The organism is Colwellia demingiae (assembly GCF_007954275.1).
Lineage (GTDB): Bacteria > Pseudomonadota > Gammaproteobacteria > Enterobacterales > Alteromonadaceae > Colwellia > Colwellia demingiae.
The window spans coordinates 1-461,373 of the sequence record NZ_VOLT01000003.1 but is presented as its reverse complement, the minus strand read 5'-3'; the positions used below and the strand labels follow the sequence as shown (position 1 = coordinate 461,373).

Genomic DNA, 461,373 nt, shown 5'->3' with positions numbered 1-461,373 from the left:
GACAATATTGGTTTTCAATACTTCAATCGATGGGAAGGCTTGACCACTACCTTCAATATCCATATCAACAGAAATGATTTCAAGTTCGACAGAGTAACGGTCTCCTTTAGGATTATCCCAATGCGCTAAGGCATTAAAACTATTATCAATCATATTTAAAGCGTTGCGTAAGTTAGCTTGACGGTAGCTTCCTCTCGCTAAATTAGCAAAATTGGTAGTGATACGCGTCTTGTCTGACGGGTGGTAATTTTCATCGAGACAAATGCTCTTAATAGTGAAGGTAAAGTCTTTATTCATTATGATCCGGTATCCTATTTTCTAATGTTCTTAATCAGTAATCTTCACAGTCTTATTTGATTTGTGCCTATAACCTAACTAAGAATCAATTGTAATATTGTCGAGAATTAATAGCTGAGTAGGATTTATACTTGGATCGATGCATGTTGAAAAGCGCATTTATTTCACATAGTACATGAGAAATATTCATATCCTATCTGATTGAATGTTCGGGTGTTTTTCAGTTATATTAATTAGCTTGATGCGAACATAACAGTAGTTATGTAGTAAATAACCCCTAGATTATCTAAAGAAGTGGATTGAATGAGTGAATTAATGTTGTTGATTATATACTGCGCGTTACTCGGCAGTGGCGTAGGATTTTTGGCAGGACTATTAGGCATTGGCGGAGGATTAGTTATTGTCCCTGTGCTGAGCAGTCTTTTACTATACTTTGACGTTTTACCACCTGAGCAGGTGGTTATCGTTGCCATTGCAACATCATTGGCGTCAATATTGTTCACATCAACCTCTTCAGCAATAGCACATCATAAAAATGGTAATGTGCCGTGGAACCTAGCCCCTTGGATAATGACGGGCGTTGCCCTTGGAGCGCTTATCAGTGGTTTTATAGCTGCACTATTACCAGATCAAGTTGTTCGCATAGTGTTTGCCGTGACTGTGGTACTCATTGCAATGAAGATGTTTTACAGCAGCACCCAAAGTGACGCTTCTACAGACCGAACAATGCCCAGTAAAGGTTTGTTAACCGTTTTTACCACTATTACTGGCGGGCTGTCTGCCATGATAGGTATTGGCGGTGGCGCACTCTTAGTACCCTTGTTAACGTTTTTCTCACTCGATATGAAAAAAGCCATAGGGTGTGCCTCTGCTTGCGGTATTGTTATCGCATTATTTGGTTCTATAGGTTATATCAGCTCAGGTAGTACTCATTTTGCTTTAGAAGATGGATTTGCTGGCTTCGTCTATTTGCCTGCTTTATTCGGTATTGTTTGCACTTCTTGGTTTACCGCGCCGTTAGGGGCCAAATCGACACATTATTTACCCGTTTCAACGATAAAGAAAATCTTCGCAGCGTTATTGCTAGTTATGGCTGCAAATATGATTTTTAATTAAAGGCAAGGTTATCAAGCTTCCATAAATAGAAACATCACTGAGCTTAATTGTAAAGTCTCAGTGGTTTCGCATTATACGGTTAGTCTGGGTTAGATGCACTTGGGCCTACTAAGTGTCATAGAAATGAACTTAATACTGCTAGCTCACCCTGAGATGATGAGCGCAAGAGATATGGCTCCAATGCTTAGGATTATTATTTGGGAGAAATAGACTAATACTAAGATAGTCTTTTGAATAAACTTACTCCTTATATAAAATAAAAGCCGCTAACAGTTGAATGTTAGCGACTCTTTTATTGTTTAATTTCTCCCAAACTCGATTGTTTGCCGCAGAGTTAATTACAGACCATTATGATATTGCACATTGGTTGAATCCGGCACTAGCGAATTAAGCGTTTCTTGTGCTGCTGTTTGCTCGCTTGACAGTGCATTCGAGTAGCGACCTGATTCGCTATTATCGTTCTTACCCTGCTCAAGTAATTGTTCAAATTGTTTGATAAGCATGGCTTTATCTGGTGACTCTTTATCGCCCGCGCCAATGTTGGTTAAATCAATCATGAAACCATCAAATAACTGCGTTAAGTCTTGGATTATTTCGGTATTTAAAAACTGATCTTTATTATAAATACTTGGGTAGCCCGCTTTTTGTTTATCAATGGCAAAAGAAACCCCTTTAAGGTTGGTTATGCTCGTTGATTTATCGCATGACAACATACAGCCATTATCAATACGCGGCTTTTCACAACCAACACTTTGTTGGAAGAAACACTGTCTGCTGGTCATTAATAAAATTGGGTGATAAACGCTGTAGAGCATTTTGAAGTTTTCAGGACGTGCGATAGTTTTCATTTGTTGGCGGTTTATTTCATTTGAAATAAAAGCACCACTACAGTTGAAACTTTCTTTCATCGCTAATAATGCATATGAATTGGTCGTGTTTAAGAAAGGTCCAGCAATCCACTCGATACCTAACTCAAACGCTCTATTGGCAATACCCGTGTTGTTAGTAACGATTAATTTAGGCTTTACTTGTTCTAAAATATTTACCGCTACATCATAGTCTTTGCCAATTAACACTGATGGGAACCATGGAATAAGACGTGGATTCTCTTTGAAAAAGCTGACGTATTTAGTACAGCCACGTTTATAAGCATCAGGCAGTTTAAAGTAAATATCGGCATCGGTTATATCACCTAGGTTGATATCGCTCTCATCGCATATTAATAGCGATAATTTAGCAGCGTCGTCTTTTTTAGCATGACGTACTAACTTAGGTAACTCAACTTCAGCTAATACAGTGATACCGTCATTGAGTAAGGCGGCAATCTTATTTTTAAGCGCAGTAAGCTCTTTAAAAGGAATGGTGACACTTGCTGGAATGTCGTCAGTAGTTAACTCGGTTAAGTTGAACTCTGCGTTATTGAAACTTTTAAAGCGTTTTTCTATAGCACTATGATCAATGCAATTTTTTTCACTGGCGATAAGTGCACGTTCAGACTGCATAACATGAACTTGTTCTGGTGCCACTTCCTCAGAAAACCCTTGGGTTATTTTTTGGCCATGGGGCTCATTAATTTTTATCGTTACGGTTAATGGTTCGCCTACTTCACCTGAGAATGCTAATGAGAGATTACGTTTATCGATACTTAGGTGTTTTATTTTATCAAATACATCCGCGTGTATTTCTTCTTTTTCATCATTTAAGCTTTGTTCAACGTCTTGAATTTGTACTACAGAGATCGCATTACTTTTATCAATAGCGTGGTATTTAGAGTTATCACGTGGGTTTTCAATAAACATCGATTGGTTTAAATCGCCACGTAAAAAGGCATTAGAAAAATCACGGTTAAATACCTTGTAAAGGCGTTCGCCATCTTCAAGTAATTCACCTGTTTCTACAAATCCGTCTATTTGTTTGCGGAAGCTATCAATAACGGTATGCACATAACTTGCGCCTTTGATACGTCCTTCCACTTTAAAGGAGTGAACGCCGGCTTCTATCAATGCTGGTAAATCAAAAAATGCAGAGTTGTCTTTAATATTTAATGGAAATTTATTACCTGATTCAGTAGGTTTATATTCTTCACGACACGCTTGACTACAACGTCCTCTATTACCTGAATTACCCACACTTGCTGAGGTGGAATAACATAAACCAGAGAAAGCGACACATAATGAGCCGTGTACAAATACTTCGGTAAGTATATTTTCTTCAAGTGATACGGCAGTAATCGCGCTGATTTCTTTTAAGTCTAATTCACGGGATAAGTTAACTCGTGAGGCACCGAGTTTTTTCAAAAAAGGAATTTGACCAATGTTATGCGTTGTTAACTGCGTTGAGGCGTGAATATCTAGGGTAGGGAAGTGCTTTTTAAGAATATAAAGCATACCTAAATCTTGCACAATAACACCATCAAGGGTGGTGTTAGCTAATTTACTCAACAGTTTAGCTAGCGTTTTAAATTCTCGCTCTAGAATAATGATATTCAGTGTTAAGAATATTTGGCATTCATACTCATGTGCGAGCCTAATAATTCCAACGAGTTCATCAAAAGAAATATTAGCAGCACGATTTCTCGCATTAAAGGTATCTAAACCGCAGTACACTGCATCGGCGCCAGCAATAATGGCTGCCTTGATCGCGTCGATATCACCACCGGGGGCTAATAATTCTATTTTAGGACTCATTTTACAACTTTAGCCAATTAAACGGCGGTTAAATTTCAAAGGGGGGATTTTACTGGTAAAATGAGGTAATGAATACCGTTTAAGTCGCTTATTTATTTTGATACTTACTATCATAAATCATTACTGCACTGGAATACCCTATCAATGAATGACACTTTTCATGAAAAAAGTAATGACACGAGTAGTTTACCTATTCTTTATTCCCTAAGAAATTGTCCTTATGCTATGCGTGCAAGACTTGCTATTTTTAAAGCGAAGCAGACGGTATTACTACGAGATTTGGTATTAAGTAACAAACCGGCAGAAATGATAGCCGTTTCACCTAAAGGTACAGTGCCGGTAATAGTGCTAGCGAATGGCAAGGTAATCGAAGAAAGTTTAGAGGTAATGTTATGGGCACTACAACAAACTGATCCTGCTGATTTACTGCATTGTCACCAAGACGGTGCATTATCTGAAATGCTTTTACTCATTAATGAATTTGATATTAATTTTAAAATAAGCTTAGAAGCGTACAAGTGCGCTAAACGTTACCAAGAAGATAATGTTGCCCAATGCCGAGCCGTTTGTGAGCAATACATACAACAATTAGAACAACGTTTAACTGAGCATGCGTTTTTAATGTCAGAGAAAGAAAGTCTTGCCGATATTGCGTTAATACCTTTTATACGACAGTTTGCACGAATCGAACGCCAATGGTATTTGCAATCACCTTACCCGATGGTAAGGCGATGGTTAAATGGTTATCTGCAGAGCCCTGTTTTTACTAAAGTGATGGCAAAACATCCATTGTGGGCAGATGAACCGCAAGATGTTTTATTTGGTGCTAATTAATGAGAAGTCTAACGAGATATATACCCAAGCCACTTGAAGCTGTGTGTTTCAGGACTCCCCATAGGGCTGGTTTAGAAACGCTTTAGGCTACGTTATTGATTTCGACAATAACGCTACATGGATGTAGCTTATTAGAGAATGCAGGAGCACATTCTCCTGAATAACTATTATCTTCAATCAATGCCTTGCCTAAAGGCGTTTCTAATTCCAGCTGAAACCTGCATATTCAAGTGGCTTGGGTATAGGCTCAGCTTAGTTTAATAATTCACAGACAATACGCTTTAGTAAGAAAGTTTCACGTTCAATCGATAGGCCTTTTTTATCACTTTTAGCTATGGTTTCTTCGTTGTGTGCAATAGCCTGATGGATATTCATCCAGACAGGGTGCATACCGTTACTCAATTCATGTGCTTCAAGTTCAGGCTCAAGTAATTCATCATCAATGGTGCAGGTATAACAATAAGATTGCATATGAACAATAGTAAAACCTTCTTTATGCCATGGTCGATACTCTTCATAAAGACCAAACGCTTCAACATCTTTAACACTATGTGCGCCAGTTTCTTCTTTTAGCTCGCGAATGAGTCCATCGACATTACTTTCACCCTCATCAATACCACCACCAGGTAAGCTGTAGTCGTGATACCGCTTGGTATATAGCAGTAAAATATTATCCCCATTAAGCACAATGGCTCTGGTCGCATTTCGGGTGAAACTTTTGGCTGAAAGATTCTTTATGTCAGGATGAACAGTTGATTTGAGTAAACGCATAGTAGGGTCGTGTATCAGGTAGTGATTAATATTTATTGATATTAAATGGGGGCTTGCCCCTGTCATATCAAGTTAGCAAATACCATGGTGAAGTAATTAATGCTCGCAGAGGATCTTGCAATGGAGACGTTGATGTCGCGTTAACTATGGTTAGCGCGACAATTTTGTAAGCTAGTTTGTCATCAAACAAGGCTATGTTGTTTCAACTTCATCATCAAAGATATCTTCAATCGTTAAATTAAATAGTCTCGCTGCTTTAAATGCTAAGGGTAAACTGGGATCAAACTTACCTTTTTCAATGGCGTTGATCGTTTGTCTTGATACTTCTAGGGCACTAGCAAGTTGAGCTTGTGTCCAGTCACGTTCAGCTCGTAACACTTTTAAGCGGTTTTTCATCGGTACTTCCTATGACCTGCAATAATCGCGGTTAAATAGGTAAGGCACATAACAATAATTAAATGAGATATTTCAGGCTCAAAGCCAATCAGTTTAATATCTTCTAACAGCTCATAACTTAGACCTATTACTAACCCAACACCTAAGGTAAAAGCCATTGCATCGAAAAGTATTTTTTGCTGCATTTCATCTAAACCACGTAAATATTTTCTATTAGCAACTAACATTCGAAAACCAACAGCTAAATTAATTAACAAGGTAATAATGGTTAAGCTTGTATTGAAATCCCAAATAAATCTTGGCGCAAAAGCGGCGATGGCCATAGTAATAACCCAAACAATTGTCCAATTTCTTAATGTTCTGGTATTAGTATTATTTTTTGTTTGGTAGTTGTTATGTTCACAATCTTGCTTAGTCATAAGTCAGCTCTCTTTGATTTTTTGTAAAGTTCACTTGACTTTATTGTATGGTATTTTTTTTATAAGTCAAGTGAGCTTTACAAAAAGACTGGTCTTGTAGTCTTCCTTTAGTGATTTCATCTCCATAGCGGTAACAAAAGTTAGCTAATTAAAGTCAAACTTAGGTATAATTCGGTTGGCTTTGCGTTGTCTTTAGCATATTAAATTTTTGATTCGTATGCGAAAACAGCAATATTTATATCATTTTCACTTATCCGTTATTTTTGAAATAACATCTTGAGGATCTCCCTTGAACAAATACTTAATTCCCCCATTATTACTAAGCCTTTTTCTTCAAGGTTGCGGTGGTGGTTCATCATCATCACCTGAAGCGCCAGTTGATCCTGTTAAATACACTTTCTCATTAACCGCAAAATTGACGAACGATTGTGGCGTGGCAAGTGCCTTCACTAACGTGGAACTTTTACTTCAAGATGATACTTGGCAGACACTCAGTACGTATAAAGCAGATGACAATGGTGAGATAAGCTTTGTTACCGAAAGTGAGTTTATAAACTACACACTAGTGGCGAAAGACCAGCAGGGTAGTGAAGCACAAGGTTTAAATGTGGTGAGCTTTTATCAAGCCAATAGTGCAACACCGTCGCACTATCAAGCACAATTTGATGAGTTAGTAGATAATACTAGCTGTGAGTGTCTAACACAGAGCCTTGAGCTTTCGCATCGTCCTTTTGTAACACAAACGGATGTAACGAGTTCATTACCTTTTGATAACTGGAAAGAAGTTGACGACAGTGCGACTTTATTTGAAGGTGTGAAGGTGTGTCGTGCTGTAGAGGGGGAATGGCCGTTACATTCTTTTTCAGTGAAGGGCACTGATGCAAATCAAAAAGCGATAGCTGCTGCAGATTTTTCAGATGACTTTTCTGAAAATGTAGCAGGCGTTTGGACTTTATCGGCTTTTCAAGTAGCGGATGCGGTTGACTTAGTCATGCCACATCAGGATTTTAATACTAATCAATTGATTGAAGGCACTACGCATTTCCCTATAGCGGTCACTAAAGACGATGATAGTGTATTAGTTTTTAGCACCCATGATTATATCAGTAAAACTTTTTATCAATCTCAAGCCAGTGTGACCTTTGATGAGAGTAGTTCTATATTTGGCAGTTCAGTTATTAAGACGCATCATCAAGTGATTTCAACAATTGCAGATGATTCGTTTTTAGTGAAAGCTAATGAGAAAAACCCACCGATTGATGATAGAAACTTTTCAGAAATAAAAGAAGATGGTAGTTATGATTACTCGGCAGTGTCAGGTTTTCCAATGGCTGTAATAAGCTTTACTTTTACCGCTTATGATCCTGATACTGGGTTGTTAATGCCTGCGAAGTGGACATCCTATGGGCCAGAGCAAGGTATGCTGGCAATCAGTGCTGACCTGACTGGTTATAAAGATATTATTAATATTGATACGGATAAAAAATCTACTGATATACACTTAATAAAAAGTATGATGACAAATAATTATCAAGAATATATAAAATATTATCAAGGCGGTAATACGGTAGATAATGCTTTAGATGCTAGCAATGATTTTGTTAAAAATATTAATGAAGTTGAAATCAGCATTAAGCTGAAATAACTCGCTGTTCTTAGTAAATAAAAAAGCCTGCAATTGCAGGCTTTTTTGTATGTGAAAACAGTGATTTATAAATATAACGTTAAGTTAAAATTTATAATCTAGTGTCAGAGTGTAACCACGCTCTGAACCAGGGTATTCACTTGAGGTTTGATAATCTTTGTCAGTTAAGTTTGTTACTTTCGCTAATAAACTTACTTGGTTATTTAGTCGGTAATTTAAACCAACATCAAGTAAAGTAAAGGCTTTAAGTGTTTTTTCTGTGTCGTTAGCACCGTCATATCGACTACCTTGATAGTTCAAATCAAAGGTAAAGTCTAACTGTTTGAGTGAGTAGACAAAGTTATAATTGGCAGAAAAATTTGGTCGTCTAGCTAACTGATGATCTGTCGTTTTATCTTCAGCATCAACATGACTTAATGTTAACGTGTTGTTGGTGTCAAATATATCAGCATTGAATGTTGCTTCAGCACCTAATATTTTAGCTTTTGCAACATTTGAAGGCTTATAAGCACCTGATGCAGTAGGCGCCCATTCTATCAAGTTATCAATATCTGATTGGTAAATTGATATTTCTGCAGAGAGGATATCATTTTGAAAACGTGCTAAAAATTCAGAGCTATCGGCAGTTTCAGAGATTAAATCAGGATTGCCTTGCCAAGGGTAATATAAGTCATTAAAGCTAGGAGCTTTGAAAGCAGTACCGTGGCTTAAAGAGAATAATAGTTGGTCATTAACTTGGTAACCAGCAGCCACTTGATACGTTGTTTCGCTATCAATATCGCCAACTTTATCATAACGGACAGAGACTTCTAATTTTACCTGTTCAATATCATGACGACCCGTGATAAAAACTGCGCTAGCATCTCTATCCGTTTCATCATATTCTTTATTACTCTCAATGCTTTCTGTATACCACTCAACACCTGCAGTAACTTCTGATGATTCAGCTAAAGGTAATTGAGCTAAGGCTGTTACTTGTTCACGGCTTGTAGTAAATAAGCTATTTTTATTACTACTACCATTTGAAGTGTTGTACTTACTGTAGTTATCTTCAGTGCTGTCTTGTGAGGTACTTAAACCTAATTGCAAATACACCTGTTCTAACTGAAGATGGTTTCTTAATAGAAAGTGGTAGTTTTCGTAAGTGGTTTCGTCACCACTATATTTGGTGTTAGCATCAATTTCTGTGGTGCCTTGGTCGTACTGTGTGTTTAACTCCAGCGCATATGCTTGAGTAAATTGACTTGTACCAGAAAGGCTTACCGATTGGCGGTCATAGCCATCTGCATCATTTTGGTCAACGGTATATTTGCTACTACCATCAGGTACGATTACATCAAAGCCATCAGACTGTTCTGCCGTTGCGCTTAATGTGTAACCGTGTTCTTTATTACCAAAGCCTAATGCACCATAACCTTGATATAAGCTATCACTGCCTACTTTTATTCCTACCTGGCCTTCACCAGCAGCTAAGTCACGCGTAAAAATTTGGATTACACCACCAATAGCATCAGAACCCCACAAGGCAGCTCTAGGTCCTTTAATGACTTCTACACGCTCAACTAACTGTACAGGTATCGCAGCAAGACTTTTTGAGCCAAGTGTGGCAGAGCCAACGCGAACACCATTAACTAACACTAATACATGGTCTGAATTAGTACCACGTACAAATGCAGACGTTTTATGCGCAGAAGTACCTTGTGTATTAATCGATATCCCGGCAACTCGGCCAAGTAAGTCACTAATAGACAAAGGTTGAATTTGTTCTATGTTTTCTCTGGTGAATATATTCACCGCAGCTAAGGTATCAAATTTGTCTTGAATACTGCGGTTAGCAGTAATGACAATGGTTTCGTCTGCTTTATCAATTGTTGCAGCGCTAGTTTGCTCTGCAAAAGAAAGTGATGAGTAAAGTAGGCTGCTAATACTTAGTGCTATTATAGTTTTTTTCATGTTTTCCTCAGTTATAAGCACCCACCGTGCTTACAATGATAAATTAAATTTTAGGCCGGTCTCCGGACTTGAGTTACCAATGATTGGCAGCTCACACCGTTGCGGGGGCAGTATTGGTTTAACCAATTTCCCGTTTCACCTTTAGCTATTATTGAAGTTATTCTCTTACTTACATATAAAGCTAATAGGCACCTAAAATATTTCTTAGTGACTAGCCTCGAGGCTAGCTATGCTTTTGTTGTAGAAATGATCTTGTTTGATCTATTTCTGCACACAAATCTTTTAATGCCGTTAGGCTACGTAATGTCATTCGATGCATGGCATCAGCATCAGGCTGTAGTATTTGTTTATTGGCTACGGCTGGTATTATTGACCAATCTTGCCAGTTAAAGGCTTCACGCTCTTTTTGATTTACTGATAATGGTTGGATAATAAGTTCCACTGAAGCAGGTAGTACTTGCTCAATACTAATTTGCGGGTAGGGGGTGAGTACATGCTCAAATGGATTTTTTACTTTACATATATTTAAGAACTGCTGAGGCCAGCTTCCTTTTGCAACTGTTGTTAAAGGTCTAGACCAAAGCTCGTAAAAACCAGTTATTTCTGTTTTATCTTGGTATCGCTTTTTTATTTTCATCAACGCTTGTTCAAACTCTTTTGCTACTTTTTCACCTTGTGTCGTGTGACCAGTAATTTTAGCAAACTTTCGTACTTCGTTTGCTATGTCTTCAAACGTGTGAGGCTGAGAGTAAATAATGTTGAAACCAAGTTGTTCTAATCGCGCTAAGTCATCACTTGGATTACCATTTTTCCAAGCAATAATTAAGTCAGGCTGCAGTTCAATAACACGTTCAAGTTGTAAACGTACATAGTTACCAATTCGCGGTATTTTCTTTGCTGCTTCAGGATAGTCAGCAAATGATGTAGTACCAATAATTTGCTCTCCGGCGCCAATATCATAAAGCATCTCAACAATATGCGGGGCAAGGGCGATAATGGTTGGTTTGCTCTTTTCTTTCGTTAATGTTTTATTAGTTTCTTTGTTCTGTTCAGCAAACGTCGCGCTTGAAAAGAAGAGTAAAGTAAAAAGTAGTGAGATTAATTTCATCATGTTGTTTCTTTGTGGTGAATAATTATCGAGCTAATTTATAAGGTATTAGCTCGACGTTATTTCAAAAGGGATCAGCCTTACCAATCAATACCTTTCTGTGCTTTTATACCGTTATCAAAAGCATGTTTGATTGATTGTACTTCGCTAACCGTATCAGCAAGCTCAATGATGGCGCGATGACATGCTCGGCCAGTAATAATCACATGTTGATGTTTAGGACGATTGTTTAATGTTTCAATAACGTCATCTAAATCTAGGTATTTATACGACAACATGTAGGTCATTTCATCCAGCAAAACCACATCAATATTTGTGTCGCTGAGTAACTCTTTACATTTAATCCATACCTGTTTTGCTGCGGCGATGTCTTTTTCTTTATCTTGAGTATTCCAGGTAAAACCTGTTCCCATGACACTAAATTTTACGCCAGCATTTTCAAGTAATTGTCGTTCGCCACAAGCCCATGTACCCTTAATGAATTGTGCTACTGCAGCATTAAGACCATGGCCAACTGCACGGGCAACCGTACCAAAACCAGAGGTGCTTTTTCCTTTCCCATTACCTGTTATTACAATAAGTAAACCGCGCTCATCTGTTGCACTATCAATGCGAGAATCCACTTTCTCTTTTAACTTTTGCATTCTTTGTTTGTGGTTATCAGCCATGTTGCTGTCAGTTGTCTTTTTATCAGTCATAGGGTTATCTCTACTGTTTTGAATTATTAAACATGATTTATTACGTTATTGCTCTCGAACGATACATAATAAATAAGAAAAATATACTACCTAGCGCTGAGGTTATAATGCCAATAGGTATTTCTGCGTGAGGTAGTGATGAACGGGCAATTACATCGACCCAGATAAGAAATATGGCGCCGATTAGCGCACTGCCAATAATTAATTTTAGCGTTGTTACGCCAATGAGTTGCCTAACAATATGAGGGATCATCAAGCCAACAAAACCAATACCGCCACAATAAGCCACTATGGTTGCGGTAAGTGCAGCACAAATACCTAACATGAGTAATCGTAACTTATCTACATCAACACCCAAGCTGGCAGCACTTTCATCACCTAATAATAGCGCGTCAATTTGTCTATGTAGTGCGAATACTGTGATCATTGCGATTAATAAAATACTCGCAATAACATAGAAATTGCTCATTTCAACGCGCGCTAAACTGCCCATCAACCAAAAAATGACACGATTGGTGGCAAAAGGTTCGCCAAAATAGAGAATGAACTGGGTTATTGATGCAAGCATGAATGATACGGCTACACCAGCGAGTAATAGTTGCTCCATACGTTGGAGTACTTTAGCGATAAAGACCACTATAACTACCGAAAACAGTGCCCCGAGAAATGCGGCTAACGGTAGCGCAATAGTCAGGTTATCGGCCAAGGAAATATTCGCGATTGTTGCGCCTAAACCGGCACCAGAAACAATACCGAAAAGATAAGGATCGGCGAGCGGATTACGCGTAGTGTTCTGTAAAATAGCACCTGCTATAGCTAAGCCCATTCCTGCAACTAGCGCAACTAGTACTCTTGGAATGCGAACTTGCCAAATAATAATGTTCGCTATTTGGTTTTGACAAGATCCGACTAAGCAGGCCATCAACTGCGATGAGTCGATGTCAGCGGGACCAAATGTTATGGCTGCGAGTGCAGATAGAATGACTAGTATCGCTAATGCGAATAAGCTAGTTGATACTTTATTCACTTAAAGGCTCCGAAATGGCGCTGTATTGCATGCAATTTTCTTCAAGATAAAAAGAGACTTGAGTCGCGCCAGTGATAGCATCAAAATTTTGCTGACAAGGTAAGCCAAAAATTTTGCTTAATTGTTCTGGTGCCAAGACTTCTTTAGGGGGGCCATCGCAAATTAATTGGCCTTTATCTAAGAGCAATAATCGCTGACAGTATAAGCTGGCTAAATTGAGATCATGAACCGTCATAATCACGGTAATATTGAGTTTATTTACTAGCTGTAATACTTGATGTTGGTAATAAACATCAAGGTGATTGGTGGGCTCATCAAGAATTAATATTTGGCTAGCCTGTACAAGGGCTCGAGCAATTAATACACGTTGCTGTTCACCGCCAGAGAGTTGATTAAAGAGACTCTCTAAGGCATGACTTAAACCTACTTTACTTAGGGCTAATTCAATCTGTGATTTATCATAATCACTATCGAGTGAAAACAAACTTTTGTGTGGTAAAAGACCCATTTTCATAACGTCTTGCACTGATAAAGCAAAGATAGAATCATTTTTTTGCATAACTAAAGCGAAGTGCTGAGCAATTTCTTTAGCACTGAACTGTGTTATAAGACGATTTTTAAGGTGGACGCTACCGCTAATGTTTGCGCTGGTAAGAATATTGGCTTGGTTAATTATACAACGTAATAAACTTGTTTTACCTGCACCATTAGGGCCGATAATACCGATCACTTCACCTTTGTTGACAGTAAAGTTAATGTCTTGCAAGATCGTTTTATTTAGAACCTTCCAGCTGAGCCCAGAGATATTTAGCAATGTAGACATAATTAGACTCGTGTTTTCCCGCACGGTAATAAGTATAGTTTTTTTCGTTAGCTATCTGACTTTGAACTAATATTTATTGTAAAAATAAACATCCGTTCATTTACAGTTGCGGGGACAGCGATGGACTTACACCATCTTCGTTAACACAATAAAACCTTTGAGAAACGAATTCTATCTTGAATCATAATCATTAGCAAACTTTAGATGTTTAGATGGCTATTAGTTGTGCTTTCCGCTATTTATAATTATGAGGCCTTTGGTATTATCAGGAACATTTTGTAATTATTTATAAGTAATGCAAATACAAATTATTTCCACTTAAAATATAAACAGTTAGTAACATTTATTCTCCTTAATAATTCGATAAATTCTTATCCATCTACTACGCTTTAAGGCAACTGATTTTCAGTATTTTCAATATGTTCTCAAAATATTAAAGAGGTGTAAAATGAAAGGTAATCCAAAAGTTATAGCGAGTCTAAACGGCTTATTACATAACGAGTTGGCAGCTATTGATCAGTATTTTATTCATTCTCGAATGTATCAAGACTGGGGACTAGATAAGCTTTTTGACCAACTTGATCATGAGATGCAAGAAGAAATCACACATGCAGATGCATTAATAAAGCGGATTTTATTTCTTGAAGGCATTCCTAACTTAGCCGACCGTCGAGATTTAATTATTGGTGATGATGTTCCTAGCATGCTCACTAATGACTTAACGCTCGAAATGGAGGTAGTTGCTGCATTAAAAGCTTCTATTACCTTGTGCGAAAGTGAAGGGGACTTTCAAAGTAGAGAGATGTTAGAAAAACTACTGGAAGATACCGAAGAGGATCACGTTTACTGGCTTGAAAAACAGCTTGGACTCATTAATAAAATAGGACTGCAAAATTATATCCAATCTCATATGGGTCAGCATTTACCGGGTTAAGGGGTTGTCATGAAAGGTAATAAACAAGTTATTGCACTGTTAAATAGTACGTTGGCAATTGAACTCATCGCGATTAATCAATATTTTTTGCATGCACGCATGTATAAAAATTGGGGCTTTGAAAAGCTCAATAAAGCAGATTATAAAATATCCATTGAGAAAATGAAGCAAGCAGATGATCTTATCGAGCGTATTTTGTTCTTAGAAGGTTTGCCAAATTTACAAGATTTAGGGCGTTTACATATTGGTGAACATACAACAGAGATGCTGCAATCAAATATGGATTTAGAGTATGTCTCTCGTCAGGCTTTACAAACATTAATTGTAGAAAGTGAGAAAGTGCAAGATTATATCAGTAGAGACTTAGCTGAAGACTTACTGGAAAATGTAGAAGAGCAAATTGATTGGATTGAATCCCAACAATATATTATTGACCATGCAGGTATCGAGAATTACCTACAATCTATGATGAGTTAAGTTGTTGATTTGAATATTATGAGGTACAGCTTTAAGGTTAGCTAATTAGTTCATTGTTTAAATAGGACTTAAGCGACTTGTGGCTGTGCTTCAGCAATTTGTAATAATTTTCTGTTGAGTACGCGTTTAGTACATTGGCAACATTTACCACATTGCGATCCTACACTAAGTTCCTGGGTTAGCCCTTTCATCGTTTCTATACCATTATCAATAGCAGATTCTATTTGTGTATCGGTAACACCATGGCAAATACAAACGTACATATAAAAACTCTCGACTCAAAAAATATTACTTAATTAATAATGCATATAATAACCTTAATGATAACAATTATCAATAAGATTGTTTTGTAGTGAAATTAATAAGTTAGTCTTTTTGTGCTAAATCAAAGATAGTTTTCTATAAAAGTTCTTCTCAATCAGGGGACGTTAATAATACCAATCGGACTAATTTATTGATCACTTAGCGAGAATTAGCTTCTCCATAACTGTTCTAATTTTTATCTATTGGGAATACTGTCGAGTTTAGTTACATAAAATTTGGATAAAAAAAGGAGCCGAAGCTCCTTTGTAAATCGTTATATAACTATTACCAAATCTTAACGCGTTTTTCTGGTGCTATATACATGGCATCACCTTCTTTAACATCAAATGCTTCATAAAATTCATTAATGTTTGAAAGTGAACCAAGTGCACGAAATTCAGCAGGTGAATGTGGGTCAGTAGCTACACGATTACGTGCAGACTTCTCTACAATTTTTGCGCGCCAAATTTGAGCATAACCCATAAAGAAACGTTGATCGCCGGTTAAGCCGTCAATGACAGGAGCTTCTGCACCGTTTAATGATGCTTTATAAGCTCTGTAAGCGATAGTTACACCCGATAAATCGCCAATGTTTTCACCTAGTGTCAACTTACCATTTACCGCTAAGTCGTCAAAAACGTGATATTCATCATATTGTTCAACAAGGGCTTTAGTGCGACTAGAAAACTCTTTTAAGTCTTGCTCTGTCCACCAATTTCTAAGGTTACCTTCTGCGTCATATTTACTACCTTGATCATCAAAACCATGGCCCATCTCATGCCCAATTACAGCACCGATGCCGCCGTAGTTAACAGCACTATCAGCTTTCATATTAAAAAATGGCGCTTGTAAGATAGCTGCAGGGAAAACAATCTCATTTACTGTTGGGTTGTAGTAAGCATTAACTGTTTGTGGTGTCATGCCCCATTCCCATTTTTGAATTGGACCACCAAGTTTAGCAACTTCTTTATCATGAGATAAGCGTGAAGAACGAAGAATATTACCTACTAAATCATCAGCTTCGATACTAAGTCCAGAATAATCTTCCCATCTATCTGGGTAACCAATTTTAGGGGTAAAAGCGGCTAACTTAACATGTGCTGCTTCTTTGGTATCAGCTGACATCCACTCAAGGTCATCAATGCTATTGCCATAAGATGTACGTAAATTTTCAACTAACTCGCTCATGCGCGCTTTCGCTTGTGGGGTAAAGTGGCGAGTAACATACACTTTGCCAATGACTTCACCTAAATTTGAGTTAACGACACTAACGCCACGTTTCCATTGTGGACGTTGCTCTTGTTGACCACTTAATTGTTTTGAATAAAAATCAAAGTTTTCATTATCAATATCAGTAGTTAAGTAACTAGCAAAATTACTTAAGCTATGGAAACTCAAATACGTTTTCCAATCTTCCAACGATGTTTCGGCAAATATGCCACCGAAACCGGCAACAAAGTCTGGTTGGTTGATAATAATATCTTTTTGAGAGGCAACACCTTGAGCAGCCAAATAAGCTGACCAATCAAAAGCATCTGTTAATTCATTTAACTTATTAACAGCAAACTTGTTGTAGCGTTTTTCACTGTCGCGACTTTGAACTTTTGTCCAGTGAAATTTAGCTAACTTTGTCTCTATTGCCATGATAGTTTTAGCGGCTTCTTTACCATCAGCAAGACCAGCTAGTTCGAACATATTTTCAATGTGGGCGATATAACCAGCACGTAAAGCGATAAAACGTTCTGTTTCATTAAAATAGTAGTCTTTATCAGGTAGACCTAGGCCACTTTGCCAGATGTGAGTGGCATAGCTATTAGAATCTTTAGCATCAACACTAATATAAAAAGCTAAAGGGCTGCCTACACCTACTGCTTGATATTTACCAAAAAAAGTCGCTAGTTCTGATTTGTCACTAAGGTTGTTTATAGCATCAAAAACAGGTTGGATTGGTTTAATACCTAAATTATTACGTTTTTCTGTGGCCATATATGAACGGAAAATATCAGCTACTTTTTGCTCATCGCTACCTTTAGCTAAGTTCTCTTTTGCAGCAAGCTCTTCTATGATGGCTTTAACATCATCATCGGCTTGATCACGAAGATCATAGAATGAACCAATAGCCGTTTTATCACCGGGAATATCGTGGCTTTTTAGCCAGTTACCGTTTACATAACGATAGAAGTTATCTTGTGGACGAACGCTGGTGTCTAAATTAGCTTTTTCGATGCCAGAAGCCAGTGCCGTTTTTTGAGTCACCAATGGTGCGTTATTACTACTATCAGCTTGAGTAGTACAACCGCTCATTAGTAATAACGATGAGCAAATTGCACTAGTAATAATTGCTTTCATGAAAAGTCCTTGTTTATAAGTCATAGAATGAGTTTGAGTGAGCACAATATAAATAGTATTTTAATTCTTTTAATTATTTATACTTTTAATTTGTTTGCTATAACATGCTTTATGCGCACGATTTCTCGATTCTACGGGGAATTTTTAAGGATTTCCAGCAAGTGAAACATCATTTTACATATTTGTTTTGTTTGGAAAAATAGCCAAAATTCATGAAGAAAGAGCTATTGAAGGTAAGTCGTTGGTTTTGTTTAGTTAACAGGCTTGCAACATTGAGTTAACAAGCCGTTCTGGAGAGGAGGTTGATGTTCACAACATTAGTTAACGGTTAACTCATTATAAGTTTTTACCATGGGGTAATACTGCATTGGAGAATATAATACCTGCGACCAAAGACATAAATATTAAAAATGTTTGTGAACCTAAATCAGGTACATTTAGCATATTTTGACCCGATACCGCACTATTTAAACCAATATATACTTTTGAACCCGGCACAAGCACAACTAACCCCAGCAGTCTTACAATGCTAGAAGGTAGGTTCATCAGTCGAGAGAACAAGTTACTATATAAGCCAAGTGCAAAAGCGCCAACGAAGGCTCCTAGCGCCACGCCTAAATATTCGGTGGCCCAAATACTCACACCAAAAGCAATATAACCAGCAATCATACCCCAAGGTGCATCTTTTAATCGTACTTTAAAAAGAATAACTAAACTTACTGATAACGTCGTTACTGCTAACCAAGAAGTCCAAACAGGCATAGTTTCAGGCGGCAGGAATATTGCGGTTCCCCACATTAAGTTACCTAAAGCCATACCCAGTACTGCGCCGAAGTAAAGCTTAAATAGCACCATTATACTGTCCATGATGCGCGCTGTACCAGACATTAAGTGTCGAGCGGCAAGTTCGGATAAACCGACCGTTAAAGACAAACCAGGAATAAAAACAATGATGCTAGATAGAATAACCATAGGAATGTTAATGCTAGGGTCAATCATGGATATTGCTGAGGCTAATAGAGATGCCATGAGAGCTGCCATAGGCTCGAGTAAATCTGACATACGCCTTGAACGTTCTGACCAGAGTACAAATGCAAAGGTAACCCAACCTAAAATAGTTGACCAAAAAACATCGTGCCAACTGGTATGCATTAACATGGCGAAAGCGCCACTTGATGCACCAAAAGCTAAAAAAGATAACAGCGTGCCGTAAGGTGCCGGTTTATTTTTTACCTCGGCTAAACGATCGATCGCTTCTTCGAGTGTGCGTTGGCCATCAATTAACTCATCAACGAGTTCATCAATACGTGCTAAAGAGCCAAGATCAATATCACCAGGGCTGACACGAACTAAGTGATTATATTGTTGATCATCTTCATCATCAGATAAGATGAACGTTAATGCGGTAGGCGTGATGATAAAAGAAGCACGAAGATCGAGAAACTTAGCAATAGATAATAAGTTGTCTTCTAGGCGATAAGCGGTAGAACCCAGCTTATGTAAAGCTTTGCCTAATTTTATGATAAAACGGCGTTTTTGGTAAAAATTATCGGTTTTCTGCATTGCGATATAAAATGGTAAGTTGCACTGTTCGCTATGGTAATCGATTTTGCTAAAGCTGGGTATAAAAAACTGAGGGAAGAAAGAAATGACATTGATAATTATTTTGGCTTGTGTCTTTATTGCTATGTTTTTGATGGTCACTTTGGGGGAAAAATTTGGTAAACCCATGACCGATGAGCAACAAGGTAAATACAGTAAAATCATACGAATATTGGTATTTGTTCTTATAGTTGCTGCTATTATCAAAACCATGTTTTAAACGACTTTATTGCTTATTCATCATCAGGTAAAATGGTGTCATTAACTTTCGACTTACCTACAAAGAGATCTGTGATGCAGCAATTGCCTAAACTCGGCTTAAAAAATAAAGTATCAGCCCAAGAATGGCAATTACGGGTTGATTTAGCAGCTTGTTATCGATTATTGCAAATGCATGGTTGGGATGATCTTATTCATACCCATATTTCAGTCTGCATTCCTGGTACTGAACATATTTTGATTAATGCTTTTGGTCTAGCTTTTGAAGAAATAACCGCTTCAAATTTAGTTAAAATTGATATCAAGGGTAATATAATCGATAAAGACTGTCCGTTTGAAATAAACCCTGCTGGTTTCACTATCCATAGTGCTGTACACGAAGTACGCCATGATGATATCTGTGCCTTGCACGTGCATACCAATGAAACTATTGCCGTTGCCAGTGTTGAAGAAGGTTTGTTACCGTTAAGCCAGTATTCTATGTTTGCGTTAGCTTCGATGAGTTACCATGATTATGAAGGTTTAGCGGTAAACGATGATGAAAAACTTAGATTGCAAAATGACTTGGGTGATAAAAACTTTATGTTATTGCGAAATCATGGCGCTTTAACTATGGGCAAAACCATCGGTGATGCTTTTATGCATATGTACGATTTAACGCGTGCCTGTCAAATACAGTTGCAAGTTATGGCTACAGGTATGAAACCTATTTATGCCCCGCAAAGTATTATTGATGGTATTAAAGCGCAAGCTAATATTGTTCATGATGGTGAAACTGGCGGTCAAAAAGCATGGCCAGCCATGTTCCGAAGAGTTTATCGAAACGACCCTAGTTTCGCTGAGTAAAAATTATTACAGAGTAGCTGCTTATCTTCTTGCTGTATTACACTATTTAGATGTCAAAAGTACTCATTGACTAACGTCAACTCCGTGCGTTTTCCTTTAAATAGAACGATACACCTTCAAGATAAGCAACTACTGTCTCTAGTTTTATGAATACGTTACATAACAAATTATTTGAAAATGAGAGTTAACTAAATAGAGGTTAACTAAATAAAGAATTAACTTAGTTGAGAAAAATATGAAGATTACTCACGTTGAAGTTTTTGATATCCATTGCCCTAAACGCATTGGTTGGAATCCTATTTTTGTACGTATACACACCGATGAAGGCATTAGTGGCGTAGGCGAAGCCGGTTTAGCTTATGATTGGGGTCATAGCGCTGCAGCAGCCATGATTAAAGAAATCAGTGAGGCAGTACTTATTGGTTTTAATCCGTTTAATACAGAGCTTTTATGGTCTCGCATGTTACGTGAAAGTTTTTGGGGCTTAGGCGGCGGACCTGTTTTATATTCAGCGATGAGCGCAATTGATACTGCACTTTGGGATATTAAAGGTAAGGCACTAGGTGTGCCGGTTTATCAGTTACTTGGTGGCAAGGTAAATGACAAATTACGTACTTATGCTAGTCAACTTCAGTTTGATTGGGATACTGAGATAAGTAAGTTAATTGAACCCGAGCAGTATGCGGAAGCGGCGTTAAAAGCTGTAGCACAAGGTTACGATGCCGTTAAAGTTGACCCAATCGTATATAACGGTGATGGCAGTTCTTCTTTTGATAGAACAAAACTATTTACCAAACCGCAAATGCGTTTATTTGGTAACCGACTACGTGCTATTCGTGATGCTGTTGGTGAAGATGTTGACATTATTTTTGAATCACATTCACTAATGGGTGCTGCCTCAGCAATACAAATGGGTAGAATCGTCGAAGAAGTCGGTTGTATGATGTACGAAGAGCCGGTTAACTATTTAAATCCAGCAGTACATAAAAAAGTATCTGATAACGTTAATGTTCCCATTGCTGGTGGTGAGCGTTTGTATCATCGTTGGGATGTTAGACCTTACTTTGAAGATCAAAGTATTGATGTATTACAGCCTGATGTTGGTTTATGTGGCGGTTTTACTGAATCGAAAAAAGTCTGTGACTATGCTGATGTTTATGATATTCGTATACAAGCACACGTCTGTGGTGGTCCTGTTGCAACAGCAGCCTCATTGCATTTAGAAACAGCTATTCCAAACTTTTTGATTCATGAGCATCATACTTACGCGATTAAAGACTGGAATAGAGAATTGTGTTTACAAGATCCACAACCAGTAGATGGCTTTTTCCAAGTGACAGAAGTACCGGGAATAGGTATTGAACTTAACGATGCAATAGTGAAGAAATCGCCAAACGTGACCATTAAATAGATAACTAAAGCGTTACCTAATTTTAAAAATATTTGGTTTAGCTTTGTGAGTTAGCAAGTTGATAAATACGAAGCGCATTGTTGTATAACAATGCGCTTTTTTCATTTTCATTAGACTGTTTTATTATGGAAGATTCAAGAATATCCTGCCAATAACTGCCATAGCTTTTATTACTTAGCGCACTACTTACTTTGTTACCTGTCTCTTTACCGAGCTTTTTACCTGCCTCTTTACCGAGCTTTTTACCTAGTAAACACAGCGGGAAATTACTGGCTAGCATTACTCGTTCAATTGAAAATGCGTTGAGGCAAAAGCTAGTTACCTTTGAAAACCACGACATTGCATAATGTCTGTCTATCATTTCCCATCCAGAGCACTTTATAAAGACATTAGGATACTTAGCAAGTTCATTGATATGCTGTTGCCATAAGTACCATGCATCACTGCTGATGTCTTTTGGTGGGAAACCTGCATGATTGATGATGAAACGTAGTTGGCTATTATTGGCGATAGTTTGCATTAACAGCGGCATAACGATAATTGAACTTTCATCAGCCAAGGGTAATTGCAGTTCAAAAATAAAGTCAGTTATCTCATTCAGCTTGGCAAAATTTTGTTGTGCGTTTTTATTCGTTAAAATAGTACTCGCTTGCTCATCTAAAATATGGCGAGCGCCAATTAAACTCTGATACTGCTGCAACCTTAGTAATGATGCTTGAAAGTGCTCAGGAGGCGATAATAAATCGATGTTGGCAACCGTTCTATTATTTTGACAAGGTATACTGTCGATATATTCGATTTCACGCCAAGGTTTAGCATTATCAAAACCTGCTTCAATATGAACAAAACCAGCCAGTTTTATTTTATTACTTACTTGTAAGGCATTATTTAACGCTTCGACAGTAAAGTCTTTTTGGATTAGTGACTTATCTGGCCAAAATGGCGGGTTTTGTGTTTTAAGCCAATGATAATCCCCAAGTGAGCGATTAAATAAATGCAAATGTGGATCAATAATATTAACGGTCATAGTATCTAATTTCGACTATTTCAATGCAAAACGTATCTAAATTCAGGTAAAGGCTATTGCGCGGTATAACCACCATCAATTACTTGTAAACTACCGGTGATAAACTTAGCCTTATCTGAAGCTAAAAACAGTACTAATTCAGCGACTTCTTCTGGCTGTCCTAAACGTTGTAACGGCTGTAATTTTTCTTCATCTTGATGCACTTCGTTTTTATCAGCACCTGATTTTTGACAGTAGTTATCAATGGCTTTGTGATATAGCGGTGTTTCAATAGTACCAGGGCAAACGGCATTAGCACGAATATTAAAAGCTGCGTAATCAAGAGCAGTAGTTTTAGCAATGGAGGCGAGGGCACTTTTACTGAGGTTATAAGCAAAAGAATTGTGTTTGGCAATCAAAGCTTGATCAGAAGCCATTAAGAGAATTGCGCCGTTGTTGTTAGCTTTCATTGAAGGCAACACAGCTTTTATTGCAGCATATGCGCCCTTAACATTAATGTTAAATACATTATCTAAGTCAGCTTCACTGGTGTTCTCAATAGTGCCCGAGAAATGGATACCTGCATTTGAGATTAAAACATCTATGGTATGTTGTTTTGAAATCTCATCAATTATCTCAGTTACTTGGCTAACATTAGTAACATCACACTGGCGAAAATCGCCTTCTGCAGAAGGCGATAAATCTAAATTAAATACTTGGTAATTATTCTCGATGAATAATTTTACAATACTTAAGCCAATACCAGAGCTTCCACCTGTGATAACACACACTTTTTTCATTATATTTACTCAATAAACGCAATTATTAGAAATGATACCTTTAAGCTTCATCAAGTTCCATTCCAATTAGTTCTTTGTATAACTAACGTGATTTCGCCTTGTTAAATAATCAAAGTATGGAATGACGATAGTTAAATTATTTTTCTTGCCTAAAGTCATTTTAATTCCCACTGAAATCCTGCACTTTGAATGATAATGAGTATATAATATTGGCAATTTGTTTAATGAGGTTTTTCCATGAGAGCTTGTGGTGTAGAAATTAAAAGTAATGATGCGATTATTTGTATCGTGTCAAAAGAAAACAATTTGTATGATATCCCTCATACGCGCGTACAAAAAATTAGCCTTGATAATGCAGGCGATGCAGAAGAAGTGAAAAAATTTCAGTTTACTTTTGCCAAGCTAATGGAAGATTACAAAGTAACTCATGTACAAATTAAAGGTCGTGCTTTAAAAGGTAAGTTTGCTGGCGGACCTATTGGCTTTAAAATTGAAGCCGCTATTCAATTGATTGCTGAACTAGAAGTTGAAGTTTTATCCGGTACTTTTATTAAGAAAGAATTGTCGAAAAGCCAAATCGATATTGATTTTCGTGATACCGGCTTAAAACAATTTCAAGAGCAAGCATTTACGACTGTTTTTGCTTATTTAGAAGCTCAAAACAATGCCTATAGAGTAGACTCTGAAGATAATAATCAAGAAGATTAAACTTTATCGACTGGTGAGTTTTAAATTCTTCTTTGAAATGAATCATTTTCAAATGAAAAATTAGACATAAAAAAGCTTAGTGATTAACGTTGCTAAGCTTTTTTATTTAAATTTTTTCTTCAAAAGCCAGCTAATTTAGTTGGCTTTTTTGTTTTTATGCTCACAAATAGAACAATAAAATTGACGGACTTCAGTCAAAATTACTATCGAAAATTGTAGATATTTCTGCAACGAGTTATGTTGAGTAGATGATTTTATTGTTTTGTATAAATGGTCATTAGCGGGTGAAAATATTTACTATATTGATCCAAAATGAACTGTAGCCCATATATTAAAGTGATTCCCTATGGATGAAGAGGCAAGTGTTTAACGCGTTGAATCAAATAGATGATAGGGTAAATACAAAGAAATTGTCAGTCAATTAGAATGAAATATCACACCTTTTGTTATTTATACTTTAAAAATAGTTAATAACGTGATTTAATCAAACACCTGTTTGAAAGTCAGACCTCGGACCAGTTGGCTTTTGTTAAGCCAAAAAAGTTAACCATTGGAGAAAGTCATGCCAGAGTATAAAGCACCGATCAGAGATATTAAGTTTGTTATGCAAGAATTACTTGATTGCGATAATCATTATCAAAAGTTAGGTTATGAAGATGCTAGTTTAGATATGGTCGATGCCATAATTAGCGAAGCGGCAAAATTCACTGAACAAGTTATTGCCCCTATCAATCAAAGTGGTGATGAACAAGGTTGTACTTGGACAAATGGTGAAGTGACGACGCCTGATGGTTTTAAAGAGGCTTATCAACAATATGTTGAAGGTGGTTGGCCAACATTAGCACAAAATGTAGATTTTGGCGGTCAAGGTTTGCCACACTCGTTAAATACTGCAATTACTGAGCTTTTTTCTAGCGCGAATCACAGTTTTGCTATGTACCCAGGTTTGAGTCATGGCGCATCAGCGACTATTGAAGCACATGGTAGTGAGCTGCAAAAAAGCCAGTTTATGCCTCAGTTAGTTGAAGGTAGCTGGACGGGCACCATGTGTCTAACTGAACCGCATTGTGGTACAGATTTAGGTATGTTGCGTACCAAAGCTGAGCTAAATGATGATGGTAGTTACTCGCTAACGGGTACTAAAATATTTATCTCTGCGGGTGAACATGATTTATCTGACAATATCGTTCATATTGTTATTGCAAGAATCCCAGGCTCACCTGAAGGCAGTAAAGGCATTTCGCTATTTATAGTGCCTAAGTTTAATATTACTGACGATGGCGCTGTTGGCGATCGTAATGCTGTTTCTTGTGGTTCAATTGAACATAAAATGGGTATTAATGCTAACGCAACCTGTGTTATTAACTTTGATGGCGCGAAAGGTTATTTAATCGGCGAAGTAAATCGTGGCTTAAATTGTATGTTTACCTTTATGAATGTTGCCCGCTTAGGAGTGGCTACTGAAGGCGTTGCAGCGGCAGAAGCATCATTTCAAGGCGCATTAGCCTATGCAAAAGATCGCCTACAAATGCGTTCTTTATCAGGTGTTAAGAATCCAGATGGTCCAGCAGATGCAATCATAGTTCATCCCGATGTTCGTCGCATGTTGTTAACACAGAAATCTATTGCGGAAGGCGGTCGTGCACTGATTGCTTATTTAGCTCAACTAGTAGATATCGGTCATGTTAGTACCTGTGAAGAAGAAAAAGCCGCGGCAGAAACTAAACTGGCTTTATTAACACCTATTGCCAAAGCTTTCCTTACAGAACTTGGTCTAGAGTGTACTAGTCATGGTGTACAAGTTTTTGGTGGTCATGGATTTATCAAAGAGTGGGGCATGGAACAACTAATGCGCGATACAAAAATTAGTTGTTTGTATGAAGGCACTACTGTGATTCAAGCATTAGACTTATTAGCTCGAAAAATATTGGGCTCTAAAGGAAAAATCCTTAAACCTTTTGGTAGTGAAGTCACTAAGTTCTGCTTAGAAAATGCTGATGACGATGCCATGCAAGAGTTCATTCAACCTATCATGAGCTTTGGTGGTGATTGGCAGAAAATGACAGAAAAAGTTGGCGAAAAAGCAATGAAAAATCCAGATGAAATTGGTGCTGCTTCGGTTGATTACTTAATGTATTCAGGTTATTTAACGCTTGCTTATTTCTGGGCTAAAATGGCCAAGGTTGCACAAGATAAACTTGCTCAAGGCACTGATGAAGAAGCTTTTTATCAAGCTAAAGTTAAAACTGCACGTTTTTACTTTGAACGTATATTACCACGAGCCAAAGGTCATGCCGATTGTGTTGAAAATGGCGGCGAGTCAATGATGGCACTTGATGCAGATGATTTTTCTTTCTAGGCTATCATTTGCTTTAATAAGTTAGTTTAGTTGAATGTTAACTTTCTTCTGCTGAATACTTTTTATTAAGTAAATAAAAGGCGCTTATCGAATAACTCGATAAGCGCCTTTTTAATTGGTGTATTAGTAGTTACACCACGATATTAAGCAATTAAAGGCCTAATACTTTCTTACCTTGTTTGAATACTATATCAACAGGGATACTAGCGGCTTCTAAACGGGCTAAATCTGCGGCAAGTGTTTCACCAATAACGCCACTTTCTTTCACTAAGTTATCTACACCTTGATAGTCACCATTACCTTGCAAGGTTAAGATCAGTTCAGACAGAGAGTCTATTGCAGCAGTCATCTTATCAACATTAATACTATATAAACCTTGCTCATTACGGGTGAAGGCACCGTTTTCTTGGAAATAATTAAACCGAACCATGTTGGCTTTACCGTGTGCTGAACTTGCGCCAAAACGAATTGAACGGAAAATTCCAGCCATAAAGGTCGTGTAATAATCTTCTAATGTCCCGTCAGTGATTGCGCCTTTATCAAGTAGTTGGCGAATCATGTATAAACCAAGAATGTCAGCTTTACCTTCTTCTAATGCTGAGGCATGCTCTTTTAATGCCTGGCGAACCGGACCTTGGCCATTAAGGGTGTTTTTAATGCCTAGACCATGAGCAACTTCATGAAACATGGTATTAGCGAAGAAACCAGTGAACGTTACATTCTCACGTTGCTCAGGCACGATAAGCGTATCAGCGATTGGTAACATGATGGCATCAAACTTGGCACGCATGGCATTTTTCAATTGTAGACGTCTAGTACCTTTTTTCAGTTGTACTTCTTCATCATTTGGTAAGTTGATAGCAATAGTTTTACTACCCGCATTAGAATGTCCCGCATAATAAATAACATCATAGGCATTTAAGTCAGCGTCAGAGCCTGGAACCTCTGCTTTATACTTTTTAGGTACAGGAAGACCTTTTTGCAATTCAGGTAAAAATTGAGCGTATTTAGCAAGCTTTTCACTCCAAGCTAAATCTTTAATTAATACGTATGATTCAAAAGCTGCGCGGTAACCATAAAGTTGGTCTTCATAGCTCTCAATAGGCCCAATAACAACATCAATTGGGTTGTTTTTCATATCCATCCAAGCAAAGTCCGATGCTTGATACTCATCAGTGCGTAATGCTTGAGCACGCATCGTTAGATAGTTAGCAAATTCTTTATCGTCGGCAAACTTTGATGCTTCATCAAGAATTGCCGCTGCGCGGTCCATTTGGTCATGATAAATCTCAGAGAAAGGAACACTCATTAATTTACCTTCATCATCACGACGAACAACGGAGTAAAGTCCTTTTTTATCGCTAAATTCACTTTGCTCAAACTCTGCTTTGCTCATATCCGCAGGATAAAATTCGGCGCCATGTGCTTTTGTTGTCGTTTGACTTAAAAACACCTTATCGCCATTCAAACGATCCCAAGGACCATAGTTTATTTCAGCAAAGCGTCTTACGCTCTCATCACTAATTCTGGCTAAAAAGCTTTTTTTGTCTTGCGAAAAAGCTTGCTGCCAAAATAAGTCATCCATTATTTTTGAGGCATCAATAAGTAATACTAACATCTGTTTTTGGTTTGCAGATAAATGGCTTAAATCGGCAGTTAGGGTTACTTCTTTATATATATTTAAACGGTTTTCAAAGCCCTGAAGTAACTCAGGTTGACTTACTTCATTATTGCTTGAAATGTTATCAACACTTTCTTTTGTAGGATTTTTTTCAGTAGCATTATTTTCATTGGCAGAGTTACAAGCGGTTAATGTTGCGCCTGCAAGTAATACCACCGCGGCTATTTTTGTTAGTTTTAGTGCTTTCATAGGAGATCTCTATAAATTAGTTGTCTAGAGACTAACAAAAATGGAGGTGAGTGCAATAGTGAAAGGACGTTTTATGCCATACCGACTGTAAAATTGACTATTTAATCTAAGGGAAATACTTAAATAGGTATTAACCATGAATTTCAGACATAAAAAAACCGACCTAAGTCGGTTTTTAAATGATTCATATAGATTAACTACATGAAGACCATTTCATAAAAAAATATAGCTAAAGCAAAAATTAAAGTGCTTTGATTGCTGCATTCAAACGGCTCTTACTACGAGCTGCTTTGTTTTTATGAATTAGACCTTTACTTGCGTAACGATCTAAAATTGGTGTAGCAGCAGCAAATTCTTTCGCTGCAACTTCTTTGTCACCAGCTTCAATAGCTGATAGTACTTTTTTAAGTAAAGTACGCATCATTGAGCGACGACTTGCGTTATGTTGACGGCGCTTTTCAGATTGTCCTGCGCGCTTCTTAGCTTGCTTTGAGTTAGCCAAGGTGATCTCCTAAAAGATTGATTATAAGCTTAAATTTAAGGCGACGAAATATGCCTTTTTTTTAGCTGATTGTCAAATTATTTAATTGTTTAATTTAATGTCTACGATAAAAAGTTAACGATAAAAAAGCAATTAAAAAGAATATGGGTGATGTTTACGACTAAAAACTTGGCCGATAGAACAAAACATGTTGTGAACGAGCGCAAGTATACATTGTTTAAATAACTAAAATCATCACATAATACACATTATTTTTTTTAGTCTTATTTTTACGTTATTTTCGTTTCATTTTAGCGTGACTAAATAACCACGTTTAGCGTGATTGAACAACCAATACAAGCTTGCTATGGAGATGTGTTTTTGAGTAAAAAGTTAATTAAATCAGGGCTGATTGTTAGTGTTATGACATTGATTTCTCGGGTATTAGGTTTAATACGCGATGTGGTCATTGCTAATGTGATGGGATCGGGAGTGATGGCGGATGTATTTTTATTTGCTAATAAAATTCCTAATTTTTTACGAAGACTCTTTGCAGAGGGAGCATTTGCACAAGCATTTGTCCCTGTATTAAGTGAATACCAGGTTAAGGATGAACAGCAAGGCGAGGAAAAAGGAGCACAAAATGATCACGAACAAACACGTTTATTAATCGGGCAAGTTTCCGGCACCTTAGGTGTAATTATCACCGGAGTCACGTTATTCGGTATGTTAGCCTCCCCTTTGTTTGTGATGCTTTTTGGCTTCGGTTGGTTTGTAGATTGGTATAATGACGCGCCAGGTGGAGAGAAATTTACGCTGGCAAGTAATTTACTTAGCATAACATTTCCCTATTTATGGTTTATCAGTTTTGCTGCGCTTTCAGGTGCAGTACTCAATACTATGGGGCGATTTGCTGTCGCTGCATTTACGCCGGTTCTGCTCAATGTTGCCATTATTAGTATGGCTATTTATGGTGCACCTTATACACAAAGTCCTGCCCACGCATTAGCTTGGGGCGTATTTTTAGGTGGTCTCATACAATTTCTTTTTCAAATCCCTTTTTTGTACAAAGCGGGCATGTTAGTAAAGCCGAAATGGTCTTGGCATAGTGAAGGCGTTAGCAAAATACGAAAGTTGATTGTACCTGCTTTATTTGGTGTATCAGTCACACAAATTAACTTATTACTTGATACCTTAATTGCCAGTTTTTTAATTACAGGCTCAATAAGTTGGCTGTACTATGCCGATAGATTGCTCGAGTTTCCATTGGGTTTGTTTGGTATTGGCATTGCTACAGTGGTATTGCCCAGCTTAGCAAAATTGCATAGTAAAAATAATCCGGTGGAGTTTAGTGCGACTATTGATTGGGGAATTAGAGTTATTAGCCTGTTTGGCTGGCCAGCATTAGCCGGTTTAATGGTACTAGCACAACCTATTATTATGGTGTTATTCATGCGAGGTGAGTTTAGTCAGCATGATGTTATGCAGGTGTCTATGGCATTATTTGCTTACCTATCAGGCTTGCTGAGTTTTATGTTTATCAAAATTTTAGCGCCGGGATATTACGCTCGTCAAGACACTAAAACACCAGTGAAAATTGGTATTAAAGCAATGGTCGCTAACATGGTTTTTAACTTAATGTTGGCACCATTCTTCGGTTATGTTGGACTGGCAATAGCAACAACACTTTCTGCCACGCTAAATGCTTGGTTATTATATCGAGGCTTAAAAGCACAAGGTGTTTATCATTTATCAGCTAAAACACTAATTTTTATTGGTAAATTGGTGTTTAGTGCTACTGTCATGGCGTTGGTTGTGTATCAATTATCAAGTGATTTTGACGTTTGGTTAGCAATGAGCTTTGCTGAACAAGTACAACAATTGATTGTCTGTATTCTCTTAGGCGTTGTGAGTTACCTAGCGATGATTCTTTTGTTAGGCATACGATTAAATGACTTTACGATAGATAAAGCCTAAAAATAAGCGTAAATAAAGTGCTTGGGCTACTGATTATTCGCGCGCGCTGTTATATAATTCGTCGATTTATTTTATGCGAATGTCAAAGTTGAGGTTCGTCAGTGACTTATCTGAGTCATTTAGCGTGATAGTAAAAAGGCAGAATAATAGCTAATGCAGTTAGTTCGCGGAATACATAATATTCAATTACAAGATCATAGTTGTGTGCTAACTATTGGTAACTTTGATGGTGTTCATTTAGGGCATCAGCAAGTAATTAAGGCTTTGGTAAGTAAAGCGAAAGCTTTAAATTGTGTGGCTGCAGTGTTAGTTTTTGAACCACAACCACAAGAGCTTTTTTCACCAGAAACAGCACCAGCTAGATTATGCCGTTTACGCGATAAATATAATTTATTAGCGAAACTTGGCGTGCAGCGACTGATTTGTGTCAATTTCACTACTAAATTTGCCAATCAAAGCGCCCAACATTTTATAGAAAATTTGTTGGTGAATAAATTAGGTATAAAACACCTTATTGTCGGTGATGATTTCTGCTTTGGTAAGAATCGAAGCGGTAACTTTTCCATGTTATGTCAAGCAGGAGAAAAGTATGGTTTCGATGTTTCAGATACCGCAAGTTATAAAATGGCGGATTGCCGCATTAGTTCAACGGCTATTCGTCAAGCATTAGAAAAAGATGATTTAGTGTCAGTTAAACAGATGTTAGGTAGAGAATACTCGATAATTGGTCGCGTGTTCCATGGTGACAAGCGAGGTCGACAGTTGGGTTTTCCAACCGCTAATGTCTTACTTAAAAGACGTGTTTCTCCCCTTAGTGGTGTTTTTGCGGTAATGGTAAAAACAAACAATGGCGAATTTAAAGGTGTTGCGAATATTGGTGCCAGGCCAACAATTAATGGCATTAGGCAACAACTAGAAGTACATATTTTTGATTTTGATGAAAACCTGTATGGACAATGTATTGAAGTGGTCGTTAAGAAAAAACTACGCCCAGTGATTAAGTTTGACAGCCTTGAAGCGCTTACAGCACAAATTCGTCAAGACAGTGAACAAGCAAAGCAAGTATTAGCTTAACGCTTTACTTGTAGTGATTAAAAATAATATATTCAATTTAACATAAGTTAACAGTTATAAACCTGGTTGATATTTATAGCGATTAGTTACCTATATTAGCTAACATAAACGGATAATGATTTAAATGAGTGATTACAAACAGACCCTGAACTTACCAGCCACTTCTTTCGCTATGAAAGGTAATATGGCTAATCGTGAACCTAATATGCTCAAAGATTGGGCAGCTAAAGATCTTTATGGCAAGATTCGTGAAGCCAAGAAAGGTAAAAAGTCATTCATTCTTCATGATGGCCCTCCTTATGCTAATGGTAATATTCACATAGGTCACGCCGTTAATAAAATCTTAAAAGATATTATTATTAAATCAAAAAACTTATCTGATTTTAATTCACCGTTCGTACCAGGTTGGGATTGTCACGGTTTACCAATTGAATTAATGGTTGAGAAAAAAGTCGGCAAGCCAGGTCATAAAATCAGCGCTAGCGATTTTCGTCAAAAGTGTCGTGAATATGCCGCGAAGCAAGTTAATGGTCAACGAGAAGATTTCAAACGTTTAGGTATTTTCGCCGATTGGGAAAAACCTTACTTAACTATGGATTTTGGTACTGAAGCCAATATTATCCGTTCATTAGGCAAAATTGCTGAAAATGGACATTTACACCAAGGTTTTAAACCTGTGCATTGGTGTACTGATTGTGGTTCATCTTTAGCTGAAGCTGAAGTTGAATATAAAGACAAACAATCACCAGCTATTGATGTGAAATTTGTTATTAGCGACGAAACCGTAGCAGATAAATTCTCTCACCCAGAAGACCATAAAGGTGAAGGTGAGATTGGGGTTGTTATTTGGACAACAACACCTTGGACACTTCCTGCTAACCGTGCAATAGCGGTAAATTCTGATGTTGAATACACCTTAGTTCAATGTGAACAGGAAGGTAAAAAACAACGTTTAATCATAGCGTCTGATCTTGTTACTTCATGTATGGATCGTTTCGGTTTTGATAAATACCATGCCTTAGGTTTTTGTAAAGGTCAGGATTTAGAATTAGTACAATGTCAGCATCCATTCTATGACTTTACAGTGCCTGTTGTTTTAGGTGAGCATGTTACTACTGATTCAGGTACGGGTTGTGTTCATACTGCGCCAGGTCATGGTGTAGAGGATTTTGTCGTTGGTAAGTTATATGACTTAGAAGTTGCTAACCCTGTTGGTGCTAACGGTGTTTATCTTGAAGATACCCCGTTACTTGCCGGACAACATGTCTTTAAAGCGAATGCGAGTGTTGTAGAAATATTAAAAGAAAAGGGTGCTTTAGTACATCATCACGCCTTAGATCATTCTTACCCGCATTGCTGGCGTCATAAAACGCCATTGATTTTCCGTGCTACGCCGCAGTGGTTTATCAGCATGGACAAAAAAGGTTTACGTCAAGATTCATTAAACGAAATTGAAAAAACACAATGGATCCCTGATTGGGGTCAACGTCGTATTGAATCTATGGTTGAAGGTCGTCCTGATTGGTGTATTTCGCGTCAACGTACGTGGGGCGTGCCTATGGCATTATTTATTCATCAAGATTCGGGTGCATTGCATCCTCGTAGCATTGAACTTATTGAAGAAGTTGCTCTTCTTGTTGAAAAGTCAGGTATTCAAGCTTGGTTCGATCTAGAAGCCAGCGAACTTATTGGTGATGATGCTAAAGAATATATTAAAGTTCCTGATACCTTAGATGTGTGGTTTGACTCAGGTACTACGCATGAATCAGTTATTAATGCGCGTGAAGAGTTTGACGGTATTGCTGATTTATATCTTGAAGGCTCAGATCAACATCGTGGTTGGTTTATGTCTTCAATGATTTCATCCGTTGCGATGAATGGTAAAGCGCCATATAAGCAAGTACTTACTCACGGTTTTGTGGTTGACGCTAAAGGTCACAAAATGTCTAAGTCGTTAGGTAATGTTATTACGCCAAAAGAAATTACTAACAACTTAGGCGCTGATATTTTACGTTTATGGTCAGCATCAGTAAATTACACGCAAGAAATAACTGCTGGTGATGAGATATTTAAACGTCAAGCTGATGCTTATCGCCGCATACGTAATACATCGCGCTTCTTATTATCTAACTTAAATGGTTTTGAACCGGCTACTCATAGCGTTGCTTTTGACGACATGGTTGCTTTAGATCGTTGGGTAGTTGAGAAAGCAACACGTTTACAAGAAGAAATCATTACTGCTTATGATGAATATGAATTTCATGTAGTAGTGCACAAAATTATGAACTTCTGTACTAACGAGCTTGGCGGTTTCTACTTAGATATTATCAAAGATAGACAATATACTGCTAAAAGTGATTCGAATGCGCGTCGTTCATGTCAAACTGCTATGTACTTAATTGTAGAAGCAATGACAGCGTGGATGGCACCAATATTGTCATTTACAGCGCAAGAAATTTGGGAAGCTTTACCATTACCAGCAAGCGGTGAGCGAGATGAGTTTGTCTTTACTGGTGTTTGGTTTGATGGTTTAGCTAAGCAAATTGAAAACAGTAATTCAGTAGACGAACTTGATAATGATTATTGGACTGAACTACTTAGTGTACGTGGTGAAGTAAACCGTGCGTTAGAACAAGCAAGAAAAGATAAGTCTGTAGGTAAAGCATTAGAAGCACAAGTTACATTGTTTGCCACTGAAGAGCTAGCCGCTAAATTAGCGAAATTGGGTGATGAACTTCGTTTTGTTTTAATTACCTCAAAAGCAACCATCGAAATAGTAACAGCGGCACCAGAAAATGCCCTTGATACTGAAGTAGAAGGCTTATGGTTATCAGTAGCTCCAGCAGAAGGCATTAAGTGTGACCGTTGTTGGCATGTCACTACAGATATTGGTGAGAGCGAAAAACACCCTGAGTTATGTGGTCGTTGTATTACCAATGTTGATGGTGAAGGTGAAACAAGACAGTTCGCTTAATACTTATAGCGAAGTCGCATTAACAATAAGTTAAGTTAACGGGCTATTATCTTACCGCTTGTCTAATTAGGCATAAGGAAAAGGTAGTAGCCTATTTAATTTTTCAAGATGAGATTACCAGCATTGAAAAAATTATTTAGTGACACAGGGTTACGTTGGTTATGGTTAACCTTACTATGCTTAATCATTGATCAGGTTAGTAAATATTGGGTTGCAGGCACATTTGATTATCGCGAAACCTTGTCGGTTTTGCCATTCTTCAACCTCACGTACGTTCATAATCCCGGTGCAGCCTTTAGCTTTTTAGCGGATCAAGGTGGTTGGCAACGTTGGTTTTTTACTGGGATTGCCAGTATAGCTAGTATTGTATTTCTTGTTTGGATGGCAAAAACACCTAAACAGCAACGTTTATTAAGCATTGCTTTTGCTTTGATTTTAAGTGGCGCCGTAGGTAACTTAATCGATAGAGCCTTATTGGGCTATGTCATCGATTTTCTTGATTTTCATTGGGCAGGTTATCACTTTGCCGCTTTTAATATTGCAGACTCAGTTATTTTTATTGGCGCAGCATTAATGATTTTTGAATCCTTCACGAATAAAGAACCGAACCAAGAAAACAAGAAATAAAACAGTTATGAAAGTCATTATTAAAGCAATAGTGATAACAAAGTACAAAAGAATAAAACAAATAAGGTAGAGAAGTAATAATGACCGTTTCAACGCAAACACAGATTCAAAGTGACTCGAGTATTCTTGTTCATATAACTATGAAATTAAGTGATGGTTCGGCTGCAGATAGTACTAAAGTCAATAATAAGCCAGCAAAAATAATCATGGGTGATAACAGCATATCACCAGCTTTCGAAGCTCAGCTGATTGGTATGGATAAAGGTGATTCAAGAGAATTCACCCTTGAAGCAAAAGATGCTTTCGGCGAGACAAACCCAGATAATATTCATTATATGGGGCTTGATAAATTTACAGTTGAGGTGCCAGCAAAAGTAGGTAATATTATTACTTTTTCTCAACCCGGTGGTGATTTACCCGGAATGATTAAAGAAATTAATGGTGACTCGGTTACTATTGATTTTAATCACCCGCTTGCAGGCCAAACAGTTACATTCGTAATAGACTTAGTCGACATCCTTTAAGTTATCCGTTTAACTGCTTCTTGCTCTTTGTTGCGAAGCACTTCACATAGAAAAACTATGCATCAGTCCTCGCGCCGCGAGCAAGAAAGCATTTAATTCGGATAAGCTACATAAATAGAATGTTCAACAGACCTTAATTAAAAGGTTGTTAAAGGTAATTAAAAGGTAACTATAGTGAATTATTTGGCCCTTGATGCTTCTACAGAAGCATGTTCCGTAGCGCTGCAAGTAAACGGTAAAACCTTTTCTCGATATGAGCTTTGCCCGCAATCGCATAGTTTACATTTATTACCGATGATAGATGCTGTACTTCATGAGGCGGGTATAAAGTTAGCTGAGCTCGATGGCCTTATTTTTGGTCAGGGACCTGGTAGCTTTACCGGTGTTCGTATTGGCGTTGGCGTAGCTCAAGGGTTAGCGTTTTCGGCTAGCTTACCTGTTGTTGGCGTTTCTAGCTTACAAGCTATGGCTCAACTCGCTTATATTAAGCATGGTAAAAAACAGGTCTTAGCGGCAATAGATGCCCGTATGTCGGAAGTTTACAATGGCTATTTTGTACTTGACGAACATAATGTTATGCAAGCACAGCAAGATGAATCAGTTACACCACCAGAGCAACTAAAAGAACATTTGTCATCAGTGGTTACTGCACCCTGCTATGCTGTTGGCACAGGTTGGGATGCGTACTCTGAAAAGTTAAGTGACCAAGCAGGTGAAACAACAGGTGACCATGCCGGTGAGAAGTTTTCTGCATTGAAAACCAATGAAGGTAGCCCAGATATACTCTTCCCGACCGCTGAAGCAATGTTAGCAATAGGTAAGGTAAAGTTACAGCATGGGCAGGGCGTTTCAGCAGAAAATGCTCAGCCGGTATATGTTCGCGATACCGTTTCCTGGAAAAAACTTCCAGGTAAATAACACAATACTCTTATAGTCGGAAACTCTGGAAGCAAATTATGGCAAGTACCTCGCAGAATCGCTCAGCCAGTTTTTGGCAAAAATATCAGCTATATTTCCTCCTATTAGCCGCCATTATCATCAGGCAAATTCCCATCGTATCTATCCCACTTAATTGGCTGGAAAGTTACTTTCATGAAATAAGCCATGGTATTGCTGCGCTATTAACAGGTGGCGAAATTATGCGTATTCAATTGTTTGCCAATGGTGCTGGTTTATGTACTACCCGAGGTGGTTTAAGTTTTATTATTAGCTTCTTTGGCTATGCTGGAGCTACCTTCTGGGGTTGGTTATTATTTAAGTTAGCAAATAGCCATCAACGGACCGCGCAGATAGTTTCTGGCTTCATGATCGTATTATTGCTTGCTTCAATCATTTTTTGGGCAAGAGATTTCCTCACTATCATTATCATCTCGAGCTTAGCTGTAATGTTTGTATTTTTGATCAAAATGCGTCGATTATACTACCTTCAGTTGTTATTGAAGTTCTTTGGTTTGAGTATTTTATTAAATAGTTTGTTTAGCCCAACGTATTTATTTGATGGTCGTGATTTAGGCGATGGTGCCGCTTTAGCGTCAATGACAATGGTCCCTGAATTAGTTTGGGTGTTGTTATGGTGTGTACTGGCTGTTGCTGCGCTCTATTCCTTAATAAAAACTAATAAAAATAAATGAAAGTTTTTGATATTAGATCAATAGCTTAAATTGAAAGGTGTAACCCTGTGGCAGATACCAAACAAGTTGATGGACCTCAAATTGATGAGCTTAGCTATCAACTAGATGACTTAACTCTTACCGCATTAGTTTGTGGGAATAAGAATCATGAACCAGTGCTATGTTTACATGGTTATTTGGATAACGCCGCGAGCTTTTTACCTTTGATGCAAGAAAGTGACTTACTAGCTGATAGGCGTATTATTGCGCTAGATTGGCCAGGTCATGGCCACTCAGACCATCGAAGTGCTGGTGCTCATTATCATTTTTTTGATTATGTTGGTGATTTGGTCGCATTATTTTCACTTAATGACTGGCAAGCAATTGATATTGTTGCGCACTCAATGGGGGCAATGATTGCAAGTGCATTTTCCGCTGCTTTCCCTGAAAAAGTAAAATCACTAACGTTAATCGACTCGTTTGGTTTTATTTGTGCCCCAGAAGAACAAATGACGGATCAGTTACGTCGAGGTATGCTAAGCCGAGTGAAGTCAGCTAATACTACCCGAGCTTTTACTGAAGAAATGGCTGTAAAAGCACGCCTGCATGTTTCTGACTTAACCGTTGAACATGCAAAGTTAATTGTACAAAGGTCACTGGTAGAAGTTGAGCCTAAGTCAATGGATTCGGTAGGTGTTGATAGCGCTAGTGTTTTATATCGCTGGCGTTCAGATCCGCGGTTACGGTCAGTTTCACCTTACCGATTAAGTCTAAAACAAGGACAACAATTGTTTAGTGATATTAAGTGTCCTTTACAACTTATCTACGGTGATAAAGGCATGAAAATGGTTATCACAGGGCTGAAAAACTTCTCTTCAGGTGTTAATAAGCTAAAAACTACCAAGCTGTCAGGCGGTCATCACGTGCATATGGAAAAAACGGAAGAGTTATTGCCAATTCTCCGTCATTTTTTCAGTGAAATTAAAACAAGCGTTTAAATTTGTGGCGCAATGCTAAAAAATTTGATAAAACAGTGGTATTAAAATAAGCGTTGCTGCAAATAAAATAATTATTAAGTCAGTTGCAACATAATTACCTATTGAGGAAGCCATTGTGGAAAAGATTTGGTTAGAAAAAAGTTACCCTAGTGATGTGCCGTTTGAAATAGATGCGGATAAATATCCATCCATTGTGGCTATGTTCACAAAATACTCTACTCAGTTTAGTGATAAAACAGCTTTCATCAATATGGGCGCTTCAATTTCTTATGCAGAGCTTTCAGTTCAAGCAACCGCTTTTGCAGCATACTTACAACAAGATTTAGGCTTAGAGCGAGGCGATAAATTCGCCATCATGGTACCTAATTGCTTACAGTACCCAATAGCATTATTTGGCGCTTTATTAGCAGGACTTACTGTTGTAAACGTAAACCCATTATATACAGCCCGTGAACTTGAGCACCAATTAAAAGACTCAGATGCTAAAGCAATGTTGATTATAGAGAACTTTGCTCAAACTCTTGAGAAGGTAGTTGATAGAACTGCGGTTAAACATGTCATCATGACATCTTTAGGTGATCGGTTGGGCCTAGTCAAGGGCACTGTTGTCAATTGCATGGTCAAATACGTTAAAAAAATGGTACCTGCTTTTAAACTGCCGCACGCGGTACGTTTTAATACTGTTTTATCGCGAGGTTTAGCACTTAAACTGTCGCCGGTAGAGTTGTGTGGAGATGATCTCGCATTTTTGCAATATACCGGCGGTACTACAGGTTTATCTAAAGGCGCAATGTTAACGCATCGAAACATGGTGGCAAACTTACAGCAAGCTAAAGCTGCTATTTTCCCATTGTTAGAAGAGGGCAATGAGCTAGTGGTAACTGCGTTACCGCTTTATCATATCTTTGCTTTGACGGCGAATTGTTTAACGTTCTTTACCATGGGGGGCACTAATTTATTAATTACCAACCCAAGAGATATGCCTAACTTTGTTAAAGAGCTATCAAAATACCCATTTACTGCCATTACAGGTGTAAATACCTTATTTAACGGCTTATTGAATACACCTGGCTTTAGTGAACTTAACTTCAGCACGTTGAAAATGTCACTTGGTGGTGGCATGGCAGTACAACGACCTGTTGCAGAACGTTGGCAGCAAGTAACAGGTACCCGATTGTTAGAAGGTTATGGTTTAACTGAGTGTGCACCTTTAGTGACAATAAGTCCTTATAACCTTGCCGCTTATGACGGAAGCATCGGCCTTCCCGCGGCTTCAACTGATGTAAAAATCATGCGTGAAGATGGCAGTGAAGCCGATATTGGCGAATCAGGTGAAATGTGGGTTAAAGGCCCTCAGGTAATGTTAGGTTATTACAAATGTGTAGAAGCGACTGATGAAGTATTAAAAGACGGTTGGTTTGCTACGGGTGATGTTGCCATGATGGATGATAAAGGTTTCTTCACTATCGTTGATCGTAAAAAAGATATGATAATCGTTTCTGGTTTTAATGTTTACCCCAATGAAATTGAAGAAGTGCTTGCCATGCATGAGGGCGTGTTAGAATCTGCGGCCATTGGTGTACCCCATGAAATTTCGGGCGAGATTGTCAAAATTTTTGTGGTAAAAAAATCAGATGATTTAGATGAAAAAATGCTTATTAAACATTGTCGTGAAAACCTCACTAATTATAAAGTACCAAAACTGGTTGAGTTTCGAGAGGAATTACCTAAAACCAATGTGGGTAAAATTTTAAGAAGAGAATTACGTTAAAATAACCTAGAAATAAAGCGGATATGACTTACGCATTAAATTCGTATGAATAAACAAAAAAGGCAAGCTGTAATAGCTTGCCTTTTTTGTTGATAACTTAGCGGGTTAAACGAAGTTTTTATTGAGCTTTTAACGTTTGACCATTTATTTCTAAACTATCATCAGACATTAAATAAACATATAAAGGCATGATGTCTTCTGGTGTAGCAAGTTCGTCTTTATCTTCCGCTGGAAAAGCACACGAGCGCATGTTGGTATTTGTAGCGCCAGGGTTTATCGCGTTAGTACGTAGATTTGATCCTTCATATTCATCTGCAATTACTTGCATCATGCCTTCAGTCGCAAATTTAGAGATGCTATATTGACCCCAATAAGCTCTGCCTTGGCTACCAACACCTGAAGAGGTAAATACTAAAGAAGCGTTTGGTGCTAACAATAAAGTAGGTATTAATGCTTGAGCTAATAAACATTGTGCGGTTACATTGACCTTCATTACATCATTAAATACTTGCTCATGCATTTGAATAAATGGTGTTAGTTCACCTAAAATTGAGGCATTAAGTAATACCCCATCTAAATGACCAAACTGACTGGAAATTGTCGAAGACATATCAATATAATTTTGTTTGGTTGCACCCTTCAAATCAAGGGGGATAATAGCAGGTTCAGCAAGCCCTAAAGCAACAATTTCATCATACACAGCCTCAAGTTTACTCACCGTTTTACCAAGTAAAATAACGGTAGCACCAAGTTGTGCATAGGTTAATGCTGCAGTGCGGCCAATGCCGGCACCAGCACCCGTAACTAGAATGGTTTTGTTGCTTAAACTGGCATCTTTTGTTGAATAATTAAACATCTTAAGGTCTTATCGTTAGGAGTGAGAAAGTTACTTCCCTATTCTACGCGTTGGCATTTTCATTGACGAGAGAAAAGTTGGTTAACATGAAAATATTCGACGAAAAAGTAAAAAATGACTAGCACCTTGCGACATCTTGGGGTAACTTTAACTGGTCTTACTAGTTATTAAAACATTAGTTTGAATTTTGATTTGAACGTTGAAATAAAAATAACTTAAAAAAATACATAATAAAAATTACGGCATTGGGGAATTTTATATGAAAAAGCTAGCTCTCAGTCTTGCGATTATTAGCGCACTTGGTTTAAGTGCCTGTGATAGCGAAACTATCGAAGATTTACAAAAGGAAGTGGCAGAAAATGGTACTGCTGTAACAGCTCAAGCACGAATTAGTTACGATCCTGCTAAGGGCGTTTTATCAGTGCCTAATGATTTGTTATTCTCCGGTAGCACAGACGGTACATTAAACCTTCCAGTGGAAGATGCTAGTGATTTCAGTGACCCAACCGTAGCAATGAGTGCACTAGATGGTTGGTCTACGACTAACCCGTTTGTACTTGCTGTCGATTTTCCAGCTGGGTCTTCATTAGATGCCGTGAGTGTTTTTGATGGCAATTCTGTAAAAATTTATGAAACCTTAATGGGTGGCGATGCCGGCTGTGAAGCTGTTCCACGCGGCGCTGCTTGCACGGTTGTTGGTGAGTTAGTTTTTGGTGTGGATTTTGTCGCGCAAGCTAAAGGCAATAGTATTGCTATTGTTCCAATGAAACCGTTAAAAGGAAAAACCACTTATGTGGTTGCGTTAACCAATAATCTGAAAGATAACAATGGTAAATCAGTTGCTGCTTCAATAACCTATGATCTTGTTCGACAAGATATAGCAACTAAACCATTGGCAACAGCAAGCCAATTACAACTCCAAGGTTTAGTGAATAGTTTTGAAAACGCGATTGTTAGTGCTGGTGCTGATAAAGATAGTTTAATTTATACATTTGCTATGACTACGCAATCAACCGTTGATGTATTATTTACGGTTAAAAAATTACTTGCTGCACCTTTAGCACAGGGTGGTATGCCACCTGTTGTTTCTGTTACTGATACAATGATCAATGTTGCTACAGCTCTGGAAATGCAAGGTGTAGTACTTTCAGATAACTTAAAAAATCTATACTCAACAGCTCAATTATATTCAGGTTCTGTCAAGTTACCTTATTATTTAGGCGTGCCAACTCAAGCTAATCCTAAAGCTCCTATTACTGATTGGTGGAAAGCCTTATGTGATTCAGGTGTTATGTTAGCTGGTTTAGCAGCTGCTAATCCAGGTGCTATTCCTGAAGGTCCTATTGCAGGTTCTCGGTCTGATGCTGTTTGTTCGGCAGTAGGTTTACGTGATTTAAGACCTGCAGGTATTGAGTTAGATGTAGAACGTAATTTAACTAAGTTTAATCCTGTACCTCAACCAAGTGGTGTAAGTGATATTCCAGGTGTAACTGATCCATCTATACTGGCCGTACAAATGACTACTCCAGTTATTGCTCCCCTTACTGATGCTGTACGTGCTAGTTATGGTTTACCTCCATTGGCTGCTGAGCCTACGGATGGTTGGCCTGTTGTTATTTTACAGCATGGTATCACCGGAACAAAAGAACAGATGCTAGCAATTACCGGTGTTTTATCAACCTTTGGTTTTGCTACAGTAGCCATTGACCACCCTTTACATGGTAGCCGAGGCTTTGATATAACTGGTCCTAACAAAGTTCCTGATGGCATTGATGATATTAATGCTTCTACTGTTTCAGCAACGCATTACATGAATTTAGCAAGTCTACTTACCACACGTGATAATTTACGTCAATCTGCAAGTGATATGCTAGGTTTACGTTTAGGATTGAATGCTGTTTCTGGCGCGAAGATCAATGGAAAGAATGTGCACTTTTTAGGTCATTCATTAGGTGCTATTACAGGTATTAATTTAGTAGCGTTAGCTAATGCACCACTTGATTCACCATTAGATCCATTAGATCCTATGTTCAAAATCACCTCTAATTCGCAGGCAATGCCTGGTGTGATGATTGCAAACTTCTTAATGGAGTCTGGTGCATTTGGTGATGTAATTAAGTCGAACTTGGTATATAGCTCATCTGCTGAATTTAAGGGCATGGTTGATGCAGCTTATCCTCTTGATGAAAATGGAAACTCTACTGCTACTGAAGCTCAGTTAGTTGGAGCATATCAAGCGTTTTATGCTGCACTTACACCTGAACAGCAAGCAGGTATAGAAGCTGTGTTTAGTAAATTTGTTTTTGCGGCGCAAACGGTGACAGATGCGGGTGACCCAGCTAACTATGCAAGTATTATTAAAGCGACTCAAACACCAACACACTTAATTGAAGTAGTTGGTAACTTAGTTGAACCTGGAAGCGGCGTTGTTGAAGTATGTAATGATATTTTAGTGACAGATAACTGCTCTGATCAAGTAATACCTAACACTGTTTCAACAACACTGTTTGGTGGTACTGAAGGTGCTATTGCCTTACTTGGTTTACCTTACTTAAGCAGTACAACAGAAGGATCAGGCGCAGTTCGCTTTACTTATGGTCATCATGGCTCTATCTTGAGTCCAGATCCGATTATGGAAGATCTAGATAAAGGACAGAAAGCGATAGCTCCTGACCCGCTAAAAACTGGTGAAGCAACTAAAGAAATGCAAAGTCAAGTAGCAGGTTTCTTTGCAACAATGGGTAAAACTATTACTATCTCTGAAGATAACACCGTAGTTAAATAGTAAGTTATACCATCAATATTACTTTGATTTAAAGCCCTCGATTGAGGGCTTTTTTATTACTCAATTTCTATGATCTTTAACCCTCTTTGCAATACGGAAAAATAGTGTAGAATTACGTCAATTATTTTTATCCTTATATTTACCAATATATCCTCAGGAGTTACTTTGGAATTTTTATATGAATACGGTTTGTTTTTAGCAAAAGCCGTTACTTTTGTTTTGGCTGTTATAGCCATTATTATTGCCATTGCTGGTGCAGCTACGAAACAGCAGCATAAAAAAGGTGAGTTAGATATCACTGACTTGTCTGAGCAGTTTACTGAAACTGAAGAAGATATTATTCATGCCTTATTGAGCAAAGATGAATTTAAAGAAAAAGAAAAGGCTGATAAAAAGCAAGCTAAAGAACAAGCGAAAGCTGACAAGAAATTAGCTAAATCAGGTGAAGATAAAGCGCCAAGTAAAGCGCATGTTTTTGTAGTTGACTTTAATGGCAGTATTGATGCCAAAGAAGTCAGCTCTTTACGTGAAGAGGTGTCAGCGATACTTTCTGTGGCAAAACCTGAAGATGAAGTTTTTGTTCGTTTAGAAAGTGGTGGCGGTATGGTACATGGTTATGGTTTAGCATCTTCACAGCTTGATCGTATTCGTCAGCATAATATTCCACTAACAGTATCAGTAGATAAAGTGGCTGCTAGCGGCGGTTATATGATGGCTTGTGTGGCAAACAATATTATTTCAGCACCTTTTGCCATCTTAGGCTCTATTGGTGTTATTGCCCAAGTACCAAACTTCAATAAATTATTAAAGAAACATGATATTGATTTTGAACAGTTTACTGCGGGTGAATTTAAACGCACTGTAACTATGTTTGGTGAGAATACAGAAAAAGGTAAAGAAAAGTTCATCGAAGAATTAGAAGAAACTCACGTTTTATTTAAAAACTTCGTTAGCGAACGCAGACCAAGTTTAGATATTGTTAAAGTGGCAACAGGCGAACATTGGTTTGGCACAACAGCCTTAGAACTTGGCCTAGTCGATAGTATCCAAACAAGTGATGATTATTTACAAGGTAAAAGTAAAAGCCATAAAGTCGTTGCTATTAAATATGAAGTGAAAAAAGGTTTGGCTGAAAAATTTTCTAAAGCCGCTTCATTATCAGCTGAAAGCTTTTTAGGTAAATTATTACAACGCAATAATATCTTTCCTGGTTAGTAGGGGGGAATTATTAGTGTTCAGATACTGATTTAGTTAATTACTAAATTAAGAAACTAAGCAATATAAAAAAGCCTTACTGAGTTAACTCAGTAAGGCTTTTTTGATTAACGATTACAATCTTTCCTACATGACACTCTACAAAATATTAATTATCTTTTAGGTGCTTAAAGTCGATCTCTTCAATGTTATGTCCTGCTTGTGGGTCTAAATACATCTCATGATCAAATTGATCTTCACTTTTAGCAACCACAAGGCTCACCATGCTGTCGCCGGTAACATTGACCGCAGTACGAGTCATATCCAATAATCTATCGACACCAATAATAAGGGCAATACCTTCAACAGGTAAACCTACTTGCTCTAACACCATGGCTAGCATGATTAAACCAACGCCAGGCACACCTGCTGTGCCTATGGACGCTAGGGTTGCAGTAAGCACAACGGTTAAGTAGTCTGCTAGCGTTAAATCCTGAGTAAAAACTTGCGCGATAAAAACAGTTGCTACACCTTGCATGATTGCTGTGCCGTCCATATTAATGGTGGCACCAAGCGGCACGGTAAATGATGCGATGGAGTTTTTTACACCCATCTTCTTTGTTGCCGTTTCTAACGTGACAGGAATGGTGGCATTCGAGCTGGCTGTAGAGAATGCGAAAATAGCAGCGTCACGCATTTTCTTTAAAAAGATTACTGGGTTTAAACCCGTAAATAATTTCAAAATAATAGGGTAAGTAACTAAAGCATGAATAAGTAGAACAAAGAAAACCACTAAGAAATATTCAATTAAATTACCGAAGGTTGTTAGTGACACGGTAGTAAATAAAGTGGCTAACAATGCAAAAACGCCATAAGGAGCGATATTCATTAGAATAGTCACCAGACGCATGATCACTTCACTTAAATCTTCAAATAATAAAGAAATACGTTCACCAGCTTTGCCTGAAAGCGCGATAGCAATACCGAAAAGTAATGCAAATACGATTACTTGTAGCATATTACCTTGTGCAAATGATGCGAAAGGATTGGTAGGAAACATTTGAATAATAACTTGCGCTAAAGACGGAGCATCTCTACCTGAAAAACTACTGTTAGCGACCATATTTACCCCTTCTCCTGGAGCAACAATTAGCGCAACAAAAATAGCAAAGCTAATAGCAATAGCTGTAGTGGCGAGATATAAAGCAACAGCTTTACCACCTATGCGGCCAAGTTTACTGGTGTCTTTTAATGAACATACCCCACAAACTAGCGATACAAAAACTAAGGGGACAACTAACATACGTAAACTGGCCATAAAAACTTGGCCTATCACTTCTAATATGCCATCTACAAATAAGCCTTTAAGAGAAATATCAAATAAATAAAGGTTAATGACTTTGTCAGAGCCATTGGGCATAAGCCATTGCAAGAAAGTTCCTAATAAAATACCAGCAACCATACCGATAACAATGAGGCTGGTTAAACTATTTTTTTTGGAGGGTGGGGACATTGTTTTTTCAATTGTCATAGGGTCTATGTTACTTCAGCTAGGTTGTAAGTTACGTTGTGATTATTATATATCGATTAAACTAATAATTTTAATCGTTAAGGTTAACAATAATCGCGTAGATTAAAAACTAATTTATTTTGACTGTTTTTGCCGTAGTCGCAGGTAAAATTTTGTTAACTTTGTCATTGATTGTGATTTTTTTATGATAAGCAGTACCTTTTTGTTATTTATCAGTTAATATGAGTTATTAGGTCTATTTATAAAAAGAAAAATTAGGATGCTTCTATGCAGTTATTTCGACGTTTAAGTTTTACCATGTTATTGATGTCAATGATGACACTCGTAGCGTGCGGTGGTGGAGATGGTGACCTAACTGGTGGTGGTGATGGTGGAACAACTGATGCAGTTACTGTAACAATAACAAAATCTGATGGTGATTTGTCAGCAGCTAATGATGTTACCGTCTCAGCCACAGTTGTTGATAATGGTAGTGCCATAGTTAATAAAACCGTTACCTTTACGTTAGCCGTTGAAGGCTCGGCTACATTCGACCCTGTTTCAGGTACCGCGACAACGGATGCAAATGGTGTTGCAACCATTATTGTAAAAGTAACCGATGTAAAAGGCTCTGTTAATGTTATCGCCAGCTATGAAAGTGCTACCGATAATATTAGTTTTAATAGTGCCGGTGATGGTGTGAAAATTGTTGAAGGCGAACCTACCGCTGCTTCTATTCAATTATTTGCTAGCTCGCAACAACTTGCTTCGAGTGGTGCACAATCTATCGAGTTATCTGCCATTGCTAAAGACGAGAATAACAACTTGCTTGAGGGCGTAACTATTAATTTTGCAAGTGATTCTGGCGCACTTGGAAAAATACTTGATGCAAGTGGTAGCAGTTCAAATGTAACAGGGCCTGATGGTAAAGTTACTATGGAGCTATCTACTCAAGATGAACCGAGTAACAGAGTTATATTAGTCTCCGTAACTAGTGGTGATATTACTGATTCGTTAGAAGTAGAAGTGGTTGGTACTACATTGACGTTAACTGGTTCAAGCTCTTTAGCATTAAATGATGAAACTAGTTATATAGTTAACGTTTTAGACTCAGATGGTAATGGCGTCGCTAAAACAGCTGTAGCGATATCTGCAAGTAATGTGGATAAAATAACAATTCCTACAAGCGTAACTACAGACTCAGAAGGTCAGGCTACGGTAAAAGTAACAGGTACTAGTGGCGGTAATAATAGTATTGTTGTTACTGCACTTGGCGCTACAGCTAGTCAAGATGTTTCAGTACAAGCAGACTCATTCTTGTTTACTAGTTTTAGTAATGGTCTTACTATTGTTGATCCATCAAACACTCCTATTGTTCCTGATGTTTCTTTGTCACCACAAACTGCAAGTGTCACTTTAACGTGGATGCGAGATAATGCATTTGTACCGGATGGTAAATCTGTTTCCTTCACTACTACACGTGGTATTGTCAATGCTAATTCAGCTACTACCGTTGATGGTGAAGTTACCGTTACATTAACTTCAACAGATGCAGGTAAAGCGTTAGTTACTTTTGTTGGTTCAGATGTGATTGATGGCAAAAATGTTGAATTAACTAATCAACTTGAATTTGAATTTTTTGCTGATACTGCAGCAACAATTAAAGCACAAGCATCGCCTAATTCAATCGGTCCAAATGAACAAACATCCACTATTTCAGTTGTTGTAAAAGATGCGAATGGAAACTTAGTTAAAAATAAACGGGTCAAATTTGTGCTAGAAGATGTAAGTGGAGGATCAATTTTTCCGGCAACGGCAGTCACAGATAGCAGTGGTAGTGCTTCAACAATTTATACTTCAAATAATACATCAGCCAAGGATGCGGTAACAATAACCGCTGTTGTTGAAGATACGCCAGCCATAACTGACATTGTTAATCTAACTGTTTCTAATCGTGAGTTATTTATTTCGTTAGGTACAGGTAATGAACTTGAGGAGTTGGACACGACTGACTATGTGAAAGAGTACTCTGTCTTTGTTACCGATGCTGAGTCTAATGCTGTTGAGAATGTAGAACTAACCGTTTCAGCGATACCTGAAAATTATTATAAAGGCCTTTGGCTGCGTACTTATGATGGAGCTGATTTCGTACTATGGCTGGCACTCGGTGAAGGTTCAACAAACACCCCAGGTCCGGTTTACCTAGGGAAAACAACGTGTCCTAATGAAGATGCTAACTTTGATGGTATCTTAGATGTTGGTGAAGACTTTAATGGTGATGGTAAATTAACACCTGGTAACATAGTGTCAATATCAGGTACGCTTATCACAGACGCGGATGGACGATCAGTTATTAAAGTAACTTACCCACAAAGTTATGGGCAGTGGCTCGATGTAAAACTTATTGTTTCAGGTAAAGTAACTGGTAGTGAAAACTCAACTCAAGCCATTTTTACCTTACCTGTATTAATTGATGATGTTAATGAAGAAGATGTAACACCACCGAGCCAAGGTATTGGAACTAGAGGGCCATTTGGATTATCAAACGATTGTAGCGACAATATAAGTCAAGACTAATTTTAACCTGTTAACAAACAGTTAAATTCAATTGATAAAAAAGGCTCCTTTAGGAGCCTTTTTTGATCTTAAACTAGTTGGTTTAGCAATTAAATATTATTGATTTAATACATTACTTAGCCATTTCTTTAAGCAAAAATGCTGAAATCTCAGCGCCTACTTTTAAGGTTTTTTCTTGTCCTGCTAATCCTTGCCCACAACTATCTGTGAAAGGGGCTATCTCCATCATATCAGCACCCGTAATAGGGTACTTAGCAGCTAAGGCGCGTAATATGTCCATGGCATCTTCTGGCATTAAACCATCAGGCTCTGGCGTACCTGTTGCACAGGCAAAACTGTCATCAATAGCATCAATATCAAAACTGACATAAAGCTCGTCAATATTTTCATCTCTAAGTTGAGCAAAAATATTGTCGATCGTCTGGTCAATACCATGTGCTTTAATATCTTTTGCCCAATGTTGTCTCACGCCAAAAGTCTCTTCCCAATGACTTTGAGGTCTGCCACTTGAGCGAATACCCACTTGAATAAGGTGATGCTTTTCATGCAGGTCATCTAAAATATGGGTACACCAAGAGCCAAAACATAAATCTATCCCTAACCTTTCAACCAATAAATCAGTATGGGCATCAAAGTGGATTATTGCTGCACGTTTACCTTGTTTCTTTTTAGCTTGCAGATAGGCTTTGGTTAAAGGGTAACTAACACTGTGATCTCCACCAATGCCGAAAATGCCCTTTTCCGGGAATTCAGCATAAAAGTCATGTAAAACATCTTCTGTTATGCTTAATGGGCTAATGGCATATTTACTATGTTCATCTTGATATAAAGCTTTTTTACAGTTAGCTAACGTCGCTTCGTTTAAATATTTATCTGATAATAAATGTGGAATAACACGGACATCACCTAAATCAAATGCAGTTAATTCAGGGTAAGTTGCAAGTAAGGTTGAACGTAAAAATAAAGGCCCCCAGTTAGCACCACGCAAAATACCACCACCACAATCAGAGGCTACACCTAAAATAACGGCTTTAGACGCTTCTGGCAGTTGATTTAATGACGTTTTCCACAAATCCTCAACTCCGACCGCTTGCCCGAAAATAGTTTGGTGTAATTGCTCTTTACGCTCTTTAGCGGTATTTACGGTAAATACGCCATTGCCGGGAGGACACAAACAATTGCTGAGTTTGTTATAAAATGTTGATGTAATTGTTGTCATTTAAGGTCTCTATTTGATTATTTACATGAGTTATCGATTGAGGAAGGTGACCCCTATGCTTTCACTATTTAAAGTTTTTTAACATTATGCTCTTATGTTTTATCGTAAAGTCGATTATGATTGCCGCTAAATGTAGGCAAAATGTGACTAAGCGCACAGTAATATTAATTATTGCCTATTATAGCTAAAACCATTAACTGGGTGAATAGCAATTGCTGCGAAGTAAAATAATTACTTGTCAGTTTGCATATTTATAGATATACCTATAAATAGTTATGCAAAGAATAACTTTAAATAAAATGTTTTTTTTATCGCTAGCAAAGTCAGAACAAGTACGCTCGCACTTTTTTGATTAATTTAGCGTTTGAATAAAAAGGCAAAAAATAATTTGTCTTTATCGAAGGATTAGAAATTTTTATGGCAAAATCACTAGTTATTGTCGAGTCGCCAGCCAAAGCGAAAACAATTAATAAATATCTAGGTAATGACTTTATTGTAAAGTCGAGTGTTGGTCATGTACGTGATCTTCCGCACAGTAGCACAGGTAAAAAAGTTGCTGCTAAGTCTCCAGCGGAAGTGCGTAAAATGGAACCAGAAGCAAAAGCTAAATACAAAGCCAAGCGTGACAAACAAGCGCTGGTCAATCGTATGGGCATTGACCCAGATAAAAACTGGGCAGCTGATTATCAAATACTGCCAGGTAAAGAAAAAGTTGTTGCCGAGCTTAAGAAGTTAGCGGACAAAGCAGACATTGTTTATCTCGCAACCGATTTGGATCGCGAGGGAGAAGCGATTGCCTGGCATTTAAAGGAGATTATCGGTGGGGAAGATGAAAAGTTCCGTCGTGTTGTCTTCAATGAAATAACTGAAACGTCAATCCAACAAGCGTTTTCGACACCGGGTGAGTTGAGTATGCCGGGTGTTAATGCTCAGCAAGCAAGACGTTTCCTCGATCGTGTGGTTGGCTTTATGGTTAGCCCACTATTGTGGAAGAAAGTAGCTCGTGGTTTATCTGCCGGACGTGTTCAATCTGTTGCAGTAAAATTAGTCGTTGAAAAAGAACGTGAAATCAAAGCATTTGATCCAAAAGAGTTTTGGGAAATTGCTGTAGATACGCACGCATCGACAGGTGAAGTACTATCACTTGATGTGACCCATGAAAATGGCAAAGCTTTTAAACCGACTAATGAAAAACAGACCAATGCAGCTTTAGCAATATTAAAGCCGGCTGATTATGCTGTTAGTAAACGTGAAGATAGACCGTCAAAAAGTACACCGTCTGCACCGTTCATTACCTCTACGCTACAGCAAGCCGCCAGTACTAAACTGGGATATGGTGTTAAGCGTACTATGGGCTTAGCCCAGCGTTTGTACGAAGCGGGTCATATAACTTATATGCGTACCGATTCAACAAACTTAAGCAAAGATGCGGTAGAAATGTGTCGTAATTACATCAGCGATAGCTTCGGTGATAATTACTTACCAGAAAATGCAAAAATTTACGGTTCTAAAGCTGGGGCACAAGAGGCGCATGAAGCGATACGCCCATCAAATGTTAAGCTTGAAGCTGCATTTCTTGAGGGTATTGAACCAGATGCTAAGAAGCTATATGAGTTAATTTGGCGCCAGTTTGTAGCCTGTCAAATGACCGCTGCTCGTTATACTGTTAGTACCTTAACGATTAGTGCTGCTAGTTTTGATCTAAAAGCAAAAGGCCGAGTGATGCAATTTGATGGTTGGACAATTGTTCATCCACAGCTGAGTAAAGGTGATGATACACACTTACCTGATTTACAAGTTGGCGAAGCGTTAACGTTAGATAAAATCGAGCCAAGCCAGCATTTTACTAAGCCGCCAGCACGTTTTGGTGAAGCTTCGTTAGTTAAAGAATTAGAAAAACGTTCAATTGGCCGTCCGTCAACTTATGCGTCAATTATTTCAACGATTCAAGATCGTGGTTATGTTCGATTGGACAAAAAACGTTTCTACGCTGAAAAAATGGGTGAAATTGTTACTAACAGTTTATCTGGCAGCTTTGAAAAGTTAATGAGCTACGAATTCACTTCGAACATGGAACAGGAGCTTGATGAAATAGCAGGTGGTAGTGCTGATTGGAAAGGGGTTTTAGACGAATTTTATAAAAACTTTACCAAACAATTATCAAAAGCAGACCAACCATCTGAAGATGGTGGTATGCAAACCAATGAACCAGTATTAACGGATATCGATTGCCCTACTTGTAATCGTAAAATGGGCATTCGAACGGCCCAAACGGGTGTGTTTTTAGGCTGTTCTGGATATGCTTTACCACCAAAAGAACGTTGTACAAAAACTATGAACTTAACCGCAGGTGAAGAAGCGGTGAGTATTTTAGCTGAAGATGCTGAAACTGAAGCTCTTATGGCAATGCGTCGTTGTGATAAATGTGGCACGGCGATGGATAGTTACCTTATTGACGAAACACGTAAGTTGCATGTTTGTGGTAATAATCCCGTATGTGATGGCATTGAAGTTGAAAAAGGCGAATTTAAAATTAAAGGTTACGATGGACCAATTTTAGATTGTGACCGTTGTGAATCGCCAATGGAATTGAAATCAGGCCGTTTTGGTAAGTATTTTGATTGTACTAATGAGGAATGTAAAAATACCCGTAAGTTACTCGCCAGTGGCGAAGCTGCGCCGCCAAAAGAAGATCCAGTGCAATTGCCTGAGCTTGAGTGTGAAAAGTCTGAAGCCCACTTTGTACTTCGTGATGGCGCTGCAGGTATCTTTTTAGCCGCGCACACTTTTCCACGCTCAAGAGAAACTCGAGCGCCAAAAGTAGCAGAGCTACAAAGGTTCAGAGATCGTATTTCAGAAAAATTCTATTATTTAGCTGATGCACCTGCAGAAGATAATGAAGGAAATTTATCGGTAGTACGTTACAGCCGTAAAACGAAAGAGCAGTACGTAATGACCGAGATTGCTACTGAAGAAGGCAAGCCCAAAGCAACAGGTTGGACTGCGAAATACATTGATGGGAAATGGGTTGAAGACATTCCCAAGAAAAAGGTAGCTAAAAAGAAAGCAGCTAAAAAACCAGCAGCAAAGAAAAAAGCTAAAACATCAGCGGAGTAAATATATTCCTTGCTGAAAAATAAAAATAGATACCTTATGGTATCTATTTTTTTGTCTACTTTGATCTCGATGTAGACTTTAACTTAATCCCTATTTAGCGCTTAATCTAAGCCTTCTAACTCATCTAACACTTTTCTTGCTTGTGCTAAAGTACAGTCAGTTTGTGCTATCAAGGCAGCAATAGTTACATTTTCCATGCGAGTTGCTAGGACTAAAAGGTTTTCGTGACTTAAATGCTGATATTCTTTTTTGAGTAACTTGGCAAGCCATAGCCAGCTCTTTTCATTTTTTTGTTCAATAAACTCAATGATGCCTTGGAGTTGGTCAAAATTTGCTTTTAGTTGCCAGTTCCTTGAACGACCAATACGACTTAAATCACAGCCTAACTGCCTGATATGAGCTTTTAAAGCGTATGCTTTCATAGTACGGCGAAGAAAGGAGGGTAAGTTAATCGTATTGATTTTTTCCACAGGGCTTTAAACCTTGAAAAGTTAAAAGTAAGCGAGTGACATAAAGGTATAAAGAATAATTTACCACTTTTTCTTTGGTTGAAATAATAAATCTAATTCATTTTCTTCGCTTTTTGCTTTTTTCGCAGCATCTTTAGCATTGGTATGTTTTAACGCATCAGTGATTTCTTCTAATTGATTTGAAATATCAGATTGCCTCGTTGCGACATAATCATTTTTTACCGTGCTACTCGCTAAACTTTGTAAGGCCTTCTCAAAATATTGTCGAGCAGAACCAAGCATTTCTTTATTAAAAGCTTGAGTACCGCGCTTAACTAAGCTCTCAATATTGATTTTTAATTGCATGGTCGCTAGTCGCTGATCTTCTGCAGTAAAGCTTTGTGCGTCAAGAGCTCCTTTGTTTTGTTCAGATTTAAGCACCACACGTAATTTCTTGATGCACTGTAATATGCCAACAAGCTGTTGCTCATTGTCTGGTAAGGTAAAATGATCCTCAACTGAAGCTTGATTATTAGCAAGATCTTCAGAGGCTTTTAATCGAGACTGTAATTCTTGAACTCTTTTTTTTATACCTTTAACTTCAGGCATAAGCTCTTGCATAGTTTTAGCGGCATTGAGGCTACGGCGATTTAATATTTTAACGATATTTGGATTATTTGGTAAATTTGCTAAATTAAAAATAAGGTCTTCATTTTCATCAATAACTGCTTTTTGTTTTGCGACTTTAACGCGTTTTTCTGCTTCTAATTTTTCTTTATGCTGTTGAATAGAGCTAACTACAACAACAATTACAATTAAGGCAATAATTAACCCAATAATAATAGCAATCATCTAAGATTCTCTTGAATAAATAAACTACTAGGCAGTCTACAAAAAATGTTTTGGTTAGCATAGGACTAGTTGTATATTTAAGTGAAAAATGACCTACAAATGGTGTTCTTAAGTCGCGTATAACTAAGTGAAGAATATTCTTAATGAATTTAATGGCAAAGTGGAGAATTTTATTTACAAAAATTAAAAAATATAATGGAATAAATGTTGGATTAAGTATATTATTTTATTATAAGAACGTTACAAATCACGCATTTTAATGCTAATGAGTATTTATATGAAATTGCAGCAACTACGCTATATCGTTGAAGTATTAAATAATAACTTGAATGTATCCGCTACTGCAGATAGCTTGTTTACCTCACAACCGGGCATCTCCAAACAAGTAAGAATGCTTGAAGATGAGTTAGGTATTCAAATTTTTGGTCGCAGTGGTAAGCATCTAACTCATGTAACGGAAGCTGGCCAAGATGTAATTGATATTGCCACCCAAATACTTTCGAAAGTTGAAGGTATTAAAGCGGTTGCTCGAGAACATACTCAGCCAGATGAAGGTAAATTGCGGATTGCTACCACACATACTCAAGCTCGTTACGCCTTACCTGATGTTATTCAGGGGTTTATCAAGAGATATAGTAAAGTATCGTTACATATGTCTCAAGGGACACCAGCACAGATTAGTGATGCGGCTGCTAAAGGTGATGCTGATTTTGCCATAGCGACAGAGTCATTGCATTTGTATAACGATTTGGTCATGCTTCCTTGTTATCATTGGAACCGTAGTATAATTGTTCGACCTGATCATCCATTAGCTAAGAAACAAAATATCACTATAGTGGACATTGCTAAATATTCATTAGTAACTTATGTTTTTGGTTTTACTGGTCGTTCTGAACTCGATGCTGCTTTTGATGCCGCTGGAGCAAAACCTAAAATAGCATTTACTGCTACAGATGCAGACGTAATAAAAACCTATGTACGTTTGGGCGTAGGTGTTGGTGTGATCGCTTCAATGGCTATTGATGATCGTATTGATAGTGATTTAGTTGTGATTGATGCTAGTCACTTGTTTAAAGCAAGTACAACTAAAATTGGTTTTAGACGTGGTAGTTTCTTACGTGCTTATATGTATGATTTCATTGAGCGATTTGCACCGCATTTAACCAAAGATATTGTCACTCGTGCTATGTTATTGAAAAATAACCATGAGGTTGATGAGTTTTTGAAAGATATTCAATTACCGACTCGTTAAGAGTCGCAGTAACTACGAGTAATGACTTTTGTTACTCGTAGTTTTCCATAGTGTTAAAAACTATAATTACTAACTATCCATGTAATCGAACAAACTTCGCTAATAATGCATCCTCATCTTCAACATGGTCCAGATCAGGTTTAACACAGTCAATAGGGCAGACACTGACACAAGTTGGTTGATCGTAATGACCTATACACTCAGTGCATTTATCCACATCTATTTCATAAATATCAGCGCCAAGGGTAATAGCACCATTGGGGCATTCTGGATCGCACATATCACAGTTTATGCATGAGTCTAATATTTTTAATGCCATATCATTTTTGACCTTTTAACATTAATAATTGATCAAGTGTCTAAGTTTTTTGGTTTTGTGCAAATGGGTGACGAGTAGTACCACCTTCATCCAAGTAGCGCATGATAATACCAAAATCTAGTGCTAGATCAGTATCAACCTCAATTTCTACCTTATGCCCAGATCCTTTAGCATCATCAATACTTTCACCCGTTTTACTATGAATCATCTTATTTAATGTAAATGTCTGGTTGCCTTTAGGCGTCATCAGCTCAAGTTGATCACCAACAAGAAATTTATTTTTGACGTCAATTTGTATAAGACCATTTATTTCATTTCGTCCTAGCACTTCACCAACAAATTGCTGAGTATCACTTTTAGAGTAACCATACTCATAGTTCTGGGTATCGCCATGGCGATGTCGTTGTAAAAAACCTTCGGTATAACCACGATGTGCTAAGTGTTCTAAATCAGTATTTAGTTTTGGATTGAACGTTCTGTCTGCTATGGCATCATTAATGGCTTTACCATACACTTGCGCTGTTCTTGCGCAGTAATAGAATGATTTAGTTCTACCTTCAATTTTCAGTGAGTGAACACCCATTTTAACTAGACGTTCAACGTGCTCTACAGCGCGTAAATCTTTTGAATTCATGATGTAGGTACCATGTTCATCTTCAAAAGCTGGCATATATTCACCAGGGCGACCTTGTTCTTGTAGTAAAATGACATCATCGATAGGTTTTTGAGAAGGGGTGATGATATCTTGCTCTGGCATATACACTTCAACAGCTTCAGGTTTAACAGCAATAATGTCACCTGTTTCTGTTTCTTTGGCTTCATGAGTATCGTACTTCCAACGACAAGAGTTGGTACAAGTTCCTTGGTTAGGATCTCTTTTATTGATATAACCTGAGAGTAAACAGCGACCAGAATACGCCATGCAAAGAGCACCATGGACAAATACTTCTAATTCCATTTCTGGGCAATGAAAGCGAATATCTTCAATTTCATCAAGCGAAAGCTCTCTAGATAATATTACTCGTTCAACTCCCTGTTGTTGCCAAAACTTAACTGTTGCCCAATTGACTGCATTGGCTTGTACCGACAAGTGTATTGCCATGTCAGGAAAGTTCTCTCTAACCAACATTATAAGACCAGGATCCGACATGATTAATGCGTCTGGCTTCATGGTAACAATAGGTGCAATATCTTTAAGGAAGGTTTTTAGTTTCCCGTTGTGTGGTGCGATATTGTTAACTAGGTAGAATTTTTTACCCAGTTGGTGTGCTTCGTTTATACCAATTTGAATATTCTCTAAACTAAACTCATTGTTTCTGACCCGTAAGGAATAACGAGGTTGGCCAGCATAAACAGCATCTGCGCCGTAGGCAAAAGCATATCGCATATTTTTTAAACTACCGGCAGGAGATAGAAGTTCAGGTTTTATCATGGGGTACTCAAATGTATGATGGAATGAAAACGTAAGAAAAAATCAGCGGCAAATTATACTCAATATGGCCCATCCCTTCTATTTCAAATTATACCAAGCGTGATCTAGATCAAGACTTACTTTTTCTTGGATAAGGAGTGCTTGCAATTTATTTTGGAAAAAAGGAGCTTTTTTATTGCTATTAGCTTGAAAAATATTGATAAAAAAAATTACATTGTAAAATAGTGTGCTACTTTAAATAATTATCACAATAAAAATAAAGGTGGATTTATGGCAACTGAAAATGCCCTGTATGCGATTTTGACTGAAAAAATAAAACAAGACACGCTTGTACTTCCAACTTTACCTGAAGTGGCATTGAAAGTTAGAAGTGCTGCTGATGATCCTGATATTAATTTGAATCAAATGAGTGACATTATTACTCAAGATCCAGCCTTATCTTTAGGTATGCTCAAAGTTGCTAATAATGCTATTTTGGGTCGCAGTATAAAAGTAGAGACGGTACCCCAAGCTGTAACTCGTATTGGCTTAATCCAAATTAAGAGTATTGCTACAGCAATGGCTATTGAACAAGTATTTGTCTCTAACAATGATGTTGTGGCTATGTATATGAACAAGGCGTGGGTTAAAACTATTGATATAGCATCAGTTGCGATTAGCTTGATGAATATATACCTAAAAGGAAACAAACACTCGTCACTCTCTCTAGATACTATTACTTTAGCTTCGTTAATACATAATATAGGTGTTTTACCTATTTTAACTGAGGCAGAAAACCATCCTGATGTTTTTGCTAATCCGACCTTTTTACAACAAGCCATTCTTAAGTTATCAGGACGGGTAGGTGGAGCAATAACACGCAAGTGGGGGTTCTCTGAAGAGTTTACGTTATTAGCTGAGAGTTGGAGTGATTTAACTATTTTACCTAGCGAAGTGCATTATTTAGATTTCATTAGAGCAGGGGCTATTTATCACAATGTCTTTAAAAATGAGTCAACTAAAATAGCATTATTGAACAATTATACTAAAAAAGGCATTTTACCTGAGGTAGATTACATGGATAGTGATGAATTTAAAGGCATGTGTGAAGGCGTAAGAGCTATGTTTATTTAACTATGACTAATTCATGAATAAATTATAACAGTATTAAAAATGGCAACGCTTAGTTGCCATTTTTATTTGATACAGGGTAACTATTTAATCTTTTTCTAATAGGTCAGTCGTCTTCATAGAGAACTCAGCCAATAGTTCGATAATAAAACGGTTTAACTCACCTGACATTAGCGCGAAATCTGCGTCAAGCTTAGCAATTACATCATCACTATCGATATCATCATTTTGTTCGTGAATAACATCAAAAAACTTCACCCGTTTTATGGCTAAGTCATCGCACAAAATGAATGATAAAGATTCATCCCATTCTAAAGCGACCTTTACCACGTACTTATCGGCATCTAAATGCGATTTAATCTCTTCACTTAATAGGTCTTGATTTTTTACACGAACAACTGCACCATCATCCCCTAAAGCATTAAATTCAGCTTCCATGCCTAAAGTGAACTTACCACCTAAGCTCTTCTCATTCAGCCAGTCAGTCATCGTTTCATCGGCACAAACGTCAGGTTCAAAACTGCTCACAGGTAAGGTACCAAGTACTTTACGTAGTAAAGCTAATAAATCTTCTGCTTTACCACGTGAGCTTGAATTGATAACGATAATATTATTAACCGGGCTTATATAAGCATGGGTGTCTGTTATACGAGAAAAAGCACGAGGGAGTAACTCAAAAGTTATATCTTCCTTGAATTGTTCCTTTTCTTTTTTCGTAGCACCACGGCCTTGCTCTTGTTCAAGTAAATTAACTTTTTCTTCTATCATATCTTTAATAACAGAAGCAGGAAGCATTTTTTCTTCTTTGCGAGCACAAATTAAAAAGTTACCGTTTGCACTATGAACACTCGTATCACCATGCTTTCCTAATGCGTTTATCCAGCCAAAATGAGAGATTTCTGTGGAGCCCAGCGGAGTAAAAAGATGTTCAGATAAATGTTTTTCTAAGTCTTGCTCTGACCATTCAAAAGGACGAGTAAAAGCAAAAAAGTAAAGGTTTTTAAACCACATAAGTAAATCCTAGGTTGATATATACCCGTTCCACTTCAGAATGCAGGATTCAGTGGGAATTTAAAAGACTTTAGGCAAGGCATTCATTGTAAAGAATGGTTATCCCTTCTTAAAATGAATAACGCTGAATAAAGTCTTTTAAAAACCACCCAAGGGGAACACAGAGCAACATCACTTCGTTGTTGCACCAATTTGTAAGGGAGTGCCATGACTTAATTGGTGTGTCTAGCAGTGAAATTGCTCTGTGTTCCTGAACTTGCATCTTGAAATAGAACGGGTATAAGAGTGTTTTGGCGATTATCATACCTGAATTCTAATGTTAAGACAGCAGCTTTTAGCTATACCTCATATCGGGTAAAGTCATGCGATAGCTTAAGCCGCCTTCTGATCCTGAGTAGGCATCGATAGAGCCATTAAGTGTACCAACCACTAAATTTTTAATTATATGAGTCCCTAAACCTGTTCCGCCTTTATCTGCTTGAGTGGTATAAAAAGGGTCAAATAATTTATCAAGCTGTTCTTCATTAATGCCAGTGCCATTATCACGGTAAAGTATTATTAGTCTTTGTTGCTCTAAGGTCACATCTATATTGATTGTGCCTCTGTTAATATCATGAAATGCATGGATTATAGAATTAATAATTAAATTAATAATTATTTGGGCAATAGCACCTGGGTGTGTATAAATTTCTATATGCGGGTCGCAATTTATTTTGACGCAATGATTGGTTTTTTTTAATTTAGGATGAATTGACTGGATGATTTCATCAAGATATTTTGAGATATTTATCAATCTTACTTTATCATTAGTTTGATCAACGGCAACTTGCTTAAAGCTAGCAATTAACTCGGCAGCTCTTTGTAAGTTATTTGATAATAGCTTAATGCTGTGTTGAGCATTACTTATAAAACAGTCAATAGTACGCTTTGATAGTTTTTGTGCACTGATGTCTTGTTGAAGTTTAGTAATAATATCAGCTAAATAACTTGTTGAAGTGATACTAATGCCAATAGGGGTATTAACTTCATGAGAAACTTCGGCACTTAGTTGTCCTAAAGACGCCATTTTTTCTGCTTCTAACAATCTATCTTGAGCTTTATTTAATTCTAATATTAAATTCTTTAGTTCTTTGTTTGTCGTAATAAGTGTACTTTCTGTTTTTCGGCGACGATTATTTTCTGCTTTTAATTCGTTTTGTTGCTCTAGCATTTCTTTTTGTTGAACTTCCATTCGTAATAACGTGCTACTTAATGTGGACGTTTTTCGTGCGACTTCTTGCTCGAGCAATAAATTCTGTTCATCTAATTTGTCATTAGCTAAATTAGTTTCTCGTTGGGATAATGAAAGTTTATCTTTAAATTCAACAAGTTCATCAATTAAATTATTATAAGCATCTTCAAGGATATTTAGCTCGTTTTTCTCGTCGTTGATAATATGAAATTTAGAGGCTTCGGGATCATGTAAATCAAGTTGCTTCATTTGATCGGTAAGTTCTTGTAGAGGTTCGGTCAACAATTTAGAAAAAGCTAATAAAAATAAGAAAACTAAAAAAGTTGTTTTTACAATGGCATTGCCAATTAGAAAGTAAATTCCGACCTCAATACGGCTAAAAATAACATCATTACTTGATAATAAAGTGACAGTACCAACCGTTGTAGTCCGCCCTGAAAATTCAAATATTAATGGGAAAGAGTGACCGAAGAGACCTTCTGCTAAGGAGCTTATGCTTTGATGTTCGCTGAAAGAATCTTGCGAGGTTTGAGAGGGTGCTGATAATACCTCACCTAGTTGAGTGATAACATTATTCGCTTCGTCAGTTACGGTTATCCCTTTAATCATTGGAATAGCGATTAAGCCTTCAGAAATATCTACAGCTTGTTGAGTATTAAGTTCCCATACAGCACGGGTTAAGCTACCACTAATGGTTTTTTGCAAAGTAAGTAGTTCACTGTTTATGTGACTTTTGGTATTAAAATATTCTGCAATTATCTGAATGCCAGTAACACTGATGGTTAAAATAAAATAAACAGAGAGTACTCTTGTTAGCAGCTTACGCGATATGCTAGTTCTTTTCATTATCAGTTATCTTATGGCTTGGTTTAGGAAGTTATTGTTAATTCTAGTAAATAAATATAAAAAATGATAACGATAATTTATAATCCAAAATTATTTTTTCATTTAATTAGAGGTTATCGTTGTTCTAAATTTATTTTTAAATAAATGCCGTGTTTTTAATTCTCTTTGTTCATATTGTTTGTTCTTGCGCAGATTTACTTGGCGACAAAACTAATTATAACTTTGAAAGGTTAACAGCTCTTAATCAATTGAAACATTATTTAAAAAAAATAGATACTATGACAAAAATAGGTGTTTTTTATGAATATAACCTTACATCTGTAACAAAACTGTAATGTACGTGTTGTAAAATCTTTCGTATTAGTCCTATTACTCAACAATTTAAAATTTAATTATCTAGGGATATTTATGAAACTGGTTAAAAGCTGTATTGCAATGACACTTTGTTCTTTATTATCAGCACCAACATTTGCGGCCGATAAAGCATCTGAGAAGACACAGGAACAAAAAGACGTCATCAATTTTTATGGTAAATTAAATATTTCATTACAGGCAAGTGAAGAAAAAGGGGAGTCTTTTAACGAACTAAAAAGTAATGCTTCTCGAGTTGGTGTAAAGGGGAAATATGAATTAGACCATGACCTAACGGCTATTTATAAACTTGAATGGCAGGTCAATGTTAATGATGATAGTAAAGATACACTAACTGCGCGTAATCAGTGGGTTGGTGTCAGAGGTGGATTTGGTGAACTGACTGTAGGTCGCTCAGATACCACACTAAAAGTTTCACAAGGAAAGTTTGACTTATTCAATGATTATGAAGCTGATTTGAAACACCTGTTCATCGGCGAAAATCGTGTATCAGATTCTATTACTTATAAATCTCCTGTTTTTAACAATGTTCAACTATTGACCAGTTATATAATTTCTGATGATATCGAAGCCGATGACCCATATTCTGTTGGACTATTTTTTGGTGATTTGAACTTGAAAAAAACTGATTTTTTCTTATCCATTGCTCATGATGAAAATATGCCAGTTAAATTTAAACCAGTGGATTCAGGTGAGAGTTCAAGAACTGAAGCATTGGCCAATACGCGTTTGACGGGTATGTATAAATTTGGTGATTTACGTTTAGGGGCAATGTTTGTAGATACAGAAGTCGTTAATACAGGTAAGTCTGAAACAGGTTATGCAGCCAATGTTTCTTATAAATTAGGTAAGGTAATAGCCAAGGTTCAATATCAAGAATTTTCAGGCTCTGATTCGATAAGTGTTGGCGCAGATTATAAATTAGGTAAAAATACTAAAGTATATGCTTGGTTTACAGATAGAGAAGGCAATGAAGTTACATCCAATGATGATGGCATTGAATACATTCTTGCCACAAAAGGGCAGTACTTTGCCCTTGGTATGGAACAAAAATTCTAAGGGTTATCTCTAAATTCAATATTTAATTCAAACAAAGCCGTTAATTCCTTGTGGATTAACGGCTTTTTTGTCTGTGAATGCTTGCTAAAGCGTTAAGCTTGTTTGATAATTTTGTTTTTGTCATAAAACTGTCACTTAACTTCTGCACAATAACTTATCAAGTGTGAATTTTTGTTAATGTTTGTTTATTAGCAGTAGATTGCATCAGTTAGTTATATTATTAGGATGTTTATCATGAGTAGAAAAATTTTAGTCGTTGAGGATGAAACTCCTATCAGGGAGATGATTAGCTTTGTATTGGATCAAAATGGTTTTAATGCGATTGAAGCTTGTGATATAGAGCAAGCACTAGCTAAAATTAACGAACCTTACCCAGATTTAATACTACTCGACTGGATGTTACCTGGTGGCACTGGAGTTTCTTTAGCAAAAAAGCTAAAGCAAAATGAGTACACACGCAATATTCCAATCATTATGTTGACAGCTAGAAGTGATGAAGATGATAAAGTAAAAGGTTTTGAGGCTGGAGTTGATGACTTTGTAACTAAACCCTTTTCGCCAAAAGAACTAATTGCCCGTATTAAGGCAGTAATCCGTCGTGTGTCTCCTACATCTCTTGAAGAAGAGGTTGATTTTCATGGTCTTAAACTTGACCCTGTTGCTCATCGTGTCGCTATTAACGGCAATAGCTTAGATTTGGGCCCTACGGAGTTTCGCTTATTGCACTTTTTTATGACCCATACAGAAAGAGTATATTCACGCGAACAATTACTTGATAATGTTTGGGGCACAAATATTTATGTTGAAGACCGCACTGTTGATGTTCACATCAGACGCTTACGCAAAGCCATCTCTGGTGAAGGACATGAAGACTTTGTGCAGACTGTCCGTGGCGCTGGTTATCGTTTTTCAAGCAAACTAAAAAAAGTCAGTTAACTGTAACGGCTTCTCTGTTGAAAAGTAATTAGGCAAGTATGCATTTTCGTTTATCTTTTATAAGTATTATTTATCGTTTACTAGGCATATTGCTGGCAAGTGCTTTTGTAGGCTGGTTATTCGATTATGTTTTGTTAGTAATGCTCGCTACCAGCATATTTTTATTGGTTTGGCATTACCACCATTTATTTAAACTGATTAATTGGCTCTGGCAATCGAAAGCTTTATCTCCTCCACAAGCAAAAGGGGTATGGGGATATTTATATGATGGCTTATATCGTCAAGTTAAGCAGCAGCGCAATAAGCAAAAACAATTAAATGAAAAAATTCGACGTTTTCGCGATGGTGCTGAAGCGCTTCCTGATGCGGCATTAATGTTATCAGAAGAGCTCACCATTGAGTGGGGAAATAAAAAAGCACAACGCCTTTTGGGAGTTCGTTGGCCAGAAGATTTTGGTCAGCGCATAGATAACTTACTTAGAGCACCCGAATTCTCAGATTATTTAGCTCATGAGAATTTTGAATATCCTTGTTTATTAGCCTCACCCATTCACTCAGACGTACAACTTGAAATACGTCTGATGGCGTATGGAAGCGAAAATGTATTACTCTTGGCAAGAGATATATCTAATCTCCAACGTTTAGAGGACATGCGCCGTGATTTTGTTGCGAATGTCTCACATGAATTAAAAACACCATTAACCGTTGTTCGCGGATATGTTGAAATGATTCAAGCCTCACAAGAAACATTTGATCCTCATTGGCAAAAAGCATTTCAAACGATTGAAGGTCAAGTTTCTCGGATGGATCGTTTAGTTGAGCAATTACTTAATTTAGCTAAAGTAGAAAATAATAGTGATGATGAAAAGCAGAGTGTCAATATGGCACAGTTAATTCACACATTAGTTGATGAAGTTACTTGGCTTAATCAGGAAAAACAGCACAAAATCACTCTAGATATTTCCACTGATGTATTTATTTTAGGTTTTGAAACTGAATTAAAAAGTGCCTGTGCCAATCTCTTATCTAATGCCATAGCTTACACTCCGCCTGAAGGCTGTATTGAAGTCAGTTGGCGTTTAATGGGTAATAAAGCTATTTTTTCAGTCAAAGACAATGGTGATGGTATTAAACCTGAACATGTTAATCGTTTAACTGAGCGCTTTTATCGTATAGATAGATCTCGATCTAGAGATACAGGTGGCTCTGGTTTAGGATTAGCAATAGTTAAGCATGTTTTGCATCACCATCAAGCTGAATTAATTATTAATAGCCATTGGGGGCAAGGTAGTGAATTCTCAATATATTTTGATCAAAGTACCTTATCTAGCCCTCCGCATTAATTAATAACTAGTAAAGATAAGAACTTGTAGAAATTTAATTTTCACTTATCTCGTCATAATTCTGTCATAAAATGGACATATAATTGTCATGTTCACTTCGTATAGTGTGACCAATCAAACAGTTCAAGCTCTTATTGGAGAGACCATGAGTTTAAAAAAAGTTATAAGTATTATTAGTTTATCAAGTCTTGTTAGTTTATCTGCTTTTGCCCTTGATGAAAAACTACCAGAATATAAAAAAGTTAGTGGCATTTCTGGCAACGTATCTTCAGTTGGCTCTGATACCTTAGCGAATATGATGACTTTTTGGGCCGAAGATTTTAAGCGTACTTACCCAAATGTAAATGTACAAATTCAGGCTGCTGGTTCGTCAACAGCGCCACCAGCTTTAACTGAGTCTACATCAAACCTTGGGCCGATGAGTCGTAAAATGAAAATGCGTGAGATAGAAGCTTTTCAAAAACGTTATGGTTATAAACCTACTCGAGTTCGTGTTGCTATAGATGCTCTGGCTGTTTTTGTTCATAAAGATAATCCATTAGAAGGGTTAACGATTGCGCAAGTTGATGCTGTTTTCTCTAATAACCGTAAATGTGGTGCTGATAAAGATGTTGACCGTTGGGGTGATCTTGGTTTAACGGGCGCATGGACAGGTAAAGATGTGCAATTATATGGAAGAAACTCTGTTTCTGGCACCTACGGTTACTTTAAAAAGAAAGCGTTATGTAAAGGTGACTTTAAAAACAGTGTGAATGAGCAGCCTGGATCAGCTTCAGTTGTGCAGTCAGTATCAGCTTCACTTAACGGAATCGGGTATTCAGGTATAGGTTACCGTACTTCTGGAGTGCGAGCTTTACCGTTAGCTAAAAAGGGCCAAGTCTTTATTGAAGCTAATATGGAAAATGCAATTTCAGGTAAATACCCGTTATCACGCTATTTATATGTTTATGTTAACAAGCACCCGAATAAAGCGCTTCCACCCATGGAAGCTGAGTTTTTAAAAATGATACTGTCTAAAACTGGTCAAGCAATTGTTGAAAAAGATGGTTATATACCTTTACCAAGTAAAGTTGTTGCTAAAGAATATAAAAAGTTAGGTCTATAATTTTTACAACGATTAATAGCTTTAATAGGGCAAGCTTTAGCGCAAGCTAGTCCTATTCATTTCACCTTGCTGCGTTATCCCTTCTGTTCTTCTTACCACTTTAATTTATATTCAGTTGTGCCTGCTAAATAACATCCGTTAATATATATATAATTAACTAGTTTCATTGATATAATGTATGACAGCAATTGTTGTCGCTTATTTTGAAGGAAAAGTATGGAAATTATTTTAGCTAACCCTCGTGGGTTTTGTGCGGGTGTTGATAGAGCCATTAGTATTGTCGAGCGCGCTTTAGACTTATTTGGTGCCCCTATTTATGTTCGTCATGAGGTTGTTCATAATAAGTTTGTAGTCGATGGTCTAAAAGACCGTGGTGCTATCTTTGTTGATGAACTTGATGAAGTACCTGATGATAATACCGTTATCTTTAGTGCCCATGGTGTTTCTAAGGCAGTAAGACAAGAAGCTAAAACTAGAGCATTAAAAGTATTTGATGCTACCTGCCCATTGGTAACAAAAGTTCATATGGAAGTTTCCCGTGTTAGCCGTAAAGATATCGAGTGTATACTTATAGGTCATGCAGGTCATCCTGAAGTTGAAGGCACTATGGGACAGTATAGCAGTGACTCTGCAGGGATTTATTTAGTTGAATCACCTGAAGATGTCGCAAGTTTGGTCGTTAAAAATCCAGCGAAATTGTATTTTTGTAGCCAAACTACCCTATCTGTAGATGATACTATGGATGTTATCTCTGCTCTTCAAGCTAAATTTCCTTTGATTGAAGGCCCACGCAAAGATGATATTTGCTATGCCACTCAAAATCGTCAAGATGCGGTACGTGAAATAGCTGATAAAGTTGATCTTATGTTGGTTGTAGGTGCCAAAAACAGTTCTAATTCTAATCGCCTTAAAGAACTAGCAAGTAAAATTGGTGTTACCTCTTATTTAATTGATACGGCAGAAAATATTGAGACTGATTGGTTAAAAGGCGTCAATAAAGTCGGGGTAACCGCAGGAGCTTCAGCACCTGCAGTGCTTATAAAGCAAGTGGTTGAAGCCCTAAAAAGCTATGGCGGTCATCAAGTTATTGAGCACCCTGGCAAAGAAGAAAGTATAGTATTTGCAGTCCCAGCTGAATTACGCTAGTCTTAATTCAATTGTACAGTAAAGTTAATATAACTTGTTATGTTAACTTTTTACAATGTTAACACTGTACAGTAAAGTTATTGAATATGGTGTTAATGTACAGATGTCGGTTTTTGTCTTTTTAGTCGTTATTTTACTGTTAATTAAAAGCTTTTGTTGTAATTGGCTTTTAGACTTGAATCGTGAGTAGTCGCTGTAAACATTAAAAACAATGATGAATTGTTAGGATACTACTCTTAATGGGTTGTGCTGATTTTTGTATTCAGCATAACTATGATATAACCACTAAAGTGGTAGGGTAGTAGTGTTATGCGGGTAAATTTTACAGTAAATCAAATCCTCTTTAGTTTTCTCACAAAAAACTTTTATCGACTTCTATTCTCTTTTTGTTATTTTCCCTCATTGAGTTTTTCTCACCACTTTTCTATTAATAAAATATTCTCTTCTTTATTTATCTATAACATTAATTTATACCCCTTATGGAGTAAATATGAATAAATTTTCAACACTATCTAGTTATAAAAATACTCAAAAGGGCATGACTTTCCTTGAAGTACTTATAGCTTTGGTGATTATGGTAACGGGTATTTTAGGTGCTGTTGCTATGCAAGTTACCGCTAAACAAGGTAGTTTTGATGCAATGCAACGCTCTTTAGCTTCAAGTTTAGCACAAGATATTATCGCAAGAGTGAGGGCTAACGACCCAGCCAATTTAGTTGCGTATGTCGCAGATGATTACGGTGTAACTTTAAATGATGAGCCAACGCCTATAGCATTAAGATGCGCACAAGCTGATGCCCCATGCACACCTGCTCAAATGATTGCTAATGATATCTACGAATGGGAGCTTGCCTTAGTTGGTGGTGATGTAACTGCTGGAGGGAAGAATAGAGGTGGTCTAATTGGTGGGCAAGGTTGTATTTTTCAAAATGGAAATGCATTAACTGTTGTGGTTAGTTGGCAAGGAAGGACGAAAATAAAAGATAGTAAGAAAAGTGACGGTTGTGGTACTGGAAGTAAGAAAAGACGTCAAGTCGTTGTTCAAGCATTTATTATATGAAACTTATGGTAGTAGGCTAAATATGAATAATCTAATAGTAGGGCGTACACGTCATACAGTAAAAGGATTTACCCTAGTTGAACTAATGATTTCGTTATCTATTGGTTTAGTACTTTTTGCTGGTGTTATGAGTGTTTTTGTTGGGATGCGTACCACGACCTCAGAAACATCTAGTTTTGGTGAGTTGCAAGAAAATGGCCGATTTGCCGTTAGTGTTTTGACTGATGATTTACTTAGACAAAACTTCTGGGGAGACTTGTCGGAGACTTTTAGTGCTAATAGCTTAAGTGGCAACCCTGTTGCCCCTGCGGCCCCTGGAAATGATTGTGTAGGTGAAGGGGTGAATAATGCAACATTCCCGCAAGCAGTAGGTCCTTTTAGAACGTTATGGGGACAGACGATCGCTGCAGGTTCACTTAACCCGCTAAGTTGTTTCACTATGCCAACTAATACTCAAATGATGGTGGGCTCTGATGTTATTCAATTTAAAAGGGTTATTTCTACCCCTGTAAGTTCGGCAAGTGTAGGGAATTATTACTTAGTAGCCAATTTATCCACAGGTGGTGTTTTTACGGGTAATGCAGCTGATGATGCTTATGTGTATGGCGCTTCTGCTGATGCTGCTGCTAATGCAGCTAAAGCTACTGATACTTCAGATGCTGCAGATGCGGCTGTGGCAGCTGCTCCGGGTGATGTAGATGCCGTTGCTGCAGCAGCGGCTGCAGCAGCGGCAGAAACTGCGGCTAATAATGCTGTTGTTGCTGCTAATGCTGCTGTTGGTATCGCTGTTGGAGCGGGTGTTCCAGTGATAGTTAACCCTAGAATGTGGGAGTATCAGCATCATGTTTACTACGTTAGACAAGAGTTAGTTGGAAATAACTCTGTGCCAGTATTAATGCAGGGCCGGTTGGCTAATTTTAGTATGAACTTCGCACCTATAATTGACGGTATTGAACGGATCCGTTTTATGTATGGTATAGATACTGAGACAAATCCAAGTCAACCTGGATATGGTATCGTTAATGCTTTTGTTTCAGCTACTAATATGACGCAAGATTTATGGAATAATGCTGGGGGGACTAGAATATTAGCCGTCAAAGTGTTTGTTTTAGCTAGAGGAATTAGAGCCGATAGTAAGTATACTAATACCAACACCTATCAACTAGGGGATGACTTACCGTTTATTCCTAATGATAATTACCGTCGTTTACTCTTTAGCTCCACAGTCACCTTGTATAATACTAGTGTGGAAGCGTGGTAATGAACAAAACAAGCAAAATAAAAAGTGAGGCTAGAATGAGAAAAGCACCTAAGATAAGGAATGAAAGAGGCGTTGTTCTAGTCGTTTCTCTTGTGTTTTTGGTTGCTTTAACTGCTGTTGCCGCAGCGTTAATGCAAAATAGTACAACAGATATGAAAATGTCGGGTGCAAGTGAGGAAAAATCTGTCGCGCTAGAAGAGGTTATTAGCGCTGTTGATGAAGTTATTTTTAATCAAGTATCTGCTGGGCAAGTCAATAGATTCTCTCGACCTGCGTCTGGAGGTGTAAACTTCCCTATCATTAACCAAGCACTTTTATTACCTAATACTGCAACAAAGTCGAGTGCAAGAGTCGATGTAGCAAATAATCAATTTAACCTAGACATCACTTGTCCGACCCTAAAGGTAGCATCATCTACAGAAGTCTTTAGCTGTAATATATTAAGAGTAAAGACTAACAGAAATTATGGCCGTACAGGACAAAGTAATATTTCAGCAGACTCAGGCATAGCACAGCAACTATTAAAGTAAAGGAGCAATCTTATTGGATTGTTTTTTTAATATAACAATGAACATCGTGGTACATATTGGTTTCGGAGGATTAAAATGAATTTGTCAAAAAAAGTAAATAGGCAGTTTAAAGCGTGCTTGAATATCTTTGCTGGTTTTTTTTCTACTTTTCTATTACTGGCTTCTAGTACTAGTTTTAGTGACGATACCGAACTATATGTTAGTGAATCAATCGAACAGGCGGCAAGTCGGCCTAAAATCCTTATAATATTTGATACCTCTGGCAGCATGACTAGACAAGATGCGTCTTTTGTACAGCCTTATGATAACACGAGGCAATACACTCCAGGACCAGGATCTACAGTAACTTCTGAAAATTATATTTACTATATTAAGGATCCTGGTGCTAACTCAGAGTTACCTATTCCAGATAGAGAAAGTGAAAATAGGCGGTTCGCTGATTCAATAAATGGTTGTCAAACTGCTCGTGGCATACTTAGTACACTTGGTGTCTATTCGGGGAAAGTAAGACGCTATCACAACGGTGATCTAAAATGGAAAAATCTTCCTACGGATAATGGCTCTGCTATAAAAGTCCTTGACTGTCATGAAGATGTTACAGAGCTTAACGTTAATAATGGAGAGCACAAAGATGGCACAGTGCTGCCTGATGGTTACCCTGTTAACTTTCAAAGCTCCAATGGTTTACCAGTGTATTATACCGCTTCAGCGACTGATGCTGATAGTGGTAGTTGGGGAAAGTTAGTTACTTTATATAGTGCTAATTATCTTCGCTGGCATCACTATCATAGAGTGCCTGCAGCAAGATCAAGAATGGAAGTCGCAAAAGAAAGTGTTAGTAATTTAATTAATTCAGCCCCAGGTGTTGATTTTGGTTTACAAATCTTTAATCGTAATGGCAATGGCGGGCGTATTGTACATGGTATTCAAGAGACTACTGAAGATACTCAAGAAACAACTGGAGGTATCGAGGAAACTACTGAAGGTACAAAAACAGAATTGCTAAATATAGTGAAGGGTTTGCATGCCAAAGGTAGTACACCATTAACAGAATCATTATTCGAAACTTATCAATACCTTAGTGGTAAACCAGTTTGGTATGGAGATGACTATATAAATGATGGCTTAGATGCTAATCCGGATAGGGATGAAGCCATTGAAAGTGGCAGCAACTATGAACAGCCTTTCGATGCATGTGATGAAACAATTTATGTGGTGATGATTTCTGATGGCGAGCCAACGAGTGATCATCAAGCAGATGGATATATGAGCAATATACCAGCAACAGGACAAGAAACAATTACTTCGGCAGATAGTTTTTCTTGGACAGTGAATTCTTCAACACATTACAGTTATTTACCCGCTCTTGCTGGTTGGATGCATCGTAATGATATACATCCGACAAGTGCTGCAGGTATCCAAAATGCTGAGGTTTATACCATAGGTTTTGGTGCAAATATACAAGCTGCAGCTCCTGTTCTTGCTGAAACAGCAACGCGAGGAGGAGGGCAATACTTTCCCGCTACCGATAGTGCCTCGTTAACCGCAGCATTAACCAATGTTCTCGCTAATATAAACCCAACTAATAATACGTTAACTTCTGCTTCAGTTGCTTCAAACAACTTTGACAGAACAGAAACTCTAGACTCTGTTTATTACGCAATGTTTGAACCGACTAGACGCCCTCGTTGGCAAGGTAATCTCAAAAAATATAAAGTCACCAATGGTATTCAAAAAGGGTCTAACGGCATCACTGCTGTGCTTCCATCAACTGGACACTTTGCGGATAATGTACAGAGTTATTGGTCAAGTAGTGTTGATGGGGACACAGTGGCTAAAGGTGGAGTTGCTGAAATGCTAACTAATAGTACTGCTAGAGTCATTTATAGTGATTTAGCGGTGAATAATGGCTTAGTTGCGTTAACTTATGCTGCTGCAACTAAAACTGCAAATAGCAGTAAATATTCCACACCAGCTAAGTTAGCTACGATTTTAGGTGTTACGAATAATGAAGCTAGTATCCAAGCGAGCCTCGATTGGATAAATGGTAGAGATGTTGATGATGAAGATGAAGATGAAGACATAACAGAAAATCGACAAGATGTTTTTGGAGACCCACTACATTCTAAACCCGTAGTTATCAACTATGGTAATGATGTTATTCGCATTGCCGTAGGTACTAACCATGGTGTCTTGCACATGTTTGAAGATAATGATGCCACTAATACTATCATAGAGAACTGGGCATTCATGCCAAGTGAATTTCTTTCAAATATTCCAATTTTGCGAGACAATTTAGTTACCTCAGATAAAGTCTATGGTATTGATGGGGTTATTACTTCGCATATAATTGACGGCAATGGAAATGGCATTGTTGATGGTGATGATAAAGTATGGCTTTTCTTTGGCTACCGTCGTGGAGGGGGTTCTTATTATGCTATGGATGTTACTGACCCAGCTAACCCTTTTGTTATGTGGACTATTATTGGTGGTGCTGATGGAACACTTGGTTTTTCTGAATTAGGACAAACCTGGTCACAGCCTAAAGTCACCTATTCAAAATTAAATATTTCAGGAAATGCGGCGAAACCTGTATTGTTATTTGGTGGCGGCTATATCCCTTCTAAAGACTCTCATTCGATTGGTGGTACCGGTGATGCTGATAGCAAGGGTAAAGCAATATATATGGTTGATGCCGAAGAAGGTACACTTCTTTGGAATTTAGCGTCTGATGGTGATACTGTTTTTAGCGGTTCAGATAGTATTCCATCAAGTATTGCTACTCTTGATAGTGATGGTGATGGCTTAACTGATCGACTATATGCGGGTGATACCGGCGGTAATATCTGGCGTATTGATATGCCGGGCAGTGATAAAACTAAATTTTCCGTATTTAAGTTAGCTGAATTAGGTGGTGATGCTACAAATACTGTTGATAGACGCTTTTTTAATGAGCCTTCTATAGTTAGAGCTTATATAACTGAAACCATTGATTCAGGTAAAAAAGATTCTGAGGGTAAGGCCATAGTAGTTCAACAAGATGTTCCTTATGATGCCGTGTTGCTCGGTAGTGGAGATAGATCTAACCCGATAGGAACAGATACTGGTGATGTCTTTTTTATGATTAAAGATATTAATATAAAAACGCAGCAATTCACCTCCGCTAGTGTTCCTGCGGTGCCAACAAGCCCTATAAAAATAGGGGACCTAGCTGATTTTACTCTTAATCCCTTTGGTGTAGAACTCACATCCCAAGAAAAAGAGATTTTATCGCTTGCGGTGAGTTTAAAATCTGGTTGGTTTATTGAGTTGGGAGGACATGGTCTTGGCGAAAAGAGTACTTCTACCGCCTTAGTTATTAATAATGTGGTTTACTTTACAACATATACACCTGCACCTTCTTCTTCAGCCGGAAGTTCAAATACTTGTGACATAGCTACTGGTAGCGGTTGGTTATATGCGGTAGATTTAGCGCTAGGAGTTAATAAGTACGACTGGGCTGATGAATCTGAAAATAGTGATGACAGAAAAACTTTGATTAGTGATCAATTTTTAGGTGCTCCAACGCTTATTGTAACCAAAACGCTGAACCCAGATACTAACACCCTAGAGTCAGAGGGAAACATTATCGTAGGGCGGGAAATAATCCCTGTAGGATTTAAATTGCAAACCTTGAGAACCTACCTATATGTTACGGAGGATTAGATTTATGTTAAAAAACAGTGAAAATATAGGTGGAAATAAACGGAAAAAACCGATGGGTTTTACTCTAATTGAGTTAATGATTACTGTTGCTATAGTTGGTATATTAGCAGCAGTAGTTTATCCTTCTTATAATGATTTTGTTGTACGGTCTAATAGATCGGAAGCTCCTAGAGAGCTAGTTCGTTTGGCTAACTTACAAGAGCAGCTATTTGTTGATAGTCGAGCTTATACAGCAGATATAAGTGATCTAGGTGAAGGTACAACTGCTATATACGAAACGCTAAGTAAAAATTATAAAATTTCATCAACAGTAGTTGATAATACTTTTACATTAACTGCCGATGCTCAAGGTGCACAGAAAATAAATGATGCAGATTGCATTAAAATTGAAATAACTGATACAGGTAAAAAGACGCCGATTAGCTGTTGGGAAGGATAATATGAAAAATTTTATTATATCAATATATTGTACATTTTTGTTCTCTATTTTTTCCGTTCAAGCGGCAATACCTAATGAGGGGAGCGAAAAGAAAACTATTCAAAAAAATAAAAAAGTAAATGCTAAATGCCACGTATCTCTAATAGATGGTAGCGAAGCTATTATCTTTTATCGTATTCAATCTGAAAAATTTCCCAACTTGGCCAATAAAATAGTAGGGAAAAGAGTATTAACTCAAAAATCGATTGAAAAAATAAAAATATACCGAACTAATGAATGTGTATTAGATGAGGATAACTTTACTAGCACGAACTCTCAGTCGTTAGATAAAAAAACGGAGCGTTAGAAAATACTACCTTATATAAAAAGTGATATAAACTATGTGATATCGCTTTTTAACTTTTTGGAATAGGAAGTAGTTAAGCAAATCTTAAAATACTGATTAGATACATACAATATTGTTATTGTTTCTATCTTGATCCTTTCCATCACCATTCATATCTGAGCTTAAATATGCTCGGCCTGCTAGGGATAAGTCGATACCACGTGAAAAATCACTAAAACCTTTAGGGCAATAGCTAAATGTACCAATATTGTTATTGCTTAACTGGCCGCTAGGATTATAAATAACACTGTTAAAGATAAAATCAAGTTTATCCCCCCCTTGAATTGCCTCTCGTTCTTTTATTAATCCATCAATTGAAACTATACCAATTCTTCCTGTCCAATTAATAGTGTTTTGACAAGTATCATCAGCTTGTAGGGGGCATAGCGTTGCATTCTGTCCTGAATTGATTGCAGCATTGCGTGTTGTCAGTAATAAGCGCTGAAGTTCTGAAATCTCATTGTCGACACGTATCTTTGCTGTAAAACTGCTTAAACTAGGCACGGCTACTGCCATGATAATAGCTGCTACGGCGATAGTTATCATTAACTCAATCAAAGTAAACCCAAGTTCTTTTTTAGGGGCAGTAATAATTGTAGTTGTTTGGGGAGGCTTTCGAATTTTTGGTCTGGATAAGCCAGTACTGTTAGAGTTGTTAATGTTTAATAGAGAGGGCTGCATAACATCTGACCAATTAATACAATTTATCTAATATTTATAACACTTTCCTCTGAAACTCGCTAGTGCTATATATCGTTACGATGAACGACAATATAGCACTATATGTTATTTTACTTAAATTTCACCGCTAGGGACACTCGTTGGGCTAATATGCTCGATAGGATAACAACCTAGTACTTTGATGAAATTAGTGTGAGGAGTAATGTCGTTAATTGCTTCTTGTAAAGCAAAACTCTTTAAGTTGGCTTCTACATCAATATAGAACATTTCTTCCCAAGGACGTCCCTGAATAGGACGTGACTCAAGCTTACACATGTTAATACCTTTCTCTTTAAGTACTAACAAACACTCAACTAAGGCACCTGCTTTTTGACCGGTAGATAAAATGATCGCTGTTTTGGCTGGAATTTGTTCTGCTACGTCAACGGCTCTGCGAGCAACCAATATAAAGCGCGAATGGTTCTCAGTTTGATTGGCAATAGATTGCTCTAAGGCATGTAACTGATAAAGCTGACCACCTTCTTCGCTACCAATTACAGCTATAGTATCATCTTGCAGCTCAGCCACCTTTGCCATAGCATCCGCTGTGCTATCACAATATTCAATTCGTATACCGCTTTGCTTATCTAGGAAATTACTGCATTGTGCAAAGGGTTGTCCATGAGCATAAATGGTTTTGATTTTATCTAAGCTAGTGTTTACAGATGTTAACAAGCAATGCTCGATTGGTTGGGTAATTTCACCGACGATAGAAAGATTAGTGTGTTGTAGTAAGTCGTAAACTTCGTTGATACTACCTGAGCTAGTATTCTCTATAGGGAGCATACCGTAATCAACTTGGCCAGACTCAACTTGCTGCAATATATCGTAAAAGCTTTGACAACCTGATTCGATAATTTTCTCTGCACGACGTGAAAAGTATCGGTGGCTAGCAAGAAAGCTATATGATCCTTTATCACCTAAGAATGCAACGCTAACCGTTGGTACTTGAATATCTGGATTAGCTAAACTCTGTAAAAAAGCTTGTTGGTTTAATACCGAATCTTCAATAATTGTTTGAAATACACTGGTAACATAGTGAGCATCTAAACCTAAGGTTTTACCATGTTTAATTAGGCGTATTAAAAGCTCTTGTTCGCGTTGCTGGTCACGAATAGGACGAATTTGCTGTACTTTACTTTTTGCCACATTGAGTGTTAACGCACGACGTTTAGCAAACAAGGCTAATAAGTCTTGATCTAAAAGCGTTATTTCTTGGCGTATTTCATTTAAATCTAACTTTTCGCTCACTTGCTTACCTTTTTATGGTGAATTATCTACTTTGAGTAGTTACTCTAGCTAGCTTAGCTAAATAGTGTCAACTGTTTCTTTAGACGTTTTTTGTTCATCAGTACTAGTTAAGGAATGCATTGATAGACTATGGCAAAGCTGCACAAGGTAGCAACTCCCCATACGATTGATCTAAATAGGCCAATATTTAATAAATAGAAAATATTATATAGCACTCTCGAGATGATATGAACTATAGCTAATACGATTACAGCTTGGTGAGTATTACCTGTTGCCAGCGCTAAAACAATTGCAGGAGCAAAAAGAATAACCGATTCAAAAGCATTTTGATGTGCTGCTAGGGCACGTGCACCAAACCCGGTTAACTTGCTTTGTTGCTCCCTAGGGTGATTGTTATTATATCCTCCGAATTTAGCCATCGCATAAGCTACAGGTGCTTTTGCAAGTAGAGGTAAAAGCAGCGCTAAAAATAAACAAATTATTAAAGTAGTCATTGTTCTCTCGTTATTTATTTTATGTAGTTTATTAAGTTATAGAAGTTATAATTTAATAACTAAGTAAAGTTAGCTTATAGAGCGTTTTACTAGGTAAAAATGGTGAAGCTATACCATCTTCCCAGTCACTATGGCCCATGCCATAATATGGACTCCACGGATGGCTTGATTGGCTGGTTGGCATATGAAAGATGCCATTTTTTTCATGACCAGGAGATACAACCATTCGTTCTGATGCGCCAAAAGATTTACCCTGTACTCTTGGCATGTAACTGTCACCCGCTAATGCTTTACTAGGCATATCCAACCAATGGCTCAGAAAAGGTACTGCACTGCTGAGTGGGTGCTTTATTACTGAACTATTTTGTTGACCCCAAGTTGCTGTATCTAAAGCTTGGTTGATCGTCATGTCCGTAATTGTTACTTCTAGTGCCTTAATAAATACATCTTGCCAACTACTTTCACCGAGCATCATAAAGTTTTCTGGTTGTTCATTAATTAGTTGCCATAAAGGTACTTCTATTTGATGGCGAATGCTTTTGAAATTGTAAGCTTGATCAATGTTATTCAAACTAGTATTTAATTCGAGAAAAACGCTATCCCTGATGTTTATTCTAAAATTTCGCACTAAGCGATAACTAACAGAGTCTACACTTGCTTTTAATGCTGTGTCGTTGGCTAATAAATCCCTTATTAATTGAAATTTTTTATTTTCTTCAACAACATCCTTCGTCAGTACGTCCTCAAGAAGGAACTGTTGCCAGCGTTGTAAAAAAATGGCCTCATCATCTAAACCAATGTTAAGCAGGGACTGTTCATCAAATTCTTTTAGAGCGAATAAGTTATTTCTAACTTGTTTTGAGCGAGCGCCGAGTGCGTAACCACCATTACCAAGCTTTTTATACATATCGCCACCAACGACACGGGAGTTTGCTGTCCAGAGTCTATGGTTTTCTGGGTTAATAATCTTTGGGTACTGTGCTGATGATAAATAACCCTGCCAGCTGTTCTCCCCCGAAGCCCATGATTTAGGTGTTTCGCCAATCATGCCATTTTTGTTGGGGATAGGACCTATAATTGTCCAGCCAATATCACCGTGTTTATCGGCAATCAGCATATTTTGAGAAGGTATACCTGAACGGGCAGCTATATTAAAAGCCTCTGAGACATTCTGTGCTTGTTCTAATTCAGTTGCTACTAAATTGATTGCTTCTTTATCATGTGCAACCCAACGGTATGCTAGTAATTTTCCTTGATGATTTTTCCCAATAACAGGGCCCCAAATAGTTTCTGTTACGGTTATTTCTTGTGCTTTTTGACCTTTAACCGCAATTACTTGTTTGTGGGTAATAAAATTTTGGTAGCCTGAGGGTGTTAAATATTGACTACTATCTGCATTAGTCGTTAGGAGAATAACATCACTATAATCCCCATAACTGTTGGTAAACCCCCAAGCTATATTACCATTACTACCTATAACCATATTAGGGGTGCCCGGCAAAGTGGCACCAGTAACTTTAATCAGCTCTGTAGTTGTGGTTGAACTATCAATCGTGATATCTGGATATTCAAAAGAAGCACGGAACCAAGTATTAGGTATACGTAGACCAAGGTGCATGTCATTTGCAATGACCGCACTTCCGGTAGTACTTAAAGCTCCTGAAATAGCCCAACTATTTGAGCCCGGTAAATGATCGCCTTGATACTTATCTTTATTGTGGCTAGCTAATTTACTGTTATTTAGGTTTTTGTTGTTAATATTGAAGCTCGAAGCTGAAGGCCAAGCGTCTGTGGGCATCGGAGCTTGAGTGAATTGACTACCATCAATAGTGGCATCCCATATACTGCCTTTAGGGTCTAAAAACGCGTAAACGTCTCCAGATAAAACTGCTTTCATTAAACCAAGTGTACGTTCGCGTCTTCCATCATGATATTGAAGGTCTATGTACATACTAAAAACTGTCAAAACTGTGTCTTCTTCACTCCATTGAACGGGATCTTGTTGCAATAGGAGGTACTCAAATGGAGATGAGTTTAAATATTTCAAGCCTTGGTTTACCCCTCGAGTGTACGCCTTAATTAATTCAAGTTGTTTGTGAGGTAATTGAGCAACGATGGCTCTTGCTCTTTCTCGAAAGCGATGTTTGCGAATTGATTTGTCATAATCAAGTGCCCGAACACCAAATAAGCTAGCTAATTCACCGGCAGAGTTTCGTCTTAGTAAGTCCATTTGAAAGAACCGTTCTTGCGCATGAACAAACCCAAGCGCTACTGCAATGTCACTTCTATTGTTAGCTTTAATCGTGACAATGCCTTGTTTATCACGCTCAATGATGGCTGATTTCTTTAAACCAAAGACTGTTTTCTCCCCATCGAGTACCGGTAAAGCACCATCAATTTTGCTGTAAAGCCAAGTTGATGCTGTTGCTATAACCAATAGACTGATGAGTAGAGAGCCAGTGAGCACTTTTTTCAATTTTTTCATAGGTAAACAAGCTATCAAAGAAGAATAAAGCAGAGTAACGTAAAATGCTCTTGGAGAATATTTTTAGTTAACATTTTTATCAAAAAATAGCTTTAATAGGAATAGCGGGGTAATCGTGTGGGAAAAGTATCTAGTATCCTAGTATTAAGGATTGTCGAAGTAGCCAAATACAGAGGTAATGATGAATATGACTTACTCAAATTTAGTACTGGGACTAATCGACCTGTTTTTTGAGAAGAACGATGGACTCTTAGCTAAAACTAAAAGTGCTCTCACATTTTTCCTATATTACTTCACTTTCAGGAGTTGAAATAGTCGGCTCAGTAAACTTTTTACTATTAGGGGTTGTGAAGTATGAAATAAGTTGATGTAATTTATCATTAAAAATCATTGCGCTAGTAAAAAAATCATTAGACTTATTAACAACATCCATTGTCAGTTGTGAACTTCTATCACTGATTATTACGGGAGCAGATAAAATTAATCCTGTTGAAAAGCTACTACGATAATTAGCAGCAATGTTAATCATATCGTCGTTATTAAATTTGGTCGTCAGCGTATTATCAATATTTAAATGTTGCACGCTAATTGCGTGTTTGGCATTGGCAGGAGAAATAGTCATCAAGGCTATGAATGTGATGGTAAAACTAACGAATAGTAATTTAATTGAATTCATTGCTTATATCCTTTTAGCTATGCCTGTATATGTTTAAGTATCGTGCTATTTATTTTTACTAAATTGTTACAATTATTACTTTAAGGGCTATTTAATTATTATGCTAGCAATATGAGACAAGTCGCTTCTTTCATACGGTAGATGGCATAAGCCTTTTAAAGGAGTATTTTAAAGAAAAACCGTCAGTCATTAAACAGAACAATTCTTACTATTAGAACTGTTAGAGCAATTAAATATTTCAAATCATATAAATTAGTAACAACAAATTTTAGTTGGCTATTTTTATGAACCTCCATGCCTGACTTATACCAGTACAATTAACAACAGCAACAACGATGCCTAACAAGAGGCCTAAAACAGAAAATCAACACTGGCGCTATTGTTGATCTCAATATAGCGGCAGTGTTGATTATTTTCATGACTCAATTTGAACTACTGAGCTTTAATACAACTAGAGGTTAGCTAAGTTGGCGCTTCTTTTCCAGACGGTATTGATGCAATAAAGGTTCGGTATAACCATTAGGCTGCTCTACGCCTGAAAAGATTAACGCTGCAGCTGCTTTAAAAGCAATGCTATTGCTAAAGTCATTACTCATTGCTTGGTAACTGCTATCACTAGCGTTTTGTTTATCAACTATAGCTGCCATTTTTTCTAAACTGGCCTGAACTTGCGCAATAGTACAAATATTATGAGTAAGCCAGTTAGCAATGTGCTGGCTAGAAATACGTAAAGTGGCTCTATCTTCCATCAAACCGACATTATTTATATCCGGAACTTTCGAGCAGCCTACGCCATCATCTATCCAGCGAACTACATAGCCTAAAATACCTTGACAGTTATTGTCTAACTCATCACTAATTTCCTGTTCAGTCCAATTAGTATGTTCAGCTAGAGGGATGGTTAAAATATCGTCTATATTAGCCGGTTTACGCTTAGCAAGTTGCTTTTGTAACTCAAATACATTCACTCTATGGTAGTGCAGTGCATGCAATGTTGCAGCGGTTGGTGAAGGAACCCAAGCAGTATTTGCTCCAGCTTCTACATGATTAATTTTCGTTGCGATCATATTAGCCATTTGATCTGGAATAGGCCACATACCTTTACCTATCTGTGCTTTTTGACTGAAGCCACAAGCTAGGCCAACATCTACATTGTTATCTTCATAAGCGCCAATCCAAGGTGTTAGTTTTATATCTGCTTTTCTGGCCATAGGACCGGCCATCATTGAGGTATGAATCTCATCACCTGTTCTATCTAAAAAGCCAGTGTTGATAAATACCACACGATCTTTAGCTGCGAAAATACAGTTTTTCAAATTAACACTAGTACGTCTCTCTTCATCCATTATGCCCATTTTAACGGTGTTTTGAGGTAATGATAATGCCGTCTCTACACGTGAGAATAATGTATTTGCAAAAGCAACTTCCTCAGGGCCGTGCATTTTGGGTTTAACAATGTAAATAGAACCTTCACTACTATTGCTAAATGCGCTATTACCTTTTAAATCATGCAAGGCAATCAACGAAGTGATCATAGCATCGAGTATGCCTTCAGGTACTTCGTTACCTTGATTATCGACAATGGCATTGTTTGTCATCAAATGGCCAACATTACGTACGAACATTAAGCTACGACCTTTGAGAGTAACTGTGTCGCCAGTTAGTGTTTGAACACTCAAGTCATTGTTCATGGTGCGGGTTATTTTTTTACCATTTTTATTCAGTTCGGCGGTTAACTTGCCCGTCATTAGCCCTAACCAATTTCGATAAGCTACTACTTTATCTTCGCCATCAACAGCCGCAACAGAATCTTCACAATCCATAATGGTCGTTAACGCTGATTCAAGTACTACATCGCTTAATCCTGCAGCATCTTCTTTTCCTATCGCACTCTCGTCGCTAAACAGTAAATTTAGATGTAAACCGTTATGAGTAAACATCATCGAATCTGGTTTATTTATGCTGCCACTAAAGCCGATAAATGCAGAGGGGTCTTTCAGAGGACTTTGCTGACCGTTATCCAAACTTACCATTAATTGTTGTTCGGTTAAGTGATAGCTAATAGCTTGGCTGTGGTTACCGTTAAGCAGCGGAATAGCTTGATCTAAATAATCTTTGGCAAACGCTATAACCTTTTTTCCACGTATCGGATTATATGTTTTACCTGGTTGTGCACCATTTTCATGGCTGATTACATCAGTGCCATAGAGCGCGTCATATAAACTTCCCCAGCGAGCATTTACGGCATTTAGCGCAAAACGAGCATTCATTATTGGCACAACAAGTTGTGGTCCTGCCATTAACGCTAATTCGTTATCGACATTGCTGGTGTTGATACTAAAATCATCTACTTGAGGAACAAGGTAGTTAATATCTGCTAAGAATTTTTTATAATGAGAAAACTCAAGTGGCTTATTGTCTTGATGGTAATTATCAATACTTGCTTGTAAGGCATCACGTTTTAATAAAAGCTGCTTATTTTCAGGGCTCAGATCATGAATTATACTGGAAAACTGTTGCCAAAAATGACTTGAACTAATGGAAGTGTCAGGTAGTGCTTCATTTTCAATAAAATCAAAAAGACATTGGCTTACTGTTAAGTTCTCTATCGTTACTGTCGCTACCATTATTACTTCACCTTATTTTCAAAACTTTATGTTAAAGCGTCAAGAATGTTTGTGTAAACACTTCTATTTAATCGCTACTTTAACAACTATTAGGCCAAAGTAGCGCTAGAAATACATATTAGTGATAATCCTATGGTTTATTATCACTGCTGGCAATAGTGCTTTAGAGTATCTAAGAGACTTGATTAACGTTACTTAAAACAATGTTTAAGCTAAGTGTTTGTTAAAGTTGGTTATTTTTACATTTATATTGAAGTATTAGTACATTAATACATATTATTGTACTTTATGATAAGCACCATTCATATTGTGAATGGTGCTTGGTGATAACTGGTGTTGGTGTTCACTTTAATGGCTTAGTTAAATAATTGCTGTAATAAAGGTATTAACCAAGGACTAATCAGTGCGGTGAGTATAGCGGATAAAATCAGTGCAACAGAGCTGTATGCGCCATGTTCTGCGCTCTTGCGAACGAGTACTGCAGTGCCAATAACATGACTGGCGCTACCAATGGCTAACCCCTGTGCTTTAGCTGAGTTTATGCCAATAAAACTCAGCCATTGAGGTCCCAGTAATGCACCAAATAAACCAGCAATCAAGATAGCAAAAGCCGTGATAGAGCTATCACCAAACAACTGTTCTGTTAAAGTAATGCCTATGGGGGTTGTGACAGATTTTAATGACAAAGCGATGGCAATCTCAGGTGCTTTTATTAACCACATAGCAAGTAAAAAGCTTACGGTAATAACGACTGTAATACCTAAGACTAAAATAGCGGTCATTTCTCGCCAATAGAAGCGTATCTGCTTAAATTGCTGATAAAGAGGTAAACCGAGGGCAACAATAGCTGGCTCTAGTAAAAGGTTAAGTATCTCTGTTGTCTGACTATATTCTTGGTAATTAATATCAATTAACAGTAAGAAAGGAACCAATATGCTAATAGTAAACAGCATAGGGTTTAACCAAATGTATTGCCATTTTTGTTGGCAAGCGGAGGCAAACTGATAAGTTGCTATAGTGATTAAGGTAAAAACTATGCTTGCCAATATAGGGCTGTTAACAATGAAAGTAGTCAGCATTATCTTGAGCCTGTCGGTGTTTTGCTTTTGATATTATCCGGCGTTATTAAATAACGCTCGCTCAAGTAGCCAATAACGGTAAGTAAGATAAACGTTGAGCTAAAAATAATAACCACTAAAGCAATACCATGTTGTTGAATGAGTTGGAAATGGTTGATTATCCCCATGCCTGCAGGTACCAGACAGACCCCCATATGCTTAATAAACCACTGATTAGTTTTGGTTATCTTATCGGGACTAAACCAATTGAGTTGTAAAAATAGCGCGTAAATAATCATGCCATATAAACTAGCCGGTAAAGCTGCTAATAGATAATTAGCAAGCTTTCCTAGCATCAAACATATACTGATAGCGAAAATGGTATAGAGCACATTCTTCATGGTGAGTTACATATTCTCCTGGCATTTTAGGGCCGCGGCAATCACTAATTGTCTAAACCAAATATGGCTGGCGTCGTGATGAAGCAAAGGGCTCCAGATCATTTTTAATTCTATTTCAGGGATTTCAAAAGGCGGTTTTATAATAGTATAGTTGCTGTCATTCTTGTGTAACTGCGCAGCTTTGGTCGGCAACGTTGCAATTAAGTTATCTTCATAAGCCAACTGCATAGCAACATGATAATTACGAGTAAAAACCTTTATGTCACGTTTTTTACCTAAACGGGCAAGTGCTTCATCAACCCAACCGAGTTTCTGAACATCTTTAGGATCCATCCCCACGCCAACACCAAAGCCTGTCTTTGAAACCCAGACATGTTTTGCACCTAGATAAGCATTTAAGTTGAATTTACTCACCAATGGGCTATCAGCACTTAATAAACAAGAGAAAGAGTCACGCCAAATGGCTTTTTGGTGAAAGGATTGCGGTAATTCATCAAAGCGATTAATCGCCATATCAATTTTACCTGCCTCAACATCATGAAAGGTCACATCACTTGGAGTCATGATATCAAGAGTAATGTTGGGAGCAACTTTATTTAAAGATCTTAATAGAGTGGGAATTAAGGTTGATGCTGCATAATCACTGGCCATTATTCTAAATACACGTTGGCTCTTTAATTCGTTAAATTCCTCTTCACCTTGCAATGCTTCTTCTAATTCAAGCAATATTTTACGAATACTAGGTGCTAACGCTCGAGCCCGCTCTGTTGGAACCATACCGTCAGAAGTTCGTACTAAAATAGGATCGTTAAATAAAGTCCTTAGTCGTTTTAAGCCGTTACTCATTGCCGGTTGTGTGATGTTAAGTTGGCTGGCTGCCCGGGTAACATTCTTCTCTCGTAGCAATACGTCTAAATAAATAAGCAAATTTAAATCAATTTTAGAAATATTCATGTGATTAATGGCTCTCTTAATAAATATAAGTCAGGTAGATATAAGCTAAATGCGGGGCTAATTCAATGAAATTTTATCATTATAGTAATAAGAAGTACCTAATTAGATCGATAAATGACGATGTGTATTCATGTCGTGAATGACGGCAATGTAGGTTATATATTTCAAAAATACTGAGAACATGGGTATTATTTTTGTAGTCCGGTGTGAAAGCTTCTTTTTTGAGATTCATTCGGAGGTTTATACCTCTGGCTTAGTTACTCTAAGTAGAACGTTAATCAGCCTTTACTAATAAATATTATTTTATCTACAACAAGACTTTTGGAGAATGTTATGTCTAACTATCAAAGTGCAATAGAAGCGGTTCAAGCGATTAAAGCAAATGCAGGTAGCTCTTGGGATGCTATAAACCCAGAATCTGTAGCTCGAATGCGTGCACAGAACAAATTCAAAACTGGTTTAGAGATTGCTCAGTATACTGCAGACATTATGCGTGCTGACATGGAAGCTTATGATGCTGATAGCTCTAAATACACTCAATCTCTAGGTTGCTGGCATGGTTTTGTTGGCCAACAGAAAATGATTTCTATCAAGAAGCATTTTGATGGCAAAACAGACCGTCGTTATTTATACCTTTCTGGTTGGATGGTTGCAGCACTACGTAGCGAATTTGGTCCTCTTCCTGATCAATCTATGCATGAGAAAACTTCTGTAGCTTCTTTGGTTGAAGAACTTTATACCTTCCTACGTCAAGCTGATGCACGTGAACTAGGTGGTCTTTTCCGTGAACTAGACGCAGCAAATGCTGGCGATAAAGCTGCTATCCAAGATCAAATTGATAACCATGTTACTCATGTTGTACCAATTATTGCTGATATTGATGCTGGTTTTGGTAATGCTGAAGCGACTTACTTAATGGCTAAGCAAATGATTGAAGCGGGTGCTTGTGCTCTTCAAATTGAAAACCAAGTTGCTGATGAAAAGCAATGTGGACATCAAGACGGTAAAGTAACGGTTCCTCACGCTGATTTCCATTCTAAGATTCGTGCATTACGTCATGCTTTCCTAGAACTAGGTATCGACAACGGTATTATCGTTTCACGTACTGATTCTGAAGGTGCTGGTCTTACTAAAGAAATCGCTGTTGTTAAAGAACCCGGCGATCAAGGCGATATATATAACTCTTTCCTAGACGTTGAAGAAATTGACGTAGCTGATATGGCTGAAGGCGATGTATGTTTCAATCGTGACGGTAAATTAGTACGTCCTAAGCGTTTACCTTCTGGTTTATACCAATTCCGTCAAGGTACTGGTGAAGAGCGTTGTGTATTTGATAGCATCGAAGCAATTAAAGCCGGCGCTGACCTTCTTTGGATTGAAACTGCAACACCGAGCGTGAAAGATATCGCGGGTATGATGAATGAAGTACGTAAAGTGATTCCAAATGCTAAGCTTGTTTACAACAACAGCCCATCATTTAACTGGACGTTAAACTTCCGTCAACAAGCATTCGACGCAATGGTTGAAGCTGGCGAAGATGTATCTAGCTATGTTCGTGCTGACTTAATGAATGAAGATTACGATTCAAGTGGATTAGCTGCTAAAGCTGATGACAAAATCCGTACTTTCCAAGCTGATACGTCACGTGAAGCCGGTATTTTCCATCACCTAATCACGCTTCCTACTTATCACACAACGGCATTGTCTGTTGATAACTTGGCTAAAGAGTACTTCGGTGATGCGGGTATGCTTGGTTATGTTGAAGGTGTACAACGTAAAGAAATTCGTCAAGGTATCGCCTGTGTTAAACATCAAAACATGTCAGGCTCTGACATGGGTGATGATCACAAAGAATACTTTGCTGGTGAGAACGCACTTAAAGCAGGCGGCGCTAACAATACGTCTAACCAGTTTTAATAGTAACTAGTTCCAATTAGGTTTTCCTAATTGACTAATAAAAACCAGCCTCATTGGCTGGTTTTTTGTTTTTAGCAGAATGAGAAGTATGTTTTAGTTGATGAATAAATAATTAAGGCACAAAAAAAGGCTGCTTTCTAAAGTGAAATGACAGCCTTTTTCATATTAATCAAGTAACAACCATTAAAGGTCTTAATTACTTTATAAGAGTAGCTTAGAAGCTATAAACTAAGGTTACTGACGTTTCAGTATTAGTATTCTCAAAACCTTCTTCTACTTCTGTATCGTAATCAACACGAAAAGCGAATTTGAACTGTAATGATTCAATTAGCTTAGTTGTTAATGACGTTTCTGATTTGTAAACACTGTTTTTATCAGATTCAAATGCTTGCTTAGCAACAAAGTATTGCTTAAATTCTACAAAGTCATTAATTTGTTTAGTGTATAAAGCTTGTGCTTGTACTATGGCTGCAGTTTCAGTGCTTTCCATGATCGCAGGATCAGCACCCATTGCAGGTATAGCGCGAAGAACGTCGTATTTTACACCAGGGCCAATATCAGCAAAAAATGAACTGGTTTCAGTTTCCCACCAATGACGACCCCAACCTAAAGAGGCTGACGTTTGGTAGTCAAAACTACTGAACTTATCCTGTTCATAATAAGCACTCGCGTAAAGGTAGTTTTTCCCACCTTCCTCAAGAGAGTAGTTAGTTTGCCCTAGGATGTCCCACTTATTATCTGTGCTTTCAAATTCATTTTCGCCAGTATCTTCGTCTTCTGTTTCAAGTTTTTTAGCAAGGGCATTGAAAGCTAATAAATTCAACCATTGGCCTTCTTCATGTTTGATATTTAAAGCCGCTTTGATATCGCCACTTTTGGTATTACCTGTTTTAAATAACATACCTAATTCGGCAGAAATAGTGAAAGCAGATGCTTCTTCAGTTGCAGCTTCTTCTGCTAGGGCGTATTGACCTGAAAATGGTAATAAAAGCAGTGCAGCAATGGCTATTTTAGATTTCATGTTCATCCTTAAAAAATGATTATTAATCGATTATTAAATGATTAAAATATTGATGTATTAAATTTTACGCGATTCTATCAAATTTTAGCTATATAGCCAACTTGTAACTAAGTGTGAGAAGTGAAATTGTATCAAGTTTTGCGTTATCGACGTATTTCAGCTAATAAGGCAACCAATTACCACTTTATTTGGGGGATATACCAATCGGATTCATTTATTTGAGGGTGAGCGGCTATCCTCTATTATCACAGATCTCAAATGTTTAATCGGTAGTAACCACAATGTCTCCATCAACAAGGCCCGAGATAATTGAAATAAAGCCTGGTTTAACATTTGCACCTATTCGTACAAAACGTTTTTGACTTTGCCCATCAATAAGCACATGAACAAAGTCGAGTTGACCAATATGAAACACACTATTTTTCGGTATATAAAGCTTTTGTGCATCACCCGCAGGGATTAATAGGCGAGCGTACATGCCAGGTAACAAGTTCTCTTGATAGGATAGGCTCACTTTTATTAAAAAACTACGAGACCCGGTATTTGCTGCAGGTACTATTTCTTCCACTAAACCTACTAATTTTTGCTTTATCGTTGGTAATTCAACCGTGACACTTTGTCCTTGCGTGAGGGTAAGTGCGAGCTGTTCACGCACTTGAGCTTCAACACGTAAAGAAAGAGGATTGTATAGTGATAATAATTTTTCGCCTGCTTGCGCTGTATTACCGGGCTCTGCAAAACGATCAACAACTTTGCCATTAATTGGCGCGCGCAGTGTTGCGTAGCTTAATGTTGTTTGGGCTTGGGCTAAACTTTGTTTAGCAGCGGTCAGTTCTGCTTTAATACTTTGATAGTCCGCCTTGCTTTTATCTAAATCAAACTGAGAAGCAATTTTTTTATTAAATAACTCCTTAGCCCGTTCAAAATTTTTCTGTGCCTCTGTGTACCTTGCGATCATTGCATTGACTTGCTCACGGGCTTCAATAACCCTTGATGACAGGTCGTTATGCTCAAGTATAATTAGTACGTCACCTTTTTTGACGTTATCGCCCGAACGAACATTTATTTGCTCTATTCGTGCTAACAGTCTCGACGAGATAATCGTTGCTTGTTTCGCGGTAATACTGGCGGCAATACCTTCAAATATTGCTTCTGTGCTGCTCTTTACCTTGTAGCTATCGAAGTTAACTAATTCGGTGGAGGTTTTTTCAAAGCCAGGAGGAACTTTATTGTTAAAATACCCCGCTAACCAAGCCACCATTATTAACAATATAATCAGCGCTAGTACTGGGATAATAATTTTTTTCACAGCTTTCTCTTGTTGAATTTGAGGTGTACTCATGATGAAACCTTACTATCGAGAGTGTTATGTGATGAATCGTCTGTACTTGCATTACCATCAAAAACTAATGAATAAACGATAGGTACCACGAGTAGTGTAAATACCGTTGAGGAGATAATGCCGAATATTATGGCTATAGCGAGTCCGCTAAATACAGGGTCTAAGGTGATAATTAAATTCCCCAGCAGTGTTGTGCCAGCGGTCAGTAATACCGGCCTCATTCTTACTGCACCTGCTTGAATTAAAGATTCTTTTATTGAAGCTCCTTGTTGCTGTGCTTGACTAATAAATTCAATTAAAATTAAGGAATTTCTAACCACTATTCCCGCCAAAGCAATCATGCCTATCATCGCAGTGGCCGTGAATAGAATAGGATCAGGTGCACCGGCAACCTGGCGCTCGCCAAATTGGTTTAATATAAAGAAGCCCGGCATAATACCAATCACTGTTAATGGTATAGCTGACATGATAATGCCTGACAAAGCAGCCGAGCCTGTTTGGATGCGCAGGACAATAAATATGGCTGTTAGTGCGAATGCAAAAGCTAGTCCCATATCTCGAAAGACTCTAATGGTGATACGCCATTCACCTTCACCACTAAATGAAAGTTCAATATCATCGGGTAATTGCCAAGCAGTACCGCCACCATTTGTTAGGAAGCTACGATTTTGCCAATTTTTTTGCTCACTTTGTTTACGTTGCTCAATATTTTCAGTATTAAGTTCGAGTTCGTTTTTTATCAAATCACTGCTGATATCTGCAATAACCTCTGCAGGTGTTCTGCCTGAGATATCAGCAGTTACATAAACAACAGATCTTAAATCTTTATGGAATATCGGCTTATCACGATTATGTTGAATAAACTCGCCAAGCTCTCCTAAAGATACTAAAGGTCGCGGCGCCATATCAATGCCCTGCGGTGTACTGTTTTGTATTATGCCTGCTTGCCCTTTTAAGGAAAGGCGTTTTAAATCACTTAATGATTGGCGTTGTTCAAGTGGCAACTTGATATTAATGGCTAAGGGAGATGCTTCATTATCAAGGTGTAAATAACCGGCAATTTTCCCCTTTGTTGCGACGCCAATGGTTTGATTAATACTTGAAGTCGATACACCAGAAAGAGCCGCTTTAGTTTTATCACTATCAAAGCGCAATCGTGTTTGTTCGCCTCCAACAGTTGAGTCAACCTCGACCACAAAGGGCTCTACTTTTAGTCGTTGTTCCACTAAGATCGCAGCCTGTTGTAAGCTCTCATACGGAGTGAATTCACTACCATAAATTTCTGCCACCAGTGTGCTTAATACTGGCGGGCCAGGTGGCACTTCTACCACACGTATTTTAATATCGCTGCTATGTGCTAATTCATTAGTCAATGGTGCTAAGTGCTCTCGCATTCTTAAGACAATGGCGTGAGATTGGTGTTCACGTTGACTTTTATCAAGCAGTAGTACTCGCAGGTCGGCTAAATAAGGTGCATGACGTTGATAGTACTGCCTAACCATACCGTTAAAGTCTATGGGGGAGGGTAATCCAACATAACTGGCAATGGCAGTTACTTCAGGAATTCTTTGTAATATTACTGATACTTTCTTAGCCATGTTAGCCGTTTGCTCAAGGGTGGAGTTTTCAGGCATATCAATGATTACTTGCACTTCATTTTTATTATCAAAAGGTAATAATTTAAGTGGCACCCAGCGCATTACAGGTAACAAAGCGGCAAGTATAAATAAAAGCAATACTAGGGCAAGTACTGCTTTTCCTTTAGCACGACTATCTAACAGTGGCGTTAGTACTTTAGAATAGAAACGTTGAAAACCTTGAGGATTAACTGCCTCAGCTGAACTTGTTGAAACAGGTTTAGCTTTGATAAGTTTTCCAGCTAACCATGGCGTAACTAAAAAGGCGACCAAGGTTGAACTGATTACACTTAGCGGAACATTAAAGGCCATTGGCGCCATATAGGGTCCCATCATGCCAGTAATAAATGCCAGTGGAATAAAGGCAAGTACAATGGTGACGGTAGACATGATTAAAGGTATACGTATTTCATTAATGGCTGCAACAATAGCGTCATGTATGTTTTTAGTCTTAGCTTTGCCTTTTATTTTTGCCAAATACCGTTCAATATTATCTACCCCAGTGATGGGATCATCGACCAATAAACCTAATGATAGAATTAGCGCGAACAAGGTAACGCGGTTAATGGTGTAACCAAAAATTAAGTCTAAAGATAAAGTGATGCCGTAACAAATAGGTACTGCTAAACCGACCACAACAGCAGATCGCCACCCCAAAAACACACCAATAAAAACCACCACTGTAAAAACAGCGAAGGCTAAACTAGTGGTTAAATCATTTACTTTGTCATTAGCCGTTTCACCGTAATCGCGTAATACTTGTACTTCAACATTGGCAGGGAAAATGGTCGATTGTAAATGTGCCATTTTCTCATGTACCGCATTGGCAACGGTTACAGCATTACTGCCACGTTGTTTGGCAATACTAATGGTTACCATAGGATGGTCGCTGCTATTATTAGGAGTGTTCGCATAATCTAACCAGGTATAGCTAGTTTGTTCTGCAGGTCCATCAATCACTTCGGCGATATCTTTTAATAAAATAACGCTGCCATCGATAACACTAATGGGGGTTTGCTTTAGGGCGTCAATATCTCGATAGGTATCACCACTTTCAAGCGTTATTGATTGATTCGATAGGGTAATATTTCCGTGGCTTTCAAGTACATTTGACACTTTAATTGCATTAAAAATATCATCGACAGTAACTTGTCGTGCTGTCATTTGTTCTGGATTGATATTTACTTGTATTTGACGTGCGCGACCACCAACAATATTAACCTCACTGGTGTTCTCAATCGCTTGTAAAAAGGTAGATACTTCTTCAGCAAGTCGCCTTAACGCGAAATCATCTACTTGGCTACTATTAGTACTGTATAACGCTAACATGACAATAGCGACATCATCTACTTCAATAGGTTTAACCCGCCAATTACTCACAATAGCAGGAATTTTTTCAGTATTGGCGTGCAATTTGTTATAGGTATTTAACAATGCTCGTTCGCGATTTTCACCGACAGTAAATCGTAGTGTAACCACAGATTGATTGCTATTACTGACCGAATAAACGTGCTCTACACCTTTTACTTGTGCTAATAGTTTTTCAAGTGGGGTGGTAACTAAGCGTTCTACTTGTTTGGCGTTAACCCCTGGGACATCGACGATAACGTCGATCATCGGTACAACAATTTGTGGTTCTTCTTCGCGTGGCGTAAAGTTAAGCGCTATCAAACCTGCGAGAATTGATAATATCAAAATAAAGAGTGGGACTTTACTGTTTAGTACCTTACTAAGTAATGCAGAGGTAAAAGTAGTTTTAATGGTCATTATTAATTCACTTTTTGATTACTAAACGTAAACTTCAATGCTTTACTCGTCACTACAAAATTTTGCATGTAATACACGCAGTAACTCTTCTATTTTGGGGTTAGCAATACGATAGAATATGGTTTGCGATTCTCTTCTTGTCGTTACTATATTACTCTCCCTTAATTTGGCCAGATGTTGTGAAAGCGCAGATTGTGAAAGATCAATGCGTTGATTTAAATCACCAACAGTCAGTTCATTATCACTTAAACAACATAAGATCATTAACCGGTAAGGGTTGGATAATTGCTTCAAAATTCCTGCTACTTCGGTCGCATTTTCTAAAAGTTTCTGTTGTTCAGTATTCATAAGTTTATTCATGAGAGCTCACTCGATAATATGTATTTTACTTTATACTTGTTTTCTAAATTAGTAAAGGCTAATATAGTTAATATTAGTAAACACTAATGTTAAGTATATTTTGCTTATTACATTAAAAAACATTAAAAAACATTAAAAAACATTAAAAAACATTAAAAATCATCTAAATATTAATTTCAACTTCTAAGGAAATAATCATGACAATCAATGAAGCACTTAGGTTAATTGCCGGCACTATGATTTTATTATCACTTTTTTTAGCGTTTAATTATTCTCAAAACTGGCTATGGTTTACTGCCTTTATTGCTGTTAACTTAATACAATCATCTTTCACTAAATGGTGTTTAATGATGACGATTTTAAAAAAAGTAGGCTTTAAAAGCCGTGATTAAGAAGTAAAAATGTGGCTGTATTGCATAAGTTAATTTAAATCTAGCCTAATTGATCCATAGAGGAATAAGTATGTTAAAAACAATACCTGAAGTAATAGCACAAGCAAAAGAATCATTGACCATCATGACTGTTGAAGAGGCGATGTTGTTAGCCAAGCAAGAAAGTGGTGTGATTATCGATGTGCGAGAGCCCAGTGAGTATGCTGAAAAGTCAGCCGAAGGCACTATCAATATTCCTCGTGGCTTGCTTGAAATGAAAATGTTACACATGTATCCCAATGAATCACAGCCAATTTATTTACACTGCGCGACTGGCGCACGGGCTATTTTTTCTGCCGAGCAACTGAAGCGGGTAGGTTATCTAAATGTTTCAGTAATCACTTCTAGTCTAGACGATATTTGCAATGCTTGGTGTTAGTTGGGTAAGCTTATCTCAAGGTAATATTAAGTAAATTATTACCAATTCATTCTTAAGTTAATTTTAGTAAAGTGGAGTAAACATGGCAGCCCCTGTTGTAATTGACTATTACAGTGATATTTTATGCGTTTGGGCGTGGATAGCACAAAGACGTATTGAAGAACTTAATGAAAAATTGTTAGGTAAGATTGAACTTCGTTATCATTACCTTGATATCTTTGGCGATGCGAGCAATAAAATTCCTAACCAGTGGCAAGATAAAGGTGGATTTTCAGGGTTTTCCAGCCATGTTCAAAATGCTGCAGCCCCTTATCCTGACGCACCCATTAATGCTGAACTGTGGAAAAGTGTTCGCCCTCATTCTTCTGCTAACCCGCATCTTGTTTTAAAGGGGGTTGAGTTAACACTGGGTGCAAACGTTAGCATTGAGCTTGCGCTCTTATTTCGTCAGGCATTCTTTATTGAAGGTAAAGATATTAGTCACTTAGCTATTTTGTTTGGGCTCATTGAAAAAGCTGGCTATAAAGCGGATGAAGTGAAAAAATCGATAGATGATGGCAGAGCAATAGCCGCTTTGATGGCTGATTATCAACAAGCCAAGTTATTGTCTTTAAAAGGCAGTCCAACGTATATCATTGATAATGGCAGACAAGTACTTTATGGCAATGTAGGTTATCGAGTATTGTTAGCAAATATTGAGGAGCAGTTGAAAGCCCCTGTTAATGAAGCCAGTTGGTGCTAAATACTCTTGACTTACAGCTAAAATAAGTTAATCAATGCGCCCAATGCGCATTAATCCAGAAACATAGAACAATATTATGAGATTACTCCCCAGTAAATGGAATTAATGTCTCTACTCTTTACTAATTATCTTCCTCGACTAAAATCATGTTAATTCTCACTGAAATCCTGCACTTTGAGCGACAAAGGGTATAGATCAAATAAACAGTCAATTATCTAAAAACAATAAGGTAAATTTATTTTCAATATGTTTAAATAAATACACGATATGACTAGCTAGATATGTAAATGATATTTAATTCAAAGAGTAAGAAAGAGATAAAGTCGCTTAAAGACGAGATAGAATCATTAAAAATACAGAATCAAACCTTAGAAAGTGAATTAAAACAAGCTAACGATGCTAATTGTGAGCTTACTGAGGATATGTCCGACACAGCTGCTAGATATAAAAACCAGGACGATTTAAATAAGCTTTGGTTACAGTCATCAACCTTGGTTGATCAAATCAGAGAGAGTCTTGCTACTACTTCTACAGAGCTCATTGATTATCGTGATCAATTCCAATCATCTCAACAGTTGTTTGACCAAATTATGGATATGCTTTCTGCAACCATAAAGTCGACCACAGAAATAAGTGATGATACTCAAAGTGCATCAAACTCAGTTGACCAATTAAAAACAGTGACAGGTGGGATCAATGATTTTGTTAATATTATCAAAGGGATCTCTGATCAAACTAATTTACTTGCGTTAAATGCGGCTATTGAAGCGGCTAGAGCAGGTGAACAAGGTCGTGGTTTTGCAGTTGTTGCAGATGAAGTCAGAACGTTAGCACAGCGTTCAGCTGAAGCGTCAAATGAAATATCCAATCTCATTGAACAAGTTAATCAACAAATGGGCGACGTTATTGGGGGGATTCAAGAGGTCGGTGATAAAAGTGGCGAAATCAAAAAAAGCACTTCATCTATAGAGGGTATTGCAAATAAAATTGTGAAACTATCTCAGCATATGTATACCGTTATTACTAACTCCACGTCAGATTCGTTTATTCAAACAGTAAAAATGGATCATGTGGTGTGGAAGCTTGATGTATATAAAGTGATGTTAGGTATGTCAGATAAATCACAGGATGACTTTGCAGACCACAGTATGTGCAGATTGGGTAAATGGTATTATGAAGGTGAAGGGGCAGAAAAATATTCGTCTCAACAGTCTTTTAAAAAAATAGAACAACCGCATGCTCAAGTGCATTTAAGAGGCATTGAAGCGTTAAAAGCATTCAGCTCAGGTGATACAGAATTAGCGGTTGAAAAATTAACGTTAATGGAATCAGCAAGTTTTGAGGTAATAAAATTACTGTCGGCTTTGTCTCGTGATATTGAGCAGAAAATAGTACTAACAGACTATTAAAGTGATCTGCTTTATCATTGAATTATTTGAGAATTGGGCGTTTAGGTAAGTAGCCAAATAAAGCGACGAAATTACCTGGTAGTTAGTGGCTTTTAATCGGTAAGATTAAGAGCCATTTTTTATGTAGATAAACTTGATAGCAGAGACATTGATAAGATAAATTTAACGATAGTTACCTATAAGTATGAGTAGCAAAATCTATTTACAGCCAGCTTGGTATAATATCTTGCTTGATAATCTCTTCATAACTTGGGCGTTTTTTTACTATAGCAAATTCATTTCCCTTCACCATCACTTCAGGCGCCAACATACGCGTATTATAGCTAGACGACATCACTGAACCATAAGCACCACTGCTCATAATCGCAATTAAATCACCTGCATCCGATTCATGTACTTGTCTTGCTTTAGCAAAGGTATCGCCTGTTTCACAAACTGGACCTACCACGTCATAGGTTTTTAATTCGTTAGCACCTTTATTCACGGCAATAATTTGATGATATGCCTCATACATACTCGGTCTGATCAAGTCATTCATACCTGCATCAAGAATCAAAAATTGTCGTTCTTCGCCATTTTTTACAAAAACAACACTTGAGACAAGGATGCCCGCATTGCCCAATAATGATCGTCCCGGCTCAATAATAATCTTGCAATTAAGGTGACCAAGTTGCGCCTTAACTAAATCAGCGTAGCTTTGCTTATTCGGGATAACTTCATCAAGATAGGTAATACCTAAACCACCGCCAACATCAACAACACTGATTTCATGACCATCAGCTCTTAACTCATCAACTAGTTCAGCAATTCGCTGATACGCTTCTTCAAAAGGAGCCAAACTGGTTAATTGAGAGCCAATATGTACATCAACACCTTGCACTTTAATACCCGGTAACGATGCTGCTCGTTTATAGGCAATTCGAGCTTTTGAAATAGGGACGCCAAACTTGTTCTCTGCTTTCCCTGTGGAAATTTTTGCATGAGTTTGCGCACAGACATCAGGATTAATACGAAAAGCGATCGAAGCCGTTTTGTTAAGAGAAGTGGCTACTTTTGATATCAACTCTAACTCTGGCTCAGACTCAACATTAAATTGGAAAATACCTAACGATAAAGCATAGTGAATTTCTTCTTGGGTTTTCGCAACACCAGAGTAGACGATTTTATCGGCCTTAATACCAGCGGTTATCGCGCGTCGAATTTCACCCATTGATACTACGTCAGCACCTGAGCCTAATTTGGCTAAGGTAGCAAGAACCGCTTGGTTGCTATTAGCTTTTACGGCATAGCAAATCAGGGCATCTTGGCTGATAAAAGCATTTTGATATTCTTGAAAACTCGTTTCAATGGCGGTACTTGAATAGCAATAAAAAGGGGTTTGTACATGCTGAGCAATATCACTAACAGCAATATCTTCAACATACATTTCATTATTTTTGTGCGGGAAATAGCTAACTGGAGTCATAGAATAATCATTGGGTATTGAGCAAACAGAATGTAACTAAATCTATGCTAACTTGTCACACTATTCAAGGGCTAAGTGTAATATCGACAAGGTAAAATGTTATAGCTCATAACTTGAATCAATTGAAGAAGGGTTACTTCATTATTTTTCAAGGACTCAGCAAGTGAGTATGATTAAAATTTTGTCCTGAACTACTCATAAATAACCACCAATCTATTTAAAAGAATTGGTGGTTATTTTTATCTATGGATGAATTCAGAGCTATTGCTCGGTTTAACTTAATTGGGCTAGAGCAGACTTCAACTCATCAAGTATTGCTGGGTTACTAATTTCTTGTTTTTCGCTATCGAAATTATCAAAAAAGCTCGGAATCGATACACTAGCTTTCACATCACCAGCAAAATAAGGAGCAGAGCCAGTAGCTGCGGTTAATACCGTATTGGCACCACCAGGACCTGGTGACGTTGCCAGTAATACCATTGGTTTGTTCTGAAATAATTTCTGCTCGATTCGAGAAGTCCAATCAAATAAGTTTTTATAGGCTGCAGTATATGAACCGTTGTGCTCAGCAAATGAAATGATAATAGCATCTGCTTGACCTAGCTTAGCAAAAAAAGACTTTGCAGCTTCTGGCTGACCTAACAACTCTTCTTTGTCTTGACTAAATAATGGTATTTCATAATCATTAAGATCTAATATCTCCACGGTAGCACCGGGTACTAGTGAGGCTGCGTAAGTGGCCAGTTGTTTGTTGATAGATTTTGAGTTGCTGCTGGCTGCAAAGGCTAATAATTTCATAATAATGCTTCCTATTGTATTTATAAATTAGATGATTTAATGGTTATACCCGTTACCATTCAAGATGCATGTTTCAGAGTGTTTGAGCAATTTCAATTCAAGGCGCTGTGATGAAATAATGGTTGTTCAGGAGAATATGCTCCTGCATTCTCTAGTAAGCTACATCCATGTAGCGCCATTATGAGTCACAGCAACGATGGAGTGATGTTGCTCAAGCGCTTCTTTGATGGGCTTAAAATCACTTTATACGGCGTTAAATAATCAAACCATAGAATGACTATGCTTAAATTATTTGCCTTGCCTAAAGTGGTTTTAATTCCCACTGAAATCCTGCACTTTGATTGGTAATGGGTATACAACTTTAGCCTAAATAATATGTTTTAGACTTAAAACTTAATATATAGCTAGTATATAGCTATAATCGAATGTAATTAATAGCCTCTAATGAGAAAAACTTTTTCCATATGACTCATAATAACGACTCCAAACTTTTTGATGGTATGGTGATATTTACCCAAGTGGTTGAATGCGGCAGTTTTTCTGGTGCCGCGATAGCAACAGGTCATTCAAATTCTTATATCAGTAAAACACTTAATAAGCTTGAAGCACGGGTTGGCGTTCGTTTGTTAAACCGAACCACACGATCGATCAGTTTGACCCCAGAAGGACAAGTCTATTATGAACAATGCCAACAGTTAGTACTCGATGCCCATGATGCGGTATCCCTATTAACACAAAGTCATATAGAGCCCAAAGGCGTGCTTAAAATAAGCTGTCCAACGTCGTTCGCAGAAAACCATTTACAAGACGTGGTGTCAGCGTTTATGCACCAGTATCCGGAAGTAAATTTGGTTTTAGATTTAAATGACCGCCATGTTGATTTAGTGCAAGATGGCTTTGACTTGGTAATTAGAGCCACAGATAAACTAGCAGAATCAAGCTTAGTTTGTCGAAAAATATATAGCTGTAAAGCTTATACTGTGGCATCACATGACTATTTAAAACGCTTTGGTCTACCACAATCGCCAGAGCAACTCAGTGAGCATCAGTGCATTTGTTACAGTAACTTAAAGCAAGCTAAGAAATGGATTTACAGCCATAGCAACGGCACCGATAACCAAGTTGAAGTAAAAGCTAAATTATTATGTAATAGCGCAAGTATGGAGTTAGCCATGGTACTTGCAGGGCATGGTATTTGTAGATTACCTGAATTTGTTATGGAAAAAGCACTGAAAGATAATAAGCTAGCTATATTACTTAATGATTACATCACGCCAACAATTGATGTTTACGCTATTTATCCAAGCCGAAAACACTTATCACCTAAAGTGCGATGTTTTATTGATTTACTCGTTGAAAAAATGCCCCAATCGACATGATAGCTGAACTATCAACTGTTCATTTATATTCAGTAGAAGATCTCATACATTGCGTCAGCAAAGTACAGAACTCATTAAGGTCACGGTCTATTGCTGTTTCAGGCAAAAATAAGTGATAACCCAGCGCTTGATTCAATAGGGTACTGTGATGTAGGAATGCAGCTAATGGCCCTGTCAGTATTTCACCAGAAGATAAAACAAAAGGATCGAAGTTAAGAAGACTTTGATCAAGGGGAAGTAACTTCTGACTCATTGCAAAAGCTACTAGCGGTTTTTGTTCATGAATGAGACGGTTAGCCAAACGTGGTGATATCTTATCGGCTAGCGTAGATAAATCTATTAAACGAATACCTATATATGGCAACTGTATTGTCGATAGGCCTGAGGTTTCATTTATTAATGATATTCGTTGGATTTGTGGCCAGTCAATTTTCCAGTGACCATATCTATGCTGATATTTTATGTTATTAGGATTAAGGCATAAACTATATTTAGGCTCTAGATACTTTGCTAAACCGGTTATAAATATTACCAGTGAACACAGGTAAATAAAGATAATCACCAAATGAAGTTGTCGCCAATAACCTTGGCTAAATACTAAGGTGCAAAACGTGATGAATAACGCAACTAACATTAAAAAAAGCGCATGGTGACTACTCTGTGCTTTAATATTGATAACAGGTAATGTTCTTGTCATGATTACCTCTCTTACTGACGTCCTCTTCGCTAATTTTCCAAACTAATAATTTGGTAACAAGCTTAACGGCAGTTTTGTTTAATTAACTTAGTAAACTTTTTCTTTTGAGCCGTTAGTTGTTCTTCATTTTGATAATTTCTCTCGCCATCAGCCGACATCAGATAAAGACGGCCACCTTGCTTATACAGGGCAAGTTCGCTTTTTAGTTGATTGCAATAACCTATGTTTTTCTGTTTTTTCTTAGCTTTTTTTTGTGCTTGTTCTGCTTTAGCTTGCTTAGTTTTATTATAGTCTTGTTGCCATTGACTGTTGCTGCTGACAGTTTTTGAAATATTATTATTTTCTTTCGGTTTTATTATCGTAACTTTTTCATCACTGATTGGTTTGTCGCTAAAGTGGACCTTACCGTTTTTATCTGTCCAAGTATAAATTTCGGCGCTTGAGTTAAATGATAAACAGCTGCCTGCAACCAGTAAAATAATACCTAATAGTGTTAAGTTATTCATAAACTCCCTTTGTAACCTAATGTCTGTATCTTAATACGTCACCTGTTATTAGTGTGTACTTAAATAGCATCTAAATACTTTTTAATATAATGTTTGCGTTGTAAGTAGAAGCATTAATTTACTCCTATATTAAAACATAACATAGCTTTATTAGGATGTGACAGCTTGATATGATTAATTTTTCAAGTTTAATACACCAAACATCCAATACTCTAAGTTCAGGATAAGTAATACCAATTAGATTAATTAATGGATCAATTTTTTATGAGGATAAATTTTCAAGAACAAGGCGCTTGATTGAGCAATAGCTGGCTATTGGGATTGAAAGCAACAATGTTATTGGATATTTAGGCCATTCAAAAAGATCATTTAGTTAGTCTGATTGGTATAATACAAGGAAAGTTTTTATGAAGGGATTATGGCTACTACTATTGTTAGCTGGATGTTTTACTATTTGCCAAGCAGGGCAAATGTATAAATATAAAGATGCCAATGGTAACTGGGTATTTAGCGATAAGCCGCCAGAAAAAGAGCAAGACTTTTCTACTTTACAATACACTAGCCCGACAAAGCCTACCTCTAAAATCAAACTATATAATATCAAGGGGAAGCATGGTTATACCCTTTATGCTAAAAATGCTTTTTTTACCCCTATTGAAGTCGGTTTTACTTCCCCATTTAGTCAAAAATTTATTAGTAAGGTAATTCCTGCAAGAGGCAGCACAGCTTTACTTGAAAGCAAAAAAAAAGCACCTAAGTTAAATTATCGCTTGGCATTAGGTGATCCCAAAAGTGTTGCTGATAACTACCAATATCATGCTCCTTTCGGCTCACTTAAAGGGCATCGAATCACTCAAGGTTTCAATGGCAAGTTTTCCCATACCAATGACTACAATAAATATGCCGTTGATATAGCTATGGATGTAGGTACTTATTTAACAGCAGTAAGAGCAGGTACCGTGATTTGGGTAAAAGATGATTATCACATGAGCGGTACGACAAGCTACTTTTTAGACAAAGCGAATGGCATCCAAGTGCTTCATGATGATGGTACTTTTTCATCGTATGCCCATATCCTCATGGATACAGCAATAGTGAAAGAGGGCGATAAAGTCGCACTGGGTGATAAGTTAGCTCGTTCAGGATCCTCAGGGTTTTCCACTGGCCCTCACTTACACTTTTCTATCATCAAAAATGCCGGACTAAAAAATATCGCCATACCATTTAAGTTTGTTGATAATAAGGGCATGGTATTTACCCCACAACGTGCAATGATTATGGTTGGCGCCAATAAGCCTTAATTTAACAAATTGATAATTTAAAAGTTGTAGATATAAAAAATTTTATTTCGAAATAGGTTGTATGGGCTTAAATAGATAGTTGAAGAAAACTAATCAAGGGTCTTTTTAAAACGCAATGCTGCAACGAGCAAACCAAAACAAGTAAAACCAATTAACCAAAACATATCAAAGTTCATCTCAATAACGTCAACATCACGTAAAACAACGCCCCTAATTAAGCGGATAAAGTGCGTAGCGGGTAACGCCTCTGCAATATATTGCGCCGGCAGTGGCATACCTTCATAAGGAAACATAAAACCAGATAATAATATTGAGGGTAGCAAGATGAAAATGGTCATTTGCATTGACTGCAATTGATTTTTGGCAATGGTTGATATAACTAGTCCGAGCACTAAACTGGCGCAAATAAACAGCAAGGTAGCAATCGCAAGTTGGGTCAATCCACCATTAAAAGGCACGTTAAAAAGCCAATAACCGAGTCCTAAAATAATGGTGACTTGAATAGCGCCAATAAATATATAAGGAAATATTTTACCAATCATCAATTCAATAGGGGCAAGTGGCGTGGTGATGAGCATCTCCATATTCCCGCGCTCTTGCTCTCTGACAATTGCAGCCGAGGTAAACATTATCATGGTCATCGTCAGTATCACGGCAACAAGGCCAGGTACAATGTTCACTACACTTCGTTGTTCTGGGTTATAGAGTAAGGTCACTTCAAACGTAGGGGTATTTCGGTTGGCCGGTTTGTCTAGCAGTTCAGCTAACGGCATATTGCGCAAACTTTTTATACTACCCGCTATAACCGTATCAGAGCCATCTACTAACCATTGTGCAATGGGCCTGCTGGTTTCTTGTTTACTCGATGGCGGTAAACCAAAGCCGACACTGGGGTGACGAACCAATCGCTGGCTAACGTCTTGTGGAATAATCAGTACCGCACGCACTTCATTACTATCAATCGCTTTTTGTGCTGCTTTTACCGAGTGATAGCTGTGGGTGAAGGTGATAATACCTGTTGCAGAAACTGTTTGTTGTAATATACGACTTAGCGATGTTTGGCTATGATCAACTACGCCAACGGGAATATTCCGTACATTGGTATTAATAGCAAAAGCAAATAACAAGAGTTGTACAAAGGGGATCATGATTACCATGGCAAAAGTCATTCTGTCGCGGCTAAGTTGCAATAACTCTTTAGTGACGATTGCTTGAATTCTCAATAAAGATGTTTTCATTATCGTGCGCCCCCTTGACCAGTGCAGCTTACAAAGACATCTTCCAGACTAGGTCTAACAATGGCAAGTTGATCTGTTGGTTTTATACAGGATTGGCGCTGTAATAGCCCTACCGGATTTCTCTCTGCTTTATTAACTAAAACGCGTAAATGCGTACCTAACTGAGCGGCTGAGATGACTTGCGGCAGTTGGATTAGCTTGTCTTTTATATAACGTAAGTCATTTGCTGCAATCTCAACAACCTGTGCCGACATGTTATTCATTAACGCTTGAGGTGTATCGTCTGCTCTTTTAACGCCGTTTTCTAAAATGGCTAATTTATGGCAACGTTCAGCTTCATCCATGTAATGAGTTGAGACCAAAATAGTGGTGCCCTGATCGCAAAGATCAAATAATTGTTCCCAAAACTCTCGGCGATTTTGTGGGTCAACCGCTGATGTGGGTTCGTCTAAAAAGAGTAGTTTAGGTTTGTGTATCACAGCAGCAGCAAGGGCTAAACGCTGTTTTTGACCGCCACTCATGCTGCCAGCAAGTTGCTGGCTTTGTTGGGTTAATTGATGAGTACTTAATAACTCACTCAAACGTGATTTTTGTTCATTAGCCGTTAACCCATAAATCTTGCTGATGAATTGTAGGTTCTCTTTGACAGTAAGATCATCATAAAGCGAGAATTTTTGTGTCATATAGCCAATTTGCAAGCGCAGTTTATTAGCTTCTTGCGGTAAATGACAACCCAATACATTAATCTGACCACTGGTAGGTTTTAATAAGCCAGTGAGTAATCGAATAGCAGTAGTTTTACCTGAACCGTTGGGTCCTAAAAAACCGTAAATAGTTTGTTTTTCAACGGTTAAATCTAAATTCGATATGGCGGCTAATTGACCGAAATTTCGGCAGAGACTCTTAGCGTTTATAGCCAATTCAGGACTGTAAGTTGTATTGTTGGCTGCGGCACGGGTCGAAAGAATCATGGCATTTGAACTTGCGCGGGAACACCCATGGGTAAATCTGCAGCACTATCAGGTAATTGTATTTCGGCCAAATACATGAGGTTGGCCCGCTCTTCTTGGTTCAGAGCGTAATAAGGGGTGAAAGCGGGTTCGGAAGATATCCATCGTACAGTGCCGATAATAGGAGCTACCAAGCCATCAACGTGTACCATTAATCTATCAGCAACTTTTATTTTTACTCGGTAGGGTTCTGGCACATAAACACGAGCAAAAGGAGCGTTGCCTGCCAATACAATTGCCACAGGACTGCCTTGTGTGACACGTTCGCCTAAGTTCCATGGTAAGTTATCTAATAAACCATCACGCTTGGCGGTAATGGTTAAATCCTTGAGTTTTTTCTTTTCGCTATCCACTACTGCGATTGTGGTCGCTAAAATAGCCTCGGCGATTTGTAAGTCTTCAATGCGAGCGCCATTGATAAGTTGTAAAAGTTTCTCTTGAGCGCTGTGTAATTTAGCAGTATTTTCATCACGCGAGGCAAGGGCATTATCAAGTGTTGCTTGACTCGCTAATTCTTTTCTAATCAGTATTTTAGCTCGTTGATAATTGGCTTCACTTTTTACTAGCGCTGCTTTGGCACCAGCAACTTGCGCAGAGGCTGCAGCAACTTCTTCTTCACGAGCACCATTATGCACTTTTTCTAAATTAGCCTTTGCCTGTAACATTTGCGCCTTTGCTTTAGCAACCAGCGCTTTTTGAATCGTATCATCAAGCTTGACCAGTACAGTACCTTTTCTTACTTGGCTACCTGCACTAACAGGTAAAGCGGTGATGATTTCACTCACTGTTGCGGTGTGAGCTATACGCTCTCGCTCTAACGTGCCTAGGGCAATACCAGGTTTACTGCTATCACAAGCATTGAGGGAAATTAGCGCGAAAAGCAGCATAAATAGATTAGTGCAAGTAACGAACAACTTGGCAGACATGATTATTTATCTCATTGAAATGTAGACTAGTTTTTAGTTTAATCCCAATGAGTTTAAAGTCAATTTATTCTCTAGCTATAGACAATATTTAGACGAGGTTTAGACAAGGTTAAGTTGAATAGATGAGGGCAGTTTAAACACAGTAACTAATTGTACTGTTGCTCAAAATAGCTCTCAATAATTAACCTTGCTGATTCAGCATCAATATTATCTTTTTTCAAATTTTTAAAACCGCCGCGAGCAAATAGTTGCTCTTTGGCATCAGCAGTGGTTAATCGCTCATCTTGAAACTCAACTTGTATACCGAAACGGCCATGGATTCGGTTACCGAATTTTTTAGCGTCTAAGGTAAGTTGTTGCTCACTACCGTCCATATTCAGTGGTAAACCAACGACAATAAAATCAGGCTGCCATTCTTTTAAATATTTGGCTAAATTATCCCAATGCGGAATTCCATCATTGGCTTTTACCGAACCAAGTGGTGTAGCACTGCCTGTCATTTCTTGGCCTACGGCAACGCCAATATATTTTTTACCAAAATCGAACCCAATAACGGTGCGTTGGCCAATGGGTGATTTAGTTTTAGTCGACATTTTTTTCCTTGGGGTACGGTCATTATTTTAAACAGTAAGCTTATGCAGCAATGTTATGATGTAATCTTATGATGCATTTTATGCATTGGAGCTGAAAAGGGCTGCGATTAAGCATGCCCAATATCGGTAGATAAATGGGCGACATCAATACCCAGTTTTTCAGTGGCCTTTTTCCAACGTTGCTCGATTGGTGTTTTAAAAAGTATTTCAATATCGGCAGGCGTGGTAAGCCATGAATTAGCCTGCAACTCTTGTTCAAGTTGACCTGGTCCCCAACCTGCATAACCTAAGGTAACAATAAATTGTTCAGGGGCCATTTGAGTGCCCAGTGCCATTAGGATATCTTTTGAGGTGGTGATCATTAGCTCTTTACTCAAAACTAAAGAGCTGCTCCAACCTGGTTGTGAACTATGCAGAACAAAACCTCTCTGTTGAGCAATAGGACCACCTGCGAGTACTAATTGTTCTAAGCTATTGGTGATATCAGTGACAAGCGAAATATCATTTATATCATCCTTTTCAGTTATCTTACTGCTTTTACTCATTCTGTTAGATTTGTCATCTTCATCTGGCTCTATTTGCTTGAGCAGATCCGCTAAGGTGATATTAACGGGTAAGTTGATGATCAAACCCATAGCACCATCTTCATTGTGCTCACAAATATAGGTCACAGTTTTATTAAAATAAGGATCACCAAGAGAAGGCATGGCAATCAATAATTGGTTCTCTAAACTAATCATTGCTTGAGACTGATCTATTTCTAGATCCTTCTTGAGCGTTGCTTTTTGTTCTGATTTTTGTTGTTTTTCCATGCAATTCAACTCTTATTTTTTGATGTTATCTTCTATCGCATCCATTAACTTGCCACTGATATTTATTGGATAAGCTGCTTCAATTTCACGAATACAGGTAGGACTCGTCACATTGATTTCAGTCACTTTATCACCAATAACATCAAGGCCAACAAAGTATAGACCACGCTTCTTCAATTCAGGGGCAATGGCATCAGCTATTGCTTTATCACTAACACTAAGAGGGCGAGCAACGCCACGTCCGCCGGCAGCCAAATTACCACGAGTTTCACCCTGAGCAGGTATACGCGCTAGGCAGTAAGGCATAGGCTCACCATTAACAATCAGTATACGTTTATCACCATCAGCAATCTCTGGCATAAACTCTTGCACCATAGCATATTGCTCGCCATGGTTGGTTAAGGTTTCGATAATTACACCTACGTTAACATCATCCGCTTTAATGCGAAATATTGACGCGCCACCCATGCCATCAAGGGGTTTAATAATAACGTCTTGTAGTTTATTGTGAAATTCACGAATTTTATCACTACTACGCGTTACTAATGTTTTAGGAGTGAATTCGCTAAACCAAGCAGTAAATAGCTTTTCATTACAATCACGTAAACTTTGTGGTTTATTTACAATGAGTGTGCCTTCAACTTCAGCACGCTCTAGAAGATAAGTTGCGTAAATAAACTCAGTATCAAAAGGAGGATCTTTACGCATCAATACTGCATCTAACTCACTCACGGCTATATCTTGTGGATCTGATAACTCATACCAATGCTCACTATCATCAAATACTTTAACTCTGTGCGTTGTAGCACGACATTGGCCTTGCTCAAGATATAAGTCTTTCATTTCCATGTAGTAAAGTTCATAGCCACGTTGCTGTGCCTCAAGCATCATCGCCATTGATGAATCTTTTGCTACTTTAACTTGTGATATAGGATCCATCACTATGCCGAGTTTTATTACTTTATTTGTAGTCATTTTTTATCCTGTTCAATGTTGATGCGAATCAATGAGTAATTTTTTAACGCTGTCGTTGAGAAAAACAACAATAAATTTAGTGTAAATCACCAAAGCGGCATTGTAATGCGGTAATTGCCGTTAATGCCGCGGTTTCAGTACGTAATACTCTTGGGCCAAGCAGTACATCGTGAAAATCACTGTCATTGGCTTGAGTGATTTCTTCATCACTTAGACCGCCTTCAGGACCGATGAGTAATCGAACACGAGTATTTTCCATGGGCAAACTCATGATGGAATGCTGGGCTTTTGGATGTAAATTAATTTTTAAGGCGCTGGTTTCTTGTTTTAACCAATCGGCTAATAACATCGGCTCTGCAACAACGGGCACGCTTGCACGACCACTTTGCTCACAAGCACTAATGACAATTTTTTGCCACTGTTGGCGTTTTTTCTCAAGACGTTCGGCATTAAGCTTCACTCCGCAGCGCTCGGTAAATAAAGGGGTAATGGTATTCACGCCAAGCTCTACTGATTTTTGTAACGTAAAGTCCATTCTATCGCCACGAGAAATACCTTGCCCTAAATGAATATTAAGCGGTGATTCACTGTTGTTTTCTTCTTGGGAAATAACGTTTACGTCAGCTGATTTTTTACTTATATTACAAAGTGTTGCTGTATATTGGAAAGCCTCTTCACCATTAAACAATGTAATAGTGTCACCTTCTTTTAGGCGTAAAACTCGCACTACATGACCAAACGCGTCATCAGATAACGTCACTGTTTCGTTAAGAGCAAATTGACTTTGTTGAAAAATTCTTGGGTTACGCATAATAGGGCTTAATGGAAAATCATGATTATTAAACTAAAATAAGGGCGGCAAGTGCAAAAAACAATGAATAAATGTATAAAGTTGTACTCTTTTATTGGTTTCGTTTGACTAGCTACGAAATTACACGTAATTTCTTAAGTAATATAAATAAAAAGGATTAACAATGAAAAAAATTATACTTACCACGCTTGCGGCCAGTGTATTTTCTTTAGGACTCGCAGGTCAATCAGCCATTGCTGGTGAAATGATCTCAGTGGATAAGAACTTTGCTAGCCCAATTATTTCATTAAGTGGTTACGATAAGGTTTATATACAAGACTTAGACCTTTCCCACACTAAAATTATTTCACCTCCTTGGATTGATAAAGAAAGTTTCGAATGGAAAGTCACAGATAGTAATCGAGCTCATTTAAAAGCACGCTTTAAAGAAGGTGTTGAAAAAGGCTTAACTGAGAATAAAGGCCGCTACGATATTGTAGATAAAGAAGGTAAGGGTGTACTTATTGTTGATGTAGAAATTATCAGCTTTATGCCGTATGCCTCACAAGAAGATACTGAAACAACAACGAAAGGCTCTGGTGAGTTTCATTTATCAGTTCACTTACGTGATGGTAAGACAAGAAGCTTAATTCATATCTTTGAAGGTACACAAGCCATTGGTGATGACTATCAACCTAATACAGCGATGGAACGTGCTAAAGATGCAAAAAACCTATTTAAGGCTTGGGGTCAATCATTACGTAAAAAGCTTGATGCTGCTAACTAGTGCGAGTATTTAATAGGCTTAAATAGATCCTATTAAAATAAAAAACCAGTTTATCTACTAGATAAGCTGGTTTTTTTATGGACAGAATTTATGATAAATCTATCCGTTGATTAGTGAGGAGAAGCTAGATAATGCTTTAACGCATAACTCAGTTTCTCCTTAGCTTTATTCGGTATTAACTATAAACCTGCAGCTTTACGTAAATCGTCTGCTTTATCAGTTTTTTCCCAGCTAAAGGCTGTGAAAGTATCATCACCAACGGTCATTTCAAATGGTTCACGACCAAAATGACCATAGGCAGCAGTTTGCTGATACATAGGGTGTAATAGGTCTAACATTTTAGTAATGCCATAAGGACGTAAGTCAAAATGTTCACGTACTATTTCAACTAATCTCTCTTCAGAGATACTTCCGGTACCGAACGTATCAATTGAAATAGAGGTAGGCTCAGCAACACCAATGGCATAAGAAATTTGAATTTCACAACGATCTGCAAGACCAGCGGCAACAATATTTTTAGCAACATAACGCCCAGCATAAGCAGCACTACGGTCAACTTTTGATGGATCTTTACCTGAGAAAGCACCACCGCCGTGACGAGCCATACCACCATAAGTATCAACAATAATCTTACGACCGGTTAAACCACAATCACCTACTGGGCCACCAATAACAAAACGACCTGTTGGGTTGATATGGTATTTAGTATCTTCAGTTAATAATTCTGCAGGTAATACATGGTTAATAATATTTTCCATTACTGCACTAACCAAATCTTCCTGTTTAATATCAGGGTTATGCTGCGTAGAAAGTACAACGGTATCAATAGCAACTGGCTTATTATCTTCATAGATAAACGTTACTTGTGATTTAGCGTCTGGGCGTAACCAAGGTAAAACACCTGATTTACGCGCTTCAGCTTGGCGTTCAACTAAACGATGTGAATAATATAATGGTGCAGGCATTAATGTAGGTGTTTCATTGGTTGCATAACCAAAAATTAAACCTTGATCACCAGCACCTTGCTCTTCTGGTTTGCTGCGATCTACGCCTTGAGCAATTTCAGGTGATTGTTGACCAATCAAATTCATGATGCCACAAGTTGCGCCATCAAAACCAACATCTGATGAGGTATAGCCTATTTCGCTAATCACATTACGGGTAAGTTTTTCTAAATCAACCCAAGCATTAGTTGATACTTCACCAGAAATAATAGCAACACCGGTTTTTACCATCGTTTCACAGGCTACACGAGCATGTTTATCTTTGGCAATAATGGCATCTAATACCGCATCAGAAATTTGGTCGGCAATTTTATCCGGATGGCCTTCAGAAACAGACTCGGAAGTAAAAAAATGTCTAGACATAAATCCTCAGAAAAATTTGAGTTATACAAAATAATGGGGCGATTCTACACCTGTTGAAAACAACTTTCTAGCTTTTTTACGCCTAGACGGCTAAACGTCTCTAATTAATTGTGATTTTATTGAACTAGCGTAATGTTCTTGGAGGTTTTATCTAAACGAAGTTATTGAAAGGGGTAATTTAGTAAGGCTCTAATGCATGTAAAGTAAGTGGCTCCTGCCATAATTGGCTAAATATTTCTTCTTGCTGTTTTGTCTCAAGCGAGCTAAAAAATTGATATTGTCCTTGTTGTTTTTTACATGCATCTATTTCTTTTTCTACTAATTTCTTGCTTAATTGTACTGTTACCGGTGCCGCTGTCTCAATAATTGTCACTTGTTGACCGGCAATGATGCTTATTTGTTTTTGGACAAAAGGGTAATGAGTACAACCAAGTACTAGCGTGTCTATACCTTGCTCAATGAGAGGATCTATATATTGTTTTAACAAGGCATTACAAGCGTCACTATTTTGTTTACCTTGTTCAATAAATTCAACTAAACCCGGGCAGGGTTGGATTAGAACTTGAGCGCCATTATGGTGTAGGTCAATTAAGTCTTTAAAGCGTTGATTTTCGCTGGTTGCTTGTGTCGCTAATATAGCCACTTTTTTACTGATACTCTGCTTTGCAGCAGGTTTAATTGCTGGCTCAACCCCAATGATAGGAATATTTACTTGCGCTCTAAGTTGCTCAATGGCATTTACGGTTGCGGTATTACAGGCAATAACTATGGCTTTTACGCCTTTAGCAATAAGTTGCTTGGCAATGTGATTTACACGCTCAATAATAAATTTAACAGACTTTTCGCCATAGGGTGCATGGAGACTGTCGGCAATATAGATAATATTTTCATGTGGAAGTTGCTGAGCAATACATTTAGCAATAGACAGTCCGCCGACACCAGAGTCGAACACGCCAATAGGGGCTGAACTGCTAGGGACCTTTTGTTTTATTTCTTGAGTAATAATAGTCTTCGCTCAGGGATATTAAATTAATTGTTCCAGTAAATTGTATTGCTTTTATCAGCCAAAAAGCAATACAATTAATTAAGTAAGGTTTTTTGTTTATTTAATTGAATTCAAGATAAGGTAGAGTTTGTAATAGCTGATTTTAATTTTATCTTGATTAAGACCAATAAAGCTCATTTGTTGGTCCGTTCGGTCTAAGGAAGTTCATGTCTAATGTTGTTTCAGTAAAGCGCTTTAAAGAATTCCCACCCTTAATGTGGATTTTGTTATTTGGCTCATTTATTACTCGTGGTAGTTACTACATGGTATGGCCATTTTTAGCGGTGATTCTTTATGAAAAATTTGCATTATCTGCTACACATGTAGGGCTCATTCTTTCAAGTGCTGCCGTTATTTCAGTGTTAGTGAGTTTCGTCGGTAGCGCGTTATCTGATCGAATTGGCCGTCACCAGTTAATGTATGCCAGTGGTATTTTATATATCATTTCTTTTTCGTTATTAGCTGAGGTGAATACCATTGCCGGTTATTCGCTGGTGATCACCTTGTGTTCGATAGCTACCGCACTATGGCGACCACTCACGTCAGCATTAATTGGCGATATCATCAATGATAAAGGCACTCGCGAACTAGCCATGCAGTCATTGTATTTTGTCGTGAATGTCGGGTGTGCTGTCGGCCCAATGTTAGGGTTGTGGCTAGGCTTAACAGGAGAGCAATCAAGTTTTTATATTACTGCGGTAGCATTTGCCTTTTTATTGGTGCTTTTATGGTGGGGTTTTCATCAACACAGCAAGTTTGAGAATGAAAAATCACTTAAAGCTAATCAAAGGTCTGCCAATTCAGTGGAGAGTGACAAAAATAGTATCTCTAGTGAAACTAAAAATCAGACTGAAATCAAAGCGAAAAGTGGTGGAAGTAATCAAATACTAAAGGTATTGATTGCTGATAAGTTATTACAATGTCTTATTTTTGCTAATATATTATGCATGTTCATTTATGCACAAATGGATAGTTCGCTTATACAATATTTAACGCGAGCTAAAGTTCCTGACTTATTACAGCTTATTTCAGCGATGATTTTTACCAATGCGTTAGTCATCATTTCAACGCAATTTTTATTACTGAAATTAATGGCAAGTTTATCATTGGTTAGCCGAATACAAGTTGGTCTAGTGTTGTTGATGTGCTCACAAGTTTGGTTAGCGGTAAATCCATTAACGCTCTTTTGGGGATGGATTGGCGCGATTGTCGTGATGAGCTTAGCGGAAACTATTCTTTTCCCTACTATGAATGTGCATATTGATCGTTTGGCACCGGAGCATTTACGTGGTGCTTACTTTGGTGCTGCCTCATTTTATGAATTTGGCTATGCTATAGCGCCATTAGGCGGTGGTATTATTCTCGACCAACTTGGCGGGTCTTGGTTATTCTTTATTGCTGCAGCGTTAACACTGATCGTTATTTATCTTTACAGTATGTTGGATAATTTACCTCGACCTGACTTTGTAAAAATTGAAAACTAAATTTTCGTAAATAACACAACGTTTAGCGTATTTATTTGCTGGAGGAAAAGTCAGCCAATTTAGGCAGGGTTATAACAAAGTGAACACCAGGAGATGAGTCCAGTATGGATATTTCACCGTGTAGCTGTTGGGTTACGATTCTTTTGGCAAGACTTAATCCTATACCACTGCTACCCGTCGCACGCTTTGTGGTATAAAAAGGATTGAATATTTTTATATGTTCGCTGTTAGTAATTCCTTGGCCATTATCTCTAAAGTGCAGCGTAATTAGATCGAGGTAATTTTCAAACTCAATGCTTATTGAAGGACTCTCTATATCAACTAAGCCATGCTCTAGTGAGTTTTTACAGAGAATAAGTAAAACTTGTTGCAGCAAGTCAGGTGCAATAAAAGCCTGCGTATCATCGCAGTCCTGATATTTGACTTTATACTTAACATTATTGATATTAAGAATATCTTTATGTTTTTTAAACGTGCTTTTTACAAGAGAGGATAACTCAAGTAATTGATAATTTTTTACATCATTAGACATTAAAAGGTCTTGTAATTTACTGACTTGTTCTGCGGTATGATTAAGACTATTACTGAGTAAATTTACGCTTTCTTTAATGGTACTCAGACCTAAAGCTAGTGTGTTTTGACTAAGAGATTTTGATGCTAATTTTTGCTCAATGTTTTCAATGTTTGACTCAATGATACTAGTGGCCGTTATTACTATGCCTAAAGGGGTATTGATTTCATGAGAAAGCCCACTGATTAAAACTGATAATTCTTCAAGTTTTTGTTTCTCTTCTATAATATGCTGTTGATGTAGTAGTTTTAGCTGCACTTCAAAGCTTTGTTTAATTGCCTCTAATAGTCCAATGGTTGTTTTTGAAAACACATGTTCTTTACTGTCTAAAATACAAATGGTACCAAATAGGCTGCCGTTATCGTCGACAATGGGCAGACCTAGGTAGGCAATCATATTAAGTTTTAAATCAGGATTGTTATTCCAGTTCTCATCACAAAGGGCATTGGGAATATTTAGTATCTTTTGTGATTTTAGGACTTGTTCACAATAAAGCCCTGAGCCGTTTAAACACTCAGAATTTCCAATAGTATAGGGGTTATCACTCGTACCAGTATTTTTACTAAAAACGGTGATATTATTTTTTTCAATTTTCATTACTAAAGCAACAGGCACAGAAGCGAGTTTAGCAACTACAGCAAGTGTTTTATTCCAGCTCTCTATTAATTCTTCATTCTTCTGATTATACAAATGTATGCTCCCTATACCTAGACTGGATATCTAATAATACTATCATACTAAAATCCTCTCATTTGTTAAAAAACAAGATTAGTTAAGTAGTACAAAATACAGTATTTATACCCGCTCCACTTGAAGATGCTCGTTTCAGGAAGTCTGAGCGATTCATAATTAAGGCACATTTTTTTATTAAGGGTTATTCAGGAGAATATGCTCCTGCATTCTCTAATAACACCATCCATGTAGCGCCCTTTAAAAGAAATGTAACGCAGAGTATGATTTGCTCAGCCTTCCCCCCAAAGGGCTAGTTTAGAAACGCTTTATGCTGTGTTATTGATTTCGACAATAGAATAACTATTCTCTTCAATCAATGCCTTGCCTAAAGGCGTTTCTAATTCCAGCTGAATCCTGCATCTTCAAGTGGAACGGGTATACATGTCGATAATATTGATATGGATTATTATTAAAAGATGAAATAGGTAAATGAAATAGATGAATGAAATATGATTAGTATTAAGACTAAATAATTTAGCCTTAAGTAGGGGGAGGTTGTTGTTATCTGGTTAATATTGTAATTAGAGTAGAGGACAAAAGTGGCGCATTGATTGTATGTCTCGCAGCGCAGGTCACTATAGTGTGTTTGTATATTATATTCGATAAACCCTCATGACACTTCAGTAGATACTATTACTAAAGCCCCATGAGAAATTAATTAATCGCTAATTCCTGTACTTTAATTCTAGCGATCTAAACCATAATCAATGGCGTAACGCATTAGACCAACCGTTGAGTCGATACTAAGTTTTTGCTTTATATTACGTTTATGAGTTTCAACCGTGCGAACGCTAACGTTTAATTCTTGCGCTATTCGCTTATTGTTCAGGCCTTGTGAAATCAGTCTTAATACCAATTGTTCTCTTCTGGTAACAATGCCTCGTTGTTCGCCAGCGAGCTCTTTTGAAAGGATCTCTGTAACTTCTGAGCTGAAATAATGTTTACCTGAAATGACTTTTTTAATGGCCTCTATTAATTCAGTACCAGGCACATCTTTTAAAATGTATCCATCGGCGCCATGGCGCATAGCTCCTAAAATGTACTCTTTATTGTCATGCATACTTAACATAAGCACTTTGCAATCTAAATCTTGCTCTTTAATCAATTCAAGTACATACATGCCATCCATCTCAGGCATATTGATGTCCATTAGAACAATATCAAAATCAAGGCTTTTAATAAGCTCCAGTGCTTGTTTACCATTTTCCGCTTCCCCAACAACCTCTAGGCTGTCATCAAGACTTAAACGATGTTTTAGCCCTTCTCTAAAAAGTGGATGGTCGTCAACTAACAGTACTTTAATCATAATGTTCTCTTTCATTTTATTTTTCACTGGCATTACTAGCGTTAAAACGTAGTTGTGATTGCGGTATGCGGGCTGAAACTTTGGTGCCACCATGTTCTGATTTAACCGTTAAATCTCCTTGATAAAAGCTTAATCTCTCCTTCATATTGCGCAGACCAATACCTTGATGAACTTTAGTTTTCTTGTCTCGGCTCTTATCGTAACGTTGATAATCAAAACCTTGGCCATTATCAATAATTTCGAGTACTAACCAACTTGGCATTAGCTTCAAGGTGATGCTAACTTTTGACGCATTGGCATGACGTTCAATATTGGTTAAAGATTCTTGAGCAATTCGGTATAAGGCGGTTTTAACTTCAGTAGATAATATGTTTCTAAGCGATAAACGCTCTACGTCAACTTGAATATCAGTACGCTGAGAAAAGTCTCTACCCAACTCTTCTAAAGCCGCACCTAAGCCATAATCTTCGAGCAAGCCTGGATGCAGTTGATGTGAAATAGCGCGGATATCACCCATTATTTTGCAAATAAGTTCCATGGAACGCTCCATTTCATTACTGGCATCATCATTGTTTTGTTGTTTTAACTGTGCTGTTTCTAAGGAGAATCGAGCTGCAGCAATCGTTTGACTAATGCCGTCATGTAGCTCTCGTGATACCCGTTTACATTCTTCTTCTTGCGTTTGAAAAATACGTTCATTAAGTTCACGTAATTTTCGATTAGCCAATTTCCTTTCACTGAATCGAATAAATTGACCGGTAAAAAATATGGTGATAACGGCTACTAAACCAATAATAAGCGTCATCACTGAAGTATTTCGAATATGTTTACCTATGGAAGCATTTAACACCGCAATTTCTTGATCAATGTCGTCAATATAAACACCAGTGCCTATCATCCATTGCCAATCTTCTAACTCTCTTGAATAACCAATTTTTTTACCAACTTCGCCGCCTTTTGATGGTTGATTAAAAACATAGTTAAGATAACCACCACCACCTTTTGCATTTTCAATAAGGCCTCGAATCAGTTTCACGCCGTTTCTATCTTCAAGATCAAGCCAGTTTTTACCAATGCGCCATTCTTGTCCAGGTATGAGCAGTGCCGTTCCATCAAAGTTATAAGCAAAAAAGTAACCGTCTTTACCAAAACGCATATTAGATAATACTTGCTTAACTAACGTCTGCGCTTGTTCATTACTTAGATTTTTATTTCGATAAATATGTTCTGTAGCACCTTCAGCGAGTGCAACGTAGTTACGTAATTCGTCTTTACGGTGACTCATCACGCTATGACGATACTCATTAACGGTTTGTTCAGATAAAGACTGATACTGTACTTGTGTAAAGATGAGCACGGCAACCAGCGCTAATACCAAAGGTACAATAGTAACCAGTTGTAATTTTAAATTAATATTCACTTAATAACCCTTATTCTCAAGTCATGTTATTTAGCATGACTATGACTATACCCAATCACTTTAAATAGTGACTTTCATTAATAGCTTCTAATAGTGTTACTTTATCCATGTAATCGATTAACGATTGCTAATCAATATTGGCATGATGTGATAAGCCAATTTAACCGCTCCTGCTATTACTATAGCTAGCTCTGCAATTTTTCGTACTTGTTCTTTTATTGATGAGGTGCGCTTTTCATTTATTTATGGAGTGATAACTTTTAAAACTCACTAAATAAATGACAACTTGATGAAGAAATTAAACCGTTTGCTATAACATATGGTAATTGTTTTAAAACTATAGACGGTCAATTTTGACTTAAGTATTGGCAGTGATTGTTGATTTATACCAGTCAATTTTTAATCAGATTATTGAGTCTATACTTAATGTGACTCTTTAATAATGGCGTATTGATTAATTTTTTATTTCCAAAAAGCATGTAATAGCTACTATTTACTAATAAATTAATGTTGATTTACTGATAGTTGAGGTGTGCATATACCCGTCACTAATCAAGATGCATGTTTCAGAGTGCTTGAGCTATTTCAATTCAAGGCGCTGTGATGAAATAATGGGCAGCTTAATTAGCGAGAATTTTTCCTACTGTGTTAAGTCTATTAATCCTATATACCTATACATCACTCACCAGATTAACGGCACAAGCTGATGATTCATTATATTGTTAGCGAACAGCTCTATTAACTGCGCAATAATTCAATTCAATTCAAAACTCATCTCATTTCCGTCATATAACTTGTCATGAAACTCCTCATCAATCTCCTCAAGTAACTAAGTGTTTAATTAAATTACTTTGTTATTTTGCATTTGTGATGGTTTTTTGAACGGTATTTGCCCGGTTTTTGGTAAAACTAAGTGTAAACACGTAGAAAAAATACGTACATTCGCCGATTACGCGTAGAGATAATTTTCAATATTGTATACCTAGCACTAAGCGAGATGATTCAAATCATCCAAGTCTCAATAAATAAGGTAACAATAATGAAAAATATAATAAAATCCGGTTTTATGTTGGCAGCAATAGTATCAGCACCGTCATATGCAGGTTATACGTTTGATTTAGGCGATAAAGATTCTATTACTTTCGGTGGCTTCATCAAAGCAGACATACGTACTGTTAGTGGTGATGTAAGCGCTCCTGCAACGGGCAATGATTACTGGATTGGCGCTGCCTCAGTTACAGATGATATTTCAACAACCAAATTTACAGCTAATGAAACACGTTTTAATGCCAAATATATTCATGGTGATGTTACTGGCTTTATTGAATTAGATTTTTACGGTGGTGGTGGCAACCAAATTATTTCAAACTCATCACATCCTAGATTACGTCACGCGTTCATAAAATATAAAAATATCACTGTGGGTCAAACATGGACCACCTTTATGAATACCAGTGCTATACCTGAATCTGCTGATTTCGGTGGGCCTTTAGTTGCTGAGTCATTCATCAGACAAGGTCAGATTCGTTATACAAATGGCGGCTTACAAGTATCTTTAGAAAATCCACATTCAGACAAAGGTGATAACACCCAAGATTCAATACCAGATTTTATTGCTAAATACACCTTTAAAGGTGACTGGGGTAATGTGTCAGTTTCAGGTTTAGCACGTCAATTAAATACTGTTGGTGGCGATACAGTGTCTGCTGCTGGTTTTGGTGTTGCTGGTCGTATTAAAACTTTCGGCAAAGATGATTTCCGTTTCCAAGTACACGGTGGCAAAACTGGCCGTTATGTTAGCGTAGTTACTGCACGAGATTTAGTCGGTGAAGAAGCAGAACAATCAACATCAATAATGGCTTCTTACCGTCATTTTTGGACTGAAGATATGCGTTCAACCGTTTATTACGGCACCACTGATACTGATCTAGGTAACGTTAAAAATAACCACGTGGCAGTTAATCTATTCAAAAATTACACTAAGCAACTTTCTTTTGGTGTTGAAGTCGGTAATTTTGAAATGTCGACAGTCAATAAAAACTCAAACTACTTACAATTCACAGCAAAATACGTCCTTTAATTTTTCACTAAACACTACAGGAGAAAGACGATGAAAAAATTTCCTTTATTATTATTAAGTACTTTAATTGCAGGCAGTTTCTCAGGTGCTGCTATGGCTGAAAAGAAAATGCTTCTTAAGACGCCTATTTATTATAACTCGGTACTACCAAGCTTAGGTTCAACGATTAAGTATGTATCTGACAATATTCAGACATTAAGTGGCAACACGTTAAAAATGAAAATTTACGAGCCTAATAAACTCGTTAACCCGAAAGAAATACTTGATGCGGTATCTACAGGTAAAGTACAAGCTGGTTATGCAACAGCAGGTAACTGGGGCGGAAAAATCCCCGCGGCTCGTTTATTTTCAGCAGTTCCTTTTGGTCCAGAAGCGCCTGAATATTTAGCTTGGTTCTATCATGGCAACGGCAATAAATTGCATCAGGAGTTGTATGATGACAACAACCTCAATGTAAAAGTGCAAGTGTGTGGTGTTTTAGCTCCTGAAACTTCTGGTTGGTTTAAAAACGAAATTAACAAACCTGAAGACTTAGCTGGTTTAAAGATGCGTTTCTTCGGTTTAGGCGCTCTTGTCATGGAAAAATTGGGTGTTAGTACCGTTGGTTTACCTGGTGGCGAAATATTCCCAGCAATTGAAAAAGGTGTTATTGACGCCACTGAGTTTTCAATGCCGGTTGTTGATCAACGTATAGGCTTAAAGAAACTGCTTAAATATAACTACTTCCCTGGTTGGCATCAACAAGCCACGATGATGGAACTCATTATCAATAAAGATACATGGAAGAAGATGAGTGAACGTCAACAATCAGTGATTGAGCACTTATGTAAATCAGCAACGTTAGAATCTATTGCACTTGGTGAAGCAGTTCAAGCACCAGTAATGAAGCAAAATGTTGAAGATGGCGTAATAAACAAATATTGGTCGCCTGAAATGCTAACGACGTTTAAAACTAAATGGGATGAAGTTGTTATTGAACAATCGGCAGAAGATCCTGCCTTCAAGAAAATACATGATGACTTAGCTAAGTTCCGTAAATCTTACGATTTATGGGAATCAAACGCTTTCTTACCCCGCCCAAAACCGAGCCTTTAAGTTTATACCCGATCCACTTGAAGATGCTCGTTTCAGGAAGTCTGAGCTATTCATACTTAAGGAACATTTTTTTATTAAGGGTTATTCCCTTAAAAAGAAAGGTAACGCAGAGTATGATTTGCCCAGCCTTCCCCCAAAGGGCTGTTTTAGAAACGATTTATGCTGCGTTATTGATTTAGACAATGGAACAACCATTCTCTTCAATCAATGTCTTGCCTAAAGGCGTTTCTAATTCCAGCTGAAGCATGCAGCTTCAAGTGGAACGGGTATACCAGCTTACTTACGTGCAGTAACTCCCATTACTTGCACAACCTAGAGCCTTCGGGTTCTAGGTTTTTTATTGAATTAGGAGAATCTTATGACTGATTCATTTTCTAAGCCTACCAACTCAGTAGCACGATCAATGTTAAAAACAGCCGACATTTTTGAGGCCATTATTCTTAAAGTATCTGCTGTTTGTTGTTGGTCTTCAGCGTTATTAATTGCTGTCATTATCCTTAATGTAACCATGCGGTACGGCTTCAACAATGGACTGATTTTATTTGAAGAGATTCAATGGCATCTATATGCAATAGGTATCATGTTCGGTTTATCGTATGCCGAAATAACTAACTCACAAGTAAGAGTCGACGTTGTTGCCTCAATGCTGAAACCTAAAACAGTACTGAAGTGGGAAATATTTGGTGCAGTCTTTTTTATCTTTCCAACCATTTTTGTCATTTTATTTAATAGTTTCGATTATGTAGCCAATTCATACATGCTTGGCGAAAGTTCATCTTCACCCTTAGGTATGCCATTTCGATGGGCAATTAAAGCGGCGATCCCTGCAAGTTTTATCTTGTTAGCTATGGCTGTGCTCGCACGTATGTTCCGAAATATTATTACCATAACCCAAAAGGAGACGTGATCATGGCTATTAATGAAATTCTAGTTATCAGCATGTTTTTAACCTTCATTGTCTTTCTATTTACTGGTATTCCAATCGCCTATGTCCTAGCTGGTGTTGGTATTCTATTTGGTGGTATAGGCTATCTGTCAGATCTGCATTTGGATACGTTTACCGGCCTTGATTTAAATGTGCTAGGTCTATCTGTTTCCCGGATATTTTCTTTAATGGAAAACTGGGTGTTGGTTGCCTTGCCCATGTTTATTTTTATGGGATTAATGCTCGATAAATCAGGCGTTGCTGAACGCATGATGATGGCAATGCAAGAGCTTTTTGGTCGTGTTCGTGGTGGTTTAGGTATCACGGTAACCTTAATAGGCATTATTTTAGCTGCCTCTACTGGCATTATCGGTGCTTCTGTTGTATTACTTGGCTTGTTATCTATTCCTGCCATGATGAAGCAAAATTATTCAAAAACGTTCGCTACAGGTATTGTGTGTAGTGCGGGTTGTTTAGGTATTTTAATACCACCAAGTATTATGTTAGTAATCATGGCTGATCAACTAGCGCTGTCTGTTGGCGATTTATTCACTGCCGCAGTATTCCCAGGACTAATGTTAGGTGTAGTATATCTTGCTTATATTTTAGGCTTATCATTCTTTAAACCTGAAGTCGCTCCTGCTCCAGAAAATCGCCGCCCACTGACAGCAAAAGTATTAGTAGAAGTCTTCAAAGCTATACTGCCAACGCTTGTATTAATTATTGCGGTATTAGGTTCTATTTTTGCAGGTATTGCCACACCGACCGAAGCTAGTGGTGTTGGCGCATTAGGTGCAACCATCTTAGCTGCAATGAATAAGAAACTTAATTTCAAAGTATTTCACGAAGTGTTGATGGCCTCATATAAAACGACGGCTTATATCTTTGCCATTTTTATTGGTGCAACCATTTTTTCATTGGTTTTACGCGAATTAGGTGGCGATGAATTTATATCAAGCATGTTAACGGGGTTACCTTTTGGTCCATATGGCGTGTTATTTGTTATTCTTGCCATCGTATTTTTATTAGGTTTCTTATTAGACTGGATAGAAATCACCTTAATAGTACTTCCATTATTGGCTCCTGTTGTTGCGGGATTAGATTTTGGCATAGGGGCTGTTAACGGATTAGATCAACCTGTTTTAGTTTGGTTTGTCATGTTAATCGCCGTTACGCTGCAAACTTCGTTTTTAACACCACCTGTTGGTTTCGCTTTGTTCTATTTAAAAGGTGTTTGTCCACCAGAAATCAAACTAACCGACATTTATAAAGGCGTAGTACCCTTTATAATATTGCAATTATTGGGTCTTGGGGCGTTAATTATGTACCCAGAAGTTGCCTTGTGGTTACCTTCTATGGTCTATGGTAAATAACGTTTTAGCGGCAATGAGAATGATAGAGCTTTAAGGTGAATCAATAATAGCCTTAACGCTCTAATATTCTACATAATAATGCATTACTTTAGACTAACTGCGTATTTAAGTACTAAAATTCTAGTGTATAATTTCAATTTTTTCGGTAATTTAATTTAGGTAGGATTATGTTCAAATCACTTAGAGTACAGATATATGCATTAGCATTTATACCATTTTTATTTGTTGCTTTATTGGGGCTATATCTTCAGTTCAGTTCACTTAATAGTTTTGGTGAAGATGTCACTAAATTAACTGAAAAAACGATATTAACTATTGAAAAAGACCGCTTAAAAGCAATTATTGATTCAGTCGAGTCTCTTATCCAACCTTATGTTAATCAATCAGGCACCGAAGGTTATGATGAGGCGTTAAAAATGTTATCTCACCTGACCTTCGATCAAGGCTCTGGTTATATATTTGCCTACAAAAATGATGGCGAAAGAGTATTGATGGGTAATAAAACTGCAGGGATTGGTAAAAATTATTGGGACCTTCAAGATAAACAGGGTCAATATATTATTAGAGATTTAGTTCAAAAAAGTAAACAAGGTGGCAGCTTTTATACTTATTGGTTCCCTAAGCTAAATGAAACTGAAGCTTCACCTAAATATAGCTACGCCATTTATATAGATAAATGGGATTTAATGATAGGAACAGGATTTTATATTGATTCTATGGACGAAGTTATCGCTTCTATTGATGAAACAATTTCTGCTTCTCAAAGTAGTAATATTACTAAAAGCCTAGTAACCACACTGATTATTGCGCTAATTGTCGGTTTTATCGTTACCTTTGCTATTAAACTCATTTACAGTGCCCTTAAAAACTTATCTTCATCCGTGGAAGCTTTAGCAAATGGTGAAGGAAATTTAACGCAGACTATAGTTAATAGTCCTATTGATGTTTTAAGTGATATTGCGAATAACTTTAATCGCTTTCTAAAAGCACTCGGTGGTGATATTCGTAATATTAAACAAACCAGTGTCAACTTGGCTGAGATGGCGGTTCAATCAACAGAACGTCAACGTAGACTCGAAGATTCTTCAGATCAACAAATGCAAGAAACGACACAAGTTGCTAGCGCCGTTGAGGAAATGGCTTCAACATCAGCAGAAATTGCTAATAGCGCTGAAGTGACGCGTACTTCAGCTGAAAAAGCTGAAAAAGAAATGCAAAATGTTCTTACACAAGTGCACTCTTCAAATCAGCGCATGAATGAACTCAATTTATTACTCGAAAATGTTGAACATTCAGTACAAGATCTCGGTAGTAATGTAGAATCAATTAACTCTGTACTTGGTGTAATACAAGGGATTTCTGAACAAACAAATTTACTGGCGTTAAATGCTGCTATTGAAGCTGCGCGTGCCGGTGAGCAAGGACGAGGTTTTGCTGTTGTTGCCGATGAGGTTCGAACTTTAGCGCAAAGATCTCAACAAAGTACTGTTGAAATTTCAGATATTTTAGACAGTTTGAAAAATAGCTCTCAACGTACTATTCAAGATATGAGCGAATCTGCAGATAAAAGAGCTGCGGTGTCTGACGCGATGTCAGCCATTCGAGGTCTTATTGATTCTACTTCAGAGTCAATAAAGGAGCTAACAGAAATGAATATTCACGTTTCAACCGCTGCTTCTGAGCAATCAGATGTTGCTAGTCAGGTAGCTGAAAGCATTACTGGCATTGCTAGCCTCGCAAAAGAAATTGGTGAAGGTTCTTCCGTTTCTAGAGAAAAGTTTGAAGAGCTTGAATATCTCTCTCAAGAGCTTAATCAGGTTTCTGATAAATTCGTTGTTTAGCTAATGTTTTAAGCTTGTGAGTGTAGGTAATTAAATAAAGGGGAAAGTGAAAGCTTTTCCCTTTTTTGATCTGAGCATAAAGGATAAGACAAAGGGTTGTGGCATGTTGTTCAAAGCATTACGCGGAAATATCGCTGATATTTGATTGTTCTTGGGGAAAACATTTAAAGAGGAAAAGTCGCTTCCAAGGTGCCGCAGCTCACATTTGTCCTGAACACTGGGTGCTTCTCTAGAGTTGTGCGGAAATATCACTGATATTTGATTATTCTTGGGGAAAACATTTAAAGAGGGAAAGTCGCTTCCAAGGTGCCGCAGCTCACATTTGTCCTGAACACTGGGTGCTTCTCTAGAGTTGTGCGGAAATATCACTGATATTTGATTATTCTTGGGGAAAACATTTAAAGAGGGAAAGTCGCTTCCAAGGTGCCGCAGCTCACATTTGTCCTGAACACCGGGTGTTCAGGGCGGAAATATCATGCTAACCGTAGGCTTCCCGATACGAGCCGGGCTTGCGCAAAAGTTAATAGTCAACTTCCTTAGGTAAAACTTATCGGCTCAGGGACATAGTTCACACACAAACACCCCAGAAGACAAACTTAGTATAGCGAAAAAAATATCATCGAATAAGCTTTATTTTGTAATTTTTAGTTGAGTGATGAGTATTTATTCGTTCTGTTTTATTTTTAGGCTTTAACTACCATCAAGGTAGGCGAAGGAAATAAAAAGTACTGAGAGGGGATGTAAAGAGTAAGCGACTAATGATTAAGCGATTTTTTTCTTTGTATGGGAAAGGGCTTGTTCTATAGTTGATTGCAATAACATAATTTTTTGTTGATTATCTTCTTGTTCAATTTTTAATTGCTGTTGAGCTTTCAGTAAATCATTTGCCAAATTTAAGGCTGTCATCACTAAGGTTTGCTCTGGAGTACTGATTACTTTGCTAGCACCAGCTTTGATTAAACGATCACTTAATTCTTGCGCCGCAGATAATAAGGCGGTTTCTTGCCCTATTGGGCAAGCTATTTTTAGCTTGCGATCAACAATGTTGATTTCTACGGTTCGTTGCGACATTTACACAAAATTCCAAGTATTATTAATAATATAGGTAAGATCAAAGCTATTTTGGCTTATTATTTTTAATGATAGCGATGCTGAGCTCCCTATGCAAGTAAATAGCGCGCTTTATGGTCATTTTCTGTTATTTTCCTTTTCTGTCATTTTCGGCAGTGATACCATTACTTCCCATAACTCCCTGCAAGTATAGAAAGTAAATCATGACTGAAATAACCTCAAATAACGATACCGACAATAACTTAATCGACTTTGCTACGATGCAAGCCATTTTGACTAGCGAAGATGTAAAGTCCCATGCCAGTGAACTTCATGGTGTATTAACAGGGTTAGTTTGTGCTGGTTTTGAATTTGAAGATCAAGGTTATGTAGCCATGCTACATGATTTATTTAATGAGGGTGATGGCTTTCCAACCGCAGTTAAAAAAGCACTCAAGCAAATGTATAGTGAATTGTGGAGCAGCATTTTAGATGACAGTTATAGCTTTAACCTTTTACTACCCGATGACGATGATTCTATCGCTGAACGTGGTCATGCCCTAAGTGTTTGGGTGCAAGGTTTTAACTTAGGATTTGGTTTACAGCAAAAAGATAGTCCAGTTGTTTCTGACGAAGTTAAAGAAGTACTGACTGATTTTGGAGAAATTGCTAACTTATCTGATGAAATGGAAGAAGATGAAGATACTGAGCAAGCGTATTTTGAAATTGGGGAATATGTTCGAATCTCTGCTTTATTATGTTTTAGCGAACTAGCGACACCGCCAAATAATGAAAGCAACAACACAGACAAAAAGATAATTCACTAACTTTACGGTTTGCAAAGTACTTTCAAATAACTGTTAACGAAATACAGTCAATAATTACCTCTAGCAAAATAAGCACAACATTGAATAGGCGCGAATATTACATGACCACTATACCTTTAAATGAAACACCTTTAAGTAAAGTACCGTTAAGTAAATTACCAATGAGCCAGTTACCATTAAGTGACTATGCAAAACATCGCGCTGCATTCATGGCTAAATTGCCAAATAATAGTATTGCACTGTTTCCTGCTGCCAGTGAACTTACCCGCAGTAACGATACCGAATATGCGTTTTGTCAGAATAAAAACTTCTTCTACTTAACGGGGTTTAATGAGCCTGATGCTTTGTTAGTTTTACTTAAAAATGAACAAGGCCAAAATAAGTCTATTTTATTCTCATTACCTAAAGATGCCTTACATGAAATTTGGCAGGGCAGACGCATTGGTCAAATCAAAGCTGTGCAAGATTATGGTGTTGATGAAAGTTTTGAAGTAACAGATGTTGAAAACCTACTGCCTGATTATCTTGACGGTAAAAACCAAGTGCTGTTTGGTTTTAATGATCATGATTTTGCTGCGCAAGTTTTTACTTGGTTAAAACAAGTTAAAAGTAACCTACGTCAGGGAGCTAAAACACCACAACATCTTGCGGATGCTGATCCTATAGTTGCAGAGTTACGTTTAATTAAAACAGAGAATGAATTGGCCTTGATGCGCCAAGCGAATCATATATCTGGCTTAGCACATCAACGTGCTATGCAAAAATGCCAAGTGGGCAAATTTGAGTACCAAATGGAAGCCGAAATTCTTCATGAATTTGCTCGCCATGGTGCTAGACACCCAGCTTATGCCAGTATTGTTGCTGGCGGTGATAACGCCAATATTCTTCATTACACCGATAACAGCGATGTATTGAAAAATAATGAGTTATTACTTATTGATGCCGGCGCTGAATTATCGGGTTATGCCGCAGATATTACCCGTACCTTCCCAGTTAACGGACAATTTACCGTTGAGCAAAAAGCCATTTATCAATTAGTGCTCGATGCTAAAAACCTTGCTATCAACGCCATTAAGCCGGGTATGTCTTTTGCCAAGTTAAATGTATTAACTAATGCATTTTTAACGCAAGGTTTAGTGGGTTTAGGCATAATTGAAGGCGATTTAACCGAACTAATTAGCGATAAAAAAGTAAAAGAATACTTTATTCATGGCCTTGGTCATTGGTTAGGGTTAGATGTTCATGATGTTGGTGATTATTATATTAATACCGACAGAGAACAGCTCCGCGCCTTTGAAGTAGGTATGGTCATGACTATCGAACCGGGTATTTACATTCCACTGAGCGATTCAAGTGTCGAGGCAAAGTGGCGCGGTATTGGTGTACGTATTGAAGACAATATTGCCGTAACTGCAACGGGTTTTGAAAACCTTACAGCTAATTCGCCACAAACGATTGAAGACATTGAAGCTTTGATGATCAAAGTGACAGCATAATTTATCTGCGACTTTACCAGGTAATTTCTCTGAGAATTTGTTAAGCCTTATATTTTATTCATTTACGTGGCTACATCAATAAAGTGCTAGCACAATTTCAGTAAAATCATGGCAACGGCTAACTTACGTTAACGATAAAACGCTAATAGCATTACTAATACGAACACTACTATCAATAATAAGATGAACGCTATGGAAAACAGTAACCAACATTTTGATGTCATTATCTCAGGCGGCGGCTTATCTGGTAGCTTAATGGCGTTAAGTTTAAGTCAACTTTCTAAAAGCGATGGTAGCTTATTATCCATCGCTATTATTGAAGCCCAACCTTTTAGTCAAACCAGCTCAGCAGATGAAAGTTCTCTTTTTGATGAACGTGTTTTAGCACTATCTCACGGTAGCGCTAGATACCTAGCTAAGCTTGGTGCATGGCAATATCTAAAAGATGATGCCAGTGCAATTACGGATATTGATATTTCTGATCGTGGTCACTTTGCCAAAGCAAGGTTAACGGCAAAAGAATATGGCGTTAATGCCCTTGGTTATGTCATCGAAATGGCACTTATTGGTAAAGGGCAATTAAAAGCACTAAGTGACCATACGATCAAAGCCACAAATGGCACTGGTGTAAAAAAGAACATTCACTGGTTTAGCCCAGATTCAATAGCTGACATTAATTGGCAAGATAACAACACTAGCGATACTGACAAGGCACAGGTAAAGGTTACGCTTAACTCAGGTAAAATCTTGTCAGCAAAGCTACTACTTGGTTGTGATGGTGCTCAGTCACCGGTAAGAAAGCTCGCCAATATTGACGTCACTTGTGATGATTATCAGCAAGTCGCATTAATTGCTAATGTCTCAACCAGCAAAGCACATCATCATAAAGCATTTGAACGGTTTACCCCGTTTGGCCCTATTGCCATGCTTCCGTTAAAACCATTAAAGGCAAAGTCCTCAGCTGCTGGTGCATCACGTTGCTCACTAGTTTGGACGATGACGCCAGAGCAAGCAGCAGAAACTAAACACTTAAGTGATGATGATTTTAAAGTTGAGTTAGAGCGCGCATTTGGTAGCTACCTCGGCGCAATAACGCATGTGGGTAAACGTGATACTTACCCTTTGGTGTTATTACAAGCACAACAGCAAACCTATCACCGCATGGCGTTGGTGGGGAATGCCTCACATACTATTCACCCCATTGCCGGGCAAGGTTTTAACCTAGGCTTACGCGATGTTGCGGTGATGGCTGACCTCGTTAAAAACGCCTTGGCAGCAGGAGAAGATATTGGTAATTTTGCCTTATTACATAGTTACCAAATGAATAGAGCTAAAGATCAGCAGCAAGTTATTCAATTAACTGATTCGTTAGTAACATTGTTTGCGAATGATTTACCTCCATTAGTCGTTGGCCGAAATATTGGCTTACAAGCACTTAATGTTATTTCGCCGCTTAAAGATGCTTTGGTTAAGAAGACTATGGGTTATTAGATTAGCCAGAGTTAATATGACAAGAAATAGAGAAAACACTAGATCCTCGAACAAACATTTCGAGGATGACGACTGCAAGTATTGGTGTTTTTAATCTCAAACATGATGGTGTTATCTATCGCAGTGAACGCTGCTCGACTATAGATAGGCGTCATCCCCGTGGTCACTTAATTAAGAGTCCATGTGACATTATTTGAATTCAAGAAGAGAGAAAATGCAAAAATTTGATGTGTTAATTGTCGGTGCAGGCATGGTGGGTTTAACGCTTGCGTTAGCTTTACGTAAAAATAGCCAGCTAGAAATTGCCATGGTAGATACCTTAGCTGTCCCTGAACTTGATGAAAATATAGATGTTAGAGTGAGTGCTATTAATGTAGCCAGTAAAAATATCTTTGCTAACTTAGGCGTTTGGTCTGCTCTTGAAAACAGCCGAGTACAAGATTATCAGCACATGCATGTTTGGGATAAAGCTGGATTAGGGAAACTCGACTTTTCAGCCAAGGACAGTGCTAGCTTCCCCTCGGAAGATAACCTTGGTTGGATCATCGAAAATAAAGTGATTCGCCACGCATTATGGCAACAAGCTGAACTTGACGAAGGTATTCACTTTTTTAATGACAATAAGTTAGCCAGCCTTAGTCAAGGTGACAGTGAAGTATTTGCCACTTTTGCCAATGAACCCTGTTCTCATGATTCTGCTGTTCATAACTCTGCAAGTAATGGCAGCAGCACACCAACAGCACCTATTATTGCTAAACTTGTCGTTGGCGCAGACGGTGCTAACTCGTGGGTACGTCAGCAAATGAACATGGCGATGATCTTTAAAGATTACGACCACCACGCTATTGTTGCGACTGTAGAATGTCCACAAGGCCATAAAAATACAGCTTGGCAAGTCTTCTTACCGACAGGCCCATTAGCCTTTTTACCGCTAAAGTCTGTAAAGGCAGGAAAATCAGAATTGTCGACACAGGGCTCAGCTGACTCGGTAAATAATTTATGTTCTATCGTCTACTCGACCTCTCCAGAGGATGCAAAACGTTTAATCGCGCTTGATGCCATTGAATTTGCTAAAGAGTTAACGGCAGCCAGTGACGGTAAATTAGGTGATATTACCCTTAAAAGTGAGCGTTTTACTTATCCATTAACCATGCGTTTAGCACAAGACTTTGTTAAAGACCGCGTAGTGCTTATTGGCGATGCTGCTCATACCATACATCCACTTGCAGGGCAGGGCGTTAACTTAGGCTTACTTGATGCCGCGGCCTTAGCGCAAACCTTAACTGCAAAACTTAGTGAACATGATGAAAGCCATGCTGAACTCGTTAATACCTCAGATCTTAAAGCGTTCTCTCGCTGGCGTAAAAGTGAAGCCACTGAAATGATCACTGCGATGGCTGGCATAAAACAAGCCTTTGCTCCGCAACAATCACCCGTTAAATTACTACGTGGTGTCGGCATGAATATTCTTAATAACTTTGCCCCTGCTAAAAACCGCCTTATCGCACAAGCATTAGGTATTAAAGCAGACCTTCCAGAACTCGCTTATCAAAAAGACGCACTGTAACGTTACTAATAAATCAGTTAATAAATCAGTTAACAGATCAGCTAATAGATAAAGTAATAGAAAGGCTAATAAGAAGATCACTTGCCAGGGTATAGCAACATAGTTATACCCAAATTAAATAATATACAGGCCTCAACTAGAGTTAGTAACGCCGGTAAATAAGGCTTTTACTGAAGTTTCTCCTGCATTAACTCATCAAGTTCTTCCTCTACCGTCTACACTTTCCAATAAGCTGCACCTAGATAACGTCTAGGTCGAAATCAACAAGCTAATATAAAGCATTGCTCACTTAACTATTCAAAAAGGCCTGAGAAGACAAATTATTCTTGTCATATTTATTAAAAAACTATCCATTTAAAAGACGAGATCTTGAGCTTTAGTCGCTCAATAGTCCTAAAAAACGCATCTTCAAGAAGAACGACCATAAAATCTTATTGGCTTTTATTTGTTCTATGCCTATATCACCGAGCCAATAATGACATTAATTTTGTAATGCGGATGTTTTGAAAATATAATTCTGATTTTGAATAAAACTTGGGTTTATATTTTAAAAATTTGGATTTTTCTGTTGAATCAACAGTAAGTGACAGCTATAATCAGTTAACTTTGTAAATTCTTAGGTGGAACACATGACTAATAAAACAGTATTACATGCAAAGCATTTAGCTTCAGGCGCAAAAATGGTTGATTTCTTTGGCTGGGATATGCCTATCAACTACGGCTCTCAAATTGAAGAGCATCACGCAGTAAGAACCGATGCCGGCATGTTTGATGTTTCACACATGACGATTGTTGATGTGCAAGGCGCAGATGCAAAAACTTTCTTACGTCGTTTAGTGATTAACGATGTTGCTAAGTTAGCAACACCGGGTAAAGCGTTATACACAGGTATGTTAAACGAAGAAGGCGGCGTGATTGATGATTTAATCATCTACTTCTTCTCAGATACTGATTACCGTTTAGTTGTTAACTCAGCTACACGTGTAAAAGATCTTGCTTGGATGACTAAGCAATCTACAGGTTTTGATATCACTATCACTGAACGTCCTGAATTTGGCATGCTTGCCGTGCAGGGCCCAGAAGCGAAAGCAAAAGTAGCTAAACTATTAACAGCAGAGCAAATTGAAGCTGTTGAAGGCATGAAACCATTCTTTGGTGTGCAAGTAGGTGATTTATTTATTGCCACTACAGGTTATACTGGTGAAGACGGTTACGAAATTATAGTACCAAACAGTTCAGCTGAAGATTTTTGGCAAAAGCTATTAGACGAAGGTGTAGTTCCTTGTGGTCTAGGTGCTCGTGATACACTACGCTTAGAAGCTGGCATGAACCTTTACGGTTTAGATATGGACGAAACTGTTTCTCCATTAGCCGCTAACATGGCGTGGACAATCAGCTGGGAACCTACAGACCGTGACTTTATCGGTCGTGACGTATTAACAGCACAAAAAGCAGCGGGTGATCAACCTAAGCTTGTTGGTTTAGTACTAGAAGAAAAAGGTGTGCTTCGTTCACACCAAGTTGTAGTGACTGAATTTGGCAATGGTGAAATTACTTCTGGAACTTTCTCGCCAACGTTAGGCCACAGTGTTGCTTTAGCACGTGTTCCACGTAGCGTGAAAGTAGGCGATACAGTCGAAGTTGAAATGCGTAAAAAACTGATTAAAGTTCAGGTTACAAAACCTAGTTTCGTTCGTAACGGCAAAAAAGTTTTCTAATTGAAAATTAAATTAGATGTTCTATATTATAGAGTAGCTAATCTAAATAATTATTCTACAGAGTAACTTAACGTGAAAACGTGGTTACTTTATTCTAAAAAAATTAAAATTTTAAACAGGAAAAATAAAAATGAGCAACATTCCTTCAGAATTAAAATATGCAACTTCACACGAATGGGTTCGCGTTGACAGTGACGGTATCGCTACAGTTGGTATCAGTGAACATGCCCAAGGCCTTTTAGGTGATATGGTATTTGTTGAATTACCTGACGTTGATGATTCAATCAGTGTTGGTGATGATGTTGCAGTTGCAGAATCAGTAAAAGCAGCTTCAGACATTTACGCACCAGTTTCAGGTACCGTTGTTGCAATCAACGAAGCACTTGAAGACGCTCCAGAGTTACTTAACTCTGACGCTTTTGGTGAAGGTTGGTTATTTCAAGTTAAACTTGACGATGTAAGTGAGTTAGAAAACTTACTTGATGCCGAAGGTTATAAGAACTCTATCGACGAAGATTAATTTTCGGTCACATTCAGCGTTTAAGCGGCGTTGCTTTTATTACTCGTCTAAATTACTTAGTTTACTAAGTTCAATAGACTCATAATTTTAGCGCCTTGCCTAAAAGCCGATTGTTTACGAAAAAATTTTAGCTTCCCTTATCAGATTTAGGCGACACTGCCTAAACATTGATTACCTTAGCTAAAAAATTAGTTCTTAATATTAAGCCTCTCACTAATTAGGTTTGAGGCTTTCTTTTATTCTAGATTAGTACAATTTATTTAAGTGAAACTTTTATGACTTCAAAAGCAACTGTTAACTCATTAGCTGAGTTAGAGCAAACTCAAGATTTTATCCGTCGCCATATTGGCCCTAGTGAATCAGAAACTCAAGCCATGCTAAATGACCTTGGCGTAGAATCTGTTGATGCGTTAATTGATGAAATCGTACCAAGCGATATTCGTCTTGCCGATCTTCCAAATGTTGAAGAAAGTAAAACTGAAGTACAAGCATTGGCAGATTTAAAAGCCGTAGCTAGCTTAAATAAAGTGAACGACACTTATATCGGTTTAGGTTATTTCGGTACCTTAACTCCGAACGTTATTTTACGTAACGTACTAGAAAATCCAGGTTGGTATACAGCGTACACGCCGTACCAGCCAGAAATTGCTCAAGGTCGTTTAGAGTCATTATTAAACTACCAACAAATGTGTATAGACCTTACAGGTCTAGAGCTAGCTTCAGCTTCATTATTGGATGAAGGTACTGCAGCAGCAGAAGCCATGGCATTAGCCAAACGTGTTTCTAAAAACAAAAAATCAAACTTATTCTTTATCTCAGATGATGTTTACCCACAAACTATTGACGTTGTTAAGCAACGTGCAGAAATGTTTGGTTTTGACATTGTTGTTGCTCCAGCTGCAGATGCTGCAGAACACGACATTTTCGGCGCACTTATCCAATACCCTGGCGCCTCAGGTCAAGTAACAGATTTAAGTGAATTGATTGCTAAAATTCATGACAATAAAGGTATTGTTGCAGTAGCTGCTGACATCATGAGCTTAGTATTATTAAAGTCTCCTGGTGAATTAGGCGCAGATGCTGTTATTGGTTCAAGCCAACGTTTTGGTGTTCCAATGGGTTACGGTGGTCCACACGCTGCATTCTTCACTACATTAGATAAGTACAAACGTTCATTACCTGGTCGTATCATTGGTGTTTCAAAAGATACTCGCGGTAAAAACGCACTACGTATGGCTATGCAAACACGTGAGCAACATATACGTCGTGAAAAAGCCAACTCAAACGTTTGTACAGCACAAGTATTACTTGCCAACATGGCAGCGTTCTACGCGGTTTATCACGGTCCTCAAGGTTTAAAAACTATTGCTAACCGCATTCACCGTCTAGCTGACATTTTATGTTTAGGTACAGCAACTAAAGGCTTAACAGCTGTTCATGCTAACTACTTCGATACATTAACGTTTAACGTTGATAACAAAGATGAAATCGTTGCGCGTGCATTAGCGGCTAACGCTAACTTCCGCACAGATGTTGACGGTCAAATCTCAATTGCATTAGATGAAACCACTACACGTAAAAACGTAGCACAACTTTTTGATATCTTATTAGGTGAAGGTCACGGTTTAGACGTGAACGACCTTGATGACCAAATTGTTGCTTCTGGTCACTCATCAATTCCAGCGTCATTAGTACGTGAGTCAGCAATCTTAACTCACCCAGTATTTAACTCGTACCACAGCGAAACAGAAATGCTTCGTTATATCAAACGTCTTGAAAACAAAGATTTAGCATTGAACCACTCAATGATTTCTTTAGGTTCTTGTACGATGAAGTTAAATGCAACAGCACAGATGATCCCAGTATCATGGCCTGAATTTGCTAACATGCATCCATTTGCACCAGTTGACCAAGCACAAGGTTACAAGGCAATGATTGATGAGCTAGCTAAATGGTTAGTTGAGTTAACGGGCTACGACAAAATGTCAATGCAACCTAACTCAGGTGCTCAAGGTGAATATGCTGGCTTAATCGCTATCAGCAAGTATCACGAAAGCCGTGGTGACTCGCATCGTAACATTTGTTTAATTCCAGCATCTGCTCACGGTACAAACCCAGCATCAGCAATGATGGTTGATATGAAAATTGTTATCGTTGCTTGTGATAAAGAAGGTAACGTTGATATGGCCGACTTAAAAGCGAAAGCTGAAGAGTTAGCAGACAACCTTGCATGTATCATGATCACTTACCCGTCTACACACGGTGTATATGAAACAACGATTGCAGAAATTTGTAACATTATTCATGACAATGGCGGCCAAGTTTATCTTGATGGCGCGAACATGAATGCTCAAGTAGGTTTAACATCACCAGGTTTCATCGGTGCTGATGTTTCTCACCTTAACTTGCACAAAACATTCGCTATTCCACATGGCGGCGGCGGCCCAGGTATGGGACCTATTGGCGTTAAGTCTCACTTAGCACCATTCTTGCCAGATCATGCGTTAATTAACGTAGATGAAGCAACTAAAGGTAATGGCGCGGTTTCATCAGCTCCTTTCGGTAGTGCTAGTATTTTACCTATCACTTACCTTTACATTGCCTTGTTAGGTAAAAAAGGTGTTACTGACGCAACTAAATACGCAATTACTAATGCTAACTACGTATCGAAAAAATTAAGCGAACATTACCCAATTTTATATTCAGGTAAAAACGGTCGTGTTGCACACGAATGTATTGTTGATTTACGTCCACTTAAAGCTTCATCAGGTGTTACTGAAGTTGATATGGCTAAACGCTTAATGGATTACGGTTTCCATTCTCCAACTATGTCGTTCCCAGTAGCGGGCACGTTCATGATTGAACCAACGGAATCAGAATCTAAAGTTGAGCTTGATCGTTTCATCGAAGCAATGGTTTGTATTCGTGATGAAGTACGTAAAGTTGAATCAGGTGAGTGGACAGCAGATAACAACCCACTACACAATGCACCACATACACTAGCGGATATTACTGAACCATGGGATCGTGCTTACTCGATTCAAGAAGCAGTATTCCCGGTAGCAGCAGTAGCGGCTAACAAATTCTGGCCAACTGTTAACCGTATTGATGATGTATTCGGAGACAGAAATTTAATTTGTTCATGTCCTCCAATTGAAAGCTACATTGACTAGTAACTAGTTGATATAGAATAATAAAAAGCGAGCTTCGGCTCGCTTTTTTTGTTTTTGTGTGTAATGTTATTTATAGGTTTTATTAAAGCAGGTCTTAGCCTAAAACACACATATTAAGCTCAAGGACAGAGATTCATGACGAAACAAGATAAACGGCACAATATTTTGAGTTTCTTTAGAGAAAAAGAAAAGCTTAATCAAACTTTTACGTACGCTGAAACAGCTAAAGCCACAGGTTATAAAGTTGATTCAATACGCAAGTTTGTTAGTGAACACTTAAAAGGAAAGTTTGTATTTCAAAAAAAAAGACCCAATTTGTATAGTCAAGGTCTACTGTCTATTAGTGATGATGACTTTTTGAGAATCACTTCTCAAAGTATTCAAGCGAAGATATTGACAGATGATCAGAAACTATACAATAAACTCATAAAAAGAAGCTTGAATGCCTTCACTGTTGCTTTAGAGGTTTACAATAGGCCAAGCTTAGAAAATAGAGTAGAAGCTTTCACTATTATGATGACAAATGCTTGGGAACTATTATTGAAGTCTCAAGTTTTGAAATCTAAAGGTTTTGACTCGTTAATCGATTCTGATGGAAAAAGTATTCCAATCAGTGAAGCTGTAAATTATAAGTATCCAAATGACAGTGCAGATAAAGATAACTTGAATCAATTAATATCATTAAGAAATGATGCTATACACCTCTTACTTCCTGAAATTCAGCCTCAATTATCCAGATTATTCCAGACTACTGTTCTGCTTTACCAAGAGGAGTTTGCTCATCAAGAAGGATATGCGCCTCTAGCTGACCAAAGTGTAGGAATGTTGAGTTTAGTTATTGATGGTCCAGAACCTGACATTGCATTGGTTAAAGAGGAATATGGAAATAAAACAGCTGTTCAAGTAAATCATTTTTTGGAAAAATTTAAAAAACTAGAAAAAAAACATAAGTCGAATCGTTTTGCTATTCATATTGAATACAAATTGGCACTTACAAAAAAGCCAGGGGTTGGAGATTTAACTTTTGGTACAGGACCTGATGGTACACATACAGTTTTTGTCGATCGACCAAAGAACTTAAAAATAACACATCCATTTTATGAAAAATCTGCAATCAATGAGATTAATGAAAAGCAATCCTTAAGTGTTATTACCAATTATTCATTTCGAGCTGTGGTTAAAAAACACAAAATTAAAAATAGAACTGAATATTTTGATTTGACTGACAGACCTCGCTATTCTGCAGTGTTTATAGAATGGTTTGTGAAAAACTTAACACAACCTAATTGGTTACAGAAATCATTACCAAGTAAAGTAATTAAGAATTAATGAAGCAGAGTCTATTTATTTAATTTGTCGCGGTGGCGACGACACCCAAAGGGGGCTAAACGCCGAGACCCCTTTGGAATCCCCCGGCGCTGCTAACAAACGTATTCTTCAATTCACTCAAGTGTATTCGACGTAACAGCGCTGAACGTGCATCCATGCACTACATCGCTTTGTTCATCATCCATGATGAACATACGTGAACACTTTCATTCATTTCAGCGTTTGTTCAAGCAGACTTAGCGCTTGTTGATCTTGTGTAATTTCTAACGAGTAAAAAGCTCTACTATTAGTTTGATAAAACAGAGCATCCAAAGTCTTCCATTCCCATCTCAGCAATTCAATCACCAACTAGCAAAGGTAGACCTCGACCCGAGACACGACGTCGAGGGCTGCCGTTGTTCATGGATGATAAATCGGCAGGTATCGTGGTTTACGCTAGTTGGTGATTGAATGTTCTGCTGAGTAGGGCGTCGCAGGGGTTCCAAGGGGAGGCGCGGCGGTACGTCGCCCCTTGGGTGCGGTGCCACCGCGACGTCAAACAGAAAATCAAACTCCAAGCCTATCAATTAATCACATGACAGATAAAGAGTGGACGCTCTGGGGATTGAAAAGGGGAGCGGAGCGGTTGTTCCCCTTTTCGTGCCGTCGCCACCGCGACGTCAAGCAGGAAATCAAACTCCAAACCTATCAGTTAACCACATGAAAGATAAATAGTGGGCGCTCTGGGGATTAATGTTTTATGAGCGAGTGTCCTAGTTGTTTGAGTGTCCTTGTTTACTTCTAGACCGTAGAAACAAAACAAATAAGTACCCAATGAATTATAAACGTATATGTTAAATGCTTAAGTTAATGGCATTGATAGGCAGTTATCAGACAATCAAGTAGGAGTTTTTCTCGATGTTTGTCTAACTTCTGAGTAGCGGATTACTTGTTAGCCGCGTAATAAAAATCAAAGTATTTTCTATGATCTACGCCAGCTAAGTTAGAGCTTATTTTATTCGGGTGTTTATAGTCTTTCCAGTTAGCTACATTGCGACCGACATTAAGTTTAGGGAAATCTATACTTCCCTCCTCTTCCATTTCTAAAAACTGTTTCATTTTCAGTAAACTACCTTGCTCACTTATATCTATCGTCAATAAGTTATCTCTCCCTTCAAAATACGAATAAACCATTTGCTGATGACGCTCATAGCAATCGCTTAATTCATGATAGTTTAAAGGCAATTCGACAGAGAATGTATCATGAAAACTGCGTTTTAAAATGGGATTAAATCGCCCCGTTTTCGGTTCTAAATGAGCCGCCATCTTTTCAAGTAACATGGTAATCGAAGGGAGCCATTTATCCATGTCTCTTGTTAAGTAGATAAATTTAGCCTTGGGAAATAAACCATCTAACTGTTGATAATCGCTAAAACAGGGGGAATCAGATATCGCATCCGCCACTTCAAACGTACGCTTGGTAAACGCGGTATGAGCTACAGCTAAGCCTAGTTCTAATAGTGCAACACTAATACTGGTAGTGCCCGTTCTAGGCAAGCCAATAATAAATATTTTAGACATCTGATACTACTCGTATTTAAAAAGTCGCCATTATAATCGCATGTACTCAATAGGTAGAGCTAAATATCAAAGAATAGGTAATACACAAGCATTATGCCGATAAGTTAAGCATAAAAGAGCTGCAAATCCCATCTCAGCAACTCAATCACCAACTAGCAAAGGTAGATCTCGACTCGAGACACACGTTACATGGATGTAACTTATTAGACAATATAGGAGCATATTGTCCTGACGTCGAGGGCTGCCGCTGTTCATGGACGACTATTACCACGAGCTTAGCGGTCGTTCCCCTTTTCGTGTGGTCGCCACCGCGACACCAAACAGTGCGGGCGATCGAGAGGATTATGAGATAAGGACGCGTCTAGCGCCCTTTATCTTAGTTATTATCCCAAACTTGGAATCAGTGCAGGAATGCCTGGTAACATGCCTACCGATGCCATTACGGCTGTTAACACAACAAACATAATACTTGGAATAACCCAACGACTCATTTTACTTAGCCCTGAGCTACGCTCTTTACACCCAACCAAACCAAGGTTGTCGAGCAACATAGTTAACGCCCAACCAAACGCTGGGTTAACCAATGCTGACGAAAATACCACAATAGCCGCAGACTGAGTTGTTTTACCCTCACGGGTCATTTCCATTCCGGCTTCAAGCAATGGGATAAATACACCCACTATTAATGCCACGCAAAGCACGGGTTGCCATATTGCCAAATCCATAGGATAACCCCATAACGCAGCGATGATGCAGAACAATGCAGTGAGTAAAGCGCCTGCAGGAATAGGTCGCTTAGCGATAGCTGCTGGTACTATATAGGTGCCCCAAGACGAGGTGAAGTTTGCTCCACCAAGCAGGGAACCAAAGGTTTGGCGGATAGACGCACTTGTCATGGTATCGTCAATGTTCATGTGTACTTTTTCAGTGCGCTCAGGGTAATTAATTTTTTGAAATACTTGATGTCCTAAGAAATCAGGCGACCACATTGCTACGGCTAAAATAGCAAAAGGTAGTACCACGACAAAACTTTCTATAGTCGGTAAACCAAGCATCCAACCGGTATTTTCGCCCCACCAATACATAGGATTCATGTTAGGTAAACCCGGACCCGTTTGAAACTCAAACGGCGCACCCATAGCAAAGGCGAGTGTTCCGCCAAGCAAACAACTCAAGGGCACTGCTAACCAACGTTTTCCCCAATGTTCAAGTAATGCATACAAAATTATCGTACAAAATATAACGATAAAGGCAATGTGTGCCATACCTATTCCATCTGCCCAAGCGAACAGTTTATTGACTTGTGAAATGGTACCGACAAAGCCAAGGTAGAGTAATAAACCACCACAAACGCCTTTACTGGTTAGGTTTGCTAGCATACTTCCGCCTTTACTAATGGCTAACAGTAAACCCAAGGCTCCAATGAGCAGTCCAAGCGCCATAGGATGACCACCTGCGGCAACCACAATAGGAATAAGTGGAATTAGCGGGCCGTGAGTGCCTGCTAGGTTAGCTGTGGGTAATATAAATCCTGAGAAAAGAATGATAAAAATAGAAACAATCAGTAATTCATAGCGGACATTTTCTAATATAAAGCCTTTATCAAGGCCAAGAGACGCGGCAAAGGTTGCTGCTATTGCGCCCACCATAACCACTTTACCAATAGTCGCTGCCATTGCTGGAATAGTATCTTCTAACTCAAATCGATAATCTCGAAAAGGTAAATTAGGTCGCCAGCGTTTGGGCGCCATTATTTGCAATTCGTGCTCTAAATATTCTTCTCGGCTATTGAATTCTGAACTCGGCTTATGTTTTTGTTGGTAACTAAATTCATCCCCATTTAGTTCATTCCCATTTTGTTGAGAATCACCTTTTTGCTCATGTGAGGCTTTTGACGTATTGCCCATTATTATTCCTTTTGCTCACTTACTAAAAAAGCGCTATATCATTTAAGTTGTACATATTTTATCTCAACGCAGCATACGTAGCTAACAGCAAAGGCCACGTATGACTAAGCAATTAGTCTCGAATATTGCACATTAATGTTTAAAAAGTGAGCATTTACTCTATTACTTCATTAGGTATAACTTCACAGTTAAAAGGAAAAGTAGAAAATGATTAGGAAATAGGGCGGTGATAATATCGATTTGTTAATAATCCCTGATGAAAAAACGTGAACACTTTCACTTTTTTCAGCGTTTGAAGAAGCAGAGTGGCTGCTTGTTGATATTGTGGAGCTATTAACTAACAAAAAGCTCTTTAGGTATTATTCTTATCAACAGAGATCAAAACCCCATTCCCATATCAGCAATTCAATCATGGATAGGATGTATTCCTGCCAAGGATTGATCATGGTTTAAAAACTGATGTTGTTATCTCTGATGGGGATGCTTTTTATCGGATTCAAGTTAAGTCAGTCGAGTCGAATGGCGAAAAATCATAGTAGAAAATAAGTGGGGTATACTACATTGGAGACGTTAGGTTCCTTGAATATAAAGGTCAACTTACTAGCAGCTAGCGGTCATAATAAGCAATTAAAAATCAAACCATACCTAGTGTCTAGAAAAAATCAGAAAGTCCATAAATAAAGCAAAACGAAAGAGAGGGGGATATTTTATACATGACAAAGTTGATTTCTGCCGTCTTCTTTAGCTTTATACAAATTTTGATCTGCTTGTCTGATGAAGTCTTCAATAGAGAGTGTAGTAGATAGATTTAAAGTATTTATTCCTGCACTAAGTGTTACTACATTGAATTCACTATTCGCATGTTCAATTTTAACACTTTGTATTTTATCAATGATTCTAAGAGAGGCATTTATTGCAACTTCGGAGTTACAGTTATAAAAAATGATAGCAAATTCTTCTCCGCCATATCTGTATACTTTGTCCTCATCCCTGATATTATTTTTAATAATATCAGCTACTTTAGTGAGGGCTTTATCTCCAGCGATATGGCCATAAGAATCGTTGTACAATTTAAAAAAATCAATATCGGCTATTAGGATGTGAGATAGATTATTTACCTTTTCTTTGTTATCCCATAATGACTTAATGTCCTCATCGAAGCACCTTCGGTTTTTTATTTTTGTTAACCCATCTAAATATGATAAATCTAGTAATTTTTCATTGGCTTTTTTTAACTCGTTTGTTCGTTTATTTACTTGATTCTCTAGTGAATTCTTTATTTTTTTATCTACCATCTTTCTATAGAATAAAAAGATAATAATTGCTGTAAATGCTACAGAGATGAAGGTTATATTTTTAAATCGACTTTCGCTTTCTCTTTCTAATTTGTTCAGTTTTTCTTTATTTTTCAAATTCACCAATTCTAGCTTTAATTGATTAGATTCGAATTTTGCTAATTGATTATTAAAATTTACATTGTATTTATTCCTGATATTAATAAAGTACTTTTGATAAAGGTCTATTGCTTTGAATGTTTCACCTGTTGCCATTAACAGTAAAGATTGAACCCCATTATTAACCGTGGAGAGTTTTTCATTTTTAAGTGTTTTTATGTGGTCATTACTTGTCTGAATGGTTTTAAGCGCTAAGTCTATTTCCCCAAGCGCTAATTGTGCTTTTGATAATGTATATAGCCCTCCAATGTAAGCTCTGTTGTGATTAGCTATTGTTGCGTATTCTATTGCTTCTAAGGCATATCTTTTAGTTTTTAAAGGTTGTAAAAGCTCTATATATACATCTGAAATATTATGTAATGCCGCACTCAAGTTATAGTAATCTTTCTTTTCTCGATAGTGGGCTATTACTTTGTGTGAAATAGCTAATGCCTCATCAAATTGTTCATTTTTTTTAAGAGCTACAACTAAGTCGGCATAAGCCATAAATAATCCACTCTCATCTTCAATTAATAGCCTTTCAGTAATCACTTCATTTAGTATCTCGATAGCGTTTATTGAAAGACCTAAATTAATATACAAGCCCGCAATATTGTATTTTATATCTATCTTATCCATAGCTGAGCCATATTTTTGATATAAGGTATTAGCCATTTTGAAATATTCAAGTGCATCAATTGACTGTTTATTTCGTGAATATGCGAGAGCTATATTGCTTAATAAATTAGCTCTAAGAATAGGATGTTGAATTGCATCGTAATAAAAAATAGCTTTCTTGTAATATTCGATAGCGGCATCGATATCAGCTTTTAAATAATACATAACGCCTACATTCTTGAGGGCTTTACCTAACTCAAGATGGAATTTGTTTTTTTGCGCAAGTGCTACCGATTTTTTCGCAAATAACAGAGCATCATCTAAATTTCCCTGTGAATAATAGTGAATAGTTAGCGTATCTAATACTAAGAACTGTTCATTTGCACTTAAAGACTTAATATCAAGTAATTCTAATAATCCCTCTGTTTTTTGAATTTCATTAGCTAACAATTGAATTTCTTCAATTTGTTTGTTGATGGGTTTAGCGTAGGAATTAAAGCTGAGAGAAAGTAAGGAAAAACAAATAATAATAAATTTGAACATTAGCTATATCTCAGCATTTAGAGCGGACTAATAATATGATTAATAATGAATAGTATGTCTAGTTAAATCACTCATAATTCCTCTTGTTATTAGTATGTAATCAATTTGTTACATTATGGTGTTAGTTATCATCGGAAAACTAATGAATAATTTCTCATATTTGCATAAGATATAGCGATAAATAATATAGGGATCTACTATGAAAAAGAAATATTTGGCAGTCGTAATAGCCGCAAGTTTAGCGTTATCCGCCTGTATGGCAACCAGTTCAGACTCTGTTTCTGACACTGCTAAGAGCGCGTCCACACAATCATCAGAAAATAGTGCGAATAAAGTCTTTAGCCAAAAGTACTTATTTAAAGAGTTGTCTAATGGTTTACGTGTATTAGTGGTTAAAACAGATTATCCAGATCTTGTTTCAGTACAAATCCCCGTGTCTGTAGGTTCTCGTGATGAAGACGAAGCAGGTAAAACCGGCTTTGCGCATTTCTTTGAACATATGATGTTTAAAGGTTCAGATAAATTTCCACAAGATGTGTATTCAGACTTATTTAAAAATGCCGGTGTTGATAATGGTGCTTATACGACCAACGATTACACCAACTATCACTTAGATTTTTCTAAAGATCACTTAGATAAAGTATTAGAGATCCAAGCGGATCATTTTAAAAACCTTACTTACACCGATGCACAATTTAAAACGGAAGCATTAACGGTAAAAGGTGAATATTTAAAAAATAATGCTAGCCCAACGCGTAAGCTATTAGCGGCTGTTCGAAAAGAAGCATTCGATACCCATACCTATAAACACACCACAATGGGATTTTTTGAAGATGTAGAAGCAATGCCTAATCAAATTGCTTACGGTGAAAAGTTCTTTAATCAGTTTTATAAACCAGAATATGTTTCTTTAGTGATTGTTGGTGATGTTGATCCACAAGCAACGATGGCGATGGTAGAAAAGCATTGGGGTACTTGGCAAAAAGGTGATTTTGTTAATGATATTGCAGAAGAGCCAAAGCAAGAGGCACCTAAATATGTTCATGAGAAATTTGATGGCTTACCGGGTCATTGGTTATTAGTTTCTTATAAAGGAGCTGATTGGCAACCGAAGAAAAAAGATCGTGCTGCTTTAGATTTAATTTCTGAATTATACTTTTCAAATAACTCAGCATTGTATCAAGAACTAGTGGTAGACAAGCAGTTGGCAAGCCAAATGTTTAACTACAATCCAGAAACAAAAGATGCTGGTTTACGTCACGTCTTCATTAAAGTGAATGATGAAAAAGATTTAGCAACGGTGCGTGATGCGGTAAATCGCACTTATGCACAAGTGCGTACTGAACTAGTTTCAGAACAAAAGCTTGATAACTTAAAATCTAATTTAAAATATAGCTTTGTGAATAGCTTAGATTCTTCAGAATCTATTGCGGCAACACTTGCCAGTTATATGCACTTTGATCGTGATCCAGAAACGATCAACCACCTCTATAATAGTTTTGACAATATTTCGGCTGACGATATCAAACGTATCGCCAATCAATATTTTATTGATGAAAACCGTACCACGGTGACGTTATCAGCATTAGATAATGTTGCTGGCTTTGACCAAGAAGTTGACTTAAACGACGCTGTAGCAGCCATTGAATTGAAAAACTCTCAACCTAGCACGCCGCAGTTTTCAGTATTAGATAAAACGAATGACTCGCCGTTGATTGATGTTAACTTCCTCTTTTATACAGGTGCAGCAGCAGATCCTGTAGGTAAGAAGGGGGTGGCAGCATTGACCGCGCGCATGTTAACCCAAGGTGGTTCAGAAACGCGTAGCTATAAAGACATTAAGAAAGGTTTATATCCTTTAGCCGGACAGTTTTCATCTCAGCTTGATAAAGAAATGATGTCATTTACTGGTCGAGTTCACAAAGACAATGCTGTGCAGTGGTATCAACTAATCAGTGATCAATTATTGAATCCTGGTTGGCGTGAAGATGACTTTAAGCGTCTGAAAAAAGAGTTAATTGATGGTATTAAATCAGGCCTTAAATCTTCTAATGATGAAGAGTTAGGTAAAGAGGTGCTTTATAGCGAACTTTATCAGGGCCATGTTTATGAAAACTTTAATAGTGGTGATTTATCTGATTTAGAAGCAATTACAATTGAAGATGTTAAAGCTTTCTACAGCGCTCAACTTACACAAGCTAAATTACACTTAGGTATTACTGGCGCTATGCCTAGTGCTTTAAAAGCACAGTTAATGACTGATTTAACAGCATTGCCTGTTGGTGATGAAAAGCGTTTAATTATTGCTAAAGCCCCTGTTCTAAAAGGTCATCATGCGACAATTGTTGAAAAGAACGCGCAATCAACTGCAGTCTCTTTTGGGTTCCCAATCGATACTGTTCGCAGTGACGAAGATTGGGCGGCACTTTGGTTAGTACGCTCGTACTTTGGCGAGCACCGTAGTTCTAACAGCTACTTGTATCAACAAATACGCCAAGCGCGCGGTATGAACTATGGTGATTATTCTTACATTGAATATTTCCCACGTGGTATGTACCAAACCAAGCCTGATGCGAACTTAGGCCGCTCAAGTCAGATTTTCCAAGTTTGGTTACGTCCTTTACGTTCGAATAATGATGCGCATTTTGCAACACGTGCCGCTTTGTTTGAATTGGACAAGTTGATTGAAAATGGCATGAGTGAAAAAGACTTTCAGGCAACACGTAATTATTTAACTAACTATGCTCCGCAATTAGTTGCTAGCCAAGATCAGCAGTTAGGTTATGCGCTTGATAGTGAGTTTTATCAAACAGAAGAGTTTGTTAAGTACGTACGTGGAGAGTTTGCAAAACTTACCTTAGCCGATGTGAACCGTGTTATTAAAGAGAACTTACAAACAGATGATATTCACTATGTTTTCATTTCAAGCGATGGTAAAGATATGCAGCAACGTTTGTTGTCTGAGCAAGTATCACCGTTGAAATATAACAGTGAAAAACCTGCGGAGCTTTTAGCTACTGATAAAGTTATCGAAAGCTACAAGTTAACGTTGCCGGCGAAAAATGTTGAAGTGATTGCGGTAGATAAGGTGTTTAAATAAGGGTTTTAAATAAGCCTTAACCATAACTCAGTACCCAAATTAAGTATTGAATTAACCTTGATAAAACACCACGCTTGCCGTGGTGTTTTTGTTTCTAGTCTTAAATGAAAGTGAGTAGCAGCAATGACTGGTACCAGTCATTACTAGGCCGACTTAGATAAATTAACCGACTGTAAATACAATGGGAGCATTAGTCGATTTGTAGCGCTCATTAGTTACGCTGGCATTGATAAACTTAATACCTTGGCATAAAACTTCGCCATACCCTTCATGAATATGTCCGCAGATGTGCACTTTGGGTTTTATTTCTTTAATCTTACTTAGTAGATTTTCACAACCGGCATTTTCACCGCTATAAATTATATCTAATATGCCAAAAGCGGGTCCGTGGGTAATGAGTACATCCACATCGTTATTTATCAGGTCCCATTTCTTTTGTATCTCTTTGCCGCGCCCTAAGTTAAAAGCCCAGTTCTGAAACTTTGGTTGCCATGGGGATCCGTAAAATATATGCCCCTCTATTTCTATCGATTGATCTTCTAAATAAACAGCATTGCTTAGTATTTTTAAACTGGCTTCTTTTTGACGCTCTAAACACCAGTCGTGATTGCCAGCAATAATGATTTTATGTTGATGAGGTTGCTCACCTAGCCACTGATTGAACTCCTTGAGTTCAGATAACTTTCCGTGCCTAGTAATGTCTCCAGCATGAATGAGAACATCACCATCCGGAATTTCTAGATTGCTGTACATACCATGTGTGTCAGAAATAGCGATGCACTTTAGTTTTTTATTCATTGTGAAGAACCTCATACCTTATCTGCTAAACATTTATTCGAAACAGGGCTGGGCTAAGGTTAAAGCACGCTGAGTGCTTTCGCATCTGTCTCGCAGTCTACTGACCTATACATTTATAATATAAACAGGCTCTTTTTGCTATGTAAGCTTTTAGCAAAAAATAAAGAGTTTGGCGGGTTACTTCACTTTGGCTGTTGTCACTACGATGCTATGCAAAGCATCAAAATCAAGTTAACTATCAATGCAGCAGACAGAGTACGGCAGGGATACTCACCGATAGCGTTATTTAGAAGAGTTAATGTATCGTTTTTCAGAGAAGTTCTCAGCTAGAAATAATTGTAAATCAACGAGTTGTTTGTCTGAGAACCATTTTTTGTGTGCTTGATAATAGTCTTTAGTTTGATAAATTTCGGCTAATATTTTATTAATATCGTTAATAACAAGTTGGCCGAATTGACTCTTTGAACAGTTGAAATGTGCAATAAGGTAAGGAGGTGCTCCGGCAATAGTATATTGTTCTATCAGCTGCTTTTGTGCTTCATTTGGGGTTATATCCACAGGTAAGGAGAGTACAAAATCAACGCGTGATTTATATAACATGGACGAGAGTGCCACAACTCGCTTATTGCCACCACGGTAATAAATATTTTCGGGTTTTATTTTTTGTATTTGTTGATCAAGAAAAATCCCAAAAGACACATCCTGTGCAATACCCAGAGTTTTTTCAGGCAATAACTTAAATACACTGGCAAGATCTTTGATTTCTCCCTCAGCATTAAATAATTGCTTTGGTAAGGCTGACGTTTGATCAAAGCGATAAAGTTTATGGGTTAGGTAAAAGCTTTGAGGATCTGAAAACAGCGAATATTGTCTGCGCTCTGGTGTCTCTGCTCTATTGGCCACGCAGGAATTTTCGTTTGTATGCAATACTCGGTTCATGCGACTTGCGGTCACTCGTTCAATTTTAACATTATATTGTGTTAATTTTTGAATGACTAAGTTTTCAATATAAGAAGCGGTAGACGTTTCAGCAGAGGTTTTAGCTAATAGATCTATATTTTCAATTTTGTCTTCTACTAACCAAATGATTTTTTCCTTGTGCACTTGTTCATGAACATGATTACTTTGCGCGCTAGTGCTAAAAAATGCGCCAATAAAAAGTGCAAGAGTAATGAAGGAGCTTATCATTGGTGGCGGGGAAAGTAGATTCAAGGGAAACGTCTGCTGAGTATAACTTCTGTCTATTTTAACTTTATTTTATTTAATTAAATAGCTTCGATAGTTTAAAAATCACTCTTTATGGGAATTTTGTGTGTAATTGTTATGAGTAATATTCGCTGTTGTGTAAGGCTTAATTTACTCAGTTTTCTCATGGGTAAGTTAACTGCTTGTTACTTTGGTTAAAGTTCCTTAACTTGCCGCTGAAGTAACATGGGTATATAAACTAGGGTACGTTGTTCATCATGCCTGATGAACAACGTTGAACAACGTTGAACATAGTTGAACACTATTATTGTTTTTTTCATTCACTTTGACATGAATTGCAGGATTCATTACAGCAGTTTAATGCTTATTCTATGGTGTCGATAATAATAATCTCACAATCTGTAGCGGCTCTTAATAGTATTGAACTCGATTGATTGATTTCTGCACCATCACCTTTGTTCATCGTTATACTTGTTGAGCTGTCTTCCACTTTGAACATGCCATCAGAGGCTAATATGTAAGCTTGATGTTTTATGTCATGCTCAATCAGGGTACCTTTAGCTAATTTACCGCCATAGATGCGCGCTTCTTGGTTGATAAAAAGAGCTTTATTTATATCTTCAGGGTAACCCGATGCTAATAACGTAAGTACAGATGCCTGCTTAGTCGGGAATTTCTTACTTTCCCAGCGAGGCGTTACATTATTTTTATTGGTTTCAATCCAAATTTGATAAAAGGTTAACGGGTCTTTGGTGCGGTTATATTCTGAATGCACTATACCTGTTCCGGCACTCATCACTTGTACCTCACCTGTTTTAGTTACGCCTTTATTACCCGTGCTGTCTTGATGGGTAATTTCACCTGAGCGAATAAAACTAATAATTTCCATATTTCGATGTGGGTGGGAAGGAAAGCCCATGCCGGGCTCAACCCAGTCGTCATTGACTACACGTAACTTTCCAAAACCCATGCGAGTAGGATTGTAGTAATTAGCAAAGCTAAAGTGATGCTTAGATTTGAGCCAACCGTGATTGGCGCCACCAAGACTCTTATAGGGATAATTTTTGATCATAATAGAAAACTCTCCAATAAATTTTTGTTCGTCGTTTGAGCCATTTGATGCTCCACGTTTATCTTAAAAATAGTCTGTTCAACCAGCAGATTGTGATTGAACCTTGATGAACAAATATTAATTGTTTACATTATGAGAATAAACATCAGTTAACTGAAAACATAGTTAACCAAATGGAAATAATCTTTCTGATCATCTTGGAGGTGATATGGGACAACTTGAAGATATGTATATTTTTCTGCGTGTTGTTGAAACGGGCAGCATTACCAAAGCAGCAGAACAGATGAATATCGCTAAGTCATCGGTAAGTAAGCGCTTATCTTTGTTAGAACAGAAGTTAGGTATTAAGTTAATAAATCGTACCACCCGAAAGTCTAGTATTACCGAAGCTGGACAGCGTTATTACCAACGCAGTAAATTAATTATTGATGAAGTGGATGAATTAAACAGTCAAACGTCGAGCAGTAAAAGAGCATTAGAGGGCACACTAAATATTGCGGTACCGCTATCGTTTGGGCTTACTCATTTGGCTCCGGCGCTCGATTTGTTTTTGCAGCAGCATAGCGATTTAAAGCTGAACATTAATTTCTCAGATCAAAAAATAGATATTGTTGAGCAGGGCGTTGATTTGGCTTTTCGCATTGGCCTGTTAGATAACTCTAGCTTGCAAGCCCGAAAAATAGCGCCGATAAAACATGTGTTATGTGCGAGTCCTGACTATTTAAAATTACATGGTGAGCCACAGATGCCAAGTGATTTAAAGCACCATAAAGTGATTAAATATGGCAGTTCTGACCAAGGTGGTCTGAAATTAATAAGTAAAGATGGTGAAGAACATACTGTGCATTTTGAGCCACATATTATCGCTAATAATGGTGACTTTCTTAAATCATTGGCTGAATCAAACCACGGGATCACCTATCTACCGAGTTTTATCGTATGGCAATCATTAGCAACTAAAAAACTAGTACCTGTATTAGCCGATCATAAACTACATAGTATGTATGCTTATGCCGTTTATCCGCCCAACAGACACCTACCGCTGAAAGTGCGTAGTTTGATCGATTTTTTGGTTGAACGCTTTGGTAACGATCCATACTGGGATCAGTATTGAGTTAACTACGGTGTTTTTTGAATTAAAATGAAGGTATTGCCTTGGCAATATCTTCTTTATCTACTTTATATCTCCCCTAAGTATTCTTTCGTACATTCTATACGACACTATTTTTCTTCTTAAGCAGCTAAGTCACTCTCTTTTCGATAACCTTTTCAATAGCCTCTTAATTGCCTTCTTAATAGCTTTCTCATTAACCAAGTAAACACCTCACTAAATTGGCTAGTAAGTTTCAGTCTTACTCGTACTATTGTTCTCAAAATAGGGACAATGTTTTCTTATTTGTCATGTTTATCCTTATTTTGATTACTTATAAGATAGCAACATCAATCAAGCGAGTCGTTTACACAAGACTTAAACAATTATAAATAACACGTTATTTTTACTTAATTAAATTTGGATATTTACCATGAATACTTTACAAACTATTGCTGCACCAACAGGTCGTTTATTGCTAGCCATTATGTTCTTTACATCGGGGCTTACTAAAATATCGCAATATGCGGGAACACAAGGTTATATGGAAGCTATGGGAGTCCCTGGTTTTTTATTACCTTTGGTTATTTTAGTTGAAGCGGTGGGTGGCTTAGCAATTATTCTAGGCTGGAAAACAAAATATGCTGCCATTGCTTTAGCCGGTTTTAGCATACTTTCAGCATTACTATTTCATGCAGACTTTAGTAGTCAGGCAGAAATGACCAACTTCATGAAAAACATTGCTATTGCGGGTGGTTTTTTAACATTGTTTGTTCATGGTCCAGGTGCTTTTGCTTTAGATAATCGTGTGAACAAAAACCGTGTTTAATCGACGTTAAATAAACAATCGCATTAACGATACCTTTATCCGTATCACAACAATTAAGTGAAGTGGTAATAGCACAAAACGCGAGTATCCACTTTACTTGTTATATATGCACATAATTTATAGTTAGAAAATTTGAGGAGAAAACAATGGGACTTTTAGTTGAAGGAAAATGGAAAAACGAATGGTACGAAACAAAATCTACCGGCGGTCGTTTTGAACGCAAGGCACCTAGCTTTCGCAATTGGGTGACTAAAGACGGTAGTGCTGGAATATCAGGTGTTGGTGGCTTTAAAGCCGAGCCTAATCGCTACCATTTATATGTATCTTTAGCGTGTCCTTGGGCACATCGCACCATTATCTATCGCAAACTTAAAGGTTTAGAAGGCATGATTTCTATGTCGGTAGTGAATGCTTTTATGGGAGATGAAGGTTGGACCTTTGCAGCTGGCGAAGGTGTGATAGCCGACCCTATTTTGAACGCAATTAACGTGCATGAAATATATACCGCTGCTCAGGCTGATTACACTGGGCGAGTAACAGTGCCAATTTTATGGGATAAGAAAACAAATACCATTGTAAGTAATGAATCACCTGAAATTATTCGCATGTTTAATTCGGCATTTGATGACGTTGGTGCATTACCCGGAGACTTTTCACCACCGGCATTATTAGCAGAAATCGATGAGCTTAATGAATTCATTTATCCAACGATTAATAACGGTGTCTATCGCGCTGGTTTTGCCACAACACAAGAAGCTTATGAAGAAGCGGTTACTGAAGTATTTAGTGCGCTTGATACCTTGGAAGTACGATTAGAAAAAAGTCGTTATTTAACCGGTAACGCTATAACTGAGGCTGACTGGCGATTATTTACCACGTTAGTACGCTTTGATGCTGTTTATGTAGGGCATTTTAAATGTAATTTACGTCGCATTGTCGACTATCCAAGTATTTGGGGTTATTTACGAGATCTTTACCAAGTACCGGGCATTGAAGAAACAGTGGCAATGCATTATATCAAAACGCATTACTACGGTAGTCACGAAACGATTAACCCAACACGGGTAATACCTGTTGGACCTGAACTTGACTTTCACACGCCTCATGGACGTGAACAACTATTCGCTTAACGTGAAGTTTTAATGGTAGTGGAAACCCTTAACATTGAGCGCATAACTGCACCAGTGTTGAGGGATTAACAGCCGTTTAATGAATGCTTAAAACAGGTATTTTCATCAGTTCTCTTTTTAATACACTTTTTGCTATTTCTGGAGAAACTTCATAAAACTCATTAACGTATTGTTCAGCAACGAAATGCTTTCTTAGCTGTTTTTTAATCTGACATGGGTTGTTGCACGGCAAAGAAAAATACAATTTATAATTACCAGGACCTTTCGCAGAAAGCTTTTTGGCATACTCTTCAGTGTCATCAGGGGTACAGCCAATTTTAATCACATTTGAGAAAGTTGAATGGGTCATTATATAGACATTGCCAAAAGAAACGTTGTCACCGGGTATGCTCTGTTGTGAATTATCCATACTCATAAGTAAGCTCTCATTGACGAATAAACGGTGGAGCTTTCTTCGTCTTTTTTTATTAGTTAAATCTCTTATCAATAGGGCTACTTTAGCGTGTGTACGTATTGGAAATATTGATCTTCTCTTGTTTTGTCTTTCTTGATCAACTATTCGAAGGTGGAGTTGATACGGATCAATGATCCGTTGTAAAGGTGATGATTATTGGGATTGGAATGGGATTGGTATTTTATATGGCATATTACTGTGAAGTCTCCATAATGAGCTTTTAAGTGCAATCATTACGGATGGAGTCTAATGTCTAAAATCACAGGTAGTTGCTTATGCGGTAAGATCGTTTTTGAGAGCAATAATAATTTTGACCAATTCCACCTTTGTCATTGTATTCAGTGTCAAAAGACAACCGGCTCTGCTCATGCTTCAAATCTATTTACCAAACCTGATAACATTACATGGTTGAGTGGCACTGAGTTAGTTAAACGTTTTGATGTTCCAGGTAGAGCAATATCTAAAGCTTTTTGTACTGAGTGTGGATGTGGAGTGCCTTATCTTTCGGGTTCAGGCAAAGCTTTGGTTGTTCCTGCTGGTTGCCTAGATGGTAATCCTGAAATAGCGCCTCAAGATAATATTTTCTGCTCTGAAAAAGTAAAGTGGTACGATAAAGCTATTTGTGCAAAATCATTTGAACAATTCCCAGAGTAAATTGTACTTAACAAATCACTAAAGAAGGAAAATACAGTTTACTGTTTTCGTTCCTCATCATTTTTGCAAATTATTATTAGCGCCTTAAATGTGCGTTATATTTTTATTCAGAGGTTTAATTTACATGACGGCTTATTTGTTATATCCAATGTTTTTAATGGTGCTTTTAACTTTTACTGTTGGTTTTTTAACTGTAAGAGCTCGGTTTGCTAGCGTAAAAGATGGTGATGTAAAAGCAAAATATTATCGCTTAATGAGTGGTCAGGATGTACCTGAGTTTATTACAAAAACCACTCGAAATTTTAATAATCAATTTGAAATACCGACTTTATTTTATGTGGTATGCACCTTGTATATTAGCTTTGGTATCGAAAGTTTTCTTGCTTTAGTATGTGCTTGGCTATTTGTTATTTTGCGTATAGTACATTCATATATTCACTTAACCTACAATCACGTAATGCATCGCATGCTTACATTTTTTGCAGCATTTATTTGCGTTATGGTTCTTTGGGTAAATCTATTAGTACAAAAAATATAACACAATATAAATAGAGAAACGTAGCTGTTGGCTACGTTTAGCTACACAATTTTAGTCAACCACTACTTAGCCACTTATTAGCGCTTATTCTACAAGGAGGGTGTTGTGAAAATCCTGCTGATGATCTCTATATTTTTATCATTCTATTCACGTGCAGAAACTAAGATTGTAGAAGAATTTCTATTTTACGAAGTAGCCCCAACCTCTAAAGGCGACTTAATGGAGGTTTTGAATCTCACTTCTCCAATCAGAGAAAATGGTGATGTTTTTCATGGCTACACTAAATACGAAATTAACTGGCGATTCTGGTGGAAGTCTACTAATAATCAATGTGTTTTTACTAAAGTCGAAACAACATTAAAGCTAAAGTATACGATGCCTCAGCTTAAGTCTTCAATATCAGATGTTAGAGTCGTTTGGTCTAATTGGTATCCCAATTTAGAAGCACATGAGAAAGGGCATGGAAAATTAGCGAAAGATGCAGCATATGAAATAGATAAAAATTTACTTTCTATTAGTCCTAAAGCCAATTGTAATCTATTAAAAAAAGAGGGAAATAAAGTCGCTTATAAATTAATGGATAAATTAAAAAAAGCTAATAAGGAGTATGACATCAAAACAAACCATGGTGAGACTCAAAATGCTTGGCTATATTTACATTTGTAGTATAAAAATCTATTAAGATAATAAAAAGCATATTTTTCAACGCTCGATAGTGACGATGCACCCACATTAGTAAAGCGCTACATCGTCGTTTCAATTGTGAATAATTATAGAAAGTCTTTCTTTAGCATTAATAATTGTTCACTAGTGAGGTTATTTAAAGCACTTTTGTTGGTATCGATTAACTCAATACGGCTATCCTTTGAATCAGTGATTTTGTTGCAACTAAATTCACTGCCTGCCTTATTAAAGGAATAACTTCCTTGCTCGGTAATTACCACACCTTTAACACGTGCAAGGCTCAATGACGTTATTAATGTTATCAATTGCTGGTAGTCAAAAGTGTACTTATCGGAAAAAACCCAACCTTTACTGAAATAACCCTCGCCATGATTATTTAACTCAATAAATCCCTCTTGTGCTAGTTTCGTTTGTAGTGCTTGACTCTGCTCACGTTCTTTTTTATAACCGATTTCAATCTCATGTGAACTCTCTTGTAAAGAGGAGGCCGCAATACCAATAATCGGTTTGCTTACTATAACTGTTTTAGGTTGTTGTACTAACCAATTAGGATCAATTTTACCTTGCTGCATTAGGTGTAATGGCTTATCTGTTAGCTTATTGTCGGAAATAAAAGATGATAAGTTTTCTTCATCTTGTGCTGAATAGGTATCTGCTTTTGCCGCTAAGATAGTGTCTGCTACTTTGAGTTGTTGCACAAATGATGGATGCTTTGTGTAGCGCTCATCAATAAGATTTCGAGCATCGACTAAACAGAGTATTGACTGAAGGGATATTGTTTCTTGAAATTTGCCCTTGGTTAATACTTCAACTACTTCTTTTGGGTGACCTAAACCTGTTGGCTCTATAAGTAGTCTGTCAGGTTTTGATTTAGTAATGAGTTGATTTAATGCGACTTGCATAGGCACGCCAGAGGCACAGCACATACAACCGCCAGGTACTTCACGAATAAACACCCCTTTTTCATTACTATTACCATCGAGTAGTGCAGAGTCTATCCCTATTTCACCAAACTCATTGACGAGTACAGCCCAGTTTTCATCTTTGGGTTTATTAGCAAGTAATTGCAATATCGCGGTAGTTTTTCCTACACCTAAAAATCCGGTAATGAGGGTAGTGGGGATGGCTGAAATTTTTGGCGATATCTGGGTGAACATGAAATTTTACTCGGCTTAAGGCAAAGGTTAATGAAGAAAATAGTACTGTGGATGTTCGATAGTTTGTGTATAAATACTATCACAAGCTTATCATTCTTTAATGTAGTGTTTATTGGGACCATCTTAATAACACTCTGATTTGAGCGTAGAGTATGACGATTAGACTCCTGATAAGTAGAATAATAATTTGCTGTCTTAATCTATAGAATTTGACGCTTAAGTTATAGTTCGCCGTGCCGATACTCTTATACATGTTTCAATAAACTCTTTGATAAATAGAGGTAGATATTATGCACTCTCCAATTAAACCCAATGCTACTTTTAGCCAAGATGTTCGATCTTTAGCAAAAGCGCAGGATAAAAAAGAAAATGGGCCCATGGGCCAACAAGTATCGGATCTTGCACATGAGAAAAAAATAGGGGAGGTACAAGAGCCTATTTCTGTCAGTAATAAAAAAATCCTTAACGCAGCTATTATTGAGTCTACACTGAAGTTCAGTAATACAGTTGGTGATAAACCATTGTCACTGCTGTTAAAAACCGCCTTACAGGGAATAAACGAAGCACTTAAAGAGGGCGGAGTTGAAAGTAACGTTGAAGATGCTTATGAGTCAGGCATTGACTTTAGTCCTGAAGCGACGGCTGAGCGTATTGTTTCGTTCAGCACTCAGTTATTAGGCTCTTATCGAGAGCAACACCCGGAAATGGATGCAGAAGAGTCGTTAGCGAGTTTTGTTGATATTATTGGTGGTGGTATTGAACAAGGTTTTAGTGAGGCCAAAGATATACTTGGTAATTTAAAAGTATTAGAGGGGGATATTTCCAATAATATTGATAAAACCTATGAGTTGGTGCAACAAGGATTACAATCTTTTGTCGACTCTTTTAGTCAGGCAGAAGAAGAGTAACCCTAGGTAATTTCAAGAAAATTAGCTAGGACACTGCCTGTTAATTGATAAGCTTATATTACGTAATGTTAATAAAATAGATATTATGAAAACATAGCTTTTCAGACGGGTAATATGCTTATTTAAAAGAAAACATCCTTGTTATTGTTTTATCTTTGTCGAAGATGTGATGTTTGAGCGCACCTGCAACATGAATGATTATTAATAAAATTAAAACGGGAACTAATGTTTCATGCAGGTTATGACCAATCGACGCTATTGTCTCATTTAGTGCAATGGTTTTTCCTGAAATGTCATCATGATTCGAAGCAAGTAATTCTAGACCAAAAACATAAATTCCATGACCACCACCACCAGACATCATCATGCCTGAAGCTGGGTATAATACTGTTAATGTAATCAAGCCCCAATGCACCAATTTAGCCATGGCCAATTGTATTTTGGAAGCATTACCAATAGCTTTAGGCCAACCTTCTCTTATCCTAGTAAAAACCCTAAACACGGCAAAAAGAAAAACGATGACACCGATTGATTTATGGATAGGGTATAAAGAAAAAGTTTCAGTTTCTGACATATAAATACCTATTATCAATAGAAATATCATACTGAAAGAAATAGTTATGTGTAAGATTTTTGTACGTTTTGATAGTTGCATTATTTATCCTAGATTTCTAAATTGAAACTAGGATAACAATGCTAGGGTTAAGCTGAGGTTAAATAGTTTTTACTAACTAACTAACTAACTAACTAAATGAAATAGAAACTTGGTAGCCTTGATTATCTTGAGTGATCGCATAATGCCAGCCAAATTGGCTGGTAAGCTTTTCAACCAACTGCATGCCTAAGCCGAAACCTAATTCTTCATGAATATTGTTCACGTCATTTTGCTCTGATTCGACATTAATTATAATAACCTCAGCACCTCGCTGTTTGATTTTTACCGTACCCTGTTGAGTATGCTGAAAAGCATTACGAATAAGATTATTTATCACAATAACAGCGGGAGTTACCGCTAAATGGACTTCAACATCATCTACATCGACGTTAACCGATACCGATTTTCCAGCGAGTAAATAAGCCATCTCAGATTGTGTGTTTTTAATTACATCCCCTAAGTGAACATTGTCTATTACTAAGTCAGCATCTCCTTCTCGGCTCAACCAAAGTAATGTTTCCGTCATCGATTTCATGGTTAAACTTGCCCGTTGCATGCGGTCTCGAATAATCCGTTCTTTTTCTGATGGCGCGGGATTGACCTTTTCCAGCAAAGCAGAATTGCTCCTCATAATCGCAATGGGTGTGCGTAGTTCATGGCTGGCATAACTTAAGAATGCTTGTTCACGTTCGACAGAATCGGCAACTGAAGCGAGGTTATCATGGATTAATGTAGCTAACCCATTCAGTTCTTTGAACCTAAAGTCTGGACGCTCTTTATCTAATTCGCTCAGCTTTAATTGCTTTGCCCATTGTTGTAGTGACTCCATAGGCAGAGCGACTTTCTTAAATATGTAGAGAAGCACTATGATAAAAATGGCGATACCTGACAAACCAGCTAGAACAATCATCACCATGGGGTCAATGAAAAAACCATCATCATGGTCGTCTTCCATTTCTTGATGAATATCTTCATTAAAACGCGAAACAAATACTTGTTTTCCATCACGATTCAACACCAATAAGGAGTATATTTTTTTCGGTGGTGAAATATAATTCCAATCAACAAATTTAGAATGAAGTTGTTCCGTTTCAGTGGGAATCTCAGGAAACTGATCTCGTACAGTTTTCGGCACTTTATTCCAGTCAGTAGTGACATGATATTCAAGAATACTTTGCGATACCCTCCCTGGTTCAGGGTATGCTCTGCCAACTTGTAACATCAAGTCTTCAATGACAATATCAAATGAACCGATGAACAAACGCGCACTTTGATAGGACAATATCACTGCAATGAGCAGTACCAAACTGGTTAGTAAAGCAAAAATATAGGTGCGAATACTCATCTAAAACTACCTGTTATTATGATGTTTTTTTTCGTAATACGAAGCCAAATCCGGCTTTGGTATCAATGGACAAACTTGCATTTACTTTATCGAGTTGCTTCCGTAAGTGATGAATGTGTACCTTCAAGCTATTACTATCGGGTTGATCTTCCCCCCAAATAGCCTGCATAAGTAACTCTCGTGTTACTGGCTTAGAGGCTTCACGCATCAATTTTTCTAACAGCTTAAACGTTATTGGTGTCAATTTAACGGGTTCACCAGCATAAGTTGCGGTACAGGCTTTTAATTGCAGTATCAAATCACCAACATTTAGCGTACTCGCTTGACCACTACGCCGCTTTGATAACGAAATAATCCGCACTAGTAACTCTTCTATTTCAAAGGGTTTAACCAGATAATCATCAGTACCCGCATCAAAACCAGCCACTTTATCCTTTAATGAGTCACGGGCAGTCAGCATTAATATGGGGGTATCGTCACTGCTTGCTCGTACTTTCTGACAAACAGATAAACCATCTAACCGTGGTAAATTAAGATCTAATAAAATCACCTGATAATGATTCGCTTCAATCAGTGATAGACCTTGTACACCATTAGCCGCATGATCGCAGCTAATACCTTCAATCTCTAAATAATCGACCACGGTAGAGGCAAGATCTATATCATCTTCAACCAATAACACATTAATGCTCATGTATTAATTCCTCTTGTTGTTCACCACGAAGTTTGTTTTTTAACGTATTCATAAGGTTTATCGCATCTTGTTGCATCATTAACAATGATGGCACAAGTAGCAAGGTGATAAAGGTTGCAAATAAAATACCATAACCTAATGAAGCCGCTGCCGGAATAATAAACTGTGCCTGCGCAGACGTTTCACTTAATAAGGGCATCAAGCCTGCATAGGTGGTGACTGACGTTAATAATACCGCACGTAATCTTCCCGTACAGGCATTAACAATAGCGTCATGAATTTTCATTTTTTGTTCTTTTAGATGATTAAAACGTGACACCAATAATAAACTATCGTTAACCACAACCCCACTTAATGCAACGATACCATTAAATGACAAAATACTTAGCGTCATATCGTTGAGCCAATGGCCTAAAATAGCGCCAACCAAACCGAACGGAATTGCCATCATAATAATCACAGGTTGTACGTATGAGCGCAAAGGGATTGCCAGTAAAATATAAATTGCAGCCATCGCCATAATAAATAAACGGCTCATTGAATTTGTTGTTTCGGCTTGCTCTTCCGCTTCGCCGGCAAAGTGTATATCTAGGTCTGGGTATTTATTTTTTAATTTTGGAATTAACGACTTTTGTAATTCAACGACTAATTCATTTGATGAGATCACATCTTTATCAACTCTTGCACTGACATAAACCGCCGGTAAACCAGAAATGCGTGTAATGTCATTTTGTTGATACTCAGAGCTGACATTAGCCACTAACGCCAGCGGTACCACTTGGCCATCATTCAACCTGACATTCGCTTTCATTACATCATCAATGGTTTGACGTTCACTTTCTGGGTAACGAATTCTCACTTTAACTTCGTCTTTTCCTCGTTGATAGCGTTGCACAATTTCGCCCCCAAAAGCCTGTAATACTTGTCGCGAAAGTCCTTGTGTTGTTAGACCCAAAGCAAGTCCTTGCTCATTTAGCGCAAAACGTAATTGTGCTTGGCCTGAGTCAAAATTATCATCAACACCACTAACTCCCGACACTTGCGCAATAGCCGCTTTTATTTCCTGACCAGCAGCGCGTATGGTTTCGGTATTCCATGCTTTTAACTCAACCTTAAAGTTATCACCACCACCAAAACCAGAGCGAATATCCAGTTTTCGCACACCTTCAGGTATCTGTGACTTTAGTTTCCAAATACGAGCAAATTCATTTAAACCATAAGGAGCGGATTCATCTAATTCAACAACAATGGATCCTGATAAATCACTTTCGCCAATCACCTCAATAGTGTCAATGGCACTTCCTTGTTGGCCATGTTCAGCCATAAGTTGTTGATCAGCCTGTTTAGCCGCGCGCTCTATTGTGGTTAAGTTTTTATTCGTTTGACCAAAGCTGGCATCATTTTGCATGGTCATATTCGCTTCAATGACACTGCCTGGAATATCAGGGAAAAATGCAACACGCACACCACCGTTAGTCGGCATGCCAACAACCAAAATAAAGATAGCGATAAAGCCAAACAAAACACCGTAGCGGTAATTCACCGCCCAAGTAATCGCTGGTTGATAAACTCGCTCGCTAAACCACTGTAAGCCATCATCTGCACCTTCTTGAATACGAGGCCAGATATTTCTCCAACCAGATTTGGCTTTTCTGTGAGTATCTAAATGGGCTAAATGCGAGGGTAATATTAGTTTTGATTCTACTAATGACAATAATAAACAGATAGTGACGACCACGGCAAACTGTGAATATACTTGCCCCATACCGCCTTCTACATTCGCTAAAGCAATAAAGGTTGCCACCGTAGTTAATACACCAAAAATGGTTGGTACCGCGACTTTTTGTGTGCCGATTATGGTACTTTTTATTGAATCACCTTGCTCTTTTCGCGTGGTATAAATACTTTCTCCCACTACAACGGCATCATCAACAACAATACCCAGCGCAAGAATAAAGCCAAAAGTGGTCATTTCATTAATCGTCATGCCCGTGAAACTGTCGGTCATAAAAAATAAGGTACCGCAAAAAATAAACGGTAAGCCCGCAGTCACCCAAAAGGCAACGCGAAGGTTTAAAAATACAGCTAAAACTATAAATACTAAAGCAATACCCGATAAAGCATTTTTTACTAATAATGCTAAACGGTCACGAATTAATGTGCCGCCGTCATTCCAGGTTTCCATGACAACATTTTGTGGTAATAAAGCACTTTCTTGCCATTTACTGACGATATTATTCGCTTGCTCAACAATTTTTAATACATCGCCATTGTCATCAACTTTAATTTCAACACCAATACCGGGTTGACCGTTATAGCGACCCACGACAAAAACATCATCGGCAAAATCGTCATTAATTTTTGCCACATCACCTAAATAAATTTGGCTGCCATCTTCTAAAGTCACTAATGGGATATTAGCGAACTCTTGCTGCTGATAGGCTTGCTCGGCAACTTTTAGTCGCACCACTTTATCGGCATTACGTAAACTGGTTGAAATAGCCGTTGCAGACTCACTATTTACCACATCAGCTACGTCAGAAAATGACAAATTATAAGCTTGCAGCTTTTGTTCATCGAGTTCGATGGACATCATCGGCTGTGCTTTACCATTAATAACTACATTGGATATTGAAGGCTGCGCCAGCAAATCTACTTTTAAGCGTTCTGCAATGGCTTGTAGCCCGCTGCGATCACTATCACCAAATATTTTGATTGAATAAGCATGTTCAAGTGCTGTCATTTTTTCTATTACTGGCTTCTCTGCCGCTGCGGGGAAGTTATATATAGCATCAACTTTTGCTTTAACATCACGTAATAAAATATCAAGGTCATAACTTGATAACGCTTCAACCGTTACGCTACTACCACCAGCATTTGATGTTGAAGTAACACGTTTAATGCCTTGTACTGTAGCTAGCGCTTCCTCGATTTTTATTGCAATACCTTCTTCTGAAAGCTGTGCATCACCGCTGTCATAGGTCATAGAAATACTGATAGAGTCAGTTGCCCACGGCGGAAAAGCTTCTTTACGTAACTGATTAAACGACATTAAGCCGAGAAATATGATCGACAGCATTAATAGGTTTGCTGCAACCGAATTATTCGCAAACCACGCAATAATACCTTTTTGATGATGAGCAGGTGTCATTACAGTAACTCCTCTGTTTTAGCGGCAACTTTCATATTGACTAAATAACTCGATAATGGGCGATTAACAATTTTTGCTTGCTGTAATGGTTCGATAGGTTGCACATAAACTGCATTATTTTCCGAAAACATAACTTTAATAGGCAGATACATCAGTAAACTTTCATCATTCACCTGCCAGACAGTATTGTTATCAATTAAAGCCGAGGCTGGTAGCTTCCATAATTGCGTGATTATTTGGCCTTTAATCGTTGCTTTGACAAATGATCCAGGGAATAAAGGATTGGCGAGTGCAATAGGTTGTTCAACCACGGCGACAAGTGAACGCTGACGACTTTTTGCATCAAGATGCTGTTCAAAGCGGTCAACCTTAGCAAGCCAATTTTCGCGACTTGTTTCATTTGCTAGCTGTACTTCTATCCCTGCTAATTGCTCAACAGTATTTTTAGCTTTTGGCAAAAGTTGCCATTGCTGTGCAGATAATGGCAATGAGACTTCAAAAAGTGATACATCATACAGGTCTGCTAAGGTTGTGCCTGTTTGCACATTACTGCCCACTTGCACTTGTTTGGATACTATCAAGGCGTCAAAGGGGGCAATGAGTTTAGTTTGAGCTAAATCGTATTGCGCTTTCTCAACTTCTTTCTTCGCCATAGTGTATTTCGCTTTAGCGGCAACTAATTGTGGTTTACGTAATACAAGATCAGAAGCTTGTTCATTCGCTAAGCCTGACTGTTGCCATTCTTGTGCAGCTTGATTACTGTTTAGCTCTTCTTGTGCCAGTGCTAATTGTGCATCAGCTAAATTAGCTTGCGCATTGGCTAAAGCTTGTTGATAAACAATGGGTTCAATTTCAGCTAACAGTTCACCTTGTTTAAAGGTATTTCCCGTAAGAAACTTCGCTGATAAGTAGGTGATTTGGCCACTGACCTGTGAGGTTAATGCCAGTTGATTTCTCGATTTCACTTCACCATAGGCAGTAACAGATGCTTGATGCGATATCGGCATAACCTCAGACACAGAAACTACCGGATATTGCGGCACAACTTGCGGAGGAAGCGTTTGTTGTTGATTGGCTGATAGCGCGCCATTAATGGCGATAGCTAAAACGACACTTGATATGCCAGCAATAGTGGCAAGTGATTTTTTATTGATAATTGACATATTTATACTCCTAACCCCAGCGCAAGACCTAACGTAATACGATTATTTAATCGCTCATAGGTCAGCTGTGTTACTTGTGCTTGTAAAGTAAATGTTTGTTGTTGAATTTGTAATAAATCTAGTAGGGATACTGTGCCTTGGCGATATCGTGAGGTATAGGTGACTTCACTACGCTCGGCACTCTCTAATGCCAATTTTGTTAAGGTTAAACGCTCTGTTATCGCCTCATCTTGTGCAAGCGCGTTACCCACTTCATTGACAGCAGATAAGAGCTCTTCTTGAAAAGCCCAATAGCTTTGTTCGGCTGAAAGCTTGGCTATTTCTGCTTCACTGTTTAATTTACCTGCATTGAAAATGGGGGCTGATAACTGGCCAAGCAATTCCCATGCACTACTGCCGAATAAAGCATCATGCAGATTATTGTCATTATTAGTGAGTGAACCAGACAAGGATAAGCTGGGTAATAATGCTTTATAAGCAACCTTATGCAGATACTGACTTGAGAGTATATTTTGATAAGCTTGCTGTAGATCAGGACGACGACCAATATTACTGGCATCAATCTCATGTAAAGGGATGACAATATTTCGAAAAGTGGTTTGATAACTTAGCTGATTTTTAGCTAAACCCGTGAGTAATGAAAGGTTTCTCAATGCTTCTTGATATTGTGTTTGATAATCGACTAAATTAGCTTGGCTACTACGTGTAGTCGACTTCGCCGTATCGAGTTCATTTAATAATATTAGACCTTTACGATAACGATCAATGATGACCTTGCCATTTTTTTTATAGGTTGAAACTCGTTTATCTTCAATATTTGTTAACTGTGTAAGCCGAACCAAGTTTAAATAAGATTGCATGACCTTGGCTACCAATAAATCTTTAGCACCTTGATAGGCATAAACACTTGCAGAAAAATTAGCTTCTTGCGCTTGATCCGCATTCGCTAGTTGCTGCCAAATATCTGCAGTCCACGCAACATCTAGGCTACCACTATAGGAAGCCGAGCTATTTTCTTTATTACTCGCATTAAGCCCTGCAGACATGCTCGGCCATAGGGCTGATGAGGTTACGGTTACTTGTTGTTCAGCCTTTTTCAAGGTGAGTAATGTTTGCTGCAAGCTTGGATTATTGATTAATGCATCCTCGATAAGCACATCAACTTCTTTGATTGATAATAGATTGGTTAGCGGCATAGCAGCAGGTTCATTGCTAAAATCTATTTTGGTATTGGCCAGATTATCTAACTGATTGTTAGCTTGTTTATCAAAAGTAACGTCTTCAAAGGTAGAACATGCACTGATGAGAAAAGCACTAATCACTGAAAGAAATAACGGAAAAAGCTTCACTGTTAAACTCAAATTATATAAATGTGATTTAAATGTAACAAAGCTTGGGTTAAGTAAGGGTTAAGAGGTAGGCTCATTCATACAAAGATACATTGTGATTATTTGAACGTTAGGGTCTGTTGAACTTTCGCGGTTAAATTTTGTTCGAGATAAAAGCGTTTTAATCGCGGCGAGTAGTGTGTAGCCTAGTCACTCTAAGCAAATACTACTCAACAATGAGTAAGACACTTTTAGCCGAATCCTTCAGACAGTGTTTGTTGGTCATTTTTCGGCGTTATCGCCTTTTTATTTGGAACAACCACATGACAAAGGCTTTGCCTTGTATAAATACCCAACAAATCGCTGCAAAAAAAATCTCGAAAGATCAACAGACCCTAACCTTAACTCACTTATTGTTGGCTAAACCTTCCTAATTCTTGCTCAATCCTGCATTTTGAGCTGACTTAGATATATAATAACGCTCCTTTTTGGGGGCGAAAACAAGTAAAAAACTCAACTATAGCAGTCCACTATCTATGATCTTGATCTTGATCTGCAGTTAAATACTTCTTTAGTCACGCTCAATTCTGCATCTTGCAGTAGTTTAGGTATATAATGATGCCCCCTCTTGAAAAGACTTCTGTTAAATCAGGTATGAATCTCATTGAATAAGGGGAGCGTTATGAATAATGTAGACGTAGCACTTACTGGATTTACCAGACAAACATTAGAAATAAGCCCGAGTAGTATGGCATGAAGGTATTAGAAAAAGATTATCAGATTAACAGCGTCCGTAAGGCTATTGACGCTGGAGCTAACTCCATTATTGCATTACCTACGGGGGGCGGTAAGAGTATCTGTATACTTAAATTGTGCCAAGCAATGCCGGACAAGAAAGTCGTCATTAGTTTACGTAATGCGGCATTGGTTCCTCAATTATTGCACACCCTCACCATTAATGGCTTGTCTGTTAGTGTCGTTAAATCAGGCTATAAGTATATAGCTGGCGGTGATGTTACTTTGGTAATGGAGCAGTCATTTGGCAGAAGAAAACACCTAAACATACAGTGCGATGTGCTTTTACGTGATGAATATCATGTAGGGTGTATGGGCGGCGTTTATATCGCTATGCGTGAAGAGCTATCTCCTGACTTGATTATAGGCCTCACTGCCACGCCCATTGATAGATTAGGCGTTTATATTGATAAGTCGATGCAATTGATTGAAGAAACGACCACTAAGATGCTAATTGACGCGGGTGAATTAGCTAAGCCTGTTTACAAAGTGCCTAGCCTATCTCAAGAGATAGATTATAGCGCAGTCAAAATGTATCGAGGTGACTTTAGTGTCTCTGGTTTAGATAATATATTACTGGAACATTGTTCTTTAGTGGCACAACAAACTGTTGACGACGCACTATCTCATGGTCGTAAAGTTATGCTTTTTGCTAACTCTATCAATCACGTAGAATCACTGTCTGAGGCTTTTGATTTATTGGGTGTTGAGCATGAGCGTGTTCACTCTCAGCGTTCCTCTGATGAAAATGATGAAAGCATTCGAAGATATAAGTCAAACGACGTTAGGCTAATTATCAATATGTCGATGCTAACGATTGGCTTTGATGATCCCACGACTGATTGCGTTGTTTTAGCACGACCGACCAAGATATTAAGATTGTATTTGCAGATTATCGGCCGTTGTTTACGAGCGTCAAAGGGCAAGACTAGTGCGTTAATACTCGATTTAGCGCAATGTATTTCTACTCATGGTTTTGCTGAGGATTGTAGAGACTTTACGCGAAAAACCTCGAAATCTGCAGCGATAATGGCTGAACGATTGAGCGTAACTAACATAGGTCAGTTTGTTGATGGCGAGTTCACCTATAATGAGTCAATCGAGCGTAAAGTTGTTAAGAAAAGAGCACCTGTTATTCGCAGAAAACCTCGAGACGGGTTAGTTGCTAGCAAGGAACTCGTTGATAGAGCAGCAAGTAATAGAGCAGCTGCGTTACTCCGGTTAAATCCTCGAATGGAAAAACTGGTCAGTACTATCGAATTGGTTAATATCGTTTATGAGCAGCAAGACGAAAATAGTAAGATGCTTGATGAAGTCGCTATGGTTAAGTTAGTTGCCCTGATAGGGTTCGCCTATAGTGATGCATTAGTTGATAGCTGTACTGCATTAGTTGAAGGGTTACATGCTCAAAACCAATCTATTAGAGGTTTACCGCTTAGAGTTAGCAACTTGATAACCACCATTGCTATGCAAGATATCGCGGTTAAAGAAGTAGTAACCAAGTCTTAAAATATATAGCTGAATAAAATAAAGGCTACTCATAAGTTGATTCACACAAAAGGCATTTAATCCTATGGGTATAATGCCTTTTGTGTGCAGGCTTGCGCTTCGACACTAGGTGAGCCAGAGTAAAAGTTAGTTAAAGATCCATCACACTAGTAATTCAACAAAAACTCGTCCGCAGAAAAAGCAGAAGTTAATCCGTTGACATTACTTGTAACAAATTTCGCTTTAAATTACTGCTAAATTGATTATGATGAAATATCGACTCATAATGATTAACCGCCATGCCATTGTTACGTAATATAAAGTTAGCCCGAAAAACTTTATCCATAATAGCCTGTTGTACACTTGTGCCTTTTTTTGCAAATAGCGATGAAACTTTGCCGGCCAGCCTTAGTCAATTTAATGAAAATATCACTGCTCAATTGCATCTTGCTGATGCCGGTATACCTTGGGGAATGGCGTGGTTACCTAATGGTGATTTGTTAATTACCCTGCGTGATGGCGAATTAAAAAGGTTAAAGAAAGGTAAATCTATCGCAGACACAATTTCTGGCGTGCCAGAGGTAGTCGTTGGCGGTCAAGGAGGGTTACTTGATATCGCTATGCATCCGGACTATGCCAGTAATGGTTGGATATACTTTTCTTACGCCAAGGCAGACGACAAAGGTAATAAAAGTACGGCCATCATGCGCGCTAAGCTCAATGGCATGATGCTAACAGAACAAGAAGATATATATGTCGCTCAAGCTTATGGTCGAAAAGGTGTTCATTTTGGTAGTCGATTAGCTTTTGATAACCAAGGGTATTTGTATTTCTCTATTGGTGATAGAGGCCAAAGAGATGTTAACCCACAAGATATTACTCGCGACGCAGGTAAGGTTTATCGATTACATGATGATGGCCGTATACCTGATGACAATCCTTTTGTTAACGATGATAAAGCTAAAAAAGCCATCTATTCGTATGGACACCGTAATCCACAAGGTATGATTAAACACCCTATAACTGGCTATATCTGGAGCCATGAACATGGCCCGCGTGGTGGTGATGAAGTCAACCTTATTGGCAAAGGTAATAACTACGGTTGGCCAACAATTAGTTATGGCATTAACTACTCGGGTACTGAGATTACCGACTTAACCAAAAAGAAAGGCATGGAGCAACCGTTATGGTATTGGGATCCTTCTATAGCACCTTCAGGTATGGTCTTTGTAACCAGTGAAAAATACCCTTATTGGCAAGGAAATATACTTGTTGGCTCATTAAAGTTTGGTCAGATCGTTATGTTAACTTTAGAGGGGAATAAGGTTGTTAAGGCTGACGTTATTAAAGATGAACTGACTAGAGTGCGCAACATTAAACAGGGGCCAGATGGTTATGTTTATGTTGCGGTTGATGGAGAGGGCATTTATAGGTTAATAGCTGAAGAGTAATCTTAAGATCTTAACGTTAATGTCACCAACGCAATGCCATGATCTGTACTTTCGCCATCACGCTCGAAAATAGGATTAATTAAGTGTCGATCGTAAGTATCGTACGCGCTGACTTGATAAAGACTGTCGTGGTAACTGGCATCAAATTCACAAGATAATAAAATGTAATCGAGTACCGAGCTACCAGCACCAAAATAATGGGTTGGGGTACGCACCACTTTTTCTTCTCGTTTACTTATATCAGATATATCAGATATATCAGTTGCATCTTCACTATCTATTTCATTCACATCATCAGCTTTATTCGCTTCATTTTTCTCATTAGTAACTGCTGTTTGAAATAAATCCCAAGCATCATTTAAACAATACTTAGCAAGATAAGCATCACGGTCAATATGCGATACAAAACGTAAAGTGTTTGTTAGTAAATGACTCAACACACCATCCGCTAAGGTATTATTAAAATCACCCATTAATACCATAGGGTTGCCTGTAGCCTCGCGTCGCTCAATCATATCAATCATTAACAACGTCGCTTCACTGCCACGTTGTATGGTTGAACCCCAACCACCAGCCACGTTTGCTTTTAGGCTTTCAATAATCGTTTGTTCTGGCGACCAATGGTTATTTTTCTCATCGATTTCAATCATCGAACGCTTAGATTTAAAGTGCACAACATAACAATCACAATTGCCCATATGAGGTAGGTCAACCGTCGCTCTTATGACTTTACGGCTAAAAGAAAAATCTTTGGTTAACCCTAATGTTTGCGCAAGTTCAGTGTTTGGTTCTACCGCAGTCGCCTCAACAATAGGATAACGAGAGGCAATGGCTACCACAGGACTTCGATAAATAAAGTCATCAATGACATCCGGTTGATCAACCACTTCAAAATAGCTATAACCCTGCTCGGCAACTAACGCTTTTAATGAATCGGCACTAAAAACTTCTTGAAAACCAATAATGTCAGGCTGAAATTCACGTAAATACTCAGCAACCCATTTCTGTTTTTTTGCCCACTGTTCAGCACTATAAATACGCTCAAACTCATAAAAAGCATTTGGCGGCTCAAGGTAATTAAACAAGTTGAAAGTAGCAATTTTAAGTTGCGTATTTGCCACAGATACTGATACGTAAGGTGATTTCTGATTTAGGTCTTTGTTATCGCTATGGATGATGATGTTAACTCTTCTAAGTGATGAGAGATAATTGTACCTCATCGTTAAGTAAAATTATCAAATTAAAACTATTAATAGTAGAACAGTTGTACTCTGTTGATGAAGTTTAATTAGGTTTAAAAGTGATTAAGATAAGCAGGTAATAATGAGTATTAAAAACTGGCGAGGAAGGGCAGTGAGGGTTTGATTTTTTTATTCGTATTAACCGCCACAATAATGAAGCGGTTAAGTGTATTTCTATTGTTATTTGTCAGCGTTTAAAATTTGTTCCAACTTTAAATCCGTTAATTTCATCACACTTTTTACCACATAATACATGATCGCCATTAACATTATCGTTGAAGGTATGGCAATAACGGGATAACTTAAAATGGTCATTTCACCAAGTTGCTCATTAAACTGTGTTGTACCAGCAGGGCTAACTACAATCCATTTAGCTAAAAGGTAATTCATCGTCGCAGAAAAAACAAATGTTGCTGCTAACAGGTGATTTGCCCACTGAATTTTAGCTTTAAATTCATCGGTTTTATTTTTATTTGATAGCGACTCATAGATTAAATCTAAATTAAACAACATAGGATTTAATAAAATTTTGGCAATAAGTGGTTTGCCCCAAAAGCCAGATATTAGCACTACTAAGCCTATGGCTGAGGGTATTGCCGCTTCTTTAATAGCCAACCATTCCACATCTAACTCAAATAAACCAATACCACCGGTTAAGAAGGTGCTTAAAAAACCAAGTAATGAAATAAAGTTCATCGACTTGTTTTTAATGAAGTCATACAAGCCATAACCAATAGGAAATAACAATGCTAAAACCAAGGCGTACATAGAGCCTAAATATTCATCCCCCGATAATTTCATTAAAATAATCGACGGAACAGCAATATTAAAAATTATTTCTAACAGGGTATTATTAGGGCGTTTAGCTTTTGTTTGAATAGACACGATAACTTCATAATTAGGAAACACTGAGATAAGTTAGTATATTTCATCTGGTATTAGATCACAAAGCAGACGTTACTGAAATTATTTTAAACAAAACAGTATCGTTGCTTAAATGAGCAATTTAAAAAACTAATCGTAGTCTAGTCTCTCAACCATGACTCAATAGCCTCTCTATGAGGAATAGAGCCACTGTGTACATTTACTTCATTAATAATTACTGCAGGCGTACTCATTACGCCATAAGCCATAATCACTTCTGGATCAGTCTCTTTTTTTATGTCGATATCAATATTTAGCTCATTAGCTATTGCTGAAATAATCTCGACTGTTTTTGTACATTTAGCACAGCCTGTACCTAATACTTTGATTTCTTTCATCATATTTCCTCTTTAATTCAGACCTTAAATAAACGGGGTTAGAAAATTAAAAATCCAACCAATTAATGTAAATGCGACTAGTAGTAGTACGAAAAGCACAGCCAATAATTGCCACTGCATCACTTGCTTTAATAAAATAAACTCTGGGAAACTTGCAGCAACGGTACTCATGCAAAAGGCGAGTGTCGTGCCGATAGGAAGCCCTTGTTTAATTAAGCTTTCCATCACAGGAATAACACCTGTGGCATTAGAATATAAAGGTATTCCCAGTAATACGGCTGAAGGAACCGACCACCATTGACCATTTCCTAAATGTTCTTCAATCCAACCGTCAGGAACAAAGCCATGTAAAGCAGATCCTAATCCAACACCAATGATGACCCATTTCCAAACTCGACCAAATATTTCCAACATCTCTTCTTTTGCAAAAGTATGTCTTTCTTTTAGGGATAAAACGTCGGAGTTTTTGGCGGTCACTTTATAGGGGGCGTTTTGACCTCGTTCTAATGCTTTTGCGGCAAAAGATTGCAGCCAACGTTCAGCTTTGATGGCATCAAGAAAAACACCACCTAATATTCCCACTGTCATTCCAACCACAACGTAAAGCAGGGTAAACTTCCATCCCAATAAACTGAGTAATAATAATACAGCGACTTCATTTATTAGTGGTGATGTAATGAGAAATGACATAGTGATACCCACAGGAATCCCTGCGGATGTGAAACCCAAAAATACTGGAATACTTGAACAAGAGCAAAACGGTGTTATTGCGCCAAAACTAGAGCCTAATAAATAACCGATACCTTTATGCTTACCTGCTAAATAATCACGAACACGCTCTACATTCATTGACGCTCTTAACAAGGCAATAGCGTAAATCATCACTAGCAGTAAAAAGAATATTTTAGTGGTATCTTCAATAAAAAAATGGAGGGCATCACCTAATTTTGTTGTCTTCGATAGACCGAATATATCAACAACTAACCACGAGGCTAAATCTGTAAATACCTCAAACATGAGCTTTCCAAACTAGGTTTTTAGACTAAGACAGCATAACAGGAACGAGTGAATTGTCGCGCTGGTATTTTAAATATTAGATTCAAATAATAAAGGTGGTTTTACCCACCGTTATTATTTTTTAGGAATTTACTATCTGAAAGTAATATGGAGACGCTATTTAGGTTCAGTATTTAGGTTCTGTATTCTGCATTAATTTTTACGTAATCATAGCTAAAATCACAGGTCCAAATAGTTGACTCTTCATTGCCTCGATGAAGTTGCACGGTAATATCAATTTCTGCTTCGTTCATTATCGCTTGCCCCTCATCTTCCTTATAACTGGCAGCACGGCCGCCTTTTTCAGCCACTAATAAACTACCAAAATAGAGCTCTAATTGGTTAGTATCTAAATCAGCTAATGACTCACACTCTCTTGAAGCGTAACCAATAGCAGCAAGTACACGGCCTAAATTAGGATCAGAAGCAAACATTGCCGTTTTAACTAATGGACTTTTACCGATAGAAAAACCGATAGTTTTTGCTTCATCAAGTGTTAATGCACCTTTAACAGTTACCGTTATAAACTTGGTTGCGCCCTCGCCATCACGAACGATGGCTTTAGCCAAATACTGAGAGGTTTCAAGCAAGGCATTAAACACTTCCTGATAACCTTCATCGTTAGGGGTTGTGATAGCGGTAGCGTCACTTTTTCCGGTGGCGATAACAATAAAGGAATCATTGGTTGAGGTATCGCCGTCAACAGAAATACAGTTAAATGATAAATCTGCAATTTTTTTGGTCATACTATCTAACAACGATTTCGTTATATTTGCATCGGTTGCCACATAACCTAACATGGTGGCCATATTAGGATGGATCATACCGGCACCTTTCGATATACCGGTAATATTTACGCGATGATCGCCAATTTTTACATTAGTAGCATAAGCTTTAGGCGCAATGTCTGTGGTCATAATTGCTGAAGCCGCATCAGCCCAATTATCGGTGGTCAAATTAGCAACGGCCAGTGGTAAACCTGTTAAGAGCTTATCCATAGGTAAATGTTCTAAGATTACGCCTGTTGAAAAAGGTAATATCGACTCGGCTGGAATTGACATAATTTCAGCTAAATTTTGACAGGTCGTGAGTGCATCTAACATGCCTTGCTCGCCTGTTCCTGCGTTGGCATTACCTGTATTGATTACTAATGCTTTTATACCTGAAACATTAGTGCCTGCAATATCACTCTTTTTTACTGCGTCTAAATGTTTTTTACATAGTGTTACCGGTGCAGCACAAAAACGATTCTGGGTAAAAACGCCAGATACTGCACTACCATCACAAATTTCAATAACGAGTAAATCTTTACGGTTTGGTTTTTTAATATTTGACTCGGCCCAACCTAGGCGAATGCCTTGAATTGGCGTAAGTGAAGCAGGAATTATTTCAGGTAAATTAACAGGCATAAAAAATTATTAATAATATAAAAGTAGATAAATATTACGCTTTTATGGGTTTTTATGCAAAACAATCATTAGGGAAAAGCATAGTAAATTATAAAACCTGAATATTTCATGAATGAAAAAACGACCTCTGAATAGATTGTTTAGATACGAAAACTGACGTTAGCCCTTATTTATTTATTTAACGGCAACTGATCAGACAATACGGGCATTAGAAAATTGGCCTTAAGGACACACCTGCTACATTAAAATTAAAGTTACTTTTCGTTGTATCTAACTATTTATGCCATCAAAAACTTTGAGCATAGAGGATATTACCGTTAAGGCCTTCCCATGGTTGAAATTAGTTATGATTCATTTGAGGTTATAATTCACAAAAGGAAAGGTATGCTAGTTTTCTTTCTCTTTATGTTGTTTTTTGGAGACACTGATGAAACCCCGGTTTATACCCAAGTGACTTCAAAATGCAGGATTCAGCTGCAATTAGAAACGTCTTTAAGCAAGGCATTTATTGAAAATAATGCTTACTCAGCAGAATATGCTTAGGATAATTGCTCATGCATTATCTAATAAGGTACTTCCTGTACCGACTGCATTCTCTAATAAGCTACTATCCGTGTTGCGCCACTATCAAAATAAATAACGCAGCATCAAACGTTTCTAAACTAGTCCTTTGGGAACGACTGAGCAATTAAAGGGAATAATTGACGGGCAGGAGGGATTTAATTTTGAACAAGTGCCTTTAAGGTAAGCGTGAACGATGGATGATTGGCGTCATTAGGTCATTAGGTTATTAGGTTATTAGGTCAGTCGGCAGCGATACTTTTAATTTCGATAGGTTTTTAGTATTTGAGACGAGCATAGTAGGTCTTTTGCGCGGCGACACGTGCCTGTCCCATGGTATAGATGCCTTGCTCTGCCAAAAGGTGAATCAGTTGCAGGAATACTTCCGCTGTTGCCATGGCGTCACCCAAGGCCGTGTGGCGCCCATGAATATTAATGTTAAAGCGTTCGGCAATTTCTTCCAGCCCGTGCGATTCCTGATTGGGATGGACGACAGCAGACAGTAGTAAGGTATCTAGTACGGGCTGATCGAACACCACCCCGGTAGCCGTTTCCTTCACTTGCAGGCAGCGCATGTCAAATGCGGCATTGTGTGCCACCAACACGGTATCACCCACAAACGCATGAAAGGCTGGTAATACTTCTTCAATGACTGGCTGTCCTTTCACCATATCGGGCTGGATGCCGTGAATCGGTATAGTTATTGTCGGTATAGAGCGCCTGGGATCTACCAGTTGATCAAAGGTTTCCTGATGCAACAGCTTGCCGTTGACTATGCGTATGGCTCCGATCTGGATAATTTCATCACCGCCAGATGGATCTAGCCCGGTCGTTTCTGTATCAAAGACGGTGTAGGAGAGTTCGGTAAGTTTGCAATCTTCCAGTGAACGCGTTTGTTCCGAGGCTTGAAACAGGTCAAAGTCGTAAAATTCCGGGCGGCTACCTTTGCGCATCAAAGCCGATGTATCCAGCTGCTCTTGTGGTTTAGCCAGTGGTACAAGGAAACGAAAGAATGCCTGATTACCTTCTGTTTCGTGTTCATACCAGAACGCACCATCATGGCGTTCAACGACATCCTGGATTGTCAATGAGCTTTTTTCACCGCCTAGCCGAATGAAATCTTTTTCGCAATTTAACCTAGTGTCCTTTTTATTGTTTAGTGGAGTCCAGCAAAGATCAAGCTGACCATGAGTTTCGGTCATGCCAAGACGAAATTGCACCGTGTCCACGCCACATTCCAGGTGTACATGCTCGGTCAGATAGGTGATTGCTTCTAGTAATGTAAAGCTTTCCACTTTCAGCCAAACGGAAGTATCGACATTGGATTCGGTAGCGGTAAGTCCCTCCAGTGCATTAATACGGTTTATGGCGGCCTCAACCAAGTCAGCTCCCAGCATATTTTCGAGGGACCAGTGTGACATGAAGCCATTTACGGTGGTTGATTTGAGTTCATGGATACGTTCCCCCAATCCCTGTGTCTCTTCACGCAAAACACCCAGCAGACTTTCTTGCATGCCTGGTTCAAGATCGGGGTATTCCAGTACATCAAGAGCTGCCTGCATGTTTGCTATTGCAGCACGACTGCGTTCGGTAAGCGTATTTAGAACGTGATCCTGTTGTGATAGTGCTTCAAATTCATGGGTGATGTTTTCGGTTAAGAGTACAAACCCCGTCATCTGAGCGGATTCCTTGTTTTCAAGTTGGACAGCGCGTACCGGTGCCATTTGCACTCGTAGCAATTGCCCGGACTGTGTGGTGGTTACAAACTGTGCTGATGGGGATGCTACGTTATGTTGTAAACGGTGTTGAATATTTTCCAGTGCATGCGTGAGTAATTTGCGATCGAACAGACCATAAATTGAACGGCCAAGACCGATCAATTCAACCCCAGCCGCAACCTTGGTGGCTTTTGATAATCGTTGGAACTGTCTTCGGGCTCGGTTGTTGTATAGCAAGATACGTCCATCCAGATTGCAAACCACGACACTTTTACTGAGTTCGGACATCAGTGCGGCCAGGCGGTTTTTTTCGAGTTCTGTGTTGTGGGCTGCTTCCTGCACAAGTGCACCCATTTCCTCACGTAATGTTTCTCGCTGCTGCACTAACTGATTGAACAGATCGGTCAAGCTACGGTTTTCAATACTACCACTTGGTTTAAGTTGGCGTTTTACATCGGTGCCAAGCAAAACTTGGGCATCTTCTGCGAGACGGGCAGGGGCGGTCATGAAGTAGGCCACTAGCCAACGCAGTGCGATACCAACCGCACCCAGAGATATTGCCCACATTAAAATCAACAATTCAAAGCTTGGCCTCAGTGTAGCTGCAACTGCATCACGACCTGTTTCGTCAAGGGTAGACCAGATTAATATGCCTGTTGCCAGCAACCATAGCAGGCAGATAATGCCAATGATGGCCACACCAATAGCTACCCTCCAGTCAAAGCGTCTCATGCCTGATCCAGCATGTCGCGCACTTTTTGTGCCAGTTCCCTAGTGGAAAATGGCTTGATGACGTAACCATTAGCACCCATTGCCAGTCCCTTGGCGATATCCGTATCACGCCCTTTAGCCGTCAACATCAGAATAAGGATATCTTTCAGAACGGGGTTTGCGCGTACTTCTTGGCAAACATCAAAGCCAGTCTTTTTGGGCATCATGACATCCAGTAACACCAGGTCGGGATGCTCCCTGGATATGGCATCAATCGCTTCCTGGCCGTCATGTGCTGTCACCACAAGGTAGCCTTCCCTTTTCATCAAGAACTCCAGAGAAATCAGGATATTCTTCTCATCGTCGGCAATCAGGATAGTTTTACTCATTTTTTGGAACTCCTATCATTATGATGTATCGGCCAGACTGTCCTTTTGCCTAGGTAAGAAAAAGCCAAAGCAGGCGCCTTCGCCTATGTTTGACTGTAACCACATGCGCCCTCCAAAATGCTCCACAATTTGACGGCTTATCGGCAAACCAAGGCCTGTACCTAGCTGACGATCTGTTTCACCTTCTACCTGGCGGAACTTTTCAAACACCAGCTTCTGTTTTTCCGGTGCGATACCTGGCCCGTTGTCAATCACTTCAACCGTGATGCCTTCCATTGCATCTCGTATATGCACTTCAACCTTGCCTTTATCCTCGGGCACAAACTTTACAGCGTTTGATAGCAGGTTTATCAGCACCTGTATCAAGCGATCAGCATCGGCGCGGATCAATGACACATGTTTCTGGGCATGGACTTCCAATACAGCACCACGTTCCTTATAGATGCCAGAGATGGAATTGACTGACTGCGTTACCAGTTCCAGTATGTCCACATCACTGCTATGCCACTCGGCATGTCCTGCTTCTATCTTTGCCATATCCAGTACCTGGTTTACCAGTCTGCTGAGTCGCTCTGCTTCTGACACCACAATACTGAGAAATTCAAGGCGCTGTTCCTCCTCCATGCTGGGGTCATCCAGCATTAACTCTGTCATAGCGCGGATGGAGGTCAGCGGAGTACGTAACTCATGGGTCACGGATGACATAAAGTTGTCTTTCAATCTATCCAGACTTTTAAGCTGTTCATTAGCCGTTTGCAGTTCCTTGGTGGCCTGTTCCAACGAACACGACTTTTCTTCCAGTGCTTCCGAATAGGCGCGTAATTGAGAGGCTTCTTCCAGGATGCGCATTACGTCATCCAGTTCCAGAGCTTCTTCTTCCACTACTGAAGCCACCATAATCCGCGCAGAGGCACTGCCAATGGCTCCGGTCAGATGGGTTTCTACAAAGTGTACCAGTGTTGCGTCTTCGGGGATTTTCCCGATCTCATCGGCACCCACTTCCTGAGCATAGTCGGTGAACAATTGCTGTGCCTTTGTTTCACCCATAAAACGTCCGGTCAGGTGTAACAGGTCAGTTACTTTTGCCTGGCCCTGCCAGAATACCGGATGGGATAAGCGAGTACGTTGAAAAACATCGACAAACAATAAGGCCTGACTGGTTTCATGGGCTGTTGGGCGTTTCCAGAGTGATACTGCCACGTATGCCACTACATTAATAAAAAGGCTCCAAAACAAGGAATGGGTCAGATTATCAAGGCCTGCCAACCCCAAAAATTGTTCTGGTTTAAGCCATTCAATGCCAAATAGACCCTGATTAAGGAAATCTACAGATATCCATCCAGATTTGGCGAGTGAAGGTAACATTAAAGTGTAAGACCACATCAAAAACCCCAGTAAAAGTCCCGCAAGCGCACCGTTGCGTGTACCGTTTTTCCAGTACATTCCGCCCAACATAGCGGGTGCGAATTGTGCGACAGCGGCAAAGCTGATCAGGCCGATGCTAACCAGAGCATAGGCTTCCCCGGCTAAATGAAAATACAGGTAGCCCAACAACAGGATGCCGATGATGGCAATACGGCGAATGAAAAGTAGTAACTTGGTCAGGTCGCCGCCGGAGCGTTCACCAAAGCGTGTGGTGCGCAATAACACCGGCATGACTAGGTCATTACACACCATGGTTGATATAGCGATGACTTCGACAATTACCATACCGGTCACAGCCGATAGACCCCCAACAAAAGCGAATAAGGCCAGCATATTTTGGCCATGTGCCAGTGGCAGCGAAAGTACAAAGGTCTCAGCATTAACAGGGGCAGCACCAAAATAAAGCAGTCCCCCCAATGCTATGGGTAAGACAAAAATATTGATCAATAATAAATAAAGCGGAAACACCCAAACTGCTCGTTTCAAGTGTTGCTCATCGACATTTTCCACAACCATGATCTGAAATTGGCGTGGTAGAAAAATAACCGACAGCATGGCCAGTAGTGTCAAAGCAAACCATTGGGTGTAGGCAAATGAGCGTCCCTGGTCAAATGTCAGTAACTCCTTGATTTCTGCTATTGCTGATGCCTGGGCAAATATGTCTGACATGCCGTCAAAAATGCCATAAGTTACAAATAGTCCTACCGCCAGAAAAGCCACCAGCTTGACGACTGATTCGAGGGCAATGGCTGCCACTAGGCCTTCATGTCGCTCACTGCTGTCCAGGTGCCTGGTACCGAATATGATGGTGAACCCCGCCAGTATCAGTGCCATATACAGTGTTCCATCAAACCACCAATCGGACGGTGGTATGGCAATGCCACCCAGAGGGGTGGTCATTACATCGTAACCGCTGGAAATGGCTTTTAGCTGCAAGGCGATATAAGGAACGATGCCGACTACTGTGATTATTGTTACCAGCCCAGCCAGCAAGGGACTTTTGCCATAGCGACTGGCAATGAAATCGGCGATAGACGTAATGCGGTAGGTTTTCGCAATGCGGATCATTTTTCGAACAACGAGCCAGGCCAAGATCATGGATAGCATTGGCCCGAGGTAAATGGGCAGAAACCACACTCCTGCGCTGGCGGCAAGTCCCACGCTACCGAAGTAGGTCCATGCGGTGCAATACACGGCCATGGACAGGGCATATACCCACGGACTGGCAATGATGGATTGCCCAGTTTCTGCACGTTTGTCACCGAAATAGGCGACAGCAAACAGAATAAACAGATAGCTAAAAGATACGGTTATGACCAGAGGCGGGGAGAGCATTAGGTAGTTTTCCGTTTTTCCATCACCCAGGCCAGGGCTGCAATTAATATTCCCCAAATCAGAAATAATCCAAATGGCAGGAGTGGCCATCCTAGTACATGTATATCCTTATCCCATAGCGCAAGAAGTGGGAAGTTCAGAAATGCTATGCCTGTCAGTGATAGAGCAATCAAGCGTTGTGACGTCATGCCTTTTAACATAATCCCTCCATATAGGAACGAATCACCATAGACAACCAATAATGAACAGTATCAGAATCAAAGTGATCTTTTGATAGAAAGGTTTAGAGAACTATTCAACGACCGCTATAGGTTCTTTGATCTTGCCCGATAAAAAGGGACACTAATTAAAAATATTACTGAATTACCCGTTGAGAGCTTCATTCCCGTCATTTGAAGACATTACCGTCTTCATCCGAGCTACTGATTAATGACAGTTTCTGTACCGAAACCAAAAAAACAGGCTATTCGCCTGTTTTAAAATATCTCACTGAGCATTCCATTGCAGATTATTATTTCAGCTGTCAGTAGCTACACTGCGTGACGGCTCTGGACAGTTACTTGTTTAGTGAACCTCTGTCGGTCCATGACGATTGAGGATATCCATTATTTCCGGTTCTGCACTCTCTGGCATCATTACCTTAACCTGTGAAACTTTTTCATCGATGAAAAAATTTTCCCTTGGGATATCCTTATTCACCAGTTCATCAGCCACATTTTTAAGGGCTATTTTATCTGTATATGTTGCTGTAATAGTCTTGTACATGACAGTTTCTCCTGTTTGACCAATATCTTCTATAAGCTAGAATCGATCTCGTGAGACGTGGAAACTGTTTCGATATGCGTCTTATACAAGACCCTGAAAGGAATTACCCTTGATATAGACACCCACTCGCACATCCTGAGTGGAAATATCATTGTCCTTTCTTACTTATATTTTAGAGCAGAGCACTGAATACCGCCAGTTTGTCTAACATTTCCTTTTAGCGCTAGTCGTGACCTTAAGAGCAATTGATAGATAATTTTTACTTTGTAGCATCATCAATTGTGATTACCTGTTCATGGTAAAAGTAATCCATTGCTCATATTGAATGTAAATTAGTGCTATATGTGATGTAACTGAGCATTCAACTCAGTGTCATTATTCAAAGGGATTTAAGGGAGGGGAGGGGTTAAGGCAATGAAGTTATTGACTAAAATTATTTTACTATGCAATAAAAAACCTCTAACAATTCATGTTAGAGGTTTTATTTTTAGTATTGATAAGAAAAGCTTGTTAAAAGTTTCACTCAAACTCATTTAAGTTATGCACTTATTATCTGAATCTAAGAGTTAACGTAACAGCAATCATTTATTGGTTAACCGTTGCTTACCTCTTCAAAATCAGCATCAATTATATCTTCGTCCTTAGCGCCATCATTGGCAGCATTACCTTGCTGCTGACCTGCTTGCTGTTGCGCTTGCTGTTCTGCTTGTGATTGTTCAGCTTGCATAACTTTACTGTAAGCTTCTTGCAAAGCATTTTGTCGCATTTCAATGGCGGCTTTGTCACTGCCATTAACCGCCATTTTTAACTGCTCAATTAATGCTTTTAGCTCTGCTTGCTGACCATCGCTTAAACTGGTCATTGACGTTTGCACAGTATGAATTAATTGGTCTGCTTGGTTACGTTGTTCAACTAACTCACGCTTTTGTTTGTCTTCACTTGCGTGCAGCTGAGCATCGTTCACCATGCGATTAATTTCATCTTCCGTTAAACCACTTGAGGCGGTAATTTTAATGCTTTGCTCCTTGCCTGTTGCTTTGTCTTTCGCTGAAACATTTAAAATACCATTAGCATCAATATCAAAGGTAACTTCAACTTGTACCGATCCTCGTGGGCCAGGGTTAATATCGCTTAAGTTAAATTGACCTAACGATTTATTATCTGTCGCCATTTCACGCTGACCCTGCAACACATGTACGGTTACCGCTGCTTGGTTATCTTCCGCTGTTGAGAACGTCTCAGAAGCACGTGTTGGTATCGTGGTATTTTTCTCAATAAGCTTAGTCATTACCCCACCTAAGGTTTCAATACCCAGTGATAGTGGTGTTACATCTAGTAATAACACATCATTAACCGCACCTGACAACACACCCGATTGAATGGTAGCACCTAAAGCAACGGCTTCATCTGGGTTGACATCTTTACGTGGCTCTTTATCAAAGAAGCTTTTAACTGCGTCTTGCACTTTTGGCATACGTGTTTGACCACCCACCAAAATAACCTCGTCGATATCACTTTTACTTAAACCTGCATCTTTTAATGCTTGCTCACACGGCGCAATGGTATTTTTTACTAATTCATCAACTAATGACTCTAATTTCGCTCGAGTAACTTTCACATTTAAATGTTTAGGGCCACTAGCATCAGCCGTAACGTACGGTAAATTCACATCAGTTTGTAGTGCAGATGACAATTCGATCTTTGCTTTTTCCGCCGCTTCTTTAATGCGCTGTAGAGCTAACGAATCTTGATGGATATCAATGCCACTTTCTTTTTTGAATTCATCCGCAAGGTAATTAATGAGGCGTAAATCGAAATCTTCTCCGCCTAAAAAGGTATCACCATTGGTTGCTAATACTTCAAATTGTTTTTCACCGTCTACATTGGATATTTCAATAATGGAAATATCAAAGGTACCGCCACCTAAATCGTAAACCACTACTTTTTGGTCAGCGTTACTATTTTTATCAACACCATAGGCCAACGCTGCGGCAGTGGGTTCATTAATAATACGCTTAACATTAAGTCCGGCAATTTTACCTGCGTCTTTTGTTGCTTGGCGCTGTGAATCATTGAAATATGCCGGTACGGTAATAACCGCCTCGGTTACTGTTTCGCCTAAATAGGCTTCAGCATCTTTTTTCAATTTACGTAAAATTTGAGCTGATACTTCTTGTGGTGACAATGCTTTACCATTGACTTCAACCCACGCATCGCCGTTGTCTGCTTTTACAATTTTATAAGGCGCTAACTTAATGTCTTTTTGTACTTCTTTGTCGTCAAACTTACGACCAATCAATCGCTTAATCGCAAATAATGTATTGGTAGAATTTGTTACGGATTGTCTTTTTGCCGGTTGACCCGCTAACGTTTCATTGTTTGCATAAGCAACAATTGAAGGCGTTGTACGGCTACCTTCTGCATTTTCAATAATTTTGGCAGTGCCACCTTCCATAACTGCGACACATGAATTTGTTGTACCTAAATCAATACCAATAATCTTAGTCATAATAATCACCTGTTATCTAATAAAAAGTTTAATAAATAGTCTAATAAATAGAATCTAATAAAATGGTCTGTTACCCATGGCTATTACCAAATGAGTACTTTGACCGTATAAAAAACCTAGTTAAACAACCTGTATAAACCGGTTCACATAAATGGTTTACTGTTGGATGTTTGGTTAATGAGGCTATGATACTCAAGGTAAGTAAATGCTTCTGTCATAAATATGACACTCCGCATAATTTTATGTTATTCAATGTTTTAAATTTATAAATCAATGGATTAAGAGAGCAGTTAAAGTGACGTGACTAAAAAATAATATTAACTTTTGCTATATAGTCACAACGGGGTAGAATTAAAATACCTACATACTCGGCCATTAAAATTATTTTATTTATGCATAAAAATAAGACTGATTTACCTCAAAAATCTACTCAAGAGTTAAGTCCAGAGTTAAGTCCGGTGTTAAGTCCTGTGTTAGTGAAACAAGCTAATCTTTTTGCAGATTTACCAGAAAAATTAATTGAGGATTTTCAACAAGAATTTCAGCTTAATGAGTGGCATAAAGGCGATTACATTAATTGTGACATATTAACAAAACGCTTTTTTGTGGTGATTGAGGGGAGTTTAGAAATCAAACAAAGTAACCCCGATACAGGCAGAGAAGCGACGTTAGATATGCTTTATGCAGGAGATTGTTTTGATTTAATGGTGCTATTAGACGATAAACCCCATAAAGTTATTATTTCACCGTTAACAACGGTAAAATTACTGTCAGTCAAACTGTCAACTATGCGACATTGGCTGTGGACTTATCCTGAGTTTAACCAACAATTTATGCCTTACATAGCAAAAAAGATGCGTGAAAAAGAACAACAGGCAAGTAGTCTAATTTTACACGATGTAACAACACGTTTAAGCCGTATTATTTTAGAACATATTAATAAAATTAAGTTTTATACGGGTAGTAAAGAAGAAGAGCATCATCATCATTTAGTGAATGGTTTAAACGATGAAACGTTGGCGCGGATGACAGGCTCAGTGAGACAAGTGATTAATAAACAGTTACAACACTGGAAAAAAGAAGACGTTATTGATAAAAAACGTAATCAATTGATTATTAAAGATTTAGAAGCATTAGAAAAAGAAGCGAAATATACGCAAAATTTAGCTAATGCGCCTTTTTCTAATACCTAGTTGAGTAGCTAGACGAAAAATAAAAGTTAGTTTTTTAACCCGTAAATGTAAGCATCAATCAACTTGCTTGATTGATGCAGGGCGTAATAGCCTATGCTTTACTCCCCACTGATTTGATTGTTACAAAAACTTCTTTATTTGGGTATCCATCGGCAATCAGTTGATGTTGTAGCTGAAATGATCGAATGGCCTGTCTACTTTTAGGTCCCCAGATCCCATCGGGTTCGCCTGTTTCAAAGCCTAATGAATTGAGTTGGCTTTGTAGGTTTTTCATTTGTGCAACACTATAAGGTTTCACTTTAGTTTGCGCTTTGTGTGAAAACTTAAGGCCTTTAGCACCAACTAATTTATTGGCTAATAGACCTACTGACAGTGCATAACTTTTCGAAAGGTTCCACGTCATAATCACATTAAAGTTAGGATAGAGTAAAAATGCAGGACCTTTATGGCCTGAAGGAAGATATAGCTCAGCCTGAATATCATAAGTAGATAATGATTGGTTATTTGTTTTTTTAACGCCTAGTTCCTTAAAATAGTTAAGTGGGTAATATTGATCAAAAGCCACTTTATCAAAGGCAAAGTTTTCTGGTAATTTAACTTCTCTGCCCCAGCGTTCTTTAGGCTGCCAACCTATTTTATTTAAATAATTGGCCGCCGTTGTTAAGGCATCAACCTCACTTTTCCAAATATCGACTTTGCCATCATTATCACCATCAACGGCATATTTTAAGAACGCGGTAGGCATAAATTGCATATGCCCCATTGCACCGGCCCAAGAGCCTTGTAGTTGTTCAACAGCAACTTGCTTTGTTTCAATTAAGGTGAACAAGTTTAATATTTCTAGAGTAAAAAACTCACTACGACGTTCATCACAGGCTAATGTTGCTAAGGAATTAAGTACTGACATTTTACCTTTATGTTTACCAAAAACTGTTTCTAAGCCCCAAAAAGAGACTAAATATTGGCGTGGCACGCCGTATTGCTTCTCTAACTTATCAAACAGTTTTTTATTTTTACTCAGTTTTTCCTTTCCTACTCGAACATGATAAGCGGTTACTCTCGCTTTAATATACTGCTCAAAGGTTTGGGTAAATTCGGGTTGTTTTTTATCTAAAGCTATCACTCGCTTAATAGGGGAAATATTTTCAATAACGGTTTGGGTTATATAAGATGAAAACCCCGCGGTTTCAGCACGTTTAACTAAATTAATTTTGCACTGAAGAAAATCCTCATCGGCAATGGTGGCATTAGCCATAATAGGAAAAAATGCGCAAAGCATGATTAATTTTTTATAATGAAAAAAAGTAAGTGTTTTTTTAATAAGACGGTTTGACGAGAGCATGAATGAGCATCCTTGGCTAAAGCTGAAAGTTAAGAATAAGTAGCAATTGCATTGCTAAATTTTACCTTGATAACAATCATTAATCACCGTTTTATTTCATGTGCTACAGGTTGTAAGGTTTCAGCCCAAGTATGGTAAGTATTCTCACCATTTTGTTCAATTTTCATTATTAAATAATCAATGAGTACTTTTACTTTGGTGGGCAAAAACTCGCGCTTTGGATAAACACAATAAACCCCTTCTGATGAACGAAGAAAAGGTGAAATAGGGACAATCCTATTCGCTTTCAGCCAGTCGCGGGCAATAAAATGGGGTAGTTGGGTTAAACCAAGCCCTTGGGCGCATAGCTCAGCCACGGCTTCACCATCATTGACAATATACTGACTGCCAGGATCATAACTCTCAACTCCTTGACCTTCATCGACAGTGATAGGCATTAAACGTCCAGACTGAGGGTATTTAAAACGAATCCAACTATGTTGAGAATATTCTGCGGCGCAGTTAGGAAAACCATTAGCAGCAATATAAGCAGGCGAGGCACAAAGAATGAAATCGATTGGGCTCAGCATTCGTGCAACCAGTCGTTGGTCATCGAGTTTACCGGTACGAATGGTTAAATCAATGCCCTGTTCTAAAATATCAACATAACTATCATTAAACGAAACTTCCAAGGTGATGTCTGGGTATAACTGAGTAAACTCCTGTAATAATGGCATGACATAAAGCCGACCATAAGACACTGGCAGGTTTACTTTAACCTGGCCACATGGCAGATCATTGCTTTGTTTTAACTCTTGTTCACATTGTTCTAACTCTAATACTATTCGCCGTGCAGTGACTAGATAACGAGAACCCGAATCAGTTAAGTGAACCTGACGGGTAGAGCGGTTGAATAGTTTAATACTAAGATTATCTTCAAGGCGTGCCATTCCTTTACTTACGGTCGATGCAGACAAACCCAAGTGATTTGCAGCCGCTGCAAAACCGCCATGATCAACCGCGTTAACAAAGAGCTTTAGCAAGCTTAACTTATCCATAGGTGAAGTTTCGTCACAAGTAATATGAAGTTGGTGATATTTAATCACATCATCAGGACGGTTACTATGTTGCCAGAGAATTTAATGTTTTAAGGAATAATAAAATGAAAAAATTAATTATTGGCTGCACCATATTACTTACCGTAGGCTGTGCATCGGTATCACAGCCTAACCATTTGGAATTTATTGATCTTAGCCATCCTATCCCAACATTTTCACCAAGTAAAAGCGACGCCAATAAGCCTGATCTAAATCAGCCTGTTAATAACAGCACACCAATCGCAGGTTTTTATCAACAAGCAATACTCTATCCAATAGATAAATGGGCAACTAGCCAAGGCCATTTCAACAGTAGAGCCATTTTAATTCAAGAGCACAACGGCACCAGTTTTAATGCCCCTAATCATTATCAAAATGATGAAAACAGCACAGAAAAAGGAGCGATACCTTCCAGTAAACGCAAAGCCGCACATCAATTGGACAGCGAGCAACTAACGGGGAATATTGTGCTAATTGATGTATCGAATAGGGTAAAAGCCGAATTGGCAAAAAATGATGGTAAACCAAGCATAGATCTAAATATCACCGACTTTTCTGATAATTCACAAGCGACGATTAGAGCTGCTGATATTCGAGCCGTTGCAGATCAAATTACTGATGGCTCGTGGTTAGTCGGCCGTGTTGGTTGGGAACAATTTTATTTTTCAGCTACTGAAGATTGGGATAAGTCGCAGTATGTTAATGGACTAAACCACCCTGGATTTACCGGAGAAGCTATTGAAGAAATCATCAAAATTATGAACGAAAAAAAGATCAAGATATCGGGTATTGCCGCTGACAGTTTTAGTACTGACTCAGGACAGGGGGCTAAAGGCAGTGACGACAAATGGAGCAATGCATGGCCAGCACATGTTCGTTTATATCAGCGTGATATCTTAATTGTTGAAAATCTAACAAACCTATCATTATTAGCTCAACATCAAGGTGATTGCTCATTGATGGTTGGCGCATTAAACCATGTGGGCGGTACCGGAGGTCCAGCAAGAGTGATGGCTGTATGTGAAGAACAAGTAAAAAATAACGAGCAAGTGAAATTTATCCACCGTCATCGTTAAGTTATTTTACCGGCTAAGTAAGTTAATTTGTTGAATGAAAATAAGGGGAGTTAGTCGTTCTCCTTATCGTTAGCTAGTAATCCAAAAAAAAGGGTTAAAGACCGTTATCTTCGGTCCAATCTTTGAGTTTTTCTAAAAGATCTAATGCCGTGCGGCCAAAATCGGTGATTTCATAAGCGACGGCAATAGGGCGATCGCTGATAACTTCACGCGTAACCAGTCCTTGTGCTTCCAATTCCTTCAGGCGTTGGTCGACCATTTTCTTACTTGCGCCACCTAACATACGAGATAATTCGTTAAAACGAACTGGACCATCTTTTAGATGCCAAAGAATAGACGCTTTCCATTTACCACCTAAAACCCGCATGCCCCGCTCAATAAGACAAGGTTCTTCACAGCTTTCTAAATTTATTTTTTTAATATTACTATTTGTTTTTGTTGTGCTTTTCATTATGTTTCTATTTCTAACTGAGTGGTTACTAAAAGTATACTGGTTGCTTTAATTAACCACTCTAGCATAATACTGTTCTATAACCAATTTACACTTTGTGAAGCATTAACTTTAGCGCAATTTTAGGAAGCCATTTTATGCCAATACTCACCTCTTTTGACCCAATTAATAGAGCGCCATTAGGTGAAGTTCCCATTACGGAACCAACAGATATGTCATCGCTTGTTTTACGTGCAAAAAAAGCACAAAAATCATGGTCGGCTCTGTCTCTTGATGAACGCCAACAAAAAGTAATGAAGGCCTACGAGCGTCTTGTTGCGGTAGAAGAGCAACTAACGTTATTGATCAGTAAAGAAATGGGTAAAGATTATCGTAGAGCAAGTTATGAGGTCACTGGCACCGTCCAAAATGCGGCCTATTTTACTCAGGAAATAGCGCAAGCCTTAAAAACGGAGTCAATGGGACGAAATGCTGAAATGCAATATCGGCCATTAGGCGTAGTCGCCGTTATCTCACCTTGGAATTATCCATTGGCGATGGCGAATAACTTACTGTTGCCTGCGCTGATTGCAGGTAATAGCGTGGTATTAAAGCCTTCGGAAGAAACCCCTTTAGTTGCAGACCTTTTTGTTAAAACATTAAATCAGGTGCTACCTGAGAATGTACTACAAATAGCGCATGGTGATGAAAAAACCGGTAAAGCTTTGGTTAATGCCGACATCAATATGGTGGCTTTCACTTGTTCATTAGCTGCTGGCAAGCACATTATGGCAAGTGCTGCGTCAGGACTTAAACGTTTAGTGATGGAATTGGGCGGCAATGATCCACTTATCGTTATGGCAAGCGCTGATGTTGATAAAGCAGTTCAGTTTGCGGTGGCTAGCTCTTTTGAAAATACCGGTCAAATGTGTACTTCGACTGAGCGTATTTATGTTGATGAACGTATAGCTGATGAATTTGAGCAGAAAGTGGTTGCGTTAGCGAGTCGTTATCAAGCGGGCGCTTGGGATCAAAATAATGTCAATATTGGCCCGATTGTTAATCCTAAGCAGCATGCTAATGTGTTGTCTCAACTCGAAGATGCCCAAGCAAAAGGTGCTTCATTCTTATTAGGAAAGCAGCATTATGCATTACCTTATATACAGCCTACAGTGGTAACTGGTATCACACCCGATATGCTTTTAGAGCGAGATGAAACTTTCGGTCCAGTAGTAGCTATCAGTCGTTTTGAGCAACTATCTGAGGCGATTGAACGAGCTAATGCTAGCCCATATGGTTTAGGCGCAGTAGTATTTGGTGGTGCTGGCGCCAATGCTGTTGCAGGGCAAATGGAAGCTGGCATGGTGGCTGTCAATCAAGGTGCTGGTGGTCTTGGACCCTGGGTTGGGGCTAAACAAAGTGGCTTTGGTTTTCATGGAACTGCTGCGGGTCATCGCCAGTTTTCCCAGCTACGAATTATTAACAAATAAGTCATACCAATCGGACCAATAAATTAATCCATTTGGTATAAATAATAGAGAAAAATATGAATCAAAAAATAGACACAACAGCTGACTTTTTTGTCGCCGCTTTAGAGCCCGGAGCAGAGCATCCTGCTTTACCTGCATGGGGTAATCACCAGGTAAACCCTGCAAACTTGAGTGATACTTTTGATATCAGTGATATTGAAAGACACGAGTTGACTCAGGTGCCTGGCGCATTTCAATTATTCAATGTATTGACAAAAGGTGAGTGTGAAAAGCTGATTAGTATTAGTGAACAGTTGGGGTTTCTTCCCGATGCCGCTGTTTCTTTACCACGTAGTGTTCGTCATAACGATAGCTTAACTTGGATAGTTGATGAACAAACAGATGGCATTATTTGGCAGCGAATTGCGCATTTAATGGATGATAGACAAGCTATTTTTGGTGGCAGCAAGGCGTTGGGGATCAATGCGCGTTTTCGCTTCTATCGTTATAATCCTGAGGACTATTTCAAACCTCATTCTGATGGTTCTTGGCCGGGTAGCCGTATTATTAATAACGAGCTGATTGCTAATGCTTATCCTGATCGTTATAGCCAAATGACTTTTTTAATATTCTTAAGTGAAGATTTCCAAGGTGGTGAAACGCGCTTCTTAGTGAATGCTGATGACCCGACTAAACCGGCAACATCGAATGACAATGTTAAAAATGTTGATATTCGGACCCCGGCTGGCGGAATGTTATGCTTCCCTCACGGTATGCACCCATTGCATTGTATACACAGTTCAGTACCTATTACTGATGGGGTTAAGTATATAATTCGTACCGATGTTTTATTTGAATTGTAAGCATGCTTTGGAGGTGTTTGTTGCGATAGTAGCCTCCAAAAAAGAAAGTAGAAAGAGTGGAGGTTGTCTCGCTTTTTCTACTCATTTTGGGATCTATCGAGCTGTGAACAAAAGTTTTCTTTATGCAGCGTAAATCGCTTTGGCTAATCAGTCGCTAGAATCTCATTAATTTCTTCAATATGCGTTTTTAGCTTACTCAAGCAAATATCGGTATCTTCATCTGACATAGCATTACCTTCTAATAACACATAGCGGTCTTGATCCAGGTCTATCATGTTGGAAAAGTAGAAAGCATCTTTCCAATACTTACACGGTGTCGATTCGGTGGTTAAGTGATCTTTGCAAAGCTGTTGATCTTTTACATAAGGCAAAACTGCTAATGCTTTATGTTTGTACACTTTAATCGAAACCCCTTCAGGCCAGTTTTTTAAACGAATATCGAGGTCACACTTAATGTCGGAATTTTCTTTTTTTAAGTAGACTTTTTTTACTTCAAAAGATCCTCGCCACTGTGAAAATAGACTTCCAGAAAAAACTTCCTTCTCTATTTCATTAAACTTATCTTCAATTTGTTGTGTAATTAAATTAATGTTATCTGACATGATATTGGTGCCTTTTATTTTGTAGAAATTGACAGTTAAGTGCCGTTCAATAACGCTATGCTACTGGGACTACGCAGAGCTGTAAAGCTGAGGAGGACGGCTTTTTCATGAGTATTTTTTATGGTTTGATAAGTTTATTTTTTAATATCACAACGACTCAATAAGATTGCTGTGTACAGCGCAAAACATGCATTTAGGCCTGCATTAATTTGATATTTCCTTGTGAGGTTTTACTGTATGATGCCCGATTTTATTGGGATATTAACAGCCAGTGCAGCGCTCTATATTTACTGAACGTAATTACCTGACCTACTTGTGTGGCAGTATATTTTCTACTCAGGGTCTTTGGATTCAGCGCATGACACTGGGCTGGATGATGTGGGATCAAACCCATTCAGAAAGCTGGTTAGGCATGTTGGCTTTCCTAATGTTCTTCCCATCTGTAGTGGTAGGTCCCTTATTTGGAGTGATGGTAGATCGCATTAACCGTCGCCAGGCAGCGGTTGTTACCAGTATTATACTGGGGCTGTTATCACTAGTATTGTCCTTATTGGTATGGCAACAGTTAGCTGATGAGATGATGCTGCTGTTTTTTGCCCTAGGAATAGGTATAGCCAATAGTGCCTATCAGTCGATACGACTGTCTTTAGTACCTGAATTGGTCAGTGACGTTAATATGCCCAAGGCAGTGGCCATCAATGCTATTTTATACAATACCTCACGTTTTATTGGACCAGTTATTGCCGGACTGCTGATTAAATATCAGGGCAATGCCGTTGCATTGGCGGTGGTTGCGGCCTGTTATATACCGTTAATTATCGTATTACTGTTGTTAAAACTTGATGAATGCCAACGGATTTCTGGGGCAAAGCAATTTACTTTTTTTATGGATATAAAAGCTGGACTGAATTACGCCTTGAATTCGGACTTAATTCTGCGTTTATTAATGTTAATTGCTGTCTCTGCTATGTTCGGCCGAGGGTTGCTAGAAATATTACCTGCAGCGGTTGATGTACTCTACGGGCGGGGCGTGGAAGCATTAGCTTGGATGAATTCAGCGGCGGGAATCGGTGCTATTATTGCGGGTTTATTACTGTCATCCTTTAGTGCTGGGCGCTTAATACCGGCAATGCGTATAGCAGTGATTAGTTCTGGTTTACTGTTGGTAGTCTTTAGTTATACCAGTAGTTATGAGTTAGGTTTAGTGATTATAGGGGGATTAAGTTTTTGTGCCACTGTCTGTGGCGTCGGTACTCAGTCACTTATTCAGGTGTCAGTGACAAGTGCTTTTAGAGGCAGAGTCATGAGTTTATGGGGCGCCATTAATATTGGTGGTGGTGCATTAGGTGGCTTGTTATTCGGTGTGTTTACCGAGTCTGTGGGGTATCCCGTCACGCTCGTCACTATGGGGCTGATTTGTGTTGTTATCGCCTATGTCGCTACGCGTCGTACTACTTTACCTGCACCATTGAACCAGCCAAAGTGTGATTAACATTTATACTTGTTCCACTTGATTATGAATCACTCAGACGTCCTGATACGAGCATATTCAAGCGGGACGGGTATAGTATAAAACGTTAAATTTCAGTAGAAGTTTTATTTCTTCCAGTGTTTTTTGCTCTATACAATATCTGATCTACTTTATTGACCATGCTGCTCATTTCAATAGCGTCGCCAGAAAAGTATTCTAAGCCAATAGATACGGTCAGTTTTATCAAATCGCCCTCATAGATTGTTTCAAGGTTTTCAATGTTTTTTCTGATTTTTTCAGCGACAATCATAGCTGTTATTTTTGGTATTTCTGGAAGGAGTACCAAAAACTCTTCTCCGCCCCATCGGCAAATAGTATCTACTTCCCTAATGCTATTGGTCACAGTTTTTGAAAAGGCGATTAAAGCAGCGTCACCACATGCATGTCCGAATCTATCGTTGATTGACTTAAAATGGTCAATATCTAACATTAACAGCGAGAAACCTCGTTTGAATCTTTTAGAACGGGTGATTTCTGAACTGAGTAATTCGGTAAAATATCGGCGGTTGTAAAGTTCCGTTAAAGGGTCTCTTCTTGAGGATAAGATTAACTCTTCCAGCAGTTGATTCTTTTCAGAAATATCCCTGATAACCGCAGTAAACTCAACATTATCAGCAATGCGAATTTTTGATATGGTCACTTCAATGGCAAATTCGCTACCGTCCTTTCTAAGACCTTGTACGGCTGCACGGGTTTGCATGGGTCTAGAATCTACCTGTGATCTTTTGAACCCTTCGACATAACTATGATGTTTAGCTTGGTATTTCTCAGGTAATAACTTGGTTAGTGGCTGACCAATTATTTCCTGTTCACTGTAACCAAACATTGATTGGGCGGCTTCGTTGAAAAGCTTCACATTTTGCTGTTCATCTATGGTGATTATGCCGTCATAGGCATTATTCACCACGGCTTCAAATCGTTTCATCGAGAGGTTAAGTTGTTTTTCTAAGATCTTTTTCTCTGTGATCTCAACACAGGTTTGGATTATTCTGAATGCTTCTATTTTTGAGTTCACGATAGGAGAGACTATTGAACGCCAGCATCTTTCTTGTCCTTTGTAGTCAAGCACTATCTCTGTTTCTAAAGCCAAGCGTTCATTTTTACAATGAATGAATGCTTCTTTTAGGGGATTGTGAATGTATCTTGGGAATATTGTTGTCAGTGGCTGACCAAGCGCTTTCGCACTTGAGTATCCGATAAGATCCTCATATCGGCTATTGCAACTGACCAGTTCAAAAGCTACCGATTGAGGGTCGAACTCAAAGACAGCGAAACTAGCGCCAATGGCCTCAATTGAGCTGATTAGACTATCGTGATCACTAAGAAAAAACATGGGGCTCTCCATTACCGAGGATTTATATATTGATCTGAAACTTTTAATCGCATTGCTGATGGCTAAATTGAATTTATATAAAAATAAAATTATTTAGGCAGAGATAGTGAATAAGACACAGAAAGGTGTTTTTAAATTTCGGTGAACTATATATATTTTTATTTATTATTTCAATCTCTTATCATTCTTTTATAAAAGGGAAGGTGCTGTCGAGTAATTCATTGTTGGGGGGAGTCGCTCTAATTTGTTAAGCAAAGATGTCTCTCAACTTAGTGGAATTTTTTGACTAATAAGCAATGTTTTGAAATAGACATGATCAAATATCACGGTTGCTTATGTTAGCAATAGATTTTTATTTCTGTTTTTTGTTTGCCATTCTTTTTATTATTAAAGCATCTTGACGTTATTGGAAATAAAAATGAGCAGTGAAAAAAAAAATGAAAACTATAAAAATGGAGAGCAAGTTCGTCGTGAAGTTATGGGTGATGAATTTGTTGATCGCGCTTTAAATAATGCCAGTGAATTTGATCAGCCATTGCAAGACTTAGTTATGGAAAATGCGTGGGGAAGTACTTGGAATAGAAATGACTTACCGAAAGATACCCGAAGTTTGGTGACTATTTCTATGTTAATCGCCCTAAAAGCACCTAATGAATTAAAAGGTCATGTTCGTGGTGCTCTACGTAATGGGGTAACTAAAGAAGAGATAAGAGCGGTGATTATGCATGCTAGCGTTTATTGCGGATTTCCTGCCGCTATTGAAGCAATGAGAGCGGCTAAAGAAATTATTGATACTTGGGAAGGGTGAGCGAATTAAGACAATTCGACGCAACTGCACTAAAACTGCCGCTTTTCATAGATGATTATCGGCAGGTCTGGCTGTTATCTAAAACTGATGATGTCTCTTTATACTGAATCTAACGTCCAGGTGAATACTAATCACTTAACCTAGTCTATTTTTTGTTGGCTATACGAATCAATGCTTTATCAATTTTAACCGCTTCCATGGTTCTTCCATTTCGGCTACCTAACGCTTCAATTTTAGCTAAGCTGTTTTCTGCATCTGCGACTACTTTGCCAAAAACAGTATGTTTACCATCTAAAAAAGGTGTCGGTATAAAAGTTAAGAAAAATTGACTGCCATCAGTGCCGGGACCAGCATTTGCCATGCTTAACGTTCCCGCTTCGCTATGACCTATTTCACCTTCAAATTCGCCATCATATTTATAACCAGGATTACCTGCACCAGTTCCTGTAGGGTCACCGCCTTGTGCCATAAAACCAGGAATAACACGATGGAAAGTTAAGTCATCATAGAAACCAAGTTTAGTTAAGTAAATTGTGCTAGAAACATGCATCGGTGCTGTATCTGCTAAAAGCTTAATGGTGATATTACCTTGGTTTGTTTGCAGCTCCCAAAAATAATCTTTACCTGGGGCAAAAGTAAGTAATGGTGGCTGACTTAACTTGGTTTTCCAAGCAGGATCTGTTTTATCTATAGCTTGCTTAGTGATCAACTTATTTGTTTTTTTAACTGCATCATCACTGCCACAACAGGCAGTTAGTGTCATTGTTAAAAAAAGGCTAGCGATGATCTTTTTCATAGTGTTCATATAAAATATCTTATGGTTTTAATTCAATTTGGTGAAAGTATTCTAACTTTTCAAGGTGTAATACGAGTTGCTAAAGTGAATGTTATCAGCTCTCAAGTCTGAAATCTCAAGTATCAGAGAACATATTTCAGCGGTAAATATGAAGAATCATTTTTATTGAGTATGTTGTCGTCTACCTTTGGCACTTTGATAAAGTGCCAAAAAGAGAAAAAGCTCAAATAAATTGAGCTAAGTATTAAGTATTTTTTCTGACTGGACGGCTTTTATAAAGGACTAAAGCAATCAATAAAAAGGCTAAGAAAAATAAACCTAATGTGGCACTTGTTTGATCTGACAATACATCATCAGGACGAAGAATTACCCGGCCATTGTTCTCTATTTGATAAACTTGGTGAAATTTTCCATTTACTTGTACCGATTGCATGGTGACTTCTTTACCTATAAGCACAGGAGATTTTTTTTCATCACAATAATCACTCCTAAATTTAACCGATAAATTATAAGTAAGATCAGAATCAGCAATACTTAATGAAGCGGCGCCTTTTGGCGGACAATGTAATTGAAATATAGTGCCTTTAATTGTTTGAATATCTGTTAATTCAGCATACGATTTTGAGTGTTGTGAACTCTTTATACCGAGAAATAAAAAGAAGGCGGCTAAGATTAACAATAAGATTTTTGCTGTTTTATTCATAAGATTTCACACTTGATTGTCTCAGTTGAAAGACAAAATAATTTACTAAAATGGTGTGATGAAGTTGAACACAGCAATAGCTTATATGTCTTGATTTATATCAGTAATAGATTCTTTTTATATCATTCAATTGATATGTCTTCTTTTTAACACAAAAACTCTCATTGAAATTTAACCTTGTATTTAACTAATGAGTTGCCATAGCAATTGAAAGAGTGATGTTATGCGAAGCAATAATTTTTCTTATATATAAACCGACAATACCAAACTTTTTGCTTTCATCAAAACAGGTATAAGGACACCATCTCGTTGTTGCTAAAGTTAATTCTTTTGGATGATTGCCACTCTTTTCTGCCAAGGCATAAACATTCAAAACGCATAAACTTAACATGGCACAACAGATTCTGATGAGCGTAATCAAATCCTTCTCCTAAATAGATTTATCATGTGGAAATAAATGAATGCCAAAAAGCTTGATAGCTTAAATGATAACATTAACCTTTAGTTAACATATAGTTGAAATATAAAAGATTTTATCAAAAATTTTATATCTTGCCCTTTTTGTTGATACAGCAACCAAGAAAACAGTCTAACTTTACGCCTGTTAATTGCTCAACAGGATATCGCACCTAATCTTAACGAAATTAGTTTTCACAGTACTTTTATAGCTAACTAATATTCTTAATATAGTTAGTGTACGAACTTATAATTGTTTATCTATTTTTACGATATCCATCGGATTTTGCTCAACAAGTCTCAATTATTGCTAACTAATCTCAACTAATACCAATTTAGCACTGATTAGTACGTATTTAGTACTACGTTAATAGTGGCTTGATAATTTCTGTTCAAACTATTACAATTATAATTAATTGAACGTTCAATTAAAATAATTTTGAGAAGTTTGTGACAAAAGTTGGAATGAAACCCGTACGTAAACAACAATTAATCAACGCTACTTTGGAATCGGTGGCGCAATATGGTTTACAAAACACCACGATTATTACCATTAGTAGAATTGCCGGCTTATCGTCCGGGATCATTAGTCATTATTTTGGTGGTAAGCAGGAATTAGTCGAAGCAACAGTTAAACATTTGCTGGATCAATTGAAATCAGCACTGCTTGATCGTATCGGTCAGCAGAAGCTTACTGCGACCGAACGACTTGAAATGATCATTGAGGCAAACTTTACCCAATTGCAACGTTCAGCGCCGGCAACAAAAACCTGGCTTAGCTTCTGGGCGCAGTCAATGCATCAGCCCGGATTGGCTCGCCTGCAACATATCAACAGCAAGCGCTTATACAGCAACTTACTTTTTTCTTTCCGTCAGTTGTTAACTGATGACCTCGCAGTAATAGCCTCTAAACAGACCGCTGCGATGATTGATGGTTTTTGGTTGCGAAGCGCTTTAAGTCCAAGGCCTGAAGAAGAATTTAAACAGGCCGAACAATTATGTAAAAAATTTATAGACGATCTGCTTAAGCAGTCCGGAGATGTCAATTGTCATTAGTACGTTATAGAAATTTTGTCGATGGTGCCTACATGGCAAACGACAGTGGTGAAACATTCGATGTGATTAACCCAGCAACGGGAAAAGTAATCTATCAGGTTGAAGTCGCCGATGAACAAGTTAAACAAGCAGCGATAGCAAGTGCCCAGCGTGGTTTTGCTACTTGGTCAGCAATGAGCGCTATACAGCGCAGCCGAATTTTACTCAAAGCAGTAGCTTTGTTACGCGAGCGTAATGATGAACTCGCAAAAATTGAAGTACTTGATACCGGTAAACCATGGCAAGAAGCCTCAGTAGTTGATGTTGAATCAGGTGCTGATTCTATCGAATTTTTTGCTGGTTTGGCTCCTGGAATTGAAGGTAATCAACAGCAAGTTGATGGTGATTTTTATTATACTCGTCGTGAAGCACTAGGTATTTGCGCTGGTATTGGTGCGTGGAACTATCCACTACAGATAGCTTGTTGGAAAGCAGCACCTGCATTAGCGTGTGGTAATTCGATGATTTTTAAACCATCAGAAGAAACACCGTTAGGGGCATTAAAACTCGCTGAAATTTTCACTGAAGCAGGTATTCCTGACGGCGTATTTAATGTTGTTCAAGGTGCAGGCGAAGTGGGTTCTTGGTTAAGCCATCACCCAGATATTGCTAAAGTTTCTTTTACCGGAGAAGTGGGTACAGGCAAGAAAGTAATGGCGGGTGCTGCTACAACACTTAAAGATGTCACTATGGAACTTGGTGGAAAATCACCATTGATCATTTTTGATGATGCAGATATCGACAATGCCGTTTCTGCTGCCATGTTAGGTAACTTTTATACTCAAGGTGAAGTTTGCACCAATGGCACACGCGTATTCGTTCAAGAATCTGCATACCCAAAATTTATTGAGAAATTACTCGAACGTACTCGCCAAAACATTATTGTTGGTGATCCTATGGATCCCGAGACTAATTTTGGTGCACTTATCTCGAAAAAGCATTTTGATTTGGTATCAGATTATATCAAAGTAGGTATTAAAGAAGGCGCGACGTTACTTCATGGCGGCACATCACTGCAGCCAGACAATGCACCCAATGGCTATTTTATTGCGCCAACTATTTTTACCGATTGTACTGATGACATGACAATTTGCCGTGAAGAGATTTTTGGGCCTGTGATGTCAGTACTGATATTTATTGATGAAGATGAAGTGATTGCTAGAGCCAATTCTACCGAGTATGGGCTAGCAGCGGCTGTATTCACGCAAGATATTAATTGCGCTCACCGTGTTATCCATAAAATGGAAGCTGGAATTTGCTGGATCAATAGCTTTGGCGCATCACCAGCGCAAATGCCTGTTGGCGGTTATAAACAATCAGGTATTGGACGTGAAAATGGCTTAGTTACACTAAACCATTACACTCAAATTAAATCTGTATATGTTGGTCTTCAGCCACTTGAAAGTCCTTTTTAAAAGATATTTTCTCAGTTTATTAGACACACTTTCGAAACACTTAATCGTTTAGAAATCTGTATTGCTAGCAATAATAGTAGCAATACAAGTGTCTGATAAGTGGTAATAAATAGTAAATAAGTAACAGATAAGAGTTTTACATGAAAAGCGAAAAATTTGATTACATTATTGTTGGTGCGGGCTCTGCAGGCTGTGTACTGGCTAACCGTTTAAGTGAAGATAGTAATAATCGGGTATTGTTACTTGAAACCGGTGGCAGTGATAAAAGTATTTTTATTCAGATGCCAACAGCACTGTCAATTCCGATGAATACCAAAAAATACGCTTGGCAGTTTGAAACCCAACCAGAACCATTTCTTGATGATCGCCGTATGCATTGCCCTAGAGGTAAAGTATTAGGTGGCTCATCATCAATTAACGGCATGGTTTATGTTCGCGGGCATGCTAGAGATTTTGATGAATGGCAGCAAAGTGGAGCTCAAAACTGGGATTACGCCCATTGTTTACCGTATTTTAAAAAAGCTGAAACCTGGGCTTTTGATGGTAACGAATACCGTGGTAAAAGTGGACCATTAGGCGTCAATAACGGCAATGAAATGAAAAACCCTTTGTATCAAGCATTCGTTGATGCAGGAGTTGAAGCCGGTTACTTTGCAACTGACGATTATAATGCTGCAGCACAGGAAGGTTTTGGCCCGATGCACATGACCGTGAAAAACGGTGTGCGCTGTTCTACTGCTAATGCTTATCTTCGCCCAGCAATGGCGCGCAGTAATTTAACAGTAATAACCCATGCTCTAGTACATAAAGTATTGTTAGAAGGCAAAAAAACTGTTGGCGTACGCTATGAACGCAAAGGACAAGTTTTCGATGTAAGTGTTGAGAAAGATGTCATTTTATCAGCCGGTCCTGTTGGCTCACCACACCTTTTACAACTCTCAGGTATCGGTGCTAAAAAAGATTTGGAAGAAGCTGGCATTGAAGTACAGCACGACTTGCCTGGCGTAGGTCAAAACTTACAAGATCATTTAGAATTTTACTTCCAATTCAAATGTAAAAAACCAATATCACTCAATGGCCAACTAGGGTTATGGAACAAGTTTTTAATTGGCAGTCGTTGGTTCTTCACTAAAAAAGGACTAGGCGCTACCAATCACTTTGAATCTTGTGGTTTTATTCGCTCTAAAGCTAATGTTGAATGGCCTGATTTACAATACCATTTTTTACCTGCAGCAATGCGTTACGATGGTAAAGAAGCCTTTGCTGGTCATGGATTTCAAGTTCATATTGGCCATAACAAACCAAAAAGTCGCGGTTCTATTAAAGCGATATCAAACGATCCTAAAGCACATCCTCAAATACGTTTTAATTACCTTGAACACGAAGAAGATCGTGAAGGTTTCCGTGCTTGTGTGCGTTTAACTCGAGAAATTATCAACCAAAGTGCGCTCGATGAGTATCGTGGTGAAGAAATTCAGCCGGGTATTGGTGTGCAAAGCGATGAAGAAATTGATGCCTTTGTTCGCCAATTTGTTGAAAGTGCCTATCATCCTTCGTGCTCATGCAAAATGGGCACAGATGAAATGGCTGTTGTTGACGCACAAACGAAAGTACACGGTATTGAGGGATTACGGGTTGTTGACTCGTCTATTTTCCCGACCATTCCTAACGGTAATCTTAATGCACCGACAATAATGGTTGCTGAACGTGCCGCTGATCTTATTCGAGGTCGTGAAACATTACCACCATCTCAGGCTGCTGTGAGCATTGCGCCTAACTGGCAGCAGCAACAACGTGCTAACGAACCAAAAAGAAAAGTATAACCTAGGGTCTGTTGAACTTTCGTGATTATTTTTGCAGCGATTTGTTGGGTATTTATATAAGGCTGAGCCTTTGTCATGTGGTTTTTCCACATAAAAAGGCGATAAAGCTGTAAAAATGACCAACAAACGCTGTCCGAAGGATTCGGCTAAAAGCGCTTTACTCTTTGTTGAGTAGTATTTGCTTAGAGTGACTAGGCTACACACTACTCGCCGTGATTAAAACGCTTTTATCTCGAACGAAATTTAACCGCGGAAGATCAACTGACCCTAACAAAAGTTCAATCGTGAGTACTCCATCAGGCATTAATTATCGCCGTCATGATACTAATCATGGCTGCGACAATTGAAATTTGAAACCTACGTAAGATCAAGTGGATTAACTTAAAAATTATTTAATTCGCTTCATTTTACTTAGGTAATACGGGTGCTCTAACTATAAAAAGAAAGAGGAGTAATACGTGTTTACATTTATTAAAATCATCATTGGTGGTCAGTTATGACCGCTTGGTTATCTGCAGGGATCTTATTTACCTTTGCTGCCATTGCTTTTGTGTTATATCGCTGGGGAAATATTCGCTGTGTTGGTGTGACGCCCGTTAAAACATTTACCTTTATCGCTATATTGTTCACATCAGGTCTTGATGTTGGACTTATCATGTTCCCGTTAACGGAATTTGCAGGTTATGCTGATTTAGTGGCAAGTCCTGAATACAGCTTCACTAATGCCTTATCTATTGAATTTGGTTTCTGGGCGTTTCTTATCTGGGGTTTCTACTTTCTAACTTGTTTTTACTTCTGTGTTATTGAGCCACGCGTGCAATTTTTTCAATTGCCTTTGGTTAAGCTGATTAACAATGTTGTCATCATAGGAACCTGTGCCTTTACCGCGTATTTATTGCTAACCAACTTGCCGTGGTATGTACCTGAGCTTGGTGATGGTGAATCAATTATTGGTAGTTTCTATCTGATTGTTTTCTTGGTAATTGCTGCAGCTGTCTATTCTAGTACCAGCATACGTTATGTACGTTTGCTAAGCCTCGCGACTACTTGGTTGTTTATTGGATTGATTGCCCTGATGTGGGGTGGTGCTTTTCTTTCAGAAGGTTCAAGTATCGGCGAATTTGCCAGTACGATTGCCTTACTTGGCGGCTACTTTGGTAATATCCACGAATTTGTTCTGCCATTAAATGATTACCATGAGTTTTACCTTTACTGGTGGTTTGCATGGAGCATTATGATTGGCCAGTTTACTGCCCGTTTTGTTGGTGGTTTACGTACTTACCAAGTGCTGGGCGCGATGTTGATATTCCCGTCTATTCCAATCGCGATATGGTTTGCTGTGTTGTATTACTACAGTGTTAACGGTCTGGAAACCGCTGGTTTCTATAACATAATGATGGCTATTGTTGGTGTCACCTTTGTGATCAACTCACTTGATTCGTTGATTCGTTTATATACCGATAACTTGAATTTGAGTGTCGACCGCGTGGGTAAAGTTAAATACTTTTTGGGCAATATCATTGCGCTGAGCTTACTTACGCTTTTATTCAAATTGGACTTCTTACAAATTCAATGGGTTGGCGCCGTGGTTATCGGACTGTTCTTCACTTGTTTTGGTTATATCTTATTGACCAAATTTAAAGTGGTCAGCGAGATAGAGTGTTCACCGAAAGAAAATAAAATCGACTTTAATAAAATTGAACTAATAAATTAGTTCGTTTGTTATTACTAAGTCAAAAACGCTAAGTCAAAAATACTAAATAAAAAAATTTAATGAGAAAAATAATAATGAATAAAACTTTAATTGCAGCGGCAACAACTGGTCTATTAACTCTTTCTACCTCAGCTTTAGCTGATGTATCTGCAACGGTTAACCTTGCTTCTGATTACACGTTCAACGGTGTTAGCCAAACAGATAATGATCCAGCGTTACAAGGGAGCTTGGATTATGCGGCAGATAGCGGATTTTATGCCGGAACTTGGGCTTCAAACGTTGATTTTGGCTCAGGTGAAGACACCAATATCGAATGGGATGCTTATGTTGGACAATACTTTCAGCTTAATGAAAAATTTGGTCTAGATACAGGTATTGCGTATTACACCTATCATGGTGACTCTGCGTCTGATACATACAACTACCCTGAAGCTTATGCAAAATTAGGTTACAGCTCATCTATGGGTGATAGTGAATTAAACTTCTGGTACAGCTGGGATTATTTTGGTTTAGACGTAAGTCACTATATCGCTATGATTGCTCATACAGTAGAAGTGGCACCTGGACATAATATTAAAGTGACTTTTGACCGTTCAACCTCTGCTGATGAAGCTAAATGGGCTTGGGATGGTACAGATGCTTACAATCATTACCGTGTTGAATACATGACAAGTTGGAAAGGGTTTGATTTTGATCTAGCCTTTGAAAACACTAATATGGATTATGATGCGGCTGATGCTCGTGTAGTGCTATCGGTTTCTCGTACATTTAGTTTATAATCTACTTTATTAGATAGCCCCTGAATGTTCAGGGGCTAAATGAGTAGATAATTATGGAAAAATACGATCAGCTTTTAATTTCATTACGTCAAGTGATCCGGGCGATTGGCATACACTCTAAACAACTGAATAAAGAGTCAGGATTAACCGGGCCTCAGCTCATGGTAATGACCAAAATTTCTCAGTTAGATGCACCCATGGCAAAACAAGTTGCTAAAGAAATTAATTTGAGCCCAGCAACGGTTACCAGCATCATTGATCGTTTGGAAGCAAAAGAATTGGTTATGCGTAAGCGTAGTCAGTTAGACAAGCGCAAAGTAGAGCTATACCTTTCTTCAGCCGGAGAAACACTACTGCAAGGTGCGCCAAAACCGCTGCAAGAACATTTCATCAAGCGTTATCAAGCACTAGAATCTTGGGAACAAAGTCAGCTATTATCCTCTGTTGAGCGAATTGCTTCTATGATGGATGCTGAAGAACTTGATGCTGCACCAGTACTGGTGGTTGGACAAATCCAAGAAGGGCAGTAATACCAAACGGACTAATTTATTGGTCAGCTTAGAGCTACATTAGCGAGCTTAAAACAAACAAAATAAGTTAAACATAGTTATTCTATATTTCATTCATTTTGTGATGTTATCAGTTTGCTAATGAGTTCCCGAAGGGCGAGTTTAAAAGGCTTACATGCGGCGTTATTTATTTTGACAAGGGAATAACCATTCTCTTCAATCAATGCCTTACCTCTAAGCCTTTTAATTCTCGCTAAGTGATCAATAAATTAATCCGATTGGTATAAACCTTTTACTACGCATTAACAGTTTTTGATAACGCTAGTTCATCGACGGTGAACTTTTGTGCTAATATCCCCAAAAAATTACCCATAGCGCTTCCTGTCATCGCACTAGCGCTGTATTATCTGCGCAATTAAGCTACCGCTATTAAATTTACAGCCACCGCACTTTAATTTACAGACAATGTTAAAAATTATTTATTAAGATGGAGAACCCCATGAGCAAGAAAAACAAACCTAATAGCAACGCTATGTTTACCAGAGCCATTGATAATATGCCGTTAGGCGTGGCTGATAGCTACCGTTATTGGGGGGAAGAAAATACCGTATTTTTAAGTAGTATGAAAGGTTGCACTATTACTGACTGTGACGAACAAACCTTCGTTGATTTTAGCTTAGCTTATGGTCCAATTATTTTAGGCTACCGTGATGAACGAATTGATAACGAAGTTATTAGCGCGATTACTACTGTGGGTACTATTTCTGGTTTTTCGACCGGTCTTGATTCTGATGTCGTTGAATTAGTGAAATCACTTTGTCCTAATATCGGTAAAATGCGTTTTTCTAACTCAGGAACAGAGGCAGTTATTGGTGCAGTGCGCACGGCACGTGGTTTTACCAAACGAAATAAAATTGTTGTTGTTGAAGGCGGTTTTCATGGTTTACACGATGAAGTTATGTGGAAATCAGATGTTGATAACTGGGATGTGAACACGCAACAAGTTCCAAATATCGTGCCTTTTGGTGGAGGAATTCCACAAAGTACTCGTGAACATCAAGTAAGCGTACCATTGAATGACTGTGATGCTATAGATGCCGTGTTTGCAAATCATGGCGATGACATTGCTGCAATCTTAATTGAACCTATCATGGGCAACTGTGGCTCAATTGCTTCAACTCAAGCTTATATGCAAAAGTTACGTGACGTTTGTGATAACAATGGTTCATTGTTGATCATGGATGAAGTGAAAACAGGTTTTCGTGTTGCCAAAGGCGGCGCACAAGCGCTGTATGGTATTTTCGCCGATTTAACCACCTATGCTAAAGCCATGGGTAACGGTTACCCTGTTGCTGCTTTTGGTGGCCGAGCTGAAGTAATGGATACTATTTCTTTTGCTAAAGATGGGGTTACACACGGCGGTACTTATACTGCAAATATGGTTGCCTTAAGTGCAGCCAAAGCCACGTTAACCGTACTTAAAGAAACGAATGCCCTTGAAACTATCGCTAGTGTAGGTCAAAAGATTCAAGCATTACTTTCGCGGGTGTTTACCAAGTTTGGCGTTGAGCATTGTTTTGCCGGCCCAGATGCAATGTTTGGTGTACATTTTGGTAGTAAAGTACCGCAAAACTATCGTGATTGGAAACAAACCAATAGCGATCTGTATACTCAATTCGCCCTAAACTTGATCGATAATGGCGTTATGTTAGAGCCAGACTCACGTGAACCTTGGTTTATTTGTGAGGCTCACCAGACAGTTGACCTTAAGTGGTTAGAGCAAGTTGCCGAGCAATCAATGGCAGCGGCAATAAACAAATAATAAGTCATTGCGTGTTAGTCTGATATGGAAAGGGGAATGCTCGTTCCTCTTTTCATATATGGAAGCAGCGATAGCGAACATTTTTGCTAATGTAAAAAAAGTGAGCAAGAATGTTTTGATTAGCTTAAAATACGTTTAACGTTTACCCTCCTTAGTTAGTTCCATAAGTAAATTTAATGATGTTGTTAAGGTAAAACTTCAACACGAGGTAGTTGTATATATGGATCATTTTGAACAGTTAGGTTTAAGTAGAGATGCGACGACCATCGAGATCAAAAAAGCCTATCGAAAACTCGCTAATAAATATCACCCAGATAAAAACAGCGGTAGTGAAGTTGAAGAAAAATTTCAATTAATTAAAGAAGCTTACGATGCTATTTTGGATCCTAAAAAGCGTGCTTTGTATTTGAAAAGTAACTATACCGTAATCACTGATCCCCGAGAGGTTGCTGATTCTTTTTGGCGCAATGCGCTGAGCTAGACGGCAATGAATTGATTTAATCAGAAAAGGTTCAATCAGAAAATACTCCATACTTTTAATTTGAAAAAGACGCACTTAGGGAAAAATCTTTGCAAACTGACAAAAATATACCTGATTATTTAACTGATGATTTTTCTATGTATTTAGAAAATGTAACGTCGTTAACTGATCCTGAGAATCCTGAATTACTATCAATTTACCTAACTAATTTATTTGAACAGTTAAAAGCTACCCCGTTATTATTTTCGGGTATGGTTGATCAATTGGCCATGGCAATAACAACAAAAATTAGAATTGATAGTAAAAACTTGGCTTTAGTCGATTTAGCCGAAGAACCTTCATGGGCGGATGTTAAGCCATTCGTTGGTGTACACGCGGATGCCAGAGCTTGTATCACTGAAATGATGAAACATGAAGAGCAGGATTTAAAAATTGCCGTTTTACTTATTCATTTTTATAACCGTTATGATGCAACACCATTAAAAGCAGAAGAAGATGATTTTGATCAAGTTGATGATTATGGATCTGACGACTTTGATGAAAACTATTAAGTTTAAATATTAGCTTTTTAACAGAACTTTCGCTTTTAAAAATCGGATTGTCCTAATTGATTAAATTAGGTCATCTATTGGAAAAATATAATAACAATTGAAGTAATGTGGACCGCATTAGCAAGTCTATTTTTTCACTTGGTATAAATACTTTTAAGGAATAATCGTGACGAAAAATGCACTCATTTTGGCTACCGATATTATCGAAATAGCACAACAAAGCGGTAGACGCGCAGGCACTTCGTTAGAGGCAATCGCTTCTGAGCAAGGTGATGAAACAATGTTAGCCGTGTTAACTGAGATGGATATTTTGACCGTCGCTAAAATTGTTCGAGAACACGATGCCACCATACCTTCTATCGCTACCTGGTTAATGGATGCGGAGTCAATTAAACAGTTATTAAATGTTGAACCTTCTTATTGGCAAAATATCGATGAAGACCACGTATTTTGTGCACAAACAGAAGCACATAGTTTATTGTCACAAATTTTTCTCTCCTCTGACGATGAAGAAAAACAGTTAGAAGTTTTAAAAGCCATTGTAGAAGATGATTTTGGCTTATTATATTTGTCTCTACCGTTTGTCGGTCATGACTTTTCTGAAATAGAAGAAGATGAAGAACAAACATCAGGCAGTATTGAAGAACTGTTAATGAAAATTAAAACATTAGATGAAGAAGCTTATCGTGAGGTTATGGTGGTAAGCAGTAATGGTACGTTAGAAAATGTTGAAAAAGCGTTGAAAGACAATGCAAATAAACAAAGAGTTACCTCGGTAGAAATAGATACCGATGACATGTTTGCACCGCTTTAATATTTACGAATTATGTCTATAAGTTTTATATAAGTAGGATTCATTAATGAGAATTGCAGAGTTAAGAAACCATCCGTTTCTACTTTTGGTCTTAAAAGATGGAGAAAGCGAGGGCTATTTTTCTCCGGAGTTAGTGCATAAAATCAAACAACAATTAGTTGATATGTCTTTGAGGATAGCCTCTGATAATTTATCTATTATTTATGCGGATCAAATTAATAAAGGCTGTGAAATTGTTCTAGGTATCACCAACTTAGGTTTATTAGATCTTTGTGATAAAGACGAAGTTAAAGCAAAAGAGATTATAAAAACTCAAGGCATTGTGTATTGCTTCAGAGCGGGTTGGGCTAAATATGCGCAATTGAAGAAAATATCTCCTTCATACTTTGAAAGCATTTCAATCACTAGTTATGCCTTAGCAATTAATGACACCGCTGATATTAGAGTCATGCATGATAGCTTACTCAAAGAAGGTTATAAAAGTGCGAAGCTATTAGATGTTTATAAAAACATTGCCGCCAGCTATTGTGCCAGCACCATCCTGGTTGATAATGATGAAGATATATTGTTGTTTGAATTGCAACGATTCATTAATACTGCGATTGCTTTATTAATGATCGACTCGGATAAAAAAGTATTTACCAGCTCGCTATATCAAACGTTCAATACTTACCTTACTAGCACCAATAAAGATGACTTACTTGAAAAGGTAGAGCTTTGCATCTTAAAGCTCACAGGGCAGTTGTCAATATTGACTAAGAGTTACTTACAAGAAATAGATTTATTAAGTTTCTATGAGTTTAAAGGCATCATTAATCAACAAATTGATGTTGCTATTCATATTCAAGAAATATTAGAACTTCCTCTTACTGTTGCGAATGAATTACATGGTGATTTTGAGGGGGGGTATGATTTTCATGCAGACGATGAAGATGACCTTGCTTATTTAATGCCAGACGATAGATAAATTATTTGCTCAATTGGCTCTCCTCAATGGTAGCGATACTTCCAGAGGTTAGGTAATTAGTCGATTTACAACAATAAAAAGCGAACTTCGGTTCGCTTTTTTTATGACTTAACCTAGTCACTTTAGTCTTCTACCAAAGTGACCAGGTTAAATGATTAAATTAAACTAATTAAGCATGATAACGACCAAGTTCAGTAATTTATCTATAAAAATGGACTCTTTGGCTGTTGCCACCACCGCGAAATAAAACCAATAGAAAACTCAAAACAGATTTACTTATTTTCGGGTTTATTTTTGGGCCCCATCTCGATGATTTTTTGATTATTAAGCGTATTAAAAAAGACTTTAATAGAGTTAACTTCTTGTTTATTGAGTTTAATACCTAGTTGATGCCAGCCTGTATCTTCAATTGCTTGCTCTATGGTTGCCGCTGCACCGTCATGAAAATAGGGGGCGGTGTTTAGTATGTTTCGCAAAGAAGGCACTTTAAAAAAGTAATTATCAGCAGGGTTTCCCGTTACTTGCGCTTTGCCCTTATCTTTTTTATTGGGATAGGGGTGAACGATGCCCATTTTCATAAATAGCTGACCACCAAGTACGGCGCCATTGTGACAAGCGACACAGCCTTTTTCTATAAAGACTAATAAACCTGATTTTTCACTTTGATTTATTGCGTTTCTATCGCCTGCTAAGTAATCGTCAAATCGATCTTTTGAGATTAATGTTCTTTGAAACGCAGCAAGTGCTTGAGAAGTGTTTTCTATGTTAATTGGTGATGATTTCTTTGGAAAGGCCTCTTTAAAATTAGCTAAATAACCTTTACTGTGGAGGCGTTCAATCACCTGACTTTCAGAGGTCATTGCCATTTCTTTGACATTGAAGAGGGGAAACTTAGCTTGTTGTGCTAATGTTTTCGCTCGCCCATCCCAAAATTGAGCGACATGTAAACCAGCGTTCCATGTAGTGGGAGCATTACGTTCACCGACACTTCCCAAGGCACCTATTGAAGCTCTTAAATGATCGACGCCTGATGCATCATTGTTGAGATCATGGCAAGTGTTACATGATTGGGAATGGTTTATTGATAGCGCGGTTTCAAAGTATAATTTTTTACCCAAGCTAATCAATGCTGAAGTATCTTGTTCAGCTCCTTTCATAACAGGTGGCAGCGGCTCAAAGAAGGATAGCGCAACTTCGTGTGTTGAGGATTGCGTGTAACCTTGACTAATGCCAACAAAATATAACAATGGCAATATTGTAGAGAGATAATATTTAGTCATTAGTTGGCTATAAATACGTGATGTAAGAGGTTAAAAATAAAGTAACTAATACTCCTATTAGGCGTATTAGTTACTTAAGTGAAGCTAGATTTTGATAACTAAAATTAACTAAAACTAGCTAAACTTTATTTAATTAATGCAAACTTACTTTAAGTCAAAACGATCTAATTGCATGACTTTAACCCACGCTTTGGTGAAGTCATTGACGAACTTTTTATCAGCATCGTCTGACGCGTATACTTCAGCTATGGCTCTTAATTCAGAACTCGAGCCAAAGATTAAATCAACAGGTGTTGCTTGCCACTTTTCCTTACCTGAGGCGCGGTCATGACCTAGATATACTCCAGCGTTTGACTTATCTTTAGTCCAGACGGTAGACATATCCAATAAATTTACAAAGAAGTCATTGGTCAATACACCCGGTTCGTTTGTGAAAACACCATAAGATGAACCATCATAGTTGGCATCAAGCGCACGCATACCACCAACGAGCACGGTCATTTCAGGGACATTTAAACCAAGAGAGTTAGCTTTATCGACTAACATTTCTGCTGGTGAACTATAGCTGTCATCCGTGTAAAAGTTACGGAATCCATCTGCTTTTGGTTTTAAGTAATTAAATGACTTAACGTTAGTTTGTGCTTGGCTAGCATCAGCACGCCCTGGAGAAAATGGTACTTCAATTTTACTGCCTGCTTTTGCAGCTGCATTTTCTATTGCGGTTGCGCCACCTAAAACGATTACATCAGCTAGTGATACTTTGGTGTTAGACGATTTTTTATTAAATTTCGTTTGAATAGCTTCAAGTTTAGCGAGTACTTTACTCAATTCTTTTGGTTTGTTCACCGCCCAGCTATTTTGTGGCTCAAGGTTGATACGAGCGCCATTTGCACCGCCACGCATATCAGTCACTCGATGACTGGAAGCTGCCGCCCAAGCGGTTCTTACTAATTCAGAGGTGGTTAAGCCAGAGTTAGTAATTTGCTTTTTGAGTTTACTAATATCTTTGTTGGTAATCAGTTTATAGTTTATTGACGGGATAGGGTCTTGCCACATTAGCACTTCACTTGGTACTTCAGCGCCAACATATCTTGCACGAGGTCCCATATCTCGATGAGTTAACTTAAACCAAGCTTTAGCAAAAGAGAGATCGAATTGTGTTGGATCTTCTCTAAAACGTTCAACAATTTTGCGAAACTCAGGATCTTCCTTCAAGGCAATATCAGTGGTGAACATAATAGGGGCATGACGTTTATTTGGAATATGTGCGTCAGGCACTAGATTGGCCGCTGCTTTATTATCTGGGATCCATTGTTTTGCTCCAGCAGGACTTTTAGTTAATACCCAATTAAAGTTCATTAAGTTGTCTAAATAATTTGAAGACCATTGAGTTGGAGTGACGGTCCAAGCACCTTCCAAACCACTGCTTATTGTGTCAGCACCAACACCGGTGCCACATTTGTTTTTCCAACCCAGCCCTTGAGCTTCTATTTCAGCTGCTGCTGGCTCTGCACCAACACAGCCGTTAGGTTTTTTTGCACCATGAGCTTTACCTAGCGTATGACCACCAGCAAGTAATGCGACAATCTCTTCATCATTCATGGCCATACGACCAAATGACATTCTGATATCGTTTGCTGCTAACAGCGGATCAGGTTTTCCGTGTGGACCTTCAGGGTTAACATAAATTAATCCCATTTCTACGGCGGCAAGTGGGCCTTTCAATTTACCCTTTTTGTCACGACGTTTGTCGGACAACATAGCTGTTTCTGGTCCCCAATAAACTAAATCTGGCTCCCAGTCATCAGTTCTACCACCGGCAAAACCAAAGGTTTTAAAGCCCATAGATTCAAGTGCAACATTACCTGACAACACCATTAAATCAGCCCAAGAAATTTTACGACCGTATTTTTGCTTAACTGGCCACAATAATCGGCGTGCTTTATCTAAGTTAACATTATCAGGCCAACTGTTAAGAGGAGCGAAACGTTGTTGACCGCCAGATGCACCTCCGCGTCCGTCATGAACACGATAAACACCTGCACTATGCCACGCCATTCGTATCATTAAGGGGCCATAATGTCCCCAATCAGCTGGCCACCAAGTTTTTGAATCAGTGAGTGTGGTTTGAATATCTTTTTTAAGCATTGCTAAATCGAGGCTAGCAAACTCTTTGGCGTAATTAAATTGTTCACCGTAAGGATTGGATTCTGCACCATGTTGACGAAGTGGACTGAGGCTTAATTGATCTGGCCACCAAAATTGATTTGTTTTTGCTTCATTGGCCGCTAACGCTTTTGTAGGCAATACCATTGAAGTAAGGGCGACTGAGATCGCCGCTGCAATAGGGAGTGTACTCTTAAACATTATATATTCCTTATTTTAGGGGCTGCTGATCTTTCGCTGCAAAAATAATCTCGAAAGGTCAACAGACCCTTTTAGTTATAAAAATCTCATATAAAGCATAGAAAAAAGAAGGGTCTTTGAATAATTGATTACATTGAAGATAACGTTCTATTTTTTGAGGATGACTAATTTGGTATTTCTGATTAAAATTACTTTAATGTTCAATAAAATTAATCATTAAAATATGATCTCATTAAAACAACTGCACTATGCATTAGCTATTGAAAAAACATTACACTTTAAAAAGGCTGCAGAAGCGTGCAATGTGTCTCAATCGGCATTAAGTACGGCAATAACTGAACTTGAAAAACAGTTGGGGGTCACTGTTTTTGAACGTAATAATAAACAGGTATTAATAACCAATAATGGTCAGTTGATACTTGATAAAGCTAAAAGGGTGAAGTTGGAATTAGATGAGTTATTACTGATAGCGCAAACCAATAAACAACCTTTTTATAGCCCCATGTCTATCGGGGTGATCCCGACAATCGGTCCTTACCTTTTACCTAAAGTATTACCTGAAGTTAGAATGCAATTTCCAAGTTTTAAATTAAAAATTATTGAAGAACAATCCCATATTTTAGTTGAAAAGGTACGCACGGGAGAAATTGATGCCGCTATCCTCGCATTACCCTTTCCTATAGAAGGCTTGATGAGTTTTAATTTTTGGCAAGAGGACTTTTATTGGGTATGTCATAAAGATGAATGTCCTAAAAAATTACAAGAAATTACCAGCGAAGAATTAGAGATTGATAAGTTGATGTTGTTAAAAGAGGGGCATTGCTTAAAAGAACATGCTTTAGCAGCATGTAGTTTACAAAATAAGAAACAAGATTCTGATTTTGATTCAGCGAGTTTACATACGTTAGTTCAAATGGTCGCGGTTAAGCTTGGCACTACACTGGTGCCACAGATGGCATTAGATCAATTGACCTATAATGAATCCGAACTTAGGGCTGTTCATTTAAATGAGCCTGGTCCACATAGAACGATAGCCTTAGTGATTAGGCCTAATTATGTCAGGACTAATGAATTAACCATGCTCAAGGATATTTTTGCCCAGCAGCTTACTGATAAATGTGGTTTGGCTTAAGTATTGACTGTTTTAGCTTAGCGCTATGGTTAGTGGTTTAGTTTTATAGAATTACATGTTCAATTTTGTTTGATTTACTGAAGTATAAAGAAGGAGCACACTAGTATCATCTTAATGTACAAGGTGAACAAAAATGAAAAATATTATAAATACAATAAAAGTACTTTTACATTTAACGAGCACTAAAAAATCGGCGGTTAATTGTAACTACTCAAACAATTATTATGGCGATCAATGTTGCCAAGTAAAAACTAAATAAAGCCGGGAGATATTGAGTCATTATATTGCTGATGGTTATGTACAAAGCTATACCGTGGTTGATTCTTCAGTAAGTTATCATGCGGAAAGTTGAAAGCTACAATTGAACATTCATAATCTGTTTGATGAGGTTTATTATAACAAGGCAATGTTCTTAGGTGTTATGTCAGGGGAAGAGCGTAACGTGAAAATGACCTTTAGTTATCAAATATAAGCTGTAAATTGAACGTATACTTATGCTTTCGTTAGTAATAAAAAGCCAGTAACTCCTTAAGGAGTACTGGCTTTGTTCTATTCTGTTTTGAGGCTTTAGTTTTATATGTTTTTTAATCTAGTGCCCTTTGATTATTCGACTTTAATCCAAAGGTTATAAAGTGCTAATAAATTTATTGCTGTTTAACGATAACACCAGATTTCATAACAAAATCAACATCAAGTAATTCTTTAATATCTTTTAATGGACTATTATCCATGGCAATAATATCGGCTATTTTACCTACTTCTATTGTGCCTAACGAGTCGGATTTACCAATTAAGTCAGCGGCATTGATTGTTGCTGATTTTAAAATATCTTGAGCTTTCATGCCGGCGTTAAACATGAGCACTGCTTCTTTACCATTATCACCATGTTTAGAAACACCACTGTCAGTGCCGTAGGCTATTTTAACACCTGACTTGTATGAACGTTTAAAGTTTTCGATCATATCGCCACCCACGCGAATTGCCTTGGCACTAATCGCTGGCGACATAAAGTTAGTATTTTTAGCTAAGGCAACTACGGTATCGCCAGCCATCAAGGTAGGCACTAAGTAAGCGCCTGTTTTCTTGAACAGTTTAATGCTTTCTTCATTGGCATAACTGCCATGTTCAATGCTATCAACACCGGCTCTTAATGCTGCATTTATGCCTGCTGCGGCATGGGCATGACTAGCTACTTTTCTACCTAATGCATGGGCAGAATCAATAACTTCTCTTAGTTCATCATCAGCCATTTGCTGACCTGTTCCTGTGTCAGTGTCTGATAAAACACCACCTGTAGAGGTTATTTTAATAACATCAGCACCAAATTTTATCGCTCGACGGGTCGCTCTTCGACAATCATAAGGACCATCACACACCGTTTTAGCTGTATGCATTTCTAACAAAGCGGGGTTCATGCCATCAACATCGCCATGACCACCGGTTACAGCAACATTACTACCTGCTGCTATAATTCTTGGGCCTTGTAAGTAACCTTTAGCAATACCATCGCGTAACGCATAGCTCTGCTCAGGACTGCCACCTAAATCTCTTACGGTAGTAAATCCAGCCAGTAAGGTTTTTTTAGCAAAATAAGCACTTTTCACTAACTTGTCAGCATCTGACATTCTAAGTTTTTCACTGTCATTTTTAGGACCTAACTCACCCTGTAAGTGCACGTGCATATCCATAAGACCGGGCATAACAAAGCTCTTAGATAAATCAATTAATTGTGCTTGTTTATCTATTTTATTTATTGGAATAAAACCTGACTTCAGCGAGGTAATAACGCCATCTTCAATCACAATAGTTTGTTTAGTTAATGGCATTTTTCCTGGTACGATTAACACTTCACCTGCATGAATTACCTGCGTTTTTGCTGATATTTGAGTGGAGACTAAAGTAGATAGGGTTAGCCCTATAAGCGTAGATACTTTCATTAAAGATTTCATTAATTTCCTAGGGTTCGTTGAGCTTTTAGTTTATAACTCACCATAGCAAGGTTATTAATACTGGGATATTCAAATACGGCTAATTAACGGAATTCATGGATGAATAACAATAACTGCCTGTGAGGAAAACTATGAGTAATTGATAGACTACCTAGGATAAAGTAGAGAATAGAGTGGACACGATAAAAGTGCAAACAAGCTTCTATGGGATGATAAATGACTTTATATTGCGGTAGAGAATCAAAGCATAGAATGACTATACTTTGATTACTAATGTTTATCGTTGAAGACCATCAAATAGGGTCCAATAATACCTATCCATGGATAACTTTAAACACGTGACTAAATGAAGTTTTTGAAAAAATATCTATAGGTAAATGTAACTTTCTCGCAATATCACTAGAAGAGATTACACCTCGAATGTGGTGGTGTTCTCTATCTAAAACTAAGCAATGACGTAATCCATAATTTTCTAAAACATTAACAACATCATTAACAGTAGCTGTCTCTAATTCATTAAAATCAAATGCATGTAAGTCACTTCTTAACACCATTAAGTCACTTACCAATACTTCATGTCGCTCACTTCCTTTAGCAATAGCGGTGACTATTGTCTGCTCGTTTAATTCCTTCGTGCTAATGATCCCCATAAAGTCATTGTCTTTTGACATAACAATTTTCATTCGAACGTGAGTCTTTACCATCAGTTTTAAAGCTTCACCGGCCGGAGTTTCATCTTCAATAATTAATGCCTTATGCTTTTTAAAGTCTGTAAAAATAGCTGTTGCGGGAGACATTAAAGAAGTCTGATTAAAATCTTCTGGTGAGATAATGTTGTCTATTAAATCTAAATCAAATAATTGTAAATTTTTCATAATAACCTCTGATAATGTTAAAATTTATCTGTGTGTAACGGAAAAACAACTACGAATTTTCAATGCCTTTTTTATGTCTGACTGAATTTTTTAACTTGTTACTTAATTGATTAAATGCCTGATCGAATGCATCCTTTGCATCTCTACAAATTACTTTTATATCGATATTTTTTTTGCCAAGTAAGTGTAGTGAGATATGGCAACCATATTTAGCATTGCCTTTTCTACAGCTATCAGCTTCAAAAGTTACTTGTATGCAATTAATCAAATCAGTATAAAAGCTAAGGTTTTCTACAATTTTATTAACATAGGATTTCAATTGACAATCCTGAGTTTTATGACGAAAAGTGGTTGTAACCATCATAAGTAAATCTCCACGAAAAATTGGCGACATTACATCGAAAATAGATACTAATATTGATGTAATTATAGTTGTGAAATTTAAATGATGAAAAAAGGAGGGGCTCTATGGCGTAAATACTGAAATTTATTATTTAATAATAGGACGTTATTGTTGTGTGAGTACTGAGATAAATAGGTTAATTGAAGAATTCGATTATTATGATCAATGTTGTCAATTGATAAATCAAATTCTAGCTCTGAATCAACTTCTATTTCAGTTAAGGCATCAAAAATTAAGTGGCTTGAGGTGTTAGAACTTATTTCATCGGCAATATTATAGACCGACTCAGCATGTGAGTTGGTTGCACAAAATATAAATATTGCAAAAATTAATTTATACACACATTCCTCAAAAATAAACGACTACTTATATCTATATTGAGTGATAAATTTATTATTTCAAGATAGTAATTGTAAATTTTTATTTCAATTACTGTTCGAACTCTATCCGTTGCTAATCGACAAAATTACGCTAGCTTTTTTACTCGATAATGCTAATCTGGCTACAAAGTAGTTTATCAAAAATCAAAATTAAAATGAAAAATACTTATATAGCTAGACAAGCTATCTTAAATGAAAAACTAGAAACCATAGGCTATGAATTATTATTTAGAGATAGTCTGGATAATAAATTCCCTGATATAGAACAAGATGTCGCCAGCTCCAAGTTAATTATTCAAAACCATATTCATGGTGATATTCAAAAGATTACTATGGGTAAATTAGCTTTTATTAATTTTACTGAAAACTCTTTAATTCATAAATTTCCATTAATGTTTGATAAAGACACTATCGTCATTGAATTGGTAGGACATGAAAAACCTACCAAGAAATTATTAAAAATCATAAAGTTTTATTACAACAAAGGTTATAAAATTGCGTTAACTGAGTATGATTTAGCACCACATTGGGATGTGTTGTTTCCTTACATTGATATAGTTAAAGTCGATATTGGAAAAATAAACACCAAGCGTTTATTTCCTGCTGTCACACGAATGAAGCTATTTAATGTCGCTATAGCCGCTGAAAAAGTAGAAACAAAAAACCAAAAACAAACACTGGTAGAAGTTGGATTTAACTATTTTCAAGGCTATTTTTACCATCAGCCTGAAATAATAGCAGGCCAAGCACTCGCACCAATAAAAACACAGATGTTACAACTATTAAGCGAGACATTTAATTATCCGCTTAATTATGAAACGGTGGCCGAAATAATAAGTCACGATGTCAATTTAACCGTTGGTTTATTAAAGATGGTTAATAACGTCGCAACAGGCACAAGAGTCGAAATAACATCATTAAAACAAGCAGCAGCATATTTAGGTGAAGATAAATTAAGGCAGTTTGTTTCTGTTTTAGCCCTATCTAATTTAACCTCTGAAACGACAGATGAAGTATGTAAACAAGCACTTATCACAGGTAAAATGATGTTTGCTTTAAGTGATAAAGGCGTATTTAAATCAGTGAGTGACTTTGCCTTTATTACCGGATTGCTCAGTGCTATTGAAGTGATGCTTTCTATGCCTATGGCTGAAATAGTTAAAACAATGCCATTAGCTCAGCCTATTGAAAGTGCGTTAGTTAAACATGCGGGGTTACTTGGCCAATTACTTGATTTAACGACTAGCTATATATTGGGCCATGAAGACTTAACAACCAATGGCAATTTAAATGAGACCTTACATCAATACTCTTTAGATCAAAAAATGGTACAAGAAGAGTTTTTAAAAGCTAGTGAATGGTGTCAAAGCTTAAATATTGAAAACTTATAACGGCTATAAATGAAATGTTAATAATAAGATACCTAACCTTAAAAAGAGACTGCAGGATAATATAAGTCTTTAATCTGTATTTGAGGTTTGCATCATTTAATTTTAAGGCCGTTTAAAGGACTTTATTGGCAGCGGGTAGGCTCAATGTTATAGCCAAATGGCAACACTTCCTTCTCAGGTTACTTTCTACAAATCACTTATGATGGAGGAAGCTGTTTTAAACACCAATAGCAAATCCTGTCCATTTTATTATGCCATAAAATATAAGTAACATTATGTTCCTTATACTAAAAATGATCATAAAATATTATTTCAATCTAACCTCGCCAAAATATATAAAACCTCATGTTATTGCTATTCAATAAGTTAAACTAAAAAAAAAGCTGATTATTCTTTCATACTATTTTATTTTTTTTTCACTTGTTTTAAAGCCAAAATTACCCCTTGAACATTAATATTCTGATTGCTACATTCCGCATCCTCTCGTACCAACCGGTACATTTACATGTTATTGCCTTCGATAAATGCAATAACATTTTTAGTTAAAAATAGTTAATACATACCGAGTGAAAATAAAAGTTTTCAATAGCAGTACTCTGTCAGGCTATCTTAAAAATACCTATTTTACGGCGTTTAGTATTAAATTTTACAAATAATGAGAAAAAATATGTTGAATAAAACGTTAAAAATAGCAGTTTTGGGTTTATTTTCTGTGATGGCCGTCGCTACTGCTTCAGCCAGTGATCTGAAACAAGGAAAAATTGTAAAGGTTGAAGGAAAAAGTGCCAGCGTTTATGTCGGTACAGCTAATTCAATTGTGAAAGGACAGCTACTACAGATCAATAGATTGTTAGCAACAAACAGTGTGCTTGAAGGTGACCCTTTGTATTCATACCAAAAGGTAGGTGAAGTTTTGGTTAATGAGGTTACCAAACCGCAATATATTAATGTTCAAATTACTCAAGGAAATCTCAAGCTAGGAGATAGGGTAAAAATAAATAACTAGGGTATTGATTGCTTTTAAGTATATCTAGTTCTTGTCTTGAGGTTAATGCATTATCTTATTTCAAGGGCTCTCTTATGTTTACCGTCTAAAACATCTGATTAGCTTGGCTGATACACCGTATTATCATTGTATTTCACGTTGCGTACACCAAGCTTTTTTGTATGATGAAGATAAAATTCAGCGTGTACTTGCTCAACTAATATAACCTTCACTGAACCCTCCTCGAGAAATAAAATAGTACAAAAAATGGACTTTTGTCTAATTTGAACAAGTGACGTTCTTCTATACAATAGTACGTTGAGATTTTAACTTTCTCTTAAAATTGTTGTGCACTAAAAAATAAGGCTGAAACGAGATTTAAGCGGCACTCATTACCTCAAGTTGATTTTTAATAAATCTTCAGTAAACACATTTTCTTATAACGTTTTTCTAGAGTAAAAGTTTAGCCTCGCTTTATCATAATGGGCCTTTTCTGATTGTTTGGAAAAGCATTATGTTCTTGTAGGTTATAACACTGTTGCGGTTGGAATTAATTTAAATAAAAAGGATGCTACAAATATGAGTTCAAAAATAATTTACACCTATACCGATGAAGCACCACTGCTAGCGACCTGCTCGTTACTGCCGATTATCAAAACTTTTGCAGCAGCTGCAGACATAGATATTGAACTAAAAGATATATCTCTTGCGTCTAGGGTTTTATCTGCCTTCTCCGATATCTTACCCGCAGATCAACAAGTACCTGATACATTAGCTGAACTAGGTGCCTTAACTCATCTCCCTGATACTAATATTATTAAACTACCCAATATCAGTGCTTCAATTCCTCAACTAAAAGACGTTATCAGTGAACTTCAAGCACAAGGTTATGCTATTCCTGATTATCCAGAAGCGCCAAAAACAGATGAAGATAGAGATAACGAAGCTAAATATTCAAAAACCTTAGGTAGTGCGGTAAATCCAGTACTTCGTGAGGGCAATTCTGACCGTAGAGCTCCACCAGCAGTTAAAGCTTTTGCCAGAAAAAATCCACATTCTATGGGTAAGTGGAGCCAAGCATCAAGAACCCATGTTTCGCACATGCATTCAGGCGATTTTTATGCCAGTGAAAAATGTATGACTATGGATAAAGCCTGTGATGTGAAAATTGAGTTTGTTGCTAAAGAAGATGGTGCCGTAACGGTATTAAAAGCAAAAACTTCACTGCTAGCGGGCGAAATCATTGACAGTATGTTTATGAGTAAAAAAATCTTGTGTGAATACTTAGAGCAAGAAATGGAAGATGCCAGAGAAACAGGGGTGATGTTTTCTTTCCATGTTAAAGCCACCATGATGAAAGTATCGCATCCCATTGTTTTTGGCCATGCGGTAAAAGTTTATTATAAAGATCTGTTTGCTAAACATGCTGAAACCTTTGAAAAATTAGGGGTTAATGCTAATGATGGTGTCAGCAGTATTTATGAAAAAGTAAAACAACTACCTGAGTCTTGGCGTGAAGAAATATTGGCCGACTTACATGCTTGTTATGAAAAACGTCCTGAATTAGCAATGGTCGACTCAGCTAAAGGTATTTCAAACTTACATACCCCGAACGAAGTTATTGTCGATGCTTCAATGCCTGCCATGATTAGAGCTGGCGGAAAAATGTGGGGCCCTGATGGTAAATTGAAAGATACTAAAGCGGTTATGCCTGAAAGTACCTTTGCAAGAATTTATCAGGAGATCATCAACTTTTGTAAAACTCACGGGGCTTTTGATCCTGCAACCATGGGGACAGTGCCAAATGTTGGATTAATGGCTCAAAAAGCAGAAGAGTATGGTTCGCATGACAAAACGTTCGAAGCACAGGGTGAAGGCTGTATTCGCATTGTTGATGATGAAGGCAAAGTTTTATTAACAATGGATGTTGAAGAGGGTGATATTTGGAGAATGTGCCAAGTTAAGGATGCACCAATACAAGATTGGGTAAAATTAGCGGTTAGCCGTGCCAAGTTGTCTAATACGCCTGCAGTATTCTGGTTAGATGAATACCGTCCTCATGAGGCTGAATTAATTAAAAAAGTTAAGCTGTACCTGAAAGATCATGATTTAACAGGAGTAGATATTCAAATAATGTCACAAACAAGAGCGATGCGTTATACGTTAGAGCGTATTTTGCGCGGCGGTGACACTATTTCTGTGACTGGCAATATTCTACGTGATTACTTAACCGATTTATTTCCAATTCTAGAGCTAGGCACTAGCGCAAAAATGCTATCTATAGTGCCATTAATGGCGGGTGGCGGTTTATTTGAAACAGGGGCAGGCGGATCAGCACCTAAGCATGTTAAGCAGTTGATAGAAGAAAATCATTTACGTTGGGACTCTCTTGGTGAATTCTTGGCGATAAGTGCTTCTCTTGAAGATTTAGGTATCAAACAAGACAGCGCTAAAGCAAAACTGCTGGCAAAAACATTAGATCAAGCAACTGCTGAGTTATTGGAAAATGGTAAATCTCCGTCACGTAAAACCGGCGAGCTTGATAACCGTGGCAGTCACTTTTACCTAGCACTTTACTGGGCAAAAGCGTTAGCTGAGCAAACTGAGGATACTGAACTTCAAAATCACTTTGCGCCATTGGCTCTATCATTAACTGAAAATGAATCATCTATCGTCAGTGACTTAACAACAGATCAATGGCATTCCGTTGATATCGGTGGTTACTACAAAGCGGATTCTAAAAAGATAATTGAGATAATGCGACCTTCGAAATGCTTTAATGATGTATTAGCTGCGTTTAAATAAATTCAGTTAGTAAATAAAGTTAATAAATAAGTTTAGTAGCAAATGAAAAGCCCGGAATCCTTAAGGATTTCGGGCTTTTTTTTGTCGGTAACAACTTAATCAACACTTTCTAGTTTAATTAAAAGTGCCAACGTGAGAGGGCACGTTAGCATTTGTTGCTGGTAACGTTAGTTTCAGCTTTAGCGCGACTTCAGATCGAAGTAACCTCTTATCACTTAGAATTTAGCTCTTGCTCGTGATGCTGAGCTATTTCATCAGTAATCGCTTGCTGCTTTCTTTTTTCAGATACTTTGCGTTCGGTTAACCAATAAAAGAACAAAGGTACAAAGAAGATTGCTAAAAATGTTGCTGCTATCATGCCACCCATAACACCTGTTCCGACACTATGGCGAGCACCTGCACCCGCCCCTGAGCTTAATGCTAACGGGACAACACCTAAAATAAAGGCAAGTGATGTCATAATTATTGGTCTAAAGCGTAAGCGAGCGGCTTCTAATGCAGCGGCCCCTGTTGTCCAACCTTCTTGTTTTTTCATTAAGGCATATTCCACAATCAAGATGGCATTTTTACTGGCTAACCCCAGTAGTGTGACCAAGCCTATTTGAAAATAGACATCACTAGTCATGCCGGCAATCCAAACAGAAACTAACGCACCAAAAATACCAAAAGGTAAAGCCAACAGCACTGATAACGGCAGAGACCAACGTTCATAAAGAGCAGCTAGAATCAAAAATACCATAATCACGGCCATGCCTAATGCAATCGCGGTAGAGCCAGAACTTCTTTTTTCTTGATAAGCGGTACCAGTCCATTCATAACTCATGTCTGATGGTAATACTTCTTTAGCAATACGTTCAATCTCAGCTATTGCTTGGCCAGAGCTATACCCTGGCGCTGCACTACCCAATAGTTTCACGGCAGATAAGTTATTGTATCTGTCTAAGCTATCAGGACCACTGCTGTAATTAATTTCGGCAAAGGCAGAGATAGGTATCATTTCACCGCCATTACTTTTGACATAAATACGCGAGATATCTTTAGGACTCATTCTAAACTCAGGCTCTGCCGACATTAATACCTGCCATGTTCGACCGAATTTATTGAAGTCATTTAGATAATAAGTTCCCATGGTTCCAGCCAAAGCATTAAAAGCATTATTGATAGGAATATCCATAGCGCGCGCTTGTTCACGATCTATTTCTACCGTCAGCTGAGGTGAGTCTGAACGCCATAGTGTTTGAACTCCGGCAAGTATTGGACTTTGCTGAGCAGCGCCCATCATCGCTTGCATACTTTGTTTTAACTTCGCTACACCGCCGTCACCACGGTTCTGTAAATAGAATTCAAAACCACCAGTATTACCTAAACCATGTATCGCTGGTGGATTAAAAGCTAATACTAAGGCTTCTTTAATATTAGCGGTTTTCATAAATAACTCACCCACTAATTGCTGTGTACTTATTTCTCTATCATCCCAATGTTTTTGGGTAACAAAAAGAGTCGCTGCGTTATTTTTATAACCACCACCTAGAAAATCGAAGCCAGTAAAAGAAACAACATTTTCATTCGCTGGATTTGACTCTATCGCAGCTATTACTTCCTCTACTACTTTGCTGGTTCTTTGTAATGAGGCTCCATCGGGTAAAAATACCGCTGAAATGTAAAAACCTTGGTCTTCATCAGGTACTAAAGAACTAGGTGTTTTTAACCACATATTTGCTGTGATGACGACCATGCCAATAACAAGCATCATGGCTAATAAACCACGGCGAAGAAAGAAGCTTACACCTGTGACATAGTGCCCGGTAACTTTATTAAAAAATCGATTAAAGCCGTTAAAAAAGAAGTTCGTTTTTTTGTCTTCATGTTTTAAAACCAATACACATAAAGCGGGTGTCATGGTTAACGCCACCAAGCCTGATAAACTTACCGAGATAGATATCGTGATAGCAAATTGACGGAATAATTCACCGGTTAAACCACCTAAAAAGGCGATAGGCACAAAGACTGAACATAACACCAATACAATGGCGACGACGGGGCCACTGACTTCTTTCATCGCTTTGATAGCTGCGTCACGAACTGAGACATCTTCTTCATGCATAATGCGTTCTACGTTTTCAAGTACAACGATTGCATCATCAACCACAATACCTATAGATAGCACCATACCAAATAAGGTCAGCGTATTAATTGAATAACCGAGAATATACAGTCCAGCAAACGTGCCTAACAAAGAAACTGGCACGGCCATAATAGGAATTAACGTAGCGCGCCAATTTTGTAAAAAGATGAAAACAACTAAGAATACCAGTAACATAGCTTCGCCGAGGGTTTTCAATACTTCGCGAATTGAAACTTTTACAAAGCGGGTCGTGTCGTATGGCAATAAATGCTCGAGCCCAGTAGGGAAGCGGGTCTCTAATTCAGCAATGGTGGCATTAACTTCATCGGCAACATCAAGGGCATTAGCACCAGGTTGTAAGAATATACCTAGTAGTACTGCCTTTTTACCATTAATACGGCCATCAAAGTCATAATCTTTTGAGCCTAATTCTACGCGTGCAATATCTTTTAAACGCAGCGAGCTACCATCATTATTCGCTCGAATAATGATATCTTCAAACTCTTTTGCGGTGCTTAATCGCCCTTGTACTTTTACACTGTAAACCAAGGATTGTGGGCTAACGGAAGTGGGAGTTGCGCCAATTCTACCTGCAGCATATTGTGAATTTTGTTCACGTACCGCACTGCTAATTTCTTCAACAGTAACACCTAGTTGGCTCATCACATCAGGACGTAACCAAATACGCATGGCATAATCTTTTGCACCAAAAATCTGTACGCTAGTCGTGCCTGGAATGCGTTTAATTTTATCAAGAATGTTTAAAGTAACATAATTAGAAGTCCATAATGCTTCACGGCTATCATCAGGTGAATAAAAAGCATGAACATGTAAAAAGCTTGATGAACCTTTAGCAACGACAACACCTTGACGACGTGTTTCTTCAGGTAAACGAGCTTCAACTTGTTTAACGCGGTTGTTAACATTCACCGACGCTTGATCTGGATCTGTCCCTATTTCAAAGGTGACCGTGATAGTTGTTGCACCAGCACTAGTTGAAGTTGAGGACATATACATCATGCCTTCAACGCCGGTAATCGCATTTTCTAAGGGAGTAGCAACGGTTTGTTCTAATACTTCAGCAGACGCACCTGGATATACTGCGGTAACTTGTACCACCGGTGGGGACATTTCTGGGTATTGCGCAATTGATAAACTGCGCATAGCAGCCAATCCTGCCAAAACAATAAAAATAGAAATGACGAAAGCAAAAATAGGTCGGTCAATAAAATAACGAGAAAACATTAATCTGCCCCCTTATTGCTGTGCGGCAGACGGTAACTGATCATCAGCTAAACGTATCGGCATACCAGGGAAGAAAATACGAGCCATGCCATCAATAATAACTTGGTCGCCTGTTTTTAAGCCTTCGCGAATTACCCAGCCATTTTCTATACCCGCAGCTTTTGTTACCCATTCCCCAACAACTACAGGAGCAGGTAATGCGACAGTTATGCCCTTGTCATTTTTAGCCATAACATAAACAAACTTGCCAAGGCCATTATCTAAAACGGCTCTTTGCGGCACAACATAGGCATTTTCACGTACTGCACCTTCTAAAATGATTCGTACAAATTGCCCTGGTCTTAATGAAAAGTTGGGATTTGGCGTAATAGCCTGTAATTCACTTGTACCTGTTTGACTGTTTATTCTGATATCGCTGAAGTTAACTTGCCCAACTTGAGGGTGCAGTGAACCATCAAACAATTTTATTTTAGTTTTCCAATGGCCTTCTTCTGGCAAAGTAAGTAAGCCAGCCGCTGCATCATTACGCATTTGTAATTGTTCACGTTCAGATAAACCAAAACGAACGCGAATAGGATCAATTTGGGTTAATTGTGTTAACAGCACTTCAGGACCTGAAACATAAGTACCTTCAGAAACTAACTCACGGCCAACAATACCGGTAACAGGGGAGGTTACCTTGGTATAATCTAAACGTAATTTCGCTTGCTCTAAGTTAGCTTGCATAGACTTAACATCAGCTAAGTTAATATCAACACTCGAAATTGCATTGTCTAATTCGCGTTGTGAAATTGAGTTTTTTTCACGTAATGGTTTTATTCTGTTAACTTCACGTTGGGCTTGTTTAAGACGGACCGTAGCTGCATTTAAATCGGCTTTACTTTTTGCCATTTCAGCGGCATACGTTTTAGCATCTAAGCTAAATAATGATTGTCCTGCTGTGACTTTATCACCCTCACTAAAATTTCGGGTTTGTAAAATACCGGACACTTGAGCACGAATTTCCACTTCTTTAGCGCCAGATAACGTGGCAGGTAATTCAATACTAAAAGGAACTGATTGGGTTGTCATACTCATCACAGATACTGCTGCAGGTTGCATACCTTTAGGGGCAGATTGTTGTGCTTGTTCACAGCCTGTAAGTGCTGTAGCAAGGAGTACGCTGGATGATACCAATAATAGACGACTAAAAAATGGTTTTAGTTGACCATTTAACATAAAACGAAATGTTGACATAAAAAACCTATAAGGAAATGACCAAACACATAATTATAAAAAAAGTTACAGGTTTAGTACAAAATAAAACAAAATGTAAACTACTCGGTGCAGTTTACCTATTTTTATTGAAAAGTAAACTAAACAGTGTAGTATTTGATTATGGTTCGATTTTTATAATTAAGTAGTATGGAAAAAGCATTAACCCTAACGGAAAAAAAGCGTTTAGACATTTTAGCTGCTGCACAAGATGAGTTTAAAGAAAAAGGTTTTCTCGGCGCTAGCATGGATTCATTGGCAAAAAGAGCCGAAGTATCAAAACGTACCGTATATAATCACTTTCCTAGTAAAGAAGTTTTGTTTCATAATATTGTTAAAGAACTTTGTGACTCCTTCAGTCAAGCGGCTAATATTCAATACCATCCGAATAAACCACTTGATGAGCAATTGTATGTTGCTGCGACGAGTGAGATTGAATTGTTAGCATCTGAATGTTTTCGTGACTTAAATCGTATAACCATTTCTGAATGTATTCGCTCCCCTGAATTAGCGTCGAGTACTTTAGAACATCTAGGCCAACAAAAAGATGGCTTACATGTTTGGATTAGTGAAGCGATGAATGACGGTCGACTAAAAACAGCTGATGCCAACTTTGCTGCTCAGCAATTTTTAGGTTTGATTAAGGCCAGTGCTTTTTGGCCGCAATTATTTATGAGTCAAACTTTCCCATCACCCGAGCAGCAGAAAATAATTGCTGATGATACCGTGCTAATGTTTTTAGCGCGTTATAAAGCATAGTGGTTAGAAGACACTCTGGCTGACAAACCTATACTCTCAGTATGCAGTTCAGTGCACAGTATAGGTTTGATTTAATAATCACCTTTACTAACTTTGTAATAACATCTCCATAAATGACAATCTGAAACCTCTAACCTATTCCACCGTATTTTCACATCGATTGAGCATGATTCTTTATGCAATTAAGAAAAATGAACCATTAAGCTAAGCCAGATAATGCTGGTCGATACTATAGACTTGTCAAATCAAATAAGGCAGTATCAAATATATAGCTTATTATTGTTTTAACGACAGTAACTAGCTTCCCTTCGTATAACCCCAGTGATATGGATTGGGGGTCTCTACCAGGAACCAATAAATCCTGATTACGAAGAGTTTAGTGCTTTAGTGCTTTCTCTTTGTACGAATAATTTTCATTCAAAAGAAAGTACTGAATGAACTTTTTTTAATTATTGGGAACTTCGTCATGAAAAAATTTATCCAGTCTTTACCTAAGGTAGAACTCCACCTGCATATTGAAGGAACACTTGAACCTGAACTTATGCTTGAATTAGCACAGCGTAATAGTATTAATATTCCATTTAATTCTGTTGATGAGATTAGAGATGCCTATAACTTTCACAACTTACAATCATTTTTAGATATTTACTTCCAAGGAGCTGATGTACTGATCCACGAGCAAGATTTTTTCGATCTCACGTGGGCTTACTTACTCCGCTGCCAAGAAGATAATGTGATTCACACTGAAATATTTTTTGACCCTCAAGCACATACAGAACGCGGTATTTTATTTGATACGGTAGTTAACGGTATTCATCGAGCACTAGATAAAGGTATTTCTGAATTAGGGATTAGCAGCAAGCTAATTATGTGTTTTTTACGTCATTTAGATGAAGAATCAGCATTTAACACGCTATCTCAAGCACAGGCACATAAAGATAAAATTATCGGGGTAGGTTTAGACTCTACAGAGATTGGCAACCCAGCGAGTAAGTTCGAGCGAGTATTTAAACAAGCCATTGAGCAAGGATTTTTAACTGTTGCTCACGCGGGTGAAGAAGGGCCTGCAAGTAATATCAGTGAGGCATTAAGCTTATTGCAAATTACTCGTATTGATCATGGTGTTCGTTGCACCGAAGATGCAAGCTTAGTAGAGCAGCTTATTGCTGAACGAATTCCTCTTACTGTTTGCCCGCTATCTAATCTTAAGCTAAAAGTGTTTGACCGTATGGAACAACATAATATTGTAGGATTACTCCGCCAAGGCGTTTGTGTCACGATAAACTCTGACGATCCTGCCTATTTTGGTGGTTATATGACAGATAACTTTTTAGCGGTAAATAATGCACACCCAATGAATAAAACTGAAATTGCACAATTTACTTTTAACGCTATTGAAGCAAGTTTTGTTTCACCAAGTGAACAAGAACGGCTAAGACAAGTGACACAGAGGTTTTTAGAATTAGAACAATAGCGCTTTATCATTGAATGCTTACTAATTTTACTTCTGAATTCGCGTGCCGTAGTTAGATAACAGTCAGCTGAGTAGCTATTTTTTTTTATCTATCTATCTCGAATTTATGTAGGTTTGAACAATATAAACGAGCTATTAGGCTCGTTTCTATTGGTAAGGGTTATTCTTATAGGGCAGTTTCTATTGGACCGTTATTATTGATAAAACTTTGTTAGGGAGTCTTTACAAACCCCTTTGCCATTCTTGCCTTAAATTTGCATCATTCGGTTGCTGTAACGCTTGTCTTACTTGACCCAATAATGCTTCTTTATCATCGCCTAATATTCCCTTGAGTACTAAGTAGTTGGATGCATGATCCGAACGGAATATGGTTCTCTCTAAATCGAGTTCGGATAATAGAATCTCCATTTCGGTAAACAACTCATGTTGTGTTAGTTGGCGAAAAGGCTGTAAAGATTCTTGGGAAAACTTTTGTGCAAAACGTTGTTCTCCTAACGGGAAAGAAACAACAAGCGTAGATAAGTAGTTGGGTTGGGCTTCATTCATCAGTTTAGCTGAATTGATAGCATGTTGACGGGATAATTCAGGGCCACCTAAACCATTGAGAATCATCACTGAGCTTTTCATACCCGCTTGTTTTATCTTATTGAGTGCAATTAATGAGCTCTGATAAGTCTCGCCTTTTTCAATGAGCGCAAGTACTTCATCGTCACCACTCTCACAGCCAATATACATTAACTTGAGGCCTAAGGCGTTTAACTGAGCTAACTGTTCAACCGTTTTATTGCCAAGATTTCGTGGTAGGCAATAACTAGAAACACGGCCAACTTGTGGCAGATGCAGTCTTATTAACTCAAGGATTTCTTTTAAGCGATTGAAAGGCAACATCATTGCATCACCATCAGCAAGAAATACACGTCTTGTGGTGATACCTGACTCGGCTACTTTGATAATCTCTTGTTCTATTTGATCTACTTTTTTGGGTTTGAATTTTTTATCTTCGCTAGTATACATATCGCAAAAGGTGCATTTATTCCATGAGCAACCATTAGTGACTTGTAATATTAAGCTTTTCCACTCACTTGGCGGACGAAATACAGGTTCAATATAGTTTAAAGGGTACATAATTTTTCCGACATAGTTAGGACAAGTTTATAATATAGCTAGTTTATAGGCGCATTTTTAAGTTTGCTATCAGTGACTTGTTCTGTTGCTTGTTCTGTTGCTTGTTCTGTTGCTTGTTCTGTTGCTTGTTCTGTTGCTTGTTCTGTTGCTTGTTCTGTTGCTTGTTCTGTTGCTTGTTCTGTTGCTTGTTCTGTTGCTTGTTCTGTTGCTTGTTCTGTTGCTTGTTCTGTTGCTTGTTCTGTTGCTTGTTCTGTTGCTTGCTCTGTTGCTTGTTCCGTTTTTTGCTCTTTAATTATTTTCTCTTTAGTTACTTGGTCGAGTTTGATCATATAAGAATTTCGACCTATGCCACTAAACTCTTCATCGGTAAAAATGATGGTATTATTGTCAGAAAAAGTTACTGCTTCCTTTTGGGTGACTATACCTAAATCAATTTTATAAGCATCACCTGAGAAAAAATCATCGCCTTGCCAATTTTCGAACAACCATAATCGCTCTGAGTCTAATAACACTAATTTTTTTCTATCTGGGCTTAACGCAGCTGAAGTTATCCAGCAGAGTTTCTCATGGGTGGTACAGGTATTAAAATTACTAATAAAAGCGGCTTGATAATTATCGGCATGGTCGCCAATTTTGTATAAGTTGGTATCACCATCAAAAGGCTATGTACGATTTTTTGAAAACAGGTATAAGTGTTTTTTGTAAAAAACAAAAGCTTCTAAATCAAAGTTTTTTTCTGAGGCTTTGGGTGGGAAGTGTAACTGTTCTGGAAAGGTGAATTTAATTATTTCAGCTTGAGTTTCTGTACCCTTAATATCGATGGGGTTTTCAATTTTATAAATAGTTAACCACTTACGTATATTGTCATTATTACCAAAATCACCAATGAAAAAGTGGCCAAAGTCATCTTGGGTCATATCTTCCCAGTCTAAATTTCTTGCATTAGTAATAGTGATTGTTTTGTCCACTTTACCATCGCTTTGTATACGATGTACTTGCGCTAAATTACCGCCATCATTAACGCCCCACAAGTTACCAGCCTTATCGACTTCAATACCAGAAATCTCTTTAAGCTTACTATCTAAAGTCACTAATTTACTGCTATATAGTTGATTAATTGCAGTCAAAGTAACTATTAACACGAATAAAGTGCTAATAATTGCTATTGCGTAAACCGATCTTTTTATCATTAATTTTCCAAGTAAAGAGAAACATTTATGCCAAAGGAAGTTCCCTGTTTTTAGCGAGAGTTAACATCATCAATGTATTATATTATTAACAAACCCTTGGCTTTTATTGTTTACTTAAATCCACATATCGATTTAATTTCCCGATAAAATAGCACAGGTAACTTACTTTACGTGCTATTTTTTTGCCGCGCTCGCTAGCCATTTTTTATCCGATGTTTAATTTAATACTTATTAAGTAAATTCAGTTTCGTCTAGCTCTTTACCCATTATTGGCACTTATTACTAACATATATTCAAATGTTCTGCTGTTTATCGTATGGTTTTTAGCCTGTTGTTTTGGCGACTATCAGTTTGAAAGCCACCTACTTTTCTGTTACTCGTGACTAAAAAGCACACAATTAAAGTAAAGGTTAGTTGGGGTTTATCTTTAAATTGCTGTATGATACGCGCCTTTAAAATGTCTATCTCATTAGCAAAATCTAGGAATACCTTTTGATCACTACATCTAACATTACAATGCAATTTGGCGCAGAGCCGTTATTTGAAAACATATCGGCTAAATTTGGCAACGGTCACCGCTACGGTTTGATCGGTGCAAATGGCTGTGGCAAGTCTACATTTATGAAGATACTTAGTGGCGATTTAGTGCCAAGCTCAGGCAATGTATCAGTAAGTACTGGTAACAAAGTAAGTACTTTGGGCCAAGATCAATTCGCTTTTGAAGAACACAATGTTATTGATACTGTGATCATGGGTGATATGCCGCTATGGAAAGTAAAGCAAGAAAGAGATGCTATTTACGCACAAGCTGAAATGAGTGAAGCCGATGGTATGCGTGTTGGTGACTTAGAGAGCCAATTTGCAGAAATGGACGGTTACACAGCAGAAAGTCGCGCTGGCGAAATATTATTAGAAGCGGGTATTGAAGAGTCTTTTCATTACGGTTCAATGCAGCAAGTTGCCCCAGGTTGGAAATTACGTGTTTTACTTGCACAAGCATTGTTTGCTAACCCAGATATTCTATTACTTGATGAGCCAACGAACAACTTGGATATTCATACCATCAGTTGGTTAGAAGCTGAGTTGAACAAACGTAAGTGCACCATGATTATCATTTCGCATGATAGACATTTCCTTAACTCTGTTTGTACACATATGGCAGATATTGATTACGGTGAATTACGTGTTTATCCAGGTAACTACGAGTTCTTCTTAGCGCAGTCTGGTTTATTACGTGAGCAGCTGTTAGCAGGCAATGATAAAAAAGTTGCTGAGATTGCTGAATTACAAGACTTTGTTAACCGTTTTGGTGCTAATGCTTCAAAAGCTAAACAAGCCAGCTCTCGTGCTAAAAAAATGGATAAAATTAAACTTGATGATGTGAAATCATCGAGTCGTATCACACCAAAAATTGCTTTTGCACCGGGCAAAAAAATGCACCGTCAAGCATTAGAACTTGAAGGTTTAACACACGGATTTGATGGTGAAACCTTGTTTACGAAAGGTGACTTATTATTAGAAGCGGGTGCTAAATTAGCTATTATCGGCGAAAACGGCGTGGGTAAAACCACTTTGTTACGTTGTTTAATGGGTGAGTTAGAACATAACGAAGGTGTTGTTAAGTGGTCTGAAAATGCTGCTGTGGGTTATTGCCCACAAGACAGTGGTTCATTCTTTAATAATGACTTAACACTAATGGAATGGATGTCACAATGGCGTAGACCTTGTCACAACGACTTAAGCGTTCGTGGTATGTTAGGACGTATGTTATTTACCGACGACGATGCGAATAAAAAAGCACGTAATTGTTCAGGTGGTGAAAAGAACCGCTTGTTATTTGGTCGATTGATGATGGCTGATATCAATGTGTTAATCATGGATGAGCCAACTAACCACATGGATATCGAAGCAATTGATGCGTTAAATAATGCGCTTAAAGACTTTGAAGGTACGTTAATTTTTGTTAGCCATGACCGTGAATTTGTTTCTTCATTGGCAACGCGCATTATTGATATTAAAGATAAAAAATTAATTGATTTCCAAGGTTCGTTAGATGAATACCTTGATAACCAAATGCAGGCTCAGAAAATAGCGTAGACACAATATTTTATTTAATGAAGCTTCTTTACATAAGCTTTTTTGAGTAAAGTGCACCTAAGTGCATGAAATTAAGTTAAGACTGTTAATCAGTCTTAACTTTTTTTTTCAGTTTTTTAGCCGTAAATTTAACTCTGATTTTACCTTATTACTTGTTGCTGGCAGTTCATTTGGTATTTTTTAACATTCCACTGATTTAGTCTATTTTGTTTTTAAGTGGTGTAATCAAGTGGTCTTCTCTTTTTGCACAAATAGTGTGATAGCCCTGAAGGTGGCAATACTTAGCCTGATGGTCATTAATAAATCCCAAACCAAGAGCTAACTCATACCATTCAGTATAAAGAAGTGACCACTTAGAACGGCATGGGCGACATGAGAACAATCAAAATATGCGTAGTTATAGTTATTCTACATCAAGTATGTTTTGTGAAGTTATTATGATGTTCCATGCGTTCCCAAAGGGCGAGTTTTAAAGGCTTATATGCTGCGTTTTTGATTTTGGTAAGGACGTTGCATGGATGCAGCTTATTAGAGAATGCAGGAGCATATTCTCCTGAATAACCATTACCTACAATCAATGCCTTGCCTATAAGCCTTTAAATTCTCGCTAAGCGATCACTTTCTTATACGGATTGGTATTATTACCGTTAGTGCTGTATTTGACTGTTGCTAATGAGCGACATCTCATTTCTTCATAATATTTCTAGTTTACTCATTGTTTAATATGATTCTATTTGATTTTGTACGTCAACATAGCAAAGAGTAGTGATGGTAGCCTGTTGCTTTTTGGCAACAGTCTCAAGGTAGAGGTTTCAGTTAAATCTATTGAGAACAATGAATTGTCAGGTTGGTCCACTTTGTGCTTTAGCTAAGCGACTGATTATGAAAATTAGCTAATTAGTTATGTGAAATTTATGACTGACCTCGTGTGAGGTTTACGTTTAAATACTGGCTTTAGCCACTAACCATTTGCTTATAAAAGGAAACCTTGATGTCTGAACCTATATCAGAAAAAGAATCAGAAACCTTATCTCGTTGTATTAAAATAGATGACTGGATTTTCGAAATAAAAATGGTGCGGGCAATTAGAGTTGAAGAATACGGACAACCTTACACCGCTATTGCCAATATTAACCTTAATGGTGATAACGCTTATGTAGACGGCTTAATGACAAACTCTGATGTGGATCTAGCTAGAGAAGATTTTAATACGATAAAAGAGTATTTTCAGCGGTTAGGCGTCAAACAAGTTCAGTTCGATCGTTATAAAAATCAACAATCAACAGCTCACTCACATGATGTTTCATCAACAGAGGCAAAACCTCAGCCATTGCAACTCGTCAGTGTCGGTTAACTAGTCGCAGCAATGATAAAGAGACTAGCAAATAGTTAGTCGCTGTATTTTAACTTTATATCTACCAAGCTCAAAATAAAGCAACTCTGCAACTAGCTGAAAGATAGCTAGTGCTGCTTTAGGTGATAAGCTTATTTTTATCAAGTTCATCAGAACATTCGTTTGATAAATTATCACGAGGTAAACGCTTTTTAAATTCTCGCTTTAGAAAGTAAAAACTTACCGATGATTGAAGGCAAACCGTAGCTACAGAAACATACCAAAGTTGTTCTATCTGAAAGTCACTTTGTTTTGATAACCAAAGCGCAGGCAGGATAAAGGTAATTAAGCGCGTTGCGGTACTAAGTAAAGCTGGCATGGTATTACCCAATGCTTGAAACATACCCGAGCAAGTAAAAACCAAACCGGCGGGAACAAAGTTCCAACAAATCATTTGTAAAAAGGCCACACTAATCAAAATCACTTCTTGATCGTCAGAAAAATTTGTTAGCATTAATTCTGCTTGGGTTAAACAAATTAACAAGATAATAGCCATTAAAGAACAGGTCATGATGGCAGACCATCTAAAAGTATCTCTCACTCTTTGGTAATTTTGTGCGCCAAAGTTTTGCCCAGCGATTGCAGGCGCTGCAAAAGCAATAGCCATTGCAGGTAAAAACAATGCTTGCATAACACGTGAGCCAAGACCAAATGCTGCTTGTGCATCAGCACCAAAAGGTTGAATTAGCCAATAAATAGCGCCCATATAAACAAACATCAAAAAGAACTCTCCGCCGGCTGGTAAGCCAATAGCAAGTAATTTTTTTATCCGTGGCACATTGATACGCCAAAGGGAAAAGTCAACGCTGACGTATTTATCTGTTGTTATGAAGTAATAACATAAAAGTACCACAGCAAAAATTACTGACAGTGAGCTTGCAAATCCAGCGCCTGCAATACCCATAGCGTAGCCTGAACCCCAACCAGCAATCAATATTGGTGAGAGCATGATATTGAGTAAAATAGATAGCGTCTGAATCACCATGGTCGGTTTAACAATACCTGTTCCACGTAGCGCAGAGCTGATAGAGACCATAATAAACTGCAATGCCATACAGGGAATGAACCAATGCAAGTAAGCTAAGCCCATCATCACAGTGTCGGGGTCTTGTGATATTAAATTAAGGTAATCTTGTGCACCAAAATAGCCAATAATACAAACAATGACGCCAACGACAGTAGATAACATCATAGATTGATTGAAGGTCAGGTTTGCATCTTGTTGATCTTTTGCTCCTACGGCATGAGAGATAAGCGCTGCAGTACTCACATTGAGTATTTGTGTCAGTGCGAAGATTAAAAACATGGCATTACCGGCTAAGCTCAATCCGGCGAGCGCTGCAGAGCCTAATTTACCAACAAAATACAAATCAACAATAAAATACAGTGTTTGAATAAGCATACCTATCATCATGGGTAATGCCATTGATATCAGATGTTTAGGAATTGAGCCTTGGGTAAGATCTTTCATGTTCGATGAAATCCGTTGTTTGTCAGTTATTGGTTATTAAAGGATAAATAATTAGGTAAATAGTGAGTGAATAATTGGTGACTAAAGTTGTTGAGGTTCGCTAGGGTTTTCTTTTGCGATAACATATCGCATTCAAGCCGTTAAATAAACGCTAAATGAATTATAGCTAATTTAATCGCGAGGTTATTAATCTAAATGCTTACCTCAAACGTATATTGATTCATACAGTCCTTTGTTAGGTAGCTTAAAATCGTGTTTATTAACTTAATAGGCTTTAATTTAGTTGGTTTTAACTTAGCCTGGTTTGGCTTAGTGTATTGGGGAAATAATTTCATACCTTTAAGCCTTTTATTATTAATTTCCCATCTCTTTTTTATCGCTAAATCACAAAACGAATTACCGCTAATACTGCTGATAACTTTCATTGGTATCTTTGTTGATTCATTGCTTGTGCACTTTAATATTTTTATTTTTGCTAATGGTGGTCATATTCCATTTTGGTTGATGATGCTTTGGGCTTGCTTTGCGGCAACCATATGTCATAGCTTACGATTTCTAACGGGCAGTAAGGCATTACAACTCTTGGTAGGTGCTATATTTGCGCCCTTAAGTTATATCGCGGGTTACAAGTTTCAGGCAGTTGATTTTGGTCAATCTATGCTCTCAACGTATCTGATTCTAAGTGTGATATGGGCAGTATTATTCGTTTTATTCTTCTATTTAAAAGATAAAATAGTCAATGCTGAGGTAAGTTATGTTTAAACTATATTTTTCATTATTCTCTACTTGTTTATCGTACTTTTATTTGATTTTTTGGTTATCACAAAATGTAGTCTTGGCAAAAAGCATCACCGATGAAATGGAATTGCCAAGACATTTAAAAAGCACTATTGATACACGATCCTTTGTATCGATAGGGGAGACAACGTTCTCTATTTTGTTTTGGGATCTTTATAAAAGTCAGTTACTGACAACGTCAGGAAAATATCCTGTGGTATTAGAAAACGACAAGGTACTTTTTTCTATCAATTATTTAGCTGATATTTCCAGTGATGATCTCATCAGCAGAACCATCGATCAATGGGATCACCTAGGCATACCATCTGAGGAGTATCTTACTTATTTACCTGAGCTGAAAAACATGTGGCCAGATATCAAAGAGGGTGACAACTTATCTTTGCTTATTCACCAAGGGCGCAGTGTCTTTTATTTCAATCAGCAATATATTGGCGTTATTAATCCCACTGAGTTTGGTCAAATATTTCTTGCTATTTGGCTCTCTGAAAATACCAGTGAACCAAACTTACGTCGTGAATTATTAGGAAGTATTACTCATGAATAAAACTAAGCTTTTTCTATTCATTATAATTATCTGTAGCCTTATTTCTAGTTGCTCCACAGCATTAGATGATTATCAAGAAGTTAATAAACCATTTGATATTAAACGTTACTTCGATGGGCGAGTTATCGCTTGGGGCATTGTGCAGGATTATTCTAATAAAGTGAGTAGACGATTTTGTGTCGAGATAGAGGGTACATGGCAAGGTAATGAAGGTGTTCTTGCGGAAAAATTTTATTTTAACGATGGTGAAATCAGTTATCGAAACTGGCAATTATCTAAAAAAATGGATGGTAGTTATGAAGGGCAAGCGGAAGACGTGATAGGAACGGCTATTGGTAAACATCAAGGTTTTGCATTTCAGTTTCAATACCAATTATCATTGATTGTTGAAGATGAAAGTTATGAAGTTTCTATGGATGATTGGATGTATCAACTTGATGAGTTTAGGGTAATGAATAAGACCTCAATGAGTAAACTTGGCGTTAAAGTTGCCGAGGTGACATTGTTTTTTGATAAACAAACACAGGTGAAAAAATGTCCAGGCGGTGATGCTGCATAGCTACAAAACCTCTTCCATATATGCCATCTTGCTCTAGCAGGGGGATATGACAGGTGATCCTTAAAAAGAGTTTAGGTTAGCATTACTCGGCAGTATGAATACCTTATAAGCACTCTCTCAAATAATAACCTTCCCCATACTAAGATTCTCTCATGTATAAAAACCTTAGTTAATGCATTTTACAAAACACGCTTTAACAAAAAAGACAGTGGATTATTTATATACTAATTAAAGACAGAGGTTAAAGCTTAATTGTCGTCTTTGTTAACAATACTTATGACTCTCAGTACCGCTGTTTATATCCATCGGAGATATGTTTGGCGTAATAGGGACTTCGCTGACTTGGTAAGATTTTTTCTTTGATTAACCCAATCAATACGACTTAATTTGATAAAGGATCACTGATAGAAATATAAGTTTATTTATTCATAAATGTTGATCTTTGCTTGATTATTTTACGTAAGTTTAGTTGTACTTAATTAATGAGGGTAAGCAAGTGAAATATTTTAAAATACTAAGTGTAACCGTATTAAGTGTGTTTTTATTACAAGGTTGTAATGATGACGACGATGACGTAATTGAACAAGTAAAACAAGAGGTAGCGTCGCCCACCACCATTGTAGATGCCGCTGTTAATGATGGCAGTTTTACTACCTTAGTTGCAGCTTTACAAGCGACAGGACTAGATACAACGTTGGCAGATACTAGTGCCAAGTTTACAGTTTTTGCACCAACGGACAAAGCCTTTGCCTTGTTGGGTCAAGATACTATTGATGCGCTGCTTGCTGATACTGATAAATTATCAGATATTTTAACCTACCATGTTATTAGTGGTGAAGTTGATGCTGCAGCAGCCATCGCGTTAGCCGGTACAACCGTAGACATGGTTAATGGGGATGCTGTAGGGTTATCACTCGCTGGTGACAAGTTATTGGTTAATACCGCCACAGTTATCACCACTAACATCCAAACAGATAATGGTATTATTCACGTAATCGATGCTGTTTTACTGCCACCTGCAGATATGATGGAGCCGACATCGAATATTGTCGAAGTCGCACTGGCTGATCCTGATAATTTCTCAACCTTAGTTGCCGCGCTTACTGCTGCTGATTTAGTGACTACCTTGTCAAACGAAGATGCTATGTTCACCGTTTTTGCGCCGACTAATGCTGCTTTTGCCATAATTGCAGGTGATACTTTGACTGCACTACTTGCTGACACTGACGCCTTAACAAAAGTACTGTTACAACATGTTATAGCAGATGCTGCTGTAAATTCGGTTAATGCATACGCGTTGAGTGGGAATATGGTTGATACCGCAGGTATGGCGAAAATAGCACTTAATATCAACATGGACACAGATAAATTACTATTTGGTGGTGCCAATGTTGTGATGACAGATATTTATACAACTAACGGTGTTATTCATGTAATTGATGCGGTAATTATTGGTGATGTGGCATTACCAAAACCGAGCATGAGCTTAGTTGATATTGCCAGTAGCAACAGTGATCTATCTACACTTGTGTCAGCGTTGCAATCAACAGGCCTAGATACCGTCTTAGCTAATCTTGATAACGACTACACTGTTTTTGCTCCAACTAATGCAGCTTTTGCCAAATTACCTGCGGGCACTGTTGAAGGACTAACTAGCGAACAATTAACTAATATATTGCTATATCACGTAATCGCAGGCGAAGTTCTTTCTGATGGCGCAATTAACTTAGCTCAATCTATGGATAACATGGCAGAAATGGCGAATGCTAGTAAAGCTGCTGTATCGTTCACTGATGGCATGCTTTTCATTAATGGCTCTAAGGTAAGTGCTGCAAATGTTATGGCTGCAAATGGTGTTGTTCACTTAATTGATAACGTGATTATGCCTCCTGCAATGATGGGTACGCCAACATTGAATATTGTTGAAGTAGCCTTGGCTGATCCTGATAATTTCTCTACCCTAGTAACTGCGCTTACTGCTGCTGACTTAGTGACTACGTTGTCAAACGAAGATGCTATGTTTACTGTTTTTGCTCCGACTAATGCCGCATTTGATAAAATTGACAGTGATGCTTTAACGGCTTTATTAGCAGACACCGAGATGCTTACAAAAGTGTTATTAACTCATGTTGTGGGTGAAAGTAGTTTAAGTTCTATAGATGCTTATGCAAAAAATGGACGTTCATTAACGACAGCATCAGATGTGATGATTGATGTGACTGTTGACGCTGATACGGGAATGCTGATGGTTGGAGGAGCTAAGGTAGTAATATCTGATATCTACACAACAAACGGTGTTATCCATGTTATTGATACCGTGATTATGGAATAGTTTTATCATTTTTACTTACCAAGTTGTTAAGTACTAAGTTTCAGTCACTGAGTTTTGGTCGGTTAATTGTTCTTTCTTTTACCATGCAAAGAGTTTGATTAATGTTACCGACCATGAGCCTCTGTATTCAGAGGCTTTTTTTATAATATATAACTGATCGTTTAGTGATTTTTCACGTATTAATAGATATAAACCAGCAAGTGAAATTTTTATGAAAAAAATAAATACTACCTTACCTATATTTCCATTACCTGTATTTTTATTGCCAGGAGGGGTTACCAAATTACGCATATTTGAACCGCGTTATTTAAAAATGGTCAGTACTGCCTTATCGGGAGAAGGTTTTGTTGTTTGGCTACAAGATAAATATATAAGTGCTAATGAAAAGTCTACTAACATGCCGTGGGGGAGTTGGGTCGAAATTATTAATTTTGACCAAGGTGACGATGGTATCTTAGAAATTGATGTTAAGTGTAAATCTCTGGTCGCCATTAACAGCATAACGCAGGACGAAAAAAATCTGCATTTTGGTGATGTTAGCTGCATACCACATTGGTCTGAAGTTCATGTTGATAAGGTTTATGGAGAGTTATCTACATCGTTAGCGAGTGTCTTTGCAGAAAACGAAAGCCTCGATAATTTATATCCACAGAAAGGTCTAAATGATAGCCATTGGGTGTTAGCACGGTGGATAGAAATATTACCCATTGAGTTAAATGAAAAAAATGCCTTTGTTGTTAGTTACAGTTTCAAGGAAGCAAAAGCGTTTGTTGAATCAGTGATTCTTGAATAGTTTTTTATTATTTAATCATTGTGTAGTTAGTTTTTAAATTATTTTAAAATAATCTCAATATAAAGTGATCCTAAGGATTATTTGAGCGTATAACCTGACATGTTTAAATAAATAGTGGGACGAAGCAATGCAGACTAACTTGCTAAGCAGACCGACAAGTGCTAAATCTACTAATATGTCAGATAAAATAAATCACCCACAACTTTGCCAATGGCTAGAGTCTGTTGCTATAAGTCGAGACAAACAAGCTTTCACTAATTTGTTTCAGTTCTTTGCACCTAAAATACTTCGTATCGCGCGTGGTAAATTTCCTAACGAAGCACAAGCCAATGAAGTAGTGCAAGACACTATGAGTAATGTGTGGAGAAAAGCCCACCTGTATAATCAAGATAAGGGGGCGGCAACAACTTGGGTTTATACGGTAATGCGTAATGTTACTTTCGATATGCTCAGAAAAATACAAGGTAATAAAGAAGATAATCTCAGTGATGATATTTGGCCTATTGCTGAAAGTATGAGCATAGAAACTGAAATTTTTGATGACCATTTAGAACATGCAAACTTGCTAAGTGTCATAGAAGAGTTACCTCAAGCTCAGCAAGACGTTGTTAAAGGTTTTTACTTTAGAGAAATGTCACAAGAGCAGTTAGCTGTTCATCTGAATTTACCACTTGGGACCGTTAAATCTCGATTACGATTAGCCCTAGGTAAACTCAAAGTACAGTTAGGAGAACAACATGATTAGTCATCACCCAAAATTTGAGCTTATCCAAGCATTTGTGAATGGTGATTTACCTGCATCTTTATCTGCTGGTATCGCTATACACGCAGATATGTGTCCTGTCTGTCAGCAAACAATTGCGCAATTTACTGAACAAGTGGCTGAAAATAGCTTTGAAGAAGAATACTTAGATCGATTTATTGTTGATGACAATGAAGCATTAGATACTATTGCTTCAATAGATTTTGATCACATGATCAATAATATTGTTGAATCTTCTGATATTGCAGTTGTTGTACCTAAAGTAGAACATACCATTAGTTTTAATGATAAAACTTACACTATCCCTGCAGCATTAAATAGTATGGAAATGGGTAAACACGCTCATATTGGTAAATTAACGCGAGCACGCATTCAGCTTAATGAAAATGAAATCCATACCAGTTTATTACATATACAGCCTGGTGGAGGCGTACCAGAACATACCCATAAAGGGTTTGAACTTACGGTGCTGTTAGCGGGATCATTTCATGATGAAAGTGGTGAATATGTTAAGGGTGATTTTATCATGCTTGATAGCTCTCATCAGCATCACCCTATTTCTACCAATGGTTGTCTTTGTTACACCGTTGCTAATGATGCACTACACTTTACTCAAGGCATAAATAAATTACTTAATCCAATAGGTTCTTTCATTTATTAACTCGCTAAGCTATTAATAGTTAAAGCGATAATTAAAGTTAAAATCAGAAATTAGAAGGAAAGAATTATGATTTATTCAGTGGATAAGAAAGACATAGAAATTGGTATTAGCGCTTGTTTAATTGGTGAAAAAGTTCGCTTTGATGCCAGTAACAAACCGTCTCACTTTTGCATTAAAGAATTTTCAGAGCATGTGTCCTATAAATCATTTTGCCCAGAAGTTGCCGTAGGGTTACCTATTCCAAGACCAACTATTCGTCAAATAAAGCGTGATGATGTTATTCATGTTTCTCAAAAAGATGGTAGTGGCGATGTTACCGAAGCTTTAAAAGCCTATGGAAAAAAAATAGCTAGCATGACTAAATCGTTAAGTGGCTATATTTTTTGTGCTAAAAGCCCAAGTTGCGGCATGGAAAGAGTTAAGGTTTACAGTCCTGAAGGTAACTCACTACCCTCGAAAGGTGTTGGAGCTTTTGCCAAGGAAATTATGGATGCTAACCCATTATTACCTTGTGAAGAAAATGGTCGTCTAAACGATCCTCTACTGCGTGAAAACTTTGTTGCCAGAGTATTTGCATACAAACATTGGCAGACTGTTGTTGAATCAGGGTTAACTAAGCACAAGTTAACCACCTTCCATAGTCAGTACAAATATACTGTGATGAGCCACGATTTAATCGCCTACAAAGAGCTAGGACAATTATTAGCAAGAGCTGATCTACCACTTGATGAAGTAGCAGCACAATATATTTTAGGGTTAATGACGGCGCTGAAAATTATAGCGACCCGTAAAAAGCATGCAAATACACTTGACCATATTCAAGGATATTTTTCAAAGCATTTGCAAGCGAATGAAAGACAAGAATTATGTGAACAAATTGATGCGTATCGTGAGGGACTTATCCCGTTAATGGCTCCTTTAACGTTAATTAAGCATTATTTACTTAATCACCCAAAAGATTACTTAACAAAGCAAGCATACCTGTCGCCTTATCCTGATAAGTTAAGATTGAGATATGCTTACTAGATGATTTATACCCGTTACCAATCAAAGTGCAGGATTTCAGTGGGAATTAAAAACACTTTAGGCAAGGAAAATAATGTAAACATAGTCATTCTATGTTTGGATTATTTAACGCCGTATAAAGTGGTTTTAAACCCATCAAAGAAGCGCTTGAGTAACATCACTTCATCGTTGCTGCGACTTATAATGGAACAACCATTATTTCATCATAGCGCCTTGAATTGAAATTACTCAAGCACTCTGAAACCTGCATCTTGAATGGTAACGGGTATATAATAACTTTAAATTAGATATTGAGTAAATTCGTACTCAGCTACACCGACCTTCAATTATACTCCCATGATGCCTTTAACTAGGCACATAAGGAACGCGCTTGCTACTTTGGCTTCGTAATGATCTTCGCACACACGATAATCCGGCTTTACACTATTTCCTTAGTCGTAACTCTTTGAATCAACATGATTCAGAAGTGCCGTTTAAAGCCATTTTTTTTGTCTGTGAAAAACAGTGGCAACAACATGACTGGTCGCCGATAAAGATAGATTTTATTATGCGACATGCCCATGACCTTGTTAAAGAGCTCGCGCTATTAAATATTGAACTCGAATTGATTGAGCTTGATAATTTTACCCAACAAAAAACTTATTTAAACAGCTATTGTCAACAGCATAATATTACTGAAGTAGTGGCTAATAGTGAGGTTGAATTTAACGAACAGCAACGAGACAAGGCCTTAACTTTAGAATTAAAGGCTAGTGGTATTCCATTAACCTTATTTGAAGCAGATGTGATTGTACCAAAAGGAAAAGTCCTTAATCAGTCGGGTATTATGTATAAGGTTTTTACACCGTTTAAGCGCGCTTGGTTAACATATGTTCAGCAAGGTGGCTTTGAGTATTTAGGTAAAGTATCTAATAAATCATTAGCGGTTAACAAGACTGATGTTCAGGAAGAAGAGCAAAACAATATTTCTAGTACTTGGCCATTAGCCAGTGTTTTTGAGCAACAAATATTACCAACTTTTTATCAAAAAAAAATAAGTACTTATAAACTTAACCGCGACATACCCTCAATTAAAGGTACGTCGGGTATTTCTCCTTACTTAGCTGCGGGCGTTATTAGTCCTCGTTATGTACTTCGATTATTACTTAACAAATACCCAGATCTGTTAGTGGCGTCAGACAGTGAAGAATTTTCATGGCTAAATGAGATTATTTGGCGAGAATTTTATCGCCATCTGATTTTTCATGAACAGCGATTATGTAAACATCAGTGTTATAAAGAAAATTATCAAGATATAGAGTGGCATAACGATGCGACATTATTTGAAGCCTGGTGTCAGGGCAGAACTGGTTACCCACTTGTTGATGCAGCAATGAGACAGCTAAATCAAACAGGCTGGATGCATAATCGCCTTCGTATGGTAGTCGCGAGCTTTCTGACCAAACACTTATTAATTGATTGGCGATTAGGTGAAAAATATTTTATGCAGCATCTGATTGACGGCGATTTGGCTTCAAATAATGGTGGCTGGCAATGGGCGGCTAGCACAGGCTGTGATGCTCAACCTTACTTTAGAATCTTTAATCCTATTAGACAAAGCGAACGTTTTGATCCAAAGGGCTTGTTCATACGTAAGTATATACCAGAGCTTGCAAATGTTTCTGATAAGGCAATTCACTTTCCTCATCAGTTTATCGAGGATAATGAACTTAATATTTATTGGCCGGCGATTGTTGAGCACAAAGAGGCAAGGTTAAAAGCGTTAGCTTTTTATAAAATTTAAAACAGCGCAGCGTCGTTAACTAAATTGTTGTTGGTACATCGTAATCAGAGTGTTTTTATTAAAGTATTCGTCATCAAGGTCCTAGTCATTAAGGTAGTGTTATGGAAAATAAAACGTTAGAGCACACCCTTCAGGAAGCACCTTTGTGGCTCAATAATTTTGTGACTGTTTATCAAAAATTGACGAAAGATAATCTAAAGTTATTGGCAACTATTTACCATGAAAAAGTCACCTTTATTGATCCTCTTCACACAGTAGAAGGGTTTGAAAATTTATATCAGTACTTTCAAAACCTCTATCAAAACCTCTCTGCGTGTGAGTTCATTATTGAGGATGTGATATGGCAGGATTCGCAAGCTTCTCTATTTTGGACCATGACTTATCAACACCCCAAACTGAATAAAGGTCAAACTGTCACTGTTGTTGGCACCTCACATATTAAGGGGGAAGACGATAAGGTTATTTATCATAGAGATTACCTAGATTTAGGTGCAATGCTTTATGAACAACTACCGATATTGGGCAAACTTACTAAGTGGATAAAAACTAATGCAGCAAACTAATGGCCATTCGAAACGTTTTGATCACCGGGGCAACATCAGGCATTGGCTTGGCGTTATTTGAAAAGTACACCAATCAAGGTGAAAACGTGATTGCTTGCGGTCGAGATAAAGAAAAAATGGCCCTTCTCAAGTCACGTTCTTTTAAGACATGTTTGTTTGATATCACTAAGCCAACTCAAGTAGCGTCTGCCGCTGAAGATATTAAAGCACTTGATATACTAATACTCAATGCAGGTGATTGTCGTTATGTTGATGATGTTAAACATTTCGATGGCGAGTTATTTTCTAGTATTATCAACACCAACCTTTCTTCTTTAGGCACGCTATTACAATACTTCCTACCTAAAGTGAAACAGGGCGGACAAATCGTTTTTGTCAGTTCAAGTGCAACGATTTTACCTTTTCCACGCAGTGAAGCCTACGGGGCATCAAAGGCAGGTATGGACTATTTAGCCAATAGTTTAAGACTTGATTTAGTTGAACATAAAATCGACGTTACTTTAGTCCATCCTGGTTTTGTCAGCACACCGTTAACGGATAAAAATGACTTTGCCATGCCTTTTCTACTCACCAGCGAACAAGCTGCGAGTCGTATGCTTATTGGTATTGAGAAGCGTAAAAAATATTTACATTTCCCAAAGCGACTAACGCTTATTATGAAACTATTTTCTTTTTTACCTTCATCTTTATGGCAATCACTTATTACCAAAAATGATAACTCCAGCAAGAGCCACATTAGGGAAGATAAAGCATGAAGCATTTTGCCATTATTGGCTCCGGTATTTCCGGATTAACTACTGCTTATTTATTGTCAAAAAAGCATAAGGTTACTGTCTTTGAGAAAAATGACTGTATTGGCGGCCATACAGCAACGGTCGATATAGAAAAGTCAGGGGAGAAATTTGCAATAGATACTGGTTTTATTGTCTTCAATGATAGAACCTATCCTAATTTCTTAGCGTTGTTGGACGAAATAGGTATTGGTAAAATCCCCACTGAAATGAGTTTTTCTGTGCATAATTGCCAGTCAGGCATGGAATACAATGGTCATAACTTAAATACATTATTTGCCCAGCGACGAAATATTTTTAAACCGTCTTTTTGGATGTTGGTTAAAGATATTTTACGTTTCAATAAACTATGCAAAAGTATTTATCAGCAAGATAAGTATATTGATGGCTTAACGTTAGGTGAATTTTTAACTGAATATAACTTTAGTGACTTTTTTGCTGATCATTATATTTTGCCGATGGGCGCAGCCATTTGGTCTAGCTCATTAGCACAAATGGAATACTGTGAGTTTAAATTTTTTGTGAAGTTCTTCCATAATCATGGCTTATTAAATATTGCAGATAGACCGCAATGGTATGTGATTCCAGAAGGATCTCGTAGCTACTTAACACCATTGTGCGCGCCGTTTAAGGATAATATTCACGTTAATGCCAATATAACTGGCATTACTCGAAGCGATGATAAAGTACAATTACACTTTGAAAACTCGGCCAGCCAAACGTTTGATGAAGTAGTTATTGCTTGTCATTCTGACCAAGCACTCGCTTTATTAGAGGATGCTAGTCAAGATGAAAAATCGGTGTTATCTGCTATGCCTTATAGTGCTAACACCGTTGTACTGCATACGGATGAAAAACTATTACCTAAACGCAAAAAAGCCTGGGCAAGTTGGAATTATCAGTTAAACCATAATCGTGATAATAACAGCAACTATGACCGCAGTAATGCCGCTAGCGTTACTTACAATATGAATATATTGCAGGGTATTCAAAGTAAACATACCTTTTGCGTTACCTTAAATCAAAAAGATGACATCGACCCTAAAGAAATATTAAGGGAATTCACTTATCACCATCCTGTTTTTTCTGCCGACTCGATAAAAGCGCAACAGCAAAGACATATCATTTGTGGTGTTAATCATACCCATTTTGCTGGTGCTTATTGGCACAGTGGTTTTCATGAAGACGGTGTAAGAAGCGCCGTGGAAGTGGCTGAACGGTTTGACTGTTATTTAGGTGATAATGATGAACATGCCTAATTCATTTAGTAATAGCCATATTTACCTCGGTAATGTTATTCATCGACGCTTTAGCCCCAAAAAGCACAGTTTTGATTACCGTTTATTTATGTTGGCGCTCGATGTTGCTGATGTTGAAAAGGCTCAGGGTGGTTTTGGTATTTTTGGCTTTTCGTGGTATCGACCATTACGTTTTGTTGAAACAGACTATTTAAAGGCAAGTATAAAAGATAACTCAAAAGATAACCTAGCAGGTGATCCCCATTCATTAAGTCACCGTATAAAGAATAAAGTACACGAATTAGCAGGTTATGCAGAGATAAAAAGAATAGTTATGTTGGTACAAGTTAGGTGTTTTGGTATTTATTTTAGTCCTGCCAATTTTTATTTTTGTTATGACCAAGATGATAAATGTACACAGATGCTCGCAGAAGTGAGTAATACACCTTGGAATGAACGCCATTATTACCTAGTCGATTTATTAAAAGAAGAAGGTGATAAAACGACTAAAAAAATGTTTCAAGTTTCACCCTTTATGGACTTAGCAATGACTTATTTTTGGCAAGTAACACCACCGTGTAATGGCGATGATAAGTTGCTGGTTAAGATTGAGAACAAACGCGTTAATGACAAAAATGGCACAGTGAGTAAATTATTTGATGCAAGTTTAGTGATGAGGAGAAAACCATTCACTAAAGCGAGTTTGTTACGTATTTGGTGTCAGCTACCCGTTATGACGATGAAAGTAGTGGTAACTATTTATTGGCAAGCATTAAAGTTATTCGTCAAGCGTGTGCCTTTTATCGGTTATCAAAAACCGGGTTAGTGGATTATCTTTGAAAGCTTGAATTCAATTAAAATTAGGAGAATAAAAATGGAAAAAATTGAAGGGGTTCGGGTATTAAAAACCGCTAACTGGTTAGATAAACGTTGTCGCACGTTAGTTCTAAACATTTTCTCCAAGCTTACCTACGGTCAATTAGAAATTGTAGAAGGCTCCACTCATTCTTATTTTCCTCAAACGGTTGGCGAACAAAGCATTAAAGGTAAAATACATATCCATGATCCGAGCGTTTATCGCGACTTTGTTAAGGGCGGTAGTATTGGCGCAGCAGAGGCTTTCATTGATGGTAAATGGAGTAGTCCTAATTTAACCAATGTCATTAGAGTTTTCGCAAAAGCACAACAACAAACTGATAGTCTGGAAGCAAACAAGTCATGGTTGAATCGGTTGAAAAATACCATCAGTCATTGGCAAAATAGAAATACTCAATCAGGTTCAAAGCGTAATATCTTGGCCCATTATGATTTAGGTAATGAGTTATACACCCGATTTTTAGACCCCGATATGATGTATTCATCTGCTATTTACCCGACAGATAATTCCTCGTTGAACGAGGCTCAACAGCATAAATTAGCAACCATATGCCAACGACTATCACTGAATGAAAATGATCATTTACTGGAAATAGGCACAGGCTGGGGTGGTTTGGCTATATACGCAGCTCAGAATTATGGCTGCCGGGTCACGACAACCACTATTTCTGATGCACAGTATGCCTATGCACAGGCCCGTATAGAAAAGTTAGGCTTAACAGATAAAATCACTTTACTGAAAGAGGATTATCGCGATTTAACTGGTAGTTTTGACAAAGTGGTTTCTATTGAGATGATAGAAGCGGTTGGTTACGATTTTTTACCTAGTTTCTTTAAGCAGTGCAATGACCGATTAAAAGTTGGCGGTAAATTACTTATACAATCAATTACCATTGCCGATCAACGTTTTGACTATTACAAAAATAACGTTGATTTTATCCAACGCTATATATTCCCTGGTGGATTTTTACCGTCAGTGAATGTATTGACTCAAAATATTACAGACCACAGTGAGCTAGTCGTTGAATCCCTAGATGATATTGGTCTTGATTACGCTAAAACATTAGCGCATTGGCGAGACAACTTTTTGGCGTCATGGCTGGACCTGACTCAGCATGATTATGATGAAACGTTTAAACGTTTATGGCTTTATTACTTTGCTTACTGTGAAGGGGCATTTTTAGAGCGTTCAACTAGCACGGTCCATTTGGTGGCTAGAAAGTAGATATTGATTTCATTTGATTGGATTTAAGAGGAGAAAGTAGGGAATAAACTTACCTACTTAGCTTACCTCTCTCTACTCACTGGAATTACCCTTTAAATTTAAATTGACGTATTGATAAAGCAATCATCATTATTATTAAAGCAATGACAGAACTACTACCACCATCAGTATGTACTTCACTGTAATACTCTATATATTCCAGGTCATAGTCACTACTCTCTAAGGGAAGCGCATATAAGCTATTGCTGTCATCACTGCTATAAGAAGCAACGATATTGGGATAACCCTCTTCATAAATATCGATGAGGACATCGTAATAGTTGGCATTGAAACCTTGTTCTAAAGTGCTATACACCTCGAACTCATCATCTGAGCTTTCACCATGAATAACAAAGCTGTCAGTGCTGTAATAATGTACCCAAGGACCACCATTTTCACTTAAGTACAATTCAGCATAAACAACCGCCTCATCATGAGGGTTACCGGTAATTAAATCGGCATCAAAAGTCACACTAAAAGTCTGAAAATATCCATCAGCATCGAGATCTTCAATTAGTTGTGAATAGCCTTCATAAATGACGAAAGTACCATCGCTAAAGCTTCTACTGGTCTGGTTTAATCTTAGTGATTTTGTCATGTTTTTAGTTGTACTGCTTTTACGTGCTTGCAGGTGCTTTTGGGTAATCATATTTTCGCGAGTAGTGTTTAATGCTTTATTTTTTTCTTGGTCGCTATCGCCGAGTAGTACTCTTTGTCTAATATCTTTTAATACTTGCTCCTGTGATGCGCTGCTGGTTGAACTTGCTACTTGGCCGCTTGAGTAACTTTGAATGACTTTAGTATTTGTTATGTCAGTAGTGCTCGCTGTGTCTGCTATCTCATTTGCATTGTCGGCTGCTACAGCAAAGCTTGGTAGTGTAATCATCATGAGAGTTAACATAAGTGTTAACTGTAAAGTAGTTAGTAATATTGGTGAAAACCTTAATGTTATTTTTAATGTTAATTGCTTGATAGAATTGTTCATCATTAAATCCTTCCTATATCTATTTAAGACCATTAAAGCGCAAGTTAAATGAACTCAAGCTGAACATGTTAATAATGCCAACTGATGATTTCTGTCATGTAGATTTATAAAGGATATAAGTATTCATACTCCGTTCAGTTAGATTTTTGTAATATAGGGACTGTTAACCTTTCAAGTTAGTCTCTGCTATTGACTAATTGTTAAGATAACAAGGCGGAAAGAGTGTTATGTAGTCACACTACTTTAAATGATTTTCAACGATGGTAGGTTGAAAATTAGCCATAGCCCTTTTGGGTTGGTTTGAAAAAGGGCCACTCTTTGTTGCTTAATATGCCTTTGGAACAAGCAAACATTATATTAAGCGCCTCGATTGTTACCTTTTTCAAATACAACAGAGCTCTAAACTGAAAGATTAACAGCCCCTATCGTTAAACTTAGTTTATTTGCGGCAAGCATTCTTTTACACTGAGTGCTCTATAGGTTTTATCTGCATTAGGTATTGAGATGATGTTACGAGTTCTTTTCTTCACGCTATTTATAATTGTGACTGCTTTAAGTACAACTGCTGTGGCGGCAGATACGCAAGCTAATGCGAAAAAGAAACAACAAGCTATTAGCTCACAGCAAGCGGCCAAACTCGTGAAAAAGCGTTATGGCGGTACTGTCTTGAAAGTAAAAAAACAAAAAAATAATACCGCTTATAAAGTGAAAATTGTAAAACCCAATGGGCAAGTGGTATCGAAAAAGGTCAATGCCAAAACCGGTAAAATTGAAAAGAATTAATGAGTAAATCACTCGAAAGGAAAAGTCAATGCGCTTACTTTTAGTTGAAGATGATCAGGCCTTACAGCAAGAACTTCAACAACAATTACTTTTACAAAACTATTCGGTAGATGTCGCTTCTGACGGCGAGATTGCCTTATTTCAAGGGCTTGAGTATGACTATGATATTGCCGTTATCGATTTAGGTTTACCAAAGATTGATGGTACTACGGTAGTAAAAGCACTCAGAGAAAAGGGCCGTAATTTTCCTATTCTAATTCTTACTGCTCGCGATCGCTGGCAAGATAAAGTTTCTGGTCTAGACGCGGGGGCAGATGATTATCTAACTAAACCTTTTCATGTAGAAGAGCTCACTTCACGTTTAAATGCGTTGATTAGACGTAGTGCGGGCAAAGCCAGTACCACGATTAATAATGGTCCATATAGTTTGGATATCGCTACATCGCAAGTACTGGTAGAACAGGTAAGCGTTAGTTTAAGTGCTCATGAATTTAAAGTGTTTAAGTATTTAATGTTACATGTAGGTGAAGTCATTTCTAAAACCACTTTAACTGAACATATTTATGATCAAGATTTCGATTTAGACTCTAATGTGATTGAGGTGTTTATCAGACGTTTACGTAAAAAACTTGACCCTGATAGCAAATATAATTTCATTGAAACTAAGCGTGGCCAAGGCTATCGTTTACTTAAATTTACTTAGCTTAACTTCCCTGATTAGGTTCATTCTTGCTTTTACATATTAAATTTTTTATCAAATCATTTTTTAATGCTTTCCTGAACTCCCTTAAATTACGTTTAATGGTGAGCTTATTGGCGATGGTGGTTATTATATTGCCAACCATAGCGTTTATCATCATGAATTCCTTTGAAAAACATATGGTGCGCAGTATAGAAAATGAATTAAGTGCCTATAGCTATTCTATTTTGGCGGTTGCAGAAGTGGAACAAGCTAATCTCGTGATGCCTGAAGCCTTAATTGAGAACCAGTTTAATGTCAGCGATTCAGGTTTATACGCATTTATTTCAGGTCCGGTTAAACATGAAGTTAAGGCAACATCAGATGCAATACTAGAAAATGATATTTTATGGAGCTCTCAATCCTTGCTCACTATTAATATACCTGATACGCAATTATCAGGGGAGATAGCGACACTGACAACGGGAGATAAAACATTTTCAAGCTTTGAAATTAATGGCTCACCGCACTTTATTTATAGCTATGCAGTAAGTTTTACTGAGGGAAGAGTTAACTTTCCACTCACTGTACATATTATTAGAGACAAACAAGTATTTTCACAACTTATCAGCGACTTTAAACAGCAACTTTGGTTTGGTTTAGCTATTTTGATGGTGATTATATTATTGCTGCAACTTGTATGGTTGATGTGGACGTTAAAACCTTTGTCTACCTTAGAGCAGGAAGTTAAAGCGATTGAACAGGGCAGAGCTGAAAAGCTAACCAGTTTATACCCCAAAGAATTATCTCAACTCACCACTCAATTAAATCAATTATTAGCCACAGAGCAAAAGCAAAGGCAACGTTATCGAAATGCTTTATCAGATCTTGCTCATAGCTTGAAAACCCCACTAGCGGTAATGCAAGCTCAAAGGGGAATTTCTGCCGTTAATCAAGAGCAAATAAATCGTATAAATTCCACCATTGATCACCAGCTAAAACGTGCGCAGAGTGCGGGGCATTCGTCTTGGCTGTTAGGGATTGAGGTGAAACCAGTTGTCGATAAATTGTTAAATACCTTAGCAAAGATTTATCAGGGCGAACATAAAGAATTAACACTTAATTTCACTGGAAACATCACCTTCAAAGGTGATGAAGCTGATTTACTGGAACTGTTAGGTAATTTACTTGATAACGCTTATAAAGCGGCGAAAAGCACTATTATACTGACAATTAACCAACAAGATGAAGCTTTAATCATGTGTATAGAAGATGATGGCGTTGGTATTAAAGAACAGCAAATTACGCAAATACTAGAACGTGGAGTTCGCGCTGATACATACGAAGCAGGACATGGCGTAGGTTTGGCGATAGTGCGAGACTTGGTAGCAAGTTACCAAGGTAAATTGCATATTGGTAACTCTACAACATTAGGTGGAGCACAATTTACCCTGAGCTTTACTAATAAAAGTAAATAAAACGTAAATACACCGTCAATGTGAAGTCGTTGTTAAGTCACTTTTGAAAGGTTAGCGTAAAACTTTTCTTTTTTTCAATCTAATTATTTAACTCTCGAAAAAAAGTTGCCGTTATTTAGCACAACTCCTTTTCATCATTAACTTAGCTAATGTTTGTCATTTCGTTGAGAGTGAAGGTCTCAACCGCACCTTCTGTTGCTTGCATGTACTCTTTCAAATGATCATTGGCCATATGTGCTTGCCATAACTCACGAGTTTCCCAATTTTCATAAAATATGAACTGAGCGGGATTGTCATTATCTTGGTAAAGATCATAATTAATACAGCCTTGCTCGCTACGGGTCATAGTAATAAGTTTTAAAAGCTCGGCTTTTACTAAGTCAATTTTATCAGGTGCGGCTTTTATATTGGCGACAATGGTTAATTGGGTCATGTTCATTCCTTTAGTAATTAAGTAATTAAGTAATTAAGTAATTAAGTGATTGATTTAAAAGCCTTGTAACACTATTTTCCCGATAGATTTTCCTGACTCTAACTCTTCATGGGCAAGCTTTAAGTTGTCGGCATTAATTAAACCCAACTCTTTGCCTACCGTTGTTTGAATATAGCCATGGTCAATTAAATCGGATACGTGATTTAATAAGTGACTTTGTTCTTCAATATCGACAGCATTAAACATTGAGCGTGCAAACATAAACTCGATATGTAATGACAAGCTTTTAAATTTCAATTTCATTACGTCTAAAGGTTTTTGAGGATCATCAATCATGGCAATTTTGCCAAAAGGTGCGAGCAACTCAATATAAGTATCGAAATAACTCTCTGTGCCATTAAGGCTCGCAACATGTGTAACTTGGCCAATATTAAGGGCGTCAATTTGTGGCTTCAGTGGTTTGGTATGATCGACAACATGGTGAGCCCCGAGTTTTTCTACCCACGCTTTTGAGCTTTCTCGTGATGCTGTCGCAATAATTGTTGCACCGGTAATCGCTTTGGCGAGCTGAACTAAAATAGAGCCGACACCACCAGCAGCGCCAACAACTAAAATAACGTCGTTAGATTTTTCAGATGAATCGGGTATTATCTTAGGTAACGCAAGGTGTTCAAATAACATTTCATAAGCGGTAATTGTTGTCAATGGCAGGGCTGCGGCTTCAACATCAGATAAGCTTTTAGGCTTATGGCCAACAATACGTTCGTCAACTATTTGGTATTCTGCGTTACTTCCTTGACGAGTTAAATCACCGGCATAATATACTTTGTCACCTAACTGGAATTTTGTCGCATGTTCACCCATAGCGACTATTTTACCTACAGCATCCCAACCGATTACTTTATATTCATCCGTTTCTGAAGGCTTGTTTTGTCTGATTTTATAATCGACAGGATTAACGGCAATAGCGCTTATTTTTACTAAAATATCTCGGCCAGTGGCTATCGGCTGTGGTAATTCAATATCGACTAAAGATTCAATATCACTAATGGGTAACGATTTTTTATAACCAATGGCTTTCATGTGTATTCTCCGGCTGTTAATTCAAGTTGCTAATTTAGGCTGCTAATTTAAGTGCTGCTAACGGTGATAATAATAGAACTTGATTTAGTAAAGATAAACAGCATAATAATTGAATCATTATCAAAAAATATTTGACAATATGTTATTAGAAGACCTACAAGTCATCCTTAAAGTAGCCGAATTTAAAAATATTACTAAAGCTGCTGCAAGTATTGATATGCGAACCGCAACAGCAAGTGCTGCTATAAAACGGGTTGAAGCGGCACTAGGTGTTGATTTATTTATCCGAACAACACGGCAGTTGAAAATATCTAGTGCAGGGGAAAGGTATATTCCTCAATGTCAGCAAGCATTGTTAATGCTTGAGCAAGCTAAACAAAATATGCGCGACGATTTAGAAATTGTCGATGGTGAGCTTCGTATTGCAATATCATCGGACTTAGGCCGTAACTTGGTTGCACCTTGGCTTGATGAATTGGTACAAAAGCATCCTAACGTTGGTTTGAAATTGAATATTAGCGATAGCAATATTGATTTTTACCGAGATTCCGTTGATGTTGCAATACGTTATGGCTCACCCACTGATTCCAACCTCTATGGTTTTAAAATATGTAATGTGCCAGGAATACTTTGTGCAACTCCCCAGTACCTGAAAGATAATGGTACACCACAACATCCGCATAATTTAAGCGCTCATAACGGACTTTTTTATCAACTCCATGATGTAGTTCACGATGTTTGGAAGTTCGAGCATAAAGGCAATGTAGTTAAAATAAAAATGAAAGGCAATCGAGCATCGAATGATGGTGATTTAGTGAGGCGATGGTGTGTTGCAGGGAAAGGCATTGCAGTAAAATCATGCCTTGATATGTCTAATGATTTACTTGCGGGCAACGTCGTTAGTGTCATGACTGATTATCAGCCAAGAAAAACTGAATTATGGCTGGTATGCCCAAGTAGGCAGTCGATTACTCCTGCAGTACGCTTATTACGAGATATGTTAAAAGAAAAATGCGCTATTATTCAAAATAAGTTAGTTGAACAAGGGATACTCAATAAGAATCAGATTGAATAGGAGAAACCGCTATTTTCATAATGCTTTAAGTGCGCTTTAAGTATGTTCAGCCTTTGTTCAGCTAAACAGTCGTATGCTAACCATAAGATTAGTTATGAATAAAGGTGAGCTCATGTACTTTCACTCCACAGTATTAAAACATCTTGCGATAATAGGAGTACTCCTTTTATCCACTACACTATTTACCTCTACTGTTTTCTCAGCCTCATTAGACGCAGAAGAGGAGCAAGCGTTTGTGCTATCTGAAGCAGAGCTTGCTCAAACGCTAGCGCCCATTGCCTTGTATCCAGATACTTTGCTAACGCATATTTTAATTGCGTCTACCTACCCAATTGAGGTCATTGAAGCAGAGCGGTGGCTCAACAAGCATTCGCAATTAACTCCAGCACAAGTAGAAAAAAAGGCACAGAAAAAAGATTGGGATGCCAGTATTAAAGCATTGTTAGCTTTTCCACGTGTGATAAGTAAATTAAGTGAAGACCTTACTTGGATGCAAGAACTCGGTAATGCTTTTCTACAAGATGAAGCCAGAGTGCTTGCCAGCATTCAAACGTTGAGACAACAGGCTGACCAAGCTGGTAATTTGGCAAATATGGATAATGTTAATGTGATAAAAGAGCAGAAAATTATTATCATTGAACCAGCACAACCTGAGGTTATTTACGTACCTTATTATGATACTCGCGTAGTTTATGGTCGCTGGCATTGGACACATTACCCGCCTGTTTATTGGCGTAACCCTAATTATTATGCTGCTCATTATGGTCATTTTTATTGGGGACATGGCGTACACATCAGCAGTCATTTTTACTTCAGTGCTTTTCATTGGCATAACCGCCATGTGGTAGTGAATCACTATAACCGTCCTGGTTATCATCCCAGAAAAAAAATAGTATCAAGTCATAGTGCAAAACGTTGGAATCATCAGCCAAAACATAGACGCGGTGTTGCATATAGCAGCGGACGATTAAAGCAAAAATATTATGGTTCACGGCCAAGTGTTCGTAGTACTAACACTTATAAAAGTAATGTTCATAGAAACAAAATTCATAGTAATAATGCTCATAAAAATCGTGTTTCTAAAAGTAATAGCCACAAAAATAAAGCCATTAAGCATAATAAAGTCGTTAGAAGCGCAAACGTGAACAACTCGAAAGTTCGTAACAGCAATGCACGTAATAGCAAGGCACTTCAGAGTAATTATAAAGGTAGTAATGTTCGAAATAATAACCAAGGCAAACATTATACAAAAGCGGTGGTGGCAAATAATAGCCATAAGGTAAAACAGCATAACCCTAATAAATACCAAGCAAAGTATCAGGCAAGCAATCAAATAAAAAATCAACAAGCTTATAAGCAAGTCAAGCACAAGAAAGCAGCTCAGAATACGCAAGCTTACAGATCATCAGCTAAAAAACAGGCTGTTTATAATCGCCCAGTGACTAGAACAGTACCTAAGCAACAGCTAAGACAATCGTCAAGACACACAGCAACACCGACTAGGCATCATCAAAGCAAGAAAAGAATTAATTAGTGCTTTATTTGTTAATGTGATGTTCTCTATTGACGAGTAAAGCTAGAGCAGGAGTGGAGTAACTGACCGTATACCGAATACACCTATTACAAGCCTTAACGTTTGATTAGTTAGTTGATCATTTCTTGCGTTAACCATTGAACAAAGATGTTTAAACGCGCTATTTTTTCCGGGTTTTCATCATAAACAGAATGGTTTTTTCTACATTAGGGTGAGGCATATTTACAGGCATCACCAATTACACTACTGATATTTGTGTTTTAGATGATTTACATTGGATTATTTAGATAACTTACCTGTAGTTTTAAGTTGAATTTAACCATCTAATACGATTATCACCTTAAAAGTAACTAAAATATGCATTTGTTAATATAATGTAATTATATCAAATAGTTGATAAAGTTGATTATGTCAGGTTACTTTACAATTACACATGATAGTCGTTAGTGTATATTTTACCTGTTTGAATTTATTAGTAATTATTTTATTGGCTTGTTTTTTGCTTTAGTAAAGAAAGTGATGAAGTTTCACTTTTAATAATTACCTTTCAAATTTGTTATGAAAGGTTCAAAAGGAATATCAAATGAGATTTAAATTTTTAACTAAAACGCTAGCTGGATTAATAATCTCTGCGAGCTGCTTAATCAATGTCGCCAATGCGGGACTAATATATTCTAATGATTTTGAATCTGATTCAGCAGGATTCACTGGTCCTACTGATATAATGAATGGCGGAGCTACAGGAACAAATTTCCTTGGAGATTTAACCTATGGTGAAACACCAATATTGACCCTTAACGGTCTTGCAGCACATTCATCAATAACAATTGACTTTGATGTATATGGTTTACGTAGTCTTGATGGCGTTAATAATGGAGACAATTTTCAGTTTCTTATTAATGGTGTATCACAGTTTACAGATTTTTATGGTCATTCCGGTGGATTCATTGTTGGCCCAACGACAGGGCAATTAGTATCACATGATCAAACAGCATTTGGTTTTGGACACTTTTATGGCGGGGCTAGTACTTATCATTACTCAGTAACTTTGTCTCACGTTGATCCATCAATTAGTTTTGGGTTTCAGGCCAATACTAACCAAGGTTGGAGTGATGAGGCGTTCGGTCTAGATAATGTTGTAGTTAGTTCAGTACCAGTACCTGAACCTTCAACAATTGCTATTTTTGGATTAGGTCTAATGGGACTAGCAGCACGTCGATTTAAGAAATAATTCTAATTATCTAAGAATTTTTTATTCTAAAAAACATCAATTGTAATGATTGATGTTTTTTTATATCTAGTAATTTGTATATCACTTCACTAAATCATCATAGGATTTAGTACCCTCTGCTATACCATTATGAATAAAGGTCAGGTTTATAATATAAAGGAGTAGATAACGCTATAGATTATGATCACCTTGTGCGCTAAGTGGAAATAAAAACATAATATTAAAGTCTATGCTGTTAAGTAAAAGCCCTAGAGTTTTGAGCTATCGAAATCAAAGTACAAGATTTAGCTGTAGGAAATACAGTTAAAATATTACCTCAGCTTAAATATGTCGTCCAATTTTGAGTAATTAATCAATTGGAATATAAACTTTAGTGTCATATTTTATTCGGTTCATTGAAATTAAGGTTCTGAAATTACGCATATTTGAGTGCTGGTATAAGATTTCTTCACAGAATGCCTCATAGCTTGGCATATCAGGTACTACGACCACTAACACAAAATCTACTTCTCCCGTTACCTTGTAACATTCATGTACCTGCTCGCAATTTTTTATGGCTTTGCTAAAGGTCTCATTTAAATCTAACCTATCCTGATGCATCATAATTTCAACAATCATATGAAGGCAACTACCAAACTTAGTTTGATCCAATAGGGCAACTCTTTTATTAATGACACCTTGATCTTCTAGCCGTTTCACTCGTTTTAAACAAGCGGGTGCAGATAAATTAACTATTTCTGCAAGTTTTACATTGCTCACTGACGCGTCACTTTGTAATTGACGGAGAATTGCTTTATCTAGTCTATCAAGAAACATAATTAACATAATCGTAATAAAAAGAAACTTATATTAACTTTACCGATGATTAATTGGAATTATTTCTTGGTTGAGTCGTTATTATATTACTTATAAAACTCAGCAGTAGAGCAGTACTTATGTTTGTTAAAACTATAAAAAGTGTATTTCAAGAAGTTAGCCAAGTTTACCTCACGTTATTAAAAGTGATGGTGCCAGCGATTATAATAGTAAAAATTTTAGACTTACTAGGAGGAACCCAATGGTTAGCTGAAATGCTAGCTCCTTTGATGAAGTTTGTCGGACTGCCAGAGCAGTTAGGACTCGTTTGGGCAACCGCCATTTTAACTAATATATTTACAGCGATGGTCGTGTTTGTTGATACGACAGCTCAACTCGAACTATCGGTGGCTCAGGTCTCCGTGATTGGTATTTTAATTTTAATTTCTCACTCCGTTCCCATTGAAGGTGCTGTTGCTAAAATGGTTGGGGTTAGCTGGCGACTTACAATAAGCTTAAAAATAGGAGGAGGGTTACTCTTAGCTGCGCTGGTGAACTGGTTCTATACTGCATTGGATTATCAACAGCAGGCCGCTGTATTGCTTTGGCAGCACGAGATAAAAGAGCAAACGTTAATGCAATGGGGCTTAGACCAATTACAAATGTTGGTGGGTATATTCTTTATTATCTCAGCATTAATTATATTATTGCGAATACTTAAAAAAATAGGTGTTGAAAGCTTATTGCAAAAATTACTATCGCCAATTTTTAAATTACTGAGTATCACGAAGGACGCTAGCAGTATTACCATTACAGGCATTACTTTGGGCTTAAGTTACGGAGCTGGTTTGCTCATTTCAGAAATAAAAAAGGGCCATATTGGTAAAAAAGATGTATTGCTCTCTATTAGTTTTTTAAGCTTGGCTCATAGTTTGATTGAAGATACTTTATTGATTTTATTGCTAGGTGCTGATGTCATTGCAATATTGTGGGTGAGGATTATATTCGCTTTAGTGATAGTAGCTTTACTTGCAAAATGCATTGAAATTAAAGAATCAATTCAGTTAAAGCAGCTTACAAAACCTCAGTAGGGGAGAGCATTCAAGGTATCGCAGAACTATCTGTTTTTAGAGGGATGTTTTAAGTTAATGTGAGTATAAGCATGAAAACACTTCTCATTTTCGCTATTGCTCAATAACAGTCATTATCTTTTGAATTTTCACTGTTAAAAGTTACCTTAAAACATCTTGATAACGTTGCTCTGCGAGTTGCTTTAATACTTCAGGCTCTGGATGAGTTTGTGCAAAAGTTCTTAAACCATATATTCCCATCAAAAAATATCTCGCTAAGTGTTCACAATCTTTGTACGCGCTGATACCGTTTTCTTTTTTAGCTTGTTCAAGCTTTTCAGTAAAGGCTTGTTGCAACATAGATAAGTTATTACTAATTATCTGCTGTATTTCAATATCCTGTTCTGCAGTTTCATTCAAAGCTTTGGTCATTAACTCCCGCAAAGCTATGTGTGCATAGCGCCCCATACTTAATATCAGTTTGTTCTTCGGTAGTGCGTATAATTTGAGCTATCTCAGTTCATAAATTTGATCGTATTATTTGAAGCCACTTTTTCTAACAAAGCTCATAATATTTCTCCTACAAGATTCTTCAACGCAGAGGATAACAATCCTAAAGAGGATTTTTATTATAAATAGTTGTAATCTAAAAGCATGGACTAAGTTTTGCTGATCCTTTTAATTCTAAAGGGTGCTTTAAGTTAATGTGGGTATAACAATGAAAACACTTCTAATAGTAGCGCATGCACCTTCTGACAATTCGCAATTAATGGCTGAAGCGGCTTTAAAAGGCGCGCAGCATCCTGATATTGATCAAGTCAAAACACGTTGGGTACAACCCTTAGAGGCGACTCCTGAAGATGTCTTAAGCTGTGATGGGATAATTCTGGGGACCACTGAAAATCTCGGTTATATGAGTGGAGCCTTGAAGGATTTTTTTGACCGCTGTTATTACCCTTGTTTAGAAGTAAAACAGGGATTGCCTTGTGCGTTATATGTGCGCGCTGGAAATGACGGCACTGGTACTTGTCGAGCAGTTGAATCTATCTGTACAGGCTTACGATGGAACTGGATTCAACCCCCCTTAGTATGTCGCGGAGACTGGCAGACTATGTTTCTTGAGCAATGTGAGGAACTTGGTATGACTATGGCTGCCGGCCTTGATGTCGGTATTTATTAACTCGTCTTACATTCAGCCGACGCTAGATATTAATTCGAAGCGTTTGTTAAGTATTAGTAGTTATTTAGCTAAATTATAGATACTGTTGAACGAATAGATAACTTGCAAAGCCTAGTAATAGAGTATCAAGTATTCTCACGTTATATTTTACCTATTATCAAATAATGAATATAATTACTTTTGAATAACGTAATTAAGGTGGCTAAATAAGTGCTTATAGAAAATGCTGTAGATTTTATTGAAAATGCAAATATTGGCATCCACACGGTTTCACCTGAAGGCATAATTAAATATGCTAACGAGCATGAATTAAATGTATTAGGCTACACTGAAGACGAATATGTGGGTCATCATGTGTCTGAGTTTCAATTCGACAAATCATGTTTAGAGCAAATGATGATCAAGCTGGCTAAATTTGAGTCCTTTTCAAACTTCCCTGCGATGGTGTGCGGTAAGTCCAAAATGAAATATATACTTTATAACTCAAGTGTCTATGCGGAAGATGGCGAGTTTGTGCACACGCGATGTTTTGGTAATGAAATATCAGAACACGTATATCAGGCTTGTAAATTTGACTATAAAAAATCACTTACCAATAGGGTTGATTAGTCCGTTATTCTGCTTAAATCAGTTGTATACAATCAATAGTATTGATATTCATTGCAACAAAATAGAGAGAGTAAACGGGAATGATTAACTATGTAGAACGCTCTTTAGAAATGGCGGGTCTACTCTGTCTAACTGGTCTATTAATTAACGGTTATTTATAAACTTATTATTTCGTACTAAGCCGTCCTTTTGAGACGGCTTTTTAGTATCAAAAAAATGTCTAAAATGTGAATGTTGTAGAAGTCAGTAGTAATATATCAAACCTCTTTAGTTTGGGGATATTACATAAGCGACTCCTTCACACTAGTCATTTTTGAGTGGTACTAGTAATACCGGAGTAGTTGTTCGATTAACTACTTTATCTGCGACTGAACCGATAAACAGGTTGTTTAATACACTATGTGCGTGACTGCCCATTACAATAAGATCAACATTTCTTTCTTCTGCCAAACTGATTATTGTAGTGGCAGGTGACCCTTCAATAATGTCTGCTACAGGTTTGCCACCTGGGAATTCTTCACCGTCTAATTCTTCTAGGCAGAATTTATCAATACGATTCTTAACTTTCTCATGCAATTCATCAACTGAACGCTGATATAATTCTTCTATGGTTCCTTCAGGTAAATAAGAGTTAACCAGTGACGCTGTATTGGTATTCATCGGTTCTATTACATAGAGAAAATGAATTTTTGCGTTATTGTTTTTTGCAAGGCTCACCGCCATACGAAAAGCAGGTCTTGTATGTTTTCCGAGATCAGTAGCATATAATATTGTATTGATTTCTGTCATGACATTTCCCTTTATCTATTTTGGAGTAGTTAAATAAGCATACGAAATAATAGAAAGTTTTGTTTGATGTAAATCAAGCATAACCGCCGATAATTATGACGCTTAAGGAAAATCATTATTTATTAAAACCAAGTAATGTCGTCGATTAAGTGCGAAGCAGTATGTGCGAACCACGAAAAATGACTTTCAACTCAATTTCATTAAATTATGCACAAAGCCATTAAGGTTAATCTTTTGAAGGTGATTTTTAATGGCGCGTTTCTAGTACCTGTCAGGTAACTATTATTGCTAATCATTTATCCTTAAGTTAACGACATTGTAAAGCGTATAGCTGACATCATGCGCTCTTTATACAATGTTCATTACGTGATCATAGTTGGCATTTGTTAGTTTAATTTGTAGTTAGATTTCTTTAGTAAGCTTTGAGCAAGTAATGTTAAAGTGCCTGCGATTAACCCCCATAATACGGAGCTAATATCCCATAACGTCAAGTTTGAAGCTGTTACGAGAAAGGTAATTATTGCCGCTTCAGACATTCTATCTTCAGAGAGTGCTTGTTGAATACTACTATTGATAGTGGTAAATAAAGCTATTCCAGCTAATGAATAGATTAGTGCATTTGGCAATGATGCAAAAGCTTCCATCAGGTACCCAGCAGAAATTGCCATCAATATATAAAATCCACCACCAGAGATTGCTGCCCAATAACGCTTTTCAGGATTTTTATCCACGTCTTCAGTCATACAAATTGCTGCTGTTATCGCAGCTAAATTTATTGCGTAGCCACCAAAGGGGGCGGCAAGCATATTAACAAAGCCTGTAACACTTAATATCGAAGATACTGGGGCTTTATAATTATGTGCTTTTAATACAGCAATACCTGGCAAATTTTGTGCTGCCATCGTGACAAGAAATAAAGGAATGCCAATGCCTAATATTGCGGAAATATTAAATTCAGGTGAAATATACCTAAATTCACTTAACTGCCAAGAAAATACCGTAAACGTAATTAACTTAAGTTGCCACGCAAGCACAATACTAACTGTCAGCACTAACAGCATGGTGAATTTAGGACTTAATTGTCTACATATTAAATAGGTAAAGAACATGGCGATTACCAGCAGTGGCTCATCATTCATTTGATTAAAAACATCAATGCCAAAATTAACCAAAATTCCGCCCAGCATTGCTGAAGCAAGCTGAAAAGGTAGTTTATTTATTAATTTTTCAAACCAACCAGTAATGCCGCACAAAAAAATTAATAGTGCTGAGAACATGAACCCGGCTATAGCTTCGTTGAGATTAAAATTTTGAGTATTTGCAATAAGTAATGCTGCTCCTGGTGTTGACCAAGCAACCAGTATTGGCACTCGGTAATAAAAGGATAAGGCAATGGAAGTCATGCCCATTGATAATCCTAAGGTTAATATCCAACTTGATGCAAGACTTGCATCACCTCCTAAATTAATAACTGTTTGATAGATCAAAGCTACGGAGCTTGCAAAACCAATAACAACTGCAACCAATCCAGCAACAGTCGAGCTAATTATGCGATTGACTAACATACCTATTACCCTCACAATGACTTTAGTGTGCGTTATAGCGCACAATGTACCACTATGCGTTATAACGCACAAGGGAAGTAATGAGTCTAAACCTCAATAATGCAATAGGTATCCAACTAAAATTGGCGAGAACCAATAAAGATTGGAGTCTTGATGTAGCAAGTAAGAACACAGATGTTTCAAAGGCAATGTTAGGCCAAATAGAACGAGGAGAATCAAGCCCCACAGTTGCGCGTTTATGGAAAATAGCCACTGGTTTTAATTTACCGTTAAGCTATTTTTTCTTAGCAATTGAGGATGATGACTTATCTCAAAATATGCTAAATAGTGAGGCTGGTATATCGATATCTACTTTATTTCCATTCGATATAGAAACAAATAGTGAAGTTTTTTCCTTAACCTTAGCCCCGTTACATCAGCAAATATCTGCGCCTCATAATGATGGTGTGATAGAGCATGTTTTGGTAATAGAAGGAGATATTGAATATCTTTTGAATGGTCAATGGCATCACTTAAGTAAAGGTGAAGTTGTAAAATTTAATGCAAATCAAAAGCATGGTTATCGCAATGTGACAGAAAACAAGGCCATTTTTCATAATATTATTTATTATACAAGTGAAAATAAACCCTCTATATGAATCAAAACTACTCGCTTTGCTTAATACCGCTTTGTGGGAAAAGTGATCATGTCTCGATTGCGCGCAAAGCGGAAGCTAGCAACTCGTTAATTACGATTCAAAATAACTCTATCTAATGATCACTAAAATACGTAAACGGATGTTCTCCTCCTTGTTTATTTAATTTTACTTTCGGACAGGATCTCTAGAAGTATAAATAGCATTTTAAAGCAAGAGGAGTGTGATTGATTCATAACACCGAATCCAAAAATCAGTGTTAATTTTCTTTTGTTCAGTATTGACTATTCTCTCATCAAAGCCTCTAATATGTCACAGTGTAATAACAATAAAAAAGGTGTTGTATGGCTATTCACAATATCACTGATAGCGCATTACTAGTAAAGAAGTCACGAAGAACAATTCAGCGATACATAGCTAACGGCAAGCTAACAATGGTACGTGATACGTTAGGTAAGCCACAAATTGATACTACTGAGTTAATACGTGTTTTCAGTTCGCTATCTAAAGTGTCGCAGAAAATAATAGCTAAAAAGTCACAGAATGTCGCAGGGAAATTGTCGAAAAAAAATAACACCATTAATTTAACACCTGATGAACTTGAAGATATCATTACTCGCGCTGTAGAAAAAGCACTGAGTAAAGCGATACCGCTATTGATTGAACATAAGAACACAGTACCAAAACCCGAACCAATTATAGCAACGGCTCCAGTAGTTCATAAAAAAAGAAAACCAATAGTACCAATAAATAGACCTTCCATTGCTAAAAATAAAGAACGTAAAAATGGTTATGCTGCTGCTTTTGGCCTTCCTAATGTTATTACCGAGGTTATTCATTTACAGATAATGAAGTTACATGGTGAGGGCTTAACATCACGACAGATTGAAAAAGAGGTCAGTGTTAGTCTGCCATCAATACAACGGACGATTAACGTTAGTACCTAAAGCAATTAGTGAATCCGATAGAATAAATTGCTAGGGTCATGCTATATAATAGGCGGTTGCATTGTGAAGGTAGAATCACCTAACGCTAATTTTTACCACAAAGCGGTCTTTAGGCTCTAAAGCGTTAACGTCTGCTCACTAATAAAACAGTCGTTATATAAAGATAAATATCATCCACTGATGGAGCACTTAGATACGATAGCTGGCGTTTAACATATTAGTTTTTATCATTACCTTTGGTTTCTAGTAGATGATAGGAAATCCATCTGAAATTTGCTAATAAGTTATGCGTTGCATGCATATAATGTATGTTGTTTATTCATTTGTTTTAATTAAATTTTTAAGTAAACTAGCTGCATGAATTGAGAACAAACACTTATAATTTTCGTTAAAGAACATCATGGAGTTAATTCAATGTCAAAGTTTAAACAATCTCTAATCGCACTCTCTATTATTACGCTTCTTTCGGCGTGTAATTCACTAGAAAGTACAGAAGCATCTGGTGAGCAAGGGACGATAATTATTAATGATGCAAACTTTTCTCACGCTGAAACAGCTCGTATGTATCGTAACTGGATTGCTAAAGGTCATGCTAACGAACAGTTTGCAATCTTACCGACATTGCCACCTCGTGGTGATAAGGCTCCAACTGTTCAGATGAATGACGACACTCTTTACGGTGTTGCTGTTCTTAATGTAGTTGATGGTAAAGTAACTTTTGACATCCCTGAAACGAATAATTACTTCTCAGTTCAAGTTGTTACCGAGAATGGTCATGGTGAGCACTTGATTGTTGAAGATGGTGTACATACTTTACCTGTTACTGATACCGAAACAGTATTCTTAATCTACCGTTCTGGTGTTGAAATTGGTACTAACACTGTTGAAGGTATTGCTAACGCATTAGCTCAGTTAAAGAAAGTTGACACATCTAAGTTCGACTTTGCTACTGACTTTACACTCCCAAATTATGACTTTACTGAAGTTGAGGCAGAAGTTAACAAGCGTAAAGCTGTTGTTGACCAAATCGTAGAACGTGATGGCGTATTCACATATACCTTCCCTCGAACTCCGGCAGAAATAACTGACCTTACTCAGTGGAACTTAGAAAATGCTGCGGGTTGGGGTGGTGCTTCACCAATTGTACTAGAAGGTAATAAGTATGTAAATTCGCCATTTATTGATGGTGATAAATGTGAAACGACAACTTTTGAAGACCCACAGAATAGGTTCTTCACATCTGTAACTGCATACGATTCAGAAAAATACTTGATTGAAGGTGCCGTTGCGATTAACTCGTATTCTTGGGAAGTGAATGCTGATAAAACCGTTACTATATCCTTCAACTGTGGTGATGATGCGATTAATAACATCGATACTTCAGCGTATGGTAAAGACTTCACTATCACTACTCGTCACTACGGTGCTACACAAGCAGTGATTGATAGTAAGTTTGATATCATCATTAAGGAAATTAAATAGTTAACCTCATGTCTGGATGGCGTTTATAACAAACTCTTCGCTATCCGACTATTAATTAGTGGTTTTTGTTTATTAAAGCAATAGCCACTAATCCACTTTTGCGTTTCTTTGATAACATTACCCTATTGCAAGCTGATATTGCGTTAACTCGTCCAATAAAACCTACCTTCAATCTACATCCAAATATTGAACTATTGTAGTAATGTCGGCTTTATCGCTTTATCACCTAAAGACCGTTTTGTGACAGTAGCTGACCATCAAAAAATATTACTACAGTCATTACACATCCTAATTAATTGATGTTTCGTCGTTCGTATTAATTTATGGAGGCACGACGTTATGATCCAGTCATCGTACATTTCACTCTTATAAATTTCCAAAAACCATATAAAATTACTTTAATGAGCACCTTGAAATTGGCATTACTGACGTTAATCTTGGTTATACTAATGGCAATTGATCCAACTATGACGACTAACTCTTCATTATCAGCTGTATCTGGCCTTAGGTGCGTTCATATCAATAATAGTTTGTTATTTTAACGTAATATAACATAGGATTGACTTACTCAGTTATGAACGAGCAAAGCCCTTTAATACACAAAAATACGAATAAAACAGGGAGAAATGAAAATGGTAAACATGCTAATTGCATATCAACTTAATGGCTGTGATGTTATTGAGATTAATCATCCAGAAGAGTTAGAGTTCAGAGACTTAGATGGAAATAGTTTAGGAAATGCAGAGGTTATCAAACGTCATAATAATGATCTAATTTTGGCTGAAGCCGCATTTGTAATCTCAGCGGAACATGCGAAAATTATTATACCAAGCGATGCTGCATTCATGGACTCAAAAGCAGGAGAAAAACAACAGTTTGATTTTAATGGCCTTGTAAAAAGCTGTGGTTTTGATTCTGTTAAATATAAATTTGATAGACAAGGTGATGAGAACTCTGATTGGGTGCTTGCTTATCCTCAGCAGCATTAAATCGATAAATGGGGGCTACTCATGTTAGTGGCCTTTATTACCTGCCTACAAAAATAATATAAAACTAGTCTTGATAAGCTAATTGCAGTCTACTCAGAAAGTTTAGCCCTTTAAAATGTACCTAATGACACAGATACTCTTCAATTAATAAAGAAACCCACAACCTCCAATATATTAACCAAAATGATAATTAAGGGCTTATAAGGCTATAGTAATACGGTCTTTAAGTGGCTTAGTGACGGTTAACCCTATCTCAAAAATGAACACTGAATGCCTTAAGATTTAACGGCAACTTGGTGCGCTTTGCAAATGTTAGCTTCAAAGATTTTTCTAATAAATTAATTGTGTTATATCACTGAGAAGTCTCCATCATAAGCAGTTGTTTTTTAGTATCTCTGCAACATTAGTGGATAACTTCTATAGTTAAATTGTTGAAACTCTATAGGAGATAAAGCAATGAATTTAGCCAATATAGTACAACGTGGTTGGGACGCACTTGGTGCTGGAGATTTTGATACATTAGTATCTGACTATGTGGAAGAAATGATATTCATCATGCCGGGACAAGGTGATGTTTTAAAGGGGCGACAAGCATTCCGCTCTGCTTTAGATAATCTTGGGGAAATCCTTCCCCCAGGTTTCGAAATTACGGGGCTTCGTCAACTCGAAGGAGAAAATGAAGTTGTCTCTATTATTGAGTGGAAGTCCGATAAGATCATAGCCTCTCAGTTGTCAGTTTTGTTCAAATTTGAAGGTGAAAAAATTTATGAGGAACGCTGGTTCATAGACACTGAGCAATGGAAAAGCGTATTTTAAATTAGTTAAGAAACATAACAAGAACTTCAAACAGAAAAATATAGTTGGCTGTTCACTTCATTCCCACTTTAGCCAACTATTTCTCCCTTTAAGTAGGCGTTAGCTGCTTATAAAGATAACTGAGAGTACTCATGGCGATGGAATTAACATTCAAGCAAGCAATAATACTAGCGATAATACCTGCCGCAATTTCTGGTTTATCAGCATACTTTGCTCAAAGTGCTGAACACTCGGCTACTAAGGCAGAACAATCAACATCGAAAATTGAATTAATGCAGGCAATTCAGCAGGCGCGCTTAACTGAGCGAGATTTAATAAGTCATGATGCTACAAAACATGGAGAAATAGCTTACCTAATTCCTGTTGCTGATAATCGATCTTGGGGGAGTTATTATAGTTGTCGTAAAGGAAATGGATCTAGATATATTTGTGCAAAAAATCAAAAACAAATCATACCTGAATTAACCCCCGAAATAGTCTCTAAAAAACTTGAAGGTGGTTACTAATGTCGTTAATAAGGCATTAAATCGGACTCCGCATACAATCACATTTTTTGAAAAACACGCAAAATCACGAAGGGATATTTTTTAAGCAATGCTTGCAACATACCGAGCGGTTGGTTATTATTTAGGTGATTAAACCGTTTAGTAAAATAATTGAGTAGTAGCCATGAGTGATGCAGAGCAAACCCGCCAGAATATTTTAACCGTGGCCGCCGATGAAATTCATCAGCATGGTTTTAAAGCAACTAGCTTATCAGTTATTCTCAATCGCTGTGAAATATCAAAAGGTGCGCTTTATTATCACTTCACTAGTAAAATAGAGTTGGGTTACGCCGTATTTGAAGAAGTTTACACTCCGATGTTTCTAAACGTATGGCATACACCTCTGACTGTTGATGATCCTATTGAAGGCTTGTGTGATTTTTTAACTGCAATGACTGAGGAAATGTCTTGCAGTGAAGTTGTGTGTGGCTGTCCGCTCAATAATCTTTGCGAAGAAATGGCAAACGTTGATGAGGGCTTTCGTTTACGTATTTTGTGTATGCAGGAACAATTGAATCAATTGATTGTTGATGCTCTTGAGCGAGTTAGTGGTGATTTACGTGATAATTTAGCGTTTAGTCAAGTGGGATACTTTATTGTTGCTACTTTAAATGGCGCTACTAGCTTAAGTAAAAGCTCTCGTAATAAATTATTATTTCAGCAAGTTATCGCTGAGTTATGTCTTTATATTAGAGCGTTGAAAAAGTAATTCATTTCATATCAATGCCTTTTGCTCCCTTAACGACTCATTTGAATTTAATAACGCATAGCAGTACAGATCGGCACATGCTTATTCCTATTTACACTTTCGTAAACTTTTTTATTCTTTAAAATACCTTTCACATACCGCTCGGTCGGTGCTATTCTCTCGCTATAAAGTTACAAACCGCTCGGTCGGTATGTGACGACCAGTTTTTCAATACTTATTTTATATTTAAGGATTACTTTCTCATGCGAGCACTCATAACAACAAGCATAATGGCTTTTGTATTACTCTCTACAGCTCCTGAAGCATTAGCAGCTTCATCTGGTGCAACATCATCAGCAAGCTCAGTATCTTATTCTGTTTCTCCTGTAGAGAATGCCTCGCCTTATGTGGTATTAAAAACAGCAGGCACTAACTTGTTTTCACGTATTTCAGCTAATCAGCAAGCGATTGAAAAATTCCCTCATTTAATGCGCGATATTGTAGAAGAAGAATTAATGCCATCGATAGATTATCGCTATGCTTCATATCGTATTCTAGGTAAACATTTGAAAAAGGTATCAAAAGAACAACGTGCTGAATTTGTAAAAGCGATGCGTCATTACTTGGTAAGAACTTACTCTGTTGCTTTATCTAAGTATAAAAACCAACAAGTCATTTTTGAACCTGAAAAACCAACTAAAGGTAAAAGAATCATTGGCGTTAAAACACAAATTATTGAGCAAGGCGCACCAACTATTGATATTGTTTTTCAAATGCGAAAAAACAAAAAAACAGGACAATGGAAAGCGTTTGATATCACGGTTGAAGGCATCTCTTTATTAAGTACTAAACAGGCTGAATTGAATAAGAAAATAGCTAGGCAGGGCATAGATCATGTTACGTTAGAATTAGCGGCTTTAGCTAAGTAACGGTTTATCAATTTTGAAAAATATCGTAAGTTGATTTGTTCGTTATACAAGATAGGTTACAGCTACCTGGTTAAATATTCTTATTTATTGGATTTATTTATTGGATTTATTTATTGGATTTATTTATCAGCAAAGGTTTATTCTTTGAAGCTGCCATTGGTGATTAACGAGGCATTAGTTATTGAGTTAGTCATTAGAAGAGAAAAAGTGATAAGTGTTTTATTATTTAAATAACTACTACTCTTTTCCACCATAGAGAGGCTATATATGAGCACCAAGTTATATTATATTTACGATCCAATGTGCAGCTGGTGTTGGGGCTATCGTCCTGTTTGGGATCTTTTACAGCAAAATTTACCCAAATCGATAATGGTAGAATATGTTGCAGGCGGTTTAGCTCCTGATTCAGATAGCGCAATGCCAATTGCCCAACAGCAGATGATTCAAAACCATTGGCGTACAATCGAGCAAAAATTAGGTACTCGATTTAATCATGATTTTTGGCGTGATAATACACCAAAGCGTTCAACTTATAATTCCTGTAGAGCAGCAATTGCAGCACATAAACAGTCTTGTCAAAAACCTATGATAGATGCAATTCAGCAGGCGTATTACTTACGCGCTTTAAACCCGTCTAATGTTGATATATTAATTACTGTGGCAAAAGAGTTAAGCCAGCAAGTATCAAATACTTTAGATTTAGAGCAATTTATTGCTGATATTAACTCGTCAGAAACAGACAAAGAGTTAGCAAGACAAGTCAACTTAGCAAGAGAATTAAGCCAGCAGGGCTTTCCATCCTTAGTGCTTGAAGTTGATGGCGTAATCCAACAAATACCACTTGATTACAGTGATTATAAAGCAACCTTGGCTTATATAATAAAAAAGGCGAGTTAGTCTTCGTTACCAGAGATAGACTCTCTCTTGATTTATGGGAGGGGTGAAATAAATAAGTGATGTACAACATCACTTATTTATAATTAAAAAAATTGCACCATTTGTGAATATTAGCTTTTAACTTGTTTAGCTCGCTTTTTATCAAACAGGGTACTTGCTTGTAACCAAAACTGACTTGATATTTTATTGATTGCATTAGATTCAGCGTTAATGACTATGGCAAAGCCGATATCTAAATCGGGCGAATAGCCTATATCAGCACGAAATCCTGCAACCCAGCCTGAATGGTAAATGATGGGGTGACCTTCAAATTGATAAATTCTCCAGCCATAACCGTAATGAGCATCGGTTAGATGACCACGCCAAAACCGTCGGCGTAAGTCTTTTTTAGTTCTAATTCTTGGTGTTGTTAATTCGGCTAATAACGAGGGCGATAATACCTCGGGTTTGTGTCCTAAATTAGCAATTAGCCACTTAGCTAAGTCACTAATACTGGCATTAACTCCGGCTGCGGGCGCAACTTTGTAATAATCTGGCGTTACTTTTACTGTACGCCATACATATTTTCTAATATCTCGACCTTGAGGGTCTTTTTGTCCTGTTTTGACTCGTTTTCTTAGAATATGGGGCTTAGCTGTATTTTCTTTTTCTTTATATACATCAATACCTAAAGAAGCATTTGTCATATTGAGTGGTGTAAACACGCGATCTTGTAATAGCGTTGCATAGTTTTTACTCTGGCTCGCTTCTATAGCCGGTTGTAAAAGTCCATAGGCTATATTTTGGTAGCCATAACACTTTTCAGGTTGGCAAATAGGTGTAATACGATCAAAACGACCAATGATTTTATCCATAGTCCAATTTTCATGAAGTAGATTATCGTAGGCGTTTGGCATCAAACCACTAGAGTGACTTAATAAGTGTTTGAGTTGAATCTTCTGTGCTGCACCGTCTGTGGCTAGGGTGAAATTTGGTACGTATTTGGTTATAGGGTCAGATAAGTTTAACAATTTTTCTTGCGCTAGCATGGTCGTTACTGTGGCGGCGAACGTTTTAGAAACTGAAGCTAAGCGAAATACCGTGTTGAAATCAACTTGATGAGATTTAGCTTTATCAGTATGACCAAAGGTTTCCATGGCAATGATAGTATCATTTTGCACTATGGCATAAGCGCCACCGGGAATGTTATAGGTTTTGAGTTGCTTTTTAACTTGAGTAGAGAAGCTTTTTTTAAACTGGCTAACGTTGTTTGCTGAGGAAAAAGGAGTGAGCAATAGCGCCAATAAAAGGAAATTTATTCTAAAAAGCATAAACAGATCTCAGAGCGAAAAGCCGACAAGTTTATAGGTCAAGTGAAGAAATAAAAAGTCTTTAATTTAATAAGTGTTTTTTCTCTGTAAATACCACTTGCCATTACCGTTGGAAGAACATCAATTTACTGTTGCTTCACCTTGATGTATTTAGCCTTGTTTTGGCGTTAATTACTTACTGTAACAATCACTCTATACCTTGCCACTTTCAATGGTAGCGGTATCACATGACCTCTGATGGTAACTCCGTTATAATCCGCTCATCTAATTAAAGAGAAGTAATGATCTTATGAGCGATAGCAATAATATTTTGAAAACGTTTTTGGCAGAAACTAAACCTACCCAAGTTATTTGGGCACTACAAGATAAAGCAAGCGAAGATTGGGTTGTACTTGATTCACCTAGCTTTGAAAATAGTGAAGTAATGCCGCTTTGGTCAAGCTCACAATTAGCACAACAGCATTGTATTGAAGAATGGAGTGATTATGTTCCTTGTGAAATTTCACTAGCCGATTGGTTTGAATTTTGGCTTGAAGACCTCAATGAAGATGGCGTTATTGTTGGTATTAACTGGCAAGGTGATGATGAGTGTTTAGAAATAGAATTGAGTGAATTTACGCAGGCACTTGCAGAAGTAGAATCGTTAAAATAAGTCTTAATTAGGGATTGTTAATCTTTCGAGGTTAAATTTTACCTGAGCTGATATCACTAAGTGGTTTCGGTAAGGATCATCATTAAAAAGCATTGTTCATCAAGAGCAATGCTTTTTTATTAGCTAAAAGCTATTAAGGCTTGGAATTACTAAGGTTTCTCTTCTGAGTAGTTTCTCGGCAACCTCAGGTGATACTTGATAAAACTCATTGACGTACTTTTCAGCGTTTAAGTATTTTTTTATTTGTTTTTTTACTTTACAAGGGTTGTTGCACTGTAATGAAAAAGCAACGGTGTATTCACCAATAGTCTTTGCTGATAGCGATTTAGCATGTTCTTGTGGATCTTCAGTGGTACAGCCTATTTTCACTACATCGGAAAAAAAAGAATGTGTCATCACATAAACATTACCTAAAGAAATGTCTTTTTCTGTTGTCGTATCGGTTGTATTTTCTGTGTTTTTCATAGGGTAGATAGATCCAATTATCTTGAGCAGAGCTCGAAATTTACTCCTATTATTATAACCTATCTTTAATACCCTAGTTGTACTATCTATTCGCATAGCTATAACCAAGCGTTTGAACTAAGTTTGCTCTAGGGTGATTTTTGGTATTTAAAGCTTTAGAGTAAGCAAGTAGCTTCTTGCTTCTACGTACTATATACCCACTCCATTTGAAGATGCTCGTTTCAGGAAGTCTGAGCGATTCATAATCAAGGCGCATTTTTTTATTAAGGGTCATTCAGGAGAATATGCTCCTGCATTCTCTAATAAGCTACATCCATGTAGCGCCCTAAAAAAGAAATGTAACGCAGAGTATGAATCGCTCAGTCTTCCCCAAGGGGCTGGTTTAGAAACGCTTTATGCTGCGTTATTGATTTCGACAATAGAATAACTATTCTCTTCAATCAATGCCTTGCCTAAAGGCGTTTCTAATTCCAGCTGAATCATGCATCTTCAAGTGGAATGGGTATAGATAACTGTTATACTGCGCGCATTATCGTTCCTACCACCTGCACTTTGCCCGCTATATATTATACAAAGGCAAATTATCCTCGCAGTGTGATTACTAATATGGCTAAGACACATTATGTCCTTCTCAACACTTAAATTATCGACCCCAATACTCAACGCCATTGCTGATTTAGGCTATACCAAACCAACAGCCATACAACAAAAAGCAATACCTGTCGTTTTATCGGGTAAAGATATTATTGCTGCAGCGCAAACTGGTACAGGTAAAACAGCCAGTTTTGTTTTGCCATTATTAGAGCAACTTAATAGTCGGTACAAAGAAACAGATAAGAAATTACGGGCTAAACGTATTCGTGCCCTTATTCTTGTGCCTACTCGTGAGCTTGCTGTTCAAGTTGAAGCGAGTATTAGTCAGTATGCTAAATATTTAGATATTAGCTCTATGGCGATGTATGGCGGCGTTGATGCACAGGAACAAAAGCAACGATTGATTTGGGGCGTAGATATTCTGGTAGCAACACCGGGGCGTTTACTCGACATGACACATCAAAGAGTTTTGCATTTTGATGAACTTGATATGTTGATACTTGATGAAGCCGACAGAATGCTAGATATGGGCTTTATTGATGACATTAATAAAATCATTGAACGTTTACCTGAGCACCGTCAAAATTTACTGTTTTCTGCCACCATGTCTGAAGAGGTTCGTGGTTTAGCGAAAAGATCGATTCATAAACCTGTTGAAATCTCTATTGGTGCGGATAAAGCTTCTAAGCCTAAAATAGAGCAGTGGTTGGTTACGGTTGATAAAAGTAATAAATCAGCCTTATTAAGCCATATAATTACCACTCAAAATTGGCAACAAGCGCTTATTTTCGTTGAAACTAAACATGGTGCTGCAAAATTAGTAAGCCAGTTAGAAAAGCGCGGTATTGTCGCTGAAAGTATTCACAGTGGTAGAGCGCAAGATATTCGTGAAAAAATACTTAACGATTTTAAATTAGGAAAAATTAAATTTTTAGTCGCCACCGCGATTGCGGCACGTGGTTTGGATATTGGAGAGCTTGCGCGCGTTATCAATTATGACTTACCTGCGCAAGTAGATGACTATATTCACCGTATTGGCAGAACAGGTCGAGCGGGCGCATCAGGTGAAGCTATTTCTTTAGTTTCTAAAGATAACTTCAGAGAGCTTTGTGCTATTGAAAGTCGCTTGGGCCATATTATTGAACGAAAAGAGTTTGAAGAGTTTCCAGTGAAAAAGACGGTACCTCTCTCGAAATTAAACTATGTCACGAAATATGCGGCCTCTAAAAAATAATCAGTCCAGGCCTTATTTTTAAACGCATATTGTTAAAGCTAATATCGTAAAAATAGTACTGTAAAGATATCCACAATGCGAAAGATATCGAGATAAAAAAAACCGTTAATGGCTCGCCATTAACGGTTTTTTACTTTACTACAAAAAATTTACTACAAAAAATTCACTTCAAATCGATTACCTAAATATTAGTATTTAAGCTTGAATTAAATGTACATCGCGTTGAGGGAATGGAATAGCAATGTCATTCTTATCAAGCGCTTTCTTGATTGCTTCATTGACACTAAAATAAACATCCCAGTAATGCTCTGGTAAACAATGTGGGCGAACAGCAAAGTTAACTGAGCTATCAGCCATTTCAGATACGCCAACAAACGGAGCTGGTGTTTTCAATACTTTGTCATTATTAAGCAGAACTTCCATTAACACGGCTTTAGTTTGATCAATATCTGCAAGGTAAGAAACGCCGATAGTAAGATCAACACGAATTTTACCTTCAACAGTATAGTTAATAACAGAGCCATTAGACGTTGCACCATTTGGTATAATAATGCGTTTTGACTGTGGTGAAAGTAAAATGGTATTGAATATTTGCACTTCTTTAACGACACCTAAATGACCTTGAGATTCAATCAAATCACCTACTTTATAAGGTTTAAATACCATAATTAGTACGCCGCCAGCAAAGTTAGCTAAGCTGCATTGAAGCGCTAAACCAATGGCTAGACCTGCCGCACCTAATACCGCAATAAATGAAGTAGTAGCAACACCTATCATTGAAGCAACAGAGATAAACAGTAATAATTTAAGTAACCAAGAAACCAAGCTACCCATAAAAGGGATTAAGGTTGGATCAACCTTTGAACGAACCATTGAAGCTTTTACTAATTTAGTAACACCACTTATTATCCATAAACCGATCAGTAACGTAAGAATCGATAAAACTAATCTAGGGGCGTAAATTAGGCCAAGTTCATAGGCTTTCATCGTGAGAGTTTCAAGTTGTGTTATGGGGGCGTCTATTGCGTTCATTGAATTTCCTTTATTGGCAATGATTATAATTAGTTATTTACCCATGATACTTCAAGATCCGAATTTCAGGATGTCTGTGCGATTTATGAACGAGGCGCATCTCTTTATTGAGGGTTATTCCCTCAAAAAGAGATGCAACAAAGAACATGACTTGCTCAGACATCCCCGTAGGGCTGGCTTAGAAACGCTTTATGCTACGTTATTAATTTTAATAAGGGAGCAACCATTATCTTTAATCAATGCCTTGCCTAAAGACGTTTCTAATTCCAGCTGAATCCTGCATCTTGATGTAATATGGGTATATTTACCTGACTAATAATAATTACAATTTATGCTTTTGACAAACTTTCATCAATATTAAAAATTTTAGCTACTCAGCTAAACTCGTATTTAGGGTAAGCTTCATTTCTTGTAATCAAAAGACGATTATGATCTTATACCAGTAGTATTAATTTATTGGATAACTTAGAGCTACATTAGCGAGCTTAAAACAAGCAAAATGAGTTAACTATAGTTACTCTATATTTCATTTGTTTTGTGATGTTATCAGTTTGCTAATGAGCTCCCAAAGGGCGAGTTTAAAAGGCTTACATTCAGCGTCATTGATTTTGACAAGGGAGCAACCCTTCTCTGCAATCAATGCCTTGCCTCTAAGCCTTTTAATTCTCGCTAAGTGGTCAATAAATTAGTACGATTGGTATTATAGTCAGTTATACTATGCCAATATTTAGAAATATTTCTCAAGCAATGATTATTTCACTGCTCAAGCAAACAACTTTTAGGCTCTTAAATGATTAATAACGACCTCCTTCGCCGCATCAGCACTATCTTTGATTTAACCGATGAAACTATCCTCACTACATTTGCGCTAACTCAGTGTGAAATTAGTGCTGAGCAGCTAACAAACTTTTTTAAAGAAAAAGATGATGCTGCGTATCAACCATTAGAAGACGTGCAATTTGCCAGTTTTCTAAATGGTCTTATCATCGCTAAAAGAGGACCAAGTGAAGGGCCAGAACGTGAGGTTGAACAAGAATTAACTAATAATATGATCTTTAATAAAGTCAAAATAGCTTTGTCTTTAAAAGCTGAAGACGTTATTGCCACGCTTGAATTAGCCGATTTAAGTTTAGGTAAGTATGAGCTAAGCGCTTTTTTCAGAAAGGTAAATAATAAGCACTATAAAAACTGTTCTGATGAAGTGTTGTCTGCATTTTTAAAAGGCTTAAAAATCAAGTCTAAGTAAAGTGATTGAATTAGTCTGATTGGTCACAGTCACTAATTAACTCGCGTGTTCATTAAAATGTCATCTTTGCTTCATATTACCTTCATCTAACTCCCTTAAATTACTATTTAACGTTAGTGAGAGGAGAGTAATATGAATAACGAATATTGGCATGAAGCAGATGTTTTTGACGATGAAGATGAACTAACAAGACCTGATAAAAAGGGTAAAGTTAAAGGCAGTGATCGAAAACGTAAATGGCGTGAAATTGAAGTAATAAAAGAGCAACGCCGTTTAAGACGAGATATTGCCGCCTTTGAGCAATATTCTTATTAGCACTTGTCGTTATATCTATTGTCGCTGCTTTAGCGGGTTACAATGTTGATCTGACCTTAGAGTGGGTTAGATCAAAATTCCCCGAAGACTAAAACATTCTTTTTAGCATGTTTCCTCCCTGTAATCGATTTAAACTATAGTTGCTAAACAAGATAGCGCTACTTTCCAATATAACGATACAATTTAGCTCAAATGGCTTGAGCATCTAATCGCGTCATTTTTCTTTGACTCTTTATTCTTATGTCATTCTGCAACCATGATTCATTTTATTGGTATTATCTTGATTCCTCATAATGTAAAGCAATGTTATTATTGCGTTAAAACATGATACAAATTGATACATCAGCTTAATTTGTGTTACGTCTATTTTTGCAAAGCTTAGTTAATATTACGGTTAACAAAAACAGACGTTCATAGGGAATATATGAAAAATATAACAAAAATAGCCGTCATTAGCCTAATTGCCTCCAGTGTCATCTTGACTTCTTTTACTGCTAGCGCAAATCCTGATGTCGAAGAGAAAACCACTGAGCCGACTCCACAGCTTACCAATAATAAAAATACCGCAGTGATTAGCAGTGATAGCAGTATTAATAGCAATGACAAGAATGAACAAGCAGCTAATGTGGATGAAAAGAATAAAATAACCGAAAGTAATGAAACAGACATTATTGTCGATAATGAAAATACCGCTAAAGCAGTGAATAATCAGAAAGAGTCAACAACTGAACTAAAAGACGATGATGAATTTTCTGCTTGTTTCGGCGAATGTGAAAACCATGAGTCTCGAAACTGTGATGAAGATGATGAAAAGTGTGAGAAAGTCCATCGGCTCATCTATAATCGACGTGATGGATTTTATGTGGATGTCAGTGCAATAAGTAGCGTTGGTGATGATTATGCTTTTGCTGCGAATGAAGATACTGAATCAGAGTTTGATGTAGCTATAAGTTACCGAGTACAGTTACTCGGACTATTCATGGAATCACCAGGAATAAGTACTAGACGAATTCAAGGTATGTATTCTATGCCAGCTTGGGGAGTAAATTTCTATAATAGCGACGATTATTCTTTTGACTTATTTTATCAATACAGTACGCGAGGAATTGAGGGTTTAGAAGGTATTCAAACGCGTAATGAAGATGAACGTGCAGGCCTGAGAATGACTGGCTTTTATGAAAACAGTCAATTGCAATTGATATACTCACCCGTTAGTCGCAATGATGATGGCAGTGATGGTATCGAGGCTTCTATTTCATACAGTTATGATTGGCAAATTAGAAATTGGAATTTGTACACTAACTTAGGGCTGCAATACCGTTCAAAAGAAGTGACCCCTTATGGCGTACAAACCTGGGTTGAAGATGACTTGTCAACGAAGGCAGGTATCAGTTATTCGGCAGAGATCGGCATTGAATATCCTCTAACAACCGATTGGGTTATTGGTAGTTATGTCGGCTATAACGCACTGTCAGATCGTAGTATTGCTGCTCGCCAAGATACCGTTGATGACGGTGTTAGAGGCGGTCTTTTACTCACTTTCGTTTTTTAGGGAAGCATCATTATGCACGCTAAAAAGCTTAATAAAATTAAAAAGCAGTTACAAAGGCTGCTTTTACAAATAAAAACGTCATGCTTATTAATGCTATTACTGGTAATAAGTTCAGTGGCGAATGCAACCGACATTCAAGCCAGCATGAAAGTAAGTCCTGAGCAATGCGTTGCTATGCGCCAAGGTCAGGCTTGTTATGTCTCAGTCGAGTTAAGTTGGCAAGTTGATACACCTGGCAATTATTGCTTATATACCGCAGGAGAGTCTAAAGCGCTTAATTGCTGGATAAATAGCTCTATGGGTGAAATAAAAAAATCATTTGATAGTAAGGTCAATTTAGAATTTTCATTAAGGCGTCAGAATGAAAGTTTATCAGTGGCAACTGCGGTGGTAAAAATGGCATGGGTACATAAGAAGAAAGGTCAGCCAAGAAAGTCATGGCGTATCTTTTAGCCATACCTTTGAGTAGTATTTTTTAGATATAGCTTCTAGTAATAGAAAAATCGCAATAATAAGACATTGAATAGGGGTAGGGGTTGATGACAGCACAAGCGGGACCGCATATTTTATTGGTAGAAGATGATGTTGATCTCGCTGAGTGGATAGCTGATTACTTAACAGGACGTGATTTTAAGGTAACCACTTGCCATCGCGGTGATGAAGCGGTTGATCTTATACAATCACTCAACCCTGATATTGTCTTACTTGATGGCATGCTACCAGGAATGGATGGGCTCGATGTCTGTAAAACAGTTCGAGCCACCTTTGATAACCCTATTATTATGATCACCGCACGTGATGAAGAAATAGACGAAGTACTTGGACTAGAAATGGGGGCAGATGATTATATAACTAAACCCGTTAGAGCAAGAGTATTACTAGCCCGCATTCGAGGTTTACTTCGCCGAGAAGATAAATCTCGTACCGCAGATAAAACCAGTACTCATCAGTTAACGGATGATGAACTTGAATCCAAAGGCGTATTAAAATTTAGCGGCTTGGTGATTAGCGAACAAGCCCGAAGCGTTACCCTTGATGGCGAGTCGATCAAAGTCTCTTCCAATGAATTTGATGTTTTATGGTTTCTTGCTACAAAAGCAGGGCAGGTAGTTTCGCGTAAAGAGCTTGTTAGTCATTTTCGTGGATTTGATTATGATGGTTTTGACCGCTCAATTGATTTACGCATTTCAAGGTTACGTAAAAAACTAAAAGATGATTCATCAGAGCCTTTTCGTATTAAAACGATTTGGGGCAAAGGTTATTTATTTGCTAATGATGTTTGGTAATCACTTTGCTAGTCCCTTTAAACCTACTCATTTGAACATAATGGTTAACTCATGCGCTATTTAACACTTTCATTAGTTGCTGTGGTACTTATCGCAACAATCGGTTTAGGCTGGATGTTTGATGGTATTTATAATCAATATCTCAACCAAAATCTCGATCAAAGCACTACCCAATCACAACAAGAAACGAGTGGGCAGCAGAGTGTTGTTGATACTTTAGAGCAAGTAGGTACTCACTTATCAATCGCCCTTTCTGGCATTGATAACCGCCAAGATTTTATTGAACAATGGCCGAATGAGGGGCCGTTGTCGTTGCGTTTAAAGCCGTTAACAAATTTCCCTCTACCAAAAGCTTTACTTGCCGATTTGATTGCAGGACAGCCGTTATTACTTGAAACCGATGATAGTATCGCCATGCATTTTTATCTGCCAGCGACTGACGAACTCTTGGTGTTAACAACTCCTCCAGTAACGGTTCATCAAAATAATTCATTTTTACCCATTTTACTGACCAGCCTATTTTATCTAGCGGTACTGTTATTAATGCTGCTGTGGCTTTATCCGCTAATGAGAAGGCTAATGACATTACGTCAAACGGCGAAATCATTTGGCGAAGGTAATTTGAACCAGCGAATTGATGTGGGTTCTATTTCGTATATCCGTGATTTAGAGCTAGAGTTTAATCGCATGGCGCAGCGTATAGATGATTTAGTTACCGATATAAAACTACTCAGTAGTGCGGTTTCTCATGACTTAAGAACACCGCTTGCACGTATCCGTTTTGGCATTGATACCATACAAGAAGAAGATGACCCTGTTTTGAGAAAACGTTTTGAACAGCGTATTAGTGATAATGTTGATGAAATGGTTGATTTGGTAGAAAGCTTATTGAGTTACGCGCGTTTAGATCAAACCTTAATTACTATAAACAAAGCGCCAGTTGATTTTGCAGCACTGACGACGACTTGTATCAAAAATAAAAGTCAGGATGATATTCAATTAACTTATCATGCGCCGAAGCAAGCGGTGTTCGTTGATGGTGATCTCTCTTATTTAATGATTTTAATGAGTAACTTATTACAAAATGCCCATCAGTATTGTCAGGGAAAGATAGCGGTGAAAATAATAGCGCAAGGAAGTGATATTGTTGTAACGGTTGCAGACAATGGACCTGGGATCCCAGTAGAGCAGAGAGAACAAATACTTAAACCTTTTATTCGAGGACAAAGTACTGAGAAAAAAGTTAAAGGCTATGGAATGGGCCTTGCTATCGTTAAGCGTATTGTTGAGTGGCACCATGGCGAGATTATTATTGAAAACTCACCTAAGTTACAAGGCGCTCAATTTAGTGTGACCTTACCTAAAGCGGGCGTTAGTTTCCTGAAATGATCACTTTGTGCGTATTGAAGACGTTAGCTATCGGTCATTCTTTAGGTCAACAGTTAGCCAATAGCGGACATTAAACCTTTGCAAATTCATGAACATATTTAGGGTAATATTAGCCAAAACCCCTGCTCACTTGTGGGGCTGGTTTAAGCTCAAAACTGCTGTTGGTATGTCAAATTTCGTCTTGCTTTTTATACTCTAAACACACATTGATTTTTATGTTTGTTACATAAAAAAAGCATACTCCATAAGATAAAATAGAGTATGCCGTTTTGATGTGCTTTATTTAAATGCCCAATACAATATATAAACTATTGGGCTAGACCTTGCTCATTTGTAACCTGTTCTTCTATTTCGTTCTTATTTTTCATACTTGCACCGCGGGGTGGGAACTTTTGAAGAGACATAATGTGTTGCTGAACAATTGTTTTAGCGGGTCCAAATGCCCACATTTTTTTACCCATCCACTTGGTATACATTCCAGACTCATCTGCAGCCTTTTCATATGGGTCTCGACGTAAATTAAATAACAGCGGAGCATTCAAATCATCAACAGCCCCTGACCAACCATTATTTTGTACGGCAAAATGTGCTTTCCAATCACCTTTACGTACGGCTTGTAATTTAGTGCCGTTATAATAGAAAATTTCTGAGCGTTTACTTTCTGATTTTCCTTGAAGAAAAGTCAACTGGTTATAACCATCGAGATGTACAGGTGTCTGAGCTTTTAATAGATCAGCACCTATGTTATTTGAACCACCAGAAGCAGAAATAAGTGTAGGTAACCAGTCCATACTATCAAAAATACCGTTATAAACTTTACCTGTTGGTATTTTACCCGGCCAGCGAATTATTGCAGGTACACGGAATCCACCTTCCCAGGTAGTACCTTTTTCACCATGAAAAGGTGTTGTACCACCATCTGGCCAAGTCATTGTTTCAGGTCCATTATCAGAAGTGAAAACCACAATGGTGTTGTCCGTAATACCAAGTTTTTCAATTTTAGCTAAAACTTTACCTACGTTATCATCGAGCTCTTTCATCACAATATCTTGTAAACCTTTACCATTACCTAATTGCTTTTCGTACTTCGGTTGTAAGTTGGTCCATACATGCGCTCTGGCTGGGGCCATCCAAATAAAGAAAGGCGTTTTATTTGATACCGCTTTAGACATAAAGTTTAAGGTATGTTTTGTTACCTCATCATCTAGCGTTTCTTGACGTTTTGGCAGCGCAGGACCATCATCTATAATTCTTTGATTGCCTACAGCTCCCCAGCGGGGGTCTGTTTTTTTCATATCTTTATTCGTAGCATAAGAATGAATAACGTTACGTGGGCCATACTGGTCATTGAAAGCTTTATCTTTTGGCCAGTCAGGATCTGCAGCATATTCCATCGCATTTAAATGATATAACCAGCCCCAATATTCATCAAAACCACGGTTAGTAGGTAAGTATTCATTAAGATCTCCTAAATGATTTTTACCGAATTGACCTGTTGTATACCCTTCTGATTTGAGTAAAGAGGCAATCGTTGGATCATCAGGGTGAAGCCCCTTTTTCTCACCGGGTAAACCAACTGTGTGCATGCCAGTACGAACAGGTAATTGTCCTGTAATAAAAGCAGAACGCCCAGCAGTACAAGAGGGCTGTGAATAATAATCAGTTAAACGAACGCCTTGGCTAGCAAGTTTATCAAGGTGAGGTGTTTCAATACTTTTAATGCCTTGATGATAGCTCCCTAAGCTTGCCCACCCTACATCATCAGCCATAATCACAATAATATTTGGCTTTGTATCTGCCAAAGTCAGTGTACTTGTTAGTAGTGCAATGATACCAAGCAATATGGTTCGCAAATATTTTATTCGATTCATCAGTTATACCTTACATGAGGTTTTAGGGAAGACTGTTATATTAATAAGACGATGACATAAATGGTTATATTTACGTCACATACCTACAAAATATAGTTCAAGTTTATGGATAAACAACAATAATTAAACTGAATTCATCTTAAATATAACTATGTTTTGGAGAATGTCAGCTTTCGTATCTAAGTGAACATAAAACTGCCTAATTTGGAGGACTAATTTAGGTCAGCAGTGTGGCCAGGTTGTGTGAAAACTATTTCGAACTTGCATAATTGGATAATATCAACGAAAAAAGGCGCTGTAGATTAAGTTCTGTAGTACGTTAGACATCAAATCACCGGTTAATTTACGTAGCGTCGCATAAAAATTTTACGATGGGAGTTTTCACACAGCCTGTGGCATAAGTTAACATGTCAAACGTTGGTTCAGCAGTTGTTAGGGTAATAAATACTAACGTCAGTAATATTACTAGAGCAGTCAAATATAATGAGATAGCTTCATCTTTTCTTTTGACTGCTTAGTTATCTCTACTACCAAGCAGTTCAATGCAATTGCTTACTCTAATGAGTAGTTGTAATCACCAATTTAACCGTCATTTTTTAACGTGATTTGTGGCTCTGTATAGGCTTTAGTTCCCCATAAAGGAACGGTAGAAAGACTATGCTTAAAACTTCCTGAGGTTTCTTTGGTCGCGTAAGACAAATACATTAACGTTTGATTCTGGGCGTCATAAATACGTCTTACTTTCATGGTTTTAAAAAAGATGCTTTTTGATTTTTTAAAGACCACTTCGCCGGATTTACTTTTATCTATTTGAGCAACCATTGCTGAGGTAATTTCACCGGTTTGACGACAAGCGATTGAACTATCACTAGGATCAGATAAGCTCAAATTTGCTTCAACACTTGCTATATGACAAGTAACGCCCGGCACTGTTGGGTCAACTAAGGTATTTAGTTTAATATCCTTGAGCGTAAACATACCTAATGAAACATCACCTACTTCATTATCAGAGCAGCCCAGTAGCAGCGTTGAAAAACCAACGGCCAGCATAAATTTTTTCATGAATATTCCTTGGGGTATAAATGTTGGATAAACAAATTATAAAGAGTGTATCACAGTGAAAAGTTAACTATTAATGTTGTCTTTTAAGAGGTTTAACCTATCACTTGCGACTAACTCACCAAGATATAAGACAAAAGCCAGTAAATGACCTGTGAATTTAAGATATTTTGTATACAATAATAGATTGTTAATTATCACTCGGTGAGCCAACCGTACACTCACTTTTATTTTGGAGTAAACCAATGCGTTATTTTTCTCGCTTTTCTTGTCGATTAGCTTTAGCTGTTAGTGTCCTAACGACACCCTTCATAACAGTGGCAAATACTACAGTAGCTGGTAGTACAGGGGGTAGTAACCTCTTTGAAGCTAAAGATATTTTCTCACTGGAATATGCCAGCGATCCACAAATATCTCCTGATGGCGAAAAAATTGTTTATATCAGAAATTCAAACAATATTATGACCGATGATAAAAATAAAAATCTATGGTTGATTGATGTGAACAGTAAAAAGCAGTTGCCACTTTTTTCTGACGACAAACAATATTCACAACCGCGTTGGTCTGCTGATGGCGAAAAAATTGCCTTTGTCAGTAATTTAACCGGTAGTTATCAAATACACGTGCATTACCTTGAACAAAATCGCACAGCTTTGGTCAGCCAAGTACAAGGCGGTGTGGGCAGTTTAACCTGGTCACCAGATGGAAAATGGCTCGCGTTTACACAGCTTGTTACCGACAAAAGAACGGTTATTGCCAAAATGCCTAAAAAGCCTAAAGGGGCTAAATGGTCAAAACCTGTCGTTGTTATTGACCAAGCATATTATCAAGCAGATGGCCGTGGATTGCTTAAACCAGGTTACAAACATATTTTTGTTTTACCTAGTGAGGGCGGCACTCCACGCCAGATCACTCAAGGGGATTTTCATCATAAAGGAACGCTTGCTTGGAATAAAAAAAGTGATGCTATCGTTTTTTCAGCAAATCGCATATCCGATTGGGAATATAAATCACTTGAAGGTGATTTATTTAAAGTGATGGTAAAAGGTGGTGAGTTAACGCAGTTAACCTCTTCACCGGGTAAAGAGTTTAATCCTGTATTTTCTGAAAATGGTGAGAAACTTGCCTTTTTGTCGACTTCTAACGCATTGAACCCTTATCGTAATGCCAAATTAAACATTATGAATTGGAAGTCTAAAAAAGCGAGTGAAATTGCGAGTGATTTTGACCGTTCTATACAAGATCCACAATGGTTATCAAGCTCATTGTTAGCGATGACTTATGATGATTTTGGTAAGCGTAAATTGGCAACCATCTCCACCAAAGGTAAAGTTAAAGACTTAACGGATACCTTAGTGGGAAGTAGCATTGGCCGTCCTTATATCAGTGGTAGCTTTACGGCTTCAAGTGAAGGTTATATGGCCTTTACTCAAGGCAGTAGTTCACGTCCAGCAGATATTTCGGTTATCAATACCCGTAAAAAACTTGTTAAATTTACACAATTAAATGAAGATTTATTGGCACATAAAAGTTTAGGTAAAGTCACTGAAATTAATTATAAATCATCATTTGATGATGAGCCTATTCAAGGTTGGTACGTTACCCCTCCAAACTTTGATCCTAAGAAAAAGTACCCACTTATTTTAGAGATCCACGGCGGTCCACACTTAGCTTACGGTCCACACTTTTCTGCTGAACTACAACGCTTTGCAGCGCAAGGTTATGTTGTTTTCTATGATAACCATCGCGGTAGTAGTTCTTACGGCGAACGTTTTGCCATGTTATTAAAGTATAAATACAGCTCTAAAGAAGATTTTGCCGATCATAATTCAGGTGTAGATGCTATGTTAGGTTTGGGCTTTATTGATGAAGATAATTTGTTTATTGCTGGTGGCTCTGCTGGTGGTATCGCTACGGCTTATGCGATTGGCTTAACTGATCGATTTTCTGCTGCGGTAGTCGTTAAACCGGTTATTAACTGGTTAAGTAAAGTGTTAACAGCGGATAGTGGTTTAGGGCAAATACCTACACAATTTCCAGGAATGCCTTGGGAACACGTTGAACATTATTGGAAACGTTCTCCAATGTCATTAGTAGGTAACGTTACAACACCGACTATGTTGATGACGGGTGAAGAAGATTTACGTACACCAATGGCGCAGACTGAACAGTTTTATCAAGCGCTTAAACTAAGAAAGATTGATACTGTGTTAGTCAAAGTACCCGGTTCGCCTCATGGTATTGCGGGAAAACCGTCAAGAATGATTACTAAAATCGAACATACTCTTGCTTGGTTTGAAAAATATAAAACCAAGGCAGTTGAGTAGAATAACAAGAATCAGTAGGGTAAAAAATCGTACCTGAAAGTTATTTTATTACTAGGGTCTGTTGATCTTTCGCGGTTAAATTTTGTTCGAGATAAAAGCGTTTTAATCGCGACGAGTAGTGTGTAGCCTAGTCATTCTAAGCAAATACTACTCAACAAAGAGTAAAACGCTTTTAGCCGAATCCTTCGGACAGCATTTGTTGGTCATTTTTACGGCGTTATCGTCTTTTTATGTGGAACAACCACATGACAAAGACTCTGCCTTGTATAAATACCCAACAAATCGCTGCAAAAACAATCTCGAAAGATCAACAGCCCCTAAAAGATACAACACCAAAATCCAAGCTAATGCAGCTTGGTTTTTTTTTGTTTGTTCTAGAGAAAGCATATTTTCATTTATAATTTCTTTAATTTGTTTCACATTCCATAATATGAAATCACTAGTTGGTGCTTAAGAAAATTTTAAAAATTATGATGTGATGTGGTCTATTGTTTAATTGGTTTATACCCAAACCACTTGAAGATGCTTATTTCAGGACGCCTGAGCGATTCATGATCAAGGCACCTCCTTTTATTAATGGTTATTCCCTTAACAAAGGAGAAAACGAAGAGCATGATTTGCTCAGACGTCCCTGCAGGGCTGGTTTAGAAACGCTTTATGCTACGTTATTGATTTCGACAATAGAATAACTATTCTCTTCAATCAATGCCTTGCCTAAAAGCGTTTCTAATTCCAGCTGTAACCTGCATCTTCATGTGGCTTGGGTATAGTCCTTTAATTAATTAAACTGAAAAATAAATAGTTCGATATTTTTCAGAGCCTGTATTACCCCCTATTTCTACTCTGTTTTACGCTAAAGGAAGATATTTATCTATGCTGAATTTAACTATTCGTCGTAAAGTTGTACTTACTACCTTGACCGCTGTGGTGCTATCTATATTGATTGTTAGTGCTTTTGCCCTTAACTCAAGCCGCGCTATTATTTTGGAGGCTGCAATTGAAAGAGAGTTACCCGCAGCGCTGGGTGAGGTAGCCAATAACCTTGATGCGCAATTATTGTTACCCATTACCGTAGCGCAAACTATGTCTAGTAACCTTTACTCTCAGCAGTTTATTGCCAATGGCGAACAAGAGGGTGATCATCAGCAAGTCATTACTTATTTGAAAAATATCCAGAGTGAATTTAATACAATAAGTGCCTTTTTAGTCTCAGCCAATACTGGAAAATATTTCACGCCTAGCGGGCTTTTTAAAACCTTGTCTCCACAAGAAAATAAAGACCAATGGTTTTATGGCTTTATCAATAGTGGTAAAAAATATGAACTGAGCTTAGATGTTGATGAAGAAACTAATATACCGACCTTATTTATTAATTATTCAATGAACGTTTCGGGTAAACCTAGTGCTGTTGTAGGCGTTGGTTTATCACTAGAGAATATGGCTAACAGCATAAGCCAGTACCGTATTGCACAAACAGGTAAGGTATTTTTAGTTGATCAACAGGGCAAGATCAAACTTCACCCTGATACTCAACAAATTGGTAAAAACTTAGCTGATATTGGTGTTAGTAACAGCCAGGATCTCTTATCAAAAGCTCAGTTTAGTTCAGCTGAATTTACCCTTAATGGCACTAAAACCCTTATTGCGAGTCGTTATTTAGAGAGTATTGGTTGGTATGTGATTGCAGAGGTAGCTAAAGAAGAAGTGCTTGGTGGATTAACCCAAGCGACATGGGCCTTAGTGATGATGGGCGTTATTATTGCGGTTATTTTTGCATTTGTAAGTACTTGGCTTATTTCTCGTTTAATTGCACCTTTTGGCCAGCTCGCTGATATGTTGGCTGAAATTGGTAAAGGTGGTGGTGATTTAACGCATCGTTTAGATGATTCACGTCAAGATGAAGCGGGTACTATGGCAAGAGGTTATAACCAATTTGTAAGTCATTTAAGTGAATTATTACAACAAGTTTATAATACTGGGAATGAATTAGCGGCAGCGATTGATGAAATAGATGCTCAAGCCAAATCCATGGAATCTGAGATAAATGAGCAAGTGAGCCGAGTGGAGCAAATTGCTACGGCAATGCATGAAATGGGCATGACTGCAGAAGAAATTGCCGGCAGCGCTAATAATGCCGCACAAAGTGCACAAGCTGCTGATGAAACAGTGCAGCAAGGTAATGATTCAGTGGTACAAACTATCGCGAGTGTTTCCGACATGAGCGAGCAGTTAGTTTCTACTAGTACTATGATCGCCCAATTAGCTGAGGATGCTCGCTCTATTGATACTGTGGTTGAAGTAATACGTAGTGTGTCAGAGCAAACTAATTTATTGGCGTTAAATGCTGCTATCGAAGCGGCTCGCGCTGGAGAGCAAGGGCGAGGTTTTGCCGTCGTCGCTGATGAAGTAAGAACTCTTGCATCACGCAGTCATGACTCAACCAAAGAGATTAGAAATATCATTGAAAAGTTGCAAGCAAAAACAGAAGAAGTGGTTGCCGCTATTTCTCATAGCACAGAGCTCAGCACTACTAGTCAAACAGAAGCGGGTCATTCGGGCAAACACTTAGAAAGTATTTCTGAGAGTATTAGTATAATGAATGATATGAATCTGCAAATTGCTACCGCTACCGGGGAGCAATCGAATGTAGTGGGTGAGATTAACCCTCATGTTACTGCCGTTGCTGATATTTCACGTGCTAATAGCGATATAGTTCAGCAAACCTCTATTGCCTGCAGTGAGCTCAGATATAAAGCTATCCATCTGAATGAATTGGTATCGCGCTTTAAGTTTAACTAGTCTTAATTATCTGGCGAAGTGGTGATTTTCAAATGGTCTAAATATCCAATAACGTCGTTGCTTTCAATCAAAATAGCCCGCTATTGCTCAATCAAGCGCCTTGTTTTTGAACCTTTATTTTCATTTGATTCTTTTAAAGTTGAATATGTAAATATAATTATTACAACATAAAATTGATGTAATAAAGGTGCTTTAAATATTATCTCAAGCAATAAAAAATGCCAGTCAGGTTACCTGACTGGCATTTCGTTGTTGGGAGGATTATCTGTTAAACGATTTCTCCAGTATTATTATTACCAAATACGAACACGTTCATCTTCTGGTAAATACAAGGCATCACCTGGTTTTACGTCAAACGCTTTGTACCATGCATCATGGTTACGCGGTGCTTGAGCACGAAAGCGACCTGGTGCATGTGTGCCACCACGTAACTGGTTTAACATGCTCTTTTCAGTGCGTTTTTCTTTCCATACTTGTGCCCAAGCTAAGAAGAAACGTTGATCACCTGTCACACCGTTAATAACCGGTGCTTCTTTGCCATTTAAGCTTAATCTATAAGCATGGTAGGCCATTGATAAACCGCCAACATCTCCAATGTTTTCGCCTAGGCTGTTTCGGCCGTTAACAAAGTTATCAGGAATAGGCTCATACTTATTGTATTGTGCAACTAATTGGTCCGCTTTAGCATCAAAGGCATCACGGTCTTCATCAGTCCACCAGTTACGTTGAATACCATTAGCATCGGACTTTGAACCTTGATCATCAAAACCGTGGCCCATTTCATGACCAATTACCGCACCAATGGCACCGTAGTTAACCGCGGCATCAGCATTTGGATCGAAAAATGGTGGTTGTAAAATTGCCGCAGGGAATACAATTTCATTAAATGAACTGTTGTAATAGGCGTTTACACGTTGTGGCGTCATGCCCCAGCGGCTACGGTCGGTTTTCTTTAACTCTTTAGCAACGCTATCAGCATTAAAAAATTGACGAAGATGTTTGATGTTACCAACCAAGTCATTTTTAGAAATGGTTACGCCATCAAATTCCTGCCATACATCAGGGTAACCAATTTTAGGATTAAATGCGGCAAGCTTAGCATGCGCGTTAACTTTGGTTTCTTCGCCCATCCAATCAAGGCCATCGATACGTTGGCCAAGTGCGGTACGTAAATTTTCAACGAGTTGAGCCATTTGCAGTTTCGAACTTTCAGGAAAGAAACGGGCTACATACACTTTACCAATAGCAAAACCTAAAGACTCGGTATCTGACATTTCGCCAATAGCGCGCTTCCAACGTGGACGAGGCTCTTGTTGGCCGCTTAACTCTTTGCCATAAAAAGCAAAGTTAGCAGCATAAATTTCTTCAGATAATAAATCGGCATTACCACTAATAGTATGGAAGGTTAAATAGTCTTGCCAAACCGATAACGGCTCTGAATTCACCAAAGCGATCATTGCTTTAACGGGTTCAGGTTGAGAAATATTAAGTTGTGGCACTTTATAGCCAGATTGAGCGAAGTAAGTATCCCAGTCAAAATCTGGATATTGTTTAGCCAAATCGGTACGTTGTACTTGGTTTAAGGTTAAGTCACGATTACGTTTTTTCTCACGTGGCCAATGACCTTGCGCTATTTTAGTTTCTAGCGCTAAAATTTGTTCAGCACGTGCTTGACCGTTTTCTATTCCGGCAAAGCTCAACATAGTAACGATATGTTCTACATACGCATTGCGCGTTTTCACAAATCGTTCACTTTCTTCTAAGTAGTAAGAACGATCAGGAAGACCTAAACCACCAGCACCAACAGACATTTCATATTGATTTGGGTTTAAACGGTTAAACCACATATAACCGCCAATAGGAGATTTAGCCCCTGATAACCATGCTTCACCAAATACTTTGGTTAAGTCTGTAGTATTCTTTACTGCGCTAATTTGATCTAACGTTGACTGAATTGGGCTGATGCCTAATTCATTAACGGTTTCAGTGTCCATATAGGCTTGATAAAAATCAGCCACTAATTGTTCATCGGCGTTTAAATCAGTACGGCTAGTAATATCGTCAATAATTTCTTTTACTTGTGTTTCACTGCGCTCAGCTAACCCGGTAAAAGCACCAAAACGTGTTTTGTCGGCAGGCATTACATAATGGTCATACCAAGTCCCACTTGCATACATAAAGAAGTCATCACCAGGTTTAACGACTTCATTGCGGGCGCTTAAATCAACACCAAAGCTTCCTAGTTCGGCTTTACTGGCCATAGTACTTTTATTATTGTTGTCATTACTCGCGTCAAACATGCCACAACCGCCAATAACGGTAGTAGCTAAGGCAATTGCTATCAAAGTTTTTTTCATAGAATAAGTCTCTTTTTAAATTAATTAGTAATACGGTTTGTAGCGTTATTAAAACAACCTGATTTTGCTGTATCCAATAGGATTTTTATGCTGCTTCATTACATTGTTTAACTATTTATTTTAGCTTATGGTTAACAGTTAATTGTGATCAGTACTACTTTGAACACTGACATTTTCGCGTATGTTAATAAAATGTCAACCTAGATACGTTTAACAGTAGGGTTTACTCGACGAGGACATTGTTACAGCCACGATAGACCTTTATATTTGTAAGGCTAGAGCATAAAATAGTTATGCATTGTATTTTTGTTAATTATCCTGCTATCTCGTCGTATTCAGTCAAATCATCTTTGCAATTATTGATTTTGCTAGGTATAAAGACGGCCACGATTTGTTATTTTATGAGTTAGCTTGGTGAAAACACTTTCATTTATATTTTTATTACTATTTACAGTTCCTGTACTTGCAAAATCCTCTTTAGAAAAATCAGGGGATATCATCCATTTACTTTTACCTGCAGCGGCCCTTGGCGCAACGCTAGTGATAGAGGATGATTATCAAGGCAGCTGGCAGCTTATAAAAACAGGAGTTGTTTCTCGTGTGGCAGTGGAAGGCTTAAAGTATGCAGTAGATAAAGACCGACCAGATGACTCAGATGAGGACTCATTTCCTTCAGGCCATACGGCTGATAGTTTTGCTGCAGCAACATTTATTCAGCAGCGTTATGGCTGGAAGTGGGCCATTCCGGCTTATATAGGTGCTACTTTTGTCGGTTATAGTCGAGTTGAAAGCGATAAGCATTATCTAGAAGACGTTTTAGCGGGGGCTGCTATTGGTATTATTTCAGGCCTCTATTTCACCGAACCCTACTCAGGTATTACTATTTCGCCTATCGCTAAAAGTGGGCATTACGGCATTAACTTTAGCGGCACTTTTTAACTATTTGACTAGTTTGGTATTAGCAAAAAAGAGATTTTATCTATGAATAATAAAGTATCACAAGAAACTCAAGATCAAGCGCTGAAAGTTGCCAAAGCTACACAAAAAAAAGGGCAAACGAAAGAGCAAACCAAGCTCATTGCCCAAGGGATAGAAAAAGGTATTGCAGAGTATAAAAAACTGCAAAGTAAAAAGTCACGTGAGCGAGATAAAGATCGTAAACAACAAGTAAAGCAAAAGCAGCGTCTGACAGAAGAAACCACTGAACTAACCGAAATCCAAAGTAGTAATTATTTACCTTGGTTATTATTAGGTGTTAGTTGGCTTGGTTTTATTGGTTATGTTTTCTTGAACTAACGATAACCTAGTTGAAACGGCTGATACAAAAAGGCTCTACATTGATTTCAGTTGTTTGTCCGCTAACTAGCTGCCCAATAAGCTTTCCGGTGATCGCTCCTTGAGTTAACCCTAAGTGTTGATGACCGAGCGCGAAGAAAATTTTATCATGGTTTGGCGCTTGGCAAATTACAGGTAATGAATCGGGTAATGACGGACGACACCCCATCCACTTTTCTTGCTTCTCTTCACTATCAGGTAATGTTTTTAAAATAAATGCGGCATTTTCTTTTAGCATCTCAGCGCGTTTATAGTTTGCTGGCGTATTAAGCCCTGCATATTCCACAGTGCCTGCAAGTCTTAAGGTGTTTTCCATTGGGGTAATAATAAAGCGGCGCTCGGCTGATGCAACCGGGCGAGATAAAGGCGAATTTGCTGTTGCTGAAATAGGTAAGCTCAAGCTATAACCGCGTTCAGCTTCAATAGGTAATTGATAATTTAAGCCTTTTAGTAATTCTTTTGACCAAGCACCACACGCGATAACGCAGTGATCAACATGTAAACATTGCTGATCTGTTAGTACGGTGACGCCCGTTTGTGACTGAGTCACCGCGGTTACTGCTGTTTGTTGAAAGGTCATGCCCTTACACATAGCAAACTCAGCCAGGGTTTTGCTAAGCGCTAGGGGATCAATAGTATGAGCGACATCAGTAAAATAAAGTGAATAGTTGATATTGCCGCTTAAGTTGGGCTCTAACTCAAGGGTTTGAGTTCTATCTAAAAGCTTTACCGCAATACCCGCAGTTAAATAATGCAAATACATAACCTCAACTTTAGTTCGATCATTGCTTTCAAAGACTAATAACGAACCATTTAAGCTAATTAAATGCTCGGCCTCAGCGGCTTTCAATAGCGCCGTATAATGACTGATGGCATTTTTATTGAGTGCTTGGAGGGCTTTCTTGTTCTTGTCACGTAGCGTCGGTCGCATATTATTAAAAAATTGTATAAACCAAGGAATGGCTTTGATGAAGTGCTTGGCAGATAAAGCGACAGGCCCAAGCGGATCAAGCAGTAATTTTGGCATCTGCCATAACAATGAAAACTCAGCAAGTGGAAAGACTTGTTCTGTAGCAAAGTGACCTGCGTTTCCTTTAGAGCAGCCTGAACCAATACCTTCTTTATCAAGCAAAGTGACTTGATAGCCTAAGCTTTGTAATTCTAACGCACAGTTTATACCGATAATGCCAGCACCGATAACCGCAACTGTTTGTTGTTTGTTATTACCTTCTTGACCAATTGCTGTGCTCATTTAACTAATACCCTGTGATGACTGAAAGTTTAAATCGATAGTGTTATTGGCATTTTGGTTAAATAACCTCAACACGGCTTAATAAATACTCCTATAACGGTTAATTTTACTTACTTCGGCGTTAAATCTACTTGCAATAGGCAAGCTATTGACGCGTAAATTTGCCTTAAATTAAGAAAAACTACCTCGCTATAGATTCTTTTAAATGTATTTAACAATAATTTACTGGTTTATCTATCTCTTAAGCAGAGTTGAGGTTAAATCAAAATTATACTTGCCACAAATTAAATATTGTATACAATATATTTAAATCTGACTAGCAATAGTTTATCAAAGCCAATTGTGGAACTACGCGATTGGTCTTTAATCACGAAGAATGAAGAGAATATTATGAACGTAAACTGGCAAGGTGTTTACCCAGCAGTAACAACGCAATACAACGAAGATTTATCTATTAACTTTGAAGCGACTACTAAAATGGTTGATACCATTATCAATGAAGGTGTTAACGGCATCATTGTTTTGGGTACTGTTGGTGAAAATGCTTCACATACCCGTGAAGAAAAAATTGCTATCTTAAAAGCAGTAAAAGAAGTTGTTGCTGGGCGTGTTCCCTTACTTTCGGGTGTTGCTGAAACCTCGACTCAGTTTGCTATCGAATTCTCACAAGCCTGTGAAGAAATAGGCATTGATGGCTTAATGGTATTACCAGGCATGATTTACAAGTCTGATGAAAGTGAGGCCGTAAACCATTACCAGCAAATTGCACGTAACTGTGGTTTACCTATTATGATTTACAACAACCCTGTTACTTATGGTGTCGACGTCGGTATTGAAGGCATGAAAATCTTGGCTCAAGAAGACAACATAGTGTCAATTAAAGAAGCAACTGAGGATACTCGTCGTATTTCTGAGTTGTACTCTGCTTTTGACGATCGTTTTGTTATTTTTGGCGGCGTAGATGATATTGCCCTTGAATCTTTAATGCTGGGTTGTACCGGTTGGATTTCGGGTTTAACAAACGTATTCCCAAAAGAGTCTGTAGCTATCTATAAATTAGCAGAGCAGGGACGTTATACCGAAGCGCTTGAAATTTGGCGTTGGTTCTTACCTTTATTACGTTTAGATACCGTACCTAAGCTTGTGCAGTGCATCAAGTTATGCGAACAACTTGCCGGCCGCGGTAGCGAATTAACACGTGCTCCACGTATGCCTTTAGTTGGTGCTGAGCGTGCAAACGTTGAACGTATTTATAACGAAGCCGTTGCTAACCGTATCGATTTAAGCAAATTCAACTTAGATTAATTCTCAACCTTTCATTAATGCGTGAGTTTTGAAAATCAGTTTAATTGCTCGCGCATCACTATTTTAAGCACGCTAAAGCTCAACGCTTGGGGACAATATGGTTAAGGGTACATTTTTTTGTATTGATGCGCATACTTGCGGTAATCCGGTTCGGTTAGTGACTAGTGGTCACCCTCACTTAGTAGGTGAAACCATGAGTGAAAAGCGGCTTGATTTCATTGAGCGTTATGACTGGATCCGTCGAGGTTTAATGTTTGAACCCCGTGGGCACGATATGATGTCGGGTGCATTTTTGTATCCACCTTGTAGTGATAATGCCGACGCCTCAATTCTATTTATTGAAACTTCTGGGTGTTTACCTATGTGTGGTCACGGCACTATCGGCACTGTTACTGCGGGATTAGAAAGCGGTATTATCACGCCAAAAATACCTGGTAAGCTCATTATCGATGTACCTGCAGGTCAAATTGTCATTGAGTATCAAGAAAGTGATGGCAAAGTTTCTAACGTTAAAATATTTAATGTTGCCTCCTATTTAGCACACCGAGATATCACCTTAGATATTCCAGAGTTAGGTAAGCTAACTGTTGATGTTTCTTACGGCGGTAATTTTTACGTGATTGTTGAACCACAAAAAAACTTCCCCGGTATTGAACAATGGAGTGCTGCTGAAATACTCCAATGGAGCCCTATTGTCCGTGAAGTAGCCAGTAAAATGCTTGTTTGTGTTCACCCCGAAGATGCCAGTGTTAATGGTGTCAGCCACGTTTTGTGGACAGGGAAATCACAAACTAAAGGCTCTGATGCAGCCAATGCAGTGTTTTATGGTGATAAAGCCATTGACCGTTCACCTTGTGGTACAGGTACTAGCGCGAGAATGGCGCAGTTATTTGCCAAAGGCGAGCTGATTTTAGGTGATACTTTTGTGCATGAGAGTTATATCGGTAGTCAATTTACCGGCAAGGTTGAAGGCGTGGTTGAGCTTGGTAGTGAAGGTAAAACTATCACTGCCATAATGCCAAGTATTCAAGGTTGGGCAAAAGTGTTTGCAAAAAACTGCATTACCATTGATGACGATGACCCTTACGCCTTTGGTTTTAGCGTTAAGTAACCTAAATAATACAGAGCTAACAAAGAGTTAAAGTATGGAAAGTTTCCATCTTATCTCTTGTTTGTATACAGATTATATCCAGTGCGTTTATTCAATGAAGGCACTTAGCAACATAAGTGAGTAAGAAAATGACAATAACAGGACAGAATTTAATTGCTGGCGAATGGTCAGGCAATACACAAGGTGGCTTTAAAGCATTTAATGCCCAAACACATTGTGCTATTGATCTTGGGTTTGCTGAGGCAACAGCGCTTGAAGTAAACACCGCTGTCAACCGTGCCAATGAAGCATTCACTACTTATAGCCAGTTAAGTGCAAAAAAACGCGCCACTTTCTTACGTGTCATTGGGGCTGAGATTCTTGCCTTAGGTGATGAACTTGTTGAAACCGCTTGTGGTGAAACAGGTTTACCTGCAATGCGTATTCAAGGCGAGCGAGGCAGAACAATTGGCCAACTTGGTTTATTTGCTGATTTATTAGAAGCAGGTGAGTATCAAGGCGTTGTTGAGCAAGCAAACAATGATCGTCAACCGTTACCAAAACCTGATACCCGTTTAGGTTATTTACCTTTAGGTGTCGTTGGTGTTTTTGCAGCAAGTAACTTTCCTCTTGCTTTCTCTACTGCGGGTGGAGACACTGCATCGGCTTTAGCTGCGGGCTGTCCTGTGGTGATGAAAGCACACGCCGCACATCCGGCTACCGCTGAATTAGTGGCAAGAGCAATTCTTAAAGCGATTGATACTTGTGAATTAGACCGTGGTGTTTTTTCGCTTATCCAAGGTAAAAACTACGCAATAGCAACTCAAATTGTTACTCATCCATTAGTGAAGGCCGTTGGTTTTACTGGCTCTGAACGTGTAGGTATGATTCTGCAAGCGCAAATTCATCAACGCCCTGAGCCTATTCCTTTTTATGGTGAGCTTGGCAGCATTAACCCGCAATTTATTATGCCTAATAAAGTGGCACAAGATGGCGCTGAAATAGCACAAGGTTTAGTTGCTTCATTAATGATGGGACAAGGGCAATTTTGCACCAGCCCTGGTGTTTGGGTTGTAGTAGGCGGTAAAGATAGCGTTAACTATCAAACATTTGTTACTTCAGCAAGTGAAGCGTTAGTACAACAAATTGCTGGTGTTATGTTAACGCCTGCCATGTGTGCAAGCTATAAAGCTGCTGTTGCAGAACGTAAAACACTTAGCGGTGTTAGCTTGCTATCAACAGGCCTTAGTGGAAATGAGCAAGAGTGTTCAGCGTCTTTATTTGCCACTGATCTGGCTACATTCGCCAAAACGCCATTATTACAAGAAGAAGTTTTTGGCTTTAGTGCTTTGGTTGTTCGCTGTGCAGACACGGCTGAAATGATGCAGTTTGTAACATTACTTAAAGGTAATTTAACCGCGAGTATTCACGGCTTAGATAGTGATTTAGCTGAATCCAAAGTGCTAAGTCAACGTCTTGCCCATAAAGTAGGTCGACTGATTTATAATCAAATGCCTACTGGTGTTGAAGTGTGTGCTTCAATGAATCACGGTGGTCCATTTCCAGCATCAACTAATATCAGAACAACATCAGTGGGAAGTGAAGCGATTACCCGGTTCAGACGTCCTATCTGTTATCAAAATATGCCGGCTGAGTTATTACCGACATTGTTGAAAGACTAATTTAAAAGCCAAGTACATGTTATGTACTTGGCTTTTTTTTACTTTTAACTTTAGCCTTGTTGATTTATGCAATGTTCAATGTTGCACAACGTTGTTGATGATCAATGGTCAATAACCAATAATAAAAAAATATCGGTGGATAAGAGAGTGAATCAAACTAAACGAAGTCCTTTTCAGCGATCCTTTTATGTAGCCAATACCATGGAGATTTTTGAGCGACTTGCGTGGTATGGCATGTACACGCTGCTTGCTAGTTATATTATGACGCCAAGTTCTCAAGGCGGCTTAGGTCTGGGTAATACTGAACGTGGCTTGATTATGGGAGTGGTACCTTTCTTTCTTTATTTATTTCCTGTTGTTTCTGGCGCACTAGCAGACAGATTTGGCTATCGAAAAATGTTCTTGCTGTCTTTTACCTTAATGGCGCCTAGTTATTATTTCTTAGGTTATGCCAAAGATTTAACAAGTTTTATGAGCATATTCATGTTGATAGCCCTTGGGGCAGGAATTTTTAAACCGGTCGTCACCGCAACCATTAGCCGAACAACGGATGATACAAATCGTGGTTTAGGTTTTGGCATTTTTTATATGATGGTTAATATTGGCGGCTTTTTAGGTCCAGTATTAGCGCCGATAATTCAAAAGCATTATGGTTGGCAATGGGTGTTCATTTTTGCGTGTATTTGGATTTCGGTAAATTTTATTCCAGCGTTATTCTTCTATAAAGAACCTGAACGTCATGCAAAAAATAAAACACTGAAACAAGTTTTTCAAGAAATGCAGCAGGTACTTGGCAATTTCCGTTTAGCCTTATTAGTCGTGCCTTTATTGGTGCTGTTAGTCGCTTTTTATGCCGGTTTTATTGGCGCACAAAGTACGCTGTTAATTGTTGCTTTTCTTGTGATAAGTGCTGCTATTTGGGATGTTATTGTGGCGAAATATAGTGCCCCTAATAGCAACTTTGTTTCTGATAGCAGTGATACTCTTAATAACATTAAAGTCACAGCACAACACTTGCTAGCGCCAGTAAGTTTGCCATGGTATTTACAAAAAATGCGCATGGGCAATAAACCTTTTATGATTTATTTGCTTATTTTGACAGGATTTTGGACTGTCTATATGCAAATTTTCGTCACTTTACCTGTCTATATTCGAGATTTTGTCGATAGTTCAGATTTGGTTTCGCTTCTCTATTCATTTAGTCCTTGGCTACATGATGTTTTAACGTCAGTTAATATCGACATCCTATCGGGGGAAATATCACGACTAGCTGAGTATTATCGAGAGGTTAATATTGGCCACAGTCCAGCGGTTTTACAAGAAGTTATACGCACACTTTCTGCGCTCGATGTACGTATTCCTGAGCATGAAATTATCCATGTTTTTGCTCAACTAAATCAAGCGCAGTTAGTAACCGACTCAAGTGCACAAGCATTAAGTAAAGATATAGCGATGCAGTGGTCGACGCAATACCGTCAAATGAACCCTGCGACTATATTAAGTATCGATTTTTTAATGATCATTGTTTTTCAAATTGCTATCAGTCACGTTGTCGACAAGTTTAAAGCCTTGCCCGCGTTGATTGTCGGTACCGCCATTTTATCCCTTTCTATGTTAATGCAGGGATTTGCCCACTCCATGATCTTTGGCGGACTGTTCGTGAGTTGTGGGGTTATGGTGTTTGCGGTTGGTGAGATGATTTCAGCACCGAAAAGCCAAGAATATGTGGCAAGCTTTGCTCCTAAGGATAAAGCGGCCATGTTCATGGGGTATTATTTTGTTTCTATGGCATTAGGTAATTTATTTGCGGGCTTACTTTCGGGTTGGTTATATGGCTACTTTGCGACGACATTATCACGCCCTGAATTAATGTGGGTCATTATCGCGTGCCTAGGTTTTGTTACTTGTATCGCCTTTTATTTGTTTAATAAGCATTTTATTGGCGATATACAAAAGCAGCAGTTAGCACAAAAAGAGCAGTCATTATCGGTCGCTTAGGCAACTAGTTATCAGTAAAAGTGGACAAGTAAATTGTGAATGGAAGAGTAATAAATATGACTAAGAATATTAAAAAAGCAGCAGAAAAGTTTGAACAATGGCAACCCAAAAGTGAGCAAGAAAGCTTTTTAACCATTAATTCTCTAGAGTGCCATACCGGTGGTGAACCATTACGTATTATCACCAGTGGATTTCCTGCCCTTAAAGGCAAGACCATTTTGGAAAAAGTAGATGATTGCAAAAAAAACTATGATCAACTTCGCCGCGCATTGATGTTTGAGCCACGCGGTCATGCGGATATGTATGGCGCTATTATCACCGAGGCAGAACGAGACGATAGCCATTTTGGTGCAGTGTTTATTCATAACGAAGGTTATAGCACCATGTGTGGTCATGCGGTTATTGCCTTAACAAAAACTGCGGTTGAGTCAGGTGTGATTGCCAGAACAGGCGATGTTACTAAGGTTGTTATCGATGTACCTTGTGGTCAAATTCACGCATTAGCTTATAGCCAAAACGATGTGGTGAAACACGTTAGCTTTCAGTGTGTGCCTTCATTTGTATATGCTAAAGATCAACAAATTCAAGTTGATGGCATTGGCACGGTTCAATTTGATATCGCTTACGGCGGTGCTTTTTATGCTTATGTACAAGCATCATCTCTTGATTTGTCATTAGTGCCCGAGCAACAAGAAAAGCTTATTGATTATGGCCGAAAAATCAAGCAAGCCATCATCAATTCGTCAGCGGCAGAGTTAACTATCTCGCATCCTACTTCGCCCGAGTTGAGCTTTTTATATGGCGTGATTTTTATTGATGACTCGCCAAACCAAGATGTTCATTCTCGTAATGTCTGCATTTTTGCTGACGGTGAGTTGGACAGAAGTCCGACAGGCAGTGGTGTTAGTGGACGTATAGCATTGCATCATGCTAAACAGCAAGTTGCTGTAAATGAAACGATTACCATTGAGAGTATTTTAGCGAGTCCATTTCATGTTCGAGCTATTGAAACACTGACCTTTGCAGGGTTTGATGCGGTTATTCCTGAGGTAACAGGCGATGCTTATGTCTGCGGTAAAGGCCAGTGGTTTATTAACGCTGAAGATCCGTTGAAATATGGCTTTTTATTAAGATAACCGAATTGACATAAATAAATATTTAAAAAATAAGAACTGAAATATTTAAGGAGTATTATGAACTTAACAACATTACGAGAGAAGGTTTTAAACAAGTCTTACAGTGCCATGTTGATCTTTAGTGATATAAATATCAGCTACCTTTCAACTTTTACTGGCCATGCAGCGACCATTTTATTGACAAGCAAAGGCAACTATTTACTGACCGATTACCGTTATTTTGAGCAAGCTAAAACACAAGCAAAGCACTTTAATGTTATTTGCCGCGATAGGGCTAATCAAAGTTTAGCTTCGCTCATTGAAGATCTGTTATTTCAAGATGATTGTCAGAGCCTTGGTTTTGAAAGTGAACATATTAGCGTGATGCAATGGCAACAGATTCACCAACAGATCAGCCAATTAACTAAATTGAGACAAATAGAACCCATAAGCGGCGCTGTTGAAGCGCTACGGTTTATTAAATCGACCAGTGAAATTGCTTCGATGGAGCAAGCAGCAAAAATAGCAGATACAGCATTAGCGACCATGCTTAATTCAGTTAAAGCGGGTGTTACTGAGCGAGAATTGGCTATTGAACTTGATTACCAAATGGCGAAACTTGGCTCAGAAGAAGTTTCTTTTGCCACTATTTTATTATTTGGTGAGCGCAGTGCTTTGCCTCACGGTATTCCTTCAGACAAGCAACTAAAGCTTGGTGATATCATCTTAATTGATTTTGGAGCTGTGGTTAATGGTTATCGCTCAGATATGACGCGTACCTTTGTTTTTGGTCAAGCAAGTGCAGAGCAAAAACACATCTATCAATTGGTGCAATCAGCACAGCAAGCGGCAATTGATGAAATTTCTGAGGGCGTTTTAGCCAGCCATTTATATCAGCAATCAGCAAACATATTGCTAAACAGTGAATATAAAAAATACGCCGGAGAAGGTTTAGGTCATGGGGTTGGTTTAGTTTTACATGAACAACCTTTTATTGGACCTGACTGTCATACCGTTATTGAGAAAGGTTGCGTTATTACCATAGAACCGGGTATTTACATTCCTGGCTGGGGTGGTATACGTATAGAAGATGATGTGGTGTTAACAGACGATGGTTTAAAAATTATCACCAAATCGCCTAAGGGCTTGATTGAACTCTAGCGAATTATAACCTAAATACTATTTGACATAATTAACAGTGATAACGAGATCTCCATGAAAATTATTAGCGCCGAACAAGTCCACCAAAACCTTAATTTTGAAGAGTTAATTCCTTTACTAAAACATAGTTTTAGTCGCCCTTTTAGTATGCCACAACGACAGGTTTATTCACTTGCCCCTGAGCAAAGTGACAATCATGATGCGCTTGCGCTATTGCCTTCATGGAATGAAAAAGTGATTGGCAATAAAGCCTTTACTTACTTTCCTGACAACGCACAAAAACATGATTTACCAGGTTTGTTTTCGAAAATAATGCTATTTAAACGCCAAACAGGAGAGCCATTAGCACTTGTCGATGGCACGAGTGTTACTTATTGGCGAACAGCAGCTATTTCAGCGCTAGCCAGTCAATTGCTTTCTCGAGAAAATAGCCAGCATTTGATGTTATTTGGTACCGGTAACTTAGCAAGTTATTTAGTAAAAGCACATTTAACTGTGCGAGATATTAAGCAAATTACCCTTTGGGGACGTAATGCAGCAAAAGTAAGTGAATTGATCAAAGATTTTAGTGCCTTGTATCCAACAGTTACTTTTAAAGCCAGTACTGACGTTAATGTTGAAGTAGGGAGTGCTGATATTATTTGCTGTGCAACGGGGGCTAAAACACCACTTTTTGATGGGAATAGCGTCAGTGCAGGTTGTCATATTGATTGCTTAGGTAATCACATGACTGATGCGCGTGAGTGCGATACAACAACAGTAACGCGAGCTAGGGTATATGTTGATAGTTTAACGAATACCTTAAACGAAGCGGGTGAATTGCTCATTCCTATGGCTGAGGGGGCTTTTAACAAGGATGATATCGTTGGTGAATTGGCTGAACTGTGTAAAACGCCATCATTGCTACGTCAATCAAGTGAAGAAATAACGCTATTTAAGTCAGTGGGAACAGCGATTAGTGATTTAGTTGCCGCAAATAGCGTGGTAGAAAAGTTAGCTGATTAATTTATTTAGAAGGCATCACTATTACAATGAAATTTTAACGAAATTAGTGGTGCTATATAATGGTTATCATCCTTTAATAGTTACAATGTAAGGACTGAGCAGAGTATCGATAAAGTCTACAGGACTCCCTATCCTAGAGGTTAACTTTCAGAACACTGAGTCGGATAAATCTCAGGGCTCTATGGCGAGCTTGGGCAATAATGCCATACACTCTTTACTCTTTACTCATTGGTAAGTGCTACAGGCAGCTAAGGGCATTAGCAAGTTTATTATTCGACTAGACCATTTCGTTTTAAGCCTCGTCTTACATTTTTACAAAGTTTACCTAATTGGGATATTTCACCAAGTTTGGGCACAACGTCATTATTAAGTTTTGACTCCCAGTCACAAAGTTCAGTATCAACAATCTCTAATAGCTTTTTAGGGCAGCCAACGCAGGATATACCACAAATATTTGCCTCTGGAACGTTAAAAGGAAAGTCACTCCTTACTTCAGTAATTAGGCTCTGCATCGCACTAGTACAATCTGGCTTTTTAGTCATAGATGTTACCTGATAGGTTTACTCATTTGGCTATTTTATATTATTGCGGAATAAGCTATCAAGAATGCTATAAGCAAACTACCTTTGTTTTTTTTGCAAAGATGAATTACTGTTCAATACTTATTACACAGGTAAGGTAATACCAATGAGCATGTTAACACGACTTCACTACTTTAATTGTGTAGTAGAAACGGGCAGTATTTCAAAGGCGAGCCGAATATTTGATGTTCAACCTTCATCAGTTTCAAGGCAGTTGACAGCGCTTGAGAAAGAGCTAGGGGTTTTATTACTCAAGAGAACTAGCCGGAATATTGGTCTTACTGAAGCAGGACAAACCTACTATAAGTACTCACAAAAAATAGCATCAGATCTTGATGAAGCAAGATGCGCGGTGAACGACTTGCAGCAAAAACCAAAAGGCAACTTAAAAGTGAGTATGGCAGTTGGTTTTGCAGAGTGCTGTATTTTACCCATGATTCCCACTTTTACTAAACTCTACCCAGAAATAAACTTAGAATTAGAAATGACAGGTCGAGTTGTTGATTTAGTGGAAGAAAATGTGGATGTCGCGATCAGAACGGGTCGCCTGCGAGACTCAAATTTAGTTGCGCTTAAGTTAACGAACAACAATTTTTTGCTATGCGCCAGCCCACAGTACATTGCTGAGCATGGGGCTCCAAAGACCCCTTTCAACCTGACCGATTTTGAGTGTATTCGTTACGAATATACAGGGTGGCGTGATTGGTATCTTATGAACGACAAACCTACAAAATTAACAATAAAAAGTGGACTAACTGTCCGTTCGATAAATGGTCAAAAACAATTAATTTTGAATCATGCAGGATTTGCTTTAATGCCAAAATGGTCAGTAATAAATGAACTTGAGAATGGCACACTAGTACAGGTACTTGAGAAAAATATATTTAGTCCGTATGCAAGTATGAGTTCAACGTATGCAATTTATTTAAAGCGAGAACTTATCTCACCAAAAGTAAGAGTGTTTATAGATTTTATTAAGGAGCAGATTGATTACAATTCGTAATGTTATAGGTATATATTTTAAGCTTTTTTACTCAATAAAAAGGCGCTACTTTCATTTTCCTTAGCGCCTTTTATTATCAATATTCTATGTCGTTAGCTCTTAATTTAAGTATTGATATTGGTATTGGTATTGGTACAGGTATTAATTACGTTATGGAGTCGCTTTGCCCACATTGTTTTTTATTCAACAAAACTGCCTAACCAAGTAAAGCATTGCTGGTCCATTGATGTTGACCAAGAACGCATCAATGCTTGATATCCTGCCCAATCACCTTGGCGAGATAATACCAAGCTCTTTTCGACCTTATCGCGATGATTTTCCATCATAAAGCGTACCGCTAAATACCCCCAACGATAAACAAGATTGTTACCATTATTTTTAGGGTAGCTAGTGTTAAATAGTTCACTTAACGGGTACGTTTTACTGCTTGGTATTATTATTATTATTATTCGTTTTAGTCTATTGAGATAGTGTGAGTCGCTCTATGAAGAAGCATAGAACGACTCTGCTTACTTATATGGATTGGTACTATGCTTCTGCTTCATAGCCAAAAGGGTCATCAATTGAATGAGCAGGCTCACTAAACCATTTGGGACCTGTAGCTGTCATATAGAAATGATCTTCTAAGCGCACACCGAACTCACCATAAAGACATAACATAGGCTCATTAGAAAAACACATGCCAGCTGCTAAAGCTGTTTTATCGCCTCTGACTAAATATGGCCACTCATGAATGTCTAATCCAACACCATGCCCAGTTCTGTGCGGAAGGCCTGGAACTTGGTAATCAGGACCATAACCTTGTGTTTCAAGGTAGTGGCGAGCAGCAATATCTACCGTTTCACAAGCAGATGATATTTTTGCAGCAGCAAAACCTTGCGCTTGTGCTGTTTTTTCATGTAACCAAACAGCACGTTGCTTTTCATTCGCTTCACCAAACACGTAACTGCGGGTTATATCTGAGTTATATCCCTGCACTAAACAACCCGTATCGATTAATACCATATCGTTAGTTTCGAGAGTTTTAGGTTCTTTTACACCATGAGGGTAGGCGGTATCTTGGCCAAATAAAACAATGCAAAAAGATGAGCCTTTAGGTGCGCCAAGCTTACGATGTGCTTTATTTATAAAATCAGTAACTTGTGCAGTTGTGATGCCAACGGTCAATATTTTGGCTACTGCGCGATGCACAACCATGGTCATGTCTTTAGCGCGTTGTAATAAGGCTATTTCACTCGCTGATTTGATCATTCGACAGCCCGCGGTAATGCTTTTACTGCTGGTGAAGTCTAACGAGAGTTTTTGATCTTTTGCAGCGTTAATCATGCCGTCAACAGCAAAAAAAGCGGTAGACTCATCAATGGCAATAGTGCCTTGTGCGCAGTTATTTTTCTTTAATACATCAATAACTAGTTGGTAAGGGGATTCATGTTCGTGCCAGCTAGCAACTTCTGATTTTACTTGCATAAAGCCTGATAGCGTACTTACTTCAAACCAAGGAGCTATATAAATTAAATCGCCTTGTGCAGGTAAAATAGCACCCACTAATCGCTCTGATGAATACCAAACAGTGCCAGTGAAATAGGTCAAATTAGTGCCCGCATTGAGATACAAAGCGCTAATGTTTTGTTCACGCATTAGCTGTTGTGCTTTACTAATGCGTTGTTGATATTCATCTAATGAGATAGGGGCTACATCAGCTATCATATCGGTTAATTTATTTAATTCTATTTCGGCTGTAGAGCCACCAATACCAATGGACATATCACTTTCCTTTAAAAATTTAACGTTGTTTGAAGCATATCTACTGAGTATTCAAGTGCTAGTTTATGTTCTAGCTTAAGTACTCAGTAATAAATTTAGGTATATTGTATACACTTTGTTCGGTGAAACAAGTCTTAATGTTAAGGGCTTTATCATTCAGAGTTATAACATTGAAAAGACTTTAAATAAGGGGGTATTCAGTTAAATGAAACGTTAAAGCCAGCGGTCTTTTATTTTACCGTACTGAAAATAGCCCCATTGACCAACACGCCTTAGTGGTGCGAAGGGAAATGTTGCTAATGGCGTTTGATAAATGGGTAAATTGGGCACTGTGACTCCGGCAACCTTTTGAGCCAAACGTTTACCTGCTTGTACTGAAAAAGATACGCCGCTGCCACAATAGCCCATGGCATAAAAAACACTTTGTTGTTCATTTTGATAAACATGAGGCATGTCGTCTAATGACATACATAACCAGCCTGACCAGGCATAATCGTAGCGTAAGGATCCTAGCGCTGGGAAGCTTGTTTTCAATACCGCGAGTAAACGGTTGGCATAGTATGGGTCTGCTGCGTTTTTTCCTGTTATAGCTCCTCGACCGCCAAATAAAATACGATTATCTGGTAACTTTCGATAGTAATATTTCAATGCCCGAGTATCCATGATGACATTGCTGGTTAAAAAGTTACAAGCGGCCAATTGCGCTGGTGTTAGCGGTTGAGTAACAATTATTTGTGAGAGTACTGGTAGGCTCTTGCTCTTAATTAAAGGATGGAAATTTTTAGCTGAGTAACCATTAGTCGCAATAACGACCTTTTTAGCTTTTACAATACCAGATGGTGTGTGCAGGATTTGTGTGGTTTGGCTTTGTTGAGTAGTTTTATGAGAGGACTCTTGATAGCATTTTTCTACTGAGGTATCACAATGAATGGTGACCCCAGCCTTTTGAGCAAGCTTTTGGTAACCCCAGGCAAGCTTTAATGGATTAATTCCAAAACCATCTTGATAGCGTATTGCACCATAAGCATTGTTATCTGCCATATAATTTTGGTGTAACTGCTCACGGGTTATTTCTTGGATATCATAGCCAAACATCTTTTTTTGCAATGCAGCGGTAGCCAGTAAACTTTTTAGCATGTCTGGCTTGTGGGCTACACGAATATAACCACTTTCTTGGGGGTCGCAATCAATGCCTTCAGCAATTAAGCTTTTTACGGTATCTACACCGGCACACATCTCTTGGTAAATGCCTCGCATAACTTCTTCTCCCCATTGAGATTGCATACTTGCATAAGGCTTACGACCTGATGATTTTAGAATAAAGCCAGCGTTACGACCACTTGCACCCCAAGCAGTTCGATTGGCTTCTAGTACAGTCGCCTTGATACCGTGATCACGCGCTAAATGCAGTGCGGTCGATAAGCCAGTATATCCGGCGCCTATAATGGCAACATCAACAGTGATATCTTTATTTAACTGACCATCATCTTTAGGGGGGACTCCTGCGACATCAGCCCAATAGCTACTAGGGTAGGGCGCATTGCTGGCAAGTGACTCATCAAGGAGTGGGTCGTACATGTTTCATCCAAAGTAGTTTTGTAAAGCCTATTGATTTGTACCTTAAACAACCCTTTGTGTTAAATCAGCATAAAGTTGTTATAAAGTGATAGTTTCTCTTTAATAATGATGCGTATTTTGTAAATATAACTAAACAAACGTCAGTATTAAATAACCGTATTTTTGACACAAAGGAGTGAAATAAATCTCATGGGAAAGCAATTTTCAGAACTATCACCAATGCATATTGAATTTATCGCAGCACAAAAAATTTATTTTGTTAGTACTGCCGCAGATACCGGTACAGTTAACTTATCACCAAAGGGAGGGGATAGTTTACGGGTTATTAATTCGACTACAATTGCTTGGTTAAATCATACGGGTAGTGGTAACGAATCTGCAGCTCATGTTTTATTAAACCCGCGCATGACCGTTATGTTTTGTGCGTTTGAAGGTTCGCCACTTACTTTACGAGCTTATGGCAGTGCTAAAGTACTGCACAAAGGAGATGCGCAGTGGAATGAATACATTGAGTTATTTCCTGAGAGTGTTGCCTCACGACAGATTTTCTTACTTGATATCGCTAAAGTGCAGGCATCTTGTGGCATGTCGGTGCCCTATTTTTCTTATGAATCTGATCGTAAAGATTTGGCTAAATGGTCAGAAAAACAAGATAAAGCAGGTATTGAAAAATACTGGGTGAAGAAAAATCAGCAAAGTATTGATGGTTTTGAAAGTGAAATAGTAGAACGGTCAGGTTTGTAGATAAACTTTAGTACCGGCCAATTAGATGGCGCAGCTTAACGTCAACGATCCGTAGCTGTGCCAAGCCTTTTTATCCCGGTTATAGGCACGAGTGTAACTATTCAAACTCCAGGTTATAGCGTAATTATCTATTGTCCATTGCATCCCTAAAACTGCTTTAGCTTGATTATGCTGGATATCAAGGATTGATTCATAAGGTAGATCACCTTCAATGGTTAAGTCGTTAAAGCGGTAGCCAAACTGTAATCTTGAGTAAATAGTCAAATTATTGTTGTTTTCAAGTTGTGTGGTATTGCCAGTGTGGCCAAAGTGACTACTTAAACGGCCAAAGGTCTTATTTAAACTGGTTCCCCACCTAAATAATAATCCTAATGATGCCTCAGTGTTAAAGTTGCCCAAGGATAAATGGCTATAGCTACTGATTTCCCACTGATTATTGTCCATGTATTTACTGCGATATCGTTTAGATCTAAATAGTAAAGCATCAATCTCATAGGCCAGTTGTAAAGTAACTTCTTCTTTTACTTGATACTGCCAACCTAAAGGAGGAATGGAACCAATTAAATCATGAACCTTTGTTTGAACGTATTCGGCCTTAGATTTTACACCTGTAATCCCTAGTGCTAGCCAGTTTTTTTGAGCGAATTTCGGACCATAATCAGCTGTGTGACTTTCTATCTCAAACAAACCTGCGTAAGGTCTATCATTATTTTGAAGCGTTATTATCCTAATATTATTTGGCGTCCACATACGTTGGGAGATCTTCATTCCCCAGGCTTTTTGTGTTTGTGTTAGTGCTAATCTCATCAGGTATTGCAACTGAGATAGTTTTGGCATATTTGTGGCATTATCATGTTGCTGGATGAGTTCAGGCATACTCTCCCATGCTAATGAGAATCCGTTAGTATAATTTCCATCGTTGGCAAATACTCCATCATTTTCAAATTGAATATTTAATTGCCCTGCGCGTGCAGACAGCATCACAGTAATGAATATAAAACAAACAAAAGGAACTAATAGTTTTTTATTAGAGCGTGCTATTAACATAGTCAACTCCTACCCATTCAACACTATTGAGTATAGTGAGGCTAAATAAAGTTGCATAAAAATCTGTAGGGACTGTTGAATTTTCAGTTTGCAACTCAGTTACACTTGAAAAAAATGGCAATTGAGGCACTTATAAATCCTAGTTTAATCTGAGCTGTAATATAGGAATATAAAAGCAACATCGGTTGAATAGACGATGAGGATGAATGCTAAATTATGCCATTTAATTTACAGTTTTAAGGATGATTTTTAGCCAGTTTTTTTGGCAAAAGCTTACATATGTAAGTTATTGTGTAATAATACAGGTGTGGTAACAATTTTTTGGAGGCTAACATGGCCCATGAGGAAAGACGTAATATGTCAAAAAATACTGATGCTAGTGTAGATAACCGTGATAATGCTCAAAAATCAGCGGTGGAACAATTAGCCGATGCAAACCATGAAATTGAAGAGTTAAAATTACAAATCGCTTGGCTTGAGCGTTCTTACGAGTAGTGTTACTAGTATTTACTTAAATACTTATTGATTTTTAGTAGTCATTAATTAGCGAGTAAGCAACATAAAAGCTCAATAGATTGAAAAGACAAATATAGTTCATATATTTGTCTTTTTTGCTTTTTGGTGTATTCAACTATGGCTGTTATCATATTTATTTTGATTTATACCAATTCCATTAAATTTATTCCCACCTCAGAGCTATGTCAGAAGAATTATAACAAATAAAATTTGTGCTGGTATAGTCATCCTATATCTAAAAAATTTGTGCAGTTATTGTTTTTCTGACAAGCTCCCAAGGGCGAGTTTAAAAGGCTTACATACTGTGTTATTGATTTTGACAAGGGAATAACCATTCTCTTCAATCAATGTCTTGTCTCTAAGCCTTTTAATATTCGCTGAGTGGGAAATAACTTAATAGACTTGGTATTATCTGATTTTTTTTCGAAAAAATGCAGTTTTCAGCTTATAAGTTATTTTCATATCCACGGGTTCATGCTATTTTCCCTGCATTGTGTTTAAAACAACACTGTTTATAATAAATTCAGAGGAAGTCATCTTATGCCAAAGGCTAGCGATATAAAGAAAAATGCAGCAATAGAGCACAACGGTAAAGTGCTAATTGTTAGAGATATTACCCGTTCAGTACCGCAAGGTAGAGCAGGCGGAAGTTTATATAGAATGCGTTTATACGATGTAGTTACCGGCGGTAAAGTAGACGAAACGTTTAAAGCTGAAGATATGTTGAATTTTGCTGATTTAAGCCGTCGTCCGTCAATGTTTTCTTATATTGATGGCGAAGAGTATGTCTTTATGGATAATGAAGATTACACGCCGTATAACTTAAATAAAGAATCAATTGCCGATGAAATTTTATTTATCGACGAAGAGACTCAAGGAATTTCTGTAATCATTGTTGACGATGCACCAGTGGGTATTGCTCTACCTGCCAGTGTTGAATTACTCATTACAGAAACAGACCCTTCTATTAAAGGTGCTTCAGCTAGTGCTCGTACAAAACCAGCGCTGCTTTCTACAGGATTAACTATCCAAGTACCTGAGCATATTTCAACGGGTGATAAAGTTAAAGTAAATACAGAAGAGCGCAAATTTATGGGTCGAGCTGACTCCAAGTAAAACGCTTTTGTTCTGCTATTTCTAAATGAGTTACAAATAAAAAACTTGCCCGATTATTCGGGCATTTTTATATCTGATAGCAGGGCTGCAACATATACAACAATAAGGTTACATCATGAGTGATTCAGTTTATTCGATCGGTACGCAAGGCCAACCCTGGACAGATGAAGATAAAGATTTATGGCTTACCAAGCAAGTTATAAAACGTTGTTATCAAGACGAAGTACTATCAAAACTTGAGTTACAGACCTCTTCATTTGACATGATTCAGTACGGTAGTTTGTCTATTGATGAAAGTAGATACCCTTTATATGCCATGAAAAGTAAAGACTGGCAAAGCAAGAATAAAACCGTGCTAGTTACTGGCGGGGTGCATGGTTATGAAACCAGTGGCGTTCAAGGTGCTATCCGCTTTTTAGAAACAAGTGCTAAGGACTTTAGCAAACTATTCAATATCATTATCGTTCCTTGTGTTAGCCCTTGGGGGTATGAAACTATTAATCGTTGGAATAATGAGGCGATTGATCCAAACCGTTCATTTTACCCTGATAGTCCCGCACAAGAATCTGCGGCATTAATGTCTTTCGTTAATGAAGTTGATGTTAATATTGCTATGCATATAGATTTGCATGAAACCACGGATACCGATAATAGTGAGTTTAGACCTGCGCTTGCTGCCCGTGATGCCATTGAGCAAAAAAACTGGAATATTCCTGATGGTTTCTACTTGGTTGGAGATTCAACTAAACCAGAAGCTGATTTTCAGGGGGCAATTAATCAAGCGGTAGCAAAAGTGACTCATATTGCGCCAGAAGATAGCAATGGTAAATTGATAGGTGTTGATATTGAGCAATTTGGCGTTATAAATTATGCAGGTAGAGAGCTAGGTTTATGTATGGGGTTAACTGATGCACCCTATGTTACTACCACTGAGGTTTACCCTGATAGCCCGCTAGTTGATGATGAGAATTGTATCAAGGCACAAGTTGCTGCGATAACGGCTGCAATAAATTTTATTGGATAGTATTTGATTGCTAATAAACAATTAGAAAGGGCGACTAAGTCATGCTTAGTCGCCCTTTCTATTTTAATCAGGTTGTATTTGATTATCGTTTTAATAGCGCACGGCTAAATCATCCACTTGAATATTACCAAATAGGCGACCATCAGGTGTCGTTGCCGTTGCTGTTTCTCTCGATAACTTGGTTACTTTCACCTTGTAAGGGCTTAAGTTGAAACCAGCATAAGACTTACCTGAATTATCTGTAAAATGATTAAGGTGCAGTAAGCTAAATTCATCACCAATTTTTAAGCCATGATCTCGGCCTATATTAATGGTAACTTGGTTCCCTTGAACTTGAATTATTTTACCGCGGCTTGGCTCACACATAATATTTTCATCGATATCCTTAATGACTTTATCAAGAATATTTTCCACCATCATTCCATATTCACTTTGCCAAAAAGCATTACCATCTACATCAACATTGATACGTTTTGTGAACGTCCATGGGGCCGTATTTTGATAACGTTGTTGCCAAACCAACTCACCATTTATACCGTTATATAAATAGAAACTGATAGCAAAATTTCTTGGATATACACCTTGTTGCCAAAACAACCAACTATTAGTCGCTTGTTTATCAAATGAAACATTGGTGATTTCACTGAACATTACATATTGGCTATTGGTACTTTCACTCAAGGATTGAGTTAATTGAGATATTTCATCACTTGCTAAACTATTATTAAGGCGTGAAAATTCAGTTTTATTATTGAGTATGCTACTCGTTTTAGTAAAGGTACTTTGCTGGTTAAGTTGCACTGCCAGTTTACGCATAACCGATTTATCAATTAGGTAAATCTCGCCTATATTCGCTTGTTCTCTTTGTAACAAATGACTGCGAGTAATTAACAGTGATTTTTTAAAGTTTACCGCAAAACACTTCTTCTCTTGGGGAAATATATCGGCTCGAATTGTCACCGTAATTAGGTTGTCGCTATGTATTTCATCAACCAATTCAATGGAGTTGACACTGCCACTTGCTCTTATACTGATTTGATCTTGCGTCAGTAAGCCATTGACTACTTGTTGAACACTGGAGACACTAGCGCCGGATACAAGCAGCGCTTTCTTAAGCGCATTTTCCATCGCTTTGGTACGTGCAAGTTCGACACTTATATCATTGGTACGAGCATGACCTTGGGTTTCATACCATTGACTGCTAGCAGAAAAACTGCATGAAAAGCTGACGATGAAAACTAACTTTGTGATGAATTTATACATAAGTCTGGTTATTTTCCTAACTTGGTTTTAGTCATATCAATTGTTCAACACTAAGGACTAACACTCATTAATACGGGGTGATAACTATAATGCACTATACGATGCATATTTCATGCCTTATCACTTCGTCTTGTTGATATTGTATTAGATTTACTTTTATAGATATTATTGGCTTAAAATGTGCATTGCTGTGTACATGAATGTATAAATTAACATACTGCGACTAAGGCTATATATATGGTACTTAGTTTTAAAGGGGAATATCATGAAAAAATGGCTTATACCATTGATTCTGCCAGCTTTACTCTCGTGTGAGTCCAAACCTGATGAGGGTTTTTATCAAACTACTCATATTGAAAAAGGTGAAATTGATAGTTATCAACTACCACGACATGCCATCAATGATGTAGTAAAGGGCCTAGCTTATCAAATGCTGACCAGTAGTAGCTTTGTTAATGCAAAAACCCCGGTAGCGGTAGCTTCCTTTGTCGATCTTAAAGATCTTGAAACAACTAATTGGCTTGGAAATCAGCTTGCAGAAAGCTTTGTGCATGAGCTACAGCGCCATGGTTTAGTCGTTATAGACTTTAAAACCACAGGACATATTCGTGTAACTAAAAAAGGTGATTATGTCTTTAGTAGAGACTGGCAGGAATTACCTGAACGTCAGATAATTGACTACGTGGTCTCTGGCACTATGGTTGAGCAAGAAGATGGGGTTATAGTCAATGCCCGTATGATAGGTATTCAATCAAAGGTTGTCGTTGCTACCGCGCAATCATTTATCCCTGCTTGGGTTTTGGGTGATGAAATGAATCATAGTGAAAAAGTGAAAATGAAAGACGGTATGATTATTCGCGATAATACTATGTTGCATAATGATGAACGTGCTGTGATTATACAAAATTAGTATTCACTTCACTATTCCAGTTTTTATCTATAAGAGTGACATCATAATGCTATTTTATCAGCGATTACTATCAAAGGAGTATCTATGAATAACTCATTGATTAGATCCATCCTTATTTTTAGCACACTTTTTTTGACCAGTGCCTGCTCCCTTATTTACGATAAGCATGTACAGTGGGAAACAGTAAAACCTGAGGTTTTTCCTGTGCTTTATGCTACCGGATTTGCCCCCATTAGTATGCAAAGATCAACCCATGAAACTCAGCGGATGCTGATGGCCATTAAAGCGTCAAAAATTGCCGCCTATGCGGAGCTAGCTGAGCAAGTTTACGGCCAACAAGTTTCAGGCAAGGTAACTATGGCCGATTTACTCATTGAGAATCAGCAATTAACCGCTTCAGTACAAGGCATTATTCGTGGAGCTAAAGTTATTAAAAGCTACCCTGTGGGTGATGTTTATACCACTGAGCTACAGTTAAATTTTGAAGATGTTTACAATATTTATCAAGCAAACCAGAATAGAAAAGAAATTAAAGATGTGACACACTTTTGATTTAGGAATGCTAAAAAAGACATAAAAAAAGGCGTTAATCTAAATGATTAACGCCTTTTTTGTTTCTTAATCAGTAAGTGATATTTATCTCTAGGTATTTAGTTTTTAACGCTAAGCTTTTAGTCCTAAGCTAGAGAGTCCGGCGCTCTTTTTACCTTTCTTGTCATAGGTAATTGCATTCTTATTATGATTTTCTAATAAGCTGGTTTTCATGCGTTCTACCGCAAGTTGAGACTGTTGAATGATTTGTCCGTTGATTAAGTTTTGCTGTTGGCAATGAGTTAATAAGTCGGTTATTTCAGCAAGTTCTTGAGTCAACTTTCCTGCTGCTTTATCTTGAGCAAAGCGCTGGTTTTGACCTATGGTTTGGTCAAGCTGTTGAATGGCAACTAACAGTGTATTTTTTTCTTGGCTGATGGCTAGCAGCGCTTGTGGATCATGCTGCTGTAAAATATGCTTTTCGTTAGCAATGATCTGGGCAAGTGAAGTTAACTGCTGATGTTGTTGTACAAGCAGTTCATTGGAGGTTAATCCTTGAGAATCTGGCCCTAGGGACATAAAGTTTGCCTTTGATTTTACTATAAATGATGTATTTACAGTCTATCGTTAAACAAGCTTAAATTCAAAGTTAGCAATACTCGCTGCTAACTTTTCTGGATTAATTTTATAGTCACCAGAGCTAATTGCTTTTTTCAGCTCATCAATCTTCTTTTGGTTAATCACGGGCGCGTCCACCGCTTTTTTTTGTAATTCATTAAGCTGCTTTGCTTGCGGCGTAATTGACACAGAATCTTGTCCTGAGCTTTTTACTTGAGCATTGTTTGATGCCGATTGCGCAGAGTGCTGCTTTACTTTATTTTGTTGGGCTTGCTGAACTTGATTGCTAGCATTCAAGTTGTTGATATTTATAGCCATAATTTCATCCTTTAACAATGAAATGATATTTCAAAAGAGTTCTATTATCTCGTTATCGGCCATAGGCGTAATAACTTTAGTTAAAAATAGATTAAATTATAAATAACATTTTGAGTCTGTTAACAATGACATTATTTGTTAACTCTGTTCGCATATCTTTTGATTATAGATTAATTATGACTTGGTTAATACCTTTGACACGAGGGGTGATTACTTTCTTTGAGCGAGTATTTTTGACTCTTATTTGTTCATTAATATTTCCAGAACTCAACGCGACTCCCTGGGTTTTGATACTAAAGTTGTCGGATGAAACAATAATCGTTACGACATCACCTTTACAGATTAAACAAATACTTCTTTTACTAATGGCTCTACCTTTAGCAATCCGCTTTTTCGCTTTAGCGCCAAAAACAATATTTGTATCAGTTAGTTTGTTGCCGCGAATCTTATTAATGGGTATAAAAGCAAGCTCAACATTACCCTCGTCAAGTTTGTCTCCTTTACTAATTGTATTTTTTGCGATTAAAACTGCTTTAGTTATTTCAACTTTTGCCGATAAATATATTTTCCACTGTATTAATTCATCGCAGCTAATTTTAACATTTACATTTATAGCACCATTCTTTTCAGGTATATTTGCAGTTAAGGGAATTTTACAGGGCTTAATCGTAATTCGAGGGTCTAAATGAGCGACTGAAATACGGACCTTTTCTTCCTCAGTTGAAGGAAATTGCTCTGTTAAATAATTTTTTGCAAAACGCTCAATAAAAGCACTGTCTAGCTCAGTTGCAACAGTAGCTGTTTGCTTAATGAGCAATAAGAATATAAAAGTTAAAAATAGTTTGGTAAAGCGCATATAGTTTGTTATCTATCGTTAAGTAAATGCAAATAGTCGTCTATGCTTAACCTGAGTCAGCAGTGTGAAATAAGGTTCTATCATACGTCAAGTTTCAGACGCTTAGTGTGATTATCAACTCTATATATTAAATACAATTCAAGAACTGTGCCTTATATGTTTATTAGGTTAAACATAATAATTGTTGCAGTCTTACATGAGGTCCATATGGCAGGCATACTCGATTCAGTAAACCAGCGTACACAACTTGTTGGCGAAAACAGGTTGGAATTGTTACTTTTTAAACTTAATGGCAGACAACGATTTGGTATTAATGTTTTTAAAGTACGTGAAGTTATGCCATGTCCGCGGTTAACTATGCTACCTAAGCAAGATAGCTTTATAAAGGGTGTAGCACATATCCGAGGACAAACCATTTCTGTTATTGATTTAAGTAAATCAACGGGCGGACCAGCAATTGAACAAACAGCTGAAAGCTATATTATTATTGCTGAATATAACCGAAGTGTGCAGGGTTTTCTTGTTGCTGGAGTCGAGCGTATAGTTACTTTAAGCTGGGCTGATGTTATGCCGCCACCTGAAGGTGCTGGTAAATCTAGTTACTTAACTGCCGTGACTGAAATAGATGGTCAGATGGTATCAATATTAGATGTTGAGAAAATCTTAAATGAAATTAGCCCCGTTTCTACTGAAGTAAGTGAAGACATCATTGATGTTTCTATCGGTGAAAACTTAGGTGATAAACTGGTGATGATCGCAGATGATTCAACGGTTGCAAGAAATCAAGTAAGAAGAGCATTAGAGCCATTAGGTATTAATATGGTTTTAGCTAAAAATGGTCGTGATGCTTTAGAGCAATTATTGGCCATTGAAGCGACTTGTGAAAATAGCATCACTGAAAAAGTGGCGTTGATGATCTCTGATATCGAAATGCCCGAAATGGATGGTTATACGTTAACCGCAGAGGTGAAAGGTAATGATCGTATGTCAAAAATGCCAATTATTTTACACACCTCTTTAAGTGGTGTATTTAATAATGCGATGGTGGAAAAAGTTGGTGCAGAAGATTTTATTCCTAAATTTCATCCAGATGAGCTCGCAACTGCTGTGAAGAAATGGTTAAAAATAGAAGATTAACTCTGACTATACCCGCTCCTAATTCCAGCTGAATCATGGATATTCAAATGGAACGGGTATATAGCTGAATAGTCGTTATCGAAAGTTAACGACGACTCTCCGTTTCTGGAGGGTTAGGAAAATACGAAATAAGTAGGAAGCAATAGTGTCAGCAAGAGAACTTGATGAAAAAAGTTACAACCAATTTAGAACCTTCTTAGAGCAGCAATGTGGCATAGTACTCGGCGAAAATAAGCAGTATTTAGTTAAAAGCCGATTAGCGCCATTAATGGCTAAATTTGAGCTCAGTTCATTGACTGAATTAGTCAATCGTACGTTAACTCCCGTTGAGCGGCAAATGCGTGCCGCGGTTATAGATGCTATGACCACCAATGAAACCTTATGGTTTCGTGATGATTACCCTTTTAAGTTACTTCAAAGCAAATTGCTTCCTGATTTTGCTAATCGTAAAACACCGGTTAAAATTTGGTCAGCGGCAAGCTCTTCTGGACAAGAACCATATTCCATTGCTATGGCTGTATTGGAATATCAACAAAAAAATCCAGGTGCGTTTCCACGAGGTGTACAAGTTATTGGTACTGACATATCAACGACTATGCTAGAGCATTGCAAGTATGGTCACTATGATAGCCTAGCACTTGCTCTAGGCTTATCTGCGGAGCGAAAAAAACGCTTCTTTGAACCGGGTGATAACGGTATGTTGAAGATAAAAGATGAAGTAAAGAAAATGGTGAGCTTTAGACCACTAAATTTACTCAATAGTTATAGCCTAATGGGCCGTTTCGATATTGTATTTTGTCGTAATGTATTAATTTATTTCTCCCCAAAGATAAAAACACAAATAATTAGTCAAATTCATGGCGTGCTAAATAGCGATGGCTATTTATTTTTAGGTGCCTCAGAGTCTTTATCCGGAATAAATCAAGATTTTACAATGCTGCGCTGTAATCCTGGTATTGTTTATCAGAAAAAATAACGTAATCACTACTCCTCGCTAACAGCCATTTTACCTTGCTGTTAGCCTCTTCATTCTAGTCCCATCTCTACCTCTTTATCCTCCATTGATTTACTAACTGGCACAAATTTTGTATTCCTTTTAGCTAAACGTTAATCATTGTGAGGCTAATTATGGCTATAGGTTTTGATAAAGGCTTTCAACTGCATACACAGGGCATGCTCATTCGCTCTCAACGTGCAGAAGTTATTGCCAGTAATATTGCCAATGCAGATACCCCAGGCTACAAAGCTAAAGGGCTAGACTTTAATCAAGCACTAGCGCAAGCAGCCAATAAGCAGAAAATGGGTATGTCTCGCACTAATGATAAACACTTTGATATACGAACAGAGTTAAATAATTCCGTCGATTATCGTGTGCCAAATAACCCTGATACAGGAGATGGTAATACGGTTGACGTACAAGTGGAACGAAACTTGTATTTAAAAAACTCAATGGAATATCAAGCAAGCATTCAGTTTCTTAATGGAAAAATTAAAGCCATGAAGAAAGTTATCAGCGGAGGTCAATAATTATGAGTCTTTTTAACGTATTTGATATTACCGGTAGTGGTATGAGCGCACAATCAGTCCGCCTAAATACTACCGCGAGTAATATTGCCAACGCTGATAGTGTTAGTAGCAGTGCCGATAAAACTTACCGTGCGAGACATCCTGTTTTTGCCGCTGCCATGCAAGAAGCTGCCGCAGGGCAGGGGAAAAGTGATGGTAGTGGGGTGGGTGTTAATGTTTTGGGTATTGTTGAAAGTGATAAACCATTGAATGTGGAATATGCACCGAGTCATCCTATGGCTGATAAAGAAGGTTATATTTACAAACCGAACGTTAATGTCATCGAAGAAATGACCAACATGATCTCAGCGTCTCGATCATATCAAACAAATGTGCAGTTGGCTGAATCTGCCAAGAATATGTTGAATAAAACATTACAGTTAGGGCAAAGATAGTGGGCAATTTTGATATGTCATTTAGTCTATTGCAAAAGGTAGGAGTGGATAATGGAAACAGTTAAGGGTACTAGCCCGTTAGATGCTATCCGTTGGCAGAAAGAAGAATACAAAGTTGCAGAGCAAGATAAAGGCATGCTTACACAAGCTGACTTTTTTGCTTTATTAACTAAAGAGTTATCTAACCAGGATCCAACCAAACCTGTTGATAATAATGAAATGATTTCACAAATGACTGCCTTCTCTACAACGGATGGTGTTCAGAAACTTAATACTTCATTTGACAGCTTTGCTACGTCGATGACTTCTAGCCAAGCATTACAGGCATCTTCTCTCGTAGGTCGAAGTGTTTTAGTTGAAGATAATGTCTTTGGTATGGCAGAAGGAGAAGCTGTTAAAGGTAAGTTGGTATCTGATAAACCTGCCAGTAATGTGAATATTTATGTTGAAAACGTTGCCGGTGAAGTTATTCAAACTGTCCCTGTTGGTAGTGTTAAAGCAGGCGGTTTTACTTTCACTTGGGATGGACAAACGGCTAAAGGCGAACCTGCTGCAGAAGGTGCTTACCGTTTTCGTATTGTTGGTTTGGTCGAAGGCAAAGCCTCAGAGTTAGAAGCCCAAACCTACCGTAAAGTTGACAGTGTTACGTTAGCAGGTACCGGTGGAAAAATAGTGCTTAACCTTAATGGTGGCAGCGCTATGGCATTATCAGATGTAGTTGAAGTATCCGATGGCGAGACTTAGGTCTTATAGTAAAAGCAATTAAACAAAAATTATAAACTTTACCTGACAGCAAAAGTATTAAGCAGTGCAGGTGTTAAGCAAAATATCGAATTTTAAAAGGATTAAATTATGTCATTTAATATTGCATTAAGCGGATTAAACGCTGCACAAAAAGACTTAGATGTTTCATCAAATAACATTGCTAACGTAAATACGGTTGGCTTTAAAGAGTCACGTGCTGAATTCGTTGATGTTTATGCATCATCACTGCTTGCATCAGGTAAAACTAAAGTAGGTGACGGTGTTTTAACGGCGGATGTTGCACAGCAATTCTCTCAAGGTAGTATTCAATTTACCAATAATGCACTTGATTTAGCTATTACAGGTAATGGCTTTTTTGCCACAGTCCCTGAGCTTGGTTCTCTAGAAACTTCTTATACACGTGCCGGTCAGTTTAAGTTAAATTCAGATAACTTTGTTGTTAACTCGCAAGGTGGTCATCTTTTAGGTTTTCCTGTCAACCCTGATGGTTCATCAGCTTCAGTAAGTTTAAGTACTGCAGAACCTATTCGTATACCAACTGCATCGGGCGCACCTACGAAAACCAGTGAAGTTGATGTTCGAATGAATTTACCGGCAGGTGATAGCTATATTACTAGCGCACCCGCGAATTTCGACCCAGAAGATCCACTAACCTTTAATAACTCGACCTCAGTAACTATTTTTGATTCATTAGGTGATAGTCATATTATGACTTACTTCTTTGTTAAAGATGACCCTGCAGTCGCGCCTAACCAATGGATGATGTTTGCTTCTGTTGATGGTAAACCTATCGACTTAGATGATAACCCTGCTGTGCAGACACCAGCAGATGCTTTAGTTATTACTAGAACCGGTGATGTCGCAACAGCACAAGCGGCATACGATTTAATAGCTGCTCCCTCTGCAGCTGATTTAGCGACTCTTAATGCAACAAAAACGGCATTGGCCACTGCAATTTCAGCAACAACACCTGAAAGTGGTACAGGAACAAAAGGGGCGCGATTAACGTATAACTCGTCTGGTGATTTTATTTCTCAGTCACCATCGCCAACTAATGGTGGTATCCGAACTGTCGATTTTTCTAACCACTTACCTAATGGTGCTGACCCAACTCAAACGGTTAAAATTGATTTTAATTTAGATAGTGCAGCACCGAACCCGAACGAGCCTACACAGTTTGCTTCAAATTTTGAAGTAACAGCCTTAAATCAAGATGGTTTAGCAGTGGGACGATTAACAGGTATTGACATTGGCGTTGATGGCTTAGTAAGAGCTACTTATAGTAATGGTACTTCTCAACCCTTAGCGCGTATTGCCATGGTGAATTTTGCCAACGAACAAGGTTTATCACAAACAGGTAGCACCAACTGGAAAGAAAGTATTGTGTCAGGGGAAGCCCTTGCGGGTGAAGCAGGATCAGGTACTTTTGGTACCATTAACTCTTCTGCATTAGAGCAATCAAATGTGAACTTAACCACAGAGTTAATTGACTTGATTTCAGCACAACGAAATTTCCAAGCTAACTCGAGAGCTTTAGAAGTTGATAACCAGCTGAACCAAACTATTTTACAAATTAGATAATTAGTAAAATAACTAATTTGCTAGCAATCTAAAGCTAGTATTCGTTCTACAAATAAAGCTGCTAGTTAAGTATACGTACTTAACTAGCAGCTTTTTTATTGCTATAGCCTCGTACTCATTTAAAAAATTCATTTACATTTAACCACTCGATTAATTTTGACAATAGCTGGCACTCTATTTGCATTTATCAGGTATAACCTTTTATTTTTTGGAAATACATTATGGATAAGTTGCTTTATATCGCCATGAGTGGCGCTAAACAAAACATGCAAGCCTTATCAATTAATGCCAACAACTTGGCGAATGCTAAAACTACAGGCTTTAAAGCTGATTTAGCACAAGCGCGAAGTATGCAAGCATTTGGCGAAGGGCTACCTTCGCGTGTTTTTTCAATGACAGAACGTGCTAGCCAAAATTTTGACTCTGGATCTATTCTCCATACTGGTCGCTCTTTAGACGTGGCCATTGAAGGTGAAGGATTTTTTGCAGTGCAAGCCGATGATGGGCAAGAAGCTTATACCCGTGGCGGTCACTTTCGTTTAACAGAAACGGGTGCATTAGAAACCAATGATGGCGAACTAGTTATAGGTGAAAATGGACCAATTATTATACCGTTACCGGTTAACAATATTCAAATTTCTCGCGATGGCACTATCATGGTTCAGCCAGAGGGGGCGCCTAGCAGTGTTCAAGAAGAAGTTGGTCGTATCAAACTGGTTAATCCTGACACACGACTGGTTGATAAAGGTAATGATGGCCTTTTTCGTGCCAAAAATGGTGGGCAATTAATTGCCGATGTTAATGTCAATGTACTTGGGGGAGCACTCGAGTCGAGTAATGTTAATCCCATTAATGAAATGACAGATATGATTGCCTTACAGCGTCAGTTTGAAATGCAATTAAAAATGATGAAGACAGCAGAAGAAATTGATTCAAGTGCTTCTTCGTTATTACGTGCTTTCTAAGCATAGCAATCTATCAGTCGTGTTAGCTTAAATAAAATTAATTCAGCTAACCGCTACTACTCAATCAGAGGTGATGTATGAACGCAGCATTATGGATCAGTAAAACAGGCTTAGATGCGCAAACCAAAGATATTGCGGTAATTTCTAACAACCTTGCAAACGCCAGCACAATTGGCTTTAAGAAAAGCCGAGCAGTATTTGAAGATTTACTTTATCAAAATATCAATCAACCAGGTGGTCGAACCGCGCAAGATACTGAAGCGCCTTCAGGTTTAATGCTGGGTGCCGGTACTAAAGTAGTTGCAACACAAAAAATTCATACTCAAGGTGACATGATTACCTCAGATAACGCGCTTGATTTAATGATTCAAGGCGAAGGTTTTTTTGAAATTCAAATGCCTGACGGTAGTTCTGCTTATAGCCGTAATGGTCAATTTACTATGGATGATGAAGGCAACATGGTTACCCCAGGTGCTGGATATATGATCCAACCGCAGGTAACTATTCCTGAAGACGCTTTGAGTATTATTGTTTCACAAGACGGTGAAGTATCAGTAACACTGCAAGGGCAACCTGACCCAGCTGTTGTTGGCCAAATCAACTTGATTAACTTTGTTAACCCTACCGGTCTTCAATCAATAGGGCAAAATTTATACACCGAAACTGCGGTAAGTGGAGCACCACAAGAAGGGGTTCCGGGCTTAGAAGGTTACGGTATGTTAGTCCAGGGCGCTTTAGAAACATCCAATGTAAATACCACAGAAGAATTGGTTAATCTAATTGAAAGTCAGCGTGTTTATGAAATGAATTCGAAAGTGATTTCAGCGGTTGATGAAATGCTGAGTTATATCAACCAACAAATGTAGCATTATTTTTATAATCTAAAAAATGGAAGGCAGTGATGAAAAATAAAAATAGGCTAAATACAATTAAGTTACTTTCAATCAGCTTATTAATTGCTGTTACTACCGCTTGTAGTAATACCGTAGAGTTAAGCAAAGCCCTGCCAAATGATCCAGATTTTGCGCCAATAATGCCTGAAGAAGAAGAAGAACGTATTGTTCCTTCTGGTTCATTATTTAAACCGCATTATGTTAATAATATTTATTCAGATTCTAAAGCACATCGTGTTGGCGATATTATTTCGGTAATCTTGAGTGAGAAAACCCAAGCGAAGAAAAATGCTAAAACAGAATTGAAAAAAGAGAATGAAACTAAATTAGATGCGGTAACCGGTTTAGGTGGTGCTCCCGTAACTATCGGTGGTAAGTCATTACAGTTTGGTATCAGCCAAGATTCAAACTTTAAAGGTGACTCTAAAGCGGACCAAGGTAATAGCTTAAGCGGCAATATTTCAGTGCATGTTCTGAGAGTATTACCCAATGGCAATTTGATGATACGTGGTGAGAAATGGTTAACATTAAATAATGGCGACGAATATATCCGCTTAACAGGCGTTATTCGCTCAAAAGACATTAATTCAAATAACACTATATTATCGAACAAAGTTGCCAACGCACGTATTCAATATGCAGGTACAGGTAGTTTTGCCGATACCAATGAACAAGGTTGGTTAGTTAAATTTTTCAATAGCACTTGGTGGCCATTTTAGTTGAATCACACTGTAAAAGTATTACTTCTGTTGTTTTAAGATCTGAGAGATAGGTCTTATTTTAAGATATTATTCAAGGTATTGTTTAAGGTACTAAAGTATGAAAACTGTAATAAAACTATTTATCTTTTTCACCTTTCTGGCTTCATTGTCAGTAAATGCTCAGCGCATTAAAGATTTAGCTGATGTTGCTGGCGTGCGTTCAAACCAATTAATTGGTTACGGCTTAGTGGTCGGTTTACCTGGCACTGGCGAGCAAAGCCCGTTTACCGAGCAAAGTTTTAAAACGATGTTAAGTAACTTTGGTATCACTATGCCAGATAACTTAAAACCCAAGATTAAAAACGTTGCTGCGGTAGCTGTTCATGCAGAGTTAAGCGCCTTTACCAAGCCAGGTCAAACTATTGATGTTACCGTTTCTAGCATGGGTAGCGCACAAAGTTTACGAGGTGGCACTTTAATACAAACTATTTTAATGGGTATTGATGGTAATGCTTATGCGGTCGCTCAAGGTTCTTTAATCGTCAGTGGATTAGGGGCACAAGGCTTAGATGGCTCTCAAGTGTTAGTGAATATTCCTACCGTTGGTCGTATCGCCAATGGCGGTATTGTTGAGCGTGAAGTTAAATCACCTTTTTCATCGGGTGATCATATTACTTTTAACTTACGTCATTCTGATTTTACTACGGCGAAACTATTGTCAGACACCATTAATGAACTTATAGAAGGTTCGGCTAAAGCACTTGATGCAACGTCTGTACGAGTTAGAGCGCCACGAGATATTAGTGACCGAGTTAGTTTTTTGTCGGTACTTGAAAATCTTGAGTTTGAACCCGCATCTCCAGCAGCAAAAATTATTGTTAATTCACGTACGGGTACTATTGTTATCGGCTCAGAAGTTACATTGCTTGCTGCCGCTATTACCCATGGGGGAATTACAGTCACCATCAATGAAATTCAAGATGTTTCTCAACCGAATGCTTTTTCCGAAGGTGAAACGGTAGTGACTAATCAATCAGACATCAATGTCAGCAACTCTGATGCCCGTATGTTTGTATTTAAACCGGGCGTAACTTTAGAAACCTTGGTTCGTGCAATCAATGAAGTTGGCGCAGGCCCAGGTGATGTGATGGCTATTTTAGAGGCATTAGATCAAGCCGGTGCTATTCGCGGTGAGTTAGTCATTATTTAAATTAACGACTTAACTTGTCGTTGTATAACCCTATTTAGGCGACAAAAGTACTCACAAATTCTTCGGGAAATAATTTGCACATCCGAAGGATGACCTGAAAGGTGAAGTACAGGATGTACGGAGTCTTGACTAGCGTCAACTCCGTGCTTTTTCCTTTAAATTGAGTCATACAACTTAAAGTTAAATCGTTAATAACTTAACTGACAGTCATTGATCGTTCAACAGTCAAAGTCAAAATCAATATTTTACGTGCTTATGCACAGACTTCAGGGAAGTCATCCCTGCGGTGTGTTAATAATATAGGCATGATACTTGTATAAACAGTAATTAATTATATTTTTAGATAAGTGAAATTATGGATATCAATTCAAGCCAAAAACAAAATTTTGATCAAGCGCGTAATGCTCTCGATCTAAATGGTTTAAATGATATTCGTGAGCAATCGCGTGAAGGAGATGGAGCGGCCAAAAAGGAAGCTTTACAAGAAGCTGCCCAGCAGTTTGAAGCCATCTTTATGAAAATGTTATTGTCGAGTATGCGTAAAGCGCAAGAAGTACTTGAATCTGATAGCCCATTTAACTCTGAATCAACTAAGTTCTACCGTGATATGCATGATGAACAAATGGCGGTTGAATTATCTTCTAATGGTTCATTAGGTTTGACTGATTTAATCGTTAGACAACTCGGTGGTGATGACGGGACTTTCAAACCAAGTTCAGTACTACGTAGTGATGGAAACTTGAAGATAACAGATAGTACTAATTCAACCGATGATAACAACGGTAAAACCAACAAAGATAACCAACATAACTCCTTAATAGAAAAAATGTTGGCGGATAAACATCAAATTAAGCCAGATATTGATATTCCTTTTGCCGGCAGCTATCAACCTCAAAACATTACCAGTAACCAAGTAAACAGTGCTGCAAGTCAATTTGTTATCCGCGAAGTGGATAAAAGAACAAATAAAGTTAATGGCCAATCAGAAAGCGTCAAAAATTCAGCAGCCTTATCAAATCACAGTTTTAATGAACCCAAAGACTTTGTCACCGCTTTAATTGAACCCGCCCAAAAAGTACAAAAAACCTTAGGTGTTCCTTTTGAAGTTGTTATTGCTCAAGCCGCGCTTGAAACGGGTTGGGGGCAAAAAATGATTAAAGAGCAAGATGGCAGCAGTTCAAACAACCTCTTTAATATTAAAGCTGACTCTCGTTGGGCTGGCGATAAAGTCACTAAAAATACTTTAGAGTTTGAACAGGGCGCTATGATTAAAAAATCAGAGCCTTTTAGAACCTATCAATCACTTACCGATAGTGTTGATGATTACATAAACTTCCTTTCTACTAGCGAACGCTACCAAGATGCATTGCAAGACTCAGGCAATGTGGAACACTTCCTGCAAGGTTTACAGAAAGCAGGTTATGCAACAGATCCTCAATATGCTGACAAAATTTTAGGCACGTTGAAAACTGTTACTAATCTTTTAGCTAAATAAATAGCTAAGTAAACCAGCTCAGTAAATTATTTTAGTAAGTTATTTGAATAAGTTATCTGAGCACATTAGGGAAGGGTTACGCCATTAGGCGAGCATAAATACTTTTATTGCTGAAATCTTTCATGAAACATTATTTATAACAAGCTTACAGCTGAAATTCGGTTGACTGCTTACCCTTATGCTTTGTTCTTGGAGACAATATTATGTCAGTGAGTTTGTACCAAACAGGTGTGAGTGGCTTATTAGCTGCTCAACAGCAACTGGCGACAACCGGTCATAATATTTCCAACGTTAATACAGATGGTTATAACCGCCAACGTGCAGACCAGAGCGCATCACTAGGTTTAAATAATGGTAATAACTACATTGGCGGTGGTACTTATATTCAAGATATTACGCGTCTCTATGATCAGTTTTCATATAAAGAACAAGTGACCAACCAAAGTAAATTAGGTAATGCGGATTCACTTAACGCGCGTTTAACGCAACTTGATCAAGTTATGTCTACTTCAGGACAATCAGTTGTTGGCTCATTAGATAAATTCTACCAAGCGCTAAATGGTGTTGCAGATAACCCTAATGATTCAGGTCTCCGTAGTATCGTACTTAATCAAGCCAATACTCTGAGTAATGACTTTAACCAGTTAACTAACAATTTTGACACCATGAGCAAATCGGTCAATGGTGAAATAGAGCAAGTAGCCAGCAGAGTTTCCGAAATATCAAAAGAGCTTGCCAAAATTAACGAAACCATTATGCATTCGCAGCAAGGAGGCCAGCCTAATGACCTACTTGATAAACGTGATCAGCTTATTGGCGAGTTGAGTAATTATACCCAAGTAAACACAGTAAAAGATGCTAATAATGTAATGACGGTTATGATTGGCCAAGGTACTACGCTCGTTGCCGGTATAACGCCAATGACATTGCAAGTAAATGCTGGCGACCCTGATTCACAAAAAACAGAATTAAGGCTAGTCAGTGGTAGTAGCAGTGTTGCACTAAAGGGAGCGACCTTAGGTGGCTCATTAGCGGCAAGCTTTGAATTTAGAGATGAACATTTAAGTCAAACACGTACTGAAATAGATCGTTTAGCCATGGCAATATCCTCTACATTGAATGACAGCCAAGCAAGTGGATTAGACCTCAATGGTTTGCAAGGTGCTAATATTTTTACTGATATTAACAGCACGCAATTACAGCAAGGTAGGGTACTAGCGCATTCAGGTAATAGCCTCAATACACAGGCACAAGTTAATATTACTGATGTATCTAAGTTAACTACCGATGAATTTGAAATACGATTTGATGGCACCGATTATCAAATGAATAATCTTACCAATCCGTCAGCAGCGCCAATCACCTTAGTAGCACTAGGTGGTGGTGTTTTTGATACTACTTTAGGATTTGAGTTTACTGAAACCGGTGCTGCACCTGCTTTGGGTGATAAGTTCACTATTATACCAACCAAAAATAGCGCCGCCTTAATGCAAACCACGTTAACTGATGGCAATGCCATTGCCGCAAGCACTGCAATTGGAGTTACGCCATCAAGTAATAATGTGAGCGATGGAAAAGTAGAGATAACCAACGTTATTAATCCTGAAGCGGCAAAAGGCTATGACGTTACTGTTGATGTTTATCAAATAGCTACTCCCCCTCTCCCTGCACCTCAAGTACCTACTTTTGAATACCGAGTTTATAACGCTGGGACACCACCACCAGCACCAACGATTGTTACTGATACTTATATATCTGGTGAAAACCCCATTATTGATATTCCAGCGGGATCCCCTGATTTTCAAATAGAAATTAGTGGTGATTTAGTTGGTTCGGGTACCAATGCACGCGAAACCTTTACCATTGCTAATGCCTTTGGTGTGGGTAATGGTAATCACGCTGTTGTTATGGCCAAAACACAAGAGGTAGGCGTTACTAATGGTGGTAAAGAGACCTTTAGCAAGAGTCTCGCAGTTTCAACTTCAGTTGTGGGCTCAAAAGCGAGTAATGCTAATTTAACGGCCGATACAGCACAGGCTCTATTTACTCAAGCATACAATCGTAACCAAGCAACTTCCGGCGTTAATCTTGATGAAGAAGCAGCCAATTTATTGAAATATCAACAAGCATATCAGGCAGCTTCACAAATTATATCTACCGCCAATACACTTTTTGACACCATCTTAGCGGCAGTAAGGTAAGGATTTTTTATGCGTGTATCAACAGCTCAATTTTACTTACAAAGCTCTCAACAAATGAGTAGTAAAACCTCAGATGTAAATGAGCAAATGGCCTATTTAACCAGTGGGAAACGCGTTTTAACTGCTAAAGATGATGCAGTGTCTTATGGTACGTTGGCAGGTTATAAAGATGATTTAGCCAATATAGAAAAATATAAACGTAATATTACGAAAGCGGAAAGTCATAATAACTTGCAAGAGGTTGCTTTTACACAATTAGAAGTTATTTTGAATAATATTAAAGATCAGATGTTACAAGCTAACAATGGTGCAATGTCTGATGAAGATCTTCAAGCGATAGCTAAACAGACCAGAAACAACCTTGAACAACTATTTGATATTGCCAATAGTCAAAATGAAAATGGCGATTATATCTTTTCAGGCTATCAAACAGAGCAACAACCTTTTAGTCAACAAACTGACGGTAGTGTTTCTTATAGTGGTGATTCAGGTGTTCGAGAAGTACAAATAGCTAAAAATATAAAAATACCTACTAGCCAAGCGGGTGATGCTGTTTTTATGAACGTAGATAATGCAATTGGTGATTTTATCGCTAACGATACTTCCAATGCTACTAATCCAGCTAGTCCGTTAGACGTTACTATAGCAAGTGCCAATATCACCGATAGAAATGCATACAACACCAGTGTAACTCCTCATACTTTTAATTTTGACGCTATCACAAATGATTTAACGGTGACTGACGGCGGTGGCACAGTAGTTTTTCCTGTGCCTTCTGTGCCCCCTGCACCTCCTGTACTTCCAGCTCCTTATGTGGCAGGGCAAACAGTTTCCTTCGATGGCATTGATGTGACCTTAAGCGGCAACCCATTGCCGGGTGACAGCTTCACGATTAATGAACAAGAGAATGTCAGCATTTTTGAAACTATTAATAATGCCATTACTTGGATGGAACAAGGTACGGGCAACACTAACCAAGAACAACACCAAGTAAACTACAACAAAATACTCGATCAGCTTAGCTCTGGTATGTCTCATGTCACCTCAAGACGGGTAGACGCGGGTGTTCGCTTGCAAGTCTTAGAGAGTCAAAAAAGTAGGCATCTCGATTCGGCACTTAATATAGAAACGGGTAAATCAACTATTGAAGACTTAGATTTTGCCAAAGCGATTTCACAATTTGAGCAAGCAAAAATCGCCTTGCAAGCATCACAGCAAGCGTTTAGCAAGGTTCAAGGCTTAAGTTTGTTGAATTATATATAATAAATACATTGCTATTTATTAAAGTGGCATTATTTATGCTTTGGTATTAGCGAGAGTAAAAATAACAATAAATTGTCGGTCAACATTAATAGTAGTTTTACTGTTAAAGGTAAACGACAGTTTTAACAGTAAAAAGAGCAGAGGCTTGATTTAACAAGCTTCTAATAACCAAGCGTTAACGTCCGGTTTATGGACAACGCTACAACCATACATAAACAGGCGTTAACACCAGTTAACACATTAGGAGCTATATCATGGCCATAACAGTCAACACCAATGTAACATCGTTGAATGCTCAACGTAACTTATCAAAATCAGGCGAAGCCTTATCTACGTCAATGCAACGCTTGTCTTCTGGTATGCGTATTAATGGCGCCAAAGACGATGCCGCAGGTATGCAAATATCAACCCGCTTAACCTCGCAAATTAGTGGTTTAGCAGTAGCGCAGCGTAATGCCAATGATGGTATTTCAATGGCGCAAACTGCAGAGGGAGCTATGCAGTCCTCTACCGATATCTTACAACGTATGCGTGACTTGTCACTGCAATCTGCTAACGGCTCAAATTCAAAAACAGATCGCGAAGCACTACAAAAAGAAGTATCAGCATTGCAATCAGAATTAACGCGTATTTCTGATACTACTACTTTTGGTGGTCAAAAATTATTAAATGGTAGTTACGGTACGCAACAATTCCAAGTAGGCTCAGACAGTAACCAAACTATTGGTGTTACCTTAAAATCTGTAGGTGCTGAAGATATTGGTTTGACGGGGAAAGGATTTACTTTGCCTACCGCAATAAGTGGTTTCTCTGCGGCACGTGAAACAGCCTTAACATTTGCGGACGGCGACACCCTTAAAGCAACAGCAGGTGGTGTTGATAACGATATAGCACTAACAACAGGTATGAGTGCGGCGGATTTGGCTGGTCAGGTTAATGGCACCGAAGGCATGTTTGGTGTGAGTGCTAAAACAGAAGTATCTGTTGGTTTCGCTGACCAAACTACTGGCGGTGATACGGTTACAATGAATGTTGCAGGTGTTGAAATAACGGCTACGATGACTACGACTGGTGATGGTTCAGTTGCTGCTCTTAATACAGCGATTACAGGCAACGACGCAACTGTTGAGGCATTAGCAGCTAAGGGGATTACGGTAGCTATTAATACCCCCGCGGGTGCAGGTACTGATGATAATAGATTGATTTTTACTAACTCAAATGGTGAGAATATTGATGTTACGATGGAAATTACGGGTGGTGGTACTGACGGTGCTGTTGGAACTGTTGCTGCTTGGGGTGGTGCCGCTGAAACTGGTGGAGCTATAACTACAACTGCTGGAGATGTAACCTCAGCTACTGCTGTAGTAAGTAAAACAGCAACAGTAACAGGGAATTTAGACTTTACTAATGCGGTATTAGATATTAATAAAGGAACGGCGTCATTCACTGCTGGGGGTGCTTTAGGTGGTGGTGGTAATGCAACGGTTGCAACAACAACAAGTTTAACTTCAGTTGCAGACCTTGATATTTCTACAGCAGGTGGCTCGCAGTCAGCTATCGATGTTATTGATGCTGCGTTACAGTCAATTGGTGATTCTCGTGCTGATTTAGGTGCTACACAAAACCGTTTCAGCCAAACCATAGGTAACTTGGCTAATATCCAAGAAAATGCCTCGGCATCACGTAGTCGTATTATGGATACTGATTATGCGACAGAAACTGCGGTGATGACCAAGAATCAAATATTACAACAAGCCGGTACCTCAATTTTGGCGCAAGCGAACCAAATACCACAAGCGGCTATTAGTTTAATCGGTGGTTAGTACATATTTAAGGTAAGATAATCGCAATACCTAAGCCATCACTGTACAGTGATGGCTTTTTTGTATTCCGAAATCGTCATAGCTTTGACTGCCTCGTTATACATCCCAGTTTATCATCATACATACTCCAGTCGTCATTCCGGTTGTCGCTTAAGCCGGAATCCATTAACGCATCGATTAAACCCCATATAAAACGCTTCGAGGATGACAGGTGACAAGGGCTGTTATTCAGAATTGAATCACTTAGGTCCACTTACCGTACACGGGTCATTCGCGCTACCCACTGTGTATAACCACTTATTCTCCCCTTTTTTATAATCATTGACCTTTTTTTAATAAAAACATTAAAGTAATTTTAATGGCTGCCGTTACTGTTAGTAGAACGGGTACTTAATGACACTTTCTCATAACGAAAAGCATCAAATTAAGTTCCTGACTTATAAGAATTGTTTAACTAACGTATTACATATTGTAATCAGGAGTTTTAAAAATGGCTATTTCAGTAAACACTAATGTTACTTCATTAAACGCACAACGTAACTTATCAAAATCAGGCGCGGCATTAAGCCAGTCTATGGAACGTTTATCTTCTGGTATGCGTATCAACAGTGCCAAAGATGATGCCGCAGGTATGCAGATTGCTACACGTTTAACCTCACAAATTAGTGGTCTAGGTGTAGCACAACGTAATGCTAACGATGGTATCTCAATGGCGCAAACCGCTGAGGGTGCATTACAATCATCAACTGATATTTTGCAACGTATGCGTGACTTGTCTTTACAATCATCAAATGGTTCAAATTCAACATCAGACCGTGAAGCACTGCAAAAAGAAGTGTCAGCATTGCAATCAGAGCTAACACGTATTTCAGATACTACTACTTTTGGTGGTCAAAAATTATTAAATGGTAGTTATGGTACACAGCAATTCCAAGTAGGCTCAGACAGTAATCAAACTATTGGTGTTACCTTGAATTCTTCAGCGGCTAAAGATATTGGCTTGACGGGGAAAGGATTTACTTTGCCTACCGCAATAAGTGGTTTCTCTGCGGCACGTGAAACAGCCTTAACATTTGCGGACGGCGACACCCTTAAAGCAACAGCAGGTGGTGTTGATAACGATATAGCACTAACAACAGGTATGAGTGCGGCGGATTTGGCTGGTCAGGTTAATGGCACCGAAGGCATGTTTGGTGTGAGTGCTAAAACAGAAGTATCTGTTGGTTTCGCTGACCAAACTACTGGCGGTGATACGGTTACAATGAATGTTGCAGGTGTTGAAATAACGGCTACGATGACTACGACTGGTGATGGTTCAGTTGCTGCTCTTAATACAGCGATTACAGGCAACGACGCAACTGTTGAGGCATTAGCAGCTAAGGGGATTACGGTAGCTATTAATACCCCCGCGGGTGCAGGTACTGATGATAATAGATTGATTTTTACTAACTCAAATGGTGAGAATATTGATGTTACGATGGAAATTACGGGTGGTGGTACTGACGGTGCTGTTGGAACTGTTGCTGCTTGGGGTGGTGCCGCTGAAACTGGTGGAGCTATAACTACAACTGCTGGAGATGCAACCTCAGCTACTGCTGTAGTAAGTAAAACAGCAACAGTAACAGGGAATTTAGACTTTACTAATGCGGTATTAGATATTAATAAAGGAACGGCGTCATTCACTGCTGGGGGTGCTTTAGGTGGTGGTGGTAATGCAACTGTTGACACCACTACAAAGTTAACTTCAATTGCAGACCTTTATATCTCTACTTCAGGTGGCTCACAGTCAGCAATCGATATTATTGATGCGGCATTACAGCAAATAGGTAATGAACGTGCTGAATTGGGTGCTACACAAAATCGCTTTAGTCAAACTATTGGTAACTTGGCAAATATCCAAGAAAACGCCTCTGCATCACGTAGCCGTATTCAAGATACTGACTATGCGACTGAAACAGCTGCAATGACTAAGAATCAAATACTGCAACAAGCAGGTACGTCAATCTTAGCGCAAGCTAACCAATTGCCTCAAGCCGCTTTAAGCTTAATCGGTTAATTGAGTAGGTCATCGTAGATAACCTTGTCAGGCTAATCGGCTGACAAGGTGAGCGAAATATGAGGAAGGCCTATTTTATAGTACCTTCCTTTTTTCGTATTTCTATCACCGTGTTTTAGTTTGATATTTTAGGAGTTGATGATGAGTGCAATAAATATTTCAACAGATAATAGTCATAATGTTAGTTCACAAAGAAAGACAAGCTCTGAAAAAGACTTACCAGTTAGTAATAGCTCAATAACATTGCAATCTGCAGACGAGGTTCAAACCGATAAAAGGGCTGCTGAAGCAGCAATAAAGGTGAGCGATGCAGAGCAAAAAAACAAAGCGTTAATGACATCTGAACAGCTAGAGAAGGTGGCGCAAAAATTGCAAGATTTTGTCGGTGAAATGAACAAGGGTTTAGAGTTTTCAGTAGATAAAGATTCTGGACGAGACGTCATCAAGGTGATTGACAAAAATAGTGGTGATTTAATTAAACAATATCCCACTGAGGAAGTATTAGACTTAGTGGCTAAGCTTTCTGAGGCAACCGGAAACTTTATTAATACCGATGCATAACTACATTGGTATCGTAAAAGTGTATAGTTGTAGATATATAATGCGTTGAACGCAAAGCAATAAACTTGATTGATACAGTGGCTTTTACATAGCTGGTAACTTGATAAAACGTGGTGATTTATGGCTAATATTACATTTAATGGTTTAGGCTCTGGCTTGAAAGTGGCTGATATTGTAGGGGCTATTGTTGGCGCTGAAAAAGTACCTTATGAAACAAGACTCAATCAAAAAGAAGGCTCTATTACAACAGATATCTCTGCTGTTGGTGCATTGAAATCAGCACTACAAAAAGTACAAGATTCCATCTCTAATTTAGCTGATGCCGATAGGTATCAACTACGTGAAGTAAAAGGTAATGATGATTTTATTTCAATGTCATCAAATAAAGATGCTGAAATAGGTAATTACTCTGTAAAAGTAGATCGGCTTGCAGAAAAGCATAAATTAGTTTCTACAGGTATCGATAGTGAAGAGGCTATTGGAAAGGGTACCCTAACCATAAAGTCAGGTGAAAATAGTTTTGATATTACCGCGTCTGATACTTCTACATTAGCTGATATTCGTGATGCTATTAATGATAGTAACGATAATGAATCCGTTATTGCCACGATTATAACTGATGATGGTGGTCAGCATTTAGTTCTGTCAAGCAAAGAAACAGGCCTTGCAAATGCAATAACTATTGTTGTTGACGATGTAAGCGATGGTAATAACCAAGATGCTCTTGGGCTTTCACGTTTAGCCTATGATCCTGATCCTCTTTCGGCAACCCACTCTTTGAGTATGAACGAAGCGACTCCCGCTGTTGATGCACAAATAACTATTGATGGAACTTTAGTTGTCACTAACAGTACCAACACTTTTACCAATGTTATTGATGGTGTTGATATCACAGCAAAGAAAATTCATGCTGTCGATGATGATTTAAGTAGTGTAACTCTGAGTGAAAATAATGCCAATGTTGAAGCTGGCCTTAATCAGTTTGTTAAAAATTATAATGCTCTTGTAACACTAAGCAAAAGCTTAGGTCAAGCAGGTGAAGGGGGGACAGGCCCATTAGCCGGAGACTCTCTTTTACGTGGTGTTATGAGTAAGTTACGTCAGCAAATCAGCACCCCTTTTGAAACCAGTAATGGTAATACTTTATCACTTTCACAGTTAGGTGTTCGCAGCGATCGTTATGGTGTATTAAGCTTGGATAAAGATGACTTAAACGAAGCTATTGCAAATGATGTTGATGGTGTACAAAACTTTTTTGTTGGTTCTGATGAGGACCCTGGTTTTGCTTCGTCAGTAGATACCTTAATGAAATTTTATACAGATTCTGGTGGTTTGATTGATAGTCGAATTGAGGGGAAAAAAAGTCAATTAGAAGGTATCGATGATGACCGTATATCTTTTGGTCGAAAAATGGATAGTTTAGAAGCCCGCTTATATAAACAGTACAACGCTATGGATTTATTAGTTGCCAACTTAAATGCTACAGGGAGCTATATCACTGCGCAATTGGATAATATGCCTGGTGTAGTGAAGCAAAACAAGTAATTGACTTTCAGGTTAATAATTAAGGTTAATTACCTTGATTATTAATCTGATAAATAAAATAAGAGGTATAATTAATAAAGCCAATTTCAATAGCCCTAAAATAACCTAGCAACTTTCTTATAAGTATTCTTCGATTGGCTGCTAGTCATATTACCGACTGACTCCTCCTTATCTTTAGCACTTTATTCGCAATACCTTCACTTTCCTAGGAACTTTCAACTGAAATTATGTTGTATCGTACTACTTGCAGTCAGTGGGCTTGCAATGGACAAAATATACTTCAGCATGATGATAAAGTCAGCTATCTGATAGCGTTCAAGTGATGGTGGGGTAAGCGTAGTTTCTGATGATGTAATGAAATTAATTGTTTTATCTTCAGGTTGTCAAGTTAGAAGAATCATTTTAAGTTGAGGCAGAGGTATATTATACAATTGAAATTTCGAGTTAATACTTTTGATATGACTTAGTTACTTTTTTACTTTTTTTTAGTCTAATCACTTGCTCAGCTAAGGCTTTTTTGCAAACTTTAGACTGGCTAGATAATTCAGCATCTAGTGTAATCATTTCATTTAATAAGTTAAGCTCTATTGATATTTCTTCATGTGTATTTTGCTCAAATAAACAATGAATTAATTGATGCCTTGTAGACATTAACTCAGTTAGTTCATTGTCTGTTGCTGAGCTATCAGTAGTAGACTTATCATTATTTGATTCGTTACCATTTGCTGTGTTTTCTTGAACTTGATTGTGTATAGCAAATATTCGCGACAATAGTTGCCGCGACACTTCGTTTATTGTCTCAAGTTGATGTTTAGTATCATTGAGCACTAAAAGCTAACCTGATTCTGATTTTCTAATGGAATAGAGTCCCAGCCCGATTTTATAGGTAGAAGAATTTGAATTACTTCTTCTAACTTGTCACTATCATTAGTTGTACTCGCAACTAACAATTGTTCTGAGCAAAATTTATAGAGTGACGCTAAGTTTTCAGAAACTTCACCGCCTTGTTTAAAATCAAGAGAACCTTCTAAAACGCCAATAATAGCAATGGCATTAGATAGCTCTGTCCCTTTCTTTTCAAAGTTACTTTGTGAAATAGCACCTTTAGCAGTAGCTATGTTCCCTAATAATTTTTGAAATAACATAGCCACTAACTGATAAGGTGAAGCTTGCTGGGCTGTGCTTTTAGTGGTTTGTTGATACTTTTTGAGTGATGCATGTGTCATAGACACCTCCTAGTTCGCTATAGCGTTATTATAGAAAACTTGTAGAATTGAAACAATAGTTTTAGGGATTAACTCAATTAAAATAAGTTAATCTAAACTAAAGGTTGGTTGTTTACGGTTACAGCAAGACCTTCATCTTTTGCTTTTGCATAGGCTTGTTGTAATACATTATGAGTTATGTCTTCTTCATTATTAATAACACCATTACCTAATACTTCAATGTTATCCCAGCCACGAGCGACTAAATATCCTTCTATTTGGCTAAGCTGCTGTTCGAAAGGCATTTCCCTTGAAAACATATTAAATTCATGGCGGGTTCCTTTAGTGAACTCTTCATTATCATGCATTAACTCAGCAGTACCGTTTATGATCAACATTTGATTATCCTATTTTCTAAAATATGGTTATTAAATTTCAATAATTATATATGCTTTTTCTATGCCAAATTTTTTTATGTTTTTATTTTCTGTTTAACTTGTTGATTTTTATTGCTTTTACATCTCTTACGTTTGCAGGTTAAGTAACTAAAAGAGGTGTTAGCACTAATTATCAACTTTTTGACAGTATTATGAAAAGCCAGGTCAATTAATTTTCAACGTATACCTGTTTATCTTTTATTGTTCGAGATGGATAAAATTTTATTGTTAATTAATAACCTAATCGACAGTTAATTTTGATGTATGACAAATAAATGACGAGTACGTGTCAATTTTTTGTTGCTTAAAATAAATTAATAGCTAGAATTGGCTAAAACGCTATAAAACAAGATTAAAAATAGCACGTTAGCAATAGCCGTGAAGAGTTAAATATGATTGATAATCCAGTAGTTACATCCGTAGTAACAGGTCATAAACAAATCCTAGTCGTTGATAACGACGCAGGTAGAAGCCAGCAGCTAAGTACGGTACTTGCTTTTGTTGGTGAGCACTTTGTCCATTGCTCGCAAGAGCAAGCAATCGAAAAGTTAGCTGATTGTAGCCATATTCTCACGGTAATATTAACGGGTAATGTTAGTAATGATTGCACTGCTTTAATTAAAGTTAACCCCAGCGTTCCGTTTATTCTCCATGATGTACTTGATGCCAATGAGTTAACTATTCATGTTAATGTTATTGGTACCCTTGCTGCGCCGCTTAATTATGCTCAACTTACAGAGCAAATTCACCATTGTCATCAATATCATAATAAATTACCGCGTAAAGCTAGCAAACTTAATTCCAGCGCCTTATTTCGTTCATTGGTTGGTAGTAGTGAGCCGATGGCGCAAGTACGATTTTTGATCGAGCAAGTAGCGAAAACACCCGCCAGTGTGTTAGTGCTTGGGGAGTCAGGGACTGGTAAAGAGGTTGTAGCACGAAATATTCATAACTTATCAGAGCGCGCAAAAGAAGCCTTTGTACCCATTAACTGTGGGGCTATTCCAGCCGAACTGCTTGAAAGTGAATTATTTGGCCACGAAAAAGGTGCTTTCACTGGTGCTATTTCTACTCGTAAAGGACGTTTTGAATTAGCTGAAGGCGGCACACTATTTTTAGATGAAATAGGTGATATGCCGCAACCCATGCAAGTAAAGCTGTTACGTGTTTTACAAGAACGTACTTTTGAACGTGTTGGTGGCAGTAAAAGTATTAAAGCCAATGTACGTATTATTGCTGCGACCCATCAAGATTTAGAAGAAATGATCAAAGAGGGCAGTTTTAGAGAAGATTTATACTATCGTTTGAATGTTTTCCCAATAGATACTCCAGCATTACGAGAGCGAAAAGAAGATATTCCGCTGTTATTAAAAGAACTGTTAACTCGCTTTGAACACGAACAAAATAAAACAGTGCGTTTTACTGAAAAAGCCATTGAGTCTTTGATGGAACACCCTTGGCCGGGCAATGTTAGAGAATTATCAAACTTAATTGAACGTATGTTAATTATGTACGGTGATCAAATTGTTGATGTTACAGAGCTACCTTATAAATATCAGCATATAGATGTACAAGCTTATAATCCTGAATATCCTGAAGAGCTACAGGAACATGATGTAATTAACGAACTTTTCGGTGGCTTTGATTATGATGATGACGAAAGCGACGATGATAATGAAGATGAGTTAACTGTTGAAACTGATGGCGCACAAAACTCTGCTGATGCGACCTTATTACCTAGTGATGGTTTAAACTTAAAAGAGCACTTAGCCGATCTTGAAGTATCATTAATTAAACAATCGTTAAGTAAGCATGATTATGTAGTTGCTAGAGCCGCAGAAACACTTGGTATGCGTAGAACTACACTAGTTGAAAAAATGCGTAAGTATGACTTGCACAAACCCAGTGCGTAACATGAGTAACGTTAATAGTTAAGATTAATCGTTAAGGTCAATAGATTGACAGTGAGTATTAATAAGTTTCGATGTTTTTTGCTTTTAACTTATTGATTTTAATTATAAAAATAATGGCATAGTAAATGCTTTATAGGTACTAGATAGTTTTTTCGAGTACCTATGTATGGCACAAGTTATGTCACAAGCAAACCCTACAGCAGTCCCTAGTATTATGCCTTTAGCAAGGGAAGCAAGCGCGAATTCTGCGTTTCATTCCGTTAATATTGTTGGGTCTGATAAACCTTCTTTGCTAGCGCATGAAGCGTTTCCTGGTGAATTAGCGGCATTGAGAGCACAAGCATCTCAAAGTACAAAACATAACTTTTCTCCACGCTCAATCGCTAATACGAAATACCTTCATAGCTCAACGTCAGAAAAACAGCCCCTTAGTCATAATTTATTAGCAGATCAGCTCATAGAAGTGATGCCAACAGGTTTAGTAATGCTTGATGGTAATGGTATTGTGGTGAAGATAAACCAAGTTGCTAGAAACTTACTTGATGAACCTATTCTTGGCCAACCATGGTTTAATGTTATTGCCCGTTCATTCGATCCACGTGAAGATGATTGGCATGAAATATCACTTAAAGATGGTCGCCGAGTAAAATTAGAAATTACTAGCTTAGGCTCACAACCAGGTCAATTGATCATGATAACTGACCTAACCGAAACTCGTTTACTGCAAGATAAACTATCGCAAATGCAACGCCTCTCTTCGTTAGGAAAAATGGTATCAACACTCGCTCATCAAATACGTACTCCTTTATCCGCCGCCATTTTATATAGCGAAAATTTATCTTCGAATAAATTAGCTGAAAATTCGCGGATTAAGTTTCAAGGAAAACTAAATGCGCGTTTACATGATTTAGAGCAGCAAGTGAACGATATGCTGTTATTTTCTAAAAGTGGTAAAGAACAAGTTGTTGCTTCTGTGAACGTAGGAGAACTCATTAATGATGCGGTTAGCTCTATGGATGCATTGTTAGATAAAGCTAATACGAAAGTAAAAGTACAATTGCCCGAGAATGAACTTTATATGCTCGGCAATAAAAATGCCTTAACAGGAGCAATTCAAAATTTATTACATAACTCCTTACAAGCGACAAGTATAAATAAGATCATTGAACCGCTGATAAATATTCAAGTTTATAGCCAGGCCAGTCATTTATATTTAAGTTTTAAAGACAATGGTCCTGGTATTGACGCTAACGTTATCGATAAAATATTTCAGCCTTTTTATACCTCAAGTAGTAAAGGAACAGGTCTTGGCTTAGCGGTTGTTAAATCTGTAGTGAATGCGCATCAAGGTGAAGTGAGCCTACTTAACGAAGCTAATTCAGGCGCACATTTTGTTATTAAGTTACCTTTGTTAGAGCAAGGTCATGTGATGAAGAATAGTCCTTTGGAGAGTGCTAATGACTGAACATAAAATTCTTGTTGTTGAAGATGATGCGGGTCTGCGAGAAGCGTTAGTCGATACGCTTTCATTAGCCGACTACCACTGTATTGAGGCTGACTCTGGCGAAGCTGCCTTATTGGCGTTAAAAAGCCATCAAGTGGATATTGTTGTCAGTGACGTACAAATGGGCGGAATGTCTGGTTTATCTTTATTAAAAAGTATTAAAAGTCAGCATGCTAATCTACCGGTATTATTGATGACTGCTTTTGGCACCATAGATGATGCTGTACAAGCGATGAGAGATGGAGCTTGTAACTATATTGCTAAGCCTTTCGCTCCGCAGGTGCTGCTCAATATGGTCAGTCAATATATTCCGCCGCAAGTCGTTAATAAAAATGACCCTATTGTTGCGGATAAACGTTCATTAGAATTACTTACCTTGGCGAAAAAAGTCGCCAGTACAGATGCGTCTGTGATGATCCTCGGTCCAAGTGGCTCAGGTAAAGAAGTTTTAGCGCAGTACGTTCACAATCATTCGAAACGAAGCACTCAACCTTTTATTGCTATTAATTGTGCGGCAATCCCTGAAAATATGCTTGAAGCAACGTTATTTGGTTATGAAAAAGGAGCTTTTACTGGCGCAATTCAAGCCTGTCCAGGAAAGTTTGAACAAGCACAAGGTGGCACCATTTTACTTGATGAAATTACCGAAATGGATTTGGGCTTACAAGCTAAAATTTTACGGGTATTACAAGAGCGCGAAGTAGAACGTTTAGGCGGACGAAAAATGATAAGCCTTGATGTCCGCGTTATTGCTACCAGTAACCGAGATTTAAAAGCAGCGGTAAGTGATGGGGTATTTCGTGAAGACCTTTATTATCGCCTTAATGTATTTCCACTCTCTTGGTTACCCTTAGCCCAGCGAGTTGATGATATATTTGTTTTAGCACAACACTTAGTTTCTCTACATTGTCAAAAAAATGGCGATAGCATCCCTGAATTCTCAGGTGCAGCGCGCAGTAAGCTTAATGCTTATCATTGGCCTGGCAATGTTCGTGAACTAGATAATGTTATTCAAAGAGCACTTATTTTGCATACTGAGCAAATTATTGATGCCGGAGACTTACTGATTGAAAATTTTGATACCGCATTAGTAGTAGAGCCTGAACAGCTTACGGGTAGTGATGATAAACTCGGTAGTGAGCTGAAACTGCAGGAGCATCAAATCATTCTTGATACCTTACAAGCTTGCCATGGCAGTCGAAAAGACGTAGCAGAGCGCTTAGGGATAAGTCCACGCACTCTACGTTATAAAATTGCTAAAATGCGTGATTCAGGTATTGAAATACCAGCCTAATTAACTATGTCGTTATAATCCCCAGGTTATCATTCACGATAATTGGGGGAATTATAAACTCCCCTATTTATACTTCTCTAAATCACTCCATCACATAAATATTTTCTTTTGGCACTATGTTTGCAACCTCACTGTTATATCTTATTTAAAGTTAAATAATTGACAAAAGTGAGCGCCCTATGGATATCAAAAGTAACTCTCTATACAGCCAAATGCAAAACATGTCACTACAGGCCATGGGCAATAAGCCACCAGCAATTGACGTTGATGTTATAAACGGTACTGCAAGTAATAGCGTTGGCAAAATCAATGAATCTACCAGTAATTTTGGCGATATGCTTACCGATGCACTTAAGAGTGTCAATGATTTACAAACAGAGTCTGGCGAAAAGAAAAGAGCTTTTGAAATGGGCGATAGTAACGTTACGCTTGCTGAAGTAATGATTGCTTCTTCTAAGTCAGGCATCGCTTTGGATGCAACAGTGCAAATACGAAACAAGTTTGTTGAAGCCTATAAAGAAATAATGAGCATGCCAGTTTAATTTAGTTGGCCTAAACGCAACAATAGCCTCGTTACTTTCAATCGCCATAGGCGAGCTATGTCTCATTCAAGTGCCTTGCTCTTGATGGTTTATCCTCAACTAAATAATTGTATTTAAGTCATAGTATTATAGGTATCATGCGTCAATAAAATGCCTTGATATAAAAAACAGTACAGCGGAGAAGTAAAGTGTCTGATACAAACGCAATGGTTGCAGCTGATAGTAGTGGCGATATGATCGCCAGTGAAGCTGAAGGTGCGGGGATAGGTGAGCAAAAATCAGGTTTCGCTGCCTCATTAGGTAGTGTTGATATTTTACGACAAGCTACCATCGTGGTTGCATTGGCTATTTGTTTGGCTATTGCGATATTTGTTATTATGCTGGCTAATGATCCTGAATACCGTGTGCTATCAAAATTACCTACTAAACAGTTAATTACTACCATGGACTTTCTTGATGCCAATCAAGTGGAGTATCAACAAGAAAACAATACTATCTCGGTCCCTGCAGATGAATATCAAAATGTAAAATTATTGTTAGCTAGAGAAGGCTTAACTGAAGAAGCTTCACAAGGTGAAGATATTTTAATGAAAGATATGGGCTTTGGTGTAAGTCAGCGACTAGAGCGTGAAAGATTAAAATATGGCAGAGAGCAGCAAATTGCCAAAACAATAGAACAGTTAAGAAGCATAAGCCGAGCTAAAGTATTACTCGCTATTCCCCGTGAAAATATATTTGCCCGTAGAGAAAAAAATCCATCAGCGACGGTTGTTCTGACTATGCAGCGCGGTAAAATGCTTTCGGAAGAAGAAGTTGATGCTGTTGTTGATATTGTTGCCTCAGCGGTACAAGGTTTAACGCCTAATCGTGTCACTGTGACTGATCAAAATGGACGCTTACTTAATTCAGGCTCACAAGACTCTATTTCATCTCGCTCAAGAAAAGAGTTTGAGATTGAACAAAAACGTGAACAAGAATACATGGAGAAAATTGACAGTATTCTTATTCCTGTTGTTGGTCTAGGCAACTATACTGCGCAAGTTGATATCACCATGGATTTTACCAATGTTGAAGAAACACAGCGTCGTTACAACTCAGATTTACCAGCGCTTCGAAGTGAAATGAGCGTTGAAAGCACTAATATTGGTGGTGCATTAGGCGGGATTCCAGGTGCCTTAACCAATCAGCCTCCGATTGCCTCTGCTATTCCTGAAGATGCAACGGGCGGGCAAAAAAGAAGCATGCCAAGCAGAAAACATTCTGAGTCAACTAAAAACTATGAACTTGATGAAGCCATCAGCCATACTAAGCAGCAAGCTGGCGTTGTAAGACGTGTTAGCGTATCTGTAGCCCTTGATTATGTCGCAGGCGTTGCAGCAACACCCGTTGAGGGAGGAGCAAATACTCCAGCAGCAACTTTAGTACCTCGCTCTGCAGGTGAAACAGCCAGTATTCGTCGTCTCTTACAAGGTAGTATTGGTTTTGATTTACAGCGTGGCGATGTTTTGGAAGTAGTCACCATTCCCTTTAATCGTCCAGATTTTGGCGTAGTAGCTGAGGTACCTATTTGGCAACAACCTTGGTTTATTAAAGTACTCAAATTAGTATTGGGTGCTTTGGTTATCATAGTGCTAATTCTAGCCGTTGTTCGCCCAATGCTGAAACGTTTGATTTACCCAGAGCAAACACCAGATGATTATGGCGATAAATCACTTGATGGTCATATTGATTTAGGTGATGAAACCATGGATATGTTGACGTCTGATTTTGATGCTGGCGCAGTAGGTTTTGCAGCAGATGGCAGTTTACAGTTACCTGATCTTCATCGAGATGAAGATGTATTAAAAGCGGTTCGAGCGTTAGTAGCAAATGAGCCCGAATTATCATCGCAAGTAGTTAAAAGTTGGTTGAACGAAGATGAGTGATGAAACAGAAGTCGGCGCATTAGCCGCAGCTCCTGCAGGCTTTGATGTAGATAAACTAGAAGGTGCTGAAAAAGCAGCAATATTACTGCTTAGTTTATCTGAAGAAGATGCGGCGCAAATTTTAAAGCACCTTGAACCAAAGCAAGTGCAGCAAGTGGGCACTGTTATGGCGGCAATGGAGGATTTTACTCAAGAAAAAATCACTGCTGTTCATAAGTTGTTTATTCACGAAATACAAAACTTCTCCACCATTGGTTTCCAAAGTGAAGAGTTTGTTCGTCGAGCACTAACCGCGGCATTGGGTGAAGATAAAGCAGGTAACTTAATCGACCAAATTGTTATGGGCGGTGGTGCTAAGGGCTTAGATTCATTGAAATGGATGGATTCTAAACAAGTAGCAAACATTATTCGTAATGAACATCCTCAAATTCAAACTATTGTGCTTTCGTACCTTGAACCTGAGCAATCTGCAGAAATTATGGGGCAGTTTACCGATAAAGTGCGCTTAGACTTAATGATGCGTATTGCCAATTTAGAAGAAGTACAACCAGCAGCCTTACAAGAATTGAATGAGATAATGGAGAAACAATTTGCGGGTCAAGCCGGCGCGCAAGCTGCGAAAATGGGCGGCTTGAAAGCGGCTGCAGATATCATGAACTATCTAGATACTAATGTTGAAGGTATGTTGATGGACTCAATTCGAGAAAATGATGAAGAGATGAGTCAACAAATACAAGATTTAATGTTTGTCTTTGAAAATCTTGCTGATGTTGATGATCGAGGTATGCAGGCTATTTTACGTGAAGTTCAACAAGAAGCCTTAATGAAAGCAATTAAAGGTACCGATGAAGCATTAAAAGACAAAATAATGAGTAACATGTCTAAACGTGCTGCAGAAATGATGGCTGATGATTTAGAAGCGATGGGCCCAGTGCGTATTAGTGAAGTTGAAGCGGCACAAAAAGAAATTTTATCGGTTGCCCGACGACTCTCTGACGCAGGTGAAATTATGCTTGGCGGCGGTGGTGGTGGTGATGAGTTTTTATAATACCAAGTCAGCTTAGCCTAGAAAGGATACCACAATGTCAAAATCACCAATTCGTATTATAAAAGCATCTGAAGAAGCGACAGATGTTTGGTCTTTGCCCGATGTGCAAAATGAACCTAGCGCCCAAGATAAAGAGAAAACAAACGCTTTAGGTAAAAGATCTAATTGGGTATATGAGCCCCCAGAGCCGGAAGAAGTAGAACCTCAACCCTTAACAGCGCAGGATATTGAAGAAATTCGTCAAGCGGCAAGTGAGGAAGGCTTTGGCCAAGGTAAAGAGGAAGGTTATGCTAAAGGCTATGAAGAAGGTAAAACTAAAGGATTAGAAGAAGGTCAGGCACAAGGTATTGAAGAGGGGACTGAACAAGGTTTAGCCCAAGGAAAAGAGCACATTGACCAACAAAGCGCGAATTGGCAAAGTTTAATTGAACAATTACATCAGCCGCTTGCTAGTGTGGAAAAAAATGTCGAAGAGCAATTGCTTAATTTAGTATTGCAATTGACAGAGGCGGTGGTTTTACATGAAGCAAAAACTAACCCTGACATTTTAATGGCGGCGATTGCTAAAGGTATTAAAAGCTTACCTAGCAGTGAAGCCCAAACACAAATATATTTAAACCCAAGTGATATTAAACTTGTTGAAGCTCAATTTGGCGCTGCACATATCCAGCAGCAGGGCTGGCGTTTACTTCCCGCTCCACAGTTTCCGCCTGGAAGTTGTCAAATAGAAAACAGCACTTCAAATATTGATTTACAGATGAAAGCTAGGTTAAAGCAAGTGCTGGAACCTTTCTTGCAAGATGCCTTACACCAAACGGATTGATTTATTGTCTAATACCAAACGGATTAATTTATTGACCAACTTAGCGCTCTATACTCTTTAGCATCGCATTTTTATTTTAAGGTAAATAAACACTATGGTTGATAGCTCACGTTTAACCGAGCGTTTAAAAAAAAATCAACAATTCATTCATGATTTCAAAGCGCCTGTCGCTGGCAGGTTAGTGCGAGTTGTTGGTTTAACACTTGAAGCCGTTGGTGTTAAAGCACATGTCGGTAGCCAGTGTCTCGTTGAAACGGCGCATGGCGATTTACTCGCAGAAGTTGTTGGCTTCGCACAAGATATTACCTACTTAATGCCAGAAGAAAGTCTGCGCGGTGTTATGCCTGGCGCACGAGTATTACCTATTTCTAGTAAGGCTAAAGTACCTTTATCAATGGGCTTACTAGGTCGTGTTATTAACGGCGTAGGTAAACCACTTGACAGTAAAGGACCTATCAAAGCCGATAATGATTATCATCATGATAGTAAACCAATTAATCCATTATCACGACGAGCCATCACTGAAGTACTAGATGTTGGTGTTCGTTCTATCAATAGTTTCATTAGTATTGGTAAAGGTCAGCGTATGGGGCTTTTTGCTGGCTCAGGTGTTGGTAAAAGTGTCCTTATGGGCATGATGACTCGCGGAACAACAGCTGATGTGGTCGTTGTTGGGTTAGTGGGTGAACGTGGTCGAGAAGTAAAAGAATTTATCGAAGAAATTTTAGGTGAAGAAGGGCTAAAACGCGCCGTTGTTGTCGCAGCACCAGCCGATAACTCACCTTTAATGCGTCTTAAAGGTTGTGAGACCGCTGTGCAAATTAGTGAGTATTTTCGCGACCAAGGCTTAAATGTTCTGTTATTACTTGATTCATTAACACGCTATGCACAAGCACAAAGAGAAATTGCTTTGGCCGTTGGTGAACCACCCGCGACTAAAGGTTATCCGCCTTCAGTATTCTCAAAGCTGCCCCAACTTGTTGAACGCGCGGGTAATGGTGGTGAAGGACAAGGATCAATCACTGCTTTTTATACGGTATTAACGGAAGGCGATGATTTACAAGACCCTGTAGCTGATGCTGCTCGTGCTATTTTAGATGGCCATGTTGTGTTATCTCGTGAGTTAGCGGATGCAGGACATTATCCCGCTGTAAACATTGAAGGCTCTATTTCCCGGGTAATGCCAATGGTTACTAGCGCTGATCATCAAGAATTAGCAAAACAATTAAAGCAAATGTATGCCCTTTATCAACAAAATAAAGATCTTATTGCCATTGGTGCTTATACCAAAGGTAATGATCCTCGTATTGATCAGGCCATAAACGTGCTACCTGTCATTAACTTTTTCTTACAGCAAAAAATTGATGAAGTTATTCCTTATGATCAAAGTATTGCGCAACTGAAAGAGATTATTGCTGCAGCACATGCCCATAATAATCAATAATCAATAATCAATAATCAATAATCAACAATTCATAATTAAGCACAACGCTAAAGCTTTTGATAAAAAGCATTGAATTTAAACGAGTGATATAACGAGTACTCAACATGGCAATGAAGCAACTTGATACCATTTTAAAGTATGAACGGGATAACGAGCAACGTTGCGCCGATCAGTTAAAGATTTCTGAGAATGAATATCAACAAAACCTCAGCCGTTTACAAGGCGTTGCGGACTATCGTTTAGAATATATGAAACGTTTAAGTGAAAGAGCAACAAATGGTCTAGATAGCGCTACATACAGTCATTACCATGCTTTTATTGCTAAGCTTGATACCGCTTCTAAACAAGTTGAGATAGCAACGCGACAAGCAAAAGCACTGGTAGATCAAAGCAAGAGTCTCTGGTTGAAACAAAGACAAAAAGTAAAAGCGGTTGAGTTATTGCGTGATAAGCGTTTGAAAAAAATTGCAGTAGCAGCAGATAGAGCTGAGCAAAAAATGTTTGATGAAATAGCTACACAACAATATATTCGCCGCCCCCAGCGTTAATCTTCTATGAAAGTGAGTATCTGGAGCGATTTTTGCAACACTTTCTATATATATAAAAAACATCTAAGAACGGTAATACTCGCTGCACTAATGATATGCGGTGTTATTGTTCTGATTAATACAATTTACATTGATTTAAGTTATTGGGATTATTATGCAACAAGTGAATACTTTACCTTCCTTTGTATCACAAGATACTGATTTAAAGACTAAAGATTCATCTAGTACTTCTGCTGATAGCAATAAAGATACTGACTTTTCAAGCTTAATTGAACAGCACCTTCCTGAAGAAAATAAAACGACTAGTGGAAAAAAAGCGACAGTAACAGAATATGAAGCTACGGCAACTCAGGGTAAAACCATTGCCGCCAACGACAAAGATGACGAGGTTGCGAGTAATAGTCGTCAAGAAAGTGACTCTAGTGAGTCAGTAGATGTGAGTGATATCAGTAAAAAAGTCTCAGTAGATGAAAAACAGAAAAAGGTAAGTGAGGCGAATCAAAACGGCTCAACAAAGAGTGGTTCTTTAGCTGAATCAGAGGAATTCATTTCATTACTTTATAATAGCGACCAAACCTTAGCTAAGACGGGTGATACAGCTGAGCCTAGTAAGGACAAATCGACAGTTACTTTCGGCCAAGGTACAAGTGCAACGAATAGCACTAATATAGTTAATAAGGATGTAAATGGCCAAGCAGACTCAGTTCAAAGCGAGAATGCAGACCCAGTAAGTGGCCATAAATTAAGTGCATTTTCAAAAGATGAGCTACTCGCTCGGGCGCAGTTAAAAAACAATAATACTGTAACACCTCAATCAAGTGATCAAGTATTAAAAGATTACCAGTTGTCGTTGCAATCACAGCAAAACACTATTAAAAGCCAAAGCATTACTAGTGAACAGTTAATGAATACGCAACTAGCTGATGCTCAACTGAATAATAAAATTACCGACTTGGCTGCTGGAGTGGCGCAATCCAATAAAAACCAACTAACAGAAAAAGTAGACACAGGTTTATATCAATTACCTGTTGAGCCTATTGGCAAGGGAAATATAACCGCTGGTGATATGACCCATTCTGCTAAACAGTCTGTTGCTAGAGCTGAAGTAAATCAAGTTGAAATAGCGGCTGATTTGGCTGTTAAAGCAAATAAAGACAGCGATATGGCTTCAACAAAAACAGTTAATAGTTCGTCAGATGCTTTAAAAGTTAATCCGAGTAATCGTGAGACAGTAACATCACCGTTAAGCAAGGTTGACGCTGAGAAAATGGTAGCAGAGCGCACTAGACAAACAGCATCCGTAGAAAATATCCCCAAAGAACAGATTGTAACGGCTCAAGAAAAACAACCCGTGATGACAAGTGCTCAATTACAGGCATTACAGCAAGTTCAGGCGCAGCAAAAAACACAATCAGTGAGTAGTGAGCCACAAGTTAATGACGATGTTAGCGAAGAATATATTGACCCAATGCTTTTGTCAGAAGAAAAGCCGATAGAGCAGGGCGTAAAAACAACGGGTAAAGTGGTAGACAATATTGCTATGCGTACAATGTCTGAGCTACAAGCTCAAACGGTGCAAGCAACGCAAACTAAACAAAGTAATGATGCTTATCTTGAGCATCAAGTCTCTGAAGTACTAAATCATAATGTTGCTAGTGATTCCGTACAAATACAAAAAAATAATGTTCAGCTTCAACAAGAAACCATTTCAATCTTTAGAAAAGATTTTGCTGATGCAGTGAAAGATAAAGTGTTGATCACCATTAACCAAAAGCTACAGCAATTTGATATAACTTTAGATCCACCAGAGTTTGGTAATATGCAGGTGCGCGTTAACTTACAAGGTGAGCAAGCTTCCGTTAATTTTGTTGTGCAAAATCAGCAAGCAAAGGAAGCACTAGAACAGAATATGCACAAATTAAGAGATATGCTGTCAGAGCAAGGCGTTGATGTCGGAGGCGCTAATGTTGAACAGCAAGACCAACAACAAAATCAAAATGAACAAAGCTTAGGGCAAAATAATGATAGTGGCTCTGTTTTAACAAACGGTGCTCAAAAAGATGAGAATAATGTAGAACACATTTTATCAGCTAAATTGTTCGATTCTTCTGCAACAGGCGTGGATTACTACGCTTAATTGTTTAAAATGAAGTTAAGTTGATGAAAACACATTGGCTCAAAGACTTTTCAAGGATATAGTCTAGTCATAAATACTATGTCATTAATTAGTCACTCATTATTATCACTATTTGTGGCTGTATATTTTAAAGGGTTCTCATGGCAGACGAAAAAGATAATGGCAAAGAAGGCGAATTAGAGCTGGATAAGTCAGGTAAAAAGAAAAAAATTATTATTATCATTATTGCTGTCGTTGTTTTACTTGGTGGTGGTGCCGGTGCTTATTTTTTCTTCATGAGCGGCGGTGATAGCGGTGCAACTCAAGCAGAACTAGATACTGCGTTAGATAGTGATTCAGGTGAAGTAGCGAAAGTAGATTCAGGCGCACAATTAGGATCTGCTTTGTATGTACCAATGCCTAGACCATTTCGATTTAATGTTCCTGGTGCAGCACGAGATCGATTTGTCGAGATTCGCGTGCAGTTACTCGTTCGTGGTGGTGATAACGAAGAAAATGCTAAGATGCATATTCCACTGATAGAAAGTACCTTATTAGGTGTTTTCTCCCAAGCCAATGCCGATGACTTGGCGACAAGTGCAGGGAAAGTTTCGTTAAAACAGCAATCATTAGCCGCAGTACAAAAAGTTATGACAGATGTTGAAGGTGATAAAACGGTTGAAAAGGTACTTTTCACCGGTTTTGTCATGCAATAATTAGATAAATTACCGGCCAAAGTGGCTATTGTTTTAGTAACATTAAGCAAAGTAAATAAGAAGAGACTATCGAGTGAGTGATTTATTATCCCAAGACGAAATTGATGCCTTATTACATGGCGTTGATGATGTTGAAGAAGAAGACATAGTTGAGGATGTCGTGCAATCGCGAGATGGCACCTCTGATTATGATTTCTCTTCACAAGATCGTATTGTGCGTGGTCGTATGCCTACGTTGGAAATGGTTAATGAACGTTTTGCTCGTCATATGCGCATTAGCCTATTTAATATGATGCGTCGGACTGCGGAAGTCTCTATCAATGGCATTCAAATGATAAAGTTTGGTGAGTACATACATACGTTGTTTGTACCTACCAGCTTAAATATGGTGCGATTCCGTCCTTTAAAAGGAACCGCACTAATCACCATGGAAGCTCGTTTGGTTTTTATTCTGGTAGATAACTTCTTTGGTGGTGATGGTCGTTACCACGCCAAAATAGAAGGCCGTGAATTTACACCAACAGAGCGTCGTATTATTCAGATGCTATTAAAGCTTGTTTTTGAAGATTATAAAGAAGCTTGGTCACCAGTGATGGATGTCTCTTTTGAATATTTAGATTCAGAAGTTAACCCGTCAATGGCAAATATCGTTAGCCCAACTGAAGTGGTGGTTATTAGTTCTTTTCATATTGAATTAGACGGAGGCGGCGGCGATTTTCACATCGCATTACCTTATTCTATGCTCGAGCCTATTCGTGAATTGCTTGATGCTGGTGTGCAAAGTGATAAAGAAGACACCGATATGCGTTGGTCTAAAGCGCTACGTGATGAAATTATGGATGTCCCTGTTACCATTAACACTAAGTTTATTGAGGTAGATATCTCATTAAGCCAAGTGATGGAGTTACAGGCAGGGGATATTATACCGATCGAAATGCCTGATAATATTACAGTGCTAATTGAAGACTTACCGACCTTTAGAGCTAAGTTAGGTCGTAGTCGAGATAATATAGCATTGAAAATTGAATCGAAAATTAGGCGACCAGAGTCAGCTAAATCTGAACTAACTATCTTAACTAAAGGTGGTAAACGCCTTGATAGTGAAGCAGAGCTTCATCTACTAGAAGATGACTTGTAAGTTGATCTATTTGAACAGAATTATAAATTGAGGCCAGTGGTATGAGTAACGAAAAAGATGAAGATCTAAGTATGTGGGATGATGCGCTAGATGAGCAAGCTGAAGCAAAAGCAGGTGCTGAAACGGTTGAACTGGAAGAGTTAACTCCAGATGATGCACCTATTACTGGTGATGAGAAGCGTAAGCTTGATGCTATTTTAGATATTCCGGTCACTATTTCGATGGAAGTAGGCCGAAGTAATATTAGTATTAGAAATTTATTACAATTAAACCAAGGTTCGGTAGTTGAATTAGACCGAGTTGCTGGTGAGTCACTTGATGTGTTAGTTAATGGTACCTTAATTGCCCATGGTGAAGTGGTTGTTGTTAACGACAAGTTTGGTATTCGCTTAACTGATGTAGTTAGCCAAGTTGAACGTATTAAAAAGTTAAAATAAAGCAACTTAGCCTTTGCACGTATGAATTACCAAGTATGAAGTAAATAGAGATATGAAATAAACATGATAATTAAAACAATACGCATATTACTGGCTTTTAGTTGTTGTTTACTGTCTCTAATGGTTTTAGCACAAGAAAATGTTTCTGAAAATGAATTAGTGAACAGTGTTGTTACTGCAAAAAGTGTCAATGTTAAAGCTGAAGATCAGCAAAGTGCTGGTCAACAAGATACAACTCAGCAAAGTACAATTCAGCAAGAAAGCATGGACAAAGGTATAGCCCAGCAAGAATTACCTCAACAAGTTTCTGGCTCACCAAAAATCAATAACAGCACCCCTGAAGTAGGTAAACATGTCATGGCAAACATGGATGCTGGCAGCATGATTTTATCCTTGTTAATGGTACTCGCGTTAATTATTATTTGTGCTTTGGTGCTTAAACGTTTTAATCTTACCCAACAAGGTGTTAGTCAACTAAAAGTTGTCACGAGTTTATCGTTAGGTGCTAAAGAACGAGTGGTTGTTATTCAAGCGGGAGAACAACAGTTACTCTTAGGGGTTACTGCTCAACAAGTGACCTTAATTGAGCGCTTAGAAGAGCCGTTAGCGACTCAAACGTTAAAAGCAGCCGAGTTGCCAAAAAGCCTGTTATCTTTTCTATCGGCTAAAAAGCTTTAGTATCGAATAGATTTAGCATTTTACCTTTATTAATAAATGTCAGATCAACTATTTTAAGTCAGGTTGTTTTTTAGGGATTACCAACGAACCATGAAAAGAATTTCATTATTCACCATCATAATACTATGCTTGCTCAGCATGAGTTTCGGTGCATTTGCCGAAGATTTGTCTCTATCAGCATTAACATTAACAACCAATCCTGATGGCTCACAAGAGTATTCGGTAAACTTACAAATTTTGATTTTTATGACGGCGCTGAGTTTTATACCAGCGGCGGTTATTATGATGACGTCATTTACCCGTATTGTCGTGGTGATGGCTATTTTACGACAAGCCTTTGGTCTTCAGCAAACACCGTCTAATCAAGTGATCATTGGATTAACCCTCTTTATGACTCTTTTTATTATGACTCCGGTTTATAATCAAATAGATAGAACTGCCATTCAACCCTATTTATCAGAGAATTTAACCTCCACTGAAGCAATTAACTTGGGTAAGGTACCGTTGCGTGCCTTTATGTTAGAGCAGACGCGCGTTAAAGATCTTGATACTTTAGCGGCAATGGCCGGTATTGATGCTGTGGATGAACCAACTGACTTACCTATGACAGTTATAATTCCAGCTTTTATTATTAGTGAATTAAAAACTGCTTTTCAGATTGGTTTTATCCTTTTTATACCCTTTTTGATTATTGATTTGGTTGTTGCCAGTATCTTAATGGCGATGGGCATGATGATGCTCTCACCAATGATTGTATCTTTACCTTTTAAGCTCATGTTATTTGTTTTGGTTGATGGTTGGAACTTAGTTATTGGTACCATCGCAACCAGTTACGGAATGGGTAGTTAACTATTAATAACGGTTTTATTTGATTAAGTACAAAACCAGTTAAGTAAAAGAGAGTAACTTATGGGACCAGAAATCTATGTAGATATGCTAGGTGATGCATTATTACTAGTGATCATTTTAGTTTGTGCGATTATCCTGCCGAGTTTAGCCGTAGGCTTAATGGTTGCAGTTTTTCAAGCCGCTACATCTATCAATGAACAAACCTTAAGTTTTTTACCAAGATTGATTGTCACTTTGCTTGCGTTAATTATTGGTGGACATTGGTTAGTACAGAAAGTGATGGATTATACTATCCGGCTGATTGCTAGTATTCCCAGCGTGATTGTTTAGTTATGTGCTTAGGCATTCTAATTATTAGAGCAGCTTAATGGAATTTACTGAGTCTATTATTAATCAATATATGGCAGATTTTGTTCTGCCCTTTAGTCGTATTTCGGCTTTGATTATGACAATGATAGGTTTTAGTTCAAAGACCATTCCTGGCCGAGTCAAAGTGTTTTTATGTATCAGTATTACCATCGCTGTGATGCCAGCAATCCCTCCCGCTAGTGTAAATAATTTAATGTCACTTAACACCGCAATTTTATTGGGGCAGCAAATGATTATTGGCGTCATGCTTGGTTTTGTTACTATCATGGTGGTTAATACCTTTACCCTCGCTGGTCAAATCATTGCGATGCAATCGGGTCTTGGTTTTGCTTCTTTAGTTGATCCTGCCAGTGGTATGAATGTACCTGCCATTGGACAATTCTTTCTAATCTTATCATCATTGTTATTTTGGGTGATGGATGGCCACCTTGCCTATTTACAATTTATTGTGGCTAGTTTCGATACCTTGCCAATCCCCACAGAACACTTATCTAGCATCAAGTATCGCGAGGTTGTTGAATGGGGTGGATGGATGTTCGCTACTGCTTTATCACTTGCTTTAGCACCAATAACAGCGATGTTATTAATCAATTTTTCTTTTGGTATTATGACAAGAGCTGCACCACAGCTTAATATTTTTGCCATTGGTTTCCCTATCACCATGATGGCCGGTTTACTTATTATGTGGCTAACCTTTGGTAATTTCTTTACTCATTTTGAATTACAGTGGCAACGGGCGCTGGATTTTAGCTGTTATCTTATTGATTGTAAGGCGACGTAAATGGCTGATTCTGATAGCGGTGAAAAAACTGAAGAACCCACGGCAAAAAAGCTTACCGATGCCCGTAAAAAAGGTCAAATTGCTCGCTCTAAAGATTTAGGGACTTTTTTTGTTTTGGTAGGTAGTGCATGCGCTATGCTTTTGATGGGAAAGGCTTTAGCTAACTCAATGGCTAATATGATGAGTCATATGTTTAGCCTAAGCCGTGAAGAAGCAATGGATATTAATGCACTGTTTAAAGTGATCAATGACGGAATTTATCAAATTGTACCACCATTATTATGGATTTTTTTTATTGTAATGCTTGCGGCATTTATTGGTAATACGTTACTTGGTGGCATGAGTTTTTCAGGGGATGCCATGATGCCAAAGGCAAGTAAGTTATCTCCAATGGCAGGCTTTAAACGTATGTTTGGAGTGCAGGCTGCAGTTGAACTGATTAAATCAGTTTTAAAGTTTTTTGTTGTTTTTATTGTCGCTTTTTTATTACTGAGTGGTTTGTTTGAGGAAATTCTTGGTTTAAGTCGAGAAACCATTCCCGCTAACTTTGAACATGCTATTACGATGTTGCAGTGGATGTTTTTGGTGCTTGCTTTGTCAATAGGGATCATTGTTGTTATTGATGCGCCATACCAAGTTTGGAATCATAATCGCCAGTTAAAAATGACCAAACAAGAAATTAAAGATGAACATAAGGGAAGTGAAGGTAGTCCTGAAATTAAGGGCCGTATTCGTCGGACCCAATATGAAATGTCGCAACGACGAATGATGCAAGATGTACCTGAGTCTGATGTAGTTATTACTAATCCCACCCATTTTTCTATTGCGCTTAAATACGATGCCGCTGCTGGTGGCGCTCCAGTATTATCTGCGAAGGGCGTTGATGAGATGGCTTTACATATTCGTACCATTGCTAAAGAGCATCAAATAGAAATAATTCAATCACCGGCTTTAGCTCGTTCACTCTATTATACTGCTGAAGTTGGCGATGATATTCCTGAAGAACTGTTTGCTGCTGTGGCTCAAGTATTAGCCTTTATTTTTCAACTCAACGAACATAAAAAAGGTAAAGCTAAAAAGCCAACACCAGTGGCTAAAGAGCTACCTATCCCTGATGACTTTAGATATTAGATATTCCCTTCAATTTACCATCGAGATATTCGGTTACTTAAGCGCCAATAAAGTTTACAGTTATTTAATAAATTCAATGCAGGCTAGCTTTTGGTATAAGAATTGCTAATTCATGGTTACTGTCAAAAAACCATCATGAAGTAGTAATGCAATTAGCCGCTTATTTTAATCAGTTTGATAAAACCAAATTACGCCATTTAACTGGCTTAGGAACACCATTATTAGTAATGGCCGCACTAGGTATGATTATCTTACCTATGCCTGCTTGGTTATTAGATATTTTATTTTCTTTTAACATAGCGCTCTCCCTCGTTGTATTACTTATTACCGTTTATACCTTAAAGCCTCTTGATTTTGGTTCTTTCCCTGCAGTTTTACTCGTAGCGACCATCTTAAGGCTGGCGCTGAATGTGGCGAGTACCCGAGTAGTGTTATTAGAAGGTCATGAAGGACCTGAAGCTGCGGGTAAAGTCATTGAAGCATTTGGCTCGGTTGTTATTGGTGGGAACTATGCTGTTGGTTTAGTGGTTTTTCTTATCTTGATCATTATTAACTTTGTGGTTGTGACGAAAGGTGCAGGACGAATAGCTGAAGTAACGGCTCGTTTTACCTTAGATGCAATGCCAGGCAAACAAATGGCGATTGATGCGGATTTAAATGCTGGTTTTATAACTCAAGAACAAGCGAAAGAACGAAGAACTGAAGTAACAAGTGAAGCTGATTTTTATGGTTCTATGGATGGTGCCAGTAAGTTTGTAAAGGGTGATGCGATTGCTGGTATTTTAATCTTATTCATCAACATCGTTGGTGGCTTAATTATTGGTATGGTGCAGCATGATTTATCTTTTAGCCGTGCTGTTGAGATATATACTTTGCTTACTATTGGTGATGGTCTAGTAGCCCAAATACCCGGCTTATTGTTATCAATTGGTACTGCAATTGTAGTCACTCGTCAAAATACATCGCAAGACATGGGTGAGCAAGTAAGTAGTCAACTGGGTCAAGAAAAATCCCTCTACGTAGCAGCCGGTGTGATGTTTGTGATGGGCGTCATTCCAGGTATGCCTCATTTTGTCTTTTTGTTATTTGCTGCGATCATTGCGGCAACAGCCTTTTTTGGCGCTAAGAATAAAGTAAACCTAAAAGTTGAACTTGAAAAACAAGCACAAGATGAACAAGTCGAGCATCAACAAAAAGAAGATGAGGTAAAAGAACTTGATTGGGATGATGTTAACCATGTTGATGTTATTGGTTTAGAAATTGGCTATCGTTTAATTCCCTTGGTAGATAAAGCTCAAGGTGGAGAGCTACTAAGTAGAATTAAAGGTGTGCGTAAAAAGCTTTCACAAGAGTTTGGCTTTTTAGTACCAGCAGTGCATATTCGCGATAATTTAGATTTAGATCCCAATAGTTATCAAATATCTCTAATGGGAGTTGTTGTCGGTACGGCACAAATTAGACATGACCAAGAACTTGCCATCAATCCGGGACAAGTATTTGGTCAGTTAGAAGGCGTAGCAACGAAAGATCCTGCTTTTGGACTCGATGCAACGTGGATTAACCAAAACCAACGTGAACAAGCGCAAACATTGGGTTATACTGTGGTCGATTCTTCAACGGTGTTAGCGACGCATTTAAGTCAAATATTAACAAATAATGCCGCCCAGTTATTAGGGCATGAGGAAGTTCAAAATCTATTGGACTTACTTGCTAAAAACTACCCTAAGTTAGTTGAGGGCTTTGTGCCTGAGACCTTAAGCTTAGGTACTGTTGTTAAAGTATTACAAAGCTTAATGAACGAAGGTGTTGCTGTACGTGATATGCGCTCTATCGTTCAAACCTTGGTCGAATATGGACCAAAAAGTCAAGATGCTGAAGTATTAACCGCTGCTGTGAGAATTAGTTTAAGAAAATTTATCGTACAAGACCTCGTTGGTGGTGCTCAAGAAGTACCCGTCATAACTTTGGCTCCTGAATTGGAACAGATGTTGCATCAATCAATGCAAATGGCAGGAGATGATGGTGCTGGTATTGAACCAGGGTTAGCGGAACGCTTACAACAATCATTAACTGAAGGATCAAATCAGCAAGAGATGGCTGGTGATACACCAATATTATTAACGTCAGGAATTTTACGACATGTTTTGGCTAAGTTTGTTAAATATACTATTCCAAGCCTGCGTGTAATTTCATATCAGGAAATACCTGATGACAAACAAATTAAAATAGTTAGTGCTATTGGGCAGTAACTAATCAGTTAAACGTATGCAGGGCATCGTTATAACGTAGAGCTAAATAAGAGGTTGGATATGAAAATTAGACGTTTTGTTGCCAAAGATATGCGCACAGCATTAGCGCAGATAAAAGAAGAACTTGGCGTTGATGCGGTTATCATGTCCAATAAAAAAATCCCTGAAGGTGTTGAGTTAATGGCTGCCGTTGATTACAACCAAGCGGTACCTCCTGCGCAATTTTCAGAGAAAAAACCTCTTGAAACCCAAGGTCAGGAAAATTCACGAAATGCTAGAGAGATAAGTAATGACGTGGTTAAACTTGGTCAACAAACATCGGTAAACACTAATACTTCATCAACTCTCAATGAAAACTCAGTTGAGCAAGCACCTGCTGATAGCTTATCAGCCTTACTTAATCGTCAAGTGCAACAACCTGCTCCTCAACAATCAGCTTCACAGCAAGAATCTACTAACTTCACAGATACTAGTATTGAGCAGCAATTAAAGAGTTTTACCGACCGTCTAAGTCACTCAACTTCTGATACTATGCCAAGTGAACTTCAGCAACATTCAGCTGAAGCTGAGCTATATAATAGTGACCATATCACTGCCAATATATCCAACAATATGTCATCTTCAAGCCCTCTAGCGATAGGTATGAATGATGAAGCACAAGTATCTTCACAAGACTTTGCTAAAATGCAGCAAGAAATGGCTTCAATTCGTTCATTGTTAGAGCATCAAGTATCAGGTTTAATGTGGCAAGATATGGCGCAGAAAGATCCTCAGCGTGCAGTCTTAGTAAACCGATTACTTGCCTTAGGATTAAATGAACAAATAGCGGATCAAATTGCAGGATATGTTCCTGAACAATCACATGAGAAAGAAGCTTGGTTACAAGCAACACAACTCATCTCTCAACAAATTAATACTACACAGAATGATATAATCAATCGAGGTGGAGTGGTTGCTTTAGTTGGTCCTACTGGCGTAGGAAAAACCACTACTATAGCCAAGCTTGCAGCAGGCTTTTCTCAAGTACATGGCAGCGATCAAGTTGCACTTATTTCTACAGATACCTTCCGTATTGCAGGCTTTGAGCAATTAGCAACCTATGGAAAGATTATCGGTTGTCAAGTGAGTCTTGCTAAAGACAGCCAAGCGTTAGATATATTATTACAGCAGTATTCGAAGAAAAAATTAATCCTAATCGATACCGCTGGTATGGGACAACGGGATATGCGTTTAGCTGAACAATTGACCGCATTAGTATCAAATGCTCGAGTAAGGATTCGAAATTATTTGGTATTAGCGGCTAATACTCAGCAAGGTGTCATGCAAGAAAATGTAGATCGTTTTAAAAAAGTACCATTATCGGGTTGTATTTATACTAAACTTGACGAAAGTATCAGTATTGGTGAAATAATTACAACTTCGATTCAAAATGGTTTACCAATAGGTTATCTTACTGATGGACAAAGAGTTCCAGAAGATATTAAAGTTGCAAATGCTGAGAAGTTAGTTACCCTTGCAGACAAGATGGCGACTAAGTCAGTAAATAATAATGTCACTGTTTTACGGCCGATGCCTGTTGCACCCGCTGCAACGTTATAAGACTCTGACTAATAGCTAAATATATATAATTAGAAGTAATAATTAAATGATAGATCAAGCGAGTGGCTTAAGAAAGATGCACGGTTTACAGCAAGTTAAAGTGGTAGCAGTATCGGGCGGGAAAGGTGGTGTTGGTAAAACAAATACCTCGCTGAACACAGCTATTGCTCTAGGACAATTAGGCAAACGGGTTTTAGTTCTCGATGCCGATTTAGGTCTTGCCAATGTAGATGTAATGTTAGGGTTAAGGGTTAAGCGTAATTTATCTCATGTATTGTCAGGAGAGTGTGAACTTGATGATATTATCATCGAAGGCCCTGCTGGCATAAAGATTATTCCTGCAACTTCTGGTTCCCAATCAATGGTGGATTTAACGCCATCTGAGCATGCTGGTCTCATTCGAGCTTTCAGTGAAATGAAAACACAGTTTGATGTACTGATTGTTGATACGGCTGCTGGTATTTCTGATATGGTCTTGAGCTTCACTCGTGCTGCGCAGGATGTCATGTTAGTGGTCTGTGATGAACCAACTTCAATTACAGATTGTTATGCTCTGATGAAATTACTGAGCCGTGACCATGGTGTATTCAAATTTAAAGTAGTTGCCAATATGGTGCGTAGTCCAAAAGAAGGACAGCAACTTTTTGCAAAGTTAACTAAAGTAACTGATAGATTTCTTGATGTCGCAATTGAATTAGTCGCCGTAATCCCATACGATGAAAACATGAGAAAATCGGTTCGTAAACAGCAAGTTATAGTAGAAGCCTACCCGCAATCTCCAGCTTCGTTAGCTTATATAGAATTAGCAAAAAAAGTTAGCCAATGGCCAATACCTAAACAAGCTTCAGGACATTTAGAATTTTTTATTGAACAGTTACTGGCTAATTAACTGACTAACTAACTTAGCATTACTTCAGTGAGAGCAATATTACGTGGTAAAAGCGAATAGCTATAATAATCAAATTGATAAAGCAGCTCTTCTTGAACAACAAACTGTTTTAGTTAAGCGCATTGCTTATCATCTTTTAGCAAGATTGCCAGCAAGCGTTCAAGTCGATGACTTGATACAATCAGGAATGATTGGTTTATTTGAAGCGGCAAATAATTTTGATAACAGTAAAGGCGCAAGCTTTGAAACTTTTGCTGGTATTCGTATCCGTGGAGCTATGCTTGATGAAATACGTCGAGGTGATTGGACTCCACGGTCTGTTCATAAAAATAGCCGAATGATCAGTGAAGCGATAAAACAGCTTGAAGCACAATTAGGTCGAGATGTTTCTGATATTGAAGTTGCTGAAAAGCTAGAAATTTCACTCAAAGATTACCATCAGATATTAAGTGAAGTGAGTACAGGAAAAATACTTGGTATTGATGACCTTGGTGTTAATGAAGATGCCATTAAGTTAAGTGATGATTATATCGGAGATGATCCATATCAAAGTATTGAGCGAATAGCTTTTAAAAAAGGCTTAACTCAATGCATTAAGTCTTTACCGGAACGAGAAGCTCTAGTACTGTCTTTATATTATGATGAAGAATTAAATTTACGAGAGATCGGGCAAGTGCTCGATGTGAGTGAATCACGAGTAAGTCAAATTCATAGTCAAGCAATGCATCGTTTAAAAGCACGTATGCAATCTTGGCAAAGTTAACTAGATTGTGAATAAGTTAGTGATAGTTAGATGAAAATGCCTAATTAGGTAAAGAATGAACATGTTAGAAAAAATAATTAATTTTGAATGTTTCGCCGGAGAGTGTCTTGGATAAAAATATGAAAGTACTTGTAGTTGATGATTTTTCAACCATGAGACGTATAGTTAAAAATTTGTTACGTGATTTAGGTTTCACCAACATTCAAGAAGCTGATGATGGCAATACCGCGTTACCCATGCTTCAAGGTGGTGATTTTGATTTTGTTGTGACGGATTGGAACATGCCTGGTATGCAAGGGATAGATTTGCTTAAAGCGATTAGAGCAGACGCTAATCTATCACATATCCCCGTTCTACTTATTACTGCAGAAGCTAAAAAAGAGCAAATCATTATGGCTGCTCAAGCAGGTGTTAATGGCTATATTGTTAAACCATTTACAGCCGCAACATTAAAAACTAAGCTAGATAAAATTTTTGAGCGCTTAGCTTAATGTGAAGGCCTTAGCTAACAGTAAATTTGTTAGCTAAATTATGGTGTTGATAAATATTCTATTAAGGACTTTGCATGAGTATAGCTATGACAGGGCGGATTTCATTAGAGCAAGCAAGATCTTTGGTTGTTTTTTTAGAGTCTGACCAGCAAGATGCAGCGGATGCGATTATTGCTGAGATTCAAAATCCAATCAATTCCGAACTTTTTGCAGAAATTGGTAAATTAACTCGCCAGCTTCATGACTCTTTGACAAATTTTCAAGTGGATTCTAGATTGAATGATCTTGCTACCACAGATATCCCTGATGCCAAAGAACGGTTGAATTTTGTTATTACTAGAACAGAAGAAGCCGCAAATAAAACTATGGATGCAGTCGAGGCGATATTTCCAGTAGTTGATACCATTGCTGAACAAGTGGCGACAGTCAATCCTTCGTGGACTAAGTTGATGAATAACGATTTGGACTTGAAAGAGTTTAAATCGTTATGCATTGATATTGATACTTTATTAAAAAATACTGGTAAAGAAACTCAGCATATTCATAGTTTAATGACAGATGTATTAATGGCACAAGACTTTCAAGACTTAACTGGTCAAGTTATTCGAAAAGTTATTGAGTTAGTTAGAGAAGTTGAAGAGAGTTTGATCAATATGTTGACAGCTTTTGGTCTGTCTACAGAAAAGGCGCAAGGACAAACTAATCCTAAAGTAGGTGAAAACCTTGTTGAAGGACCAATTGTAAATGCAGCGAACAGAGATGATGTAGTAGAAGATCAAGATGATGTTGATGATCTTTTATCAAGTTTAGGATTTTAAGGGGAATTACTGCATGTCTTTTGAAGCAGATGAAGAAATTTTACAGGACTTTTTAGTTGAAGCGGGTGAAATCTTAGAATCGCTTTCAGAGGAACTAGTTGAACTTGAAAACGATGTAGATAATGCTGAATTACTGAATTCAATTTTCCGCGGTTTTCATACCGTTAAAGGTGGCGCGGGCTTTTTAAGCCTTGGGGATTTAGTCGATGTCTGTCATGGGGCAGAAAATATATTCGACTTATTACGTACCGGAAAACGCTCGGTTAATGCAGAGCTTATGGATACCATTTTATCAGCACTAGATACTGTCAATGACATGTTTGTGATGGTACAAAATAAGGAACCTCTTGTTCCTGCAGATGCCAATCTACTCGCTGAACTTGCTCGACTTAGTCACCCTGATGTAAGTACTCCAGCTGTTACTGAAGTAATAGAACAATCAATTCCCAAAAATGAAGAATCAAGCTCAAGTGATGAAATGAGTGAAGATGAGTTTGAAAAATTATTAGATGAACTACACGGTTCAGGTAGTGTTTCGTCAACTCCTATTCTTAATGAACCAGCGCCTTATTCACCACCTCCGCCGAGTGTTGATGGTGCTAGTGATGAGATTTCAGACGATGAATTTGAATCACTATTAGATGAATTACATGGGCAAGGTGCTTTTTCAGTCGACGCCGCAGCCTCGACCAACAGTGCTCTAAGTACTTCTAGTGATGATATTGATGACCTTGAATTTGAAAAGTTATTAGATGAATTACATGGTAAAGGTAATGCGCCTAAAGCGGTTGAAAATACGGTAACTAACAGCCCTGTTAGCATTCCAACTCCTCCTCCGGAAAAACAAGTAAAAGAAGCAGTACCTAAAAAAACTGCTCCAAAGAAACCTGCTCAGAATAAACCCCAAGAAAAACCAGCTAAAGTGGTTGCGAAAAAAGCAGCGGCTACACCAGCACCTCAAGGTGAAACAACGGTTCGTGTGGATACTAAACGACTTGATCAAATAATGAACATGGTCGGTGAGCTTGTTTTAGTAAGAAATAGATTAACAAGTTTAGGTCTGATTTCTGACGATGAAGACCTAAATAAAGCCGTTACTAATTTAGATGCTGTAACGACAGACTTGCAAGGCGCTGTAATGCAAACACGTATGCAGCCAATCAAAAAAGTTTTTGGTCGCTTCCCTCGTGTTGTACGTGATTTAGCGCGTAGTTTAAATAAAGAAATCTCATTAATTTTGGAAGGTGAAGAGACCGACTTAGATAAAAACTTAGTGGAAGCGCTTGCTGATCCTTTGGTGCATTTAGTCAGAAACTCGGTAGATCATGGTATTGAAGCTCCTGATACTCGTGAGGCAATGGGTAAACCTAGAGAGGGTACGGTACTTCTTTCAGCTTCACAAGAAGGTGATCATATACTGTTAACCATTAAAGATGATGGTGCAGGAATGGATGCTGAAAAGTTGAAAAACATTGCTATTGACCGCGGTGTACTTGATGAAGAATCCGCTGCCAGAATGTCGAATAAAGAAGCCTATAGTCTTATTTTTGCACCAGGATTTTCTACTAAAACTGAAATTTCAGAAGTATCAGGCCGTGGTGTTGGCATGGATGTTGTCAAAACCAAAATTACGCAGCTTAACGGTACTGTAAATATTGATTCAGAGCTGGGTGTTGGCACTATACTCGAAATCAAAGTACCATTAACCTTAGCGATACTACCTACATTGATGGTTGTTGTCGGTAAGCAAACGTTTGCTTTACCACTCGCTTCTGTCAATGAAATATTTCACCTAGATTTATCAAATACAAATAGTGTTGATGGCCAATTAACCATTATCGTTCGAGAGAAAGCGATTCCGCTGTTTTATTTAGACCAATGGTTAGTTCGCGACTTTGTTAAAAAGTCTCGCGATAAAGGTCACGTAGTTATAGTACAACTTGGTAATCAGCAAGTTGGGTTTGTAGTTGATAGCTTAATTGGTCAAGAAGAAGTTGTTATTAAACCACTTGATAGGTTATTGCATGGAACACCAGGGATGGCAGGTGCTACTATCACAAGTGATGGTGGTATTGCGCTTATTTTAGATATAGCTAACATGCTTAAGTTTTATGCGAAAAAATCACCGATTAATAAACGATTGCGAAATTAGTGAATCACAAGTAATTCACTTAAGTATATTGCAATAGTGTGAATATTTAGTGTAAACATAAATAGCATAAGCAGAGAGATTAAATGGCCTACAAGGTACTTGTTGTTGATGACTCTAGTTTTTTTAGACGCCGAGTCACTGACATCCTTAATAAAGATCCAAAATTAAACGTTATTGATGTGGCCGTGAACGGGCAAGAAGCAGTAGATAAAGCTTTATTGCTTAAACCAGATGTCATTACGATGGATATCGAAATGCCAATTCTTAATGGCATTGAGGCCGTAAGAAAAATTATGGCCCAATCTCCGACATCAATATTAATGTTTTCATCCCTAACCCATCAAGGAGCGAAAGCAACCCTAGAGGCGCTTGATGCCGGGGCATTGGATTTTTTGCCGAAAAAATTTAGTGAGATTGCTAAAAATAGTGATGAAGCTGGTAGCCTATTGCGCCAACGAGTTGTTGAAATAGCAAGAAAATCTGAATTTTCAAAACAACGCACCCGTATTCGCCCAACAGCAATAAACATTAGTCCAAAAACATCGAGATTAATTGCAGATCAACATAAGCCATTAACCTCAACTTCTTCTTTAGTCACTAAAGATAAAAAAGCTATGGCTGCTATCACTCGCAGCTCGGGTAAAGAATATAAATTACTGGCAATAGGTACATCAACAGGTGGCCCAGTAGCTCTACAAAAGATATTAGTTCAACTTGAAGAGAATTTCCCTTTACCAATCATTATCGTTCAGCATATGCCAGCAGCATTTACAGCAGCATTTGCTAGTCGATTGAATTCATTGTGTAAAATATCAATTAAAGAAGCTGCCGATGGCGATATTTTAAAAGCCGGTTGTGCTTACTTAGCACCTGGTGGGCGACAAATGCTTATCACAGGCAGTGAAAATTCCGCAAAAATTAAAATTTTAGATGATGACTCTCCCAAAATAACCTTTAAACCTAGTGTTGATATTAGTTTCGGCTCAGCTGCCAAAACATTTGCTGGCAAAGTTTTAGGAGTCATCTTAACTGGGATGGGCTCTGACGGTAAAGAAGGAGCAAGAATGTTAAAAGCTAAAGGGGCAACCATTTGGTCGCAAGACGAACAGTCCTGTGTAGTTTATGGTATGCCTCAGGCTATTGATAAAGCAGGAATATCTGAATTGTCACTCTCTTTGGATTCTATGGCAGCATCTATGGTAAAGGAAATTAGTCGTGGATAAGTTGAGTGTTGCGGGACTCACTATTGCTATTTTAGCTGTCTATATTGGTTTTAGCTTAGATGGTGGTCATTTATCCGCTTTATTTGAACTTCCTGCATTCATCATTGTATTTGGAGGTACCTTAGGTGCCGTCATGTTGCAATCTTCCATGGTGCAATTTACTCATGCAATATCACTGCTTAAGTGGGTTTTTTACCCTCCAAAATATGATATTGAGCAGGGGATTAGTGAAATAGTAATATGGGCGACTAAGGCAAGGGAGAAAGGTTATCTCGCACTAGAAGATACTGCACTGGAAATTGAGGACAGCTACACGCAAAAAGGTTTAAATCTGCTCGTTGATGGCATCGAACTTGAAAATTTTCGAGTTGCTTTAGAATTAGATTTAGATATTTATCGCGAACATAATTTACGTTCAGCCAATGTTTACGAAGCAATGGGAGGGTATAGCCCAACTATCGGTATCCTTGGTGCCGTGCTCGGTTTAATTCATGCAATGAGCAACTTAACTGAACCGGAATTATTAGGTCAGGGCATAGCTACCGCCTTTATTGCCACAATATATGGCGTAGGCTTTGCCAATTTATTTTATCTGCCTATAGCGAATAAAATTAGAGCTATAGTTCACGAGCAAACCATGTATCGTGAAATGATTTGTGAAGGACTAGTTTCTATTGCTCATGGAGAAAATCCTCACGCAATAGAAAATAAATTATCAGCCTTTAGGCTAGATCAATGAATCGTTTGCGTAAAAGAAGAGCCGCGGTAGAACATGATAATATTCATCGCTGGTTAGTCTCTTATGCCGATTATATGACATTGATGTTTGCCCTTTTTGTTGTGTTATATGCAATGGCAATGGTAAACGAAAAGCCTTTTGAAAGTATCACTGAATCTTTTGGTCGGGTGTTCCAAGCTTCGGAAGAGGAAACTAAAAACCGAGGTCATGGCGATGGTGTTTTAATGGTAAATACCAGTAAGACGAATATCAAATTATATGGCAATGGAATCTTAGATGTTGCTGGACCTGAATTGCTTGATAACGAAAAAAACTTGTCAAATATATCTGATGCAAGAGTCGGGAGTAATTTAAGCTCTTTAGAAAAAGAACTTCAGACGGCCTTGTATGAGCTTGTTGAATCCGGTTTTGCACAATTACAAATTGATGGTGACTGGTTAGAAATTGAATTAAATAGTGGATTACTATTCCCCAGTGGTTCATCATCGGCCACCCTTTCTGCTGAAGCGATTCTTACGGTAATTTATGACGTTATTGGTCAATCAAGTAACTTCATTCGAGTTAGGGGGTACACTGATAACCAAGCCATTAATAATGAGATATATTCTTCAAATTGGGAGTTGTCTGTTTTTCGAGCTACTGCAATTTTGAGAGTTTTAGAGACATTGGGATTAAATCCCGCTCGTATGGCTATTGAAGGGTATGGACAATATTATCCTAGTGCAGATAATTTAACGCCTGAGGGCAGGGCAAAAAACAGAAAAGTCGTTGTTGCTATTTCAAAGTATGGTTTAGAAAAGGCCAACTTACTCCAAACGCCAACAATAACGTTACCAGATATAGAAAAGGTAAAGATAAAGCAAGGTTCCAATGAAGTAGGTCTAGATGGCTCAAGTAATATCAAGGTTATTAGGTTAAAAAACGGTGGTATTCGTATCACGACTCGAAATGAAAATAGCGAAAGCATTGATAATAACCCTGAATAAAGTTTCCTACGATTACAAAAAATTATGATGTAGAGCAAAAAATCGCAAAAGGAATTGATCATATTTAATTAAAATAAGTGAGTAGTGCTCTTGGTAGTTTGGACAGTTGCAAATCAAAAAGGTGGTGTTGGTAAAACGACTACAACTATAGCGCTTGCTGGTATTCTAGCTGAACAAGGGCATAGAGTTTTATTAATTGATACTGATCCCCATGCATCATTAAGTTACTACTTTGGAATTGAGTCTGAAGACTTAGACCTTAGTGTTTATGAATTATTTACCCAAGTATCATCAAGAGAGCAAATTCTACAAACCTTATGTCCAACTCAGTATCCTAATATTGATATTTTACCGGCTACTATGGGCTTAGCTACTTTAGATCGTTCTTTAGGTAATAAAGGGGGGATGGGGTTAGTGTTAAAGAAAGTGGTACAAAAAGTAGCGGATAGTTATGATTATGTATTGATGGATTGCCCTCCAGTACTGGGTGTGTTGATGGTAAACGCCTTGGCTGCAGCCGATCGCATTATTATTCCGGTTCAAACTGAATTTTTAGCCCTAAAAGGTTTAGACCGTATGATTAAGACGCTGGAAATAATGCAAGGAGAGCAAGATGCTCCCTTTAAATATACAATAGTGCCAACCATGTTTGATAAAAGAACAAAAGCCTCCATAATGGCCTTTAAAAACTTACAGGAAGTTTATACTAATAAAATATGGCCTGGTGTGATTCCAATTGATACTAATTTTAGGAATGCGAGCTCTGAGCAAAAAGTACCGTCAGATTATGCTGCCAATTCTCGAGGTACATTAGCTTATAAAAGCTTGTTAAATTATTTGGTTAAGCAAAGCATGAAGTACAACGAGGTTGAACGCTAAATGAGTAAATCATTGATGGCAAGTAAAAAGGTAATGAAAAATTATTTGTCTGAATTACTGACGGAGCCAGAGGCTGTTGAGAAATTATCGCAACCAAGTATTGCTAAACAAGCAATCAGTAGACCATTAGCGCATAAAGAAAATCAGTCTTTAGAAAACTTATTAAAAACAGTAAATGAACCGCAAGAAAATACGGTCAAAAAAGGAGTAAATGTTAGTACTTTTTCAAAGACTGATGTATTACCTATTCCTACAGATATAAACAGTACTGAAACACATGAGTTACCAACGAAAAGTTATCGCAAAGGTGACTTTCAAGCGATGTTTTTCAAAGTGGCAGGTTTAACTATTGCAGTACCTTTAATAGAGTTAGGTGGGATCCATAAGGTTGATAAAACAACTAGTTTAATGGGGAAGCCTGATTGGTTTAAAGGAGTGATGCTTTATCGTGATGAAAAAATTAACGTTGTCGATACAGCATTATGGGTTATGCCAGAAAAATGTGATGAAGCATTAAGAGCTTCACTGAATTATCAATATATTATCATGCTAAATGATAGCTCTTGGGGACTGATGGCTGAGCATTTAGTTGATACAGTAGTGTTGTCTCAAGATGAAGTTAAATGGCTAGATTCTAGTGATAAACGTCCATGGTTGGCGGGTTTAGTCAAAGAAAAAATGTGTGCCTTACTTGATGTAAGTGCTTTGATTGAACTGCTTGATAAAGGCAGTGATATCTATCAAAAATAGTAAATGATCCCTATCTAGTTTATAGGCGAATTAAAGTAAGATATTTGAGAGGCGAGTAATATGTCAAATGAAAGACGAAGTGCAAGTGATAAAGTAGAAGCTAATGATGAGGTATTACAGTGGGTTACCTTTAAGTTAGAAAATGAAACGTACGGCATTAATGTAATGCAGGTACAAGAGGTTTTGCGTTATAGTGAAATAGCTCCAGTTCCTGGTGCTCCTCTTTATGTACTTGGTATCATTAATTTACGCGGCAATGTAGTCACCGTTATAGATACCCGATCTCGGTTTGGTCTTGAACCATGTGATATTACTGATAATACGCGTGTTGTAGTGATAGAATCAGAAAAACAAGTTATAGGTATTCTGGTTGATAGTGTAGCCGAAGTTGTTTATTTAAAGTCATCAGAAATTGATGTAGCACCAAATGTTGGTAATGAAGAAAGCGCTCAATTTATTCAAGGAGTGTCTAATCGTGATGGCGAGTTACTTATATTGGTAGACTTAGATAAATTAATTTCTGATGATGAGTGGGATGAGCTTAAACAGTTCTAATTATATCCTTACTTCAGGTCTATGATTATTTGACAAAAGAAAGTCTGTATTTACAGACTTTCTATTTTGTAGTTTTGTAGTTTTGTAGTTATGTAGTTATGTAGTTATGCATATATGCAATTTTTCCTTTAATTTTATTCAAGGCAAACGTTCTTAATGTCATTATTAGCCGTACCAATTATTGCAGTGCTAGCCTTATTTCTTGTGTTGCTCACTAGTCTGTTTTTATTTGTTTATTTAAATAAACTCAAAAGCAAAATTGAAATACTTAATGTACAAATGCAAAGTACTTGTTTACAGGTTGATGAATTACAAATATTAAATAGTAAGTTGCAGCATGAATTTGATGATATGACAGGCAAGAATGAAAAACTTGTTGCTGAAAATGAGCAAGTCTCAAAACAGTTAGAGCACCGAATTAAAAGCTTACAGCAGCAAGCTATCGAACAACAACAGCTACTAACACAATGGCAAGAAAGCCAAGGACAAGATAAATTTTATAATCGTGCTTTTAAATTAGCGGCAAAGGGAGCTGATATAGAAGAGATTATGAGTGAATGCGAACTACCACGAGCAGAAGTTGAAATGCTAATTTCAGTCTACTTGCAACGTGCTCGCTCCAAGTAATTAATTGTTCCCACCCAAAATCTATTGTAATAAATATTGTAAAACTGTACTCAAACGTTATTCACTCAACCGTGCATTATATGTTAAAGTGCCATCGTTTTTAATACTCCTCTATGTAACGGCAAGGACTTAAGCCCTGTGAGCTCAGCTATAACGCTATATTTTCGACTTCTTATATTAGTTATGATTCTCATACTTTCTGGGTGTTCAACGACACCAGAACAGCAATCTCAAGAAGAGGTGACTGAATCTGTTGATGTCAGCGACCCAAGAGATCCCTTTGAAATTATAAATAGGCCATTTTGGACGTTTACTTGGGATTACGTTGATAAATATATTGCTAAACCTGCCTCAGACGTTTACACCACTTATACGCCACCGTTTTTACGTACTGGTTTGTACAATATGGCACTCAACTTAAATGAACCTGCGAGCATTATTAATAATGTTCTCCAGTTAAAGTTTGTAGACGCCGCGAAAAGCACCGGTAGGTTTGTGTTGAACTCAACCATTGGTTTATTTGGCTTTTATGATCCTGCTAGTGATTTTGATTGGTCTGGTGAACAAGAAGAGTTTGGCGAAGTTCTCGGATCGTATGGCGTTGGCGATGGACCATATTTAGTTGTTCCTGGTTTGGGTCCAAGTTCTGTTCGTGAGGAAGTAGGTGATTATGTTGATCGTCTTTATTGGCCTTTAGCTGTAATTGACTTTTGGCCTAACATCGTCCGTCTAGGGATATTAGCATTAGAGAAAAGATCTGCAGTACGAGATCAAGAGCAATTAATTGTTGAGTCTGAGGACCCTTATGAGTTTATTAAAAATGCATACTTTCAAAACATGAATTTTAAACTCTATGATGGTAATCCACCGATCATAATTAATGAAGCTGAAGAAGCTGAAATAGATGCATTCCTCGATGAATTTGATGATATAGACTAATTTTAGAATAAACGAGTACCTATGCCGATAACTATTTGTTAGAATTGCGGCAATTTTTTATACACACCATATTGGAATTATTAAATGAATATTATTGAAGGTTCGTTTGAAGCAAAAGGCAAGAAGTTTGCTATTGTTGTATCGCGTTTTAATCACTTTATAGTTGATAGTTTATTAGACGGCGCCGTTGATGCTCTTAAACGTCACGGTAATGTTAATGACGAAGATATTACTATCGTTCGCGTACCAGGTGCTTATGAGTTACCTCTAGCAGCTAAAAAAATTGCTAAAAAAGGCGAGTCAGATGCAATTATTGCCATTGGCGCTGTTATTCGTGGAGGCACTCCGCACTTTGATTTTGTTGCTGGTGAATGTAACAAAGGTTTAGCGCAAGTTTGTTTAGAAGCTGAAATTCCAGTTTCATTTGGTGTGATCACTACAGACTCTATTGAACAAGCCATTGAACGTGCTGGTACTAAAGCAGGTAATAAGGGTGCTGAAGCTGCTCTTGGTGCATTAGAAATGGTCAATGTGTTAGCTCAAATTTAATTTTCTGAACTTTATTCCTAAACTTAAGAAAAGTGGAAATATATTGTGAAACCTTCTCCTAGAAGAAAAGCCCGTGAGTTAGCTGTACAAGCTGTATATTCATGGCAAGTTAGTAAGAACCCTGTAAATGATATTGAAGTTAACTTTATCGCAGACAACAGTAAACGTCGTTTTGATATTGAATACTTTCAATTATTATTACGTGGTGTAACCACCAATGTTGGTTCAATAGATGAGGCTATCATTCCTTATGTAGACCGTCCTCTAGATGATATTGACCAAGTGGAAAAGGCTATCTTACGCGTGGCAGTTTTTGAATTAAAAGACTGTACTGATGTACCTTATCGCGTAGTAATTAATGAAGCTATAGAGTTAGCTAAATCATTTGCAGCGGATGATAGTCATAAGTTTGTTAACGGTGTTTTAGATAAAACCGTTAAATTAATTCGCCCTCAAGAGTAATTTACTAGTATCACAATATTAGTAACTAAAGGCTTAGCATGAAAGAGTTCGAGTTAATAAAGCATTTCTTCACCAAACAAGCCGTTAAACGGAAAGATGTTGTGCTTGGTATTGGGGACGATTGTGCTGTGTTATCACCTATTGAGAGTCAAAATATAGTGGTAACAACAGATACATTAGTTGCTGGAGTCCACTTTCCATTTGATACTAGCCCAAGAGCTATAGGTCATAAAGCCGTTGCAGTTAATTTATCTGATATTGCTGCAATGGGCGCTAAGCCAAGTTGGTTATCTTTAGCAATAACGTTACCTAACATAGATGAAGCTTGGTTAATTGAGTTCTGTGAAGGTGTCTTTGAACTATGTGAGTTTTATAACGTAGAGCTCATCGGAGGGGATACTACGCAAGGCCCGTTAAGTATAACTATTACTGCCCAAGGTCTTACACCGGAAGGTAGTTATTTATCTCGTTCTGGAGCTAAATCGGGTGATTGGATTTATGTAACTGGCGAACTCGGTGATGCAGCGTTAGCCTTACAGCAAATAACGGGTAAAGTAGATATTGAACCACAGTTTATTGATATTATAAAAAATAAGCTTGATTACCCGAAACCGCGTGTATTAGCGGGACAAACACTTCGTGAATATGCTTCTTCTGCCATTGATCTTTCTGATGGATTAATTGCCGATTTGGGGCATCTATGTCAAGCATCTAATGTTGGCGCGAATATTGTTCTTGATGCTTTACCTCTTTCTACTATTATGCGTGATAGTTTACTTACGGATGATGCAATTACCTTGGCATTATCTGGTGGTGATGACTATGAGCTATTATTTACAGTGTCTGAGGATAACAAAGTGGGTATGGAAACTGCCATGTCTCATGCTGGTACACCTGTGACATGTATTGGTCAACTAAATGCATCTCAAACTATTTCGACCACATTGAATAATAAGCCTATTCCAATTAATACTGCAGGTTTCGAGCATTTTTCCGAATAGCTTCTTTGTAATATATTAATCATTAATCATTAATCAATAAGCAATTACTATATGTCGGGTAAAAATACAAAAGTTAACTTTAATCTCGCTAATCCAATTCAATTTTTAGCATTAGGTTTTGGTAGTGGACTAGCACCAAAAGCACCTGGTACTTTTGGTACACTTGCTGCGGTGCCATTATTTTTACTAATGAGCGGCTTATCTCCATTATTCTATGGGTTACTTGTATTTGTTGTATGTATTGCAGGTATTTATATTTGTGGTAAAGCGGCAAGTGATGTTGGCGTTCATGACCATGGTGCTATTGTCTGGGATGAATTTGCTGGTTTTTTTATAACTATGTTTATGATACCGGTAAGTTGGCAGAGTGTTCTAGTCGGTTTTATCTTATTTCGAATTTTTGATATTGCTAAGCCCTGGCCAATATCTGTTGCAGATAAAAAATTAACTGGCGGCTTTGGTATTATGTTTGATGACGTGCTTGCTGGATTATTTTCACTGGGTATTATGCATATTATCTTTTAACGAGTTAGCTTTTCCTTGGTAATCGTTTTATTCTTATATAAAAACCAAAAGGTTAGGGTTGTTGATATTTAAAACAAACGCTATCCTTTGTATTCACTTCAATCAATTTACATTGAATAAATTTCGACCCTAAAGATATCCAGCCCCCTTAGTTAACAATTAGTGATAATTTTCTTCATTTCTTTACTTTAGATCAATAGTATTTTATCGGCTTTTACGCTATTTTTAATGCTAGGCGATTTGTGGTGCTTCTTAACGGGTTGTTGTTGGTATTTTATAAATATTTAACACACTGACTTGTTTTAGCAAAACTTGCCCTCAGGTCTATTGTTAAGTGACACGTTGTTATTTAGATAAAATGTCATTTAGGTTAATTAGTCTTTAAGTAATAGTAAAAAAGGAATACCTATGAAAATAAATCTTTCTGGTCATCACGTAGAAGTTAATGATTCAATCAAAGAGCATATCGAAGAAAAATTCTCTAAAATAGCCAACCATTTTCCAACACTAATTGCCTTAGATGTAATTATCTCTAAAGAACACCATAAACATCAAGTTGAGTTAACCACAACTTATGAAGGTGGCCGTATTTCCGCTACAGGGACTAATGAAGTCATGTATCCTGCAATTGCTAGTGCAGCAAAAAAATTAGATGCAGCCCTTAAGCATAGAAAGGGTCAACTAAAAGCCAACTTACATGAAAAACCAGATCCTACTACACCTGAAATTGCTCATGAGAAAGTTCAAGAAATGAACTTAGCTTAAAGTTAAAAAGTGTACATAATAAAAAAGCTGTTGAACTTAGTTCACAGCTTTTTTTTTGCTAATAATTTATACTATTCTTTAATTAGTACAAATAATTACTGTATTGAATACACCCTGTGTAATAATCAACATAATTCATAATAAAAGCATTAACCTTAAAAGGAATAATTTGATGCTCAAGCGCTTTTTTAAAAACACTACCCGATCTAACCTAACAACGAGTAAGCTTATATTTTTTGGACTCTTATCTCTAACACTTACGGCTTGTAGTAAGGAAGATGTTAAGGTTAAACCCCCAGCCCCTGCAGTTTCAGTCTACTCAATCAAGTCACAATCCATTGGAGGATATCGTGAATTTGTCGCGCGCACCGAAGCTTCAAAAGAAGCTGATTTACGGGCTCGTGTTGAAGGAGAGTTACTTGAACGCCGTTTTCGTGAAGGGAGTTTTGTTGAAAAAGGTCAAGTATTATTAAGAATAGACCCCGCGGCTTATCAAGCTGCCTTGTCATCAGCTAAAGCTGACTTAAGTTCTAAAGAATCGGGTGAAGAAAACGCGAAGCGTAACTTAAAACGAGCTAATGATCTTATTAATGATGGTTACATTTCTCAATCAGACTTTGACAGATTAACGACTGAGGAGTCACAAGCTAAATCTGCAGTTAAATCGGCACAAGCTGCACTTGAGCAAGCTGAACTTGATTTAAGCTATACCACTATCACTGCACCGTTTAGTGGCCTTATTGGTAAAGTAAATTTCAATGTGGGAAACATTGTTAGCCCAACGAGTAATGCTTTGGCAACGCTTATCATTAGTGACCCAATCTTTGTTAGTTTTCAAGTGGAAGAAAGCACCTATGTCTCCTACCAACAAGAGCATCAGGGCTCTAAGACTAAAGAGGGCGGGGAGTTTGATATTTCATTGCGTTTACCTAACAATTCAGAATATCCAGAAAGCGGAAAGTTAGACTTTGCTGATACTAAAATTTCTGAAGGCATGGGTACCGTCGAGCTGAGAACTGTTTTTCCTAATCCTCATAATATTATTATACCAGGCTTATTTGTTACCTTAATTCTTGAAAGCCAGAAGAAAGAAGAAATGGCATTAATTCCTCAAGCGGCAGTGCAAGAAGGCCAACAAGGTAAGTTTGTCTTAATCGTTGACGAAAATAATAAAGTGAAACAACGTCACGTCGTGCTAGGCCGAAGAATCAATGCAATGTGGGTGGCTGAAAAGGGTGTTGCTATTGGTGAGAAAGTGATTATTGAAGGATTACAAAAAGTTCGTTCTGGTGTTGAAGTCAGAGGCGTTGAGAAGCATGTTGACCCACTTGTCGGTACAATATCTGATCTTGATGATAAATCAGTGGATTCTTCGAAAGTGAACGAACCAACAATTAACCCCAGTGCTACAACTGGTAAGTAATCAAGGACGATTTTATGATCAGTAAAACATTTATCAATCGCCCTAAATTTGCGTTTGTAATATCTATCGTTATTACGCTTGCTGGTTTAATTGCCATGAGCGTACTACCCGTAAATATGTACCCTGAAATTACGCCACCTCAGGTCCAGATTTCAGCTGTCTATCCAGGAGCAAGCGCTCAAATAGTAGAAGAATCAGTTATCAGGCCCATTGAAGAACAGATCAATGGTGTTGAAGATATGATGTATATTGAATCTTCTGCTTCAAATAACGGTAGCGCTGTTATAACTGTATTTTTTAAAGTTGGCACCGATGGTGATATTGCACAAGTAAATGTACAAAATAGGGTCGCACTGGCCACGAGTTCATTACCATCAGAAGTAACGCGTCAAGGGGTTGATGTTAAGAAAAAATCCAGCTCTATGTTGTTAGGCATTAACTTATTCTCTGAACAGGAAAGTATCAATCAGCTCTTCTTAAGTAATTATGCGACAAACTACTTGACCGAGCCTCTAGGGCGTATCAAGGGTGTTGCCTCAGCAGAAGTGATGGGTGAAATGACCTATAGCATGCGTGCATGGTTAAATCCAGAACGCATGTCATCGCTTAGTATTACCGTTACTGAAGTGCAACAGGCATTACAAGAGCAGAACATGATTGTTGCTGCTGGTAAATTAGGTGCTAGCCCAACATTACCAAATCAGCAGTTTGAGTACTCTATTCAAGCAAAAGGTCGTTTGCAAACACCTGAAGAATTTGGTCAAACAATAATTCGAGCTCAGCGTAATGGTAATTTTATTCGTTTAAGTGATATCGCTCGTTTAGAACTAGGCGCTGAAGACTATTCAACACAAGCAAGATTAAATGGTAAAGAAACAGCCTTCCTTGTTATTTATCAATTACCGGATGCTAATGCCACAGAAGTTGCTTCTTTAGTAAAAGCTGAAATGGTAAAACTCTCTCAACGTTTTCCAGATGGTTTACAGTATGTTATCCCATACGACACTACTAAATTTATCGACCGCTCAATTGAAGAAGTTGTAGTTACTTTATTTCAAGCAATTGTCTTAGTAATATTGGTTGTCTTCTTATTTCTACAAAATTGGCGTGCGACCATTATTCCAACCTTAGCGATTCCAGTATCACTTATTGGTACCTTTGCTTTTATGATTTTGATGGGATATTCCATTAACACTGTTACCTTATTTGGTTTGGTACTCGCCATTGGTATTGTTGTTGATGACGCCATTATCGTTATTGAAAATGTTGAACGCATATTAAAAGAAGAACAACTCCCTATTAAAGAAGCGGTAACCAAAGCAATGGAGCAAGTTTCTGGTCCTATCATTGCCACCACCTTGGTATTACTTGCGGTATTTGTTCCCGTTGCTTTTATGCCGGGCATAACAGGTGAATTGTACAAACAATTCTCTGTAACTATTTCTTTTGCAGTACTGATTTCTTCATTAAATGCCTTAACGTTAAGTCCTGCGTTGTGTACTGTGCTTTTAAGTGCAGAAAAAATGAAACCAATTACTTGGTTACTCCCATTTGAGCGCCTTATTACTAAGGCGACTGGTGGTTATACTAATACCGTTGGCTTTATGCTTAAGCGACTAACCAGAGTGGGGCTTTTTGTTGGCTTAATCTTTATTGCCGCAGGTTGGTTAACTACTGCTGTTCCAACGGCATTTTTACCGGCGGAAGATCAAGGTTATCTCTTTGTTGATATTCAGTTACCAGATGCCGCTTCAAGTAATCGTACTCAAGCTGTTTTGGACAAAATAACACCAACTATTTTAAATGATGCTGCCGTAGATGACATTATTACCGTCTCAGGCTTCTCATTACTTGGTGGTGCTGGTTCGAATAATGGTCTTGCCATTATTCTCCTTAAAGATTGGGAGGAACGTACCACGCCTGAACTTGGATTAAAGCAAATTATTCCTCGTCTAATGGGGCAGTTGTGGACAATGCCTGATGCTCAAATTATGGTCTTTAACCCACCACCTATTCCTGGCTTAGGTAATAGTTCAGGTTTTGACTTCAAATTGCAAGACAGTGAAGGACGAGATCCTGCCGAATTAGCGCAAGTGATGAATGGACTTATTTATGAAGCTAATCAACGACCTGAATTATCACGTGTTTTTAGTACTTATCGTGCCAATGTACCGCAGTACTTTTTAGAAGTAGACCGTAATAAGGCGAAAGCACAAGGTGTCGCATTGTCTGATATTTTTTCTACTTTACAAGCTCAGTTAGGCTCTTTGTATATTAATGACTTCAGTCAGTTTGGTCGTACTTATCGGGTAACAATTCAAGCGGAAAGTCAGTATAGAGCTGAACCTTCAGATCTAAGATATTACTTCGTCCGAAATAAAGATGACGAGATGGTACCGTTAACTACCTTAGCAAGCGTTAAACCTATCTTAGGACCAACAACGATTAGTCACTTTAACTTGTATCGTAGTGCAAGTATCACAGGTAATGCCGCTCCTGGTTATTCTTCAGGACAATCTATTGATGTAATGGAGGAGTTAGCGAGCACATTACCTCAAGGGTATATTTATGAGTGGTCAGGACAGTCGAAACAAGAATTAGAAGCGGGTAACTTAGCACCAATACTGTTTGGTTTAGCTATTATCTTTGTTTACTTATTCTTAGTGGCACAATATGAAAGTTGGACTATTCCATTCTCGGTAATAGCAGCGGTACCTTTGGCCTTGTTTGGCGCTATGTTGGCGCTGTACACAGTAGGCATGGCTAATAATATTTATGCACAAGTTGGTTTGGTCTTGTTAATAGGTCTTTCGACTAAAACTGCAATTTTGATTGTTGAATTTGCTATGGAGCAAAGAGCTGCTGGTGAAACGATAATCAATGCAGCACTTAATGCGGCTAAAATGCGTTTTCGTGCGGTATTGATGACTGCATTTTCGTTTATATTAGGTGTGTTGCCACTTGTTTTTGCAACGGGTGCAGGGGCTGGAAGTCGTGTTTCTTTAGGTATCACTGTATTAGCTGGTATGATTGCAGCAACACTATTTGGTACTTTACTTGTGCCTTATTTCTACCTCTTGATTCAACGTATGCGAGAAAAGCTAAAAGGACAATCAGACGTAACCTAATGTTTAGTGATTGATAATATAGAAAAAGGGCACTCATTGAGTGCCCTTTTTTATTTGTTTACTGGTAACACACCTGATAACTATGACATGTAACTTCGGAGCTACTCTTGCTCTAGTTCTTGCGTATTGTCTTCTTCTGCAAGTTTAGCTCTTTCTGCTTTTGATACATATTTAGGTTTGTTACTTGTATGTAGCTTTGAATTAGCTTTTTTAACTTTCTTTTTTAAAATATCGTTCATTTTCTTTTTTCTGTTCATCTTATTATCTCTACATCTAAACTAAAAATTATTTTGACTATTAAGTACTACATATTTGCTATTCAGTGCAGGGTACTAAAAAATAAGGACCACAAGCATCAAAGGAAAATACGGGTATAACACCGTTGGCTTCAACGAATTACTAACATATTCTGCAATAAGCGTCTTTGCAGCAGGGCGATTTGCTTGCCACTGCTTATAGAGCAAATAAGGCTTCATTAACTCGTTTGATTGCTCATCATTATGAAGGTCTAATCTGTCTTCTATTTCTATTATCGCATTTGCTGTTCTTTGCTGAAAGGTTTTCCATATACCTTCTTGTAACCAGAGCGTTGCTAATATTAGTAATGCAACAAAAGTTGCTACTGAAAAAGTAAAAGCAAACATGGTGATAGCCGTTGCAATAAGCTTGATTATTAACGCATAATTTTCATAATTTTCATGATTGTTATGTAAAGTTTGCCATTGCTCAACTAATAACTTATTTGAATCTGTCGTCATAGGTTTGAATATACTGGGGTTGTACAAAAATTACTGTTATTATGCGCGCATTATCTATCTCATGAAAGTTTCTTATCTTTGTATTGATAGCTTTCTTATTTTTTGGCTTAGCTTTGACTAAGCCGCTTTTATCCAGAGGCGTTTATTTTGAGTACTAATACAACTACTTCATCGTTAGCTTTTACTTCGTTGAGCTTAAAACAGGATTTAGTTAAAAACTTATCGTCGCTTGGCTATGAGAAAATGACACCCATTCAAGCTAAAACTTTACCTGAATTACTTAAGGGAAAAGATGTTATTGGCGAAGCTAAAACGGGCTCAGGTAAAACTGCTGCTTTTGGTTTAGCATTACTTAACAAACTAGAAGTTAAAAAATTTCGCATTCAATCTATGGTGATTTGTCCAACCCGTGAACTGGCTGACCAAGTTGCAAAAGAGTTGAGAAAACTAGCTCGTGGTATTCATAATATTAAAATATTGACGCTTTGTGGAGGAACACCATTTGGTCCACAAATTGGTTCTTTAGAGCATGGTGCGCATGTTATTGTTGGTACCCCAGGTCGCCTTGAAGAACACGTTATAAAAGGCACCTTACAATTAGATAACTTAAACTTATTAGTGCTTGATGAAGCTGATCGCATGCTAGAAATGGGCTTCCAAGCTGCACTTGATAATATCGTTGGACGTACACCACTTGATCGTCAAACGTTACTTTTTAGCGCCACGTTCCCTGATCAAATTAAGTCCATTAGCGAAAGCATTATGACCGATCCTGTGATGGTGAAAATCGCTTCAAGTGAAGACCAATCAACGATCAGTCAGAAATTCTTTAAAGTGGGTAATGATGACGATCGCCTAGACGCGTTGCGTTTATTATTACTAGATAAGCAAGTTGAATCGACGGCCATTTTTTGTAATACCAAAAAAGAAACCCAACAAGTCGCTGATGCCTTACACTTCGATGGTTTTAGTGTATTAGCGTTACACGGCGATTTAGAACAACGCGATAGAGATCAAACATTATTACGCTTTGCCAACAAAAGTGCTTCAATTCTTGTTGCTACTGACGTTGCTGCACGAGGCTTGGATATTGATAGCTTAGATTTAGTTATTAACTACCACATTGCGCGCGATAGTGAAGTACACGTACATAGAATTGGCCGAACAGGTCGAGCAGGCAGCACAGGTATCGCTTATTCACTGTATAGTGACAAAGAAAGTTATAAAGTTGGCTTACTTGAAGACTACCTTGAAGCAGTTATTACACCTGAGCCGTTGCCATCATTAGCAGTACTTGCTAATGAACGTCCGCAAGCTAAAATGGCAACCATTCAAATTGATGGCGGTAAAAAGCAAAAAGTTAGAGCTGGAGACATTTTAGGCGCACTTACTGGCGATAATGGTGTGCAAGGCTCGCAAGTTGGCAAAATTTCAGTGCTTGATAACAAGGCCTATGTTGCGGTTACTAAAGCGGCTTTAAATTTAGCATTGAAAAAAATATCTAAAGGTAAAATGAAAGGCCGTACCTTTAATGCTCGCCATTTAACTAATTAGTTACTAGATTAAAAAATTTAATGAAACATGCCTACCAAGAGTTGCTTGCTAACAAGCAACTCGATTTTGATACCGCTCAAACTCATGCTGTCGATGCCTTAATACTGCTATCTGAGCAGTTGCTAGCCCAACAGCACTTACCTGAAAAGTTAAAAAAAAACATCCCTGGATTATATTTTCACGGCAGAGTAGGTCGAGGTAAAACGATGCTGATGGATTTGTTCTATCAGCACTTAGCCATTAAAAATAAAAAGCGCATTCATTTCCATCACTTTATGGAAAGTGTTCATCAGCAACTAGCCCAACTAACCGGGCAGTCTGAGCCCCTTAGCCATATAGCTGCCAAGTGGGCACAAAACATTGACTTATTATGTTTTGATGAGTTTTATGTGAGTGATATTGGTGATGCCATGTTACTTAGTGGTCTATTTTCAGCACTATTTACCCAAGGTGTGACCCTTGTTGCTACCTCAAATTGTCAACCTGAGCAGCTTTACCGTAATGGCTTGCAAAGAGAACGTTTCTTACCCACCATTGCATTAATCAATCAATATTGTCAGATTGTTTCTATTAATGGTGACGTTGATCACCGCCGTACTAACTTTTCAATAAACAGTTGTTATAGTAATTATTTTTTATTAGTAAACCAAGGTAATACAAAGTTAATCGAACGTTTTCAAAGCTTGACTGAGACTGAAACATTAGTTCCTGGTGAGATAGAGATTAATCACAGACAACTCTGTTACTTAGCGCAAAGTGATAGTGTTATTTTCTTCGATTTTTTCGCATTATGCTCTGGTCCTCGAAGTCAGCGAGATTATATGGTACTAGCGAAAGACTTTGACACCGTATGTATTGCTAACGTCCCTAAGTTTTCTGGTGAGTTAGTACCAGCAGTTTTTTCCGGGGTTGAGGACAGTTATCAACGCAGTGGCGTTTTGATGGGAGAGTTGCAGCAGCTTGATGATGAAGCGAGAAGGTTTATTGCGTTGGTTGATGAATTCTACGATCAAAACGTCAAATTAATTGTTAGCGCTCAAGTAGACATATTCGATCTTTATCAAGGCCAGCAGCTTGCCTTTGAGTTTGAACGCTGTCAGTCTCGATTAATTGAAATGCAACAAAGCTGATAATACCAAGTTCATTAAGTTATTTCTCACTCAGCGAGAATTAAAAGGCTTAAAGGCAAGGCATTGATTGAAGAGAATGGTTATTCAGGAGAATATGCTCCTGCATTCTCTAATAAGCTGCATCCATGCAGCGTCCTTGTCAAAATCAATAACACAGCATGTAAGCCTTTACTTTTTTATTAGATACTCGCCCTTGGGAGCTTGTCAGAAAAGCAATAACTGCACAAATTTGTGAGATATAGAATGACTATACTAGCAAAAATTTTGTTTGTTATAACTCTTCTGACATAGTTCTGAGGTGGGAATAAATTTAATGGAATTGGTATAACTTGTATAAAACACAATTAACTAGCTAATTTGACTAAATGATTTATTTTTAATTGTTTGTTTAATCGCTGCAAATTATTAACTTATTGATAATTAACAATAAATAAAGTTGGCACTATGTTTGTAAGAGTTATGCTAATGATTACTAGGTTTATGATGATTGATCTGTAGTTACTTATACTTGTTATCGTAACTACTTGTAAAAGTAATCCTACTCAATAACGTTCATTAACCGTAATAAATGACTCAACAATAATAAATATCTTAAGGATCGAATCATGGCTTATTTACACGCAACATTAATCGCTAGCGCAATCACAGTATCTCTTGCATCATCGGCTGTCTACGCCAATCAATCGTGTGATGTTGATTTATCGGCAGGGTTTGCAATCAACGCTAGTTCGATCGAATTTTTACATGATGAAGGTGAGAATGAGAACAAAAATCGTAGCTTGTATAAAATAATTGATGGTAAAAAACTGTTGGTCGACAACCAAAAAATTGAATTATCTGATGCTCAACAAGCACTTGTGCAAAAGTATGATGAAAAAATACGACGTCTAGTGCCTCAAGTTAAAAGTGTTGCTATTGACGGCGTTGATTTGGCCATTGAAGGTGTAAACCTCGCGTTCAATGGTTTACTCGGAGAGGGCAATGCCGTTGCAGCTGACTTAACTACAGAGTTAACGTTAATTCGAGAACAAGTATCAAAAAACCTATCCATTGAAAATGGCGTTTCTGTTGGTGTAGAAGGTTTAGAAAGCGAGGAGTTACTTGGGAAAGATTTCGATCAACGTATTGAGTCGGCGGTTGAAAAAGCGGTACTAAACTCAATGGGTAGTATCTTAATTGCCATGGGTCAACAAATGGTTGCTTCAGAAGGTGACGAACGAAGCTTTGAAACCCGTATGGAAAATTTTGGTGAAAACATCGAACATGAAATGACTACCAGATCTGCTGTGATAGAGAAGAAAGCAGAGGCTTTATGTATCAGTATTGCTGAGGTTGATGCTTTAGAAGAGCAACTAAAAGTTGAGATAGAGCCACTTGCTCGTATTAATGTTTTTACTGTGACACAAAAACATTATGAAGAAGCGTCCGATGCAACAGCAAAATAACCGCTAAATTAGTCTCGCTAATTAATACCTTTAATTAATACCGTTAATTAATACCGGGAATAATGTTAAACACACTGACCTTGCACTGTTATAATAGCTGGGTCTTTTTTATCTTTATATTTTGTCAAACATGCACGCTGTTCATCAATTACACCAATACCGTAAAAGTCTTAGTACAACTACCTATAAAGCAAGAGGGCAGCGTGTAATTCGCTGTCCATTATGTCAACTTGCTAAACAATTCTGTATCTGCGAAATATCACCGAATAAAGAGCAAGTGGAGACCACTGCAGGATTTTTGTTATTAATGTATGACACTGAGGTATTAAAACCGAGTAATACCGGGAAGCTCATTGCAGACCTCATTCCGGATACCTTTGCTTTTTTATGGTCAAGAACTCAAGAGAACCTTGAGTTATTAGCTGTGCTTAATGATGAAAAATGGTTTCCCCTTGTCGTTTTTCCGCAAGAATATGCTGATGAGGAACGAAAAGTATTTACTAATAAGGTTATTTGCCCTGAAGGTAAAAGGCCTCTATTTATTATGCTTGACGGCAGTTGGCGTGAAGCTAAAAAAATGTACCGTAAGAGCCCGTATTTAGATAGATTTCCCATGGTATCATTTGATGCAAAAACGGCTATTGAAGCCGTTAGCGGTAATTGTCAAAATGATAGTAATGGTCAGTTATCACCTGTAGGTCTTGACTCTCGATATACGGTAAGAAAAACTGAGCTTGAACATCAATTTTCAACCGCAGAAGTTGCCTCTAGAGTATTAGATATGCATGGGGAAACAACCAATGCTCACGTACTCGATTTATGGTTTGATGTTTTTAATTTCCAATATCAAAAAGGCGTCTGTCAACGCAATAAAGGAAATGTTAATGCCATTGAAAACTACCAAAGCTTTCTAGATAAGACATATCGATAAAATCCCAGAATAGCAATTAGTGGCGTAGAATATTAACTTAATGGCATATTAGCTCAGCTGTTAGTCAATGTTTAAGAAAATTCGTTAACCAAATTTACATACAAAAGGGCCCGTTTATATATTTATAAACGGGCCCTTATTTTATGCTTTAAATATTAGGTAAAGAGAATCTTCAGCCTCTACCTAATTAATGCAATATTCTAGCGCGTATAGTGCCATCAACATGTTTTAACTGTTCTAACGCTAAAGAACTATCTTCTGAGTCAAGATCAATAACAACATAACCAATTTTATCATCGGTTTGTAAGTATTGTGCTGCAATATTAATATTATGCTCAGCAAATGCTTGGTTAATTTGAGTTAAAACACCTGGTTGGTTATGGTGAATATGTAATAAACGGCTGGTATTCTTTTGGCCAGGATAAGAGTGATCTGGTAAAGATACTTCAGGGAAGTTCACTGCAGATAGACTCGAGCCATTATCTGAATATTTAGCTAGCTTTGTTGCTACTTCTAAACCTATGTTGGCTTGTGCTTCTTTAGTACTACCACCAATATGTGGTGTTAGAATAACATTATCAAATCCGCGTAAAGCCGAGATAAACTCATCATTATTACTCTTTGGCTCTACAGGGAATACATCAATTGCAGCCCCTGCAATTTTTTTACTATCCAAAGCTTGTGCTAAAGCATCGATATCGACCACAGTTCCTCGAGAAGCATTAATAAAAATAGCGCCTTCTTTCATTGCTTCGAATTGAGCTTGTGCAATCATATTTTGAGTTTGCGCTGTTTCGGGTACATGTAAGCTCACAACATCGGCTTCACCAAGTAATACCTCTAACGATGGCGATTGACTTGCATTACCTAACGGTAATTTAGTCTCTACGTCATAAAAGCGTACTCTCATCCCTAATGTTTCTGCCAAAATACCTAATTGCATGCCAATATGACCGTAACCAACAATACCTAGCACTTTGCCACGGGCTTCTACTGAACCAACTGCCGACTTTAACCATTCACCACGGTGAGCTTTTGCACTTTTCTCTGGAATACCACGTAGTAATAATAGTGTTTCACCAAGAACAAGCTCAGCAACCGAACGAGTATTTGAAAAGGGTGCATTAAAAACGGGTATACCACGAGTTTGAGCAGCTTTTAAATCAACTTGGTTGGTGCCAATACAAAAACAACCGATAGCAACCAACTTATTCGCATGACTTAGTACTTTTTCAGTTAACTGAGTACGTGAGCGGATGCCAATAAAATGAACATTTGCAATTTTTTCAATTAACTCACTTTCTGAGAGTGAGGTTTTAAGCGATTCAATATTTGAATAACCTTTTAGCTTCAATTCTTCTAGAGAGCTTGGGTGTAAGCCTTCAAGTAATAAAATTTTAATCTTACTTTTTGCTAATGAGTTTTGGTTGGCAATGATCATAAATTGGCTTCACTTATCAAAATTAAACGGCTAAATATACTTTCGTTTAGATGGCTAGATATCTAAATAGAGGTTTAACATATCATATAGTGTATAAACTCTAAAGGATTTATTGAGCACTTTATAGAATAAATATGCTTAAAATCTGATTTTTTAATTAAAAACTGGATGCTACTAACAAATTACTGGATGACCTGGATACCATCTGTGCTACCGAGTACTAATATGTCAGCGCCACGAATTGCAAACAAACCATTTGTCACAACACCAACAATACCGTTAATTTGACTTTCTAGTGCTTTAGGGTCGAGGATCTCAAGGTTGTATACATCAAGGATAACGTTGCCGTTATCTGTAGTTACACCTTGACGGTAAACAGGGTCGCCACCTAATTTAACTAATTCACGTGCGACATAACTCCGCGCCATAGGTATTACTTCAACAGGCAAAGGGAAATTACCCAATACTCTTACTTGTTTGGAATTGTCAGCAATACAAATAAATTTCTTGGCAACAGCTGCAACGATTTTTTCACGGGTTAATGCTGCGCCACCGCCTTTGATCATTGCCATATGACGAGTGATTTCATCTGCACCATCAATATATACATCTAAGACATCAACGCTGTTTAAATCAAATACCTCAATACCGTGTGCTTTTAAACGCTTAGTTGACTCTTCTGAGCTAGAAACGGCACCTGCTATTTTATCTTTCATAGAGGCTAAAGCATCAATGAAAAAGTTAACTGTTGAACCTGTACCAACACCGACGATAGTATCATTTTCAATGAATTCTAATGCCTTAATTGCGGCTGCTTTTTTCATTTCATCTTGAGTCATGTTATATGCCTTGTTACCAAAAAATTATCGTTTAAATGGATATAAGTGGGTAATAGTAAAGTGAGTGCGAATAAGCCTTGAAGGGCTATAAAAGGCAATTATAACACTAAAATATTCTTATAGTTAAAGGTTAGTTACAACTATGACTGTTTGTTTTAGGTGTTTTATTAGGAATTGTTATGGGCAGTAATGATTAGGTTTATTTATTGTGATTAGGATGAGAAAAAAATATCAAAGGTGAACAGTAAATAATTGCTTAGACGCTGATTTAATTAACATAATACGAGTGCATAATTACAGCTAATAATGCTATTTTGGCATAGCGCTTATTGTAACTGCATTGATATCCTGAGCAATAGTCTGCGCATATTGAGAGCTTGCTCTGGTATTTATATCTTGGTTCTTTTTATCACCTTTTATTTGTACACCAACAATAGTGCTATCAGGAAAGTAATTTGCTTGGCGTTGTGCAAAGGCTAACATCATTCGCTGATCTTCAGGCATGGGTCTATTAAGTAATGAAAGCATCAACTCGTGATCTGATGATGCTGATTTCTTGACAGAGTCTTTATGGTAAGTGGTAAATTCATTATGGCTAAATTCTTTAGCAAAGTAGTGGTTATTCTCACTGTTTGAATTTACTTGCGTGGTATTAGAACAAGCTCCGAGTACCAGAAAACAAAGTAAACAGACTGCTAATTTAAATACTTTCATAACAAACCTAATGATAAATAATGCGATTGAATTATTATCAATACAGCAAGTGTTATACCAGAAAGTTATTTTTTATAAATAAGGAGATTTTATAAATGATAATGCTATGAAAATATTAACTAAAATGGAGTGATAATATTCTAGTTATTTTTATTTATTTCATAAAAAAGCTCATTAAATACTTATTTATTAGTAATAAGTATTTAATGAGCTTGATTATATTAAATAGCGTCAAATTTTTAGCTATTCATTTTTTAAATCAATTACTCTTCTGATACCGCGCGCAATAGTTCGTTGATACCAACTTTTGCTAATGTTTTTGCATCAACTTTCTTCACGATAATCGCAGCGTATAAACTGTATGTACCACAGGCTGAAGGTAAATTACCTGGAACTACCACTGAGCCAGCAGGTACTCGTCCATAATGTACTTCACCTGTTTCACGGTCAAAAATACGGGTGCTTTGGCCGATGTAAACGCCCATAGAAATTACCGCACCTTCTTCTACTATAACGCCTTCAACGATCTCTGATCGTGCGCCAATAAAACAGTTATCTTCAATAATGGTTGGGCCAGCTTGTAAAGGCTCCAACACTCCACCAATGCCGACACCGCCAGATAAATGCACATTTTTTCCAATTTGTGCACAAGATCCAACCGTTGCCCAAGCATCGACCATACAGCCTTCATCGACAAAAGCGCCGATATTGACAAAGCTCGGCATTACCACAACATTTTTACCAATAAAACTACCAGTACGAACGCTTGCGCCAGGGACTACACGAACACCGTCAGCTTCAAACATTGCTTGCGTGTAACCTTCATATTTCATCGGTACTTTGTCAAAAAAAGTACTTTCTGCACCATCAATTACTTGGTTATCCCAGATACGAAAAGAAAGTAATACCGCTTTTTTAAGCCATTGGTTTACATGCCAGCTACCATCTACTTTCTCGGCTACGCGCGCACTACCGTTATTTAATGCTGCTAAAGCATCAAGTACTGCGTTTTTAACATCACTTGAAACGGTTGCAGGTGAAATACTGGCTCTTTCTTCAAAGGCTTGTTCAATTACACTAGCTAAGTGTTTTAAATCTGTCATTAGGCTTTCCTATTTGAAATTTATTAGTGTTATAAGGCTGTAACTTAGTTAATCAATCTCTTGCGTTAACCTAAGTGCTAAGGCTTCTTTTTCTTGAGTAGTTAGCGCATCATCATTTTCGGTTGAAATAGTGAAAACATCATCAGCTTTTTCACCAAAGGTTGTTATTTTTGCTGAGTGGATATTAACCCGTGCCTCTAAAAATAATTGACTAATGTTGGACAATAAACCTGGTCTATCCAGAGCTATTATCTCTATCATAGTTCGATTTTTTGCATGTATTTTAATAAAGTTAACGCGTAGCGGCACTTTAAATTTTTTCATGTGTCTCGCTAGCTTTGGTTCAGGAAGCTCGCAGATATTTACTTGCTGTAGTCTATCAACTAACGCTTGACCCATTTCCTTGGTATAGAAACGTTCTCTTAAAGGTTTATTACGACTGTCGAGTACCACAAAGGTATTTACCGTATAGCCAGTTTTTGTCGTGATAATTTTTGCATCATGAATCGATAGCTTTTTTGTGACCAAAAATGAAACTGTATTGGCAAAGGTGTTGTTTTTTTCTTTTGTGAAAATAAATACTTCCGTCCCACCTCTATAAGGTATAGGGCTGATGAGTACTAATGGTTTTTCTCTATCGTGTTCGATAATGTTCTGACATTGACGGGCTATTTGCTCTGGTGAATAACGTAAAAAGTAGTCAATTCTAAACTCACGCCACAAGGCTTTAATACTGTGCTCATCAACATTATTTTCGCTTAACAAAGCCAATGCTTGTTGTTGATTTTCTCTAATTTTAGAACGAACTTCTACAGGTTTTTCTAAACCATGTCGAAATGCACTTAAGGTATTAAAATATAGCTCTTCAAGCAGGTTTGCTTTCCAATTATTCCAAAGACTTTCATTGGTACCGCGCATGTCAGCAACGGTTAAACAATAGAGGTAATTTAAATGTGCTTCATCTCGAACTATTTCACCAAAAGTACGAATAACATTCTCGTCATTAATATCACGACGCTGGGCAGTAACAGACATTAATAAATGATGTTCAACAAGCCATGCCACCATATTACTGTCATGTTTGCTCAATTGATGTGACAAGCAAAAAGTTAAGGCATCAACAGCACCTAATTTAGCATGATCGCCACCACGACCTTTGCCAATATCGTGGAAAAATCCAGCAAGGTAGAGTACTTCTGGTTTACGAATTTTTTGCACTATTTTACTACATAATGGAAATTTATGATTATGCTCTTTTTGACTGAATTGGTGCAAATTCTTAATGACTCGGTAGCTATGTTCATCCACTGAGTATGCATGGAACAGGTCAAATTGCATTTGGCCAGCGATATTACGCCAAAGCGGTAGATATGAACTTAGTATGCTATGTCGGTGCATCAAAGTTAATGCTAAACCCAAGCCACGTGGATGACGAATAATAGCCATAAACATTCGGCGACATTCTGCATAATCAATTAATCCGGAAATTAATCGTCTGCGAGCATTACGCATTAACCTCATGGTATGTGAATGTATACCTTTAATGCCGGGTTCTTGAGCAATGATCAAAAACATTTCAATCATTTTGACTGGTCGCATAAATATGCGGTCATTTCTGGTGTTGATTAATTTATCAACTAGTTCAAAATCTTGGTTAATAATACTGATACTACTCAGCTCAGGCTTCTTAATGATAGCTTGTTCAAAATGCTGTAGCAGCATGGTATTTAATTCTGTCACTCGAGCAATAATACGAAAAAAACGTTTCATCATACGTTCTACAGGGGCTTTCCCCTCATCACCAAAGCCCATCATCTTCGCAACATCAGCTTGATAGTCAAATAAAAGACGATTTTCGCTACGGCCGGCAACAAAGTGCAGTGCAAAACGCATGCGCCATAGATAATCTTGTGATTCTAGCAACTCAAAAAATTCATTTGGATAGAGGTAGTCGTGTTCAACCAGTTCTTCTAAGGAATCGGCTGAAAAGTGTCGTTTTGCTACCCAAGCGATAGTTTGAATATCACGCAAACCACCTGGGTTCGCTTTTAAATTCGGTTCAAGGGTATACGCCGCACCTCGGTATTGTTGATGTCTGGCTTCTTGTTCTTTGCATTTGGCAATAAAGAATTTCTCAGAGGTCCAAAAAACGTCTTCACTTAATAAAGGTGTTAATTGTTGAGTAAGTGTTTCGTTACCGGCAACTTGTCGCATTTCCATTAAATTAGTCGCAACGGTTACTTCTTTTACCGCTTGTTTTAAACACTCTTTAATAGAACGAACACTGTGGCCAATATCAAGTTTAATATCCCAAAGCTGGGTAATGAAGCTTGATATTTTTTCTTCAAGTTCGAGGTCAACTTCTTCTTGCGTCAGTAATAATATATCAACGTCAGATTGAGGATGTAGTTCCCCGCGACCATAACCACCGACAGCAATAAGGGTAATTTGAAATTCATCGAGATGGTGTTGGCACCAAAGCTTCTTTAAAATAGCGTCTACAAAAACAGCCCGTGCTGATAATAAATCATTTATATCGTTATCAATAAAAACGTCTTTTAACCAAGAGTTAAATGATTGGCTTAATTGGCAGATATCTCGAGTAGATAAAAAGTCAGCACTAATAGCTAACTGATCAATAAAGTGTGACGGAACTATATGTACGGATGCGGAATGACTAGTCAAGAGCTTACCTTTTATCTATAGCGATTAATCTGTGGTTTTTAATGTTTTATACCCGTTATCAATGCAATTTGCATTATTCCTGCAGTTTGAATGTTAACGGGGTTATACCAATCGGACCAACAAATTAATCCGTTTGGTATTAGATACTAATTATGTAATATACGCGCAATTGTTTCTTCTTTACGTAAAGTTAAAATCTCACAACCGGTTTTAGTTACTACAATGGTGTGTTCCCATTGCGCAGACCTTTTACCATCGGCAGTATAAACAGTCCAGTTATCCGTTTTGTCTAAAGTAGTACCGGCGCGGCCCAGGTTAACCATAGGTTCAATGGTGAAACACATGCCTACTTCCATTTTAGTTTTGTCATTATTTTTATAATGCATAATTTGTGGTTCTTCATGAAACTCTTTACCAATACCATGACCACAATAGTCTTTAACAATAGAATAACGACCTGATTTTTTGACGAACTTTTGAATAGTTGCGCCAATTTCACCAAAAGTGGCGCCTGGCTTAACTTTCTTAAGTGCTAAATAAAGTGACTCTTGAGTGATTCGACATAGGCGATTATCTTCAGCTGATGGTTCACCAATAATAAACATTTTACTGGTATCACCATGATAACCGTCTTTAATTACTGTGATATCAATATTAATAATATCGCCATCACCTAACACTGTTGCATCAGGAATACCGTGGCAAACAACATGGTTAACAGAAGTACAAATAGACTTTGGGAAGTGATGGTAGTTCAGTGGTGCAGATATAGCATGTTGAACCTTTTCTGTGTAATCGGCACATAAGGTATTGAGTTCATCAGTACTGACACCTGCTTTTACATGCGGAGCGATCATTTCTAAAACGTCAGCAGCTAATTGTCCAGCAATACGCATTTTGGCTATTTCGTCTTGGCTTTTTATGGTGATGCCCATCTTGTTCTATCTCTTTTAGTTTACGCTAGCCGGATTGTTACTTGCGGCTAAGCTTTCAATTAATTTTAATACCAATAACGGTAACTAAGTGATCATTTTTATGTGGCCTAAATATCCAATAACGTCGGTGCTTTCAATGGTAATAGCCAGCTATCACTCGATTAAGCACCTTGTTTTTTGAAAATTTATTGTCATTGCTAATTTTTCAATGGAAGCAGTAGCCTATAATTAATGTCATTGGTATGATTTCATCTTTATCGATGAGCAACGTGCTAATAAGATAGCAAGTTAACTGTATTTATTTAACTCTAATTTTATCGCATCAACGATGGCATTAGGATCTTCTAGGTAAAAATTGTGATTAAGTAGGATGAGTTCATCATCTATAGCCAATAATAATGCAGGAATGGCTTGAGTTCCTATTATATCTTGTAGGGCATAAATTTCATGCACTTGTGCCGCCGCATCAGTGGTTAATTTGGTTTTATTAATCACTTTTGCCGGTACAGATAATTTGAACTCTTCAATAATGTCGTTCAAATCTGCTGGCTCACTTAGGTCATTACCTGCTGAGAAATGTGCTGTCTGCAGAGCGTTTAATAATCCTAATGCTTGCTGTGGTGTTTTACCCACAGCCCAAGTCATGAGGTTGGCACATAAGGTAGAATCTTTTCCTTGTGTTAACTTACTCATATAATCAGGTGAAAAGTTAACTGAAGACAAGTCTTTAACTTGAGCTATTTGTTGCTTAGTTATTATATTCTCGCCGTCGGCATCTGAAAAGTAGGCGCAATGCCATAAATTCAAAGCCACTTCTGGTAACGCTTGGTTTACCGCATTCACTAAGGGAGTTGTTGCATAACTCCACGGACAGTGACTGTCATAAATGAAAAATAATTCTGCTGCCATTATTTACTCTACAAAAGTTGATGATTTTAATTAAATATATCTATATCCGATGATTTTAACTCGCCTTGTCCGATTATCCCACTATAAATCGACATTTGATGACAAATCATTTTTACCTCGCTAAAGGATCCTTTTTATGGTATAAAATGCGGCGCTTAATTTTTAGTTAATCTACACTGTCTTTTTTATAAACGACAATAAATGGGTTAGCTTGGTTAAGTGACAATTTAAATCGACTATTTGAACAAGAGGCTTTTTAGTTTTTTGGCTTATAAGTCATTATTATAAACTCACATACATCTATTAAAGGTATACCGGGGTGCTCAGCTTTTGACTCTAAAGTCGAAACAAAGGAGTCGTGTATATTGGGTGTATGAACGCTTAACCCCATAAAGGAAAAGAAAAATGTCAAACGTTTCAATGCGCGATATGCTTAAAGCAGGTGTTCACTTCGGTCACAAAACTCGTTACTGGAATCCTAAAATGAAGCAATTCATTTTTGGTGCTCGCGATAAAGTTCATATCATTAACCTTGAACAAACAGTTCCTATGTTCAATGAAGCACTTACTTTTGTAAACAATGTTTCATCGAAAAAAGGTAAAGTATTATTTGTTGGTACTAAACGTGCTGCAAGTGATGCAATCAAAGATGCTGCTATTAAGTCTGACCAATTCTACGTTAACCACCGCTGGTTAGGTGGTATGTTGACTAACTGGAAAACAGTTCGTCAATCTATCAAACGTTTAAAAGATTTAGAGTCTCAAAGCACTGACGGTACTTTCGAAGCGTTAACTAAGAAAGAAGCGTTAATGAGTACTCGTGAAATGGAAAAGCTTGATAAAAGCTTAGGTGGTATCAAAAACATGGGTGGTTTACCTGACGTTTTATTTATCATTGATGCTGACCACGAGCACATTGCTATTAAAGAAGCAAACAACCTTGGTATCCCAGTAATTTCTGTTGTTGATACTAACTCAAACCCTGATGGCGTTGATTACGTTGTTCCAGGTAACGATGATGCAATTCGTGCTGTCACTTTATATTGTGATGCTGTTGCTAACTCAGTGATCAATGGTCGTGAGCAAAACATCGTAGTACAAGCTGAAAAAGACGGTTTTGTTGAAGCTGAATAATTTCAGTTAATAACACGTTTATTTTCTATTGCCACAAAAGTACGCTTTTGTGGCAACTTATTTAATACTTATGCCCGACATTGATTTAGTAATAACTCAAATTAGGGGATAACTGAAAACCGAGGAATTAACTCATGGCAATTACTGCTGCAATGGTTAAAGAACTTCGTGCACGCACAGCTGCGGGCATGATGGATTGTAAAAATGCTTTAGTAGAAGCTGAAGGCGACATGGAACTTGCGATTGAAAATATGCGTAAGAACGGTCAAGCTAAAGCGGCTAAGAAAGCCGGTAACATCGCTGCTGAAGGCGCTATCTTAATTAAAACTGCTGACGGCGTTGCTGCATTAGTTGAAGTTAACTGTCAAACAGATTTCGTAGCAAAAGATGATAACTTCTTAGGTTTTGCTAATGAAGTTGCAGATGCTGCCCTTGCTTCAAAAGCAACAATCGCAGAGCTTCAAGCACAATTCGAAGAAAAGCGTATTACGCTTGTGACAAAAATTGGTGAAAACATCAATGTTCGTCGCGTAGAATACATTGAAGGTGCTACTTTAGCATCATACAGCCACGGCGCTACTATCGGTGTTGTTGTAGCTGGTGAAGGTGATGCAGAATCACTTAAGCACATTGCTATGCATGTTGCTGCAAGTAAACCTGAATTCTTAACTCCTGATGACGTTCCAGCTGATGTTGTTGCCAATGAAAAGCGCATTCAAATCGAAATGGCGATGAACGAAGGCAAGCCTCAAGAAATCGCTGAGAAGATGGTTACAGGCCGCATGAAGAAGTTTACTGGTGAAGTTTCTTTAACTGGTCAAGCTTTCATCATGGAACCTAAGAAAACTGTTGGTATTGTTCTTACTGAGAAAGGTATCACTGTTTCTAACTTCGTACGTTTAGAAGTTGGCGAAGGTATCGAGAAGAAAGAAGAAGATTTCGCTGCTGAAGTAGAAGCACAAATTGCTGCTGCTAAAGCTTAATTCGTTTTATTTGATGGGTTAGTATTATTACTAACAGAATCAAATAGCTTGAATTACTAAAAAACGTCTACCTTGGTAGACGTTTTTTTATGCGTTTTTTTTAATGTTTATACCAAGTCTATTAAGTTAGTTCTCACTCAGAGCTTGCCAGCGGTTTGAGAATAAATAGAATGTTTTTGCATATAGTTACTCTATATGAAAGAAATTCTATGCGGTTATCGAGTCGCTGGAAAGCTCCCGAAGGGCGAGTTTAAAAGGCTTACATGCTGCGTTATTGATTTTGATAAGGGAAAAACCATTATCTACAATCAATGCCTTGCCTCTAAACCTTTTAACTCTCGCTGAGTGGGAAGAAACTTATTGGAATTGGTATTACATAATAAAAATAGAGTTTTTTCAGTTTAGACTATCGTGTGTGAGCTAAACGTATTAAAATAGCCGCGGTCTTTTGACCTCGGCTTTTTTTGTGCTTAAATTTTATTACTTTAACCGCGACAGGAATTTCTCCCTATGACAACCAATCCAAAACCTGCTTACCGAAGAATTCTATTAAAACTCAGTGGTGAAGCACTGATGGGAGATGAGGGTTTTGGTATTGATCCAAAAGTACTTGACCGCATGGCTCAAGAAATAAAAGAGCTGGTAGAAATGGGTATCCAAGTGGGCCTAGTTATCGGCGGCGGTAATTTATTTCGTGGTGCAGGTTTAGCTGAAGCAGGCATGAATCGAGTTGTTGGCGACCAAATGGGTATGCTTGCTACCGTAATGAACGGTTTAGCAATGCGTGATGCGCTACATCGTGCGTTTGTAAATACTCGTTTGATGTCAGCTATAGATTTAGCGGGTGTATGTGAACGTTACAACTGGGCAAATGCCATCAGTTTGTTAAAGTCTGGCCGTGTGGTTATATTTTCAGCGGGTACAGGCAATCCATTTTTTACTACTGATTCAGCTGCCTGTTTACGCGGTATAGAAATCGAAGCGGATGCTGTATTTAAAGCGACAAAAGTTGATGGGATATACTCTGAAGATCCAGTGAAAAATCCAGAAGCTGAGCTTTATGCTGAACTAAGTTATGATGAAGTACTCGACAAAGAATTAAAAGTAATGGACTTAGCGGCCTTTACTTTAGCACGTGATCATAATATGCCTATTCGCGTGTTCAATATGAATAAAGCGGGTGCATTGAAATCTGTCATTATGGGCGGTAGTGAAGGCACCGTGATTTCACACAAAAAACGTATTGAGACTTAAGTCAAAACTAATAGTGAATAAGCCAAGAGGGATATGAAGCTCGGGCTTAAATTAACTTATTAATATTTAGGGAAATTAACGTGATAGATGAAATAATTGAAGATGCTCAAGACCGTATGGGCAAAAGTATCGATGCTTTAAAAACTAGTTTGACTAAAATAAGAACCGGCCGTGCGCATGCCTCTTTGCTCGATAACATTGTAGTGCAATATTACGGAATGGATACACCATTAAACCAGGTTGGTAATATTTCGGTTCCAGATGCACGTAATCTTTCAATTACTGTCTTTGATAAAGGAATGATTGGTGCCGTTGAAAAGGCTATTTTAAAGTCTGACTTAGGTTTAAACCCGCAATCAAATGGCACATTAATTCGAATTCCATTACCACCGCTTACAGAAGAACGTCGTAAAGACCTTGTTAAAGTAGTTCGTGGTGAGGCAGAAGGCGGAAAAGTTGCTATCCGTAATATTCGTCGTGATGCAAACTCAGATTTTAAAAGTCTGTTAAAAGAGAAGGAAATCAGTGAAGATGATCATCATCAAGCTGAAGATTCAATTCAAAAAATCACTGATATTTTTGTGAAGCAAGTGGATGAAGTGCTTGTGAAAAAAGAATCGGAACTAATGGAAATATAAGTTAGTTTATTAATAGCGCCATGTTGTTGCTATTTAGCCAACTGGCGTTTTTTATTAATAACGACTTGTAAGTAAATTGACTTAAATAATTAATGGAAAATTGTTAAGTGGATAATACCGAAATATTGGTTGAACAAACTGATAATAAAAGCATCCCTCAACATGTTGCTATCATCATGGATGGTAATGGCCGCTGGGCGCAATTACAAGGCAAGGGACGAGTTGCCGGACACAAGGCTGGTGTTGAATCAGTACGACAAGTTGTTGCCACGGCCCGAAAGTCTAATGTTAAAGCGTTAACACTCTTTGCTTTTAGCAGTGAAAATTGGCAGCGACCAGCAAAAGAAGTCAGTGTACTGATGGATTTATTTATGTTTGTGTTGACTAAAGAAGTTAAACGTTTACATAAACATAATATTCGCTTTCAAGTGGTCGGTGATTTAAGCCGATTCTCTGATAAGTTACAAAAAAACATTGCTAAATCAGATCAGCTTACTGCAGACAATACAGGTTTAGTGTTATCCATTGCGGCAAATTATGGTGGTCGTTGGGATATCGCTCAAGCGGCTAAAAAACTAGCCAGTGATGTCAAGCAAGGCACTATGTCCCTTGATGACATAAATGAAGAAACACTTAATGAACAAACCTGTTTAGCAAACCTTCCTACATTAGACCTACTTATTCGCACAGGTGGTGATTATCGTATTAGTAATTTTCTTTTATGGCAAGCCGCTTATGCCGAACTTTACTTTACGGATACGCTGTGGCCTGATTTTAATGAAATGCAATTTTTAGAAGCCATGAGCTGTTTTGATCTCCGAGAGCGTCGTTTTGGTAAAACGGGCGAACAAGCAAGAAACGAAAAAAGATAGTTGAAAAAAGTTAATAAAATATAATTAAGAATAGCAAGCCGAGTAACATTACTCAGAGCTTGCCTGACTAGCATCTAGTCCATTACAACTCTCTACTAAAATAAAAGGGTAGCCCTTGTTAAAACAACGAATTATAACGGCTTTAATATTAGCACCAGCTGCAATCTCAGCAATTTTCTATTTGCCCATTAACTACTTTGCCGGGCTTCTAATGGCAATTATCGCCATAGGTTCCTGGGAATGGGCCCGTTTTATGGGGTTGGTCAATACCATTCAACGGTTAGGTTATGTTGTAATTACTAGCGCTTTAATCGCTATTATATGGTTTTTATTACCAATAGATGAAACTTGGTTAGTAATCTCGGGCGTACAACATGAAATAACTTCAATGTTGTGGTTAAGTGTTATTTGGTGGTTTTTTGCTGCTTTATTAATGTTTTCATACCCGAAATCAAGTGCTTTTTGGGCTAATAATAAATTTATAATCGCAATTTTTGGTTGGTTAACGTTAGTACCTACATGGCTTGCCTTTATGGTTTTACGTACAAATAATTATGTATTAGATGAGTTTCAAGGTGCGCAGTTATTGATGTACTTGTTTATGTTGGTGTGGAGTGCTGATGTAGGTGCATACTTTGTCGGAAAATCTTTAGGTAAACATAAACTAATGCCCAATGTTAGCCCTGGAAAAACTATCGAAGGTTTTTTAGGTGGTGTTATTTGTGCTGCTATCTTAACTGGGATAGTAGGCGTTTCATTACAATGGTCAAGTGATGAGTTTATAACTGCCTTATTAGTTACCCTATTGATCACCTCTATTTCTGTGTTAGGTGATTTGACGGAGAGTATGTTTAAACGTCAAGCGGGTGTTAAAGATAGTGGTACTATATTACCCGGTCACGGCGGTATTTTAGATAGAATAGATAGTCTAACGGCAACTGCACCTGTTTTTGCTCTTTGTTACCTATTACTTGCTTGATAATCTCTTTATTCTCTAGCATTTTGATAAATTAATTGGGGTAAATGCGTGTCTAAACGTCAACTTTGTATATTAGGTTCAACGGGCTCAATTGGTTGTAGTACTCTCGATGTAGTAAGGCTTCACCCTGAACGATTTCAAGTAATCAGTTTAGCTGCTTATACTAGTGTTGATGTGATGTTCGAACAATGTATTGAATTTAAACCATCGCAAGTAGTACTAGTCTCTTGTGAACATGCAGTTCTACTTTCTCAAAAACTAAATGAAGTAAATATTAGTGATATTACAGTTTTGTCAGGTGAACAAGCTTTAATTGATATTGCTGAGTGTAAAACTTCAGATACTGTGATGGCATCTATTGTCGGTGCCTCTGGCTTGTTACCGACACTCGCAGCTGTTAATGCGGGTAAGCGAGTGCTATTAGCGAATAAAGAAGCTTTGGTAACATCAGGCGCTATTTTTATGGCTGCTGTGAAAGCCTCAGGAGCAGAGCTTTTACCTATCGACAGTGAGCACAATGCAATTTTCCAATGCTTGCCATCCCATCAGCAAGAAATTGGGGAATGCCAACTTCTTGCTAATGGCATCAGTAAGATATTGTTAACTGGCTCTGGTGGGCCTTTTAGAACTAGGGCTATTGATACCCTAGAATCAGTGACACCTTCACAGGCATTCGCCCACCCTAATTGGGATATGGGACGGAAAATATCCGTTGATTCTGCCACTATGATGAATAAAGGCCTTGAATTTATTGAGGCTAAGTGGCTTTTTAATGTTAAAGCTGAAGATATTCAAGTGGTCTTACATCCTCAAAGTACTATACATTCAATGGTTCAGTACAAAGATGGCTCTGTAATTGCGCAAATGGGCAATCCAGATATGCGTACCCCAATAGCCCATGCTTTGAGCTTTCCTGATCGTATTGAATCTGGCGTAGCACCGCTAGATTTTTTTAACACCAAATCTTTTGAATTTCAAGCTGTTGATTTTAAAAGGTATCCTAATCTAGAGCTCGCTATTGAAGCGTGTAAGCAAGGTCAAGCTGCTTGTACTGCACTCAATGCAGCAAATGAAATTGCCGTCGCTGCTTTTTTAGACGAAAAAATAAAATTTACCGATATTTATAAAATAAATGAAACTTCTGTGAAAAAATTTGTCTCACAAAAGGTAGATAATATTAATGAGGTTATTGCCCTAGATAAGCAAGCGCGTTCATTTGCACAAACATTGTTAGCAGATTTCTTGCAAACTGAAGCGCTATCGCAAAAGGGTAATAAATAGCATGATGGACTTTTTGTGGAACCTGGCATCTTTTGTTATTGCCTTAGGCATCCTCGTTACAGTGCACGAATATGGTCACTTTTGGGTCGCTAGAAAAAACGGTGTAAAAGTTGAGCGATTTTCTGTTGGCTTTGGTCGGGCACTTTGGCGAAAAACAGGAAAAGATGGCACTGAATATGTCTTGGCAATGATACCTTTAGGTGGCTATGTCAAAATGTTAGATGAACGAATTGATGATGTTAAGCCTGAAGATAAAGATAAAACTTTTAATTCTAAAACAGTTTATCAGCGTATAGCCATTGTCGCAGCAGGGCCTTTAGCTAACTTTATTTTTGCGCTATTTGCTTTGTATATAATGTTCCTAATTGGTGTACCAAGTGTAAAACCAATGATCGGAAATATTAGTCCAAGCTCGATTGCAGCTGAAGCTAATCTAACAAATGATAGTGAGATTGTTAGTATTGCAGGCGATAGAACACGAGATTGGCAAGAAGTTAACCTTGCGCTAATTGGACAAATTGGTAATAAAGAAATAACAATTAAAACGAAAAATGGTGATAGCCAGTATATTTCTAGTTTTACTTTAGATACCAGTCATTGGGAATTCTCACCTGATAAAACGTCAGCTTTAACAAGTTTAGGTATTACGCCTTATAGACCTAAAGTACACAATGAATTGGCAGCGGTAGCAGAAAAAAGTCCTGCTGAGCTGGGTGGGCTTTTGGTTGGAGATAAGCTAATCGCTGTTAATGATGTATTGACTGATGATTGGTTAGCTTTTGCAAAAGAGATAAAACAGTATCCAGGTAAAGAAGTATCAATCACTATTAAGCGTAATGATGAAGTACTTACTCCCCTAGTGATACCAAACAGTATTGAACAATCTGGAAAGATAATCGGATATATTGGTGTTGCTCCTAAAGTTGATGCATGGCCAAAATCACTATTAATTGAATTAAGCTATGGGCCTATTGATTCTCTCAAGGAAAGTGCTCAGCGTACTTGGAATTTGACAAGTTTAACATTTAGTATGATAGGGAAACTCATTACTGGCGATGTATCGGTAAAAAATCTAAGTGGTCCTATCGGTATTGCTCAAGGTGCAGGTAATAGTGCTAGTCATGGTTTTGTATACTTTCTAGGCTTTTTAGCGTTAATTAGTATTAATTTGGGAATAATTAACCTTTTACCGCTTCCAGTACTTGATGGAGGACACTTACTCTATTATCTTATAGAGCTTTTTACAGGTAAAGAAGTACCAGAGAAAGCTCAAGAGGCAGGATTTAAGTTTGGTGCGTTAGCGTTGTTGATGTTGATGGCTATTGGCTTGTTTAATGATTTTAGTCGGGTTCTGGGTTAAATAATTATTTCTGCGAATATTGCGCTTTTAAAAACAGGCGCACAAAGAAGTGACTGAATAGTTTTAAGAAATAGATATTAATAAAAGTTTTAAGTTAAACAGTTTGAAGAAAGGATACACTCCTTATTGCTATGAAGCTTTATGAGATTTCAATGGATGGATGAAAGGAAGTCGAACAGGCTAATTTTAAGGTTGATACCTTAACACTCTAATATTATGGGCTATGAGTCATTTATTGAACTCAGTCTAGTGTTAGAGTCACTGCTGTATATTGAGTGTGTAGCTAACCGTTTTTATAAAAAGAAGTAACGAAGTTTATATATATGATCATGAAAAAAATTGCCTTAGCCCTACTATTAGGTGCGCTAGGAACATCAGTACCTAATGCTCAAGCAGCATCAAGCTTTCAAGTTGAAGACATCGAAGTTAAAGGCCTTCAACGTGTTGCTTTAGGCGCCGCGTTAACGCACATACCTTTCAATGTCGGTGATGAACTCAATGACTTTCGAATTTCACAATCTATAAAGGCTTTGTATCAAGCTGGCCACTTTAATGATATTAGAGTTTACCGAGATGGTAACCGCCTGGTTTATCGTGTTAGAGAGCGAGAAACAATAAACGAAATTATTTTTGATGGTAATAGCGACCTTAAAGATGAGCAGCTAACAGAAAGTCTTGATGGCAGTAATATTCGTGTAGGTGAAACTCTTGATCGCACTGTTATCTCAGGTATAGAGATGGGATTAGAGAACTTCTATCACAGTGTTGGTAAATACAATGCTAAAGTGACTGCTAAAGTAACCCATTTGCCACGAAACCGCGTTAATTTAGAATTCTCTTTTGTTGAGGGTGACTCTGCTGCTATCAAACAAATCAATATTGTTGGTAATGAGGTTTTTTCTGATATCGAAATTCTGGATAAAATTGAGCTAACTTATGATTCCCCTTGGTGGAATTTTATGGCGCAAGACAGATATCAGAAACAAACGTTACAAGGGGATATGGAAACGATTAATAGTTATTATCTTAATCGCGGCTATTTGCGCTTTAAAGTAGACTCCACACAAGTATCAATGACCCCTGATAAAAAGGCGGTCTATATTGCACTAAATGTGAGTGAAGGTGAAACTTATAACATTAGTGAAGTTGACTTTGTCGGCGATATGGCTGGTTTTGAAAATACCATTCGTGCTATTAACCCATTACAAGCGGATGAGTTATATAACGGTGCAGAAGTTACTTATACTGAAGAAGTCATTAGTAAATTTCTAGGCCGCTATGGTTATGCTTATCCTAAAGTGAGAACCATCCCAGAAGTTAATGATGAAAACCATACCGTTAAATTATCAATATCGATTGATCCAGGAAAGCGTGTTTATGTAAATCGCATAAACTTCACAGGTAATCATGTCACTGCTGATAACGTATTACGCCGTGAAATGAGACAAATGGAAGGTGCTTGGTTATCTAACAGTGTAGTTGAGTCTTCAAAGTCATGGTTACAGCGATTACCTTACATGGAGACCGTTGAGTTTGAAACTAAGCAAATCGAAGGTGAAGATGATTTAGTCGATATAGACTTTACCGTCAAAGAACAGCCATCTGGGTCATTTAATGCCGGTATAGGTTATGGTTCAGAAACAAAATTAAGCCTTAATGCGGGTGTGCAACAGAACAACTTCTTAGGTACGGGTAATCAACTTGGTTTAAACATAGCCAGAAATAGTTATCAAAAAAATGCCACCATCTCATACACTGACCCTTATTTTACTGTTGATGCTGTTTCTCTCGGAGGGCAGGTTTATTACAGTGAATATGATGCTGGTAATGCCAACTTGGTTGAATATAAGAACAAAACCTTTGGCGTAGGTCTTAACTGGGGTTTTCCAGTCAATGAATATCTTCGTTTAAATTTTGGTGTAGGTTGGAAGTATAACCAAATATCGCAATTAGAAGCGTATGATCAAATTCAGAATTTTTATGATATCTATGCTGATCCTAACGACCCTGATGGTCAACTAGCATTTAAAACATTAGATTTAAACGCTGGCTTATCGCGAAGTACACTAAACCGTGGTACTTTTCCTACGTCAGGCTCACAACAACGATTTAATGCAAAAATGACGTCACCAAAGTCTGATTTGCAATACTTCAAACTAAACTATGATGCTAAATTTTATTTCCCATTAACCCGAAGTCAAAAATGGTCAGTATTAACTCGTATACAGTTAGGTTACGCCAACGGTTACGGAACAGTTGATGGTAATGATCAATTATTACCTTTCTGGGAAAACTTTAGTGCAGGTGGCTCAGATTCCTTAAGAGGTTTTGAGAATAACAGTGTTGGACCTCGCGCTATTTATCGTAGTCCGAAGCAATTACCAGGTGGTGGTTGTTGTTTAGGCCCTGACAATGATTCTATTGCGGTATCACAAAGCTCTGTTGGTGGTAACGCTATGGCACTTGCTGGCCTGGAGTTGATAGTACCAACACCTTTCTTAGATGAAAGTTACTCAAACAGTGTACGTACAAGTATTTTCTGGGACGCTGGTACTGTTTGGGATACAGAATTTAACATGGCCAGTTATGAAAACTTAGCGCCTGAAGAGTTTGCTAAAATCGATGATTATTCAGATCCTGGGCGTTTTCGTAGCTCAGCGGGTATTTCACTCCAATGGCTTTCGCCAATGGGACCAATGATTTTTAGTTTCGCTAGATCCGTTAGAGAAGAAGAGGGTGACGATTTATCATTCTTTAGCTTTAACATAGGAAAAACATTTTAAAATGCAGATTTTAGCTGCGTTAAATGAATTAATCTTGCTATATTAACCGACAGAAATATTTACCTGTGAAAATCGCAAGTAACAAATAATAAATAAAGGGGAACAACGTTGAATAAAGTTATAAAAACTATGGTTATGGGCGTAGCAGCATCAGGTATGTTATTAGCAAGTTCAGCTATGGCAGCAGATCAAAAAATTGGGGTAGTTAACTTTCAAGAAGTGATGAGTAAAATACCGCAGACAGCCGCGTTAATGCAAAGCTTAGAAGCTGAATTTAAAGACGAAAAAGCTATCATTACCCAACTTGAAAAAGACATTAAATATTACCAAGAAAAACTCAAGCGTGATGGTTCATTAATGAGTGTAAAAGAAAAAGAAGAGCTTAATGTAAAAGTTAAATCTCTATTTCAAGAATACCAGGTGAAAGGCAAAGCTTTACAAGAAAAAGCTACTCAACGTCAAAACCAAGAAACTAATAAAATTATAGCTTTAGTACGTCAAGCAGTAGACAACATTGCTGTTAAACAAGACTATGACTTAGTGCTTTCTCAACAAGCTGTTGTTTATGCTAAGCCAGATGCTAGCCTCACTGATATTGTGGTAGAGCAAGTAAGTAAACTTAAATAAGCTGTTTCGTTATCATTAAGATAAACAATTTATTACTCATCGCGGTAAAGGCATTATTATGACTTATACGTTAGCTGAAATTGCTATCAAACTAGATGCTAAATTGATAGTACCAACAGCGCTGGATGAGCAAAAGGAAGCACTAGCTCAAATCAGTGGCTTAGCAACTTTGGCAAATGCTGGTACAGGACAAGTAGCTTTTCTTGCTAACAGCAAGTATCAACAACAACTTAGCTCAACTAATGCGAGTGCTGTTATTGTCTCTCCCGATGCCGTAGATGCCTGTCAGGTAAGTGCTCTTGTTATGGATAACCCTTATATGGGTTATGCCATTCTAGCTAGTTTACTTGATAGTACGCCTAAAGTGTCTTGTGGGATTCATCAAAATGCTGTTATTGCCGATGATGTTTCAATCGGTGAAAATGTCAGTATTGGCGCTAATACGGTTATTGAGTCAGGTGTGAAACTAGCTGATAATGTGAGTATTGGTGCTGGTTGTTTTATTGGTCATGGGGCTAAAATTGGTGAATCAACGACACTCTGGGCAAATATTACTATTTATCATAGAGTAGAGATCGGTCATCATTGCTTAATTCAAGCTAACACTGTTATTGGCTCAGACGGTTTTGGCTATGCGCCTGTAAAAGGTCAGTACAAATGGCAAAAAATCCCGCAATTAGGTAGCGTCATTATTGGCAACTATGTTGAGATTGGCGCTAGTACTACTGTTGACCGTGGGGCACTGGATAATACCGAAATAAGAGACGGCGTAATTTTAGATAACCAAATTCAAATTGCTCACAATGTTATTGTTGGTGAGAATACTGCCATAGCCGGTTGTACTGTCATTGCAGGCAGCACTGTCATAGGTAAAAATTGTACTATTGCCGGTCTGGTTGGAGTGAATGGTCATATTACTATTGCCGATAACAGTGTTTTTACTGGCATGTCTATGGTAACTAAGAATATCACTCAAGCTGGAGTGTATTCTTCTGGTATGCCAGTAGTGCAAAATAAAGAATGGAATAAAACAAATGCTAGAGTTAAGCGTCTCGATAGCTTAGCTAAACGAGTGAAAGAGTTAGAAAAATTACTCGCTAATAACTAGCTATTAACCCCACCAATGCGTAAAATACTCCAAAGTCTTTCTGTCGCTCAAGATGAAGCTGACGAAAATATAGTAAGCAGTTAGTTAGTTAACTATTAACTCACTGCGCTAACTAACAAGGAATATTCATTTGGAAACTGTAAAAAAACCTATCGATCTTAACGAAATTAAAACGTTAATACCTCACAGATACCCAATGTTATTAGTTGATAAAGTTCTTGATCATGAACCAGGTAAAACCTTGCATGCCATTAAAAATGTCACAATAAACGAGCCTGTTTTTACTGGTCACTTTCCTGAGTTAGCAATTTTCCCTGGTGTTTTAATTTTAGAGGCTTTAGCACAGGCGACAGGTATTCTAGGCTTTAAAAGCACAGAAGGACGTGAAGCCAATGAGATGTATTTATTTGCCTCAATAGATAAAGCTAAATTTAAAAAACCAGTATTACCTGGTGATACCATGCACTTGCATGTTGAATTTATTAAAGAGCGTCGAGGTATGTGGAAATTTTATGGTGAAGCGAGAGTTGATGGTAAAGTAGTCTGCTGCGCTGATCTTATGTGTGCACGTCGTCCTTTATAGACAGCCATTACATATACTCTTTAGAAAAACGCTTACTTACCCATTAGAAGATTAAACGTATGATTCATCCCCAAGCTATTATTGAACCAGGTGCCGTTATTGGCAAAAATGTTTCCATAGGTCCATGGACTTATATTGCCAGTAACGTTGTTATTGGCGATAACTGTGAAATCAGCTCGCATGTGGTTATTAATGGCCCAAGCCGTATTGGTAAAGGTAACCGTATATTTCAATTTGCAAGTATTGGTGAAGACTGCCAGGACATTAAATACGCAGGCGAACCAACAGAATTGATCATTGGTGACAATAATATTTTTCGAGAGTCCTGTACTGTTCATCGTGGCACGATTCAAGATAATAGTATTACTCAAATTGGCAGTAATAATTTATTTATGGCCTATACCCATGTGGCACACGATTGTATTGTTGGTAGTCATTGCATTTTTGCAAATAATGCCTCTATTGCTGGTCACGTTCATGTAGGTGATCATGCCATTATTGGCGGCATGGTAGGTGTTCATCAATTCTGTCATATTGGCGCACATAGTTTTATTGCTGGTAATGCCTTAATACTTAAAGATGTTCCTGCTTATGTTATGGCTTCTGGTCAACCGGCAAAACCTTTTGGCTTGAATAGTGAAGGCTTAAAACGCCGTGGTTTCGATAAAGAAACTATTCTAACTATAAAGCGTGCTTACAAGGTATTGTACCGACAGGGGCTTTCTGTTGAAGAAGCATTAAGCGCTATAAATGAAATGCCAGTCCAATCTCCAGAATTACAAGCGTTTTGTAATTCAATCAAAGAATCTAATCGCGGTATCATTCGTTAAACTTAATATGTTAAACATGTGCCGTTAATACAAGTACCGTTATTATACCCAAGCTACCTGAATATGCAGATTTCAGCTGGAATTAGAAAGCCTTTAAGCAAGGCATTGATTGAAGAGAAGGGTTGTTCCCTTATCAAAATCAATAACGCAGCATAAAGCGGTTCTAAACCAGACCTGCGGGGACGTCTGAGTAAACCATGTTCTTCGTTGCCTCCTTTTTTAAGGGAATAACCCTTAATAAAATGAGGCTCCTTGATCATGAATCGCTCAAGCGTCCTGAAACACGTATCTTCAAGTGGCTTGGGTATATAGGTACAGTTAACTTTAAGTACCTTTAACGTCTATGACTACTCAAAATCAAAACCCTCTCCAACAAACTGTTTTTGCAATGGTTGTTGGTGAACATTCAGGTGATACGCTAGGCGCAGGCTTGATAACTTCCTTACGCCAGACTCATCCCAATGCTAAATTCATTGGCATTGGCGGTCCCAAGATGCAGGCATTAGGTTTTGAAAGCCTATTCGCTATGGACGAGTTATCGGTTATGGGGCTAGTCGAAGTACTTGGCCGAATCAGACGTTTATTACATGTCCGTAAAACCTTAATCGATTTTTTTATTACCAATAAACCTGATGTGTTTATTGGTATTGATGCGCCTGATTTTAATATCGGTCTAGAATTAAAACTTAAAGTACAAGGTATTAAAACCGTTCATTATGTTAGTCCATCAGTTTGGGCTTGGCGTGAAAAACGTATTTTTAAAATCGCCAAAGCCACTGACATGGTCTTAGCCTTGTTGCCTTTTGAAAAAGCTTTTTATGATAAGCACAATGTTCCTTGTACCTTTGTCGGTCATCCCCTTGCGGATGATATTCCTATGCAAAGTGACAAAACTGTAGCCAGAGATAAGCTTGGTTTACCACACGATAAAAAAATTCTTGCGCTCATGCCAGGTAGTCGTGGTGGTGAGTTATCACGTTTACTTGAAGATTTTTTTGAAAGTGCCAAACAATTACAAGCACAAGATAGTGAACTACTCTTTGTAGCACCCATGATCAGTGAGCAGCGGGCCGAACAATTCAATTCCCTTAAAGCTGAATTTGCGCCTAATTTAGTTGTTGAGATTATTCTTAATCAAACGCAAGAGGTTATGGCTGCCAGTGATTGTTTATTAACCGCTTCTGGTACGGTAACCTTAGAAGCTGCTTTAATTAAACGACCCATGGTTATTTGTTATAAATTTAGTCCTGTAACTTTTTTCTTAGGACGTAGATTTGTTAAGTTGAAATGGTTTTCTTTACCTAACTTATTAACAAATAAATCTTTAGTACCTGAATTATTGCAAAAAGAAGTTTGCCCTGAAAATATTGTACCTTTGGTTAAAGAACGTCTGTATCAGGATCAGAGTCAATTGAATGATAGTTTCACTGCAATACATCAACAACTAAAATGTAATGCGAGTAAACAAGCAGCCAAGGCTGTACTTGATGTACTCTCTAATGCCAATAGCACTAACCTTTAGACAATAAAAAATAATAACTAACAATAAGATAAGAATACCTTATCTCGAGTAAATAATATGGCGAGTAAGCAAACTTTCCCTGATTTTGAATACCCTATAGCATATTGCATTGCAGGTGTTGATGAAGTTGGTCGTGGTCCTTTAGTGGGTGATGTGGTTACAGCGGCCGTTATTTTAGATCCCGATAACCCTATTGAAGGATTGATGGACTCTAAAAAGCTGTCAGAAAAGAAGCGTAACTTGTTATCAGTAGAAATAAAGGAAAAGGCAATCTCTTGGTCGTTAGGACGTGCTAATCCTCAAGAAATAGATACTTTAAATATATTACACGCGACTATGCTTGCTATGCAGCGCGCTGTTGCAGGACTGAATGTTGAACCTGACTTTGTTCTTGTTGATGGTAATCGTTGTCCTACATTCTTATGTAATGCCAGTGAAAATAACCAACAAAGTTTGAAAATAGCTAGCCAAGCGATAGTGAAAGGTGATGCTAGAGTTGCTGAAATAAGTGCTGCATCTATTATTGCTAAAGTAGCTCGAGATAATGAAATGATAGCCTTAGACAAACTTCATCCTGAGTATGGATTTGCCAAGCACAAAGGTTACCCAACTAAACTGCATTTAGAAAAAATTATCGAGCATGGCGTACTTGATTGTTATCGACAAAGTTTTAAACCTGTCGCTAGAGTATTAGGTACATACCATGACTGAAATACTTAGCGGAGAAATAGTCATAGAAGCAGAACCAAGCGTTTTTGTGCCGCCTAAATTTGTTCATTTACGCGTACACAGTGATTACTCCATGTGTGATGGTTTAAAGAAAGTTAAGCCGATAATTGCTAGAGCTGTTGAGCTTAATATGCCGGCACTTGCTTTAACTGATCAAACTAACTTGTGTGGCTTGGTGAAATATTATCACGCTGCTCATGGCGCAGGAATTAAACCTATTATTGGTTGTGATTTTTGGGTGAAAAGTGATGAGTTGGAGGATGAACTGTCACGTATAGTTGTACTTACCACGAACAACGTTGGCTATAAAAATATAACCGAACTTATCTCCAAAGCCTACATGCGCGGACACGTACAAAACAAAGCTGTTATAGACAAATCATGGCTGATTGAATACAAAGAAGGTTTGATATTACTTTCTGGTGGCCGTGAAGGTGATATAGGGAAAGCTTTGTTAAAAGGTAATACTGAACTTGTTTCAGAAATGGTTACCTTTTATCAACAACATTTCGATCGTTGTTTTTTTCTTGAGTTAGTGAGAACAGGTCGTAATGATGAAGAAAATTATATCCACCTTGCCGTTGCCCTAGCCGAACAAGAAAACTTGCCCGTGGTTGCCACGAATGAGGTGATGTTCCTTTCTACTGATAACTTTGATGCCCATGAAATCCGTGTTGCTATTCATGATGGCTTTACCTTAGATGATAAACGTCGTCCTAAGCGCTATAGCCCTGAGCAATACTTGCGAAGTGAAGAGGAGATGTGCGAGCTTTTTAGCGACATCCCTGAAGCCTTAGCCAATAGCGTTGAAATTGCTAAACGCTGTAATGTCACGGTTACCTTAGGTGAATACGTATTACCAGACTTCCCAACGGAAGGTTTGGAGATAAATGACTTTTTTATCAAAGTGTCTGAAAAAGGTTTAGAAAAACGACTTGACCAATTATTTGACCGTCAAGCTGATGACTTTGCACAAATAAGAAAGCCTTATGATGAACGTTTAGCTATTGAGCTGGAAGTTGTTAACAATATGGGCTTCCCAGGCTATTTCCTGATTGTTATGGAGTTTATTCAGTGGAGTAAAGATAACAATATTCCCGTGGGACCTGGTCGAGGTTCTGGTGCTGGGTCGCTTGTTGCTTATGCCCTTGATATTACCGACCTTGATCCACTTGAATATGATTTACTTTTTGAGCGGTTTTTAAACCCAGAACGTGTCTCTATGCCTGATTTCGATATCGATTTCTGTATGGACAGACGTGATGAAGTAATCGATCACGTTGCTGAGCTTTATGGTCGTGATGCAGTTTCGCAAATTATTACTTTTGGTACCATGGCGGCAAAAGCGGTTATCCGTGATGTTGGTCGTGTACTTGGCCATCCTTATGGTTTTGTTGATAGAATTTCAAAACTGATCCCGCCAACGCCAGGTATGACCTTAGCGAAAGCGTTTGAAGAAGAGCCAAAGTTACCTGAAATCTACGCGCAAGACAGTGAAGTAAAAGATCTGATTGATATGTGCCGTATTCTTGAAGGCACCACGCGAAATGCGGGTAAACATGCGGGTGGTGTTGTCATTTCGCCAACCACTATTACCGACTTTGCACCACTGTATTGTGATGATGAAGGTAAAAACCCGGTTACTCAGTTTGATAAAAATGATGTTGAAGATGCGGGTTTAGTTAAGTTCGATTTTCTAGGATTAAGAACACTAACTATTTTACAATGGGCCATAGAAATGGCTGATGTAAAATTGCTTAAAGCCGGCAAAGAGCCGATTGATATCACCAAAATAGATCTTGAAGATAAAGCAAGCTTTAAGTTATTACTTGCCTCGAAAACTACGGCAGTGTTTCAGCTTGAATCTAGCGGTATGAAATCTTTAATTGAAAAATTAAAACCTGATTGCTTTGAAGATATTATCGCACTGGTGGCTTTATTTAGACCAGGACCATTACAGTCAGGCATGGTTGATAACTTCATTGAACGTAAACATGGCCGTGAAGAAGTCAGTTACCCTGATGCCACATGGCAACATGAAGATTTACAGCCTGTGCTTGAACCAACTTACGGCATTATCTTGTATCAAGAGCAAGTAATGCAAATTGCGCAGGTACTGGCGGGTTATTCACTCGGTGGTGCCGATATGCTTCGCCGCGCCATGGGTAAGAAAAAACCTGAAGAAATGGCTAAGCAGCGAGCTGGTTTTGAACAAGGTGCGAAAGATCGAGGTGTTGATGGTGAGCTCGCCATGAAGATATTCGATTTGGTTGAAAAATTTGCTGGTTATGGTTTTAACAAGTCACATTCAGCGGCTTATGCATTAGTGTCTTATCAAACATTATGGATGAAGACACATTTTCCTGCACCATTTATGGCTGCAGTAATGTCTGCAGATATGGATAACACTGAAAAAATTGTCACCTTAGTTGATGAATGTGGCAATATGGCAATAGATTTATTGCCGCCTGATGTTAATGCAGGACAATATAAATTTACCGTTAATGAAGATAACCAAATTGTTTATGGTATTGGTGCGGTTAAAGGCGTTGGTGAAGGTCCTATTGAAGCTATTATTAGTGCCCGACAAACAGATGGTCCTTTTACTGACTTATTTGATTTTTGTGCACGTCTTGATCTCAAAAAAACCAATAAACGTGTTTTAGAAAAGTTAATTAAATCAGGCGCTATGGATAGTCTGGGGCCTAAGTATGTACAAGGGAAAGCCAAAGAGCAGGGCGCGAACCGAGCAGCACTCTTTGCAACCTTACCAGAAGCAATTAAAGCAGCAGAACAACATGCAAAAGCTGAATCTTTGGGGCAAAATGACTTATTTGGTTTAATTAATGATGAAAAAACTGATTCCAGACAAACTTTTAAAGAAGTAAGAGCTTGGCCTGAGGAAAAGTGGTTAGATGGCGAAAAAGAAACCTTAGGGCTTTATTTAACAGGTCATCCCATTAATCGCTACCTGACTGAAATAAAAAAATATTCTTCGAGCCGACTAGTTGTCATGCAACCCACGGGTCGAGATAGGCAAGCGGTTGCTGTTGGTTTAGTGATAGGCGTGCGCGTCCTAGTCAATAAACGCGGGCGTCGTTGGGCATTGGTGACTCTAGATGATAAGAGTGCTCGTATGGATATTCGCCTTTTTCCAGATGACTATGATCGCTTTGCAGAGATGCTGGTAAATGACGCTATTTTGGTTTGTAGTGGACAGGTCAGCTTTGATGATTATTCTGGTGGTAATACAATGACAGCTCGGGATATAATGACAATCACTGACGCGCGAGAAAATTATCTTAGCTCTATTGATATTCAAGTTGATAACAGCTTGATAGCAGATGATTTTATCGAACAGTTTACTCAGGTATTAACACCTTTTAAAGAAGGTACCTGTCCAGTGAGAGTTTTTTATCAGCGCGAAGAAGCCCAAGCTATGCTTGAGTTAGGCGTTCAATGGCGAGTAACGCCAGCCGATATGTTACTATACGAATTAAAAACATTGCTTGGTGAAGAACGTGTCGCCATGGAATTTAAATAAGACCATTTGGATTAGCTAAGGTTACAGGATTCAATGAGATTGAATTTTCAAGAACGAGATGCTTGATTGAGCAATAGCTTGCTATTGGGATTGAAAGCAACGTCATTATTGGATATTCAGGCCATTTGAAAGTGAGCACTTAGTTAGTACAATTGGTATAACAACTACTTAACTTAAGATATTGAACAAGTGTACTTTATTTAAAGTATTGTTTAAGATACTAAATTCAAGGTGTTTTGGTTAAGTAGTGAAAAACGATTTTAAAAAATTAACTAGATTTATTAGGTAAAAATAAGCATGTCATTAAACTTTTTAGATTTCGAGCAGCCTATTGCTGAACTTGATGCAAAAATAGAAGAGCTACAGTTAGTAAATAACGGCCAAGAGCTTGATCTTGATATCGAAGATCAAATCTCGCAATTACGCGAGAAAAATAAAGAGCAAACTAAGAAAATTTTTTCGAACTTAGATGCGTGGCAAACTGCTAGAGTAGCTCGCCATCCACAACGCCCATATTCGTTAGATTATATACCGCGTATTTTTACTGAGTTTGATGAGTTAGCCGGTGATCGCGCTTATGCTAATGACAGTGCTATTGTTGGTGGTACAGCACGTTTGGACGGTAAACCTGTTATGATTATTGGTCATCAAAAAGGTCGTTCAACTGCTGAAAAAGTTAAGCGTAATTTTGGTATGCCTCGTCCAGAAGGTTATCGCAAAGCGCTACGCTTAATGGAAATGGCAGAACGTTTTAATATGCCTATCATCACTTTTATCGACACTCCGGGTGCTTATCCAGGTGTTGGTGCAGAAGAGCGAGGTCAAAGTGAAGCTATTGCTCGTAACTTAAAAGTGATGGCGCGTTTATCTGTGCCTATTATCTGTACCGTTATTGGTGAAGGCGGCTCTGGTGGCGCATTAGCCATTGGTGTAGGTGATAGAGTAAATATGTTGCAATATGCAACATATTCAGTAATTTCACCTGAAGGGTGTGCGTCAATTTTATGGAAAACAGCCGAAAAAGCTCCTACAGCTGCGGCGGCAATGGGCATTACAGCACAGCGCATCAAAGAGTTGGATTTAATAAATACTATTGTGGAAGAGCCATTAGGCGGAGCGCATCGCGATATGGACGTCATGGCAGCACAGCTTAAACAAGCAATCAAAAAAGATCTGTCGGAGCTAGAAGGCTTAAGTAAAGATGAGCTTATCGAGAAACGTTACGATAGATTAATGTCATTTGGTTACTGCTAAATAGCATAGCCGACAGCAGTTAACTGCTGTCGGCTTTTTTCTATGAATATTATAACTTCAGCCCTTCAAAATACCCTCAAGACCCTTTTCGAAACACACGGAAATATTGAGTTAATTATTGCCTATAGTGGCGGTATCGACTCGCAGGTGCTCTTACATGCTTTAGTGCAATTAAAGCAAAATAAACTTATCAGCAACGAAATTACTGTCTGTCATGTTAATCATGGTTTGAGTGACAATGCCGAGTCTTGGCAAAAACTTGCCGAACAAGAGTGTATTAAGCTGTCAGTTAAGCTTATTGTTAAGCGTGTTAATCTGCTGTCAAAAGCACAACAGTCACTGGAAGCACTAGCACGTGACGCCAGATATAATGCCCTGAAATCACTGAGAGATAAAAAGTCTATTGTGTTAACTGGGCATCATAGCGATGATCAAAGTGAGACCTTTTTATTAGCACTTAAACGCGGTGCGGGTTTAAAAGGCTTATCAGCAATGTCTGTACAAACAAAGCTTGGCCAACATTTATTAGTACGACCTTTACTGAGCGTTTCTCGACAAGAAATAGAAAGTTATGCTGAAAATCATCAGCTTAGTTGGGTGGAAGATGAATCCAATCTTAATACTTGTTTTGACCGTAACTTTCTCAGACAAGAAATAATACCACTGTTGCGTGAGCGTTGGCCCAGTATTAATAATACCATTAACCGAAGTGCTAGCCATTGTTTAGCAGGGCAGGAGTTATTAGATGAACTTGCCGAGCAAGACTTAAGCGTTTGTAAGTCCGCAGATTCGGGTTTACATGTTCCAGCGTTAACTACTTTATCACCAGCACGCTTTAATAACCTAATTCGCTTTTTTATGGCGCAACAAGGTTGCTTAATGCCAAGTACAGAGCAAGTTAACCAAGTAAGGCAACAACTGCAGGCTGATGAAGATAAAAACCCTCAAATTAAAGTGGCAGAGCAGGTCTTTAGACGTTTTAAAAACACATTGTTTCTAACGCCCGAATATAATGATATCAGCAGCTGGCAAGGCCAAATTGAATTGTTCCAAGATACTCAGATGCTTGGTAATAATTTATTGGTTTTACCGGATAACTTGGGCGAGCTGATTTTTAATACGGATGCCGTGACAAGTTCTAATTCGAGCACAAATTTACCTCGCGTTTCTTTACCTACTCACGGACAGCAAGTCACTGTTCGCTTTTGCCATGAAAATCCAAAATGCTTGCCTCATTTTAGGCAACACTCCCGTACTGTTAAAAAAGTACTGCAAGAGTTAAATATAGCACCATGGCAACGTAAACGTATTGCATTCTTGTACTACGACAATGAATTGGTAGCGGCGATAAACCACTTCATTTGCCAACCATTTATTGAGAGTGACCCTAAGCTAGGTATGCAAGTAGAGCATACTAAGTTGACAGATTGAACGTTTAAATAAATGAAAAGGCGCATAGTACCAAGAGTACTATGCGCCTTTTTTATAGGGGCTGCTTATGTTAGTTATATCAGCTCCGATATACTTTCGTTATTAATTCTTAGTTATATGGTGTGATGCTGCAGCTGAAAATACAACATCAGTAGAGCTGTTTAAAGCCGTTTCTGCTGAGTCTTGGATAACGCCAATAATAAAGCCAATAGCAACCACCTGCATAGCGACATCATTATCAATACCAAATAAGCTACATGCTAACGGAATGAGTAATAGTGAACCACCAGCCACACCAGAAGCACCACAGGCTGAAATGGAAGCCACCACCGACAATAAAATGGCTGTTGCAAAACTAACTTCAATATTTAAGCTATAGGCAGCAGCCAAAGTTAATACGGTAATTGTAATTGCTGCACCCGCCATGTTGATGGTGGCACCTAGTGGGATTGAGACTGAGTATGTATCTTCATGTAAATCTAATTTCTTACATAAGGCCATATTAACGGGAATGTTTGCGGCTGAACTACGGGTGAAAAATGCGGTAATACCTGATTCTTTAAGGCAAGTAAAAACTAAAGGATAAGGGTTTTTCTTAGTGATGATAAAGACAATTAAAGGATTAACTAACAAAGCGATAATTAACATTGCGCTAAGTAGTACTGCAACCAAATGACTATATTCGCCCAAAGCACTAAAGCCCGTTGTTGCAATTGTATTTGCGACTAAGCCAAAAATTCCCAGTGGTGCAAAACGAATTACAATGCGGACAATACTCGAAATAGCTTCGCTTAAATCATGCACCATTCCCTTGCTTGATTCACTTGCATGCTTTAATGAAAAACCTAAGCCTAATCCCCAAGCAAGAACAGCAATAAAGTTACCGTCAGCAACAGCCGTCACTGGATTTTCAACAACTTTAAAGGCAAGCGTAGCCAATACTTCTGTTAATTGTTGTGGAGGATTTGCAGTGGCTCCAGCAAGGTTTAAGGTAAGCTCTGTTGGAAAAGCAAAACTTAATAATACGGCAACAAAAGCGGCACTTAAAGTACCTAAAAAGTATAAGCCAACAATAGGTTTTAACTCAGCACTGCTATCCATTTTTTGGTTAGCTATCGCTGAAGTAACTAATACCAGCACGAGAATAGGGGCAACTGCTTTTAGGGCGTTAACAAATAAGCTGCCGAGCATACCAAATGCTTTGGCTGTTTCTGGTGATATTACCGCGAGTAAACTAGCTAATATAATCGCGACAATTATTTGGCTCACCAAACTGGTTGACTTAATTTTCTGAATAAAAGATGCGTTAAGTGTATTTTCGCTGGTCATAGGTAAGCCTGCTAATGAAATTTTTAATATGAGCGAGTTTTATCATTGAAGAATAGCCATTGTCTAGAGCTATTCGATAAACAAGGATAATTAAGCGTTAAAGCGAGTTTTTTCATAGAAATATAAGTCTATGCGAGTATAATTGCGCCATTAAAACAACGATTATTTTTGGAAAAACTATGCCTACAGAACAAGCATTAAAAAACCGAAGCAACAATAGCTGCGAACTTTGTACTAGTACAGAAACCTTGGTAGTTTATCCGGTACCACCAACGAGTGATCTAAGTGCCCAACAATCTATTTATTTATGTCAAAATTGTTTATCGCAAATTGAAGGACAAAATGAGTTAGATCTTAATCACTGGCGTTGCTTAAGTGACAGTATGTGGAATCAGGAGCCAGCAGTACAAGTTATGTCTTATCGTATGCTGCACAAACTTTCTTCTGAGAGTTGGGCTCAAGATGCTTTGGACATGATTTACTTAGAAGATGAAGTTAAAACGTGGGCAGAGCAGGGTATTGCTGCAGAGCGTAGTAATGGACCAACGCGCGATAGCAATGGTGCAGAATTACAAGATGGCGACAATGTCACTTTGATTAAAGATTTAAAAGTTAAAGGGGCAAACTTTACCGCCAAGCAAGGTACCATGGTACGAGGTATTACCTTAACTGATAATCCTGAGCATATCGAAGGAAAAGTTAATGGCACCCGTATTGTCTTAGTATCAGCTTATTTGAAAAAGGCTTAATCTTAACGATTCGAGTTATTCAACGAGTAAAAATAAGACATAAAAAAACGCTGTGATAGTTATATCACAGCGTTTTTATTTATAAGTCTATTTACATAACACTAAATTAAATTGAGCTAATTAATATATCAACTCAACGGATAAATTTTTGTTATTGATTCTTTTTTCTAAAAGATTCACAAGCTACTTGGTCTTCACACTCACCATATAGGTACAAGCTATGGTTGGTCAGCTTAATTTTATGTGCTACAGCAATATCACTCTGTCTTTGTTCAATGACATTGTCTTCAAACTCAACAACTTTACCACATTTTAAACAAACTAAATGATCGTGGTGAGCTTTATGAGCTAATTCAAATACTGATTTTCCGCCTTCAAAGTGATGGCGAGTAACAATGCCAGCATCATCAAATTGGTTTAATACTCGGTATACAGTCGCTAAACCAATTTCTTCATTTTGTTCTAATAATATTTTATAAACATCTTCTGCACTGATGTGCTGATTATTTGGCTGTTGAAGAATACTGAGGATCTTTATTCTAGGCAGGGTGATTTTTAATCCAGCTCTTTTAAGTTCTTCGTTTTGTTCAGCCATATTAACTCTCTAAAGTGATAAGTAATTCAATAGCAAAATTATAGGGGGTTATAGAGGAAGAGAAAAGCTTTAGTTTTATTCTTTGAACAAATTGTTCGCTTTGACTGTAAAAGTGAAAAAAAAAGCCCAATAAATGGGCTTTTTTGACTATAACCTTGTTATATTCAAGGTTATTAGGCGAATTCGGCTAAACACATTTCATCATTTAATTGAGCAAGCCATTTATCAACACGTGCTTCAGTTAATTCGCTTTGTCTGTCTTCATCAATACATAAGCCAATAAAAGTGTTTTCATCAACAAGGGCTTTTGATGCTTCAAATTCATAACCGTCGGTTGACCAGTTACCAACAACGATAGCACCTTTACTCTCAACTATATCGCGTAAAGGCTCCATAGCGTCACAAAAGTATTCGGCGTAATCTTCTTGGTCGCCTAAGCCAAAGATAGCTACTAATTTATCAGTAAAATCTATTGCTTCTAAATCAGGTAAAAAATCATCCCAATCACATTGGTTTTCGCCATAATACCAGGTAGGAATACCTAAAATAAGCAAATCGAACTCTGCAATTTCCTCTTTAGTGCTTTTGGCGATGTCTTTGACGTCAACCATTTGCTTACCTAATTTTTTCTGGATCATTTTACCAATTGCTTCAGTGTTACCTGTATCACTGCCAAAGAATAAACCTACGATTGCCATGAAATATTACCTTATTATGCTTTCATATTACTTAATGTGTGCTGCTAATGATTCTATTAGTAGCGACTCTATTAATTCGCTACGACTCATTTCTTGAGTTTCAGCTAATTGTTCTAATTGTTCGAATAAACTGTGATGGACTTTAAACTCTACTCGTTTTAAACCCTTGTTTTTATCACGTTTTACTTGATTTCGTTTGTTGATTTTTATCTGTACGCTACGCGAGTTAGGATTTGTTTTCGGACGTCCAGGACGCCTTTCATCGCTAAATAGGTCAATAGTGGTTAAGTCAGTAATTTCTTTTGCCATGAGTTAACCAACACCCTGACTTTCCCAGATAAACTGGATAATACCTTTCGCAATAAAGCCCGCACAGCCTAAAAATAAAACAAAATAAACGACCACTTTACCCATTCTTGGTACATCGTTTCTATTCATCACATCATAAATAGAAAGGCCGATAAAGCCAAAGATAAAAAGGAAAAATAAATTAAGGCCAATTGCCTCAATAAGTTCTAAATGTTCTGCTAGCATAGTGGTTGCTTGTTTCTTATACACTAAGGCCAAATAATACTAAGGCCAAAAAAATTGGCCGCATTATAACACACCATTCAGCCATACCATTAGCATTTCTAGCTATTAGGTAAATAATAATAGCGTTTGTTGGTAGTTAGCATTTTGATCTTTATCAATGATATAGAAGTCGTCCGTTATAATTTCTCTATTTTATGGCTATTCAGTCTTAATAAAGTCGGCGACAATTTTATTAAAGGCAATTGTCTTTTCGGCATGAAGCCAATGTCCCGCGCCTTGAATAATTTTTGCTTTGCTGTTGGGTAATAGTGCTGCGATAGCTGCTCTATGCTCAGTTTTAATATAATCAGAATTACCTCCCTTGATGAACAAAGTTGGTCCAGCATAAGCACTTTTATTATCAGGAATTTGATTCGCTTTCATTATCTGCGGGTAGCATAAACTGATACTTTCAAGACTACATTTAAAGGCAAATTTTCCATTCGAATTCAATGCTAAATTACGTAATAAAAACTGCCTAACACCTATGTTATCGACAAAGGGAGCTAGCTGAGTATCAGCATCCTTGCGTTTCATCACTTGTGATAAATCGATAGCTTGCAAACCGGCTATAATTTTTAAATGATGAGGCGGGTAACTAACCGGAGCAATATCAGCAACCAATAACTTTGTAATACGATCTGGTTGTTCTAACGCTACTTGAATGGCAATTTTACCGCCCATTGAGTGACCTAATAATAGGCAAGTATCAATATTTAAATGGTCTAATAAATTAATAATATCTTGTGCTAATTCGGAGTACTCCATGGTACTACCATGAAATGAATCGCCATGATTTCTAACGTCGACACTGGTAACACAATAGTCCTGGGCTAATGGCTTTGCTACCATATTAAGATTTTCTAAACTACCAAATAAACCATGTATCAATACTATATGTTTGCCAGTACCAACTTGTTTGTAGTTCAGTATTTCAGGTTTTTTTTTCATTATATTATTCATTTTTATTTGGCAATTATTGGCAATATTGTCATGTTTTTAACAACTATTTGCAAATATACCTGTTAAATCATCAAACCATAGAATAACTATGCCAAAATTAATTATCTTGCCTAAAGTCATGTTAGTTCCAACTGAAATTATGAAATTTGAATGGTAATCGGTATAAATGAGTTCAACACACTGTCATTTCCCTATATAATCTTTCGCGAATTATTTAAGTTAAGGGTAACAATGAAAAACATCGAAATAGATGAAGAGCTTTATCAATATATTGCCACTAATACTCAGTTTATTGGTGAGAGTGCTTCTGCCATTTTACGTCGTTTGTTAAATTTGGGTGTCGAAGCCAAGCTTGACACCGTTACCGTTAATGAACCTGCAGCTGTGGTTGAAGTAAGTACTCTTCCTGAATCTGAGGATGATGCAGTGAAAATTGAAACTGCTGTGGTTGAAGAGCCAAAAAGTAAAACGGTTGTTAAGGTTACAGCTGCGAGTCATGAAACAGTGTTTAATTTTATCAATAGAGAAGAGTTGGCAATGCAGCGTGGTGCTGTGGGGCGGTTCTTATTAATTCTTGCCGCATTATATCGTGCTCACCCCGAACAGTTTGGTGTGGTAACTGAAATAAGTGGACGAGATCGCTTATATTTTGCTAATAGTGAAAATAAATTAGCAGAAAGTGGCAGTAGTACTAAACCTCGACAAATACCAGAAAGTCCATTTTGGGTCATAACCAATTCGAACACTACACGTAAAAAAATGATGTTAACTAAAGCCTCAATCTCATTGGGTTATAGTGATAGTGATGTAGAAAAAATTCGTGAGCTACTTTAGCACTGACTATTAAAGTGGCTTATAATAATACTTGTAATAATTAGGAAGATGACATGAGTATCCACCCTTTTGCGGGTAAACCAGCTCGTCCGGAAGATAGAATTAATATTGGTCAGTTAGTTAGTGACTACTTTTTGCAAACGCCAGATGTAAGTTTAGCAGCTGAACAAGTAAGTTTTGGCACGTCTGGTCATCGAGGTTGTGCAAATAAACGCAGTTTCAATGAGCAGCACATTATCGCTATATGTCAGGCTATTGCTGAATATCGCCAACAAAATGCCATTAATGGTCCACTCTTTTTAGGCAAAGATACCCATGCGTTATCGGAGCCCGCATTTGCTAACGCAATATCAGTACTTATTGCTAATGGCGTTAATGTCGTTGTCCAAAATGACTCTTTATCAGGAAAGGGTTTTACCCCTACGCCAGTCATATCTCGCTTAATCATTTGTCATAATAAATCAGCTTCTGAAAAAATTGCTGACGGCATTGTCATTACACCTTCACATAATCCACCGAGTGATGGTGGTATTAAATATAACCCGCCTCACGGTGGTCCTGCAGAAGGTGGCATTACCAAGCAAATTGAGCAGCGCGCTAATGAAATAATTACCGCAGGCTTAACTGATGTTAAACAGCTATCTTATCCTGAAGCGCTACAGTCATCTTTGCTCACAAAAGAAGACTTTATTAGTGATTATGTTAGCCAACTTAATCAAGTAATTGACATGCAGGCGATTTCAAAAGCAGGTGTCACTATTGGTGTTGATCCTTTAGGCGGCTCGGGCATTGCTTATTGGCCAGTTATTGCTGAGCAATATAATCTGAACATGACTGTTGTTAATGAAGTGGTCGATGCCAGTTTTTCCTTTATGCCATTAGATAAAGATGGCAAAATTCGCATGGATTGCTCGTCAAAATATGCCATGGCAGGACTTATTGCCATGAAAGATGATTTTGATATCAGTGTCGGTAATGATCCTGATTTTGATCGCCATGGCATTGTCACGCCAAGTGGTGGTTTGATGAATCCTAATCATTACCTCGCTGTCGCTATTCATTACTTAATGACCCATAGAGATTGGCCAAAGAGTTGTAAAATAGGCAAAACGTTAGTATCAAGTTCATTGATTGACCGCGTAGCCGCTCAACTCTCTCGCCCGTTATCTGAAGTACCCGTTGGATTTAAGTGGTTTGTCGATGGTTTAGCTGATGCAAGTTATGCCTTTGGTGGTGAAGAAAGTGCTGGAGCATCTTTTCTATCCCGTAATGGTAGTACGTGGACCACAGATAAAGACGGTTTTATATTGGCTTTATTAGCGGCTGAGATTCTTGCTGTTACCGGCAAAGACCCTTATCAATATTACCTCGAACTAACTAAAACACTAGGTCAACCATGTTATGGCCGAGTTGAAGCTGTTGCGTCATTTGAACAGAAACGCGTGCTAACAGCGTTATCATGTGACGACGTTAAAGCACAAAGCCTTGCGGGTGATAAAATTCTTCATGTACTTTCACATGCACCAGGGAATAATGCCGCGATAGGTGGCATAAAAGTAGTAACTGATAACGGTTGGTTTGCTGCTCGTCCTTCAGGTACTGAAGATATTTATAAAATCTATGCTGAAAGTTTTATTGATGAAGATCACCTTCAAATCATCATTAGTGAGGCACAAGCCATTGTTGGCGCTTCATTTAAAGCTGCAGGATTGTAAGTTATTGCTATTAAAGAGTTATTACTAATTTTAGTGGTAACTCTTTAACTCCTATCTCCCCCCCTCTATTTTTTATTCTAATACCACTGTAAAGAATGTTGCTCACTTCTTGTGACTTGCACAGCAACTCATTGTCTCTGTTTATTGAATGTAAGTTAACGCAAAGGTAAAGTTTAAATAGGTTATTACGGCATACCTTACTTAGGTATAAATTGACTATACTAAAAATTAATAAGCCTAGCTAATACCCATATAATTTATTGACACCTCACAGTTACATGAGCGTACTTAAAACAAAAAAAATTTGTTAAATATAGTTTTATATTTAATCAACTTTCGCAGACTTTAACCGTAGCACCTTGCGCGTTAAGGTAATAGAAGAGAACATTATGAGCACAGAAATTTATGATGATGGACCAGTAGTACATCAACCTACTTTTATCGATGGGACCAGTGTTGAAATTCCTGAATTGAGAATTTTAGACCAAGACGGTGTCACTTATCCCAATGCTGACTTACCCGATATAGACCAAGCGTTGGCGACCAAAATTTATCATAGCCTTGCCTTTCATCGCGTATTAGATGAACGCATGGTGGCTTCACAGCGCCAGGGTCGTTTGAGCTTTTATATGACCGCATTAGGCGAAGAAGCTACTAGTGTTGGTGGTGCTGCGGGACTAAAGCCTCAAGATATGATCATGATGCAATATCGTGAACAAGGTGCCTTAATATATCGTGGTTTTGATCTTAAAGATCTAATGAATCAACTTTTTAGTAATGCTGGTGATTTAGGTAAAGGCCGTCAAATGCCGATCCATTATGGCTCTAAAGCGCTGAACTGTATGACAGTGTCTTCGCCTCTTGCGACACAAATCCCGCAAGCGACAGGTTATGCTTACGGGCAAAAAATGCAAGGTATTGATGCGGTAACCATTTGTTATTTTGGTGAAGGTGCAGCATCAGAAGGTGATTTTCATGCAGGTCTAAATATGGCTGCAGTGCAAGAAGCACCGGTTATCTTTTTCTGTAGAAACAATGGTTATGCTATCTCCACACCTTCAGATGAACAATTTAAAGGTAACGGTATTGCTTCTCGTGGTGTCGGTTATGGCATTAAAACAATTCGTATCGATGGGAACGACATCCTTGCGGTACTTAAAGCAACACAAATTGCTCGCGCTTATGCAATAAAAGAAAATAAGCCAGTATTAATCGAAGCGATGTCTTATCGTCTCGGTGCACATTCCACCTCGGATGATCCATCGGGTTATCGTACTAAAGAAGAAGAGGCTAAATGGCAAAGTCATGATCCTATCTTACGTATGAAAAACTGGTTAATAAACCAAAACTGGTGGGATGAAGCACAAGAAACTGCGTTATTTGAAAAATATCGAGAAGAAGTGTTAGCGGCAGTTAAAGTAGCAGAAAAAATTGATAAACCACATATAGATACCATGATAACTGATGTTTATGATGTGCCATCAGCGCAGTTACAAGCGCAATTAGATGAAGTCAAAGCTCACGTTAATAAATATCCAGAAGCTTACCCATTTACCGCAGGGAAATTTTAATCATGGCGCAAATCTATATTGACCAAGTGTGTAATATCAACACTGACTTCTTTAGAGCTTACCCAACTACAGCAGCAGGGAAATTTTAATCATGGCGCAAATAAACTTATTACACGCTATTAATAGCGCACTTGATATTGCCATGGCTGAAGATAAAAGCGCGGTATGTTTTGGTGAAGATGTTGGTCATTTTGGTGGAGTATTTCGTGCCACAAGTGGTCTACAAGAAAAATATGGTAAAGCTCGCTGTTTTAATACTCCGCTAGTAGAGCAGGGAATTATTGGTTTTGCTAATGGTCTAGCTGCCCAAGGCAGTATTGCTATTGCTGAGATTCAATTTGCCGATTATATTTTCCCTGCTTTTGATCAAATTGTTAATGAAGCGGCTAAATTTCGTTACCGTAGCGGTAATGAATTCAATGTTGGTAAACTTACCATTCGTAGCCCATACGGTGGTGGTATTGCGGGGGGCTTGTACCATAGTCAATCACCAGAAGCTTACTTTGCCCATACTCCAGGCTTAAAAGTAGTTATTCCACGTAATCCATACCAAGCGAAAGGTTTATTACTTGCTTCTATTCGTGATGATAACCCGGTGATATTTTTTGAACCAAAACGTTTATACCGAGCATCAGTTGGTGAAGTACCAGAAGAAGATTATCAATTGCCTTTGGGTAAAGCTGAAGTAGTACAAACGGGTACTGATATCACTTTACTTGCTTGGGGCGCACAAATGGAAATCATTGAAAAAGCAGCGCAAATGGCTAGCAACGATGGTATCTCTTGTGAAGTGGTAGATTTACGTACTATTTTACCTTGGGATATAGAAACTATTAGCAATTCTGTTATGAAAACAGGCCGTTTGCTCATTAGTCAAGAAGCACCATTAACAGCTGGATTTGCCAGTGAAATTGCTGCGACTATTCAAAGTGAATGTTTTTTACACTTAGAATCGCCTATTGCTCGTGTATGTGGTCTCGATACGCCATATCCATTAGCGTTAGAAAAAGAATATGTTAGTGATCACTTAAAAGTATATGAAGCAATCATAAAGAGCGTTAATTTTTAACGATAACCCTTATTAGCAGGACACAGAACATGAGTATTGATTTTATATTACCTGATATTGGTGAAGGTATCGTTGAGTGTGAACTCGTCGAATGGTTAGTTAAAGAAGGTGAAATAATTGTTGAAGATCAGCCTATTGCTGATGTGATGACAGATAAAGCCTTAGTACAAATTCCTGCAATGCATTCAGGCGTTGTGGAAAAGCTTTATTATAAGCAAGGTGAAATTGCCAAAGTGCATTCGCCTCTTTTTGCTATGACTCCAGAAGGTGATGACGGCACTAACGATATTGCTGCTGAAGCTAACGCACAAGTTGATACCGTCAAGGCGGATCTTGTAGCAAAAGAAGTGGCAGCACCATCAGTTGCTCCATCACCACTAAAAGACGAACCTGCTGTTAGTAATACTAAAACCGACAGTGGTAAAGCATTAGCAAGCCCTGCGGTTAGACGCGTAGCTCGTGAACTAGATATTAATATCCATCAAGTTGAAGGCAGTGGTAAAAAAGGGCGAGTCTATAAAGATGATGTCGTCGCTTATAGTCAAAATGGCTCGAGTGTTGGATCTACTGTTGGCGGTGTTGCTGCTGGCGGTGCTGTTATCGGTGGTACCAGTGTAGAGCCAATTCGTGGTATTAAGAAGATTATGGCAACCGCGATGCAAAATAGTGTCAGTACTATTCCGCACTTTACTTATTGTGAAGAAATCGATTTAACAGAGCTTATTGCTTTACGTGGTGAATTAAAAGAAGTCTACGCTAAGCAAGATATCAAGTTAACTATGATGCCGTTCTTTATGAAAGCTATGTCATTAGCGATTAAAGAATATCCATTGGTTAATACAAAAGTAAATGATGATTGTACCGAGCTGACTTACTTTAATGATCATAATATTGGTATGGCGGTTGATTCTAAAGTGGGCTTACTTGTACCTAATATTAAACAGGTACAAACTAAGTCAATATTAGATTTAGCTAACGACATTATGCGCTTAACAAATGATGCTCGTAGTGGACGTGTTGCCAGTGAAGATCTAAAAGGTGGCACTATTACTATTTCTAATATTGGTGCAATAGGCGGTACTGTGGCAACACCTATCATCAATAAACCAGAAGTGGCTATTGTTGCATTAGGGAAATTACAAAAATTACCACGCTTTAACGATCAAGGTGATGTAGAAGCACGCAGTATTATGCAAGTGAGCTGGTCTGGTGATCATAGAGTTATAGATGGCGGCACTATCGCGCGTTTCTGTAACCTATGGAAGTCATTCCTAGAGAAGCCAAGCCATATGTTAGTGCATATGAGCTAGATTGTTTGAAATAGATAGTTAAGTATAAAAAAAGCCCCGTTATCATTAGGTAATACCTAAGATAGCGGGGCTTTTTATTATGTGGACTTTTTAATTATTAATTATTAAAAACCACATTGTTTACCTTGGTTTTTGTTTTTCAACCAAACATGTAATGGTGCAAAGTAATCTAATATAGCGGTAGCATCCATTTGCTCATTACCCGTTATTACTTTATAAGCTTGCTGCCATGGCTGGCTTGAACCCATTTCTAACATGGTATTAAGCGCAGTACCTGCTTCTTTTGAGTTATAGATTGAACAGCGGTGAATAGGGTCAGTATTACCTGATATCTCACATAACGCACGATGGAATTCAAATTGTTGAATGTGTGCCAGGAAGTATCTACTGTACGGAACGCCTGCGGGAACATGATACTTAGCTCCGGGGTCGAATGCGTTAACATCACGATCTATAGGCGCTGCAACACCTTGGTATTTCTCACGTAATTCCCACCATGAAGTATTGTAGTTTTCAGGCTTAATTTCACCTGAGTAAACTTTCCAACGCCATTGATCAACCATCAAACCAAACGGAATGAAAGCGATTTTATCAAGCGCTTGTTTCATCAATAAACCAATATCTTTTGATTCATCAGGAATGGTATCAATTAAGCCAATTTCTTTTAAATATTTAGGTGTAACTGATAGGGCAATGGTATCACCGATTGCTTCATGGAAACCATCATTAGCACTGTTTTGGAAATAGACTGGCTGGTCTTTGTAAGCACGTTGATAGAAGTTGTGCCCTAATTCGTGGTGAATAACGTTAAATTCTTCACCTGTTTTCTGTATACACATTTTGATGCGAATATCGTCTTTAGCATCAAGATCCCATGCGCTGGCGTGACAAGTTACGTCTCTATCAGCAGGTTTAGTAAACAATGAACGAGTATAAAAAGTCTCTGGTAAAGCATCAAAGCCTAATGATGTGAAGAACTTCTCAGCGCCTCTAACCATTTTTATCTCATCGTAGTTATGCTCGGCTAATTGCTTAGTTACGTCATAACCAGGATCTGCATCTTGTGGAGCGACTAAATCATAGATGTTACCCCAAGACTGAGCCCACATATTACCCAATAAATGCGCTGGGATAGGTTTGTCTTGTGCAACTTTATCAGTACCGTAAGTTTCACCTAACTCAGTTCTTACATAACAATGTAAGTCATCATATAGAGGCTTAACTTGTCCCCATAAACGATCGAGTTCTTTAGCAAAATCATCGGCAGGCATATCATAGTTAGAGCGCCACATTGCGCCTAAATCTTGATAACCCAAACCTTTGGCACCTTCGTTCGCAAGCTCAGCTTGACGAGTATAAAGTGGTTTCATTTCTGGGCTGATTTCACGCCAACCGGTCCACATTTCAAGTAATTCATCATAATCACGAGAGTTAGCCATTTTCGACGTCATATCACCTAAGCTAAGTTTTTCACCTGCTTTAGTGGTGTAGCTACCCTTACCGTAAATACTGCCCAGCTTAGCGCCTATTGTCGCTAATTCAGCTGACTTTTCTGGATCTTGTGGCGCAGGCATAACCAAACTTTGCTTTAAGACATTTAATTGACGACGTTGTGTCGGATTAACGTCTACGTCGTCAAAAGTTGCAGCTTGCATGGCGTATCTTACACCAGCATCAGTGGACTTTTGATCGGCTTCAGCAGCTAATGATGCGGTATCTTCCGTGATAAAATTAGCGTAAATCCATGCAGCACGTGAACCTTCTAAGTTTAACGTCACCATTTCTTTAGCAACATTATCTAAGAACTGTTGGGCATCTGTTGCCGTTAATGCTGCTTGTGCGCTAATTTTTGTCGCTTTTTCTACCGAAGCTTGTTGTTTTGGTTCTTGATTACATGCAGTTAAAGAAGCGGCAATAACTAATGCGAGACCTGTAAACTTAAATGTTTTCGTAATATATTTCATTTTATAATAATTATTAAAGTGAAGTTGTTAGGTGAGGCTAGTATATAAAATTGTTTGCTTGATACAAAGTTTATAAGGAAAATAGTTACTTAGGATTAAACAGATTGAATTTTTGGCAAAAAAAAGCTCATTCAAAATGAATGAGCAAACTACAACATGAAACTGGATTGAGATATAAAAACAATAATAAACAAAAACAATGATATATAAGGGAGTTAATAAGAACAGAGAGTTTTAAAATCACTGCTTGCTAGAAACTGAGATAATAATAAATGCTCGCCCTGTGTTTTACTGTATAGATACCGTAACGATTTGTAATAGTGGTGATGTACAGTGCATTTTGAAAAAAATCTGGTATACAGCTTAAATTTTTGGCAAAAAAAAGCTCATTCAAAATGAATGAGCAAACTACAACATGAAACTGGGTTGAGATATAAAAACAATAATAAACAAAAACAATGATATATAAGGGAGTTAATAAGAACAGAGAGTTTTAAAATCACTGCTTGCTAGAAACTGAGTTAATAATAATTGCTCAGCCTGTATTTTACTGTATAGATAGCGTAATGAATTGTAATAGAGATGATGTACAATACATTTTGAAATAATCTGGTTAAGCGGTTTTTAAAAGCTTGACCTATTTACAAAGAATACGCTATTTTAAACAGGTGTTTAAACTAGTTGTTTAGTTTATAGCCATTACCATTTAAATGCACTCATCTGTCTGAAGTCTGCATCTTGATTGGTAAAGGGGATATATGCTAAATCATTAAATAATTAAAACAGCAAGCAGTTAGAAGTTGACGTATGAGTACCAAAAATAAAATATTAGATGCCGCCGATGTACTTTTTGCCAATAAAGGCTTTAATGGTACGTCCTTAAGAGAAATTACTAGTCAGGCTAATGTCAATTTAGCGGCAGTAAACTATCATTTTGGCTCTAAAAAAGAGTTAATTAAAGCAGTTATGTCTCGCTATATGGATGAACTATCTCCTCGATTGGAGTCTGCACTTTCACTCATTTGCCAAGCTGAACTCAAACCAACCTTACATGAAGTTTTTTCTGCTTTTATAGGGCCACTGTTACACCTTAATGAGTTTAAAGAAAATGGTACCAGTACCTTTCTGCAGTTATTAGGACGCGGTTATACCGATAGTCAGGGTTTTTTACGATGGTTTTTAACAACTCAATATCCTGATGTTTTTACTAATTTTACCAAAGCAGTTAACATTGCTTACCCTGAGTTAAGTGCAGAAGAAATATTTTGGCGTTTGCATTTTACTATGGGCACTATAGTTTTTACTATGTCATCAAGTGAAGCTTTGATTGATATTGCTCAAAATGATTTTGACAATAAGTTAGATATAGCTGGCGTTATCGAGCGAGTTATTCCTTATGTTGCTGCAGGGGTTGGGGCGCCAATTACTAAAAATGAACCACTTTCTCTAGTTTGATGCTGTTATCATAAACATCAAAATACGACAGTAAACTTCTCATCAATTCCCTGTGAATGATGTAATCAGAATAGAGCATTACTTACCTTGTTCACTCGTACGTAGTGCGAGAACTTAGGCTAAGTAGTCGCTCTATTATGATAAAGCTAATGCAGCAAACCATCTCTTAAGTAGATTTAGGTGTGTTGACCAAAAATACTAACTTATCAACCTAAAAAATTACTCTTATGAGTAAATATGCAAACTAATTTTTTTCAAGACTAGTTCTGCTTTTAACGACAATTTGTATTATAATCCGCGCCAATTATGCTATTTCAGTATTTTACAAGTTTATTTAGGGTTCAGGTGACATATGAGTGTTGATTCAATTGGCTTATCAGCGGATTTATTAAAAGCGGTTAAGGCGTGTGGTTATAAGAATTTAACCCCTATTCAACAAGAAGCAATTCCAGTTATTCGCCAAGGCGTTGACCTTTTAGCAAGCGCACAAACAGGCACAGGTAAAACAGCTGCTTTTAGCTTACCAATTTTAGATGCAATTGCTAAAGCAAATCATGCGGCCAAGAGTTCGGCTATTTCTACAGATGAAAATTCTGCAGATGAAAAAAGCGCTTCAGGACAAGCAATTCGAGCGTTGATATTGACGCCTACCCGTGAGCTTGCCAATCAAGTTGCTGATAACATCAAACAGTTTAGCCAGTACCTGCCAATAAAAAGTGGCGTGGTTTATGGTGGCGGTAAAATGGCATCACAAACAAAGATGCTAAAACAAGGTCTTGATGTACTTGTGGCGACACCGGGTCGTTTGTTAGAACACTTAGCTTTGCGCAATGTTGACTTATCACAAGTGAAATTTCTTGTACTTGATGAAGCCGATCGCATGTTAGATATGGGTTTTTTAACCGATATTGAAAAATTACTGCTAGCTGTTAAGCATAAGCATCAAACGTTGATGTTTTCTGCAACTTTCTCAGACCGCGTAAAATCGTTAGCAAATCAGTTATTGAAATCACCAAAAACAATCAGTGTTTCTAAAGAAAATACAACTTCGGGTAAAATAAAACAAGCCGTTTATTGGGTTACCGAAGAACGTAAACGAGAATTACTTTCAGAACTTATTGGCGTTAATAATTGGCAGCAAGTACTTGTGTTTGCCGGTACAAAAGAAAGTGCAAATACGTTAGCAAAAGAATTAAAGCTTGATGGAATAAAAGCGGCGTTATGTCACGGTGATAAAACGCAAGGCGCAAGAAATAAAGCATTAGAACAGTTTAGTGAAGGTAAAGTGCGTGTATTAGTCGCTACAGATGTGGCAGCTCGAGGACTAGACATACCAGATCTTGCTTATGTTGTTAACTTTCACTTACCATTTTTACCTGAAGATTATGTCCACCGTGTTGGTCGTACGGGGAGAGCGGGTAAGTCAGGTACAGCAATTTCTTTAGTAAGCCCTAAAGATGAACGCTTTTTAGAAAACATAGAGCAATTAATTGAACGTAAGTTTGAACGTATTGTTGCTCCTGGTTATGAGTTTAATCGCCTAGAAGCTAATGAGTACCAAGAAGCAGTAGTAAAGCGCGATAGTAAAAATAGGTATCGTGCAACCCAAGAAAAGAACCAAAATTTAGCGAAAAAAGATGTAAAAATTAAAACCATTAGTAAAAATAAAACGGCTCGAACAAGCACTAAATACAATAGTAAGATTCAGAAGAAGCGTTAAGTTTTGCTAGAAAAGCTCACTAATAGTAAGATAAAAAACCAGTGATAAGACCTATAGTTATTACAGAAACGCCTTTTAATAAAAGGCATTGTTGCTGGTTTTGTGGTGAGCCTAGTCATGTTGTTTTTATTTTCCCTTCTTATAGTTCTGCCTTTTCTGATGAGAGTGATAAGTACTTATCACTCTCTAATTCCCATCCATTAATCTCTCTTCCTAGTTGCAGAGAGTGTCAACAATTTGCGAATAGAGCCAAAGAAAATACAATTTTGGCAGTTAAAGGTTATGTAAAGCAAAAGCTATTAAAACGCTATGCTAAAGACCTTGCTATTGGTGTCAATTGGACAGAGGAAGAGTTAGCAACAAGTGAATTTGAGCAAGGAAATTTTGCTGGCTTTGCTCGAAGTGCCTGGTTTATGTATGAAGTGGCGAAGGCGAGAGTAAACTATTTAGGTTGGCCACTGATAGCTAATGGTATTGAACTTGAAGAGATTGATCTAGAGGATTTACAAGTTGAGTCCTTTAACTTTGACGGTGTTTTGTACCCTTCTTTATCTGATGCTATTACTCATTATGCAAAAATATTTTTATTAGATGAACACTATGTTACCGCTGTTTTACAACACTTGGGCAACGGTGGTATTGATGAGAAATCATTTGCCCAAGCGGTTCGTTTTTGTCGGTTATTGGTTAATGCCAGTACAAACGAGCGTAAAGTCGCTTTTAAGGCGCTAGTCGCTAAAAATTAGAGATTACTTCTCGATTACTTGGTCATTGTAGAAGCTTAGACAACGCTTAAGTGCGTAGATACTTGCATCTTACGACGGTAAAGTATTTCGTCTGCACGCTCAAAGAAGCTGAGTTCATTATCAGCTCTATTCATAAAAGTTGAACCTATACTGCAACCTAGTTGGTATTTATTCAATTGTACATTACTAACCAACGCTAGATTTATTCTGTTTTCAATGATGGCTAAAGCGGTATCGTTAGCATTTTCGACGATTATGGCAAACTCATCGCCACCAAATCTAAATAAGCTGTCTGAATCACGAGTACATAAGCGTAGTACATTGGCAAACTCTTGTAAGACAGTATCTCCAGCAATGTGGCCATGAGTGTCGTTAATAGCCTTAAATTTATTTAAGTCCCCTAGTACTAAACCAACCAAACTATGATGTCGGTTGGCGTTATGCATAGATCGTTTTAATTGTTCGTCAAAGTATCGGCGGTTACCTAATCCAGTTAAACCGTCCTGCATAGCAAGTTGCATTGCTGTATGATAAGCAATGGCATTTTTAATCGGGTGCAATAGGCATTGGTGAAGTTGTTCTAACACTTTAAAATTAGTTAAGCTGATAGGACTATTAATACCATAGCTGAGTGTACCAATAAAAATATCATCAACCCTTAACTCAAAACATTGTTCTTTTTTCGCCTTTCTACTGCCAAAAAGTACAGTATTCAAATGCTGACTTTTAAAGTACAGCCCCGAGAAGTCAACATATCTTGTAGCTTCTATCGCAAAAATACTTAATAGTTCATCAATATCAAGTGTAGTTTGTAGTTGCGTCATCAGTGATAGGATCTGACGTTTATCAAAAACAGTATTAGTAAAAGTTTCAGCAACAAGTGCATCAGTGCTTAATGTACTGTAGGTATTAAATGGTGAAAACCTATTATCAAGTACGTTTAGTGTTTGCATACGACAACCTCATTAACTTTATCTTATAGCGTCAAGTGATAAATTATGGTCACTCTAAGAGTATATTTTGACGCTATTTTTTAACTATTGAGATAAAAGCAATAAACGTACCACTTCATTAAAAATCGTTCTTTTTCAGATTAATGCTGTTTATTTTCAATGAAATATATCTACTGATTGAATTGTGATTTATTTTTGTTGTTAATATTCTTTAAGGCTAGGTAAACTATCAATAGATTATCAGTTTTTCTCTTGAGTCATAATGTTGGCGGCAATAGTTTGTCGCTTGGCAAATAAGCCTAAATCTTAGCAATGTTATTGACCACATCTATAAATTATCAAAGTAAACAAAAGGAAGTTGTGTGAGCGGTTATTTTGAAATACTTGCAATATTAACCTGTGCTGTTTTTGTAGTATGGCTATTTCGTCGGTTAAATTTACCGGCGATTTTAGCTTACTTAGTGGCAGGTATGATCGTTGGCCAACATGGTTTAAATCTAGTGCATGACCAAGTCGATTATGATCACTTTGCCGAGTTGGGTATTGTATTTTTGCTCTTTACTTTAGGGCTTGAATTTTCATTACCACGATTAATGTCTATGCGCCATCTAGTGGTCTCTGTAGGTAGCTTACAAGTAGGGATTTCACTACTTGTTTTTATAATTGCCGGGTTGTTTTTTGGCTTAAGTTTTTCCGAGGCTTTTGTTGTTGGCAGTATACTAGCACTCTCTTCTACCGCTATTGTTATCAGGCAACTAAGTGAAACTGGTGCCATGAAACGAAAATCGGGGCAGCTATCGGTCGCTATTTTACTGTTTCAAGATGTTGCTGTTGTTCCGTTATTAATCATTATTCCTATGTTGGCTATGGATAGTCAAACCTCTATGGTCTGGGCGTTAATGCTAGCCATGGTCAAAGGTGTTGTGGTTGTCGCATTGTTATTACTCATTGGCAAGTGGTTACTACCCAAAGTATTTAACATTATTGCGCAAGTACGTACTGATGAACTCTTTGTGTTAACCACATTATTAGTGACTTTATTAGCTGCAGCTTTCACCCAATGGTTTGGTTTATCAATGGCGTTAGGTGCTTTTCTTGCTGGTATGATGTTAAGTGAGAGTGAATATAAACATCAACTTGAAGCTGATATCAGGCCTTATCGAGATATTTTACTCGGCTTATTTTTCATCACTGTCGGTATGAAACTCGACGTGAGTTTATTAATCTCATCACCCTTTAGTTTATTAGGCTTGATGCTCTGCTTTATGTTAGTAAAAGTTATGGTTATCAAAATCCTTGCGGTTAAGGCTGGCGAATCAAGTAAGGATGCTTGGGCATCGGGGTTAATGTTGGCGCAAATGGGCGAGTTTGGTTTCGTGTTAATAGCGTTAGCAAATCAAAGTCAAATATTGCCGCTAGATGTTGCTTCAATGTTACTTGGCGCAGGCGTTATCAGTATGGCGATTACTCCTTTTATGATCAACAACGCCAGATCTTGGGCACTATTTTTGAGTCAGGAAAAATCACCAGAATCGCTTGATTTATCACAATTACCTGAAAATAAAGTATTAGAAAATCATGTTGTCATTTGCGGCTTTGGCCGAGTAGGGCAAACAGTCAGTCGATTTTTAAAACAAGACGAAATTGATTTCGTTGCCATTGATGTTGATCCACTTCGTACTCAAAAAGCGAGAGAAGCAGGTGAGAAAGTACTCTTTGGTTCATCTAGGCAAACTGAAGTCCTTAATGCTGCTCATTTATCTGAAGCTAAGTTAGTTGTCATTGCTTTTGGTGATGATAAACAATCACTAGAAGTGATTCAAAAAGTTAGAAGTATGAATGAAAATGTCCCTATTTTGGTAAGAACCCGTAATGATGACCAACTTGATGCTTTGCAAGCGGCGGGCGCCAATGAGGTTGTACCGGAAAGCTTAGAGGGGAGTTTAATGTTAGTTTCGCAAGTGCTATCACTTACAGGCGTGCCATTTTCTCGCATTATGCGCCGTGTACAAAAAGAGCGTAAAAATCATTACAACCATTTGCATGGTTTCTTTCAGGGAGAGCATACTGATATGAGTCCTGAGGCTATTGATAGAATTGAATTTGCTCACGCTATTTTAATAAACGATGATTCTTTTAGTTGTGGTAAAAGCATCGAGTCATTAAATCTTGGAAAAATGCGTGTGAATGTCATAGCTTTACGCCGTGGTGAAATTGAATGTGAATCACCAGAGGAAAATACTGTATTACAAGCACAAGATACACTGATTATTCGCGGAAAGCCTAGAGGAGTAGAAAAGGCAGATCATTATGTACAAGAGGGTAAGTAATTTTTAATAGAATAACTATTATCTTCTTTAGCAAAGACACAATATTTTGAATAAGAGCAATATCTTTTAATAAGTGAGAGTTGCTCTTAAAATGATTAGCTCTAAGAAGATAGGCGCTAAGATGATGCCCTTAGGCTAATCGTTAAACTTCCACTTTAATGTCTATCTTAGTATGGTCATATATCAAGGAAGTTTCTAATGGCTTGTTCTTGCTCCATTGCATCAGCAAAACCTAACCTAATTAATTCTCCACAAAAATTTTTCTCAAATAATAAATAACTGATAATACTCGACTCAGAATCATTGCTTATTCCTGCGCTACGTAACAGCAAGCGAATTGATAAAGGTAAGTCATAGTAATATTGCGCAGCTATCTCATTAAAATCATGACTAGGATTTATAACAAAACTATCTATATGTTGTAATCCCTCGTTTTCTTTTCTATTTTGAGCTGATATCAATTTAAGGGTTTCGTTTATACGTGCCATACGTTCAAGATCGCTGTGCATGGTATCTGAAAAAATGGAATCGAGTAGATGACCCGCGATAGTTGCCGAACTTGGAGGGTGGGGCGTACTTTCTCTTGCATGTAGGGGCTCCTTTGGCTGATCAACACCAATCACAAAGATTTTTTTTGCGCCTAAATGTATCGCTGGACTCAATGGAGAGAGTTGATGCACTGAACCATCACCAAAGTGTTGGTTCTTAATTTTAACCGAAGGAAAAACCATTGGAATTGCAGCAGAAGCCATCAAATGTTCTGTGTTTAACTGGCATAATTCACCACGCCTTTTAACGCGGGACCAAGGTAGTGCTAAACCGTCCGATTGATAAAAGCTAATCGAATCACCATTGCTATAACTTGATGCTGTAATTGATACAGCTGATAAGTAGCCGCGCGCAATATTATTATCAATGCGATTAAAGTCGAGAATTTGGTTGAGTAATGCTCTAAGAGGGGCGTTATTAAGTAAACTACGAGGATTTTTGTTCGCATAATCAGCTTGAAAACTAGCGAGCATACCTTGGCTTATATGACTAAATACGTTGATCGGATCACTATGGTAGATACTTGATATATTGAAGTTTTTCCAAGCCCATTCCAGTTTTTTTACCCCTAATTGAAAGCATGATGCATAACAAGCTAATGAGGTAGTATTGATAGCTCCAGCAGAAGTGCCTGAAAGGATTGAAAAGGGAATACCATGGTTTCTAGGAATGAACTTTGAAATGGCAGACAAAACACCAACTTGATAAGCTGCACGGGCACCACCACCAGTTAACACCAGCGCGTTTTTATTATTAAGATAGTTTCTTTTTAGTGTCATAGATAATGATTTTTTTATTTTTAAGCAGTGTAAGCTGTATCTATTTATTAATCGGCTTCAATGACTTAAGTGTATGTGCTTTTGATTTACTTCGCTAGCTAGTTAACTCATTAATTACTTTATTCAGGACAAAAAAAAACCAGCAAAGCTGGATTTTTTAAAATGACATAGAATTATTAAATAGTATAGCTTTTACTCATCCGTTTTTATTGCTAAAAGGTATTAACATCTACTTTAAATAATTTTTAACTGCTAACGCGAGCGTTGGCAGCGTCTATCAATGGTTGCGATCCAGTTTGAAGAATCTCTAGGTTAGCCGAAACTACTTTCTTTGGTAATTTTGAAATCATCAAAGAACCAGTTTTTACTGAACCAGAGGTTGAAGCAAACTCTAATAAGTTCTTACCATTACACTGAATATTGTCGAAGATACGACGAATTTTAAGTTTATTAGTCTTTAAAAATGAACGCATGCGTTTTTTGTCATCGGCTGCTACGTACTCACATATACTTGTCGCAATGTCAGCAGCTTGTGCCTTTGGTGTAGTTAGAACAGACGTTAATGTTAAAGCTGTGATGGTTGAAGCTATTAATAATTTTTTCATTTTATAAACCTTAATTATGGAGTTAATAAAAGAAAAAACCACGGGATGTACCTGTTAACGAGGTGACTCCGCTGTCATAGATAAAGTAGAAATAATTAAACTTTACCCTTAGACCGGTGGTTTTGCGTAACACGTTTTCGCGTGCTTTGCCTTTTCTTTGTCAAAAATAAGTATCACGTAATTGTTACCAAAGTGCAAGCTAAATGGGCAAGAGGGGACAGCTAGTTAAAATGGGAATGGAAATAATACGAGACTAAACATGTAAAGAAAAAAGGTAATAGTTTGATTCCTATTACCTTTATTTTAATTTTAAAAGTAAGCTATCTCTTTGCTTTAGCTAGGAAATAAGGTATTACTTAGTTACAAAGTACTATAGAATTAAAAATTCATTTCTGGTATATCACCAGTAACAACAAGTTCGCCTTCAGTTAACTTAATTATTTCTTCAACTGAAACACCTGGTGCACGTTCAAGTAAATGAAATTTACCTTCTTTAATTTCAATAAAAGCTAAATCAGTTAATACTTTCTTAATGCAACCTTTACCAGTTAATGGCAAAGAACAGTTATTAAGTAGTTTTGATACGCCATGTTTAGAAGCGTGTGTCATGGTGACAATAATATTATCTGCGCCAGCGACTAAATCCATAGCGCCGCCCATGCCTTTGATCAATTTACCAGGGATCATATAGGAAGCAATATTACCGTTAACATCGACTTCAAATGCGCCCAGAACAGTTAAATCTACATGGCCGCCTCGTATCATGGCAAAAGACTCAGCAGAGTCAAAGACAGATGCGCCAGTTGCCATGGTGACTGTTTGCTTACCAGCATTAATCAGATCGGCGTCAATTTCTTCTTCAGTTGGAAATTGTCCCATACCCAGTAAACCATTTTCTGATTGCAACATCACTTCAATGTCTTGTGGAACATAGTTTGCAACGAGGGTAGGGATACCTATACCTAAATTAACGTAATAACCATCTTTTAGTTCTTGGGCAACACGTTGAGCTATTTGTTCTCTTGATAAGGCCATTATTTTGCTCCTTGTGCTGAAGATGGACGAACAGTACGTTGTTCAATACGTTTTTCGAAAGTGCCTTGAATCAAGCGATCAACATAAATACCAGGTGTATGAATTTGGTCTGGATCTAACTCACCCACTTCAACTATTTCTTCTACTTCAACGACCGTAATTTTGCCAGCAGTTGCTGCCATAGGGTTAAAGTTTCTAGCCGTTTTTCTAAAAACTAAATTACCGTATCTATCCGCTTTCCATGCTTTGACAATCGCGAAATCGCCGGTAATAGCTTCTTCTAAAATATACTGACGGCCATTAAATGTTCGTTCATCTTTGCCTTCAGCTACTGGCGTACCAACACCTGTTGCAGTGTAAAAAGCTGGAATACCAGCACCACCAGCGCGCATCTTTTCTGCAAGCGTACCTTGTGGTGTTAATTCTACTTCTAGTTCGCCCGCCATCATTTGGCGCTCAAACTCAGCATTCTCACCCACATAAGAGGCAACAATTTTTTTTATTTGTCGATCAGATAATAAAACACCTAAACCAAAATCATCAACACCACAATTATTAGAAACTAAGGTCAAGCCTTTAGTCCCTTTGCGTTTGATTTCACTGATTAAGTTTTCAGGGATACCACATAAACCAAAACCACCTGCGATAACGGTCATGTTATCTGTTAGCCCAGCCATGGCTTCCTCATAGCTTGACACTACTTTGTCGAATCCTGCCATTTTATTCTCCTCATTTGGTTTGATATTTTATAAAATTTAACAGAGAGAAAGAATAAAAAGTAATTCATCATTATATTAATTTACTTTATCTTCATTATCTCTGTGCGAAGAAATTACTATTCTTCTGAAACTTTTTCTTGTGCTAAATAGGCATTTGATACTTTAGATATAGGTGCTTTACCTAACTTATCGCTAATAAACCAACCAGCTTGCAGTAACTTTTTGAAATCGATGTCTGTCGCTATACCTAAACCATTAAGCATATAAACTACATCTTCAGTCGCTACATTACCTGAAGCTCCTTTAGCATAAGGACAACCGCCTAAACCAGCAATAGCACTATCGACTACCTTGACACCCAGTTGTAATGCAGCGTAAATATTAGTTAACGCTTGCCCATAGGTATCATGAAAGTGAACAGCTAGTTTATCTGTTGGTACACGGGCACTAACGGCTTGTATCATCTTTGTTACGCTTGCTGGGTTGCCAACACCGACAGTGTCACCTAACGAAATTTCATAACAGCCCATGGCAAAGAGTTTTTCTGCGACTAAAGCGACTTGCTCTGGAGCTATATCACCTTCATAAGGACAACCCAATACACAAGAAACATAACCACGGACTTTGATATTGGCTTTTTTAGCCGCTTCCATAATAGGTGCAAAGCGCTCAAGGCTCTCCTCAATAGAGCAGTTTATGTTTTTTTGGCTAAAGCTTTCTGAAGCAGCACCAAAGATAGCGACTTCATCAGCATTGACTGCCATTGCTGCTTCAAAACCACGCATATTAGGTGTTAATGCTGCATAGGTTACCTTCTGATTGCGATTGAGTTTTTCAAACACTTCAGTAGAGGTTGCCATTTGTGGCACCCATTTAGGTGAAACAAAGCTGCCACTTTCAATATAACTAACACCAGCATCGCTGAGTTTTTCTATCAGCTGAATCTTATCGTTAGCACTAATGGGCGTCGCTTCATTTTGCAGACCGTCTCTAGGACCAACTTCAACAACTTTAACCTGTTGTGGTAATTTGTTTGATAACATGATTACTCCTAATTTTCACTGCTATTTTCTTGTTCAGTGAACGCTAATAACTCAGCACCACCATCTACCATGTCACCAACTTGGAAATATATCTCATCAATAGTACCGTTGCTTGGTGCTTTGATAGTGTGTTCCATTTTCATTGCTTCCATGATTAATAATGGTTGGTCTTTACTAACCTGTTCGCCAGATTTAACCAACACACTAACCATGGTGCCATTCATTGGTGCTGCTAAACCACCATGATTGTCATCTTCGTTATGCTGACCACAGTCTGGCAGAATATGAGTAAAGTTAAATACGCCATTAGTCCTATATAGACTTATGTTATTTTCAAAGTGATTAAAGGTAGTTTGGCTACGATGACCGTTAATAGTCGCTACAATAGTGTCATCATTATGAGGTGTAGTTAATATTTCGCCTTGGCAATCAAACTTTTCACCATTTACAATAATTGAATAATAGGCATCATTCCCTTGGCGTTTTTGTTCAATCGTTACCGTGTGCTCGGTATCATTGTGCGCGAGTACTAGGGTATGTAAATTTGCTTCATTTAGGCGCCATGCATTAGCATTATACCAGGGCGAATGAGGGTCGTTACTTTGTTGCGCTTGCTGTTTTGCCTTGCTTTCTTTAGATAGAACAAGGAATAAAGCGGCAATAGGTAACTCATTAACTAGTGGTTTTTCATCGTTATGAAAAATCAGGTCATGATTTTTTTCAATAAAACCTGTATCAATATCAGCGGCTTTAAAAGGAGCTGATGTGGCTAAATTATAAAGAAAATCAATATTAGTCGTTACACCATTAATACGGTACTCACTCAATGCTTTTGCTAAACGCTGGAGTGCCTTTTCACGGTTTTCATCCCAGACAATCAATTTAGCAATCATGGGATCATAATACACACTAACGTCATCGCCTTGACGAACACCGGTATCTATACGAACATGTTCGCTCTCAATAGGTGTTTTTAATAGAGTCAACTTTCCTGTTGCGGGTAAAAAGTCGTTATTAGCATCTTCTGCATAAATACGCGCTTCAAAAGCATGACCGTTAAGTACAAGTTGTGCTTGTGTTTTAGGCAGTAATTCACCAGCGGCTACGCGTAACTGCCATTCTACTAAATCTTGTCCACTGATCATTTCAGTAACAGGGTGTTCAACTTGTAAGCGGGTGTTCATTTCCATAAAATAGAAAGAGCCGTCGATATCAAGTAAAAACTCAACAGTACCAGCACCTTGATAGCCTATTGCTTGGGCAGATTTAATGGCTGATTCGCCCATTTGAGCACGTAATTCTTCACTCATACTAAAAGCAGGGGCTTCTTCAATTACTTTTTGATGGCGGCGTTGTACTGAGCAATCACGTTCAAATAAATAAACAGCATTTTCGTGATTATCACAAAATACTTGGATCTCAACATGGCGAGGCTGCGTTAGATACTTTTCAACTAACATAGTGTCATCACCAAATGATGACATCGCTTCACGTTTTGCAGCGGCTAAACCCTCATCGAATTCTGCTTCGCTCCAAACTTGGCGCATGCCTTTACCACCGCCACCAGCTGTGGCTTTTAATAATACAGGATAGCCCATATCATCAGCCGCTTTTTTGATGATATCACGTGACTGATCATCACCATGATAACCAGGCACTAATGGCACATCGGCCTTTTCCATAATGTTTTTAGCGGCAGATTTTGAACCCATGGCTTCAATGGCGCCAACAGGAGGGCCGATAAAAGTGATGTTCTCAGCTGCACAGTTACGACAAAAACCAGCATTTTCAGACAAAAAGCCATAACCAGGATGAATTGCTTGTGCACCTGTCTGTTTGGCGGCAGCGATGACTTTATCACCTAACAAATAACTTTCGCGTGATGGCGAAGGGCCAATGTAAACGGCTTCATCGGCCATATGAACATGCAACGAATCTTTGTCGGCATCTGAATAAACGGCAACGGTTAATACACCCATTTTCTTGGCTGTTTTAATAATGCGGCAGGCAATTTCACCACGGTTGGCAATTAAAATTTTACTGAACATTTATCTATCCTTTTATTCTTTTAGTATCACTTAGTATCACTGAGTAAGGGGTAAATCGACGCCTATTTTATTTACCAGTTAGGCGTTCGTTTTTCAAAAAAAGCGGTTAAGCCTTCTTGTCCTTCAGTTGATACGCGAATTGCTGCTATACGCTCACTAGTGTCTTTGAGTAAGTTGTCATTAATTGTTTGAAAGGCGACATCTTGGCTGAGTTTTTTTGCCTGTCGTCTAGCTTGGCTACCATTAGCTAATAATTTAGCTACCATCGAATTAACTTCATCAGTTAACTCTTCAGGCGCTACCACTTCATCCACTAAGCCAAGTTGCTGTGCTTTATCAGCAAAGAACCGCTCGGCAGTTTGAAAGTAACGGCGACTCGCTTTTAAACCAATGGCATCTACTACATAAGGGCTGATAGTTGCAGGTATTAAGCCCAATTTAACTTCACTCAAACAAAAGCTTGCTTTAGTACTCGCGATAACAATGTCGCAACAGCTAGCTAAACCAACAGCACCACCAAAAGCGGCGCCTTGAATTTTGGCAATAGTCGTTTGTGGCAAAAAATTTAATGCTTTTAACATTTGTGCTAAGGCGTTGGCATCTTTCAAGTTATCTTCATACGAGTAACTTGCCATACGTTTCATCCAACCTAAGTCAGCACCTGCACTAAAACTCTTGCCGTTTGAGGCTAAAATCATAATGCTAATGTCATCGCGCTTACTGATGTTATTAAAAATATCAGTTAACTGTTTAATGATGCCATCGTCAAAAGCATTATGTTTATCAGGATTGTTCAAAGTAACGGTGGCAATACCTTGCTCATTAACTTCTAACAAAACCATGTCGTTATTGGTATTCATAATAAGTACTTTTCACCTTTTATTTATACGGTTACATACGGAAGATACCAAACTTGGTCTCTTCAATTGTTTTGTTTAATGAGGCTGAAATAGCTAAACCTAAAACTTGTCTAGTATCAGCAGGATCGATAATGCCATCATCCAATAATCGCGCAGAGGCGTAATAAGGATGACCTTGGTGTTCATAGTTATCAATGATAGGTTGCTTAAAGCTTTGCTCGTCGGCTTCGCTCCAACTTTCACCCAGTTTCTCTTTTTTATCACGTGTTACTTGCGCCATAACGCCAGCAGCTTGTTCGCCACCCATCACTGATATACGTGAATTTGGCCACATAAATAAGAACCGAGGATCGTAAGCGCGGCCACACATGCCATAATTTCCTGCACCGAAGCTGCCACCAATTAAAATGGTAAACTTAGGCACTTGTGCCGTAGCTACAGCAGTAACCATTTTGGCACCATGTTTAGCTATACCACCTGATTCGTACTGTTTACCAACCATGAAACCGGTGATGTTTTGTAAAAATACTAGGGGGATTTTTCGTTGTGCACATAGTTGAATAAAGTGTGCACCTTTTTCTGCTGACTCACCAAATAGCACACCATTATTGGCAACAATACCGACAGGGTAGCAATAAATATTGGCAAAGCCACAAACTAAGGTGTTGCCATAAAGCGCTTTAAATTCGTCGAACTCGCTGCCATCAACGATACGAGCAATAACTTCACGTATATCATAGGGCTGACGGGTATCTTTAGGGATAATGCCGTAAATATCGTCACTTGGATATTCAGGTTCAACAACTTGTTTGAAATCTATCGTTACCGGTTTTACTCGATTTAAGTTTTTAACAGCAGAACGTGCTATTTCAAGAGCATGGTGATCATTTTGTGCATAATGATCGGTAACACCTGAAGTACGACAGTGGACATCCGCACCACCAAGATCTTCAGCACTCACTACTTCACCTGTAGCTGCTTTAACGAGTGGAGGCCCCGCTAAGAATATAGTCCCTTGCTCTTTAACAATAATAGACTCATCTGCCATTGCAGGTACATAAGCACCTCCTGCAGTACAAGAGCCCATGACAACAGCAATTTGAGGAATGTTTTTGGCTGACATATTCGCTTGATTAAAGAAAATTCGACCAAAGTGCTCTTTATCTGGAAACACATCATCTTGATTTGGTAAGTTTGCGCCACCAGAATCAACTAAATAAATACAAGGCAGGTTGTTTTCTTTTGCAATAGATTGTGCGCGAAGATGTTTCTTTACTGTAAGTGGGTAATAAGTACCCCCTTTAACCGTGGCATCATTGGCAACAATAACACACTCTTGTCCAGCCACTCGGCCTATACCTGTGATAATACCGGCACTAGGCACGTTATCATCATAAACCTGGTAGGCGGCAAGTTGCGATAACTCTAAAAATGCTGAGCCATCGTCTAGTAAAGCATTGACTCTATCTCTTGGTAATAACTTACCACGTCCGACATGTCGCTCTCGAGAACGTTCGCCACCGCCAAGTTTGATTTCGCCGAGTTTTTCTCGTAAATCATTAACTTGGGTTTGCATATGAGCAGCATTGTCAAGAAAGTCTTGGCTGCGAGTGTTTATCTTACTTATTATTTTTGCCACGGGAGAAAGCCTTTTATTTGATAGTAATAATTTATTTTATTGCGGTTTAACTCAACTACTTCGTTTAAAACAGCACATTGACTAACGTCAACTGTACTTTTTTGTCTTGTATTTGAACTAAACCGCTGCAAACTAAACAATTACTGGTTAACTAATTGCCTGTTTAAATACCCACTACAATAGTTATTTGAGTAATGGTTCAGTTTAAAACTGAATTACTAGTTAGATTCGTTGAATAATTCACGGCCAATCAGCATGCGACGAATCTCTGAAGTACCAGCACCAATTTCATACAATTTGGCGTCACGAAGTAAACGACCGGCTGGGAATTCATTGATATAACCATTACCACCAAGTAATTGAATGGTATCAAGTGCCATTTTAGTTGCTAATTCAGCGGCATAAAGAATAACGGCGGCTGAATCTTTTCGAGTAGTTTCACCACGGTCACACGCTTGGGCAACCATGTAGGCATAAGATTTAGCTGCATTCATTTGAGTGTACATATCAGCTACTTTGCCTTGTACTAATTGAAATTCACCAATGGATTGGCCAAACTGTTTTCTGTCATGAATATAAGGTACGACTAAATCCATGCAAGCATCCATAATACCTAAAGAACCACCAGATAAAACGACACGTTCATAATCTAATCCTGACATTAATACACGGACGCCTTTTCCTTCAGCACCTAAAATGTTTTCCGCTGGTACTTCACAATCCTGAAAAACTAACTCACAGGTATTTGAACCACGCATACCTAACTTGTCTAATTTCTGATGGCGAGAAAACCCAGGGTAATCACGCTCAACAATAAATGCAGTAATACCTTTTGAACCGGCACTAGTATCTGTTTTAGCATAAATGACAAAAACATCAGCATCGGGACCATTGGTTATCCACATTTTATTACCATTAAGAATGTACTTATCACCTTTTTTATCAGCGCGAAGTTTCATGCTTACAACATCTGAACCTGCATTTGGCTCACTCATCGCGAGTGCACCAACATGTTCACCAGTACAAAGCTTTGGCAAATATTTTAGCTTTTGCTCATGAGAGCCATTTTTACGTAACTGGTTTAAACATAGGTTTGACATTGCACCATAGCTCAAACCTACAGATGCCGAAGCTCTGCTGATCTCTTGCATAGCAACGATATGTTCTAAATAACCTAAACCTGAACCGCCATATTCTTCTTCAACGGTCATACCTAATAGACCCATATCACCGAATTTTTTCCATAAATCAGCAGGGAATTCATTATCAATATCGATTTGTTCAGCGCGTGGAGCAATTTCATCACGGGCAAAAGCGTTAACAGTCTCGCGGATCATATCCACGGTTTCGCCTAAGTTATAGTTAAGTGAGCTGTATTTTGAAATCATGCTTTATCCTTTTTATGAAACTCAGTCCCGCTTGGCAGTGATGAGTTAGTAACGATTGAATGGGTTTAATTATATTTATATTATCGATAAATCTTGACGTTGCTATTAAATGTTCTCGAGTGTTTTGAGGGTAGTTTTACAATTATCCTCTAAGTCATCTAGTTCAATTAATATCGCGTTAATATCTTCAAGTTGTTGTTTTAAATCTTCTTTCTTGTTGTTTATTAAAGTCATTATGGTATTTAACTGTGTGGCACTGGTTTTATCAACATCATAAAGTTCAAACAAACGACCCGTTTCAGCTAATGAAAACCCTAGTCGTTTGCCACGTAGAATTAACTTCAGTCGAACCTTATCCCTTTGATGGTAAACTCTTGTTTGTCCTTTACGTGCCGGAAAGATTAGCCCTTGATCTTCATAAAAACGGATGCTGCGCGTAGTGATATCAAATTCTTTTGATAAGTCACTAATAGAGTATTTGGCTTGGCTAATTTTTTGGGTCATTTATTTACTCGTGTATCTAATCTTGATAACTATTTATTGATTTATCTTATATGAAGTTTACGTTAACGTAAAGGGTAAGTTTTGAAGAGGCTAAACAATTATATTTATTCGCTTAAAAGAAAATACAATTTTCCTTACTATCATCAAATCTAATTAAATCTAATCTACGTTAGCCAAACCTAAGACTAAAGTTCCGTTGACGTAAACTTAAATGTTAGGTTAGGCTAAGGTATCAATTTTTTCGAATTTATTTTAACTTATCATCATTTAGAAACTGGAGAGTTCAATGTCATTATCAGATCCTATTGTTATTGTTTCCGCTGTAAGAACACCTATGGGTGGTTTTGGCGGTTGTTTGTCACCGGTAACTACACCTGAGTTAGGTGCTACCGCAATTAAAGCCGCTGTATCCCAAGCTAATTTAGCCAACGATCAAGTTGATGAACTCATTATGGGCTGTGTTTTACCAGCAGGTTTAAAACAAGCACCAGCAAGACAAGCAGCAATTGCTGCTGAATTATCTTTATCAACTGTGTGTACCACAATCAATAAAGTATGTGGCTCAGGTATGAAAGCAGCTATGCAGGCGCATGACTCACTACTTGCAGGGTCTATCGATGTTGCCGTTGCTGGTGGTATGGAAAGTATGAGTAATGCACCTTATATTTTGCCGAAAGTAAGAACCGGTTTACGCATGGGCCATGGCCAAGTCATAGATCATATGATGTTAGACGGCTTAGAAAATGCCTATGACGGAATTTCTATGGGTTGTTTTGCTCAAGATACTGCCGATGAAGCTAGCTTTACTCGTGAAGCGATGGATGAATTTGCTATCCGTTCGTTGAGTCGTGCAAATCAAGCGATTGATTCAGGTGCTTTTAAAAATGAAATTACAGCTGTTACAGTAGTTAATAGACGTAAAGAAACGATTATTGATACCGATGAACAGCCAGGTAATGCTCGTCCAGATAAGATCCCATCATTACGAGCCGCATTCAAAAAAGACGGAACTATCACCGCAGCTAACTCAAGCTCAATTTCAGACGGCGCAGCAGCGCTGGTGATGATGAAATTATCAGAAGCTGAAAAACGTGGTTTGACACCACTTTGTAAAGTTGTAGCTCATGCGACACATGCACAAGCACCGGCAGAATTTACCGTAGCACCAGTAGGCGCTATGAATAAATTACTAGATAAAGCGGGTTGGACTGCAAGAGATGTTGATTTATTTGAGATTAATGAAGCGTTTGCTATGGTCACTATGCTTGCAGTTAAAGAAATGGATCTAGATATCAATAAAGTCAATGTTAATGGTGGTGCGTGTGCCCTAGGTCACCCATTAGGCGCAAGTGGAGCGCGTATTATGGTAACGCTTATTCATGCATTGAAGAATAAAGGTTTATCAAAAGGTGTTGCTTCCCTTTGTATTGGTGGCGGTGAAGCGACAGCAATCGCATTAGAAATGTTGTAATTACACATTTGATTGCACAATAGCTCACATTATACCGGCTCCATTTGTAGATGCTCGTTTCAGGAATTCTGAATCATGAATCTTCAAGTGGAATGGGTGTATATATATCAAAAGTACTCATTGATTATCATCAATGAGTACTTTTTTCTTTTAATAGCGTCATAAAGCTTGAACTAAACGCATGATCTTATGTGGTGAGAGCATTAATGTAGAAAAAGCACTACTATGGCTTTGGCTGAAAAATAACAAAAAAAACAGTCCAATAGCTGCAACTAGCTGCTCGTAAAAATTAATTAAAAAATCGTGTTATATCTATTGAACAAGTTTTACCACAAGAGCATTAGGCTTTTGTTGAGTTGTATAACTCACTAGACCAAAAAGAAGACGTACCAGCTTTTCTAAATAAGCGTAAGCCTGTTTTTCTAAATAAGTAGTTAGATATTTAAAATTAAACAGGATTAATAAAGGAAAAATTATGACAGATGTAGTTATTTTTCAAGAAGTTGATTGTAATAGTGGTAAAAAAATTGGGCTAATCACCCTCAATTCACCTAAATCACTGAATGCATTAAGTGGCGATATGGTAGCACTGCTTTATCCACAGTTGATTATATGGCAGCAGCAACAAGATATTGCCGCAGTATTCCTGCAAGGCGAAGGTGAGAAAGCATTTTGTGCCGGCGGAGATATCGTACATCTATATAGTGCTATGAAAAATAGTACTATGAAAAGTAAAACTAGTACTGAAAACTCAGCTGAAGAATTAAATGCAGATAATCAATTTGCACCAGAAATTGAAAATTATTTTACTCAAGAATATCAACTAGATTTTTTAATTCACACTTTTAACAAACCTTTTATTGTTTGGGGTGGCGGTATTGTTATGGGTGGTGGATTAGGCATGCTTGTTGCTGGAAGTCATCGAGTGGTAACTGAAAGCTCACGTATAGCCATGCCAGAAATCAGTATTGGTTTATTTCCCGATGTAGGCGCAAGTTATTTTCTAAATAAAATGCCTTCTGGTTGTGGCTTGTTCTTAGCGTTAACAGGAGCATCTATCAATGCAGCAGATGCCAAATATTGTCAACTCGCAGATTATTTCGTTGAGCAACAACATAAAGATAATCTTCTTACCCAACTTAAAATGATTAACTGGGGAGAGACAATCCCATTAAATCATGACAAAGCCTCACAATTGTTACAAGAGTTTGAACAAAGCTCGGCAAGTAAACTGCCAATGTCACCTTTAAAAGAACATCAACCATTAATAAGTACGTTTGTAGAAAAACAAGAGTTAACAGAAGTAATAACAGCAATCTTAAGTGTTGAAACTGAAGATAAATGGCTTAGCCGCGCGCAAAAGTCATTGAAAAATGGAAGCGCCTTAAGTGCACAGTTAGCTTATTCACAATTAGCCAAAGCGAAGGGCATGTCATTGGCTGATTGTTTTCGTATGGAATTAAACTTAGCGGTTAAATGTGGTCATTTTGGTGAGTTCCTAGAAGGAGTCAGAGCATTATTAATCGATAAAGATAATAGCCCTAAATGGCATTATTCATCGGTTGAGTTAATTGAAACTAAAGTACTTAATTGGTTTTTCGAATCTACTTGGTCAGAAGCAGAACATCCACTGGCTAAATTAACTTAATTACCTTGAATTTTAGCGCAGGATGCATAGCATATAGTTTATATGCTATGCATCCTGCAAACGTAAAGATAGAAATATTCCTCCAGTATCTTTAATGTATTTAATAAACAGAAAGTAGAGAACAATGAAATTACAAGATAAAACAATCGTCATCACTGGTGTTGGTCAAGGTCTAGGTCTAACTATGGCTATCAGCTTTGCACAATCGGGGGCGAATATCGCACTGATCGATTTAAATGAAAAGTAACTACAAGAAAGCGTGGAGCAAATAAAATTAGCTGGCGTTGAAGGAATAAAAATAGCTTATTACCTTGCGAATGTAAGCAAAGAAGCTGAGGTTGAAGAAACGTTCCAAAAAATTAATAAAGACTTTAACGGTATTGATGGCTTAGTTAATAATGCAGGAATATTACGAGATGGTATGTTTGTTAAAGCCAAAGATGGTGTTGTAAGTAAGAAGATGTCTTTAGAAAGCTTTCAATCTGTCATTGATGTCAATTTAACAGGTGTCTTTTTATGCGGTAGAGAAGCAGCTGTTCATATGATTGAAGGTGGAAAACAAGGCGTAATCATTAATATGTCTTCAATTGCACGTGGTGGCAATATAGGTCAAACCAATTATGCTGCAGCAAAAGCGGGTGTTGTAGCAATGACAACAACATGGGCAAGAGAACTTGGTCGTCATGGTATTCGTGTTGGTGCTATTGCACCTGGAGTTATACGGACTGCAATGACAGATGCAATGAAACCAGAGATGAAAGACAGATTAGAGAAGATGAAACCTGTTGGGCGTTTAGGTGAAGCAGATGAAATTGCCCATACGGCAAAATACATCTTCGAAAATGAATTCTTCACTGGCCGTGTCATAGAAATCGATGGTGGCCTTTGTATGTAGTGTTTATTTTAGCCAGACAATATGTTTTTACGCGCTTTTTTTAAACAACTTAACTCATTAGGGAATACTTTTGTTTGATAATTAATCGATCAAACAAAAAATTGATAATAGCGTGAAAAAACACTTGATCAAAACTAAAAACTCTCTACAATGCGCTCCAGTTCCAAGGGGTTCAGGCAAAAACCTTAACCAAGTGGATGTTTTGATAAGTTACTTACTACCTTATTAAGGTTGATTAGCTAACTTAACGTGAAGTTTTTAATTAGAAAATAAGTTTTTCAAATTAAATAAAATTAAACGTTGACATCAAAACTCGGAAGCGTATTATACGCATCCAGTTCGAGGCAATAGCAACGAACAACGCTACTTAGGTAGCTCAGGTGTAGAGCGAATGCGACTCTCACCTACGTTTCAATCGAAACGTTTTCTTTAACAATTAGTTATCATGCAATTTGTGTGAGCACTCACATTAATGTTGTTTTACATAGTTTTCCTTTCGGGGAGAACAAAAAAACGCTTAATGAATGATGTTCATGCAAATAAATATAGTTA

General features: G+C 38.0%; 393 protein-coding genes, 1 other RNA gene, 7 pseudogenes and 4 riboswitches (1 of these 405 only partly in view). Of the genes and pseudogenes, 247 read left to right on the top strand and 154 right to left on the bottom strand.

Going from position 1 to position 461,373, the window contains the following annotated elements:
• On the bottom strand, positions 1-297 hold the beginning of the coding sequence (locus ESZ36_RS07650) for a DUF1852 domain-containing protein (RefSeq protein WP_146785845.1). The gene continues 681 nt to the left of window position 1, outside the view; the window shows 297 of its 978 coding nt (coding positions 1-297); it begins with the start codon at positions 295-297; its stop codon lies off the left edge, out of view.
• A gap of 303 nt (positions 298-600) precedes the next feature.
• On the opposite strand from ESZ36_RS07650, the gene ESZ36_RS07645 reads away from it, so the two are divergent.
• Entirely contained in the window at positions 601-1,413 is an 813-nt protein-coding gene (locus tag ESZ36_RS07645) for a sulfite exporter TauE/SafE family protein (RefSeq protein WP_146785842.1), read from the top strand.
• 338 nt (positions 1,414-1,751) lie between these two features.
• Here the strand turns inward: ESZ36_RS07645 and ESZ36_RS07640 are convergent, their stop codons facing one another.
• On the bottom strand, positions 1,752-4,100 hold the full coding sequence (locus ESZ36_RS07640; RefSeq protein ID WP_146785839.1) for a peptidase U32 family protein: 2,349 nt from the start codon (positions 4,098-4,100) through the stop codon (positions 1,752-1,754).
• 144 nt (positions 4,101-4,244) lie between these two features.
• Between ESZ36_RS07640 and ESZ36_RS07635 the strand changes: the two genes are divergently transcribed.
• A complete protein-coding gene (locus tag ESZ36_RS07635) occupies positions 4,245-4,934 on the top strand; it encodes a glutathione S-transferase (protein WP_146785836.1) in 690 nt (229 codons plus the stop codon).
• Positions 4,935-5,186: 252 nt separating this feature from the next.
• On the opposite strand, the gene ESZ36_RS07630 is transcribed toward ESZ36_RS07635, so the two are convergent.
• The 3 genes from ESZ36_RS07630 to ESZ36_RS07620 form a co-directional block, all read right to left on the bottom strand.
• Positions 5,187-5,705 (bottom strand): NUDIX hydrolase, encoded by a 519-nt coding sequence (locus ESZ36_RS07630; protein WP_146785833.1) that lies wholly within the window; start codon positions 5,703-5,705, stop codon positions 5,187-5,189.
• A 192-nt stretch (positions 5,706-5,897) separates the two neighbouring features.
• On the bottom strand, positions 5,898-6,101 hold the full coding sequence (locus ESZ36_RS07625) for a helix-turn-helix transcriptional regulator (RefSeq protein WP_146785831.1): 204 nt from the start codon (positions 6,099-6,101) through the stop codon (positions 5,898-5,900).
• A complete protein-coding gene (locus tag ESZ36_RS07620; RefSeq protein WP_146785828.1) occupies positions 6,098-6,520 on the bottom strand; it encodes a hypothetical protein in 423 nt (140 codons plus the stop codon). Before ESZ36_RS07620 ends, ESZ36_RS07625 begins: the two co-directional genes overlap by 4 nt.
• A gap of 289 nt (positions 6,521-6,809) precedes the next feature.
• Here ESZ36_RS07620 and ESZ36_RS07615 point away from each other — a divergent pair, with 289 nt between their 5' ends.
• Positions 6,810-8,165 (top strand): hypothetical protein, encoded by a 1,356-nt coding sequence (locus ESZ36_RS07615; RefSeq protein WP_146785825.1) that lies wholly within the window; start codon positions 6,810-6,812, stop codon positions 8,163-8,165.
• Between the two features lie 84 nt (positions 8,166-8,249).
• Here ESZ36_RS07615 and ESZ36_RS07610 read toward each other — a convergent pair whose 3' ends face one another.
• The 5 genes from ESZ36_RS07610 to ESZ36_RS07590 form a co-directional block, all read right to left on the bottom strand.
• Positions 8,250-10,118: a TonB-dependent receptor domain-containing protein gene (locus ESZ36_RS07610; protein WP_146785822.1), complete on the bottom strand. Its 1,869-nt coding sequence runs from the start codon at positions 10,116-10,118 to the stop codon at positions 8,250-8,252.
• A gap of 36 nt (positions 10,119-10,154) precedes the next feature.
• Positions 10,155-10,329, bottom strand: a riboswitch (cobalamin riboswitch).
• 12 nt (positions 10,330-10,341) lie between these two features.
• Positions 10,342-11,229, bottom strand: a complete 888-nt coding sequence (locus ESZ36_RS07605) for a cobalamin-binding protein (RefSeq protein WP_246129015.1) — start codon at positions 11,227-11,229, stop codon at positions 10,342-10,344.
• Between the two features lie 77 nt (positions 11,230-11,306).
• On the bottom strand, positions 11,307-11,924 hold the full coding sequence (gene cobO / locus ESZ36_RS07600; protein WP_146785819.1) for a cob(I)yrinic acid a,c-diamide adenosyltransferase: 618 nt from the start codon (positions 11,922-11,924) through the stop codon (positions 11,307-11,309).
• Positions 11,925-11,964: 40 nt separating this feature from the next.
• A complete protein-coding gene (locus tag ESZ36_RS07595) occupies positions 11,965-12,951 on the bottom strand; it encodes a FecCD family ABC transporter permease (protein ID WP_146785816.1) in 987 nt (328 codons plus the stop codon).
• A complete protein-coding gene (locus tag ESZ36_RS07590; RefSeq protein ID WP_146785813.1) occupies positions 12,944-13,774 on the bottom strand; it encodes an ABC transporter ATP-binding protein in 831 nt (276 codons plus the stop codon). The genes ESZ36_RS07595 and ESZ36_RS07590 overlap by 8 nt, the downstream gene beginning before the upstream one ends.
• A gap of 29 nt (positions 13,775-13,803) precedes the next feature.
• A riboswitch (cobalamin riboswitch) is annotated at positions 13,804-13,958 on the bottom strand.
• Between the two features lie 264 nt (positions 13,959-14,222).
• On the opposite strand from ESZ36_RS07590, the gene bfr (ESZ36_RS07585) reads away from it, so the two are divergent.
• Positions 14,223-14,708, top strand: coding sequence for a bacterioferritin (bfr, locus tag ESZ36_RS07585; protein WP_011042004.1), 486 nt, complete (start codon positions 14,223-14,225; stop codon positions 14,706-14,708).
• Positions 14,709-14,717: 9 nt separating this feature from the next.
• Complete coding sequence (bfr, locus tag ESZ36_RS07580; RefSeq protein WP_146785810.1) at positions 14,718-15,185, top strand: bacterioferritin; 468 nt, start codon at positions 14,718-14,720, stop codon at positions 15,183-15,185.
• 68 nt (positions 15,186-15,253) lie between these two features.
• Here bfr (ESZ36_RS07580) and ESZ36_RS07575 read toward each other — a convergent pair whose 3' ends face one another.
• The 3 genes from ESZ36_RS07575 to ESZ36_RS07565 form a co-directional block, all read right to left on the bottom strand.
• Positions 15,254-15,448 carry a (2Fe-2S)-binding protein gene (locus tag ESZ36_RS07575; RefSeq protein ID WP_146785807.1) on the bottom strand — a complete coding sequence of 65 codons (195 nt, stop codon included), beginning with the start codon at positions 15,446-15,448 and terminating at the stop codon, positions 15,254-15,256.
• A 325-nt stretch (positions 15,449-15,773) separates the two neighbouring features.
• Entirely contained in the window at positions 15,774-17,837 is a 2,064-nt protein-coding gene (locus ESZ36_RS07570; protein ID WP_146785804.1) for a M13 family metallopeptidase, read from the bottom strand.
• Between the two features lie 336 nt (positions 17,838-18,173).
• Entirely contained in the window at positions 18,174-19,400 is a 1,227-nt protein-coding gene (locus tag ESZ36_RS07565) for a threonine/serine exporter family protein (protein ID WP_146785801.1), read from the bottom strand.
• 333 nt (positions 19,401-19,733) lie between these two features.
• On the opposite strand from ESZ36_RS07565, the gene ESZ36_RS07560 reads away from it, so the two are divergent.
• Together ESZ36_RS07560 and ESZ36_RS07555 are read left to right on the top strand one after the other, a co-directional pair.
• Positions 19,734-20,504, top strand: coding sequence for a class II aldolase/adducin family protein (locus tag ESZ36_RS07560; RefSeq protein WP_146785798.1), 771 nt, complete (start codon positions 19,734-19,736; stop codon positions 20,502-20,504).
• A gap of 235 nt (positions 20,505-20,739) precedes the next feature.
• A complete protein-coding gene (locus ESZ36_RS07555) occupies positions 20,740-21,915 on the top strand; it encodes a mandelate racemase/muconate lactonizing enzyme family protein (RefSeq protein WP_146785795.1) in 1,176 nt (391 codons plus the stop codon).
• Positions 21,916-21,952: 37 nt separating this feature from the next.
• Here ESZ36_RS07555 and ESZ36_RS07550 read toward each other — a convergent pair whose 3' ends face one another.
• Both ESZ36_RS07550 and ESZ36_RS07545 read right to left on the bottom strand, forming a co-directional pair.
• A complete protein-coding gene (locus ESZ36_RS07550) occupies positions 21,953-22,942 on the bottom strand; it encodes an amidohydrolase family protein (protein WP_146785792.1) in 990 nt (329 codons plus the stop codon).
• A gap of 53 nt (positions 22,943-22,995) precedes the next feature.
• Positions 22,996-23,721, bottom strand: coding sequence for an SDR family NAD(P)-dependent oxidoreductase (locus ESZ36_RS07545; protein ID WP_146785789.1), 726 nt, complete (start codon positions 23,719-23,721; stop codon positions 22,996-22,998).
• Positions 23,722-23,958: 237 nt separating this feature from the next.
• Here ESZ36_RS07545 and ESZ36_RS07540 point away from each other — a divergent pair, with 237 nt between their 5' ends.
• Both ESZ36_RS07540 and ESZ36_RS07535 read left to right on the top strand, forming a co-directional pair.
• Positions 23,959-24,429, top strand: a complete 471-nt coding sequence (locus tag ESZ36_RS07540) for a DUF3010 family protein (RefSeq protein WP_146785786.1) — start codon at positions 23,959-23,961, stop codon at positions 24,427-24,429.
• A 562-nt stretch (positions 24,430-24,991) separates the two neighbouring features.
• Positions 24,992-26,788: an acyl-CoA dehydrogenase C-terminal domain-containing protein gene (locus ESZ36_RS07535; protein ID WP_146785783.1), complete on the top strand. Its 1,797-nt coding sequence runs from the start codon at positions 24,992-24,994 to the stop codon at positions 26,786-26,788.
• Positions 26,789-26,939: 151 nt separating this feature from the next.
• Here the strand turns inward: ESZ36_RS07535 and ESZ36_RS07530 are convergent, their stop codons facing one another.
• On the bottom strand, positions 26,940-28,658 hold the full coding sequence (locus tag ESZ36_RS07530) for a dipeptidyl-peptidase 3 family protein (protein ID WP_146785780.1): 1,719 nt from the start codon (positions 28,656-28,658) through the stop codon (positions 26,940-26,942).
• A gap of 241 nt (positions 28,659-28,899) precedes the next feature.
• Positions 28,900-29,160: a 30S ribosomal protein S20 gene (rpsT, locus tag ESZ36_RS07525; RefSeq protein WP_146785778.1), complete on the bottom strand. Its 261-nt coding sequence runs from the start codon at positions 29,158-29,160 to the stop codon at positions 28,900-28,902.
• A 360-nt stretch (positions 29,161-29,520) separates the two neighbouring features.
• On the opposite strand from rpsT, the gene murJ reads away from it, so the two are divergent.
• The 9 genes from murJ to fadD all read left to right on the top strand — a co-directional run bounded on the left by murJ (position 29,521) and on the right by fadD (position 40,694).
• Complete coding sequence (gene murJ, locus ESZ36_RS07520; RefSeq protein ID WP_146785775.1) at positions 29,521-31,116, top strand: murein biosynthesis integral membrane protein MurJ; 1,596 nt, start codon at positions 29,521-29,523, stop codon at positions 31,114-31,116.
• Between the two features lie 153 nt (positions 31,117-31,269).
• Entirely contained in the window at positions 31,270-32,190 is a 921-nt protein-coding gene (ribF, locus tag ESZ36_RS07515) for a bifunctional riboflavin kinase/FAD synthetase (RefSeq protein ID WP_146785773.1), read from the top strand.
• Positions 32,191-32,314: 124 nt separating this feature from the next.
• A complete protein-coding gene (gene ileS, locus ESZ36_RS07510; RefSeq protein ID WP_146785770.1) occupies positions 32,315-35,164 on the top strand; it encodes an isoleucine--tRNA ligase in 2,850 nt (949 codons plus the stop codon).
• Positions 35,165-35,272: 108 nt separating this feature from the next.
• A complete protein-coding gene (lspA, locus tag ESZ36_RS07505; protein WP_146785767.1) occupies positions 35,273-35,791 on the top strand; it encodes a signal peptidase II in 519 nt (172 codons plus the stop codon).
• An 80-nt stretch (positions 35,792-35,871) separates the two neighbouring features.
• Entirely contained in the window at positions 35,872-36,315 is a 444-nt protein-coding gene (fkpB, locus tag ESZ36_RS07500; protein ID WP_146785764.1) for an FKBP-type peptidyl-prolyl cis-trans isomerase, read from the top strand.
• Positions 36,316-36,489: 174 nt separating this feature from the next.
• A complete protein-coding gene (gene tsaB, locus ESZ36_RS07495; RefSeq protein ID WP_146785761.1) occupies positions 36,490-37,233 on the top strand; it encodes a tRNA (adenosine(37)-N6)-threonylcarbamoyltransferase complex dimerization subunit type 1 TsaB in 744 nt (247 codons plus the stop codon).
• A 38-nt stretch (positions 37,234-37,271) separates the two neighbouring features.
• A complete protein-coding gene (locus ESZ36_RS07490) occupies positions 37,272-37,946 on the top strand; it encodes a M50 family metallopeptidase (protein ID WP_146785758.1) in 675 nt (224 codons plus the stop codon).
• 47 nt (positions 37,947-37,993) lie between these two features.
• Positions 37,994-38,923, top strand: a complete 930-nt coding sequence (locus tag ESZ36_RS07485) for an alpha/beta fold hydrolase (protein ID WP_146785756.1) — start codon at positions 37,994-37,996, stop codon at positions 38,921-38,923.
• 115 nt (positions 38,924-39,038) lie between these two features.
• Entirely contained in the window at positions 39,039-40,694 is a 1,656-nt protein-coding gene (fadD, locus tag ESZ36_RS07480) for a long-chain-fatty-acid--CoA ligase FadD (RefSeq protein WP_146785753.1), read from the top strand.
• 118 nt (positions 40,695-40,812) lie between these two features.
• Here fadD and ESZ36_RS07475 read toward each other — a convergent pair whose 3' ends face one another.
• Positions 40,813-41,550, bottom strand: coding sequence for a YciK family oxidoreductase (locus ESZ36_RS07475; protein ID WP_146785750.1), 738 nt, complete (start codon positions 41,548-41,550; stop codon positions 40,813-40,815).
• Between the two features lie 259 nt (positions 41,551-41,809).
• Between ESZ36_RS07475 and ESZ36_RS07470 the strand changes: the two genes are divergently transcribed.
• Positions 41,810-44,335 carry a VolA/Pla-1 family phospholipase gene (locus ESZ36_RS07470; protein ID WP_146785747.1) on the top strand — a complete coding sequence of 842 codons (2,526 nt, stop codon included), beginning with the start codon at positions 41,810-41,812 and terminating at the stop codon, positions 44,333-44,335.
• 165 nt (positions 44,336-44,500) lie between these two features.
• A complete protein-coding gene (sohB, locus tag ESZ36_RS07465; protein WP_146785744.1) occupies positions 44,501-45,550 on the top strand; it encodes a protease SohB in 1,050 nt (349 codons plus the stop codon).
• Positions 45,551-45,698: 148 nt separating this feature from the next.
• On the opposite strand, the gene ESZ36_RS07460 is transcribed toward sohB, so the two are convergent.
• Positions 45,699-47,042, bottom strand: a complete 1,344-nt coding sequence (locus ESZ36_RS07460) for a dicarboxylate/amino acid:cation symporter (protein WP_146785741.1) — start codon at positions 47,040-47,042, stop codon at positions 45,699-45,701.
• Between the two features lie 285 nt (positions 47,043-47,327).
• On the opposite strand from ESZ36_RS07460, the gene ESZ36_RS07455 reads away from it, so the two are divergent.
• Positions 47,328-49,616 carry an Ig-like domain-containing protein gene (locus ESZ36_RS07455; RefSeq protein ID WP_146785738.1) on the top strand — a complete coding sequence of 763 codons (2,289 nt, stop codon included), beginning with the start codon at positions 47,328-47,330 and terminating at the stop codon, positions 49,614-49,616.
• Between the two features lie 112 nt (positions 49,617-49,728).
• On the opposite strand, the gene ESZ36_RS07450 is transcribed toward ESZ36_RS07455, so the two are convergent.
• Positions 49,729-50,835, bottom strand: coding sequence for an arginase family protein (locus tag ESZ36_RS07450; RefSeq protein ID WP_146785736.1), 1,107 nt, complete (start codon positions 50,833-50,835; stop codon positions 49,729-49,731).
• A gap of 417 nt (positions 50,836-51,252) precedes the next feature.
• Between ESZ36_RS07450 and topA the strand changes: the two genes are divergently transcribed.
• Positions 51,253-53,952 carry a type I DNA topoisomerase gene (gene topA, locus ESZ36_RS07445; RefSeq protein ID WP_146785733.1) on the top strand — a complete coding sequence of 900 codons (2,700 nt, stop codon included), beginning with the start codon at positions 51,253-51,255 and terminating at the stop codon, positions 53,950-53,952.
• Between the two features lie 101 nt (positions 53,953-54,053).
• On the opposite strand, the gene ESZ36_RS07440 is transcribed toward topA, so the two are convergent.
• Complete coding sequence (locus ESZ36_RS07440) at positions 54,054-54,422, bottom strand: ribosome recycling factor family protein (RefSeq protein ID WP_146785730.1); 369 nt, start codon at positions 54,420-54,422, stop codon at positions 54,054-54,056.
• A gap of 60 nt (positions 54,423-54,482) precedes the next feature.
• Positions 54,483-55,253 carry a hypothetical protein gene (locus ESZ36_RS07435; RefSeq protein ID WP_146785727.1) on the bottom strand — a complete coding sequence of 257 codons (771 nt, stop codon included), beginning with the start codon at positions 55,251-55,253 and terminating at the stop codon, positions 54,483-54,485.
• Between the two features lie 277 nt (positions 55,254-55,530).
• Between ESZ36_RS07435 and cysB the strand changes: the two genes are divergently transcribed.
• Positions 55,531-56,505, top strand: coding sequence for an HTH-type transcriptional regulator CysB (gene cysB / locus ESZ36_RS07430; RefSeq protein WP_146785724.1), 975 nt, complete (start codon positions 55,531-55,533; stop codon positions 56,503-56,505).
• 73 nt (positions 56,506-56,578) lie between these two features.
• Here the strand turns inward: cysB and ESZ36_RS07425 are convergent, their stop codons facing one another.
• Positions 56,579-56,824 (bottom strand): YfhL family 4Fe-4S dicluster ferredoxin, encoded by a 246-nt coding sequence (locus tag ESZ36_RS07425; RefSeq protein ID WP_146785721.1) that lies wholly within the window; start codon positions 56,822-56,824, stop codon positions 56,579-56,581.
• Positions 56,825-56,864: 40 nt separating this feature from the next.
• On the bottom strand, positions 56,865-58,256 hold the full coding sequence (gene trhP / locus ESZ36_RS07420; RefSeq protein WP_146785718.1) for a prephenate-dependent tRNA uridine(34) hydroxylase TrhP: 1,392 nt from the start codon (positions 58,254-58,256) through the stop codon (positions 56,865-56,867).
• 270 nt (positions 58,257-58,526) lie between these two features.
• Here trhP and ESZ36_RS07415 point away from each other — a divergent pair, with 270 nt between their 5' ends.
• The gene (locus ESZ36_RS07415) at positions 58,527-59,369 is read left to right on the top strand and encodes an HDOD domain-containing protein (RefSeq protein WP_146785715.1); all 843 of its coding nucleotides are present in this window, start codon (positions 58,527-58,529) and stop codon (positions 59,367-59,369) included.
• Between the two features lie 84 nt (positions 59,370-59,453).
• On the opposite strand, the gene rdgC is transcribed toward ESZ36_RS07415, so the two are convergent.
• Both rdgC and ESZ36_RS07405 read right to left on the bottom strand, forming a co-directional pair.
• The gene (gene rdgC, locus ESZ36_RS07410; protein WP_146785712.1) at positions 59,454-60,377 is read right to left on the bottom strand and encodes a recombination-associated protein RdgC; all 924 of its coding nucleotides are present in this window, start codon (positions 60,375-60,377) and stop codon (positions 59,454-59,456) included.
• Between the two features lie 334 nt (positions 60,378-60,711).
• Positions 60,712-62,454, bottom strand: coding sequence for a sensor histidine kinase (locus tag ESZ36_RS07405; protein ID WP_146785710.1), 1,743 nt, complete (start codon positions 62,452-62,454; stop codon positions 60,712-60,714).
• Between the two features lie 408 nt (positions 62,455-62,862).
• On the opposite strand from ESZ36_RS07405, the gene ESZ36_RS07400 reads away from it, so the two are divergent.
• The 11 genes from ESZ36_RS07400 (at position 62,863) to ESZ36_RS07345 (ending at position 75,756) form a co-directional block, all read left to right on the top strand.
• Positions 62,863-63,885, top strand: a complete 1,023-nt coding sequence (locus ESZ36_RS07400; RefSeq protein ID WP_146785707.1) for a porin — start codon at positions 62,863-62,865, stop codon at positions 63,883-63,885.
• Between the two features lie 234 nt (positions 63,886-64,119).
• The gene (gene phoB, locus ESZ36_RS07395) at positions 64,120-64,821 is read left to right on the top strand and encodes a phosphate regulon transcriptional regulator PhoB (protein ID WP_146785705.1); all 702 of its coding nucleotides are present in this window, start codon (positions 64,120-64,122) and stop codon (positions 64,819-64,821) included.
• A gap of 38 nt (positions 64,822-64,859) precedes the next feature.
• Positions 64,860-66,164, top strand: coding sequence for a phosphate regulon sensor histidine kinase PhoR (gene phoR, locus ESZ36_RS07390; protein WP_146785702.1), 1,305 nt, complete (start codon positions 64,860-64,862; stop codon positions 66,162-66,164).
• A gap of 145 nt (positions 66,165-66,309) precedes the next feature.
• A complete protein-coding gene (locus ESZ36_RS07385) occupies positions 66,310-67,269 on the top strand; it encodes a PstS family phosphate ABC transporter substrate-binding protein (RefSeq protein WP_146785699.1) in 960 nt (319 codons plus the stop codon).
• A 216-nt stretch (positions 67,270-67,485) separates the two neighbouring features.
• Positions 67,486-68,415 (top strand): 4-hydroxy-3-methylbut-2-enyl diphosphate reductase, encoded by a 930-nt coding sequence (gene ispH / locus ESZ36_RS07380; RefSeq protein ID WP_146785696.1) that lies wholly within the window; start codon positions 67,486-67,488, stop codon positions 68,413-68,415.
• 490 nt (positions 68,416-68,905) lie between these two features.
• Positions 68,906-69,475 (top strand): type IV pilus modification protein PilV, encoded by a 570-nt coding sequence (pilV, locus tag ESZ36_RS07375; protein ID WP_146785693.1) that lies wholly within the window; start codon positions 68,906-68,908, stop codon positions 69,473-69,475.
• A 22-nt stretch (positions 69,476-69,497) separates the two neighbouring features.
• Positions 69,498-70,736, top strand: a complete 1,239-nt coding sequence (locus tag ESZ36_RS22855) for a PilW family protein (RefSeq protein ID WP_246129014.1) — start codon at positions 69,498-69,500, stop codon at positions 70,734-70,736.
• The gene (locus ESZ36_RS07360; RefSeq protein ID WP_246129013.1) at positions 70,736-71,266 is read left to right on the top strand and encodes a PilX N-terminal domain-containing pilus assembly protein; all 531 of its coding nucleotides are present in this window, start codon (positions 70,736-70,738) and stop codon (positions 71,264-71,266) included. Before ESZ36_RS22855 ends, ESZ36_RS07360 begins: the two co-directional genes overlap by 1 nt.
• Positions 71,267-71,341: 75 nt before the next feature.
• Positions 71,342-74,971, top strand: a complete 3,630-nt coding sequence (locus ESZ36_RS07355; RefSeq protein WP_146785690.1) for a pilus assembly protein — start codon at positions 71,342-71,344, stop codon at positions 74,969-74,971.
• Positions 74,972-74,975: 4 nt separating this feature from the next.
• Complete coding sequence (locus ESZ36_RS23065; RefSeq protein ID WP_146785687.1) at positions 74,976-75,410, top strand: type IV pilin protein; 435 nt, start codon at positions 74,976-74,978, stop codon at positions 75,408-75,410.
• 1 nt (position 75,411) lies between these two features.
• A complete protein-coding gene (locus ESZ36_RS07345) occupies positions 75,412-75,756 on the top strand; it encodes a TapY2 family type IVa secretion system protein (RefSeq protein ID WP_146785684.1) in 345 nt (114 codons plus the stop codon).
• Between the two features lie 96 nt (positions 75,757-75,852).
• On the opposite strand, the gene ESZ36_RS07340 is transcribed toward ESZ36_RS07345, so the two are convergent.
• The 9 genes from ESZ36_RS07340 to ESZ36_RS07300 form a co-directional block, all read right to left on the bottom strand.
• Entirely contained in the window at positions 75,853-76,476 is a 624-nt protein-coding gene (locus tag ESZ36_RS07340) for a GspH/FimT family pseudopilin (protein WP_146785683.1), read from the bottom strand.
• Between the two features lie 114 nt (positions 76,477-76,590).
• On the bottom strand, positions 76,591-77,766 hold the full coding sequence (pheA, locus tag ESZ36_RS07335) for a prephenate dehydratase (protein ID WP_146785680.1): 1,176 nt from the start codon (positions 77,764-77,766) through the stop codon (positions 76,591-76,593).
• Between the two features lie 107 nt (positions 77,767-77,873).
• On the bottom strand, positions 77,874-78,260 hold the full coding sequence (locus ESZ36_RS07330) for an MAPEG family protein (RefSeq protein WP_146785677.1): 387 nt from the start codon (positions 78,258-78,260) through the stop codon (positions 77,874-77,876).
• A gap of 52 nt (positions 78,261-78,312) precedes the next feature.
• Positions 78,313-80,745 (bottom strand): penicillin acylase family protein, encoded by a 2,433-nt coding sequence (locus tag ESZ36_RS07325; RefSeq protein ID WP_146785674.1) that lies wholly within the window; start codon positions 80,743-80,745, stop codon positions 78,313-78,315.
• A gap of 283 nt (positions 80,746-81,028) precedes the next feature.
• Positions 81,029-81,421: a hypothetical protein gene (locus ESZ36_RS07320; protein WP_146785671.1), complete on the bottom strand. Its 393-nt coding sequence runs from the start codon at positions 81,419-81,421 to the stop codon at positions 81,029-81,031.
• Positions 81,422-81,879: 458 nt separating this feature from the next.
• A complete protein-coding gene (locus ESZ36_RS07315) occupies positions 81,880-84,048 on the bottom strand; it encodes a malate synthase G (RefSeq protein WP_146785668.1) in 2,169 nt (722 codons plus the stop codon).
• Positions 84,049-84,404: 356 nt separating this feature from the next.
• Positions 84,405-85,127 carry an LrgB family protein gene (locus ESZ36_RS07310; protein WP_146785665.1) on the bottom strand — a complete coding sequence of 241 codons (723 nt, stop codon included), beginning with the start codon at positions 85,125-85,127 and terminating at the stop codon, positions 84,405-84,407.
• Positions 85,127-85,507, bottom strand: a complete 381-nt coding sequence (locus ESZ36_RS07305; RefSeq protein WP_146785662.1) for a CidA/LrgA family protein — start codon at positions 85,505-85,507, stop codon at positions 85,127-85,129. The genes ESZ36_RS07310 and ESZ36_RS07305 overlap by 1 nt, the downstream gene beginning before the upstream one ends.
• Positions 85,508-85,513: 6 nt before the next feature.
• Positions 85,514-86,461 (bottom strand): LysR family transcriptional regulator, encoded by a 948-nt coding sequence (locus tag ESZ36_RS07300; protein WP_011042068.1) that lies wholly within the window; start codon positions 86,459-86,461, stop codon positions 85,514-85,516.
• Between the two features lie 333 nt (positions 86,462-86,794).
• Between ESZ36_RS07300 and ESZ36_RS07295 the strand changes: the two genes are divergently transcribed.
• Complete coding sequence (locus ESZ36_RS07295; protein ID WP_011042069.1) at positions 86,795-88,378, top strand: isocitrate lyase; 1,584 nt, start codon at positions 86,795-86,797, stop codon at positions 88,376-88,378.
• A 214-nt stretch (positions 88,379-88,592) separates the two neighbouring features.
• Here ESZ36_RS07295 and ESZ36_RS07290 read toward each other — a convergent pair whose 3' ends face one another.
• The 4 genes from ESZ36_RS07290 to ESZ36_RS07275 all read right to left on the bottom strand — a co-directional run bounded on the left by ESZ36_RS07290 (position 88,593) and on the right by ESZ36_RS07275 (position 94,505).
• A complete protein-coding gene (locus ESZ36_RS07290; protein WP_146785659.1) occupies positions 88,593-89,399 on the bottom strand; it encodes a DUF481 domain-containing protein in 807 nt (268 codons plus the stop codon).
• 262 nt (positions 89,400-89,661) lie between these two features.
• Positions 89,662-90,741 (bottom strand): efflux RND transporter periplasmic adaptor subunit, encoded by a 1,080-nt coding sequence (locus ESZ36_RS07285; protein WP_146785656.1) that lies wholly within the window; start codon positions 90,739-90,741, stop codon positions 89,662-89,664.
• Entirely contained in the window at positions 90,738-94,145 is a 3,408-nt protein-coding gene (locus ESZ36_RS07280) for an efflux RND transporter permease subunit (RefSeq protein ID WP_146785654.1), read from the bottom strand. Before ESZ36_RS07280 ends, ESZ36_RS07285 begins: the two co-directional genes overlap by 4 nt.
• 42 nt (positions 94,146-94,187) lie before the next feature.
• Positions 94,188-94,505 (bottom strand): ArsR/SmtB family transcription factor, encoded by a 318-nt coding sequence (locus ESZ36_RS07275; RefSeq protein ID WP_425457374.1) that lies wholly within the window; start codon positions 94,503-94,505, stop codon positions 94,188-94,190.
• 197 nt (positions 94,506-94,702) lie between these two features.
• Here ESZ36_RS07275 and ESZ36_RS07270 point away from each other — a divergent pair, with 197 nt between their 5' ends.
• From ESZ36_RS07270 to ESZ36_RS23160, 5 genes and pseudogenes are all read left to right on the top strand, one after another.
• Positions 94,703-94,897, top strand: coding sequence for a YgaP family membrane protein (locus tag ESZ36_RS07270; protein ID WP_146785651.1), 195 nt, complete (start codon positions 94,703-94,705; stop codon positions 94,895-94,897).
• A gap of 70 nt (positions 94,898-94,967) precedes the next feature.
• Positions 94,968-95,315 carry a rhodanese-like domain-containing protein gene (locus tag ESZ36_RS07265; protein ID WP_146785648.1) on the top strand — a complete coding sequence of 116 codons (348 nt, stop codon included), beginning with the start codon at positions 94,968-94,970 and terminating at the stop codon, positions 95,313-95,315.
• An 82-nt stretch (positions 95,316-95,397) separates the two neighbouring features.
• Positions 95,398-96,057 carry a DsbA family oxidoreductase gene (locus tag ESZ36_RS07260; protein ID WP_146785646.1) on the top strand — a complete coding sequence of 220 codons (660 nt, stop codon included), beginning with the start codon at positions 95,398-95,400 and terminating at the stop codon, positions 96,055-96,057.
• A 710-nt stretch (positions 96,058-96,767) separates the two neighbouring features.
• Positions 96,768-97,034: pseudogene (locus tag ESZ36_RS23165) on the top strand (methyl-accepting chemotaxis protein); the annotation flags it as partial.
• A gap of 30 nt (positions 97,035-97,064) precedes the next feature.
• Complete coding sequence (locus ESZ36_RS23160) at positions 97,065-97,466, top strand: CZB domain-containing protein (protein WP_425457375.1); 402 nt, start codon at positions 97,065-97,067, stop codon at positions 97,464-97,466.
• 202 nt (positions 97,467-97,668) lie between these two features.
• Here the strand turns inward: ESZ36_RS23160 and lysA are convergent, their stop codons facing one another.
• Together lysA and ESZ36_RS07245 are read right to left on the bottom strand one after the other, a co-directional pair.
• A complete protein-coding gene (gene lysA / locus ESZ36_RS07250; RefSeq protein ID WP_146785640.1) occupies positions 97,669-98,931 on the bottom strand; it encodes a diaminopimelate decarboxylase in 1,263 nt (420 codons plus the stop codon).
• Positions 98,932-99,204: 273 nt separating this feature from the next.
• The gene (locus ESZ36_RS07245; RefSeq protein ID WP_146785638.1) at positions 99,205-99,729 is read right to left on the bottom strand and encodes an NADPH-dependent FMN reductase; all 525 of its coding nucleotides are present in this window, start codon (positions 99,727-99,729) and stop codon (positions 99,205-99,207) included.
• Between the two features lie 464 nt (positions 99,730-100,193).
• Between ESZ36_RS07245 and ESZ36_RS07240 the strand changes: the two genes are divergently transcribed.
• A complete protein-coding gene (locus tag ESZ36_RS07240; protein ID WP_170235791.1) occupies positions 100,194-101,108 on the top strand; it encodes a LysR family transcriptional regulator in 915 nt (304 codons plus the stop codon).
• Positions 101,109-101,127: 19 nt separating this feature from the next.
• Here the strand turns inward: ESZ36_RS07240 and ESZ36_RS07235 are convergent, their stop codons facing one another.
• Positions 101,128-101,805, bottom strand: a complete 678-nt coding sequence (locus ESZ36_RS07235) for a DUF2982 domain-containing protein (RefSeq protein WP_146785635.1) — start codon at positions 101,803-101,805, stop codon at positions 101,128-101,130.
• 62 nt (positions 101,806-101,867) lie between these two features.
• Entirely contained in the window at positions 101,868-102,311 is a 444-nt protein-coding gene (locus ESZ36_RS07230) for a DUF4124 domain-containing protein (protein ID WP_146785632.1), read from the bottom strand.
• Positions 102,312-102,718: 407 nt separating this feature from the next.
• On the opposite strand from ESZ36_RS07230, the gene ESZ36_RS07225 reads away from it, so the two are divergent.
• On the top strand, positions 102,719-103,612 hold the full coding sequence (locus tag ESZ36_RS07225; RefSeq protein ID WP_146785629.1) for a peptidoglycan DD-metalloendopeptidase family protein: 894 nt from the start codon (positions 102,719-102,721) through the stop codon (positions 103,610-103,612).
• An 89-nt stretch (positions 103,613-103,701) separates the two neighbouring features.
• Here the strand turns inward: ESZ36_RS07225 and ESZ36_RS07220 are convergent, their stop codons facing one another.
• From ESZ36_RS07220 to rsmE, 7 genes are all read right to left on the bottom strand, one after another.
• Positions 103,702-104,850, bottom strand: a complete 1,149-nt coding sequence (locus ESZ36_RS07220; RefSeq protein WP_146785626.1) for an ABC transporter permease — start codon at positions 104,848-104,850, stop codon at positions 103,702-103,704.
• Positions 104,850-105,821, bottom strand: coding sequence for an ABC transporter ATP-binding protein (locus ESZ36_RS07215; protein ID WP_146785623.1), 972 nt, complete (start codon positions 105,819-105,821; stop codon positions 104,850-104,852). The genes ESZ36_RS07220 and ESZ36_RS07215 overlap by 1 nt, the downstream gene beginning before the upstream one ends.
• Positions 105,818-106,786 (bottom strand): HlyD family secretion protein, encoded by a 969-nt coding sequence (locus ESZ36_RS07210; RefSeq protein ID WP_146785620.1) that lies wholly within the window; start codon positions 106,784-106,786, stop codon positions 105,818-105,820. The genes ESZ36_RS07215 and ESZ36_RS07210 overlap by 4 nt, the downstream gene beginning before the upstream one ends.
• Before the next feature lie 146 nt (positions 106,787-106,932).
• Complete coding sequence (gene ruvX, locus ESZ36_RS07205; protein ID WP_146785617.1) at positions 106,933-107,379, bottom strand: Holliday junction resolvase RuvX; 447 nt, start codon at positions 107,377-107,379, stop codon at positions 106,933-106,935.
• Between the two features lie 107 nt (positions 107,380-107,486).
• Complete coding sequence (locus ESZ36_RS07200) at positions 107,487-108,119, bottom strand: YqgE/AlgH family protein (protein WP_146786155.1); 633 nt, start codon at positions 108,117-108,119, stop codon at positions 107,487-107,489.
• 84 nt (positions 108,120-108,203) lie between these two features.
• The gene (gene gshB / locus ESZ36_RS07195; RefSeq protein WP_146785614.1) at positions 108,204-109,166 is read right to left on the bottom strand and encodes a glutathione synthase; all 963 of its coding nucleotides are present in this window, start codon (positions 109,164-109,166) and stop codon (positions 108,204-108,206) included.
• Positions 109,167-109,242: 76 nt separating this feature from the next.
• A complete protein-coding gene (gene rsmE, locus ESZ36_RS07190; protein ID WP_146785612.1) occupies positions 109,243-109,977 on the bottom strand; it encodes a 16S rRNA (uracil(1498)-N(3))-methyltransferase in 735 nt (244 codons plus the stop codon).
• 163 nt (positions 109,978-110,140) lie between these two features.
• Here rsmE and ESZ36_RS07185 point away from each other — a divergent pair, with 163 nt between their 5' ends.
• Positions 110,141-110,743, top strand: coding sequence for a DUF3313 family protein (locus tag ESZ36_RS07185; RefSeq protein ID WP_146785609.1), 603 nt, complete (start codon positions 110,141-110,143; stop codon positions 110,741-110,743).
• A 179-nt stretch (positions 110,744-110,922) separates the two neighbouring features.
• Here ESZ36_RS07185 and metK read toward each other — a convergent pair whose 3' ends face one another.
• Together metK and murI are read right to left on the bottom strand one after the other, a co-directional pair.
• The gene (gene metK / locus ESZ36_RS07180) at positions 110,923-112,110 is read right to left on the bottom strand and encodes a methionine adenosyltransferase (RefSeq protein WP_146785608.1); all 1,188 of its coding nucleotides are present in this window, start codon (positions 112,108-112,110) and stop codon (positions 110,923-110,925) included.
• Between the two features lie 178 nt (positions 112,111-112,288).
• Positions 112,289-113,062 carry a glutamate racemase gene (gene murI / locus ESZ36_RS07175; RefSeq protein WP_146785605.1) on the bottom strand — a complete coding sequence of 258 codons (774 nt, stop codon included), beginning with the start codon at positions 113,060-113,062 and terminating at the stop codon, positions 112,289-112,291.
• Positions 113,063-113,322: 260 nt separating this feature from the next.
• On the opposite strand from murI, the gene ESZ36_RS07170 reads away from it, so the two are divergent.
• Positions 113,323-114,639: an MDR family MFS transporter gene (locus tag ESZ36_RS07170; RefSeq protein ID WP_146785603.1), complete on the top strand. Its 1,317-nt coding sequence runs from the start codon at positions 113,323-113,325 to the stop codon at positions 114,637-114,639.
• Positions 114,640-114,670: 31 nt separating this feature from the next.
• On the opposite strand, the gene ESZ36_RS07165 is transcribed toward ESZ36_RS07170, so the two are convergent.
• The 3 genes from ESZ36_RS07165 to ESZ36_RS07155 all read right to left on the bottom strand — a co-directional run bounded on the left by ESZ36_RS07165 (position 114,671) and on the right by ESZ36_RS07155 (position 118,668).
• On the bottom strand, positions 114,671-115,900 hold the full coding sequence (locus tag ESZ36_RS07165) for a GAF domain-containing sensor histidine kinase (protein WP_146785601.1): 1,230 nt from the start codon (positions 115,898-115,900) through the stop codon (positions 114,671-114,673).
• Between the two features lie 727 nt (positions 115,901-116,627).
• Positions 116,628-117,248: a response regulator gene (locus ESZ36_RS07160; protein WP_146785599.1), complete on the bottom strand. Its 621-nt coding sequence runs from the start codon at positions 117,246-117,248 to the stop codon at positions 116,628-116,630.
• A 16-nt stretch (positions 117,249-117,264) separates the two neighbouring features.
• A complete protein-coding gene (locus ESZ36_RS07155; protein WP_146785596.1) occupies positions 117,265-118,668 on the bottom strand; it encodes a cache domain-containing protein in 1,404 nt (467 codons plus the stop codon).
• Between the two features lie 1,039 nt (positions 118,669-119,707).
• Between ESZ36_RS07155 and ESZ36_RS07150 the strand changes: the two genes are divergently transcribed.
• From ESZ36_RS07150 to ESZ36_RS07125, 5 genes are all read left to right on the top strand, one after another.
• Positions 119,708-120,748, top strand: a complete 1,041-nt coding sequence (locus tag ESZ36_RS07150; protein ID WP_146785594.1) for a DcaP family trimeric outer membrane transporter — start codon at positions 119,708-119,710, stop codon at positions 120,746-120,748.
• Positions 120,749-120,778: 30 nt separating this feature from the next.
• The gene (locus ESZ36_RS07145; RefSeq protein ID WP_146785591.1) at positions 120,779-121,843 is read left to right on the top strand and encodes a TRAP transporter substrate-binding protein; all 1,065 of its coding nucleotides are present in this window, start codon (positions 120,779-120,781) and stop codon (positions 121,841-121,843) included.
• Positions 121,844-122,201: 358 nt separating this feature from the next.
• Entirely contained in the window at positions 122,202-122,750 is a 549-nt protein-coding gene (locus ESZ36_RS07135) for a TRAP transporter small permease subunit (protein ID WP_011042102.1), read from the top strand.
• A gap of 2 nt (positions 122,751-122,752) precedes the next feature.
• The gene (locus ESZ36_RS07130; RefSeq protein WP_146785589.1) at positions 122,753-124,141 is read left to right on the top strand and encodes a TRAP transporter large permease; all 1,389 of its coding nucleotides are present in this window, start codon (positions 122,753-122,755) and stop codon (positions 124,139-124,141) included.
• Between the two features lie 167 nt (positions 124,142-124,308).
• A complete protein-coding gene (locus tag ESZ36_RS07125; RefSeq protein WP_146785586.1) occupies positions 124,309-125,982 on the top strand; it encodes a methyl-accepting chemotaxis protein in 1,674 nt (557 codons plus the stop codon).
• A gap of 411 nt (positions 125,983-126,393) precedes the next feature.
• Here the strand turns inward: ESZ36_RS07125 and ssrS are convergent.
• Together ssrS and ESZ36_RS07115 are read right to left on the bottom strand one after the other, a co-directional pair.
• Positions 126,394-126,575: non-coding RNA, 6S RNA (gene ssrS / locus ESZ36_RS07120), on the bottom strand.
• A gap of 169 nt (positions 126,576-126,744) precedes the next feature.
• On the bottom strand, positions 126,745-127,053 hold the full coding sequence (locus ESZ36_RS07115) for a cell division protein ZapA (RefSeq protein WP_101153472.1): 309 nt from the start codon (positions 127,051-127,053) through the stop codon (positions 126,745-126,747).
• Positions 127,054-127,256: 203 nt separating this feature from the next.
• Here ESZ36_RS07115 and ESZ36_RS07110 point away from each other — a divergent pair, with 203 nt between their 5' ends.
• From ESZ36_RS07110 to ESZ36_RS07075, 8 genes are all read left to right on the top strand, one after another.
• Positions 127,257-127,859 carry a UPF0149 family protein gene (locus ESZ36_RS07110; protein ID WP_146785583.1) on the top strand — a complete coding sequence of 201 codons (603 nt, stop codon included), beginning with the start codon at positions 127,257-127,259 and terminating at the stop codon, positions 127,857-127,859.
• Between the two features lie 161 nt (positions 127,860-128,020).
• On the top strand, positions 128,021-129,355 hold the full coding sequence (gene pepP / locus ESZ36_RS07105; protein WP_146786151.1) for a Xaa-Pro aminopeptidase: 1,335 nt from the start codon (positions 128,021-128,023) through the stop codon (positions 129,353-129,355).
• Positions 129,356-129,547: 192 nt separating this feature from the next.
• On the top strand, positions 129,548-130,846 hold the full coding sequence (ubiH, locus tag ESZ36_RS07100; RefSeq protein WP_146785580.1) for a 2-octaprenyl-6-methoxyphenyl hydroxylase: 1,299 nt from the start codon (positions 129,548-129,550) through the stop codon (positions 130,844-130,846).
• A 214-nt stretch (positions 130,847-131,060) separates the two neighbouring features.
• The gene (locus ESZ36_RS07095; RefSeq protein WP_146785578.1) at positions 131,061-132,413 is read left to right on the top strand and encodes a UbiH/UbiF/VisC/COQ6 family ubiquinone biosynthesis hydroxylase; all 1,353 of its coding nucleotides are present in this window, start codon (positions 131,061-131,063) and stop codon (positions 132,411-132,413) included.
• Between the two features lie 629 nt (positions 132,414-133,042).
• Complete coding sequence (gcvT, locus tag ESZ36_RS07090) at positions 133,043-134,131, top strand: glycine cleavage system aminomethyltransferase GcvT (protein WP_146785575.1); 1,089 nt, start codon at positions 133,043-133,045, stop codon at positions 134,129-134,131.
• A 130-nt stretch (positions 134,132-134,261) separates the two neighbouring features.
• On the top strand, positions 134,262-134,651 hold the full coding sequence (gcvH, locus tag ESZ36_RS07085) for a glycine cleavage system protein GcvH (protein ID WP_146785572.1): 390 nt from the start codon (positions 134,262-134,264) through the stop codon (positions 134,649-134,651).
• Positions 134,652-134,926: 275 nt separating this feature from the next.
• On the top strand, positions 134,927-137,824 hold the full coding sequence (gcvP, locus tag ESZ36_RS07080; RefSeq protein ID WP_146785569.1) for an aminomethyl-transferring glycine dehydrogenase: 2,898 nt from the start codon (positions 134,927-134,929) through the stop codon (positions 137,822-137,824).
• Positions 137,825-137,959: 135 nt separating this feature from the next.
• Complete coding sequence (locus tag ESZ36_RS07075) at positions 137,960-139,153, top strand: DUF3644 domain-containing protein (RefSeq protein ID WP_146785566.1); 1,194 nt, start codon at positions 137,960-137,962, stop codon at positions 139,151-139,153.
• Positions 139,154-140,077: 924 nt separating this feature from the next.
• On the opposite strand, the gene ESZ36_RS07070 is transcribed toward ESZ36_RS07075, so the two are convergent.
• The 3 genes from ESZ36_RS07070 to ESZ36_RS07060 all read right to left on the bottom strand — a co-directional run bounded on the left by ESZ36_RS07070 (position 140,078) and on the right by ESZ36_RS07060 (position 145,214).
• A complete protein-coding gene (locus ESZ36_RS07070) occupies positions 140,078-140,713 on the bottom strand; it encodes a sulfotransferase family protein (RefSeq protein WP_146785564.1) in 636 nt (211 codons plus the stop codon).
• A gap of 383 nt (positions 140,714-141,096) precedes the next feature.
• Complete coding sequence (locus tag ESZ36_RS07065) at positions 141,097-142,620, bottom strand: DUF3360 family protein (protein ID WP_146785560.1); 1,524 nt, start codon at positions 142,618-142,620, stop codon at positions 141,097-141,099.
• A gap of 707 nt (positions 142,621-143,327) precedes the next feature.
• A complete protein-coding gene (locus tag ESZ36_RS07060) occupies positions 143,328-145,214 on the bottom strand; it encodes a tetratricopeptide repeat-containing diguanylate cyclase (RefSeq protein ID WP_146785557.1) in 1,887 nt (628 codons plus the stop codon).
• A gap of 199 nt (positions 145,215-145,413) precedes the next feature.
• Between ESZ36_RS07060 and ESZ36_RS07055 the strand changes: the two genes are divergently transcribed.
• On the top strand, positions 145,414-148,314 hold the full coding sequence (locus ESZ36_RS07055; protein WP_146785554.1) for a M16 family metallopeptidase: 2,901 nt from the start codon (positions 145,414-145,416) through the stop codon (positions 148,312-148,314).
• Between the two features lie 162 nt (positions 148,315-148,476).
• Here ESZ36_RS07055 and ESZ36_RS07050 read toward each other — a convergent pair whose 3' ends face one another.
• The 3 genes from ESZ36_RS07050 to ESZ36_RS07040 all read right to left on the bottom strand — a co-directional run bounded on the left by ESZ36_RS07050 (position 148,477) and on the right by ESZ36_RS07040 (position 151,390).
• Positions 148,477-149,127, bottom strand: coding sequence for a metallophosphatase domain-containing protein (locus ESZ36_RS07050; RefSeq protein ID WP_246129012.1), 651 nt, complete (start codon positions 149,125-149,127; stop codon positions 148,477-148,479).
• A 267-nt stretch (positions 149,128-149,394) separates the two neighbouring features.
• Positions 149,395-150,324: a transporter substrate-binding domain-containing protein gene (locus ESZ36_RS07045; RefSeq protein ID WP_146785551.1), complete on the bottom strand. Its 930-nt coding sequence runs from the start codon at positions 150,322-150,324 to the stop codon at positions 149,395-149,397.
• 358 nt (positions 150,325-150,682) lie between these two features.
• Positions 150,683-151,390 (bottom strand): pirin family protein, encoded by a 708-nt coding sequence (locus tag ESZ36_RS07040; protein ID WP_146785548.1) that lies wholly within the window; start codon positions 151,388-151,390, stop codon positions 150,683-150,685.
• 208 nt (positions 151,391-151,598) lie between these two features.
• Here ESZ36_RS07040 and ESZ36_RS07035 point away from each other — a divergent pair, with 208 nt between their 5' ends.
• The 3 genes from ESZ36_RS07035 (at position 151,599) to ESZ36_RS07025 (ending at position 154,439) form a co-directional block, all read left to right on the top strand.
• Positions 151,599-152,504, top strand: coding sequence for a LysR family transcriptional regulator (locus tag ESZ36_RS07035; protein ID WP_146785546.1), 906 nt, complete (start codon positions 151,599-151,601; stop codon positions 152,502-152,504).
• A gap of 409 nt (positions 152,505-152,913) precedes the next feature.
• Complete coding sequence (locus ESZ36_RS07030; RefSeq protein ID WP_146785543.1) at positions 152,914-153,309, top strand: DoxX family protein; 396 nt, start codon at positions 152,914-152,916, stop codon at positions 153,307-153,309.
• A 146-nt stretch (positions 153,310-153,455) separates the two neighbouring features.
• Positions 153,456-154,439 (top strand): glutathione S-transferase family protein, encoded by a 984-nt coding sequence (locus ESZ36_RS07025; RefSeq protein ID WP_146785540.1) that lies wholly within the window; start codon positions 153,456-153,458, stop codon positions 154,437-154,439.
• Positions 154,440-154,515: 76 nt separating this feature from the next.
• Here the strand turns inward: ESZ36_RS07025 and ESZ36_RS07020 are convergent, their stop codons facing one another.
• Positions 154,516-154,854 carry a GIY-YIG nuclease family protein gene (locus ESZ36_RS07020; protein ID WP_146785537.1) on the bottom strand — a complete coding sequence of 113 codons (339 nt, stop codon included), beginning with the start codon at positions 154,852-154,854 and terminating at the stop codon, positions 154,516-154,518.
• A gap of 288 nt (positions 154,855-155,142) precedes the next feature.
• Here ESZ36_RS07020 and ESZ36_RS07015 point away from each other — a divergent pair, with 288 nt between their 5' ends.
• The 3 genes from ESZ36_RS07015 (at position 155,143) to ESZ36_RS07005 (ending at position 156,751) form a co-directional block, all read left to right on the top strand.
• Complete coding sequence (locus ESZ36_RS07015; protein WP_146785535.1) at positions 155,143-155,547, top strand: GFA family protein; 405 nt, start codon at positions 155,143-155,145, stop codon at positions 155,545-155,547.
• Between the two features lie 124 nt (positions 155,548-155,671).
• Positions 155,672-156,085 (top strand): MAPEG family protein, encoded by a 414-nt coding sequence (locus tag ESZ36_RS07010; RefSeq protein WP_246129011.1) that lies wholly within the window; start codon positions 155,672-155,674, stop codon positions 156,083-156,085.
• Positions 156,086-156,190: 105 nt separating this feature from the next.
• Positions 156,191-156,751: a DUF922 domain-containing Zn-dependent protease gene (locus ESZ36_RS07005; protein ID WP_146785532.1), complete on the top strand. Its 561-nt coding sequence runs from the start codon at positions 156,191-156,193 to the stop codon at positions 156,749-156,751.
• A gap of 104 nt (positions 156,752-156,855) precedes the next feature.
• Here the strand turns inward: ESZ36_RS07005 and ESZ36_RS07000 are convergent, their stop codons facing one another.
• The gene (locus ESZ36_RS07000) at positions 156,856-157,926 is read right to left on the bottom strand and encodes a CobW family GTP-binding protein (protein ID WP_146785529.1); all 1,071 of its coding nucleotides are present in this window, start codon (positions 157,924-157,926) and stop codon (positions 156,856-156,858) included.
• 290 nt (positions 157,927-158,216) lie between these two features.
• Here ESZ36_RS07000 and ESZ36_RS06995 point away from each other — a divergent pair, with 290 nt between their 5' ends.
• A complete protein-coding gene (locus ESZ36_RS06995; RefSeq protein ID WP_146785526.1) occupies positions 158,217-158,834 on the top strand; it encodes a DUF5610 domain-containing protein in 618 nt (205 codons plus the stop codon).
• Positions 158,835-158,952: 118 nt separating this feature from the next.
• On the opposite strand, the gene ESZ36_RS06990 is transcribed toward ESZ36_RS06995, so the two are convergent.
• The 6 genes from ESZ36_RS06990 to ESZ36_RS06965 form a co-directional block, all read right to left on the bottom strand.
• Positions 158,953-159,489 (bottom strand): cytochrome b, encoded by a 537-nt coding sequence (locus tag ESZ36_RS06990; RefSeq protein ID WP_146785523.1) that lies wholly within the window; start codon positions 159,487-159,489, stop codon positions 158,953-158,955.
• Positions 159,490-159,577: 88 nt separating this feature from the next.
• Positions 159,578-160,834, bottom strand: a complete 1,257-nt coding sequence (locus ESZ36_RS06985; protein ID WP_146785520.1) for a sensor histidine kinase — start codon at positions 160,832-160,834, stop codon at positions 159,578-159,580.
• Positions 160,835-160,850: 16 nt separating this feature from the next.
• Positions 160,851-161,528, bottom strand: a complete 678-nt coding sequence (locus tag ESZ36_RS06980) for a response regulator transcription factor (protein WP_146785517.1) — start codon at positions 161,526-161,528, stop codon at positions 160,851-160,853.
• Positions 161,518-164,679 (bottom strand): efflux RND transporter permease subunit, encoded by a 3,162-nt coding sequence (locus tag ESZ36_RS06975; RefSeq protein WP_146785514.1) that lies wholly within the window; start codon positions 164,677-164,679, stop codon positions 161,518-161,520. The genes ESZ36_RS06980 and ESZ36_RS06975 overlap by 11 nt, the downstream gene beginning before the upstream one ends.
• On the bottom strand, positions 164,679-165,842 hold the full coding sequence (locus ESZ36_RS06970) for an efflux RND transporter periplasmic adaptor subunit (RefSeq protein ID WP_146785511.1): 1,164 nt from the start codon (positions 165,840-165,842) through the stop codon (positions 164,679-164,681). Before ESZ36_RS06970 ends, ESZ36_RS06975 begins: the two co-directional genes overlap by 1 nt.
• Before the next feature lie 2 nt (positions 165,843-165,844).
• A complete protein-coding gene (locus tag ESZ36_RS06965) occupies positions 165,845-167,191 on the bottom strand; it encodes a TolC family protein (RefSeq protein ID WP_146785508.1) in 1,347 nt (448 codons plus the stop codon).
• Positions 167,192-167,367: 176 nt separating this feature from the next.
• Here ESZ36_RS06965 and ESZ36_RS22835 point away from each other — a divergent pair.
• From ESZ36_RS22835 to ESZ36_RS06950, 3 genes and pseudogenes are all read left to right on the top strand, one after another.
• Positions 167,368-167,594: pseudogene (locus ESZ36_RS22835) on the top strand (hypothetical protein).
• Between the two features lie 329 nt (positions 167,595-167,923).
• Positions 167,924-169,474, top strand: a complete 1,551-nt coding sequence (locus tag ESZ36_RS06955; protein WP_146785505.1) for a DEAD/DEAH box helicase — start codon at positions 167,924-167,926, stop codon at positions 169,472-169,474.
• Positions 169,475-169,752: 278 nt separating this feature from the next.
• Positions 169,753-170,904, top strand: coding sequence for a PQQ-dependent sugar dehydrogenase (locus ESZ36_RS06950; protein ID WP_146785502.1), 1,152 nt, complete (start codon positions 169,753-169,755; stop codon positions 170,902-170,904).
• A gap of 2 nt (positions 170,905-170,906) precedes the next feature.
• On the opposite strand, the gene ESZ36_RS06945 is transcribed toward ESZ36_RS06950, so the two are convergent.
• From ESZ36_RS06945 to argJ, 5 genes are all read right to left on the bottom strand, one after another.
• The gene (locus ESZ36_RS06945) at positions 170,907-171,989 is read right to left on the bottom strand and encodes an endonuclease/exonuclease/phosphatase family protein (protein ID WP_146786142.1); all 1,083 of its coding nucleotides are present in this window, start codon (positions 171,987-171,989) and stop codon (positions 170,907-170,909) included.
• Between the two features lie 336 nt (positions 171,990-172,325).
• The gene (locus tag ESZ36_RS06940) at positions 172,326-173,030 is read right to left on the bottom strand and encodes a VC0807 family protein (RefSeq protein WP_146785498.1); all 705 of its coding nucleotides are present in this window, start codon (positions 173,028-173,030) and stop codon (positions 172,326-172,328) included.
• Positions 173,031-173,170: 140 nt separating this feature from the next.
• Positions 173,171-173,407 (bottom strand): thioredoxin family protein, encoded by a 237-nt coding sequence (locus tag ESZ36_RS06935; RefSeq protein ID WP_146786140.1) that lies wholly within the window; start codon positions 173,405-173,407, stop codon positions 173,171-173,173.
• A 24-nt stretch (positions 173,408-173,431) separates the two neighbouring features.
• Positions 173,432-174,424: a permease gene (locus ESZ36_RS06930; protein WP_146785495.1), complete on the bottom strand. Its 993-nt coding sequence runs from the start codon at positions 174,422-174,424 to the stop codon at positions 173,432-173,434.
• Positions 174,425-174,597: 173 nt separating this feature from the next.
• Positions 174,598-175,872 carry a bifunctional glutamate N-acetyltransferase/amino-acid acetyltransferase ArgJ gene (gene argJ / locus ESZ36_RS06925; protein WP_146785492.1) on the bottom strand — a complete coding sequence of 425 codons (1,275 nt, stop codon included), beginning with the start codon at positions 175,870-175,872 and terminating at the stop codon, positions 174,598-174,600.
• A 330-nt stretch (positions 175,873-176,202) separates the two neighbouring features.
• Here argJ and ESZ36_RS06920 point away from each other — a divergent pair, with 330 nt between their 5' ends.
• Positions 176,203-176,415 (top strand): hypothetical protein, encoded by a 213-nt coding sequence (locus ESZ36_RS06920; protein ID WP_146785489.1) that lies wholly within the window; start codon positions 176,203-176,205, stop codon positions 176,413-176,415.
• Between the two features lie 296 nt (positions 176,416-176,711).
• Here ESZ36_RS06920 and ESZ36_RS06915 read toward each other — a convergent pair whose 3' ends face one another.
• The 5 genes from ESZ36_RS06915 to dnaK form a co-directional block, all read right to left on the bottom strand.
• Positions 176,712-178,883, bottom strand: a complete 2,172-nt coding sequence (locus ESZ36_RS06915) for a 3'-5' exonuclease (RefSeq protein WP_146785486.1) — start codon at positions 178,881-178,883, stop codon at positions 176,712-176,714.
• Positions 178,880-179,251: a response regulator transcription factor gene (locus ESZ36_RS06910; protein ID WP_146785484.1), complete on the bottom strand. Its 372-nt coding sequence runs from the start codon at positions 179,249-179,251 to the stop codon at positions 178,880-178,882. Before ESZ36_RS06910 ends, ESZ36_RS06915 begins: the two co-directional genes overlap by 4 nt.
• An 18-nt stretch (positions 179,252-179,269) precedes the next feature.
• Positions 179,270-182,101, bottom strand: coding sequence for a sensor histidine kinase (locus tag ESZ36_RS06905; protein WP_211357770.1), 2,832 nt, complete (start codon positions 182,099-182,101; stop codon positions 179,270-179,272).
• 474 nt (positions 182,102-182,575) lie between these two features.
• Positions 182,576-182,776, bottom strand: a complete 201-nt coding sequence (locus ESZ36_RS06895; protein ID WP_146785475.1) for a hypothetical protein — start codon at positions 182,774-182,776, stop codon at positions 182,576-182,578.
• 592 nt (positions 182,777-183,368) lie between these two features.
• Positions 183,369-185,285, bottom strand: a complete 1,917-nt coding sequence (gene dnaK / locus ESZ36_RS06890; RefSeq protein ID WP_146785471.1) for a molecular chaperone DnaK — start codon at positions 185,283-185,285, stop codon at positions 183,369-183,371.
• 392 nt (positions 185,286-185,677) lie between these two features.
• On the opposite strand from dnaK, the gene ESZ36_RS06885 reads away from it, so the two are divergent.
• Complete coding sequence (locus ESZ36_RS06885) at positions 185,678-186,478, top strand: Crp/Fnr family transcriptional regulator (RefSeq protein WP_146785468.1); 801 nt, start codon at positions 185,678-185,680, stop codon at positions 186,476-186,478.
• A 91-nt stretch (positions 186,479-186,569) separates the two neighbouring features.
• Here the strand turns inward: ESZ36_RS06885 and ESZ36_RS06880 are convergent, their stop codons facing one another.
• Together ESZ36_RS06880 and ESZ36_RS06875 are read right to left on the bottom strand one after the other, a co-directional pair.
• Entirely contained in the window at positions 186,570-187,820 is a 1,251-nt protein-coding gene (locus ESZ36_RS06880; protein WP_146785465.1) for a lytic murein transglycosylase, read from the bottom strand.
• Between the two features lie 83 nt (positions 187,821-187,903).
• Positions 187,904-188,857, bottom strand: a complete 954-nt coding sequence (locus tag ESZ36_RS06875) for a LysR family transcriptional regulator (RefSeq protein WP_146785462.1) — start codon at positions 188,855-188,857, stop codon at positions 187,904-187,906.
• 104 nt (positions 188,858-188,961) lie between these two features.
• Between ESZ36_RS06875 and ESZ36_RS06870 the strand changes: the two genes are divergently transcribed.
• Positions 188,962-189,972, top strand: a complete 1,011-nt coding sequence (locus ESZ36_RS06870) for a cyclase family protein (RefSeq protein WP_146785459.1) — start codon at positions 188,962-188,964, stop codon at positions 189,970-189,972.
• 94 nt (positions 189,973-190,066) lie between these two features.
• On the opposite strand, the gene ESZ36_RS06865 is transcribed toward ESZ36_RS06870, so the two are convergent.
• A complete protein-coding gene (locus ESZ36_RS06865) occupies positions 190,067-190,423 on the bottom strand; it encodes a winged helix-turn-helix transcriptional regulator (protein WP_146785456.1) in 357 nt (118 codons plus the stop codon).
• 137 nt (positions 190,424-190,560) lie between these two features.
• On the opposite strand from ESZ36_RS06865, the gene ESZ36_RS06860 reads away from it, so the two are divergent.
• On the top strand, positions 190,561-191,892 hold the full coding sequence (locus tag ESZ36_RS06860) for an aldehyde dehydrogenase family protein (RefSeq protein ID WP_146785453.1): 1,332 nt from the start codon (positions 190,561-190,563) through the stop codon (positions 191,890-191,892).
• A 56-nt stretch (positions 191,893-191,948) separates the two neighbouring features.
• Positions 191,949-192,734 carry a 2OG-Fe(II) oxygenase family protein gene (locus ESZ36_RS06855; protein WP_146785450.1) on the top strand — a complete coding sequence of 262 codons (786 nt, stop codon included), beginning with the start codon at positions 191,949-191,951 and terminating at the stop codon, positions 192,732-192,734.
• A gap of 143 nt (positions 192,735-192,877) precedes the next feature.
• Here ESZ36_RS06855 and ESZ36_RS06850 read toward each other — a convergent pair whose 3' ends face one another.
• A complete protein-coding gene (locus ESZ36_RS06850) occupies positions 192,878-193,336 on the bottom strand; it encodes a hypothetical protein (RefSeq protein WP_146785447.1) in 459 nt (152 codons plus the stop codon).
• Positions 193,337-193,607: 271 nt separating this feature from the next.
• On the opposite strand from ESZ36_RS06850, the gene ESZ36_RS06845 reads away from it, so the two are divergent.
• Positions 193,608-194,828, top strand: coding sequence for an MFS transporter (locus ESZ36_RS06845; protein ID WP_146785445.1), 1,221 nt, complete (start codon positions 193,608-193,610; stop codon positions 194,826-194,828).
• 85 nt (positions 194,829-194,913) lie between these two features.
• Here ESZ36_RS06845 and ESZ36_RS06840 read toward each other — a convergent pair whose 3' ends face one another.
• Positions 194,914-196,200, bottom strand: a complete 1,287-nt coding sequence (locus tag ESZ36_RS06840; RefSeq protein ID WP_146785443.1) for a sensor domain-containing diguanylate cyclase — start codon at positions 196,198-196,200, stop codon at positions 194,914-194,916.
• 418 nt (positions 196,201-196,618) lie between these two features.
• Here ESZ36_RS06840 and ESZ36_RS06835 point away from each other — a divergent pair, with 418 nt between their 5' ends.
• Entirely contained in the window at positions 196,619-197,008 is a 390-nt protein-coding gene (locus ESZ36_RS06835; RefSeq protein ID WP_146785441.1) for a carboxymuconolactone decarboxylase family protein, read from the top strand.
• A gap of 145 nt (positions 197,009-197,153) precedes the next feature.
• On the opposite strand, the gene ESZ36_RS06830 is transcribed toward ESZ36_RS06835, so the two are convergent.
• The 3 genes from ESZ36_RS06830 to ESZ36_RS06820 form a co-directional block, all read right to left on the bottom strand.
• Positions 197,154-197,813 carry a peptidylprolyl isomerase gene (locus ESZ36_RS06830; protein WP_146785439.1) on the bottom strand — a complete coding sequence of 220 codons (660 nt, stop codon included), beginning with the start codon at positions 197,811-197,813 and terminating at the stop codon, positions 197,154-197,156.
• 235 nt (positions 197,814-198,048) lie between these two features.
• Positions 198,049-198,507, bottom strand: a complete 459-nt coding sequence (locus ESZ36_RS06825) for a hypothetical protein (protein WP_146785437.1) — start codon at positions 198,505-198,507, stop codon at positions 198,049-198,051.
• Positions 198,508-198,694: 187 nt separating this feature from the next.
• A complete protein-coding gene (locus ESZ36_RS06820) occupies positions 198,695-198,928 on the bottom strand; it encodes a hypothetical protein (RefSeq protein WP_146785435.1) in 234 nt (77 codons plus the stop codon).
• 485 nt (positions 198,929-199,413) lie between these two features.
• Between ESZ36_RS06820 and betI the strand changes: the two genes are divergently transcribed.
• The 3 genes from betI (at position 199,414) to betA (ending at position 203,296) form a co-directional block, all read left to right on the top strand.
• A complete protein-coding gene (gene betI / locus ESZ36_RS06815; protein WP_146785433.1) occupies positions 199,414-200,019 on the top strand; it encodes a transcriptional regulator BetI in 606 nt (201 codons plus the stop codon).
• Positions 200,010-201,473: a betaine-aldehyde dehydrogenase gene (gene betB / locus ESZ36_RS06810; RefSeq protein WP_146785431.1), complete on the top strand. Its 1,464-nt coding sequence runs from the start codon at positions 200,010-200,012 to the stop codon at positions 201,471-201,473. Before betI ends, betB begins: the two co-directional genes overlap by 10 nt.
• Positions 201,474-201,613: 140 nt before the next feature.
• Positions 201,614-203,296 carry a choline dehydrogenase gene (gene betA, locus ESZ36_RS06805; protein WP_146785429.1) on the top strand — a complete coding sequence of 561 codons (1,683 nt, stop codon included), beginning with the start codon at positions 201,614-201,616 and terminating at the stop codon, positions 203,294-203,296.
• A gap of 3 nt (positions 203,297-203,299) precedes the next feature.
• On the opposite strand, the pseudogene ESZ36_RS22830 reads toward betA, so the two are convergent.
• Positions 203,300-203,500: pseudogene (locus tag ESZ36_RS22830) on the bottom strand (hypothetical protein); the annotation flags it as partial.
• Positions 203,501-203,792: 292 nt separating this feature from the next.
• Here ESZ36_RS22830 and ESZ36_RS06795 point away from each other — a divergent pair.
• From ESZ36_RS06795 to ESZ36_RS06760, 8 genes are all read left to right on the top strand, one after another.
• Positions 203,793-205,010 carry a BCCT family transporter gene (locus ESZ36_RS06795; protein WP_146785427.1) on the top strand — a complete coding sequence of 406 codons (1,218 nt, stop codon included), beginning with the start codon at positions 203,793-203,795 and terminating at the stop codon, positions 205,008-205,010.
• Positions 205,011-205,084: 74 nt separating this feature from the next.
• Positions 205,085-205,789, top strand: a complete 705-nt coding sequence (locus ESZ36_RS06790) for a TorF family putative porin (protein ID WP_146785424.1) — start codon at positions 205,085-205,087, stop codon at positions 205,787-205,789.
• 53 nt (positions 205,790-205,842) lie between these two features.
• Positions 205,843-206,319: a MarR family winged helix-turn-helix transcriptional regulator gene (locus ESZ36_RS06785; RefSeq protein WP_146785421.1), complete on the top strand. Its 477-nt coding sequence runs from the start codon at positions 205,843-205,845 to the stop codon at positions 206,317-206,319.
• 478 nt (positions 206,320-206,797) lie between these two features.
• Positions 206,798-208,120 (top strand): aspartate aminotransferase family protein, encoded by a 1,323-nt coding sequence (locus ESZ36_RS06780; protein ID WP_146785418.1) that lies wholly within the window; start codon positions 206,798-206,800, stop codon positions 208,118-208,120.
• Positions 208,121-208,340: 220 nt separating this feature from the next.
• The gene (locus ESZ36_RS06775) at positions 208,341-208,601 is read left to right on the top strand and encodes a DnaJ domain-containing protein (RefSeq protein WP_146785415.1); all 261 of its coding nucleotides are present in this window, start codon (positions 208,341-208,343) and stop codon (positions 208,599-208,601) included.
• A gap of 89 nt (positions 208,602-208,690) precedes the next feature.
• On the top strand, positions 208,691-209,152 hold the full coding sequence (locus tag ESZ36_RS06770; RefSeq protein ID WP_146785412.1) for a hypothetical protein: 462 nt from the start codon (positions 208,691-208,693) through the stop codon (positions 209,150-209,152).
• A gap of 166 nt (positions 209,153-209,318) precedes the next feature.
• On the top strand, positions 209,319-209,966 hold the full coding sequence (locus tag ESZ36_RS06765; RefSeq protein WP_011042178.1) for a hypothetical protein: 648 nt from the start codon (positions 209,319-209,321) through the stop codon (positions 209,964-209,966).
• A gap of 46 nt (positions 209,967-210,012) precedes the next feature.
• Positions 210,013-210,933, top strand: a complete 921-nt coding sequence (locus ESZ36_RS06760) for a hypothetical protein (protein WP_146785409.1) — start codon at positions 210,013-210,015, stop codon at positions 210,931-210,933.
• 272 nt (positions 210,934-211,205) lie between these two features.
• Here ESZ36_RS06760 and ESZ36_RS06755 read toward each other — a convergent pair whose 3' ends face one another.
• Positions 211,206-212,213, bottom strand: coding sequence for a cytochrome-c peroxidase (locus ESZ36_RS06755; RefSeq protein WP_146785407.1), 1,008 nt, complete (start codon positions 212,211-212,213; stop codon positions 211,206-211,208).
• Positions 212,214-212,357: 144 nt separating this feature from the next.
• Positions 212,358-214,580, bottom strand: a complete 2,223-nt coding sequence (gene katG / locus ESZ36_RS06750) for a catalase/peroxidase HPI (RefSeq protein ID WP_146785404.1) — start codon at positions 214,578-214,580, stop codon at positions 212,358-212,360.
• Between the two features lie 223 nt (positions 214,581-214,803).
• Between katG and ESZ36_RS06745 the strand changes: the two genes are divergently transcribed.
• Together ESZ36_RS06745 and ESZ36_RS22825 are read left to right on the top strand one after the other, a co-directional pair.
• Entirely contained in the window at positions 214,804-215,712 is a 909-nt protein-coding gene (locus ESZ36_RS06745) for a hydrogen peroxide-inducible genes activator (RefSeq protein WP_146785401.1), read from the top strand.
• A 283-nt stretch (positions 215,713-215,995) separates the two neighbouring features.
• A pseudogene (locus tag ESZ36_RS22825) lies at positions 215,996-216,184 on the top strand (hypothetical protein); the annotation flags it as partial.
• A gap of 172 nt (positions 216,185-216,356) precedes the next feature.
• On the opposite strand, the gene ESZ36_RS06735 reads toward ESZ36_RS22825, so the two are convergent.
• The 4 genes from ESZ36_RS06735 to ESZ36_RS06720 form a co-directional block, all read right to left on the bottom strand.
• Positions 216,357-217,649: a metal-dependent hydrolase family protein gene (locus ESZ36_RS06735; protein WP_246129023.1), complete on the bottom strand. Its 1,293-nt coding sequence runs from the start codon at positions 217,647-217,649 to the stop codon at positions 216,357-216,359.
• Positions 217,650-217,975: 326 nt separating this feature from the next.
• Positions 217,976-218,536 (bottom strand): CBS domain-containing protein, encoded by a 561-nt coding sequence (locus ESZ36_RS06730; protein ID WP_146785395.1) that lies wholly within the window; start codon positions 218,534-218,536, stop codon positions 217,976-217,978.
• Between the two features lie 49 nt (positions 218,537-218,585).
• Positions 218,586-218,900 carry an HPF/RaiA family ribosome-associated protein gene (locus ESZ36_RS06725; RefSeq protein WP_170235790.1) on the bottom strand — a complete coding sequence of 105 codons (315 nt, stop codon included), beginning with the start codon at positions 218,898-218,900 and terminating at the stop codon, positions 218,586-218,588.
• A gap of 77 nt (positions 218,901-218,977) precedes the next feature.
• Positions 218,978-219,280, bottom strand: a complete 303-nt coding sequence (locus ESZ36_RS06720) for a hypothetical protein (protein WP_146785390.1) — start codon at positions 219,278-219,280, stop codon at positions 218,978-218,980.
• A 194-nt stretch (positions 219,281-219,474) separates the two neighbouring features.
• Between ESZ36_RS06720 and ESZ36_RS06715 the strand changes: the two genes are divergently transcribed.
• The 3 genes from ESZ36_RS06715 to ESZ36_RS06705 all read left to right on the top strand — a co-directional run bounded on the left by ESZ36_RS06715 (position 219,475) and on the right by ESZ36_RS06705 (position 224,500).
• Positions 219,475-220,710: an EAL and HDOD domain-containing protein gene (locus tag ESZ36_RS06715; RefSeq protein WP_146785387.1), complete on the top strand. Its 1,236-nt coding sequence runs from the start codon at positions 219,475-219,477 to the stop codon at positions 220,708-220,710.
• A 667-nt stretch (positions 220,711-221,377) separates the two neighbouring features.
• Positions 221,378-221,716 carry a hypothetical protein gene (locus ESZ36_RS06710; protein WP_146785384.1) on the top strand — a complete coding sequence of 113 codons (339 nt, stop codon included), beginning with the start codon at positions 221,378-221,380 and terminating at the stop codon, positions 221,714-221,716.
• A gap of 558 nt (positions 221,717-222,274) precedes the next feature.
• Positions 222,275-224,500, top strand: a complete 2,226-nt coding sequence (locus ESZ36_RS06705; protein ID WP_146785381.1) for an NADP-dependent isocitrate dehydrogenase — start codon at positions 222,275-222,277, stop codon at positions 224,498-224,500.
• Positions 224,501-224,711: 211 nt separating this feature from the next.
• Here ESZ36_RS06705 and ESZ36_RS06700 read toward each other — a convergent pair whose 3' ends face one another.
• On the bottom strand, positions 224,712-227,870 hold the full coding sequence (locus tag ESZ36_RS06700; protein WP_146785378.1) for an efflux RND transporter permease subunit: 3,159 nt from the start codon (positions 227,868-227,870) through the stop codon (positions 224,712-224,714).
• Positions 227,871-227,882: 12 nt separating this feature from the next.
• Positions 227,883-229,106, bottom strand: coding sequence for an efflux RND transporter periplasmic adaptor subunit (locus ESZ36_RS06695; protein ID WP_146785376.1), 1,224 nt, complete (start codon positions 229,104-229,106; stop codon positions 227,883-227,885).
• Between the two features lie 168 nt (positions 229,107-229,274).
• On the opposite strand from ESZ36_RS06695, the gene ESZ36_RS06690 reads away from it, so the two are divergent.
• Together ESZ36_RS06690 and ESZ36_RS06685 are read left to right on the top strand one after the other, a co-directional pair.
• Complete coding sequence (locus tag ESZ36_RS06690; RefSeq protein ID WP_146785373.1) at positions 229,275-229,883, top strand: TetR/AcrR family transcriptional regulator; 609 nt, start codon at positions 229,275-229,277, stop codon at positions 229,881-229,883.
• Between the two features lie 288 nt (positions 229,884-230,171).
• A riboswitch (purine riboswitch) is annotated at positions 230,172-230,271 on the top strand.
• 78 nt (positions 230,272-230,349) lie between these two features.
• Entirely contained in the window at positions 230,350-231,357 is a 1,008-nt protein-coding gene (locus ESZ36_RS06685; protein ID WP_146785370.1) for an adenosine deaminase, read from the top strand.
• Between the two features lie 222 nt (positions 231,358-231,579).
• On the opposite strand, the gene ESZ36_RS06680 is transcribed toward ESZ36_RS06685, so the two are convergent.
• Both ESZ36_RS06680 and ESZ36_RS06670 read right to left on the bottom strand, forming a co-directional pair.
• A complete protein-coding gene (locus tag ESZ36_RS06680) occupies positions 231,580-232,482 on the bottom strand; it encodes a radical SAM protein (RefSeq protein WP_146785367.1) in 903 nt (300 codons plus the stop codon).
• A 269-nt stretch (positions 232,483-232,751) separates the two neighbouring features.
• Positions 232,752-233,672 (bottom strand): annotated as a pseudogene (locus ESZ36_RS06670) (hypothetical protein); the annotation flags it as partial.
• A gap of 492 nt (positions 233,673-234,164) precedes the next feature.
• Between ESZ36_RS06670 and ESZ36_RS06665 the strand changes: the two are divergent.
• Together ESZ36_RS06665 and ESZ36_RS06660 are read left to right on the top strand one after the other, a co-directional pair.
• Positions 234,165-235,769 carry an ABC-F family ATPase gene (locus ESZ36_RS06665; RefSeq protein ID WP_146785364.1) on the top strand — a complete coding sequence of 535 codons (1,605 nt, stop codon included), beginning with the start codon at positions 234,165-234,167 and terminating at the stop codon, positions 235,767-235,769.
• Positions 235,770-236,760: 991 nt separating this feature from the next.
• Positions 236,761-237,123 carry a hypothetical protein gene (locus ESZ36_RS06660; RefSeq protein ID WP_146785361.1) on the top strand — a complete coding sequence of 121 codons (363 nt, stop codon included), beginning with the start codon at positions 236,761-236,763 and terminating at the stop codon, positions 237,121-237,123.
• A 118-nt stretch (positions 237,124-237,241) separates the two neighbouring features.
• Here the strand turns inward: ESZ36_RS06660 and ESZ36_RS06655 are convergent, their stop codons facing one another.
• Positions 237,242-238,633 carry an MATE family efflux transporter gene (locus tag ESZ36_RS06655; RefSeq protein WP_146785358.1) on the bottom strand — a complete coding sequence of 464 codons (1,392 nt, stop codon included), beginning with the start codon at positions 238,631-238,633 and terminating at the stop codon, positions 237,242-237,244.
• A 252-nt stretch (positions 238,634-238,885) separates the two neighbouring features.
• Here ESZ36_RS06655 and ESZ36_RS06650 point away from each other — a divergent pair, with 252 nt between their 5' ends.
• The 14 genes from ESZ36_RS06650 (at position 238,886) to ESZ36_RS06580 (ending at position 252,585) form a co-directional block, all read left to right on the top strand.
• Complete coding sequence (locus tag ESZ36_RS06650; protein ID WP_170235789.1) at positions 238,886-239,395, top strand: DUF2878 domain-containing protein; 510 nt, start codon at positions 238,886-238,888, stop codon at positions 239,393-239,395.
• On the top strand, positions 239,388-239,975 hold the full coding sequence (locus tag ESZ36_RS06645; RefSeq protein ID WP_246129010.1) for a chalcone isomerase family protein: 588 nt from the start codon (positions 239,388-239,390) through the stop codon (positions 239,973-239,975). The genes ESZ36_RS06650 and ESZ36_RS06645 overlap by 8 nt, the downstream gene beginning before the upstream one ends.
• Positions 239,968-240,534: a DUF3833 domain-containing protein gene (locus ESZ36_RS06640; RefSeq protein WP_146785353.1), complete on the top strand. Its 567-nt coding sequence runs from the start codon at positions 239,968-239,970 to the stop codon at positions 240,532-240,534. Before ESZ36_RS06645 ends, ESZ36_RS06640 begins: the two co-directional genes overlap by 8 nt.
• Before the next feature lie 496 nt (positions 240,535-241,030).
• Positions 241,031-242,866 (top strand): fasciclin domain-containing protein, encoded by a 1,836-nt coding sequence (locus ESZ36_RS06635; RefSeq protein ID WP_146785350.1) that lies wholly within the window; start codon positions 241,031-241,033, stop codon positions 242,864-242,866.
• Between the two features lie 211 nt (positions 242,867-243,077).
• Positions 243,078-243,659: an LON peptidase substrate-binding domain-containing protein gene (locus ESZ36_RS06630; RefSeq protein ID WP_146785347.1), complete on the top strand. Its 582-nt coding sequence runs from the start codon at positions 243,078-243,080 to the stop codon at positions 243,657-243,659.
• Between the two features lie 127 nt (positions 243,660-243,786).
• Complete coding sequence (locus ESZ36_RS06625) at positions 243,787-244,404, top strand: sigma-70 family RNA polymerase sigma factor (protein WP_146785345.1); 618 nt, start codon at positions 243,787-243,789, stop codon at positions 244,402-244,404.
• The gene (locus tag ESZ36_RS06620) at positions 244,397-245,083 is read left to right on the top strand and encodes a ChrR family anti-sigma-E factor (RefSeq protein ID WP_146785341.1); all 687 of its coding nucleotides are present in this window, start codon (positions 244,397-244,399) and stop codon (positions 245,081-245,083) included. Before ESZ36_RS06625 ends, ESZ36_RS06620 begins: the two co-directional genes overlap by 8 nt.
• 66 nt (positions 245,084-245,149) lie before the next feature.
• Positions 245,150-246,109 (top strand): YbgA family protein, encoded by a 960-nt coding sequence (locus ESZ36_RS06615; protein WP_146785338.1) that lies wholly within the window; start codon positions 245,150-245,152, stop codon positions 246,107-246,109.
• A 370-nt stretch (positions 246,110-246,479) separates the two neighbouring features.
• The gene (gene phrB, locus ESZ36_RS06605; protein WP_146785332.1) at positions 246,480-247,892 is read left to right on the top strand and encodes a deoxyribodipyrimidine photo-lyase; all 1,413 of its coding nucleotides are present in this window, start codon (positions 246,480-246,482) and stop codon (positions 247,890-247,892) included.
• A gap of 101 nt (positions 247,893-247,993) precedes the next feature.
• Positions 247,994-248,455, top strand: a complete 462-nt coding sequence (locus ESZ36_RS06600; RefSeq protein WP_146785329.1) for a nuclear transport factor 2 family protein — start codon at positions 247,994-247,996, stop codon at positions 248,453-248,455.
• On the top strand, positions 248,455-249,210 hold the full coding sequence (locus ESZ36_RS06595; protein WP_146785327.1) for an SDR family NAD(P)-dependent oxidoreductase: 756 nt from the start codon (positions 248,455-248,457) through the stop codon (positions 249,208-249,210). The genes ESZ36_RS06600 and ESZ36_RS06595 overlap by 1 nt, the downstream gene beginning before the upstream one ends.
• Positions 249,207-250,505 (top strand): NAD(P)/FAD-dependent oxidoreductase, encoded by a 1,299-nt coding sequence (locus ESZ36_RS06590; protein ID WP_146785324.1) that lies wholly within the window; start codon positions 249,207-249,209, stop codon positions 250,503-250,505. The genes ESZ36_RS06595 and ESZ36_RS06590 overlap by 4 nt, the downstream gene beginning before the upstream one ends.
• A complete protein-coding gene (locus ESZ36_RS06585; protein ID WP_246129009.1) occupies positions 250,498-251,310 on the top strand; it encodes a DUF1365 domain-containing protein in 813 nt (270 codons plus the stop codon). The genes ESZ36_RS06590 and ESZ36_RS06585 overlap by 8 nt, the downstream gene beginning before the upstream one ends.
• A 48-nt stretch (positions 251,311-251,358) precedes the next feature.
• A complete protein-coding gene (locus tag ESZ36_RS06580) occupies positions 251,359-252,585 on the top strand; it encodes an SAM-dependent methyltransferase (protein ID WP_170235788.1) in 1,227 nt (408 codons plus the stop codon).
• An 85-nt stretch (positions 252,586-252,670) separates the two neighbouring features.
• Here ESZ36_RS06580 and ESZ36_RS06575 read toward each other — a convergent pair whose 3' ends face one another.
• Entirely contained in the window at positions 252,671-253,612 is a 942-nt protein-coding gene (locus tag ESZ36_RS06575) for a choice-of-anchor H family protein (protein WP_146785318.1), read from the bottom strand.
• A gap of 501 nt (positions 253,613-254,113) precedes the next feature.
• On the opposite strand from ESZ36_RS06575, the gene ESZ36_RS06570 reads away from it, so the two are divergent.
• The 3 genes from ESZ36_RS06570 (at position 254,114) to ESZ36_RS06560 (ending at position 256,549) form a co-directional block, all read left to right on the top strand.
• Positions 254,114-254,392, top strand: coding sequence for a PepSY domain-containing protein (locus ESZ36_RS06570; protein ID WP_146785315.1), 279 nt, complete (start codon positions 254,114-254,116; stop codon positions 254,390-254,392).
• A gap of 28 nt (positions 254,393-254,420) precedes the next feature.
• Positions 254,421-255,095, top strand: coding sequence for a response regulator transcription factor (locus ESZ36_RS06565; protein ID WP_146785312.1), 675 nt, complete (start codon positions 254,421-254,423; stop codon positions 255,093-255,095).
• Between the two features lie 98 nt (positions 255,096-255,193).
• A complete protein-coding gene (locus ESZ36_RS06560) occupies positions 255,194-256,549 on the top strand; it encodes an ATP-binding protein (protein WP_170235787.1) in 1,356 nt (451 codons plus the stop codon).
• A gap of 142 nt (positions 256,550-256,691) precedes the next feature.
• Here the strand turns inward: ESZ36_RS06560 and ESZ36_RS06555 are convergent, their stop codons facing one another.
• Positions 256,692-256,982 carry a putative quinol monooxygenase gene (locus ESZ36_RS06555; protein ID WP_146785309.1) on the bottom strand — a complete coding sequence of 97 codons (291 nt, stop codon included), beginning with the start codon at positions 256,980-256,982 and terminating at the stop codon, positions 256,692-256,694.
• A gap of 54 nt (positions 256,983-257,036) precedes the next feature.
• Positions 257,037-258,065: a zinc-binding alcohol dehydrogenase family protein gene (locus ESZ36_RS06550; RefSeq protein WP_146785305.1), complete on the bottom strand. Its 1,029-nt coding sequence runs from the start codon at positions 258,063-258,065 to the stop codon at positions 257,037-257,039.
• 139 nt (positions 258,066-258,204) lie between these two features.
• Here ESZ36_RS06550 and ESZ36_RS06545 point away from each other — a divergent pair, with 139 nt between their 5' ends.
• The 3 genes from ESZ36_RS06545 (at position 258,205) to ESZ36_RS06535 (ending at position 261,905) form a co-directional block, all read left to right on the top strand.
• On the top strand, positions 258,205-259,140 hold the full coding sequence (locus ESZ36_RS06545; RefSeq protein WP_146786125.1) for a LysR family transcriptional regulator: 936 nt from the start codon (positions 258,205-258,207) through the stop codon (positions 259,138-259,140).
• Between the two features lie 112 nt (positions 259,141-259,252).
• A complete protein-coding gene (locus ESZ36_RS06540; RefSeq protein ID WP_146785302.1) occupies positions 259,253-260,674 on the top strand; it encodes a DUF3300 domain-containing protein in 1,422 nt (473 codons plus the stop codon).
• A gap of 583 nt (positions 260,675-261,257) precedes the next feature.
• Entirely contained in the window at positions 261,258-261,905 is a 648-nt protein-coding gene (locus tag ESZ36_RS06535; protein ID WP_146785299.1) for a PEP-CTERM sorting domain-containing protein, read from the top strand.
• A gap of 348 nt (positions 261,906-262,253) precedes the next feature.
• Here ESZ36_RS06535 and ESZ36_RS06530 read toward each other — a convergent pair whose 3' ends face one another.
• Complete coding sequence (locus ESZ36_RS06530; RefSeq protein WP_146785296.1) at positions 262,254-262,721, bottom strand: Lrp/AsnC family transcriptional regulator; 468 nt, start codon at positions 262,719-262,721, stop codon at positions 262,254-262,256.
• A 119-nt stretch (positions 262,722-262,840) separates the two neighbouring features.
• Here ESZ36_RS06530 and ESZ36_RS06525 point away from each other — a divergent pair, with 119 nt between their 5' ends.
• Positions 262,841-263,791: a nucleoside recognition domain-containing protein gene (locus ESZ36_RS06525; RefSeq protein WP_146785293.1), complete on the top strand. Its 951-nt coding sequence runs from the start codon at positions 262,841-262,843 to the stop codon at positions 263,789-263,791.
• A 141-nt stretch (positions 263,792-263,932) separates the two neighbouring features.
• On the opposite strand, the gene ESZ36_RS06520 is transcribed toward ESZ36_RS06525, so the two are convergent.
• Positions 263,933-264,202, bottom strand: a complete 270-nt coding sequence (locus tag ESZ36_RS06520; RefSeq protein WP_246129008.1) for a hypothetical protein — start codon at positions 264,200-264,202, stop codon at positions 263,933-263,935.
• A 286-nt stretch (positions 264,203-264,488) separates the two neighbouring features.
• Between ESZ36_RS06520 and ESZ36_RS06515 the strand changes: the two genes are divergently transcribed.
• A complete protein-coding gene (locus tag ESZ36_RS06515) occupies positions 264,489-264,950 on the top strand; it encodes a flavodoxin family protein (protein WP_146785291.1) in 462 nt (153 codons plus the stop codon).
• Between the two features lie 210 nt (positions 264,951-265,160).
• A complete protein-coding gene (locus tag ESZ36_RS06510; RefSeq protein WP_146785288.1) occupies positions 265,161-265,559 on the top strand; it encodes a PAS domain-containing protein in 399 nt (132 codons plus the stop codon).
• A gap of 303 nt (positions 265,560-265,862) precedes the next feature.
• Here ESZ36_RS06510 and ESZ36_RS06505 read toward each other — a convergent pair whose 3' ends face one another.
• The gene (locus ESZ36_RS06505; protein ID WP_146785285.1) at positions 265,863-266,348 is read right to left on the bottom strand and encodes a universal stress protein; all 486 of its coding nucleotides are present in this window, start codon (positions 266,346-266,348) and stop codon (positions 265,863-265,865) included.
• 386 nt (positions 266,349-266,734) lie between these two features.
• Positions 266,735-267,913 (bottom strand): benzoate/H(+) symporter BenE family transporter, encoded by a 1,179-nt coding sequence (locus ESZ36_RS06500; protein WP_146785282.1) that lies wholly within the window; start codon positions 267,911-267,913, stop codon positions 266,735-266,737.
• An 80-nt stretch (positions 267,914-267,993) separates the two neighbouring features.
• Here ESZ36_RS06500 and ESZ36_RS06495 point away from each other — a divergent pair, with 80 nt between their 5' ends.
• The 9 genes from ESZ36_RS06495 to ESZ36_RS06455 all read left to right on the top strand — a co-directional run bounded on the left by ESZ36_RS06495 (position 267,994) and on the right by ESZ36_RS06455 (position 275,841).
• Entirely contained in the window at positions 267,994-268,551 is a 558-nt protein-coding gene (locus tag ESZ36_RS06495; RefSeq protein WP_146785279.1) for a helix-turn-helix domain-containing protein, read from the top strand.
• A gap of 341 nt (positions 268,552-268,892) precedes the next feature.
• Positions 268,893-269,495 (top strand): hypothetical protein, encoded by a 603-nt coding sequence (locus ESZ36_RS06490; RefSeq protein ID WP_146785276.1) that lies wholly within the window; start codon positions 268,893-268,895, stop codon positions 269,493-269,495.
• A gap of 414 nt (positions 269,496-269,909) precedes the next feature.
• On the top strand, positions 269,910-270,977 hold the full coding sequence (locus ESZ36_RS06485) for a DUF1254 domain-containing protein (protein ID WP_146785273.1): 1,068 nt from the start codon (positions 269,910-269,912) through the stop codon (positions 270,975-270,977).
• Positions 270,978-271,609: 632 nt separating this feature from the next.
• On the top strand, positions 271,610-271,966 hold the full coding sequence (locus tag ESZ36_RS06480) for a hypothetical protein (protein WP_170235786.1): 357 nt from the start codon (positions 271,610-271,612) through the stop codon (positions 271,964-271,966).
• 456 nt (positions 271,967-272,422) lie between these two features.
• Complete coding sequence (locus ESZ36_RS06475; RefSeq protein ID WP_146785270.1) at positions 272,423-272,782, top strand: nuclear transport factor 2 family protein; 360 nt, start codon at positions 272,423-272,425, stop codon at positions 272,780-272,782.
• A gap of 131 nt (positions 272,783-272,913) precedes the next feature.
• On the top strand, positions 272,914-273,288 hold the full coding sequence (locus tag ESZ36_RS06470; RefSeq protein ID WP_146785269.1) for a hypothetical protein: 375 nt from the start codon (positions 272,914-272,916) through the stop codon (positions 273,286-273,288).
• A 163-nt stretch (positions 273,289-273,451) separates the two neighbouring features.
• Positions 273,452-274,036, top strand: coding sequence for a TetR/AcrR family transcriptional regulator (locus ESZ36_RS06465; protein WP_146785266.1), 585 nt, complete (start codon positions 273,452-273,454; stop codon positions 274,034-274,036).
• Positions 274,037-274,278: 242 nt separating this feature from the next.
• Positions 274,279-274,944: an MlaC/ttg2D family ABC transporter substrate-binding protein gene (locus tag ESZ36_RS06460; protein ID WP_146785263.1), complete on the top strand. Its 666-nt coding sequence runs from the start codon at positions 274,279-274,281 to the stop codon at positions 274,942-274,944.
• Between the two features lie 267 nt (positions 274,945-275,211).
• Positions 275,212-275,841 carry a DsbA family protein gene (locus ESZ36_RS06455; RefSeq protein WP_146785260.1) on the top strand — a complete coding sequence of 210 codons (630 nt, stop codon included), beginning with the start codon at positions 275,212-275,214 and terminating at the stop codon, positions 275,839-275,841.
• Between the two features lie 110 nt (positions 275,842-275,951).
• Here the strand turns inward: ESZ36_RS06455 and ESZ36_RS06450 are convergent, their stop codons facing one another.
• Complete coding sequence (locus ESZ36_RS06450; protein WP_146785257.1) at positions 275,952-277,151, bottom strand: serine hydrolase domain-containing protein; 1,200 nt, start codon at positions 277,149-277,151, stop codon at positions 275,952-275,954.
• A 289-nt stretch (positions 277,152-277,440) separates the two neighbouring features.
• Between ESZ36_RS06450 and ESZ36_RS06445 the strand changes: the two genes are divergently transcribed.
• Positions 277,441-277,803 (top strand): DUF2750 domain-containing protein, encoded by a 363-nt coding sequence (locus ESZ36_RS06445; RefSeq protein WP_146785254.1) that lies wholly within the window; start codon positions 277,441-277,443, stop codon positions 277,801-277,803.
• A 123-nt stretch (positions 277,804-277,926) separates the two neighbouring features.
• Here the strand turns inward: ESZ36_RS06445 and ESZ36_RS06440 are convergent, their stop codons facing one another.
• Positions 277,927-278,268 (bottom strand): GIY-YIG nuclease family protein, encoded by a 342-nt coding sequence (locus tag ESZ36_RS06440; RefSeq protein WP_246129007.1) that lies wholly within the window; start codon positions 278,266-278,268, stop codon positions 277,927-277,929.
• Between the two features lie 622 nt (positions 278,269-278,890).
• On the opposite strand from ESZ36_RS06440, the gene ESZ36_RS06430 reads away from it, so the two are divergent.
• A complete protein-coding gene (locus tag ESZ36_RS06430) occupies positions 278,891-280,096 on the top strand; it encodes a DEAD/DEAH box helicase (protein WP_146785251.1) in 1,206 nt (401 codons plus the stop codon).
• 195 nt (positions 280,097-280,291) lie between these two features.
• On the opposite strand, the gene ESZ36_RS06425 is transcribed toward ESZ36_RS06430, so the two are convergent.
• Positions 280,292-281,128: a mechanosensitive ion channel family protein gene (locus ESZ36_RS06425; RefSeq protein ID WP_146785248.1), complete on the bottom strand. Its 837-nt coding sequence runs from the start codon at positions 281,126-281,128 to the stop codon at positions 280,292-280,294.
• A gap of 790 nt (positions 281,129-281,918) precedes the next feature.
• Between ESZ36_RS06425 and ESZ36_RS06415 the strand changes: the two genes are divergently transcribed.
• The 6 genes from ESZ36_RS06415 (at position 281,919) to ESZ36_RS06390 (ending at position 286,916) form a co-directional block, all read left to right on the top strand.
• Positions 281,919-282,374 carry a YehS family protein gene (locus ESZ36_RS06415; protein ID WP_146785245.1) on the top strand — a complete coding sequence of 152 codons (456 nt, stop codon included), beginning with the start codon at positions 281,919-281,921 and terminating at the stop codon, positions 282,372-282,374.
• A 132-nt stretch (positions 282,375-282,506) separates the two neighbouring features.
• Entirely contained in the window at positions 282,507-282,689 is a 183-nt protein-coding gene (locus ESZ36_RS06410; RefSeq protein WP_146785242.1) for a DUF3545 family protein, read from the top strand.
• 424 nt (positions 282,690-283,113) lie between these two features.
• Positions 283,114-284,241: a MipA/OmpV family protein gene (locus ESZ36_RS06405; RefSeq protein ID WP_146785239.1), complete on the top strand. Its 1,128-nt coding sequence runs from the start codon at positions 283,114-283,116 to the stop codon at positions 284,239-284,241.
• Between the two features lie 12 nt (positions 284,242-284,253).
• Positions 284,254-284,694, top strand: coding sequence for a DUF3019 domain-containing protein (locus ESZ36_RS06400; protein ID WP_146785236.1), 441 nt, complete (start codon positions 284,254-284,256; stop codon positions 284,692-284,694).
• Between the two features lie 86 nt (positions 284,695-284,780).
• Complete coding sequence (locus ESZ36_RS06395; protein WP_146786110.1) at positions 284,781-285,527, top strand: response regulator; 747 nt, start codon at positions 284,781-284,783, stop codon at positions 285,525-285,527.
• A 51-nt stretch (positions 285,528-285,578) separates the two neighbouring features.
• On the top strand, positions 285,579-286,916 hold the full coding sequence (locus ESZ36_RS06390) for a HAMP domain-containing sensor histidine kinase (RefSeq protein WP_146785233.1): 1,338 nt from the start codon (positions 285,579-285,581) through the stop codon (positions 286,914-286,916).
• A 308-nt stretch (positions 286,917-287,224) separates the two neighbouring features.
• Here the strand turns inward: ESZ36_RS06390 and ESZ36_RS06385 are convergent, their stop codons facing one another.
• Positions 287,225-288,787: an arylsulfatase gene (locus ESZ36_RS06385; RefSeq protein ID WP_146785231.1), complete on the bottom strand. Its 1,563-nt coding sequence runs from the start codon at positions 288,785-288,787 to the stop codon at positions 287,225-287,227.
• A 582-nt stretch (positions 288,788-289,369) separates the two neighbouring features.
• A complete protein-coding gene (locus ESZ36_RS06380) occupies positions 289,370-289,849 on the bottom strand; it encodes a CreA family protein (protein WP_146785228.1) in 480 nt (159 codons plus the stop codon).
• Positions 289,850-290,091: 242 nt separating this feature from the next.
• Between ESZ36_RS06380 and ESZ36_RS06375 the strand changes: the two genes are divergently transcribed.
• The 3 genes and pseudogenes from ESZ36_RS06375 to ESZ36_RS06360 all read left to right on the top strand — a co-directional run bounded on the left by ESZ36_RS06375 (position 290,092) and on the right by ESZ36_RS06360 (position 294,972).
• The gene (locus ESZ36_RS06375; RefSeq protein ID WP_146785225.1) at positions 290,092-292,173 is read left to right on the top strand and encodes a S9 family peptidase; all 2,082 of its coding nucleotides are present in this window, start codon (positions 290,092-290,094) and stop codon (positions 292,171-292,173) included.
• Between the two features lie 118 nt (positions 292,174-292,291).
• Positions 292,292-292,492, top strand: a pseudogene (locus ESZ36_RS22820) (hypothetical protein); the annotation flags it as partial.
• A gap of 554 nt (positions 292,493-293,046) precedes the next feature.
• Positions 293,047-294,972 (top strand): methyl-accepting chemotaxis protein, encoded by a 1,926-nt coding sequence (locus tag ESZ36_RS06360; protein WP_146785219.1) that lies wholly within the window; start codon positions 293,047-293,049, stop codon positions 294,970-294,972.
• Between the two features lie 293 nt (positions 294,973-295,265).
• Here the strand turns inward: ESZ36_RS06360 and ESZ36_RS06355 are convergent, their stop codons facing one another.
• Entirely contained in the window at positions 295,266-297,329 is a 2,064-nt protein-coding gene (locus tag ESZ36_RS06355; protein WP_146785216.1) for a M13 family metallopeptidase, read from the bottom strand.
• Between the two features lie 414 nt (positions 297,330-297,743).
• Here ESZ36_RS06355 and ESZ36_RS06350 point away from each other — a divergent pair, with 414 nt between their 5' ends.
• Positions 297,744-298,268, top strand: a complete 525-nt coding sequence (locus tag ESZ36_RS06350) for a phosphatase PAP2 family protein (RefSeq protein ID WP_170235785.1) — start codon at positions 297,744-297,746, stop codon at positions 298,266-298,268.
• Positions 298,269-298,310: 42 nt separating this feature from the next.
• Positions 298,311-298,625, top strand: a complete 315-nt coding sequence (locus ESZ36_RS06345; RefSeq protein ID WP_146785210.1) for a DUF2956 domain-containing protein — start codon at positions 298,311-298,313, stop codon at positions 298,623-298,625.
• A gap of 7 nt (positions 298,626-298,632) precedes the next feature.
• Here the strand turns inward: ESZ36_RS06345 and ESZ36_RS06340 are convergent, their stop codons facing one another.
• Complete coding sequence (locus ESZ36_RS06340; protein ID WP_146785208.1) at positions 298,633-299,916, bottom strand: NAD(P)/FAD-dependent oxidoreductase; 1,284 nt, start codon at positions 299,914-299,916, stop codon at positions 298,633-298,635.
• Positions 299,917-300,306: 390 nt separating this feature from the next.
• Here ESZ36_RS06340 and ESZ36_RS06335 point away from each other — a divergent pair, with 390 nt between their 5' ends.
• The 7 genes from ESZ36_RS06335 to lhpI all read left to right on the top strand — a co-directional run bounded on the left by ESZ36_RS06335 (position 300,307) and on the right by lhpI (position 309,272).
• Positions 300,307-301,221, top strand: a complete 915-nt coding sequence (locus ESZ36_RS06335; RefSeq protein ID WP_146785205.1) for a dihydrodipicolinate synthase family protein — start codon at positions 300,307-300,309, stop codon at positions 301,219-301,221.
• A gap of 97 nt (positions 301,222-301,318) precedes the next feature.
• A complete protein-coding gene (locus tag ESZ36_RS06330) occupies positions 301,319-302,332 on the top strand; it encodes a 4-hydroxyproline epimerase (RefSeq protein WP_146785202.1) in 1,014 nt (337 codons plus the stop codon).
• Between the two features lie 128 nt (positions 302,333-302,460).
• The gene (locus ESZ36_RS06325; protein ID WP_146786106.1) at positions 302,461-303,993 is read left to right on the top strand and encodes an aldehyde dehydrogenase (NADP(+)); all 1,533 of its coding nucleotides are present in this window, start codon (positions 302,461-302,463) and stop codon (positions 303,991-303,993) included.
• Positions 303,994-304,071: 78 nt separating this feature from the next.
• Positions 304,072-305,991, top strand: coding sequence for an MFS transporter (locus ESZ36_RS06320; RefSeq protein WP_246129006.1), 1,920 nt, complete (start codon positions 304,072-304,074; stop codon positions 305,989-305,991).
• Between the two features lie 56 nt (positions 305,992-306,047).
• Entirely contained in the window at positions 306,048-307,127 is a 1,080-nt protein-coding gene (locus ESZ36_RS06315; RefSeq protein WP_146785199.1) for a proline racemase family protein, read from the top strand.
• 57 nt (positions 307,128-307,184) lie between these two features.
• Positions 307,185-308,267 (top strand): M24 family metallopeptidase, encoded by a 1,083-nt coding sequence (locus tag ESZ36_RS06310; RefSeq protein ID WP_146785197.1) that lies wholly within the window; start codon positions 307,185-307,187, stop codon positions 308,265-308,267.
• 54 nt (positions 308,268-308,321) lie between these two features.
• A complete protein-coding gene (gene lhpI, locus ESZ36_RS06305; protein WP_146785194.1) occupies positions 308,322-309,272 on the top strand; it encodes a bifunctional Delta(1)-pyrroline-2-carboxylate/Delta(1)-piperideine-2-carboxylate reductase in 951 nt (316 codons plus the stop codon).
• A gap of 269 nt (positions 309,273-309,541) precedes the next feature.
• Here the strand turns inward: lhpI and ESZ36_RS06300 are convergent, their stop codons facing one another.
• A complete protein-coding gene (locus tag ESZ36_RS06300) occupies positions 309,542-309,814 on the bottom strand; it encodes a hypothetical protein (protein ID WP_146785193.1) in 273 nt (90 codons plus the stop codon).
• Positions 309,815-309,959: 145 nt separating this feature from the next.
• Between ESZ36_RS06300 and ESZ36_RS06295 the strand changes: the two genes are divergently transcribed.
• The gene (locus tag ESZ36_RS06295; RefSeq protein WP_146785190.1) at positions 309,960-310,856 is read left to right on the top strand and encodes a LysR family transcriptional regulator; all 897 of its coding nucleotides are present in this window, start codon (positions 309,960-309,962) and stop codon (positions 310,854-310,856) included.
• A 179-nt stretch (positions 310,857-311,035) separates the two neighbouring features.
• On the opposite strand, the gene ESZ36_RS06290 is transcribed toward ESZ36_RS06295, so the two are convergent.
• The 3 genes from ESZ36_RS06290 to ESZ36_RS06280 form a co-directional block, all read right to left on the bottom strand.
• The gene (locus tag ESZ36_RS06290) at positions 311,036-311,290 is read right to left on the bottom strand and encodes a collagenase (protein WP_342779721.1); all 255 of its coding nucleotides are present in this window, start codon (positions 311,288-311,290) and stop codon (positions 311,036-311,038) included.
• A gap of 94 nt (positions 311,291-311,384) precedes the next feature.
• Positions 311,385-312,620 carry a M24 family metallopeptidase gene (locus ESZ36_RS06285; RefSeq protein ID WP_146785185.1) on the bottom strand — a complete coding sequence of 412 codons (1,236 nt, stop codon included), beginning with the start codon at positions 312,618-312,620 and terminating at the stop codon, positions 311,385-311,387.
• 213 nt (positions 312,621-312,833) lie between these two features.
• Positions 312,834-314,198, bottom strand: coding sequence for an NAD(P)/FAD-dependent oxidoreductase (locus ESZ36_RS06280; RefSeq protein WP_146785183.1), 1,365 nt, complete (start codon positions 314,196-314,198; stop codon positions 312,834-312,836).
• 189 nt (positions 314,199-314,387) lie between these two features.
• Here ESZ36_RS06280 and ESZ36_RS06275 point away from each other — a divergent pair, with 189 nt between their 5' ends.
• On the top strand, positions 314,388-314,942 hold the full coding sequence (locus tag ESZ36_RS06275; RefSeq protein WP_146785180.1) for a pyridoxamine 5'-phosphate oxidase family protein: 555 nt from the start codon (positions 314,388-314,390) through the stop codon (positions 314,940-314,942).
• A 21-nt stretch (positions 314,943-314,963) separates the two neighbouring features.
• Here the strand turns inward: ESZ36_RS06275 and ESZ36_RS06270 are convergent, their stop codons facing one another.
• Complete coding sequence (locus ESZ36_RS06270; protein ID WP_146785177.1) at positions 314,964-315,989, bottom strand: lipid A deacylase LpxR family protein; 1,026 nt, start codon at positions 315,987-315,989, stop codon at positions 314,964-314,966.
• A gap of 357 nt (positions 315,990-316,346) precedes the next feature.
• Between ESZ36_RS06270 and ESZ36_RS22485 the strand changes: the two genes are divergently transcribed.
• The 3 genes from ESZ36_RS22485 (at position 316,347) to ESZ36_RS06260 (ending at position 318,645) form a co-directional block, all read left to right on the top strand.
• Entirely contained in the window at positions 316,347-316,484 is a 138-nt protein-coding gene (locus ESZ36_RS22485) for a hypothetical protein (protein WP_170235784.1), read from the top strand.
• 561 nt (positions 316,485-317,045) lie between these two features.
• Entirely contained in the window at positions 317,046-317,621 is a 576-nt protein-coding gene (gene efpL, locus ESZ36_RS06265) for an elongation factor P-like protein EfpL (protein ID WP_011042301.1), read from the top strand.
• A gap of 115 nt (positions 317,622-317,736) precedes the next feature.
• Positions 317,737-318,645, top strand: a complete 909-nt coding sequence (locus ESZ36_RS06260) for a M14 family metallopeptidase (protein ID WP_211357769.1) — start codon at positions 317,737-317,739, stop codon at positions 318,643-318,645.
• A gap of 90 nt (positions 318,646-318,735) precedes the next feature.
• Here ESZ36_RS06260 and ESZ36_RS06255 read toward each other — a convergent pair whose 3' ends face one another.
• Positions 318,736-319,908, bottom strand: coding sequence for a flagella assembly protein FlgT (locus ESZ36_RS06255; RefSeq protein ID WP_146785171.1), 1,173 nt, complete (start codon positions 319,906-319,908; stop codon positions 318,736-318,738).
• Positions 319,909-320,173: 265 nt separating this feature from the next.
• On the opposite strand from ESZ36_RS06255, the gene ESZ36_RS06250 reads away from it, so the two are divergent.
• Positions 320,174-320,818 carry a FlgO family outer membrane protein gene (locus tag ESZ36_RS06250; RefSeq protein WP_146785168.1) on the top strand — a complete coding sequence of 215 codons (645 nt, stop codon included), beginning with the start codon at positions 320,174-320,176 and terminating at the stop codon, positions 320,816-320,818.
• An 84-nt stretch (positions 320,819-320,902) separates the two neighbouring features.
• On the top strand, positions 320,903-321,370 hold the full coding sequence (locus ESZ36_RS06245) for an LPP20 family lipoprotein (protein WP_146785165.1): 468 nt from the start codon (positions 320,903-320,905) through the stop codon (positions 321,368-321,370).
• A 111-nt stretch (positions 321,371-321,481) separates the two neighbouring features.
• On the opposite strand, the gene flgN is transcribed toward ESZ36_RS06245, so the two are convergent.
• From flgN to flgA, 3 genes are all read right to left on the bottom strand, one after another.
• Complete coding sequence (gene flgN, locus ESZ36_RS06240; protein WP_146785162.1) at positions 321,482-321,928, bottom strand: flagellar export chaperone FlgN; 447 nt, start codon at positions 321,926-321,928, stop codon at positions 321,482-321,484.
• Between the two features lie 48 nt (positions 321,929-321,976).
• On the bottom strand, positions 321,977-322,285 hold the full coding sequence (gene flgM, locus ESZ36_RS06235) for a flagellar biosynthesis anti-sigma factor FlgM (RefSeq protein ID WP_146785159.1): 309 nt from the start codon (positions 322,283-322,285) through the stop codon (positions 321,977-321,979).
• Between the two features lie 163 nt (positions 322,286-322,448).
• Positions 322,449-323,141 (bottom strand): flagellar basal body P-ring formation chaperone FlgA, encoded by a 693-nt coding sequence (gene flgA, locus ESZ36_RS06230; protein WP_146785156.1) that lies wholly within the window; start codon positions 323,139-323,141, stop codon positions 322,449-322,451.
• 207 nt (positions 323,142-323,348) lie between these two features.
• Here flgA and ESZ36_RS06225 point away from each other — a divergent pair, with 207 nt between their 5' ends.
• The 17 genes from ESZ36_RS06225 (at position 323,349) to fliD (ending at position 343,298) form a co-directional block, all read left to right on the top strand.
• Positions 323,349-324,278, top strand: coding sequence for a chemotaxis protein (locus tag ESZ36_RS06225; protein ID WP_146785154.1), 930 nt, complete (start codon positions 323,349-323,351; stop codon positions 324,276-324,278).
• 145 nt (positions 324,279-324,423) lie between these two features.
• Positions 324,424-325,254 carry a CheR family methyltransferase gene (locus ESZ36_RS06220; protein ID WP_146785151.1) on the top strand — a complete coding sequence of 277 codons (831 nt, stop codon included), beginning with the start codon at positions 324,424-324,426 and terminating at the stop codon, positions 325,252-325,254.
• 152 nt (positions 325,255-325,406) lie between these two features.
• Positions 325,407-325,805, top strand: coding sequence for a flagellar basal body rod protein FlgB (flgB, locus tag ESZ36_RS06215; RefSeq protein WP_011042313.1), 399 nt, complete (start codon positions 325,407-325,409; stop codon positions 325,803-325,805).
• Positions 325,806-325,807: 2 nt separating this feature from the next.
• Entirely contained in the window at positions 325,808-326,239 is a 432-nt protein-coding gene (flgC, locus tag ESZ36_RS06210) for a flagellar basal body rod protein FlgC (RefSeq protein WP_146785120.1), read from the top strand.
• A 51-nt stretch (positions 326,240-326,290) separates the two neighbouring features.
• Positions 326,291-326,983, top strand: coding sequence for a flagellar hook assembly protein FlgD (locus ESZ36_RS06205; RefSeq protein ID WP_146785117.1), 693 nt, complete (start codon positions 326,291-326,293; stop codon positions 326,981-326,983).
• Positions 326,984-327,091: 108 nt separating this feature from the next.
• Positions 327,092-328,585 carry a flagellar hook protein FlgE gene (flgE, locus tag ESZ36_RS06200; protein ID WP_146785114.1) on the top strand — a complete coding sequence of 498 codons (1,494 nt, stop codon included), beginning with the start codon at positions 327,092-327,094 and terminating at the stop codon, positions 328,583-328,585.
• A gap of 221 nt (positions 328,586-328,806) precedes the next feature.
• Positions 328,807-329,550, top strand: coding sequence for a flagellar basal-body rod protein FlgF (flgF, locus tag ESZ36_RS06195; protein ID WP_146785111.1), 744 nt, complete (start codon positions 328,807-328,809; stop codon positions 329,548-329,550).
• 77 nt (positions 329,551-329,627) lie between these two features.
• Complete coding sequence (gene flgG, locus ESZ36_RS06190) at positions 329,628-330,416, top strand: flagellar basal-body rod protein FlgG (protein WP_101154187.1); 789 nt, start codon at positions 329,628-329,630, stop codon at positions 330,414-330,416.
• Positions 330,417-330,451: 35 nt separating this feature from the next.
• Positions 330,452-331,162, top strand: coding sequence for a flagellar basal body L-ring protein FlgH (gene flgH / locus ESZ36_RS06185; RefSeq protein WP_146785108.1), 711 nt, complete (start codon positions 330,452-330,454; stop codon positions 331,160-331,162).
• Between the two features lie 100 nt (positions 331,163-331,262).
• Positions 331,263-332,354, top strand: a complete 1,092-nt coding sequence (locus ESZ36_RS06180) for a flagellar basal body P-ring protein FlgI (protein ID WP_146785105.1) — start codon at positions 331,263-331,265, stop codon at positions 332,352-332,354.
• Positions 332,355-332,709: 355 nt separating this feature from the next.
• Positions 332,710-333,849, top strand: a complete 1,140-nt coding sequence (flgJ, locus tag ESZ36_RS06175; RefSeq protein ID WP_146785101.1) for a flagellar assembly peptidoglycan hydrolase FlgJ — start codon at positions 332,710-332,712, stop codon at positions 333,847-333,849.
• A 203-nt stretch (positions 333,850-334,052) separates the two neighbouring features.
• Positions 334,053-336,050: a flagellar hook-associated protein FlgK gene (gene flgK / locus ESZ36_RS06170; RefSeq protein WP_146785098.1), complete on the top strand. Its 1,998-nt coding sequence runs from the start codon at positions 334,053-334,055 to the stop codon at positions 336,048-336,050.
• Between the two features lie 9 nt (positions 336,051-336,059).
• Positions 336,060-337,313: a flagellar hook-associated protein FlgL gene (gene flgL / locus ESZ36_RS06165; protein WP_146785095.1), complete on the top strand. Its 1,254-nt coding sequence runs from the start codon at positions 336,060-336,062 to the stop codon at positions 337,311-337,313.
• 254 nt (positions 337,314-337,567) lie between these two features.
• A complete protein-coding gene (locus tag ESZ36_RS06160; protein WP_146785092.1) occupies positions 337,568-339,136 on the top strand; it encodes a flagellin in 1,569 nt (522 codons plus the stop codon).
• Positions 339,137-339,626: 490 nt separating this feature from the next.
• A complete protein-coding gene (locus ESZ36_RS06155; protein ID WP_146785089.1) occupies positions 339,627-341,192 on the top strand; it encodes a flagellin in 1,566 nt (521 codons plus the stop codon).
• A 141-nt stretch (positions 341,193-341,333) separates the two neighbouring features.
• Positions 341,334-341,753, top strand: a complete 420-nt coding sequence (locus tag ESZ36_RS06150; protein WP_146785086.1) for a flagellar protein FlaG — start codon at positions 341,334-341,336, stop codon at positions 341,751-341,753.
• Positions 341,754-341,873: 120 nt separating this feature from the next.
• Positions 341,874-343,298, top strand: coding sequence for a flagellar filament capping protein FliD (gene fliD, locus ESZ36_RS06145; RefSeq protein ID WP_146785083.1), 1,425 nt, complete (start codon positions 341,874-341,876; stop codon positions 343,296-343,298).
• A gap of 444 nt (positions 343,299-343,742) precedes the next feature.
• Here the strand turns inward: fliD and ESZ36_RS06140 are convergent, their stop codons facing one another.
• From ESZ36_RS06140 to ESZ36_RS06130, 3 genes are all read right to left on the bottom strand, one after another.
• Complete coding sequence (locus ESZ36_RS06140; protein WP_146785080.1) at positions 343,743-344,069, bottom strand: hypothetical protein; 327 nt, start codon at positions 344,067-344,069, stop codon at positions 343,743-343,745.
• 56 nt (positions 344,070-344,125) lie between these two features.
• The gene (fliS, locus tag ESZ36_RS06135; protein ID WP_146785077.1) at positions 344,126-344,524 is read right to left on the bottom strand and encodes a flagellar export chaperone FliS; all 399 of its coding nucleotides are present in this window, start codon (positions 344,522-344,524) and stop codon (positions 344,126-344,128) included.
• Positions 344,525-344,616: 92 nt separating this feature from the next.
• Positions 344,617-344,901 carry a hypothetical protein gene (locus ESZ36_RS06130; protein WP_146785074.1) on the bottom strand — a complete coding sequence of 95 codons (285 nt, stop codon included), beginning with the start codon at positions 344,899-344,901 and terminating at the stop codon, positions 344,617-344,619.
• A gap of 431 nt (positions 344,902-345,332) precedes the next feature.
• Here ESZ36_RS06130 and ESZ36_RS06125 point away from each other — a divergent pair, with 431 nt between their 5' ends.
• From ESZ36_RS06125 to ESZ36_RS05930, 40 genes are all read left to right on the top strand, one after another.
• Positions 345,333-346,853 carry a sigma-54 dependent transcriptional regulator gene (locus ESZ36_RS06125; RefSeq protein ID WP_146785071.1) on the top strand — a complete coding sequence of 507 codons (1,521 nt, stop codon included), beginning with the start codon at positions 345,333-345,335 and terminating at the stop codon, positions 346,851-346,853.
• Positions 346,854-347,031: 178 nt separating this feature from the next.
• Positions 347,032-348,318 carry a sensor histidine kinase gene (locus tag ESZ36_RS06120; protein ID WP_246129005.1) on the top strand — a complete coding sequence of 429 codons (1,287 nt, stop codon included), beginning with the start codon at positions 347,032-347,034 and terminating at the stop codon, positions 348,316-348,318.
• Positions 348,311-349,651 (top strand): sigma-54-dependent transcriptional regulator, encoded by a 1,341-nt coding sequence (locus ESZ36_RS06115; RefSeq protein WP_146785066.1) that lies wholly within the window; start codon positions 348,311-348,313, stop codon positions 349,649-349,651. The genes ESZ36_RS06120 and ESZ36_RS06115 overlap by 8 nt, the downstream gene beginning before the upstream one ends.
• Before the next feature lie 179 nt (positions 349,652-349,830).
• On the top strand, positions 349,831-350,193 hold the full coding sequence (fliE, locus tag ESZ36_RS06110; protein WP_011042337.1) for a flagellar hook-basal body complex protein FliE: 363 nt from the start codon (positions 349,831-349,833) through the stop codon (positions 350,191-350,193).
• A 233-nt stretch (positions 350,194-350,426) separates the two neighbouring features.
• A complete protein-coding gene (fliF, locus tag ESZ36_RS06105; protein WP_146786100.1) occupies positions 350,427-352,118 on the top strand; it encodes a flagellar basal-body MS-ring/collar protein FliF in 1,692 nt (563 codons plus the stop codon).
• A complete protein-coding gene (gene fliG, locus ESZ36_RS06100) occupies positions 352,111-353,166 on the top strand; it encodes a flagellar motor switch protein FliG (RefSeq protein WP_011042339.1) in 1,056 nt (351 codons plus the stop codon). The genes fliF and fliG overlap by 8 nt, the downstream gene beginning before the upstream one ends.
• 34 nt (positions 353,167-353,200) lie before the next feature.
• Positions 353,201-353,989, top strand: coding sequence for a flagellar assembly protein FliH (fliH, locus tag ESZ36_RS06095; protein ID WP_146785063.1), 789 nt, complete (start codon positions 353,201-353,203; stop codon positions 353,987-353,989).
• A 94-nt stretch (positions 353,990-354,083) separates the two neighbouring features.
• Positions 354,084-355,433 (top strand): flagellar protein export ATPase FliI, encoded by a 1,350-nt coding sequence (gene fliI / locus ESZ36_RS06090; protein ID WP_146785060.1) that lies wholly within the window; start codon positions 354,084-354,086, stop codon positions 355,431-355,433.
• A gap of 104 nt (positions 355,434-355,537) precedes the next feature.
• Complete coding sequence (gene fliJ, locus ESZ36_RS06085) at positions 355,538-355,981, top strand: flagellar export protein FliJ (RefSeq protein WP_146785057.1); 444 nt, start codon at positions 355,538-355,540, stop codon at positions 355,979-355,981.
• 154 nt (positions 355,982-356,135) lie between these two features.
• Complete coding sequence (locus tag ESZ36_RS06080) at positions 356,136-358,118, top strand: flagellar hook-length control protein FliK (RefSeq protein WP_146785054.1); 1,983 nt, start codon at positions 356,136-356,138, stop codon at positions 358,116-358,118.
• A gap of 140 nt (positions 358,119-358,258) precedes the next feature.
• Complete coding sequence (gene fliL / locus ESZ36_RS06075; RefSeq protein ID WP_146785051.1) at positions 358,259-358,813, top strand: flagellar basal body-associated protein FliL; 555 nt, start codon at positions 358,259-358,261, stop codon at positions 358,811-358,813.
• 73 nt (positions 358,814-358,886) lie between these two features.
• A complete protein-coding gene (gene fliM / locus ESZ36_RS06070; protein WP_146785048.1) occupies positions 358,887-359,951 on the top strand; it encodes a flagellar motor switch protein FliM in 1,065 nt (354 codons plus the stop codon).
• A gap of 41 nt (positions 359,952-359,992) precedes the next feature.
• Positions 359,993-360,388, top strand: coding sequence for a flagellar motor switch protein FliN (gene fliN / locus ESZ36_RS06065; RefSeq protein WP_146785045.1), 396 nt, complete (start codon positions 359,993-359,995; stop codon positions 360,386-360,388).
• Positions 360,389-360,451: 63 nt separating this feature from the next.
• Positions 360,452-361,066 (top strand): flagellar biosynthetic protein FliO, encoded by a 615-nt coding sequence (gene fliO / locus ESZ36_RS06060; RefSeq protein WP_146785042.1) that lies wholly within the window; start codon positions 360,452-360,454, stop codon positions 361,064-361,066.
• Between the two features lie 90 nt (positions 361,067-361,156).
• Positions 361,157-361,915 (top strand): flagellar type III secretion system pore protein FliP, encoded by a 759-nt coding sequence (gene fliP, locus ESZ36_RS06055; protein WP_146785039.1) that lies wholly within the window; start codon positions 361,157-361,159, stop codon positions 361,913-361,915.
• Positions 361,916-361,975: 60 nt separating this feature from the next.
• Positions 361,976-362,245: a flagellar biosynthesis protein FliQ gene (gene fliQ, locus ESZ36_RS06050; protein WP_011042349.1), complete on the top strand. Its 270-nt coding sequence runs from the start codon at positions 361,976-361,978 to the stop codon at positions 362,243-362,245.
• Positions 362,246-362,282: 37 nt separating this feature from the next.
• Positions 362,283-363,065 (top strand): flagellar biosynthetic protein FliR, encoded by a 783-nt coding sequence (fliR, locus tag ESZ36_RS06045; RefSeq protein ID WP_146785036.1) that lies wholly within the window; start codon positions 362,283-362,285, stop codon positions 363,063-363,065.
• Complete coding sequence (gene flhB / locus ESZ36_RS06040; protein WP_146785033.1) at positions 363,066-364,196, top strand: flagellar biosynthesis protein FlhB; 1,131 nt, start codon at positions 363,066-363,068, stop codon at positions 364,194-364,196.
• Positions 364,197-364,342: 146 nt separating this feature from the next.
• The gene (gene flhA, locus ESZ36_RS06035) at positions 364,343-366,445 is read left to right on the top strand and encodes a flagellar biosynthesis protein FlhA (protein WP_146785030.1); all 2,103 of its coding nucleotides are present in this window, start codon (positions 364,343-364,345) and stop codon (positions 366,443-366,445) included.
• A 60-nt stretch (positions 366,446-366,505) separates the two neighbouring features.
• Complete coding sequence (gene flhF / locus ESZ36_RS06030) at positions 366,506-368,044, top strand: flagellar biosynthesis GTPase FlhF (RefSeq protein WP_146785027.1); 1,539 nt, start codon at positions 366,506-366,508, stop codon at positions 368,042-368,044.
• Between the two features lie 46 nt (positions 368,045-368,090).
• Entirely contained in the window at positions 368,091-368,933 is an 843-nt protein-coding gene (locus tag ESZ36_RS06025; RefSeq protein WP_146785024.1) for a MinD/ParA family ATP-binding protein, read from the top strand.
• 43 nt (positions 368,934-368,976) lie between these two features.
• Positions 368,977-369,696 carry an RNA polymerase sigma factor FliA gene (locus tag ESZ36_RS06020; protein WP_146785022.1) on the top strand — a complete coding sequence of 240 codons (720 nt, stop codon included), beginning with the start codon at positions 368,977-368,979 and terminating at the stop codon, positions 369,694-369,696.
• A gap of 107 nt (positions 369,697-369,803) precedes the next feature.
• A complete protein-coding gene (cheY, locus tag ESZ36_RS06015) occupies positions 369,804-370,187 on the top strand; it encodes a chemotaxis response regulator CheY (protein WP_011042356.1) in 384 nt (127 codons plus the stop codon).
• A 74-nt stretch (positions 370,188-370,261) separates the two neighbouring features.
• Positions 370,262-371,005, top strand: coding sequence for a protein phosphatase CheZ (locus ESZ36_RS06010; protein WP_146785019.1), 744 nt, complete (start codon positions 370,262-370,264; stop codon positions 371,003-371,005).
• 13 nt (positions 371,006-371,018) lie between these two features.
• Positions 371,019-373,157 carry a chemotaxis protein CheA gene (locus ESZ36_RS06005; protein ID WP_146785016.1) on the top strand — a complete coding sequence of 713 codons (2,139 nt, stop codon included), beginning with the start codon at positions 371,019-371,021 and terminating at the stop codon, positions 373,155-373,157.
• An 83-nt stretch (positions 373,158-373,240) separates the two neighbouring features.
• Positions 373,241-374,380 (top strand): protein-glutamate methylesterase/protein-glutamine glutaminase, encoded by a 1,140-nt coding sequence (locus tag ESZ36_RS06000; RefSeq protein WP_146785013.1) that lies wholly within the window; start codon positions 373,241-373,243, stop codon positions 374,378-374,380.
• A complete protein-coding gene (locus ESZ36_RS05995; protein ID WP_146785011.1) occupies positions 374,373-375,119 on the top strand; it encodes a flagellar motor protein in 747 nt (248 codons plus the stop codon). The genes ESZ36_RS06000 and ESZ36_RS05995 overlap by 8 nt, the downstream gene beginning before the upstream one ends.
• Positions 375,116-376,105: a flagellar motor protein MotB gene (locus ESZ36_RS05990; RefSeq protein WP_146785008.1), complete on the top strand. Its 990-nt coding sequence runs from the start codon at positions 375,116-375,118 to the stop codon at positions 376,103-376,105. Before ESZ36_RS05995 ends, ESZ36_RS05990 begins: the two co-directional genes overlap by 4 nt.
• A gap of 90 nt (positions 376,106-376,195) precedes the next feature.
• Complete coding sequence (locus ESZ36_RS05985; protein ID WP_146785005.1) at positions 376,196-376,984, top strand: ParA family protein; 789 nt, start codon at positions 376,196-376,198, stop codon at positions 376,982-376,984.
• Entirely contained in the window at positions 376,985-377,734 is a 750-nt protein-coding gene (locus tag ESZ36_RS05980) for a chemotaxis protein CheW (RefSeq protein WP_246129004.1), read from the top strand.
• 60 nt (positions 377,735-377,794) lie between these two features.
• Positions 377,795-378,289: a chemotaxis protein CheW gene (locus ESZ36_RS05975; RefSeq protein ID WP_146785002.1), complete on the top strand. Its 495-nt coding sequence runs from the start codon at positions 377,795-377,797 to the stop codon at positions 378,287-378,289.
• Between the two features lie 156 nt (positions 378,290-378,445).
• Entirely contained in the window at positions 378,446-378,916 is a 471-nt protein-coding gene (locus ESZ36_RS05970; protein ID WP_146784999.1) for a DUF2802 domain-containing protein, read from the top strand.
• Between the two features lie 138 nt (positions 378,917-379,054).
• Positions 379,055-379,855 (top strand): MlaA family lipoprotein, encoded by an 801-nt coding sequence (locus tag ESZ36_RS05965; RefSeq protein WP_146784997.1) that lies wholly within the window; start codon positions 379,055-379,057, stop codon positions 379,853-379,855.
• Positions 379,856-379,939: 84 nt separating this feature from the next.
• Positions 379,940-380,404, top strand: coding sequence for a 6,7-dimethyl-8-ribityllumazine synthase (gene ribH, locus ESZ36_RS05960; protein WP_146784994.1), 465 nt, complete (start codon positions 379,940-379,942; stop codon positions 380,402-380,404).
• A gap of 45 nt (positions 380,405-380,449) precedes the next feature.
• Positions 380,450-380,866, top strand: a complete 417-nt coding sequence (nusB, locus tag ESZ36_RS05955; protein WP_146784991.1) for a transcription antitermination factor NusB — start codon at positions 380,450-380,452, stop codon at positions 380,864-380,866.
• A 38-nt stretch (positions 380,867-380,904) separates the two neighbouring features.
• Positions 380,905-381,867, top strand: coding sequence for a thiamine-phosphate kinase (gene thiL / locus ESZ36_RS05950; protein WP_146784988.1), 963 nt, complete (start codon positions 380,905-380,907; stop codon positions 381,865-381,867).
• A gap of 51 nt (positions 381,868-381,918) precedes the next feature.
• Positions 381,919-382,392 carry a phosphatidylglycerophosphatase A family protein gene (locus tag ESZ36_RS05945; protein WP_146784985.1) on the top strand — a complete coding sequence of 158 codons (474 nt, stop codon included), beginning with the start codon at positions 381,919-381,921 and terminating at the stop codon, positions 382,390-382,392.
• 408 nt (positions 382,393-382,800) lie between these two features.
• Entirely contained in the window at positions 382,801-383,157 is a 357-nt protein-coding gene (gene hpf, locus ESZ36_RS05940; protein WP_146784983.1) for a ribosome hibernation-promoting factor, HPF/YfiA family, read from the top strand.
• A gap of 172 nt (positions 383,158-383,329) precedes the next feature.
• Positions 383,330-384,580, top strand: a complete 1,251-nt coding sequence (locus ESZ36_RS05935) for an efflux RND transporter periplasmic adaptor subunit (RefSeq protein WP_146784980.1) — start codon at positions 383,330-383,332, stop codon at positions 384,578-384,580.
• A 14-nt stretch (positions 384,581-384,594) separates the two neighbouring features.
• Entirely contained in the window at positions 384,595-387,708 is a 3,114-nt protein-coding gene (locus tag ESZ36_RS05930; RefSeq protein WP_146784977.1) for an efflux RND transporter permease subunit, read from the top strand.
• Positions 387,709-387,809: 101 nt separating this feature from the next.
• Here ESZ36_RS05930 and ESZ36_RS05925 read toward each other — a convergent pair whose 3' ends face one another.
• Together ESZ36_RS05925 and ESZ36_RS05920 are read right to left on the bottom strand one after the other, a co-directional pair.
• The gene (locus ESZ36_RS05925) at positions 387,810-387,965 is read right to left on the bottom strand and encodes a DUF2986 domain-containing protein (protein ID WP_146784973.1); all 156 of its coding nucleotides are present in this window, start codon (positions 387,963-387,965) and stop codon (positions 387,810-387,812) included.
• Between the two features lie 75 nt (positions 387,966-388,040).
• Positions 388,041-388,466 (bottom strand): hypothetical protein, encoded by a 426-nt coding sequence (locus tag ESZ36_RS05920; protein ID WP_146784970.1) that lies wholly within the window; start codon positions 388,464-388,466, stop codon positions 388,041-388,043.
• 147 nt (positions 388,467-388,613) lie between these two features.
• Between ESZ36_RS05920 and dbpA the strand changes: the two genes are divergently transcribed.
• The 4 genes from dbpA (at position 388,614) to ESZ36_RS05900 (ending at position 393,526) form a co-directional block, all read left to right on the top strand.
• Entirely contained in the window at positions 388,614-390,020 is a 1,407-nt protein-coding gene (gene dbpA, locus ESZ36_RS05915; protein ID WP_146784967.1) for an ATP-dependent RNA helicase DbpA, read from the top strand.
• Positions 390,021-390,040: 20 nt separating this feature from the next.
• Positions 390,041-391,150 carry a cell division protein ZapE gene (zapE, locus tag ESZ36_RS05910; protein ID WP_146784964.1) on the top strand — a complete coding sequence of 370 codons (1,110 nt, stop codon included), beginning with the start codon at positions 390,041-390,043 and terminating at the stop codon, positions 391,148-391,150.
• Positions 391,151-391,755: 605 nt separating this feature from the next.
• A complete protein-coding gene (locus ESZ36_RS05905) occupies positions 391,756-392,595 on the top strand; it encodes a DUF2884 family protein (protein ID WP_146784961.1) in 840 nt (279 codons plus the stop codon).
• Between the two features lie 130 nt (positions 392,596-392,725).
• On the top strand, positions 392,726-393,526 hold the full coding sequence (locus ESZ36_RS05900; RefSeq protein WP_146786095.1) for a tRNA-uridine aminocarboxypropyltransferase: 801 nt from the start codon (positions 392,726-392,728) through the stop codon (positions 393,524-393,526).
• A 187-nt stretch (positions 393,527-393,713) separates the two neighbouring features.
• On the opposite strand, the gene serA is transcribed toward ESZ36_RS05900, so the two are convergent.
• The 7 genes from serA to ESZ36_RS05865 form a co-directional block, all read right to left on the bottom strand.
• On the bottom strand, positions 393,714-394,967 hold the full coding sequence (serA, locus tag ESZ36_RS05895) for a phosphoglycerate dehydrogenase (protein ID WP_146784958.1): 1,254 nt from the start codon (positions 394,965-394,967) through the stop codon (positions 393,714-393,716).
• Between the two features lie 182 nt (positions 394,968-395,149).
• A complete protein-coding gene (gene rpiA, locus ESZ36_RS05890; protein WP_146784955.1) occupies positions 395,150-395,806 on the bottom strand; it encodes a ribose-5-phosphate isomerase RpiA in 657 nt (218 codons plus the stop codon).
• 309 nt (positions 395,807-396,115) lie between these two features.
• A complete protein-coding gene (locus ESZ36_RS05885) occupies positions 396,116-396,520 on the bottom strand; it encodes a hypothetical protein (protein ID WP_146784952.1) in 405 nt (134 codons plus the stop codon).
• A 263-nt stretch (positions 396,521-396,783) separates the two neighbouring features.
• Positions 396,784-397,623, bottom strand: coding sequence for a 2,3,4,5-tetrahydropyridine-2,6-dicarboxylate N-succinyltransferase (gene dapD, locus ESZ36_RS05880; RefSeq protein ID WP_146784949.1), 840 nt, complete (start codon positions 397,621-397,623; stop codon positions 396,784-396,786).
• A gap of 48 nt (positions 397,624-397,671) precedes the next feature.
• Positions 397,672-400,308 (bottom strand): [protein-PII] uridylyltransferase, encoded by a 2,637-nt coding sequence (gene glnD, locus ESZ36_RS05875; protein WP_146784946.1) that lies wholly within the window; start codon positions 400,306-400,308, stop codon positions 397,672-397,674.
• Positions 400,309-400,454: 146 nt separating this feature from the next.
• On the bottom strand, positions 400,455-401,243 hold the full coding sequence (map, locus tag ESZ36_RS05870) for a type I methionyl aminopeptidase (protein WP_146784943.1): 789 nt from the start codon (positions 401,241-401,243) through the stop codon (positions 400,455-400,457).
• A 288-nt stretch (positions 401,244-401,531) separates the two neighbouring features.
• A complete protein-coding gene (locus ESZ36_RS05865; protein ID WP_146784940.1) occupies positions 401,532-402,152 on the bottom strand; it encodes a hypothetical protein in 621 nt (206 codons plus the stop codon).
• Positions 402,153-402,557: 405 nt separating this feature from the next.
• Here ESZ36_RS05865 and rpsB point away from each other — a divergent pair, with 405 nt between their 5' ends.
• From rpsB to tilS, 18 genes are all read left to right on the top strand, one after another.
• Positions 402,558-403,286 carry a 30S ribosomal protein S2 gene (rpsB, locus tag ESZ36_RS05860; RefSeq protein ID WP_146784937.1) on the top strand — a complete coding sequence of 243 codons (729 nt, stop codon included), beginning with the start codon at positions 402,558-402,560 and terminating at the stop codon, positions 403,284-403,286.
• Positions 403,287-403,420: 134 nt separating this feature from the next.
• Positions 403,421-404,269, top strand: a complete 849-nt coding sequence (gene tsf, locus ESZ36_RS05855; protein ID WP_146784934.1) for a translation elongation factor Ts — start codon at positions 403,421-403,423, stop codon at positions 404,267-404,269.
• Positions 404,270-404,779: 510 nt separating this feature from the next.
• Complete coding sequence (pyrH, locus tag ESZ36_RS05850; protein ID WP_146784932.1) at positions 404,780-405,523, top strand: UMP kinase; 744 nt, start codon at positions 404,780-404,782, stop codon at positions 405,521-405,523.
• An 80-nt stretch (positions 405,524-405,603) separates the two neighbouring features.
• Positions 405,604-406,161 (top strand): ribosome recycling factor, encoded by a 558-nt coding sequence (gene frr, locus ESZ36_RS05845; protein WP_146784929.1) that lies wholly within the window; start codon positions 405,604-405,606, stop codon positions 406,159-406,161.
• A gap of 107 nt (positions 406,162-406,268) precedes the next feature.
• Positions 406,269-407,033, top strand: a complete 765-nt coding sequence (gene uppS / locus ESZ36_RS05840) for a polyprenyl diphosphate synthase (protein WP_146784927.1) — start codon at positions 406,269-406,271, stop codon at positions 407,031-407,033.
• 115 nt (positions 407,034-407,148) lie between these two features.
• The gene (locus ESZ36_RS05835) at positions 407,149-408,012 is read left to right on the top strand and encodes a phosphatidate cytidylyltransferase (RefSeq protein WP_146784924.1); all 864 of its coding nucleotides are present in this window, start codon (positions 407,149-407,151) and stop codon (positions 408,010-408,012) included.
• A gap of 48 nt (positions 408,013-408,060) precedes the next feature.
• The gene (ispC, locus tag ESZ36_RS05830) at positions 408,061-409,293 is read left to right on the top strand and encodes a 1-deoxy-D-xylulose-5-phosphate reductoisomerase (RefSeq protein WP_146784923.1); all 1,233 of its coding nucleotides are present in this window, start codon (positions 408,061-408,063) and stop codon (positions 409,291-409,293) included.
• 1 nt (position 409,294) lies between these two features.
• On the top strand, positions 409,295-410,653 hold the full coding sequence (rseP, locus tag ESZ36_RS05825; RefSeq protein WP_146784920.1) for a sigma E protease regulator RseP: 1,359 nt from the start codon (positions 409,295-409,297) through the stop codon (positions 410,651-410,653).
• A 323-nt stretch (positions 410,654-410,976) separates the two neighbouring features.
• Positions 410,977-413,436 (top strand): outer membrane protein assembly factor BamA, encoded by a 2,460-nt coding sequence (gene bamA, locus ESZ36_RS05820; RefSeq protein WP_146784918.1) that lies wholly within the window; start codon positions 410,977-410,979, stop codon positions 413,434-413,436.
• A gap of 108 nt (positions 413,437-413,544) precedes the next feature.
• Complete coding sequence (locus ESZ36_RS05815; RefSeq protein ID WP_146784916.1) at positions 413,545-414,063, top strand: OmpH/Skp family outer membrane protein; 519 nt, start codon at positions 413,545-413,547, stop codon at positions 414,061-414,063.
• A gap of 52 nt (positions 414,064-414,115) precedes the next feature.
• The gene (gene lpxD, locus ESZ36_RS05810) at positions 414,116-415,171 is read left to right on the top strand and encodes a UDP-3-O-(3-hydroxymyristoyl)glucosamine N-acyltransferase (protein WP_211357772.1); all 1,056 of its coding nucleotides are present in this window, start codon (positions 414,116-414,118) and stop codon (positions 415,169-415,171) included.
• A 130-nt stretch (positions 415,172-415,301) separates the two neighbouring features.
• Entirely contained in the window at positions 415,302-415,754 is a 453-nt protein-coding gene (gene fabZ, locus ESZ36_RS05805) for a 3-hydroxyacyl-ACP dehydratase FabZ (RefSeq protein WP_146784911.1), read from the top strand.
• A 59-nt stretch (positions 415,755-415,813) separates the two neighbouring features.
• A complete protein-coding gene (lpxA, locus tag ESZ36_RS05800) occupies positions 415,814-416,584 on the top strand; it encodes an acyl-ACP--UDP-N-acetylglucosamine O-acyltransferase (protein WP_146784908.1) in 771 nt (256 codons plus the stop codon).
• A 343-nt stretch (positions 416,585-416,927) separates the two neighbouring features.
• A complete protein-coding gene (gene lpxB / locus ESZ36_RS05790; RefSeq protein ID WP_146784904.1) occupies positions 416,928-418,106 on the top strand; it encodes a lipid-A-disaccharide synthase in 1,179 nt (392 codons plus the stop codon).
• Between the two features lie 57 nt (positions 418,107-418,163).
• A complete protein-coding gene (rnhB, locus tag ESZ36_RS05785) occupies positions 418,164-418,817 on the top strand; it encodes a ribonuclease HII (RefSeq protein ID WP_146784901.1) in 654 nt (217 codons plus the stop codon).
• Positions 418,810-422,379 (top strand): DNA polymerase III subunit alpha, encoded by a 3,570-nt coding sequence (gene dnaE / locus ESZ36_RS05780; protein ID WP_146784898.1) that lies wholly within the window; start codon positions 418,810-418,812, stop codon positions 422,377-422,379. Before rnhB ends, dnaE begins: the two co-directional genes overlap by 8 nt.
• A gap of 297 nt (positions 422,380-422,676) precedes the next feature.
• Positions 422,677-423,633, top strand: a complete 957-nt coding sequence (accA, locus tag ESZ36_RS05775) for an acetyl-CoA carboxylase carboxyl transferase subunit alpha (RefSeq protein WP_146784895.1) — start codon at positions 422,677-422,679, stop codon at positions 423,631-423,633.
• A gap of 42 nt (positions 423,634-423,675) precedes the next feature.
• Positions 423,676-425,064, top strand: a complete 1,389-nt coding sequence (gene tilS, locus ESZ36_RS05770) for a tRNA lysidine(34) synthetase TilS (protein WP_146784892.1) — start codon at positions 423,676-423,678, stop codon at positions 425,062-425,064.
• Between the two features lie 102 nt (positions 425,065-425,166).
• Here tilS and sstT read toward each other — a convergent pair whose 3' ends face one another.
• Positions 425,167-426,393 (bottom strand): serine/threonine transporter SstT, encoded by a 1,227-nt coding sequence (sstT, locus tag ESZ36_RS05765; RefSeq protein WP_146784888.1) that lies wholly within the window; start codon positions 426,391-426,393, stop codon positions 425,167-425,169.
• A 179-nt stretch (positions 426,394-426,572) separates the two neighbouring features.
• Between sstT and ESZ36_RS05760 the strand changes: the two genes are divergently transcribed.
• On the top strand, positions 426,573-427,142 hold the full coding sequence (locus ESZ36_RS05760; protein WP_146784885.1) for a PhnA domain-containing protein: 570 nt from the start codon (positions 426,573-426,575) through the stop codon (positions 427,140-427,142).
• A gap of 151 nt (positions 427,143-427,293) precedes the next feature.
• Here ESZ36_RS05760 and fur read toward each other — a convergent pair whose 3' ends face one another.
• The 5 genes from fur to ESZ36_RS05735 all read right to left on the bottom strand — a co-directional run bounded on the left by fur (position 427,294) and on the right by ESZ36_RS05735 (position 429,959).
• On the bottom strand, positions 427,294-427,737 hold the full coding sequence (gene fur, locus ESZ36_RS05755) for a ferric iron uptake transcriptional regulator (RefSeq protein ID WP_011042411.1): 444 nt from the start codon (positions 427,735-427,737) through the stop codon (positions 427,294-427,296).
• 173 nt (positions 427,738-427,910) lie between these two features.
• The gene (gene fldA / locus ESZ36_RS05750) at positions 427,911-428,435 is read right to left on the bottom strand and encodes a flavodoxin FldA (protein WP_011042412.1); all 525 of its coding nucleotides are present in this window, start codon (positions 428,433-428,435) and stop codon (positions 427,911-427,913) included.
• A 27-nt stretch (positions 428,436-428,462) separates the two neighbouring features.
• Positions 428,463-428,744, bottom strand: a complete 282-nt coding sequence (gene ybfE / locus ESZ36_RS05745) for a LexA regulated protein (protein WP_146784882.1) — start codon at positions 428,742-428,744, stop codon at positions 428,463-428,465.
• A gap of 3 nt (positions 428,745-428,747) precedes the next feature.
• On the bottom strand, positions 428,748-428,969 hold the full coding sequence (locus tag ESZ36_RS05740) for a DUF2788 domain-containing protein (protein WP_146784880.1): 222 nt from the start codon (positions 428,967-428,969) through the stop codon (positions 428,748-428,750).
• A 198-nt stretch (positions 428,970-429,167) separates the two neighbouring features.
• Positions 429,168-429,959 carry an alpha/beta fold hydrolase gene (locus ESZ36_RS05735; protein WP_146784876.1) on the bottom strand — a complete coding sequence of 264 codons (792 nt, stop codon included), beginning with the start codon at positions 429,957-429,959 and terminating at the stop codon, positions 429,168-429,170.
• A gap of 243 nt (positions 429,960-430,202) precedes the next feature.
• Between ESZ36_RS05735 and seqA the strand changes: the two genes are divergently transcribed.
• From seqA to ESZ36_RS05710, 5 genes are all read left to right on the top strand, one after another.
• Positions 430,203-430,805 carry a replication initiation negative regulator SeqA gene (gene seqA, locus ESZ36_RS05730; RefSeq protein WP_146784873.1) on the top strand — a complete coding sequence of 201 codons (603 nt, stop codon included), beginning with the start codon at positions 430,203-430,205 and terminating at the stop codon, positions 430,803-430,805.
• Positions 430,806-430,858: 53 nt separating this feature from the next.
• Positions 430,859-432,520, top strand: coding sequence for a phosphoglucomutase (alpha-D-glucose-1,6-bisphosphate-dependent) (pgm, locus tag ESZ36_RS05725; RefSeq protein WP_146784870.1), 1,662 nt, complete (start codon positions 430,859-430,861; stop codon positions 432,518-432,520).
• 389 nt (positions 432,521-432,909) lie between these two features.
• Positions 432,910-434,091 (top strand): thiamine pyrophosphate-dependent dehydrogenase E1 component subunit alpha, encoded by a 1,182-nt coding sequence (locus ESZ36_RS05720; RefSeq protein ID WP_146784867.1) that lies wholly within the window; start codon positions 432,910-432,912, stop codon positions 434,089-434,091.
• 91 nt (positions 434,092-434,182) lie between these two features.
• The gene (locus tag ESZ36_RS05715; RefSeq protein ID WP_146784864.1) at positions 434,183-435,160 is read left to right on the top strand and encodes an alpha-ketoacid dehydrogenase subunit beta; all 978 of its coding nucleotides are present in this window, start codon (positions 434,183-434,185) and stop codon (positions 435,158-435,160) included.
• Positions 435,161-435,189: 29 nt separating this feature from the next.
• On the top strand, positions 435,190-436,470 hold the full coding sequence (locus ESZ36_RS05710) for a dihydrolipoyllysine-residue acetyltransferase (RefSeq protein WP_146784861.1): 1,281 nt from the start codon (positions 435,190-435,192) through the stop codon (positions 436,468-436,470).
• 104 nt (positions 436,471-436,574) lie between these two features.
• Here the strand turns inward: ESZ36_RS05710 and ESZ36_RS05705 are convergent, their stop codons facing one another.
• A complete protein-coding gene (locus ESZ36_RS05705; RefSeq protein WP_146784858.1) occupies positions 436,575-438,434 on the bottom strand; it encodes a M2 family metallopeptidase in 1,860 nt (619 codons plus the stop codon).
• Between the two features lie 807 nt (positions 438,435-439,241).
• Between ESZ36_RS05705 and psrA the strand changes: the two genes are divergently transcribed.
• The 3 genes from psrA (at position 439,242) to ESZ36_RS05690 (ending at position 442,355) form a co-directional block, all read left to right on the top strand.
• A complete protein-coding gene (psrA, locus tag ESZ36_RS05700; RefSeq protein WP_146784855.1) occupies positions 439,242-439,889 on the top strand; it encodes a TetR family transcriptional repressor PsrA in 648 nt (215 codons plus the stop codon).
• A gap of 352 nt (positions 439,890-440,241) precedes the next feature.
• Positions 440,242-441,609 carry a DEAD/DEAH box helicase gene (locus ESZ36_RS05695; RefSeq protein ID WP_146784852.1) on the top strand — a complete coding sequence of 456 codons (1,368 nt, stop codon included), beginning with the start codon at positions 440,242-440,244 and terminating at the stop codon, positions 441,607-441,609.
• 41 nt (positions 441,610-441,650) lie between these two features.
• Positions 441,651-442,355, top strand: coding sequence for a hypothetical protein (locus tag ESZ36_RS05690; protein WP_146784849.1), 705 nt, complete (start codon positions 441,651-441,653; stop codon positions 442,353-442,355).
• A gap of 35 nt (positions 442,356-442,390) precedes the next feature.
• Here ESZ36_RS05690 and ESZ36_RS05685 read toward each other — a convergent pair whose 3' ends face one another.
• Positions 442,391-443,308 (bottom strand): GGDEF domain-containing protein, encoded by a 918-nt coding sequence (locus tag ESZ36_RS05685; RefSeq protein WP_146784846.1) that lies wholly within the window; start codon positions 443,306-443,308, stop codon positions 442,391-442,393.
• A gap of 362 nt (positions 443,309-443,670) precedes the next feature.
• On the opposite strand from ESZ36_RS05685, the gene ESZ36_RS05680 reads away from it, so the two are divergent.
• Positions 443,671-445,638, top strand: a complete 1,968-nt coding sequence (locus ESZ36_RS05680; RefSeq protein WP_146784843.1) for a monovalent cation:proton antiporter family protein — start codon at positions 443,671-443,673, stop codon at positions 445,636-445,638.
• A 176-nt stretch (positions 445,639-445,814) separates the two neighbouring features.
• Here ESZ36_RS05680 and ESZ36_RS05675 read toward each other — a convergent pair whose 3' ends face one another.
• The 10 genes from ESZ36_RS05675 to ESZ36_RS05630 form a co-directional block, all read right to left on the bottom strand.
• On the bottom strand, positions 445,815-446,966 hold the full coding sequence (locus ESZ36_RS05675) for a patatin-like phospholipase family protein (protein ID WP_146784840.1): 1,152 nt from the start codon (positions 446,964-446,966) through the stop codon (positions 445,815-445,817).
• A gap of 245 nt (positions 446,967-447,211) precedes the next feature.
• A complete protein-coding gene (locus ESZ36_RS05670) occupies positions 447,212-447,571 on the bottom strand; it encodes a DUF3718 domain-containing protein (protein ID WP_246129003.1) in 360 nt (119 codons plus the stop codon).
• A 58-nt stretch (positions 447,572-447,629) separates the two neighbouring features.
• A riboswitch (cyclic di-GMP riboswitch) is annotated at positions 447,630-447,732 on the bottom strand.
• Between the two features lie 217 nt (positions 447,733-447,949).
• Positions 447,950-448,606 (bottom strand): 3-oxoacid CoA-transferase subunit B, encoded by a 657-nt coding sequence (locus ESZ36_RS05665; RefSeq protein WP_146784834.1) that lies wholly within the window; start codon positions 448,604-448,606, stop codon positions 447,950-447,952.
• Positions 448,606-449,325: a CoA transferase subunit A gene (locus ESZ36_RS05660; protein ID WP_146784831.1), complete on the bottom strand. Its 720-nt coding sequence runs from the start codon at positions 449,323-449,325 to the stop codon at positions 448,606-448,608. The genes ESZ36_RS05665 and ESZ36_RS05660 overlap by 1 nt, the downstream gene beginning before the upstream one ends.
• A 116-nt stretch (positions 449,326-449,441) precedes the next feature.
• Entirely contained in the window at positions 449,442-450,368 is a 927-nt protein-coding gene (locus tag ESZ36_RS05655; protein WP_146784828.1) for a hydroxymethylglutaryl-CoA lyase, read from the bottom strand.
• Positions 450,369-450,376: 8 nt separating this feature from the next.
• Positions 450,377-452,416, bottom strand: coding sequence for an acetyl/propionyl/methylcrotonyl-CoA carboxylase subunit alpha (locus ESZ36_RS05650; protein WP_146784824.1), 2,040 nt, complete (start codon positions 452,414-452,416; stop codon positions 450,377-450,379).
• 71 nt (positions 452,417-452,487) lie between these two features.
• A complete protein-coding gene (locus ESZ36_RS05645; RefSeq protein ID WP_146784821.1) occupies positions 452,488-453,276 on the bottom strand; it encodes an enoyl-CoA hydratase/isomerase family protein in 789 nt (262 codons plus the stop codon).
• Between the two features lie 31 nt (positions 453,277-453,307).
• Positions 453,308-454,915: a carboxyl transferase domain-containing protein gene (locus tag ESZ36_RS05640; protein WP_146784818.1), complete on the bottom strand. Its 1,608-nt coding sequence runs from the start codon at positions 454,913-454,915 to the stop codon at positions 453,308-453,310.
• A gap of 218 nt (positions 454,916-455,133) precedes the next feature.
• Positions 455,134-456,303, bottom strand: a complete 1,170-nt coding sequence (locus ESZ36_RS05635) for an isovaleryl-CoA dehydrogenase (protein WP_011042439.1) — start codon at positions 456,301-456,303, stop codon at positions 455,134-455,136.
• A gap of 105 nt (positions 456,304-456,408) precedes the next feature.
• A complete protein-coding gene (locus ESZ36_RS05630) occupies positions 456,409-456,807 on the bottom strand; it encodes a MerR family transcriptional regulator (protein WP_146784815.1) in 399 nt (132 codons plus the stop codon).
• Between the two features lie 286 nt (positions 456,808-457,093).
• Here ESZ36_RS05630 and ESZ36_RS05625 point away from each other — a divergent pair, with 286 nt between their 5' ends.
• The 3 genes and pseudogenes from ESZ36_RS05625 (at position 457,094) to ESZ36_RS05615 (ending at position 460,821) form a co-directional block, all read left to right on the top strand.
• Positions 457,094-458,278: an acetyl-CoA C-acyltransferase gene (locus tag ESZ36_RS05625; protein ID WP_146784812.1), complete on the top strand. Its 1,185-nt coding sequence runs from the start codon at positions 457,094-457,096 to the stop codon at positions 458,276-458,278.
• A gap of 475 nt (positions 458,279-458,753) precedes the next feature.
• Positions 458,754-459,926 carry an enoyl-CoA hydratase/isomerase family protein gene (locus ESZ36_RS05620; protein WP_146784809.1) on the top strand — a complete coding sequence of 391 codons (1,173 nt, stop codon included), beginning with the start codon at positions 458,754-458,756 and terminating at the stop codon, positions 459,924-459,926.
• Positions 459,927-460,050: 124 nt separating this feature from the next.
• Positions 460,051-460,821 (top strand): annotated as a pseudogene (locus ESZ36_RS05615) (SDR family oxidoreductase).
• The last annotated feature ends 552 nt before the right edge of the window (positions 460,822-461,373 follow it).

Coding starts and splice junctions, on each gene's coding strand:
- ESZ36_RS07645 (WP_146785842.1), top strand. CDS start 601: ATGAGTGAATTAATGTTGTTGATTATATACTGCGCGTTACTCGGCAGT.
- ESZ36_RS07640 (WP_146785839.1), bottom strand. CDS start 4,100: ATGAGTCCTAAAATAGAATTATTAGCCCCCGGTGGTGATATCGACGCG.
- ESZ36_RS07635 (WP_146785836.1), top strand. CDS start 4,245: ATGAATGACACTTTTCATGAAAAAAGTAATGACACGAGTAGTTTACCT.
- ESZ36_RS07630 (WP_146785833.1), bottom strand. CDS start 5,705: ATGCGTTTACTCAAATCAACTGTTCATCCTGACATAAAGAATCTTTCA.
- ESZ36_RS07625 (WP_146785831.1), bottom strand. CDS start 6,101: ATGAAAAACCGCTTAAAAGTGTTACGAGCTGAACGTGACTGGACACAA.
- ESZ36_RS07620 (WP_146785828.1), bottom strand. CDS start 6,520: ATGACTAAGCAAGATTGTGAACATAACAACTACCAAACAAAAAATAAT.
- ESZ36_RS07610 (WP_146785822.1), bottom strand. CDS start 10,118: ATGAAAAAAACTATAATAGCACTAAGTATTAGCAGCCTACTTTACTCA.
- ESZ36_RS07605 (WP_246129015.1), bottom strand. CDS start 11,229: ATGATGAAATTAATCTCACTACTTTTTACTTTACTCTTCTTTTCAAGC.
- cobO (WP_146785819.1), bottom strand. CDS start 11,924: ATGACTGATAAAAAGACAACTGACAGCAACATGGCTGATAACCACAAA.
- ESZ36_RS07590 (WP_146785813.1), bottom strand. CDS start 13,774: ATGTCTACATTGCTAAATATCTCTGGGCTCAGCTGGAAGGTTCTAAAT.
- bfr (WP_011042004.1), top strand. CDS start 14,223: ATGAAAGGTAATCCAAAAGTTATAGCGAGTCTAAACGGCTTATTACAT.
- bfr (WP_146785810.1), top strand. CDS start 14,718: ATGAAAGGTAATAAACAAGTTATTGCACTGTTAAATAGTACGTTGGCA.
- ESZ36_RS07575 (WP_146785807.1), bottom strand. CDS start 15,448: ATGTACGTTTGTATTTGCCATGGTGTTACCGATACACAAATAGAATCT.
- ESZ36_RS07570 (WP_146785804.1), bottom strand. CDS start 17,837: ATGAAAGCAATTATTACTAGTGCAATTTGCTCATCGTTATTACTAATG.
- ESZ36_RS07565 (WP_146785801.1), bottom strand. CDS start 19,400: ATGCAGAAAACCGATAATTTTTACCAAAAACGCCGTTTTATCATAAAA.
- ESZ36_RS07560 (WP_146785798.1), top strand. CDS start 19,734: ATGCAGCAATTGCCTAAACTCGGCTTAAAAAATAAAGTATCAGCCCAA.
- ESZ36_RS07555 (WP_146785795.1), top strand. CDS start 20,740: ATGAAGATTACTCACGTTGAAGTTTTTGATATCCATTGCCCTAAACGC.
- ESZ36_RS07550 (WP_146785792.1), bottom strand. CDS start 22,942: ATGACCGTTAATATTATTGATCCACATTTGCATTTATTTAATCGCTCA.
- ESZ36_RS07545 (WP_146785789.1), bottom strand. CDS start 23,721: ATGAAAAAAGTGTGTGTTATCACAGGTGGAAGCTCTGGTATTGGCTTA.
- ESZ36_RS07540 (WP_146785786.1), top strand. CDS start 23,959: ATGAGAGCTTGTGGTGTAGAAATTAAAAGTAATGATGCGATTATTTGT.
- ESZ36_RS07535 (WP_146785783.1), top strand. CDS start 24,992: ATGCCAGAGTATAAAGCACCGATCAGAGATATTAAGTTTGTTATGCAA.
- ESZ36_RS07530 (WP_146785780.1), bottom strand. CDS start 28,658: ATGAAAGCACTAAAACTAACAAAAATAGCCGCGGTGGTATTACTTGCA.
- ribF (WP_146785773.1), top strand. CDS start 31,270: ATGCAGTTAGTTCGCGGAATACATAATATTCAATTACAAGATCATAGT.
- ileS (WP_146785770.1), top strand. CDS start 32,315: ATGAGTGATTACAAACAGACCCTGAACTTACCAGCCACTTCTTTCGCT.
- lspA (WP_146785767.1), top strand. CDS start 35,273: ATGAGATTACCAGCATTGAAAAAATTATTTAGTGACACAGGGTTACGT.
- fkpB (WP_146785764.1), top strand. CDS start 35,872: ATGACCGTTTCAACGCAAACACAGATTCAAAGTGACTCGAGTATTCTT.
- ESZ36_RS07490 (WP_146785758.1), top strand. CDS start 37,272: ATGGCAAGTACCTCGCAGAATCGCTCAGCCAGTTTTTGGCAAAAATAT.
- ESZ36_RS07475 (WP_146785750.1), bottom strand. CDS start 41,550: ATGTTTAATTATTCAACAAAAGATGCCAGTTTAAGCAACAAAACCATT.
- ESZ36_RS07470 (WP_146785747.1), top strand. CDS start 41,810: ATGAAAAAGCTAGCTCTCAGTCTTGCGATTATTAGCGCACTTGGTTTA.
- ESZ36_RS07460 (WP_146785741.1), bottom strand. CDS start 47,042: ATGTCCCCACCCTCCAAAAAAAATAGTTTAACCAGCCTCATTGTTATC.
- ESZ36_RS07455 (WP_146785738.1), top strand. CDS start 47,328: ATGCAGTTATTTCGACGTTTAAGTTTTACCATGTTATTGATGTCAATG.
- ESZ36_RS07450 (WP_146785736.1), bottom strand. CDS start 50,835: ATGACAACAATTACATCAACATTTTATAACAAACTCAGCAATTGTTTG.
- topA (WP_146785733.1), top strand. CDS start 51,253: ATGGCAAAATCACTAGTTATTGTCGAGTCGCCAGCCAAAGCGAAAACA.
- ESZ36_RS07435 (WP_146785727.1), bottom strand. CDS start 55,253: ATGATTGCTATTATTATTGGGTTAATTATTGCCTTAATTGTAATTGTT.
- cysB (WP_146785724.1), top strand. CDS start 55,531: ATGAAATTGCAGCAACTACGCTATATCGTTGAAGTATTAAATAATAAC.
- ESZ36_RS07425 (WP_146785721.1), bottom strand. CDS start 56,824: ATGGCATTAAAAATATTAGACTCATGCATAAACTGTGATATGTGCGAT.
- trhP (WP_146785718.1), bottom strand. CDS start 58,256: ATGATAAAACCTGAACTTCTATCTCCTGCCGGTAGTTTAAAAAATATG.
- ESZ36_RS07415 (WP_146785715.1), top strand. CDS start 58,527: ATGGCAACTGAAAATGCCCTGTATGCGATTTTGACTGAAAAAATAAAA.
- rdgC (WP_146785712.1), bottom strand. CDS start 60,377: ATGTGGTTTAAAAACCTTTACTTTTTTGCTTTTACTCGTCCTTTTGAA.
- ESZ36_RS07405 (WP_146785710.1), bottom strand. CDS start 62,454: ATGAAAAGAACTAGCATATCGCGTAAGCTGCTAACAAGAGTACTCTCT.
- ESZ36_RS07400 (WP_146785707.1), top strand. CDS start 62,863: ATGAAACTGGTTAAAAGCTGTATTGCAATGACACTTTGTTCTTTATTA.
- phoB (WP_146785705.1), top strand. CDS start 64,120: ATGAGTAGAAAAATTTTAGTCGTTGAGGATGAAACTCCTATCAGGGAG.
- phoR (WP_146785702.1), top strand. CDS start 64,860: ATGCATTTTCGTTTATCTTTTATAAGTATTATTTATCGTTTACTAGGC.
- ESZ36_RS07385 (WP_146785699.1), top strand. CDS start 66,310: ATGAGTTTAAAAAAAGTTATAAGTATTATTAGTTTATCAAGTCTTGTT.
- ispH (WP_146785696.1), top strand. CDS start 67,486: ATGGAAATTATTTTAGCTAACCCTCGTGGGTTTTGTGCGGGTGTTGAT.
- pilV (WP_146785693.1), top strand. CDS start 68,906: ATGAATAAATTTTCAACACTATCTAGTTATAAAAATACTCAAAAGGGC.
- ESZ36_RS22855 (WP_246129014.1), top strand. CDS start 69,498: ATGAATAATCTAATAGTAGGGCGTACACGTCATACAGTAAAAGGATTT.
- ESZ36_RS07360 (WP_246129013.1), top strand. CDS start 70,736: ATGAACAAAACAAGCAAAATAAAAAGTGAGGCTAGAATGAGAAAAGCA.
- ESZ36_RS07355 (WP_146785690.1), top strand. CDS start 71,342: ATGAATTTGTCAAAAAAAGTAAATAGGCAGTTTAAAGCGTGCTTGAAT.
- ESZ36_RS23065 (WP_146785687.1), top strand. CDS start 74,976: ATGTTAAAAAACAGTGAAAATATAGGTGGAAATAAACGGAAAAAACCG.
- ESZ36_RS07345 (WP_146785684.1), top strand. CDS start 75,412: ATGAAAAATTTTATTATATCAATATATTGTACATTTTTGTTCTCTATT.
- ESZ36_RS07340 (WP_146785683.1), bottom strand. CDS start 76,476: ATGCAGCCCTCTCTATTAAACATTAACAACTCTAACAGTACTGGCTTA.
- ESZ36_RS07330 (WP_146785677.1), bottom strand. CDS start 78,260: ATGACTACTTTAATAATTTGTTTATTTTTAGCGCTGCTTTTACCTCTA.
- ESZ36_RS07325 (WP_146785674.1), bottom strand. CDS start 80,745: ATGAAAAAATTGAAAAAAGTGCTCACTGGCTCTCTACTCATCAGTCTA.
- ESZ36_RS07320 (WP_146785671.1), bottom strand. CDS start 81,421: ATGAATTCAATTAAATTACTATTCGTTAGTTTTACCATCACATTCATA.
- ESZ36_RS07315 (WP_146785668.1), bottom strand. CDS start 84,048: ATGGTAGCGACAGTAACGATAGAGAACTTAACAGTAAGCCAATGTCTT.
- ESZ36_RS07310 (WP_146785665.1), bottom strand. CDS start 85,127: ATGCTGACTACTTTCATTGTTAACAGCCCTATATTGGCAAGCATAGTT.
- ESZ36_RS07305 (WP_146785662.1), bottom strand. CDS start 85,507: ATGAAGAATGTGCTCTATACCATTTTCGCTATCAGTATATGTTTGATG.
- ESZ36_RS07300 (WP_011042068.1), bottom strand. CDS start 86,461: ATGAATATTTCTAAAATTGATTTAAATTTGCTTATTTATTTAGACGTA.
- ESZ36_RS07295 (WP_011042069.1), top strand. CDS start 86,795: ATGTCTAACTATCAAAGTGCAATAGAAGCGGTTCAAGCGATTAAAGCA.
- ESZ36_RS07290 (WP_146785659.1), bottom strand. CDS start 89,399: ATGAAATCTAAAATAGCCATTGCTGCACTGCTTTTATTACCATTTTCA.
- ESZ36_RS07285 (WP_146785656.1), bottom strand. CDS start 90,741: ATGAGTACACCTCAAATTCAACAAGAGAAAGCTGTGAAAAAAATTATT.
- ESZ36_RS07280 (WP_146785654.1), bottom strand. CDS start 94,145: ATGACCATTAAAACTACTTTTACCTCTGCATTACTTAGTAAGGTACTA.
- ESZ36_RS07275 (WP_425457374.1), bottom strand. CDS start 94,505: ATGAATAAACTTATGAATACTGAACAACAGAAACTTTTAGAAAATGCG.
- ESZ36_RS07270 (WP_146785651.1), top strand. CDS start 94,703: ATGACAATCAATGAAGCACTTAGGTTAATTGCCGGCACTATGATTTTA.
- ESZ36_RS07265 (WP_146785648.1), top strand. CDS start 94,968: ATGTTAAAAACAATACCTGAAGTAATAGCACAAGCAAAAGAATCATTG.
- ESZ36_RS07260 (WP_146785646.1), top strand. CDS start 95,398: ATGGCAGCCCCTGTTGTAATTGACTATTACAGTGATATTTTATGCGTT.
- ESZ36_RS23160 (WP_425457375.1), top strand. CDS start 97,065: ATGTATACCGTTATTACTAACTCCACGTCAGATTCGTTTATTCAAACA.
- lysA (WP_146785640.1), bottom strand. CDS start 98,931: ATGACTCCAGTTAGCTATTTCCCGCACAAAAATAATGAAATGTATGTT.
- ESZ36_RS07245 (WP_146785638.1), bottom strand. CDS start 99,729: ATGAAATTATTAGCCTTTGCAGCCAGCAGCAACTCAAAATCTATCAAC.
- ESZ36_RS07240 (WP_170235791.1), top strand. CDS start 100,194: ATGACTCATAATAACGACTCCAAACTTTTTGATGGTATGGTGATATTT.
- ESZ36_RS07235 (WP_146785635.1), bottom strand. CDS start 101,805: ATGACAAGAACATTACCTGTTATCAATATTAAAGCACAGAGTAGTCAC.
- ESZ36_RS07230 (WP_146785632.1), bottom strand. CDS start 102,311: ATGAATAACTTAACACTATTAGGTATTATTTTACTGGTTGCAGGCAGC.
- ESZ36_RS07225 (WP_146785629.1), top strand. CDS start 102,719: ATGAAGGGATTATGGCTACTACTATTGTTAGCTGGATGTTTTACTATT.
- ESZ36_RS07220 (WP_146785626.1), bottom strand. CDS start 104,850: ATGAAAACATCTTTATTGAGAATTCAAGCAATCGTCACTAAAGAGTTA.
- ESZ36_RS07215 (WP_146785623.1), bottom strand. CDS start 105,821: ATGATTCTTTCGACCCGTGCCGCAGCCAACAATACAACTTACAGTCCT.
- ESZ36_RS07210 (WP_146785620.1), bottom strand. CDS start 106,786: ATGTCTGCCAAGTTGTTCGTTACTTGCACTAATCTATTTATGCTGCTT.
- ruvX (WP_146785617.1), bottom strand. CDS start 107,379: ATGTCGACTAAAACTAAATCACCCATTGGCCAACGCACCGTTATTGGG.
- ESZ36_RS07200 (WP_146786155.1), bottom strand. CDS start 108,119: ATGATTAGTTTAGAGAACCAATTATTGATTGCCATGCCTTCTCTTGGT.
- gshB (WP_146785614.1), bottom strand. CDS start 109,166: ATGACTACAAATAAAGTAATAAAACTCGGCATAGTGATGGATCCTATA.
- rsmE (WP_146785612.1), bottom strand. CDS start 109,977: ATGCGTAACCCAAGAATTTTTCAACAAAGTCAATTTGCTCTTAACGAA.
- ESZ36_RS07185 (WP_146785609.1), top strand. CDS start 110,141: ATGAAAAAAATTATACTTACCACGCTTGCGGCCAGTGTATTTTCTTTA.
- metK (WP_146785608.1), bottom strand. CDS start 112,110: ATGTCTAGACATTTTTTTACTTCCGAGTCTGTTTCTGAAGGCCATCCG.
- ESZ36_RS07170 (WP_146785603.1), top strand. CDS start 113,323: ATGTCTAATGTTGTTTCAGTAAAGCGCTTTAAAGAATTCCCACCCTTA.
- ESZ36_RS07160 (WP_146785599.1), bottom strand. CDS start 117,248: ATGATTAAAGTACTGTTAGTTGACGACCATCCACTTTTTAGAGAAGGG.
- ESZ36_RS07150 (WP_146785594.1), top strand. CDS start 119,708: ATGAAAAATATAATAAAATCCGGTTTTATGTTGGCAGCAATAGTATCA.
- ESZ36_RS07145 (WP_146785591.1), top strand. CDS start 120,779: ATGAAAAAATTTCCTTTATTATTATTAAGTACTTTAATTGCAGGCAGT.
- ESZ36_RS07135 (WP_011042102.1), top strand. CDS start 122,202: ATGACTGATTCATTTTCTAAGCCTACCAACTCAGTAGCACGATCAATG.
- ESZ36_RS07130 (WP_146785589.1), top strand. CDS start 122,753: ATGGCTATTAATGAAATTCTAGTTATCAGCATGTTTTTAACCTTCATT.
- ESZ36_RS07125 (WP_146785586.1), top strand. CDS start 124,309: ATGTTCAAATCACTTAGAGTACAGATATATGCATTAGCATTTATACCA.
- ESZ36_RS07115 (WP_101153472.1), bottom strand. CDS start 127,053: ATGTCGCAACGAACCGTAGAAATCAACATTGTTGATCGCAAGCTAAAA.
- ESZ36_RS07110 (WP_146785583.1), top strand. CDS start 127,257: ATGACTGAAATAACCTCAAATAACGATACCGACAATAACTTAATCGAC.
- pepP (WP_146786151.1), top strand. CDS start 128,021: ATGAGCCAGTTACCATTAAGTGACTATGCAAAACATCGCGCTGCATTC.
- ubiH (WP_146785580.1), top strand. CDS start 129,548: ATGGAAAACAGTAACCAACATTTTGATGTCATTATCTCAGGCGGCGGC.
- ESZ36_RS07095 (WP_146785578.1), top strand. CDS start 131,061: ATGCAAAAATTTGATGTGTTAATTGTCGGTGCAGGCATGGTGGGTTTA.
- gcvT (WP_146785575.1), top strand. CDS start 133,043: ATGACTAATAAAACAGTATTACATGCAAAGCATTTAGCTTCAGGCGCA.
- gcvH (WP_146785572.1), top strand. CDS start 134,262: ATGAGCAACATTCCTTCAGAATTAAAATATGCAACTTCACACGAATGG.
- gcvP (WP_146785569.1), top strand. CDS start 134,927: ATGACTTCAAAAGCAACTGTTAACTCATTAGCTGAGTTAGAGCAAACT.
- ESZ36_RS07075 (WP_146785566.1), top strand. CDS start 137,960: ATGACGAAACAAGATAAACGGCACAATATTTTGAGTTTCTTTAGAGAA.
- ESZ36_RS07070 (WP_146785564.1), bottom strand. CDS start 140,713: ATGTCTAAAATATTTATTATTGGCTTGCCTAGAACGGGCACTACCAGT.
- ESZ36_RS07065 (WP_146785560.1), bottom strand. CDS start 142,620: ATGGGCAATACGTCAAAAGCCTCACATGAGCAAAAAGGTGATTCTCAA.
- ESZ36_RS07060 (WP_146785557.1), bottom strand. CDS start 145,214: ATGTTCAAATTTATTATTATTTGTTTTTCCTTACTTTCTCTCAGCTTT.
- ESZ36_RS07055 (WP_146785554.1), top strand. CDS start 145,414: ATGAAAAAGAAATATTTGGCAGTCGTAATAGCCGCAAGTTTAGCGTTA.
- ESZ36_RS07050 (WP_246129012.1), bottom strand. CDS start 149,127: ATGAGGTTCTTCACAATGAATAAAAAACTAAAGTGCATCGCTATTTCT.
- ESZ36_RS07040 (WP_146785548.1), bottom strand. CDS start 151,390: ATGATCAAAAATTATCCCTATAAGAGTCTTGGTGGCGCCAATCACGGT.
- ESZ36_RS07035 (WP_146785546.1), top strand. CDS start 151,599: ATGGGACAACTTGAAGATATGTATATTTTTCTGCGTGTTGTTGAAACG.
- ESZ36_RS07030 (WP_146785543.1), top strand. CDS start 152,914: ATGAATACTTTACAAACTATTGCTGCACCAACAGGTCGTTTATTGCTA.
- ESZ36_RS07025 (WP_146785540.1), top strand. CDS start 153,456: ATGGGACTTTTAGTTGAAGGAAAATGGAAAAACGAATGGTACGAAACA.
- ESZ36_RS07020 (WP_146785537.1), bottom strand. CDS start 154,854: ATGAGTATGGATAATTCACAACAGAGCATACCCGGTGACAACGTTTCT.
- ESZ36_RS07015 (WP_146785535.1), top strand. CDS start 155,143: ATGTCTAAAATCACAGGTAGTTGCTTATGCGGTAAGATCGTTTTTGAG.
- ESZ36_RS07010 (WP_246129011.1), top strand. CDS start 155,672: ATGACGGCTTATTTGTTATATCCAATGTTTTTAATGGTGCTTTTAACT.
- ESZ36_RS07000 (WP_146785529.1), bottom strand. CDS start 157,926: ATGTTCACCCAGATATCGCCAAAAATTTCAGCCATCCCCACTACCCTC.
- ESZ36_RS06995 (WP_146785526.1), top strand. CDS start 158,217: ATGCACTCTCCAATTAAACCCAATGCTACTTTTAGCCAAGATGTTCGA.
- ESZ36_RS06990 (WP_146785523.1), bottom strand. CDS start 159,489: ATGCAACTATCAAAACGTACAAAAATCTTACACATAACTATTTCTTTC.
- ESZ36_RS06985 (WP_146785520.1), bottom strand. CDS start 160,834: ATGAGTATTCGCACCTATATTTTTGCTTTACTAACCAGTTTGGTACTG.
- ESZ36_RS06980 (WP_146785517.1), bottom strand. CDS start 161,528: ATGAGCATTAATGTGTTATTGGTTGAAGATGATATAGATCTTGCCTCT.
- ESZ36_RS06975 (WP_146785514.1), bottom strand. CDS start 164,679: ATGACACCTGCTCATCATCAAAAAGGTATTATTGCGTGGTTTGCGAAT.
- ESZ36_RS06970 (WP_146785511.1), bottom strand. CDS start 165,842: ATGTCAATTATCAATAAAAAATCACTTGCCACTATTGCTGGCATATCA.
- ESZ36_RS06955 (WP_146785505.1), top strand. CDS start 167,924: ATGAAGGTATTAGAAAAAGATTATCAGATTAACAGCGTCCGTAAGGCT.
- ESZ36_RS06950 (WP_146785502.1), top strand. CDS start 169,753: ATGCCATTGTTACGTAATATAAAGTTAGCCCGAAAAACTTTATCCATA.
- ESZ36_RS06935 (WP_146786140.1), bottom strand. CDS start 173,407: ATGAAAGAAATCAAAGTATTAGGTACAGGCTGTGCTAAATGTACAAAA.
- ESZ36_RS06930 (WP_146785495.1), bottom strand. CDS start 174,424: ATGTTTGAGGTATTTACAGATTTAGCCTCGTGGTTAGTTGTTGATATA.
- argJ (WP_146785492.1), bottom strand. CDS start 175,872: ATGCCTGTTAATTTACCTGAAATAATTCCTGCTTCACTTACGCCAATT.
- ESZ36_RS06920 (WP_146785489.1), top strand. CDS start 176,203: ATGGTTGAAATTAGTTATGATTCATTTGAGGTTATAATTCACAAAAGG.
- ESZ36_RS06915 (WP_146785486.1), bottom strand. CDS start 178,883: ATGAGACGCTTTGACTGGAGGGTAGCTATTGGTGTGGCCATCATTGGC.
- ESZ36_RS06910 (WP_146785484.1), bottom strand. CDS start 179,251: ATGAGTAAAACTATCCTGATTGCCGACGATGAGAAGAATATCCTGATT.
- ESZ36_RS06905 (WP_211357770.1), bottom strand. CDS start 182,101: ATGGCCACTCCTGCCATTTGGATTATTTCTGATTTGGGGAATATTAAT.
- ESZ36_RS06895 (WP_146785475.1), bottom strand. CDS start 182,776: ATGTACAAGACTATTACAGCAACATATACAGATAAAATAGCCCTTAAA.
- dnaK (WP_146785471.1), bottom strand. CDS start 185,285: ATGACTAAGATTATTGGTATTGATTTAGGTACAACAAATTCATGTGTC.
- ESZ36_RS06885 (WP_146785468.1), top strand. CDS start 185,678: ATGCATAAAAATAAGACTGATTTACCTCAAAAATCTACTCAAGAGTTA.
- ESZ36_RS06880 (WP_146785465.1), bottom strand. CDS start 187,820: ATGCTCTCGTCAAACCGTCTTATTAAAAAAACACTTACTTTTTTTCAT.
- ESZ36_RS06875 (WP_146785462.1), bottom strand. CDS start 188,857: ATGGATAAGTTAAGCTTGCTAAAGCTCTTTGTTAACGCGGTTGATCAT.
- ESZ36_RS06870 (WP_146785459.1), top strand. CDS start 188,962: ATGAAAAAATTAATTATTGGCTGCACCATATTACTTACCGTAGGCTGT.
- ESZ36_RS06865 (WP_146785456.1), bottom strand. CDS start 190,423: ATGAAAAGCACAACAAAAACAAATAGTAATATTAAAAAAATAAATTTA.
- ESZ36_RS06860 (WP_146785453.1), top strand. CDS start 190,561: ATGCCAATACTCACCTCTTTTGACCCAATTAATAGAGCGCCATTAGGT.
- ESZ36_RS06855 (WP_146785450.1), top strand. CDS start 191,949: ATGAATCAAAAAATAGACACAACAGCTGACTTTTTTGTCGCCGCTTTA.
- ESZ36_RS06850 (WP_146785447.1), bottom strand. CDS start 193,336: ATGTCAGATAACATTAATTTAATTACACAACAAATTGAAGATAAGTTT.
- ESZ36_RS06840 (WP_146785443.1), bottom strand. CDS start 196,200: ATGTTTTTTCTTAGTGATCACGATAGTCTAATCAGCTCAATTGAGGCC.
- ESZ36_RS06835 (WP_146785441.1), top strand. CDS start 196,619: ATGAGCAGTGAAAAAAAAAATGAAAACTATAAAAATGGAGAGCAAGTT.
- ESZ36_RS06830 (WP_146785439.1), bottom strand. CDS start 197,813: ATGAACACTATGAAAAAGATCATCGCTAGCCTTTTTTTAACAATGACA.
- ESZ36_RS06825 (WP_146785437.1), bottom strand. CDS start 198,507: ATGAATAAAACAGCAAAAATCTTATTGTTAATCTTAGCCGCCTTCTTT.
- betA (WP_146785429.1), top strand. CDS start 201,614: ATGAAAAGCGAAAAATTTGATTACATTATTGTTGGTGCGGGCTCTGCA.
- ESZ36_RS06795 (WP_146785427.1), top strand. CDS start 203,793: ATGACCGCTTGGTTATCTGCAGGGATCTTATTTACCTTTGCTGCCATT.
- ESZ36_RS06790 (WP_146785424.1), top strand. CDS start 205,085: ATGAATAAAACTTTAATTGCAGCGGCAACAACTGGTCTATTAACTCTT.
- ESZ36_RS06785 (WP_146785421.1), top strand. CDS start 205,843: ATGGAAAAATACGATCAGCTTTTAATTTCATTACGTCAAGTGATCCGG.
- ESZ36_RS06780 (WP_146785418.1), top strand. CDS start 206,798: ATGAGCAAGAAAAACAAACCTAATAGCAACGCTATGTTTACCAGAGCC.
- ESZ36_RS06775 (WP_146785415.1), top strand. CDS start 208,341: ATGGATCATTTTGAACAGTTAGGTTTAAGTAGAGATGCGACGACCATC.
- ESZ36_RS06760 (WP_146785409.1), top strand. CDS start 210,013: ATGAGAATTGCAGAGTTAAGAAACCATCCGTTTCTACTTTTGGTCTTA.
- ESZ36_RS06755 (WP_146785407.1), bottom strand. CDS start 212,213: ATGACTAAATATTATCTCTCTACAATATTGCCATTGTTATATTTTGTT.
- katG (WP_146785404.1), bottom strand. CDS start 214,580: ATGTTTAAGAGTACACTCCCTATTGCAGCGGCGATCTCAGTCGCCCTT.
- ESZ36_RS06745 (WP_146785401.1), top strand. CDS start 214,804: ATGATCTCATTAAAACAACTGCACTATGCATTAGCTATTGAAAAAACA.
- ESZ36_RS06735 (WP_246129023.1), bottom strand. CDS start 217,649: ATGAAAGTATCTACGCTTATAGGGCTAACCCTATCTACTTTAGTCTCC.
- ESZ36_RS06730 (WP_146785395.1), bottom strand. CDS start 218,536: ATGAAAAATTTACAATTATTTGATTTAGATTTAATAGACAACATTATC.
- ESZ36_RS06725 (WP_170235790.1), bottom strand. CDS start 218,900: ATGATGGTTACAACCACTTTTCGTCATAAAACTCAGGATTGTCAATTG.
- ESZ36_RS06715 (WP_146785387.1), top strand. CDS start 219,475: ATGAAAAATACTTATATAGCTAGACAAGCTATCTTAAATGAAAAACTA.
- ESZ36_RS06710 (WP_146785384.1), top strand. CDS start 221,378: ATGTTGAATAAAACGTTAAAAATAGCAGTTTTGGGTTTATTTTCTGTG.
- ESZ36_RS06705 (WP_146785381.1), top strand. CDS start 222,275: ATGAGTTCAAAAATAATTTACACCTATACCGATGAAGCACCACTGCTA.
- ESZ36_RS06700 (WP_146785378.1), bottom strand. CDS start 227,870: ATGTTTTCTCGTTATTTTATTGACCGACCTATTTTTGCTTTCGTCATT.
- ESZ36_RS06695 (WP_146785376.1), bottom strand. CDS start 229,106: ATGTCAACATTTCGTTTTATGTTAAATGGTCAACTAAAACCATTTTTT.
- ESZ36_RS06690 (WP_146785373.1), top strand. CDS start 229,275: ATGGAAAAAGCATTAACCCTAACGGAAAAAAAGCGTTTAGACATTTTA.
- ESZ36_RS06685 (WP_146785370.1), top strand. CDS start 230,350: ATGAAAAAATTTATCCAGTCTTTACCTAAGGTAGAACTCCACCTGCAT.
- ESZ36_RS06680 (WP_146785367.1), bottom strand. CDS start 232,482: ATGTACCCTTTAAACTATATTGAACCTGTATTTCGTCCGCCAAGTGAG.
- ESZ36_RS06660 (WP_146785361.1), top strand. CDS start 236,761: ATGTCTGAACCTATATCAGAAAAAGAATCAGAAACCTTATCTCGTTGT.
- ESZ36_RS06655 (WP_146785358.1), bottom strand. CDS start 238,633: ATGAAAGATCTTACCCAAGGCTCAATTCCTAAACATCTGATATCAATG.
- ESZ36_RS06645 (WP_246129010.1), top strand. CDS start 239,388: ATGTTTAAACTATATTTTTCATTATTCTCTACTTGTTTATCGTACTTT.
- ESZ36_RS06640 (WP_146785353.1), top strand. CDS start 239,968: ATGAATAAAACTAAGCTTTTTCTATTCATTATAATTATCTGTAGCCTT.
- ESZ36_RS06630 (WP_146785347.1), top strand. CDS start 243,078: ATGAAAAAAATAAATACTACCTTACCTATATTTCCATTACCTGTATTT.
- ESZ36_RS06625 (WP_146785345.1), top strand. CDS start 243,787: ATGCAGACTAACTTGCTAAGCAGACCGACAAGTGCTAAATCTACTAAT.
- ESZ36_RS06620 (WP_146785341.1), top strand. CDS start 244,397: ATGATTAGTCATCACCCAAAATTTGAGCTTATCCAAGCATTTGTGAAT.
- ESZ36_RS06615 (WP_146785338.1), top strand. CDS start 245,150: ATGATTTATTCAGTGGATAAGAAAGACATAGAAATTGGTATTAGCGCT.
- ESZ36_RS06600 (WP_146785329.1), top strand. CDS start 247,994: ATGGAAAATAAAACGTTAGAGCACACCCTTCAGGAAGCACCTTTGTGG.
- ESZ36_RS06595 (WP_146785327.1), top strand. CDS start 248,455: ATGGCCATTCGAAACGTTTTGATCACCGGGGCAACATCAGGCATTGGC.
- ESZ36_RS06590 (WP_146785324.1), top strand. CDS start 249,207: ATGAAGCATTTTGCCATTATTGGCTCCGGTATTTCCGGATTAACTACT.
- ESZ36_RS06585 (WP_246129009.1), top strand. CDS start 250,498: ATGCCTAATTCATTTAGTAATAGCCATATTTACCTCGGTAATGTTATT.
- ESZ36_RS06580 (WP_170235788.1), top strand. CDS start 251,359: ATGGAAAAAATTGAAGGGGTTCGGGTATTAAAAACCGCTAACTGGTTA.
- ESZ36_RS06575 (WP_146785318.1), bottom strand. CDS start 253,612: ATGATGAACAATTCTATCAAGCAATTAACATTAAAAATAACATTAAGG.
- ESZ36_RS06570 (WP_146785315.1), top strand. CDS start 254,114: ATGATGTTACGAGTTCTTTTCTTCACGCTATTTATAATTGTGACTGCT.
- ESZ36_RS06565 (WP_146785312.1), top strand. CDS start 254,421: ATGCGCTTACTTTTAGTTGAAGATGATCAGGCCTTACAGCAAGAACTT.
- ESZ36_RS06560 (WP_170235787.1), top strand. CDS start 255,194: ATGGTGAGCTTATTGGCGATGGTGGTTATTATATTGCCAACCATAGCG.
- ESZ36_RS06555 (WP_146785309.1), bottom strand. CDS start 256,982: ATGACCCAATTAACCATTGTCGCCAATATAAAAGCCGCACCTGATAAA.
- ESZ36_RS06550 (WP_146785305.1), bottom strand. CDS start 258,065: ATGAAAGCCATTGGTTATAAAAAATCGTTACCCATTAGTGATATTGAA.
- ESZ36_RS06545 (WP_146786125.1), top strand. CDS start 258,205: ATGTTATTAGAAGACCTACAAGTCATCCTTAAAGTAGCCGAATTTAAA.
- ESZ36_RS06540 (WP_146785302.1), top strand. CDS start 259,253: ATGTACTTTCACTCCACAGTATTAAAACATCTTGCGATAATAGGAGTA.
- ESZ36_RS06535 (WP_146785299.1), top strand. CDS start 261,258: ATGAGATTTAAATTTTTAACTAAAACGCTAGCTGGATTAATAATCTCT.
- ESZ36_RS06530 (WP_146785296.1), bottom strand. CDS start 262,721: ATGTTTCTTGATAGACTAGATAAAGCAATTCTCCGTCAATTACAAAGT.
- ESZ36_RS06525 (WP_146785293.1), top strand. CDS start 262,841: ATGTTTGTTAAAACTATAAAAAGTGTATTTCAAGAAGTTAGCCAAGTT.
- ESZ36_RS06520 (WP_246129008.1), bottom strand. CDS start 264,202: ATGACCAAAGCTTTGAATGAAACTGCAGAACAGGATATTGAAATACAG.
- ESZ36_RS06515 (WP_146785291.1), top strand. CDS start 264,489: ATGAAAACACTTCTAATAGTAGCGCATGCACCTTCTGACAATTCGCAA.
- ESZ36_RS06505 (WP_146785285.1), bottom strand. CDS start 266,348: ATGACAGAAATCAATACAATATTATATGCTACTGATCTCGGAAAACAT.
- ESZ36_RS06500 (WP_146785282.1), bottom strand. CDS start 267,913: ATGTTAGTCAATCGCATAATTAGCTCGACTGTTGCTGGATTGGTTGCA.
- ESZ36_RS06495 (WP_146785279.1), top strand. CDS start 267,994: ATGAGTCTAAACCTCAATAATGCAATAGGTATCCAACTAAAATTGGCG.
- ESZ36_RS06490 (WP_146785276.1), top strand. CDS start 268,893: ATGGCTATTCACAATATCACTGATAGCGCATTACTAGTAAAGAAGTCA.
- ESZ36_RS06485 (WP_146785273.1), top strand. CDS start 269,910: ATGTCAAAGTTTAAACAATCTCTAATCGCACTCTCTATTATTACGCTT.
- ESZ36_RS06480 (WP_170235786.1), top strand. CDS start 271,610: ATGGTAAACATGCTAATTGCATATCAACTTAATGGCTGTGATGTTATT.
- ESZ36_RS06475 (WP_146785270.1), top strand. CDS start 272,423: ATGAATTTAGCCAATATAGTACAACGTGGTTGGGACGCACTTGGTGCT.
- ESZ36_RS06470 (WP_146785269.1), top strand. CDS start 272,914: ATGGCGATGGAATTAACATTCAAGCAAGCAATAATACTAGCGATAATA.
- ESZ36_RS06465 (WP_146785266.1), top strand. CDS start 273,452: ATGAGTGATGCAGAGCAAACCCGCCAGAATATTTTAACCGTGGCCGCC.
- ESZ36_RS06460 (WP_146785263.1), top strand. CDS start 274,279: ATGCGAGCACTCATAACAACAAGCATAATGGCTTTTGTATTACTCTCT.
- ESZ36_RS06455 (WP_146785260.1), top strand. CDS start 275,212: ATGAGCACCAAGTTATATTATATTTACGATCCAATGTGCAGCTGGTGT.
- ESZ36_RS06450 (WP_146785257.1), bottom strand. CDS start 277,151: ATGCTTTTTAGAATAAATTTCCTTTTATTGGCGCTATTGCTCACTCCT.
- ESZ36_RS06445 (WP_146785254.1), top strand. CDS start 277,441: ATGAGCGATAGCAATAATATTTTGAAAACGTTTTTGGCAGAAACTAAA.
- ESZ36_RS06440 (WP_246129007.1), bottom strand. CDS start 278,268: ATGAAAAACACAGAAAATACAACCGATACGACAACAGAAAAAGACATT.
- ESZ36_RS06430 (WP_146785251.1), top strand. CDS start 278,891: ATGTCCTTCTCAACACTTAAATTATCGACCCCAATACTCAACGCCATT.
- ESZ36_RS06425 (WP_146785248.1), bottom strand. CDS start 281,128: ATGAACGCAATAGACGCCCCCATAACACAACTTGAAACTCTCACGATG.
- ESZ36_RS06415 (WP_146785245.1), top strand. CDS start 281,919: ATGATTAATAACGACCTCCTTCGCCGCATCAGCACTATCTTTGATTTA.
- ESZ36_RS06410 (WP_146785242.1), top strand. CDS start 282,507: ATGAATAACGAATATTGGCATGAAGCAGATGTTTTTGACGATGAAGAT.
- ESZ36_RS06405 (WP_146785239.1), top strand. CDS start 283,114: ATGAAAAATATAACAAAAATAGCCGTCATTAGCCTAATTGCCTCCAGT.
- ESZ36_RS06400 (WP_146785236.1), top strand. CDS start 284,254: ATGCACGCTAAAAAGCTTAATAAAATTAAAAAGCAGTTACAAAGGCTG.
- ESZ36_RS06395 (WP_146786110.1), top strand. CDS start 284,781: ATGACAGCACAAGCGGGACCGCATATTTTATTGGTAGAAGATGATGTT.
- ESZ36_RS06390 (WP_146785233.1), top strand. CDS start 285,579: ATGCGCTATTTAACACTTTCATTAGTTGCTGTGGTACTTATCGCAACA.
- ESZ36_RS06385 (WP_146785231.1), bottom strand. CDS start 288,787: ATGAATCGAATAAAATATTTGCGAACCATATTGCTTGGTATCATTGCA.
- ESZ36_RS06380 (WP_146785228.1), bottom strand. CDS start 289,849: ATGAAAAAATTTATGCTGGCCGTTGGTTTTTCAACGCTGCTACTGGGC.
- ESZ36_RS06375 (WP_146785225.1), top strand. CDS start 290,092: ATGCGTTATTTTTCTCGCTTTTCTTGTCGATTAGCTTTAGCTGTTAGT.
- ESZ36_RS06360 (WP_146785219.1), top strand. CDS start 293,047: ATGCTGAATTTAACTATTCGTCGTAAAGTTGTACTTACTACCTTGACC.
- ESZ36_RS06355 (WP_146785216.1), bottom strand. CDS start 297,329: ATGAAAAAAACTTTGATAGCAATTGCCTTAGCTACTACCGTTATTGGC.
- ESZ36_RS06345 (WP_146785210.1), top strand. CDS start 298,311: ATGAATAATAAAGTATCACAAGAAACTCAAGATCAAGCGCTGAAAGTT.
- ESZ36_RS06340 (WP_146785208.1), bottom strand. CDS start 299,916: ATGAGCACAGCAATTGGTCAAGAAGGTAATAACAAACAACAAACAGTT.
- ESZ36_RS06335 (WP_146785205.1), top strand. CDS start 300,307: ATGAACGTAAACTGGCAAGGTGTTTACCCAGCAGTAACAACGCAATAC.
- ESZ36_RS06330 (WP_146785202.1), top strand. CDS start 301,319: ATGGTTAAGGGTACATTTTTTTGTATTGATGCGCATACTTGCGGTAAT.
- ESZ36_RS06325 (WP_146786106.1), top strand. CDS start 302,461: ATGACAATAACAGGACAGAATTTAATTGCTGGCGAATGGTCAGGCAAT.
- ESZ36_RS06320 (WP_246129006.1), top strand. CDS start 304,072: ATGTTGCACAACGTTGTTGATGATCAATGGTCAATAACCAATAATAAA.
- ESZ36_RS06315 (WP_146785199.1), top strand. CDS start 306,048: ATGACTAAGAATATTAAAAAAGCAGCAGAAAAGTTTGAACAATGGCAA.
- ESZ36_RS06310 (WP_146785197.1), top strand. CDS start 307,185: ATGAACTTAACAACATTACGAGAGAAGGTTTTAAACAAGTCTTACAGT.
- lhpI (WP_146785194.1), top strand. CDS start 308,322: ATGAAAATTATTAGCGCCGAACAAGTCCACCAAAACCTTAATTTTGAA.
- ESZ36_RS06300 (WP_146785193.1), bottom strand. CDS start 309,814: ATGACTAAAAAGCCAGATTGTACTAGTGCGATGCAGAGCCTAATTACT.
- ESZ36_RS06295 (WP_146785190.1), top strand. CDS start 309,960: ATGAGCATGTTAACACGACTTCACTACTTTAATTGTGTAGTAGAAACG.
- ESZ36_RS06285 (WP_146785185.1), bottom strand. CDS start 312,620: ATGTCCATTGGTATTGGTGGCTCTACAGCCGAAATAGAATTAAATAAA.
- ESZ36_RS06280 (WP_146785183.1), bottom strand. CDS start 314,198: ATGTACGACCCACTCCTTGATGAGTCACTTGCCAGCAATGCGCCCTAC.
- ESZ36_RS06275 (WP_146785180.1), top strand. CDS start 314,388: ATGGGAAAGCAATTTTCAGAACTATCACCAATGCATATTGAATTTATC.
- ESZ36_RS06270 (WP_146785177.1), bottom strand. CDS start 315,989: ATGTTAATAGCACGCTCTAATAAAAAACTATTAGTTCCTTTTGTTTGT.
- ESZ36_RS22485 (WP_170235784.1), top strand. CDS start 316,347: ATGTCAAAAAATACTGATGCTAGTGTAGATAACCGTGATAATGCTCAA.
- efpL (WP_011042301.1), top strand. CDS start 317,046: ATGCCAAAGGCTAGCGATATAAAGAAAAATGCAGCAATAGAGCACAAC.
- ESZ36_RS06260 (WP_211357769.1), top strand. CDS start 317,737: ATGAGTGATTCAGTTTATTCGATCGGTACGCAAGGCCAACCCTGGACA.
- ESZ36_RS06255 (WP_146785171.1), bottom strand. CDS start 319,908: ATGTATAAATTCATCACAAAGTTAGTTTTCATCGTCAGCTTTTCATGC.
- ESZ36_RS06250 (WP_146785168.1), top strand. CDS start 320,174: ATGAAAAAATGGCTTATACCATTGATTCTGCCAGCTTTACTCTCGTGT.
- ESZ36_RS06245 (WP_146785165.1), top strand. CDS start 320,903: ATGAATAACTCATTGATTAGATCCATCCTTATTTTTAGCACACTTTTT.
- flgN (WP_146785162.1), bottom strand. CDS start 321,928: ATGTCCCTAGGGCCAGATTCTCAAGGATTAACCTCCAATGAACTGCTT.
- flgM (WP_146785159.1), bottom strand. CDS start 322,285: ATGGCTATAAATATCAACAACTTGAATGCTAGCAATCAAGTTCAGCAA.
- flgA (WP_146785156.1), bottom strand. CDS start 323,141: ATGCGCTTTACCAAACTATTTTTAACTTTTATATTCTTATTGCTCATT.
- ESZ36_RS06225 (WP_146785154.1), top strand. CDS start 323,349: ATGGCAGGCATACTCGATTCAGTAAACCAGCGTACACAACTTGTTGGC.
- flgB (WP_011042313.1), top strand. CDS start 325,407: ATGGCTATAGGTTTTGATAAAGGCTTTCAACTGCATACACAGGGCATG.
- flgC (WP_146785120.1), top strand. CDS start 325,808: ATGAGTCTTTTTAACGTATTTGATATTACCGGTAGTGGTATGAGCGCA.
- ESZ36_RS06205 (WP_146785117.1), top strand. CDS start 326,291: ATGGAAACAGTTAAGGGTACTAGCCCGTTAGATGCTATCCGTTGGCAG.
- flgE (WP_146785114.1), top strand. CDS start 327,092: ATGTCATTTAATATTGCATTAAGCGGATTAAACGCTGCACAAAAAGAC.
- flgF (WP_146785111.1), top strand. CDS start 328,807: ATGGATAAGTTGCTTTATATCGCCATGAGTGGCGCTAAACAAAACATG.
- flgG (WP_101154187.1), top strand. CDS start 329,628: ATGAACGCAGCATTATGGATCAGTAAAACAGGCTTAGATGCGCAAACC.
- flgH (WP_146785108.1), top strand. CDS start 330,452: ATGAAAAATAAAAATAGGCTAAATACAATTAAGTTACTTTCAATCAGC.
- ESZ36_RS06180 (WP_146785105.1), top strand. CDS start 331,263: ATGAAAACTGTAATAAAACTATTTATCTTTTTCACCTTTCTGGCTTCA.
- flgJ (WP_146785101.1), top strand. CDS start 332,710: ATGGATATCAATTCAAGCCAAAAACAAAATTTTGATCAAGCGCGTAAT.
- flgK (WP_146785098.1), top strand. CDS start 334,053: ATGTCAGTGAGTTTGTACCAAACAGGTGTGAGTGGCTTATTAGCTGCT.
- flgL (WP_146785095.1), top strand. CDS start 336,060: ATGCGTGTATCAACAGCTCAATTTTACTTACAAAGCTCTCAACAAATG.
- ESZ36_RS06160 (WP_146785092.1), top strand. CDS start 337,568: ATGGCCATAACAGTCAACACCAATGTAACATCGTTGAATGCTCAACGT.
- ESZ36_RS06155 (WP_146785089.1), top strand. CDS start 339,627: ATGGCTATTTCAGTAAACACTAATGTTACTTCATTAAACGCACAACGT.
- ESZ36_RS06150 (WP_146785086.1), top strand. CDS start 341,334: ATGAGTGCAATAAATATTTCAACAGATAATAGTCATAATGTTAGTTCA.
- fliD (WP_146785083.1), top strand. CDS start 341,874: ATGGCTAATATTACATTTAATGGTTTAGGCTCTGGCTTGAAAGTGGCT.
- fliS (WP_146785077.1), bottom strand. CDS start 344,524: ATGACACATGCATCACTCAAAAAGTATCAACAAACCACTAAAAGCACA.
- ESZ36_RS06130 (WP_146785074.1), bottom strand. CDS start 344,901: ATGTTGATCATAAACGGTACTGCTGAGTTAATGCATGATAATGAAGAG.
- ESZ36_RS06125 (WP_146785071.1), top strand. CDS start 345,333: ATGATTGATAATCCAGTAGTTACATCCGTAGTAACAGGTCATAAACAA.
- ESZ36_RS06120 (WP_246129005.1), top strand. CDS start 347,032: ATGTCACAAGCAAACCCTACAGCAGTCCCTAGTATTATGCCTTTAGCA.
- ESZ36_RS06115 (WP_146785066.1), top strand. CDS start 348,311: ATGACTGAACATAAAATTCTTGTTGTTGAAGATGATGCGGGTCTGCGA.
- fliE (WP_011042337.1), top strand. CDS start 349,831: ATGGATATCAAAAGTAACTCTCTATACAGCCAAATGCAAAACATGTCA.
- fliF (WP_146786100.1), top strand. CDS start 350,427: ATGATCGCCAGTGAAGCTGAAGGTGCGGGGATAGGTGAGCAAAAATCA.
- fliG (WP_011042339.1), top strand. CDS start 352,111: ATGAGTGATGAAACAGAAGTCGGCGCATTAGCCGCAGCTCCTGCAGGC.
- fliH (WP_146785063.1), top strand. CDS start 353,201: ATGTCAAAATCACCAATTCGTATTATAAAAGCATCTGAAGAAGCGACA.
- fliI (WP_146785060.1), top strand. CDS start 354,084: ATGGTTGATAGCTCACGTTTAACCGAGCGTTTAAAAAAAAATCAACAA.
- fliJ (WP_146785057.1), top strand. CDS start 355,538: ATGGCAATGAAGCAACTTGATACCATTTTAAAGTATGAACGGGATAAC.
- ESZ36_RS06080 (WP_146785054.1), top strand. CDS start 356,136: ATGCAACAAGTGAATACTTTACCTTCCTTTGTATCACAAGATACTGAT.
- fliL (WP_146785051.1), top strand. CDS start 358,259: ATGGCAGACGAAAAAGATAATGGCAAAGAAGGCGAATTAGAGCTGGAT.
- fliN (WP_146785045.1), top strand. CDS start 359,993: ATGAGTAACGAAAAAGATGAAGATCTAAGTATGTGGGATGATGCGCTA.
- fliO (WP_146785042.1), top strand. CDS start 360,452: ATGATAATTAAAACAATACGCATATTACTGGCTTTTAGTTGTTGTTTA.
- fliP (WP_146785039.1), top strand. CDS start 361,157: ATGAAAAGAATTTCATTATTCACCATCATAATACTATGCTTGCTCAGC.
- fliQ (WP_011042349.1), top strand. CDS start 361,976: ATGGGACCAGAAATCTATGTAGATATGCTAGGTGATGCATTATTACTA.
- fliR (WP_146785036.1), top strand. CDS start 362,283: ATGGAATTTACTGAGTCTATTATTAATCAATATATGGCAGATTTTGTT.
- flhB (WP_146785033.1), top strand. CDS start 363,066: ATGGCTGATTCTGATAGCGGTGAAAAAACTGAAGAACCCACGGCAAAA.
- flhA (WP_146785030.1), top strand. CDS start 364,343: ATGCAATTAGCCGCTTATTTTAATCAGTTTGATAAAACCAAATTACGC.
- flhF (WP_146785027.1), top strand. CDS start 366,506: ATGAAAATTAGACGTTTTGTTGCCAAAGATATGCGCACAGCATTAGCG.
- ESZ36_RS06025 (WP_146785024.1), top strand. CDS start 368,091: ATGATAGATCAAGCGAGTGGCTTAAGAAAGATGCACGGTTTACAGCAA.
- ESZ36_RS06010 (WP_146785019.1), top strand. CDS start 370,262: ATGAGTATAGCTATGACAGGGCGGATTTCATTAGAGCAAGCAAGATCT.
- ESZ36_RS06005 (WP_146785016.1), top strand. CDS start 371,019: ATGTCTTTTGAAGCAGATGAAGAAATTTTACAGGACTTTTTAGTTGAA.
- ESZ36_RS06000 (WP_146785013.1), top strand. CDS start 373,241: ATGGCCTACAAGGTACTTGTTGTTGATGACTCTAGTTTTTTTAGACGC.
- ESZ36_RS05990 (WP_146785008.1), top strand. CDS start 375,116: ATGAATCGTTTGCGTAAAAGAAGAGCCGCGGTAGAACATGATAATATT.
- ESZ36_RS05980 (WP_246129004.1), top strand. CDS start 376,985: ATGAGTAAATCATTGATGGCAAGTAAAAAGGTAATGAAAAATTATTTG.
- ESZ36_RS05975 (WP_146785002.1), top strand. CDS start 377,795: ATGTCAAATGAAAGACGAAGTGCAAGTGATAAAGTAGAAGCTAATGAT.
- ESZ36_RS05970 (WP_146784999.1), top strand. CDS start 378,446: ATGTCATTATTAGCCGTACCAATTATTGCAGTGCTAGCCTTATTTCTT.
- ribH (WP_146784994.1), top strand. CDS start 379,940: ATGAATATTATTGAAGGTTCGTTTGAAGCAAAAGGCAAGAAGTTTGCT.
- thiL (WP_146784988.1), top strand. CDS start 380,905: ATGAAAGAGTTCGAGTTAATAAAGCATTTCTTCACCAAACAAGCCGTT.
- ESZ36_RS05945 (WP_146784985.1), top strand. CDS start 381,919: ATGTCGGGTAAAAATACAAAAGTTAACTTTAATCTCGCTAATCCAATT.
- hpf (WP_146784983.1), top strand. CDS start 382,801: ATGAAAATAAATCTTTCTGGTCATCACGTAGAAGTTAATGATTCAATC.
- ESZ36_RS05935 (WP_146784980.1), top strand. CDS start 383,330: ATGCTCAAGCGCTTTTTTAAAAACACTACCCGATCTAACCTAACAACG.
- ESZ36_RS05930 (WP_146784977.1), top strand. CDS start 384,595: ATGATCAGTAAAACATTTATCAATCGCCCTAAATTTGCGTTTGTAATA.
- ESZ36_RS05925 (WP_146784973.1), bottom strand. CDS start 387,965: ATGAACAGAAAAAAGAAAATGAACGATATTTTAAAAAAGAAAGTTAAA.
- ESZ36_RS05920 (WP_146784970.1), bottom strand. CDS start 388,466: ATGACGACAGATTCAAATAAGTTATTAGTTGAGCAATGGCAAACTTTA.
- zapE (WP_146784964.1), top strand. CDS start 390,041: ATGAAACATGCCTACCAAGAGTTGCTTGCTAACAAGCAACTCGATTTT.
- ESZ36_RS05905 (WP_146784961.1), top strand. CDS start 391,756: ATGGCTTATTTACACGCAACATTAATCGCTAGCGCAATCACAGTATCT.
- ESZ36_RS05900 (WP_146786095.1), top strand. CDS start 392,726: ATGCACGCTGTTCATCAATTACACCAATACCGTAAAAGTCTTAGTACA.
- serA (WP_146784958.1), bottom strand. CDS start 394,967: ATGATCATTGCCAACCAAAACTCATTAGCAAAAAGTAAGATTAAAATT.
- rpiA (WP_146784955.1), bottom strand. CDS start 395,806: ATGACTCAAGATGAAATGAAAAAAGCAGCCGCAATTAAGGCATTAGAA.
- ESZ36_RS05885 (WP_146784952.1), bottom strand. CDS start 396,520: ATGAAAGTATTTAAATTAGCAGTCTGTTTACTTTGTTTTCTGGTACTC.
- dapD (WP_146784949.1), bottom strand. CDS start 397,623: ATGACAGATTTAAAACACTTAGCTAGTGTAATTGAACAAGCCTTTGAA.
- map (WP_146784943.1), bottom strand. CDS start 401,243: ATGGGCATCACCATAAAAAGCCAAGACGAAATAGCCAAAATGCGTATT.
- ESZ36_RS05865 (WP_146784940.1), bottom strand. CDS start 402,152: ATGGCAGCAGAATTATTTTTCATTTATGACAGTCACTGTCCGTGGAGT.
- rpsB (WP_146784937.1), top strand. CDS start 402,558: ATGTCAAACGTTTCAATGCGCGATATGCTTAAAGCAGGTGTTCACTTC.
- tsf (WP_146784934.1), top strand. CDS start 403,421: ATGGCAATTACTGCTGCAATGGTTAAAGAACTTCGTGCACGCACAGCT.
- pyrH (WP_146784932.1), top strand. CDS start 404,780: ATGACAACCAATCCAAAACCTGCTTACCGAAGAATTCTATTAAAACTC.
- rseP (WP_146784920.1), top strand. CDS start 409,295: ATGATGGACTTTTTGTGGAACCTGGCATCTTTTGTTATTGCCTTAGGC.
- bamA (WP_146784918.1), top strand. CDS start 410,977: ATGATCATGAAAAAAATTGCCTTAGCCCTACTATTAGGTGCGCTAGGA.
- lpxA (WP_146784908.1), top strand. CDS start 415,814: ATGATTCATCCCCAAGCTATTATTGAACCAGGTGCCGTTATTGGCAAA.
- lpxB (WP_146784904.1), top strand. CDS start 416,928: ATGACTACTCAAAATCAAAACCCTCTCCAACAAACTGTTTTTGCAATG.
- rnhB (WP_146784901.1), top strand. CDS start 418,164: ATGGCGAGTAAGCAAACTTTCCCTGATTTTGAATACCCTATAGCATAT.
- dnaE (WP_146784898.1), top strand. CDS start 418,810: ATGACTGAAATACTTAGCGGAGAAATAGTCATAGAAGCAGAACCAAGC.
- accA (WP_146784895.1), top strand. CDS start 422,677: ATGTCATTAAACTTTTTAGATTTCGAGCAGCCTATTGCTGAACTTGAT.
- tilS (WP_146784892.1), top strand. CDS start 423,676: ATGAATATTATAACTTCAGCCCTTCAAAATACCCTCAAGACCCTTTTC.
- sstT (WP_146784888.1), bottom strand. CDS start 426,393: ATGACCAGCGAAAATACACTTAACGCATCTTTTATTCAGAAAATTAAG.
- ESZ36_RS05760 (WP_146784885.1), top strand. CDS start 426,573: ATGCCTACAGAACAAGCATTAAAAAACCGAAGCAACAATAGCTGCGAA.
- fur (WP_011042411.1), bottom strand. CDS start 427,737: ATGGCTGAACAAAACGAAGAACTTAAAAGAGCTGGATTAAAAATCACC.
- fldA (WP_011042412.1), bottom strand. CDS start 428,435: ATGGCAATCGTAGGTTTATTCTTTGGCAGTGATACAGGTAACACTGAA.
- ybfE (WP_146784882.1), bottom strand. CDS start 428,744: ATGGCAAAAGAAATTACTGACTTAACCACTATTGACCTATTTAGCGAT.
- ESZ36_RS05740 (WP_146784880.1), bottom strand. CDS start 428,969: ATGCTAGCAGAACATTTAGAACTTATTGAGGCAATTGGCCTTAATTTA.
- ESZ36_RS05735 (WP_146784876.1), bottom strand. CDS start 429,959: ATGAAAAAAAAACCTGAAATACTGAACTACAAACAAGTTGGTACTGGC.
- seqA (WP_146784873.1), top strand. CDS start 430,203: ATGAAAAACATCGAAATAGATGAAGAGCTTTATCAATATATTGCCACT.
- pgm (WP_146784870.1), top strand. CDS start 430,859: ATGAGTATCCACCCTTTTGCGGGTAAACCAGCTCGTCCGGAAGATAGA.
- ESZ36_RS05720 (WP_146784867.1), top strand. CDS start 432,910: ATGAGCACAGAAATTTATGATGATGGACCAGTAGTACATCAACCTACT.
- ESZ36_RS05715 (WP_146784864.1), top strand. CDS start 434,183: ATGGCGCAAATAAACTTATTACACGCTATTAATAGCGCACTTGATATT.
- ESZ36_RS05710 (WP_146784861.1), top strand. CDS start 435,190: ATGAGTATTGATTTTATATTACCTGATATTGGTGAAGGTATCGTTGAG.
- ESZ36_RS05705 (WP_146784858.1), bottom strand. CDS start 438,434: ATGAAATATATTACGAAAACATTTAAGTTTACAGGTCTCGCATTAGTT.
- psrA (WP_146784855.1), top strand. CDS start 439,242: ATGAGTACCAAAAATAAAATATTAGATGCCGCCGATGTACTTTTTGCC.
- ESZ36_RS05695 (WP_146784852.1), top strand. CDS start 440,242: ATGAGTGTTGATTCAATTGGCTTATCAGCGGATTTATTAAAAGCGGTT.
- ESZ36_RS05685 (WP_146784846.1), bottom strand. CDS start 443,308: ATGCAAACACTAAACGTACTTGATAATAGGTTTTCACCATTTAATACC.
- ESZ36_RS05675 (WP_146784840.1), bottom strand. CDS start 446,966: ATGACACTAAAAAGAAACTATCTTAATAATAAAAACGCGCTGGTGTTA.
- ESZ36_RS05670 (WP_246129003.1), bottom strand. CDS start 447,571: ATGAAAAAATTATTAATAGCTTCAACCATCACAGCTTTAACATTAACG.
- ESZ36_RS05665 (WP_146784834.1), bottom strand. CDS start 448,606: ATGGCCTTATCAAGAGAACAAATAGCTCAACGTGTTGCCCAAGAACTA.
- ESZ36_RS05660 (WP_146784831.1), bottom strand. CDS start 449,325: ATGGCAGGATTCGACAAAGTAGTGTCAAGCTATGAGGAAGCCATGGCT.
- ESZ36_RS05655 (WP_146784828.1), bottom strand. CDS start 450,368: ATGTTATCAAACAAATTACCACAACAGGTTAAAGTTGTTGAAGTTGGT.
- ESZ36_RS05650 (WP_146784824.1), bottom strand. CDS start 452,416: ATGTTCAGTAAAATTTTAATTGCCAACCGTGGTGAAATTGCCTGCCGC.
- ESZ36_RS05645 (WP_146784821.1), bottom strand. CDS start 453,276: ATGAATACCAATAACGACATGGTTTTGTTAGAAGTTAATGAGCAAGGT.
- ESZ36_RS05635 (WP_011042439.1), bottom strand. CDS start 456,303: ATGATTTCAAAATACAGCTCACTTAACTATAACTTAGGCGAAACCGTG.
- ESZ36_RS05630 (WP_146784815.1), bottom strand. CDS start 456,807: ATGACCCAAAAAATTAGCCAAGCCAAATACTCTATTAGTGACTTATCA.
- ESZ36_RS05625 (WP_146784812.1), top strand. CDS start 457,094: ATGTCATTATCAGATCCTATTGTTATTGTTTCCGCTGTAAGAACACCT.
- ESZ36_RS05620 (WP_146784809.1), top strand. CDS start 458,754: ATGACAGATGTAGTTATTTTTCAAGAAGTTGATTGTAATAGTGGTAAA.